This is a genomic window from Streptomyces sp. CC0208 (genome assembly GCF_003443735.1).
Lineage (GTDB): Bacteria > Actinomycetota > Actinomycetes > Streptomycetales > Streptomycetaceae > Streptomyces > Streptomyces sviceus.
On the sequence record NZ_CP031969.1, the window covers coordinates 4,670,887 to 5,127,626 of the forward strand.

409 protein-coding genes, 11 tRNA genes, 3 rRNA genes, 13 pseudogenes and 2 riboswitches (2 of these 438 only partly in view) are annotated in these 456,740 nt (G+C 70.8%); of the genes and pseudogenes, 234 read left to right on the forward strand and 202 right to left on the reverse strand.

Going from position 1 to position 456,740, the window contains the following annotated elements; genetic code table 11:
* The 4 genes from purD to D1369_RS21420 form a co-directional block, all read left to right on the forward strand.
* A protein-coding gene (gene purD, locus D1369_RS21405) for a phosphoribosylamine--glycine ligase (protein ID WP_007383097.1) crosses the window boundary here: on the forward strand, positions 1-1,042 show its 3' portion. The gene continues 212 nt to the left of window position 1, outside the view; the window shows 1,042 of its 1,254 coding nt (coding positions 213-1,254); its start codon lies beyond the left edge, outside the window; the stop codon is at positions 1,040-1,042.
* Between the two features lie 303 nt (positions 1,043-1,345).
* Positions 1,346-3,253, forward strand: coding sequence for a hypothetical protein (locus tag D1369_RS21410; protein WP_118082574.1), 1,908 nt, complete (start codon positions 1,346-1,348; stop codon positions 3,251-3,253).
* Positions 3,254-3,467: 214 nt separating this feature from the next.
* Complete coding sequence (locus D1369_RS21415) at positions 3,468-4,979, forward strand: N,N-dimethylformamidase beta subunit family domain-containing protein (protein ID WP_007383095.1); 1,512 nt, start codon at positions 3,468-3,470, stop codon at positions 4,977-4,979.
* 104 nt (positions 4,980-5,083) lie between these two features.
* Positions 5,084-5,983, forward strand: a complete 900-nt coding sequence (locus D1369_RS21420) for a phosphoribosylaminoimidazolesuccinocarboxamide synthase (RefSeq protein WP_007383094.1) — start codon at positions 5,084-5,086, stop codon at positions 5,981-5,983.
* 44 nt (positions 5,984-6,027) lie between these two features.
* Here the strand turns inward: D1369_RS21420 and D1369_RS21425 are convergent.
* The 8 genes from D1369_RS21425 to D1369_RS21460 all read right to left on the reverse strand — a co-directional run bounded on the left by D1369_RS21425 (position 6,028) and on the right by D1369_RS21460 (position 10,535).
* Positions 6,028-6,100, reverse strand: a tRNA-Gly gene (locus D1369_RS21425).
* Positions 6,101-6,122: 22 nt separating this feature from the next.
* A complete protein-coding gene (locus tag D1369_RS21430) occupies positions 6,123-6,731 on the reverse strand; it encodes a response regulator transcription factor (RefSeq protein WP_007383093.1) in 609 nt (202 codons plus the stop codon).
* 49 nt (positions 6,732-6,780) lie between these two features.
* A complete protein-coding gene (locus D1369_RS21435; RefSeq protein ID WP_037903431.1) occupies positions 6,781-7,998 on the reverse strand; it encodes a histidine kinase in 1,218 nt (405 codons plus the stop codon).
* Positions 7,999-8,012: 14 nt separating this feature from the next.
* Positions 8,013-8,786 carry an ABC transporter permease gene (locus D1369_RS21440; protein WP_007383091.1) on the reverse strand — a complete coding sequence of 258 codons (774 nt, stop codon included), beginning with the start codon at positions 8,784-8,786 and terminating at the stop codon, positions 8,013-8,015.
* Positions 8,783-9,721, reverse strand: coding sequence for an ABC transporter ATP-binding protein (locus D1369_RS21445; protein WP_037900687.1), 939 nt, complete (start codon positions 9,719-9,721; stop codon positions 8,783-8,785). The genes D1369_RS21440 and D1369_RS21445 overlap by 4 nt, the downstream gene beginning before the upstream one ends.
* 146 nt (positions 9,722-9,867) lie before the next feature.
* Positions 9,868-9,940, reverse strand: a tRNA-Gly gene (locus D1369_RS21450).
* An 80-nt stretch (positions 9,941-10,020) separates the two neighbouring features.
* Positions 10,021-10,092 (reverse strand) — tRNA-Gly (locus D1369_RS21455).
* Positions 10,093-10,217: 125 nt separating this feature from the next.
* The gene (locus tag D1369_RS21460; protein ID WP_007383089.1) at positions 10,218-10,535 is read right to left on the reverse strand and encodes an Lsr2 family protein; all 318 of its coding nucleotides are present in this window, start codon (positions 10,533-10,535) and stop codon (positions 10,218-10,220) included.
* Positions 10,536-10,804: 269 nt separating this feature from the next.
* On the opposite strand from D1369_RS21460, the gene purS reads away from it, so the two are divergent.
* The 7 genes from purS to purM all read left to right on the forward strand — a co-directional run bounded on the left by purS (position 10,805) and on the right by purM (position 18,417).
* Positions 10,805-11,068, forward strand: coding sequence for a phosphoribosylformylglycinamidine synthase subunit PurS (gene purS / locus D1369_RS21465; RefSeq protein WP_007383088.1), 264 nt, complete (start codon positions 10,805-10,807; stop codon positions 11,066-11,068).
* A complete protein-coding gene (gene purQ, locus D1369_RS21470; protein ID WP_007383087.1) occupies positions 11,065-11,745 on the forward strand; it encodes a phosphoribosylformylglycinamidine synthase subunit PurQ in 681 nt (226 codons plus the stop codon). Before purS ends, purQ begins: the two co-directional genes overlap by 4 nt.
* On the forward strand, positions 11,742-14,000 hold the full coding sequence (gene purL, locus D1369_RS21475; RefSeq protein WP_007383086.1) for a phosphoribosylformylglycinamidine synthase subunit PurL: 2,259 nt from the start codon (positions 11,742-11,744) through the stop codon (positions 13,998-14,000). The genes purQ and purL overlap by 4 nt, the downstream gene beginning before the upstream one ends.
* Positions 14,001-14,087: 87 nt before the next feature.
* Positions 14,088-14,885: a maleylpyruvate isomerase family mycothiol-dependent enzyme gene (locus D1369_RS21480; RefSeq protein ID WP_007383085.1), complete on the forward strand. Its 798-nt coding sequence runs from the start codon at positions 14,088-14,090 to the stop codon at positions 14,883-14,885.
* 31 nt (positions 14,886-14,916) lie between these two features.
* Complete coding sequence (locus D1369_RS21485) at positions 14,917-15,723, forward strand: META domain-containing protein (RefSeq protein ID WP_007383084.1); 807 nt, start codon at positions 14,917-14,919, stop codon at positions 15,721-15,723.
* A gap of 57 nt (positions 15,724-15,780) precedes the next feature.
* Positions 15,781-17,307: an amidophosphoribosyltransferase gene (gene purF / locus D1369_RS21490; RefSeq protein ID WP_007383083.1), complete on the forward strand. Its 1,527-nt coding sequence runs from the start codon at positions 15,781-15,783 to the stop codon at positions 17,305-17,307.
* A gap of 45 nt (positions 17,308-17,352) precedes the next feature.
* The gene (purM, locus tag D1369_RS21495; protein ID WP_007383082.1) at positions 17,353-18,417 is read left to right on the forward strand and encodes a phosphoribosylformylglycinamidine cyclo-ligase; all 1,065 of its coding nucleotides are present in this window, start codon (positions 17,353-17,355) and stop codon (positions 18,415-18,417) included.
* Between the two features lie 86 nt (positions 18,418-18,503).
* Here purM and D1369_RS21500 read toward each other — a convergent pair whose 3' ends face one another.
* Entirely contained in the window at positions 18,504-18,755 is a 252-nt protein-coding gene (locus D1369_RS21500) for a DUF3073 domain-containing protein (protein WP_007383081.1), read from the reverse strand.
* A 281-nt stretch (positions 18,756-19,036) separates the two neighbouring features.
* On the reverse strand, positions 19,037-20,137 hold the full coding sequence (locus D1369_RS21505) for a Glu/Leu/Phe/Val dehydrogenase dimerization domain-containing protein (RefSeq protein WP_007383080.1): 1,101 nt from the start codon (positions 20,135-20,137) through the stop codon (positions 19,037-19,039).
* A gap of 222 nt (positions 20,138-20,359) precedes the next feature.
* Between D1369_RS21505 and D1369_RS21510 the strand changes: the two genes are divergently transcribed.
* Together D1369_RS21510 and bldC are read left to right on the forward strand one after the other, a co-directional pair.
* Entirely contained in the window at positions 20,360-21,202 is an 843-nt protein-coding gene (locus tag D1369_RS21510; RefSeq protein ID WP_007383079.1) for a hypothetical protein, read from the forward strand.
* 516 nt (positions 21,203-21,718) lie between these two features.
* A complete protein-coding gene (bldC, locus tag D1369_RS21515) occupies positions 21,719-21,925 on the forward strand; it encodes a developmental transcriptional regulator BldC (RefSeq protein WP_003949541.1) in 207 nt (68 codons plus the stop codon).
* Positions 21,926-22,314: 389 nt separating this feature from the next.
* Here the strand turns inward: bldC and D1369_RS43935 are convergent, their stop codons facing one another.
* The 7 genes from D1369_RS43935 to D1369_RS21550 all read right to left on the reverse strand — a co-directional run bounded on the left by D1369_RS43935 (position 22,315) and on the right by D1369_RS21550 (position 29,042).
* Positions 22,315-22,506 carry a DUF6274 family protein gene (locus tag D1369_RS43935; protein ID WP_037900685.1) on the reverse strand — a complete coding sequence of 64 codons (192 nt, stop codon included), beginning with the start codon at positions 22,504-22,506 and terminating at the stop codon, positions 22,315-22,317.
* A 332-nt stretch (positions 22,507-22,838) separates the two neighbouring features.
* Positions 22,839-22,913, reverse strand: a tRNA-Asp gene (locus D1369_RS21525).
* 94 nt (positions 22,914-23,007) lie between these two features.
* Entirely contained in the window at positions 23,008-26,967 is a 3,960-nt protein-coding gene (gene hrpA / locus D1369_RS21530) for an ATP-dependent RNA helicase HrpA (RefSeq protein WP_007383078.1), read from the reverse strand.
* 115 nt (positions 26,968-27,082) lie between these two features.
* A tRNA-Phe gene (locus D1369_RS21535) sits at positions 27,083-27,156 on the reverse strand.
* A gap of 24 nt (positions 27,157-27,180) precedes the next feature.
* A tRNA-Asp gene (locus tag D1369_RS21540) sits at positions 27,181-27,255 on the reverse strand.
* 38 nt (positions 27,256-27,293) lie between these two features.
* A tRNA-Glu gene (locus tag D1369_RS21545) sits at positions 27,294-27,366 on the reverse strand.
* A gap of 80 nt (positions 27,367-27,446) precedes the next feature.
* Positions 27,447-29,042 (reverse strand): metallophosphoesterase, encoded by a 1,596-nt coding sequence (locus tag D1369_RS21550; RefSeq protein ID WP_007383077.1) that lies wholly within the window; start codon positions 29,040-29,042, stop codon positions 27,447-27,449.
* A gap of 85 nt (positions 29,043-29,127) precedes the next feature.
* Here D1369_RS21550 and D1369_RS21555 point away from each other — a divergent pair, with 85 nt between their 5' ends.
* The 6 genes from D1369_RS21555 to D1369_RS21580 all read left to right on the forward strand — a co-directional run bounded on the left by D1369_RS21555 (position 29,128) and on the right by D1369_RS21580 (position 36,566).
* A complete protein-coding gene (locus tag D1369_RS21555; protein WP_020124176.1) occupies positions 29,128-29,478 on the forward strand; it encodes a metallopeptidase family protein in 351 nt (116 codons plus the stop codon).
* Between the two features lie 89 nt (positions 29,479-29,567).
* Positions 29,568-30,089: a hypothetical protein gene (locus D1369_RS21560; protein ID WP_007383075.1), complete on the forward strand. Its 522-nt coding sequence runs from the start codon at positions 29,568-29,570 to the stop codon at positions 30,087-30,089.
* Between the two features lie 238 nt (positions 30,090-30,327).
* The gene (locus D1369_RS21565) at positions 30,328-32,493 is read left to right on the forward strand and encodes a DEAD/DEAH box helicase (RefSeq protein ID WP_007383074.1); all 2,166 of its coding nucleotides are present in this window, start codon (positions 30,328-30,330) and stop codon (positions 32,491-32,493) included.
* 182 nt (positions 32,494-32,675) lie between these two features.
* The gene (locus D1369_RS21570) at positions 32,676-34,796 is read left to right on the forward strand and encodes a VCBS repeat-containing protein (RefSeq protein WP_037900681.1); all 2,121 of its coding nucleotides are present in this window, start codon (positions 32,676-32,678) and stop codon (positions 34,794-34,796) included.
* 63 nt (positions 34,797-34,859) lie between these two features.
* Entirely contained in the window at positions 34,860-36,395 is a 1,536-nt protein-coding gene (locus tag D1369_RS21575) for an amino acid permease (protein WP_007383072.1), read from the forward strand.
* A 98-nt stretch (positions 36,396-36,493) separates the two neighbouring features.
* Positions 36,494-36,566 (forward strand) — tRNA-Lys (locus tag D1369_RS21580).
* Positions 36,567-36,648: 82 nt separating this feature from the next.
* Here the strand turns inward: D1369_RS21580 and D1369_RS21585 are convergent.
* Complete coding sequence (locus D1369_RS21585; RefSeq protein WP_037900679.1) at positions 36,649-37,122, reverse strand: Asp23/Gls24 family envelope stress response protein; 474 nt, start codon at positions 37,120-37,122, stop codon at positions 36,649-36,651.
* A gap of 329 nt (positions 37,123-37,451) precedes the next feature.
* Here D1369_RS21585 and D1369_RS21590 point away from each other — a divergent pair, with 329 nt between their 5' ends.
* The 8 genes from D1369_RS21590 to D1369_RS21620 all read left to right on the forward strand — a co-directional run bounded on the left by D1369_RS21590 (position 37,452) and on the right by D1369_RS21620 (position 41,017).
* Complete coding sequence (locus D1369_RS21590; protein ID WP_037900677.1) at positions 37,452-37,808, forward strand: PRC-barrel domain-containing protein; 357 nt, start codon at positions 37,452-37,454, stop codon at positions 37,806-37,808.
* Positions 37,809-37,856: 48 nt separating this feature from the next.
* The gene (locus D1369_RS43030) at positions 37,857-38,027 is read left to right on the forward strand and encodes a hypothetical protein (protein ID WP_162951029.1); all 171 of its coding nucleotides are present in this window, start codon (positions 37,857-37,859) and stop codon (positions 38,025-38,027) included.
* A gap of 367 nt (positions 38,028-38,394) precedes the next feature.
* Entirely contained in the window at positions 38,395-38,646 is a 252-nt protein-coding gene (locus D1369_RS21595; protein ID WP_007383068.1) for a hypothetical protein, read from the forward strand.
* A gap of 155 nt (positions 38,647-38,801) precedes the next feature.
* On the forward strand, positions 38,802-39,326 hold the full coding sequence (locus D1369_RS21600; RefSeq protein ID WP_050789718.1) for a DUF5994 family protein: 525 nt from the start codon (positions 38,802-38,804) through the stop codon (positions 39,324-39,326).
* Positions 39,327-39,517: 191 nt separating this feature from the next.
* Positions 39,518-39,709 carry a CsbD family protein gene (locus D1369_RS21605; RefSeq protein ID WP_007383066.1) on the forward strand — a complete coding sequence of 64 codons (192 nt, stop codon included), beginning with the start codon at positions 39,518-39,520 and terminating at the stop codon, positions 39,707-39,709.
* A complete protein-coding gene (locus D1369_RS21610) occupies positions 39,706-40,053 on the forward strand; it encodes a hypothetical protein (RefSeq protein WP_007383065.1) in 348 nt (115 codons plus the stop codon). The genes D1369_RS21605 and D1369_RS21610 overlap by 4 nt, the downstream gene beginning before the upstream one ends.
* 54 nt (positions 40,054-40,107) lie before the next feature.
* On the forward strand, positions 40,108-40,758 hold the full coding sequence (locus D1369_RS21615; protein ID WP_007383064.1) for a DUF5994 family protein: 651 nt from the start codon (positions 40,108-40,110) through the stop codon (positions 40,756-40,758).
* Between the two features lie 10 nt (positions 40,759-40,768).
* Positions 40,769-41,017 carry a hypothetical protein gene (locus D1369_RS21620; protein WP_037903429.1) on the forward strand — a complete coding sequence of 83 codons (249 nt, stop codon included), beginning with the start codon at positions 40,769-40,771 and terminating at the stop codon, positions 41,015-41,017.
* 135 nt (positions 41,018-41,152) lie between these two features.
* Here D1369_RS21620 and D1369_RS21625 read toward each other — a convergent pair whose 3' ends face one another.
* Complete coding sequence (locus tag D1369_RS21625; RefSeq protein WP_007383062.1) at positions 41,153-42,280, reverse strand: dihydrofolate reductase family protein; 1,128 nt, start codon at positions 42,278-42,280, stop codon at positions 41,153-41,155.
* A 116-nt stretch (positions 42,281-42,396) separates the two neighbouring features.
* Here D1369_RS21625 and D1369_RS21630 point away from each other — a divergent pair, with 116 nt between their 5' ends.
* The 5 genes from D1369_RS21630 (at position 42,397) to D1369_RS21650 (ending at position 46,434) form a co-directional block, all read left to right on the forward strand.
* Positions 42,397-42,906 (forward strand): MarR family transcriptional regulator, encoded by a 510-nt coding sequence (locus D1369_RS21630; RefSeq protein ID WP_037900674.1) that lies wholly within the window; start codon positions 42,397-42,399, stop codon positions 42,904-42,906.
* A 121-nt stretch (positions 42,907-43,027) separates the two neighbouring features.
* Positions 43,028-43,669: a GTP cyclohydrolase II gene (ribA, locus tag D1369_RS21635; RefSeq protein ID WP_037900671.1), complete on the forward strand. Its 642-nt coding sequence runs from the start codon at positions 43,028-43,030 to the stop codon at positions 43,667-43,669.
* Positions 43,670-43,791: 122 nt separating this feature from the next.
* Positions 43,792-43,865: transfer RNA gene (locus D1369_RS21640), tRNA-Met, on the forward strand.
* A gap of 317 nt (positions 43,866-44,182) precedes the next feature.
* Positions 44,183-44,340, forward strand: a riboswitch (cyclic di-AMP (ydaO/yuaA leader).
* Between the two features lie 11 nt (positions 44,341-44,351).
* A complete protein-coding gene (locus D1369_RS21645; RefSeq protein ID WP_007383059.1) occupies positions 44,352-45,377 on the forward strand; it encodes a M23 family metallopeptidase in 1,026 nt (341 codons plus the stop codon).
* A gap of 112 nt (positions 45,378-45,489) precedes the next feature.
* Positions 45,490-46,434, forward strand: coding sequence for an aldo/keto reductase (locus D1369_RS21650; RefSeq protein ID WP_007383058.1), 945 nt, complete (start codon positions 45,490-45,492; stop codon positions 46,432-46,434).
* A gap of 16 nt (positions 46,435-46,450) precedes the next feature.
* Here the strand turns inward: D1369_RS21650 and D1369_RS21655 are convergent, their stop codons facing one another.
* From D1369_RS21655 to D1369_RS21670, 4 genes are all read right to left on the reverse strand, one after another.
* Complete coding sequence (locus D1369_RS21655) at positions 46,451-47,839, reverse strand: PrsW family intramembrane metalloprotease (protein ID WP_007383057.1); 1,389 nt, start codon at positions 47,837-47,839, stop codon at positions 46,451-46,453.
* A 50-nt stretch (positions 47,840-47,889) separates the two neighbouring features.
* The gene (trmB, locus tag D1369_RS21660; RefSeq protein WP_007383056.1) at positions 47,890-48,771 is read right to left on the reverse strand and encodes a tRNA (guanosine(46)-N7)-methyltransferase TrmB; all 882 of its coding nucleotides are present in this window, start codon (positions 48,769-48,771) and stop codon (positions 47,890-47,892) included.
* A gap of 608 nt (positions 48,772-49,379) precedes the next feature.
* Entirely contained in the window at positions 49,380-50,600 is a 1,221-nt protein-coding gene (gene lhgO, locus D1369_RS21665) for an L-2-hydroxyglutarate oxidase (RefSeq protein WP_037900665.1), read from the reverse strand.
* Between the two features lie 73 nt (positions 50,601-50,673).
* On the reverse strand, positions 50,674-52,098 hold the full coding sequence (locus tag D1369_RS21670; RefSeq protein WP_007383054.1) for a hypothetical protein: 1,425 nt from the start codon (positions 52,096-52,098) through the stop codon (positions 50,674-50,676).
* Between the two features lie 683 nt (positions 52,099-52,781).
* Here D1369_RS21670 and D1369_RS21675 point away from each other — a divergent pair.
* Both D1369_RS21675 and D1369_RS21680 read left to right on the forward strand, forming a co-directional pair.
* Positions 52,782-54,869 carry an asparagine synthase-related protein gene (locus D1369_RS21675; protein ID WP_118082575.1) on the forward strand — a complete coding sequence of 696 codons (2,088 nt, stop codon included), beginning with the start codon at positions 52,782-52,784 and terminating at the stop codon, positions 54,867-54,869.
* A gap of 586 nt (positions 54,870-55,455) precedes the next feature.
* Positions 55,456-58,731, forward strand: a complete 3,276-nt coding sequence (locus tag D1369_RS21680; protein ID WP_118082576.1) for a BTAD domain-containing putative transcriptional regulator — start codon at positions 55,456-55,458, stop codon at positions 58,729-58,731.
* Here the strand turns inward: D1369_RS21680 and D1369_RS21685 are convergent.
* Together D1369_RS21685 and D1369_RS21690 are read right to left on the reverse strand one after the other, a co-directional pair.
* A complete protein-coding gene (locus tag D1369_RS21685; RefSeq protein WP_118082577.1) occupies positions 58,718-60,649 on the reverse strand; it encodes a sigma-70 family RNA polymerase sigma factor in 1,932 nt (643 codons plus the stop codon). The genes D1369_RS21680 and D1369_RS21685 overlap by 14 nt on opposite strands.
* 259 nt (positions 60,650-60,908) lie before the next feature.
* Positions 60,909-61,688 (reverse strand): helix-turn-helix domain-containing protein, encoded by a 780-nt coding sequence (locus D1369_RS21690; protein WP_007383048.1) that lies wholly within the window; start codon positions 61,686-61,688, stop codon positions 60,909-60,911.
* A 374-nt stretch (positions 61,689-62,062) separates the two neighbouring features.
* On the opposite strand from D1369_RS21690, the gene D1369_RS21695 reads away from it, so the two are divergent.
* Complete coding sequence (locus D1369_RS21695) at positions 62,063-63,442, forward strand: NAD(P)/FAD-dependent oxidoreductase (protein WP_037900657.1); 1,380 nt, start codon at positions 62,063-62,065, stop codon at positions 63,440-63,442.
* A 221-nt stretch (positions 63,443-63,663) separates the two neighbouring features.
* Entirely contained in the window at positions 63,664-65,307 is a 1,644-nt protein-coding gene (locus tag D1369_RS21700) for a SpoIIE family protein phosphatase (RefSeq protein WP_007383046.1), read from the forward strand.
* 77 nt (positions 65,308-65,384) lie between these two features.
* On the opposite strand, the gene D1369_RS21705 is transcribed toward D1369_RS21700, so the two are convergent.
* The gene (locus D1369_RS21705; RefSeq protein ID WP_037900654.1) at positions 65,385-66,641 is read right to left on the reverse strand and encodes an MFS transporter; all 1,257 of its coding nucleotides are present in this window, start codon (positions 66,639-66,641) and stop codon (positions 65,385-65,387) included.
* 134 nt (positions 66,642-66,775) lie between these two features.
* On the opposite strand from D1369_RS21705, the gene D1369_RS21710 reads away from it, so the two are divergent.
* The 5 genes from D1369_RS21710 (at position 66,776) to D1369_RS21735 (ending at position 73,727) form a co-directional block, all read left to right on the forward strand.
* The gene (locus D1369_RS21710; protein WP_007383044.1) at positions 66,776-67,324 is read left to right on the forward strand and encodes a MarR family transcriptional regulator; all 549 of its coding nucleotides are present in this window, start codon (positions 66,776-66,778) and stop codon (positions 67,322-67,324) included.
* A gap of 634 nt (positions 67,325-67,958) precedes the next feature.
* Positions 67,959-69,486: ribosomal RNA gene (locus D1369_RS21720) — 16S ribosomal RNA — on the forward strand.
* Between the two features lie 306 nt (positions 69,487-69,792).
* Positions 69,793-72,912 (forward strand): 23S ribosomal RNA (locus D1369_RS21725).
* Between the two features lie 70 nt (positions 72,913-72,982).
* Positions 72,983-73,099, forward strand: a 5S ribosomal RNA gene (gene rrf / locus D1369_RS21730).
* Together the 16S, 23S and 5S rRNA genes form the textbook arrangement of a ribosomal RNA operon.
* An 82-nt stretch (positions 73,100-73,181) precedes the next feature.
* Positions 73,182-73,727: a GNAT family N-acetyltransferase gene (locus tag D1369_RS21735; protein WP_037900651.1), complete on the forward strand. Its 546-nt coding sequence runs from the start codon at positions 73,182-73,184 to the stop codon at positions 73,725-73,727.
* A 67-nt stretch (positions 73,728-73,794) separates the two neighbouring features.
* On the opposite strand, the gene D1369_RS21740 is transcribed toward D1369_RS21735, so the two are convergent.
* From D1369_RS21740 to D1369_RS21775, 8 genes are all read right to left on the reverse strand, one after another.
* Entirely contained in the window at positions 73,795-75,321 is a 1,527-nt protein-coding gene (locus D1369_RS21740) for a type IV secretory system conjugative DNA transfer family protein (protein WP_037900648.1), read from the reverse strand.
* 15 nt (positions 75,322-75,336) lie between these two features.
* Complete coding sequence (locus tag D1369_RS21745) at positions 75,337-76,746, reverse strand: ATP-binding protein (RefSeq protein WP_007383040.1); 1,410 nt, start codon at positions 76,744-76,746, stop codon at positions 75,337-75,339.
* 10 nt (positions 76,747-76,756) lie between these two features.
* Positions 76,757-78,316, reverse strand: a complete 1,560-nt coding sequence (locus D1369_RS21750) for an SCO6880 family protein (protein ID WP_037900645.1) — start codon at positions 78,314-78,316, stop codon at positions 76,757-76,759.
* Positions 78,313-79,641 (reverse strand): hypothetical protein, encoded by a 1,329-nt coding sequence (locus D1369_RS21755; protein WP_007383038.1) that lies wholly within the window; start codon positions 79,639-79,641, stop codon positions 78,313-78,315. Before D1369_RS21755 ends, D1369_RS21750 begins: the two co-directional genes overlap by 4 nt.
* Positions 79,631-80,461, reverse strand: coding sequence for a hypothetical protein (locus tag D1369_RS21760; protein WP_007383037.1), 831 nt, complete (start codon positions 80,459-80,461; stop codon positions 79,631-79,633). Before D1369_RS21760 ends, D1369_RS21755 begins: the two co-directional genes overlap by 11 nt.
* 246 nt (positions 80,462-80,707) lie before the next feature.
* Positions 80,708-81,016, reverse strand: a complete 309-nt coding sequence (locus D1369_RS21765; protein ID WP_007383036.1) for a hypothetical protein — start codon at positions 81,014-81,016, stop codon at positions 80,708-80,710.
* Positions 81,017-81,617: 601 nt separating this feature from the next.
* Entirely contained in the window at positions 81,618-82,976 is a 1,359-nt protein-coding gene (locus tag D1369_RS21770; RefSeq protein WP_037900643.1) for a S53 family peptidase, read from the reverse strand.
* Between the two features lie 268 nt (positions 82,977-83,244).
* Positions 83,245-83,862 carry a TetR/AcrR family transcriptional regulator gene (locus D1369_RS21775; protein WP_007383034.1) on the reverse strand — a complete coding sequence of 206 codons (618 nt, stop codon included), beginning with the start codon at positions 83,860-83,862 and terminating at the stop codon, positions 83,245-83,247.
* A 71-nt stretch (positions 83,863-83,933) separates the two neighbouring features.
* On the opposite strand from D1369_RS21775, the gene D1369_RS21780 reads away from it, so the two are divergent.
* Positions 83,934-84,848: an oxidoreductase gene (locus D1369_RS21780; RefSeq protein ID WP_037900640.1), complete on the forward strand. Its 915-nt coding sequence runs from the start codon at positions 83,934-83,936 to the stop codon at positions 84,846-84,848.
* 319 nt (positions 84,849-85,167) lie between these two features.
* Here D1369_RS21780 and D1369_RS21785 read toward each other — a convergent pair whose 3' ends face one another.
* Entirely contained in the window at positions 85,168-86,061 is an 894-nt protein-coding gene (locus D1369_RS21785) for an alpha/beta hydrolase (protein WP_118082578.1), read from the reverse strand.
* A gap of 114 nt (positions 86,062-86,175) precedes the next feature.
* Between D1369_RS21785 and D1369_RS21790 the strand changes: the two genes are divergently transcribed.
* The 3 genes from D1369_RS21790 to D1369_RS21800 all read left to right on the forward strand — a co-directional run bounded on the left by D1369_RS21790 (position 86,176) and on the right by D1369_RS21800 (position 88,862).
* A complete protein-coding gene (locus D1369_RS21790) occupies positions 86,176-86,898 on the forward strand; it encodes a trypsin-like peptidase domain-containing protein (protein ID WP_086023208.1) in 723 nt (240 codons plus the stop codon).
* Between the two features lie 88 nt (positions 86,899-86,986).
* A complete protein-coding gene (locus tag D1369_RS21795) occupies positions 86,987-87,994 on the forward strand; it encodes a bifunctional lytic transglycosylase/C40 family peptidase (RefSeq protein ID WP_007383031.1) in 1,008 nt (335 codons plus the stop codon).
* A 169-nt stretch (positions 87,995-88,163) separates the two neighbouring features.
* Positions 88,164-88,862, forward strand: a complete 699-nt coding sequence (locus tag D1369_RS21800; protein WP_007383030.1) for a phosphatase PAP2 family protein — start codon at positions 88,164-88,166, stop codon at positions 88,860-88,862.
* 10 nt (positions 88,863-88,872) lie between these two features.
* On the opposite strand, the gene D1369_RS21805 is transcribed toward D1369_RS21800, so the two are convergent.
* Positions 88,873-90,417: an FAD-binding oxidoreductase gene (locus D1369_RS21805; RefSeq protein ID WP_007383029.1), complete on the reverse strand. Its 1,545-nt coding sequence runs from the start codon at positions 90,415-90,417 to the stop codon at positions 88,873-88,875.
* A gap of 298 nt (positions 90,418-90,715) precedes the next feature.
* Here D1369_RS21805 and pstS point away from each other — a divergent pair, with 298 nt between their 5' ends.
* From pstS to pstB, 4 genes are all read left to right on the forward strand, one after another.
* Positions 90,716-91,840, forward strand: a complete 1,125-nt coding sequence (pstS, locus tag D1369_RS21810) for a phosphate ABC transporter substrate-binding protein PstS (RefSeq protein WP_037900636.1) — start codon at positions 90,716-90,718, stop codon at positions 91,838-91,840.
* Between the two features lie 118 nt (positions 91,841-91,958).
* On the forward strand, positions 91,959-92,963 hold the full coding sequence (pstC, locus tag D1369_RS21815) for a phosphate ABC transporter permease subunit PstC (RefSeq protein ID WP_007383027.1): 1,005 nt from the start codon (positions 91,959-91,961) through the stop codon (positions 92,961-92,963).
* Positions 92,960-94,018 (forward strand): phosphate ABC transporter permease PstA, encoded by a 1,059-nt coding sequence (gene pstA, locus D1369_RS21820; protein WP_007383026.1) that lies wholly within the window; start codon positions 92,960-92,962, stop codon positions 94,016-94,018. Before pstC ends, pstA begins: the two co-directional genes overlap by 4 nt.
* A 38-nt stretch (positions 94,019-94,056) precedes the next feature.
* On the forward strand, positions 94,057-94,833 hold the full coding sequence (gene pstB, locus D1369_RS21825) for a phosphate ABC transporter ATP-binding protein PstB (RefSeq protein WP_007383025.1): 777 nt from the start codon (positions 94,057-94,059) through the stop codon (positions 94,831-94,833).
* 115 nt (positions 94,834-94,948) lie between these two features.
* On the opposite strand, the gene D1369_RS21830 is transcribed toward pstB, so the two are convergent.
* Positions 94,949-95,947: an inorganic phosphate transporter gene (locus tag D1369_RS21830; protein ID WP_007383024.1), complete on the reverse strand. Its 999-nt coding sequence runs from the start codon at positions 95,945-95,947 to the stop codon at positions 94,949-94,951.
* 8 nt (positions 95,948-95,955) lie between these two features.
* Entirely contained in the window at positions 95,956-96,576 is a 621-nt protein-coding gene (locus tag D1369_RS21835; protein ID WP_007383023.1) for a DUF47 family protein, read from the reverse strand.
* A gap of 212 nt (positions 96,577-96,788) precedes the next feature.
* Between D1369_RS21835 and D1369_RS21840 the strand changes: the two genes are divergently transcribed.
* Positions 96,789-97,151, forward strand: coding sequence for a metal-sensitive transcriptional regulator (locus tag D1369_RS21840; protein ID WP_028808530.1), 363 nt, complete (start codon positions 96,789-96,791; stop codon positions 97,149-97,151).
* A 36-nt stretch (positions 97,152-97,187) separates the two neighbouring features.
* On the opposite strand, the gene D1369_RS43035 is transcribed toward D1369_RS21840, so the two are convergent.
* The 5 genes from D1369_RS43035 to D1369_RS21865 form a co-directional block, all read right to left on the reverse strand.
* A complete protein-coding gene (locus D1369_RS43035) occupies positions 97,188-97,364 on the reverse strand; it encodes a hypothetical protein (protein ID WP_020122926.1) in 177 nt (58 codons plus the stop codon).
* Positions 97,365-97,462: 98 nt separating this feature from the next.
* A complete protein-coding gene (locus tag D1369_RS21845; protein ID WP_007383020.1) occupies positions 97,463-98,296 on the reverse strand; it encodes a hypothetical protein in 834 nt (277 codons plus the stop codon).
* Positions 98,297-98,589: 293 nt separating this feature from the next.
* Positions 98,590-99,006 carry an NUDIX hydrolase gene (locus tag D1369_RS21855; RefSeq protein ID WP_007383019.1) on the reverse strand — a complete coding sequence of 139 codons (417 nt, stop codon included), beginning with the start codon at positions 99,004-99,006 and terminating at the stop codon, positions 98,590-98,592.
* A complete protein-coding gene (locus D1369_RS21860; protein ID WP_007383018.1) occupies positions 99,003-100,052 on the reverse strand; it encodes a CHAD domain-containing protein in 1,050 nt (349 codons plus the stop codon). Before D1369_RS21860 ends, D1369_RS21855 begins: the two co-directional genes overlap by 4 nt.
* Positions 100,033-102,267: an RNA degradosome polyphosphate kinase gene (locus tag D1369_RS21865; RefSeq protein WP_118082579.1), complete on the reverse strand. Its 2,235-nt coding sequence runs from the start codon at positions 102,265-102,267 to the stop codon at positions 100,033-100,035. The genes D1369_RS21860 and D1369_RS21865 overlap by 20 nt, the downstream gene beginning before the upstream one ends.
* A 635-nt stretch (positions 102,268-102,902) precedes the next feature.
* Between D1369_RS21865 and D1369_RS21875 the strand changes: the two genes are divergently transcribed.
* The 5 genes from D1369_RS21875 to D1369_RS43040 all read left to right on the forward strand — a co-directional run bounded on the left by D1369_RS21875 (position 102,903) and on the right by D1369_RS43040 (position 107,690).
* Positions 102,903-103,445: an RNA polymerase sigma factor gene (locus D1369_RS21875; RefSeq protein WP_007383017.1), complete on the forward strand. Its 543-nt coding sequence runs from the start codon at positions 102,903-102,905 to the stop codon at positions 103,443-103,445.
* Positions 103,446-103,818: 373 nt separating this feature from the next.
* A complete protein-coding gene (locus D1369_RS21880) occupies positions 103,819-104,646 on the forward strand; it encodes a hypothetical protein (protein WP_007383016.1) in 828 nt (275 codons plus the stop codon).
* Positions 104,643-105,506: an ABC transporter ATP-binding protein gene (locus D1369_RS21885; RefSeq protein WP_007383015.1), complete on the forward strand. Its 864-nt coding sequence runs from the start codon at positions 104,643-104,645 to the stop codon at positions 105,504-105,506. The genes D1369_RS21880 and D1369_RS21885 overlap by 4 nt, the downstream gene beginning before the upstream one ends.
* Positions 105,503-107,047, forward strand: coding sequence for a hypothetical protein (locus D1369_RS21890; protein ID WP_007383014.1), 1,545 nt, complete (start codon positions 105,503-105,505; stop codon positions 107,045-107,047). Before D1369_RS21885 ends, D1369_RS21890 begins: the two co-directional genes overlap by 4 nt.
* On the forward strand, positions 107,034-107,690 hold the full coding sequence (locus D1369_RS43040) for a hypothetical protein (RefSeq protein WP_007383013.1): 657 nt from the start codon (positions 107,034-107,036) through the stop codon (positions 107,688-107,690). Before D1369_RS21890 ends, D1369_RS43040 begins: the two co-directional genes overlap by 14 nt.
* A 51-nt stretch (positions 107,691-107,741) precedes the next feature.
* On the opposite strand, the gene D1369_RS21900 is transcribed toward D1369_RS43040, so the two are convergent.
* Both D1369_RS21900 and mshD read right to left on the reverse strand, forming a co-directional pair.
* A complete protein-coding gene (locus D1369_RS21900) occupies positions 107,742-108,104 on the reverse strand; it encodes a hypothetical protein (protein WP_118082580.1) in 363 nt (120 codons plus the stop codon).
* Positions 108,105-108,110: 6 nt separating this feature from the next.
* On the reverse strand, positions 108,111-109,037 hold the full coding sequence (gene mshD / locus D1369_RS21905) for a mycothiol synthase (protein WP_007383012.1): 927 nt from the start codon (positions 109,035-109,037) through the stop codon (positions 108,111-108,113).
* Between the two features lie 153 nt (positions 109,038-109,190).
* Here mshD and D1369_RS21910 point away from each other — a divergent pair, with 153 nt between their 5' ends.
* From D1369_RS21910 to D1369_RS21920, 5 genes and pseudogenes are all read left to right on the forward strand, one after another.
* Entirely contained in the window at positions 109,191-111,005 is a 1,815-nt protein-coding gene (locus tag D1369_RS21910) for a bifunctional metallophosphatase/5'-nucleotidase (RefSeq protein ID WP_007383011.1), read from the forward strand.
* Positions 111,006-111,241: 236 nt separating this feature from the next.
* Positions 111,242-111,787 (forward strand): annotated as a pseudogene (locus D1369_RS44780) (DUF2993 domain-containing protein); the annotation flags it as partial.
* Positions 111,788-111,899: 112 nt separating this feature from the next.
* Positions 111,900-112,223, forward strand: a complete 324-nt coding sequence (locus tag D1369_RS44785; protein ID WP_342364950.1) for a hypothetical protein — start codon at positions 111,900-111,902, stop codon at positions 112,221-112,223.
* Between the two features lie 523 nt (positions 112,224-112,746).
* Positions 112,747-112,887 (forward strand): hypothetical protein, encoded by a 141-nt coding sequence (locus tag D1369_RS43045; protein WP_162951030.1) that lies wholly within the window; start codon positions 112,747-112,749, stop codon positions 112,885-112,887.
* Between the two features lie 96 nt (positions 112,888-112,983).
* Positions 112,984-114,768, forward strand: a complete 1,785-nt coding sequence (locus tag D1369_RS21920; protein WP_050789716.1) for an ABC transporter ATP-binding protein — start codon at positions 112,984-112,986, stop codon at positions 114,766-114,768.
* Positions 114,769-114,782: 14 nt separating this feature from the next.
* Here the strand turns inward: D1369_RS21920 and D1369_RS21925 are convergent, their stop codons facing one another.
* The 10 genes from D1369_RS21925 to D1369_RS21970 form a co-directional block, all read right to left on the reverse strand.
* On the reverse strand, positions 114,783-115,373 hold the full coding sequence (locus D1369_RS21925) for a Uma2 family endonuclease (RefSeq protein ID WP_342364920.1): 591 nt from the start codon (positions 115,371-115,373) through the stop codon (positions 114,783-114,785).
* A 194-nt stretch (positions 115,374-115,567) separates the two neighbouring features.
* A complete protein-coding gene (locus tag D1369_RS21930; protein WP_037900634.1) occupies positions 115,568-117,328 on the reverse strand; it encodes an immunity 49 family protein in 1,761 nt (586 codons plus the stop codon).
* 80 nt (positions 117,329-117,408) lie between these two features.
* Positions 117,409-119,448, reverse strand: coding sequence for a pectinesterase family protein (locus D1369_RS21935; protein WP_007383006.1), 2,040 nt, complete (start codon positions 119,446-119,448; stop codon positions 117,409-117,411).
* A gap of 80 nt (positions 119,449-119,528) precedes the next feature.
* Positions 119,529-120,386, reverse strand: a complete 858-nt coding sequence (locus tag D1369_RS21940; protein ID WP_007383005.1) for a hypothetical protein — start codon at positions 120,384-120,386, stop codon at positions 119,529-119,531.
* Positions 120,387-120,519: 133 nt separating this feature from the next.
* The gene (locus tag D1369_RS21945) at positions 120,520-121,971 is read right to left on the reverse strand and encodes a HAMP domain-containing sensor histidine kinase (protein ID WP_007383004.1); all 1,452 of its coding nucleotides are present in this window, start codon (positions 121,969-121,971) and stop codon (positions 120,520-120,522) included.
* Positions 121,968-122,705, reverse strand: coding sequence for a response regulator transcription factor (locus D1369_RS21950; protein WP_007383003.1), 738 nt, complete (start codon positions 122,703-122,705; stop codon positions 121,968-121,970). Before D1369_RS21950 ends, D1369_RS21945 begins: the two co-directional genes overlap by 4 nt.
* A 108-nt stretch (positions 122,706-122,813) precedes the next feature.
* Positions 122,814-122,996, reverse strand: coding sequence for a hypothetical protein (locus D1369_RS21955; protein ID WP_007383002.1), 183 nt, complete (start codon positions 122,994-122,996; stop codon positions 122,814-122,816).
* Between the two features lie 27 nt (positions 122,997-123,023).
* Complete coding sequence (locus D1369_RS21960; protein ID WP_007383001.1) at positions 123,024-124,148, reverse strand: trypsin-like peptidase domain-containing protein; 1,125 nt, start codon at positions 124,146-124,148, stop codon at positions 123,024-123,026.
* 130 nt (positions 124,149-124,278) lie between these two features.
* The gene (locus D1369_RS21965) at positions 124,279-125,301 is read right to left on the reverse strand and encodes a LacI family DNA-binding transcriptional regulator (protein ID WP_007383000.1); all 1,023 of its coding nucleotides are present in this window, start codon (positions 125,299-125,301) and stop codon (positions 124,279-124,281) included.
* 119 nt (positions 125,302-125,420) lie between these two features.
* On the reverse strand, positions 125,421-126,188 hold the full coding sequence (locus D1369_RS21970) for a response regulator transcription factor (protein ID WP_007382999.1): 768 nt from the start codon (positions 126,186-126,188) through the stop codon (positions 125,421-125,423).
* Between the two features lie 118 nt (positions 126,189-126,306).
* Between D1369_RS21970 and D1369_RS21975 the strand changes: the two genes are divergently transcribed.
* From D1369_RS21975 to D1369_RS21985, 3 genes are read left to right on the forward strand one after another with little or no spacing between them, the layout of a single operon-like run.
* Positions 126,307-127,167 (forward strand): alpha/beta fold hydrolase, encoded by an 861-nt coding sequence (locus tag D1369_RS21975; protein ID WP_007382998.1) that lies wholly within the window; start codon positions 126,307-126,309, stop codon positions 127,165-127,167.
* Positions 127,168-127,204: 37 nt separating this feature from the next.
* Positions 127,205-127,459, forward strand: coding sequence for a MoaD/ThiS family protein (locus tag D1369_RS21980; RefSeq protein WP_007382997.1), 255 nt, complete (start codon positions 127,205-127,207; stop codon positions 127,457-127,459).
* A 2-nt stretch (positions 127,460-127,461) separates the two neighbouring features.
* Positions 127,462-128,691, forward strand: coding sequence for a hypothetical protein (locus D1369_RS21985; RefSeq protein ID WP_118082581.1), 1,230 nt, complete (start codon positions 127,462-127,464; stop codon positions 128,689-128,691).
* A gap of 115 nt (positions 128,692-128,806) precedes the next feature.
* On the opposite strand, the gene D1369_RS21990 is transcribed toward D1369_RS21985, so the two are convergent.
* The 5 genes from D1369_RS21990 to D1369_RS22010 form a co-directional block, all read right to left on the reverse strand.
* Positions 128,807-129,067, reverse strand: coding sequence for a DUF3099 domain-containing protein (locus tag D1369_RS21990; protein ID WP_031051809.1), 261 nt, complete (start codon positions 129,065-129,067; stop codon positions 128,807-128,809).
* Between the two features lie 75 nt (positions 129,068-129,142).
* Positions 129,143-129,430: a DUF1416 domain-containing protein gene (locus D1369_RS21995; protein WP_007382995.1), complete on the reverse strand. Its 288-nt coding sequence runs from the start codon at positions 129,428-129,430 to the stop codon at positions 129,143-129,145.
* Between the two features lie 59 nt (positions 129,431-129,489).
* Positions 129,490-130,329: a sulfurtransferase gene (locus tag D1369_RS22000; RefSeq protein WP_007382994.1), complete on the reverse strand. Its 840-nt coding sequence runs from the start codon at positions 130,327-130,329 to the stop codon at positions 129,490-129,492.
* 435 nt (positions 130,330-130,764) lie between these two features.
* Positions 130,765-131,493, reverse strand: a complete 729-nt coding sequence (locus D1369_RS22005; protein ID WP_007382993.1) for a DUF2993 domain-containing protein — start codon at positions 131,491-131,493, stop codon at positions 130,765-130,767.
* A gap of 605 nt (positions 131,494-132,098) precedes the next feature.
* Positions 132,099-132,461, reverse strand: coding sequence for a DsrE family protein (locus D1369_RS22010; RefSeq protein ID WP_118082582.1), 363 nt, complete (start codon positions 132,459-132,461; stop codon positions 132,099-132,101).
* Positions 132,462-132,570: 109 nt separating this feature from the next.
* Between D1369_RS22010 and D1369_RS22015 the strand changes: the two genes are divergently transcribed.
* The 6 genes from D1369_RS22015 (at position 132,571) to D1369_RS22045 (ending at position 137,844) form a co-directional block, all read left to right on the forward strand.
* Positions 132,571-133,344 (forward strand): hypothetical protein, encoded by a 774-nt coding sequence (locus D1369_RS22015; protein ID WP_240436087.1) that lies wholly within the window; start codon positions 132,571-132,573, stop codon positions 133,342-133,344.
* Positions 133,341-134,135 (forward strand): hypothetical protein, encoded by a 795-nt coding sequence (locus D1369_RS22020; RefSeq protein ID WP_007382991.1) that lies wholly within the window; start codon positions 133,341-133,343, stop codon positions 134,133-134,135. Before D1369_RS22015 ends, D1369_RS22020 begins: the two co-directional genes overlap by 4 nt.
* 491 nt (positions 134,136-134,626) lie before the next feature.
* Entirely contained in the window at positions 134,627-135,571 is a 945-nt protein-coding gene (locus D1369_RS22025) for a hypothetical protein (protein ID WP_086023263.1), read from the forward strand.
* A gap of 215 nt (positions 135,572-135,786) precedes the next feature.
* A complete protein-coding gene (locus D1369_RS22035; protein WP_007382989.1) occupies positions 135,787-136,362 on the forward strand; it encodes an FABP family protein in 576 nt (191 codons plus the stop codon).
* 68 nt (positions 136,363-136,430) lie between these two features.
* Positions 136,431-136,868 (forward strand): transcriptional repressor, encoded by a 438-nt coding sequence (locus D1369_RS22040; RefSeq protein WP_007382988.1) that lies wholly within the window; start codon positions 136,431-136,433, stop codon positions 136,866-136,868.
* A gap of 10 nt (positions 136,869-136,878) precedes the next feature.
* The gene (locus D1369_RS22045) at positions 136,879-137,844 is read left to right on the forward strand and encodes a folate-binding protein YgfZ (protein WP_007382987.1); all 966 of its coding nucleotides are present in this window, start codon (positions 136,879-136,881) and stop codon (positions 137,842-137,844) included.
* 2 nt (positions 137,845-137,846) lie between these two features.
* Here the strand turns inward: D1369_RS22045 and dtd are convergent, their stop codons facing one another.
* Positions 137,847-138,272, reverse strand: coding sequence for a D-aminoacyl-tRNA deacylase (gene dtd, locus D1369_RS22050; RefSeq protein WP_007382986.1), 426 nt, complete (start codon positions 138,270-138,272; stop codon positions 137,847-137,849).
* Positions 138,273-138,440: 168 nt separating this feature from the next.
* On the opposite strand from dtd, the gene D1369_RS22055 reads away from it, so the two are divergent.
* Positions 138,441-139,064, forward strand: a complete 624-nt coding sequence (locus tag D1369_RS22055) for a hypothetical protein (RefSeq protein WP_007382985.1) — start codon at positions 138,441-138,443, stop codon at positions 139,062-139,064.
* A 90-nt stretch (positions 139,065-139,154) separates the two neighbouring features.
* Positions 139,155-139,699, forward strand: a pseudogene (locus D1369_RS22060) (GNAT family N-acetyltransferase).
* Positions 139,700-139,909: 210 nt separating this feature from the next.
* Here the strand turns inward: D1369_RS22060 and D1369_RS22065 are convergent.
* Positions 139,910-140,095, reverse strand: coding sequence for a hypothetical protein (locus tag D1369_RS22065; RefSeq protein ID WP_007382983.1), 186 nt, complete (start codon positions 140,093-140,095; stop codon positions 139,910-139,912).
* A 184-nt stretch (positions 140,096-140,279) separates the two neighbouring features.
* On the opposite strand from D1369_RS22065, the gene D1369_RS22070 reads away from it, so the two are divergent.
* Positions 140,280-141,197, forward strand: coding sequence for a GntR family transcriptional regulator (locus D1369_RS22070; RefSeq protein ID WP_082319418.1), 918 nt, complete (start codon positions 140,280-140,282; stop codon positions 141,195-141,197).
* 35 nt (positions 141,198-141,232) lie between these two features.
* On the opposite strand, the gene D1369_RS22075 is transcribed toward D1369_RS22070, so the two are convergent.
* Entirely contained in the window at positions 141,233-141,421 is a 189-nt protein-coding gene (locus D1369_RS22075; protein ID WP_031056585.1) for a hypothetical protein, read from the reverse strand.
* Positions 141,422-141,613: 192 nt separating this feature from the next.
* Between D1369_RS22075 and D1369_RS22080 the strand changes: the two genes are divergently transcribed.
* The 7 genes from D1369_RS22080 (at position 141,614) to D1369_RS22110 (ending at position 150,114) form a co-directional block, all read left to right on the forward strand.
* Positions 141,614-142,492: a winged helix-turn-helix domain-containing protein gene (locus tag D1369_RS22080; protein ID WP_007382980.1), complete on the forward strand. Its 879-nt coding sequence runs from the start codon at positions 141,614-141,616 to the stop codon at positions 142,490-142,492.
* A gap of 29 nt (positions 142,493-142,521) precedes the next feature.
* A complete protein-coding gene (locus tag D1369_RS22085) occupies positions 142,522-143,226 on the forward strand; it encodes an HAD-IA family hydrolase (protein WP_240436088.1) in 705 nt (234 codons plus the stop codon).
* A gap of 111 nt (positions 143,227-143,337) precedes the next feature.
* Positions 143,338-144,222 carry a GntR family transcriptional regulator gene (locus D1369_RS22090; RefSeq protein ID WP_007382978.1) on the forward strand — a complete coding sequence of 295 codons (885 nt, stop codon included), beginning with the start codon at positions 143,338-143,340 and terminating at the stop codon, positions 144,220-144,222.
* A gap of 150 nt (positions 144,223-144,372) precedes the next feature.
* Positions 144,373-145,242: a GntR family transcriptional regulator gene (locus D1369_RS22095; RefSeq protein ID WP_007382977.1), complete on the forward strand. Its 870-nt coding sequence runs from the start codon at positions 144,373-144,375 to the stop codon at positions 145,240-145,242.
* Between the two features lie 174 nt (positions 145,243-145,416).
* On the forward strand, positions 145,417-147,378 hold the full coding sequence (locus tag D1369_RS22100) for an aminoglycoside phosphotransferase family protein (RefSeq protein WP_240436089.1): 1,962 nt from the start codon (positions 145,417-145,419) through the stop codon (positions 147,376-147,378).
* A gap of 29 nt (positions 147,379-147,407) precedes the next feature.
* On the forward strand, positions 147,408-148,016 hold the full coding sequence (locus tag D1369_RS22105; protein ID WP_007382975.1) for a TetR family transcriptional regulator: 609 nt from the start codon (positions 147,408-147,410) through the stop codon (positions 148,014-148,016).
* A gap of 55 nt (positions 148,017-148,071) precedes the next feature.
* The gene (locus tag D1369_RS22110) at positions 148,072-150,114 is read left to right on the forward strand and encodes an AAA family ATPase (protein WP_118082583.1); all 2,043 of its coding nucleotides are present in this window, start codon (positions 148,072-148,074) and stop codon (positions 150,112-150,114) included.
* 115 nt (positions 150,115-150,229) lie between these two features.
* On the opposite strand, the gene D1369_RS22115 is transcribed toward D1369_RS22110, so the two are convergent.
* Complete coding sequence (locus D1369_RS22115; protein WP_007382973.1) at positions 150,230-151,078, reverse strand: nitroreductase/quinone reductase family protein; 849 nt, start codon at positions 151,076-151,078, stop codon at positions 150,230-150,232.
* A gap of 157 nt (positions 151,079-151,235) precedes the next feature.
* Here D1369_RS22115 and D1369_RS22120 point away from each other — a divergent pair, with 157 nt between their 5' ends.
* From D1369_RS22120 to D1369_RS22130, 3 genes are read left to right on the forward strand one after another with little or no spacing between them, the layout of a single operon-like run.
* On the forward strand, positions 151,236-151,871 hold the full coding sequence (locus tag D1369_RS22120) for an RraA family protein (RefSeq protein ID WP_007382972.1): 636 nt from the start codon (positions 151,236-151,238) through the stop codon (positions 151,869-151,871).
* A gap of 50 nt (positions 151,872-151,921) precedes the next feature.
* Complete coding sequence (locus D1369_RS22125) at positions 151,922-152,416, forward strand: HAD domain-containing protein (protein WP_037900617.1); 495 nt, start codon at positions 151,922-151,924, stop codon at positions 152,414-152,416.
* 51 nt (positions 152,417-152,467) lie between these two features.
* Positions 152,468-153,193, forward strand: coding sequence for a class I SAM-dependent methyltransferase (locus D1369_RS22130; RefSeq protein ID WP_007382970.1), 726 nt, complete (start codon positions 152,468-152,470; stop codon positions 153,191-153,193).
* Between the two features lie 89 nt (positions 153,194-153,282).
* Here the strand turns inward: D1369_RS22130 and D1369_RS22135 are convergent, their stop codons facing one another.
* Positions 153,283-154,023, reverse strand: coding sequence for a VOC family protein (locus D1369_RS22135; protein WP_007382969.1), 741 nt, complete (start codon positions 154,021-154,023; stop codon positions 153,283-153,285).
* Between the two features lie 596 nt (positions 154,024-154,619).
* Between D1369_RS22135 and D1369_RS43425 the strand changes: the two genes are divergently transcribed.
* The gene (locus D1369_RS43425; RefSeq protein ID WP_007382967.1) at positions 154,620-154,838 is read left to right on the forward strand and encodes a hypothetical protein; all 219 of its coding nucleotides are present in this window, start codon (positions 154,620-154,622) and stop codon (positions 154,836-154,838) included.
* 18 nt (positions 154,839-154,856) lie between these two features.
* On the opposite strand, the gene D1369_RS22145 is transcribed toward D1369_RS43425, so the two are convergent.
* From D1369_RS22145 to D1369_RS22155, 3 genes are read right to left on the reverse strand one after another with little or no spacing between them, the layout of a single operon-like run.
* Entirely contained in the window at positions 154,857-155,522 is a 666-nt protein-coding gene (locus D1369_RS22145; RefSeq protein ID WP_007382966.1) for a dihydrofolate reductase family protein, read from the reverse strand.
* Positions 155,522-156,115 (reverse strand): SRPBCC family protein, encoded by a 594-nt coding sequence (locus D1369_RS22150; RefSeq protein WP_007382965.1) that lies wholly within the window; start codon positions 156,113-156,115, stop codon positions 155,522-155,524. The genes D1369_RS22145 and D1369_RS22150 overlap by 1 nt, the downstream gene beginning before the upstream one ends.
* On the reverse strand, positions 156,099-156,461 hold the full coding sequence (locus D1369_RS22155) for a metalloregulator ArsR/SmtB family transcription factor (protein WP_007382964.1): 363 nt from the start codon (positions 156,459-156,461) through the stop codon (positions 156,099-156,101). The genes D1369_RS22150 and D1369_RS22155 overlap by 17 nt, the downstream gene beginning before the upstream one ends.
* Positions 156,462-156,783: 322 nt before the next feature.
* On the opposite strand from D1369_RS22155, the gene D1369_RS22165 reads away from it, so the two are divergent.
* The 3 genes from D1369_RS22165 (at position 156,784) to D1369_RS22175 (ending at position 158,639) form a co-directional block, all read left to right on the forward strand.
* Positions 156,784-157,371, forward strand: coding sequence for a helix-turn-helix transcriptional regulator (locus tag D1369_RS22165; protein WP_007382962.1), 588 nt, complete (start codon positions 156,784-156,786; stop codon positions 157,369-157,371).
* 110 nt (positions 157,372-157,481) lie between these two features.
* Positions 157,482-158,156 carry a hypothetical protein gene (locus tag D1369_RS22170; protein WP_007382961.1) on the forward strand — a complete coding sequence of 225 codons (675 nt, stop codon included), beginning with the start codon at positions 157,482-157,484 and terminating at the stop codon, positions 158,154-158,156.
* Between the two features lie 144 nt (positions 158,157-158,300).
* Complete coding sequence (locus tag D1369_RS22175) at positions 158,301-158,639, forward strand: DUF2516 family protein (protein WP_082319565.1); 339 nt, start codon at positions 158,301-158,303, stop codon at positions 158,637-158,639.
* Between the two features lie 128 nt (positions 158,640-158,767).
* On the opposite strand, the gene D1369_RS22180 is transcribed toward D1369_RS22175, so the two are convergent.
* The 3 genes from D1369_RS22180 to D1369_RS22190 form a co-directional block, all read right to left on the reverse strand.
* Positions 158,768-160,069 carry a response regulator gene (locus tag D1369_RS22180; protein WP_037900608.1) on the reverse strand — a complete coding sequence of 434 codons (1,302 nt, stop codon included), beginning with the start codon at positions 160,067-160,069 and terminating at the stop codon, positions 158,768-158,770.
* A gap of 274 nt (positions 160,070-160,343) precedes the next feature.
* Positions 160,344-161,417, reverse strand: coding sequence for a C40 family peptidase (locus D1369_RS22185; RefSeq protein ID WP_007382958.1), 1,074 nt, complete (start codon positions 161,415-161,417; stop codon positions 160,344-160,346).
* A 725-nt stretch (positions 161,418-162,142) separates the two neighbouring features.
* The gene (locus D1369_RS22190; RefSeq protein ID WP_202477024.1) at positions 162,143-162,973 is read right to left on the reverse strand and encodes a class I SAM-dependent methyltransferase; all 831 of its coding nucleotides are present in this window, start codon (positions 162,971-162,973) and stop codon (positions 162,143-162,145) included.
* A gap of 261 nt (positions 162,974-163,234) precedes the next feature.
* Between D1369_RS22190 and mshA the strand changes: the two genes are divergently transcribed.
* Both mshA and D1369_RS22200 read left to right on the forward strand, forming a co-directional pair.
* Positions 163,235-164,572, forward strand: coding sequence for a D-inositol-3-phosphate glycosyltransferase (gene mshA, locus D1369_RS22195; RefSeq protein ID WP_007382956.1), 1,338 nt, complete (start codon positions 163,235-163,237; stop codon positions 164,570-164,572).
* Positions 164,565-165,065 carry a YbjN domain-containing protein gene (locus tag D1369_RS22200; RefSeq protein WP_007382955.1) on the forward strand — a complete coding sequence of 167 codons (501 nt, stop codon included), beginning with the start codon at positions 164,565-164,567 and terminating at the stop codon, positions 165,063-165,065. The genes mshA and D1369_RS22200 overlap by 8 nt, the downstream gene beginning before the upstream one ends.
* Before the next feature lie 203 nt (positions 165,066-165,268).
* Here D1369_RS22200 and D1369_RS22205 read toward each other — a convergent pair whose 3' ends face one another.
* Positions 165,269-166,135, reverse strand: coding sequence for an AraC family transcriptional regulator (locus tag D1369_RS22205; protein ID WP_037900606.1), 867 nt, complete (start codon positions 166,133-166,135; stop codon positions 165,269-165,271).
* 49 nt (positions 166,136-166,184) lie between these two features.
* Here D1369_RS22205 and D1369_RS22210 point away from each other — a divergent pair, with 49 nt between their 5' ends.
* Positions 166,185-166,610, forward strand: coding sequence for a DUF2000 domain-containing protein (locus D1369_RS22210; RefSeq protein WP_037900604.1), 426 nt, complete (start codon positions 166,185-166,187; stop codon positions 166,608-166,610).
* Positions 166,611-166,650: 40 nt separating this feature from the next.
* On the opposite strand, the gene D1369_RS22215 is transcribed toward D1369_RS22210, so the two are convergent.
* The gene (locus tag D1369_RS22215; RefSeq protein ID WP_007382952.1) at positions 166,651-167,910 is read right to left on the reverse strand and encodes an MFS transporter; all 1,260 of its coding nucleotides are present in this window, start codon (positions 167,908-167,910) and stop codon (positions 166,651-166,653) included.
* 152 nt (positions 167,911-168,062) lie between these two features.
* On the opposite strand from D1369_RS22215, the gene D1369_RS22220 reads away from it, so the two are divergent.
* On the forward strand, positions 168,063-168,824 hold the full coding sequence (locus tag D1369_RS22220; RefSeq protein WP_007382951.1) for a phosphoglyceromutase: 762 nt from the start codon (positions 168,063-168,065) through the stop codon (positions 168,822-168,824).
* A 90-nt stretch (positions 168,825-168,914) separates the two neighbouring features.
* Here the strand turns inward: D1369_RS22220 and D1369_RS22225 are convergent, their stop codons facing one another.
* From D1369_RS22225 to phoU, 3 genes are all read right to left on the reverse strand, one after another.
* Positions 168,915-169,766, reverse strand: a complete 852-nt coding sequence (locus D1369_RS22225) for an MBL fold metallo-hydrolase (protein WP_106433499.1) — start codon at positions 169,764-169,766, stop codon at positions 168,915-168,917.
* Positions 169,767-169,898: 132 nt separating this feature from the next.
* Positions 169,899-170,147 (reverse strand): SCO4226 family nickel-binding protein, encoded by a 249-nt coding sequence (locus D1369_RS22230; RefSeq protein ID WP_037903422.1) that lies wholly within the window; start codon positions 170,145-170,147, stop codon positions 169,899-169,901.
* Between the two features lie 466 nt (positions 170,148-170,613).
* Positions 170,614-171,303: a phosphate signaling complex protein PhoU gene (gene phoU, locus D1369_RS22235; RefSeq protein ID WP_007382948.1), complete on the reverse strand. Its 690-nt coding sequence runs from the start codon at positions 171,301-171,303 to the stop codon at positions 170,614-170,616.
* Between the two features lie 224 nt (positions 171,304-171,527).
* On the opposite strand from phoU, the gene D1369_RS22240 reads away from it, so the two are divergent.
* Positions 171,528-172,781 carry an ATP-binding protein gene (locus D1369_RS22240; protein ID WP_007382947.1) on the forward strand — a complete coding sequence of 418 codons (1,254 nt, stop codon included), beginning with the start codon at positions 171,528-171,530 and terminating at the stop codon, positions 172,779-172,781.
* Positions 172,778-173,458, forward strand: a complete 681-nt coding sequence (locus D1369_RS22245; RefSeq protein WP_007382946.1) for a response regulator transcription factor — start codon at positions 172,778-172,780, stop codon at positions 173,456-173,458. The genes D1369_RS22240 and D1369_RS22245 overlap by 4 nt, the downstream gene beginning before the upstream one ends.
* 74 nt (positions 173,459-173,532) lie before the next feature.
* Here the strand turns inward: D1369_RS22245 and D1369_RS22250 are convergent, their stop codons facing one another.
* On the reverse strand, positions 173,533-174,189 hold the full coding sequence (locus D1369_RS22250) for a copper chaperone PCu(A)C (protein ID WP_007382945.1): 657 nt from the start codon (positions 174,187-174,189) through the stop codon (positions 173,533-173,535).
* Positions 174,190-174,778: 589 nt separating this feature from the next.
* Between D1369_RS22250 and D1369_RS22260 the strand changes: the two genes are divergently transcribed.
* The 6 genes from D1369_RS22260 (at position 174,779) to D1369_RS22285 (ending at position 181,090) form a co-directional block, all read left to right on the forward strand.
* On the forward strand, positions 174,779-175,261 hold the full coding sequence (locus D1369_RS22260; RefSeq protein ID WP_003953493.1) for a CarD family transcriptional regulator: 483 nt from the start codon (positions 174,779-174,781) through the stop codon (positions 175,259-175,261).
* Between the two features lie 347 nt (positions 175,262-175,608).
* The gene (gene ispD / locus D1369_RS22265; protein WP_007382944.1) at positions 175,609-176,373 is read left to right on the forward strand and encodes a 2-C-methyl-D-erythritol 4-phosphate cytidylyltransferase; all 765 of its coding nucleotides are present in this window, start codon (positions 175,609-175,611) and stop codon (positions 176,371-176,373) included.
* Positions 176,363-176,857 carry a 2-C-methyl-D-erythritol 2,4-cyclodiphosphate synthase gene (gene ispF, locus D1369_RS22270; RefSeq protein ID WP_007382943.1) on the forward strand — a complete coding sequence of 165 codons (495 nt, stop codon included), beginning with the start codon at positions 176,363-176,365 and terminating at the stop codon, positions 176,855-176,857. The genes ispD and ispF overlap by 11 nt, the downstream gene beginning before the upstream one ends.
* Positions 176,858-176,910: 53 nt before the next feature.
* On the forward strand, positions 176,911-178,308 hold the full coding sequence (gene cysS / locus D1369_RS22275; RefSeq protein WP_007382942.1) for a cysteine--tRNA ligase: 1,398 nt from the start codon (positions 176,911-176,913) through the stop codon (positions 178,306-178,308).
* A gap of 102 nt (positions 178,309-178,410) precedes the next feature.
* Positions 178,411-179,352, forward strand: coding sequence for a 23S rRNA (guanosine(2251)-2'-O)-methyltransferase RlmB (rlmB, locus tag D1369_RS22280; protein ID WP_007382941.1), 942 nt, complete (start codon positions 178,411-178,413; stop codon positions 179,350-179,352).
* A gap of 118 nt (positions 179,353-179,470) precedes the next feature.
* Positions 179,471-181,090 (forward strand): DoxX family protein, encoded by a 1,620-nt coding sequence (locus tag D1369_RS22285; RefSeq protein ID WP_007382940.1) that lies wholly within the window; start codon positions 179,471-179,473, stop codon positions 181,088-181,090.
* Positions 181,091-181,366: 276 nt separating this feature from the next.
* Here D1369_RS22285 and D1369_RS43050 read toward each other — a convergent pair whose 3' ends face one another.
* The 4 genes from D1369_RS43050 to ugpC all read right to left on the reverse strand — a co-directional run bounded on the left by D1369_RS43050 (position 181,367) and on the right by ugpC (position 184,470).
* Entirely contained in the window at positions 181,367-181,612 is a 246-nt protein-coding gene (locus tag D1369_RS43050) for a hypothetical protein (protein WP_007382939.1), read from the reverse strand.
* A 255-nt stretch (positions 181,613-181,867) separates the two neighbouring features.
* Complete coding sequence (locus D1369_RS22290) at positions 181,868-182,599, reverse strand: nucleotidyltransferase family protein (RefSeq protein ID WP_007382938.1); 732 nt, start codon at positions 182,597-182,599, stop codon at positions 181,868-181,870.
* Positions 182,600-182,656: 57 nt separating this feature from the next.
* Positions 182,657-183,118, reverse strand: coding sequence for a hypothetical protein (locus D1369_RS22295; RefSeq protein ID WP_007382937.1), 462 nt, complete (start codon positions 183,116-183,118; stop codon positions 182,657-182,659).
* 215 nt (positions 183,119-183,333) lie between these two features.
* Entirely contained in the window at positions 183,334-184,470 is a 1,137-nt protein-coding gene (gene ugpC / locus D1369_RS22300; protein ID WP_007382936.1) for a sn-glycerol-3-phosphate ABC transporter ATP-binding protein UgpC, read from the reverse strand.
* 215 nt (positions 184,471-184,685) lie between these two features.
* Here ugpC and D1369_RS22305 point away from each other — a divergent pair.
* Positions 184,686-184,759, forward strand: a tRNA-Thr gene (locus D1369_RS22305).
* A gap of 15 nt (positions 184,760-184,774) precedes the next feature.
* On the opposite strand, the gene D1369_RS22310 is transcribed toward D1369_RS22305, so the two are convergent.
* Genes D1369_RS22310 through D1369_RS22330 form a run of 5 tightly spaced genes read right to left on the reverse strand, consistent with a single transcriptional unit; the run spans position 184,775 to position 189,013 of the window.
* Positions 184,775-185,872, reverse strand: coding sequence for a HAMP domain-containing sensor histidine kinase (locus D1369_RS22310; RefSeq protein ID WP_007382935.1), 1,098 nt, complete (start codon positions 185,870-185,872; stop codon positions 184,775-184,777).
* Positions 185,865-186,560, reverse strand: coding sequence for a response regulator transcription factor (locus D1369_RS22315; protein ID WP_007382934.1), 696 nt, complete (start codon positions 186,558-186,560; stop codon positions 185,865-185,867). Before D1369_RS22315 ends, D1369_RS22310 begins: the two co-directional genes overlap by 8 nt.
* A gap of 52 nt (positions 186,561-186,612) precedes the next feature.
* Positions 186,613-187,647, reverse strand: coding sequence for a DUF4037 domain-containing protein (locus D1369_RS22320; protein ID WP_007382933.1), 1,035 nt, complete (start codon positions 187,645-187,647; stop codon positions 186,613-186,615).
* Positions 187,644-188,117, reverse strand: coding sequence for a GNAT family N-acetyltransferase (locus D1369_RS22325; protein ID WP_007382932.1), 474 nt, complete (start codon positions 188,115-188,117; stop codon positions 187,644-187,646). Before D1369_RS22325 ends, D1369_RS22320 begins: the two co-directional genes overlap by 4 nt.
* Positions 188,114-189,013: a hydroxyurea phosphotransferase gene (locus D1369_RS22330; RefSeq protein WP_007382931.1), complete on the reverse strand. Its 900-nt coding sequence runs from the start codon at positions 189,011-189,013 to the stop codon at positions 188,114-188,116. Before D1369_RS22330 ends, D1369_RS22325 begins: the two co-directional genes overlap by 4 nt.
* 34 nt (positions 189,014-189,047) lie before the next feature.
* Here D1369_RS22330 and D1369_RS22335 point away from each other — a divergent pair, with 34 nt between their 5' ends.
* The 3 genes from D1369_RS22335 to D1369_RS22345 all read left to right on the forward strand — a co-directional run bounded on the left by D1369_RS22335 (position 189,048) and on the right by D1369_RS22345 (position 194,442).
* Positions 189,048-189,701, forward strand: a complete 654-nt coding sequence (locus D1369_RS22335) for a rhomboid-like protein (RefSeq protein WP_037900598.1) — start codon at positions 189,048-189,050, stop codon at positions 189,699-189,701.
* A gap of 11 nt (positions 189,702-189,712) precedes the next feature.
* Entirely contained in the window at positions 189,713-191,110 is a 1,398-nt protein-coding gene (locus D1369_RS22340; protein ID WP_007382929.1) for an FAD-dependent oxidoreductase, read from the forward strand.
* A 98-nt stretch (positions 191,111-191,208) separates the two neighbouring features.
* Complete coding sequence (locus D1369_RS22345; RefSeq protein WP_007382928.1) at positions 191,209-194,442, forward strand: hypothetical protein; 3,234 nt, start codon at positions 191,209-191,211, stop codon at positions 194,440-194,442.
* Between the two features lie 81 nt (positions 194,443-194,523).
* Here the strand turns inward: D1369_RS22345 and D1369_RS22350 are convergent, their stop codons facing one another.
* Both D1369_RS22350 and D1369_RS22355 read right to left on the reverse strand, forming a co-directional pair.
* Positions 194,524-195,501, reverse strand: a complete 978-nt coding sequence (locus tag D1369_RS22350) for a zinc-binding dehydrogenase (protein ID WP_007382927.1) — start codon at positions 195,499-195,501, stop codon at positions 194,524-194,526.
* A gap of 63 nt (positions 195,502-195,564) precedes the next feature.
* Entirely contained in the window at positions 195,565-196,725 is a 1,161-nt protein-coding gene (locus tag D1369_RS22355; RefSeq protein ID WP_007382926.1) for an NAD(P)-binding protein, read from the reverse strand.
* Between the two features lie 146 nt (positions 196,726-196,871).
* Between D1369_RS22355 and D1369_RS22360 the strand changes: the two genes are divergently transcribed.
* On the forward strand, positions 196,872-197,558 hold the full coding sequence (locus tag D1369_RS22360) for a pentapeptide repeat-containing protein (RefSeq protein ID WP_237557635.1): 687 nt from the start codon (positions 196,872-196,874) through the stop codon (positions 197,556-197,558).
* A 28-nt stretch (positions 197,559-197,586) separates the two neighbouring features.
* On the opposite strand, the gene D1369_RS22365 is transcribed toward D1369_RS22360, so the two are convergent.
* Positions 197,587-198,087, reverse strand: a complete 501-nt coding sequence (locus tag D1369_RS22365; protein ID WP_007382924.1) for a hypothetical protein — start codon at positions 198,085-198,087, stop codon at positions 197,587-197,589.
* A gap of 40 nt (positions 198,088-198,127) precedes the next feature.
* On the opposite strand from D1369_RS22365, the gene D1369_RS22370 reads away from it, so the two are divergent.
* Complete coding sequence (locus D1369_RS22370; protein ID WP_007382923.1) at positions 198,128-199,543, forward strand: M1 family metallopeptidase; 1,416 nt, start codon at positions 198,128-198,130, stop codon at positions 199,541-199,543.
* 10 nt (positions 199,544-199,553) lie between these two features.
* Here the strand turns inward: D1369_RS22370 and D1369_RS22375 are convergent, their stop codons facing one another.
* From D1369_RS22375 to D1369_RS22390, 4 genes and pseudogenes are all read right to left on the reverse strand, one after another.
* Positions 199,554-200,078 carry a GNAT family N-acetyltransferase gene (locus D1369_RS22375; RefSeq protein WP_037900591.1) on the reverse strand — a complete coding sequence of 175 codons (525 nt, stop codon included), beginning with the start codon at positions 200,076-200,078 and terminating at the stop codon, positions 199,554-199,556.
* A gap of 50 nt (positions 200,079-200,128) precedes the next feature.
* A pseudogene (locus tag D1369_RS22380) lies at positions 200,129-200,598 on the reverse strand (Uma2 family endonuclease); the annotation flags it as partial.
* On the reverse strand, positions 200,568-201,422 hold the full coding sequence (locus tag D1369_RS22385) for a DNA-binding protein (protein ID WP_037900588.1): 855 nt from the start codon (positions 201,420-201,422) through the stop codon (positions 200,568-200,570). The gene D1369_RS22385 and the pseudogene D1369_RS22380, both read right to left, overlap by 31 nt.
* A gap of 309 nt (positions 201,423-201,731) precedes the next feature.
* On the reverse strand, positions 201,732-202,628 hold the full coding sequence (locus D1369_RS22390) for an AraC family transcriptional regulator (protein ID WP_007382919.1): 897 nt from the start codon (positions 202,626-202,628) through the stop codon (positions 201,732-201,734).
* A gap of 130 nt (positions 202,629-202,758) precedes the next feature.
* On the opposite strand from D1369_RS22390, the gene D1369_RS22395 reads away from it, so the two are divergent.
* From D1369_RS22395 to D1369_RS22415, 5 genes are all read left to right on the forward strand, one after another.
* The gene (locus tag D1369_RS22395) at positions 202,759-203,448 is read left to right on the forward strand and encodes a DsbA family protein (protein ID WP_050789715.1); all 690 of its coding nucleotides are present in this window, start codon (positions 202,759-202,761) and stop codon (positions 203,446-203,448) included.
* Positions 203,445-204,206: a nuclear transport factor 2 family protein gene (locus tag D1369_RS22400; protein WP_007382917.1), complete on the forward strand. Its 762-nt coding sequence runs from the start codon at positions 203,445-203,447 to the stop codon at positions 204,204-204,206. The genes D1369_RS22395 and D1369_RS22400 overlap by 4 nt, the downstream gene beginning before the upstream one ends.
* 215 nt (positions 204,207-204,421) lie before the next feature.
* Positions 204,422-205,411: a protein-ADP-ribose hydrolase gene (locus tag D1369_RS22405; protein WP_037900585.1), complete on the forward strand. Its 990-nt coding sequence runs from the start codon at positions 204,422-204,424 to the stop codon at positions 205,409-205,411.
* Positions 205,408-206,289, forward strand: a complete 882-nt coding sequence (locus tag D1369_RS22410) for an NAD-dependent protein deacetylase (RefSeq protein ID WP_037900582.1) — start codon at positions 205,408-205,410, stop codon at positions 206,287-206,289. The genes D1369_RS22405 and D1369_RS22410 overlap by 4 nt, the downstream gene beginning before the upstream one ends.
* Positions 206,286-206,666 carry a nuclear transport factor 2 family protein gene (locus D1369_RS22415; RefSeq protein ID WP_007382915.1) on the forward strand — a complete coding sequence of 127 codons (381 nt, stop codon included), beginning with the start codon at positions 206,286-206,288 and terminating at the stop codon, positions 206,664-206,666. Before D1369_RS22410 ends, D1369_RS22415 begins: the two co-directional genes overlap by 4 nt.
* A 24-nt stretch (positions 206,667-206,690) precedes the next feature.
* Here the strand turns inward: D1369_RS22415 and D1369_RS43940 are convergent.
* Both D1369_RS43940 and D1369_RS22425 read right to left on the reverse strand, forming a co-directional pair.
* Positions 206,691-206,843: pseudogene (locus D1369_RS43940) on the reverse strand (ATP-binding protein); the annotation flags it as partial.
* 127 nt (positions 206,844-206,970) lie between these two features.
* Positions 206,971-207,546: a TerD family protein gene (locus D1369_RS22425; RefSeq protein WP_007382914.1), complete on the reverse strand. Its 576-nt coding sequence runs from the start codon at positions 207,544-207,546 to the stop codon at positions 206,971-206,973.
* A 162-nt stretch (positions 207,547-207,708) separates the two neighbouring features.
* Between D1369_RS22425 and arfB the strand changes: the two genes are divergently transcribed.
* A complete protein-coding gene (arfB, locus tag D1369_RS22430) occupies positions 207,709-208,137 on the forward strand; it encodes an alternative ribosome rescue aminoacyl-tRNA hydrolase ArfB (protein ID WP_037903421.1) in 429 nt (142 codons plus the stop codon).
* Positions 208,138-208,276: 139 nt separating this feature from the next.
* On the forward strand, positions 208,277-209,128 hold the full coding sequence (locus D1369_RS22435; protein ID WP_007382912.1) for a sigma-70 family RNA polymerase sigma factor: 852 nt from the start codon (positions 208,277-208,279) through the stop codon (positions 209,126-209,128).
* Positions 209,129-209,141: 13 nt separating this feature from the next.
* Here the strand turns inward: D1369_RS22435 and D1369_RS22440 are convergent, their stop codons facing one another.
* Together D1369_RS22440 and D1369_RS22445 are read right to left on the reverse strand one after the other, a co-directional pair.
* Positions 209,142-209,612, reverse strand: coding sequence for a GNAT family N-acetyltransferase (locus tag D1369_RS22440; protein ID WP_007382911.1), 471 nt, complete (start codon positions 209,610-209,612; stop codon positions 209,142-209,144).
* 42 nt (positions 209,613-209,654) lie between these two features.
* Positions 209,655-210,230: a flavin reductase family protein gene (locus D1369_RS22445; protein WP_007382910.1), complete on the reverse strand. Its 576-nt coding sequence runs from the start codon at positions 210,228-210,230 to the stop codon at positions 209,655-209,657.
* Between the two features lie 349 nt (positions 210,231-210,579).
* Between D1369_RS22445 and cdgB the strand changes: the two genes are divergently transcribed.
* Together cdgB and D1369_RS22455 are read left to right on the forward strand one after the other, a co-directional pair.
* A complete protein-coding gene (gene cdgB, locus D1369_RS22450; RefSeq protein ID WP_037900577.1) occupies positions 210,580-212,226 on the forward strand; it encodes a diguanylate cyclase CdgB in 1,647 nt (548 codons plus the stop codon).
* A gap of 123 nt (positions 212,227-212,349) precedes the next feature.
* Complete coding sequence (locus tag D1369_RS22455; protein WP_007382908.1) at positions 212,350-213,321, forward strand: hypothetical protein; 972 nt, start codon at positions 212,350-212,352, stop codon at positions 213,319-213,321.
* Positions 213,322-213,333: 12 nt separating this feature from the next.
* Here D1369_RS22455 and D1369_RS22460 read toward each other — a convergent pair whose 3' ends face one another.
* The 5 genes from D1369_RS22460 to D1369_RS22480 form a co-directional block, all read right to left on the reverse strand.
* Positions 213,334-214,275, reverse strand: coding sequence for a hypothetical protein (locus D1369_RS22460; protein WP_007382907.1), 942 nt, complete (start codon positions 214,273-214,275; stop codon positions 213,334-213,336).
* Positions 214,276-214,353: 78 nt separating this feature from the next.
* Complete coding sequence (locus D1369_RS22465; protein ID WP_007382906.1) at positions 214,354-214,830, reverse strand: hypothetical protein; 477 nt, start codon at positions 214,828-214,830, stop codon at positions 214,354-214,356.
* A 103-nt stretch (positions 214,831-214,933) separates the two neighbouring features.
* Positions 214,934-215,863 carry a 1-phosphofructokinase family hexose kinase gene (locus D1369_RS22470; protein WP_007382905.1) on the reverse strand — a complete coding sequence of 310 codons (930 nt, stop codon included), beginning with the start codon at positions 215,861-215,863 and terminating at the stop codon, positions 214,934-214,936.
* An 85-nt stretch (positions 215,864-215,948) separates the two neighbouring features.
* On the reverse strand, positions 215,949-217,079 hold the full coding sequence (nagA, locus tag D1369_RS22475) for an N-acetylglucosamine-6-phosphate deacetylase (protein ID WP_037900573.1): 1,131 nt from the start codon (positions 217,077-217,079) through the stop codon (positions 215,949-215,951).
* Between the two features lie 80 nt (positions 217,080-217,159).
* Positions 217,160-218,104 (reverse strand): ROK family protein, encoded by a 945-nt coding sequence (locus D1369_RS22480; RefSeq protein WP_007382903.1) that lies wholly within the window; start codon positions 218,102-218,104, stop codon positions 217,160-217,162.
* A gap of 169 nt (positions 218,105-218,273) precedes the next feature.
* On the opposite strand from D1369_RS22480, the gene D1369_RS22485 reads away from it, so the two are divergent.
* Positions 218,274-219,482, forward strand: coding sequence for an extracellular solute-binding protein (locus D1369_RS22485; RefSeq protein ID WP_037900570.1), 1,209 nt, complete (start codon positions 218,274-218,276; stop codon positions 219,480-219,482).
* A 33-nt stretch (positions 219,483-219,515) separates the two neighbouring features.
* Complete coding sequence (locus D1369_RS22490) at positions 219,516-219,749, forward strand: DUF3263 domain-containing protein (RefSeq protein ID WP_037900567.1); 234 nt, start codon at positions 219,516-219,518, stop codon at positions 219,747-219,749.
* Between the two features lie 3 nt (positions 219,750-219,752).
* Here the strand turns inward: D1369_RS22490 and otsB are convergent, their stop codons facing one another.
* The 3 genes from otsB to D1369_RS22505 are packed head-to-tail and all read right to left on the reverse strand — an operon-like array spanning position 219,753 to position 222,970.
* A complete protein-coding gene (otsB, locus tag D1369_RS22495) occupies positions 219,753-220,580 on the reverse strand; it encodes a trehalose-phosphatase (RefSeq protein ID WP_037900565.1) in 828 nt (275 codons plus the stop codon).
* Positions 220,577-221,965, reverse strand: coding sequence for a trehalose-6-phosphate synthase (locus D1369_RS22500; protein ID WP_007382899.1), 1,389 nt, complete (start codon positions 221,963-221,965; stop codon positions 220,577-220,579). Before D1369_RS22500 ends, otsB begins: the two co-directional genes overlap by 4 nt.
* Before the next feature lie 60 nt (positions 221,966-222,025).
* Positions 222,026-222,970, reverse strand: coding sequence for a glucosyl-3-phosphoglycerate synthase (locus D1369_RS22505; RefSeq protein WP_007382898.1), 945 nt, complete (start codon positions 222,968-222,970; stop codon positions 222,026-222,028).
* A gap of 148 nt (positions 222,971-223,118) precedes the next feature.
* A riboswitch (SAM riboswitch) is annotated at positions 223,119-223,277 on the forward strand.
* Between the two features lie 17 nt (positions 223,278-223,294).
* Between D1369_RS22505 and thrC the strand changes: the two genes are divergently transcribed.
* The 6 genes from thrC to D1369_RS22535 all read left to right on the forward strand — a co-directional run bounded on the left by thrC (position 223,295) and on the right by D1369_RS22535 (position 230,747).
* The gene (gene thrC, locus D1369_RS22510; RefSeq protein ID WP_007382897.1) at positions 223,295-224,575 is read left to right on the forward strand and encodes a threonine synthase; all 1,281 of its coding nucleotides are present in this window, start codon (positions 223,295-223,297) and stop codon (positions 224,573-224,575) included.
* Positions 224,572-224,847 (forward strand): MoaD/ThiS family protein, encoded by a 276-nt coding sequence (locus tag D1369_RS22515; RefSeq protein WP_007382896.1) that lies wholly within the window; start codon positions 224,572-224,574, stop codon positions 224,845-224,847. The genes thrC and D1369_RS22515 overlap by 4 nt, the downstream gene beginning before the upstream one ends.
* Before the next feature lie 443 nt (positions 224,848-225,290).
* Positions 225,291-225,497: a cold-shock protein gene (locus tag D1369_RS22520; protein ID WP_007382895.1), complete on the forward strand. Its 207-nt coding sequence runs from the start codon at positions 225,291-225,293 to the stop codon at positions 225,495-225,497.
* Positions 225,498-226,044: 547 nt separating this feature from the next.
* Entirely contained in the window at positions 226,045-227,667 is a 1,623-nt protein-coding gene (groL, locus tag D1369_RS22525) for a chaperonin GroEL (protein WP_007382894.1), read from the forward strand.
* A 344-nt stretch (positions 227,668-228,011) separates the two neighbouring features.
* The gene (locus D1369_RS22530) at positions 228,012-229,133 is read left to right on the forward strand and encodes an NADH:flavin oxidoreductase (protein WP_007382893.1); all 1,122 of its coding nucleotides are present in this window, start codon (positions 228,012-228,014) and stop codon (positions 229,131-229,133) included.
* A 90-nt stretch (positions 229,134-229,223) separates the two neighbouring features.
* Positions 229,224-230,747 (forward strand): carboxylesterase family protein, encoded by a 1,524-nt coding sequence (locus D1369_RS22535; RefSeq protein WP_037900560.1) that lies wholly within the window; start codon positions 229,224-229,226, stop codon positions 230,745-230,747.
* Between the two features lie 9 nt (positions 230,748-230,756).
* On the opposite strand, the gene D1369_RS22540 is transcribed toward D1369_RS22535, so the two are convergent.
* The 4 genes from D1369_RS22540 to D1369_RS22555 form a co-directional block, all read right to left on the reverse strand.
* A complete protein-coding gene (locus D1369_RS22540) occupies positions 230,757-231,326 on the reverse strand; it encodes a hypothetical protein (RefSeq protein WP_007382891.1) in 570 nt (189 codons plus the stop codon).
* A 413-nt stretch (positions 231,327-231,739) separates the two neighbouring features.
* On the reverse strand, positions 231,740-232,276 hold the full coding sequence (locus D1369_RS22545; RefSeq protein WP_007382890.1) for a DinB family protein: 537 nt from the start codon (positions 232,274-232,276) through the stop codon (positions 231,740-231,742).
* Between the two features lie 44 nt (positions 232,277-232,320).
* Entirely contained in the window at positions 232,321-232,539 is a 219-nt protein-coding gene (locus D1369_RS22550; RefSeq protein ID WP_007382889.1) for a DUF397 domain-containing protein, read from the reverse strand.
* Positions 232,523-233,362 (reverse strand): helix-turn-helix transcriptional regulator, encoded by an 840-nt coding sequence (locus D1369_RS22555; RefSeq protein WP_007382888.1) that lies wholly within the window; start codon positions 233,360-233,362, stop codon positions 232,523-232,525. The genes D1369_RS22550 and D1369_RS22555 overlap by 17 nt, the downstream gene beginning before the upstream one ends.
* 116 nt (positions 233,363-233,478) lie before the next feature.
* Here D1369_RS22555 and D1369_RS22560 point away from each other — a divergent pair, with 116 nt between their 5' ends.
* The 3 genes from D1369_RS22560 to D1369_RS22570 are packed head-to-tail and all read left to right on the forward strand — an operon-like array spanning position 233,479 to position 235,234.
* Positions 233,479-233,871, forward strand: a complete 393-nt coding sequence (locus tag D1369_RS22560; RefSeq protein WP_205574487.1) for a hypothetical protein — start codon at positions 233,479-233,481, stop codon at positions 233,869-233,871.
* A gap of 8 nt (positions 233,872-233,879) precedes the next feature.
* Positions 233,880-234,590 carry a class I SAM-dependent methyltransferase gene (locus D1369_RS22565; RefSeq protein ID WP_007382886.1) on the forward strand — a complete coding sequence of 237 codons (711 nt, stop codon included), beginning with the start codon at positions 233,880-233,882 and terminating at the stop codon, positions 234,588-234,590.
* Between the two features lie 5 nt (positions 234,591-234,595).
* Positions 234,596-235,234, forward strand: coding sequence for a dihydrofolate reductase family protein (locus tag D1369_RS22570; RefSeq protein ID WP_037903415.1), 639 nt, complete (start codon positions 234,596-234,598; stop codon positions 235,232-235,234).
* A gap of 20 nt (positions 235,235-235,254) precedes the next feature.
* Here D1369_RS22570 and murQ read toward each other — a convergent pair whose 3' ends face one another.
* Both murQ and D1369_RS22580 read right to left on the reverse strand, forming a co-directional pair.
* Positions 235,255-236,190 (reverse strand): N-acetylmuramic acid 6-phosphate etherase, encoded by a 936-nt coding sequence (murQ, locus tag D1369_RS22575; protein ID WP_007382884.1) that lies wholly within the window; start codon positions 236,188-236,190, stop codon positions 235,255-235,257.
* A 49-nt stretch (positions 236,191-236,239) separates the two neighbouring features.
* Entirely contained in the window at positions 236,240-237,058 is an 819-nt protein-coding gene (locus D1369_RS22580) for a MurR/RpiR family transcriptional regulator (protein WP_237557897.1), read from the reverse strand.
* Positions 237,059-237,182: 124 nt separating this feature from the next.
* On the opposite strand from D1369_RS22580, the gene D1369_RS22585 reads away from it, so the two are divergent.
* A complete protein-coding gene (locus tag D1369_RS22585; protein WP_007382882.1) occupies positions 237,183-237,566 on the forward strand; it encodes a hypothetical protein in 384 nt (127 codons plus the stop codon).
* Positions 237,563-237,823, forward strand: a complete 261-nt coding sequence (locus D1369_RS22590; protein ID WP_007382881.1) for a DUF4031 domain-containing protein — start codon at positions 237,563-237,565, stop codon at positions 237,821-237,823. The genes D1369_RS22585 and D1369_RS22590 overlap by 4 nt, the downstream gene beginning before the upstream one ends.
* On the opposite strand, the gene D1369_RS22595 is transcribed toward D1369_RS22590, so the two are convergent.
* The gene (locus D1369_RS22595) at positions 237,820-238,905 is read right to left on the reverse strand and encodes a GNAT family N-acetyltransferase (protein WP_007382880.1); all 1,086 of its coding nucleotides are present in this window, start codon (positions 238,903-238,905) and stop codon (positions 237,820-237,822) included. The genes D1369_RS22590 and D1369_RS22595 overlap by 4 nt on opposite strands.
* A gap of 35 nt (positions 238,906-238,940) precedes the next feature.
* Complete coding sequence (locus D1369_RS22600; RefSeq protein WP_037900556.1) at positions 238,941-239,582, reverse strand: hypothetical protein; 642 nt, start codon at positions 239,580-239,582, stop codon at positions 238,941-238,943.
* 43 nt (positions 239,583-239,625) lie between these two features.
* Here D1369_RS22600 and D1369_RS22605 point away from each other — a divergent pair, with 43 nt between their 5' ends.
* Together D1369_RS22605 and D1369_RS22610 are read left to right on the forward strand one after the other, a co-directional pair.
* Entirely contained in the window at positions 239,626-240,291 is a 666-nt protein-coding gene (locus tag D1369_RS22605) for a maleylpyruvate isomerase family mycothiol-dependent enzyme (RefSeq protein ID WP_037903414.1), read from the forward strand.
* Between the two features lie 89 nt (positions 240,292-240,380).
* Complete coding sequence (locus tag D1369_RS22610) at positions 240,381-241,073, forward strand: copper homeostasis protein CutC (RefSeq protein ID WP_007382877.1); 693 nt, start codon at positions 240,381-240,383, stop codon at positions 241,071-241,073.
* 63 nt (positions 241,074-241,136) lie between these two features.
* Here the strand turns inward: D1369_RS22610 and D1369_RS22615 are convergent, their stop codons facing one another.
* On the reverse strand, positions 241,137-243,116 hold the full coding sequence (locus D1369_RS22615) for a UvrD-helicase domain-containing protein (protein ID WP_237557896.1): 1,980 nt from the start codon (positions 243,114-243,116) through the stop codon (positions 241,137-241,139).
* 417 nt (positions 243,117-243,533) lie between these two features.
* Here D1369_RS22615 and D1369_RS22620 point away from each other — a divergent pair, with 417 nt between their 5' ends.
* A complete protein-coding gene (locus D1369_RS22620; RefSeq protein ID WP_037900554.1) occupies positions 243,534-243,716 on the forward strand; it encodes a hypothetical protein in 183 nt (60 codons plus the stop codon).
* Between the two features lie 8 nt (positions 243,717-243,724).
* On the opposite strand, the gene D1369_RS22625 is transcribed toward D1369_RS22620, so the two are convergent.
* Complete coding sequence (locus tag D1369_RS22625; RefSeq protein WP_007382874.1) at positions 243,725-245,368, reverse strand: DNA repair helicase XPB; 1,644 nt, start codon at positions 245,366-245,368, stop codon at positions 243,725-243,727.
* A 170-nt stretch (positions 245,369-245,538) separates the two neighbouring features.
* On the opposite strand from D1369_RS22625, the gene fxsA reads away from it, so the two are divergent.
* The 6 genes from fxsA to D1369_RS22655 all read left to right on the forward strand — a co-directional run bounded on the left by fxsA (position 245,539) and on the right by D1369_RS22655 (position 254,348).
* The gene (gene fxsA / locus D1369_RS22630) at positions 245,539-245,721 is read left to right on the forward strand and encodes an FxSxx-COOH cyclophane-containing RiPP peptide (protein ID WP_158680136.1); all 183 of its coding nucleotides are present in this window, start codon (positions 245,539-245,541) and stop codon (positions 245,719-245,721) included.
* Positions 245,722-245,867: 146 nt separating this feature from the next.
* Complete coding sequence (gene fsxC / locus D1369_RS22635; RefSeq protein ID WP_007382872.1) at positions 245,868-247,280, forward strand: FxsC protein; 1,413 nt, start codon at positions 245,868-245,870, stop codon at positions 247,278-247,280.
* Positions 247,270-251,292 (forward strand): FxSxx-COOH system tetratricopeptide repeat protein, encoded by a 4,023-nt coding sequence (fxsT, locus tag D1369_RS22640; RefSeq protein WP_007382871.1) that lies wholly within the window; start codon positions 247,270-247,272, stop codon positions 251,290-251,292. The genes fsxC and fxsT overlap by 11 nt, the downstream gene beginning before the upstream one ends.
* Positions 251,293-251,438: 146 nt before the next feature.
* Entirely contained in the window at positions 251,439-252,644 is a 1,206-nt protein-coding gene (locus D1369_RS22645; protein ID WP_118082585.1) for an FxsB family cyclophane-forming radical SAM/SPASM peptide maturase, read from the forward strand.
* 46 nt (positions 252,645-252,690) lie between these two features.
* Positions 252,691-253,740, forward strand: a complete 1,050-nt coding sequence (locus D1369_RS22650) for an HEXXH motif-containing putative peptide modification protein (protein ID WP_162951031.1) — start codon at positions 252,691-252,693, stop codon at positions 253,738-253,740.
* Positions 253,741-253,805: 65 nt separating this feature from the next.
* Positions 253,806-254,348 carry a hypothetical protein gene (locus D1369_RS22655; RefSeq protein WP_037900548.1) on the forward strand — a complete coding sequence of 181 codons (543 nt, stop codon included), beginning with the start codon at positions 253,806-253,808 and terminating at the stop codon, positions 254,346-254,348.
* A gap of 7 nt (positions 254,349-254,355) precedes the next feature.
* On the opposite strand, the gene D1369_RS22660 is transcribed toward D1369_RS22655, so the two are convergent.
* Entirely contained in the window at positions 254,356-256,869 is a 2,514-nt protein-coding gene (locus tag D1369_RS22660; protein WP_037900546.1) for a helicase-associated domain-containing protein, read from the reverse strand.
* 156 nt (positions 256,870-257,025) lie between these two features.
* Here D1369_RS22660 and D1369_RS22665 point away from each other — a divergent pair, with 156 nt between their 5' ends.
* Entirely contained in the window at positions 257,026-258,069 is a 1,044-nt protein-coding gene (locus D1369_RS22665; protein ID WP_007382866.1) for a hypothetical protein, read from the forward strand.
* 79 nt (positions 258,070-258,148) lie between these two features.
* On the forward strand, positions 258,149-258,799 hold the full coding sequence (locus D1369_RS22670; RefSeq protein WP_007382865.1) for a haloacid dehalogenase-like hydrolase: 651 nt from the start codon (positions 258,149-258,151) through the stop codon (positions 258,797-258,799).
* Here the strand turns inward: D1369_RS22670 and D1369_RS43945 are convergent.
* Positions 258,766-259,026, reverse strand: coding sequence for a hypothetical protein (locus D1369_RS43945; RefSeq protein ID WP_007382864.1), 261 nt, complete (start codon positions 259,024-259,026; stop codon positions 258,766-258,768). The two genes, D1369_RS22670 and D1369_RS43945, sit on opposite strands and share 34 nt — an antisense overlap.
* A 163-nt stretch (positions 259,027-259,189) precedes the next feature.
* Between D1369_RS43945 and D1369_RS44555 the strand changes: the two genes are divergently transcribed.
* Together D1369_RS44555 and D1369_RS22685 are read left to right on the forward strand one after the other, a co-directional pair.
* Positions 259,190-259,573: a cold-shock protein gene (locus D1369_RS44555; protein ID WP_007382863.1), complete on the forward strand. Its 384-nt coding sequence runs from the start codon at positions 259,190-259,192 to the stop codon at positions 259,571-259,573.
* The gene (locus D1369_RS22685; RefSeq protein WP_007382862.1) at positions 259,573-260,031 is read left to right on the forward strand and encodes a hypothetical protein; all 459 of its coding nucleotides are present in this window, start codon (positions 259,573-259,575) and stop codon (positions 260,029-260,031) included. The genes D1369_RS44555 and D1369_RS22685 overlap by 1 nt, the downstream gene beginning before the upstream one ends.
* Here the strand turns inward: D1369_RS22685 and D1369_RS22690 are convergent.
* The 4 genes from D1369_RS22690 to D1369_RS22705 form a co-directional block, all read right to left on the reverse strand.
* On the reverse strand, positions 260,024-260,872 hold the full coding sequence (locus D1369_RS22690; protein ID WP_007382861.1) for a 1,4-dihydroxy-6-naphthoate synthase: 849 nt from the start codon (positions 260,870-260,872) through the stop codon (positions 260,024-260,026). The genes D1369_RS22685 and D1369_RS22690 overlap by 8 nt on opposite strands.
* The gene (locus tag D1369_RS22695; protein ID WP_007382860.1) at positions 260,862-261,527 is read right to left on the reverse strand and encodes a futalosine hydrolase; all 666 of its coding nucleotides are present in this window, start codon (positions 261,525-261,527) and stop codon (positions 260,862-260,864) included. The genes D1369_RS22690 and D1369_RS22695 overlap by 11 nt, the downstream gene beginning before the upstream one ends.
* Before the next feature lie 13 nt (positions 261,528-261,540).
* A complete protein-coding gene (locus tag D1369_RS22700) occupies positions 261,541-262,044 on the reverse strand; it encodes a hypothetical protein (RefSeq protein ID WP_007382859.1) in 504 nt (167 codons plus the stop codon).
* Positions 262,045-262,106: 62 nt separating this feature from the next.
* Positions 262,107-263,450 carry an MFS transporter gene (locus D1369_RS22705; protein WP_037900544.1) on the reverse strand — a complete coding sequence of 448 codons (1,344 nt, stop codon included), beginning with the start codon at positions 263,448-263,450 and terminating at the stop codon, positions 262,107-262,109.
* 403 nt (positions 263,451-263,853) lie between these two features.
* Between D1369_RS22705 and D1369_RS22710 the strand changes: the two genes are divergently transcribed.
* Positions 263,854-264,780, forward strand: a complete 927-nt coding sequence (locus D1369_RS22710; RefSeq protein ID WP_007382857.1) for a DUF3027 domain-containing protein — start codon at positions 263,854-263,856, stop codon at positions 264,778-264,780.
* Positions 264,781-264,793: 13 nt separating this feature from the next.
* Here D1369_RS22710 and D1369_RS22715 read toward each other — a convergent pair whose 3' ends face one another.
* The gene (locus tag D1369_RS22715) at positions 264,794-265,750 is read right to left on the reverse strand and encodes a CU044_5270 family protein (protein ID WP_037900541.1); all 957 of its coding nucleotides are present in this window, start codon (positions 265,748-265,750) and stop codon (positions 264,794-264,796) included.
* Complete coding sequence (locus tag D1369_RS22720) at positions 265,743-266,360, reverse strand: RNA polymerase sigma factor (RefSeq protein WP_007382855.1); 618 nt, start codon at positions 266,358-266,360, stop codon at positions 265,743-265,745. The genes D1369_RS22715 and D1369_RS22720 overlap by 8 nt, the downstream gene beginning before the upstream one ends.
* A 155-nt stretch (positions 266,361-266,515) precedes the next feature.
* Here D1369_RS22720 and D1369_RS22725 point away from each other — a divergent pair, with 155 nt between their 5' ends.
* The 3 genes from D1369_RS22725 to D1369_RS22735 all read left to right on the forward strand — a co-directional run bounded on the left by D1369_RS22725 (position 266,516) and on the right by D1369_RS22735 (position 271,715).
* Complete coding sequence (locus D1369_RS22725; RefSeq protein ID WP_118082587.1) at positions 266,516-269,671, forward strand: molecular chaperone Hsp90; 3,156 nt, start codon at positions 266,516-266,518, stop codon at positions 269,669-269,671.
* A 258-nt stretch (positions 269,672-269,929) separates the two neighbouring features.
* Positions 269,930-270,781: a hypothetical protein gene (locus D1369_RS22730; protein WP_007382853.1), complete on the forward strand. Its 852-nt coding sequence runs from the start codon at positions 269,930-269,932 to the stop codon at positions 270,779-270,781.
* 133 nt (positions 270,782-270,914) lie between these two features.
* Entirely contained in the window at positions 270,915-271,715 is an 801-nt protein-coding gene (locus tag D1369_RS22735; RefSeq protein ID WP_007382852.1) for a hypothetical protein, read from the forward strand.
* A gap of 9 nt (positions 271,716-271,724) precedes the next feature.
* On the opposite strand, the gene D1369_RS22740 is transcribed toward D1369_RS22735, so the two are convergent.
* Together D1369_RS22740 and D1369_RS22745 are read right to left on the reverse strand one after the other, a co-directional pair.
* Positions 271,725-274,121 carry a cation-translocating P-type ATPase gene (locus D1369_RS22740; RefSeq protein ID WP_007382851.1) on the reverse strand — a complete coding sequence of 799 codons (2,397 nt, stop codon included), beginning with the start codon at positions 274,119-274,121 and terminating at the stop codon, positions 271,725-271,727.
* Positions 274,122-274,233: 112 nt separating this feature from the next.
* The gene (locus D1369_RS22745) at positions 274,234-274,518 is read right to left on the reverse strand and encodes a DUF2530 domain-containing protein (RefSeq protein WP_007382850.1); all 285 of its coding nucleotides are present in this window, start codon (positions 274,516-274,518) and stop codon (positions 274,234-274,236) included.
* Positions 274,519-274,629: 111 nt separating this feature from the next.
* Here D1369_RS22745 and D1369_RS22750 point away from each other — a divergent pair, with 111 nt between their 5' ends.
* Positions 274,630-276,024 (forward strand): NCS2 family permease, encoded by a 1,395-nt coding sequence (locus D1369_RS22750; RefSeq protein ID WP_007382849.1) that lies wholly within the window; start codon positions 274,630-274,632, stop codon positions 276,022-276,024.
* 22 nt (positions 276,025-276,046) lie between these two features.
* On the opposite strand, the gene D1369_RS22755 is transcribed toward D1369_RS22750, so the two are convergent.
* The gene (locus D1369_RS22755; protein WP_007382848.1) at positions 276,047-276,235 is read right to left on the reverse strand and encodes a hypothetical protein; all 189 of its coding nucleotides are present in this window, start codon (positions 276,233-276,235) and stop codon (positions 276,047-276,049) included.
* Positions 276,236-276,380: 145 nt separating this feature from the next.
* Between D1369_RS22755 and D1369_RS22760 the strand changes: the two genes are divergently transcribed.
* Positions 276,381-276,818 carry a MarR family transcriptional regulator gene (locus D1369_RS22760; protein WP_007382847.1) on the forward strand — a complete coding sequence of 146 codons (438 nt, stop codon included), beginning with the start codon at positions 276,381-276,383 and terminating at the stop codon, positions 276,816-276,818.
* A gap of 25 nt (positions 276,819-276,843) precedes the next feature.
* Positions 276,844-278,190, forward strand: a complete 1,347-nt coding sequence (locus D1369_RS22765) for an MFS transporter (protein ID WP_007382846.1) — start codon at positions 276,844-276,846, stop codon at positions 278,188-278,190.
* A gap of 3 nt (positions 278,191-278,193) precedes the next feature.
* Here the strand turns inward: D1369_RS22765 and D1369_RS22770 are convergent, their stop codons facing one another.
* Complete coding sequence (locus tag D1369_RS22770) at positions 278,194-278,724, reverse strand: GNAT family N-acetyltransferase (RefSeq protein WP_007382845.1); 531 nt, start codon at positions 278,722-278,724, stop codon at positions 278,194-278,196.
* Between the two features lie 26 nt (positions 278,725-278,750).
* Here D1369_RS22770 and thpR point away from each other — a divergent pair, with 26 nt between their 5' ends.
* Positions 278,751-279,323, forward strand: coding sequence for an RNA 2',3'-cyclic phosphodiesterase (gene thpR, locus D1369_RS22775; RefSeq protein ID WP_007382844.1), 573 nt, complete (start codon positions 278,751-278,753; stop codon positions 279,321-279,323).
* Between the two features lie 215 nt (positions 279,324-279,538).
* Here thpR and D1369_RS22780 read toward each other — a convergent pair whose 3' ends face one another.
* Positions 279,539-280,531, reverse strand: a complete 993-nt coding sequence (locus tag D1369_RS22780; RefSeq protein ID WP_007382843.1) for an aldo/keto reductase — start codon at positions 280,529-280,531, stop codon at positions 279,539-279,541.
* A 121-nt stretch (positions 280,532-280,652) separates the two neighbouring features.
* Here D1369_RS22780 and D1369_RS22785 point away from each other — a divergent pair, with 121 nt between their 5' ends.
* Both D1369_RS22785 and D1369_RS22790 read left to right on the forward strand, forming a co-directional pair.
* The gene (locus D1369_RS22785) at positions 280,653-281,582 is read left to right on the forward strand and encodes a nuclear transport factor 2 family protein (RefSeq protein WP_037900536.1); all 930 of its coding nucleotides are present in this window, start codon (positions 280,653-280,655) and stop codon (positions 281,580-281,582) included.
* A gap of 80 nt (positions 281,583-281,662) precedes the next feature.
* On the forward strand, positions 281,663-283,261 hold the full coding sequence (locus tag D1369_RS22790) for an amidase (RefSeq protein WP_007382841.1): 1,599 nt from the start codon (positions 281,663-281,665) through the stop codon (positions 283,259-283,261).
* 7 nt (positions 283,262-283,268) lie between these two features.
* Here D1369_RS22790 and D1369_RS22795 read toward each other — a convergent pair whose 3' ends face one another.
* The 3 genes and pseudogenes from D1369_RS22795 to D1369_RS22805 all read right to left on the reverse strand — a co-directional run bounded on the left by D1369_RS22795 (position 283,269) and on the right by D1369_RS22805 (position 285,186).
* The gene (locus D1369_RS22795; RefSeq protein ID WP_007382840.1) at positions 283,269-283,910 is read right to left on the reverse strand and encodes a hypothetical protein; all 642 of its coding nucleotides are present in this window, start codon (positions 283,908-283,910) and stop codon (positions 283,269-283,271) included.
* Between the two features lie 17 nt (positions 283,911-283,927).
* Positions 283,928-284,311 (reverse strand): annotated as a pseudogene (locus D1369_RS22800) (Uma2 family endonuclease); the annotation flags it as partial.
* Positions 284,312-284,451: 140 nt separating this feature from the next.
* On the reverse strand, positions 284,452-285,186 hold the full coding sequence (locus tag D1369_RS22805) for a helix-turn-helix domain-containing protein (RefSeq protein ID WP_007382838.1): 735 nt from the start codon (positions 285,184-285,186) through the stop codon (positions 284,452-284,454).
* A 222-nt stretch (positions 285,187-285,408) separates the two neighbouring features.
* Between D1369_RS22805 and D1369_RS22810 the strand changes: the two genes are divergently transcribed.
* From D1369_RS22810 to D1369_RS22820, 3 genes are read left to right on the forward strand one after another with little or no spacing between them, the layout of a single operon-like run.
* A complete protein-coding gene (locus tag D1369_RS22810; protein ID WP_007382837.1) occupies positions 285,409-286,077 on the forward strand; it encodes a DUF4097 family beta strand repeat-containing protein in 669 nt (222 codons plus the stop codon).
* Between the two features lie 46 nt (positions 286,078-286,123).
* Positions 286,124-287,083: a daunorubicin resistance protein DrrA family ABC transporter ATP-binding protein gene (locus D1369_RS22815; RefSeq protein WP_007382836.1), complete on the forward strand. Its 960-nt coding sequence runs from the start codon at positions 286,124-286,126 to the stop codon at positions 287,081-287,083.
* The gene (locus D1369_RS22820; RefSeq protein WP_007382835.1) at positions 287,080-287,892 is read left to right on the forward strand and encodes an ABC transporter permease; all 813 of its coding nucleotides are present in this window, start codon (positions 287,080-287,082) and stop codon (positions 287,890-287,892) included. The genes D1369_RS22815 and D1369_RS22820 overlap by 4 nt, the downstream gene beginning before the upstream one ends.
* Before the next feature lie 156 nt (positions 287,893-288,048).
* On the opposite strand, the gene D1369_RS22825 is transcribed toward D1369_RS22820, so the two are convergent.
* Positions 288,049-288,726, reverse strand: coding sequence for a GDSL-type esterase/lipase family protein (locus D1369_RS22825; RefSeq protein ID WP_007382834.1), 678 nt, complete (start codon positions 288,724-288,726; stop codon positions 288,049-288,051).
* 145 nt (positions 288,727-288,871) lie between these two features.
* Between D1369_RS22825 and D1369_RS22830 the strand changes: the two genes are divergently transcribed.
* The 3 genes from D1369_RS22830 (at position 288,872) to D1369_RS22840 (ending at position 293,248) form a co-directional block, all read left to right on the forward strand.
* Complete coding sequence (locus tag D1369_RS22830) at positions 288,872-289,864, forward strand: WD40 repeat domain-containing protein (protein WP_037900534.1); 993 nt, start codon at positions 288,872-288,874, stop codon at positions 289,862-289,864.
* A 121-nt stretch (positions 289,865-289,985) separates the two neighbouring features.
* Positions 289,986-291,506 (forward strand): cellulase family glycosylhydrolase, encoded by a 1,521-nt coding sequence (locus tag D1369_RS22835; RefSeq protein ID WP_037900532.1) that lies wholly within the window; start codon positions 289,986-289,988, stop codon positions 291,504-291,506.
* Between the two features lie 128 nt (positions 291,507-291,634).
* Positions 291,635-293,248, forward strand: a complete 1,614-nt coding sequence (locus tag D1369_RS22840) for an alpha/beta hydrolase (protein WP_037900530.1) — start codon at positions 291,635-291,637, stop codon at positions 293,246-293,248.
* Positions 293,249-293,298: 50 nt separating this feature from the next.
* On the opposite strand, the gene D1369_RS22845 is transcribed toward D1369_RS22840, so the two are convergent.
* Positions 293,299-293,727, reverse strand: coding sequence for a helix-turn-helix domain-containing protein (locus D1369_RS22845; RefSeq protein WP_037900528.1), 429 nt, complete (start codon positions 293,725-293,727; stop codon positions 293,299-293,301).
* Positions 293,728-293,793: 66 nt separating this feature from the next.
* On the opposite strand from D1369_RS22845, the gene D1369_RS22850 reads away from it, so the two are divergent.
* On the forward strand, positions 293,794-294,729 hold the full coding sequence (locus D1369_RS22850) for an NADP-dependent oxidoreductase (RefSeq protein ID WP_007382829.1): 936 nt from the start codon (positions 293,794-293,796) through the stop codon (positions 294,727-294,729).
* 129 nt (positions 294,730-294,858) lie between these two features.
* Here the strand turns inward: D1369_RS22850 and serC are convergent, their stop codons facing one another.
* Positions 294,859-295,977, reverse strand: coding sequence for a phosphoserine transaminase (gene serC, locus D1369_RS22855; protein ID WP_007382828.1), 1,119 nt, complete (start codon positions 295,975-295,977; stop codon positions 294,859-294,861).
* A 116-nt stretch (positions 295,978-296,093) separates the two neighbouring features.
* On the opposite strand from serC, the gene D1369_RS22860 reads away from it, so the two are divergent.
* From D1369_RS22860 to D1369_RS22870, 3 genes are read left to right on the forward strand one after another with little or no spacing between them, the layout of a single operon-like run.
* Positions 296,094-298,955: an FAD-binding and (Fe-S)-binding domain-containing protein gene (locus D1369_RS22860; RefSeq protein ID WP_007382827.1), complete on the forward strand. Its 2,862-nt coding sequence runs from the start codon at positions 296,094-296,096 to the stop codon at positions 298,953-298,955.
* Between the two features lie 47 nt (positions 298,956-299,002).
* Positions 299,003-299,767, forward strand: a complete 765-nt coding sequence (locus D1369_RS22865; RefSeq protein WP_007382826.1) for a metallophosphoesterase family protein — start codon at positions 299,003-299,005, stop codon at positions 299,765-299,767.
* Between the two features lie 21 nt (positions 299,768-299,788).
* Positions 299,789-300,268, forward strand: a complete 480-nt coding sequence (locus tag D1369_RS22870; protein WP_240436090.1) for a GNAT family N-acetyltransferase — start codon at positions 299,789-299,791, stop codon at positions 300,266-300,268.
* 86 nt (positions 300,269-300,354) lie between these two features.
* Here D1369_RS22870 and D1369_RS22875 read toward each other — a convergent pair whose 3' ends face one another.
* Complete coding sequence (locus tag D1369_RS22875) at positions 300,355-300,966, reverse strand: hypothetical protein (protein ID WP_007382824.1); 612 nt, start codon at positions 300,964-300,966, stop codon at positions 300,355-300,357.
* A 325-nt stretch (positions 300,967-301,291) separates the two neighbouring features.
* On the opposite strand from D1369_RS22875, the gene D1369_RS22880 reads away from it, so the two are divergent.
* Positions 301,292-302,221: an EamA family transporter gene (locus D1369_RS22880; protein ID WP_007382823.1), complete on the forward strand. Its 930-nt coding sequence runs from the start codon at positions 301,292-301,294 to the stop codon at positions 302,219-302,221.
* A gap of 24 nt (positions 302,222-302,245) precedes the next feature.
* Here the strand turns inward: D1369_RS22880 and D1369_RS22885 are convergent, their stop codons facing one another.
* Positions 302,246-302,989: a class I SAM-dependent methyltransferase gene (locus D1369_RS22885; RefSeq protein ID WP_007382822.1), complete on the reverse strand. Its 744-nt coding sequence runs from the start codon at positions 302,987-302,989 to the stop codon at positions 302,246-302,248.
* 106 nt (positions 302,990-303,095) lie between these two features.
* Here D1369_RS22885 and D1369_RS22890 point away from each other — a divergent pair, with 106 nt between their 5' ends.
* The 8 genes from D1369_RS22890 (at position 303,096) to D1369_RS22925 (ending at position 313,196) form a co-directional block, all read left to right on the forward strand.
* Entirely contained in the window at positions 303,096-303,890 is a 795-nt protein-coding gene (locus D1369_RS22890) for a TIGR03084 family metal-binding protein (RefSeq protein ID WP_007382821.1), read from the forward strand.
* On the forward strand, positions 303,887-305,614 hold the full coding sequence (locus D1369_RS22895; protein ID WP_007382820.1) for an acyclic terpene utilization AtuA family protein: 1,728 nt from the start codon (positions 303,887-303,889) through the stop codon (positions 305,612-305,614). Before D1369_RS22890 ends, D1369_RS22895 begins: the two co-directional genes overlap by 4 nt.
* Complete coding sequence (locus tag D1369_RS22900; protein WP_007382819.1) at positions 305,611-307,209, forward strand: carboxyl transferase domain-containing protein; 1,599 nt, start codon at positions 305,611-305,613, stop codon at positions 307,207-307,209. The genes D1369_RS22895 and D1369_RS22900 overlap by 4 nt, the downstream gene beginning before the upstream one ends.
* Positions 307,210-307,220: 11 nt before the next feature.
* On the forward strand, positions 307,221-309,062 hold the full coding sequence (locus tag D1369_RS22905; RefSeq protein WP_118082589.1) for a biotin carboxylase N-terminal domain-containing protein: 1,842 nt from the start codon (positions 307,221-307,223) through the stop codon (positions 309,060-309,062).
* Positions 309,063-309,130: 68 nt separating this feature from the next.
* Complete coding sequence (locus D1369_RS22910) at positions 309,131-310,261, forward strand: acyl-CoA dehydrogenase family protein (protein WP_007382817.1); 1,131 nt, start codon at positions 309,131-309,133, stop codon at positions 310,259-310,261.
* Positions 310,262-310,294: 33 nt separating this feature from the next.
* On the forward strand, positions 310,295-311,863 hold the full coding sequence (locus tag D1369_RS22915) for a 4-coumarate--CoA ligase family protein (RefSeq protein WP_007382816.1): 1,569 nt from the start codon (positions 310,295-310,297) through the stop codon (positions 311,861-311,863).
* On the forward strand, positions 311,860-312,594 hold the full coding sequence (locus tag D1369_RS22920; RefSeq protein WP_007382815.1) for an enoyl-CoA hydratase family protein: 735 nt from the start codon (positions 311,860-311,862) through the stop codon (positions 312,592-312,594). Before D1369_RS22915 ends, D1369_RS22920 begins: the two co-directional genes overlap by 4 nt.
* Positions 312,582-313,196, forward strand: coding sequence for a TetR/AcrR family transcriptional regulator (locus tag D1369_RS22925; protein WP_037900526.1), 615 nt, complete (start codon positions 312,582-312,584; stop codon positions 313,194-313,196). The genes D1369_RS22920 and D1369_RS22925 overlap by 13 nt, the downstream gene beginning before the upstream one ends.
* A 58-nt stretch (positions 313,197-313,254) precedes the next feature.
* On the opposite strand, the gene pdxH is transcribed toward D1369_RS22925, so the two are convergent.
* Complete coding sequence (gene pdxH / locus D1369_RS22930) at positions 313,255-313,923, reverse strand: pyridoxamine 5'-phosphate oxidase (RefSeq protein ID WP_037900523.1); 669 nt, start codon at positions 313,921-313,923, stop codon at positions 313,255-313,257.
* A gap of 238 nt (positions 313,924-314,161) precedes the next feature.
* Here pdxH and D1369_RS22935 point away from each other — a divergent pair, with 238 nt between their 5' ends.
* The 4 genes and pseudogenes from D1369_RS22935 (at position 314,162) to D1369_RS22950 (ending at position 317,770) form a co-directional block, all read left to right on the forward strand.
* A complete protein-coding gene (locus D1369_RS22935; protein ID WP_007382812.1) occupies positions 314,162-315,265 on the forward strand; it encodes a citrate synthase 2 in 1,104 nt (367 codons plus the stop codon).
* A 408-nt stretch (positions 315,266-315,673) separates the two neighbouring features.
* Positions 315,674-315,763: pseudogene (locus D1369_RS43955) on the forward strand (RidA family protein); the annotation flags it as partial.
* Positions 315,756-316,214, forward strand: a complete 459-nt coding sequence (locus D1369_RS22945) for a GNAT family N-acetyltransferase (RefSeq protein ID WP_161263273.1) — start codon at positions 315,756-315,758, stop codon at positions 316,212-316,214. The pseudogene D1369_RS43955 and the gene D1369_RS22945, both read left to right, overlap by 8 nt.
* Positions 316,215-316,306: 92 nt before the next feature.
* Positions 316,307-317,770, forward strand: a complete 1,464-nt coding sequence (locus D1369_RS22950) for a PAS domain-containing protein (protein WP_240436091.1) — start codon at positions 316,307-316,309, stop codon at positions 317,768-317,770.
* 81 nt (positions 317,771-317,851) lie between these two features.
* Here D1369_RS22950 and D1369_RS22955 read toward each other — a convergent pair whose 3' ends face one another.
* Entirely contained in the window at positions 317,852-318,628 is a 777-nt protein-coding gene (locus D1369_RS22955) for an SIS domain-containing protein (protein WP_007382809.1), read from the reverse strand.
* Positions 318,629-318,834: 206 nt separating this feature from the next.
* On the opposite strand from D1369_RS22955, the gene D1369_RS22960 reads away from it, so the two are divergent.
* Positions 318,835-319,527, forward strand: a complete 693-nt coding sequence (locus D1369_RS22960; RefSeq protein ID WP_007382808.1) for a metal-dependent transcriptional regulator — start codon at positions 318,835-318,837, stop codon at positions 319,525-319,527.
* Positions 319,528-320,018: 491 nt separating this feature from the next.
* A complete protein-coding gene (locus D1369_RS22965; RefSeq protein WP_007382807.1) occupies positions 320,019-320,954 on the forward strand; it encodes an alpha/beta hydrolase in 936 nt (311 codons plus the stop codon).
* 275 nt (positions 320,955-321,229) lie between these two features.
* Here D1369_RS22965 and D1369_RS22970 read toward each other — a convergent pair whose 3' ends face one another.
* The 3 genes from D1369_RS22970 to D1369_RS22980 are packed head-to-tail and all read right to left on the reverse strand — an operon-like array spanning position 321,230 to position 324,285.
* On the reverse strand, positions 321,230-322,819 hold the full coding sequence (locus tag D1369_RS22970) for a hypothetical protein (protein WP_037900520.1): 1,590 nt from the start codon (positions 322,817-322,819) through the stop codon (positions 321,230-321,232).
* The gene (locus D1369_RS22975) at positions 322,816-323,586 is read right to left on the reverse strand and encodes an ABC transporter ATP-binding protein (RefSeq protein WP_007382805.1); all 771 of its coding nucleotides are present in this window, start codon (positions 323,584-323,586) and stop codon (positions 322,816-322,818) included. The genes D1369_RS22970 and D1369_RS22975 overlap by 4 nt, the downstream gene beginning before the upstream one ends.
* 36 nt (positions 323,587-323,622) lie before the next feature.
* Entirely contained in the window at positions 323,623-324,285 is a 663-nt protein-coding gene (locus tag D1369_RS22980; protein ID WP_007382804.1) for a bifunctional DNA primase/polymerase, read from the reverse strand.
* A 294-nt stretch (positions 324,286-324,579) separates the two neighbouring features.
* On the opposite strand from D1369_RS22980, the gene D1369_RS22985 reads away from it, so the two are divergent.
* Both D1369_RS22985 and D1369_RS22990 read left to right on the forward strand, forming a co-directional pair.
* Positions 324,580-325,965 carry a hypothetical protein gene (locus D1369_RS22985; protein WP_007382803.1) on the forward strand — a complete coding sequence of 462 codons (1,386 nt, stop codon included), beginning with the start codon at positions 324,580-324,582 and terminating at the stop codon, positions 325,963-325,965.
* A 170-nt stretch (positions 325,966-326,135) separates the two neighbouring features.
* On the forward strand, positions 326,136-327,938 hold the full coding sequence (locus tag D1369_RS22990) for a hypothetical protein (RefSeq protein WP_118082590.1): 1,803 nt from the start codon (positions 326,136-326,138) through the stop codon (positions 327,936-327,938).
* A gap of 69 nt (positions 327,939-328,007) precedes the next feature.
* Here D1369_RS22990 and D1369_RS22995 read toward each other — a convergent pair whose 3' ends face one another.
* Entirely contained in the window at positions 328,008-329,354 is a 1,347-nt protein-coding gene (locus D1369_RS22995) for an ABC transporter substrate-binding protein (RefSeq protein ID WP_037900517.1), read from the reverse strand.
* Between the two features lie 118 nt (positions 329,355-329,472).
* On the opposite strand from D1369_RS22995, the gene D1369_RS23000 reads away from it, so the two are divergent.
* Entirely contained in the window at positions 329,473-329,973 is a 501-nt protein-coding gene (locus D1369_RS23000) for a hypothetical protein (protein ID WP_007382799.1), read from the forward strand.
* Between the two features lie 46 nt (positions 329,974-330,019).
* Positions 330,020-330,889 carry a formyltetrahydrofolate deformylase gene (gene purU / locus D1369_RS23005; protein WP_037900514.1) on the forward strand — a complete coding sequence of 290 codons (870 nt, stop codon included), beginning with the start codon at positions 330,020-330,022 and terminating at the stop codon, positions 330,887-330,889.
* Positions 330,890-330,969: 80 nt separating this feature from the next.
* Here the strand turns inward: purU and D1369_RS23010 are convergent, their stop codons facing one another.
* Both D1369_RS23010 and D1369_RS23015 read right to left on the reverse strand, forming a co-directional pair.
* Positions 330,970-332,286: a zf-HC2 domain-containing protein gene (locus D1369_RS23010; RefSeq protein ID WP_007382797.1), complete on the reverse strand. Its 1,317-nt coding sequence runs from the start codon at positions 332,284-332,286 to the stop codon at positions 330,970-330,972.
* Positions 332,283-332,864, reverse strand: a complete 582-nt coding sequence (locus tag D1369_RS23015; protein ID WP_007382796.1) for a sigma-70 family RNA polymerase sigma factor — start codon at positions 332,862-332,864, stop codon at positions 332,283-332,285. Before D1369_RS23015 ends, D1369_RS23010 begins: the two co-directional genes overlap by 4 nt.
* Before the next feature lie 314 nt (positions 332,865-333,178).
* On the opposite strand from D1369_RS23015, the gene D1369_RS23020 reads away from it, so the two are divergent.
* Positions 333,179-333,559 (forward strand): STAS domain-containing protein, encoded by a 381-nt coding sequence (locus D1369_RS23020; protein WP_007382795.1) that lies wholly within the window; start codon positions 333,179-333,181, stop codon positions 333,557-333,559.
* A gap of 185 nt (positions 333,560-333,744) precedes the next feature.
* Positions 333,745-334,257, forward strand: coding sequence for an EF-hand domain-containing protein (locus D1369_RS23025; protein ID WP_007382794.1), 513 nt, complete (start codon positions 333,745-333,747; stop codon positions 334,255-334,257).
* Here D1369_RS23025 and D1369_RS23030 read toward each other — a convergent pair.
* Complete coding sequence (locus tag D1369_RS23030) at positions 334,241-335,758, reverse strand: AMP-binding protein (RefSeq protein ID WP_007382793.1); 1,518 nt, start codon at positions 335,756-335,758, stop codon at positions 334,241-334,243. The two genes, D1369_RS23025 and D1369_RS23030, sit on opposite strands and share 17 nt — an antisense overlap.
* A 148-nt stretch (positions 335,759-335,906) precedes the next feature.
* On the opposite strand from D1369_RS23030, the gene D1369_RS23035 reads away from it, so the two are divergent.
* The 3 genes from D1369_RS23035 (at position 335,907) to D1369_RS23050 (ending at position 338,975) form a co-directional block, all read left to right on the forward strand.
* A complete protein-coding gene (locus tag D1369_RS23035; RefSeq protein ID WP_007382792.1) occupies positions 335,907-337,040 on the forward strand; it encodes an acyl-CoA dehydrogenase family protein in 1,134 nt (377 codons plus the stop codon).
* 91 nt (positions 337,041-337,131) lie between these two features.
* The gene (locus D1369_RS23040; protein WP_037900512.1) at positions 337,132-338,004 is read left to right on the forward strand and encodes an acyl-CoA dehydrogenase family protein; all 873 of its coding nucleotides are present in this window, start codon (positions 337,132-337,134) and stop codon (positions 338,002-338,004) included.
* A 509-nt stretch (positions 338,005-338,513) separates the two neighbouring features.
* Positions 338,514-338,975, forward strand: a complete 462-nt coding sequence (locus D1369_RS23050) for an ATP-binding protein (RefSeq protein ID WP_037900510.1) — start codon at positions 338,514-338,516, stop codon at positions 338,973-338,975.
* A gap of 342 nt (positions 338,976-339,317) precedes the next feature.
* Here D1369_RS23050 and D1369_RS23055 read toward each other — a convergent pair whose 3' ends face one another.
* Entirely contained in the window at positions 339,318-340,244 is a 927-nt protein-coding gene (locus tag D1369_RS23055; RefSeq protein WP_007382789.1) for a cyclase family protein, read from the reverse strand.
* Between the two features lie 85 nt (positions 340,245-340,329).
* Between D1369_RS23055 and D1369_RS23060 the strand changes: the two genes are divergently transcribed.
* From D1369_RS23060 to D1369_RS23070, 3 genes are all read left to right on the forward strand, one after another.
* Positions 340,330-341,196 (forward strand): SDR family oxidoreductase, encoded by an 867-nt coding sequence (locus tag D1369_RS23060; RefSeq protein ID WP_007382788.1) that lies wholly within the window; start codon positions 340,330-340,332, stop codon positions 341,194-341,196.
* A 110-nt stretch (positions 341,197-341,306) separates the two neighbouring features.
* Complete coding sequence (locus D1369_RS23065; protein ID WP_007382787.1) at positions 341,307-342,458, forward strand: acyl-CoA dehydrogenase family protein; 1,152 nt, start codon at positions 341,307-341,309, stop codon at positions 342,456-342,458.
* The gene (locus D1369_RS23070) at positions 342,458-343,507 is read left to right on the forward strand and encodes a Zn-dependent alcohol dehydrogenase (protein WP_007382786.1); all 1,050 of its coding nucleotides are present in this window, start codon (positions 342,458-342,460) and stop codon (positions 343,505-343,507) included. Before D1369_RS23065 ends, D1369_RS23070 begins: the two co-directional genes overlap by 1 nt.
* Here the strand turns inward: D1369_RS23070 and D1369_RS23075 are convergent.
* Positions 343,504-344,484: a helix-turn-helix domain-containing protein gene (locus D1369_RS23075; RefSeq protein WP_007382785.1), complete on the reverse strand. Its 981-nt coding sequence runs from the start codon at positions 344,482-344,484 to the stop codon at positions 343,504-343,506. The two genes, D1369_RS23070 and D1369_RS23075, sit on opposite strands and share 4 nt — an antisense overlap.
* 71 nt (positions 344,485-344,555) lie before the next feature.
* Between D1369_RS23075 and D1369_RS23080 the strand changes: the two genes are divergently transcribed.
* The gene (locus tag D1369_RS23080) at positions 344,556-345,863 is read left to right on the forward strand and encodes an MFS transporter (RefSeq protein ID WP_007382784.1); all 1,308 of its coding nucleotides are present in this window, start codon (positions 344,556-344,558) and stop codon (positions 345,861-345,863) included.
* A gap of 135 nt (positions 345,864-345,998) precedes the next feature.
* Here the strand turns inward: D1369_RS23080 and D1369_RS23090 are convergent, their stop codons facing one another.
* The gene (locus D1369_RS23090; protein ID WP_037900505.1) at positions 345,999-346,586 is read right to left on the reverse strand and encodes a flavin reductase family protein; all 588 of its coding nucleotides are present in this window, start codon (positions 346,584-346,586) and stop codon (positions 345,999-346,001) included.
* A gap of 82 nt (positions 346,587-346,668) precedes the next feature.
* Between D1369_RS23090 and D1369_RS23095 the strand changes: the two genes are divergently transcribed.
* Positions 346,669-347,589, forward strand: coding sequence for a hypothetical protein (locus tag D1369_RS23095; protein ID WP_063649622.1), 921 nt, complete (start codon positions 346,669-346,671; stop codon positions 347,587-347,589).
* Between the two features lie 3 nt (positions 347,590-347,592).
* Here the strand turns inward: D1369_RS23095 and D1369_RS23100 are convergent, their stop codons facing one another.
* From D1369_RS23100 to D1369_RS23120, 5 genes are all read right to left on the reverse strand, one after another.
* On the reverse strand, positions 347,593-348,378 hold the full coding sequence (locus D1369_RS23100; RefSeq protein WP_007382781.1) for an enoyl-CoA hydratase-related protein: 786 nt from the start codon (positions 348,376-348,378) through the stop codon (positions 347,593-347,595).
* On the reverse strand, positions 348,369-350,594 hold the full coding sequence (locus D1369_RS23105; protein WP_007382780.1) for an acetate--CoA ligase family protein: 2,226 nt from the start codon (positions 350,592-350,594) through the stop codon (positions 348,369-348,371). Before D1369_RS23105 ends, D1369_RS23100 begins: the two co-directional genes overlap by 10 nt.
* A 105-nt stretch (positions 350,595-350,699) precedes the next feature.
* A complete protein-coding gene (locus D1369_RS23110; RefSeq protein WP_037900499.1) occupies positions 350,700-352,205 on the reverse strand; it encodes an FAD-dependent oxidoreductase in 1,506 nt (501 codons plus the stop codon).
* Between the two features lie 148 nt (positions 352,206-352,353).
* Positions 352,354-353,559, reverse strand: a complete 1,206-nt coding sequence (locus D1369_RS23115) for an NAD(P)/FAD-dependent oxidoreductase (protein ID WP_007382778.1) — start codon at positions 353,557-353,559, stop codon at positions 352,354-352,356.
* A gap of 213 nt (positions 353,560-353,772) precedes the next feature.
* Positions 353,773-355,368: a subtype B tannase gene (locus D1369_RS23120; protein WP_037900497.1), complete on the reverse strand. Its 1,596-nt coding sequence runs from the start codon at positions 355,366-355,368 to the stop codon at positions 353,773-353,775.
* A 192-nt stretch (positions 355,369-355,560) separates the two neighbouring features.
* On the opposite strand from D1369_RS23120, the gene D1369_RS23125 reads away from it, so the two are divergent.
* The 4 genes from D1369_RS23125 to D1369_RS23145 all read left to right on the forward strand — a co-directional run bounded on the left by D1369_RS23125 (position 355,561) and on the right by D1369_RS23145 (position 358,254).
* Positions 355,561-356,007, forward strand: coding sequence for a DoxX family membrane protein (locus tag D1369_RS23125; protein WP_007382776.1), 447 nt, complete (start codon positions 355,561-355,563; stop codon positions 356,005-356,007).
* A complete protein-coding gene (locus D1369_RS23130; RefSeq protein ID WP_037900495.1) occupies positions 356,007-356,423 on the forward strand; it encodes an OB-fold domain-containing protein in 417 nt (138 codons plus the stop codon). Before D1369_RS23125 ends, D1369_RS23130 begins: the two co-directional genes overlap by 1 nt.
* Before the next feature lie 316 nt (positions 356,424-356,739).
* Positions 356,740-357,336, forward strand: coding sequence for a GNAT family N-acetyltransferase (locus D1369_RS23140; protein ID WP_007382773.1), 597 nt, complete (start codon positions 356,740-356,742; stop codon positions 357,334-357,336).
* 39 nt (positions 357,337-357,375) lie between these two features.
* Positions 357,376-358,254, forward strand: a complete 879-nt coding sequence (locus tag D1369_RS23145) for a GNAT family N-acetyltransferase (protein WP_007382772.1) — start codon at positions 357,376-357,378, stop codon at positions 358,252-358,254.
* Here D1369_RS23145 and D1369_RS23150 read toward each other — a convergent pair.
* Both D1369_RS23150 and D1369_RS23155 read right to left on the reverse strand, forming a co-directional pair.
* Positions 358,233-358,898, reverse strand: a complete 666-nt coding sequence (locus tag D1369_RS23150; protein WP_007382771.1) for a pyridoxal 5'-phosphate synthase — start codon at positions 358,896-358,898, stop codon at positions 358,233-358,235. The genes D1369_RS23145 and D1369_RS23150 overlap by 22 nt on opposite strands.
* A 3-nt stretch (positions 358,899-358,901) precedes the next feature.
* Positions 358,902-359,323 (reverse strand): annotated as a pseudogene (locus D1369_RS23155) (pyridoxamine 5'-phosphate oxidase family protein).
* Between the two features lie 140 nt (positions 359,324-359,463).
* Between D1369_RS23155 and D1369_RS23160 the strand changes: the two are divergent.
* A complete protein-coding gene (locus D1369_RS23160; protein ID WP_158680135.1) occupies positions 359,464-359,649 on the forward strand; it encodes a hypothetical protein in 186 nt (61 codons plus the stop codon).
* Here the strand turns inward: D1369_RS23160 and D1369_RS23165 are convergent.
* Positions 359,646-360,815, reverse strand: coding sequence for a thiolase (locus D1369_RS23165; RefSeq protein WP_007382768.1), 1,170 nt, complete (start codon positions 360,813-360,815; stop codon positions 359,646-359,648). The genes D1369_RS23160 and D1369_RS23165 overlap by 4 nt on opposite strands.
* A gap of 81 nt (positions 360,816-360,896) precedes the next feature.
* Between D1369_RS23165 and D1369_RS23170 the strand changes: the two genes are divergently transcribed.
* Together D1369_RS23170 and D1369_RS23175 are read left to right on the forward strand one after the other, a co-directional pair.
* Entirely contained in the window at positions 360,897-362,135 is a 1,239-nt protein-coding gene (locus D1369_RS23170; RefSeq protein ID WP_007382767.1) for an acyl-CoA dehydrogenase family protein, read from the forward strand.
* Positions 362,132-362,602: a nitroreductase/quinone reductase family protein gene (locus D1369_RS23175; RefSeq protein ID WP_007382766.1), complete on the forward strand. Its 471-nt coding sequence runs from the start codon at positions 362,132-362,134 to the stop codon at positions 362,600-362,602. The genes D1369_RS23170 and D1369_RS23175 overlap by 4 nt, the downstream gene beginning before the upstream one ends.
* 73 nt (positions 362,603-362,675) lie before the next feature.
* Here D1369_RS23175 and D1369_RS23180 read toward each other — a convergent pair whose 3' ends face one another.
* Entirely contained in the window at positions 362,676-363,323 is a 648-nt protein-coding gene (locus tag D1369_RS23180; protein WP_162951032.1) for a TetR family transcriptional regulator, read from the reverse strand.
* Between the two features lie 123 nt (positions 363,324-363,446).
* On the opposite strand from D1369_RS23180, the gene D1369_RS23185 reads away from it, so the two are divergent.
* The 3 genes from D1369_RS23185 to D1369_RS23200 all read left to right on the forward strand — a co-directional run bounded on the left by D1369_RS23185 (position 363,447) and on the right by D1369_RS23200 (position 367,219).
* A complete protein-coding gene (locus D1369_RS23185; RefSeq protein WP_063649618.1) occupies positions 363,447-364,199 on the forward strand; it encodes a VOC family protein in 753 nt (250 codons plus the stop codon).
* A 168-nt stretch (positions 364,200-364,367) separates the two neighbouring features.
* Positions 364,368-366,719, forward strand: coding sequence for a serine/threonine-protein kinase (locus D1369_RS23195; RefSeq protein WP_118082591.1), 2,352 nt, complete (start codon positions 364,368-364,370; stop codon positions 366,717-366,719).
* Between the two features lie 23 nt (positions 366,720-366,742).
* A complete protein-coding gene (locus tag D1369_RS23200; RefSeq protein ID WP_007382761.1) occupies positions 366,743-367,219 on the forward strand; it encodes a hypothetical protein in 477 nt (158 codons plus the stop codon).
* Positions 367,220-367,222: 3 nt separating this feature from the next.
* On the opposite strand, the gene D1369_RS23205 is transcribed toward D1369_RS23200, so the two are convergent.
* From D1369_RS23205 to D1369_RS23220, 4 genes are read right to left on the reverse strand one after another with little or no spacing between them, the layout of a single operon-like run.
* Positions 367,223-368,191: an alpha/beta hydrolase gene (locus tag D1369_RS23205; RefSeq protein WP_007382760.1), complete on the reverse strand. Its 969-nt coding sequence runs from the start codon at positions 368,189-368,191 to the stop codon at positions 367,223-367,225.
* Between the two features lie 36 nt (positions 368,192-368,227).
* Positions 368,228-369,013, reverse strand: coding sequence for an enoyl-CoA hydratase/isomerase family protein (locus D1369_RS23210; RefSeq protein ID WP_007382759.1), 786 nt, complete (start codon positions 369,011-369,013; stop codon positions 368,228-368,230).
* Positions 368,998-369,405, reverse strand: coding sequence for a Zn-ribbon domain-containing OB-fold protein (locus tag D1369_RS23215; RefSeq protein ID WP_007382758.1), 408 nt, complete (start codon positions 369,403-369,405; stop codon positions 368,998-369,000). Before D1369_RS23215 ends, D1369_RS23210 begins: the two co-directional genes overlap by 16 nt.
* Position 369,406: 1 nt before the next feature.
* Entirely contained in the window at positions 369,407-370,558 is a 1,152-nt protein-coding gene (locus D1369_RS23220) for a lipid-transfer protein (RefSeq protein ID WP_007382757.1), read from the reverse strand.
* 105 nt (positions 370,559-370,663) lie between these two features.
* On the opposite strand from D1369_RS23220, the gene D1369_RS23225 reads away from it, so the two are divergent.
* The gene (locus D1369_RS23225) at positions 370,664-372,214 is read left to right on the forward strand and encodes a FadD3 family acyl-CoA ligase (RefSeq protein WP_007382756.1); all 1,551 of its coding nucleotides are present in this window, start codon (positions 370,664-370,666) and stop codon (positions 372,212-372,214) included.
* 72 nt (positions 372,215-372,286) lie between these two features.
* On the opposite strand, the gene D1369_RS23230 is transcribed toward D1369_RS23225, so the two are convergent.
* Positions 372,287-372,868 (reverse strand): Uma2 family endonuclease, encoded by a 582-nt coding sequence (locus D1369_RS23230; RefSeq protein WP_007382755.1) that lies wholly within the window; start codon positions 372,866-372,868, stop codon positions 372,287-372,289.
* A gap of 175 nt (positions 372,869-373,043) precedes the next feature.
* Between D1369_RS23230 and D1369_RS43965 the strand changes: the two are divergent.
* A pseudogene (locus tag D1369_RS43965) lies at positions 373,044-373,148 on the forward strand (ATP-binding protein); the annotation flags it as partial.
* Between the two features lie 89 nt (positions 373,149-373,237).
* Here D1369_RS43965 and D1369_RS23240 read toward each other — a convergent pair.
* Both D1369_RS23240 and D1369_RS23245 read right to left on the reverse strand, forming a co-directional pair.
* On the reverse strand, positions 373,238-373,426 hold the full coding sequence (locus D1369_RS23240; RefSeq protein ID WP_007382754.1) for a hypothetical protein: 189 nt from the start codon (positions 373,424-373,426) through the stop codon (positions 373,238-373,240).
* 200 nt (positions 373,427-373,626) lie between these two features.
* Positions 373,627-376,527, reverse strand: coding sequence for a BTAD domain-containing putative transcriptional regulator (locus D1369_RS23245; RefSeq protein WP_342364919.1), 2,901 nt, complete (start codon positions 376,525-376,527; stop codon positions 373,627-373,629).
* 850 nt (positions 376,528-377,377) lie between these two features.
* Between D1369_RS23245 and D1369_RS23250 the strand changes: the two genes are divergently transcribed.
* The 7 genes from D1369_RS23250 (at position 377,378) to D1369_RS23280 (ending at position 385,657) form a co-directional block, all read left to right on the forward strand.
* Positions 377,378-378,619: an amidohydrolase family protein gene (locus tag D1369_RS23250; RefSeq protein ID WP_007382752.1), complete on the forward strand. Its 1,242-nt coding sequence runs from the start codon at positions 377,378-377,380 to the stop codon at positions 378,617-378,619.
* Positions 378,616-379,533, forward strand: a complete 918-nt coding sequence (locus tag D1369_RS23255) for an LLM class F420-dependent oxidoreductase (RefSeq protein WP_007382751.1) — start codon at positions 378,616-378,618, stop codon at positions 379,531-379,533. The genes D1369_RS23250 and D1369_RS23255 overlap by 4 nt, the downstream gene beginning before the upstream one ends.
* Before the next feature lie 11 nt (positions 379,534-379,544).
* Entirely contained in the window at positions 379,545-380,315 is a 771-nt protein-coding gene (locus D1369_RS23260) for a glucose 1-dehydrogenase (RefSeq protein ID WP_007382750.1), read from the forward strand.
* Positions 380,316-380,432: 117 nt separating this feature from the next.
* Complete coding sequence (locus D1369_RS23265; RefSeq protein ID WP_082319413.1) at positions 380,433-381,551, forward strand: LLM class flavin-dependent oxidoreductase; 1,119 nt, start codon at positions 380,433-380,435, stop codon at positions 381,549-381,551.
* Positions 381,552-381,565: 14 nt separating this feature from the next.
* The gene (locus D1369_RS23270) at positions 381,566-383,299 is read left to right on the forward strand and encodes a D-aminoacylase (protein WP_118082592.1); all 1,734 of its coding nucleotides are present in this window, start codon (positions 381,566-381,568) and stop codon (positions 383,297-383,299) included.
* A gap of 254 nt (positions 383,300-383,553) precedes the next feature.
* Entirely contained in the window at positions 383,554-384,987 is a 1,434-nt protein-coding gene (locus D1369_RS23275) for an aldehyde dehydrogenase family protein (RefSeq protein ID WP_118083150.1), read from the forward strand.
* A gap of 133 nt (positions 384,988-385,120) precedes the next feature.
* Positions 385,121-385,657, forward strand: a complete 537-nt coding sequence (locus D1369_RS23280) for a DUF3455 domain-containing protein (RefSeq protein WP_007382746.1) — start codon at positions 385,121-385,123, stop codon at positions 385,655-385,657.
* Positions 385,658-385,744: 87 nt separating this feature from the next.
* On the opposite strand, the gene D1369_RS23285 is transcribed toward D1369_RS23280, so the two are convergent.
* From D1369_RS23285 to D1369_RS23305, 5 genes are all read right to left on the reverse strand, one after another.
* Positions 385,745-386,245, reverse strand: a complete 501-nt coding sequence (locus tag D1369_RS23285; protein ID WP_007382745.1) for a cupin domain-containing protein — start codon at positions 386,243-386,245, stop codon at positions 385,745-385,747.
* Between the two features lie 36 nt (positions 386,246-386,281).
* A complete protein-coding gene (locus tag D1369_RS23290) occupies positions 386,282-387,226 on the reverse strand; it encodes an NADP-dependent oxidoreductase (protein WP_007382744.1) in 945 nt (314 codons plus the stop codon).
* On the reverse strand, positions 387,223-388,089 hold the full coding sequence (locus D1369_RS23295; RefSeq protein WP_037900479.1) for a helix-turn-helix transcriptional regulator: 867 nt from the start codon (positions 388,087-388,089) through the stop codon (positions 387,223-387,225). The genes D1369_RS23290 and D1369_RS23295 overlap by 4 nt, the downstream gene beginning before the upstream one ends.
* Positions 388,090-388,230: 141 nt before the next feature.
* Positions 388,231-389,055 (reverse strand): helix-turn-helix transcriptional regulator, encoded by an 825-nt coding sequence (locus D1369_RS23300; protein WP_007382742.1) that lies wholly within the window; start codon positions 389,053-389,055, stop codon positions 388,231-388,233.
* A gap of 69 nt (positions 389,056-389,124) precedes the next feature.
* Positions 389,125-389,517, reverse strand: a complete 393-nt coding sequence (locus D1369_RS23305) for a nitroreductase/quinone reductase family protein (protein WP_007382741.1) — start codon at positions 389,515-389,517, stop codon at positions 389,125-389,127.
* A gap of 94 nt (positions 389,518-389,611) precedes the next feature.
* Here D1369_RS23305 and D1369_RS23310 point away from each other — a divergent pair, with 94 nt between their 5' ends.
* On the forward strand, positions 389,612-390,430 hold the full coding sequence (locus D1369_RS23310) for an endonuclease/exonuclease/phosphatase family protein (RefSeq protein ID WP_202477016.1): 819 nt from the start codon (positions 389,612-389,614) through the stop codon (positions 390,428-390,430).
* On the opposite strand, the gene D1369_RS23315 is transcribed toward D1369_RS23310, so the two are convergent.
* A complete protein-coding gene (locus D1369_RS23315; RefSeq protein WP_007382739.1) occupies positions 390,422-390,595 on the reverse strand; it encodes a DUF397 domain-containing protein in 174 nt (57 codons plus the stop codon). The two genes, D1369_RS23310 and D1369_RS23315, sit on opposite strands and share 9 nt — an antisense overlap.
* A gap of 10 nt (positions 390,596-390,605) precedes the next feature.
* Entirely contained in the window at positions 390,606-391,460 is an 855-nt protein-coding gene (locus D1369_RS23320) for a helix-turn-helix transcriptional regulator (protein ID WP_007382738.1), read from the reverse strand.
* A 201-nt stretch (positions 391,461-391,661) separates the two neighbouring features.
* On the opposite strand from D1369_RS23320, the gene D1369_RS23325 reads away from it, so the two are divergent.
* The gene (locus D1369_RS23325; RefSeq protein WP_007382737.1) at positions 391,662-392,099 is read left to right on the forward strand and encodes an ATP-binding protein; all 438 of its coding nucleotides are present in this window, start codon (positions 391,662-391,664) and stop codon (positions 392,097-392,099) included.
* 43 nt (positions 392,100-392,142) lie between these two features.
* Here D1369_RS23325 and D1369_RS23330 read toward each other — a convergent pair whose 3' ends face one another.
* From D1369_RS23330 to D1369_RS23340, 3 genes are all read right to left on the reverse strand, one after another.
* Entirely contained in the window at positions 392,143-392,892 is a 750-nt protein-coding gene (locus D1369_RS23330) for an anti-sigma factor (protein ID WP_007382736.1), read from the reverse strand.
* The gene (sigK, locus tag D1369_RS23335) at positions 392,892-393,482 is read right to left on the reverse strand and encodes an ECF RNA polymerase sigma factor SigK (protein ID WP_007382735.1); all 591 of its coding nucleotides are present in this window, start codon (positions 393,480-393,482) and stop codon (positions 392,892-392,894) included. Before sigK ends, D1369_RS23330 begins: the two co-directional genes overlap by 1 nt.
* 94 nt (positions 393,483-393,576) lie before the next feature.
* Complete coding sequence (locus D1369_RS23340) at positions 393,577-394,032, reverse strand: ATP-binding protein (protein WP_007382734.1); 456 nt, start codon at positions 394,030-394,032, stop codon at positions 393,577-393,579.
* Positions 394,033-394,234: 202 nt separating this feature from the next.
* Here D1369_RS23340 and D1369_RS23345 point away from each other — a divergent pair, with 202 nt between their 5' ends.
* On the forward strand, positions 394,235-394,609 hold the full coding sequence (locus D1369_RS23345; protein ID WP_037900474.1) for a hypothetical protein: 375 nt from the start codon (positions 394,235-394,237) through the stop codon (positions 394,607-394,609).
* Positions 394,610-394,742: 133 nt separating this feature from the next.
* Positions 394,743-394,820 (forward strand): annotated as a pseudogene (locus tag D1369_RS23350) (fasciclin domain-containing protein); the annotation flags it as partial.
* A 5-nt stretch (positions 394,821-394,825) separates the two neighbouring features.
* Here D1369_RS23350 and D1369_RS23355 read toward each other — a convergent pair.
* Together D1369_RS23355 and D1369_RS23360 are read right to left on the reverse strand one after the other, a co-directional pair.
* Positions 394,826-395,380 (reverse strand): phenolic acid decarboxylase, encoded by a 555-nt coding sequence (locus D1369_RS23355; RefSeq protein WP_007382732.1) that lies wholly within the window; start codon positions 395,378-395,380, stop codon positions 394,826-394,828.
* Between the two features lie 286 nt (positions 395,381-395,666).
* Positions 395,667-396,803 (reverse strand): NAD(P)/FAD-dependent oxidoreductase, encoded by a 1,137-nt coding sequence (locus D1369_RS23360; protein WP_007382731.1) that lies wholly within the window; start codon positions 396,801-396,803, stop codon positions 395,667-395,669.
* A 205-nt stretch (positions 396,804-397,008) separates the two neighbouring features.
* Here D1369_RS23360 and D1369_RS23365 point away from each other — a divergent pair, with 205 nt between their 5' ends.
* The 3 genes from D1369_RS23365 to D1369_RS23375 all read left to right on the forward strand — a co-directional run bounded on the left by D1369_RS23365 (position 397,009) and on the right by D1369_RS23375 (position 401,185).
* Positions 397,009-397,851, forward strand: coding sequence for an LLM class F420-dependent oxidoreductase (locus D1369_RS23365; RefSeq protein WP_007382730.1), 843 nt, complete (start codon positions 397,009-397,011; stop codon positions 397,849-397,851).
* 58 nt (positions 397,852-397,909) lie between these two features.
* Positions 397,910-400,522, forward strand: coding sequence for a bifunctional FO biosynthesis protein CofGH (locus tag D1369_RS23370; protein ID WP_007382729.1), 2,613 nt, complete (start codon positions 397,910-397,912; stop codon positions 400,520-400,522).
* Positions 400,523-400,624: 102 nt separating this feature from the next.
* Positions 400,625-401,185, forward strand: a complete 561-nt coding sequence (locus D1369_RS23375) for a L,D-transpeptidase (protein WP_007382728.1) — start codon at positions 400,625-400,627, stop codon at positions 401,183-401,185.
* Here the strand turns inward: D1369_RS23375 and D1369_RS23380 are convergent.
* Positions 401,178-401,684 carry a DUF2165 domain-containing protein gene (locus tag D1369_RS23380; RefSeq protein ID WP_007382727.1) on the reverse strand — a complete coding sequence of 169 codons (507 nt, stop codon included), beginning with the start codon at positions 401,682-401,684 and terminating at the stop codon, positions 401,178-401,180. The two genes, D1369_RS23375 and D1369_RS23380, sit on opposite strands and share 8 nt — an antisense overlap.
* An 89-nt stretch (positions 401,685-401,773) precedes the next feature.
* Between D1369_RS23380 and D1369_RS23385 the strand changes: the two genes are divergently transcribed.
* Positions 401,774-405,082, forward strand: a complete 3,309-nt coding sequence (locus tag D1369_RS23385) for an ATP-binding protein (RefSeq protein WP_037900471.1) — start codon at positions 401,774-401,776, stop codon at positions 405,080-405,082.
* Positions 405,083-405,223: 141 nt separating this feature from the next.
* The gene (locus tag D1369_RS23390; RefSeq protein WP_118082593.1) at positions 405,224-406,342 is read left to right on the forward strand and encodes an ADP-ribosylglycohydrolase family protein; all 1,119 of its coding nucleotides are present in this window, start codon (positions 405,224-405,226) and stop codon (positions 406,340-406,342) included.
* Here D1369_RS23390 and D1369_RS23395 read toward each other — a convergent pair.
* Entirely contained in the window at positions 406,339-407,931 is a 1,593-nt protein-coding gene (locus D1369_RS23395) for a sodium:solute symporter family protein (RefSeq protein WP_007382723.1), read from the reverse strand. The two genes, D1369_RS23390 and D1369_RS23395, sit on opposite strands and share 4 nt — an antisense overlap.
* 126 nt (positions 407,932-408,057) lie before the next feature.
* On the reverse strand, positions 408,058-408,846 hold the full coding sequence (locus D1369_RS23400; RefSeq protein ID WP_007382722.1) for an SDR family oxidoreductase: 789 nt from the start codon (positions 408,844-408,846) through the stop codon (positions 408,058-408,060).
* Positions 408,847-408,943: 97 nt separating this feature from the next.
* Between D1369_RS23400 and D1369_RS23405 the strand changes: the two genes are divergently transcribed.
* Positions 408,944-409,771: a hypothetical protein gene (locus D1369_RS23405; RefSeq protein ID WP_007382721.1), complete on the forward strand. Its 828-nt coding sequence runs from the start codon at positions 408,944-408,946 to the stop codon at positions 409,769-409,771.
* An 84-nt stretch (positions 409,772-409,855) separates the two neighbouring features.
* Here the strand turns inward: D1369_RS23405 and D1369_RS23410 are convergent, their stop codons facing one another.
* Entirely contained in the window at positions 409,856-411,709 is a 1,854-nt protein-coding gene (locus tag D1369_RS23410; RefSeq protein ID WP_037900463.1) for a membrane protein, read from the reverse strand.
* A gap of 154 nt (positions 411,710-411,863) precedes the next feature.
* On the reverse strand, positions 411,864-414,497 hold the full coding sequence (locus D1369_RS23415) for a D-alanyl-D-alanine carboxypeptidase (RefSeq protein ID WP_118082594.1): 2,634 nt from the start codon (positions 414,495-414,497) through the stop codon (positions 411,864-411,866).
* A 235-nt stretch (positions 414,498-414,732) separates the two neighbouring features.
* On the opposite strand from D1369_RS23415, the gene D1369_RS23420 reads away from it, so the two are divergent.
* The 3 genes from D1369_RS23420 to D1369_RS23430 all read left to right on the forward strand — a co-directional run bounded on the left by D1369_RS23420 (position 414,733) and on the right by D1369_RS23430 (position 417,114).
* Positions 414,733-415,488, forward strand: coding sequence for a GPP34 family phosphoprotein (locus D1369_RS23420; protein ID WP_007382717.1), 756 nt, complete (start codon positions 414,733-414,735; stop codon positions 415,486-415,488).
* Positions 415,489-415,851: 363 nt separating this feature from the next.
* Complete coding sequence (locus tag D1369_RS23425; RefSeq protein WP_007382716.1) at positions 415,852-416,721, forward strand: helix-turn-helix transcriptional regulator; 870 nt, start codon at positions 415,852-415,854, stop codon at positions 416,719-416,721.
* Between the two features lie 201 nt (positions 416,722-416,922).
* On the forward strand, positions 416,923-417,114 hold the full coding sequence (locus tag D1369_RS23430; RefSeq protein WP_007382715.1) for a DUF397 domain-containing protein: 192 nt from the start codon (positions 416,923-416,925) through the stop codon (positions 417,112-417,114).
* Positions 417,115-417,338: 224 nt separating this feature from the next.
* Here D1369_RS23430 and D1369_RS23435 read toward each other — a convergent pair whose 3' ends face one another.
* The 6 genes and pseudogenes from D1369_RS23435 to D1369_RS23465 all read right to left on the reverse strand — a co-directional run bounded on the left by D1369_RS23435 (position 417,339) and on the right by D1369_RS23465 (position 422,102).
* Complete coding sequence (locus D1369_RS23435) at positions 417,339-417,842, reverse strand: glutathione peroxidase (RefSeq protein WP_007382714.1); 504 nt, start codon at positions 417,840-417,842, stop codon at positions 417,339-417,341.
* Positions 417,839-418,031, reverse strand: a pseudogene (locus tag D1369_RS43970) (winged helix-turn-helix domain-containing protein); the annotation flags it as partial. The pseudogene D1369_RS43970 and the gene D1369_RS23435, both read right to left, overlap by 4 nt.
* A gap of 219 nt (positions 418,032-418,250) precedes the next feature.
* Positions 418,251-419,393, reverse strand: coding sequence for a DUF2235 domain-containing protein (locus D1369_RS23450; RefSeq protein ID WP_007382713.1), 1,143 nt, complete (start codon positions 419,391-419,393; stop codon positions 418,251-418,253).
* A 123-nt stretch (positions 419,394-419,516) separates the two neighbouring features.
* Positions 419,517-420,434 (reverse strand): N-acetylmuramoyl-L-alanine amidase, encoded by a 918-nt coding sequence (locus D1369_RS23455; RefSeq protein WP_037900458.1) that lies wholly within the window; start codon positions 420,432-420,434, stop codon positions 419,517-419,519.
* Between the two features lie 322 nt (positions 420,435-420,756).
* Positions 420,757-421,434: a polysaccharide deacetylase family protein gene (locus D1369_RS23460; protein WP_037900457.1), complete on the reverse strand. Its 678-nt coding sequence runs from the start codon at positions 421,432-421,434 to the stop codon at positions 420,757-420,759.
* Complete coding sequence (locus D1369_RS23465; protein ID WP_037900455.1) at positions 421,434-422,102, reverse strand: glycoside hydrolase family 11 protein; 669 nt, start codon at positions 422,100-422,102, stop codon at positions 421,434-421,436. The genes D1369_RS23460 and D1369_RS23465 overlap by 1 nt, the downstream gene beginning before the upstream one ends.
* A gap of 411 nt (positions 422,103-422,513) precedes the next feature.
* Between D1369_RS23465 and helR the strand changes: the two genes are divergently transcribed.
* Positions 422,514-424,673 carry an RNA polymerase recycling motor ATPase HelR gene (gene helR / locus D1369_RS23470; RefSeq protein ID WP_007382711.1) on the forward strand — a complete coding sequence of 720 codons (2,160 nt, stop codon included), beginning with the start codon at positions 422,514-422,516 and terminating at the stop codon, positions 424,671-424,673.
* A 40-nt stretch (positions 424,674-424,713) separates the two neighbouring features.
* Here the strand turns inward: helR and D1369_RS23475 are convergent.
* The 5 genes and pseudogenes from D1369_RS23475 to D1369_RS23495 all read right to left on the reverse strand — a co-directional run.
* A pseudogene (locus D1369_RS23475) lies at positions 424,714-424,940 on the reverse strand (SPFH domain-containing protein); the annotation flags it as partial.
* A gap of 56 nt (positions 424,941-424,996) precedes the next feature.
* On the reverse strand, positions 424,997-425,248 hold the full coding sequence (locus tag D1369_RS23480) for a hypothetical protein (RefSeq protein ID WP_037900453.1): 252 nt from the start codon (positions 425,246-425,248) through the stop codon (positions 424,997-424,999).
* Positions 425,249-425,589: 341 nt separating this feature from the next.
* The gene (locus D1369_RS23485) at positions 425,590-425,871 is read right to left on the reverse strand and encodes a hypothetical protein (protein ID WP_007382709.1); all 282 of its coding nucleotides are present in this window, start codon (positions 425,869-425,871) and stop codon (positions 425,590-425,592) included.
* Positions 425,872-425,919: 48 nt separating this feature from the next.
* Positions 425,920-427,680, reverse strand: coding sequence for a cation:proton antiporter (locus D1369_RS23490; protein ID WP_007382708.1), 1,761 nt, complete (start codon positions 427,678-427,680; stop codon positions 425,920-425,922).
* Between the two features lie 81 nt (positions 427,681-427,761).
* Entirely contained in the window at positions 427,762-428,715 is a 954-nt protein-coding gene (locus tag D1369_RS23495) for a DUF389 domain-containing protein (protein ID WP_007382707.1), read from the reverse strand.
* Between the two features lie 260 nt (positions 428,716-428,975).
* Here D1369_RS23495 and D1369_RS23500 point away from each other — a divergent pair, with 260 nt between their 5' ends.
* The 4 genes and pseudogenes from D1369_RS23500 to D1369_RS23515 all read left to right on the forward strand — a co-directional run bounded on the left by D1369_RS23500 (position 428,976) and on the right by D1369_RS23515 (position 434,009).
* Complete coding sequence (locus D1369_RS23500) at positions 428,976-430,796, forward strand: glycoside hydrolase family 15 protein (RefSeq protein WP_007382706.1); 1,821 nt, start codon at positions 428,976-428,978, stop codon at positions 430,794-430,796.
* A 3-nt stretch (positions 430,797-430,799) separates the two neighbouring features.
* On the forward strand, positions 430,800-431,744 hold the full coding sequence (locus D1369_RS23505; RefSeq protein WP_007382705.1) for a cyclase family protein: 945 nt from the start codon (positions 430,800-430,802) through the stop codon (positions 431,742-431,744).
* Positions 431,745-431,749: 5 nt separating this feature from the next.
* Positions 431,750-432,256: a gluconokinase gene (locus D1369_RS23510; RefSeq protein WP_342364917.1), complete on the forward strand. Its 507-nt coding sequence runs from the start codon at positions 431,750-431,752 to the stop codon at positions 432,254-432,256.
* 173 nt (positions 432,257-432,429) lie between these two features.
* A pseudogene (locus D1369_RS23515) lies at positions 432,430-434,009 on the forward strand (GMC family oxidoreductase).
* A 37-nt stretch (positions 434,010-434,046) separates the two neighbouring features.
* Here the strand turns inward: D1369_RS23515 and D1369_RS23520 are convergent.
* From D1369_RS23520 to D1369_RS23535, 4 genes are read right to left on the reverse strand one after another with little or no spacing between them, the layout of a single operon-like run.
* Positions 434,047-435,087 (reverse strand): cytochrome d ubiquinol oxidase subunit II, encoded by a 1,041-nt coding sequence (locus tag D1369_RS23520; RefSeq protein ID WP_007382702.1) that lies wholly within the window; start codon positions 435,085-435,087, stop codon positions 434,047-434,049.
* Positions 435,087-436,574 (reverse strand): cytochrome ubiquinol oxidase subunit I, encoded by a 1,488-nt coding sequence (locus D1369_RS23525; protein WP_037900450.1) that lies wholly within the window; start codon positions 436,572-436,574, stop codon positions 435,087-435,089. Before D1369_RS23525 ends, D1369_RS23520 begins: the two co-directional genes overlap by 1 nt.
* Before the next feature lie 59 nt (positions 436,575-436,633).
* Entirely contained in the window at positions 436,634-437,971 is a 1,338-nt protein-coding gene (locus D1369_RS23530; protein WP_007382700.1) for an NAD(P)/FAD-dependent oxidoreductase, read from the reverse strand.
* Positions 437,972-437,977: 6 nt separating this feature from the next.
* Entirely contained in the window at positions 437,978-438,817 is an 840-nt protein-coding gene (locus D1369_RS23535; RefSeq protein ID WP_007382699.1) for an SDR family oxidoreductase, read from the reverse strand.
* A gap of 963 nt (positions 438,818-439,780) precedes the next feature.
* On the opposite strand from D1369_RS23535, the gene D1369_RS23545 reads away from it, so the two are divergent.
* The 4 genes and pseudogenes from D1369_RS23545 to D1369_RS23560 form a co-directional block, all read left to right on the forward strand.
* Complete coding sequence (locus D1369_RS23545; RefSeq protein ID WP_007382698.1) at positions 439,781-440,425, forward strand: RNA polymerase sigma factor; 645 nt, start codon at positions 439,781-439,783, stop codon at positions 440,423-440,425.
* Positions 440,422-441,507, forward strand: a complete 1,086-nt coding sequence (locus D1369_RS23550; protein ID WP_007382697.1) for a CU044_5270 family protein — start codon at positions 440,422-440,424, stop codon at positions 441,505-441,507. Before D1369_RS23545 ends, D1369_RS23550 begins: the two co-directional genes overlap by 4 nt.
* Positions 441,508-444,942 (forward strand): S8 family peptidase, encoded by a 3,435-nt coding sequence (locus tag D1369_RS23555; RefSeq protein ID WP_037900448.1) that lies wholly within the window; start codon positions 441,508-441,510, stop codon positions 444,940-444,942.
* A 15-nt stretch (positions 444,943-444,957) separates the two neighbouring features.
* Positions 444,958-445,222, forward strand: a pseudogene (locus tag D1369_RS23560) (site-specific integrase); the annotation flags it as partial.
* An 81-nt stretch (positions 445,223-445,303) separates the two neighbouring features.
* Here the strand turns inward: D1369_RS23560 and D1369_RS23565 are convergent.
* The 3 genes from D1369_RS23565 to D1369_RS23575 form a co-directional block, all read right to left on the reverse strand.
* Positions 445,304-445,376, reverse strand: a tRNA-Arg gene (locus D1369_RS23565).
* A 73-nt stretch (positions 445,377-445,449) separates the two neighbouring features.
* Positions 445,450-447,090, reverse strand: a complete 1,641-nt coding sequence (locus D1369_RS23570) for a helix-turn-helix domain-containing protein (protein WP_007382694.1) — start codon at positions 447,088-447,090, stop codon at positions 445,450-445,452.
* A 143-nt stretch (positions 447,091-447,233) separates the two neighbouring features.
* Positions 447,234-448,511, reverse strand: a complete 1,278-nt coding sequence (locus D1369_RS23575) for a M6 family metalloprotease domain-containing protein (protein WP_050789712.1) — start codon at positions 448,509-448,511, stop codon at positions 447,234-447,236.
* 248 nt (positions 448,512-448,759) lie between these two features.
* Here D1369_RS23575 and D1369_RS23580 point away from each other — a divergent pair, with 248 nt between their 5' ends.
* Together D1369_RS23580 and D1369_RS23585 are read left to right on the forward strand one after the other, a co-directional pair.
* Entirely contained in the window at positions 448,760-449,398 is a 639-nt protein-coding gene (locus D1369_RS23580; protein WP_050789711.1) for a TetR/AcrR family transcriptional regulator, read from the forward strand.
* Between the two features lie 134 nt (positions 449,399-449,532).
* Entirely contained in the window at positions 449,533-451,074 is a 1,542-nt protein-coding gene (locus tag D1369_RS23585) for an MFS transporter (RefSeq protein WP_007382691.1), read from the forward strand.
* 106 nt (positions 451,075-451,180) lie between these two features.
* Here the strand turns inward: D1369_RS23585 and D1369_RS23590 are convergent, their stop codons facing one another.
* Entirely contained in the window at positions 451,181-451,690 is a 510-nt protein-coding gene (locus D1369_RS23590) for a MarR family transcriptional regulator (protein ID WP_037900447.1), read from the reverse strand.
* A 137-nt stretch (positions 451,691-451,827) separates the two neighbouring features.
* Here D1369_RS23590 and D1369_RS23595 point away from each other — a divergent pair, with 137 nt between their 5' ends.
* Positions 451,828-452,619, forward strand: a complete 792-nt coding sequence (locus tag D1369_RS23595) for a class III extradiol ring-cleavage dioxygenase (RefSeq protein WP_037900445.1) — start codon at positions 451,828-451,830, stop codon at positions 452,617-452,619.
* 16 nt (positions 452,620-452,635) lie between these two features.
* Here the strand turns inward: D1369_RS23595 and D1369_RS23600 are convergent, their stop codons facing one another.
* Positions 452,636-453,166: a GNAT family N-acetyltransferase gene (locus D1369_RS23600; RefSeq protein WP_037900443.1), complete on the reverse strand. Its 531-nt coding sequence runs from the start codon at positions 453,164-453,166 to the stop codon at positions 452,636-452,638.
* A 192-nt stretch (positions 453,167-453,358) separates the two neighbouring features.
* On the opposite strand from D1369_RS23600, the gene D1369_RS23605 reads away from it, so the two are divergent.
* The gene (locus tag D1369_RS23605) at positions 453,359-454,357 is read left to right on the forward strand and encodes a sigma-70 family RNA polymerase sigma factor (RefSeq protein ID WP_007382687.1); all 999 of its coding nucleotides are present in this window, start codon (positions 453,359-453,361) and stop codon (positions 454,355-454,357) included.
* A gap of 379 nt (positions 454,358-454,736) precedes the next feature.
* On the opposite strand, the gene D1369_RS23610 is transcribed toward D1369_RS23605, so the two are convergent.
* Positions 454,737-455,708 (reverse strand): YafY family protein, encoded by a 972-nt coding sequence (locus tag D1369_RS23610; protein WP_007382686.1) that lies wholly within the window; start codon positions 455,706-455,708, stop codon positions 454,737-454,739.
* Positions 455,709-455,770: 62 nt separating this feature from the next.
* Between D1369_RS23610 and D1369_RS23615 the strand changes: the two genes are divergently transcribed.
* Positions 455,771-456,740 carry the 5' portion of an MFS transporter gene (locus D1369_RS23615; protein WP_007382685.1) on the forward strand. Its footprint extends 554 nt past the window's final position, so only the first 970 of its 1,524 coding nucleotides appear in the window; the start codon lies at positions 455,771-455,773; the stop codon falls past the right edge of the window.

Genomic DNA, 456,740 nt, shown 5'->3' on the forward strand with positions numbered 1-456,740 from the left:
GGCCCCGCTCGTCGCGGGAGTCGCCGACGCCGTGCGCGAGGTGGGCATCCCGGTCTTCGGCCCGTCCGGGGAGGCCGCGCAGCTCGAGGGCTCCAAGGCCTTCGCCAAGGAGGTCATGGCCGCGGCCGAAGTGCCGACCGCCCGCTCCTACGTCTGCACGACCCCCGAGGAGGTCGCCGAGGCCCTCGACGCCTTCGGCGCCCCGTACGTCGTCAAGGACGACGGTCTCGCCGCGGGCAAGGGCGTCGTCGTGACCAGCGACATCGAGGCCGCGACGGCCCACGCGAACGCCTGCGAGCGGGTCGTCATCGAGGAGTTCCTCGACGGCCCCGAGGTCTCCCTCTTCGCCATCACCGACGGCGACACCGTCCTCCCGCTGCAGCCCGCCCAGGACTTCAAGCGCGCCCTCGACGGCGACGAGGGCCCGAACACCGGCGGCATGGGCGCGTACTCCCCGCTGCCCTGGGCCGACCCGAAGCTGGTGGACGAGGTCATGCAGACGGTTCTGCAGCCGACGGTCGACGAGATGCGCCGCCGCGGCACCCCCTTCTCCGGTCTGCTGTACGCCGGTCTCGCGATCACCTCCCGGGGTGTGCGGGTCATCGAGTTCAACGCCCGCTTCGGCGACCCCGAGACCCAGGTCGTCCTGAACCGCCTCAAGACCCCGCTGGCCGGTGTCCTGCTCGCCGCCGCGAGCGGCAACCTCGCGGACCTGCCGCCCCTGCGCTGGAGCGAGGACGCCGCGGTCACCGTGGTCGTCGCCTCGCACAACTACCCCGCCACCCCGCGCACCGGTGACCCGATCACCGGCCTCGACGAGGTGGCCGAGCAGGACGCTCCGCACGCGTACGTCCTGCACGCCGGCACCAGGCGGGACGGTGACGCCGTCGTCAGCGCCGGCGGGCGCGTCCTGTCGGTCACCGCGTCCGGCAAGGACCTCACCGAGGCCCGCGAGCGCGCGTACCGAGCCGTGGGCCGTATCCGGCTCGACGGTTCCCAGCACCGGACGGACATCGCGGCGAAGGTGGCGTCCGGGGCCTGAGAAGCCCGAGAACCGGGGCGAGATCCCCGCCCCCCGAACAACCCGGCAGGCCCCGGATCCGTCTAAGGATTCGGGGCCTGATCGTTGCTGTACGTCATCCACCTTTCCCCAAAGCCATTCCATCGAGTGACCGGGGCCGCATACGGCTGACGGGGACCCGGGCCCCAACTAGGGTGCCGCGCAAGCAGTCCGGCACTTGGCCCACCGGCATTGCGGTGTCAGTGGTGGGTGCCACAGTGGGGGAGTGAGCAACGCCAGGACAGCTGGGCATGCAGGACGGCAGCGAGGGGGTGAGGTCCGGTCATGACCGGTATCGGTGTGGAGGTGGGCGCGCAGGCCGCGCGCTCCCGGGCCCTCGCCGTGCTGCGGATCCGCAGCCGTGCGCTGGCCGTGGCGCTGCTGCCCGCGGCCGTGGCCGTGGTGCTGCTCGCCGGAGGGTCCACCGATCATCTCGTGGGCGGGTTCTGGGACACCGCCCGGTTGGTCATGAGCGTTCTCGGGGCCGTGGTGCTGCTGGCTGCCGGGGCCGTCGCCCTGGTCGTCGCCCGCGCCCGCCCGGCCGTCAGTCCGACCGTCGCGATCGCCGAGGAGTCCGCGCCCGACCTGTACCGCATGGTGCGCGACCTCGCCGACCGCCTGGACGTCCCCGCCCCCTCCGCCATAGCGCTCACCCCTGACTGCGACAGCTGGCTGGAGGACCGCACCCACCCCGCCCACGGGCCGCCCCCGCAGACAGGCCGGGAGGACGAGATCGCGGGCGTCCGCGGCTCCCACCGCGGTGTCCCGGCCGCGCCGGTGCTGGTCATCGGCTCGCCGTTCCTGTGGTGGATGCGCGTCGGCGAACTGCGCGCGGTCCTCGCCCCGGTCGTCGCCGGTACGGGCCCCTCGGCCCACCCCGACATAGCCGCGGCCCGCCGTTTCGTACGGGGTCTGGACGCGGCGGTCGCCGTCGGCTCCGTTCCCGGCCGCTGCCCGCTCACCCGTGTGCTGTGCGCGGGCGTCGCCTGGGTGGCCCGCCTCCTTCTGCGCGGCTGCCGGGAGCACGCGACCCAGATGGAGCGCGGGGTCGCCGCCGCGGCCGCCGAGCGTGCACAGGCTGTGGACTACGGCCTCAGGATCGTGGCCCAGGAGCAGGTGGGCCTGGCGTACGCGGGCTGGGACCGGCTGTTGACCCGGGTCGCGCTCCCCGCCTGGCGGATGGGGCGCTGGCCCTCCCGTCTGGACGCGGGTGTGGTGGCCGCCCTCACCGAACTGTCCCGCCGTGACCGCCTGGCCGAGGGCTTCGCCTCCCGGCTGGGCGAGCGCCCCGCCTGCGACCTGCTCGAAGAGCCCGGCGCGATCGACGAGGCCGCCTCTCTGCTCGCCGCCCGCCTCTTCCACGGCGGGCCCGCGGAGACCGGCCCGGACTGGTCCCCGGTGGACTGGCAGGAGTACCCGGAAGAGGTCGTGGACCGTAAGTGGCGCCTGGACGCGGCCCGCCTCCACCGCGTCCTCGACGCCCAGGGCGTGCGCCGCCCCCCGGAAACCACCCCACCGGAATCCGACGCCCCGACCCTCTCCCGAGTCCTGACCCACCTGTCCACACCCCCGCCGACGGGCCCCACACCAGAGTCTTCGGCCGCCGACGGTTCAGCCGACCCGATGTCACCGTCCTCGACGTCACAGTCCTCGACGGTCGACCCCGAGCCCGCACCCGAGGCCCCCAGCCCCCAGGGCTCGCCCACCCCCCAGGGCTCGCCCACCCCCCATGGCTCACCCACCCCCCAGGGCCCACCCGCCCCCACCGCCGACGAATCTCACCCCGAAGCCACACCGGGCACCACAGGCCCCGAAGCCGAAACCCTCGCCGCAGCGCTCAGCGCCGAGCTCGCTCGGGAGGAAGCCGCCGCCCCCCACTCCCGTACCGCCCCCGACATCGCCCCCTGGGACGACACCGCCCTGCCCCTCTTCCCGCTGCAGCCCCCTCGCAGCGCCCGGGAGCTTCTCACCGACCACGTCACCGCGATGGTCTGCTGTGCCGCGATCGACACCGCCGGCGCCACCCCCGGCCTGGACTGGCTGGACGGCCCTTCCCTCCTCATCAACGGCGAGCGCGCCGCGGACCTCGCCCCCCGCGTCCTGAGCCTCGTGGAGGACGGCGACCCGGTCCCTCTGCGTGCCTGGCTGGTCAAGTCGGGGATACGCCCCGAGAAGCCGGTCCGCCTCGTCTGACAAGACGGAATGCCCTCTTCCACTTTCGGCCAATCCGCGACGAATAGTGACAGTCCGCGCGCGGAATGTGATGTGCTGGGGGCCGATCGCGCACATGGCAAGGGCACGCGCCATAGGACAGGCGCACGACACGTGCACGACACGCGGCGAGACCACCCGCGCGCACAGGCACCGCGCAGGACGAACGACGGGGGCACTGGGGAGGGGAGCGACCATGGGGCCAGGACCGGAGCAGATCCGCCGCTGGGAGTCGGGAGCACTCGCGCACGCCGTGACGGACCCCTTCGGCCAGGGCCCCGTCCCCTGGCTGCGCGGCAGCGAGACGTACTTCGGCGACACCGGTCAGGTGGTCCCCTGGTACGTCGAGACGGACCCCGCCCACACCCCGAAGGAGGGCGCCCCGCGCGTCCGCGTCCCCTCCCCCCGCAGCTCCGGCGGCGGCCCCCGCTCCGCCGACGACGTCCGCCGCCAGATCAAGGGCTTCACCTCGACCGGCGCGGTGGCCCCCGGCGAGGCAGTCGACTTCCACATCACCGTCGACCCGCCGCAGGAGTTCGGCGTCGACATCTACCGCATCGGCCACTACAGCGGCGACGGCGCGGCGAAGGTCACCACCAGCCCCCGCCTCTCCGGCATCGTCCAGCCCCCGCCGCTGACCGCGGACCGCACGGTCTCCTGCCACCACTGGTGGCTGTCCTGGCGACTCCAGATCCCCTCGTACTGGAGCATCGGGGCGTATGTCGCCGTCCTCACCACCGCCGACGGCTACCGCTCCCACATTCCCTTCACGGTCCGCGACGACCACCCCGCGGACCTGCTGCTCCTGCTGCCCGACGTGACCTGGCAGGCGTACAACCTCTACCCGGAGGACGGCCGCACCGGCGCCAGCCTCTACCACGCCTGGGACGAAGCGGGCCGGCTCCTCGGCGAGTCCGACGCCGCGACCACGGTCTCCTTCGACCGGCCGTACGCTGGCGCGGGCCTGCCGATGCACGTGGGCCACGCCTACGACTTCATCCGCTTCGCCGAGCGCTACGGCTACGACCTCGCCTACGCCGACGCCCGCGACCTGCACGGCGGCCGGCTCGACCTCACCCGGTACCGGGGCCTGGTCTTCCCCGGCCACGACGAGTACTGGTCGACGGCCATGCGCCGCACGGTCGAGCGCGCCCGGGACAGCGGCACCTCCCTGGTCTTCCTGTCCGCCAACACCATGTACTGGCAGGTCGAGTTGGCCCCCTCGCCGTCCGGCGTCCCCGACCGCCTGCTCACCTGCCGAAAACGCAGGGGGCCGGGAAAACCGGCGCTCTGGCGCGAGGTCGACCGCCCCGAGCAGCAGGTGGTCGGCATCCAGTACGCGGGAAGGGTGCCCGAGCCGCATCCCCTGATCGTCCGCAACGCCGAGCACTGGCTGTGGGACGCGACCGGCGCGCACGAGGGCGACGAGATCGCCGGCCTGGTCGCGGGCGAGGCCGACCGCTACTTCCCGCGCACCCCGCTCCCCGAGCACGACGACCGCATCCTGCTCGCCCACTCGCCGTACGCCGACAGCGAGGGCGCGCTGCGCCACCAGGAGACCTCCCTGTACCGCGCCCCCTCCGGCGCCCTGGTCTTCGCCGCCGGCACCTTCGCCTGGTCCCCGGCGCTGGACCGCCCGGGCCATGTCGACCCCCGTGTCCAGCGCGCCACCGCCAATCTCCTGGACCGCATCTGCAAGCGTGACTGAGCCCACGCAAGTCACCGGCAAAGCACCCGCAGCACACCCCAAGTCCAAGGTCAGCCCGGTATACGGGACAATCGACCCGTTGGACATAGCCACGGGGAGGAACCGTGTCCGGATTCGTAGAAAAGCCCGAGCCGCTCCAGGTTCCGGGCCTGGTGCACCTGCACACCGGCAAGGTGCGCGAGCTGTACCAGAACGAGGCGGGCGACCTCGTGATGATCGCCAGTGACCGTATCTCCGCCTTCGACTGGGTGCTGCCGACCGAGATCCCCGACAAGGGCCGCGTCCTCACCCAGCTGTCACTGTGGTGGTTCGACCAGATCGCCGACCTGCTGCCGAACCACGTCCTGAGCACGGACGTGCCGGAAGGCGCCCCCGCCGACTGGGCGGGCCGCACCCTGGTCTGCAAGTCGCTCCGGATGGTCCCGGTGGAAGCCGTCGCCCGCGGTTACCTCACCGGCTCCGGGCTGCTGGAGTACAACGAGTCCCGCACGGTCTGCGGCCTCGCTCTCCCGGAGGGCCTGGTGGACGGCAGCGAGCTGCCCGCCCCGATCTTCACCCCGGCCACCAAGGCAGCCGTCGGCGAGCACGACGAGAACGTCTCCTACGAGGAGGTCGCCCGCCAGGTCGGCGCCGACACCGCGGCCCAGCTGCGCCAGGCGACCCTCGCCGTCTACTCGCGGGGCCGGGACATCGCCCGGGACCGCGGGATCATCCTCGCGGACACCAAGTTCGAGTTCGGCTTCGACGGGGAGACCCTCGTCATCGCGGACGAGGTCCTCACCCCGGACTCCTCCCGCTTCTGGCCGGCCGAGCAGTGGGAGCCGGGGCACGCGCAGCCGTCGTACGACAAGCAGTTCGTGCGCGACTGGCTGACCTCGGCGGAGTCCGGCTGGGACAGGAAGAGCGAGCAGCCTCCGCCGCCGCTGCCGCAGGAGGTCGTGGACCGCACCCGCGCCAAGTACATCGAGGCGTACGAGCGCCTGACGGGCACGAGCTGGTCGTAACGCGAAAGGCCCCCGGTGAGAACCGGGGGCCTTTGCCGAAACGGAGCGAACGACGAGGTTCGAACTCGCGACCTCAACCTTGGCAAGGTTGCGCTCTACCAACTGAGCTACGTTCGCATGCGCCGTGGCGCGAGAACCACTATACCCAACCTCGCTCCCGTGCGAGCCGCACCGCCGCGTGACGGTTCTCGGCCCCGAGCTTGGAGACGGCCGACGACAGATAGTTCCGTACGGTCCCCTGGGACAGCGCGGCCCGTTCGGCGATCTCGGCGACGGGTGCCCCGTCGGCGGCGAGTTCCAGGACCTCGGCCTCCCGCACGGTCAGCGGGGAGTCCCCGGCGGAGATCGCGTCGGCGGCCAACTCGGGGTCCACGTAACGGTTTCCCGCGTGCACCGTGCGGATGATCTCCGCGAGCCGCTGCGCGCTCACGGTCTTCGGGACGAACCCCCGCACGCCGGCCTCCAGGGCCCGTCTGAGATGCCCAGGGCGCCCATGACTGGTGACGATCAGCACCTTGCACGAGGGCAGCTCGGTCCGCAGGGATGTGGCGACCTTCACACCGTCCGCGCCGGGCATCTGGAGATCCAGTACGGCGACGTCCGGTCCGTGCGCCCGGGCCATCGCCAGCGCCTCGGGGCCGGTGGCCGCCTCCGCGACGACCGCCAGGTCGTCCTCCAGGGAGAGCAGCGCGGCGAGCGCGCCCCGGATCAGATGCTCGTCATCGGCGAGCAGCAAGCGCACGGTCACGCGACCACCTCCGGCGACCCGACACATACGGTCACGACCCCGCGCCCCTTCATGAAACCCCCTCCGCTGCCACCAGCGGCACCTCCGCCACCAGCCGGAACACACCGTCCCGCGCGGGCCCCGCCTCCAGCGTTCCGGCCACCGCCGCGAGCCGCTCCCGCAGCCCGGCGAGCCCGGACCCGCCGGCACCGCCCGACGACCTCAGCATCCCGTCGTTCTCCACGGTCAGCACCACCCGCTCCTCCTCAATCGACACGGCCACCGTGCACCGCTTGGCGTCCCCGTGCCGCAGTACGTTCGTGGTGGCCTCCCGGACCACCCAGCCGAGCGCCGACTGCACCTCGGCGGGCAGCCCGCCCGGCTCGCCGGTGACCTCGCAGTCGATGCCGGCGGCGGTCAACACCCCTCGCGCTCCCGTGAGTTCGATCCCGAGATCGGCCTCCCGGTAGCCCCGTACGACATCCCGCACCTCGCGCTGTGTCTCCTGGGCGATCCGCTGCACCTCGGTCATCTGGTCCACGGCCTCGTCGCGTCCCCGACGGGCCAGCTGCACGGCCAGTTCGCTCTTCAGCGCGATCACGGCAAGGTTCCGCCCCATGACGTCGTGCAGGTCCCGCCCGAACCGCAGCCGTTCCTCGGCTACGGCGAGCCGGGAGCGGGTCTCGCGGGCCTCGTCGAGTTCGTAGACGGTGTTCAGGAGCCAGACGGACAAGACGGAGGTGAAGGCGAGGAATCCGGCGGCGACCAGCACCACCATGCCGGTGACCAGGGACTCCGGGACGGCGTATCCGAGGGGGAAGCCGCCGAGTGCGGCGCCCGCGGCGAAGCCGCCCACGAGCGCCAACACGCGCCGTCGCCTGCGGACGCCGAGCGCGCCGATACCGGCCGCGAAGGTCAGCACGCCCACGAAGACCGCGCTCACCGCCGTGCCGAGACCGTCGTCGTGCGGAGCCCGCTCGCCGATGCCGATCACCGCGACGGCGATGGCGAGAGTGACCGCGCCGAGCGCCCACAGCGTCCGCACCGGCTGTTCGCGCCGCCCTCGCGTCCAGTCGAGCGCCCGCGACGCGGTCACCGCACACATCACGGCATGCACGCACACCAGCAGCACCAGCCAGAGCGCGAGCGGTCCCGTCACCTGCCCGAAGACCGGCAGGCCGATCGAGACGACGTAGATCAGCGCGAAGAAGTGGAACGACCAGCGTGTGTACGTCTCCACCTTCGCCGGAGTGCTCTTCCGCCGCCACCAGCCCCCTGCCTCGCGCATGCTCTCCCCGTACGTCAGCGCCTCGGCTCCCACCGGAACCACCGGCCTACAGCAAACACGGCCGGCACGGTCCAGGCCACCGCGGTCGCCAGGGCGCCCAGTGCCTCGTACAGGGAGAGCGTGCCCGTCCAGCCGCCGCGGACCAGGGTGATCACGGGGGACAGGGGCAGCAGTTCGCACACCGACGCGAGCCGGTCGGGCAGCAGTTCCAGGGGCACGGTGACGCCCGAGAGGGCCATCGAGAGCAGCACGAACGGCAGTGAGGTGACCTGCGCGCTCTCCACGGTCCGGGTCACGGCCGCCGTCAGGGCCGCGAGCGCCGCGCACATCACCAGGCCCAACAGCAGCCCGAGGACGGCGAGATAGGGCGCGTGCGGGGCCGGAAGGTCGAGCAGCGCCGTGCTCCCGGCGATCAGCACCAGGGACTGCACGAGCCCGGTCGCGCCGATCGGCAGCGCGGTCCCGCAGAGGATTTCGACGTCCCCCAGTTCCCCGGTGCGTAGCCGCTTCAGTACCAGCTCCTCGCGCCGGGCGGTGAAGACCGCGACGAGAGCGCTGTACACACCGAACAGCAGGGCGAAGCCGATCGCGGCCGGCAGCAGCACTGTGCCGATGCTCAGCCCGGCCTTCTCGACGTCCATGTCGTCCACGACGGACCGCAGGCTGAACGGCAGCGCGAGCGGTACCAGTACGGCCGTGAGGAGCGTGGCCTTGCTCCGCCCGAGCAGCGTGAACTCGGCCCGGGCGAGCGCGCCCAGCCGCCCGGCGGGAGTGGTGAGTGTGCTCATGCCGCGACCTCCTCGCGCGCCGCGATCCCGAGGAACGCCTCCTCCAGCGAGGCGGACCGCACATCGAGCCGCCGCAGTTCCACCCCGGCCCGCTCGGCCCAGGTCAGCAGCCCGGTGGCCGACCGCTGCAACGCGTGCGTCCGCAGCCGTACGACCCTCCCGTCGACCTCGTGCCCGCACACCCCGAGCTCTCCGAGCGGCGGCAGATCCCCCACGAAGTACCCCTCCGGCAGCTCGAACGAGATCCGAGAGGGCTGGGCGGCGGTCACCTCGGCCGGTGTCCCGGTGGCCGCGATCCGCCCCTCGTGGAGGATCGCCAGCCGGCCGGCGAGACCCTCGGCCTCCTCCAGGTAATGGGTGGTGAGCAGCACGGTCGTCCCGCGGTCGCGCAGAGCCCGCACCAACTCCCAGGTGTCCCGGCGCCCTTCGGCGTCGAGGCCGGTCGTCGGCTCGTCGAGGAACAGCACCTCGGGGTCGCCGAGCAGCGCGAGCGCCAGGTCCAGGCGCCGCCGCTCGCCCCCGGACAACTGCTTGACCCGTACGCCGGCCCGCCGGGCGAGCCCGACGAGTTCCAGCACCTCCAGCGGCGGCCGGGCCCCGCTGACGCAGCCGGCCCACATCCGCGCGGTTTCGTCGACGGTCAGCTCGGAGGGGAAGCCGCCCTCCTGGAGCATGACCCCGGTCCGCGGGCGGACGGCGGCCCGCTCGGTGTACGGATCGTGTCCGAGGACGCGGATCCGCCCGTCGGTCGGCCGGGCGAGCCCCTCGAGGAGTTCGACGGTGGAGGTCTTGCCGGCGCCGTTGGTGCCGAGCAGGGCGAATACCTCTCCGCGGGCCACGGAGAAGCTGATCCCCCGCACCGCCTCGAACCCGCCCCCGTACACACGCCGTAGGCCGGTGACCTCAATCACGTGTTCGTGTTCGTCGGTGTTCATGAAACCAGCGTCCCGGCGGACCGGAGGCGACAGCAGTGCGCGCTGTCACCACTCCGTATGACAAATGTCAGACGACCGCTCGGCCACCGGGCGGGAGCCATGGACATGAAAAAGCCCCCCGGCAGAAACCGGAGGGCCTGATTCAGAGCGGACGACGAGGCTCGAACTCGCGACCTCAACCTTGGCAAGGTTGCGCTCTACCAACTGAGCTACGTCCGCATTGCATCCGACCGGCTCTCACCGATCGGCGCGGGCACCAGCCTACCTGATCCACAACTGTGGCAGGACCGGCGGTGCAGAGCGGGTGACAGGAATTGCACACTGCGCCTTCCCCCTGGAAGGGGGATGTTCTACTACTGAACTACACCCGCTTGTACTCCGTGAGCTGGGCCTTTTCGGCCTCGCCCCTCGGCGTGCTCCAGACTCTAGCTGACCAGGTGGGGTGCAACGCAAGTCGGTTGCCCCGAGGGGCGGGTGACCCGGCGTCGACAGGCCCTCAGCGGGCCTCGGCGAACGCCTCGTAGACCTTCTTGGGGATCCGTCCGCGGGCGGGGACGTCCATCTTGTTGGCCTGGGCCCAGGCCCGGACCGCCGCCGGGTCGGGAGCGACCTCGGTCTGCTTGTACGCCTTGCCCGACCTGGACCGCTTGCGGCCGGCCTCCACGTACGGCTCGAGCGCCTTACGCAGTTTCTTGGCATTGGCTTGATTCAGGTCGATCTCGTACGACTTGCCGTCGAGTCCGAAGGCGATCGTTTCCGCCGCTTCCGAGCCGTCGATGTCGTCAAAGAGAGTGACCACGACCTTCTGCGCCACGAATATCGGTCCCTTCGTACGGCACGCTGTCAATTCATTTGTACAGTGCCCGACAATGCATTGTGAAGCTCGACTAAATCCTTCCGCGTGTCCGAGCGCAATAGGTATCGGGTGTCGATCTGAGATCTTTCCAGGAAATTTTCGCGAACAGCCGCGCCCGCCCTGCGTCGTGATGGCCGTCACGTAGATTCCTACAACTCAACGCGCGTAGAAATTTTGTGCGGGTAGTCTGAAGGAACCTGCTCAGCACCACACCACCGGGAGTGCCAGTGGCACGCGTCGTAGTCGACGTCATGCTCAAGCCGGAGATCCTCGACCCCCAGGGCCAGGCGGTGCAGCGTGCACTGCCGCGTCTGGGTTTCGACGGCATCTCCGACGTACGTCAGGGAAAGCGATTCGAACTGGAAGTTGACGGCCCGGTCGACGAGGCCGCGCTCGCCCGCATCCACGATCTTGCGGAATCCTTCCTCGCCAACACCGTGATCGAGGACTTCACCGTCAAGGTGGAGGAAGTCGCGGAGGCCGCGAAGTGACCGCTCGTATTGGCGTCGTCACTTTCCCCGGCAGCCTCGACGACCGGGACACCCAGCGCGCGATCCGCCTCGCGGGCGCCGAACCGGTCGCCCTCTGGCACAAGGACAAGGACCTCCACCAGGTCGACGCGGTCGTCCTCCCCGGTGGTTTCTCCTACGGCGACTATCTGCGGGCCGGCGCCATCTCCCGCTTCTCGCCGGTGATGGAGACGGTCATCGAGCAGGCCAAGGCAGGACTTCCGGTCCTCGGAATCTGCAACGGCTTCCAGATCCTCACCGAGGCCCACCTCCTCCCGGGCGGGATGCTCGGCAACGACCACCTCCACTTCATCTGCCGCGACCAGAAGCTGCGGGTGGAGAACGCGGACACCGCCTGGACCGTCGACTACACGTCCGGCCAGGAGATCCACATCCCGCTGAAGAACATGGACGGCCGGTACGTCGCCGACGAGTACACGCTGGACAAGCTGGAGGCCGAGGGGCGGGTCGCCTTCCGCTACCTGGACGTCAACCCCAACGGCTCGCTCCGCGACATCGCCGGCATCACCAACGAGGCCGGCAACGTCGTAGGCCTCATGCCGCACCCGGAGCACGCCACCGAGCCGCTGATCGGTACGGGCCGTACCGACGGGCTCCCGTTCTTCACGTCGATCCTCAAGAAGCTGGTCAACGCATGAGCCGGACGCCTCTGGACACGGTCGAGCACGCGGCCGCGACCCCCGACGTCGAGCTGCCCTGGGCCGAACTCGGCCTGAAGAAGGACGAGTACGAAAGGGTCGTCGAGATCCTCGGCCGCCGGCCCACCGGTGCCGAGCTCGCCATGTACTCGGTCATGTGGTCCGAGCACTGCTCGTACAAGTCGTCGAAGGTGCACCTGCGCCAGTTCGGCGAGAAGGCTCCCCAGTCGGACGCTCTTCTCGTCGGCATCGGTGAGAACGCGGGCGTGGTGGACGTCGGCCAGGGCTACGCCGTGACCTTCAAGGTCGAGTCGCACAACCACCCCTCCTACGTCGAGCCCTACCAGGGCGCGGCCACCGGGGTCGGCGGCATCGTCCGCGACATCATCGCGATGGGCGCGCGGCCGGTGGCCGTGGTCGACCCGCTGCGCTTCGGCGCGGCCGACCACCCGGACACCAAGCGGGTGCTGCCGGGCGTGGTGGCGGGCATCGGCGGCTACGGCAACTGCCTCGGGCTGCCCAACATCGGCGGCGAGGTCGTCTTCGACGCCTGCTACCAGGGCAACCCGCTGGTCAACGCCGGTGCCATCGGTGTGATGCGGCACGAGGACATCCACCTCGCGAAGGCGTCCGGCGCCGGCAACAAGGTCATCCTGTACGGGGCCCGTACCGGCGGCGACGGCATCGGCGGCGCGTCGATCCTCGCGTCCGAGACCTTCGACGACGCCAAGCCCTCGAAGCGTCCCGCCGTGCAGGTCGGCGACCCCTTCCAGGAGAAGCTCCTCATCGAGTGCACCCTGGAGGCCTTCAAGGAGAAGCTGGTCGTCGGCATCCAGGACCTCGGCGCGGCCGGTCTGTCCTGCGCCACCTCCGAGCTCGCCTCCAACGGCTCCGGCGGCATGCGCGTGACCCTGGACGACGTACCGCTGCGCGACTCCACGCTCTCGCCCGAGGAAATCCTCATGAGCGAGTCGCAGGAGCGCATGTGCGCGGTCGTGGAGCCGGAGAAGGTCGACCGGTTCCTGGAGATCTGCGACAAGTGGGACGTCATCGCCACCGTCATCGGTGAGGTCACCGACGGCGACCGGCTGGAGATCTACTGGCACGGCGGCAAGATCGTCGACGTCGACCCGCGCACGGTCGCGCACGACGGCCCGGTCTACGAGCGCCCGTACGCCCGCCCCTCCTGGCAGGACGAGCTCCAGGCCGACGACGCCAACAAACTGCCCCGGCCCGGGACGTCGGAAGAGCTCAGGCAGCAGGTCCTCCAGCTGGTGAGCTCTCCCAACCAGGCATCCAAGAAGTGGATCACCTCGCAGTACGACCACTTCGTGCAGGGCAACACGGTGCTGGCCCAGCCGGAGGACTCCGGCATGATCCGCATCGACGAGACGACCGGCCTGGGTGTGGCCATCGCGACGGACGGCAACGGCCGTTACGCGAAGCTGGACCCCTACGCGGGCGCGCAGCTGGCGCTCTCGGAGGCCTACCGGAACGTGGCGACGACCGGCGCCAAGCCCCTCGCGGTGTCCGACTGCCTGAACTTCGGCTCGCCCGAGGACCCGGCCGTCATGTGGCAGTTCGCGGAGGCCATCCGCGGACTGGCCGACGCCTGCCAGCAGTTGGGCACCCCGGTCACCGGCGGCAACGTCTCGCTGTACAACCAGACCGGCGAGGTCGCCATCCACCCGACCCCGGTGGTCGCGGTCCTCGGCGTCATCGACGACGTGGCCCGTCGCACGCCGGTCGCCTTCCAGGAGGAGGGCCAGCTGCTGTACCTCCTCGGCGACACGCGTGAGGAGTTCGGCGGCTCGGCCTGGTCCCAGGTCGTCCACGACCACCTCGGCGGTCTGCCGCCCAAGGTCGACCTGGAGCGCGAGCGGCTGCTCGCCGAGATCCTGATCTCCGCCTCCCGCGACGGCATGATCGACTCCGCGCACGACCTTTCCGACGGCGGTCTGATCCAGGCGGTCGTGGAGTCGGCACTGCTCGGCGGCAAGGGCGCCCGCCTGATCGTCCCGGACGGTCTGGACGCGTTCACGCTGCTGTTCTCGGAGTCGGCCGGCCGCGCGGTGGTGGCGGTCCCGCGCTCCGAGGAGCTCCGGTTCAACGACATGTGCGGCGCGCGGGGCCTGCCCGCCACCCGCATCGGTGTCGTCGACGGCGACTCGGTCGAGCTCCAGGGCGAGTTCGAGCTGTCCCTCGAGGAACTGCGGACCGCTCACGAGGAGACGATCCCGGCGCTGCTCAAGTAGCCGGCAGTCGTACGACCCGGAAGGCCCCGCCCGTCGTCGTGACGGGCGGGGCCTTCGTCATGGGGGTGCCGGACTAGGCTCACCGTCATGCCCACGGCCAGGAAGCGCGCCCGCACCTACGACCCCGTCAAGATCCGCAAGGCCGTGCAGGCCCAGCTCGGAAACGTACGAGAGGCCGTACGCACGCTGACCCCCGAGCAGTTGGCGCTGCCCACGCGGCTTGGGGAGTGGACCGTACGCGAGCTGGTCGCGCACATCGGAATGGCGGTCACGGCGGTCCATCGGGGCCTGGACCGGCCCGCACCCGCACGGCAGGACGCCACGGTCCTCGACTGGCCCTTCGCCACCGCCGCCAGTTCCGCGGCCATCGCCGAGTTCACCCGGGGCCTCGCCGAGCGCCACCCCGACCTCGACGCCTACCTCGGCGACATCGACCGGACCCTGGCCGAGCTGCTGGACGCCCACCCCGGCACGCGGCTCCTGGAGACCAACGCAGGCGCGATGCCCCTCGCCGACTACCTGGTCACCCGGACCGTCGAACTCGTCGTCCACACCGACGACCTCAACGCCGCCGTGCCCGGCCTCGACATCCCCCACGACCGCCAGGCCCTCGCCGCCTGCACCCGGCTCCTCGCCGACGCCCTCGCCGCCAAGGCGCCCGGCGGCTCGACCGAGGTGCGGATCCCGCCGTACGCCGTCGTGCAGTGCGTCGAGGGGCCCAAGCACACCCGGGGGACCCCGCCGAACGTCGTCGAGACCGACCCGCTGACCTGGATCCGGCTCGCCACCGGCCGGCTCGGCTGGAAGGACGCGCTCGACGCGGCGAAGGTGAGCGCGAGCGGGGAGCGGGCGGACCTGGACGGGCTGCTCCCGCTGATGGGCTGAACCCTTCACGGGGCTCGTGCGTCAAAGAGCCATGAAGCGGACGACATACGCCAAGTACGCGGCCGCAGCCCTGGCCGGGACCACCGTCCTGGCCGCCTGTGGCACGGAATCGGTGGGGACCGGACCCAAGGACGTCGCCACCTTCGCGGACACCCTCGCGGACACCCCCTGGGTGCCGAGGAAGGTCACGGTCGACGGCAAGGACTACGTCCTTCCCGGCAAGGCGGCGCTCAAGAAGGCCCGGATCACCTTCAAGCCGGGTACCGCGGATCCGGACACCGGCGGTGGGGAGTCGGGCGGGTCGGTGGGCTGCAACAGCATCGGTGCCGACGTGGACATCCAGGGCGACACCGTGAAGGTCTCCGACCTCGCCCGGACACTGATCGGCTGCCCGGGTGCCGTGGGGGAGTTCGAGGAGAAGTTCGTCGGGGTCTTCGACAACGACCTCAAGGCCCGCCTGGACGGGCCCCCGGGTGCCAGGACCCTCACCCTCACCAGCCCGGAGCACGACACCATCACCCTGCGCGAGGAGAAGCCGCCCGCCCTGAAAGGCACGCGCTGGTCCCTCGGCGAGAACGCCTACCTCACGCTCACCGAGAACGACACCGTCACCGGCAGCCTCGGCTGCAACACCTTCCACGGCAGGGCCACCGTCAAGGCCGGCACCATCGAGTTCGGGCGCCTCGCCACCACGCGCATGATGTGCGCGGGCCCGGTGATGAAGACCGAGCGCGAGCTCGCCGGGATCCTCGACGGAAAGGTCTCCTACCAGCAGGAACACGATTCACTGAAGATCACCAAGGCCCCCGGGAAGAGCGTTACGGCCCACGCGGAGTAAGAAAGCCCACTCTCCACGAATTCGGACCAGTGGTCGATCTCGCCTACACTCGGAGCCGTGCCACGTGGTGACGGTCGACTCAGTCATGATCTGCTCCCCGGCGAGAAAGGTCCTCAGGACGCCTGCGGCGTCTTCGGGGTCTGGGCTCCCGGTGAAGAGGTCGCCAAGCTCACTTACTTCGGGCTCTACGCCCTCCAGCATCGGGGCCAGGAATCCGCGGGAATCGCGGTCAGCAACGGCTCCCAGATCCTCGTCTTCAAGGACATGGGGCTCGTTTCCCAGGTCTTCGACGAGACCTCTCTCGGTTCGCTCCAGGGTCACATCGCGGTCGGTCACGCCCGCTACTCGACCACCGGCGCCTCCGTGTGGGAGAACGCCCAGCCGACGTTCCGTGCCACCGGGCACGGCTCCATCGCGCTCGGCCACAACGGCAACCTGGTCAACACGGCGCAGCTCGCCGAGATGGTCGCCGACCTCCCCAAGCAGGAGGGCCGCAGCCCCCGGGTGGCCGCCACCAACGACACCGACCTGCTCACCGCGCTCCTCGCGGCCCAGGTCGACGAGGACGGCAAGCCCCTGACCATCGAGGAAGCGGCCCCCGTGGTCCTCCCCCAGGTCCAGGGAGCCTTCTCGCTCGTCTTCATGAACGAGCACACCCTCTATGCCGCCCGCGACCCGCAGGGCATCCGTCCGCTGGTCCTCGGCCGCCTGGAGCGCGGCTGGGTGGTCGCCTCCGAGTCCGCCGCCCTCGACATCTGCGGCGCCGCCTACGTCCGCGAGATCGAGCCGGGCGAGTTCGTCGCCATCGACGAGAACGGCCTGCGCACCTCTCGATTCGCGGAAGCAAAGCCCAAGGGCTGTGTCTTCGAGTACGTCTATCTGGCGCGCCCCGACACCGACATCGCCGGCCGGAACGTGTACCTCTCCCGCGTGGAGATGGGCCGCAAGCTCGCCAAGGAAGCGCCCGTCGAGGCCGACCTGGTCATAGCGACCCCGGAGTCCGGCACCCCGGCGGCCATCGGCTACGCCGAGGCGTCCGGCATCCCCTTCGGCGCGGGTCTCGTGAAGAACGCCTACGTCGGCCGTACGTTCATCCAGCCCTCCCAGACCATTCGCCAGCTCGGCATCCGCCTGAAGCTGAACCCGCTCAAGGAAGTCATCAAGGGCAAGCGTCTGGTCGTCGTCGACGACTCGATCGTGCGCGGCAACACCCAGCGCGCCCTGGTCCGCATGCTCCGCGAGGCGGGCGCCGCCGAGGTCCACATCCGGATCTCCTCGCCCCCCGTGAAGTGGCCCTGCTTCTTCGGCATCGACTTCGCCACCCGCGCCGAGCTCATCGCCAACGGCATGACGATCGACGAGATCGGCACCTCGCTGGGCGCCGACTCTCTGGCGTACATCTCCATCGACGGCATGATCGAGGCGACCACCATCGCCAAGCCGAACCTCTGCCGCGCCTGCTTCGACGGCGAGTACCCGATGGACCTCCCGGACCCCGAGCTGCTCGGCAAGCAGCTCCTGGAGACGGAACTGGCCGCCGGCCCGGCCGCCACGGCCGCCGCCGACGCGATCCGTCGCCCCTAGCCGGCCCGTCCCACCTGCAGTACGACACGAAGGTTCTCACTAGCCATGTCTGAGACAACTGGTGCCAGCTACGCAGCCGCGGGCGTCGACATCGAGGCGGGCGACCGCGCCGTAGAGCTGATGAAGGAGTGGGTGAAGAAGACGCAGCGCCCCGAGGTCCTCGGCGGCCTCGGCGGTTTCGCCGGCCTCTTCGACGCCTCCGCCCTCAAGCGCTACGAGCGTCCCCTGCTGGCCTCCGCCACCGACGGCGTCGGCACCAAGGTGGACATCGCGCGCCAACTGGGCGTCTACGACACCATCGGCCACGACCTGGTCGCCATGGTCATGGACGACATCGTGGTGTGCGGTGCCGAGCCGCTGTTCATGACCGACTACATCTGTGTCGGCAAGGTCCACCCCGAGCGGGTCGCCGCGATCGTCAAGGGCATCGCCGAGGGCTGTGTGCTCGCCGGCTGTGCCCTGGTGGGCGGCGAGACGGCCGAGCACCCGGGTCTGCTGGGCCCGGACGACTTCGACGTCGCCGGCGCCGGTACGGGCGTCGTGGAGGCCGACCGGCTGCTCGGCGCGGATCGCATCCGTAAGGGTGACGCCGTCATCGCCATGGCGTCCTCGGGACTTCACTCGAACGGGTACTCGCTCGTCCGGCATGTGCTCCTGAACGAGGCGGGCCTGGACCTGGACGCCCGGATCGACGAGCTCGGCCGCACCCTCGGCGAGGAGCTCCTGGAGCCCACCAAGATCTACTCGCTGGACTGCCTGGCCCTGATCAGCACGGCCGAGGTGCACGCCTTCTCGCACGTCACCGGCGGTGGCCTCGCGGCCAACCTGGCCCGTGTCATCCCCGACGGCCTGCACGCGATCGTGGACCGCGCCACGTGGACCCCGGACCCGATCTTCGACCTCGTCGGCAGGACGGGGCAGGTCGAGCGCCTGGAGCTGGAGAAGACCCTGAACATGGGCGTAGGCATGATCGCGATCGTCCCCGAGGAGTCGGTGGACGTCGCCCTGGCCACCCTGGACGACCGCGGGGTCGAGGCCTGGGTCGCGGGCGAGATCACGGACCGCGGCGAGCACGCCACGGGTGCCGAGCTCGTCGGTGACTACGCCTAGACCGCGCCTCGCCAGACCGACAGGCAGCGCAAAACCCGGTCCGGTGGTGTGGACCACCCCGGACCGGGTTACGCACAGCTAGGTCGTCAAGCTCCGCGGCGTTGAGACGAAGGACCGGACTCGTCGTCCTCGTCCTCGTCATCGTTATAGAGATCCGCGTACTGGGCGTACGGGTCGTCTTCCTCGTCGTCGTCCTCGAACGGCTCGCCATTCGGCGGCTGGCTCGAAGTCGAAGCGCCCAGCTCATTGGCCAGACGCGACAGATCTGTCCCGCCGCTGCTGTACTTCAGCTGGCGGGCGACCTTCGTCTGCTTGGCCTTTGCCCGGCCGCGCCCCATGGCTCGACCCCCTCGGATACGGGGCTCGGTGGCCCCAGAGTCTTGACACGCGTTCATGATCTGGAACGGGCTCTCCGCAGAGAGACCGGTCCGTAGGGCTTCCACGGTACCTGAGCCCACGCCCATACGGTACGTCGCCCGCAGCACGTGCCCGACACCAGGGCCCGTGGAAAGCGCCGTCCTCGCTGGTCAACCGCGATTTTAACCACTTCTGTACGGCCGACCCGCCGACGAACGTGAGAGTTCTCTCCAAGAGTGCGCCGACGGGTACCGGTCAAACGTCAGTGCACCGGATCCAGGGCCGCCTCGTGCATCCGCTGCTCGGCGATCCGGTCGGCCGCGGCGGCCGGCGGAATCCCGTCTTCCTTCGCACGTGCGAATATGGCGAGCGTGGTGTCGTAGATCTTCGCGGCCTTCGCCCGGCACCGCTCGAAGTCGAACCCGTGCAGTTCGTCGGCGACCTGGATGACCCCGCCGGCGTTCACCACGTAGTCCGGCGCGTAGAGGATCCCGCGGTCGGCGAGGTCCTTCTCGACGCCCGGGTGGGCGAGCTGGTTGTTGGCGGCGCCGCAGACGATCCGCGCGGTCAGCACCGGCACGGAGTCGTCGTTCAGGGCTCCGCCGAGCGCGCAGGGGGCGTAGATGTCGAGGCCCTCGGTCCGGATCAGCGCGTCGGTGTCGGCGACCCGGGAGACGGCGGGGTGCCGGCCGGCGATCCGCTCCACGGCCTCCGGCCGTACGTCGGTGATCAGGACCTCGGCGCCCTCGTCGAGGAGGTGCTCGACCAGGTGGTGCCCGACCTTGCCGACGCCCGCGACGCCGACCTTGCGGCCGCGCAGTGAGGGGTCGCCCCACAGGTGCGCGGCGCTGGCCCGCATGCCCTGGTAGACGCCGAAGGCGGTGAGGACGGAGGAGTCGCCGGCGCCGCCGTTCTCGGGGGAGCGGCCGGTCGTCCAGCGGCATTCACGGGCCACGACGTCCATGTCGGCGACGTAGGTGCCGACGTCGCACGCGGTGACGTAGCGGCCGCCGAGCGAGGCCACGAAACGGCCGTACGCGAGGAGCAGTTCCTCGCTCTTGTCGCGCTCCGGGTCGCCGATGATCACGGCCTTGCCGCCGCCGTGGTCGAGCCCGGCCATGGCGTTCTTGTACGACATTCCGCGCGCGAGGTTCAGCGCGTCGGCGACGGCCTCCTGCTCGCTCGCGTAAGGGTAGAAGCGGGTCCCGCCGAGGGCGGGGCCGAGCGCGGTGGAGTGGAGGGCGATGACGGCCTTGAGGCCGCTCTTGCGGTCCTGGCAGAGCACGACCTGCTCATGACCGCCCTGGTCCGAGTGGAACAGGGTGTGCAGCACATCGGCAGCGGCGCCGGTTACGTCGGTCACTGTGGTGACTCCTGGGTACATTGCGGCGATGGGGCACGGGCTCCCGTACGGGTGGCGGGGCCTGTGAGCACGAGATTAGGGCCTGTGGCGGCCCGTGACCGTGCAGTGCTCAGGATCACCTCCTCCGGGAGTACGGGCGTGCGACGATTTGCATAGTTTTCCCGCGCGTTTGTGTGCGGGTTTCGCAGGTTTTCCCGGCAGGCGGCGGGGGAGAGAGCAGGCGTGCCCAAGGTGTCCTCGGTGATCGTCCCGTACGCGACCTATCTGCGCGTGTACGAACCGCTGGCCGCCTTCCCCGAGCCCGAGCGCGGCCACTGGGCGCGCTACGCCCGCCGCCCGGACCGTCCCTCGTACCAGGACGAGCTGCGCCGCTCCCTGGCCGACCTGCTGCCCACCCCGCCGGTGCCGGTGCCGGTGCACGAGAGCAGCGACGCCTTCGTGCTCGACGTGGACGGCGTGGTGTGCGTGTGCCCGTGGCGCACCCGGCTGCGCGGCTGGCTGGCCCTGGAGGAGCTCGGGGACGAGCTGCCGGGACCGGTCCTGGACGCGGTGCTGCCCGAGGTCGTACGCCGCCAGACGGCCCTGGACTACGAGCGCTGGCTGGCCCGCAACCCCGACGCCCGGCCCTGGATCCGCACCGCGACCTGGCAGGTGCCGCTGAACTGGTTCGTGCTCGTCTCCGACGAGGAGCGGCGCTTCGACAAGGGCTCCGGGGAGATCCCGCCCATGCTGCGCTACCGCACCCCCATGGTGCAGGCCCGGCGGCGCGTGGCGCGGGCTCTGCGGGCCCTCAAGGACGCCGTCGACGAAGGGCCGCTCATCGACGGCCTGATCGATGTGGGGCGCTGGCTGGAGGAGTTCCACCCACGCTCGCTGGTCGAGCTCGACTACGGCGGTCTGGTGCATGTGCTCCCGCCGGGCGAGCTGGAGGACGACCACTCGGCGGCCGACGTGGCCGAGGGCATCGAGGCGCTCCGGCACGGTGACGGGGCCGCGGCGGGCGAGGCCTACGGGCGGCTCGTGGAGCGCTGGCGGGCCGTCAGGGACCGGCGCTCGGCGAACTGAATGTGCCCCATGTCACGAACAGGCGTTTGACCTGACGCCCATTTTGGGGTTTCGTCCTCGCTCAAGGTGTTCAACTTCCCCTGAAGTCTCACCGACAGGGGACGTAGGTTCCCGATCCGGGCGTACGCCTCACGGAGTGTCAAGCGTGACGGACCGCACGTACCCGGCTCTTGCATCTCTTGCCCCTCCTCATGCCAAAATAGGACAAGGGGCCCGGGGGAGGTTCCGCTTTGGGGGGTCTGGTGACTCCTGATCGCCTGTGTGACTGATCGTCACAGGGGCGTGACTGTCCGCTATGGCATGGTCCATCGGCTTCCGTCGCCGATGAACACCTGGGGGGCAATTCCATCGGTTTGGCCGACGAGGCTGGACGGATGGTGTAGTTGTAGTGCCGAGGACAAGCCGTTCGTCCTATAACCGACTCGACCCGCATCCGCCATTTCGGGCAACGCGGGTCAAGGTGCAGAATTTAGAGGAAAGAACCGAGAAGGTTCGGTTCTCCCGAGGAGGCCGCTCATGACCGCTCGCACCCCTGATGCCGAGCCGCTGCTGACCCCGGCTGAGGTCGCCACGATGTTCCGCGTGGACCCGAAGACGGTCACGCGGTGGGCGAAGGCCGGCAAGCTCACGTCGATCCGCACGCTCGGCGGACACCGCCGTTACCGCGAGGCCGAGGTTCGCGCTCTGCTCGCGGGTATCCCGCAGCAGCGCAGCGAGGCCTGAACAACTGAATAACCGGACAAACCGGCTGGTCCCCCACTGGCCGCGGCGTCCGGACACTGGCTCCAAGCGACGCGGGTCCTGCCCCAACAGGGCCCATTCTCAACCTCGTCGTCGATCGCGCTGGACTCCGCCGAGTCCAGCGCGATCTTTTTTGTGCGCGGACTGTGGGCGGCCTGCGGCCCTGTGAGCGGGCTTGTCGGAGTCTGGGGAGGGGTGTCGGATCTCCTGTGTGGCAGCCCCTGGTCGACGTGTGATCAGGAGTGCAATTGCACATATTAAATTGACCTGTTGTAGGAGAGGGGTAAGTTCCACGGCTTCGAAAACTCACGCGGTGACTCCCGTCACATGCCAGAGTCCTTGTTGCCGTTGGGCCGGTGCGCTAGAGGGGATTACGCCGGGGAGGGCCTCTCGTCTTCCCGCGACTCCCCCGGGAGGGGGCCGACTGCCGGGGCGGAGTCCATCGCCAGCCGCAACAGGCGGTGGCAGATCGGGCAGTGGCGGGTCAGATGCCGATACGACGACGCGGCCGACAGATGGGCGCGGAGCAGCGCCCGCGTCTCGTGCCTGACCGATGCCGCCATACGCCACCTCCGGGCTCCGCTGGACGGGGGCCTGGTTTCTGGGTACCGGTGCTTTGAGACGCCGTCAAGATGGCGTGGTGCTCGGCGGGGTCGTTGAAGGCCTGCTGGGCCTCACCCGGAGCTGCTGTGGCCGCCCTGGGGGCTGCCGCCCCCCAGCCCCCCGCTTCGGCCCTGAAGGGGCCTCGTCCTCAAACGCCGGACGGGCTGGAACACCTGGACCGGCGTCCGCACATGAAGAAGGCCTGCGCCCGGTCTGGGGGCGCAGTTGAATCAGCGTGCGCGCACGAAGAAGACCCGCGCCCCGTTGCCGGGATGCGGGCCTTCTTTATGTGCGGTCCTGACGGGATTTGAACCCGCGGCCTCCACCTTGACAGGGTGGCGAGCACTCCAAACTGCTCCACAGGACCAGGTTTCGCGGCGCTTACTGGTGCGTTGCGCTGCGAGAAGGACTGTACAGGAGCTGGCGGGTCCTGGTCGAACTCACTCTCCGTGCAGGTGTCGTCACGGAGCCAGCGTGTCGATCGCCTTCACGATCCGCTTGTCGGAGACGGGGTACGCCGTGCCGAGCGCGTGGGCGAAATAGCTGACCCTGAGCTCCTCGATCATCCAGCGGATGTCCAGGACCTGCTGGGGCACGGGCCGCCCTTGGGGGAGTTGTTCCAGGAGCCAGGCGTACTCGTCCTGCATCTCGTGGACCTTCTCCATACGGGTCGTGTCCCGCTGGACGTTCGTCGGCATCTGCTGCAGACGCCGGTCCGCCGCGACCAGGTACCGCATCAGGTCGGGCAGGCGGCGCAAGCCCGTCTCCGTCACGAAACCCGGCTTCACGAGCGCGTCCAACTGCTTCCGCACATCCGTCAGGTTCGCCAGCAGCGCCGGGCTCCGCACGGCCTTCAGGCGCCGTTCGCATGCCTGCCAGGCGGCGAGCACCTGCTGCACCTGCCCGACCGTACGGACCGTCGTGTCGACGATCTCGGCGCGCACCTTGTCGTACAGCTTCCGGTACGACTCCTCGTCCCACGCCGGCCCCCCGAAGTCCCCGATCAGCTTGTCCGCGGCCGCCGTCGCGCAGTCGTCGAACAGCGCCTGGATCGAGCCGTGCGGGTTCGCCGACAGGGCCAGCTTCTGGGGGTTCGTCAGCTTCTCGGAGGCGAACTTCGCCGCGCTCACCGGGATGTTGCGCACGATCAGCCGGCGCGTGCCCTTCCACATCGCCTCGGCCTGCTCGGCCTCGGTGTCGAAGAGGCGCACGGAGACGGTGTCACCGTCGTCGACCAGGGCCGGGTAGGCCTTCACGGGCTGGCCGGCCCGACGGGTCTCGAAGACCCGGGTGAGCGTGCCGATCGTCCAGTCGGTCAGGCCCTTGCGCTCCAGGGACTCGCCGCCCTCGCGGGACGCGGTCGCGGCCGCCGCCTGGGAGAGGGCCTGGCGGGCCTTCGGCTTCAACTGGAGCCGCAGCGCCTCCAGGTCCTTGTCCTCGGCCAGCTTGCGGCGCCGCTCGTCGACGATCCGGAAGGTGATGCGGAGGTGGTCGGGGATCCTCGACTGGTCGAAGTCCTCCGCCTCGAAGGGCACGCCGACCATGCGCTTGAGTTCGCGCGCCATGGTGGTCGTCAAGGGCTCCTGCAACGGGACGGCCGTGTCCAGGAAGCGTTTCGCGAAGTTCGGTGCCGGTACGTAGTTGCGGCGGATCGGCTTGGGCAGGGAACGGATCAGCTCCGTCACCAACTCCTCCCTGAGGCCCGGGATCTGCCAGTCGAAGCCCTCGTCCTTCACCTGGTTCAGGACCTGGAGCGGGATGTGGACCGTCACGCCGTCCGCGTCCGCGCCCGGCTCGAACTGGTACGTCACCCGGAACTTCAGTGGTCCCTGCCGCCAGGAGTCGGGATAGTCGGCCTTGGTGACCGCCTCCGCCGACTCCCGGATGAGCATCTCCCGCTCGAAGTCCAGGAACTCCGGCTCCTCGTGCCGCTTGTGCTTCCACCACGAGTCGAAGTGCGCCCCGGACACGACGTGTTCGGGCACCCGCTGGTCGTAGAAGTCGAAGAGCGTGTCGTCGTCGACCACGATGTCCCGGCGCCGTGCCCGGTGCTCCAACTCCTCGACCTCGCTGAGGAGTCTGCGGTTGTCGGCGAAGAACTTGTGGTGGGTGCGCCAGTCGCCCTCGACCAGGGCGTTGCGGATGAAAAGCTCGCGGGAGGACTCCGGGTCGATCCGGCCGTAGTTCACCTTCCGCTGGGCGACGATCGGCACGCCGTACAGCGTGACCTTCTCGTACGCCATCACCGCGGCCTGGTCCTTCTCCCAGTGCGGTTCGGAGTACGTCCGCTTCAGCAGGTGCTCTGCCAGGGGCTCGACCCACTCCGGCTCGATCTTCGCGTTGACCCGGGCCCACAGGCGCGAGGTCTCCACCAGCTCCGCCGACATCACGAAACGCGGCTGCTTCTTGAAGAGTGCCGAGCCTGGGAAGATCGCGAACTTGGCGCTGCGGGCGCCCAGGTACTCGTTCTTGTTGCCGTCCTTCACGTCCTTCATGCCGATGTGCGAGAGCAGGCCGGCGAGGAGGGAGACATGGACGGACTGGTCGGGTGCGTCGTCCTCGTTGAGGTGGATGCCCATCTGCTTGGCGACGGTCCTCAACTGCGAGTAGATGTCCTGCCATTCGCGGATGCGCAGGAAGTTCAGGTACTCCTGCTTGCACATCCGGCGGAAGGAGCTCGAGCCCCGCTCCTTCTGCTGCTCGCGGACGTACCGCCACAGATTCAGGTACGCGAGGAAGTCGCTGGTCTCGTCCTTGAAGCGGGCGTGCTGCTGGTCGGCCTGGGTCTGCTTGTCGGCCGGGCGCTCGCGCGGGTCCTGAATGGACAGGGCGGCGGCTATGACCATGACCTCGCGGACACAGCCGTTCTTGTCGGCCTCCAGGACCATGCGCGCCAGGCGCGGGTCGACGGGCAGCTGCGCGAGCTTGCGGCCGGTGTCGGTGAGCCGCTTGCGTGCGTCCTTCTGCTCCGGGTCCAACGCGCCCAGTTCCTGCAGGAGCTGGACGCCGTCGCGGATGTTGCGGTGGTCCGGCGGATCGATGAAGGGGAACTTCTCGATGTCGCCGAGGCCGGCCGCGGTCATCTGCAGGATGACGGAGGCGAGGTTCGTCCGCAGGATCTCCGCGTCCGTGAACTCCGGGCGGGCGTCGAAGTCCTCTTCGCTGTACAGGCGGATGCAGATGCCGTCGGAGGTACGTCCGCAGCGGCCCTTGCGCTGGTTGGCGCTGGCCTGCGAGACCGGCTCGATGGGCAGCCGCTGGACCTTGGTGCGGTGGCTGTAGCGGGAGATGCGGGCGAAGCCGGGGTCGATGACGTACTTGATGCCCGGCACGGTCAGGGAGGTCTCGGCGACGTTGGTCGCCAGAACGATCCTGCGCCCGGTGTGCGGCTGGAACACGCGGTGCTGCTCGGCGTGCGAGAGCCGGGCGTAAAGGGGGAGGACCTCCGTGAAGCGATACGCCTTCTTCGTGAGCGCGTCCGCGGTGTCCCGGATCTCCCGCTCGCCGGAGAGGAAGACGAGGATGTCGCCCTTGCCCTCGCCCTGGAGCTCCTCCACGGCGTCGCAGATCGCGGTGATCTGGTCGCGGTCGGAGTCGTCCGAGTCCTCTTCGAGGAGCGGGCGGTAGCGGACCTCCACGGGATACGTACGGCCGCTGACCTCGACGATCGGGGCATCACCGAAGTGCCGGGAGAACCGCTCGGGGTCGATGGTCGCCGAGGTGATGACGACCTTGAGGTCGGGACGCTTCGGCAGCAGCTGCGCCAGGTATCCGAGCAGGAAGTCGATGTTGAGGGACCGCTCGTGGGCCTCGTCGATGATGATCGTGTCGTAGGCGCGCAGCTCGCGGTCGGTCTGGATCTCGGCGAGCAGGATGCCGTCCGTCATCAGCTTGACGAAGGTGGCCTCCGGGTTCACCTGGTCGGTGAAGCGCACCTTCCAGCCGACGGCCTCGCCGAGCGGGGTGTCCAGCTCCTCGGCGACCCGCTCGGCGACCGTGCGGGCGGCGATCCGGCGGGGCTGGGTGTGCCCGATCATGCCCTTGACGCCCCGGCCGAGCTCCAGGCAGATCTTCGGGATCTGGGTGGTCTTGCCGGACCCGGTCTCACCGGCGACGATCACGACCTGGTGATCGCGGATGGCGGCCGCGATGTCGTCCTTCTTCTGGCTGACCGGAAGCTGCTCGGGGTACGACACGGCGGGCACGCGGGTACGGCGCGCACCCACCCGCTCCTCGCCCTTGCCGACCTCGGCCTCGATCTCGGCCAGCACGGCGGCCCGCGCCTGAGGCTTGCGGATCTTGCGCGCGCCTTCGAGCCTGCGCCCGAGCCGGTGCGCGTCACGCAGGGACAGCTCGGTCAGGCGGGCGGCGAGCTCCCCGAAGGCGGGGGTGCCGGGGGCGGGGGCAGGGTGCGTAGACATACGCGATCCAGGATCTCATCCCCGGGAAATTACTGGCGAACGGTTTTGTCCCCGGTGGTTCACCTACGAGATCACATACAACAAGACCCCGATCCGAAGATCGGGGTCTGTGCTGTGGCTGGGGCCGGGGTCGAACCGGCGACCTACCGCTTTTCAGGCGGTCGCTCGTACCAACTGAGCTACCCAGCCGCGAGGCTTCCGGGGAAACCTCAGCGGTCCTGACGGGATTTGAACCCGCGGCCTCCACCTTGACAGGGTGGCGAGCACTCCAAACTGCTCCACAGGACCAAGCTTTGTGCACGAACAGTGTCGCACACGGTGTTACGTGCCCCCAACGGGATTCGAACCCGTGCTACCGCCTTGAAAGGGCGGCGTCCTAGGCCGCTAGACGATGAGGGCTATCGGCCCGCCTGGGCGCTTCTCAGCGCGTCGGGGACGTGAGAAGCATATGGGATGCCGGGAGGTATCGCCAAAACGGTTTAGGGGCTGCCCGTGGGCGAGGCCGTGGAGGAGCCCGTGCCCGAACCCGTGGGGGAGGGGGTCGCTCCCGGCTGGTTGTCCTCCGGGAGGTGGCGGCTGACCTCCGCCGTCGTGAGACCGAGGCCGCCGAGTTTGATCTCGTCCCAGGCCTGGAGGCGGCGGGTGTCGCGGTCCATGTAGAGGATCGAGGCCTCGATGGGGTCGGGGTACTTGCCCTCGACGGCCCGCAGCCCGCTGCCGCCCGTCGAGCCCTCGACGCGCAGCCGGGTGCCCTTCTTCATGACCTCCATCTCCTGGTGGTGGAGGTGGCCCGACAGGATCATCGGGACCTCGCCGTCGACCTCCCGGGCCGCCGAGGGTTCGTGGGCGATCGCGAGGTCGACCGGGGTGCCCGCGGCCCGCTGCGCGCGCAGGGCGGCGGCCAGGCGGTCGCCCGCCGCCTCCTGGGACTCGTCGGCCCCGGGGTCGGTGGAGCGGTCCGGGGTGAACTGGGGGTCGCCCATGCCCGCGAAGCGCAGCCCGGCGATCGTCTCCGCCTTGCCGTTGTCGAGGACGTGGACGCCCTTGAGGCCCTCCAGGTAGCGCTGGGTGGTGAGGGAGTCGTGGTTGCCGCGGACCCAGACGTACGGCGCCCCGAGGTCGGGGATCGGGTCGAGGAAGCCGTTCTCCGCCGCCGTGCCGTGATCCATGGTGTCGCCGGAGTCGACGATCACGTCGACCTTGTACTGCTCCACCAGCGAGGCGATGATCTTCCAGCTCGCCGGGTTGAGATGGATGTCGGAGACGTGCAGGACCCGGATGGTGGTCGGGTCCGGCTGATAGGCGGGGAGCGTGGACGTGACGTCGTAGAGCTTCGTCACGTTCGTCACCAGGCGGGCCAACTCCTTCTGGTAGACGTCGAACTCGGTGACGATGCTGCGCGCGTTGCCGACCAGGGAGGGGGCGGAGGAGAGCAGCCCCGAGAACCTGGGCTCCAGGACCGACTCGGGGTTCCAGGTGGCGTACGCCGTGCCGCCGCAGGCCGCCAGGAGGGTCAGGGCCAGTCCGCCGGCCGCGAGGGCCCGGCGGGGGCGGCGGTAGACCGCGAGGCCGAGTGTGGTGGCGCCCAGTACCACGGCCGCGCAGGAGCGCAGGGCGAGGTCGAGGGTGCCGTGCTCGACGTCCGTGGCGACCTCGTCCTGGAGGCCGGACAGCCGCTCGGGGTGGTCGACGAGGGCCTGGGAGCGTTCCGGGTCGAGCTGGTCGACGTTGACGTCGAGGCGGACCGGGGCCTGGTGGCTGTCCAGTTGGAGCGCGCCGAGCGGAGAGACGTTGATCTTCGTGCCGCCGGACAGGGACGGGCGCAGGGTCATCGTGGTGTTCATGGGGCCGACCGGGACCCGGACGTTGCCGACGATCAGCAGACCGAGCCAGGCGCCCATGAGGACGACGGCGACCAGACCGAGGGCGCGGACCCAGGGGTGCGGCGGGTGGACGAGCTCGACGGACGGGTGGGAGCGGCGCCTGCCGTACTGGCGGGCGAGGGCTCGCGAGGGCTTTCGTACGGCGTTCAGGATGCTCCGGAGGGTCAGGACTGCGGCGGGGACGCGGGCCATTGGTCCCGTATGCCCAAGTCCGCCCGCGGATATGCGGGCGCGCTCCTCCCTCTCGTCCGACCGGGTCGTGCCGGAGAATGGGCTTGTGCTGGAAATGACGCGCGAGGAGTTCGAGGAACTGGTGTCCGAGGCGCTGGACCGGATTCCGCCGGAGCTGACGCGGCTGATGGACAACGTCGCGGTGTTCGTCGAGGACGAACCGCCGAAGGACGATCCCGAGCTGCTCGGGCTGTACGAGGGCACTCCGCTGACCGACCGGGGCGAGTGGTACGCCGGGGTGCTGCCGGACCGCATCACGATCTACCGGGGGCCGACGCTGCGGATGTGCGAGACGCGCGAGGACGTCGTCGCGGAGACGGAGGTGACGGTCGTGCACGAGATCGCCCACCACTTCGGGATCGACGACGCCCGGCTGCATGCCCTCGGGTACGGCTGAGCCCGTTTCGAACGGGGCGCGTGTCCTCTTGTGGGCGGCGGGAGTTGGGCAGGTGACTCTTTGACGACCGCCCTCGGAGGTGGCTGCTCGTGCGCCCCTTGTACGTACCCGTCCGTCTGGCCGCCACGGTCATGGCCGTCGCCGCCACCGCGGGCTGCATGAGCGTGGGCGGGGACGACGGAGGCGGCAGCGCGAAGCCGTCGCACTCCGCCGGTGAGCGGGGTGGCGAGGCACCGGACGGGGGGCCGGCGGCCTCGGGCGGTTCCGTGGGGTTCGGCGGGGCGGGCTCGGACGGCAAGCACGGGAAGCACGGCAAGGGCAAGGACGGGGAGGAGTCGGCCTCGCCGTCGGCGTCCGCCTCGGCGGCGGCCGGCGCGTCGGCCTCGGCGGGGGCGAAGCCGAGGCATACGGCCCAGCCGGTGCCCTCGGCGACACGGACCGACCCGGCACCCACCCGTACGCCCGACCCGGAGCCGCCGGCGCCGAGCGAGCCGCCCGCGTCGCCCACGCCGTCACCGCCGCCCGCCGAGCCGTCCTCGTCCGCGCAGCCCGAGACGGGCACGCAGCTGAGCCAGCGGGAGCCGGCGCCCACGGCCGGATCGCCGGTGTGACGGGCTCCGTGAAGGCCCCGAGTGACCTCGGATACATACGAGGGGATCGGTTTGCCTTCGGGGGCGATGGGTGCGTATGGTTATAGATCGTTTGATCATTTGCCCGGCGCCAAAGCAGAAGAGCGCCGTGTGGCGCGTTCTCTCCCTTACCGTGGCTGACCGCATAGAGGCGGTCGTATTGCGAATCACGGAGTTGACGGGCGCGTGCCGACGAGACTCCGGAAGGTTTCGCATACGCATGTCCATTTCCAGTACTGATCACGTCGTCGTGCCCGAGAACGAGGGCACCGAGGACGTCACCGAGGCCACCACTCCCGAAGTCACCTTCGCGAGCCTCGGTCTCCCCGAGGGCGTCGTGCGCAAGCTCGCCCAGAACGGCGTGACCACCCCCTTCCCGATCCAGGCCGCGACCATCCCGGACGCCCTGGCCGGCAAGGACATCCTCGGCCGTGGCCGCACCGGCTCCGGCAAGACCCTCTCCTTCGGTCTGCCGACCCTGGCCCGCCTCTCCGGCGGCCGCACCGAGAAGCACCGGCCGCGCGCCGTCATCCTCACCCCGACCCGTGAGCTCGCGATGCAGGTCGCGGACGCGCTGCAGCCCTACGGCGACCAGCTCGGCCTGAAGATGAAGGTCGTCTGCGGCGGCACGTCCATGAGCAACCAGATCTACGCCCTGGAGCGCGGTGTCGACGTCCTCGTCGCCACTCCGGGCCGGCTGCGCGACCTCATCAACCGCGGCGCCTGCTCCCTCCAGGACATCGAGGTCGCCGTCATCGACGAGGCCGACCAGATGTCCGACCTGGGCTTCCTGCCCGAGGTCACCGAACTGCTCGACCAGGTCCCGGCCGGCGGCCAGCGGATGCTGTTCTCGGCCACGATGGAGAACGAGATCTCCACGCTGGTCAAGCGCTACCTGAGCAACCCGGTCACGCACGAGGTCGACAGCGCCCAGGGCAACGTCACGACCATGTCGCACCACATCCTGATCGTGAAGCCCAAGGACAAGGCGCCGGTCACCGCGGCCATCGCCTCCCGCAAGGGCCGCACCATCATCTTCGTCCGCACCCAGCTGGGCGCGGACCGCATCGCCGAGCAGCTGCGCGAGTCCGGCGTGAAGGCGGACGCGCTGCACGGCGGCATGACCCAGGGCGCGCGCACCCGCACCCTGGCCGACTTCAAGGACGGCTACGTCAACGCGCTCGTCGCGACCGACGTCGCCGCCCGCGGTATCCACGTCGACGGCATCGACCTCGTCCTGAACGTCGACCCCGCCGGCGACCACAAGGACTACCTGCACCGCGCGGGGCGTACCGCTCGCGCCGGCCGCACCGGCACGGTCGTCTCCCTGTCGCTGCCGCACCAGCGTCGGCAGATCTTCCGGCTGATGGAGGACGCGGGCGTCGACGCCGGGCGTCACATCATCAACTCCGGTACGGCCTTCGAGCCCGAGGTCGCCGAGATCACCGGCGCCCGTTCGATGACCGAGGTCCAGTCCGAGTCCGCGGCCAACGCGGCTCAGCAGGCCGAGCGCGAGGTCGCCCAGCTCACCAAGGAGCTGGAGCGGGCGCAGCGCCGCGCGACCGAGCTGCGCGAGGAGGCCGACCGCCTGGTCGCCCGTGCCGCCCGCGAGCGCGGTGAGGACCCGGAGGCGGCGGTCGCCGCGGCCGCCGAGGCAGTCGTGGCGAAGGAGGCGGAGGTTACGGCCGAGGCCGTGGTCGCCGAGCAGCCCGCCGAGCGTCCGGCGTACGAGCAGCCGCGTCAGCGCCGTGACGAGCGGGGCAACTACGAGCGTCGTGACGACCGTCGGGACGACCGTGGTGGCCGTTCCTTCGAGCGTCGTGACGACCGCTCCTCGGGTGGCTTCAACCGCGACCGCCGTGACGGCGAGCGTGGCGGGTTCCGCCGTGACGACCGTCGGGACGACCGCGGTGGCCGTTCCTTCGAGCGTCGTGACGACCGCTCCTCGGGCGGGTTCAACCGTGACCGCCGTGACGACCGCCCCAGTGGTGGCTTCAACCGTGACCGTCGTGACGAGCGTCCCTCGGGCGGCTTCCGCCGTGACGACCGCCCCTCGGGTGGTGGCTTCAACCGCGACCGCCGCGACGACCGCCCCTCGGGTGGCGGGTTCAACCGTGACCGTCGTGACGAGCGTCCCTCCGGCGGCTTCCGTCGCGACGACCGCCCCTCGGGTGGTGGCTTCAACCGCGACCGCCGCGACGAGCGTCCGTCCACCCACCGGGGCAGCGACCGTCCCTTCAACCGTGACCGTCAGGGCGACCGCCCCACCGGCGGCGGTTTCCGCTCCGGCGGCCACGACCGCCCGCACGGCCGTCGTGACGACCGTCCGGCCGGCTCCTCCTTCGGCCGCCGCGACGACAAGCCGCGCTGGAAGCGCAACGGCTGACACAGCGTGAGCTGAGCGAGGGCCCGTACGACTTCGGTCGTGCGGGCCCTTTTCGCATGCGTAATCGACTACCGAAGCCTGTGTGGTGGTTGTTAACATCCGTTGTATCGCGTGGCGGAATGTGGCCGAGGGGGAAGACAAGGCCTGCCGGCGCGCCTTTCTTACTTCCCTGGGGAGGGACCTTGACCCGGCGTGCCCGGATCGCACTCGCTCTTGCCTCGCTGGCCGCTCTGAGCGCCGGCACCCTGACGTCCGCGGGCCCGGCCGCCGCGGACACCACCCCGACGCCGATCGCCACGGACGGCGTGTGGGGCATCGACTACGCGGCCGGCTACCTGACCAGCGTCGAGTACCGGCCCAACGGCGACCAGTACGTGGTCGGGCGGCAGCTCTCGCCCGACGGCTCCACCGTGCTGGAGCAGGCCACCCGCGGATTCGCCGGCACCTACGCCGACGGCACCCATCTGGAGCGGGTGCCGTGCGACGCGGCGGGCGGGTGCGTGCCGCTGCGCTCCACCGGCACGCAGAGCGTCGGCTACTTCCAGGTCGACGAGTACGACAAGGAGCGCGCCCAGATCTGGGGAACTCCGACCAGCTACCACGGGACGGAACCCGCCGTCACCGGCGGCCGGTTCGTGGACGCCACCGGTCGCTACTTCGTCTACGACGCCGCCTCCACCGGCAAGCAGTACGTCGACGCCGTGAACCAGTACCGGGCCGAGGACGTCCGGCTGACCCGTTCCGTCACCGCCGCCTCCGTATGGGGCTCGGCGCTGTGGACGCCGGGCTCCGGCAACGGCGTGGTCACTCAGTACGACCTGGAGGGGAAGAAGACGGTCGCGACCGTCTCCACCGGCGCCCCCTGCACGGTCAAGGAGCTTCAGGTCATCGGCCGTTGGATCTACTGGAACTGCGGTCCCACGGGCACCGCCGGCGTGTACGACCGTACGGCGAAGAAGAACATCAAGGTGCCCTCGGGACCCGCTCTCGTCGGTGACGGCTACCTCGTCCAGCACGACCGGACGGCCGGCAAGCTGATGCTGACGGACTACCACTCCGGTACGGCCGCCGCCGCGCGCGCGATCGCCGACCTGCCGGCCGGCAACACCGCCGACCAGCGGCGACTGACCTGGTCGGTGGACAAGTTCGGCGGGGGCATCGCCTACGTCGACGCCGGCCACACGATCCGGACCGTGCCGAGCGGGGTACCCGCCCAGTCCCTCGGGAAGATCGAGGCGGACCTGGACAACGACTACTTCGACGCCTCGGGCCGCAACAGCGGCAACATGGCCTGGATGAGCACCTGGCAGCTGAACAAGCCGGCCGCCTGGACCTTCACCGTGAAGAACGCCCAGGGCCGCGTCGACCGCACCCTGAGAGGCAGCGGTACGGCGATCGACCTGGCCTGGGACGGGAAGACGGACTCGGGCGCCTACGCGTACAACGGCGTGAAGTCCTGGACGCTGACCGCGACCGCCGCCGACGGCGGGGGCACGTACACGACGAGCGGCAAGGTCGCGCTCAGCGGCGGCCGCCAGGGCCACCACGACATGGGCGGCTACGCCTACGGCGAGCTGGTCACCCTCAACTCCTCGGGCACCCTGAGCCTCCAGTACACCAACGGCGGGGGCAAGTTCGACTGGAAGCAGAACGCGTCCGGCTGGCCCGCCGGCACGGTGGCCGTGCCCTTCGGCGACATGGGCAAGGACCGTTGTGCCGAGATACTGGTCCGGATGCCGAACGGCGAGCTGCGCCGCTACGCGGGCAAGTGCGGCGAGGGCTCGTACGCCCCGGCGAGCAGCCACACCTCCCTCGGCACCGGCTGGAACGCGTACAACGTCCTCACCGCCCCCGGCGACCTGACCGGGGACGGCCGTACCGACCTGCTGGCCCGCAAGGCGTCGACCGGTGACGTCTACCTGTTCGCCAACGACGGCGCGAGCAAGCTCAAGCCGGGCGTGAAGATCCGCAGCTGGGCGACGTACAAGAAGATCGTCGGGGCCGGGGACCTCAACGGCGACGGCTTCGGGGACGTTCTGGTCCAGGACAAGGCCGGGGCGCTGTGGCGCTACGACGGCACCGGCACCGGCCAGGTCAAGGAGCGGGTGAAGGTCTTCTCCACCTGGGGAACCTCCTACAACGTGGTCGTCGGCGTCGGTGACATCACCGGGGACGGCAAGAACGACCTGGTCTCCCGGGACACGGGCGGCAACCTGTACCGCAACAACGGTGACGGCAAGGGCTCGTTCGGGGCGCGCACGAAGATCGCCACCGGCTGGCAGGGCTACAAGGGCCTTTTCTAGAGGGGCACTTCTCGGCCAAGTTGTGACGTGTGTCACGCCCCCGGTGTGGGAATCGCTGGGGGCATGACAGATGACGACATAGCGAGTGGGCTGTCCGACGAAGAACGGCTTGCCCAGCTCGGCTACACGCAGGTCCTTGCCCGCCGCATGTCGGCGTTCTCCAACTACGCGGTCTCCTTCACGATCATCTCGGTCCTGTCGGGGTGTCTGACCCTCTACCTCTTCGGCATGAACACGGGCGGTCCGGCCGTGATCACCTGGGGCTGGGTCGCCGTAGGCCTGATGACGCTGTTCGTCGGCCTGTCGATGGCCGAGATCTGCTCGGCGTACCCGACCTCCGCGGGCCTGTACTTCTGGGCCCACCGCCTGGCCCCGCCCCGGACCGCGGCCGCCTGGGCGTGGTTCACGGGCTGGTTCAACGTGCTGGGCCAGGTGGCGGTGACGGCGGGCATCGACTTCGGCGCCGCGTCCTTCCTCGGGGCCTATCTGAACCTCCAGTTCGACTTCGAGGTGACCCCGGGCCGCACGATCCTCCTCTTCGCCGCGATCCTGATCCTGCACGGCCTCCTCAACACCTTCGGCGTGCGGATCGTCGCGCTGCTGAACAGCGTGAGCGTGTGGTGGCACGTGATCGGCGTGGCGGTCATCGTCGGCGCCCTCACCTTCGCCCCCGACAAGCACCAGTCGGCGTCCTTCGTCTTCGGCGAGTTCGTGAACAACACGGGCTGGGGCAGCGGGGTCTATGTCGTCCTGATCGGCCTCCTGATGGCCCAGTACACCTTCACCGGCTACGACGCCTCGGCCCACATGACCGAGGAGACCCACGACGCCTCCACGGCGGGGCCGAAGGGCATCGTCCAGTCGATCTGGACGTCCTGGATAGCGGGCTTCGTGCTGCTCCTCGGCTTCACGTTCGCGATCCAGTCGTACGACGGAGCCCTGAAGTCCCCGACCGGCGCGCCCCCGGCCCAGATCCTCCTCGACGCGCTCGGCGCCACCGCCGGCAAGCTCCTGCTGCTGGTCGTGATCGGCGCCCAACTGTTCTGCGGGATGGCCTCGGTGACCGCCAACAGCCGCATGATCTACGCCTTCTCACGCGACGGCGCGCTGCCGTTCTCGCACGTCTGGCACACGGTGAGCCCCCGTACCCGGACCCCGGTGGCGGCGGTGTGGCTGGCGGCGGCGGGGGCACTGCTGCTCGGGCTGCCGTACCTGATCAACTACACGGCCTATGCGGCGGTGACGTCCGTCGCGGTGATCGGCCTCTACATCGCCTACGTCATCCCGACGTTGCTGCGGCTGCGCAAGGGTGACGCCTTCGACCGGGGGCCGTGGCACCTGGGCCGCTGGTCGCGTGCGATCGGCGTGGTCTCGGTGGTGTGGGTCGCCGTCATCACCGTGCTGTTCATGCTCCCGCAGGTTTCCCCGGTCACCTGGGAGACCTTCAACTACGCCCCGATCGCCGTCCTGGTCGTCCTCGGTTTCGCCTGGACCTGGTGGGCGGCCTCGGCCCGCCACTGGTTCCTCAACCCCGAGCACGAGCGCACCAAGGCCCGCGAGGCGGCCCGCGCGAACGCGCCCGAACCGGTCGATCCCTGATCTTCCCGCCCGTTCCGTCCGCCCGACGCGGCCGTGTCCCCGATACCCGATCGGAGACACGGCCACGTCCGGCTATGCTCGGGGAGGCAACATCGCCTGGGCCCTTAGCTCAATTGGCAGAGCAGTGGACTTTTAATCCATTGGTTGTGGGTTCGAGTCCCACAGGGCCTACTGGTGGCAGGTGGCGCCCGGGTCGGCTTCGGTCGGGTCGGGCGCCGCTTCGTTTTCGGGTACGGGCACACGCCCCGTTTCTCTACTGCACGCGCCCCTCGCCGGTGTCCGGTGTGTCCTCGTCGGGCAGGTGGACGTCGTTGACCGCGATGTTCACCTCGACGACTTCCAGGCCCGTCATCCGTTCCACGGCCGCGATCACGTTCTCCCGGAGGTCCGCGGTGACGTCGCCGATGCTCATCCCGTACTCCACGACGACCTGAAGGTCGATGGCGGTCTGCTTCTCACCGACCTCGACCTTCACGCCGCGCCCCGCGCTCGGCTGGCCCCCTGGTACCCGGTCCCGCATGGCTCCCACGGTGCGGCTGAAGCCACCGCCCAGCGCGTGGACGCCGGGGACCTCCCGTGCGGCCATCCCGGCTATTTTCTCCACCACCCCGTCCGCGATGGTCGTCTTGCCGCGGGGCTCCGACGCCACCGGTAGTTGAGTGCCCAGGCGAGCGCGGGGTTCGTCCGCGCCGGGCCTCTGCAGAGTTGAACCGTTCGGCTCCGTCATGCGAGCCACCTCCTCGGGCGGTGCGCGGAGTGCCGGCGCGGAGTGCCGTCGGCCGGCTTCACGTGGGTGAGTACCGCGCGTCGCCTCGGACATGCGCGCGCACACGGGTTTTCTCTTCAGTCACGACGGCCCACCGCAGTGGGTTCGGTGGGCGCCTCCGCTGCGACGAGGATCAGGAGCGGGACACAGCATCGATGCCGGGCCGCGGACAGCGTGTGACGTCGGCGCGCCCGGATTGGCCGGGAGAACGGGGGGTACCGGGGTCAGTGCGCGGCGACTGTCCGCTGGGGCGGTCGTACCGCCCCGACCGCCGGCTCAGGAGGCAGACCGTGATCCATGCAGCCGATATCCGCGAGTGGCGCAACTGCAGCGTCGTAGACCCTGAGGGGCACAAGATCGGCGTACTGGAAGCGGTCTACGTCGACACCGCCACCGACGAACCGGCCATGGCCACGGTCCGCACCGGTCTGCCCACCCGCCACCAGCTGACCTTCGTGCCACTCGACGAGGCGACTCTCGGACCCGACTACGTCCGGGTCTCCTATGCCAAGGCACTGGTGAAGAAGGCGCCCTCGCTCGGCCTGGACGACGTACTGCCCGCCGATCAGGAGGAAGCGATCTTCCAGCACTACGACATTCCCTATCGGACGGGCGCGGGCGGCGAGCGCCAACTGGCGCGCCGCTGACCGTCGTTGTCGCCCCGTCACCCGGGGCCCGAGGGAGGGGTTCGCGTCATGGCTCTCTTGCTGTTTCTCGTTCTGGTCGCTGTCGTACTGGGAATCATCGGAGTCGCAGCGGACGGGTTGGGCTATCTGCTGATCATCGGCATCGTGGTCTTCGTGGCCGCGCTGGCCGTCACCGCCGTGCGCTGGTCCCAGCGCTCCCGTCGTCGCCCCATCCGATAGCGCCTGCCGCCCACCGTCACCGTGCCTGTCGGACAGCGGCGACCAGCCACGTCGGCAGCGCGTCCCGGGCTCCGGCATCCGGACCGGCCCGCGTGACCGGCCCGGGTACTCGGTGAGGGCGGTGATCAAGGCGGGAAGCCCGGCGGAGGGAGTCCGGCAGGAGCCGGGTCACCCACGGGGAACCGGGGTCGTCCATGGCACTCGCCTGGCTCCCGCGCGGGTGCGTAAGAGCCTTGTTCCTCCCTACGCCACGGCCCGCAGCGGCCGGAAACCCGCTGGTCGCACGCGCAGAGCGCGGGGCACGCCGGAGTAGAGTGAAGAAGATCCGGTCCGCGGATCCGCGCCCCAGGGGAGCTACGAGGTCGTCATGCAGCCCAAGGAAACACCCTCGGACGGACAGGCGGATGTGCGTATCGTCGCCGACTCACCCGAGGTCGCCCGCCGGGTGGCGGAAGTTCTCCGGCGCTGCTTCGCCGCCACCGAACAGCGCAGCTATCCCTCGGACAGCGCGGGAGGAACGCGCCTCGAGCTCACCGTGGACACCACCCGTGCGGCAGGACCGGCCCGCTCCTGGCTCGAGACCAGCCGTTCCTCGGGCGAGGACGACGGCTGGACGTGAAGGGACCTCCTGAACCGTCCGCTCGGCCTCGGTGAGGAGTAGCGTGAGGTCATCGGGAGTACTTCGCGCACCGGCCCCGACGCCGATGCCGTTCCTGGTGAGCGACGACACCGGACAACTGCCTGCGCGCAGAGGTCCGGGGACGGGTTCGCACGATGTCCGCGACCACCGACCATCCCGCACCGCGCGCCGTGCCCTTCAGGGCACCGACCGCGCGTCTCGCCCTCAAACTCGTGAACGCTTCTCCAGAACGTGCCGAGCTGGACGGTGCCTGGTGGCCCCGCTCACGTGACCTGACCCACGAACTCCCCACGCTGGCCGACGTACTGGACCCGCTGTGGGGACGGATCACCCGTATCGCCGTCAACCCCCGCTACTGGCCGGTAATCCCGCCCAGGATTTTCGTCAACGGCCATACGGTGAAGGTCGGTTGGTTCACTCTGGAGCTGGATCCGCACAAGATCCTGCTGCTTTCCGGAACGTCGGGCCGCTGGGACCTCCTGGTGATTCCCCCCGAGACCGCCGCCCCCTCGGCCGCCCGGCTGATGGCGGCCGCGAGTGCCGGCACCGACCAGCGCTCGACCGCGACCGCTCTCATGACGGCGGAACAGACCGGGCCCACCCCCTCGTCGTACGACGCCGACACCGCACAGGCCGGCCGACTGGTCCTAGGGATGTGACCATCCGTGTCACCGCTCCGGATCACGTGGGCACCGCGTCGACGGTGCCTCTCGGCACGGACCGTGGCCCGACACGAGCCCGCCGCATGGCCCAGGGCCGTGCGGCTCCCGGAACACACGGCGAGGCAATCCGCCCACCCGCCTCACCCGGCCCGGCGAGGGCCCAGCCATCGGACAACAGCGAGGTCGGCATGACCGTTTCACGGACCACCAGGAACCACGCGCAGGCGATGAAGGGCAGGATCACCGAGGAGCTCGGCCGGGTCACCCGCAACAGGCGGCTGCAACGCCGGGGCAGGGCCGACCGCGTGTCCGGAAGCCTGAAGCAGGCCGTCGAGAGGGCCAGGGGCGCCTTCCGGCGGAACGGAGGCAACCCCCGATGACGGACGACCGGACGCGCGCCCGGCAGCCCGCGGGCCGAGCCAGGGTCTTCGCCGGGCGTCGCAGGCCAGGCCCGAGGCCGCTGGTCCCGTCGGGCGGACAGGGCAAGGTTCTCCAGAGCCTGCGGCACGCCCTCAACACCTTCGCCGACGCGCCGCGGGAGGCGCTGGAAGAGGCCGAGAGCGCCTACGACGGAGCCACCGCTCAGCTCGTCAGCGCCCTCGCGGAACGGCGCCGGCTCCTGCGCGCCGGCTGGCAGGGCCGGGATCCCGAGGCACGGTCCGACGAACTCCGGCTCGCGCTGAGGCAGTACCGGGAGATCACCCAGCGACTGCTCCATATCTAGCTGTTCCACATCCAGGCGGCCGGCGCTCCGCGTTGCCGCGGAGCGCGGAGTAGTGTGGACGGTACCGAGGGCACTTCGCACACCGGCTTCCACGCCGGGTCGTTCTCGGCGAGAAATGAAACCCGGGCCGTCGCAGAGACGGCCCGGAGACGGGTCCGCATCATGTCGGCGACCTTGTACCCAGCCCTGCCGCACCTCGAGCCCGTCTCCGCCCCGGCCCCGCGTCTCGCGCTCAAGCCCGACGGATCCGCCCGCGGCCTCCTGGACGGCGCATGGTGGCCCCGGTCCCGGGATCTGCTGCGCGAACTGCCCGCGCTGACCAGCATGGTGGGCCCCTTGTGGGGTCGCATCACCCGCGTCGCGGTCAATCCGGAGCACTGGCCCGTCATCCCCCGCAAGGTTCCCGTGGACGGACACGTCGTCAGGGTCGGCTGGTTCACCCCGGAGATCGACCCGCACAAGCTGCTGCTGCTCTCCTACGGCACCGGGCGCTGGGACCTGCTGGTCATCCCTCCGGAGACCGGGGCGGCGTCGGCGGCCCGGTTGATGGCTGCCGCGTGCGACCTTGACGGCCCGCCCCTGACCGCGAGCGCGCTCATCGCCGCGGACGAGGCCCGGTACGCCGTCACCGACACCTCGCCGGATCCCGGCGAGGCATGGGAGTACGAGGGCGGCGCCTGCGACCGCCTGGTCGTCGGAGTGTGAGGTGGCCATCATGGATGCTTCCCTGACGGCCGGTGCTTTCATCGTCCTCATCGCGGTGGCGGCATACGTGCTCCACCGGCTCAACCTCCAGCACGCCGACAGAATCGCCGTGCACCGGTACGGCGCCGCCCGGCCGGACCCCAGCGGACGCGGCACGCCGCAGCCCCCGACGGGACCGGACCGGCCTGAGGCGCCGACCGTCGGCGAACGACGGGACCACCGCGACGACCGTGCGAGGAGCGGCGGACCGGTCGCGTGAACCGGTACCCGCGCGCACCGATCACGCTGTCCCGCGAGGTCGCCCTGTCCTCCCCCCCCCGCTCCGGGCACGGACCGCCCTCCCGCCTTGTTTTCCGGGTTGTTTTCCGGGGCGGCCTTCGGCTGAGGACCCTCGTCACGCCAGATGGCGGTTAGGGGCCTTCGCCCGCTCCTCGTGCTCGCCCAGCACCACCACGTCCACCCCCGCCGCCGTCAGCGTCCCCGTCCCGTCGGCCCCCGCCACGAAGGTGTCGGGCTCCCGCCACGCGGTCACCACCCGGCGCACCCCCGCGTCCAGGATCAGGCGGGCGCAGGGGGCCGGGCGGGAGGCGCGGTGGGTGCAGGGTTCCAGGCTGGTGTAGACGGTGGCCGTGGCCAGGCGGGGGTCGGCCGGATCGATCTTCGCGAGCGCCGCCTCCTCCGCGTGGACGACCGGGTCGTCGCCCTCCCGGGAGTGGCCGCGCGCCAGCTCCGTGCCGTCGGCCGCCACCACCACCGCGCCCACGCTGAACGCCGTTTGTGAAGGCGGGCACCGTGTCGCCAACTCGCAGGCCAGCGCGAGCCAGTGGTGGTCCGCGCCGGCGGGGACCAGGCCGGTGCCGGGGGCGGTGGGCTCGTAGCGCATCAGGACGACGTCCTCGATACGGCGGGTCTCCACCAGGCGCAGCCGGCCGGACTGGTACGCGCCGGGGCCGAAGAGGCGCGGGGCCTCGGGGCTGCCGACGAAGAGGGGGGCCAGGACGAGCTGCACCTCGTCCGCCAGGCCCTGCTGGAGGAGCTGGGTGTGGATCCGTCCGCCGCCCTCCACCATCAGCCGCTCCACTCCGCGCTCCTCATGCAGATGCTCCAGCAGGCGGCGCCAGTCGAGTTCGGGGCCGAGGGAGACCACGTCGGCCGCCAGGCCCAGCGCGCGGGCCCGCTGCGCGCCCTGGTCCGTCGTGAAGACCAGCTTGTCGCCACCGGTGTGCCAGAAGTTCGCGTCCGGGTCCAGCTCGCCCGAGCCGCTGACCGTGACCTTCAGGGGGTACGGCGGTTTCCCGGCGGCGACCCGGGCCGCGCGGCGCGTCTCGGAGTTCACCAGCAGGCGGGGGTTGTCGGCCCGGATCGTGCCGGCGCCCACGAGGATCGCGTCCACCGAGGCGCGGACCTCGTCCACACGGTCGAAGTCGGCCGGGCCGGACAGGAGGAGGCGGTCGGGGCCGGTGTCGTCGAGGTAGCCGTCGAGGGAGACCGCGGCGGAGAGGAGGACGTAGGGGTGGGGCATCGGGGCGGTCCCTCTCGGAAACGGGTACGGAAGTTTCAGGGGCGGCGAGCTTCAGGGGCGGCGAGCTTCAGGAGTGGCGACTTGGTTCAAGTTTGAAGCAAACCTACACTGGGAGCATGACGACCCGCTGGCTCAGCCCCGACGAGCAGCGAGCCTGGCGCGCCTACATCGCCGCCTCGCTCCTCCTGGAGGACACCATCGACCGGCAGCTCCAGCAGGAGGCCGGCATGCCGCACCTGTACTACTCCATCCTCGCCAACCTCTCCGAGACCTCGGAGCGGCGGCTGCGGATGACCGAGCTCGCCGAGAGGCTGAAGATCACCCGGCCCCGGCTGACGTACGCCGTCGCCCGGCTGGAGAAGGACGGGCTGGTGCGGCGCGAGAGCTGCGAGTCGGACAAGCGCGGCAGCATCGCGGTCCTCACGGACGAGGGTACGGCGGTGCTGGAGCGGACGGCGCCGGGGCACGTCGAGACGGTCCGCACCGCGCTCTTCGACCGGCTCACCCCGGAGCAGGTGGGGCAGCTGGAGGAGATCTTCACCAGCGTCACCGCGGGACTCCAGGGGGAGGACGGGCCCTTCGAGGGGCTCCCGTGGCGCCGGCGGTCGACCCCGCCCTGTTCCTGAGCAACCACGTGTGACGAGCGCCATAAAGCCGTTGCTTCAAATTTAAAGCATGAGGTAGGGTCTCGATCAGTAGAACTGCTTCAAATCTGAAGCAGGCGTGTCCATGGAGCGGAGTACCCGCATGCCCGACCTGCCCGCAGCCACCCAGCGCTCCCGCGTCCGCGTCCCCCTGCGCTTCGGGGACGGCTACCGCGTAGACGCCGAGCTCGTCACCTTCCATGGCCTGGTCGACGGGCAGGAGCACCTCGCCCTCGTTCTCGGCGACCCCGCGCCCGGCACCGTCCCGCTGGTGCGGCTGCACTCCGAGTGCCTCACCGGTGACGTCTTCGGCTCCGCGCGCTGCGACTGCGGCCCGCAGCTTCGCGAGGCGGTCGAGCGCATAGCCGAGCGCGGCGGAGTTCTGCTCTACCTGCGCCAGGAGGGCCGCGGCATCGGCCTCTACAACAAGCTCGACGCGTACGCCCTCCAGGACCAGGGCCTCGACACCTATGCCGCGAACGCCGCGCTGGGCCTGCCCGAGGACGCCCGCGACTACACGGCGGCCGCGCAGATGCTCCAGGCTCTCGGGATCGCCGAGCTCGACCTGCTCTCCAACAACCCCGACAAGGCGGGCCAGTTGCGCGACCTCGGCATCGACGTCGGCAACCGGGTCCCCACCGGCGTCTTCACCACCGCCCACAACGTCCGCTACCTGCGCGCGAAGGTCCTGCAGACCCAGCACACGCTGCCGCTGGGCGAGTTGAGCGAAGTCGGCGTCGGCTGAGCGCGGCGCTTCCGGTGACGGCGAGGGTCGAGGCCGGTCACTGAGCTCCGCCGGGGCTCACTCCTCCGGGACAACCCTGGCGCGAACCACCTCGCGGATGACGTATGCTGGTCACACAACGACGCGGGGTGGAGCAGCTCGGTAGCTCGCTGGGCTCATAACCCAGAGGTCGCAGGTTCAAATCCTGTCCCCGCTACTCAAGGCTCAAGGCTCAGGGCCGGAGTCCAGTTCACTGGACTCCGGCCCTGAGTGTTTTCCCCAGCCGGAAGCCACCCGGCGGCCTTCGTGACGCGGCGTGAGTGGTTGACCGCCCTCCGCATTACAACTGACATACCGTCAATGCCTGTGTGTCGCCTGAGGTGGAGTCAACTCGCCCGTTTTTCGCCGTTCATGGGCCGTAAGTCCTCCGGGATTTCGTTAATGATCAAGAGGAACAGCTTGGAATCGGGTACCCGGGTCTATTAACGTTCGATAACGCAGCGCGGTCGTCCCAGCCGTCACAAGAGACGGCTCCGTGCTCACGCGCCGAATTCCGCAAGGGAACCGGGGAACCACCAACTTGGGGTGAATCGCTCGTACTCCGCCGTGGCAGCACGGCGGGTTTACGCGCGTAGGAGACCTTCCTGCTCCGAACCCGTCAGCTAACCCGGTAGGCGAGAAGGAAGGAAAGGAGCGCGCCCACGTGGCGTCCAACCCGCCTGCCCCCGAGGCGCCGTACGTACCCAGCGACACCCTCGTGTACGGCGGTTACCGCGCCGACGACGAGGCCCCGCTCGGCGAGTGGAACCCGACCGCGGACTCCCTCGCCCCCGTACGAGGCCGGCATCGCGTCGCCAAGCAGCGTGGCGGAGGATTCGCCCGTAGCTCCACCGTTCTGGGCGTCGGTGTCATAGCCGCCGTCAGCGCGGGCGGGATGGCCAGCGCCAACACCGGCAAGCCGCCGGTCTCCATCTCCATGCCCGACCTGGGCTCCGTGAGTTCGCTCATCTCGAACGACACCGACTCCGCCGCGGACGACACGAGCGCCTTCAGCAGCGTCGGCGCCACCACCGCCGACACCGCCAAGGGCACCTCGGACGCCGGTGAGGCGCTGCGCTCGCGCATCCTGGCCCAGGCCGAGGTGCAGCAGGGCCAGCTCGACACCAAGGCCGCCCAGGCCGTCGCGGCCGCCGCCGAGAAGGAGGCCGACGAGGCCGCCGCCAAGGCGGAGAAGGAGGCCCAGGAGAAGGCCACCGCCGCGAAGAAGAAGGCGGAGGAGGCAGCCGCGAAGAAGGCCGAGGCCGCGCGCCTGGCCGAGCTCGCCAAGCAGTACACGCTGCCGACCTCGTCGTACACCATTACGGGGACCTTCGGTCAGGCCGGTTCGCTGTGGTCCTCCGGCTACCACACGGGCCTCGACTTCGCCGCCCCCACGGGCACGCTCATCAAGGCGATCCACAGCGGCACCATCACCCAGGCCGGCTGGGCCGGCGCCTACGGCTACCGCACGATCCTCACCCTCGACGACGGCACCGAGCTGTGGTTCTGCCACCAGTCCTCGATCAGCGTCAGCGTCGGCCAGAAGGTCGGCACCGGTGACGTCATCGGCCGCGTGGGCGCCACCGGCAACGTGACCGGCGCGCACCTGCACCTGGAGGTCCACCCGGGCGGCTCGGCCGACGGGATCGACCCGATGTCGTGGCTGCGCGGCAAGGGGCTCACTCCCTGAGACGCTCCCTGAGGTTCCCGCCGGTGCGCCGGAGCGACTGATTCCGCTTGTTTACGAGGACTTTGCGGCGGTAGCGGAAGACCGGCGCCCGGCACGGGCGTTGACGTACGACATGACTTCTCTTCGCAAGCTCGGCTCCTCCGACCTCGAGGTCTTCCCGCTCACCCTCGGCGGCAACGTCTTCGGCTGGACCGCCGACGAGGCCACGTCCTTCGCCGTCCTCGACGCGTACACCGCGGCCGGCGGCAACTTCGTCGACACGGCCGACTCGTACTCGTCGTGGGCCGAAGGAAACTCCGGCGGCGAGTCCGAGACGGTCATCGGCAAGTGGCTGGCGGCCCGCGGCAACCGCGACGACGTCGTCATCGCCACGAAGGTCAGCCAGCACCCGCAGTTCCCGGGCCTGTCGGGGGCGAACATCAAGGCCGCCGCCGACGCCTCCCTGAAGCGCCTGGGCACCGACCGCATCGACCTGTACTACACCCACTTCGACAAGACCGAGGTGCCGGTCGAGGAGATCATCGGCGCGCTGGACGAGCTGGTGAAGGCGGGCAAGGTGCGGGCGATCGGCGCCTCCAACATCTCCGCCGCGCGGCTCTCGGAGTCCCTCGCCTTCTCCGACCGCGAGGGCCTGGCGCGCTATGTCGCCCTCCAGCCCCACTACAACCTGGTCTCCCGCGACACCTACGAGGGCGAGCTGGAGTCGGTGGCCGCCCGCGCGGGCCTGTCAGCCGTCCCGTACTACGCCCTCGCCTCCGGGTTCCTCACCGGCAAGTACCGCCCGGGCGCGACGGTCGCCAGTCCGCGGGCCGCGGGCGCCGGAAAGCACCTGGACACCGAACGCGGCCGGAAGGTCCTCGCCGCCCTGGACGACATCGCCGAGGCCCACACGGTCCCGGTCGCCACGGTCGCCCTCGCCTGGCTCGCCGCCCAGCCCACGGTCGCGGCCCCGATCGCCTCCGCCCGCACGGTGGAACAGCTGCCGGCGCTCCTCGGGGTGGCGGACCTGACCCTGACGGAGGAGGAGCTGGCCCGCCTGACGGAGGCGTCGGCCTGACCCTCCGCCGCACGGTCTACGTGCGGTACGGGTTGTAGGCGGGGTACGGCACCGTCGGGTGGACCGGGTGGACCGGGTGGATGGGGTGCGTCGGCTGGGCCGGGTGAGCCGGGTGAGCCGGGTGGGCCGGGTATCCGTACACGCCGTACACCGGCCAGGGCGGTGCGGCCACCGGTACCGGCGGTGCTGTCATCCGCGCCGCGTGGTCCAGCGCCGGGCGGGCCACCTCGCGGCGCCGCCACAGCTCGTGCAGCAGCTCCCGCTCCCGTACGACGAAGTCCGCGTTCGCCCGCCCGAGCCGGCCCCGACGTCGTAGGAACGCCAAGGACGTCGCGTACGCCTCGTACTGCGAGACCGCCCGAGCCGCGGCCCGCCCGCCGAACTGCCGCCGCGCGTAGTCCCTCGCCACCCGCCGCGCCCGCATCGAGCCCAGCGCGTACGGCTCGGTCGGCGTCAGCCACCCGGCGACGGCGTATGCAGGCAGCTCCTCGCGCACGGTCCTGAGCTCCCGCTGCCGTGTCCAGATGACCAGCCAGGTCAGCAGCGCGAACGCCGGCACCATGAACATCGCGTACACCGCGAAGAACCCGTACTGCCCGAAGGTCGACGAGCCGTTCCACGTCGCGTGCATGCCCATGGCGAGCAACAGCCCGGACAGCGGGACCAGAACCCGCCGAACGTGCTGGCGTTCCGCCGACAGCGCGGAGATGCCGAAGCCGATGCCGGTGAGGACCGTGAACAGGGGATGCGCGAACGGTGACATCACCACGCGCACGAAGAAGGTCGCGGCGGTGACGGAGGCGATGCCGCCGTCGCCGTTGAGCTGGTCGGTGCCGAAGGCGGTGCCGAGGTAGAGGATGTTCTCGGTGAAGGCGAAACCGGTGGCGGTGACCCCCGCTATCACCACGCCGTCGACGATCCCGGTGAAGTCCCGTCTGCGGAACAGGAAGACGAGCAGAACGGCGGCGGCCTTGGCCGACTCCTCGACGATCGGCGCTATCACGGTCGCGCCGAGGGTGTCCGCGCTGGAGGGGTCGGCGGTCGCCGTCGCTATCCACTTCGTCGCGAAGCTGTTGGCGATGATCGCTATCAGGGCGGCCGCGCAGGCGCCCCAGGCGAAGGCGAACAGCAGATTGCGCCAGGGCCCGGGTTCGACCCGGTCGAGCCAGCGGAACGCGGCTATGAGCAGCGGTACGGGCAGGACGGCGAGCCCGAGTCCGACCAGGAACCCCTGGGTGCCGGTCTGCTGGCGGACCAGGGCGAGGATGACGAGGCCGGACAGTGCGAGGAGCGTGATCAGCGCGCCGTAGCGCACCCATTTCCGCTGCCACCAGTGCGCATGCCGCAGCGCGGTGCCACCGGTGGGGTCACCGGGGTACGTCGGATACGGGGGACAGGTGGCCACAGCATCGACCTTAACGAGACAGAGGCGCCGCCCGCAGGCGGGGCGGGTGCTCAGGCGCCGGTGGGGGACTGGTCGGGTCGGTCGGGTCGGACGCCGTGCTGTACGCGGCGGAACAGCAGGTCGTTCACGACATGTCCCTTCTCCAGTCCCTGCCCCTCGAAACGGGTCAGCGGCCGGAAGTCGGGACGCGCCGCGAAACCGCCACCTGCCTGTGTGTTCTCGAAGTCCGGATGCGTGGTGAGTACGTCGAGCATCTGCTGCGCGTAAGGCTCCCAGTCGGTCGCGCAGTGCACCAGCGCGCCGGGCCGCAGACGGGTCGCGGCCAGGTCCAGGAACTCCGCCTGGATCAGCCGCCGCTTGTGGTGCCGCTTCTTGGGCCAGGGGTCGGGGAAGTAGACGCGCAGCCCGTCGAGCGAGTCCCTGGTGAGCATCTCGCGCAGCAGGATGATGGCGTCGCCGTTGGCGACCCGGACGTTGGACAGCTTCTGCTGCTCGGCGAGGTTGAGCAGGTTGCCCTGCCCCGGAGTGTGCACGTCGACGGCGAGGATGTTGGTGTCGGGGGCCGCGGCGGCCATCTGCGCGGTGGCCTCGCCCATCCCGAACCCGATCTCCAGCACGACGGGGTTGTCGTTTCCGAACAGCTCGCCGAGGTCGATCGTGCGCTGCCCGTCGATGTCGAGGCCCCACGTGGGCCACAGGCGCTGCAACGCGTCCGCCTGCCCCGCCGTCACCCGGCTCCGCCGGGGCTGAAAACTCCGGATCCGCCGCTCGAAGTGCGACCCCGCGGGATCGGCACTGGGCCCGTCGGGAAACCGCGGCTCCCCTTTGGCCCGGGTGTGCCGGACAGGGACACCGGGCACATGCCGAGCGGCCTCGCCGGGGGTGGTGGGCCGGGACCGGGGGGCTTCGGGGGCGTTGAGGAAGTCAGACACAGTGGGGTCGATTTTACGGTGACCTCGGGGAGGAGGCCGCCGAGGGATGTTTGGGGGGCTTGGGTGGGGGTGGAGGTGGGGGAGTCGGGGGCGTCGGGGCGGTACGTGCGGGTGGCGGCGGCTGGGCTGTGGAGTGCGGGGTGCGGGGTGCGGGGTGATGGGCGCTTGGGGCGTCGTGTCTGGGGCGGCTGGGTCCGTCGGGTGCGGGCGGCACGCGTGCGGGGCGAGCACGTCCGGGGGCCTGCCTCGTAGTGCCCGGGCCGCCGGCATGTGGGTCGTCTTGTTCGGGAGGCCGTGGGCGGTGGCTGCGTCTGGGGGCCTGTCCGGGGCCGGCGCGTTTTCGGGCTGCGCCATCCGGGGGTCCTGTCGCGGCCGTCGCGTTCGGGTGGCCGGATCTGGGGTGCCCTGTCCGGGCCGCCGCGTCTGGGCCGCCGCGTCCGGGTGGCCGTGTGCGGGGCTGCGTCCGTCGTGTCCGAGGGGGCTGGGCGCGGGGTGTCGCGTCCGTGACGCCGCGTGCACTGGCTGCCTCTGGTGCGTTGCGACCGGGAGAGCCGCGTCCGGGGTGTCGCGTCCGCGCTGTCACCGGTGAGCGACGGCACGGGTACGCCTCATGTCGAGCGCAGTGCCTCCAGGGCCCGTCGGGCCACCTCCCGTCCGATCGGCAGGGAAGCGGTCGCCGCGGGTGAGGGTGCGTTCAGTACGTGTACCGCACGCGGTCCTTCACGGATCAGGAAGTCGTCCACCAGCGTCCCGTCCCGGAGTACGGCCTGGGCCCGCACGCCGGCGGCCGACGGCACCAGGTCATCCGGGGTGACAGCGGGCAGCAGCCTGCGCACCGCCGTGGTGAACGCTCTTCGGGACACCGAACGCCGCAGCTCACCCGTGCCGTACCGCCAGTGCCGCCGGGCTATCTGCCAGGACCCCGGCCAGGCCAGCGTGGCCCCCAGCTCCCGGGGCCGCACGGTTCTCCAGTCGTACCCCTCCCGGGCCAGCGCCGGGACCGCGTTGGGCCCGATGTGCACCCCGCCGTCGATCCCGCGGGTGAGATGCACCCCGAGGAACGGAAACGCCGGATCCGGCACCGGATACACCAGGCCCCGCACCAGCTCGGGCCGCGCCAGCGTGTAGTACTCGCCCCGGAACGGCACGATCCGCATCCCCGGCTCGTCGCCGGTCAGCCGCGCCACCTCGTCGCAGTGCAGCCCGGCGCAGTTCACCAGCACCCGTGCCCGTACGACGTCTCCGGCGCTCGTCAGCACGGCGACCCCGAGCTCCGGGCGCCGGTCGATCCGGCGCACCTCGGCGCCGTACCGGATCTCCGCGCCCGACGCCTCGGCCAGCTGCCGCGCGACCCCGACGAAGTCGCACACCCCGGTCGTCCCGACGTGTATGGCGGCGAGCCCCTCCACCTCGGGCTCGTACTCCGCGATCTGGGCGGCGCCCAGTTCCCGCACCGGAATGCCGTTCTCCCGGCCGCGCTGCACCAGGCCGTGCAGCCGGGGCAGCTCGCTGCGCTCGGTCGCGACGATCAGCTTGCCGGTGACGGCGTGAGCGATGCCGTACTCCGCGCAGAACTTGACCATCTCGGCGGCGCCCCGCACCGCGTACCGCGCCTTGAGCGACCCCGGCTTGTAGTAGATCCCGCTGTGGATCACCCCGCTGTTCCGCCCGGTCTGATGCCGGGCGGGCCCCGCCTCCTTCTCCAGCACGACGACCCGAGTGCCGGGCGCGCCGCGCGTGATCGCGTACGCCGTGGACAACCCGACGATGCCCCCACCGATCACGAGCACGTCACAGTCGTAAGCGATCCCGGACAGCACCTGCACCACCTCCCACCCCCGATAGTGCACTGCACCACTGACAGTCACTTCAAACGCTGGGGGCGGTGCCGCCGTCCGGGGCTCAGGCCGGAGCCATCAGCAGCGGCCGGGCCCGCTCCCGTAGCTCCACCACCCGGGGCTCGTCCCCGTAGGGCTCCAGCCGGTGCAGCAGGTCCTTCACGTACTCGGTGGTACGGGCCGAGGAGATGCGCCCCGCGACCTCCACCGCCCGCACGCCCTGCTCGCACGCCGCGTCGAGGTTGCCCGACTCGAGCTCGGCGACCGCGGAGACGACGAGCCGCAGCCCGTGCGAGCGTACGAACTCCTCCGTCGGCTGTGACAGCGCCTGCTCCGTGAAGCGGCGGACCTGACGCGGTGCCTTCAGATCGCGGTAGCACTCGGCCGCGTCGGCGGCGAAGCGGTCGTACGAGTAGAAGCCGAGCCAGGACGGATCGTTGTCCCCCTCCCGGGACCGCTCCAGCCACCCCTCGGCCGCCTTGAGCGCCGCTCCGGCCGCGGCGGCGTCACCCGCACGCGCGTGTGCCCGCGCCTCGACGAGCCGGAAGAAGCTCATGGTGCGGGCGGTCGCCAGCCCCCGGTTGCGCTCCAGCGCGGCCTGCGCGAGATCGACGCCCTCGTCACCGAAGCCCCGGTAGGTCGCCTGCAACGACATCGACGCCAGCACATAGCCGCCGAGGGGGACGTCGGCGGCCGCGCGTGCCAGCCGCAGCGCCTGGATGTAGTACCGCTGCGCCGCTTCCTGCTGGCCGGTGTCGAAGGCCATCCAGCCCGCGAGCCGGGTGAGTTCGGCGGAGGCGCCGAACAGGGCGCGGCCCACCTCGTCGGAGTACGCGCCGAGCAGCAGCGGTGCCGCCTCCACTCGTAAGCACTCCGGCACCATGGACGAACGCCAGTCGCCGCCTCCGTACTTGGAGTCCCAGCGCCTGGCGTCCTCGGCGGCCTCCCGCAGCTTCTGCACATCGCTGTGGCCGACTTTGAGCGGTGCGCCGGAGCCCTCGGAGTGGTTCACTTCGCGCGCGACCGAGCTGTCGGCCGGGGTTATCAGCCACCGCGAGGCGGGCGTTGCGTATGCGCTCACTGCGAAGGAACCGGCGAGGGACTGCCAGATGCCGCCCGCGCCGGACCGGCGCCCTGCGAGGTCCAGGCGGTAGAGCTCGGTGGCCGACCTGACGGCCTGTCCGACGTCCCTGGGGAAGGCGAGGCCCACCTCCGGCGCGGGATCCGCGTCCGCCAGGCCGATCTCGTGGAGCGGCACCGGTCGGCCGAGCTTCTGGCCGATGGCGGCCGCGATGAGGTGCGGCGCCGCACCCTGCGGAACCATCCCCTTCGACACCCAGCGCGCCACCGACGTCTTGTCGTAGCGAAGAGTCAACCCGCGTTGAGCGCCAAGATCGTTGACGCGACGCGCGAGTCCTGCGTTGCTGATTCCCGCGAGGGCGAGAACGGCGCCGAGTTTTTCGTTCGGCCCGCGTTGCTCCCTGGACATGCGCCACCCCTCGACACAGACGGCTGCCGCGCTGGCATAACCACGCGGCATTCGTAAACCCAGCGTAGTTCGCCGCATCCCAAGCGTTAAGGGGCATTGTTCCGGATGGCGGGATTGTGGTCCGTACTGAAGTGCGGGTCCGATACGCGCAGTTGCGTCGTGCTCCTGTTGTGTGGCCGTGCGCCCGTGCGTGCGCTCTTCTCCGGCCACCGGGGGAGCGCTTCCATGGATGATGCGTGGGTCGGCCCGCTGTACTGGATCCAGTGGGCTGGGGGACACCGCCGCCTACATCCCCGCGGGCGGCGGAACGGCCCGGGGGGCGAAGTGGCGTCTCCCGGGCTGCGCGCCTGTGGTGCGGCGCGCGGACTGTGCACGGAGCGTGCGCGAGCCTGCCCCCATGTCGCCGATTTGGCCGAAAACCGACCCCCGTCTTCGTGGGTGATCAGCCCTCCTACCATGGCAGTTGAGGGCGCGTTGGGCGTTTTTGGGGAGCGTATCGGGGGCGCATTCGCGTCGCACATCCCTTGCCTCACACGGGTGTTCGCAGGCGTACGCGGGTGTCCCCAGGGGTGCGTTCCCCGCATCTCAACAGGCTCCACCGGCCCTCCGGCATGCTTCCTTCATGGCAGCATGGTGACCGGTTCGAACGGTGCACTGGTTGTCCACAGCCTGTGGAGGCGTCGATGCGGTGGTTGGTGGGATGGAGCAGCACCGCCGCGGGCGTGTCCCAGATCGGTGCGGCGGGGGCGACCGGAAACGACGGCGAGACCGTGCACCCGGTGGGGTCCCACCTCCTGTGGGGTGACCCTGATCCGCTGTGGGCGGTCGGCGACTGGCGGCCCGACGAGGTGCGCGTGGTCACGGTCGACGCGCAGACCCGGATCGCGGTCCTCGGCACCTGCGGAGCCTCCGACGAACAACTGCGGGTCGGGCTGCTCGCCGCACGCGGAGGGGCACTTCGGCATCTGACGGCCTGGTCGGGGGCGTACACGGCGGTGGTCCAGGTGGGCCGCCGGATCACCGTGGGCGGCGATCTGGCGGGCGCCCGGCCGGTGTTCTACACGCCCTGGGCCGGCGGCACGGCCTACGCGACCGCGGCCCTGCCCCTCGCCGACCTCATCGAGGCCAACCTCGACTTCGGGCACCTCGCGGCGCTGCTCGCCGCCCCCGACGTACCGGCCGCGCTCCACGACTCCACGCCCTACGAGGGCGTACGGCGCATTCCGCCGGGGCACGCGCTGATCCTGCGCAACGGCGCCCGCGAGATCGCCGGCTACGACCCCGTCGCCTCCCTCGCGGTCGCCGCGCCCACCGCCGACGCGGACAGTGCGGTGGACGGGGTGCGCGACGCGCTCGTCGACGCGGTGCGCGCCCGGCTGTCCGCGCCCCGGCACGTGCCCGACATCGACCCCGGCCCGGTGCCCGGCATGGGACCCGCCGCACGGCGTGCCGCGCGCGGGATGCCGGTGCCCGGGATCGGGGCCGACCTGTCCGGGGGGCCCGCGTCGGGGACGCTCGCCCTGCTGGCCGCCGGGCTGCCGGGGATGCCGGGGACCGTCCTCGGACACGGCACCGGGGCCGGTGAGCGGCTGCTCGCGGTCACCTTCAACGACCTCGCCGTGGGCGGCCGGGAGGCCGAACTGGAGCGGGCGGGAACGCTCGCGGCCAATCCGCGGCTGCACCACGTGGTCGTGACCGGCGGCGAGGAAACGCTTCCGTACGCCGAGCTGGACGGGCCCCTGACGGACGAACCCGGACCCTGTCTGGTGACGGCGGCGCGGCACCGGGCGCGGCTCGCCGCGGGCAGCGCCGACCACTTCACGGGCTACGGGGCCCGGCAGGTGCTGGACGCGCATCCGGCGCGCCTCGCGGATTTGCTGATGGACCGCAAGCGGCGTCATCTGGTCCGGCCGGTGGCCGCCCTGACCAAGGCGGACGGTTCCGTGCTCGTCCCCGCGCGCGTGTACGGCGCCGCGCGGCGGCTGGCCCGTACGCCGTACCGGGTCGGTCTTGAGGTGCTGGCCGAACGGCTCATGCAGCGGCGGTTCGAAGAGCCCGGGGGTGCGGTGGGGGCGTCTCTCGCCGCGCTCACCTGGGCCAGACCCGGGCCCGCGGCGCGGTGGCTGACGGGAGAGGCGCTCGCTGAAGTATCGGTTCGCCTCCAGGGGGCCACGCATCGTTCCGGGGTCGGTCCCGGGCAGCATCCCGGTGACTTCCGCGCGCGTGCGGCGCTCGCGCGTCACGCGTCGGATCTGCGCGTCCTGGAGCAGGCCGTGGAGATCCGCTCCCAGCGGCTGCACGCGCCGTTCCTGGACAACCAGGTGGTGCGTGCCTGCCGTGCCCTCCCCGAGGCGCTGCGGGTCCGGCCCGGGGCCCGTGCGGAGATCCTCCGTACGGTTCTGGAGGGCGCCGGCGTCTCCGAGCTTCCGCCGGGCTGGGGTGCCCCGTCCCACGCCTCCTCGGCCGCGGCGACCCGTACGGGGCTGCGGGTGGCGGCGGACTCCCTGATGTCCCTGTTCGGCACGCCGTTGCTGGCGCAGGCGGGGCTGGTGGAGGCCCGGGTGGTCCGCAAGGCGCTCCGTGCGGCGGCGGAGGGCGAGCCGCTGCCGTTGGACGGGCTGGCGGACCTGGTCTCGCTGGAACTGTGGCTGGGACGGCTGCTGGCCCGCCGGGGGACGTGCTGGACGGGGACGCCGGCACGCGCGCGGGCGGTGCCGGCGGGGATTCGGCCGCGGCGGGGGGCGTTGGGAGCGGGGGCCTCCGGCGGTTGAGCGGGTGTCTTGTGCGGGTGTGGTGGGGGCGGGCGTTTTTGCGCAGTTCCCCGCGCCCCTGATGCCTGCGGCGGCCTGTGCGGCCCCGGTGGGGGCGGGTGTAGCGCGTGCGGTGTGTTGTGGGTCGGGGCCGGGGTGGGGGGTATCCGTCCTCGGTCCGGCGGCTCGGTCCCTTTGAGCAGGGCCCGGTGCCGGACGCCGGCCGCTGCGGGCGGACACCCCCCACCCCGTCCCCTTCCCGCCGTACGCGGCCAACGGCCCACCGTGGCGCACGGTTCGGCGAACGGCCCGTCGTGGCGCGCGAGGGGTGAGAAACGGCCCGTCCTGGCGCAGGGCGACTGCGGCTCCCTAGGGGCGCGGGGAACTGCGCGACCAGCCCCCACCGACCCGCACCCGCCCGACAACCGTCGCTGGGCGGACGGCCCGTCCTAAGCCCGGGGCGACTGCAACCCCCTAGGGGCGCGGGGAACTGCGCGACCAGCCCCCACCTGCCTGCACCCGCCCCACAACCGAACCCGGCACCCCCATAGGCGCCCGGCCCCGCAAATCACGCAGTCGATCTCCGGAAGCCGGTGACAATGAACCCGTGCGGTACAGAATCCTGGGTGTGACCGAGGCGGCGGACGATCACGGCGCCGGCATACCCCTCGGCGGCCCCCGCGTCCGCACCCTGCTCGCCGCCCTCGCCCTGCGTCCCGGCCGTACCGTGAGTTCAGAGGTCCTGATCGACGAGGTGTGGGGGGAGGATCCGCCGCAGGATGCCCCGGCTGCTCTCCAGGCCCTCGTCGGCCGTCTCCGTCGTGCCGTCGGGAAGGAGGCGATCGTGTCCGGGCCGGGCGGCTATCGGCTGGCCGGTGCCGAGGACGACGTGGATCTGTATGTCTTCGAGCGCCTCGTACGGCAGGGGACCGCCGCATTGGCACGCGGGGACGCACGGACAGCCGCGCAGGACCTCGTCGCGGCACTGGCCCTGTGGCGCGGTGACGCCCTCGCCGACCTTCCCGACCGCACCGCCGCGACCCGTCCCGAGGCCCTGCGGATGGAGGCCACCCGGGCGCGGATCGAGGCGGAGCTGCTGCTCGGCCGGGCCCAGGACGTCGTACCGGAGCTGAAGGAGCTGACGGCGGCGCATCCGTACGACGAGCCGCTGCACGTTCTGCTCATTCGCGCCCTGCGCGACGGTGGTCGGGGGGCCGATGCCCTCGCCGCGTACGAGACCGCCCGCCGCGCTCTCGCCGACGGCCTCGGCACCGATCCGGGCCCGGAGCTGCGGGACCTGCACGGCGAGCTGCTGACGGCCCCCCTCGGTCGCCCCCGTGCCGAACGCACCGGCAACATCCGTCCGCGCCTTACCTCTTTCGTGGGCCGGGAACCCGAACTCGACGCCATCCGTTCCGAAGTGCACAGGGCCCGCCTCGTCACCCTCACCGGACCGGGCGGATCCGGAAAGACCCGTCTCGCCGAGGAAGCCGCCGCCGGGCTCCCGCAGGCGTGGCTCGTCGAGCTCGCCCCGCTCGACCGGCCGGAGGCGGTGCCCGGCGCGGTGGTCAGCGCGCTCGGTCTGCGCGAGACCGTGCTCATGACCACCGAACTGACGGCCCCGCAGGACGACCCGCTCGCCCTGCTCGTCGAGTACTGCGCACCGCGCAGCCAGCTCCTGATCCTTGACAACTGCGAACATGTCATCGAGGCGGCGGCCCACCTCGCGGAGACCCTCCTCACCCGCTGCCCGGGGCTCACCGTCCTCGCCACCAGCCGTGAACCCCTGGGCGTGCCGGGCGAGTCCGTGCGCCCGGTCGAGCCCCTTCTCCCCGAGCAGGCCCACCGCCTCTTCGCCGAGCGCGCCGCCGCCGTCCGCCCCGACGCGGACGCCGTGCTCGCCGACCAGGAGGCCGTCGGCGAGATCTGCCGACGCCTCGACGGACTGCCGCTCGCCATCGAGCTCGCGGCGGCCCGGCTGCGTCTGCTCACCCCTCGGCAGATCGCCGACCGCCTCGACGACCGCTTCCGCCTCCTGACCTCCGGAAGCCGTACCGTCCTGCCCCGCCAGCAGACCCTGCGGGCCGTCGTCGACTGGTCCTGGGAGCTGCTCGACGAGCGGGAGCGGACCCTGTTGCGCGAGGTGTCGGTGTTCGCGGGCGGCTGGGAGCTGGAGGCGGCGGAGGCGGTGTGCACCGGGCCGGCCGCGGAGCTCCTCGGCGCGCTCGTGGACAAGTCGCTGATCGTGGCCACCCCGAGCGGGCGGGACGGCTCCGACGGCATGCGCTACCGCATGCTGGAGACCATCCACGAGTACGCCGTCGAACGCGCCGCCGAGTGCCCCGAGCTGCGTGCCGCCGCCGAGCTCCGGCACCGAGCGTGGGTGCGCGCGCTCGTCGAGGAGGCCGAGCCGCAGCTGCGTTCGGCCGGTCAACTGCCGTGGATCTCCCGCCTGGAGACCGAGCTGGACAACATCCGCGCCGCCATGGACCGCACGCTCACCGCGGGCGACGAGACACAGGCCGGTGCCGTGGTCCTCGCCATGGGCTGGTTCTGGTGGCTGCGCAACTACCGTCGCGAGGGCATGACCTGGGTGGAAAGGGTGCTGCGGCTCGGGGTGGCCCTGGACAGGGCGGCCGGGACGGACCGGCACCGGGCACCGTCCGAGGCTGAGGCCGACGACCCGATGGACGTGTACCTCGCCGTCGCGCACACCGAGACGCACCACCCCGCTCACCGCCCGCGCATGAACCTCCGGATGCTCCACCTCTTCCTCATGGCCGAGACAGAGCCCATGGACGGCGACCTGGACCCCCGCCTGCGCCGCTATGTGCAACTGGTTCGGGGCCACTTCGCGCAGGGCGGCCCCGACGCCGCCCGCCTCCCCGGCATCGTCTGGCCCGTGATCGGCCTCACGTTGAAGGACCCGGTGGACATCCGCCCCCTGATGGACACGTCCGTCGCCCACTGCCGGGCCCACGGCGACGACTGGGCCGTGGCCGTCGCCCTGATGCTCCGCACTCACATGGCGGTCGACTCCCCGGGTGGCATGACCGGTGTCGACGAGGACCTGGAAGAACTCCGCGTCCTCAGCCGCCGCGCGGGCGACCGCTGGATCCGCGCCCAGGTCAGCAGCGCGGCGGGCGAGGCGGCCATGGCCCGCGGTCGTCCCGCCGAGGCCAGGCAGGAGTACGAGGAGGCGCTGCGCCTCGCCCACGAGGTGGGGGCGTACGCCGAGACGCCGTTCCTCGTCGCCCGGCTCGCCGAGGTCGCCTACCGCACCGGGGACCGCTCCACCGCGCTGACCACCCTGGACGAGGCGAGCGCCATCGGGGACCAGTACGGCGTTCCGGAGACCCGGGCGTTCGTCAAGCTGATGCGGGCGCACATCGCGTTGGAGGACAAGGACATCGCCCGAGCGAGCGAGTTGGTCGACTCGGTTCGCGGAGAGATCGGTCAGGCACCCACGCCACCCCAGTTCACGGTGATGCTGAACTCGATCGCCGCGATGGTGACGGCCGCCGAGTCGGGCCCCGAGCACGGGCTGCCCCTACTCGTGGACACCGTCCGAGAGGCGATCGAGAAGCGCTGTTCCGACGTGGTCGTGGCGACGCTCGTGGACAGCGTGGCGGTCCTGCTCTGCGACCTCGGCGACGTCCCGCGGGCGGTCCGGCTGCTCGCCGCCGCCGAGCGGTGGCGCGGTGGCGACCCGCGTCCCCATCCCGAGCGCGTCGAGGTGGAGCGCGCCCAGGCCGATGCCCGTACCGGCCTGGGACCCGTGCGCTACGCGGCGGAACACACCCGGGGCACGGCCCTCACCCCGGACGCGGCCCTCGCCGAGCTCGACGAGGTGGTGCGGGCCCGGCGCGTCATGAACACCTGAACTTCGACTCCGCCCAGTCCGCGAGCATCAGGTCGTCGAAGGGGCTGTGCGGCTCGACCACCAGCCGTACGGTCCGGTGCCCGGCGAGGTTCACATGGACGGGCACGGCCGGGTCGCCGCCCTTCACGAGCCCGGACCTCCACAGCCGGACCCCGTCGGCGTACACGGAGAAGGAGACCTTGCCGAGGCCCAGCGTCATGTCGTCGACGCCGACCATCGCGTCGTAGGCGGAGCAGGTTCGGTTGAGGTCGATCGTGACGGAGGAGCGGCCGTGCACGGTGACGCCGTGGGCGTACCGGTGGTCGGCGACCGAGACGCCGTACCGCTGCCACACCCAACTGCTCTCGCCGATCCGCATCTCGGGCCCGCTGCCGTCGCCGGAGACGTCGTAGGCCAGCTCGCTCCACTGGTACACGGCCGGCGGGGGAGCCGGCGTCGGTGTGGGGGTGGGGGTGGGCTTGGGCTTCGGGGGCGGTGTCGGTTTCGGGGTGGGGGTCGGCGTAGGCGTCGGGGTGGACTTCGGAGGTGGTGTGGACGTGGGTGTTGTCGGGGACGGGGAGGGGGACGAGGACTGGGTGGCCGCGACGGGAATCATCGGAGGCGCCGGATCGGGCCCCTTCGGGGAAGGCGTCGGGTCGGCGGGGTCGGCGGGCTCGACCACGGGCGCGGACGCGGGCGGCTTGGCGTCCGGCTTCCTCGCCGGGCTGTCGTCGCCGATCAGCGCGAGCGCCACCGCGGCGGCGGCCACGGCGACCACACCGGCCGCGATACCCGCCTTCACCGGTGCGCCCAGCCCCTCCGAGGCCGCGGCCCCGCCCGCGCCCGACCCGCCCGAGGAGCCTCCGCTCGCCGTGGCGGCCGCGCCCGCGGCACCGGCCGCTCTCGCCCCGCCCGCGACGAGTCCGACGGCCTTGGCGTACCCGGCGGCCCCGAACCAGCCGATGACCGCGAGCGGTACGACGGCGGGGATGCCACCGGCGACTTCCTTGATCTGGCCTGCGGCCAGCCGGCACTTGGCGCACTCCTCCAGGTGCTTGCGCAGACCCCTTTCGGCACGGGTGCGCAGGCTGCCGCGGGCGTAGGCGCCGAGCCGGTCGGCGTAGCGGGCGCACTCCTCGTCGGTGGCCAGGGCCGTGCTGACGTGAGCCTGGAGGTAGGCCTGCTTGAGGCCCTCGCGGGCGCGGCTGGCCAGCACGCGCGTGCCGTTGGCGTCGAGCCCGAACAGGGTGGCGACCTCGCTCGGCGACTCGTCCTCGACCTCGGTGTGCCACAGCACGGCCTGCCAGCGCTCGGGCAGCGACCGGAAGGCCTGCATGGCCATGGACTGCTCGGCCACATGCATCGCGCGCACGTCCGCGCCGAGGTCCCGCGTGTCGTCGTCGGAGATCTCGGAGGTGCGCGCGGCCTGGGCGGCGAACACGGCGAAGTCGTCGACGAGCTGCTCCCGCTTCGCCGATTTCGTCCAGCCGGCCGCGACCCGGCGAACGCTGGTGAGCAGATAGGCGCGTACGGCGTGCTCGGGGCCGTGGCCGCCGCGGACGGCCTGGAGCATGCGGGCGAAGACCTCGGCGGTGAGGTCGTCGGCGGTGTGGGCGTCGCGGCAGCAGGTGCGGGCGTAGCGGCGCACCGCGCCCGCGTGGCGGCGGTAGAGCGCCTCGTAGGCCGTGTCGTCGCCGGAGCGCATGCGCTCGATCAGGTCGGCGTCGGACGGGGGCGTGTCCCTGGGCGGCGGCGGGACGCTGCCGTCCTCGCGCCGGTCGCGCTGCGCCGGGACGCTGCCTTCGACGGGTTCGCCGGCCTGGGCCGGGATGCCGCCCTGCGGGATGCCCGCGCGGCTCCCCTGGCCCGGCACCTGTGGAGTGCCACCGGCTTTCCCGTCGCCCTCACCGAGGGGTTCGTTCCGCCCGTCAACGCTCATCGCGGAATGCCCCCGCCGCCGGCCCAACCAGTCCCCAACACCGGGTCAGAGTGCCATATTGGCTTTTGGTCAGTGCCCTGCGGTACGACGCATCCACTCATCCGTGGGGACTTCCCGCACAGCAGTACTGAGCATCACCCGCATGGGGAAGACTCAACTGTCACGGCTGGTGCAGGAGTTGGTTCACGCTCCCGAAAAACACCGGAATGTTCCGGGGCGCGGCCGGCAGCCGACCGCACCCCGTTATCACCCTTTCGAGTCACATCGGCCGGGACCGAAGCCCCTCCAGCAGGATGTCCAGCAGCCGTGCCGAGGCCGCCGCCTGCTGCGCCGCGTCCGGCAGCGAGGGCGCCGCGGTCGCGATCACCAGCAGGACGTCCGACACCGAGACGTCGGTCCGCAGCTCACCGGCCGCTCGCGCCCGGTCCACGAGCTGGCCCACGACCTCCAGCAGCGCCGCGGCCCCGGCATCGTCGGCGGAGACCAGCGGGGCCTCCTCCGGCACCAGCCGCAGCTCCCCGGCGCCCGGGGTCGTCCGCTGCTGCGGCACCCGCGTCGCGTCGTAGCCGTCGGAGACCTCGTCGGCGACCCCGACCCGCAGGACCTGCGGCGGCAGCAGCCGCCCGGCACCGGACGCGACCGACGTGCGCAGGAAGCGCGACAGCGCCGACCACGGCTCGTCCTCCTGACCGAGCGCCGCCCGCGCCTGGTCGGTCAGCCGGGAGGTCTCCTCCTCGGCTATCCGCCGGACCAGGACGTCCTTGCTCGGGAAGCGCCGGTACACCGTGCCGACCCCGACCCGGGCGCGCCGCGCCACGTCCTCCATCGGCGCGCCGTAACCCAGCTCGCCGAAGACCTCGCGCGCCGCGCGCAGTACGTGTTCCAGGTTGCGCTGTGCGTCCACGCGCAGCGGGGCCGAACGCGATCCGTCCCGTCCGTTGCCCGCCGCGCTCATCGTCGTACCCATCGCGCCGCCCATCGCCCCGCCACCGGGTGCGATGGCGGACGCGGTAGACCAATGAGAGTCCTGAATGTGCATAAATTATCCCCCGGTAATGACGTCTCCCCCCGGAGACTCTCCCCGCCATCGAAAGCCGGAGCGTGCGGAACAAGCCCGTTTCGCGAGTCCGCCCGTCGCGGACCCGGAGCGCATCCCCCTACACCCCGTCGACACACGAACATAGTTGAGTGGGGGTCAATTCAGAAGGGGCAGGTTCCGCACGGAGCGCCCCCCGATCGGAGTACGGGCGGCAAACGCCCCGATTGCACCCCCTCCGCCCGCCCGGCGCACACCCGTTGACCTGCGAGACTTCCGCGCTCTCCGACGATTCGGCCGCCCCGGCGCGCCGACGACTTCCGGTCACACAATTTGTCGAGGCTGTGGACAAACTCAAGCGGCGGGTGCGTCATGGGATGGTGAAGGAACGTGCGCGCATTCTGGTTGTCGGCGGTGGCTACGTCGGGATGTACACGGCTCTGCGTCTGCAGCGGAAGCTGAAACGGGAGCTCGACGGGGGCGGAGTCGAGATCACGGTCGTCACGCCCGACCCGTACATGACCTATCAGCCGTTCCTGCCCGAGGCAGCCGCCGGATCCATCTCTCCGCGCCATGTCGTCGTACCGCTGCGCCGCGTCCTCGACCGCTGCCGCATCATCGTCGGCGAGGTCACCGCGATCGACCACGCCAAGCGCACGGCCTCCGTCACCACGCTCGCCACCGAGGAGGAGCGCACGGGCGGCGAACAGCTGTCCTACGACGAACTCGTCCTCGCCCCGGGTTCGATCGCGCGCACGCTGCCGATCCCCGGACTCGCCGACCACGGCATCGGGTTCAAGACGGTCGAGGAGGCCATCGGCCTGCGCAACCACGTCATCGAGCAGATGGACATCGCCTCCTCCACCCGCGACCCCGCGATCCGCGACGCGGCCCTCACCTTCGTCTTCGTCGGCGGCGGCTACGCGGGCGTGGAGGCGCTCGGCGAGCTGGAGGACATGGCCCGCTACACCGCGCGCTACTACCACAACGTCCGTCCCGAGGACATGAAGTGGATCCTCGTCGAGGCCTCCGACCGCATCCTGCCCGAGGTCGGCGAGGACATGGGCCGCTACACGGTCAGCGAACTGCGCCGCCGCAACATCGACGTACGGCTGAACACCCGCCTGGAGTCCTGCGTGGACCGCGTCGCCGTCCTCAGCGACGGCAACCGCTTTCCCACGCGTACGGTCGTGTGGACCGCCGGCGTGAAACCCAGTCCGCTCCTCGCCGCCACCGATCTTCCGCTCAATGAGCGAGGTCGGCTGAAATGCACCCCCCAGCTCACGGTCGAGGGCACCACGCACGCGTGGGCGGCCGGAGACGCGGCCGCCGTCCCCGACGTCACCGCCGAGGAGCCCGGCAAGGAGACGGCCCCCAACGCCCAGCACGCCGTCCGCCAGGCCAGGGTCCTCGGCGACAACATCGCGCACGCGCTGCGCGGCGAGCCTCTGGAGACGTACTCCCACAAGTACGTCGGCTCGGTGGCCTCCCTTGGCCTCCACAAGGGGGTCGCGTACGTCTACGGACGGAAACTGAAGGGCTACCCTGCCTGGTTCATGCACCGCGTCTACCACCTCAGCAGGGTTCCCACCTTCAACCGCAAGGCCCGTGTCCTGGCCGAATGGATCCTGTCGGGGCTCTTCAAGAGGGAGATCGTCTCGCTCGGTTCACTCGAACATCCCCGAGCGGAGTTCGAACTCGCGGCCGGTGGAAAGCATCCTCACAACCCGACGAACGACCCGAAGGGGTCGTCCTGACCGGACCGAGGAACTCCACGGACCGCCCCGGCGTCTGACGAATGTCGACCCGGTCGGTCACCCTGCCAGACTGGTGCCCGACTTCGGACGGGCAGCCGCCCGCCCCTCGAACCAAGAGGTTTTGCCACCGTGCTGCACCCCCGGGCTGCCGTCCCCAGCCCCCCGGCCGGGCCCGGAGCCGGCCCGAAGACGCCGAAGACGACGACACGAGGCAAGGATTCGTGAACTTCACGCGCTGGAGCGCCCGCCTCCCCGGAACGCAGCGCCGCGCGGCAGCGCGGACCGACGACCTGGTCACCCAGGACCGACTGAGCGAAGGTGCCGTCCCCGCGGCCCGCGCCGAACAACTGACCGTGCCGGCCCCCGTCGTCGACGAGCTCCCCGTCCGCGAAGTCCTCGACCGTGTCCCCGCCCTCGTCGCCCTCGTCCACGGCCCCGACCACCGCCTCGCCTACGTCAACGACGCCTATGTGGTCGCCTTCGGCCTGCGCCCCACGGGCGAACCGGCCCGCCAGGCCCTCCCGGAGCTGGAGGAGATCGGCCTGCTCCCGCTCCTCGACCAGGTCCTGCGCAGCGGCAAGCCGCGCACGGTCAAGTCCCGCAAAGCCCCCGACGGCCGCTCCTACACCTTCACCTGCACCCCGGTGAGCCAAGGAGACGGGGGTGGCGGCGGTGGCGGTGTCCTCGTATTCGCGACCGATGTCACCGATCACGCCGAGGCCGCCGAACGCCTCAGAGCCAGCGAGCGCCGCCAGCGCGAGACCGCCGTCACCCTCCAGCGCAGCCTGCTCCCCCAGGAGCTGGAAGAACCCGACGACCTGCGCATCGCCGCCACCTACCACCCCGGCGGCACGGAGGCCGCGGTCGGCGGCGACTGGTACGACGTCATCACCCTCGGCGGCGGCCGCACGGCCCTGGTCATCGGCGACGTCATGGGCCGCGGGGTCCGCGCGGCAGCGGTCATGGGCCAACTCCGCACAGCCGTCCGGGCCTACGCCCGCCTGGACCTCCCGCCGCACGAGATCCTCCAGCTCCTGGACGGCCTCGCCATGGAGATCGACGCCAACCAGATCGCCACCTGCGTGTACGCCATCCACGACCCGAACGAGGGCAAGCTGGTCTACGCCTCGGCCGGCCACCTGCCCATCCTGGTCCGCGACGAGAGCGGCGTCGTCCTGCGCGCCGACGAACCCACCGGCCCGCCCCTGGGCACCGGCGGCTGGATGCACGCCTCGGGCTCCATCCCGCTCGGCCCCGGTTCCACGGCCGTCCTCTACACGGACGGCCTGGTCGAACGCCGCAACGAAGACCTGGACGAAGGCATCGCGGCCCTCGAACGCGCCCTGGCCGGCGCCACCGGCACCCCCCAGGTGATCTGCGACCGCCTGGTCCGCTCGGCCGGCGTCACCGCGGAACACGACGACGACGTGGCCGTCATGGTCCTCCAGCACCCGGCCCACACCGGCCCCGACAGCGAACTCTTCCGCAACGCCGCGCTGGAACTGCTGGGCGGCGTCGAGGCGGCTCCACGCGCGCGTGCGTTCGCCTCCGGCGTGCTGACGAGCTGGCGGTTCCCGGTCGAACTGCATGACCTGGGCGTTCTGGCGGTGAGTGAACTCGTCGCCAATTCGCTTCAGCACGGGATGCCACCCATGCGGCTGCGACTGCGCCGCACCGACCGGCGGCTGATCGTCGAGGTGACGGACGGGGACGACCATCTGCCCCGGCGCCGCAGGGCCGAAGCCGGTGACGAGTCCGGTCGCGGGATCGCCATCGTGGCCACCATCGCGTCGAACTGGGGGTCCCGGAGGACGCCGGGGGGCGGGAAGGCCGTCTGGTGCGAGTTCGTGCTGCCCCAGGGGTAGCGGCCTGAGGGAGCGGGGTGGCCGCGGCTGCCGTGGGGCTTGTCGCGCACTTCCCCGCGCCCCCCGAGGAGTCGCGGCTAGGCGGCCAGAGACTTCGCCGCTGCTCCACCCTGGGCCACCACTCGGCTCTTCCTCAGGGAGGGCTGGTTCTGCACCGGGGTCAGCTGCCTGCCCAGTCGTATCGCCAGATAGGTGATGCCCAGCGAGAACAGCAGGAACGTCACGACGTACGGCGCGTGCAGCGAGGCTCCCATCGGGCCGCCCACCGCCGGGCCGACCGCCAGCGCGAGTTGCTTCACCAGGGCGAAGGCGGAGTTGTACTGGCCCGCCATCCCCTCCGGCGCCAGATCGGCCACCAGCGGAGCCACCGTCGGCGACAGCATCGCCTCACCCAGTCCGAACAGGGCATACGTCGACACGAACGCGGCCGTGGCCATCTCCCGGCTGCCGTGGCCGAGCCCGGCGTAGCCCGCGGTGACCCACGCCACGGCCCAGATGAGTCCGACCAGGGCGATCACCCGGGACCGCCGCCGCCGCTCGACGAACCTCAGCACGGCGAACTGCGCGACCACGATCATCGCGGTGTTGGCGGCCAGGGCCGTGCCCAGCGCGGAGGTGGAGATGCCGGCGGCCTCGACGCCGTACGCGCTCAGACCGGACTCGAACTGTCCGTAGCAGGCGAAGAACAGCACGAAGCCCAGCACGCACAGCTGCACCATGGCCCGGTTGCCGAGCAGCTGCTTCCAGCTGCCCTTGGCGGAACGGGTCGGCGCGCCCTCGATGCGCGGGGCGTGCGGCAGCCGCAGGGTCGCCATCACGACCACCAGCAGCAGGAACATCGCCGCCTCGATCGCGAACAGCAGAGTGAAGGACGCGGTGCTCGACGTGTCGACGAGATGGCCGCCGATGAGACCGCCGACACCGAGGCCGAGGTTCTGCAGGAAGAACTGCGTCGCGAAGGCCCGGGAGCGCGTCTCCGACGTGGAGCAGTCCACGATCATCGTCGCCAGCGCGGGCTGCATCACGGCCTGACCGGCCCCGAGCGCGGCCGCCGACAGCAGCACGGTGGCTGCGTGACCCGCCAGTCCGAGGCTCAGCGATCCGAGCGCGGCCATGACCAGAGCGGTGAGCAGCACCGGCAGCGGGCCACGCCGGACGATGGCCCGCCCGGCGAACGGCAGCACGACCAGCGCCGCCACGGCGAAGACGGCGAGCACCAGCCCCGCCGTCACGGCCCCAAGGCCCCGCACCTGCGCCACGTAGACATACAGGTAGGGGACGGTGAAACCGAGCCCGAACGCGCTGAGTGCGTTGCCCACGTGGATCCGGCGCATCTCCGCGCCCCTCGCCCTGGTCACGTTCACCTCTCTCAGTAGTTAGGAGTGAAGACTTCAAAGCTAAAGTTCGAAGCTAAATAGTACATACTGAAGGACTTCAACGCAAAGGAGGTGCGTGCCATACTGCGGCCATGGCCGAGACCCCCGGCGTCCCCGAGCCGACACTCGAGGAACAGATCGCCGCCTACCAGCGCGAGTTCCAGGACCTCGACCCCCAGGTCGAGCAGATCGTCTCGGCGCTGTCCCGGCTGAACCGCCGTATGAACGTCGCCTACGGCCGCCAGACCGCCGACCTCGGCATCAGCAACGCCGAGTGGGAGGTCCTCAAGGCGCTTGTGCTCTCCGGGGCCCCTTATCGGATGGGTCCCAGTGACCTCGCCAAGCGCCTCGGCCTCACGCCGGCCGCGATGACCCACCGGATCGACCGCATGCTCGCCGAAGGACTGGTGACCCGGGAGCGGGACGAGTCCAACCGAGTCCGCGTGATCGTGGAGCTCACCGACGAAGGCCGCGAGAAGTGGCTGGCGGCGATGCGCCTCGCCACGGTCTTCGAGGAGGACCTGCTCCAGGACCTGTCCGCGGAGGAGCGCAACACCCTTGGGGACGTCCTCACCCGGCTCCTGCGTAGGGTGGAACACGCACAGCCGGACGCCGGCGGGCGACTGAGCGACCTCGACTGAAAAGATCTTGACAGAGGGTGCTTGACAGCCATCTGCCGGATCCGTAGAGTTCTTCGGGTTGCCGCGGGGCCGTAACGGTTCTGCGGTAGCACCTCCGCCGCGAGAGCGGCCACTCAAACCATCAGAACGATCTCCCAGCCGGGATGAATTCGGTGTGCCCGAATTCAATTCGATTTGGGTGCGGCTCCTCGATTTGGGACCGCAGCGAGAGTCCGCTAAGGTTTGAGACGTCGGAACGGCCCAACGGCCGGGAAGACAAGCCCCGCTGACTGGGAATCAGGCCCGAAAGGATCTGATAGAGTCGGAACCGCCGGAAAGGGAAACGCGAGAGCGGGAACCTGGAAAGCACCGAGGAAATCGGAACCGGAAACGGTCTGATAGAGTCGGAAACGCAAGACCGAAGGGAAACTGCCCGGAGGAAAGCCCGAGAGGGTGAGTACAAAGGAAGCGTCCGTTCCTTGAGAACTCAACAGCGTGCCAAAAATCAACGCCAGATATGTTGATACCCCGTCCATCGGACTTGTTCCGGTGGCGAGGTTCCTTTGAAATAAACACAGCGAGGACGCTGTGAACGACCGCCTTATTCCGGTGGTTGTTCCGCTCTCGTGTGTGTGCACCCGATTACGGGTAAACATTCACGGAGAGTTTGATCCTGGCTCAGGACGAACGCTGGCGGCGTGCTTAACACATGCAAGTCGAACGATGAACCACTTCGGTGGGGATTAGTGGCGAACGGGTGAGTAACACGTGGGCAATCTGCCCTTCACTCTGGGACAAGCCCTGGAAACGGGGTCTAATACCGGATACCACTCGCACGGGCATCTGTGCGGGTTGAAAGCTCCGGCGGTGAAGGATGAGCCCGCGGCCTATCAGCTTGTTGGTGAGGTAATGGCTCACCAAGGCGACGACGGGTAGCCGGCCTGAGAGGGCGACCGGCCACACTGGGACTGAGACACGGCCCAGACTCCTACGGGAGGCAGCAGTGGGGAATATTGCACAATGGGCGAAAGCCTGATGCAGCGACGCCGCGTGAGGGATGACGGCCTTCGGGTTGTAAACCTCTTTCAGCAGGGAAGAAGCGAAAGTGACGGTACCTGCAGAAGAAGCGCCGGCTAACTACGTGCCAGCAGCCGCGGTAATACGTAGGGCGCAAGCGTTGTCCGGAATTATTGGGCGTAAAGAGCTCGTAGGCGGCTTGTCACGTCGGGTGTGAAAGCCCGGGGCTTAACCCCGGGTCTGCATTCGATACGGGCTAGCTAGAGTGTGGTAGGGGAGATCGGAATTCCTGGTGTAGCGGTGAAATGCGCAGATATCAGGAGGAACACCGGTGGCGAAGGCGGATCTCTGGGCCATTACTGACGCTGAGGAGCGAAAGCGTGGGGAGCGAACAGGATTAGATACCCTGGTAGTCCACGCCGTAAACGGTGGGAACTAGGTGTTGGCGACATTCCACGTCGTCGGTGCCGCAGCTAACGCATTAAGTTCCCCGCCTGGGGAGTACGGCCGCAAGGCTAAAACTCAAAGGAATTGACGGGGGCCCGCACAAGCAGCGGAGCATGTGGCTTAATTCGACGCAACGCGAAGAACCTTACCAAGGCTTGACATACACCGGAAAGCATCAGAGATGGTGCCCCCCTTGTGGTCGGTGTACAGGTGGTGCATGGCTGTCGTCAGCTCGTGTCGTGAGATGTTGGGTTAAGTCCCGCAACGAGCGCAACCCTTGTCCTGTGTTGCCAGCATGCCCTTCGGGGTGATGGGGACTCACAGGAGACCGCCGGGGTCAACTCGGAGGAAGGTGGGGACGACGTCAAGTCATCATGCCCCTTATGTCTTGGGCTGCACACGTGCTACAATGGCAGGTACAATGAGCTGCGATACCGTGAGGTGGAGCGAATCTCAAAAAGCCTGTCTCAGTTCGGATTGGGGTCTGCAACTCGACCCCATGAAGTCGGAGTTGCTAGTAATCGCAGATCAGCATTGCTGCGGTGAATACGTTCCCGGGCCTTGTACACACCGCCCGTCACGTCACGAAAGTCGGTAACACCCGAAGCCGGTGGCCCAACCCCCTTGTGGGGAGGGAGCTGTCGAAGGTGGGACTGGCGATTGGGACGAAGTCGTAACAAGGTAGCCGTACCGGAAGGTGCGGCTGGATCACCTCCTTTCTAAGGAGCACTTCTTACCGATCCCTTCGGGGTGAGGTCAGAGGCCACTACGCAGGCAAACGTTCTGCGGTGGTTGCTCATGGGTGGAACGTTGATTATTCGGCACTTTCAGTCATCTCGGGCTGCCAGTACTGCTCTTCGGAGCGTGGAAAGCTGATCACGAGTGGCGAGGGTGTCGGGCACGCTGTTGGGTGTCTGAGGGAATGAACCCCCTCTGATACCGGCCCCGGTAAAGCATCGCGTAAGTGGTGTGTGACGGGTGGCTGGTCGTTGTTTGAGAACTGCACAGTGGACGCGAGCATCTGTGGCCAAGTTTTTAAGGGCGCACGGTGGATGCCTTGGCACCAGGAACCGATGAAGGACGTGGGAGGCCACGATAGTCCCCGGGGAGTCGTCAACCAGGCTTTGATCCGGGGGTTTCCGAATGGGGAAACCCGGCAGTCGTCATGGGCTGTCACCCATACCTGAACACATAGGGTATGTGGAGGGAACGCGGGGAAGTGAAACATCTCAGTACCCGCAGGAAGAGAAAACAACCGTGATTCCGGGAGTAGTGGCGAGCGAAACCGGATGAGGCCAAACCGTATGCGTGTGAGACCCGGCAGGGGTTGCGCATGCGGGGTTGTGGGATCTCTCTTTCACAGTCTGCCGGCTGTGAGACGAGTCAGAAACCGTTGATGTAGGCGAAGGACATGCGAAAGGTCCGGCGTAGAGGGTAAGACCCCCGTAGTCGAAACATCAGCGGCTCGTTTGAGAGACACCCAAGTAGCACGGGGCCCGAGAAATCCCGTGTGAATCTGGCGGGACCACCCGCTAAGCCTAAATATTCCCTGGTGACCGATAGCGGATAGTACCGTGAGGGAATGGTGAAAAGTACCGCGGGAGCGGAGTGAAATAGTACCTGAAACCGTGTGCCTACAAGCCGTGGGAGCGTCGGGCAAGCACTTGTGCTTGCCTCGTGACTGCGTGCCTTTTGAAGAATGAGCCTGCGAGTTTGCGGTGTGTTGCGAGGTTAATCCGGGTGGGGTAGCCGTAGCGAAAGCGAGTCCTAATAGGGCGTTTGAGTAGCACGCTCAAGACCCGAAGCGGAGTGATCTAGCCATGGGCAGGTTGAAGCGGAGGTAAGACTTCGTGGAGGACCGAACCCACCAGGGTTGAAAACCTGGGGGATGACCTGTGGTTAGGGGTGAAAGGCCAATCAAACTCCGTGATAGCTGGTTCTCCCCGAAATGCATTTAGGTGCAGCGTCGTGTGTTTCTTGCCGGAGGTAGAGCACTGGATAGGCGATGGGCCCTACCGGGTTACTGACCTTAGCCAAACTCCGAATGCCGGTAAGTGAGAGCGCGGCAGTGAGACTGTGGGGGATAAGCTCCATGGTCGAGAGGGAAACAGCCCAGAGCATCGACTAAGGCCCCTAAGCGTACGCTAAGTGGGAAAGGATGTGGAGTCGCAGAGACAACCAGGAGGTTGGCTTAGAAGCAGCCACCCTTGAAAGAGTGCGTAATAGCTCACTGGTCTAGTGATTCCGCGCCGACAATGTAGCGGGGCTCAAGCGTACCGCCGAAGTCGTGTCATTGCAGCATGAGGGCCAACGCCCGCTGTGATGGGTAGGGGAGCGTCGTGTGCCGGGTGAAGCTGCAGCGGAAGCTAGTGGTGGACGGTTCACGAGTGAGAATGCAGGCATGAGTAGCGATACACACGTGGGAAACGTGTGCGCCGATTGACTAAGGGTTCCTGGGTCAAGCTGATCTGCCCAGGGTAAGTCGGGACCTAAGGCGAGGCCGACAGGCGTAGTCGATGGATAACCGGTTGATATTCCGGTACCCGCTGTGAAGCGTCAAACATCGAACCAGGCGATGCTAAGTCCGTGAAGCCGTTCCGGACCCTTCGGGGAAAGGAAAGTGGTGGAGCCGGCGAACCAGACTTGTAGTAGGTGAGTGATGGGGTGACGCAGGAAGGTAGTCCAGCCCGGGCGGTGGTTGTCCCGGGGTAAGGGTGTAGGCCGTGTGATAGGTAAATCCGTCGCACATAAGGCTGAGACCTGATGCCGAGCCGATTGTGGTGAAGTGGATGATCCTATGCTGTCGAGAAAAGCCTCTAGCGAGTTTCATGGCGGCCCGTACCCTAAACCGACTCAGGTGGTCAGGTAGAGAATACCGAGGCGTTCGGGTGAACTATGGTTAAGGAACTCGGCAAAATGCCCCCGTAACTTCGGGAGAAGGGGGGCCATCACTGGTGAGAGGACTTGCTCCTCGAGCTGGGGGTGGCCGCAGAGACCAGCGAGAAGCGACTGTTTACTAAAAACACAGGTCCGTGCGAAGCCGTAAGGCGATGTATACGGACTGACGCCTGCCCGGTGCTGGAACGTTAAGGGGACCGGTTAGTCACATTTCGGTGTGGCGAAGCTGAGAACTTAAGCGCCAGTAAACGGCGGTGGTAACTATAACCATCCTAAGGTAGCGAAATTCCTTGTCGGGTAAGTTCCGACCTGCACGAATGGCGTAACGACTTCTCGACTGTCTCAACCATAGGCCCGGTGAAATTGCACTACGAGTAAAGATGCTCGTTTCGCGCAGCAGGACGGAAAGACCCCGGGACCTTTACTACAGTTTGATATTGGTGTTCGGTTCGGCTTGTGTAGGATAGCTGGGAGACTGTGAAGCTTGGACGCCAGTTCAGGTGGAGTCGTCGTTGAAATACCAGTCTGGTCGTGCTGGATGTCTAACCTGGGTCCGTGATCCGGATCAGGGACAGTGTCTGATGGGTAGTTTAACTGGGGCGGTTGCCTCCTAAAGAGTAACGGAGGCGCCCAAAGGTTCCCTCAGCCTGGTTGGTAATCAGGTGTTGAGTGTAAGTGCACAAGGGAGCTTGACTGTGAGACCGACGGGTCGAGCAGGGACGAAAGTCGGGACTAGTGATCCGGCGGTGGCTTGTGGAAGCGCCGTCGCTCAACGGATAAAAGGTACCCCGGGGATAACAGGCTGATCTTCCCCAAGAGTCCATATCGACGGGATGGTTTGGCACCTCGATGTCGGCTCGTCGCATCCTGGGGCTGGAGTCGGTCCCAAGGGTTGGGCTGTTCGCCCATTAAAGCGGTACGCGAGCTGGGTTTAGAACGTCGTGAGACAGTTCGGTCCCTATCCGCTGTGCGCGTAGGAGTCTTGAGAAGGGCTGTCCCTAGTACGAGAGGACCGGGACGGACGAACCTCTGGTGTGCCAGTTGTCCTGCCAAGGGCATGGCTGGTTGGCTACGTTCGGGAGGGATAACCGCTGAAAGCATCTAAGCGGGAAGCCTGCTTCGAGATGAGGACTCCCACCCCCTTGAGGGGTTAAGGCTCCCAGTAGACGACTGGGTTGATAGGCCGGATCTGGAAGCCCAGTAATGGGTGGAGGTGACCGGTACTAATAGGCCGAGGGCTTGTCCTCAGTTGCTCGCGTCCACTGTGTTAGTTCTGAGGCAACGACTGTGTCTTTTTCCGGTCGAACTTCATAGTGTTTCGGTGGTCATAGCGTGAGGGAAACGCCCGGTTACATTCCGAACCCGGAAGCTAAGCCTTACAGCGCCGATGGTACTGCAGGGGGGACCCTGTGGGAGAGTAGGACACCGCCGAACAATTTTTAAGAAAACCCCCGTGCCATTCGGTACGGGGGTTTTTCTGTTTCACCAACTTCCGGCGGGTACTACTCTGGCCCGTATGAGTTACGTGATCCGGTCCGTCCGTCCTGATGAGTGGCCCGCCGCGAAGGAGTTGCGGCTTGCGGCACTCCAGGATCCGGTCGCGCCTCTCGCCTTCCTGGAGACCTACGAGGAGGCCGCGGCACGGCCCGACTCCTTCTGGCGGGAGCGGACGGCCAAGAGTGCCGAGGGCGCGGACGGGGCGCAGACGGTCATCGCGGAGGCGCCGGACGGGCGTTGGGTCGGCACGGTGACCGTGCTGCTGGAGGATCCCGGGACCATGGACTGGGCCGGGTTTCCGGTCGAGCGGAAGCAGGGGCATGTCGTCGGGGTGTTCGTGCGGCCCGAGGAGCGCGGGAACGGGCTCACCGATGTGCTGTTCGACGCCGCTGTGGAGTGGGCGTGGGCACACGGGGCCGAGCGGGTGCGACTGATCGTGCACGAGGACAACGGGCGGGCGCAGCGGTTCTACCGCAAGGCGGGATTCGAGCCCACGGGTGTCGTCGTGCCGCTGACGGCGGCTCCGGGGGAGTCCGAGCTGGAGTTCGCGCTGGAGCGCGTCTGACTCCGGTGCGGTCTGTCGGGGATCATCAGGCATTCGCCCCGATGACTGGAGCTTCGACCTGTGGGCTCTACGCCGGGAGGTCCGCGTCCGGCCAGCGGGTGCGGGCCTGTTCGCGGGACCGGAGGAGGGCCAGGGTCGGCAGGCCCCGGTCTGCTCCGGTGGCCAGGAGGTCTGGGAGTTGGGGGAGCGGGGCGACGGCGGCGATGTCGTCCAGGACGAGCGTGAGTGGTGGGTCGAGGCGACCGGAGGATGACCGTTCGGCCATGCGCCGGCCACGCTCGACCACGCTTGAGGTGAGGGCCGTCAGCAGGGGCATCGCGCCCGGGTGGGTCCTGGGGTCCTCGATGGATTCACCGACCACATAAAGCGTGCCCCCTTCGTCGACGAAGGAATCCAAGGCGAGGGCATCATTTCGGTTGGGAGTGCATGCCTCGCGGATGTTGACCGTGAAGAGTGCGGACAGCGCTCGGCTGGTCAACTCCTGCGCGATGTCACGGCGTTCGGGGTGCGCGGTGAGGGCGGCTTCGAGTTCGCCCGCGGAGCCGGGGGCCGCCTTGGGGTGGGTGCGGAGCGTTCTGACGGCGTCCTGGACCTGCGTGCCCTGGCACCAGCGGTGGACGTGGCGGATGGTGCGGGCCTCTATGGCCGCCGCGTGGAGGTAACTGCGCAGGAGCGTTTCGGCGGTGTCGGCCACGGCCTGGTCGATCTTGGCGGTGGGGCGGACGGGGGCGAGGAGGGCCTGGGCTCTCGCCTTGGCCGTCTCCTTGGTCTCGCAGCCTGTGGTGGGGGACCAGTGGAGGCGGGCCGGGGTGTCGCAGAGGTGGGTGGGGTCGTAGACGTGCACCGGACCGAGCTTGGCTCTGGCGTCCTTGGTGTCGGCCCAGACAGCGGGATTCGAGGTGACTACGAGGGCGGGGCCCTCCGCGTCTCGGATGGTCTGGGCGGCGGTGGTCTGGCGGGCTTCCCGGGGAGCGTAGAGGGTTGCGCCTGCGGAGCGTTGTGCTTCCCACTCGCCCACCCGTGCGCTGCTCGCCGTCGGCTGCTGCGGCTCGGCAAGGTACGGCTGTTCCAGTAGCGGCTGCGGAGCGCCGGGGAGGGGAGCCGTGGCCGGCAACGGCTGCGGCTCCAGCGCCGGTCTCGGGGCCGGTACCTCGCGGGCCGGTACCTCATGGACCGGCCTCGGTTCCGGACGCCGTTCACGGGCCGCCAGTTTCTCCGCTCGCGTCCTTGCGCGTACCGCCCTCCAGCGGGCCAGCGTCCCCATCACGAAGATCGTCAGGACGATGAGGATCAGCAACTGGCCGATGAACAGGCCCCAGACCAGGCCGTATCCGGCGAGTTGGCCGGCGGGGGTGTCGGGCCAGGCGCCGGGGATGTCCTCGGGGTGACCGATGAGATGGCGCATGGCCAGGGGGGTGCGGGTGAAGGTGACGCCCTGGGGCCAGTCGCCGTGGGTGAACAGGCCTGCGAGGCCCGTCGCCGACCAGACCAGCAGGGTCATGCCGAGGAGGAAGGCGAGTATGCCGACCAACAGCCCGTCCGGGACGCCTCCTTGGCCTCCCTGACCGCCCTGGTGGCGGTCGTCCGGTCTCACCACTGTCCGCCCCTCCTACGCCACCGTCGACTCGGAGTCGCCCATGTGCTGTTCCACGAAGGCCGCCGCCCGCTCCTCCGCCTCCAGTTCGGCGGCGCGCAGGGCGTCGTCGGTGAGGTCGCTGGAGGACTCCGTCATCGCGCGGTCCGTGAAGACCAGGGGGCGTTCGGTCTCGGTGACCAGGTGTTTGACCACCTGGACATTGCCGTTGACGTCCCAGACGGCGATGCCGGGGCTGAGGGACGGGATGATCTCGACCGCCCAGCGGGGCAGGCCCAGGACGCGGCCCGTCGCACGTGCCTCGTCGGCCTTCTGGGCGTAGATCGTACGGGTGGAGGCCATTTTCAAGATGGCTGCCGCTTCCTTCGCCGCCGCTCCGTCCACCACGTCGGACAGGTGGTGGACCACCGCCACGAAGGACAGGCCGAGCCGGCGGCCGAACTTCAGCAGGCGCTGGAAGAGCTGGGCCACGAACGGGCTGGCGATGATGTGCCAGGCCTCCTCGACCAGGAAGATGCGCTTCTTGCGGTCGGGGCGGATCCAGGTGTGTTCCAGCCATACACCGACGATCGCCATGAGGATGGGCATGGCGATGGAGTTGCGGTCGATGTGGGACAAATCGAAGACGATCAGCGGCGCGTCCAGGTCGATGCCGACCGTGGTCGGGCCGTCGAACATGCCCCGCAGGTCACCGTCGACCAGTCGGTCCAGGACCAGGGCGACATCGAGGCCCCACGCGCGGACGTCCTCTATGTCGACGTTCATCGCCTCGGCCGACTCGGGTTCGGGGTGCCGTAGCTGCTCCACGATGTCCGTGAGGATCGGCTGGCGTTCGACGATCGTCTCGTTGACGTAGGCGTGCGCGACCTTCAGCGCGAAGCCCGAGCGCTCGTCGAGGCCGTGGCCCATCGCGACCTCGATGATGGTCCGGAGCAGGGCGAGCTGCCCGGTCGTCGTGATCGCCGGGTCGAGCGGGTTGAGGCGGATCCCCATGTCCAGGGCGGCCATCGGGTCCAGGCGGATGGGAGTTATCCCCAACTCCTGCGCGATGAGGTTCCATTCGCCGACGCCGTCCTCGCCCTGGGCGTCGAGGACGACGACCTGGCGGTCCCGGAAGCGCAGCTGGCGCAGCACGTACGTCTTCTCGAGCGCCGACTTGCCGTTGCCGGACTCGCCCAGGACCAGCCAGTGGGGGGCCGGCAGCTGCTGGCCGTAGAGCTGGAAGGGGTCGTAGATGTAGCCCTTGCCGGAGTACACCTCACGGCCGATGATCACGCCCGAGTCGCCGAGGCCGGGCGCGGCGGTCGGGAGGTAGACCGCCTGCGCCTGGCCGGTGGAGGTGCGGACCGGCAGGCGGGTCGTCTCGACCTTCCCGAAGAGAAAGGCCGTGAAGGCGTCGGTGAGGACGGACAGCGGATCCCGCATGCTTTTGCCCCTACCTTCGAATGCCGGTGGCGAACGGAAGTGTGTTCACAAAGGCGCGATGGTGCTCGCGGTCGCACCACTCCAGTTTCAGATACGACTTTCCGGCCGAGGCCCGGATGGTCCTCTTGTCGCGGGCCAGGGCCTCGGGATTGCGGGAGGAGACGGTGATGTAGCCGACCAGGTTGACCCCGGCCGCGCCGCTCGCGAGGTCCTCGCCGCGCTGGTCGAGCCGGTTGTGGGCGGCGATGTCGCGCGGGTCCACGGTCCGGTTCATCTTGGCGGCTCGGGAGGCCTCGGCGTCGTCGTTGGTCTTCTCGGTCAGCATGCGCTCGATGGCGATCTCGGTGGGTTCGAGGTCCATCGTGACGGCGACCGTGCGGATGACGTCCGGGGTGTGGACGAGGAGCGGGGCGAGGAAGTTGACGCCCACCGGAGTCATCGGCCACTCCTTCACCCAGGCCGTGGCGTGGCACCAGGGTGCGCGGGTGCTGGACTCCCTCGTCTTCGCCTGGAGGAACGTGGGTTCCATGGCGTCGAGTTCGGCCGGCCAGGCGTTGCGCTTGGTCATCGCCTGGATGTGGTCGATGGGGTGGTCGGGGTCGTACATGGAGTGGATGAGGGACGCGAGACGGCCCTGGCCGAGCGGCTGGCGGACCCGGATGTCGGCCTCCTGGAGGCGCGAGCAGATGTCGGTCAGCTCGCGGGCCATGACGACTGCGAGGCCCGCGTCCTTGTCCAGCTTGCGGCCGGACTGGGGGCGGGCGGCGCGGGCCATCGCGTGGGCCTCCGCCGCCAGTTCACGGGTGTAGTGCATGCAGGCGACGAGGTACGCGCGGTGCTGCTCGCTGCTGGTGGACACCATCGACTGGAGCTGGTCGTACGACGTCTGCAGCCACGGCAGCGCCCTGTCGTCGCCGCGCATGGCGACGTCCTTGGCGTGGGCGTCGGGGTCGGCGGGGAGGGTGCGGGCGAGCATCTGGATGCGGGTGACGAAGCCGTCGCCGTTGGCCACGTGCTTGAGCAGGGTGCCGAAGCGGTCGACGAGGGCTTCCTGGTCCTCGGAGTCGCGCAGGCCGACACCGGGGCCCTCGATCTCGATGGCGGCGGTGACGGTACGGCGGTCCGCGTGGAGGAGTACGGCGATCTCGTCGGGCCCGAACGGGGCGGCGAGCCAGTTGATCCGGCCGATGCCGGGGGGCGGGCCGACCTCGACCTCGCGGCCGTCGACGTGGGTGCCGGCCTCCATCACGGAGGAGCGGTAGGTGGTGCCCTGGCGCAGGGTCCGCTTGTAACTGCGGTTGATCTCGAACCACTTGTAGAACGTGCGCCGCTTGTACGGCACGTAGACCGCGGCCAGCGCGAGCAGCGGGAAGCCCATCAGCAGGACGATGCGCAGGGACAGGACCGGGACGAGGAGCCCGCACATCATGCCGAGGAACGCGCCCACGATGATGAGCGCGATCTCGCCCGACTCACGGTTGCGGCCGACGATCGCGTTCGGCCGGGCGCGGCCGATCAGATATGTACGGCGGGGCGTGACCGTATGCGACACGTGGGACTCGGTCGTCAACGCCCGTCACCTCCTGTGCTGTTGCTGCCTGCGTTGCGGTTGCCGGCGTGCGGGGTGTTCACCGGGTTGCCCGTGCGGGGAGCGGGAGCGGCGGAGGGGACAGATCCGCCGCCTCCGTTCGGGGTGCGCGAGCTGTGGGCGGCGACTCCGCCGGACGCCGGGTTGCTCGGGCGGGCGCCCGAACCTCCGGAGGCCTGACCGTTGTTGTCGGCCCGGGAGCTGTGGGTCTTGATGCCCTGGGCGACCAGGGTGGCCGGGGAGCTGATGACCGCGGCGGCCTTGCCCTCGGCGTTCTGCATGATGCGGTTGTTGCGGGAGCCGGCGATCTCGTCGCCGAAGCCGGGGACGAAACGGTAGATCATCGCGCTGGCGAAGATGGCGAGCAGGATGATGGCGAGGCCGGAGACGACGGCGGAGAAGGCGTCGGGGCCGTCGTCGGAGGAGAGCGCGCCGGCGAGGCCGAGGACGATGACGATCACCGGTTTGACCAGGATGACGGCGATCATGATGCCGGCCCAGCGGCGGACGTGGCCCCAGAGGTTCTTGTCGACGAGGCCGGCGTAGACGACGGTGCCGAGGAGGGCGCCGACGTAGAGGAGGGCGGCGCGGATGACGAGCTCCAGCCAGAGGACTCCGGCGGCGAGGATGCTGACCAGGGAGACGACGATCAGCATGATGGGGCCGCCGCCGATGTCGTTGCCCTTCTCCAGGGCGCCGGAGAAGGTGCCGAAGAACGTGTCGGTCTGGTCGCCGGTGGCCTTCGCGAGGACCTCTGAGACGCCGTCCGTGGCGGAGACGACGGTGTAGAGGATCAGGGGGGTGAAGGCGGACGCGAGCACGGTCAGCCAGAGGAACCCGATCGCCTCGCTGATGGCGGTGGTGAGGGGGACGCCTCGCACCGCGCGCTTGGCGACGGCGAGCAGCCACAGGAGGAGGGTGAGGATGGTCGATGCGGCGAAGACGACGGCGTACTGCTGGAGGAACTTCTGGTTGGTGAAGTCGACGTTGGCGGTCTCCTTCACGGCCTCGCTGAGCTTGCCGATGGTCCAGGCGGCGGCCTTGGCGCAGCTTTTGGCGAGGGAGGACATGGGGTCGAGGGTGGAGGTGAGGCTGGGAGCCGAACCCCCGGAACCGCCGGTGCCGCCCCCCTGTTCGCAGTAGTCCCTGGCCGGAGGGGCGATCAGCGAGCAGTCGCTGCTCTTGGTCGGGGTCGGCGAAGGGGTGGGCGTGGGCGCTGCGAAGGCGTGCGTGGCCATGAGCACTGCTGTGGCCTGGAGGCCGACGATGGCGCCGGCCAGGGTGCGTACGCGTCGGCTAGCGGGCATAGGTGAACCCTCCGTACTCCTCGACGGCCTTCGCCATCTCGTCGGCACTGGAGGCCTTGTCGTCGCCGGGAACGGGCGACGGGCCGTCCTTCTGGGAGTGCGTCACGATCTTCCAGGTGTCGCCGGTCCATTCGAGTTTCATCGTGATGGTGAACCAGCTGCTGGTGACCGGGTTGGTGGAGTTCGTCCCCGCCAACCCCAGGAGCCCGCCGCACCACACGTCGACGGTCGTATCGGTCGCGGACGACTGGGTGACCTTCGTGCCGATCGGGCTGGTACGGGACACGAAGGTGTAGCCCGCGGGCGCGGAGCCGTCGCTGTTCAGCCCCAGGGTCTCGTTGAACTCGGGGGTGTACGCCTGGTCCAGTGCGGCTTCCAGGGCGGCGACCCGAGTGGGAGTGATCACGGTCTGCAGGAGGGCGTCGCGGGTGGTCTTGGCGAACATGGCGGTGGAACCCAGCGCCACCGCGTAGTTCGCCGCCGCGCTCTGTGCCCCCTGGGCGTCGTGCGCGTACCCCGTGGGGATGGTGCCCGGGGTGGACTGGACCGGCTTGGTGCCGGTGGGGGCGGTTGCTGAGGTGTTCGGCTGGCCCCCCGCGCTTTTCGCCGAGGAGGAATCGTCGCCTCCGCGGTTCGCGAAGGCGATCGCGGCGATCAGGAGGACGACGACGCCGACGACGGTGACCAGGCTTCGGGAGGACGAGCGGCCGGTGCGGCGGGCTCCGCCGTACGGGTCCGTGGTGCCGCCCGGCAGGTGGGTGCGGGTCTGGCCGGTGCCGCCGTATCCGCCGGAGCCCTCCTGGTCGTCTCCGAGACTCATGCCGCTTACGCCCCCTCGACGTGGTGCGGGAAAGTGCGGGTGAACGCGTAGGAGTACGACGGTAGCCCCGCTGGTTCCCGCGCGGGCGCGGTGTGGTGACTCGGCATCAGAGTCATCGGAGTCATCGAGGAGATCGGAGACATCGGGGGGACGCAACCTCAGCCGGTGGGCACTGCGGACGGGTGGGGTAGAGGGGGTACCGGGCGCGCCCGGCCGGACCGGAGGTGCGTCGACCGGACGCGGCGGCTATACGGCCATGCCGTACACGATGGTGAAGAGCGTGCCCAGCGATCCGATGATGAAGACGCCGGTCAGGCCCGCGATGATGAGTCCCTTGCCCTGTTCCGCGCTGAAGGTGTCCCGCAGGGCGGTGGCGCCGATGCGCTGTTTTGCCGCGCCCCAGATGGCGATGCCGAGGCAGAGCAGGATGGCGACCGCCATGACGACCTGGATCATCGTCTTCGCCTCGGTCCCCAGTGCCCCGAAGGGGCCCCAGTCCGGAGCGATCCCGCCGATGATGGTGTTGATGTCTCCCTTGTCGGCCGCAAAGAGCATGTAAGTCACCGCCCCTGGTGGGTAGTTCCGTCTCCCCTGCGGGTGCGCAGAGGTCAGGCATCATTGTCGCCGACAATTCCGCCGTCGTATGTCGACTTGGCGTCATTGGTTGGCGGGTTTCGTACGAATGACTGTCCGGTCACTCTGTGTATCACGGCGAGTAACGCCGGGCAATGAGGCCTGAGCGGAACCTGTCGTGTGGTTCCGTCGTTGACCCCTCTTACGACCTGCGGCGCTTCTGGCACCGATGTTCTGCGGGTGAAGGCTAACCCGGAGAGCCATAGGCATGACGAACGGGCCGCGGAAGGGGAGCCGCGGCCCGCTCGTTGACGGAGAGTCAGCTGGTGAAGGCGGTTACTCCTTCCGGGGTGCCCCAGCCGGTCGGTCCGTCGTAGCCCGACGTCACGTCGTTGAGGGCGGACGGGTGCGCGTGGGGGTACTTGTGGACTGCGGGCGGTGGTCACTTGACCCCGGTGGACACGGCGAACGGGCCGCGACCGGATGTCGCGGCCCGTTGCCGTGGTGCCGCCGAGGGAACCCCACGTTCCCCTCTCGGGGCGGCGCCCCCGTGACCCGTCGGGGGACTCTCAGGAGCGGTCGGTCAGCCGGTGAAGGCGCTGAGGCCCTGCGGCGTACCCAGGCCGGTCGGGCCGTCGTAGCCCGACTTGGCGGTGCAGAAGTAGCTCGTCGAGCAGGAGCCGTTGCTGCCGGAGGTCACGTCGTTGAGAGCGGAGGTGTGCGCGTAGGGGAAGGAGGACGGGGAGGAGCCGCTGGACGGCGTACCGGCCAGCGCGTACACCGACGCGATGATCGGGGCGGAGGCGCTGGTGCCGCCGTAGGTGTTCCAGCCCGTGCCGTCGGAGCCGTAGGAGTCGTAGACGGAGACGCCGGTGGCCGGGTCGGCGACGGCGGAGACGTCGGCAATCATGCGCTTGGTGCAGCCGGTGTCGGTCTGCCAGGAGGGCTTGGCGTCGTACGAGGAGCAGCCGGAGCCGGTGCCCTCGGTGGAGCTGGTGTTCCAGACGCTCTCGGTCCAGCCGCGGGTGGTGGAGGACTTGGACAGCTTGGTGCCGCCGACCGCGGTGACGTACTTGGAGGCGGCCGGGTATTCGGCGCCGTAGCCCTCGTCGCCCGCGGAGACGGTGATGGCGACGCCGGGGTGGTTGAAGTACGAGGAGTCGTAGGAGGTGTCCGAGGAGGACTCGGAGCCGCCGTAGGAGTTGGAGACGAACTTGGCGCCCAGGGTGACGGCCTCGTTCACCGCCTTGCCCAGGTTGGCCATGCTCGACGAACTCGCCTCCACGAGGAGGATCTTGGCGTTCGGGGCGATGGCGGAGACCATGTCGAGGTCGAGCGAGATCTCGCCGGCCCAGCCGCTGTCGGCGGTGGGCAGGGAGGTCGTGGAGCCGGTCTGGCTGACCTTCTTGAAGCAGCCGTTGGCGGTGGTGCAGGCCGGCAGGCCGTAGTACGAGCGGTAAGTGGCCAGGTCAGCCGCCGCGTTGGGGTCGTCGTAGGCGTCGACGATGGCGATGGTCTGGCCGGAGCCGTTGTTCGCGGCGGCGGAGGTCAGGCCGTAGGCGGACTGGAGGTCGCTCGGGCCGTAGCCGGTCGGGGTGGCGGAGGACGCCTTCGGGGAGACGGTCGCGGGGCTCGTGCCCTTCTTCGCGGCCTGCTCCTCCTGGAAGGCGGTGGTGCCGGCGGTGACGCGCAGGGCGTTGCAGGCGGCGTAGCCCTTCTTCGGAGTGGCGCCACACGCGCTCTCGTACGTCACGTGTGCCTTGGCGACAGCGGCCGCGATGGCCTTGCTGCTCACCTTGTGGGGGGTGGGCGCGGTGGCCGCGCCGGCGTGCGCGGCGGTGCCCAGGCCGGCGAACAGCAGCGCGCCGGTGGCCGCGGCGACGGAGCCGTATCGACGCCATCTGCCGGATATGAGGGGGGTGTTGGGGGTGGACGTACGCAACGTAAAGCCTCCAGGGAGTGGTTGCAGAGGCCTGCGGTGGGGGACCACCGGTGAGGTTCCCGGTGGGGGCGGCGACCCGCGACGACCATCCCCTTGTTGAGTACGTGACAACAAGACAGGCGACGGAATCCTGACTTCCGCCTTACTGAAGGGCGTTGCGGGATTGCTGATCAATGGCCGGCGGATGGGTCGGGGATGGTCACGGCTTGACCATCTACACGCGTCGCGCACAACTCCCGGTGGGCGAGGGCGGGTCGGCGCCTCCCGGTCAGCGGGGCTTGAGGCCGTACAGCAGGTGATGGACCAGTTCCGGTACGGCGCCCATCGCGGCCTCGGTGGTGAACTTGCCGGTGATGGCGAAGGACGCCAGGCCGTGCAGGGCGGTGCCCACCACGAGGGTGAGGTGCTCGGGGTCGCCGTCGACGATCTCGCCGCGCTGCTGGGCGGCGGCGATGGCCCGCTCCAGCGCGCCCACCGTGCGGTCGATCGCGACGCCGATCTGCTCGGCGGCGTCGGGCTCGTGCTTGCGGGCGTACATCAGCTCAAGGAGCTCGGCGTTGTCGATGGCGAAGCCGAGATAGGCCCGGGCGAGGGTGGTGAGACGGTCCTGGAGGGGGAGTCCCGGATCGTCGGCGGCTTCGAGGACCTCCGCCATGCGGTCGTAGCCGACCAGGGCGAGGGCGTTGAGCAGGGCCTGCTTGTCCTTGAAGTGCCGGCCGGGTGCCGCGTGGCTGACGCCGATGTCACGGGCGAGTTCACGCAGGGAGAGGGAGGCGGCGGTGCCCTTGTCGCGGAGGGTGCGCTCGGCTGCGGCGAGAAGGGCGGAGCGCAGGTCTCCGTGGTGGTAGGGGCGGGTCTCGGGCTTCTCGGCTGGCATGGACGCCATCGTATCCGGATGTAGTCGATGCCAGCATTGTTGTCATTGACAGCATTGTTGGCGGCGTCTACATTCGGCGTATGGCTACGGACAAGCAGCAGAAGTGGGACGCGACCCGGCTCCCGGACCAGACCGGCCGCACGGCGGTGGTCACCGGGGCGAACAGCGGTATCGGACTCCGGGCCGCGCAGGCCCTGGCGGGGGCGGGCGCGCACGTCGTGTTCGCGGTACGGGACCCGGAGCGCGGCGAGGCGGCGGCCAGGACCGTGAACGGCAGCACGGAGGTCCGGCGGCTGGATCTGGCGGACCTGTCGTCGGTACGGGAGTTCGCGGCGGCCTGGGACCGTCCGCTGGACCTGCTGATCAACAACGCGGGCGTGATGATGATCCCGCAGCAGCGGACGGCGGACGGCTTCGAGATGCAGTTCGGCACCAACCATCTGGGCCACTTCGCGCTGACGAACCTGCTGTTGCCGCACGTCACCGACCGGGTCGTCACGGTGTCCTCGGGCGCGCACCGCTGGGGCGACGAGCGGATCCACTTCGACGACCTGAACAGGACGTCGGACTATGACCCGAGGGGCGTCTACGGCCAGTCGAAGCTGGCGAACCTGCTGTTCGTGCTGGAACTCCAGCGGCGGCTGACGGAGTCGGGCTCCCGGGTCCGCGCCCTGGCCGCGCACCCCGGCTACGCGGCCACGAACCTCCAGAGCCACGCGTCGAGTTCGGCGGCACGGCTGTTCATGAAGTTCGGCAACAGGTTCCTGGCGCAGGACGACATGGCGGGCGCGCTGCCCACGCTGTACGCGGCGACGCAGGATCTGCCGGGGGCGAGCTATGTGGGTCCGGACGGGCTCGGGGAGATGCGGGGCGCGCCGACGCTGGTGGGCCGCAGCGCGGCCGCGAGCGACCCCGCCGTGGCCCGGCGCCTGTGGACGGCGTCGGAGGAGCTGACGGGGACGCGTTTTCCCCAGGGTGTGGAGACGCGGGGCTGAGCTCCGGCCCGGTGCCTGAGCCTCAGGGGTTCCCGGTGTGTGGCCGGTCTTCTCCGAGGGCGTGCGCCGGTGGGCTGGTGGGAGTTGGTGGGGGTGCGGGGGTGCGTTTGGCCGCTGTGCTTTGGCCCGGTGTCTGAGCCTCAGGGGGGTTCGGGGTCTGTGGCCGGCCTTCTCCCGGAGCGTGCGTGGGGTGAGGGTGCGGGGGTGAGTCCGGACGCTGTGCTTCGGCCCCGTGTCTGAGTCGCAGGGAGTGCCGGTCGTGTGGCCCGCCTTCTCCCGGAGCGGGTGCCGGTGAGAGCCCGTGGGGAGGCGGGGTTGCTCAGGGGGTCCCGCGTGTGTGGCCGGTCTTCGCCCAGAACGTGCGCAGTGCGCCCGCGAGAGCCTCCGGCGCCTCCTCGGCCATGTGGTGTCCCGAGTCGATCGGTCCGCCCTCCAGGTGGGCGGACGCCCAGTCGCGCCAGACGGCCAGGACGTCGCCGTAGAGGTCGGCCATGTCGTCACGCGTGGCCCACAGGACCTGGAGCGGGCGGTCGATGCGCCGACCGGCCCGCCGGTCGGCGTCGTCGTGCTCGCGGTCCACACCGAGGCCGGCCCGGTAGTCCTCGCACATGGCGTGCACGGTGGCCGGGTCGTGGATCGCCTGCCGGTAGTCCTCGTACGCCTCGGCGCCCATCTGCTCGGGCGAGGCCGTGTACCAGGCGTCGGGGTCGGCGTTGATGACGCGTTCGGCGGGGTTGGCGGTCTGGCCGAGGAAGAACCAGTGCCACCAGCTCGCGGCGAAGCCGGCGTCGCAGCGCCGCAGGGCCTCCCCGATGGGGATCGCGTCCAGCACGCTGACGGCGGACACCGCCTCGGGGTGGTCCAGGGCGAGACGGGTGGCCACGTACGCGCCCCGGTCGTGCCCGACGACCGCGAACCGCTCGTGCCCGAGCCGGCGCATGACCGCGAGGCAGTCGCCGGCCATCGCCCGTTTGGAGTACGGGCGGTGCTCCGGGTCGGTCGCGGGCTTGTCGGAACGGCCGTAGCCGCGCAGGTCGGGGCAGACGACGGTGTGGCCCGCCGCGGCCAGCAGCGGGGCGACACGGTGCCAGGTGGCATGCGTGCGGGGATGCCCGTGCAGGAGCAGTACGGCGGGTCCGCCGCCCCCGTGCCGCACGCGCAGCCGGACGCCGTCCTCGCCCTCGCACCGCGTCAGTTCGAATCCGTCGAACACTCCAGCCTCCCGGGCCCCCGTCGTCGAGGGTCGGCTGCCCCGGGGCGCGGGATCCACACCGTCGCCGAGGTGTCGCGAAACCTCCGCTTGATGCGTTTCTCACCTTGGTGCGGAATGCTTTCTTCCGTGAAGCGCACGCCACGTATCGCTCTCCACGCCGCCGTTGTCCTGCTCACCGTCACCTCCGCCTCCGAGGCGGCCGCCGACGACGGGGCGGGACCCTTCGGGGTGACGACGGTCGCCGCGGCGAACTCGCCGACCGCCCGCGTGGGGCCGCTGTTCAACGGCGGACAGCACCACTGCACCGCCTCCGTCGTGCGCAGCCCGCACCGGGACCTGCTCGTCACCGCCGCGCACTGTCTCGACGGCGACGACGACCTCGTGTTCGTGCCCGGATACCGGGACGGCAAGGCGCCGTACGGCAGGTGGCGGGTGCGGACGCGGTACCTGCCCGAGGGGTGGTCCAAGGGGCAGGACGAGGACAGTGATGTCGCCTTCGCCACGGTGGAGGGGAAGGTCCAGGACGTCGTCGGCGGGAACGGTTTCGCGACCGGCACCGCCACCGGGGCCACCGCCGTCACCGTCACCGGCTACCCCTCCTCGCGTGACGTGCCGATCAGCTGCACCAACAAGCCGACCGCGCACAGCCGCACGCAGCAGCGAATAGCGTGCCCCGCGTTCCCGGGGGGTACCAGCGGCAGTCCCTGGGTGAACGGGGACGGGCAGGTCGTGGGGGTGCTGGGCGGGCACGAGGGGGGAGGGGCGACGCCCGACGTGTCGTACAGCGTGGTCCTCGGGGCTGAGGCCCGCGCGCTCCACCGTGACGCCATGCGCTGATCTTTGCGCCGACCCCGCCGAGTACCCGGGTTTCCTTCGGGGAAGCTCCTAGACTGGCGCGGGCGGACTCCCGGCGGGCGAGGGGCGGTTGACGGTGCGTAAGGCGTGGCTGGTTGCGGGCGCCGTTCTCGGGGCGGGGCTCAGCTTCGTGATGCTGCTCGTCGTGGGGGTCTACGTCGTCGCGGGCAACCTGGCCAACGGAGTCGGCGGGGCCACCAGGGCCCTGGCCAAGGGGGCCGTTCCGGCCGCGTACCAACCCCTCGTGCAGAAGTGGGGCAACCTCTGCCCCGCCATCAACCCGGCCCTGCTCGCCGCCCAGCTCTACCAGGAGAGCGGATTCAACCCCAAGGCCCAGAGCGCCGCGGCGGCGCAGGGGATAGCGCAGTTCATTCCGGGGACCTGGGCCACGCACGGGGTCGACGGGGACGGGGACGGCGACAAGGACGTCTGGGACCCCAACGACGCGATTCCCTCGGCGGCTTCCTACGACTGCTCGCTCGCGTCCTATGTGAAGGACGTCCCGGGGAACATCACCGAGAACATGCTCGCCTCCTACAACGCGGGCGCGTACGCGGTCATCAAGTACGGGGGCGTGCCGCCGTACAAGGAAACCCAGAACTACGTGAAGACCATCACCACGTTGGAGGAGAGCTTCGCGGCGCCCACGAGCCGCGTCGATCCCTCCCAGCAGGCCGCGGGCGCCATCTACTACGCGCAGAAGAAGCTCGGGACGCCCTATCTGTGGGGCGGGACCGGTACCGCCGAGCAGGGCGGACGCTTCGACTGTTCGGGGCTGACGCAGGCCTCGTACGCGAGTGTGGGCATCACGCTGCCGCGCGTCGCGAACGACCAGTACAACGCGGGCCCGCATCCGGCCAGAAGTGAACTGCTGCCGGGGGACCTGGTGTTCTTCTCCAAGGACCTCAGCAATTCGCGCGCCATCCACCATGTGGGGATTTATGTGGGCGGCGGATACATGATCGACGCACCGAGAACGGGTGCTGTGATCCGGTTCGACCCGATCGACACTTCTGAGTACTTCGGTGCCACCCGGGTCACCGAAGATGGCGCGAAAGCGTTGCCCACCACGGTGTGACCGAGCGTGAAACCCACCCCCTGAGCTGCGGCGATGTATCTCTCTTCGATAACGTCTGCGTGATCATTCAGTGGAGTGTGGAACGTATTAACGGGAGCCGTGCGTTCCTGGGGGCGTAGCCGAGCGCACATGGGTACGCCGGGAAAGACGACGAAGGGGCCGCAGCACCATGGCTGTTCTCGCCGAATCCGGGTCGAACCCCGACGTCGACCTTCTCTACGACATCAACGGCCTGGCCAAGGACGCCCCGCACTGGTTCGACCGGGTCATGGAGTACGTCGGGGAGTACGGCATCCTGCTCGGGATGGTGCTGCTGATCCTGTGGTGCTGGTGGGCAGGGCGGCGGCGCGGGGGCGAGGACGCCGCCTCCTCCGTGGCCGCGCTGGTGTGGGCGCCGCTCGCCGCCGCGCTGGCCGTGCTGGTGAACGTGCCCATAAGGGGGTTCGTCGAGCGGCCCCGGCCGTTCCGGACCCATGAGGGGCTCGAGGTCCTGGTCTCCGGGAAGACCGACTACTCCTTCGTGAGCGACCACGCGACGATCACCATGGCGATGGCCGTCGGACTGTTCGTGGCCAACCGGAAGTCCGGGCTCGTCGGAATCGCGCTGGCGCTGCTCGAAGGCTTCTGCCGGGTGTACATGGGGGTGCACTATCCGACCGACGTCATCGGCGGGTTCGCGCTCGGAACGGCCGTGACCCTGCTGTTGTCGCCGCTCGCGATGGCCCTTCTGACACCTTTGCTGAAGGCCGTCGAGGGGTCCTCGAAAGGCGCGTGGCTGATTCGTGCCCGCGGGGCCGAGCGGGGGGCCTCGGTGCTTCCCGGGGCCCGGCAGGACGCCGCGGCCTCCGAGCGGGACCTCGCCGCGTAGCGAGGAACGGCTACAGCGCCTGCGGGAACGTGAAGAACCCCTGCGGGTCGTACTCCTTCTTCACCTTGGCGAGCTTGGTCGCCGCTTCGCCGTAGTACGCCTTCCGCCAGTCCCTCAGCGTCGGGTCCGTGTAGTTCTGGTAGGCCGCTCCCGAGGCGTACGGCTTCATCGCGTCGTGGGCTCCCGTCAGCCAGGACTGGGCCGTCGTGCCCGTCGTGCCCGCCCGCCAGGACCCTATGTACTGGGCCAGCATGCGGGAGCGGCGGTGGACGAAGGCCGTGGCCGTGGGCGAGACGCGGTTGACCGCGCCGCCGAGGGCGGTCAGGGCGATGCTGCCCGAGCCGCCCCGGACCGCGGCGACCTGCCTCAGGAGGGTCTGGATGCCGGCCGCGGACAGCGAGCGGTCGAAGAAGTCCGAGTGGGCCGCGTAGGTCTCCCGGCCGAGGGCACCGTGCGGGTCGCGGTTCGGGGTGGAGCCGGGCAGGTGGCACTTGGCGTCCGTGGAGAAGGACGAGCAGCCCGCGTACGCCTCCATCGCGCTCTCGTAGGAGTGCCGCCGGAGGGTGACGTGGCGGGCCGGTGAGCCGACCCGGTCGGCCAGGCGGTCGAGCGCGTTCTGGAGTTCGCCGTAGGTGCCCATGGAGAACGCCGCGACCGCCACGGAGGGCGAGCCGCCGTTCTCCAGGTGGCAGGAGGACCAGATCTCGTCGGGCTGGCCGGGGCCCCACTCCTGCCAGGCCCGCACCACGGCGGCCGCCTTCGACCACGGCCAGGTCGCGTACGCGGTCACGCCCTGCGGGGCCGGGTGGGTCTTGAAGTGCAGTTCGGTCACCACGCCGAAGTTGCCGTTGCCCGCGCCGCGCAGGGCCCAGAAGAGATCGGTGCTCGTGGTGGCGTTCGCGGTGAGCTGCTTGCCGTCGGCCGTGATCACACTGGCCTGGGTGAGGCTGTCGCAGGTGAGCCCGTAGGCCCGGGAGGCCACGCCGTGACCGCCGCCGAGCACCAGGCCGGAGACGCCCACGGTCGGGCAGGAGCCCGCGGGGATCGTCACGCCCTTCGCGGTGAGGGCCCGGTAGACGTCGATCAGCTTGGCGCCGGCGCCGACCACGGCGGTGCCGCCCGAGGCGCGGACGCGGTTCAGCTTCGAGACATCGACGATCAGCCGGTTGTTTCCCGAGGACCAGCCGGCGTAGGAGTGGCCGCCGTTGCGGATCGCCACCCGCACGCCGTGGGCGCGGGCGTAGGCGAGCGTGGTGCGGATGTCGTCGGCGTGCGCCACGTACGCCACCGCCGCGGGCTTCAGCGAGTCGAAGCGGGTGTTGTAGAGCTGTCGCGCGGTTGCCCAGTTCGCCTCGCCGGGGCGGACCAGGGTGCCGTCCAGGTCATGGGCGAGGGCGGTCCAGTTCGCGGCGGCCGCGGTGGGCGTACGGGAGGAAAGCGCCTGGCCGAAGGTGCTCTGCGTGGCGTCGGCGCTGCTGCCGCCGCCGTGGCAGGCGGCCGTGGCCGTCGCCGCGATCGCGGCAGCGCCGCCCCCGATGAACGTACGCCGTTCCATGTGTTCCTTGCCTTTCGTCGGCCTCGTCGGCTTCCGTGGAACGAGACGGGACTGTGGGTGTGGGGGTTCCCGGGTGCGTTCCGGAATCACACTGTGCCCCCGACGTAAGCGTTCCGTGACCTCACCGCACCTTCTGCAGGGGTTCACCCGCCGTTCACTTCCGGCCATAAACGCCTTCACCTGATCTGCCTAATTTCGGCCTTACGCGATGCGTGGTGCGTCACGACAGCGCACCCGTGTCTCTCAGACTTCGCGCACGCCGCCGGATTCAGGACGGCGGCTCCTGGAAGGAACTCAAGTGAAGCTTCAGCGCATGAACCGGCGGGCCCTCGCCTTCGGTGCTCTCGCCGTCTCCGGCGCCCTGGCCCTCACGGCGTGCGGCTCCGACGACACGAGCAGCGGCGGCGGCAGCAGCGCGTCCGCCACGGCGGCCGCCGGCAACATCAAGTGTGACGGCGCCAAGGGTCAGCTGCTCGCCGACGGCTCCTCCGCGCAGAAGAACGCGATCGACGCCTGGGTCAAGCAGTTCACGCAGGCCTGTGGTGTGCAGATCAACTACAAGGGCGGCGGTTCCGGCGCGGGCGTCACCGCGTTCAACAACGGCCAGGTCGCCTTCGCGGGTTCCGACTCCGCGCTGAAGCCCGAAGAGGTCACGGCCTCCAAGAAGGTCTGCTCCGGCGGCCAGGGCATCGACCTCCCGATGGTCGGCGGCCCGATCGCCCTCGGCATCAACATCTCCGGCGTCGACAAGCTCACGCTGGACGCGCCCACCATCGCCAAGATCTTCAACGCCAAGATCAGCAACTGGAACGACCCGGCGATCGCCAAGCTGAACCCGGGCGTGAAGCTGCCCGACCTGAAGATCCAGGCGTTCCACCGCTCGGACGACTCCGGTACCACGGACAACTTCACCAAGTACCTGATCGCCACCGCCAAGAGCGACTGGCCCTACGAGCACGGCAAGACCTGGGTGGCCAAGGGCGGCCAGTCCGCCGCGCAGTCCTCCGGTGTCGCCCAGCAGGTGAAGCAGACCAACGGCGCCATCGGCTACTTCGAGCTCTCCTACGCCAAGGACGGCATCACGCCGGTCAGCATCAACACCGGCGCCTCCGCCCCGGTCGAGCCCACCGTCGAGAACGCCACGAAGGCCATCGCCGACGCCAAGGTCATCGGCACCGGCTCCGACCTGGCGCTGGAGCTCAACTACGGGACCAAGGCCGACGGTGCCTACCCGATGGTCCTCGTCACGTACGAGATCGTCTGCGACAAGGGCAACAAGTCCGACACCCTGGCCGCCACCAAGGCGTTCCTGCGCTACACCGCCTCCGAGGACGGCCAGAAGGTCCTGGCGGACAATGACTACGCGCCCATCCCCGACGACATCATCGCCAAGGTCCGCACCACCATCGAGGGCCTGAGCTGACCTGAGTGTGTGGTCCGGCCCGAGCCCCCTGTCGAGGGTGCCGGTCCGGACCGCACCGTCCGGTGCACCGCCGCCAGGAGCCGCACCTCGCGTGGGGCTCAGCAGACCGGAGAACCCGATGGACACCACACAGATAACAGACGCACCTCCCCCCGCACCCCACATCCCCACGGCCGAGCAGAAGCGCGCGGCCCGTGGCGCCACCCGCCCCGGTGACCGGATCTTCCTCGGTCTGTCCCGCGGGTCGGGCATCCTGCTCCTGGTGATCATGGCCGCCATAGCCGGCTTCCTCACCTACCGCGCCTCGATCGCGATCAGCAAGGACGAGGCGAACTTCTTCACCACGTTCGAGTGGAACACGCAGCTCATCCCGCCGAAGTTCGGCATCGCGGTCCTGGTCTTCGGCACGATCGTCTCCTCGATCATCGCCATGGCCATCGCGGTCCCGATCGCCGTCGCCATCGCGCTGTTCCTCACGCACTACGCCCCCCGCAGGCTGAGCGGCCCGATCGCCTACGTGATCGACCTGCTCGCCGCGGTGCCGTCCATCGTGTACGGCCTCTGGGGCGCCCTGATCCTGGTCCCGCACATGAACGGCCTCTACGGCTGGCTCAACGACTACCTCGGCTGGACCGGCATCTTCTCCTGGCAGGGCGGGGCACCCCGCTCGATGCTCACCGTCGGCATCCTGCTCGCCATCATGATCCTGCCGATCATCACCAACGTGAGCCGCGAGGTCTTCCGCCAGGTTCCGCAGATGCACGAGGAGGCGGCCCTGGCGCTCGGCGCCACCCGCTGGGAGGTCATCCGCATGGCGGTGATCCCCTTCGGCCGCTCCGGTGTGATCTCCGCGTCGATGCTCGGCCTCGGCCGCGCGCTCGGCGAGACGATGGCCGTGGCCACCGTGCTCTCGCCGACCTTCGACATCCAGGCCAGCCTGCTCGACCCGGGCGGCGGCACCTTCGCCCAGAACATCGCCAGCAAGTTCGGTGAGGCCAGCGAGCTGGGCCGGGACGCGCTGATCGCCTCCGGCCTCGTCCTGTTCGTCATCACCCTGCTGGTCAACGGCGCGGCCCGCATGATCATCGCGCGTCGCAAGGAGTACTCGGGGGCCAACGCATGAGCAACGCAATCGCGGAGAAGCGCCCCAGTACGCTGCGCGGTGCCAGCCTCCCCAAGTGGGCCCCGTACGCCATCGCCGCCGGCTCCGTCGCCCTCGGCCTCGGCATCAGCGCGGCGGCCGGCCTGGACAGCAGCATCCAGTGGGCCCTGATGGCCGGGGTCCTGTTCGTCCTCGGCACGTACGTCATCGCGGCCCGGGTGGAGGGCCGCCGCCAGGCCAAGGACCGGGTCGCGACGGCTCTGGTCTGGGTCGCCTTCCTCCTCGCGGTCGTCCCGCTGGTCTCCCTGGTGTGGTCGACGGTCTCGCGCGGTGTGAAGGTCCTCGACTTCTACTTCCTGACCCACTCGATGGGCCTGATCTCCGACTCCGAGCCGGGCGGCGGCATCTACCACGCCATCCTCGGCAGCCTGGAGCAGGTCGGCCTCGCCACCCTGATCGCGGCGCCGATCGGTGTGCTCACCGCGATCTACCTGGTCGAGTACGGGCGCGGGAACCTCGCCAAGGCCGTCACGTTCTTCGTCGACGTCATGACGGGCATCCCGTCGATCGTCGCGGGTCTGTTCATCCTCTCGATCATGCTGATGTTCGACATGGAGCCCTTCGGGTTCGCCGGGTCGCTCGCCCTGGCCATCCTGATGATGCCGGTCGTCGTCCGCTCCACGGAGGAGATGCTCAAGCTCGTCCCGAACGAGCTGCGCGAGGCGTCCCTGGCGCTGGGCATCCCGAAGTGGCGGACCATCCTGAAGGTGGTCCTGCCGACCTCCATCGGCGGCATCACCACGGGCATCATGCTGGCGATCGCCCGTATCGCGGGCGAGACCGCGCCGGTGCTGCTCCTGGTCTGGGGCAACTCGATCATCAACGCCAACCCCTTCGAGGGTGCGCAGCAGTCGCTTCCGCTGTACATCTATCAGCAGTACGCGAACAGCGCGGGCGCCGGTGCGGCGTACGACCGTGCCTGGGCGGCGTCCCTGACGCTGATCGCCTTCGTGATGATCCTGAACCTGGTGGCTCGCGGCATCGCCCGCTGGAAGGCCCCGAAGACCGGTCGCTGACGCGGCCTTCTCAGCGACTGACTGGAAGTGAAGTAATCATGGCCAAGCGAATCGACGTAAGCGGACTCACCGCCTACTACGGCTCCCACAAGGCGATCGAAGACATCTCGATGACGGTCGAGCCCCGCTCGGTGACGGCCTTCATCGGCCCCTCCGGCTGCGGAAAGTCGACGTTCCTGCGCACGCTCAACCGGATGCACGAGGTCACCTCGGGCGGCCGGGTCGAGGGCAAGGTGCTCCTCGACGACGAGGACCTGTACGGCCAGGGCATCGACCCCGTGTCCGTCCGCCGCGAGGTGGGCATGGTGTTCCAGCGCCCGAACCCGTTCCCGACGATGTCGATCTTCGACAACGTGGCGGCGGGCCTGCGCCTGAACGGCTCGTACAAGAAGAGCGAACTGTCGGACGTCGTCGAGAAGTCCCTCAAGGGCGCGAATCTCTGGAACGAGGTCAAGGACCGGCTGAACAAGCCGGGTTCGGGTCTCTCCGGTGGTCAGCAGCAGCGACTGTGCATCGCCCGCGCGATCGCGGTGGAGCCCAAGGTCCTGCTCATGGACGAGCCCTGCTCGGCCCTGGACCCGATCTCCACGCTCGCCATCGAGGACCTGATCGGTGAGCTGAAGGAGCGCTTCACGATCGTCATCGTGACGCACAACATGCAGCAGGCGGCCCGCGTCTCGGACCGTACGGCCTTCTTCAACCTGGCCGCGGTCGGGCAGCCCGGCAAGCTGATCGAGATCGACGAGACGGAGCGGATCTTCTCCAACCCGTCCGTCCAGGCCACCGAGGACTACATCTCGGGCCGCTTCGGCTGAGCCGAGTCCCCTGAAGACCCCTCGCGGTGCTGCATGGCGGTGCCACCGCGAGGACACAGAGGGCCCGCCCCCGGATTCCGGGGGCGGGCCCGTTGTCGTACACCCGGCTCGGCGCCTACAGGAACAGCAGGTTCACGATCCCGTAGGCGCAGGCGGCCACGATCGCCGCGGCCGGCATGGTGATGAACCAGCCGAGGACGATGTTCTTGGCGACGCCCCAGCGGACCGCGTTGACCCGCTTGGTGGCGCCGACACCCATGATCGCCGAGGTGATGACGTGGGTCGTCGACACCGGCGCCTTGAACAGGTACGCGGTGGTGAACATGATCGCCGCGCCGGTCGTCTCGGCGGCGAAGCCCTGCGGCGGATCGAGTTCGATGATCTTCCGGCCCAGCGTGCGCATGATGCGCCAGCCGCCCGCGTACGTGCCCAGCGACAGCATCAGCGCGCAGGCGATCTTCACCCAGACCGGGATCGGGTCGCCGTACGTCTCGTGACCCGAGATCACCAGGGCCATCACCACGATGCCCATGGTCTTCTGGGCGTCCTGGAGGCCGTGCCCGAGGGCCATGCCGGCCGCGGACACGGTCTGCGCTATCCGGAAACCCCGCTTCGCCTTGTGCGGATTGGCGCGCCGGAAGATCCACATGATCGCCGTCATCACCAGGTAACCGGCGACCAGACCGACGACCGGCGAGATGAACATCGGGATGACGACCTTGTCGAGCACACCGTTCCAGATGACCTCAGTGCCGCCCGCGAGCGCGGCCCCCACCATGCCCCCGAACAACGCGTGCGAGGACGAGGAGGGCAGCCCGAAGTACCAGGTGACGAGGTTCCACACGATCGCCCCGACCAGTGCCGAGAACAGGATCCCCATCCCCTTCGAGCCCGCCGGCGTCTCGATCAGGCCCTCACTGACGGTCTTGGCGACCCCGGAGCCGAGAAAGGCTCCTGCCAGGTTCATGACCGCCGCCATGGCGAGCGCGGCCCGGGGGGTCAGCGCCCGCGTCGACACGGACGTCGCGATCGCGTTCGCCGAGTCGTGGAAGCCGTTCGTGTACGTGAAGAAGAGCGCGACCAGGATGGTCACGACCAGAGCGAAGGTGTCCATGGAAGGGTTCAGGACTCCTTGACGGCGATGGTCTCCACCGTGTTCGCCACATGCTCGAACGCGTCCGCGGCCTCTTCGAGGACGTCCACGATCTGCTTGAGCTTGAGGACCTCGATGGCCTCGTACTTGCCGTTGAAGAGCATGGCGAGCAGCTTGCGGTGGATCTGGTCCGCCTGGTTCTCCAGCCGGTTGACCTCGATCCAGTACTCGGTGAGGTTGTCCATGGTCCGCAGGTGCGGCATGGCCTCGGCCGTGAGCTCGGCGGCCCGCGCGAGCACCTCGATCTGCTGCTCGACGCCCTTGGGGAGCTCCTCGACGTTGTAGAGGACGACCAGGTCGACGGCCTCCTCCATGAAGTCCATGATGTCGTCGAGGGAGGACGCCAGGTTGTAGATGTCCTCGCGGTCGAACGGCGTGATGAACGAGGAGTTCAACTGGTGGAAGATCGCGTGGGTGGCGTCGTCACCGGCGTGTTCCGCGGCCCGCATACGCTCTGCGATCTCGGCCCGGCCGGCGGTGTCCGCGCCGAGCAGTTCCATCAGGAGCTTCGAGCCCGTGACGATGTTGTCCGCGGAGGCGGCGAACATGTCGTAGAAGCTCGTCTCCCTGGGGGTCAGACGAAAGCGCACAAGGGGTCCTCGGGGTGCATCGGTTTCGGTCAGGGTGATGCTAAGTGCATCATCCGGCCACGGCTAATGGGCCGTCCCCCAGTGTCGCCCATCGGGCACAGTGGTTGGCACGGGGGCCGTCCGCAGGCCCTATACCCGGGAAACTTCGGTACGATATACCCAGGAGGGGTATGTGATTCCCTCAAGGTTGTGGCCGTGATGTGGAGGACGCGATGACGACGACCGAGGCCGGCGCCACGGCGCCCTCCGAGACAGTGGCGGAAACCAGCCCCCACGAGACCCACGAGCCCACCACGCACGGCTACCACAAGCAGAAGGACGAGCACCTCAAGCGACTGCGCCGGATCGAGGGCCAGATCCGGGGGCTGCAGCGGATGGTCGACGAGGACGTCTACTGCATCGACATACTCACGCAGGTGTCCGCCTCCACCAAGGCCCTGCAGTCCTTCGCGCTGCAGCTGCTGGAGGAACACCTGCGGCACTGCGTCGCCGATGCGGCCGTCAAGGGCGGCGCCGAGATCGACGCGAAGGTCGAGGAGGCGACGAAGGCCATCGGCCGTCTGCTGCGGACGTGATCCGGCCTTCCCCGCGACGGAACAGGCGCCCCCGGCTCACCGGCCGGGGGCGTCCGCGCGTTCCTCGGCCACTTTCAGCACCTCGTCGATGCTTTCCAGGCTGAGCCGGTCGTCCGCGGCCGACGCCGCGATGATCAGCTCTCCGCACAGTTCGATCTCGGCGAGGGCCACGTGGTCCTGAACCGCCGTACCGCCGACCGGAGCCACGCGCATCACCTCTTCTCTGCCGTTACCGACTTCCTAGAGTAGGGAGCGGCGTACACACCGCGCATGGCACGGACGGGCTAGTTCTTGACACCCGTCACGACCGCTCACCCCTCGGCGATCTTGCCGGCGTAGATGTCCCGGGCGGCCGGCAGCCGTACGTCCGCGGCGGCCCCGAAGTCGAACAGCAGCGTCGTCGAGGCGACCGCGACGGTGCCGTGGCGCTGTCCGTTGACGAAGCTGAAGCGGTGGCGGATCTTGCGGATACGGCCCTGGTCGTCGAGGTAGACGTCGAACGGGACCGCGGCCGTGGCGAACCCTTTCGCCGCCGCGGCCAGCACCTCCTGGTTGGCGCCGGCCGCGCTCTTCGCCGCGTCGGCCAGATCCGCCGTGCCCCGGTAGTGCCGCACCTCGGTCCCGGCGAGCTCGGTCGCGCCCACGTACGTCGCCGACCTGGTCCCGCGCAGCACCTCGGCCGCGGCGAACGGATCGGTGGCCCCGCCGGTGACGAGATTGCCGTCGGAGAGGGCCGTGGTGTCGACGCGCACCCATTTGTCCGCGGGCACACCCGCGCCCCGGTTCTTCATGAACAGGGCGCCGGGGGCGAGGAGTTCGGTGATCGGCCGGTGCTCGCTGGTGCCGGCCGGGTCCTGCGGCAGCATCACCTTCAGCCGGCCCAGGCGCTCCCGGTAGTCGTACACACCCTCGCCGCGAATGGTGACCCGGGTGCCGCCGGTGGCCATCTCCATCGACGTACGGGCCTTCGAACTGCCCGCGTCCACCAGGGTGTCGGCGGCCCGGCGCAGGGTCCCGACCGGGTCGGCCGCATGTGAGTCGTCCAGGGCGGCGCTTCCTGAACAACCGGTGGCGCAGGCGCAGGCCATGAGCACCGCCGCGACGAGGACCGACCCGCCGGCCTGCCTCTGCTGCCGCTCCGTCATCGCCGCCTACCCCCAGCCGGTACGTCCGCCACGGACCACCTGTCACTTCGGATAACGACCGGTAGGAAGGGTTGTCACGCGCACACCGTCCGTTTACCCGGCATGGGTAACGTTGTCAGTGTGGCGCAGCAGGACAGGACCCCCCCACCCCCATCCGACGGCCCGGCCCACCAGACGCAGATGGTCGAACAGGGCCGTTTCTGCCTGGCCCGGTGCACCTGCGGCTGGCGCGGACCGGCGCGCAGAGCCCGCAGCCAGGCGCGGGCGGACGCGGAGGGGCACGCGGACGGAGGCTAGCGCGGCAGCAGCTCGTCGATCAGGGTGCGGTCGCGGTACTGCGTCAGACGGCTGCGGGCCGCGGCGGGGGAGAGCCACAGGATGCGGTCCACCTCGTCGTTCGGGGTGAAGTGGCCTCCGGTTGCCTCGGCCGCCCAGTAACGGACCCGTTTGGGGCGGCCGTTGGCCATGTAGTGGACGCTGGGCAGCTCGGTGCCGGGCTCGGCGGTGCAGCCCGTCTCCTCCTCGACCTCACGCAGCGCGCCGGTGAGGGGGTCCTCCTCGCGCTTCAACTTGCCCTTGGGATGCGACCAGTCGTCGTATTTCGGCCTGTGGACCAGGCAGATCTCGAGATCGCCGTCGATCGGTGAGCGGCGCCACAGGACACAGCCGGCCGCCTGGACGACGGAGTCATCGTCATCGGGATGGGTCATGTACTCACCGCCTGCTTCTGCCAGCACTGCTGGAACGCGAACCGGGCGGCCTCCACCTCGTGACGCTGGTCGGCGTGCAGGACGCCCAGTGCGTAGGCGGTGGCCGGGGCTATGCGGGGGGTGCGGGCCGCTGCGGCGGCCGCGGACGCGGCCTCCGAGGCGTCCCGGTGACGGTCCAGGCACTGGCCCGCCGTGAGGAGCCGTACGTCCACCGAGGAGGTCAGGGTCTCGCGCGCGTAGCGGTACAGGCGCAGCAGCAGGCGGACCTGGTGCCAGGGGGCGTCCTGGGCGTGAGGGGAGGGGTCCGGGGAGAGGCCGTGGATGAGGGCCTCGGCGTTGTAGGGGCTGCCCGCGGTGACCAGGGGGAGGGCGGACACCGCGTCCTCGAGGCGTCCCTGGGCCGCGGTGGCCAGGGGCTGGAGGTCGGTGGAGAGGGCCGTTCTCGTCAACGGGACCTCGCTGGCCAGTACGGCGATGCTGTCGGCCACCGCGTGGAAGCGCGAGGAGCCGAGGGCCTGGAGGGCGGTCGAGTGGGCCCGGGTGCGGGCGAGGGTGAGCTGGCGGTCCAGGAGGGCGCCTGCTTTGGCGGCACCCACGGTCAGGTTGCCGCGGTCGGGGGTGGACGCGGTGGGCGCCGAGGGGCCGCCGCCGACGGGGGCCGGCTGTGCGGGGAACACCGCGCCGGACAGCCGGTGCAGCGCCAGCAACAGCCTTTCCAGGCGGGACTCGTACCCGTGCTCCATGCCCAACGTGCCGGAGAGCCAAGCCAGTTCCGGGCGCAGGGACTCCGACCACTCGGGGTCGAGGAGCGGGCGGAAGGTGTGGAGGCTGGCGCTGATGCGGCGGACCGAGCGGCGCAGGGCCCGGGCCGCGTCGACGGGGTCCTCCGCGCCCGCCGCCGTTCCGCCTGATTCGCGGTGCTGGCGCAGAGCGCGGAGGAACTCCGTTGCCTGGGACCGCAGGTAACCCGCGAGGGCGTCCCCGGTGGGGGACGGCCCGAGGTGCCCGGACACGGGTTCCGTCGGTTCAAGGTGTTGCTGTGCCACGCCGGCGCCTCCGGGCGTCTATGAGCATCTCCTGGACGTTGCGCAGGGGTTGGCCGTCCGCGTCCGTGGCGTGCCGGGTCCACTCGCCGTCCGGGCCGAGGTGCCACGACGCGGTGGTGTCGGACATCCCGGTCTCCAGCAGCCGGTTGATGGCCGCCCGGTGGGCCGGGTCGGTGATCCTCACCAGTGCCTCTATCCGGCGGTCGAGGTTGCGGTGCATCATGTCGGCGCTGCCGATCCACACCTCGGGCTCGCCGCCGTTGCCGAAGGCGAAGATCCGGGAGTGTTCGAGGAACCGGCCGAGGATCGAGCGGACCCGGATGTTCTCGGACAGGCCCGTGACGCTCGGTCGGATCGCGCAGATGCCGCGCACCCAGACGTCGACCGGCACGCCCGCCTGGGACGCGCGGTAGAGCGAGTCGATGAGGGCCTCGTCCACCAGGGAGTTGACCTTGATGCGGATGAAGGCCGGACGTCCCGCGCGGTGGTGCTGGACTTCCTTGTTCACGCGTGAAATGAGGCCGTCGCGCAGGGACTTGGGGGCCACCAGGAGGCGACGGTAGGTCTCCCGGCGCGAGTAGCCGGACAGCCGGTTGAACAGGTCGGACAGATCCGCGCCCACCTGCGGGTCGGCCGTGAGCAGACCCAGGTCCTCGTACAGCCGAGCGGTCTTCGGGTGGTAGTTGCCGGTGCCGACGTGGCTGTACCGCCGTAGCGTGTCGCCTTCCTGGCGGACCACCAGGGACAGCTTGCAGTGGGTCTTCAGGCCGACCAGGCCGTAGACGACATGGCAGCCCGCCTCCTCCAGCTTGCGCGCCCACTTGATGTTGGCGTGCTCGTCGAAGCGGGCCTTGATCTCGACCAGGACGAGGACCTGCTTGCCGGCCTCGGCGGCGTCGATGAGGGCGTCGACGATGGGGGAGTCGCCCGACGTGCGGTACAGGGTCTGCTTGATGGCGAGGACGTCCGGGTCGTCGGCCGCCTGCTGGAGGAAGGCCTGGACGGACGTCGAGAAGCTGTCGTAGGGGTGGTGGAGCAGGACGTCACGGGTGCGCAGGGCGGCGAAGATGTCCGGCGCGGACGCCGACTCGACCTCGGCCAGGTCGCGGTGGACGCCCGCGACGAACTTGCGGTACTTCAGCTCGGGGCGGTCGAGGCCGGCGATGCGGAAGAGGCCGGTGAGGTCGAGCGGACCGGGCAGCGGGTAGACCTCCGCCTCGGAGATCTTCAGCTCGCGCACCAGCAGGTCCAGCACCTCGCGGTCGATGGACTCCTCGACCTCCAGGCGCACCGGCGGACCGAAACGGCGCCGCATGAGCTCCTTCTCCAGGGCCTGGAGGAGGTTCTCGGCGTCGTCCTCCTCGACCTCCAGGTCCTCGTTGCGGGTGACCCGGAAGGTGTGGTGCTCCAGCACCTCCATGCCCGGGAACAGCTCCTCCAGGTGGGCGCCGATGACGTCCTCGATGGGGACGTACCGGCCCTGGGAGGACTCCAGGAAGCGGGACAGCAGCGGCGGGACCTTGACCCGGGCGAAGTGGCGGTTGCCGTTGACCGGGTTGCGCACGATCACGGCCAGGTTCAGGGAGAGCCCGGAGATGTACGGGAAGGGGTGCGCCGGGTCGACCGCGAGGGGGGTCAGGACCGGGAAGATCTGGTGCCGGAACAGGGTGAAGAGGCGGGCCTGCTCCTTCTCCTGGAGTTCGTTCCAGCGGACCAGGTGGATGCCCTCCTCCGCGAGTGCGGGGGCGACGTCCTCGTGGTAGCAGGCGGCGTGCCGGGCCATGAGCTCGCGGGAGCGGGCCCAGATCATCTCCAGCACCTCGCGCGGCTGGAGGCCGGAGGCGGAGCGGGTGGCGACGCCGGTGGCGATACGGCGCTTCAGTCCGGCCACCCGGACCATGAAGAACTCGTCCAGGTTGCTGGCGAAGATCGCGAGGAAGTTCGCGCGCTCCAGGAGGGGCGTGTTCGGATCCTCGGCGAGTTCCAGGACCCGCTCGTTGAACGCGAGCCAGCTGCGCTCCCGGTCGAGGAATCGACCCTGCGGGAGCTGGGCGGCACCGTCGACCGGGATCTCCTCGTACGCGTCGAGATCGGCGTCGAGGTCGGGCTCGAGATCGGAGACGGTGGCCGACACGGTGTGCGGGCGGTGCGCGGCTATGGAGCCCACGGAGGGCTGCACGTGCTGGACCTCTGCCTGGCTGTTCGACTGGCTCATGACCCCATTCTTCCGCGCCGGGAGCGAAAGGGGCGCGTCGGATGCAGCGAGCGGGAGCACGGCGGCGAGCGGGGCGCTCCCGTTCCCCGAGGCCCCCTCGGGCGGCGGCGAAGGCTCTGGCACGGCGGGCTTCATTCGCTGAGCCTCGCAAGCCTGTCTGAACCAACGGTTACGGCGACATGGCGTTCGGGATATCGGGGGACGGCTCCCGGGCGTTTGCGGGCCGGGGGTGCGGGGCGGTGTCCCGGTCGGGGGCCGTGGGTGTGGGGCGTCAGGGGGTGTGGCGGTGGCCGTCTCGGTGGGGGATCCGGTCGCGGCCGCGCCGGGCGCCCCGCCGAGGACGGTGAGCGTGCCGGAGGTGGGCCGCAGCAGGCCGGCGGCCAGGGCGAGGAGCGGGGACTTGCCGGGGCCATGGGGGCCGGCCAGCGCTGATGCGGCCCGTGGGCAGCCGGAAGGAGCAGCCGGGGCGGTGCTGGACTCGCTGGTCCCCCTTCGGGAGGTGCTCGTCGAGTACGGCGCTGAAGGGCCTGCTTGGTCTGCTGTGCGGTAGCCGGGATGCTCGTGCTCGTAGGAGGTGCACGGCAGGTACGGCACCTCATGTGAACCGGTCGGCGGGGGTCGTCCGATGAAGGGGCGTGAGGGAAACGAGAAGCGACGGGGATCTGCTGCGGGCCATCGCGGCGGACGGCGACCGGCGTGCCTTCGAGGAGCTGTACCGGCGATACGCGCCCTGGCTGCTCGCCCGGCTGCGGGGGCGGTGCGCGGACGCGGGCGTGGTCGACGACGTCGTACAGGAGACGTTCCTCGCGGTGTGGCGGGGGACCGCGCGCTACCGCGAGGAAGGCGATGTGGCCGGGTGGCTGTGGCGGATCGGCTCACGGCGGCTGATCGACGCGCTGCGCGGTGACGGGGCGCGGGGGCGGCTCAGGCAGGCCCTGTCCCACCTGCGGCACCGGGACGAGGTGTCCGCGGAGGAACGCGTGCTCGCGGGGGTGGAGCACGGGGACCTCGCGGGCGCCCTCGTCCGGCTGTCACCGGAGCTGCGGGCGGTGCTCCAGGCGACGGTCATCGACGGCCTCACCACCCGCGAGGCCGCCGTCCTCCTGGGCATCCCGCCCGGCACGGTCAAGACTCGGGCGATGCGAGCCCGCAAGCAGCTGAGGGAGGCGCTCGCGTGAGCACCGAGGGACGACCGCGGAGCCGAACGGGAGGCGGGGTGCCGACACGGGTCTCTGGCGAGGCACCGGCTGGGGGCGGAGGGTCGGTGCGAGCGGGGGGCCGGGTGCGGGGCCGAGCGGAGGACCGTGCACTGGGACGGCCGCGGGTCTGGGCGCCGGATGTGGTGCGGGACGGAACGGAGGGGCCGGCACAGGGCCGCTCGCAGGGCTGGACGCGGGGCCGGACGCCGGACGTGGTGCCGGGCTGGACGCGGGGCCGGCTGCGGGGCCGGACGCCGAATGTGGTGCGGGGCCGACCGCAGCGTCGAGCTCAGGATCGACCGCCGAGCCGCCCGCAGGGCCCGTTGCACGTACGAGTGAAGGAGGTGGCGGCATGACCTGGCATGTGGCCGAAGAGGATCTGCGGGCTTATGCCCGGGGCGAGTTGGCCGCCCCCCTGCTCTGGTCCGCCGACACCCATCTCGCCGCCTGCGCCGCGTGCCGGGGGCTGCTGACCGGTGTCACCGACCCGGTGGTGCTGGACGTCGGGTGGGAGCGGCTGGACGCCGAGCTGGACGCGCCCCGGACGGGGTGGTTCGAGTCGTTGCTGATCCGGGCCGGGATCGCCGACCACACCGCGCGGCTGCTCGCGGCCACGCCGGTGCTCAGGCGCTCGTGGCTGGCGGCCGTGGTGTTCCTGCTGCTGGCGACCGTCGGTGCGGTGCACACGACCGAGTCGCCGACCCTGTTCCTCGCCCTCGCCCCGCTGCTGCCGCTGGTCGGCGTGGCGCTGTCCTACGGTCCGGCGCTCGACCCGACCTACGAGATGTCGGTCGTCGCACCCACCCACGGCTTCCGGCTGCTGATGATCCGCACGCTCGCCGTGCTGGTCGCGGGCCTCGGCCTGAACGGGCTCGCCACCCTGGCCCTGCCCGGCTACGGCCTGCGCGCCCTGGCCTGGCTGCTGCCCGCGCTCGCTCTCACCGCGACCGGCCTCGCCCTCACCCCGAGGCTCGGCCCGGTCCTCGCACCGTCCCTGGTCGGCGGCGCCTGGATCGCCGTACTGCTGGCCGCGCAGGCCGCACAGCAGACGAACACCGACGCGCTCGCGCCGTTCACGGCGGCAGGGCAGGGCGTGGCCGGGGCGGTCGCCGCGCTCGGTGCGGGGCTGCTCTTTCTTCTTCGTGACCGGTTCGATCTGTTCAGCGGGAGTGCCGAATGACCGCCACCGTCTCCGCCTCCGGGCTTCATCTCCGCTACGGCGGCACCCGCGCCCTCGACGACGTGTCGCTGCGGCTCACGCCGGGCGTGACCGGGCTGCTCGGGCCCAACGGGGCAGGAAAGACCACCCTGTTGCGGGTGCTCGCCACCGCCGTGCCCGCCGACCGGGGCTCCTTCACCGTCCTCGGTCATGACCCGGGCAGCTCACGTGGACGGCAGGAGGTCCGGCGCACGCTCGGCTATCTGCCGCAGAGCCCGGGTTTCCACCCGGACTTCAGCGCCTTCGAGTTCGTGGACTACGTGGCGATCCTCAAGGAGCTCACCGACCGCACCGCCCGCCACCGCGAGGTGCGGCGGGTGCTGGAGGAGGTCGACCTCGGGGACGTACGCGCCAGGCGCATCAAGAAGCTGTCCGGCGGGATGCGGCAGCGGGTCGCGCTGGCCGCCGCTCTCGTCGGCGACCCCGGCTTCCTGGTCCTCGACGAGCCGACCGTCGGCCTCGACCCCGAACAGCGCATGCGGTTCCGGGAGTTGATCGCGCAGGCGGGGGAGGGGCGGACCGTGCTCCTGTCCACCCACCAGACCGAGGACGTGGCGATGCTCTGCCACCGCGTCCTCGTCATGGCCCGCGGCCGCATCCTCTTCGAGGGCACCCCCGCCGGACTGACCGCCCGCGCGGCCGACCGGGTGTGGAGCAGCACGGAACGCGCCCCGGGCGCCAAGGCGGGCTGGCGCACCGGCACCGGCTCCTTCCGCAACGTCGGCGACCCGCCCGCCGGTGCCGAACTCCTCGAACCCACCCTGGAGGACGGCTACCTGCTCACCCTGGACGACGTGGACGCGAAGGCGGCGACCGCATGAGCCTGGCGACGAAGACGGTGGCCGAGTCCGCCGCCGTACCCGCGGACGATCCGCGACACCCCTGGGCCGCCGTATTCGCCCTCGCCCGCTTCGAGGCACGCGACCTGCTGCAGTACATCCCGGTGCTGGCGACTCTCGTGCTGTACGTCGGCTACACCGCCTGGACGCTGTTCGACTCGAAGGAGGGCATGGACGCCTTCCCGGCCCTCCAGAACGCCGACCGGCACACCCAGAGCGGGCCCCTGCTGCTGGGGGTCGCCCTGTTCGTGTGCGTCAACCGCTGCACGCTGCGCTCCCGCAGGCGCGGTACCGACCGGCAGTTCGACGTGCTGGTCATGGAGCCGTGGCGGCGGACGGTCGCCCATGTGCTGTCGGTGCTGCCCTTCGCCGCCGTCACCGCGCTGGTGGTGCTCGGCGAGTTCACCCGGCAGGCCCTCAGGCCCGGCGCGGTGGGCCACGGCTCGCTCGCCGAACTGGCCGTCGGCCCCCTGTACGTGCTGCTGTGCGGCTCGCTCGGGGTGCTGCTCGCCCGGCTGGTCCCGTCCACGTTCGCGGCGCCGGTCGGCGTGGTCGGACTCTTCGTCCTCAGCGTGTTCGTCTCCGCGGGCACCGAAGACGCGGAGTGGTCGCGGTGGCTGTCGCCGATCGTGGAGGAAACCAGCAACAACACGGTGCTCCCCTCGGACCTCGTCGGCCGCCCGGCGGCCTGGCACGCGCTGTATCTGACGGGTCTGATCCTGCTCGTGGCGCTCGGCGCGGTGCTGGCGAGCGGTGGTCGCGCGCTGTACCTGAGGGCCGGGGCCGCGGGCGCGCTGGCGCTGACCCTGACCGGCGCGGTGGGCCAGTCCGGGGGTGTGTCACCGGAGTTGACGGCCGCGCGCGAGCGGGCCTCGGTGTCCCCGCAGCGGGACCAGTCGTGTGTGCGGCGCGGGGGCTCGACGTACTGCGCCTTCCCCGAGTGGGCCGGCCGGGCGGGCGACTGGGCGGGGGTCGTGGACCGCGTCCGGTCCCTGGCCGGCGGTACGGCCGCCGGGCAGCCCCTGCTCGTACGGCAGCGGATCGATGCCCGTTACGGGCTGGACGGGGACTCGGCGATCGAACCGCTCACCGCGCCGAACCAGGTGACCGTCGGTTCCCGCTGGGGCGGCAACCGGGTCCCCGAGTTCGCGGTCGCCGTCGCCTATGTGCTGGTCGCCGGTGACGAGTCGAAGGGCAGCGAGCTGTGCGACGGCCGGGTGGTCACCGCGATGTGGCTGGCCCTGGGCGGGGACTCGCACCCGATGGCCGACCTCGCGAACGTCCGCCTCGGCGACACCGTCACCGGGTCCGCGTACGTACTCGCCCCGACCAGCGGGCTGTCCATGACGGCCGGACAGACCGATGTCGTACGGGAGTTGCTGCAACGCCCGCGCGATGAGGCGACGGCCTCCGTGAAGCAGCACTGGGCCGAGCTGACGGCGCCGGGGGTCTCGACGGCCCAGGTGGCGCGGGTGCTGGGGGCCGAGGTGCCGAAGGGGGCGAAGGACTGTGCGCAGGAGTGACGGGGGTGCCCGCGGGGCGCTGGTGGCGGCCGTGGCACGTACGGTGCCGTGGCGGGCGGTCGGTGCCGGGGCGGTCGTAGGACTGCTGATCGTGGGGCTGCCACGGCTGCTGTCCGTCACGCCCGACGCGTGGCTCGGCCTCTCCCTTCTCCGGGCCGCCGCCCTCGTCTTCGCCCTGGGCCTGGCCTTCCTCCTGGACGACCCGGCGCGCCGGCTCACCACCCCGGTCCCCACCCGGCGTTGGGTCCGCAGCGGGCTGCGGGTCGCGCTGGTCGCGCCGGTCGCCGCGCTGTGGTGGACGGCGGCGCTGGCCCTCGTCCCCGCACCGGCCCGCCCCCCGGTCGGCGCGGTCACCCTGGAGGCCGCGGCGACGGCCGTCCTCGCGGTGGCCGCGGCGGCGGTGGCGGTCCGCTTCACCGACGAACCCGAACCCGGACCCTCGGTGGCGGCCGGCTTCCTGACCCTCGGCCTCCTCGCCCCTCTCCTGCTCCCCACCCGCTGGGACCTGTTCGTCCCGGTGGGAGACCCGAACTGGCAGGCGGCACATGTGCGATGGGCCGTGCTGCTGGCGGCCGCGGTGCTCCTGGGAGCGGCCTGCACGGCGGAACCGGTACGCGGCCTCAGACCACGCCCGGCGTCCTGACGGCAAGGGCGGCGGCGGTGTCGGACCGCACCCAGCCGCCTGACCGTCAGTTCACGGCCCGGTGTCGCCGTACCCGCCCACCGGGCAGGACCACGCCCCGCCCGACGGGTCCGTCCAGACCGCGGTGCCGTCCACCACCGCGGCCCGGGCGGGGCGTGGGGTGCCGGGTACGACCGGCAGGCCGACGGCGTACAACTCGACGTAGGCGTCGGGGATCCGGTCGGCGAGTGTGCACAGCACCTCGGCCTCGGAGCGGGCCGGGTCGACCCCGAAGCCGACGCCCATGCCGTCGTCGTCCCGGAGCAGCACCTCCACCTGGCCCCCGTCGAGGGGGGCGTACGACACCTCCGGAGCCGCAGGGGCCCCGGCCGACAGGTCGGCGAGGACCAGGGCGACGAGCTCGCTCAGTTCCATCGGTCCTCACGTCTCCGTGCGGTACATCAGGTCCGTCTCGTACGTGGTGAAGCCGAGCCGTTCGTAGACCGAGACGGCCGCCTTGTTGTCGGCGTCGACGTAGAGCATCGCGGTCGGCAGGCCCTGCGCGGCGAGGTGGCGCAGGCCGATCGTCGTGAGCGCCTTGCCGAGGCCGCCGCCCTGGGTGCCGGGGCGGACGCCGAGGACGTACACCTCGCCGAGCTGCTCCGCCGCGTGCACCTTGGTCCAGTGGAAGCCGACCAGTTCGCCGTCCCGGAAGGCCAGGAAGAACCCCTCGGGGTCGAACCAGGACTGGGCCTTGCGGTCGTCGAGGTCGCGCTGGGTCAGGGAGCCCTGCTCGGGGTGGTGGGCGAACGCGGCCGCGTTCACCGCGAGCCAGGCGGTGTCGTCCTCGCCGGGCACGAAGGCGCGGACCGTGACGTCCGCCGGGAGCACCGGGTCGGGCAGCTCAAGCCCGGTCAGAGGGCGCCGCATCTGCCGTAGCTCACGGAAGAGGGTCAGGCCCAGGACCTGGGCGAGATGGCGGGCGGCGCTGTGGCCGCCGTGAGCCCACACCCGCAGCCGCTTGCCGGAGGCGGCGAGCAGCGCCGAGCCCAGGGCGCGGCCGTGGCCGTGGCCGCGGTGCGAGGGGTGGACGACCAGCTCCGCGGCCGGCGCCTCCACCGGGTCGGTGTCCTCCAGCTGGGCGTAGCCGGCCAGTTCGTCGCCGACGTGCAGGAGCAGGTGGGACACGCCCTCGCGGGCCCCGCCCCGCAGCTGCAGCCGGCCCTGCTCGGACACCGCTTGCTGCCCGTCTTGGTGCGCGGCCTCGGCGAGGAGCCCGAGAACCGCCTCGGTCTGGTCCGGCGAGAGCGCCGAAAGGGTCTCGATGGAGCGGGAGATGCCGGGGCGTGCGATGTCGTCGCTGGTCATGGCTACGAGGGTAAGGGGAGGTACGGGCAAAGCGGCGGCAAAGAAGCAACCAGGATGTAACCACGAAACCCCTGTCGCGCTACGCGCGTTGACCCTAGGCTGCGCCGGAACGGGGCCACTTCCTCACCAGCCAGTACAAGCCCAGGGGGGCGCATGCCAGCCACATCCCAGCCGCACCGGTCGGACACGGTGCGCCGCCGACGTCGTACGTACCGTCTGGTCGCCGCGGCCGCCGGTCTCGCCACCGTCGGTGCCCTCGCCGCCGCGCTGCCCGCGGGCGCGCACGACAGCAAGCACGGCAAGCCGCTGCCGAGCCGCTACCAGGACGTCCAGCTGCTGTCCTTCAACGACCTGCACGGCAACCTGGAGCCGCCGTCGGGCTCCTCCGGCCGGGTCACCGAGCTCCAGGCGGACGGGACGACGAAGACGATCGACGCGGGGGGTGTCGAGTACCTCGCGACCCATCTGCGCGAGGCGCGCAAGGGGAACCCGTACTCCATCACCGCGGCGGGCGGTGACATGGTCGGTGCCTCGCCGCTGATCTCGGGACTCTTCCACGACGAGCCCACCATCGAGGCGCTGAACAAGCTCGACCTCGATGTGACGAGCGTCGGCAACCACGAGTTCGACGAGGGCGCGAAGGAACTGGCCCGGCTGCAGAACGGCGGCTGCCACCCGACGGCCGGCTGTTACACGGACAAGGAGTTCGAGGGTGCCGACTTCCCGTACCTGGCGGCCAACGTCCTGGACGAGAAGACCGGCAGGCCGATCCTCAAGCCCTACTGGGTGTGGAAGAAGAAGGGCGTCAAGGTCGGCTTCATCGGCGTCACCCTGGAGGACACCCCGGGTGTCGTCTCCGCGGAGGGCGTCAAGGGCCTGAAGTTCAAGGACGAGGTCGAGACGATCAACAAGTACGCCCGCGTGCTCCAGAAGCAGGGCGTGAAGTCGATCGTGGCCCTCATCCACGAGGGCGGCCAGCCCGCCTCGGGCTCGTACAACTACAACTGCGACTCCCCGGGCGCCGGTGACGGCATCTCCGGCCCGATCGTCGACATCGCCAAGAACATCTCGCCGTCCGTGGACGCGCTGGTCACCGGCCACACCCACGCGGCGTACGTCTGCACGATCCCCGACCCGTCGGGCAAGCCCCGCATGGTCACCTCGGCCGCGTCCTTCGGCCGTCTCTACACGGACACCACGCTGACGTACGACCGCTTCACCGGCGACATCGCCCGTACGGCCGTGAAGTCGGCGAACCACGTGGTCACCCGGACCGTCGCCAAGGCGCCCGACATGACCCAGTTGATCAGCAGGTGGAACACCCTCGCGGCGCCCATCGGCAACCGCGCGATCGGCTACATCTCCGCCGACGTCCCGAGCACCGGCACCGAGTCCCCGATGGGCGACCTGATCGCCGACGCGCAGCTCGCGTACGGCAGGAAGCTCGATCCCGGGACCGACCTCGCGCTGATGAACCCGGGCGGGGTCCGGGCCGGCCTGACCTACGCGGCCAAGGGGACCGAAGGGGACGGGGTGGTGACGTACGCCGAGGGCTTCACCGTGCAGCCGTTCTCCAACACCGTGAACCTCCAGGACTTCACCGGGGCCCAGCTGATCAAGGTGCTCCAGGAGCAGGTGAGCGGGTCGAACGCGGCCTCGCCGAAGATCCTGCAGCCGTCGGCGAACCTCACCTACACGCTGGACCTGACGAAGTCCGGCGCGGAGCGGATCGTCCTCGGCTCCGTGAAGCTGAACGGCACGGCCGTCGACCCGGCGGCCACCTACCGCGTCGCGACCAACAGCTTCCTCGCGGGCGGCGGCGACGGCTTCACCACGCTGGGCCAGGGCACGAACGACCTCGTGGGCGGCGACGACCTCGCCGCGCTCGTGGACTACCTGACGGCCAACTCGTCGGCGGGCAGCCCGATCGCGCCGCCGGCCGCGAACCGGATCACGGTCGTTCAGTAGATCGTGAGCTGAGTCGCACGGGCCCGGAGCGGATTGCGGGTGGGGGGCGTTCGCGTGATCGGACGGATCGAGGCGTTCCTCCCACCACGTACCCACGCATCCCCGCCCCGTATGGCGTTCCGTACGAACCGTACGAAACACCTCCGGCCCCGCCGACCACCCACCGCCGCACCTGGCGGAGGCGTCGGCGGGGCCGTTTCACAGGCCTGCCGTTCGCGCTGAAGACGGTCGCCTCGATGCTGGTGCCGACAGCCTTCCTCACGCTCGCCGACCGCCGGGCCGTCCTGTACGCCGAGCACAGGGCCGCGGACAGCCTCAAGGACCGGCTGCGACTGACCGCGGCGCCCGAGGTGGAGATCGACGGCTCCCGCTTCCTGCCCCAACTCGTGCGCGGGCGACTGGACTCGGTGAAGGTGACTGTCCCGGACGTGGCCGCCGACCGGGTCACGCGGGCCGCGGTGTCGGCCACCGCCCATGACATACGGCTCCTCGGCGACGGGCCGACCTCCGTGCGCGGGGCGCGAGTTACCCGGCTCGACGGCGACGTCCTGCTCTCCTTCGCCGACATGAACCGTGAACTCGGCGCGTCCCAGGTGACGTTCAGGGGAGGCGGCCGTGACCGGGTGGCGGTGTGCGGCACGCTCCCGGTCGCCGGGCACGAGCTGCGGCTGCGGGCCGAGGTGCGCGTGGCGCCCGACGGGGAGCGGGGCGTCGACACGCAGATCGGCGGGATGCGCCTGGAGATCGGGGACCTGGCGACCTACCGGCCGGGCAGCCGCGCCTCGGAGGGCCTCCACCTGACGCCCGGGGCCGCCGCGGCCCTGGCCCGACAGACACGCAGGGCCCGGGCCGTGCTGGCGGTCCCGTCCGTGGCGTGGGCGCTGGGCGTGCCCGATGTCACCGTGCGCGAGGGCGCAGCGCTCCGACACCGCGCTGTCCCGTCTGACCGGCCGCCCGGAGTTCGTACGGCAGGCCATGCGCCTGAACCTCCTCGACGTCGCCCTGGCCCACCCCGGACTCCTGGACCGCCTGGGCCTGGACCCGGCGCCGCTCGACGCCCTCTCGCACCTGACCCGCCCGGTCCTCTCCGACCGCTTCTCCCCCGGGTTCCGGCTGTCCGAGCCGCCGAGCGGCGCACTGCGCCTGCGGGACGTGCGCGCGGTGCAGGACGGCATCCGGGTGCGTGTCGAGGGCTCCCGACTGGCGGTCGGTCCGTAGATGTCCGCCCTTAAATTCTGTGTCAGCCTTTCAATTCTCAGACGATGCACATCCAGTCTTATTGAGATCTAAGGCCAAAAGGCTTTTTCGGCGGCAGGAATGCCGTAATGTTTTCCATGTCGAAAGCGAACGACGCAAACGCAAAGGAGAGCAAGATGATCTTCCACAAGGTCGCCCCGGTGAAGAAGACCCGCAAGCCCGCTCCGGCCCCCAAGAAGGCCCAGCCGAAGAAGCACACGCCGAAGCGCCGCCCGGTCGGCCACAAGTAAGTCCCCCCCCCTAAAACCCCACTGACAGAAGGATATGACCATGAGCTTCCACAAGATCGTCCCCGTCAAGAAGGCCCCCAAGCCCGCTCCGGCCCCGAAGAAGAAGCCCGCGAAGAAGCACGCGCCGAAGCGTCGCCCGATCGCCCACAAGGGCTGACACAGAATTCACTGAAGTAAATCAAATTCATTCATAAGTAATTGCAGCAGATCGGTAGAGGAACTGTTGCAGAACCAGGACATTGAAGGGTTCAGACATGAGCTTCCACAAGATCGCCCCCGTCAGGAAGAACGGCAAGCCGCTGGGTCCGAAGCCGAAGGGTGCCCCGAAGGGTGCTCCCAAGGGCAAGGCGCCGAAGAAGCCCCCGGCCAGGCGTCCGGTCGGCCACAAGGCCTGAGGCACGCCGCGAGGCGGGGCCACCGGTCAGCGAGTGCATCTCGCGCCGGGGCCCCGCCTCGGCCCTGCCCACCGAGCACATGAGGAGGTGCCGACGATGAGGGAAGTCCGCGAGGCCTTCCACCGTTTCTGGCCGCTGACCCGCGGCGACCGCAAGTGGCTTGCGGCGATCACCGCGTGCGTGGTGGTGTCCGCGCTCGCCGAGACCGCCGCGATCCTGCTGTTCGCCGAACTCACCGACACCGCCCTGAAGGCCGGTTCCCTCTCGGCGTTCTGGGGCCCGGCCGGCGCCTGGCTCGCCGTGGCCGTGCTCGGCGCGCTCGTCGGCTACTTCGGCAACTCGCTCGCGACCTGGACCGCGGAGAGATTCGTGCTGCGGCTGCGCGCGAAGGTCTTCCGGCACATCCAGGACCTGCCCCCGCACTTCTTCCAGAAGCACCGCCAGGGCGACCTGGTCGAACGCCTCACCGGTGACGTCGAGGCCATCGAGCAGATGGTCGTCTCGGGCGTCGTCGGCACGGTCGCCGCCACCTTCTCCGCCGTCTTCTACTCCGCCGCCGCCCTGTACCTGCGCTGGGACCTGGCCCTCGCCACCTTCGTCCTCGCGCCCCTGTTCCTGGTCGCCGCCCGCCGCTTCTCCGGCCGGATCAAGCAGGCCTCGCAGGACGAGCGGGTCGCGGACGGCGCGATCACCTCCGTCGTGCAGGAGTCGCTCGGCAACGTCGTGCTGACCCAGGCGTACAACCGCCGCCGCGACGAGGAGAAGCGCCTCGACCGTGAGGCCCGCGCCTGGATGAAGGCGTCGGTGCGCGGGGCCCGGCTGAGCGAAATGTACGAGCAGTTCGTCGAGGTCGTGGAGACGCTCTGCGTGCTCGCCGTGATCGGCCTGGGCGTCTGGGAGATCTCCGCCGACCGCATGACCCTCGGTCAACTGCTCGCCTTCGCCGCCTTCATCGGCTACCTGTACCCGCCGGTCCGCAACCTCGGCCAGCTGGGGCTGACCCTCACGGCCGCCACCGCCGGCGCCCAGCGCCTGAACGAGATCCTGGACGCGAAACCGTCGGTCGGCGACCCGGCCGAACCCGTCCCCGCCTGGCCGGTCCACGGCTGGGTCGGCTTCCACGGCGTGCACTTCCGCTATCCCGACGCCCCCAGGGACTCCCTCACCGACGTCTCCTTCACGGCCGCCCCGGGCGGGCTGGTGATCATCACGGGCCCGAGCGGCGCCGGCAAGTCCACCCTGTCCAAGCTCCTCACCCGCTTCTACGACCCCTCCGCGGGCGTGATCACCCTGGACGGTGTCCCGCTCACACAGCTGGGCCTGGAGTTCCTGCGCGAGCAGATCGCCCTGCTTCCGCAGGAGACGCTGATCCTCAACGGAACGATCCGCGAGAACATCGGGACGGGCCGGCCGGGCGCGAGTGACGAGGAGATCGAGCAGGCGGCCCGCGCGGCCGCGGCCCACGACTTCATCTCCTCGCTCCCCGAGGGCTACGACACCGAGATCGCCCCCGGCACGGCCACCCTGTCCGGCGGCCAGCTCAAGCGGATCACCATCGCCCGCGCGATGCTCCGGGCCGCACCCGTCCTCATCCTCGACGAACCCACCGCCGGCCTCGACTCGGTCGCAGCGCGCCAGGTCGTACAGCCCCTGCGCCGCCTGGTGTCCGGCCGTACGACCATCATGATCACCCACGATCTGAGCCTGGCCCCGGACGCGGACCGGATCCTGGTGGTGGACGGCGGACGACTGGTGGAAGCGGGCACCCACGCGGAACTGGTGGCCCGCCGGGGCGCCTACACCCGTCTGCTGGGCCCGCTCCCGGAGGACACGATGATCCTGCGGAAGCTGCCCGACGACACGATGACCCTGCGCCGCTGAACCGACTCCGCCCGTCAGCCCCGCTTGGGCCCCGTGATCGCCTCACCGATCACAAAGCCCTTGGCGGGGCCTTCGGCGATCGTGACGTCGGTGCCGTAGGGGACACGGTGAATGTCCTCCCAGTCGGCCTTCTCGGGGCGGGGGCCGGTGAAGAGGGTGACGGCGCCCTGACCGTCGTAGTCGTCGACGAGGACGTACACGGGGATGCCGGCGCGGGCGTACTCGCGGCGCTTCTTGAGGCGGTCACGGTCCTGGTTGCGCTTGCAGGGGGAGACGACTTCGACGACCACTGCTACTGCGGAGGCCTTGATGCCGAGACCCTCCTCGTCCTCGATCAGTTCGGAGTCTCGAGGAGCCACGAAGCCGTCCGGAATCCACGCCTTGCGCGAGTGGATCAGGTTGGTGTCGTTCCAGGCGCCGTGCTCGCTGTCCTTCAGGAAGATCGCAAGGGCGTCCCGGAGGCGGTTGACGATCTGGGCATGGGTGAAACGACCGGTCGGTGACACCTCGATGGCTCCCTCGATGATCTCAGCGCGGTAACCGTCGGGGAGTTCCATGGCCTTCCATGCCTGCCACAGGACGTCGTCCAGGTCGGGTCCGTTCAAGGATTCAGCCGGAGCTTCGGACATGGTCTCAGGCCTCTCACGCGCGAGAGTGGTCAAGGGGGCACCTCCTCCTCAAGTGTGGGCTGGGTGTGCTCGGGGCACAAGCAACGCGATCACCGTAGGCAGGGCTGTATGGCTGACCAGCGGAAACAACCCCAGTTCACCCGTTCGAGGCAGATTCACCCGGCACCCCCTCAGAACGGCTCCGCCGCCCCCACGATCCGCTTCGGCAGATACGGGGAGCTCACCCTGATCTCCCAGCCCCGCCGGCGCGCGTGGCAGCCGAGGGCCAGGATGTCGAGGCTGAGGGCGGCGTCGGGGTCGGAGGGGCGGTCGGCCACCGCGTAGTAGTCGCGGTGGGCCGTGAGCGCGTCCAGGAGAGCCAGGTTGAAGCTCTCCTCGTCGCCCTCGACGAACTGGGAGAAGAGCACCGCGGGCGGCGGCGGCAACCCCTGGTCGCGGGCCTTCCCGGCGTCCCGCAGGGCCTGGTCAGTGGCGGGCCCGGGGTCCTCGCCGCGCAGATAGGCGTGCAGGGCCCGCCGGTAGGAGGCGGACACGGAGCGGTCCGGGCCGACCCGCTCCGGCCCCGCCAGGACCAGCGGCGCCAGATGCTCCCGCCGGCCCGTGATCAGCGCGAGGTGCACCGCCCGGTGCCAGGCCTCCGGCCCGGCGTCCTCGTCCCGGCAGGCGGGGTACGTGAGCGTCCTGCCGTCGATGGTCACCGGCACCTCGGTGCCGGGCTCCGCCAGCGTCGTACGGAACAGCGCGGCCCCCAGCTCCGCGGCCAGCCGCAGGTTCGCCGACTGGGCGTCGCTCGCGTCGGGCGCGTGCGAGGCCCGGGTGCGGAAGAGGAGCTCCTGATAGGTGACGGCGTAGGCCAGCTCGAAGGTGGTGAGCGACTTGCCCGGCACCGGGGTGACGGCGTCGCGGGTGTACCGCTCGAACTGCTCCTCGCTGTCCGGGTCCAGGGGGCGCGGCTCCAGGGCCCGCCCGAACTCGACCACTCCCGCGGCGAGTTCGGCCACCGCGTCCGGGCGGCGGTCCTGGCCGTAGGGCCCCACCCGCGGCGGGGTGGCCTTGAACCCGGTGACCAGCGCGTCCGGCAGGTAGTCGCTGTCGACGGCCGGCGGCCAGCCCTCGTCGCGGTACGCCAGAGCCGTCAGGGCGATCGGCAGGAGGGGCAGGAGAGTGCCCGGACGGGCTCCCGGTCCAGGGGTGCCGGTCAGCGGCTTCAGCAGGCGGACGACCGCCTCGCCGAACCCCTCCCGGTCGCCCGCGGTCAGCGCGCGCAGCGCCTTCAGCCCGATGCCGTACGGCTGGTCGGCGAGCCGCTCACCGGTCTCCTTCTCCAGCGCCCGGACCCGGTCGAGCGCCGCGTCGAGCGCGGTGAGCTTCTGTTCGCGGGAGGGCGGGTAGTCGGCGTCGTCGTCGCCGGTGTCGCCGATGACGTACGCCATGAAGCCGTTGATCAGTTCGGCGTCGGGGCGTCCGGAGCGGCCCTGCTGGGGCGCCTCGCGCGCGAAGTGGAAGGCCTCGCCGTGCCATTGGGTCTTCTCGACGAGGATCGCCAGGCAGAAGGCGTCCAGCCACTTGGCGGCCGTGACCGGCTCCGGGGTGCCGCCGGGCTCGCGGTCGTACACCAGGCCCCAGTCGGGATAGGTGAGGAAGACCTCGAAGTGGTCGCGCGGGAAGTACGCCGCGTACGCCACCGCGCCGGCGGCCGCCTCGGCGGCGTCCTCCAGGACCGCCTTCGCCTCGGGGGAGTGGAGGTCGGGGGTCTCCACCGAGAGCGCGCCGAGGTACTCGACGAACTCCTGGGCGATCAGCCACCACTCCCACGCCGTCACCGGGCCGGCCTTGGACATGGAGTGGACCTGCGAACCGATCCTGTTCGCGAAGTCCTTCCGCACCGCCGAAACGGCCGCCTCGCCGACCCGATGCCTCTCGATACGCATCACTGTTCCGCTCCCCCGTCAGTCCTGCTCGATCCGGAAATCCAGCCTAGATCGAGGCACTGACAGAGGAGCCGGGCAGATCAGGCCGCGCTCGGCGTCCAGTCGCCCAGCCAGTCCGCGATCTCCTGCCCGGCGGCCTGGGCGTCGGTCAGCTGCGGCCGCTCGGAGGAGGCCGCACCCGAGCCCGCGCCGGTGTTCTTGTACTCCGCGAACCGGTCGTCCTTCCAGGAGAAGCCGCTCATGTCGGTCCACGGCGCGGACTTGATCGCGGCGCTCAACGACGTGTTGCGGACGGTGGTCTGCGGGTCGAGGGTCGCGTCGCCGCCGGCGTGCCAGGGGCGGCCCAGGTAGAAGCTCGCGGAGGAGACGTCCCCGTTGACCGTCGAGTTGGCGATGAGGATGCCCTTGCGGTTGGCGGCGGTGCTGGGCGCGGTGACGTAGCCGGCCGAGGTGCCGTTCCAGCGCTTCTTCAGCGTGATGACGGACTTGTCGATCACGGCGGTGGCCCGGCCGAAGATGAAGTCCACGTTGCCGACGACGTAGGAGTTCTTCATGTAGACGCGGCCCAGCTTCTCCTTGGCCGCGGTGTCCACGAGGAGGGTGTCCTGGTCGCCGCTGACGATGACCCCGTCGAGGAACACCTTGTCGGCGGCGGTGCGCAGAGCGACGGCCTGGCCCGCGATGTCCTGGTGGGCGGCCTCGTCGAAGTCGTTGGAGACCGTCAGGTTGCGGGCCTGGAAGTCGTCGGCCTCCACGGCGACGGTGGCGCTGCCGCCGGTGCCGTACGTGCCCGAGCCGTCGGGCTTGGGCGTGCCGGACGCGTTGTTGTAGACGATCACCGTGTCACCGCGGCTGGAACCCGTGCCCTGGATGGTCACGTGCGGCTTGTTGGACGGCACCTTGACCAGTTCGCGGTACGTCCCCGGCTTCACGGAGATCACCACCCGCGAGGAGTTGCCCGCCGGAACGGCGTTCACCGCGGCCTGCACGGTCGAGTACTGGCCGCTGCCGTCCTTGGCGACGGTGAGCGTCGTGGCGGCCGCCTTGGTGGTGGCGGTCGTCGTCGTACCGAGGGAACCGCGCGGCCCGGCACCGGACTTGAGCAGCGCGGGCACGTCGGCCGTCCTGTCGAGCGTGTAGGCGTAGTACGTCTTCGGATCGAAGGCGGTCCCCCCGCTCTCGTTCCTGCCGCTCGTGGCCACGAAGGTGTTGCCCTTCTGCACGATGCTCGCGGTGCTGTCCTTGATGACGGGGTTCTTGAAGCCCTGGAACCAGGAGTTCTCCAGGACCATCCTGGTCGCGCCGCGCGAGTAGTTGCCGTAGGAGGAGTTGATGTCCGTCCCGGCCACGTCCTCCAGGAAGTTGTTGTAGAGGTGCGCGTGGGCCGCGTTGTCGGTGGACGGGTTGCGCTGCTCGGTCTCCCGCACCCAGTTGTGGTGGATGGTGATGTCGGTGACGACGTTGTCCGTCCAGCCGATGCCGAACGCCTTGTTGTCCTGGCTGAGTTTGTTCCAGGAGACCGTTACGTAGGTGCTGTCCTTGCGGACGTCGATGAGTCCGTCGGCCATGTGCCGCAGGTCGTTGTGGTCGATCCACACATGGTGGGCGCCGTCCATCTGGATGGCGTCGAAGTCGTGTTCCTTGTCGTTCCAGACGCCTTGGTAGGCGTCCCGGATGGTCAGGTTCCGGATGATGACGTTGTGCACGCCGGCCCCCAGGAAGAAGCCGCCGCCGACGATCTGCCCGAAGGTCCCGGACCCGATGATGGTCTTGTCGCTCTGGACCTTGATCTCCTTCCCGACCGGGTCCATGGTGATCGTCGCGGCGACGACGATGACGTACGGCTCGCTCGCCGTCGCGTACTTCTCCAGGTCGGCGAGCGTCTTCACGGTGACGAGCCGGCCGTCCCGGCCGCCATAAGTCCCGTTCTGGCCGAGCGCGTTGACGGAGGCGAAGCCGTCCGCGGTGGCGGTGGCCCAGGAGGGGGCGGCGGTGGTGGCGGCGGAGGCCGCGGGCTGGGAGCCGGGCAGGAAGCCGTGGGCGAGCCCTCCGGCGGCCGCCAGAACGAGCGGAACACCGAGGGCGAGAGCGGTGGTTCGGGGTCGGCGATGCTGGGCCATGGGGGGAATCCGTTCCGTGCGGGGGTAGGGACCGCAGAGCAGTCGCCGCCCCCGCACGGAAGGTTGCCGCCTGAATTCGCCTACTTGGCGCAGGACTTCGGGTCGAGGCTCTCCTGCCACTTGTCCTCACGGCCGTCGGGCTGACCGCTCGGCAGGAGCTTGTCGGAGATGCCGTCGATGTAGTAGCCGTACGAGTAGATCGTCTTCCAGCTCGCGTCCCGGCCACGCCAGGTGTGCGCGGTGACGTCCCCGTCGCCCTTGTTCCACTGGTAGTCCTCGACGTAGAACACCGGGTTCACGCGGACCACCCGCTGGTACGGCGTCCAGGTGGTCGCCACCTGGGTGCACGGCGGTATCGACTTCTCGCTGCGCCGCTCGAAGGACGAGGTCTTCTCCCAGCCCCACTCGTAGCCGGCGCTGCCGCCCAGGGTGCCGGAGAAGATGCTCTTGGCCAGCGAGAGGCTGATGCTGGCGCCGACGCTCTTCTTGGCGAAGGTCTTGGTGCTGTACCCGCTGACGAAGGTCACCTTGTCCTCGGTCGTGCCGTGGTTGCCGGTCCACTCGGAGGTGCGGACGGGCTCGCCCTTCACGGACCAGGTCGAGGCCTGCGCGTACCCGCACCAGCCGCGGAACAGCTCCCACGGCCCGGCGGGCACCCACAGCCCGACGACGTCCCGCAGGTACTCGTCCTGCGTCTTGAACTCGCCGGTGTCGACGTTGAGCGCGCCGTAGACGCCGGTCAGGCTGGACTCCTGGCCGCACAGCCGGTCCAGCATGACGTCGGTGTTCCCCGGGTCCACGCCCCGGATGTTCTGGGCCCCGCCGGGACCGGCGGCCTGCGCGGCCCCGGCCCCGGCCAGCAGGCCGGTGACGGCGAGGGCCGCGGACGCGGCGGCGAGGGCGCTCTTCTTCAGAGTCGATGTACGAAACAAACGCATGGGGGGTTCTTCACTCCTGAGTGCTGAGGACAGATGCGTGGGGCACCTGTTCGACGACTCAGGAAGCTGGCAGAGAACCCGTGAGTAGGGTCGAGAACGCGTGAAGGTTGACAGGACATCGACAGCTTGGCGTTCACTGAACGGCGGCGGCGGGAGCCTCCGGTGGCGGAGTCGGCGCCCCCGGCAGTCGTACGGTCGCGATGGTGCCGCCGCCCTCGGCGCGGTCGAGGGTGACCTCGCCGCCGGACTGCTGGACCGTACGGGCCACGATGGACAGACCGAGGCCGGAACCGGGCAGCGCGCGGGCGCTGGGGGAGCGCCAGAAGCGGTCGAAGACGTACGGGAGTTCCTCGGCGGGGATGCCGGGGCCGTGGTCCCGGACGGTCAGGACGCCCTGGGTGAGCTGGACGTCGATGATCCCGCCCTCGGGGCTGAACTTCACCGCGTTGTCCAGGACGTTGACCACCGCGCGCTCCAGAGCGGCCGGTTCCGCGCGGGTGTACCAGGGCTCCAGTGAGGCGTTGATGGTCAGCTCGGGTCCGCGCAGCCGTGCCCGGCGCAGGGCCGCCTCGACGGTGTCCTCCAGGGACACCACCTGCACCCGTTCCCCGCGCTGGCCCTCCGAGCGGGACAGCTCCTGCAAGTCGCCTATCAGGGCGGCCAGTTCGGTCATCTGCGCCTTCACCGAGGCGAGCAGTGCCTTGCGGTCGGCCTCGGGGAGGGGGCGGCCGGTCTCCTCGCTGCGGGTGAGGAGTTCGATGTTGGTGCGCAGGGAGGTGAGGGGGGTGCGCAGCTCGTGCCCGGCGTCGGCGATGAGCTGCTGCTGGAGCTCGCGGGAGCTGGCGAGGGAGCTCGTCATCGAGTTGAAGGACCGGGACAGCCGGGCGACCTCGTCCTCGGCGTCGTCCTCGACGGGGATGCGGATGCCGAGGTCCTCGGTCCTGGCCACGTGCTCGACGGCCTCGGTGAGCTTGTCGACGGGGCGCAGGCCCGCGCGGGCGACGAAGAGACCTGCGGCGCCTGCACCGAGGACTCCGATACCGGAGACGAGGAGGAGGATGAGGGCGAGGTCGTTGAGGGTGTCCTGGGTGCTCTTGAGGGAGACGGCCACGACGAGGCCCACGTTGGGTCCGGCTTCGCCGGTGGATGTGCGGGTAGGGCCCAGCGGCCGGGTCAGGATGCGGACATCGGTTCCGTCGCCGGTGCTCCCGTTCCGATAGTAGATCTTGCGGGTGTCCCCGTGCTTGATCTCGTCCTTGTCGGCCTGGGTCACCTTCACCGCTGCCACGGAGTCCTGGAGGATGCAGACGGTCCCGTTCTCTTGGACCAGCTGGGAGTAGTTGCGGAAGACCCCGCTGCCGTACGGGGTCTCGGTGCAGTTGTTGAGGGCGTCCTGGAGCTGGCCCGGCATTCTCATCGAAGCCTTGGTGAGGTCGTCGTCGACCTGGTCGTACAACTTCCCCTGCACGATGAACCAGCACGTCACCGAAACCGCCGCCACCGCGAACGCCACCGCCGCCGCCACCAGCAGCGCCAGCCGCGACCGGATCGGCAGGGAGCGGTACCGCCGTACGAGCCTCCTCACTCCGCGCCACCCTGCCGCAGCACGTACCCCACGCCCCGCACCGTGTGCACGAGCCGCGGCTCACCGCCCGCCTCGGTCTTGCGGCGCAGGTACATGACGTAGACGTCCAGGGAGTTGGAGGAGGGCTCGAAGTCGAAGCCCCACACCGCCTTCAGGATCTGCTCACGCGTCAGCACCTGCCGCGGGTGGGCCATGAACATCTCCAGCAGGGTGAACTCCGTCCGGGTCAGCTCCACCGGCCGCCCCGCCCGGGTGACCTCACGCGTCGCGAGGTCCATCCGCAGGTCGGCGAAGGTGAGCGCCTCGTCGTCGTCGGCGGCCGCCGCCCCGGCCGCCGCCGCGTAGGAGCTGCGCCGCAGCAGCGCACGGACCCGGGCGAACAGCTCGTCCAGCTCGAACGGCTTGACCAGGTAGTCGTCGGCGCCCGCGTCGAGCCCGGTGACCCGGTCGCCGACCGTGTCGCGGGCCGTCAGCATCAGGATCGGGGTCGTGTCGCCCGCGCCGCGGATGCGCCGGGCGGCCGTGAGCCCGTCCATGCGGGGCATCTGGATGTCGAGGACGACCAGGTCGGGCCGGTACGCCGTCGCCTTGTCGAGGGCGTCGGCGCCGTCCACGGCGACCTCGGTGTCGTAGCCCTCGAAGGCGAGGCTGCGCTGGAGTGCTTCGCGCACCGCCGGCTCGTCGTCGACGATCAGGATGCGCTGGGGGTCACGGTCGCCTTCGGCGGGGCTCATGGCTGGGGATTCCTCGGGTGCGGTGGGAAGGACACGGGACTGAGGGTGGTCAACGCTTTCAGCCTCGCACGGTTCCCTGCTGGCGCTGAAGGACGTGCTCTGGCGGACTCAGCCGCGTGCGGCGCTGCGACGGCGGCTGCGGGCGGCGCTCACCCCGCGGCGGGCCACCGCCGGGGACGCCACCTCGGGCGCCCGGGGGACCGGGGCGTGCAATGCGTACGCCACATCGAGGGCCAGGGCGATCCCGGCCGGGTCGGTCCCGGCCACCGTGTGCGAAACCTGCTTGATCATGACGTACTCCTCGCGAGGGTCAGGAGGTCAGTTGTCGGCGCCGCCGGCCCGCAGCGTGGCCAGGTCGGACTTGACGGTGTTGATCGGGATGGAGAAACCGAGACCCGCGCTTCCGGCCGTGGACGAGTCCGAAGTGGCCGAGTACATCGCCGAGTTGATGCCGATGATGTTGCCGTTCATGTCGATCAGCGCGCCGCCGGAGTTGCCCGGGTTCAAGGACGCGTCCGTCTGGATCGCCTTGTACGTCGTCGTCGAGGAGCCGGTGTCGCCGTTGAACTGCCGGCCGCCGAACTCGAACGGCCACTGGTCGTTGCCGCCGCCCTGGCCCTGGCTCTGGCCCTCGTCGGTCGCGACGGTCACGTCCCGGTTGAGGGCGGAGACGATGCCGCTGGTCACGGTGCCGGTCAGGCCCTCGGGGGAGCCGATCGCCACGACCTGGTCGCCGACCTGGACGCCGTCGGAGTTGCCGAGGGTGGCCCTGGCCAGGCCGGAGGCGTTCTCCAGCTTGATGAGTGCGAGGTCCTTCTTGCTGTCGGTGCCGACGACCTTCGCCGTGTAGGACTTGCCGTCGCTGGTGCTCACCTTGATGGTGGAGGCGCCGGAGACGACGTGGTTGTTGGTGATGATCTCGCCGTCACTGGTGATGATCACGCCGGAGCCGGTGGACTCCCCGGCGTTCGAGGCGGCGTTGATCTCGACGATGCTCGGGCTGACCGCCTTGGCGACCCCGGCGACCGTGCCCTTGGCGGAGGACGGCACCACGTTGGTGCTGGTGCTGCTGGAGGCGACCGTGTCGTTGCCGGTCAGCTCCTGGATGCCGTAGGCGGTGCCGCCTCCTATCGCCGCGGCGACGATCGCGACGGCGGCGAGGAGGGCGAGGGGGCCGCGGGTGCGCCGCTTCGGAGCGGGGGCGGGTGCTCCGGGGGCTGCGGGCGAGGTGAGGAGAGCGGTTCCGCCGCCGTTGCCGTCGCCGCCGTAGGAGCCGGCGCCGCCGGAGGCGAAGGCGGCGGGCTGCGGGGGTGCCAGGGGCGGCTGGGCCGGCGGGGGCGGCCACTCGGGGTTCACGGGCGACGAAGCGTGCTGCTGCTGGGCGCCCTGGTGGGGGTTCTCGTACTGCTCGTACTCGCCGTCGCGGCGGAAGCTCTCGGTCATGACAAAAAGCTTGTCCCGCGACCATGAGAGCTTCCTGAGTGCTCGCTGAGAAGCCCGGCAGAACCTCGTATGCCCGATATAAAGCCGCCGCTGGCCTCCGGCCAGATGCTCTCAGACGGTCTTCAGGAACTCACTCGCAGCCGCAGGAGCGCCGCACGACCAGCTTCGACGGGAACACCTTCAGCCGCTCCCGCCGGGATCCCGCGACCCGCAGCCCGTCGTCGAGCACCAGATCCACCGCGGCCCGGGCCATCGCCGACCGGTCCGAGGCCATGGTCGTCATCGGCGGATCGGCGAGCGCGGCTTCCTTGATGTCGTCGAACCCGATGACCGCCAGTTCCCCCGGCACGTCGATGCGCAGCTCGCGCGCGGCCCGCAGCAGGCCGATCGCCTGGTCGTCGGTGGAGCAGAAGATGGCGGGCGGGCGCCGCGGCCCGGCGAGGATCTCGAGCGCCACCTTGTACGCGTCGTAGCGGTTGTACGGCGCTTCGAAGAGCCGTCCCTCGGTGGGGAGCCCGGCCTCCTCCATGGCTCGCCGCCAGCCCTCGACGTGATCGGAGACCGGGTCGCCGACGGAGGGGGTGTCGGCCGTACCGCCCATACAGGCGACGTAGGGGTAGCCATGGCCCAGCAGGTGCTCGACGGCGGTCTTGGCGCCGGAGAGGTCGTCGAGGACGACGGCGACGTCGTCGATCGCCTCGGGCCGCTCGTGCAGCAGCACGACCCGGGCGTCCCACGCGTCGATCTCGGCGGCGGCGTTGTCGTTCAGCGCGTGCGAGACCAGGATCAGCCCGGAGACCCGCATGCCGAGGAACGCCCGCAGGTAGTGGACCTCGCGTTCGCCGATGTAGTCGGAGTTCCCGACGAGCACCATCTTGCCGCGCTCGGACGCGGCCTGTTCGACCGCGTGCGCCATCTCCGCGAAGAACGGCTGGCGGGCGTCCGGCACGATCAGGCCTATGAGATCGGTGCGCCGGGACGCCATCGCCTGGGCGACCCGGTCGGGCCGGTACCCCAGCTCCTTGATCGCGGCGAGGACACGCTCGCGCGTGGCCGGGGCGACCGGCCGGGGTCCGTTGTTGATGACATAGCTGACTACGGCGGTGGACGTTCCCGCCAACCGCGCCACGTCATCCCTGGTTACCTTGGCCACGCGCGGAGTCTACGCGGATAAACCCGCTCTGGGCAGGGCGTGAAGGACGTGCCTGTACTCCCGCCGAGCGGCATGCGGGAGTACATCGGTACCGAAGCCATGCCCATGCGCGGGGCCCGCTACGCCTCTACGTCCTCGAGGGTGACGCTCTCGTCCACATCCTCCGTCTTTGCCCGGTCCGCCTTGGCCTTCGCCTCGTCGGTGACCCGCTCGCCCTTCTCGGGCGTAACGAATCGATAACCGACGTTCCGGACGGTCCCGATCAGCGACTCGTGCTCGGGGCCGAGCTTCGCGCGCAGCCGTCGTACGTGCACGTCGACCGTTCGGGTGCCGCCGAAGTAGTCGTAGCCCCAGACCTCCTGGAGCAGCTGCGCGCGCGTGAAGACGCGGCCCGGGTGCTGGGCGAGGTACTTCAGGAGCTCGAACTCCTTGAAGGTGAGGTCGAGGACCCGGCCCTTGAGCTTCGCGGAGTAGGTCGCCTCGTCGACCGACAGGTCGCCGTTGCGGATCTCCATGGGGGAGTCGTCGCTGACGATCTGCTGCCGGCCCATGGCGAGACGCAGTCGCGCCTCGACCTCGGCCGGACCGGCGGTGTCGAGGAGCACGTCGTCGATGCCCCAGTCGGCGGTGACGGCTGCCAGGCCGCCCTCGGTCACGACGAGGATGAGCGGACAGCCGGGCCCGGTCGAGCGCAGCAACTGGCACAGGCTGCGGACCTGTGGCAGGTCACGGCGTCCGTCGATGAGGATGACGTCGGCGCCGGGGGTGTCGACGAGTGCGGGGCCTTCCGCCGGAGCCACGCGCACGTTGTGCAGAAGCAGGCCGAGGGCCGGAAGCACCTCCGTCGACGGCTGGAGGGCATTGGTCAGGAGCAGCAGAGAACTCATATGTCTGGTTCCTCCTCGGTCCCGCGAGGTCACGGCTTTCGTATACAGGGGTATCCGAAAGCACAAAAGGACCCGGGGGCTGCATTGCCCGAGTCCTCTTGCGACGAGAATAGCCCACATGAGCATTGATCCGGCAGGTCGTGTGGTGCGTTCCACCGCGAGTCCGCACTCTGAGACGCGCAGACCTGCACCTATACGGACGTTTCTGCACATCGACGACGGCGTGACGATCGATTCCGTATACGATCCGCCCTCCTTCGTATACGACGCCTCCCGGTCACCCACGCGTGACCTGGTGTTCGTGATCGCGCACGGTTTCACCGGCGATGTGGATCGCCCGCATGTTCGCCGGGTGGTGGAGGCGCTCACGCGGTACGGCGGCGTGGTCACGTTCTCCTTCCGCGGTCACGGAGCCTCCGGCGGGCGCTCGACGGTCGGCGACCGCGAGGTGCTGGATCTGGCGGCCGCGGTGGCGTGGGCCCGCGAACTCGGCCACGCGCGCGTGGCGACCGTCGGCTTCTCCATGGGCGGTTCGGTGGTGCTGCGGCACGCGGCGCTGTACCGGCGGGGGGCGGAAGGCCGCACGGACGCGCACCCGGACGCGGTGGTCTCGGTCAGCGCGCCGGCCCGCTGGTACTACCGCGGCACGGCCCCCATGCGCAGACTCCACTGGCTGGTGACCCGCCCCTCGGGCCGCCTGGTCAGCCGCTACGGATTCCGTACGCGCATCCACCACCGCGACTGGGACCCCGTCCCCCTCTCCCCGGTCGAGGCGGTCCCGAGGATCGCCCCCACCCCCTTGCTCATCGTCCACGGCGACCGCGACGGCTACTTCCCCCTCGACCACCCGCGGATGCTCGCCGAGGCCGCCGGCGACCACGGGGAGCTGTGGATCGAGCCCATGGGCCACGCCGAGCACGCGGTCGGCGACGAGCTGCTGGACCGTATCGGGGACTGGGCTGTCACAGCGGGCGGCTAGCCTGGCCCCGTACACCACCGATCGATTGAGGAAGCGGATGCCAAAGGTCACGGTGCGCTACTGGGCCGCCGCGAAGGCCGCGGCCGGGATCGCCGAGGAGCCGTTCGACGCGGCCACCCTCGCCGAGGCGCTGGACGCGGCGCGCGAGCGACACCCCGGTGAACTCGTGCGCGTCCTGCGGCGATGCTCGTTCCTCGTCGACGGTGACCCCGTGGGCACCCGCGGACATGAGACGGTACGGCTGGCCGACGGCGGCACGGTCGAGGTGCTCCCGCCGTTCGCAGGAGGGTGACGATGACGAACCAGCCGTACGAGGGCTACGACCCGTACCCGCAGCAGGGCTGGCCGGCCCAGCAGGAGTACGACGACCCGCAGGCCGCCCAGCAGCAGTACACCCAGCAGTGGCAGGGCCAGACCTGGGACACCCAGGTCCAGGCACCGGCCGCCGGGGCCGCGGAGACGGCGTATCTGCCCCAGCAGACGTACGACGCGGAGTCCCAGGGATACGGCGCGGGGCAGCAGGGAGCCGCCGCTCCCGGGCAGGGCCCCGGCGCGTACGGCTCCCCGGCCCCGTCGCCCGGCCCCTACGGCTCCGCTCCCTACGGTTCCGCGGCAGGGACTCCCGGTCCGGGCGCCTACGGGCCCGCGTCGGCCACCCCTCCCGGAGCCGGCCACCACGGCTCGGCGCCGGCGGCTCCCGCACCCCCCGCCCCCGGGTCCGCCTCCTCCTCCGACTACGGCCCCGCCACCCTCGCCGGCAACGCCCGCGTCACCGACGCCCAGCGTGCCCGGCTCGAAGGCCGGTCCCCGATCATCGAACCCGGCATCCAGCCCGCCGCGCTCACCGCGCTGCTCGGCCTGCTGCTCTCCGGTGCGGCGGCCGTCGGGTCGTACGCCCTCCTGGTGCCCCTCGTCCTCCTCCAGGCCGTCACCGCGGCCGGCTGGTTCCGGCTGAACGGCATGTGGCCCGCCCGGCAGGGCATCGCGCTGGCGTTCCTCGGCGCGCTGGTCGCGGACGCGGCCCTGCTGACGGCCGGCCGGGAGAACGCGCCCGCGGCGATCCTCGGCACCCTCGGCGTCTGGGTCCTGCTCAGCCTGGTCATGCAGCTCCGCTCGCACGCCGACCCCGACGAGCGGATGTACGGCCTGATGGCGACCGTCGCCTCGGCGGCCCTGGCGATCGTCGCCACCGGCCACCTCGCGGCGGACCCGGACGCGGTGACGGTCGGCGCGGCCGCGGTGGCCGTGGCGGTCCTGGCCCGCGCGCTGCCCCTGCCGACCCCGGCCTCCGTGGTCGTCTCCCTGCTCGCCGCGGCGGGCGCGGGCATCGCCGTCGGCGGGATGACGGGCCTCGGCGCGAAGGGCGCCCTGCTCGGCGCGGGCGCCGCGGTGTGCGCGCTGATCGGCCACCGGGTCGCGAGCTACGACTATCCGTCCCGCTTCGTGCACTTCACGGCCGGCGTGGCCCTGCCACTGGCCGCGGCGGCCCCGGCGGTGTACGTGCTGGGCCGGGCGATCGGCTAGACAGCCGGGTTTTTCAGCCCGCCCGGCGTTTGAGGGGGAGGCCGTTCAGGCCGATGGGGGTCCGGGGCGCAGCCCCGGTTGCGGGCAGCCAGTGCCGGGTCAGCTCCCGGGACGGTCACTGCCGTCGCTTCTTCCCGTCCAGCTCGTCCCACCACTCGTCGGACTTGGGGTCGCCGGAGGGGTCGTCCCACCACCGGTCGTCGGGTCCGCGCCGGTTGGCGACCATCGCGGCCACCGGCGGGATCACCATGGCGACCACGCACATCCCCACGGCCACCGGGATCGACCAGAGCCGCACGACGCCCCAGGCCAGGACGAAGAGGCCGATGCACGTGCCCATCATGGCGAAGTAGACATGCCGCCGTCGCGCCAACATACGTCCAGCGTAGGCCCGGAAAGGCCGGAGGGCCGTACCCCCAGGGGTACGGCCCTCCGGTGTCGGTCAGGTGCCTCAGACGGCGATCGCGACCTCGGCGAGGCCGCCCTGCTGGGCGACGACCGTGCGGTCGGCGGTGCCGCCCGGAACCAGGGCGCGGACGGTCCAGGTGCCCTCGGCCGCGTAGAAGCGGAACTGGCCCGTCGCGGAGGTCGGGACCTCCGCCGTGAACTCCCCGGTCGAGTCCAGGAGGCGGACGTAACCCACCACAGGCTCGCCGTCACGCGTCACCTGGCCCTGGATCGTGGTCTCACCGGGCTTGATCGTCGAGGCGTCCGGGCCGCCGGCCTTCGCTCCACACATGTCTTTCTCCAAAGAGGGGTCTGACCGGAAGGAAGGCCGGTCGGGTTGGACGGGGTGTCTTACTTGTTGGCGCCGAGCTCGATCGGAACGCCGACCAGGGAGCCGTACTCGGTCCAGGAGCCGTCGTAGTTCTTGACGTTCTCGACACCGAGCAGCTCGTGCAGCACGAACCAGGTCAGGGCCGAGCGCTCACCGATACGGCAGTACGCGATGGTGTCCTTGGCGAGGTCGACCTGCTCCTCGGCGTAGAGCTCCTTGAGCTCCTCGTCCGACTTGAAGGTGCCGTCGTCGTTGGCGTTCTTCGACCACGGGATGTTGCGCGCGGACGGGACGTGACCCGGACGCTGCGACTGCTCCTGCGGCAGGTGGGCCGGGGCGAGCAGCTTGCCGGAGAACTCGTCGGGGGACCGCACGTCCACCAGGTTCTGCGAGCCGATCGCGGCGACGACGTCGTCACGGAAGGCGCGGATGGACTTGTTCTGCGGCTTGGCCTTGTAGTCGGTCGTCGGGCGCTCGGGCACCTCTTCGACCAGCTCGCGGGCGTCCAGCTCCCACTTCTTGCGGCCGCCGTCGAGAAGCTTGACGTTCTCGTGGCCGTACAGCTTGAAGTACCAGTAGGCGTAGGACGCGAACCAGTTGTTGTTGCCGCCGTAGAGGATCACCAGGGTGTCGTTGGCGATGCCCTTGGCCGACAGGAGCTTCTCGAAGCCCTCCTGGTCGACGAAGTCGCGGCGGACCGGGTCCTGCAGGTCCTTGGTCCAGTCGATGCGGATCGCGTTGCGGATGTGGTTCTTCTCGTAGGCGGACGTGTCTTCGTCCACCTCCACGATCGCGATGTCGGGGTTGTCGAGGTTGGCCTCGACCCAGTCGGCATCGACAAGGACGTCGCTGCGGCTCATGCTCTTTCTCCTCCGGGGCAGTTGCGGCGGGGCGTGCGGAAGGGTGCGCGGGGCGCACGGATGCCTGGGAGTGCCAGGGCAGGGGGATGCGGAGGTCGGCGCCGTCCGCTCAGAAGGGGCGACAGAGCATGGCGGCGACGCGGCACAGGTCTACTGCCCGCCGCTTCGTGAGATCCGCCTGTCGCTTCATGGCCTCGATCGTAGGGACGGACATACCGGCATGTCACCGGTGTGTCGCATGCTGAGATGCGATCGTCCGGGATGTGGGACCGGAAAGCCGCCCGACCCGTGGTCCCACGGTTCCGGACGGCTGTAGCCCTCATCACATCTACGGTACGGACGTCACCGTCTCGCCTGTCGGACGCGCGGCGTCCGGCCTGTCGCTGGTCCGGCCTGCCGTTCGTCCGGGCTGTCGTTCGTCCTGCCCGGCTCGTCCTACCCGGCGAGCTTGACGTCCGAACCCTTCACCGCGATCTCCACACCGTTCGCACCCGCTTCCACCCTGTCGAGCTTGATACCGCCCGGCAGGCCCTCGATCTTCTGGTCGAAGTCGGCGACCGAACGGACGTCGGAGTCGGCGAGGGTGATGTTCCCGAAGCTCGGGATCGAGTCGGCGTGCACCCGCACGGTGTCGCCGTCGACGACGCTGACGGTGCTGAGCACGGAGATGGGCTTCTCCAGGGCGCTGAACTTGATGTCGACCTTGATCTTGCCGTTCCCGCCGTCGGAGAGGCCGACGACCTTGGCGGTGACACCCAGCGGAAGCTGGGCCTCCTGGGACCCCGCGGCCTTCAGCAGCTGGTCGTAGGCGATGGTCGCGGTCCCGGCGGCCGTGGTGGCGGTGGCGGAGCTGTAGTCGCCGGAGAACGCGACGCCCTTCATGGCGGCGTTCAGGTCGTCGATACGGATCGTGCCCCCGCTGGTCCCGGTGTCCGCGGCGTAGTCCTTCATCCCGACCTCGACGTCGTCGAGTTCACCGCCGGCCACCTGGGTCAGGAACGGGAACCCCTTGATGTCCACGCTCGGCGTCGTGGTCAGCCCCTCCTGCGTCTTCAGCCGGTCCGCGACCTCACCCTCCGCGAAGTGGACCGCCAGACGGTCGGCGGCGACGAACAGCCCGCCGAGAATCACGGCGATGATCAGAAGTGTTCGCAGGGCGCGCATACGGTCGGTTCCCCCAGAGCGGCGGTGGTGGTGTCGACGGACGGGTGGCCGTCGAGCGTGAGAGTAGTCCCGTCGGGTAAGGGGACCGCGCGATTGTCGATCACCTGTGACAGGACGAGGACGAGGACGCTGTCGGTGAGCTCGTGCCCGGCCCAACGGGCCCTATTCCAGAGCCAGCACGAACGGGCCCTCGACCGGACGGCCGTACCGACAGCTCCGCCCCGGGAGACGCGGCCACCGGCGCCTGCCGCCCTGCCGCCCGGCCCCCGCCTGCCGCCCGCCGCCTGCCGATCCTGGGCCCCGCCGTCCGGCGTTGGCCGTCCGGCGTCTGCTGCCCGGCGTCGGCCGCCTGCTCCCGCGCCTGCTGCCCGGCGTCCGGCGTCCGGCGTCTGCCGCCTGCTGCCCCGCGTCTGCCGCCCGGCGCCCGCCGCCCGCCGATCCTGGGCCTGCCGCCCGGCGTTGGCCGTCCGGCGTCTGTTGCCTGCTGCCTGCCGCGCGGCGATTTTGGGCCCTGCTGGTCCGCTGCCCCGCTGCCCGGCGTCTGCCGCCCGCCGCCCGCCGTCCCGCATCTGCTGGCCGCCGCCCGCCGCCTGCCGCCCCCGGACTCAGTAGACGAGCGCCTGCGTCCCGTCGGTCAGTGCCTCCTGTACGAAGACCTGGGCCCCCGCGATCCGTACGCCCTCGATGACGTCCTTCTCCGTGATGTCCCGGCGGGCCGCACACTGGGTGCACAGGGTGAGCCGGCCGCCCACGAGGATCGAGTCGAGCAGGTCGGGCAGCGGGGCCGCGTGCGGGAGCTCGAACTCGGCGGCCCGCCCCGGCAGCGCGAACCACGCCGACTCCCCGGTCAGCCACAGCGAGACATCCACCCCGCTGGCCACGGCCACCGCCGCCACGGTGAACGCCTGCGAACAGCGCTCGGGGGCGTCGGCCCCGGCGGTCACCTTGATCACGAGCTTCTTCGCCATGGCCGAATCGTAACCAGCGCGGCTACAACTCCGGCCGTCGATCACGAGTCACCTGTGCGCGTGTATATGGCATGCGCGCTTCAGGTTGGGTGTGAGGGATGTCTTGCAAGTGCCCGAAGTAGCAGAAGAAACAGGGGAACCCGCCCTGGCGGCGGACTCGCCGGTGGGGGACCGGCCGCCGCGCCGCCGTGGACGGACCACGGCACTGATCGCCGGTGCCGCCGTGCTCGGTGTCGTCGCCGGCAGCTGTACCGGTTACCTGATCCAGGCCGACCGCGAGCCGACGAAGCTGTCCTCGCTCTCCCAGCCGACGCTCGTCCAGGCCAAGGGCCCGGCACCCGAGCCGCTCTCCGCCGCCCAGGACCGCCGGGTGAAGACCGACGGCGACCTGCGCAAGCTGCTGCTGAAGAAGCCGGCCGGGGCCAAGGGCGCGGACTGGGCGAGCAGTGACAGTTGGATGACGCTGGCCGACCTGGCGGAGCTGGGCGACAAGCCGGACGAGACGTTCAGCGACCTCGTCTCCGACGAGTTCCGCCGCGCGGCCGACACGGGCTGGGAGATCGGCGGCACGTACAGCGTGGAGGTCCGCCTGGTCCAGTTCCGGCAGGAGGAGGCGCTGAACGCCTCCGACTCGGCCCACGGCGAGGACTACTACCAGGACTCCCAGGACGGAACGAAGAGCTGGGCGGTTCCGGGCAGCGACAACGGCATGGTGTACGTCCACACGAAGCCGGAGACCAAGCCGGGCTATCTGCCGCAGTACGACGCCAAGGCGGTCGCCTGGCGGGGGGACATTCTCATGCTGATCTTCGTCACGGACACCAAGCCCGTGCCGAAGGCGAAGATCATGGATCTGGCGCAAAGGCAGGTGAGGAAGCTGTGAGCGGGACCGAGCTCATCGCCTCCGGTGAATCGGGGGAGAAGCCGGTGCGCCGTGGCCGTATCGCCGCGGTGATCGGGTCCGTGGTGCTGGCCGTGGCGGTCCTCGCGGGGGTCGGCTACACCGTGATCACCGTCAACGGCGCCGACCGTGACGCGGGCGCGCCCGTGTGGACGTTCCCGAAGGGCGGGGCCGACAAGGAGAAGGCGGCCGCAGCGAAGGGGCTGGCGTCGATGCTCGTGCCGTACGGCGCCGACGGGTGGAGCCGGGGGCCGGACATCGGGGAGTACGGGTACGACGCCCAGCTCAGCGGTGCCGAGGCCACGGCCCTGCGCAAGGAGTCGCTGACCGGGCTGCCCCGTAGTCAGCGCAAGGCGTTGGAGAAGCAGATCGACAAGCAGCGGCTCAGGGGCATCGCGATGCGCAGCTACCTGAGCACCGACGAGCTCTCCTCCGTCTACACGGACAAGGCATCCACGGTGACCATCGAGCTCGCGCAGCTGGACAACAAGGTGGCGGCGCGGGGGATCACCGAGTACCAGAACGAGTTCCTCGACGCGCTCGGCGATGTCCTTCGTGACGGACCGCGGATCGAGGGCCACAAGGACGCCCGCTGCTTCCTGCTGCCGACGGACAAGGACGAGAAGCTGGACTCGATGTTCTGCGCGGCCCAGCAGGGCAACGTCCTGGTCGGTCTCACCGCGGACAGTCCCAAGCCGATGCAGCAGACAGGGATCGCGATGCTCCTGCGCGAACAGCTCGACCGCATCGCGGAACCGGGGGAGTCGGTATGACCGAGCAGACGGAAGAGAAGCCCACCGGCGCTGGTCCCGAGAAGGCCGGGGTGGCGGAGTCGGTCGGTGAGGCCGAAAGCTCGGCGCCGGAGACGACCGTTCCCGACGAGACGGACCAGTCCGCCCCGGCAAAGCCGGTCGGCGGCGCTGAGCAGGATCACCAACCGCCCGTGTCCGAGACAGCGCTCCGGTCCGAGCCCACGCCGGCCCCGGCGGCCGCCGCGCCCGCGTCGGAATCGGTGCCCGCCCCCGAGCCGAAGCCCGCGCACGTGCCCGAGGCCGCGGCGGTGCTCGGGTCCGAGCCTGCGCCGGTCCCGGCAGCCGCACAGGCCGCGGGGTCGTTGCTGGCGGCCGCCTCGGCGTCGGCGCCCGCGTCCGCGCCGCAAGCCGTGCCCGCCCCCGAGCCGAAGCCCGTGCCTGTGCCCGAGTCCGCGGCGGTGCTTCGGTCCGAGCCTGCGCCGGTCCCGGCAGCCGCACAGGCCGCGGGGTCGTTGCTCCCGCCCGCGCCGGAGCCCGCACACGCGCCCGAGGCCCCCCACGTGCCCGGGACCGCGGCCACCCCGGATCCCACCCACACCCCAGCCCCCACCCCGGATCCCACCCACACCCCAGCCCCCACCCCGGATCCCACCCTCACCCCGGACCTCACCCTCACCCCAGCCCCCGCCCCCAAGACCCGCCGAGGCCTCCGAGCAACCCTCCGCTGGACCGCCGCCCTCCTCACCTTCGCCGCGTTCGGGGCCGGGAGTGCGTACGGGATCGCAGGGATGGAGCGGACGGACGTGCCGGGGTTGGGGACCGTGTCGGACGGGCGGTGGGTCTATCCGGTGTTGACGAAGGCGCCGTTGCCGTCCGGGAGCCCGGGGCCGCTCGCCAAGGAGAACAAGGCCGGCAGCCACTACGCCGATCTGCGGGCGCTCGTGCTGCCCGCACCCGAGGGAGCGACCGTCGACAAGGCGCTCGGCGGTACCGACGGCTGGCTGCCGACCAAGGACCTGCTCTCGGAGTACTCAGAGAAGGAGGACCGCGACGAGCTCGGGACGAAGCTCTCCGAGGACGGCCTGCGGCACATCGCGGCCCGCGGCTGGACCACCCCCGACGGCACGCACACCCGGATCTACCTGCTCCAGTTCGACACCGCGGCCGTCGTGGACGACCTGTTCGGCGAGGACATCGCCCCGTACGGCAGCCCTGGCTACGAACTGCGCGACGCCCCGGACTCCCGCTCCGACGAGGCCTTCCCGGACGCGGCCCGAATCCCCGACATCACCGCGTCCGTCTACGTCGAGTCGAAGCCGTACGGCAAGGAACAGGCCCGCCACGCCTACCTCGGCGTCGGCGACGTGATCGCCCTGGTCGTCCAGTCCCGCAAGGGCACCGCGAACCCCGTCCCCTTCCAGCAGACCGTGACTCTCCAGAGCCAGCTCCTGGGCTGAGGAGACCCGCACGGCCCCCCGGGCCCCGGCCGCGTAAGCTGGGGCCCGGCCCTGTGTACATGCACCGCACTCCGCTCATCCGAGGAGCACCCCGTGGAGATCTTCTTCGAAGCCCTGCTGGTCCTGGTCTGCGTCGGCGTTCTCGCCTTCGCCGGACTGACCGTGAAGAAGCTGTACCAGGGCCAGCGCTGATCCCCCTCTAGGAACCGCCACTCATGATCGAGATCCCGTCCGACCTCCACAAGGACCTCGTCCCGCTCGCCTTCCTGCTCGGCAACTGGGCGGGCGCGGGCGTGCACGACTTCCCCGGCTCGGAGAAGTGCAACTTCGGCCAGGAGGTGACCTTCGGCCACGACGGCCGGGACTTCCTGGAGTACGAGTCCCACACCTGGGTGCTGGACAACGACGGCAACAAGGTCCGCCCGCTGGAGAGCGAGCACGGCTTCTGGCGCATCGACGCCGACCGCAAGGTCGAGGTGACGATGGTCCGCGACGACGGCGTCGTAGAGATCTGGTACGGCGAGATGGCCGACCAGAAGCCGCAGATCGACCTGGTGACCGATGCCGTCGCGCGTACGGCCGCCTCGGGGCCGTACAGCGGTGGCAAGCGGCTCTACGGCTACGTCAAGAGCGACCTCATGTGGGTCGGCGAGAAGCAGACCCCCGAGGTCGAGCTGCGCCCCTACATGTCGGCCCACCTGAAGAAGGTCGTCACCCCGGAGGAGGTCGAGCGCTGGGCCAAGGCCCTGCCCGACGACATGCCGGACGACGGGATCGCCTTCTTCAAGTAGGTCCCGCCCCACAAGTAGGTCCCGCACTTCCGGCAGGTCCCGCACCGAGAGGTCCTAGACTTCCCGGTGTGGTGAGCACCGACTGGAAGAGCGACCTCAGGCAGCGCGGCTACCGGCTGACGCCGCAGCGCCAGCTTGTCCTCGAAGCCGTGGACACCCTGGAGCACGCGACCCCCGACGCCATCCTCACGGAAGTGAAGAAGACGGCCTCGGGGGTCAACATTTCCACGGTCTACCGGACCCTGGAGCTCCTGGAGGAGCTCGGCCTGGTCAGCCACGCCCATCTCGGGCACGGGGCGCCGACGTACCACCTCGCCGACCGCCATCACCACATCCACCTGGTCTGCCGCGACTGCGAGAACGTCATCGAGGCGGACATCAAGGTGGCCGCCGACTTCACCGCGAAGCTCCGGCAGGAGTTCGGCTTCGAGACCGACATGAAGCACTTCGCGATCTTCGGCCGCTGCAAGGACTGCTCTCTCAAGGCTTCAACTACCGAGTCGTAGGCTTATGCGTATGAAGAGCCCCCTGCTGTTCCTGCCCGGCGCCGTCCCCGCCGAGGGCGTGGACGAAGGCGTCGCCGCGCACTACGGCGACCTGTTCCGCGAACAGCGCGCCCTCGCCGGCGGCACCGGATTCGTCGACCTCTCGCACCGCGGGGTCGTGTCCGTCACCGGCGACGACCGCCTGAGCTGGCTGCACCTGCTGCTCACCCAGCACGTCAGCGACCTCCCCACAGGCCAGGCCACCGAGGCGCTGATCCTCTCCGCGCACGGCCACATCGAACACGCGCTGTATCTCGTCGACGACGGCACGACGGTGTGGGCGCACGTCGAACCCGGCACCCAGGACGCGCTGATCGCCTACCTGGAGTCGATGAAGTTCTTCTACCGCGTCGACGTCGCCGACCGCACCGGCGAGTTCGCGGTCGTCCACCTTCCCGCCGGTTCCATCGCCGAGGTGCCGGAGGGGGTCGTCGTACGCGAGACGCCGTACGGCCGTGATCTGTTCCTGCCCCGCGCGGACCTGGAGTCGTACGCGGAGAAGTCCGGCCCCGCGGTCGGCCTGCTCGCCTACGAGGCGCTGCGCGTCGAGCACCACCGCCCCCGCCTCGGCTTCGAGACCGACCACCGCACCATCCCGCACGAGCTGGGCTGGATCGGTACCGCGGTGCACCTCCAGAAGGGCTGCTACCGCGGCCAGGAGACCGTGGCCCGCGTCCAGAACCTCGGCAAGCCGCCGCGGCGGCTGGTCTTCCTGCATCTGGACGGCAGCGAGGTGCACCTGCCGCCCGCGGGCGCCGACATCCGGCTCGCGGACGAGGGGCCCGACGGCCGCAAGATCGGTTTCGTGACGACGTCCGTACGGCACCACGAGCTCGGCCCGGTCGCGCTCGCGCTGGTCAAGCGGAACATCCCCCTGGACGCCCGGCTGATGGCCGACAGCACGGCGGCCGCCCAGGAGGCAGTCGTCGAGCCGTAGGCTCACATCTCCAGCAGGACCGTGAACGGGCCGTCGTTCGTCAGGGACACCCGCATCCGCGCGCCGAAGCGGCCGGTGGCGACCGTCGCACCCAGGGCGCGGAGCTGGGCGACGACCTCCTCGACGAGGGGCTCGGCGACGTCGCCGGGAGCGGCGGCGTTCCAGGTGGGGCGGCGGCCCTTGCGGGCGTCGCCGTACAGGGTGAACTGGCTGATCACCAGGAGCGGGGCGTCGATGTCGCTGCACGACTTCTCGTCGTGCAGCATCCGCACCGACCAGAGTTTGCGGGCCAGTTGGGCCGCCTTCTCCTTGGTGTCCTCGTGGGTGACCCCGACCAGGACGCAGAGTCCCTCGCCGCTGATCTCCCCGACCGTCTCCCCGTCGACGACGACGCTCGCGCCGTCCACTCTCTGCACCACTGCACGCATGGGCCCATCATGCCGGTCGCGCGGGAAGGACCTGTGTTCGGGTTTGTTTTTGATCCTTAACCCCCCATCTGGGGCCGTTCAGGGCCGTTCGGGGGCACTCGGTCACATAGTGGCCACCTGGGGTGGCACGATGCTTCCACACGCCGGTCGAGGGGACGGTAGAGGCGCATGAGCACACCGAGTACCGGGCAGCACTCCGGGCCCGTCCGCGCTGCTTGCGGAGCGGAGCCGGAGCCACCCCGGCCGCCCGCGCAGCGTACGGACAGCCCCCTGCTGCCCCCCGATCCACCCGAGCAGGACCTCGCCACGCTGAGCCTGCCCGAACTGCGCACCCTGCGCAGGGACGCCCAGCGGGACGAGGCCGATCTCAGCTATGTCCGACGGCTGTTGCAGGGCCGTATCGACATCCTCCGCGCGGAACTGCTCCGCCGGTCCCCGACCGGCTCGGTGCCCGAACGGCTCCCGGAGGCCTCGGTGTTCGAGCGGCTCCCGGAGATCCTCACCGACGCGCCCGCCCGCCACCGCTCCTCGGCCCGCCACGTCAGGCTGGGCACCCCGCACAGCGAGGAGTACCGACTGCTGGCCGCCGAGATGCTCGCCGAGGTCGAGCTCTCGGACCTCTCCGCGCGGACCGACCTGGAACTGAGCACCGCGATGGGCCGGCTCGTGCGGTACGAGCAGCGGGTGTCGGGGCGCCGGCAGCGGTTGCAGCGGACGGCGGACGAGTGCAGCGGGGAGATCGCGCGGCGGTACCGGGAGGGAGAGGCGCAGGTGGAGGATCTGCTGACCTAGGAAACCGGGCGGCTGACCTGGGGATCCGGGCGGCCGTTCAGGGGGCGGAAATCCGCGCGACACTCCCACCCTGCCCCCTGCCGTGGCCCCGTGGGCGCCCCCGCCGACATCGACGTCCGCCCGATCACCGCGGCCGAGCATCCCGAGTGGCTGGGTCCCGTGCGGGCCGGGTTCCTGCGGGAGCCCGTCGTGTCGGCGGCGGAACGGGAGGCTCGTAGGCGGCAGTTCGAGCCCGGTGGGTTCATCGGCGCCTTCGAGGGGGACCGCTGCGTGGCGACTTTCCGGTCGTTCGCGCAGGAGGTCACCGCGGGCGGCGGGGAGTTCGTGCCCGCCGACGCGATCTCCGCCGTCACCGTGACCGCCACCCACCGCTGGAGGTCGTGGACGGCGAAGGGATGACGGGCGGCCGCTACCGGCTGGACGCCTCGCCGGACGGTGCTTCCTGTACGGCGACGACCCGCAGCGCCGATCTCAGGCTGGATGTGAGGGAGTTGGCGACGCTGTGACTCGGGGACGAGTCGGCGGTGCGGCTCGCGGCGCTGGGGCGGGTGCGGGAAGAAAGAGCGGGCGCCGGCCGGGGGGCCGACGCCCTGCTGCGTACGTCCAGGCGGCCTTGGTGCCCGGACATGTTCTGAGGCTCCCTTCTGGCGGGTCGAGCGGGCTGTGCTCTGGCTGTGCTTTCGCATCCGTAGCGAGCTGTTCAGTTGTGACTGTGCGGGTGTGTGCGGCTGACGCCGCTGTTCGGTTGTCGGTGTTCAGTTGTGGCTGTGCAGACCGACCGGGCTCCCGGCTCCCCTCCAGGGGGGAGCCCGGTCAGCCGGATCCTGGGCCCGGTGGGGCGGGCGTCATCCGGACTGGGCGAGCAGCATCACGAGGATGACCGCTCCGATGCCACCGATCGCGACGTTCTTGGACTTCACGCCGATGGTCAGGGCGAGGAACGCGATGATGCCCATCGCACCCCACTTCCACTGGACGAGCGCCTCGAAGCCGACGGCGAGGGCGGCGATGGCCACAGCTAGGAACGGCATGACGGTCCCCCCTTCGGGACGATGGCCCCTGTCGGCACCGACTTGGCCAACCCTGTGAAGCTTTGACCATGTTTCTCAAGATTGCTCAAGTTGGCGACCAACTTCACTGTACTTATCTCCGCTTGGATGCGGCTCATAACCACCTTCCAGTGAACTGCCAAAAGATGGCGGGAAGTTGTAGTGTTTGGCCGTGGACCCGAAACACGCTCCCGTCAATGGACGGAAGAGGTCGCAGCGGCCACAGAAGTCCCATCGTGAGGTGGCCGACGAGCTCCGCGCCCGGATCCGGTCCGGCACGCTGCGGGCAGGTCAGCGCATGCCCACACAGGCGCGGCTGGCCGACGAGTTCGGCGTCGAGCGAGGGGTCGTACGGCAGGCGCTGTACCTGCTGCAGACGGAGAACCTGCTCACCAACGTCTCCAAGGGAAGCCCGGCCACCGTCGCCCCTGACCTGGGCCTGAGCGGGCCGCCCAGCGGTCCCGGAGCGGCGCCGCAGCCCACGATGGTCTCCCTCGGCCCTCGGGTCGCCGCCGCCCTCGCGGCCCCGCACGTCGAGATAGACGCCCTGTGCCTGACGTCGGTGTCCCTCAACCTCGCCCTCGGCGAGGGCTTGCGTCAGATCCACGCCGGACGGCTGAATCCGGCCAAGATCGACGTCCGCGTCCTGCTGCCGGGCCGGGACATCGACCTCGCCTTCCCGGTGCCGGTCGAGGGCCGCGGTGACGACGACCCGGTGCACGAACGCTGGCTGGCCCAGCGCAACGCACAGGGCCAGGTCCTCCAGCACAACCTCCTGGCCCTGCGTTCCACGCACGGCATCGACGTCCGTGTCACCTTCCGGGCCCTGCCCTTCACACCGCCGGTGAAGCTGTACCTGCTGAACGGCTCGGAGGCGCTCTTCGCGTACTACACGCTGACCCGCCGTGAGGAGGAGATCGACGACGAGCACCTGGAGCTGTACGACTCCGAGGGCACCCAGTCGATGCTGTTCGCCTTCGAGCAGGGCGCCGACCTGCGGGACACCACGTTCGTGGAGCAGTCCCACCTGTGGTTCAACGCACTGTGGGAGACGATCAGTTCGGAGCTGACGCTCATGAGCTGAGGTCTCCCACAGGGGCGGATCGGGGTGCGCTCGGGTCATAGGGCAGGTCCCGCGACGAGCAGGGCGAGCACCACGGCCCCGACCGAGCTGATGGCGGGGTTCTTGGCCTTGAGACCGATGGTGAGCAGGAGCATCCCGATGATGCCGCTGGCACCGTACTTCCACTGCAGGGTCTGCTCGACGCCGACGACGAAGACGGCGGAGAGGAGGGCGAGGGCCGGCATGGTGGTTCCCCCTTCGGGCATCGGGCTGGGCGAGGCGGGCGGTGGTGCGGGGTGGTGCGGGGTGGCGCGGAGGCAAAACTTCCACCAACTCAATCAAGTTGGCAACCAACTCTACCTATGTTGTCCCCACTTGGTTGGGGTTGATAAACAACTTCGGAACAACTCCCCATAGATGGATTGGAGTTGTACCGTTTGGTCGTGACCCAGGAGAACGTGGCAGTGAACGGCAGCAGAAGGCTCTCGCCCCAGGAAATAGCCGACACCCTGCGGGAACGCATTCGCACGGGCGACCTCAAGGCCGGCGACCGCCTCCCCACCCAGGCCGAACTCGCCGAGGAGTTCGGAGTGGAACGGGGCGCGGTCCGCCAGGCGCTGCGCGCGCTGCAGGAGGACGGGTTGCTCAGCAATGTGAGCAAGGGGAGCCCGCCGCGGATCGCGGAGCGGATCCCGGTGACGGACAAGCCCCAGCCGACCATGGTGGCTCTGGCGCCACGCCTCGCGGAGGCCTTCACCGCCCCGCACGTTCGGATAGACGCCGCCTGCCTCACCGCGGAGACCCTGATGGTGGCGTTGGGGGAGCCGCTGCGTCTCATCCACGAGGGCTCCATCAGCCCGGAGTCCATCGAAGTCCGCATCCTGCTGCCGTCCCGCGAGATCACCCTGGCCTTTCCGGTGCCGGTAGAGGAACCCGAGGACGGCAACCCGGTCCACGAGCGCTGGCTGACCCAGCGCAATGCGCAGGGACACGTCCTGCGGCACAATCTTCAGTCCCTGCGCTCCTCCCACGGAATCGACGTCAACGTCACTTTCAGGGCACTGCCGTTCACCCCACCCGTAAAGCTGTACCTGCTCAACGGCACCGAGGCGCTCATCGCGTACTACATGGTCACGCGACGTGAGGAACTCTCCGACAGCGGACCCCTCGACATGTACGACGTCCTCGGCTCCGCTTCCCTCCTCTTCTCCTTCGACAAGGACGCCGGTCAACGCGACGCCGCGTTCGTCGAGCAATCGCAGAAGTGGTTCAACGCCCTCTGGGAAACCATCACGACGGACCTGACACTCTCCTAGTGACTCCTGAGACGACGCACACTGAACCGGTGACAGCAGAGACAGCACGACTCGCATCACTGATCGCCTCCGCTCGGTATGTGCTCTGGGACATGGACGGCCCGATCTGCCGGTTGTTCGCGGGGTATCCGGCGCATCAAATAGCCGGGGAACTGGTTGCCAAGATCGACCAGTTGGGCATGGGTGGACTGTTGACCGAGGAGGAACGATCCGGCAACGACCCCCAGGACGCCCTGCGGGGTGTTCATGAACGACACCGGGGAAGCGACCTGGTTCTCGAGTTGGAGACATGGCTGACTCGGCGCGAACTGACGGCTGTCGCCACGGCGATGCCCACTCCGTATGTGGATCCGTTGATCAGGACGTGGTCGTCGTACGACGTCAGGTTCGCGATCACCACCAACAACGCTGCGGTCGCGGCATCGGCGTACGTCGAGAGCCGTCAGCTGACGGACTGCTTCCCCTACGTCTACGGACGCACGCCGAACCTCGACCTGATGAAGCCGAACCCGCACTGCCTGGAACAAGCCATCAAGGCCATGGGGGCTGTGCCTGCGGCCACTTTGATGATCGGTGACACTCCCACAGACTTCCAGGCGGCGCGGCAGGCCGGGGTGACGTTCCTGGGCTACGCGCGTAATGAGTACAAAGAACAGATCCTGAAGGAAGCAGGCGCCGAGGTCATGGTGGATTCGATGAAGGTGGTGCTGGACGCCCTGCGCAGCCTTCCCTGAACTGTCCCCCGGCTTGTCCACTTGGTTGTGGCTGATCAACTCCCAGCCCAATTGGACTGGTTGTGGTGTGGCCGCAGTTTGCGTGGCCGATGAGGGAGGTACGGTCGCCGTGTGAGCGAAGAACGCGGCAAGGGACCCACGATCCTGGCAACGCTGCGGTCCCGGATCTCCGACGGGGAGTACCGGCCGGGTTACAACCTGCCCCCGCAGCGTGCTCTCGCCGAAGAGTTCGAGGTCTCGCGCGACACGATCCAGCGAGTCCTGATGGAGCTGAAGACCGAGGGCTGGATCGAGTCCCGACGGGGCAGCGGCTCGAAAGTCCGGGTGACGCTGCCCATCCACGTGCCGACCCAGACGAAGGTGCCACCTGGCCGTATAGCGCTCGGTCCCTTTGTCGATCGTGCCTTTGCCCAACCGGTCGTGGAACTGGACGTCTTCACGTTCACGTCGGAGAGCCTCGACACTCACCTGCGGCTCCAGGCCGAGAAGATCCGCAACGGTCAGATCCCCGCACCGGTACGCATCACGCTCCGGATACTGCTGCCTTCCGACGCGACCGAGCTGCCGTATCCGCGCGCCAGGGCGGCGACGAAGTCCGCCCTCGATGTGACGGAACTGGACCGGATCCTGCAGGCCCGGACGCGGGAGATCATTCGGAGGCACACCTCTTCCCTGCGCAATGCACTGCGCAACCTCAAGACGGACGGACTGGTGCCCGATGTGGAGGTGCTGGTCCGTGAGGTTCCCCTCGTGCCGACGCACAAGCTGTATCTGCGGCGTGGCGTCGAGGGGCTGATCGGCCCGTACAAGATCGTGGAGCGCACGATCCTGATGGACGACGACACGGAGATCGACGCCTGGGATGTCCTGGGACTGGGCTCGACTCTCATACGTCTCGCCAATGACGAGGGCGATCCCAACGCCACCGGTTCCGTGTTCATGCAGACCTGGCAGGAGTGGTTCGACTCCTGCTGGCGCCGCTACGACCTGTCCTGATGTCACGGCGCCCCCCTTCAGTCCAGTGGACTGTTTGTTGCCGTAAATTGGTTGTCCCCTGCCGAACAGATCGCTAATCGCCGAGGACTGTGGCAGGCTCAGTTGCCTGGAACTTGTTGGGTGCTGGACGGATATCGGTAGGGGCGGCGTGTGAGCACCTGGAGTGGGTCCGATGAGGGCGGTCGGAAGTCCCAGGAGCTGAAGAGCGCCCTGCTCGCGGACATCACGGAGGGCGAGTACGACGAAGGGACTCTCCTGCCGTCGCAGCGCGAGCTCGCCGCGAAGTACCAGGTGTCCCGCGACACGGTCCAGCGTGTGCTGGGCGTCCTGGCCGACGAAGGATGGATCGAGTCGCGCCAGGGCAGGGGATCGGTGGTGCTGCGCACGCAGACCGTCCGATCGAGCGTGCGCGGCAACGCCGCTGCGAGGCGTGTGACTCTCGGGCCCCTGATCGCGTCCGCGTTCGCGGCCCCCGATGTCACGCTGGACGTGTTCACGCTCACGTCGGAGGTGCTCTATACCCATGTGCGGGTGCAGGAGGAGCGCATCCGGGCCCGGCAGATCAGGCCGGCGACGATCAGGATTCGCATCATGACGCCGTCCGACGACCAGCTGCTGCCGTTCCCCTACGCACTGGGCGACCCAGACGACGACAGGCCGCAGAAGCATCTTCAGGGCATCAGGAAGTACCACACGGACAACCTCGTCCGCCGCCTCAAGGAACTCGACCGGGACACTGATGGCCTGAGTGCCACGGTGGAGATCCGCAGGGCCCCTCTCGTGCCCTACTCGAAGCTCTACATTTTCAATGGAGCCGAGGTGGTCACAGGGCCGTACGTGCCGACCGAGCGGCCCATAACCCTCGACGACGGAACCACCCTGGACGTCGTCGACGTCATGGGCTTCGACTCCACGCTGACCCACTGCGCCAAGGACGACGACCCCGAGTCCCAGGACTCGCTGATCGTGAGCAGCTGGCAGAGGTGGTTCGACAGCACGTGGCGGCTGTTGGCGACGTAACGAAGTGGGCACGGGGGCGTTAAGAACTCCGGCACGTCCCAGACATGTCCGACAGGTCTCGCTCCAAAGGGCGCATCGCGGCCATGTGAAGGGGCGCGGGCCGCTATCGTGTGCATCAATTTTCTTGTATGCGCATCACTTTCGATGTTTAGAACTAGCGTTTCAGGAGCACGGGTGCCGATCGGGGCTTGGCCTGACCGCGGGGGCGAAGTCCGGGATGCCGTTCTTTCGGTGTTTCGCCGGAATGAATATATGCGGGAGATCGACACGGGAGCGCGGGTGGCGTCCCCCGGAACCGGGTGCGACGGGTTGGTCGGCACCTGTCCGGTGGACAAGCCCGTCGACTCCGTGGCCGTCGGCGTATTGGCCCGGTTTCTCGCGCAGTTGACTCTCGTCCGCAAAGAGGCCCTGCCCGCGCTGCCCGCCGAGTGGTCGCGCAACGAGAGGGACAGCAGGGCTTATCTGGACACCCTCGTCCGGCATGCGAAGCGGCGGATGCTCGACCCCAACTGGACTGCGATTGGCGGGCTGTTCGCCGTACTCGGAGTGCCGGGTGACCGGCTGGTGAGGTTCGCCGAGCAGGTTCCTGCCATGTCCCGCCGGCCCTACGGTCTCCTGCTCACCAACCTCGCCCGCGACAACGTCACCATCCTGGAGGGGCCCAAGCTCGCGGAGGCGGGTCTCGACTGGACCTCGGCGTCGTATGGTGACCCGCTGCACGGTCTCGCCGGCCACGTGGTGCGGATGCGTTATCCCCAGGACCAAGTGAACGAGGTCGTCCAGGCGTGGGCATGCGAGATGCGGCGTATCCGGCCGCCGGCCGTCAGCGGGCTCGACCGTGACCTGCCGTACTACCTCGACTTCGAGCGCATCCACGCCGCGTACGACGACGTGATCCGTGCGGCGAGGTCTCTTGGTGACTCGATCGAAAACCTCGCGCTGCTGGCGGCGGCCTCCGATATCGGTACGGCCCTGAAGCGGGCCGCCGGCCTGCTCGGCATGTCCGAGGTCCCGCCCGAGAAGGAGATCGCGGACGCCCTGTTTCGGTGGCAGGCCGCGCGTCTCGTGCGTGCGGCCGAGCGGGTGCCGGACTCGCTGTTCCGGTGGCGGTGTGACGACCGTGTCCCCGAACGGGACGACTTCCCGTCGGATCTGGTGCGCCGTGCCTTGGCGGTAGAGGGTGTCGCCCCAGCCGATCGGGTCTTCCGCGGGACGGCGCATCTCAACACCGTCGTGCAGCTCGAGAACTACCCCGACCCCGTGGTGGTCCGTCGCGAGACCGCGGCGGCCCCGCGCCGTGAGCAAGGGCTCCTGCCCGAACATGCCGTACTGCAGGTGATCGAGCGGTCCGGCGTGCAGGTGCGGGCCCCACGGATCCTGGCGCTGGGTTACGACGATCGCCGACGCCACGTCGCGATCCATACGTACGAGGGTCCCGGGGGCCGGTCTCCCCAGCATCCCGTGGACGGGCTGCTGCCCGCTGAGGCGGACGAACTCGTCGACGAACTCGCCGCGCTCGCCGAGGTGGATCATTCGTCCCTGCCGTCCAACGAGCCGGAGGGGGGCTTCTACCGCTGGCTGGCCGAGCGGCTTGCCGACTTCGTCGCCGCTCTTCCCGACGCGACCCTGCGGGCCGCTGACCAGCGAGGTCTGCCGGACGGTGATCTGCTCCGGCAGATCCTCGGCCGTTACAAAGTGAGTGACCGGGCCCCCGTTCTGCTCCACGGCGACCTCAACCCCTGGAATCTGGTGCGTGCCGGACGCCAGGGCGGGCTGACGATCATCGACTGGGAGATGGGGATGATCGGCGATCCCCTGTACGACCTCGTACGCCATCTGCATCTGACACCGACGCGGACGGAGATGCGGGTGCGCATGTTCGACCGCTGGAGCAAGAAGCTTCCTGCCGAGTGTGTCGTGGGGTGGGAGGAGGACTGGCGGGTCTACCGCTACATCGAGCAGATTCGTTCTGCCTACGTGGACCTGGACCGGATGACGACGGGAGCAGCACTGAGCACCCCGAACGTCCGACGGGCCGTCGACGCGTACGAGATGACCCTGTCCGCCGCCACAGGCTCTCTGGGGCTGCGCAGGCGTGTTGTGCCGAAGGTGCCTGCCTCGCTCAAGGTGTCCTGACTCCTGATCCCGGTGCGTAGGCTCACCCCATGACCGCCCCCGGCCTGCGTGAGCGCAAGAAGCAGCGGATGTACGAGACCGTGTCCGAGATCGCCGTCCGGCTGTTTCTGGAGAAGGGCTTCGACGCCGTCTCCGTGGCCGAGATCGCCGCCGCCGCAGAGATCTCCAAGCCGACCCTGTTCCGGTACTTCCCGGCCAAGGAGGATCTCGTCCTCCACCGGATCGCCGATCATGAGGACGAGGCGGCGCGGGTCGTGAGCCAGTCGGACGAGGCGCCGCTCGTGGCCCTGCGGCGGCACTTCCTGGACGGGCTGGAGCGGAAGGATCCCGTCACCGGGCTCAATGATCACCCCGACGTCCTGGCCTTTCACTCGCTGCTCTACGGCACCCCCGCCCTTGTCGCCCGTGCCCACGGTCATCTGGAACGGCAGGAGGCCGCGCTCGCCGAGGTGCTCGGGGGAGATCTCGACGCGCGGCTGGCCGCCGGGCAGATCATCGCCGTGCGGCGGATTCTCGCTATGGAGAACTGGGGGCGGATTGCGAAAGGGGAGTCCGTCGAGGACGTTCGTGGGGATGCCGTGGCCGCGGCCGAGCGAGGGTTCGGGGTGCTGGCGGACGGGTTGCCGTGGCTCGCCTGAGTGAGGGCGGGTAAAAAATTTAACCGAGTTGCATTTTCTCGCGTAGGCTCGTCCCATGACGTCAGCCGATCCCGCTCCCCGTCTCGCCCTGAAAGAGTCCCTGCACCTCGAGCGCGTCCACCACGACCGTTGCCGTACCGCCCTGGCCGCCATGGTCGACGGGGCGCAGGAACAGGTCGTCGTCGGGGAGGACGTCTCCGCCTCGGGGGCCGATGCCGAAGTCCTCGGGTATCAGTTGCGGAGTCAGGCCAAGGAGATGCGGGAGCTTCCCGATGGGCCCTTGTTCTTCGGGAAGCTGGAGTTCGACCGCGGCGACCATGCCGGGCAGGCGTATCACCTGGGCCGGCTCCGGATCACCGAGCACCCCGCCGCCCCGCCCCTGGTCGTCGACTGGCGTGCGCCCGTCTCCCGGGCCTTCTACCAGGCGAGCGCCCGCGATCCGCAGGGGGTCGCGGTACGGCGACGGTTCGGGTGGGCGGCGGGCAGCAAGGGGGAGTCCGCCGACCTCACCGGGCTGGAGGACGAGCACCTGAGCAAGGGGGATTCGGGGCCCAGTGCCATCGTCGCCCGGGAGATCGAACGGCCCCGTGTCGGGCCCATGCGGGACATCGCCGCGACCATCCAGCCCGAGCAGGACGATCTCGTACGAGGGGACCTCGCCCTCTCCGTGTGTGTCCAGGGGGCTCCCGGGACCGGCAAGACCGCCGTCGGGCTGCATCGTGCCGCCTATCTGCTGTACACCCACCCGCAGCGGATGCGGCGCGGCGGGCTTCTCGTGCTCGGACCCAACCGGACCTTCCTCTCCTACATCTCCCAGGTGCTGCCCGCGCTCGGGGAGACCGGCGTACGGCAGTCCACGCTTCAGGACGAGATCGCCCGCCACCCGGTCACCGGGACCGATGCCCGCGCCACCGCCGTCCTGAAGCACGACCCCCGGATGGCGGAGGTGCTGCGCCGGGCGCTGTACGCGCGTGCCACGACTGCACACGTCAACTCCCTGGAGATCAAGGACGGTTCGTACAGCTGGCGGGTCGGGGCCGGTGAACTCGCGCGGATCGTGGCGGACGTACGGGAGGAGGAGCCGCCCTACGGGACCGGGCGGGAGCGGGTGCGCAGCCGGGTGGTGCGGTGTGTGCAGTTGCAGGCCGAGCGGCGGGCCGGGCCGCAGAACGGCGCCTGGGTGCAGCGGGTTTCGCGGTCCCGGGTGATCGGGGCGTTCCTCGACGCCGTGTGGCCCAAGGTGCGGCCCGAGGAGGTCGTAGCCGAACTGCTGGGTGATCAAGAGAAGTTGGCGGCCGCCGCCGACGGGGTTCTCGATGCCGAGGAGCAGAAGCACCTGCTGTGGGCCAGGCCGCCGAGGTCGTGGAAGTCGGCGCGGTGGTCGGCGGCCGATCTGGTGCTGCTCGACGAGGCCGCCGGGCTGGTGGAACATCCTGAGGGGTACGGCCATCTCGTCGTCGACGAGGCGCAGGATCTGTCGCCGATGGAGTGCCGGGCGATCGCCCGCCGGGCCCGTTTCGGGTCGGTCACCGTGCTCGGGGACCTGGCGCAGGGGACCACGCCCTGGGCGGCCCGCTCGTGGGACACCGTCCTGCGGCACCTCGGCAAGCCGGACGCTGCCGTCGTACCGCTGACCATCGGGTTCCGGGTGCCGCAGGCCGTCGTCGGGCTTGCCAACCGGCTGCTCGGGCGACTGGATGTGGAGGTGCCGGAGGGGCGTTCCCTGCGCGGGGACGGGGAGTTGGTCCTCCGGCCCACTCCACCGGACGCCTTGCCGGACGCGGTCGTGGACGCCGTACGGGGCTCGCTCGCGCACGAGGGGTCCGTCGGGGTCGTCGCGGCCGACGCCGACGTGGACCGCGTACGGCAGGCCCTCGACGCGGCCGGGATCGCCGCCGCGGGGCCGGACGAGCTGGGTGCGCGGGTGAGCGTCGTACCGGCCGGTGTGGTCAAGGGGCTCGAGTACGACCATGTGGTGGCCGTCGAGCCTGCCGCGATCGCGGAGGCGGAGGAACGGGGGCTGCACCGGCTGTATGTCGTGCTGACCCGGGCGGTGTCGCGGCTGGTGGTGGTGCACGGGCGGCCGCTGCCGTTCTAGCGCGGTGGCGGCCGCCCGGGGGAGTGTGGCCGTCGGGGGAGACCGGTGGTGGCCGGCCGTGGGTGTGTGCGGTGGCGGCCGCCCCGGGAGAGCGCGGCGGCCGCCCGCGATCAGGTCAGGCGTGTTCGAGCAGCGGCAGCAACTGTTCCTCCTCGTAGGTCAGATGGGTTTCCAGCTCGGTCGTCAGACGGTCGACCTCCGCGCGGACGATGTCGAGGTCCGTGCCGGAGAGGGTCTCCCGCAACTCCTCGACCAGCGCGGCGATGTGTTCGTGCTCGGCCCGCAGCCGGTCGAAAGCCGGGGCGGCCTCGGGGTGGCGCTCGGCCAGGAAGGGGAACATCGCCACGTCCTCACCGGTGTGGTGGTTGTGCAGGCCCTGGCAGAACGTCAGGCAGTTGACGCGGAGTTGGGCGCCGAGGGTGGAGGTGCCGGTGCCTGCCGCCAACTCCTTGCGGATGAGAGCCAGTTCGCGGCGGAAGACGTCATGGACGAGCTTGACCGCCTCGCCCGGGGAGGAGGCGTTGATGTTCGGCGGGCCCGGGCGGGCGATCTCGTGCAGGGCGACCACGGGGAGGACCCGGTCGGTCTTCTCCTGGTACACGGCCCAGCCGCGGTCCGACTCCACGGCTCGCGCGAAGGCTCGGTCCCGTTCCTCGCCGGTCAGGACGACCGCCTTCGCCTCGTAGGTGAACACCCCGCTTTCCACGGTGACTTGAGGGTTCGCGACAAGATTGCGGTACCAGTCGGGGTGGCGGGGCGAGCCGCCCGCCGAGGCGATCACGAGGATGCGGTCGCCGCCGTCGGGGAGATAGCCGACGGGAGTGGTGTGCGGGGTGCCGGTGCGGGCGCCGGTGGTGGTCAGGAGGATCAGGCGGCCGCCCTCGAAGGGGCCGCCGACCCGGCCGTGGTTCGCGCGGAACTCGTCGATGATCCGCTGGTTGAAGTCCTGGACGGGGTGGGGCACTCTCTCTTCTTTCTCTCGCTGGTCTTCATGGAGGCGAAGGCGGAGAGAAAGGGGCGGGCTCCTGGCCCGCCCTGGCCTCATTCAGAGGCCGGGCACCCAACTCGCTCACGGCACAAGGCCGACCCGGCAGTCATGCACGCACGGTAACGTCCGGGGCATGATCGAGACCACCGAGTTTGCGGACATTCCCACGACCACTCTGGCCGATCTGCTCGGTCGCGACCGGGTCATGGACATCGGGATACGGCCGTTGTGGGGGCCGGGGCCGGTGCCGGTGCCGAGGGTCGCGGGACCCGCGTTCACCGTACGGTGCCCTCCCGGCGACAACCTCATGCTGCACGCGGCGATCCACCGCGCGCCGGCCGGCTCGGTGATCGTGGTCGAGTCGGGGGACCTCGACCACGCCCTGGCCGGCGGGAACGTGTGTGCGGTCGCGCAGCGGCGCGGAGTCGCCGGGTTCGTCCTCGACGGGCTGATCCGCGACCTGGCCGAGGTGCGGGAGGCCCGTTTCCCCGTCTTCGCGCGGGGTGTCATTCCGATCCCGGGCGCGAAGAGCGCCGTGGCGCCGCTGGGCGGGAGCGTGCGGTGCGGCGGGGTGCGGGTCGAGGCCGGGGATGTGGTGGTCGCCGACGAGGAGGGGGTCGTGGCGGTCCCCGCCGCACGGCGGGCCGACGTCCTCGCCGCTGCCCGCGCCAAGCTGGCGAAGGAGGCGGCCGAGACGCTCGACGACTGGGAGGCGGCGCACCGGGCTCGTATCGACGAGATCCTCGCGCAGGGCGGGTTCGAGGGCTGAAGGCTGAGGCCTAAAGGGTGAGAGCTGTGGCTGAAGGGTGCGGGCTGAGCATGCTTCTCTTTCTGGACGTCGACGGGACGCTGCTGCCGTTCGGGGCGGCGGGGCCGTATCCGCTGTACGAACCGGCCTATCCGCTGCCTGGGGCCGTCAGCGATCACCCGCTGCTGACGCGCGTGGACCCCGCGCTCGGTGCGCGGCTGACGTCGCTCGGCTGTGAGCTGGTGTGGGCCACGACCTGGGGTGACGATGCCAACGCCGTCCTGGCGCCCTGGCTCGGGTTGCCCCGGCTGCCGCTCGTGGACTGGTCGGACTCGGACGACGAGGAGGAGCAGCCCGGCCTGCACTGGAAGACCCGCTCCCTCGTCTCCTGGGCGGCCGGACGACCGTTCGTCTGGGTCGACGACGAGATCACCGATGCTGACAGGGCCTGGGTGGCGGCCGGTCATCCACAACGGGCTCTCCTGCACCGAGTGGATCACCAAGTGGGGCTCACGGAAGGGGACTTCGCGGTGCTGGAGGAGTGGCTGACGGGAGGGGAGTGGTGACCGGGGATAGCGGGTGGCCGACCGAGTCCCGCGCCCCCTACGGTCGCCCGCATGGCTGACGAAGGCTTCACCCATCCACGGCTCGCCGCGATCTACGACGCGCTCGATCCGGATCGCAGCGACCTCGACGCGTACGTCCGCATGGTCGAGGAGTTCGGGGCGCGGCAGGTGCTGGATGTCGGCTGCGGGACAGGGGTGTTCGCGCTGCTGCTGGCCGGGCGGGGTGTCGAGGTCGTCGGAGTCGATCCCGCCCTGGCCTCGCTCGACGTGGCCCGGGGGAAACCGGGGAGCGAGCGGGTGCGCTGGATCCATGGCGATGCCCGCGAACTGCCCCCGCTGTGCGTCGACTTGGTGACCATGACGGCCAACGTCGCCCAGCAGATCGTAGGGGCGGATGCCTGGCGGGAGACGCTGCGGGGGGCGTACGCGGCGCTACGGCCCGGTGGGCGGCTGGTGTTCGAGGCGCGGGACCCCGTGCGGCGGGCCTGGGAGGAGTGGAACCGGGAGGCGTCGTACGCCGTGACGGACGTGCCCGGTGCCGGGGAGGTGGAGCGCTGGGTCGAAGTGACCGCTGTGGACGGGCAGTTGGTGACGTTCCGGTGGACCTATGTGTTCGCCTCGGACGGGCGGACGCTGACCTCGGACTCGACGTTGCGCTTCCGGGAGCGGGCGGAGGTCGAGGCGGAACTGGGCGTGCGGGGGTTCGTGCTGGAGGACGTACGGGATGCGCCGGACCGGCCGGGCAAGGAGCTGGTGTTCGTGGCGCGGCGACCCTAGGGCTGGCACCTGTGCGCCGGACTCGATGAAGCGAAGGAGTGATCAAGGGGTTCGCTGAAGTCGCGTCGGCGGTGTCGTCGGGCTGCTCGTCAGGACCGGGCGAGGACGCAGAACTCGTGGCCCTCCGGGTCGGACAGACATGTCCACGGGACGTCACCCTGGCCGAGGTCGAGGTCGGTGGCGCCGAGGGCACGCAGCCGGTGCACCTCCGCGGCCTTGTCGTCACCCGGGTACGGCAGCAGGTCGAGATGGACGCGGTCCGGCACGGTCTTCCCGTCGGGGGAGCGGAGGAACTCCAGATACGGGCCGGTCCCCGCGGCGGAACGCAGCGTCGCCTGATCGTCGGTCACCTCGTGCGGGGTCCAGTCCGTCGCCGCGCCCCAGAACCGGGCCATGGCCCGCGGATCCACACAGTCCACGACCACGGCCGCGATCGGCCCGGTGTCCCGGTAGACCTCCCTGGGCTCCAGCACGCAGAACTCGTTGCCCTCGGGGTCGGCGAGGACCGTCCACGGCACGTCGCCCTGGCCGACGTCGACGGGCGTCGCACCGGCGGCCCTCAGACGCGCGACCAACTCCGCCTGATGGTCCGCGGAGGTGGTGGCGAGATCGAGATGCACCCGGTTCTTCGTCGCCGACTTGGGTTCCGGGACGGGCACGACGTCGATACCCAAGGCGACCGGGTCCGGCCAGACGAGACCGCCCGCGGGGCCGACGTAGGTGGTCACACCGGGACGGTAGGCAGTCCACCCGAGGGCCTCCGCCCAGAACCGGCCGACCGCCAACGCGTCGACAGCCTTGATGTTCACCTGAACAGGTCGCAGCGCCATGGTGGTGATCCTATGCAGTCGTCCCTCGGGGGGTGCCCGGCCCGCCTGCTCGTGCCGGCGGGGGCAGGGCGCCATGGACTCCCGCGCCGCCATAGATTCCCGCGCCATGGAAGAGATCACCGAGCTCGGTGAGATCAGCTGCCCGTCGGGGAACCTGGTCGTCCCTGACAGTGGTCATCTGGGCTTGTGGAGCGGAGAGCGGTCGCCGGCGGAGATCGACCCCGTCCTTCTCGGCATCGACGACGTGGCCATGGCCGACGACATCCTCGGTGCGGTCGACTTCGCCGTGGTCGGCCCCGACGCGTCGGAAGCGGCCCGGAGCTTCGACCGGCAGCCGGGCGCGTTGCTCCATGACATCCCCGCCTCCCAGGCGGCGGTACTCGGGGCTCGGTTCGAGGAACACTGTCTGGGCGCCGGCCTGGACGCTCGCGTGGAAGCGTTGCCGCGTCGCGAGCGGCCGTCGTCGCGGTGGGCGGCGTGCCTCGCGACCGGCGGCTGCCGGTGCTGGCCTCGCGGGTCGACTTCGGCGGCGGGGTGGGGCCGCGGTGGTCAGAGATATCGGTTCGGGTGGGCGACGCACCGGTGGAGTCGTCCGCATGCTCGGTGTCATCGGAGTCGACCGCGCACCGGTGCTCTTCGGTGATGCCGATGCCCTGAATTCCTGGCAGCACGAGGAGCCTGTCGACGGCTTGGCCGACGTCTCCGCCTCCGCAGCAGAAGCCGGCACTGTGGACATCGGTGACGCTCGGCTTCTCTGCGCGATGACGAGTTGGGGTGACGGGTACTTCCCGGTGTTCGCCGACCTGCCCGAGTAGCGAACAGTGTTGCGCGGACTAGCGTTTCGCGACGGTGTACGTCAGGTGCGTCACCCGGGACGACGCGTCCGAGTGGGTCTGGTCGAGGGTGAGGCGGTCGGGGGCCACGTGGTCGAACAGGCGGATGCCGGTGCCGAACAGGACGGGTGCGAGCGTGATCGAGAACTCGTCGATCAGGCCGCTGTCCAGGTACTGCTGGATCGTCTCGGCGCCGCCAGCGATGCGGACGTCACGGTCGCCGGCGGCCTCGCGGGCCTGGAGCAGCGCGCTCTCGATGCCGTCGTTGACGAAGTGGAAGGTGGTGCCGCCCGGCCGCTCCCACGGGTCGCGCTCGGTGTGGGTGACGACGAACACCGGGGTGTGGAACGGCGCCTCCTCCGGCCAGGCCAGCTCGCCGGCGTCGAACATCCGCTTGCCCATGACGCTCGCGCCGGTGCGCTCGTACGTGGCCCGTGCGATGTCGTTGTCGAGGCCTTCCTCGCCGCCCTCGCCGAGCTTGAGGTTCTCCCGGAACCAGCGCTGCGGGAACAGCCACGCCTGCAGCTCCGACCACTTCGCCAACCAGCGCTGGGCCCTCGGGTCGTGGTGTCCTTCGGGCGAGAACACGTACTCGACGGGTACGGCCTCGGGCGCCATGAAGCCGTCCAGCGACATCGTCACACTGAAGAACACCTTCCCGGCCATCAGCTCTCCGCTCCCTTCGGGGTGGGGTCGTCGCGCCCGGTGTCGCGCCCGGTGTCGCTCCCGGCGAGGTCGGCGACGTAGGCCGCCAGGTTGCGCAGGGTCTGCTCGCCGCCCTCGATCGCGTGGTACTTCTCCACGGCCTCGTCGCGGAGTTCCCTGCTCGGAAACAGCGTGCGCATCACGATCCGGGTCCGCTCGCCGGCCGGCTCGAAGGTCAGGACCGACTCGAAGGCGTTCGGGTCGTCGCGGGACTCGCCGTGCAGCAGGGCGATCCGCTCCGGCGGGACGATCTCCCGCCAGGTGATCCACTCCTGGTAGTCGGTTCCGTCCGGCCCGTGCATCACGAAGTCCCAGGCCCCGCCGACGCGGAACTCGAAGGCCCGCGTGGTGGTCGTGAACCCTTCCGGACCCCACCACCGCGACAGGTGCCGGACCCGGGTGAACGCCTCGAACACCAGCGCCCGCGGGGCGCCGATCATCCGGGAGATCACGATCTCGCGGTCCGTGATCTCGCGGTCCGTGATCTCCCGGTCCGTGATCTCCCGGTCCGCGGTCGGGTGCGCGGCCTCGCCGCCACTACTGGTCGTCGCCATTGTGTGGTCCCTCCTGCCTCGCCTGCCGCAACTCCTGCACGTACTCGTCCAGCCGGTCGAAGCTCTCGCTCCAGAACCGCTCGAAGCCGCCCAGCCACTCGTGCAGCGGCCGCAGTCCGCGGGCGTCCAGGCCGTACAGTCGCTGCTTGCCCGCCCCGCGAACCCGTACCAGCCCGACCTCCCGGAGGACCCGCAGGTGCTTGGACGCCTGCGGCTGGGTCATCCCGAGGTCCCGCGCCAGGTCGGTCACCGGCCGCTCGCCGAACCGGAGCAGCACCAGGATCTCCCGGCGCTGCGGTTCGGCGATCGCGTTGAACGCGTCCGAGGTCGTCGCCGCTCGTGCCATGGGACCATCATATGCCTATAACGGAATGTGTGCGTCGCTTGCGCGATCGGCGCTGGTCAGGGCCGCGCGTTCCGGACGCGAGACACCGGCTGAAGGCTTCGTGACTGTCGGGGGTGCAGTGCCGCTCCCGCCGAGCCCACCGCAGCTCCGGCTCGCTCAGCCGGCCGTGTCAGGCGACTCATCGGGATCGGGGGCCACCACCGCGTCCGGCATCGCTGCCTCGTGCACGCCGAGCCAGGGCTCAAGTCGCCAAAGAGTGGCGTGACACACTATTGCAAGCGGCTGCTTGCAATAGTTAGCGCGGGTGGTGCACAGTGGACGCATGGCATCGCTCAACGTCGGCAATCTCGGTGACTATCTGCGTGAACAGCGGCGCACCGCGCAGCTGTCGCTCAGGCAGCTCGCCGATGCCGCCGGGGTGTCCAATCCGTATCTGAGTCAGATCGAGCGCGGGCTGCGCAAGCCGAGCGCGGAGGTGTTGCAGCAGGTCGCCAAGGCCCTGCGGATCTCCGCCGAGACGCTGTACGTGCGGGCCGGCATCCTCGACGCCGAGCGCGACCGGGACGACGTGGAGACACGTGCGGTCATCCTCGCCGATCCCACGCTCAACGAGCGGCAGAAGCAGGTGCTGCTGCAGATCTACGAGTCCTTCCGCAAGGAGAACGGCTTCGAGATCGCCCCGCCGGACGCGGCTCCCGCGCCGGGCGACGGGCAGGGCGACCTGCCGGACGACGGTACGGCGGACACCCGGGCGGACCTTCGGGACGACGACGTCCCGGCCGACGGGGACCTCGACGGGACCACCGCGATACGGCAGGCCCGTCGGCCCCGCAGCACCCGCAAGCCCCGCACCGCCACGCCCCCCAAGACCGACGGCGGCGACGCCGACCCGCAGCAGACGGCCAGTTGAGACCGACACGACCGACACGACAGACACGGTTCGACATGGTCCGACACACGCCGACAGGCACCGCGGGACCCAAAACCCTCATCAGCAAGCGATCCGGGAGGACCGTCACCATGGCCATCACCGACGACATCCGCAAGGCCGTCAAGGACCCGACCCCGCTCTACTTCCTCGCCGGCGCCGGTGACCTGGCCTTCCAGGAGGCCAAGAAGGTGCCCGGTCTGGTGGAGCAGCTGCGCACCGAGGCGCCGGCCCGTATCGAGGCCGTGCGCGGCACCGACCCGAAGGCGGTCCAGGAGAAGGCCCAGGCCCGTGCCAAGGAGGCCGGCGCCAAGGTCAAGGAGACGCAGGAGACCCTGCAGACCAAGGTCGGCGAGTTCATCAGCAGCCTCGACGGCGACCTGAAGAAGCTCGGCAGCACGCTCGACGCGGACCTGAAGAAGCTCGGCGAGTCCGCCCAGGACCTCGCCCTGCGCGGTGTCGGCGTCGCCGCCGAGTACGCCGTCAAGGCCCGCGAGACCTACGAGAAGGTCGCCGAGCACGGCGAGCAGGCCGTCAAGACCTGGCGCGGCGAGGCCGCCGAGGAGATCGAGGAACTGGCGATCGCCGTCGAGCCGAACGCCGAGCCGGCCGAGGCCAAGAAGCCGGCGACCGTGACCCCGGTCGCGAAGCCGGCCACCCCCGCCACGGCCGCCGCCCCGGCCCCGGCGAAGAACACGGCTCCCACCGCGAAGAAGACGGCGCCGCGCAAGACCACCCCGGCGAAGAAGACCCCGCCCGCCAAGTAAGGCACCGCGGGACACGTCAGGACGCCGGGCCGGGCACTTACCGAGTGCCCGGCCCGTTCTGCGGGTAGCGACCTTGCGGGAACGGGTACGGTGACCGCGTAATCGCGAAATGACGAGCCGAGTCGGGTGGTGGACGTTGTGCTGATGCAGGGGTTCGCAGGCTTCATGTGGCTGCTGAGCATGGCCCTGATCGTTTTCAGCGGCTTCGCGCTGTTCGACGCCGCCATCCGCCGTGAGGACGCCTACCGAGCGGCCGACAAGAAGACCAAGCCCTTCTGGCTGATCATCCTCGGGCTCGCCTTCGTGGTGAACCTGATCTTCAACATCCTGTCGTTCCTGCCGATCATCGGCCTCGTCGCGACGATCGTCTACATGGTCGACGTACGCCCGGCGATCCGCGCCCTCCCGGGCGGCGGCCGCAGCGGCCGGGGCAGGGGTTCGAGCAGTGACGGCCCTTACGGCCCGTACAACGGAGGCCGCTAGCCCTTCAGGCTGCCGGGGCCGTACTGATGTACGGCCGCCGAGTGGGCGCGACCACCGCAGCGCCACGATGATCCCGCAGACGCCTTACCGCGATGAGCCGCGACGGTGAGTGAGCCCCCGCTCGACCGTCACGCCTCCCGGTCAAGCAGCAGTACGGCCACGTCGTCCGCCAACTCGCCGCCGTTGAGGGACCGCACCTCGTTCACCGCGGCCCGCAGCAACGCCTCCCCGCGCAGCCCCTCGGAGAGCTGGCGGCGGATCATGGACACCATCCCGTCCTGGCCCAGCCGCTCCCCGCCCTCGCCGACGCGCCCCTCGATCAGGCCGTCGGTGTAGAGCATCAGACTCCACTCGGCCCCCAGCTCCACCTGCATCCGAGGCCAACGAGCCCCCGGCAGCAGGCCCAGCGCGGGGCCGTTGTTGTCGTACGGCAGCAGCCGCGCGGGTCGCCCCGGCCGGGCCACCAGCGGGGACGGATGCCCGGCGAGACACAGTCCCGCCCGCCGTCCGTCCGGTGCGATGTCCACCGTGCACAGCGTCGCGAAGATCTCGTCGTCCGAGCGCTCGTGCTCCAGCACCTCCTGCAGCGTGCCGAGCAGCTCGTCCCCGCACAGCCCCGCCAGGGTCAGCGCGCGCCAGGCGATCCGCAGCTCCACGCCGAGCGCCGCCTCGTCGGGGCCGTGCCCGCAGACGTCACCGATCATCGCGTGCACGGTCCCGTCGGGAGTCCGTACGACGTCGTAGAAGTCCCCGCCGAGCAGGGCCCGTGAGCGTCCGGGCCGGTATCGCGCGGCGAATCGCAGCGAGGAACCTTCCAGCAGCGGTGTGGGCAGCAGCCCGCGTTCCAGGCGCCGGTTCTCCTGCGCCCGCACCCGCCCCTCGGCGAGCCGGCGCTCCGCCGTGTCGGAACGTTTCCGCTCGACCGCGTACCGGATCGCCCGGCTCAGCAGCCGGCTGTCCAGCTCGTCCCGGAAGAGATAGTCCTGCGCACCCACCCGGACGGCCTCCGCGCCGCGCTCGGCGTCGCCGGACGCGGTGAGCGCGAGGACGGCGTGCCGGGGTGCGAGCTCCAGGACATGGCGGAGTACGGCGAGCTCGTCGTCGCCGGGGGAGCGGCCGGGCATGGGCAGCGCGAGGTCGAGCAGGATGCAGTGCACGTCATCCGTGAGCAGCCGCTCCGCCTCGGTGAGGTTGCGGGCGGTGCGGACGCGGATCGGCTTGCCGGCCGAGTCCAGGAGCTCGGGGACGACCGTGGACCCGCCGGGATCGTCCTCGATCACCAGCAGGCTCAGTTGGGTGGCGGCGTTGTTGTCGACCGTGGCTTCCTTGCGCGGGGCTTCGTCCTTGGAGGGCTCGTGCTGGGGTGCGGCCGGCGCCTGACCACTCTCCACGGCCGGGATCGCTCGCTGCCGCGGTATGGGTACGGGCATCGTCTTGGCTTCCTTCCCTCCCCCCGAGGGCATGGTGGAGCGAGGGTCCTCGATCCACCGACGGGGACCATAGCGGGTGCCGGGCCGGGAAAGGAATGGCGTGAGACACGCCGTTTGGCCGGTGGCCACCGTCATATGCCGCGTTATGTACCGCAGTTGGACACGTGGCGGGTGTTGTGGAGATGACGAACGTCACGTTCGCGAAATGTTTGTGGAGCCGTCAGGGGTGCTCCGCATCACATGGCCCAGGTCTCACTTGGTCGTTCGGGGACGCTCACGCGTCCGGCCGCACCACGCCGAGTATCGGCATCGATCCCGCCCCGGCGATCGTCACTGTCCGCCCGGGCCGCGGGGCGTGCACGATCGCGCCGTCGCCGAGGTACATCGCCACATGGCTGGCGTCGTGGAAGTAGATGATCAGGTCGCCGGGCCGCATGTCCTTCACGTCGACGTGCTTGAGCTGTTTCCACTGCTCCTGCGAGGTGCGCGGAATGGGCTTGCCGGCGCTCGCCCAGGCCTGTGAGGTCAGTCCGGAGCAGTCGTACGAGTCCGGGCCCTCGGCGCCCCATTCGTACGGTTTGTCGATCTGGTTCGTCGCGTAGGCGACGGCGGCCTTGCCGGCCGCGCTCGCCTTGCCGCTGATCTCCTTGAGGACGCCGGAGTCCAGCCAGGCGGTCTGCGCCTGGTGGGCGGCCTGTTCCTCCAGTTCGGCGAGGCGCTTCTTCTCCTTCGCTTCGAGCTGGGACTCGAGCTGTTCGGCCGCCGCGATCTGCTGCTCGACCTTCTTCTTGGCCTTCGCCTTGGCCTTGCGGTTCGCCTCCAGCTTGGTCCACTGGGCGGAGGCGTCGGCGGCGTACTGCTTCAAGTCCTGCTGGGTCCGGGTCAGTTCCGCGATGAGCGCCTTGGTGGCGCGCTGGCCCTGGAGGACGCGGCGGGTGCCGTCCAGGAACTCCTGCGGATCGTCGCTCAGCATGAGCTGGGCCTCGTCCGACAGGCCGTAGGAGCGGTACTGGGCGGCGGCCGCGGCGCCCGCGCGGGCCTTCAGCTTCGCCAGCTTCTCCTGGCCCTTGACGATCTTCTGGGCCAGGGCGACGATCTGCGCGGACTGCTGCTCGGCCTTCTCCTCGGCGGCGTTGTAGGCGTCGGTGGCGACGGCCGCGTCGTGGTAGAGCGCGTCGAGCTGTTTGCGTACGGCTTCGATGTCCTTGTTGGTGACGGCAGTCGGTGAGGCGGTGGGAGTGGGCGTCGGAGTCGGGGCGGCGAAGGCGGTGCCGGGTGCCGACAGCACGGCCACCGCGCCGATCACGGTCACGGCCGTAGCGATCAGACCGCGCTTGCCCGTCCCCATACCCTTGCCCCCAAAGCTGATTTACCGTCAGTAACTTACGGCGCTCGGGGGATCGTGCCACGTCACGGCCGAAAGCGACAGGGGCAGGCCTTCCCGGCGTATCCCTTCACGTCCCGACGCTGCTCGGTGCATCCCCCTCTCCCCGTCCCCCGAAGACGATCTCCCTGACTTTGTGACGAACGACTCACCGAGATCGTTCCCCGGCAGGTCAGGGCTTCTGGAGGGAGTTCTCGGGCGGCATCTCGGAGTTCGGGTGGGGGAGCGCCGGAGTTCACTTGAGCGGCACGGCAGGCGGGAGTCCGCCCGAACGGCACACGGTGCCTGATCGGCCTTCGCCAGGCTGGGGTTCACGGCGAGGGATTACGGGACGGCGGAGTTCAGGCGAGCGAGCGGCACCCGGCACCCGGCACGCGCGAGTTCCAGCAAGCGGCGCAGCGCGTCCGAGTGGTCCCCGCCGTCCTGGAGTTCATCCGAGTAGTCCAGGTGCGCAGAAGCTCGCGCGAACAGGACCGGGTACGCGTTGGCGAGCGGGTTCCGGTTTGGGGCAGCGCACCTGGTCGGCCCCCGCCGCCGCCGAGTTCGCCGGAGTTGCCCTCGCCGCCCCGGGACTTCCCCCGTGGGACGACGAGACGCCGGAGTTCGTGCGAGCGTGCGAGTTCCAGCAAGCGGCACAGTGCACCTGATCCGCCCCCGCCACCCCCGAGTTGCCCCCGTCACCCCCAGGTTCACCCCGCCGCCACCCCACCCGGCGCCAACGCCCCCCACGCCACCGTCACTTCGCCCTGCCGCCACCGTGAAGGCACGTCTGTCACCGGCCAGTCGGTCGTCAGGTCCCGCACTGTTCGGATCCACCGTTGCCGGGCGCCGTAGGACGCGTAGGGCGCGGCGGCCGCCCACGCGCGGTCGAAGTCGCGCAGGAAGGAGTGCACCGGCTCGCCCGGGACGTTGCGGTGGATCAGTGCCTTCGGCAGTCGCTCGGCCAGGTCGGAGGGGCGGTCCAGCGAGCCCAGCCGGGTCGCGAAGGTGACCGTCCGCGGTCCCTCGGGGCCGAGCGCGACCCACACGTGCCGGCGCCCGATCTCGTCGCAGGTCCCCTCGACGAGCAGCCCGCCGCGCGACCCGCGCGCCGGATCGGCCGGAGCCAGCCGGGCGCAGAGCCGCTCCCAGACGGCGGCCACCTCGGCCTCCTCGTACTGGCGCAGCACATTGGCCGCCCGGATGAGCAGCGGCCGCTGGGGGAGCGGGATCTCGAACCCGCCGTGTCGGAAGACGAGCCCCTCGCGTTCGTACGGCTTCGCGGCCGCCACCCGGGCCGGTTCGATCTCGACGCCGACCACGCGCGTGCGGGGGGCGTTCTCGCGGAGCCGGGCGAGCAGTTCCACGGCGGTCCAGGGTGCGGCACCGTAACCGAGGTCGACGGCGACCGGGTCGGCGGCGCGGCGCAGTTCGGTGCCGTGCGTGGCCGCGATCCAGCGGTCCATGCGGCGCAGGCGGTTGGGGTTGGTCGTCCCGCGCGTGACCGTGCCCACAGGGCGGGACGCGGCGCGGGATGTCATGCCTAAGAGGGTATGCGGCGGGGACCCGGGTCACCGCGGGCGAGGCGTCCCCCCATCGCACCGCCCGCCCACCGCAGCGCCCACCGCCACACGCCCACCGCACGGCCAACGCACCCACCCATCGAACGGTTGAGCGACCCTCGGTAATACCTCGGCAAAAACCACCCCACCCGGAATGGGAATGCCACCCTCCGGTGTTCCCTCACTCGGAGGGTCCCCACGCCCTCCGTCCGGCATGCCCGCTGCAAGGAGGAACGCCACGTGAGCCAGTACGTCAGCAGGCTCCAGCGTCGCTCCCAGACCGCACCCCACCGGTTGCGCCTGCACCGCCGCCCCCGCCGCGTCGCCATGCTCTCCGTGCACACCTCCCCGCTCCACCAGCCCGGCACCGGCGACGCGGGCGGCATGAACGTCTACATCGTCGAGCTCGCCCAGCGCCTCGCCGCGATCAACATCGAGGTCGAGATCTTCACGCGGGCGACGACCGGCGGCCTCCCGCCGACCGTCGAGATGGCCCCCGGCGTCCTGGTCCGCCACATCGACGCGGGCCCCTACGAGGGCCTCAACAAGGAGGACCTCCCCGCCCAGCTGTGCGCCTTCACGCACGGTGTGATGCAGGCGTGGGCCGGCCACCGTCCCGGCTACTACGACCTCGTCCACTCGCACTACTGGCTCTCCGGCCACGTCGGCTGGCTCGCCGCCCAGCGCTGGGGCACCCCGCTCGTGCACGCCATGCACACCATGGCCAAGGTCAAGAACGCCAACCTCGCCGACGGCGACACCCCCGAGCCCGCCGCCCGCGTCATCGGCGAGACCCAGATCGTCGCCGCCGCGGACCGCCTCATCGCGAACACCGCCGAGGAGCGCGAGGAACTCGTCCAGCACTACGCCGCCGACCCCGCCAAGGTCGCCGTCGTCCACCCCGGCGTGAACCTCGACCGCTTCCGCCCGGCGGACGGCCGAGCGGCGGCCCGGGCCCGCCTCGGTCTGCCCCAGGACGCCCTGATCCCCCTCTTCGCGGGCCGCATCCAGCCCCTGAAGGCCCCGGACATCCTCCTGCGAGCCGTGGCGGTCCTGCTCGACCGGCGCCCCGACCTGCGCTCCCGCATCCTCGTCCCGGTCGTCGGCGGCCTCAGCGGCAGCGGCCTCGCCAAGCCCGAGGGCCTGCAGAAACTGGCCTCCCGGCTCGGCATCGCCGATGTCGTACGGTTCCACCCGCCCGTCGGCCAGGAGCAGCTCGCCGACTGGTTCCGGGCCGCGTCCGTCCTGGTCATGCCCTCGTACAGCGAGTCCTTCGGCCTGGTCGCCATAGAGGCCCAGGCGGCCGGCACCCCGGTGCTCGCGGCGGCGGTCGGCGGGCTGCCGGTGGCCGTGGCCGACGGACAGACCGGTTTCCTGGTACGCGGGCACGATCCGGCCGCCTACGCGCGCGTGCTGCGCGACTTCGCCGACAACCCGGCGCTCACGCCCCGCATGGGCGAGGCGGCCGCCCGGCACGCCCAGTTCTTCGGCTGGGACACCGCGGCCGCGGCGACGGCGGACGTGTACGTGGCCGCGGCGCAGTCGCACCGGCGTCACGTACGCTCCCACCATGGCTGAGGCAGAGAAGGCGGCGCAGGTCATCGAGGGCGTCCTCAAGGACACCGAGGTCGAGTGGGAGAGCCCCGCGCCCGGCAACTACGTCGTGCAGCTCCCCGGCACCCGCAAGCTGAAGACGACTGTCTCGCTCCTCGTCGGCCGCCACTCCCTGTCCCTGAACGCCTTCGTCATCCGCCACCCCGACGAGAACGAACCCGGCGTCCACCGCTGGCTCCTTGAGCGCAACCTCAAGCTGTACGGCGTGAGTTACGCCGTCGACCGGCTCGGCGACATCTACGTCACCGGCAAGCTCCCCCTCGCCGCGGTCACCGCCGACGAGGTCGACCGTCTCCTGGGCCAGGTCCTGGAGGCGGCCGACGGCAGCTTCAACACCCTGCTGGAGCTGGGTTTCGCCGCCGCGATCCGCAAGGAGTACGAATGGCGGGTGGCGCGGGGCGAGTCGACACGCAACCTGGACGCGTTCGCCCATCTGACCCAGCGCTCCGAGGACTGACCCCCGGGCTCCCTCCCGGAAGGTTCCTCGGCGGGTTCCTCGGTGTGCTCGTCGGGTGACGTGGAGGTGGGGCTGGGCTCGGTGCCGCCGGAGGTGCCGGCGTCCGAGGAACCGCCTCCGGGCACCCCCACGCTGCCGCCCGAACCCTCCTCCGGCGGGACGGAGCTCGACACAGACGTCTGAACGGTAGGGAGTTCTGTCGGTCATCCATGCCGGCGACGCTGACTCGCGCCGATCACCGGACGGACGCCTTCCGTGGATCTCCTGACGCCGGTGCGATAACGCCCCGGCGTCACCCCCACCAGCCGCTTGAAGTGCCGGGTGAGATGCGCCTGGTCGTGGAAACCGGTGAGCGCGGCGACCTCGGCGGGCCCCTGCCCCGCGAGCAGCAGCCGCCGGGCCCGGTCGACTCGGCGGGAGGTGAGGTACTGGTGCGGAGCGATGCCGTAGGCGGCACTGAACGCCCGTACGAGATGCGCCGGATGGGCCTGTACGACCCCTGCCGCCTCCTCCAGCGACAGCCCCTCCACAACTCGCTCGTCGAGGAGTTCGCGCAGTCGGCGGGCGAGGGCGGGGTCGCGGCGCACGGGCCCGTCGTACAGCGACGGCCGTAGAAGAGCCCTGAGCCGGTCGCCGATGAGCGTCAGCCTGCTCTCCGCCTCGAACTCCTCACCGGGCCTGGCCAGCGCCGTGTGCAACTGCCCCACCCGCTGCCGCAGTACGGGGTCCCGCAGGTCGGGGCCGTCGACGGCGGGCCCGATGAGCTCGTCGCCGAGGTGGGTGTGGTCGAGGTAGAGAACCCGCTTGCGGAAGCCGTCGGGAGTGGCCGGGGAGCCGTTGTGCGGGACGTGCGGCGGCAGCAGCGACACGGTGTCGTCCGGCGTGCCGTGCTCGTGCCGGTCGAGGTCGTACCGTACGGCCCCGTCGTCCACGATGAGCAGCGTCCACGCCTCGTGCACGTGCATCGGATACGCGTACTCGGTGAAGTGGGCGTGGAAGACCTCGGTGACGCCCGGGACGGCCGGGCGCCACGCGGTGACGTCCTGCGTGGGCAGAGTGGTGGCCGCCATGCAAAGAACGTACAAGACGAGGTCGTACGACGCCCGCCAGTCTCGTCCCATGAGTACTGAACCCATCCGCTTCGACACCAAGATCGCCGTCCTGCTGCGCGAGGACCTGGAGACCTGGCAGCGCCTGAACGTCACCGCGTTCCTCGTCAGCGGCCTGGGCAGCCAGGCCCCCGAGGTGGTCGGCGAACCGTACGAGGACGCCGACGGTGTGCCCTATCTGCCGATGTTCCGGCAGCCCGTGCTGGTCTTCGAGGGCACGAAGGAGACGCTGACGGCGGCCCACGCGCGCGTGCTGTCCCGCTCGCTCCCGCGCGCGCTCTTCACGAGCGACCTGTTCTCGACGGGCAACGACCGGGACAACCGCGCGGCGGTACGGGCGGTGGCGACGGGCGAGCTGGACCTGGTGGGGCTCGCGGTGTACGGGCCGCGCAACGCCGTGGACAAGGTGCTCAAGGGCGCGCGGATGCATCCGTGACGGATCAGGCCGTACTGGCGGATCAGGTCGTACTGGCCGATCAGGCCGCACTGGCCTCGGTGGCGACGGACTGCGCGGGTACGGCGACCTCGGCGGCCGTCTCCCCGGACAGGCGCCGCATCAGTGCCGCGTACCCCACCGCCGCCACCGTCCCGACGACCGCGCACAGTCCCCACAGCCACGGCGCCCCGAACCGATCGATGACGAATCCGGACATCAGGGGTGCCACGAGGGCGGCGACGGACCAGGACAGGGTGTACATGCCCTGGTAGCGGCCGCGGCCGTGGGCGGGGGAGAGGCGGACGACGAGCCCGGTCTGGGTGGGCGCGTTGATCATCTCGCCCAGGGTCCACACGCACACGGTGAGGGCGAACAGGCCCACCGACCCGGCGAAGGCGGTGAGCCCGAAGCCGTAGCCGGCGAGCAGCGACGACACGACGAGCAGCCGCTGCGGATCCCGGTCCTGGATGAACCGGGTCACCGGGATCTGGAGCGCGACGATCAGGACGCCGTTGAGGGCGATGGCCAGGCCGTAGTCGGCGGGCGTGAACCCGGCCTCCCCCATCGCGACGGGCAGCCCGATCGAACCCTGCTGGAAGATCACGGCGACGAGGAAGGACAGTCCGACGACACTCATGAACCGCCCGTCGCGCAGGACCGTGCCGAGGCGGACGTCGTCGGTCGTGGCCGTGGCCTTCTCCGCCTCGGGCCGGGACTCGGGCAGCTTGAGGAAGACGACGACCGCGCAGACGGCGGTCATCCCGGCCTCGATCAGGAAGCCCGTGAGATAGCTGTACTCGGCGACGAACCCGGCACCCATGGAGGAGACCGCGAAACCGAGGTTGATGGCCCAGTAGTTGAGCGAGAAGGCCCGGACCCGGTCCTCGGGCCGCACGATGTCGGCCATCATCGCCTGCACGGCCGGCCGGGAGGCGTTGGAGGCCATGCCGACCAGGAACGCTACGGCGGCGATGGCGACGGGGTGGTGCATGAAGCCGAGCAGCGCGACGGAGGCGGCGGTGGCGGACTGCGCGACGAGGAGGGTGGGCCGCCGCCCGAGCCGGTCGGTCATCACCCCGGCCCCGATCGACGAGACGACCCCGCCCAGCCCGTGCAGCGAGGCGACGAGACCGGCGTAGGAGGCGGAGTAACCGCGGTCGAGGGTGAGATAGAGGGCCATGAAGGTGGCGACGAAGGCACCCAGGCGGTTGACGAGGGTGCTGACCCACAGCCACCAGAACGCGCGGGGGAGCCCGGAGACGGTCTCACGGGTGGCGCGTCTCAGGGTGGCGAGTGGCATGGACGGACCCCCGTGTGTGTAAGTGGCTCAGCTGCTGATCACAACTTACGAAGGTGAGGTGACGGCGGGCCACTCAATTAACAGATCCCGTCAACCGTCCGTCTGTCGAGCGGGCACCACCCCGACCGAAGGTGTGGATTACGCTCATACGCATGGCCGACGCACCGTACAAGCTGATCCTCCTCCGCCACGGCGAGAGCGAATGGAACGCGAAGAACCTGTTCACCGGCTGGGTGGACGTCAACCTCAACGAGAAGGGCGAGAAGGAGGCAGTCCGCGGCGGCGAACTCCTGAAGGACGCCGACCTCCTGCCCGACGTGGTCCACACGTCCCTCCAGAAGCGCGCGATCCGCACCGCCCAGCTGGCGCTGGAGTCCGCGGACCGCCACTGGATCCCGGTCCACCGCTCGTGGCGCCTGAACGAACGCCACTACGGCGCCCTCCAGGGCAAGGACAAGGCCCAGACCCTCGCGGAGTTCGGCGAGGAGCAGTTCATGCTGTGGCGCCGCTCCTACGACACCCCGCCCCCGCCCCTCGAGGACGGCACGGAGTTCTCCCAGTCGGACGACGCCCGCTACGCCACGATCCCCCCGGAGCTCCGCCCCCGCACGGAGTGCCTGAAGGACGTGGTCGTCCGCATGCTTCCGTACTGGTACGACGGCATCGTCCCGGACCTCCTGGCCGGTCGCACGGTCCTGGTCGCGGCCCACGGCAACAGCCTCCGCGCCCTGGTCAAGCACCTGGACGGCATCTCCGACGCCGACATCGCGGGCCTGAACATCCCGACGGGCATCCCGCTCTACTACGAACTCGACGCGTCCTTCAAGCCGGTGACACCGGGCGGCAAGTACCTGGACCCGGAGGCGGCTGCGGCGGCCATCGAGGCGGTCAAGAATCAGGGCAAGAAGAAGTAACCCCTGCGACCATGCCTCCCACCCGCGCATACCGCGTGAGTGGGAGGCATTTTCGCCCCAGCTGTCCGTGTCGCCCAGCGGCGGCCGCAGTCACGTCCCCGACGGCCGTGGTTGTTCCGGCGGTACCGAGCTCTCGGCAACCGCCATCCACTCGTCCAGGTCGGCCTGGGTGAACTCTGCCCACGGGGGGACTCCGGGGAGCTGGCGGAGCAGGTCGTAGGCCTCGGAGATCTGGGCTCCGCGGAGGACCGGGCAGTGGCAGCCGGCGATGACCTCGGCGTTCAGGTGTTGGAAGTCGTCGACGACCGCCCCGAACTTCTGGGCGTCCAGCAGGGCGACCCAGGGGGAGACCAGCCGCCCGCCGAAGAACTGGCCGTCGCGGAATTCGTCCGGCGACAGCGCCGCCGTTTCGGGCACAGGGGTCGGCACGTTCGTGGCGAAAGTGTCAACGGCCCACAGGACGTTGGCCTTCGGGTCGAAAAGGGCGCGGGTTGTGGGGTTGTCGTACAGGGGTGGTCGTTTGGCGACCAGGGTGCGATCGCCCGCGTCGATCGTGTCGCCGTCGGTCATGAAGCGGCACCGGTTGACGGGGGTCTCCCACTCCTCGGCCATGCGGCCGATGGAGAACCATGTCGTCAGCAGGGTCGCGTTCGGGCATGCCGCGAGGACCGCCAGGAGGTTGCCGGCGTGGTCGCGGTCGTCGTGGGTGAGGAAGATCCACCGTACGTCCAGGGGATCCACGACGGACCAGGCTGCCTCCAGCCACTGGGAGCGCACTGCGGGCGCCCCGGTGTCCACGAGGACCGGTTCGGCTCCCCGGATCACCATCGAGTTCATCGGGAAGTGACCGACCGGCGGGGCCTCGAGGGCCCACGGGATGACGAACGTCTCCTCAGCGATCTTGTACGGCTGCAGAAGGTCGAAGCTCTCCATGGTGGTCATCGCTGCTCTCCTGGAACGGAGTAGTCGCGTGGGGTCATCGTCGAACGCCGTTCACGAGTCCTCGTCGGTGTGCTGACGGGGACTCTGCGTGTTGAGCCGGTCGACTGCCCGGGTGATCTCGTCGGTCCAGGGTCAGACCGACAGCGGCATCGGGTGGATCTCGTCCGCCTTGTGGCCCGTCCGTTCGTGGACGCGCTGGACCGCCTCCGGTGACGGCGCCTCCGAGAGGCAGTAGACGAGACCGGACTCCGGGTCCGCCCAGGCGTGTTCGAAGTGCACGCCCTCTTCCTTCTCTATCGCCAGGTCTGCCTGGTGGGCCTCCATCAACTGGTCGGCCGTGATGCCCTGCATCCCATGGTGTACGTCCATGAACCGTGTCATGGCCTGCACCTTCCTGCCGTCCCCGAGCCGATCGGTCACCCCTGCGTCCCCGTCCCGTCCCGCCTTCCCTCCCATGCTCCCCCTCCCCACCCGTCCGGTCGACTCGAAACGACGAGGGGCCCCGGGATCACCCGGGGCCCCTCACCGTCGTACGAGATCAGCCGCACTGGCACGGACTGCCCGACTGGCACCCGCACCCGCACCCCGAGCCGCAGCCGCACGCGCCGATGACCGTCAGGGTCCTGATCGCGGCGGGCTGCTCGGTCGGGCGTTCCTGCGTGGGGTCGGGCTGGGGAGTGCTGGGGGATTCGGCCATGGGTCCCTCCTCGAGGCGAGAGCCAGAACGTGCCGACTGCCGGACCGACTGTCGGATCAGGCCCTGTGCCCATTGCATGCCCACCCCGCTGGGCGCATCAACGGCGCACAGAGGCTCGCGCACGCCCCGAACACCCCGAGGGCGCCCGGTTCAGGCGCCCTCCACCCCCGTCACCGGCTGGATCTCCTGCTGGAACTCGTCCGCGTGCTCACCCGTCACCAGGTACACCACCCGCTTGGCCACCGACACCGCGTGGTCGGCGAACCGCTCGTAGTAGCGGCCGAGCAGCGTCACGTCGACCGCCGTCTCGATGCCGTGCTTCCACTTGTCGTCCAGCAGGTGCTGGAACAGCGTGCGGTGCAGCAGGTCCATCTCGTCGTCGTCCTGCTCCAGCTGGAGCGCCAGGTCGACGTCCTTGGTGATGATGACCTCCGCCGCCTTGGCCATCAGACGCTGGGCGAGCTGGCCCATCTCCAGGATCGTCGCGTGCAGGTCGTGCGGGATGGCCTTCTCGGGGAAGCGCAGCCGGGCCAGCTTCGCCACGTGCTGGGCCAGGTCGCCGGAGCGCTCCAGGTCGGCCGACATGCGCAGCGAGGTGACGACGATACGGAGATCCGTCGCCACCGGCTGCTGGCGGGCGAGCAGTGCTATCGCCCTGGCCTCCAGGTCGTGCTGGAGGTCGTCCACCTTCTGGTCGGCCTCGATCACGCTCTCGGCCAGCTTCAGGTCGGAGTCGAGGATGGCCGTCGTGGCGCGTCCGATCGCCGAGCCGACCAGCCGGGCCATCTCCACCAGACCGTCGCCGATCGAATCAAGTTCCTCGTGGTACGCGTCCCGCATTGTCGGTTCCCTCTCGTACGTCATTCCTGTGGGTTCCAGGGGCCAAAACCGGCCGCGAAACCGGTGCTGCGTACCCCACGCTCCCACGTTCGGCCCTCTACGCGTCCGTTTCCGCCCTCCCAAATGAACCAGTACTGGCTCCAAGGTGAACTCTGGGCGACGAGTGTTCGAGCTCGCACTCGGACGGCTGTGGCCAGGACCGATCCCATGCCTAACCTGGAGGCATGGACGTGAACGCGGCGGTCGCCGCAGCGGCAGCGATCGCCGGTGTGCTCACCGGTGTCATCGCGATGCTGGCGTTCCGCTGGAGCGAGCGGGAGCAGAAACGCCCCACCCGCACCTCCCTGCACACCGACCCGGTGCTTCCGCCGGGCGTGGACACCGTCCTCTCCGTGCTCCGCTCCTCGGCCGTCGTCCTCGACGAGGCCGACGCCGTCGTCAAGGCCAGCTCCGCCGCGTACGCCCTCGGGCTGGTCCGCGGCGGCAAGCTCTCCGTGGAGCCCATGCTCCAGATGGCCCGGGACACCAGGAGGGACGGGGAGATACGCCAGGTCGAGCTGGACCTGCCCAGGCGGGGGACCGGACGGGGGGAGGCGCTCGCGGTCTCCGCGCGGGTCGCGCCCCTCGGGTCCCGGCTGGTGCTGCTGCTCGTGGAGGACCTCACCGAGGCCCGGCGGATCGAAGCGGTACGACGCGACTTCGTCGCGAACGTCAGCCATGAACTCAAAACCCCCGTCGGCGCGCTCTCCCTCCTGTCCGAGGCCGTCATGGACGCCTCGGAGGATCCGGAGGCCGTGGAGCGCTTCGCCGGCCGTATGCAGATCGAGGCCACCCGCCTGACCAGCCTGGTCCAGGAAATCATCGACCTCTCCCGGGTGCAGAACGACGACCCGCTGGAGGACGCCGAACCCGTCCGCATCGACGAACTCGTCGCCGAGGCCATCGACCGCTGCCGGCACCAGGCCGGCAGCAAGCAGATCACCATGGCCGCCGCCGGCGCGGCCGAGCTGAAGGTCTGGGGCAACCGCGGCCAGCTCGCCGCCGCCCTCGGCAACCTCGTCGAGAACGCCGTCAACTACTCGCCCGCCCGCACCCGCGTCGGCATATCCGCCCGCCGGGTGGCCCAGCCGAGCGGCGACCTCATCGAGGTCGCCGTCACCGACCAGGGCATCGGCATCTCCGACAAGGACAAGGAGCGCATCTTCGAGCGCTTCTACCGCGTCGACCCGGCCCGCTCCCGCCAGACCGGCGGTACGGGCCTCGGTCTCGCGATCGTCAAGCACGTGGCCGCCTCGCACGGCGGGGAGGTCACGGTGTGGAGCTCGGAGGGACAGGGCTCCACGTTCACCCTCAGGCTGCCGGAGGCGGGCGCGGCCCGCGACCGCGCGCTCCAGCACCCCGACCTCGACGACGAGGACGGGCCCACTCCCGAGTCGGCTTCTTACGACCCGCTTCCCGCCCCGGAGGTCCTTCCGTGACCCGAGTGCTCGTCGTCGAGGACGAGGAGTCCTTCTCCGACGCCCTTTCGTACATGCTCCGCAAGGAGGGCTTCGAGGTCGCCATCGCGGCCACCGGCCCCGACGGACTCGACGAGTTCGAGCGCAACGGCGCCGATCTCGTCCTTCTCGACCTGATGCTGCCGGGCCTGCCCGGCACCGAGGTCTGCCGCCAGCTGCGCGGCCGCTCCAACGTCCCCGTCATCATGGTGACCGCCAAGGACAGCGAGATCGACAAGGTCGTCGGCCTGGAAATAGGAGCCGATGACTATGTCACCAAGCCGTTCTCCTCGCGCGAGCTGGTCGCCCGTATCCGAGCCGTCCTGCGCCGCCGCGGCGAGCCCGAGGAGGTCACCCCGGCAGCCCTGGAGGCCGGTCCGGTCCGCATGGACGTGGACCGTCACGTGGTCACGGTCTCCGGCTCCAAGGTCGACCTGCCCCTCAAGGAGTTCGACCTGCTGGAGATGCTGCTGCGCAACGCGGGCCGCGTCCTGACCCGCATGCAGCTCATCGACCGCGTCTGGGGCGCCGACTACGTCGGCGACACCAAGACCCTCGACGTCCACGTCAAGCGCCTGCGCGCCAAGATCGAGCCCGACCCGGGCGCGCCGCGGTACCTGGTGACGGTCCGCGGCCTCGGCTACAAGTTCGAGCCGTAAAGACAGACAGTCCTACGACGCGAAGGGCGGGGCCTCCTCGGAGGCCCCGCCCTTCGCGTCGTAGGTACGACCACTTAGCGGGTCGCGGCCGACTCCGTCGCCGTCGCGCTCGCGGAGGCCGCGCCGGTCGGGGTGGCCGGGCCAGTCGGAGTGGCCGCGCCGGTCGGGGTGGCGGACGGCTTGGCCGGCTTCGCGGGCGCCGACGGAACCGCGCTCGGGCCCCACTTGCTGTAGTAGCTGTCGGCCGGGACCACGAAGGCGCGCAGGCTCACGTCACCGGTCGTGCTGAAGGTGAAGGTGACCTTCTGGGCGTTGCCGTTCTTGACGCTCGCGCCGAGTTCGCTGACCGCGGCGGAGGCGTTGCCCTTGCCGCCGAGGACGACGGAGCCGTGGGCCGGGACGGTCACCTTGCCCTTGCCCTTGGCGGGCGTGATCTCGGCGCTGCCGCCGCCGTCGACGCTCACGGAGTCCAGCGTCTGGGCCTTGTCGCCGGAGTTGAAGACGGTGGCGGAGATGACGGCCGGGCCCTTGGTCTCACCGGAGGCCTCGGGAGTCGCCTGGGTGATCACCACGACGTTCTGGAGCTTGATGGCGCCCACGCGGGTCTCCGCGTTGTCCGGCTTGACCTCCAGGGTCTGGGCGTTGCTGCCGGCCGCACACGCGGAGAGCGCGGCGATCGAGAACGCGATGGCGGAGGCGGCGAGGGCGCCGCGTCGAAGGCTGCTGCTCACGGCGGCGGCAACTCCTTGACTTGAGCGGGGCGGCCCGTAAAGCCGCGCTAAGTGTCTGTCAGCGGCCTTAGGTTACCGAGCCGTTCCCGCAGGGCCGCACCCGACCCTCCCCAAGAGGCGTGTCACTCGGTTCACAAGTGACCCCTGAGCCACTTGTGCCCCGCACTCCGGCGCTCGTCCGGCATTCACATAAGAGTCTTCGGCATCCAGTAGCAAAACTTCCGTGAAGGAATGCGCGATCACCCCCGGAATTGATCACCACCTGATCCGCCGGCCGTGCGTGATCAATTCCGGATTCGGCGGGGAAGCGACTCCGGACACCGAACGGAGTAGCGGAAGTCGCACACGTGGAACCGGACATTTAGGGACGTTAGCCCGCTCGGAAGCGCCTCCGGGTGTGTGTAACGTACGCGTTTCACCTCGACCGGAGAGCCGCTCCGACCTGCGAATTCCTTGTTCCGCCCGGCCTCCGCAGCACGTTCCTGTTGCTGTTGTCAAGCCCCGAGATATGCCCTGACCTGCGAAAACGCCATTCAGAACCCGCAGTTTCCGTGTTACCCTGGATAGCCACGGAAGGGGTACCTGTCACATGACGTTCAAGGTTGGCGACACCGTGGTCTATCCCCATCACGGGGCCGCGCTGATCGAGGCTATCGAAACTCGCCAGATCAAAGGCGTGGACAAGACCTACTTGGTGCTGAAGGTCGCCCAGGGTGACCTGACGGTACGTGTGCCAGCGGACAATGCGGAGTTCGTCGGCGTGCGGGATGTGGTCGGTCAGGACGGGCTGGACCGGGTCTTCGAGGTGCTGCGCGCACCGTACGCCGAGGAGCCCACTAACTGGTCCCGTCGTTACAAGGCAAACCTGGAGAAGCTCGCCTCCGGCGATGTCATCAAGGTCGCGGAAGTCGTGCGTGACCTGTGGCGTCGTGAGCGCGAGCGCGGACTCTCCGCAGGTGAGAAGCGCATGCTCGCCAAGGCTCGGCAGATCCTGGTGAGTGAACTCGCGCTCGCGGAGAACACGAACGAGGACAAGGCCGAGGCGCTGCTCGACGAGGTTCTCGCGTCCTGAGCGTCTCTGTGCAGGCACCTTGCCCGCTCAGCTCAGCACATTGAATCTGAATTGCCGCACTGAAATGCCGTGGTGCCCGATGACGCAACAGCTGTCGCCGGGCGCTGCGGCATGTCCGTCTCCGGATGACGGTTCCATGGAGCCCTGACCATGACACGGCGCCTTGACCATGAAGTCCCGGAGTGCCGTGCGCGTGTTCCTCTCGGAGAAAGATCCCCCGATACTTGGCGTGCCGGGCCCGGGCAGCAGGCTCGACCGGTGTCACGGAAGGGTCCGGTCAAGGCGTCGCGCCCGGCACGCTGTCTCCGTACCCACGTTGGCCGAGCACACAAACCTGACGGGAACCGATGTCTGACGTTTCGCGCCCTTCGCCCGCCGAAGCACGTGCGGAGGCCCGCACCGCAGTGGTGATTCCGGCCGCCGGAAGGGGCGTACGCCTCGGTCCGGGCGCCCCCAAAGCGCTCCGAGCGCTGAACGGCACCCCCATGCTGATCCACGCGGTCCGCGCGATGGCCGCGTCCCGTGCCGTCTCCCTGGTCGTGGTCGTGGCCCCGCCCGACGGCGCCGGCGAGGTCAAGTCCCTCCTCGACGCGCACGCGCTGCCCGAGCGGACGGACTTCCTCGTCGTCCCGGGCGGCGACTCCCGCCAGGACTCGGTCCGGCTGGGCCTGGACGCCCTGCCCACCGACTTCGACATCGTCCTGGTCCACGACGCGGCCCGCCCGCTCGTCCCGGTCGACACGGTCGACGCGGTCATCGAGGCCGTACGGGACGGCGCGCCCGCCGTCGTCCCGGCGCTGCCCCTCGCGGACACCGTGAAGGAGGTCGAGCCGGCGACCGCTCCCGGCGAGCCGGAACCCGTGGTGGCGACCCCGGTCCGCGCGCGGCTGCGTGCCGTGCAGACCCCGCAGGGCTTCGACCGGGCGACCCTGATCCGCGCCCACGAGACGGTCACCGGGGATGTCACCGACGACGCGAGCATGGTCGAACAGCTGGGGCTCACCGTGGTGGTCGTGCCCGGTCACGAGGAGGCGTTCAAGGTGACCCGCCCGCTGGACCTGGTCCTCGCGGAGGCGGTCCTGGCCCGTCGGAGGCTCAACGATGGCTTCTGAGCTGCCGTACGCACTGCCCCAGGTCGGCATCGGCACCGACATCCACGCCTTCGAGGAGGGCCGCGAGCTGTGGTGCGCCGGCCTGAAGTGGGAGGGCACCGGTCTTGCCGGGCACTCCGACGCGGACGTGGTCGCGCACGCCGCGTGCAACGCGCTGTTCTCGGCTGCCGGCCTCGGCGACCTCGGCCAGCACTTCGGCACCGGCCGCCCCGAATGGTCGGGTGCATCCGGCGTCACCCTGTTGACGGAGGCGGCCCGCATCGTCCGCCAGGCGGGGTTCCGCATCGGGAACATCGCCGTACAGGTCGTAGGACCGCGCCCGAAGATCGGCAAGCGGCGGGACGAGGCGCAGAAGATCCTGTCCGAGGCGGCCGGTGCACCGGTGTCGGTGTCGGGCGCGACGACGGACGGACTCGGGTTTCCCGGCCGGGACGAGGGTCTGATGGCGGTGGCAACCGCGCTGGTGGTCAGGAACGCGAACTGACTGTTATCCACAACCCGTCGAAGGCACCACACATCGCCCACTACCCTGGACCCGTGACCATTCGCCTGTACGACACCAGCGCCCGGCAGATCCGTGACTTCGCCCCGCTCACAGCGGGCTGTGTCTCGATCTACCTCTGTGGCGCCACCGTGCAGGCGGCCCCGCACATCGGGCACATCCGCTCCGGCCTGAACTTCGACATCATGCGCCGCTGGTTCGAGTACCGCGGCTACGAAGTCACGTTCGTCCGCAACGTCACCGACATCGACGACAAGATCATCGCCAAGGCGGCCGAGCAGAAGCGCCCCTGGTGGGCGATCGGGTACGAGAACGAGCGCGCGTTCAACGACGGCTACACCGCCCTCGGCTGCCTCCCGCCCAGCTACGAGCCGCGTGCCACCGGCCACGTGACCGAGATGGTCGAGATGATGCAGGGCCTCATCGAGCGCGGCCACGCCTACGAGTCCGACGGCAACGTCTACTTCGACGTGCGCTCCTTCCCGGGCTACCTGGAGCTGTCGCGGCAGGAGCTGGACAACCTGCTCCAGCCGTCCGGCGAGGGCGAGACCGGCAAGCGGGACCCGCGGGACTTCGCCATGTGGAAGTCCGCCAAGCCGGGCGAGCCGACCTGGTCGACGCCGTGGGGCCCGGGCCGTCCCGGCTGGCACCTGGAGTGCTCGGCGATGGCCCACAAGTACCTGGGCACCGCCTTCGACATCCACGGCGGCGGCCTCGACCTGATCTTCCCGCACCACGAGAACGAGATCGCCCAGGCCAAGGCCTTCGGCGACGACTTCGCGCAGTACTGGGTGCACAACGCCTGGGTCACCATGGCGGGCGACAAGATGTCCAAGTCGCTCGGCAACTCGGTGCTCGTCTCCGAGATGGTCAAGCAGTGGCGGCCCATCGTGCTGCGCTACTACCTCGGCACCCCGCACTACCGCTCGATGATCGAGTACAGCGAGGACGCCCTGCGCGAGGCCGAGTCGGCGTTCGCCCGGATCGAGGGCTTCGTGCAGCGGGTCGTCGAGAAGGCCGGCCCGGTCGAACCCTCCGCCGAGGTGCCGCCCGCCTTCGCCGAGGCCATGGACGACGACCTGGGTGTCCCGCAGGCGCTCGCCGTCGTGCACACCACCGTCCGGCAGGGCAACAGCGCACTCGCGGCCGACGACAAGGAGGCCGCGGTGGCCCGCCTCGCCGAGGTGCGCGCCATGCTCGGCGTCCTCGGCCTCGACCCGCTCGACGAGCACTGGGCCGGCGAGACCGACCGCGGCGACGATCTGCACGGCGTCGTCGACAGCCTCGTACGCCTGGTCCTCGACCAGCGCGAGGCGGCCCGCGCCCGCAAGGACTGGGCCACCGCGGACGCCATCCGCGACCAGCTCGGCCAGTCGGGCCTGACCATCGAGGACGGCCCGCAGGGCCCGCGCTGGACGCTGGGCCCCCGCTAGCCCATTTCATGATCGATTGTGCCGCCCGGCCCTCCGGGCGGCACACTGCATAGACGTACGAACATTTCACCGACGCAGACACTCACGCAGAACAGGTAGGTCATGGCAGCCAACAACCGCCGCATGTCCGGCAAGAAGGGCGCGCAGGTCGGCAGCGGCGGCCAGCGGCGCAGGGGCCTGGAGGGCAAGGGGCCGACCCCGCCCGCCGAGATGCGCAAGGGCCACAAGAAGAACCGAATCGCCAACGCCAAGTCGAAGCAGGCCGTACGGCGTCCCGCGCCGCGCGGGCGGGGCGGCAAGGGCACCTCGGAGATGGTCGTCGGCCGCAACCCCGTCGTCGAGGCGCTGCGCGAGGGCGTGCCCGCGGTGACGCTCTACGTCCAGCAGTTCATCGACAACGACGAGCGGGTGCGCGAGGCGCTCCAGCTCGTCGCCGAGCGGGGCGGCGTCCACCTCATGGAGGCCCCCCGCCCCGAGCTCGACCGGATGACCAACGGGCTCAACCACCAGGGCCTGGTCCTCCAGGTCCCGCCGTACGAGTACGCCCACGCCGAGGATCTCGCGGCCGCCGCCTACGACGACGGCGCGGACCCGCTCATCGTCGCCCTCGACGGCGTGACCGACCCGCGCAACCTCGGTGCCGTGGTCCGCTCGGTCTCCGCGTTCGGCGGCCACGGCGTCCTCGTACCGGAGCGGCGCGCGGCCGGCATGACCGCCGGTGCCTGGAAGACGTCCGCCGGTACGGCCGCCCGCACCCCCGTCGCCCGCTGCACCAACCTGACGCGCGCCCTGGAGGCGTACAGGAAGCAGGGCATCGTGGTCGTCGGCCTCGCCGCCGACGGCGAGCACGAGATCGGTGATCTGGAGGCCCTCGGCGGTCCGGTCGCCATCGTCGTCGGCAGCGAGGGCAAGGGCCTGTCCCGCCTGGTCGGCGAGACCTGCGACTACCGCGTGCGGATCCCGATGCCGGGTGGCGCCGAGTCGCTCAACGCCGGTGTGGCGGCGGGGATCGTGCTGTACGAGGCGGCTCGCCGCCGGGCCTGAACGGCTGTTCGGTACGGTCCCCCACACGGGGTGTTCCCGGCGTACGGGGCAAGCTTGACGGGGTCCGGACACATCCGGCGAGTCAAAGCAGTGTCCTAACCACACGTCACTCGGTTAGATGAGTGTGGACACCAGAACACCCCGCACACCCACGGGGGACGGCCCGTCGGGATTCGACGACGCTCCCGCGCTGAGCATGGTGAAGGTGCCGAGCGATCCGGCGCAGATCATCGTCAATCATGCGAGCTTCCGCGTGCAGTTGGGCGCGTCGACGAGACGCACCCAATCCCCGCGGATCGCACGGAACTTGACCGCCGCCGAGGACCCCACCCGGATGCCGGCCGCCGGCGCCGCGGGACGCCGCCGACCCGTCGTGTGGAGCGGCAGGTCCGCCCCCGACGACACCGGCGCCCACCGCCTGCTGCAGGCCGTGCGGGGCGGCAGCATCGGCCATACCGAGCCGCCCGCCGGCGACGCCGGAGCCACCCAGGTCATCCCCCGCATCGATGTCGACCGCGGCTACCAGGCCGACTACGACGACGAGTTGGCCCAGACCATGGAGACCCCGGTCGTCGGCGCCCAGCGCACGCACGACGGCGACGGCACCCGACTCCTGCCCCACATGCGCACGGTCGGCAGCGCGTACGACGAACCCGCCCACGAGGGCGAGGAGTTCGACGACGGCTTCGACGAGTCCCGCGCCGACCGCGCCACCAGGCGGCAGGGCGACGAAGCCGCGCGGCACGGGTACTACCCAGGCCGCCGGATGAACCTCGGCGTCGTCCTCCTCCCGCTCCGGATCTTCCTCGGCTTCATCTCCATCTACGCCGGCATGGGCAAGCTGTGCGACCCCGTCTACTTCGACGGCGGCAAGCGCGGCTCCATGGTCAAGTGGCTCAACACCCTGCACCCGTGGGAAGTGGCCGAGCCCCTGCGCCAGTTCGCTCTCCAGCACCCCGTCGGTTCCGGCCTCGTCATCGCCTTCTTCCAGGTCATCGTGGGCGTCCTCACGATCCTGGGCTGCTGGCAGCGGGTCGCCGCGGTCATCGGCGCCGGCCTTTCCGCCGCGCTCCTCGTCACCGTCAGCTGGAAGAGCGTCCCCGCCTACGACACCCCCGACATCATCTACCTCGCCGCCTGGTCCCCGCTGATCATCGCCGGCGCCCCCGTCTACTCCATCGACGGCCGCCTCGCGGGCAGCGCCTGGCGCCGCCTCGGACCCCACTCGGACATCTGGGAGCTGCGCCGCTACGTCCTGCGCCGCGGCGCCCTCATCACCGCCATCGCCACCGGCGTCACCCTCCTGATCGGCTCCGTCCTCGGCGGTGCCGTCCGGGACGCCGACCGGGTCATCGTTCCCGGCCCCGGCGAGGCCCCGCGCAACGAACTGCCCGGCTCCCCGCTGCCGCAGGACTCCGCCAAGGCCCACAAGAAGAAGCCGTCGGCGTCCACCCGGCCCAGCCAGGGCGCCACCACGGTCCCCTCCGCCGGCACCTCGGTGACCCCCGGCGCCACCCGCGACACCGACACGACCACCACCGGCGGCTCGCCCAGCCAGACGCAGGGCACCACGGGCCGGACCGCCCCCCAGCAGTCCTCCCCGGCCCAGCAGGCACCCAGCACCACCTCAGGCCCGACCGGCGGCGGTACCAGCACCTCCGGCGGCTCGACCGGCGGCTCCGGCACCGGGGGTTCCTCCTCCGGCCAACCGGGCCTGGTGGGCGGCCTGTTGGGGTAGGCGGGCCGGTGGGCGACGTACTGGGCAACCCCACCGGCTGAGAGACATGAGCCCAAGACAAGGTCCCGCACCCACGGAGGTGCGGGACCTTTCCCACCTGGATCGGATTTCTTCGTTCACCCGTTTCGCGCAAGCTCGGGCCGCAGCGCTCGGCCCAGGCCTTGGGTTGGATCGGCAGGGCGATCGGCAGAGAGGAACCGCGCCCTCACTCCCGATCGCCCTGCGGCGTGGACTCCTTCTTCTGCGACTACGGCAGGAACCGCCGTGGTCCGTGTGTCAGTTGCAGAAGTTGAGGATGGGCAGGAGGCCGTTGCCGCACTGGAAGTGCTCGCCGTCCCCGTCCCCACCGCCGTGACCCTTGGCCGGGGCAGCCTTGGTCGCGACGTGCGTGGCGGGTGTCGCGGCCACAGCGGAGGTGGCGGTCGCCATCCCCGCCGCACACATGATGCCCACGACGGCAGTGACCGCGAATGCTCGCGGAATCCGGCAAACGGTCTTCTCGGAGAGAGGTGTTGTGTTCATGCACTCACCCTGCACACCCTCGCGATCAGCTGCTCGCCGAGCGCATCCGCACGGGTGAAGCACCCTCTAAGACCCGGCACACCCCTCACTCAGCCCTGGAAGTACCTGACGACTCGTCAGGTAAAGGGTCGGCTGTCGCGGCCTGTTGGGCCAGGCCAGGGCCCGGCTCCCGCGTCGGGTCCCACACCCCTGAGGGCTTGGTCCCGACCACCCCTGAGGGCTTGGTCCGACAGACCCGCAACCTGACGCCCTGCGTCACCGACCGAGAGCCGCCAGCTCCTTGGCCGCCTCGGTCAGATCCTTCGCGGTGTCGATGGCCCGCCAGTACGCCCCCTGCGGAATCGGGAACCCGGCCAGCCGCAACTCACGGGCCAGCGTGGGGAACGTCGTCCGCTCATGATCCCCCCGCTCCGGCAGCAGCCCGGCGAACGCGGGCGAGAAGACGTACACCCCCGCGTTGATCTCGAACGTCGACGGCGGGGCCTCGATGAAGTCCGTGATGTGCCCGAACCCGTCGGTCTGCACGGCCCCCCACGGAATCCGCGGCCGCGCCAGCGCCACCGTCGCGACCGCGTCGCGCCCGGTGTGGAAGTCCGCCATGTCCCGCAGCGAGAAACGGGTCCAGATGTCACCGTTCGTCGCGTACCACGCCCGGTCCGGGTGCGGCAGACGCGCCGCCGCGTACTTCAGACCGCCACCGCGCCCGAGCGGCTCCGTCTCGATGACCGTCTGGACGCGCACCGGAAGGTCGGCCGTCTTCAGCCAGTCCTGCAGCACCTCGGCCAGATGCCCACAGCTGATCACCACGTCCGTCACGCCTTCCTCGGCGAGCCAGACAAGCTGATGGCCGATGATCGGAGTCCCCGTACCGGGGATCTCGACCATCGGCTTGGGTCGGTCGTCGGTGTACGGCCGCAGCCGGGACCCCTGGCCGCCGGCCAGGATCACGGCCTGGGTGGGACGGGACGCGGCGTTCGGATCGGTCATGACCGGAACTGTACGACGCGCCCCTCTCCCGACCTCGGTCGGCATCCCCCCACGGGGTCAGCCGCTGTGCGCCGCGGCCACACCCGTCGCGAAGGACGTGTCGCAGACGGGGCGGGCGTACGACTGCGCGCGCGTGGGGCCGTACACACGGACCGCGGCGCGGCCCAGGGCCTTCGCGATGGAGGCGCAGTGTCTGGCGAGCGAGGGGCGCTCGTTCACGGCCTCCTGGAGGTGCGTGAGGGCGATGCCGGGGTTCTTCTCCTGGAGCTCGGTCAGGAGCTGCCCGCGCAGGGCGTCCTGGGGGGCGAGGGGGGCGCTGCCCGGCTTGCTGTCGGAGACCGTCGCGTCCGACGCGGTGAGCACCGAGGAGCTCGCGGGATCCCCCGACCAGTTGACTCGGGTGACCGCGAGGGTCCCGGAGAGCACCAGGACGACGGGCAGGACAAGGGCGAGGGAGCGGCCGATACGGCGGGCGGGGCCCCGGCCGCGTCGCGTCTGTTGGTAAGTGGAGTGCTTCACGCGTGTGAGGGTAGCGTGCGGTAATGATTTGGCGACATTTAGTCACCGATTCGGGGGACGGGATGGTGCCGATTTTTCGGTACGGCTTGACGCACACTGCTCGAAATGACCGGTGTGCCGGGGTATTTGTCGCCGCTCCCGAAGCGCGGAAAGGGCCCCGCAGACCGTCTGCGGGGCCCTTCTCGTCAACCTGGGTGAATTGGTGCGGTTCGTCCTCAGTCGGAGAGGCGCTCGCCCGTGGAGGTCGAGAACACGTGGGTCTCGCCCGGACGCGGCACGACGTGCAGCGTGGCGCCCTTCTCCGGGACCGCACGGCCGCTGACGCGGACGACCAGGTCCTTCAGCTCGCCGTCGACCTTGGCGGAGCCGTAGACGTAGCCGTCGGCGCCGAGCTCCTCGACCACGTTCACGGAGACCGCGAGACCGGCCGGGGCGTCCTCGGTGTCCTTGGAGAGGGCCGAGGCGGCGGCGCCGTTGTGCTCGACGATGTCGAAGTGCTCGGGGCGGACGCCCACGGTCACCGTGGTGTCACCCTTGTCGGAGGCGGCCTTGAGGGCCTCGCGGTTGACGGGCACCACGCTGTTGCCGAACTTCACACCGCCGTCGGTGATCGGGACCTCGACGAGGTTCATCGCCGGGGAGCCGATGAAACCGGCGACGAAGAGGTTCGCCGGGCGGTCGTACATGTTCCGGGGCGAGTCCACCTGCTGGAGCAGACCGTCCTTGAGCACGGCCACGCGGTCGCCCATCGTCATGGCCTCGACCTGGTCGTGGGTGACGTAGACGGTGGTGATGCCGAGGCGGCGCTGCAGCGAGGCGATCTGCGTACGGGTGCTGACGCGGAGCTTGGCGTCCAGGTTGGACAGCGGCTCGTCCATGAGGAAGACCTGGGGCTCACGCACGATGGCGCGGCCCATCGCGACACGCTGGCGCTGACCACCGGAGAGGGCCTTCGGCTTGCGGTCCAGGTACTCGGTGAGGTCGAGGATCTTCGCGGCCTCCTCGACCTTCTGCCGGATCTCCGCCTTGTTGATGCCGGCGATCTTGAGCGCGAAGCCCATGTTGTCGGCGACCGTCATGTGCGGGTAGAGCGCGTAGTTCTGGAACACCATGGCGATGTCCCGGTCCTTCGGCGGCAGGTGCGTGACGTCACGGTCACCGATGCGGATGGCACCGCCGTTGACGTCCTCGAGCCCCGCGAGCATGCGGAGCGAGGTGGACTTGCCACAGCCGGACGGGCCGACCAGGACGAGGAACTCGCCGTCCTCGATGTGGATGTCGAGACCGTCGACGGCGGGCTTCGTGGAACCCGGGTAAATGCGGGTCGCCTTGTCGAACGAAACAGTGGCCATGGCTCAGAGGCCCCCTTCTACCGGCAGGAACGTGCCGGACGATCCGTTGTAGGAAGGTGGTGTAGTCCACACAGGTGTGGACTGGCTCTGGACGGTACCTGGCGTTCACGCGTATGTCAGTACCTGGCGGACTGTGAACTTCGCGGAAATTTTCGACGGGCCGCCACGGCGACCTGGGTACACTGCTCGGGCGCACTCCCTTGGTGGCGGTGCATGCCTCCTTAGCTCAGATGGCCAGAGCAACGCACTTGTAATGCGTAGGTCGTCGGTTCGAATCCGACAGGGGGCTCTGTCGAACCCCAGGTCAGACCCACTCTGACCTGGGGTTTTGTGTTGGCAGCTCCACGCTGATGCGCAGCCCGCCGGCCTGGCGTGGGGTGAGGGTCAGGGTGCCGTCGTGGGCGTGGGTGATGGTCTTGACGATGGCCAGGCCGAGGCCGACTCCCGCGTGGTCGGTGTGGATGCGTTCGGTGCCGCGCTGGAACGGCTCGGTGAGGGTCGGGACCAGGTCCGGGGCGAGCTGTTCGCCGGTGTTCTCGACGGTGAGGACCACCGCCCCGGGGCGGACGCCGGTGGTGACCCACACGGTGCCCTGGTCGGGCAGGTTGTGGATGATCGCGTTGTGCACGAGGTTCGTGGTGAGCTGGAGCAGGAGGGCCGGGGAGCCGGTCGTCGGGGCGATGTCGCCGCGGGTCTCGATGGTGATGCCGTGCTTCTCCGCGAGGGGGAGGAGGGTTTCGGTGGCTTCTTCCGCCATGAGGGACAGGTCGACGTGCTCTCGGGTGAAGGACCGCCGTTCGGCCCGGCTGACCAGGAGCAGCGCCTCGGTGAGGTCGATCGCGCGGGTGTTGACGGCATGGAGGCGGTTGATGAGTACGCCGGTGTCGCGGTTCGGGTCGGCGCGGGCCACGTCGAGGAGCGACTTGGAGACCGCCAGGGGGGTGCGCAGTTCGTGGGAGGCGTTGGCCGCGAATCTGCGCTGTTCGGCGACGTGTGCCTCGAGTCGCGCGAGCATCGTGTCGAAGGTGTCGGCGAGTTCGCGGAACTCGTCCTTGCGGCCCGGTAGCCGGATCCGGTGGGAGAGGGATCCGGTGGTGGCCATGCGGGTGGCGTCGGTGATGCGGTTCAGGGGGGCGAGCATGCGGCCGGCGAGGATCCATCCGCCCAGGAGGCCGAACACCAGCAGGAACGTCATCGCCGCGGCTGCCGTCGGGGCGAAGGCCTTCAGGAACATGGTGCCCGGGGTTGCCTGTACCGCCCCTGCTTCGTTGTATGCGAGCTCTCCCTTTCGCAGCAGGTACAGCCACACGGTGGCGATGAGCAGGACGCCCGCGAGCATGAGGAACCCGGCGTAGCTGAGGGTGAGCTTGAGGCGAAGGCTCAGACCGGGTGCTCTATCCACGGTCGTCTCCTTCGGGTCCGGCGCCTGGCTGTGTGTCGATGCGGTAGCCGACGCCCGGCACTGTGGCGATGATCCAGGGTTCGCCCAGGCGCTTGCGCAGGGCGGAGACGGTGATGCGTACGGCGTTGGTGAAGGGGTCGGCGTTTTCGTCCCACGCGCGTTCCAGGAGGGCTTCGGCGCTGACGACACCGCCTTCGGCGCCGACGAGGATTTCGAGCACGGCGAACTGTTTCCGGGTGAGTGCGACGTAGCGGCCGTCCCGGTAGACCTCTCTGCGGAACGGGTCCAGGCGCAGGCCTGCGATCTCCCGCACGGGAGGGCGGTGGTGGGCGCGGCGGCGGTCGAGTGCGCGGAGTCGGAGCGCGAGTTCCTGGAGTTCGAAGGGTTTCGTGAGGTAGTCGTCGGCGCCGAGTTCGAAGCCGGAGGCCTTGTCGTCGAGGCGGTCGGCTGCGGTGAGCATGAGAATCGGCATGCCGTTGCCGGAGTCGATGATGCGTTTGGCGATCTCGTCGCCGGAGGGTCCGGGGATGTCCCGGTCGAGGACGGCGATGTCGTAGCTGTTGATGCTCAGCAGTTCCAGAGCGGTGTCGCCGTCGCCTGCGATGTCGGCCGCGATCGCTTCCAGGCGGAGACCATCGCGGATGGCTTCTGCCATGTAGAGCTCGTCCTCGACGATCAAGACACGCATGTCTTCGATGCTACGAGCGGGTGCATATCGTCGGCGTATCGAAATCCGTGTTCTACGGTTCCGTGTCCGGCGGTTCCGGCAGTGGCAGTTGCCTGATTGTCGGGTCCGGGACGTGGGCCAGCAGGGCCTGCGTGAACCGGTCCGCACGCAGGACGCGGAAGGGGCGGGAGTGGTACGGCCGTGTGGTGGGGTCGATGTGGTCCGTGAGGCCGAGCCGGTTGTGCAGGCGGGCGACCGTTTCGTAGGCGGTGGCGAGACGGCGCTCGCGTTCGTGCCGGTCGGTGGCCGCGAGGGCCGCGGTCAGGACCGGGGTGAGGCGGGCGCCTGCCGGGGTGCGGGCGAAGGCGCTGCCGAGCCATTTGCCGTACGGCGGGTAGCGGCGGTCCATGAGGAGGCACAGGCGCATCAGGTGGCGGGTCAGGCGGGCGGCGACGACGGCCGAGCCGAGTTCGTCGCCGACTTCTCCGCAGCGGCCGACGAAGGCCTCCTCGTGGGCGATGCGCTGCCACTGGCAGGCCAGGACGTAGCGCCACAGGTCGTGTGGGTACCAGCGCAGGGCGGCGCGGGCGGGGGCGAGGGTGTGCAGGCCGTCGTGGAAGAGGGCGCCGGCGGTGACCTCGGCGAGGCGTTGGGTGGGGGTGCGGAGCCAGTCGGCGGGGGTGATGGTGGAGGTCGGGTCGAAGCCGAGTGTGTCGGTGAACCACGAGGAGACGTCGGTGATCTCGACGCGGTGGTGGACCGGGCCGTCGGTGGGACGCATGACGCGGATGTCGCGGTCCTCGCCGGTGGGCGCGAAGTGGGTGGGGTAGCCGTGGAAGGTCTTCGGCAGGCGCTCGGTGAGGACGTGTCCGATACGGCCCGCATGGCGGGAGACGTCCCGGGGGCGCAGGAAGAGCTGGAGGCGCGGGCCCCATTCGTGGTCGGCGGAGCGCGGGGTGTCGTAGCCGAGGACTTCGGAGCCGGGGCCGATGCGCGCGGCGGAGTGCGGGATGCCGGACGCGGCCTCCTCCAGCAAGGGGGCCACCGCCTCGGTGTAGAAGCGGCGGGCGAGTTCGAGGCCGGGGACGAAGGCGGGCGTACTCGTCACGTGCCGGATGCCCTGACGAGGGCTTCGTCGGTGAGGCGGTACACCGTCCACTCGTCCTGGGGGCGGGCGCCGAGGGAGTTGTAGAAGTCGATGGCGGGGGTGTTCCAGTTCAGGACGGACCATTCGAGGCGCTGGTAGCCGCGCTCGACGCAGATGCGGGCGAGTTCGGTGAGCAGGGCCTTGCCGTGGCCGGTGCCGCGGGCCGTGGGGCGGACGTAGAGGTCCTCCAGGTAGATGCCGTGGACGCCGCGCCAGGTGGAGAAGTTGAGGAACCAGATCGCGTAGCCGACCACCGTGTCCGCGGCGTCGGTCGCCACGTGGGCGTAGGCGGCGGGGTGGGGGCCGAAGAGGGCTTCGTGGAGTTGTTCCTCGGTGGCCTTCGCCTCCGTCAACGCCTTTTCGTAGTCGGCGAGTTCGCGGATCAGGGCGTGGATCGCGGGGATGTCGGCGGGGGTGGCGGGGCGGATCACGGCTGTCGGCTCCGGGGGGTGCGTAGGCGGTGGGCGATGTCGAGTTGGCGGGGTTCGACGGGGCGGCCGTCCTTGATGTCCCAGAGGGCGTTCTGGAGGAGGCGTCCCATGGTCCAGGCACGCGCGCGTGCGCGGTCCAGGCCGAGGACGTCGGTCATGGCGTCGAAGCGCCAGGTGATCTCGTCGGCGTCGAAGCGGTTGTCGAGGGCGGGCCAGAGTTCGAACCCGGGGTCGCCGGCGAGGGGTTTGGGGTCGATGGCGAGCCAGGGGGCGCGGTCGGAGGCGAGGACGTTCTCGTCGTGCAGGTCCCAGTGCAGGAGGCGGTCGCCGGGTTCGTCGACGACCTCGCGTACGGCGGCCGCGCAGTCGGCGACGGTACGGCGGACGGCCGTGTCAGGGATGCGTTTCAGGGCCTCGGGTGTCTCGTCGAGCATGGTGTGCGCGATGTCGCCGAGCCGGCGCATCCCGGCGGGGGCGGGTCCCGCGGTCAGGTGGGCGAGCAGTCCGGCGATGATCAGGACCGCGTCGCGGGTGCCGGGCAGGGTGGACAGCATGCGGGTGGAGTCGAGGCGCTCCAGGAGCATGGTGTGGGTGACCGGGTCGTGGTCGAGAAGGCGCACGGCCCCGTCGCCGTCCCACCGGCGCAGGGCGACGGGTTCGCCGGCGCTCTCCTCGTCGAGGAGTTGGAGTTTGAGGACGGCCGGGGTGTCGTCGGCGCGGCGGACGACGGGCAGGACCAGCGCGGTGACGCCGTGCAGGGGGGAGCCGTCCGGTGTCAGGTCCCAGCGCTCCAGGAAGTCCTCGATCAGGGCGGGCAGTCCGGTGATGAACTCCCGGCCCCGGTCGCCGTTGTACAGCTCCTGTGTCGCCGCCAGTTCCTGCGGGATGTCGATCACGTGCCGGACCCTACCGGCGTGCGTGAATCGACTCATGCGAATTAACCGGGGTGTCCACAGGGTGTGGACGTACGTCCGCAGCGCCCCCGGCACCTATGTGTGGCTGGCGGTCCTCTTCGTGACGACGGTGGCGTTGCACCACATGTCGCCGGAGTTCGAGGAGGAGTTCCTGCGGCAGCGCTCGACGAACATCCATGAGCTGTCGAGCAATCCGCTGCGGGTGCTGGTCTCCAGTGCGATGTGGATCGACAGCGGGCACTGGCTGCCGTACGTCGTCCTCTACTCCCTCTTCCACGCGCCGGCCGAGCGCTGGCTGGGCACGGCGCGCTGGCTGGCGGTGTGCGCTGCGGCGCACGTGCTGGCCACGCTGATCAGCGAGGGGGCGCTGCTGTGGGGCATCCGGCACGGGATGGCGCCGGCGTCGGCGGTCAACACGCTGGACATCGGGGTGAGTTACGCGCTGGCGGGGGTGGTCGGTGTGCTCGTGTACCGGATTCCGGCGCCCTGGCGGTACGTCTACGGCTTCGTGGTTCTCGTCGTGTACGCGGTGCCTCTGGTGACCGGGCGGACCTTCACGGATCTCGGGCACTTCACGTCGGCGCTGATCGGGTTCGGGTGCCGGCTGTTGGTCGGCGGGCGGGAAAAAGCACGGAATCCGAAGGAGACAGCGGGTGCGCCGGCGGGTTAACGTCCCTGGCCATGAGCAGCAGGGTCGTGAACGGCGGTATCTCCTTCTGGTACGCGGACGACGGCTATCCCGAGGCGCGGGAGCCGCTCGGCGGTGACGCGTCGGCGGACGTCGTGGTCGTCGGCGGCGGGTACACCGGACTGTGGACGGCGTACTACCTGAAGAAGGCCGTGCCCTTTCTGCGGATCACCGTCCTGGAGCAGAAGTTCTGCGGTTACGGCGCCTCCGGGCGCAACGGCGGCTGGCTCTACAACGGCATCGCGGGCCGCGACCGGTACGCGAAGCTGCACGGCCACGAGGCCGCCGTACGCCTGCAGAAGGCCATGAACGGCACCGTCGACGAGGTCGTCCGGGTGGTCGGGGAAGAGGGCTTCGACGCCGGGCTCCACAAGGGCGGTGTCCTCGAAGTCGCGCGTACGCCCGCGCAGTTGGCGCGATTGCGGGCCTTCCACGAGCACGAGCTGTCGTACGGCGAGAAGGACCGTGAGCTGTACGGCGCGCGGGAGACGGCCGAGCGGATCCGGGTCGCGGACGCGGTCGGGTCGTCGTGGACCCCGCACGGGGCGCGGGTGCATCCGGTGAAGCTGGTCAAGGGGCTCGCGGCGGCCGTCGAGGCGCTCGGTGTCACGATCCACGAGCAGACGCCGGTGACGGAGATCCGGCCCAAGCACGCGGTCACGCCGTACGGCACCGTCCGCGCGCCCTATGTGCTGCGCTGTACCGAGGGCTTCACCGCCGCCCTGAAGGGCCAGAAGCGGACCTGGCTGCCGATGAACTCCTCGATGATCGCCACCGAGCCGCTGACCGACGAGCAGTGGGCGGCGATCGGCTGGGAGGGGCGCCAGACGCTGGGGGACATGGCGCACACCTACATGTACGCGCAGCGCACCGCCGACGGGCGGATCGCGCTCGGCGGCCGAGGGGTGCCGTACCGCTTCGGCTCGCGCACCGACAACGACGGGCGGACGCAGGCGCAGACGGTCGAGGCGTTGCGGGAGATCCTCGTCGGGTTCTTCCCGATGCTGGCCGGGACGCGGATCGCGCATGCCTGGTCGGGGGTGCTGGGGGTGCCGCGCGACTGGTGCGCGACGGTGACCCTGGACCGGTCGACGGGCATCGGCTGGGCGGGCGGTTACGTCGGCTCGGGTGTCGCCACCGCCAACCTGGCCGCCCGGACCCTGCGGGACCTGGTCCAGCAGGACTCCGGGCAGGGCGGCCGGACCGAGCTCACGGAACTGCCCTGGGTCGGCCACAAGGTGCGCAGGTGGGAGCCGGAACCCCTGCGGTGGCTCGGCGTGCAGGGCATGTACGCCACCTACCGCACGGCGGACCGGCGGGAGCTCACCGGCCACAGCGCGGAGTCGTCCCGGCTGGCGCGGTGGGCGGACCGGATCGCGGGGCGGCACTGATCGGATAACGCTTTCTGCGCTCTGTGGATACTCGTGAGGGCGTTGTCGTACCCCTGTGTCACTATCGCCTCAACGTTTGCTGATCCAGGGGGGATCCTTTGTCCGACGTTGACTCCTGTCCGCCTGTCGGAAGACAGAGACGGGCGGCCGTCTTCGCCGCTCTCGTCGCGCTGTTCGTCTCGCTGCTGAGCCTGACCGGGGCGGGCCCGGCCGCCGCCGAGGACACGGACTGTGCACCGCTCGTGCTCGCGCCCTTCGGCGATCCCGGGGACGCCGTCAACAAGGCGACCGTCCCGGTCGGGGAGAGCACCTGTTTCTCCCTGGCGGCGTCGGCGGCCGGCCGGTACTTGGTGTCCATCGACCGCGGCAGCGCCGCCTACGCGCAGATGTTCGCCGCGGACGGCACCGAAGTCGACTGCTACGACGAGACGTTCTCCGAGAGCGGCCGGTGCGACCTGCCCGCGCCCGGCGACTACACCCTCAAGATCGTCAACAGCGGCCAGTGGGACCTGACGGACACCGCGTTCACCGTCGTCCCGCTGAGTTCGGCAACCGAGGGCTGTTACGACGACGTCGGCACCGCCTGGTACCCGCCCCTGCCCGTCCGGACCACCGTGAGCGGTCTGGAGATCGACTGCCAGGCCTTCGAGGGCACACCGGGCGAGCGCGTCCTGCTCAGCCGGGCCACCAAGGTCTACGGCGAGATGGTCTCCTGGATCACCGACGCGACCGGCACCCGTATCTGCCCGCGCGTCACCGCCGACGACGAGAGCAGCCTCAGCTGTGTGCTGCCCGGTGAGGGCCCCTACCGGGTGATCTCCGAGGTGACGTACTCGGAGAAGGGGTTCCCCGCCGAGTACACGGCCGGGGTGCACTCGCTGACCGACCCCGAGGGCTGCCGGACCGCGTCCGTGCGCCCCTTCGGAGCGCCGGAGGGCCTGGACTACCAGGACAACCCCTGCTTCACCTTCACCGTCGGCAAGGCCGGACCGTACGTGGTCCACGAGGTCGACGACTACTCGGCGAGTGCCGCCCTCGTGTACGACGCGGCCGGGAAGATCGCCTGCGAGGAGACCGACCCCTGCAGGCTGCGGGCCGCGGGCACCTACACCGCGATCATCTCTCTCGGCGTCGACCCCGGTGACGACCTGCTCCTCCTCGACCGTGCCTCCGACGCCGGGTGCGTGGCGGCCGGGACCGGCGTGTTCCAGGGCGAGTTGAGCGTCGTGGGCGAGTACGACTGCCTGGCGCTCGACGTCCCCCAGGGCGCCACGATCGCCGCGCTCACCCCGATCGGCTCCGACGGTGTCGACGCCGAGGTGGAGGTCGTCGACGCGAACGGCACCGTCCAGTGCGGCACCACGAAACTGGCCGACGGCACCTGCGTGCTGGCCGGCACGGCTCCCTTCCGGGCGCTGGTGCACACCGACGCCCTCGGTACGGGCAACTCCACCGGCCCCTACTCGATCGCCTTCCACCGCGTCGACGGGGCGAACGACTGCCCGGTCCTGCCCGCCGGAAGCTTCGGTGCCGACGGCGCGAAGGCCACCTTCGGCACGGGTGACGGGGTGTTCTCGCAGTGCCTGGGTATTCCGGCCGACGCGCACACGGGCGCGGAGGTACTCCAGCTGGTCAACACCTCCGGGGGCGTGCCGGCGAGGTTCTCCGTGCTGGACGCCACCGGCAAGCAGGTCTGCGACCGCACCGCCACCAGCAACGGCTGGGTGGTGTGCGCGCTGACCCCGGGCGTGGCCCACACCGTGCTGGTCACCGGCCGCGACCTGGCCGCCACCTACACGCTGGCCCGGCGGGACGTCACCGCGAGCGCCTCCTCGGCGGGCTGCGTGAAGACCGCGGCGGCGAAGGTCGGCGGCCCGTCCGTGACCGGCGTGGCCGGCGAGCCGGGCACCCTGACCTGCCACCAGGTCACCACCGACGCGGCCGCCGACGCCCTGCACCTCGACGTGCGGGACGCCCTGGGCACCGCCAACCTCGCGGTGTTCGGCGGTGACGGCGGCTCCGAGTGCTCCTTCCGCAACCGCTCCTGCGCGGTCACCGGGTCCACCACCCACCAGGTCCTCGTGCAGACCCCGGTCACCCTGAAGGCGGCGCCCGAGTACCACCTGGACGCCCTGCGCGTCGCGACGGCGGACGGACCGGCGCCGGAGTGCACCCGGGTGCCCTCGGTGTCGTACGGCTACGGGCCCGTCACCGGCACGCTGGACGAGCAGCACAGCGCGGTGTGCGCGGTGCTGCCCACGGCAGGGTTCGACCGCTTCGACATGGCGATCACGGACACCACCGGGGCGACCACCACGGCGGTGCCGGCGCTCTACAACAAGTCCTGGAACAACGGCTGTTCGCTGTACATCCCGTCCGGCTGGCAGTGCGCGGCGGGCGGCTCCTCCTCGGGCGCCAGCCCTAGCGTCCTCGTGCTCGGCCTGCCGGAGAAGGCGTCCAGCACCTCCTACAGCGCCAAGCTGACCTGCACGTCCACACTGTGCGGGCCGGACAGGGTGAGCGTCGCGGCGGTCGGTCCCGCCACCGGCGTCACCGGCACCAAGGTGAAGCTCACGGTGACCGGTACCGCACTGCCCCTGAACGCGACCGTACGGCTCAGTCAGAGCGGCAAGACCTTGACCGCGACGACGGACTCGGTATCCGCCGACAACCGGACCCTGACCGCGACCCTCGATCTGACGGGGGCGGCGGCCGGCACCTGGAACGTCAGCGTGTACGCGGGCTGCTGCGAGTTCCAGAAGGGCACCTTCACCGTCACCGAGCCCCAGCTCACCAGCACGGTCGCTCCGAAGATCACCGGGACCGCCAAGACCGGCGCCAAGGTGACGGCCGAGCCGGGCAGTTGGTCGGCGGCGCCGACGTCGTACACGTACCAGTGGAAGGCGGACGGCACGGCGATCAGCGGGGCCACCGCGAAGACGTACACCGTTACCGCCGCGGTCGTCGGCAAGAAGCTCACCGTGACGGTCACCGCCGTCAGGAGTGGCTGGAAGAGCGGTACGTCGACCTCGGGTGCGGTGACCGTGGCCAAGGGCGACGCGCCCAAGGCGACCACGCTGCCGGTGATCAGCGGCACCGCGAAGGTGGGGAAGACGCTGAAGACGACCAACGGCACGTGGAGTCCGGCGGCGACCTCGTACGCCTACCAGTGGTACGCGAACGGCACGGCTGTCAGCGGTGCCACCAAGTCGTCGCTGGTGCTCAAGTCCGCCCAGAAGGGCAAGAAGATCACCGTGAAGGTGGTCGCGCGCCGCACCGGGCACAAGGACGGGTCGGCGGTGAGCAAGCCGACGAAGGCCGTCGTCAGGTGAGCTGAGGTGTCGAAGGGGCGGCCTCCGCGGCCGCCCCTTTGCCGTGCAGGCCACCGATCGTTCAACCCCCGATTGCGCGCGTCAGGGCTCCAGTACCACCTTCCCGGTCGTGCCGCGGGTCTCCAGCGCCCGGTGCGCGGCGGCCGCCTCGGCGAGCGGGAAGCGCTGTACGGCGGGGGTGAGACGGCCCGCGGCGGCTTCGGCGAGGGCACGCAGTTCGAGGGTGCGGACGGGGTCGGGGCCCGCCTTCTGGAGCATCACGGGGCCGAGGACCTGCTCGGAGACGCCCTCGACGAGGTACGGCTGCCCGTCGTGGATGCCCTCGCCGGACCAGCCGAAGACGATGTGCCGGCCTCCGTCACCGAGCAGGGCCACGGACTCGCGCGCGATGTCCCCGCCCACGCCGTCGAAGACGACGGTGGCGGTGCGGCCGCCGAGGAAGGCACGGACCTTGTCCGGCCACGAGGGGTCTTGGTAATCGACGGCGAGGTCGGCGCCGTTGCCCTCAACCCGTGCCGTTTTCGACGGTCCGCCCGCGAGGCCGATCACCGTCGCCCCGGCGTTCTTCGCGTACTGCACGAGCAGCGTGCCGATGCCTCCGGCGGCCGCCGGGATCACGGCCACCGAGTCGCGGCCGAGCTCGGCGAACTGGACGATCCCCATGACCGTACGGCCCGTGCCGATCATGGCGACGGCCTGGGCGAAGTCCAGGTTCGCGGGGATCTCGTGGACGCGGTCGACGTCGGTGACGGCGAGTTCGGCGTAGCCGCCGGGCGCGAACCCGAGGTGGGCGGTCACGCGCTTGCCGAGCCACAGTCCGGCGACGCCCTCGCCGAGGGACTCGACCGTGCCGGCGACCTCACGGCCGGGGATGGTGGGAAGCGCGGCCGGCCGGGGTGCCGGCCCCTGGTGACCCTCGCGCAGGGCGGTGTCCAGGAGGTGGACCCCGGCCGCCCGTACGGCGATACGGACCTGGCCGGGGCCCGGTACCGGAACCTCGGTCTGTTCGTAGGTGAGGTTCTCGGCGGGGCCGAAGGTGTGCAGGCGGACGGCGTGCATGGGCGGAACCCTCCTTGGCAGGTGTGCACCGGTGTGCACCCGGTGCGCACTCACTCTCCGACCTCAAGCATGCTTGAGGTCAAGGGCGTTCCGGCCCAGCGCCAGCGACACGGCGGTGAGCGCACTGTTGAAGGAGACCTCGGAGAGCACGCCGGGCGCCGCGACCTGGTCGCCCGCGAGATAGACGCCGTCGCCCCGGTCGATGCCGGGCCGGTCGCGCCAGCTGGTGCCGGGCAGATCGACGGCTCCCGTACGGCCGTTCGCGACGGACTCGCGCCGCCAGGTGACGCGCTCGCGCCAGCCGTCGAAGGCGAGGTCGAGGAGCTGTTCCGCGCGCGCGACGCCGTCGGCCCTGGTCTCGTGCGGGGCGATCGGGATCTGCCCCTGGAGGAGCTGTTCACCCGCGGGGGCCAGGGTGCGGTCCTGCGCGGTGAACCGTTCGATCCAGCCGGGGGAGTCGAGGTCGGAGACGGCGAAGGCGTCGCCGCGCCGGGTGCGCAGGGCGAGGTCGAGAAGGGTCGTACGGCCGCTCGGCCAGGTCAGCGAGTCGTCGCGGAGGAGTCGGCGGGCCGCGTCCAGGGAGGTGGCGACGACGACGGGGGTGTCGGTGGGCAGGGCGTCGACGCGGGACAGGGTCTCCATCCGGACGCCCAGGTTCCAGGCGCGGGCGGCCATCCGGTCGACGACGCCGGCCCAGCCGCCGCGCGGGTAGTGCGCCTCGGGCGGCAGCTTGGTGGCACGCCGGAGCCGTTCCTGCACGAACGCGGCGGACAGCGCGCCCGGGTCGTGGTGGAAGAGGGCGACGGCCGAGTAGTGGGCGGCGGCGCGGGCACCCTCCTCGCCGGCCTGCCCGGCGGCCCAGGACATGAAGTCGACGTCGACGGGGGCCTGTTGGGCGCTGCGGCGCAGCAGCTTGAGCATCGCGAAGGGCGGGGTGCGGCGCAGGGCACCCTTGTGCCGCAGCCGCAGCCGGGCCGCCTCCAGGGGCGGGAGCGGGGCGAGCGGTCCGATGAGGTCGCGCTGCTGGAGCCAGGACCAGTGCGGGCCGCCGCTGTAGAGGGCGTGCGGGCCGTCGTTCGTGCGGTACGGCCCTTCGGCGGTCCTGGCCCGGCCGCCGAGCGTGTGATGGGCCTCGTGCACGGTGACCTTGGCGCCCGCCTCGGCGGCCGTGATCGCCGCGGTCAGCCCGGCGAGGCCGCCGCCGATGACGGTGATGCGGTGCATGGCTGGGGATCTCCCTCTGCTCGGGTTCGCGTCTTCTTTTCGTGGTCGTCCTCGCCGGTATGACTGATTGAGGGCACCGGAATGTGACATGGAGGCTGTTCGAGCAGGTCAGGGGGATTGTCAGTGGTGGGGTGCAGGATGGGGTCATGGTGAGGCGAGCGACGGGTGCGAGCAGTGCGAGCAGGGTGAAGGGGGCGCGGCGGCCCGAGGTGCGGTTGCCGCCGCTGGAGCCGCATGGGGGAGGGGAGCTGGAGCCGGACGGGGACTATGACGGGCTGGAGTTCCTGGAGGCGGACTTCGCGGGGCAGGACGGGGCGGGGGCCCGCTTCATGGACTGCGCGCTGAGAGGCTGCGCGCTGGACGAGACCCGGCTCCACCACGCCCGTTTCCTCGACTCGGTCCTCACCGGCATACGGGGCGTGGGCACCGACCTCGCGGAGTCGACCCTGCGGGACGTCGAACTGATCGACGCCCGCCTCGGCGGAGTGCAGTTGCACGGGGCGGCGCTGGAGCGGGTCGTGATCCGGGGCGGCAAGATCGACTATCTGAATCTGCGCACGGCGGTCCTGAAGGACGTCGTCTTCGAGAGCTGCGTCCTGGTGGAACCGGACTTCGGCGGCGCCCGCCTGGAGCGCGTGGAGTTCGTGGACTGCGCTCTGAAGGGCGTGGACCTCACGGCGGCCACCCTCAAGGACGTCGACCTGCGCGGCGCCGCGTCACTGGAGATCGCCCGGGGTGTCGACCGCCTCGCGGGAGCGGTGATCAGCCCGTCCCAGCTGCTGGATCTGGCGCCGGTGCTGGCGGCGGAGGTGGGGATCCGGGTGGAGGGCTGACAGCGGCGCGAGACCGGCCAGCCATGGCTCATCCCACCCTCGGGAACCGTGCCTGGAGCGTCCAGATCGCCGGGTTCTCGCCCAGGTCCTCGTGCAGGTCGACCAGATCGGCGATCAGGTCGTGCAGGAAGTCACGGGCCTCGCGGCGCAGGTCCGCGTGGGAGAAGGTGAGTGGGGGTTCCTCCACCGGCATCCAGTCGGCCTCGATGTCCACCCAGCCGAAGCGGCGCTCGAAAAGCATGCGGTCGGTGGACTCGGTGAAGTCGAGTTCGGCGTACTGGGGGCGGGAGGCCCGGGAGCCCGCCGGGTCGCGGTCCAGGCGTTCCACGATGTCGCACAGCGCCCACGCGAAGTCGAGCACCGGCACCCATCCCCAGGCTGTGGACAGTTCCCGGTCCTCTTTGGTGTCCGCGAGATACACGTCTCCGCAGAACAGGTCGTACCGCAGCGCGTGGACGTCCGCGCGGCGGTAGTCGGTCTGCGGGGGGTCCGGGAAACGGTTGGAGAGGGCGTAGCCGATGTCGAGCACGTAGGCGATGGTGTCACGCGGCCCTCATAGGATCACTGGCGTGTCCCGATCCGCGCCGCTCGTCCCCGTCGCCCTGCGTGTCCCCGCCGCCCTGCTCCTCGCGGGAACCCTCGCCCTCACCGCATGCGACGGCGGAGTGCACGGCACCCCCGGCGGCTCCGGCCTGCGCGACCCGTACTTCCCGAAGCTGGGCAACGGCGGCTACGACGTCACCCACTACGCCCTGGACCTCGCCTACGACCCGGACACCGCGAAGCTCTCCGGCACCGCGACCCTCACCGCCCGCGCCACCCAGGACCTGACCGCCTTCGACCTGGACCTCGACGGCCTGGACGTCGAGAAGGTCACCGTCGGCGGCGACCCGGCCCGCTGGAACCGCACCGGCCAGGAGCTGACCGTCCGCCCGCACGACGACCTCGACGAGGGCCGCGCCTTCCGTGTGACCGTCACCTACTCCGGCACCCCGAAGACGATCACCGACCCGGACGGCTCCGAGGAGGGCTGGCTGCCCACCGAGGACGGCGCGGTGGCCCTAGGCGAACCGACCGGCTCGATGGCCTGGTTCCCCGGCAACCACCACCCCTCGGACAAGGCGTCCTACGACCTCACGATCACCGTGCCCCAGGGCCTCCAGGCCGTCTCCAACGGCGAGTTGACGGCGAGCAGGACCGCCGGCGGCCGTACGACGTCCCGCTGGCACACCGCCGAACCGATGGCGAGCTACCTCGCCACCCTCGCGATCGGCGACTACGACATCCACAGCTCCGCCCTCCCCGACGGCCTGCCCGTGTACGTCGCGGTCGATCCGGGGGAGGCGGCCGCGAGCCGGAAGGTCCTGGCGCAGATCCCCACCGTGATGACGTGGGCGCAGCACATCTTCGGCCCGTACCCCTTCTCCTCCACCGGCGCCATCGTCGACCGCGAGGGGGACGCCGAGTACGCCCTGGAGACGCAGAACCGCCCCTTCTTCCCCGGCGCCCCCGACACCGAGACCCTCGTCCACGAACTCGCCCACCAGTGGTACGGCGACTCGGTCACGCCGAAGACCTGGCGGGACATGTGGCTCAACGAGGGCTTCGCGACCTACGCCGAGTGGCTGTGGGCGGAGGACCACGGCGGCGACAGCGCCCAGAAGACCTTCGACGAGCTGTACGCGCACGGCGAGGACGTGTACGACGACCTCTGGTCCTTCCCGCCCGGAAAGCCGTCCACCGCCGCGCACCTCTCCGACAGCCCCGTCTACCAGCGCGGCGCTATGGTCCTCCACAAGATCCGGCAGCGGCTCGGCGACACCGCCTTCAAGGCCCTCCTCCGCGACTGGCCCACCACCCACCGCCACGGCAACGCGGACACCGAGGACTTCACGACGTACGTCGAAGACCTCGCCCCCGACAAGGACTTCGGCCCGATCTGGGAGGAGTGGCTGTACGGGGAGGGGAAGCCGGAGCGGGCCTGAGGAACGTCGGTCAGTCCCGCTCGTCCAGCGGCTTGCGCAACACCGCGCAGGGGCGGCCGTGTTGGCGGTCCGTCCGGTGGTCGACGACCTCGTAGCCGAGGGCGGTCCAGAAGGCGAGGGCGCGGGCGTTGCCGTCGAGCACGGCGAGGCGTACGGCGGTGCGGTCCTCGGCGCGGAAGCGGTCCTCGACGAGCCGCGCGAGGCGCTGCCCTTGGCCCTGCCGGTGCACGCCCGCGTCGATCATCAGCAGCCCGATCCACGGGTCCGGGTCGGCCGGGTCGGGGTGGTGGGCGAGGGTGATCGCGATTCCGACCAGCCGGCCCTCGCTGCGCGCCAGCAGCACCTCCGCGTCCGGATGCGCGAGCTCCTCGGCCAGCGCGGCCGCCACCTGCTCCGGCCGGATGTCGTCCGGGTCCGGGAAGTCACCGCTGAGCGCGAAGAACTCGTGGTTGGCGGCGTACAGGGCGGTGAGCTCGGTCAGGAGGGGGGCCGGGATGTCGTGGTCGGGGGTGAGGAGGAGGGGGGTGAGGAGCATGCCGGGCAGAGTAGTTGAGGCTCTGCGGCACCGACGGTGATGTCCGGCTAGTCCTTGTAGCGGGTGGCATAGCGGGGGCCGTCGGGGGTGGCGTGGATGTCGGTGAGGACGGCGCCGGTGGCGGTGCGCGGGTCGAAGATCGCGTAGATGGGAACGCCGATCAGGGGATAGTCGCGCATCTTGCCGACCCAGTCGTTGTCGGGGTTGGAGCGGGAGACGACCTCGATGGCGGCAGCGAGGGCGAGGGGATCAAAGGAGCCTTGGGTGTCCATGTCCGCCATGGCGATCATCATCACGTCGGGACGGCGCAGGATGCCTTCCGGCTCGTCCTCCACGTCGGGCTCGCCCGAGTGGGCCACGATCTCCTTCGGGAGCTGCTGGGCGATCCCAGATCGTGTACGAGGCCGTCCTTCGTGATCTCGAACTTGCCCGGCAACGTGTCCTCAACGGATTGCAGGAGGCTTCGTACGGCCAGGTACTGGTGGGAGTTCATGCCGGGAGAGCTCCCGGGGGGTCGCATCGGCAGTCGCGGCAGCGCCCGGGGGCCGGTGCGCGGAAGGCGCGGTCGCAGCCGTCGCAGGTCTGGAGCGGGTGCCGTACGTCCGGGGGCGGGGCCGGGGGCCGGTGCGGGGGCAGGGGTGGCAGCTGGGCGGTGAGGCGGTGGGCCAGGAGAGCTGCCGGCCGGTGCAGGGGTTCTGTGGGCAGGTGCGCGGTCAGGGCGTCTCGTACGTCGCTGGGGGTGAGGTCCCGTTCCAGCCACGCGGCGACTCCGTGGGCCAGGTGTTGCGTGTCCATGGCCGAGAGGAGCAGCCGGGGGTCGTGGCGGCGCAGGGTGGTGAGCAGGTCGGTGTCCTGCTGGAGGAGAGCGGTGGCGGGGTAGCCCGGTTGGGGAACGGCCGGGAGGAGCCTCTTGCGGGGCGGTTGCCGTTTCTTCGGCGGCCCGGGGGCCTGGTCCTCGCCGGTACGGCCGCGATGACCTGGCCGGTTGCAGGAGACCGTGCGGGTGACGATACGGCCGCCGGGGACGCGTTCGCGGGTGCGGCGCAGGTAGCCGTGGGCCTCCAGATCCCGCAGGGCGGCGGCGATCCGGTCCCTGCCCTCGGGGAAGCGGGTCGCGAGGGTCTTGATGTCCACGGGGGCGCCCGCAGGGAGGGACTGGAGGTACAGGGCCAGGCCTCTTGCGACGAGTGAGAGCTCGGGGTGCTGGGCGAGGTGGTTGCCGATCACCGTGAAGCGTTCGGTGTGGCGGGCGTTGTCGTGGAGGAGACCACCCACGCGGGGGTGGTTTTTGCCCGCCGTACGGGACTCGGCGCACGGGGGCGCGCTAGGGTTTTGCGTGTCCATCGGGAAGGGGCTTTCTTCCTTGGTGGTCAGGCCCTCGCATTGGGATGCCAGTCCCGGCGAGGGCCGTTGCATGTCTGCGGTTGTGTTGCGCCGACTGTAGGGCAGGCAACCGGGGCGAAATCCAGCTGAGTTGGTGATGTTCACCCGCCCGGGTGAGCTGCGCCGCGAGGCGGGAGGAAAGGTGGGGCTTGGTCTGGGTTCTTTCTCCCCAGGGTTCTTTGGGAAAGACCGCCCCCACCACCGACGTACGCGTTTCCGGGTGCCGGTGAGAGGTCGATTTTCGCCCACACCGTCTCGAGTGGACGCGTCTCAGCTCGGGCTGCGGCCGCGAACCGTGTCGCGGAAGGCGATCGGGGTCTGGCCGGTGCGCTGGTGGAAGTACTTGTTGAAGTGGGTGGCGCTGGAGAAGCCGAGGCGGTCGGCGATGCGGGCGGCGCTCTGGTCGCTGTGGGCCAGGAGGCGCTTCGCCTCAAGGACCACGCGGCGGTCGATGAACTCCTTGGCGCCCAGGCCGGCCGCGGCGAGGGTGGCGCGCGCCAGGGTGCGGGCCGAGTAGCCGAGCGCCAGCGCGTAGTCCTCGACCCGGCGGGTGCGGGCGAAGTCCCTTTCCACCGCGTCACGGAAGCGCAGATAGGTGGCGTCGGGCTCGGGGACGGGGCTGCCGACGGGTGCGGTCAGGTGGGCCAGGCGCAGGACGAGAACGGCCAGCAGGTGCCGCAGGGCCGCGGTGTGGATCTCCAGAGGCAGGCGGCCTAGGGCCCGGAACTCGGCGGCGAGATGGTCGGCGGCCAGGCGCAGGGCCTGGGCGTCCTCGGGCAGCGGCCGGCGCAAATTCGGCGCGTGCGGGTCCGCCACGAGGGCGCCGGCGGCGGTGGCCTGGTCGAGGAAGTCCTCCCGGAACAGCACCAGGGTGCCCTCGGCGTGGGTGAGATCGCCCCACTGCTGCACCTGGCCGGGGCGGACCCACAGCCATGATCCCGGTTCGAGTGCGTAGGCGGTGAAGTCGACCGTGTGCCAGAGGGTTCCGCCCGTGACGACGATCAGGTGGTGGAAGTCCGGGCGCTGCGGGGCCGTGAGCCGCTCGGCGGGCACGCGCCGGCGCAGCTCGGCGAGGGGCAGTACTTCGACGCCGGCGGGGGTGCCGACGGGCGCCGCGAAGGAGATCTCCGGGACGCCTCGGACAGCATCGTGTCGTTTTTTGACCATCAGCAGTCGTCAGCGTATCGGATTGACCCTGTTCAGCAACTCTACTTTGGAGAGGTCAGCCCCTCCGGCGTCGATGGATGTCGGAAAGCGGCAAGAAATGAGCGGCAAGAGGCCGGAGAGGAGGACGGGGATGTCTGCGGTGGGTCGAGCCGGTCTGACGTACGCCTTCGACGCGTACTGCGCCTGGTGCTACGGCTTCGGCCCCGCCCTGCGGGCCTTCGCCGAGGAGAACGCTCACCGCATTCGGCTCGGCGTCGTCTCGGCCGGCCTCTACACCGGGCCCCGGGCACTGCCGGTCTCGGCCTACCCGGCCCTGTCGGCGGAACGCGGCACCGTCACGCGGCTCACCGGAGTCACCTTCGGCACGGGCTACGACCGTGCCCTGGCGCAGGGCACGACCGTGCTCGACTCCACCGCCGCGGCCGCGGGGCTGGCCGCACTGCGCGCACAGCCCGGTGTCGGCGCCCTGGACGCGGTCGAGGCCCTGCAGCGGGCCTGGTTCGTCGACGGACGCGGCCTGTCCGACCCCGAGGTCTACCGGGACATCGCCGACGACCTCGGCCTGGACGCGGACGCCGTGACCACGGCGTTCGGGGCCCCAGCCGGCCGGGTCAAGGCCCGCGCCGACTTCCGCGCGCTGCGCCGGCTGCGCGTCCTCTCCTACCCGACGCTGCTCCTGGACACCACGCACGGCGCCGACCAGATGGGCGGCGCGGCCTCCACCGCCGCCTCCCTGACCGCCGCACTCGACCAGCGCCTGACCGCGACCGTCCCCCAAGCCCCCTTCCACGATCTGCCCTTGCGAGGAGAACCGTCATGAGCAACGCCAAGAACACCGTCCTGACCGCCGCCGGCGAACTGTTCGGCCAGAAGGACCCGAGCGCGGTGGACCGCTGGGTCGCCGCCGACTACACCCAGCACAGCACCCTGGCCGCCGACGGCCCCGAGGCCCTGCGCCAGTTGGTCGCCGGTCTGCCGGAGGGCTTCCGCTACGAGGGCGCCCGGGTGATCGCCGATGGCGACGTCGTCGCCCTGCACGGCACGTACCACGGCTTCGGGCCCGACCCCCTGGTCGCCTTCGACATCTTCCGCGTCGACGCCGACGGCAAGCTCGCCGAGCACTGGGACGCCCTGACCCCGCAGGTCGAGGACACCGTCTCCGGGCGCTCGCAGACCGACGGCCCCACCGAGGTCACCGTGCCCGGGGAGACCGAGGCCAACCGGGCGCTGGTCGCCGAGTTCGCGCAGAAGGTCCTGGTCGGCGCCGACTACTCGGTGCTCACCGACTACATCTCCACCGAGACCTACGACCAGCACAACCCGGAGGCCGCCGACGGCCTCGACGGCTTCGGCGCCGCCGCCGCGCAGTGGGCCGAGCAGGGCAAGAACCTCGTCTACAAGACCGTCCACAAGGTCATCGCCGAGGGCGAGTTCGTCCTGCTGCAGTCCGAGGGCGAGTTCGGTGTCCCGGTCGCCTACTACGACCTCTTCCGCGTCCGGAACGGCAAGATCGTCGAGCACTGGGACGTCATCTCCCCGATCCCGGCCGAGCTGCCCCACACCAACGGCCTGTTCTGAGATCCCGCACCGCACCGCACCGCTCGCGAGGAGACAGCAGCGGCCAGTGAGCCACCTATGCCGGCCGAACTGCACACCGGCATCCTCGAACCCGCCTGAGGGACCCTCACCCGCCGCCGTGCCGTCACCGATCCATGGGTGAGGCACGGCGGTGCCCCGTCCGGCGGAGCCGTCCCCCTTCGCCCCGCACACCAGCTCACCGCCCGGAGGACCCCGTGCGCCCGACTTCCCTGCCACTCGCCGCCTACCGGGCCGCCGTCGCCCTGGACGAACCGCACGGACCGGCCGCCGACCACGAGGTGAGTCCTGGTCACGCCAGGGACGCCGGCCGCCGGCCGCGCACCGACCACACCCCGGACGCCCGACCCGCCGCCCTCGTGCGCCAAGCGCTCGTCCTGCTGGCCGACGACCCTGCCGCGGTCAGGGCCGGGTTGCGGCCCGGCGCCGCGGACGGGATCGACGACACCGCCGCCCGGCGGCTGCTGCGGGCCGTGCTGACGGTCCGCGAACCGGGTCCGCTGTCCACCGGGGCCGCCCGCGTGCTGGACGCGCTCCTGACCGCCGAACGCCTGGCACGCGGCATCACCGGCGCCGCCGAGCTCCCCACCGTCCGCGACACGCTTCCCCACACCGCCTACCGGGCCGCCGACCGTACGGTGCTGTGGCAGGGCGACCTCACCACCCTCGGCGCGGACGCCGTCGTGAACGCCGCCAACAGCACCCTTCTCGGCTGCTTCAGGCCGATGCACCCGTGCATCGACAACGCCCTCCACTCCGCGGCCGGCCCGCGCCTCCGCCACGACTGCCACACGGTCATGTCCCTCCAGGGCCACCCGGAGCCGACCGGCACCGCCAAGATCACTCGCGGCCACCACCTGCCCGCCCGCTATGTCCTGCATACCGTCGGCCCGATCGTCGACGGCCCAGTGCTCCCCGAGCACCGGCAGGCGCTGGCGGCTTCGTACCGTGCCTGCCTCGACCTTGCCGCCGACGTGGGCGGCATCCGCACCCTCGCGTTCTGCGGCATCAGCACCGGCGTCTTCGGCTATCCCAAGGCGCCCGCCGCCCGCATCGCCCTGGACACCGTGGCCGATTGGCTCGACCACCACCCCGGACGGCTCGACCGGGTGATCTTCAACGTGTACGCGGACGACGACCGTGCCGCCTACGTCATGGCACTGACCGAAGGGACCCAGCCCCGATGACCCAGCCCGCCCTCGACCTGGAAACCGCCGCCGGAACGCTAGGCACCTGGCTCGGCGAGGCCGACCGCGTCCTGATCACCGCCGGGGCCGGACTCAGCGCCGCCGCCGGATACGACTACGGCGACGAGGACCGCTTCCGGGAACTCTTCCCCGCCCTGCACCGCCTCGGCCTGCGTTCCCGCTACATGGTCGGCGTCCCCCTGCCGCCCGAGCTGTGGTGGGGTTACTGGGCCGTCCACATCGACGACATCCGCTTCTCTGCGGAACCCAACCCCCTTTACCAGCAGCTGCGTTCCCTGGTCGGCGACAAGGACCACTGGGTGATGACGTCCAACGTGGACGCCCTGTTCGCCCGGAGCGGCTTCGACCCCGACCGCATCTTCACCCCGCAGGGCGACTACGGCCGCTACCAGTGCACCACCCCCTGCACCCCGACCACCTTCGACAGCCGCCCCGTCGTCGCCCGGCTCCTCGCCACGTACGACCGAGCCACCGGCGCCGTCACCGGCCCCCTGCCCAGGTGCCCGAACTGCGGCGGCGAGGTCGAGATCAACGTCCGCATCGGCCCCGAGTTCGTCGACGACCCCTACCTCCCCGCGGGCCGCCGCCTCCAGGACTGGCTGGGCAGCGCTGCCGACGCCCGCCTGCTCATCCTCGAGTTCGGCGCCGGATTCAACACCCCCGGCGTCATCCGATGGCCCGGTGAAAACCTCACCCGCGGGCTTCCCCACGCACGCCTCGTGCGCGTCAACCCCACCCACCCCGAAACCCCCGACGACCTCGCCGGCCGGACCCTGTCCGTCCCCGCCGGGGCCGGCCACCTGCTCAACGCCCTCACCGTGCCGCACCCGGCACCCGACCCTACGGTGGCACCATGAGCGACCCGCAGAAGAACAAGGCCACGGCTCAGGCGTTCTACGACCTGATGTTCAACCAGTGCCGCCCCGCAGAGGCCATCCACCAGTACGCCGGAGACACCTACATCCAGCACAATCCACATGTCGGCGACGGCAAGCGGGCGTTCATCGACTACTTCGAGCGCATGGCGGCCGAGTACCCGGGCAAACGCGTGGAGGTCAAGCGCGCCTTCTCCGACGGTGACCACGTGATCCTGCACTGCCACCAGACCTGGCCCGACGAGGAGTACGCCGGCATCGACATCTTCCGTTTCGACGCGGACGGCAGAATCGTCGAACACTGGGACGTCCTCCAGGTGGTTCCCCCCACCTCCAAGAACGACAACACCATGTTCTGATCCCTTCACCCACTGCCGGCGGCAGCCGGGTGCGACTCCCCAACGGTCGGCGAGCGCGTCCACGAGTACGAGCCCTCGGCCCGACTCGGCGTCCGGTGCGGGGAGTTCGGTCCGCGGCAGACGGTCGCCCCGGGTGTCCGTGACCTCGATGCGCAGGGTGTCCCCGACGACGTAGACAGCAGCGGCAACGACGGCAGCCCCCGTCTGGCCTTCACCCCCGCCACCTGGACCGCCTTCGTGTCACAGACGTGAGCCCCCGGCCGGTACGACCAGGGGCTCACGTTCAGCTCAGCGCAGCGGGACGTCAGACGTTCACGCCGAAGTCCGTGGCGATGCCGACCAGGCCGGACGCGTAGCCCTGGCCCACCGCGCGGAACTTCCACTCCGCGCCGTTGCGGTACAGCTCGCCGAAGACCATCGCCGTCTCCGTGGCCGCGTCCTCGGAGAGGTCGTAGCGGGCGATCTCGGCGCCGCCGGCCTGGTTGACGATGCGGATGTAGGCGTTGCGGACCTGGCCGAAGTTCTGCGAGCGGTTCTCCGCGTCGTAGATCGAGACCGGGAAGACGATCTTGTCGATGTCGGCCGGGAGTCCGGCCAGGTTGACGTTGATCGCCTCGTCGTCGCCCGCGCCCTCACCGGTGCGGTTGTCACCGGTGTGGACGATGGTCTGGTCCGGGGTCTGCTTGTTGTTGAAGAAGACGAAGTGGGCGTCGGAGTAGACCTTGCCCTGCGTGTTGACCGCGATCGCGGAGGCGTCGAGGTCGAAGTCCGTGCCGGTGGTCGTGCGGACGTCCCAGCCGAGGCCCACGGTGACGGCGGTCAGGCCCGGAGCCTCCTTGGTGAGCGAGACGTTGCCACCCTTGGACAGGCTTACAGCCATGGTTGGGAGTCCTTCCCTCGTTATGTACGGCAGTACGGGCATGAAGCTACAGCTACCCGTATGAACGCCGCGAGGGGTGTCCAAGGTTCCCCCGCGTTTTACTTTCTTTACCAAGCGATATTCGGGTGACGTGGACCGGACAGAGCCGGGAACATGGACCCCATGTCCGGTCCCCACGTCATCCGCGGCTCCGTCTCCCTTCCCGAGGCCGAGCTCATGTGGCGTTTCTCGCGCTCCTCCGGCCCCGGTGGCCAGCACGTCAACACCAGTGACTCCCAGGTGGAGCTGCGGTTCGACCTGGCCCGTACCGAGTCCCTGCCCGACGTGTGGAAGCAGCGGGCGCTCGCGAAGCTGGCCGGACGGCTCGTGGACGGGGTCGTCACCGTCCGCTCCTCCGAGCACCGCTCGCAGTGGCGCAACCGCGAGACCGCGGCCGTACGCCTCGCGGCGCTGCTCGCCGAGGCCACGGCGCCGCCGCCGAAGCCGCGGCGGGCGACCCGGATTCCTCGTGGGATCAACGAGCGGCGGCTGCGGGAGAAGAAGCAGCGGTCGGACACGAAGCGGGGGCGGTCGGGGCGGGACTGGGGGTAACGCCTCCAGGCCGTCGGTCGGGTGCGGCGCCGTCGTGGCTTGTCGCGCAGTTCCCCGCGCCCCTATGGGGGCGCGTCACATTCTCCCCGTCTCATCCGTCAACAGACCGAGAGCTGACGACTGACGAGAGCGGTGACCCATGCGCGACGAGGACTTCCTGGCCGAACGCTTCGAGGCGCACCGGGGGCAGCTGCGGGCGGTGGCGCAGCGGATGCTCGGGTCGGTCGCCGAGGCCGAGGACGCCGTGCAGGAGGCCTGGGTGCGGACGAGCCGGTCGGACACCACACGCGTCGACAACCTCGGGGGCTGGCTGACGACGGTCGTGGGCCGGGTCTGCCTCGACATGCTCCGCTCCCGCAGGTCCCGCGCCGAACAGCCCCTGGAGCCCGAGGTACCGGTTCCGGCCACCGTCCCCGATCCCGAGCAGGACGCCCTCCTCGCCGACTCGGTCGGCAGCGCCCTGCTCGTCGTCCTGGACACCCTCACCCCCGCCGAACGGCTCGCCTTCGTCCTTCACGACCTCTTCGCCGTCCCTTACGACGAGATCGCGGGCGTCATCGGCAAGTCCTCTGCGGCCACCCGTCAGCTGGCCAGCAGGGCGCGGCGCCGGGTGCGGGGCACGCAGGACGTGGACCCCGATCCCGTCACCCCCGCCCGCCGGCGCGAACTGGTCGACGCCTTCCTCGCCGCCGCGAGGGAAGGGGACTTCGAGGGGCTGCTGGAGGTCCTCGACCCGGATGTCGTGGTGCGTACGGAGGCCGGGGTGACGACGGGAGCCCTCGCCGTGGCCAAGGGGGCGAGCGGCTACGGGCGGCACATCGTCGGTGTCGCCGCACCGGCTCTCGTCGAGGGCCGCACCGGTATCGCGCTGCTGCGGGACGGCCGGGTGGAGCGGACGCTCGCGTTCACGTTCGTACACGACCGGATCGCCGTGATCGACATCACCACGGACCCGGCGCGGGTGGCGCGGACGGACGTCACCCTCCTCTAGACGTCACCCTCCTCTAGAGGAGGTCCAGGACTCCCACCGTCTCCTCCTCGCTCAGCTCCCCGGTGCGGCGGAATCCGAGCTTCAGGTAGAACTCCGCCGGGCCGTCGGGGCCCTCGTGCCAGGTGACGTACAACTCCTTCGTGCCCCGGCGGCGCAGCTCCGCGGCGACGGACTCGACGGCGAAACGGCCGTAGCCCCTGCCCTGGGCGTCCGCCGCGATGTTCAGCCGCCACAGGCCGGAGCGTCGCAGGCTGCCGCCGTCGGCGCGCCAGTCGATGTCGAGGAAGGCCATCAGGAAGCCGACCGTGCGGTCACCGTCGACGATCAGGCGGGGCCAGGCGACGCCCGCGGGATGGACGTACGCCTCGGCGAGGGACTGCATCACGGGGGAGACCGCGAATTCCTGCTCGGGCCGGACGCGTATGCCGGTCGCCGTTTCGAAATTCCCGGGTGTGATCTCTTCGAGGCGCGGTGCGAATGTCATCAGGCGACCTTAGGGCGCGCCGGCGGCGCGCCGCCCCTGAATTCATCCCAACTGCCGGTACCGGCCGCGGAAATACGTCAGTGGGCCGCCGTCCGCGCTCGGTACGTCGGCGGTCAGGACGCGGCCGATCACCAGGGTGTGGTCGCCGGCCTCCACGCGCTGTTCGGTGCGGCACTCCAGGGTGGCGAGGGCGCCGCCCACCAGAAGGGCGCCGGTGGCCTTGCCGCGGACGTAGGGGATGTCCTCGAACAGGAGGCGGTCGCTGATGCGGCCCTTCATGGCGAAACGGCCGGCGATGTGGCGCTGGCTCTCGGACAGGACGGACACCGCCCACAGCGGCTGCTCGTCGAGCAGGTCGTCCATCCGGGAGCCCGTACGCAGGCTGACCAGCACCAGAGGCGGGTCCAGGGAGACGGACAGGAACGCCGTCGCCGTCATGCCGACGTCCTCGCCCTTCGGTCCCTCGGCGTCGAGCGGCGGCTCGAACGCGGTCACCAGGACCACGCCCGCGGCCAGCCGGGACATGGCGGCGCGGAACTCGTCGTTGCTCACCCCCACAGCATGCCCGGAAGCGGGCGGAGGGATCATCGGCGCGGTGGCGGCAGGAGTGTTCGGCACGCCGGAAACGCTAATGTCACCTCCGGGCGGACCGCATCGGGCCTTCGGCCGAGGCCGGACCGGGGCCGGACCTAGGTCTACCGGCGGAGATGCGCACGGCGTTCACAAACACCCAAAGTTTGCGTTCAGTAAACGCACAGGGAAAACGCAGAAACCCCACTCAATTGTTCATCTTTCGCTGTGACTTGAGTCACAAGGGGCGCCAATTGTTGACCCTGTGTACCGAGTGGGAAGCGCGCTGTGATTCAGTGGCGGGAAGTACCGACGAAGCCGCACCAACGAAACCGCACTGAAGATACGCCGAAGAGAACCCTTGATTCGCTGCGAGGTCTCGGGGGGAGGGCGAGCAATGGAGAGCGAGTCGGAGCCGTACGTCCGTCTTGCGTCCCTGCGACAGCTGCACGAGGTCATGGCCGACATGAACACGGCCCGCAGCCTGGCCGACACGCTGCAGACCGTCGCGAACGGCGTGGTCACCGCACTCGGCTACGAGCTGGCGTGCGTCAATCTCGTGCGCCCCGACGGGGACCTCGTGGTCGCCGCCTTCGCCGGGAACCAGGCCGCCGAGGCGCTGATCACCGGCCGGGTGGGTTCCCGCGAGTCCTGGGAGCGCCGGCTGAGCATGGGGGAGACCTGGGGCGACCTGGTCTTCATCCCGCACACCGAGGGCTGGATCCTCGACGACGACGACGTCCCGCAGTGGTACACCGACGGCCCCGCACCCCGCTTCGAGGACGAGTGGCACCCCTCCGACCGGCTGTTCGCGCCGATGTACACGCCGGGCGGGCAGGGCGGTGAGCTGATCGGCGTGCTCTCCGTGGACCGGCCGCGCAACGGCCGCAGGCCGGGCGCGTGGGGCCGTGAAGCGCTCCAGATGTACACGTTCCAGGCCGCCATCGCGATCAGCAACGCGCGTCTGCGTGCGAACATGCAGCGCGCGCTGGTCAGGCTCGAAAGGGAACAGCAGGCCCTTCGGGCCAGCGAAGAGAGCTTTCGGCAGGCCTTCGAGTACGCCCCCTCCGGCATGGCCATCGCCGAGATGGGCGGCGACCAGCACGGCCGCATCCTGCGCACCAACGACGCCCTGTGCCGTCTCCTCGGCCGCCCCGCGTCCGCGATGCGCCGCTACGCCTTCTCCGACCTGGTCCACCCCGAGGACATAGGCACCCTGCTGCGCACCTCCGCGGAGGGCGGCCGGGCCGAGCTCCGCCTCGGGCGCCGGGACGGCACCTACGTCTGGGTGTCCCTGCGCAACTCGGTGGTCGCCGACGCCGCCGACGGCCCGCGTTTCCTGCTCACCCACGTCGAGGACATCGAGGAGCGCAAGCGCCGGGAGCTCCAGCTCGCCCACCGCGCCTCCCACGACTCCCTGACCGGCCTGCCGAACTCCGCCGAGCTGCGCGCGCGGCTGTCCTCCCGGCTCTGTCAGCGCCCCACCCACACCGGCGCCCTGGAGCCGGTCGACTCCGCCTTCGGCCACCCGGCCTTCGACGCGGGCGGCCACGGCTTCGACTTCCGGCAGGGCGGCACCGAGGCGTTCGCCGCCTTCGACCACCATGTGCACACCGTCGCCCCCGAGGGGGAGCGCGACGACGGCACCAAGGGGCTCGCGGTGCTCTTCTGCGACCTCGACGGCTTCAAGTCGATCAACGACCGGTTCGGCCACAACGCGGGCGACGCGGTACTCATCGAGGTCGCCCGGCGGCTGTCCCAGTGCGTCCGCGACGGCGACACCGTGGCCCGGCTCGGCGGCGACGAGTTCGTGATCCTCGCCGACGGCCTCGGCAAGGCCGACGCGGCGGACCTCGCGGTACGCCTGCGCAACGAGATCATCCAGCCCATCCGGGCCGAGGGACGGGCCGTCCGGGTCGGTGCCAGCTTCGGCATCGGCTGGGCGCACTGCGGCATGACCGCGGACGAGGTGTTGAAGTCCGCCGACGAGCGGATGTACGTCGAGAAACGATCTCGTCCCAAACAACACAGACGCGCGGGCTGATGCCCAGGTCAGCGAGCTGATGCGATCCGAGTCACCCGTTTGGGCCATCAGGAGCGGGTAGGCTCGCCATTCTGACTCCACGTATCGCATCTGATCCGCAGACCTGTTGAGGAGTACCAAGGGATGACGTCCGGCAACAACGGCGCGAGCACGCCCGAGGACGAAGACCCGTTCGGCTACCTCTACGCCGACGGCCAGGCCAATGGGGCCCAGCCGCCCTCCGGCGGCGGCTACGGCTACGGCTACCCGAACTCCGTCAACCGATCACGCTCGGTCGGCCAGCGCCAGTACGGCCAGCAGCAGGCGCAGGCCGCGCCGACCGCCGCGTACGGCCAGGTCCCGCAGCAGCAGGGCCCGAGTGGCTACAACCAGCCCGCCGCCCACTACGCCGCCCCCGAGACCTTGCCGGGCGGCGCCCCCACCAGCCAGCAGCCCATGCCGGGCTACAACGCCGGCGGCGGCCGCCGGAGCGGGGGCCCCAACACCAAGGGGCTGCTGATCGGCGCGATCGCGGTGGTCGCCGCGGTGGTCATCGGCATCGGCATCGCGATGGCGGGCGGCGACGACAAGAAGGACGACAGCGGCAACGACGCGGCGGCGAGCCCGAGCACGTCCCAGAGCTCGCAGCCGAGTCCGTCGGGCAGCGACGAGGCGAGCGAGGCCGACCTCCCGGCGATCGACGCCAAGGTGCTGAACCTCGGCACCGGGGTGACGACAGCCTCCGACATCCAGGGCGCCGCCTCCGACGGCGGTGTCTATGTCACCGGCCTCGACCAGGTCGGCCGCTCGGTCACCTGGACGGTCAACGGCATTCCCAAGGACGGCCTCTACACCCTCTTCGCGCGCTACAGCGCGGTCAACGAGGACCAGTCGATGACGCTCACCGTCAACGGCAAGAAGTTCGGCAGCCCGCTGAACCTCGGCAACTTCGCAAAGATCAGCGACGGCGACTTCTCCAAGGGCTGGACGAAGACCTACGCGTGGCCCTCCCTGAACAAGGGCACCAACACGCTCTCCATCTCCTGCGAGAACGGCGACAAGTGCAACGTCCTGCTGGACCAGCTGTGGCTGAAAGCAGGTCAGGTGAAGAAATGACCCCGGTTCGGGTCACTTCTCCGCCAGCACCCTCCGCGCTCTCTGGACCATGAGCTTCTGGCTCTCCGAAAGGTGAGTCAGAGCGGACTGCCTCCGCTCGATCATCTTCTTCTGGATCGCGGACTCGACCGCGATCCAGGTCTGTGGAAGACGCACCTCGAATTTGCAGGTGACATCAGCTACGGCGACCGAGCGCTCTCTCTTCGAGTAATTGGCGTCAGCGAACTCCGGGTCATCGGCGACTTTCATCGGCGACTCGTAGGTGTACCCCGCGCGCTTCATGCACCGGGACCAGTCGGAGAAGGCCGCGCTGACACGCGAATCCTGCAGCGACCTCTTGTAGCTGTCGATGTCTATCTGCTGAGCCACCGCTATGCCGGGCTCTTTGTCGTGGTCTTTGTAGATCGCGTCCCGGGACTCAGCATTGCACCCGCCTTCCGGTACGGCGTGCCCTTTGTACGTTTTCAGCGCTTTGCCGGCGGAAGTGCGGCCGGAAAGCAGCATTGCCTGGGTCTCGTTCGGCCTGGGCAGGGACGCCGTGCTGGACGGGGTGTCGGGTGACTGGTAGCCGTACCGCTTCGCCGACTCCATATCCACGATTCCGTACCGTCTGCTGGGTTCCACCGCGGCGGACGCGTCCGGTACCTCGCGGGGAGGAAGATCCGACGAGCTCAGGCGCCGCACACAGGTTTCCTGGAGCCTGATCTGCGCCCGGTCGAGGAGGACCTGCTGCTCTCGGGTCAGGGAGTACGCGGCCAGCGGGAGGGAGAGGACAAAGTCCTTGGCCGGTGTCCCGGAGGGCGCGGGGGCCAGCGTGCGTTCCGCTGGGGCGCCGGTCTCCCGCGCCGGGGAATCCGTGTCGTTCAGGGAGCGGACGAGGGGGACGGAGACCGAGACGGCCAGTGCGGTGGCACCGGCCGTCACGAGGAGTGCTGTTGATCGCTTCATGGGCACGCGTCTCTTCTCTGGCCGGGGTTCTTCCTTCCGGAGAAAGGAAGAACCACGGCGGTCTGGTGTGTCAGCGGGTGACGGTCACCAGTTGAAGCAGTTGCTCGGGTGGTTGGCCTGGTAGGTACCGAGGACCTGCTTCACCGAGGCGTTCTCGTTGTACGTGCGGACGAGCTTCGGCCCTTCCTTGATGCCGAGCTCGGAGGACATGAAGCGGTCGCAGGGGCCGCCGTAGCCGCTGTAGTAGAACACCGTCATGGACGAGGGATAGAAACTGTCGTCGGCGCGCATCTTGGCGGAGGCGGCATTGTTCTTGACCGGCAGACCCTTACCCGCCCCTGCGTAGGGATAGGTGTAGCCGTCCAGGTTGGATATGCTGCCGCCGCCGATCAGGATGTGCGACCCTTCATACGCGCTGTTGTAGTAGAGCCAGATGCAGGGTCGGTCGGTATAACAGGTTCCGGTTACCGCGGCGGATGCCGGAGCCGCGTTGAGAACCCCTGCACCCGCGATCAGTGCGGCCGTCCCCAGGATTGTGCCGAAAACGCGAGATTTACCCACTGTTCCCCTTGATGCCCAGTGTCAAAGTTGGTTTGCCGCGTTGACCATACCGGTCGGACTTCCATTTGCGTCAACATTTTCAGGGGGGTGACAATGTCGACGTTTAAGCAGCGCTGACGTCTGTCGTGACTTCTACTCGCCCGACCAGTTCGTCGAACACATCCCGGTCGAACTCCCCCGCCACCGGGGCCCGCACGGTCGCCGCGGACAACGCGACCGCTCGGGTCAGGCGGTCCGGCCAGGGGAGGTGCTCCACCAGGGCCGACAGCAGACCCGCGACCACCGCGTCGCCCGCGCCCGTCGGATTGCCCCTGATGCGGGTCGGCGGGGTGGCACGCCAGCGGCCCTCCGGGGTGGCCGCGAGCAGGCCCTCCTTGCCCAGGGAAGCCACGACGGCAAGGGCGCCCCGCCGCCGCGCGTCCCGCGTCGCGCGCAACGGCTCGTGGGAGCCGGTCAGTTCCGCCAGTTCGTCGGCGTTCGGCTTGAGGATGTCGGGGCGGGCGGCGACCCCGCGGCGCAGTGCCTCTCCGCTGGTGTCGAGGAGGACCGGGACCCCGGCGGCCTTCGCCGTGCGGATCAGGCCCGCGTACGCCCCCACCGGCACCCCCGGTGGCAGGCTGCCGCACAGGGCCACCGCCGAGACGGACGGGACGAGATCCGCGTACGTCTCCTGGAAGGCCGACCACTCCGCGGGCGTCACCGTCGGACCAGGTTCGTTGAACTGGGTGGTGTCGCCGGAGCGTTCGTCCACGACGGCGACCGTGCGCCGGGTCGGTCCGGTCACCGGGACGAGCGCGTCCACCAGGCCCGGTACGGCCGTGAGTCGGTCCTGGACGATGCGGCCCGTGGCGCCGCCCGTGAAGCCGGTGACCGTCACCTCGTGGCCGAGCGCGGCCAGCACCCGGGCCACGTTCAGGCCCTTGCCGCCGGGGCGTTCGACGACCTCGGTGACCCGGTGACTGGTGTGCGGCCGCAGCGACGGTACGCGATAGGTGATGTCGAGAGCGGTGTTCAGTGTGACCGTGAGGATCACCTGGCCGACCTCCCACGTGTCCCCCGACGACAGAATGTGCCCGTCCAGTCTCCCAGGACCGTCCCGGCCCCAACAGCGGGACACATCACCCCAGTTGGGGAGCGACCACCCATTCCCCCCGGCGCATGACGCCCTTGAGGTCGAATTGATGGTCGAGGAGGACCAGGTCGGCGTCCTTGCCGGGCTCCAGCGAGCCGATGCGGTCGGACATGCCGAGGAGCCGGGCCGGGTTGGCGGAGATCGCCGCGACGACGTCCTCGACCGGGAGCCGGTCGATGGTCACCGCCCGCTTGAAGGCGCGGTCCAGGGTGAGTGTCGAGCCGGCGATCGAGCCGCCCTCCACGAGCCGGGCGACTCCCTCGCTGACCTCCACCTCCAGGGGGCCGAGCAGATAACGCCCGTCACCGAAGCCGGCCGCGTCCATGGCGTCCGTGATGAGGGCGACCCGGGCTGCTCCCGCGTGGTGGAACGCCAGTTGCAGCGCGGCCGGGTGCAGGTGCGTGCCGTCGTCGATGAGCTCGACCGTGATCCGCTCGTCCTCCAGGAGTGCGGTGATCGGGCCGGGGGTGCGGTGGCCGAGGGGCGGCATCGCGTTGAAGAGGTGGGTCGCGACGGTGGCGCCCGCCTCGATCGCCTCGACGGTCTGCTCGTAGGTCGCGTCCGTGTGACCGACCGCCGCGATGACTCCGTGTTCGGCGAGGAGCCGTACGGAGTCGATGCCGCCGGGGAGTTCGGTGGCGAGGGTGAGCATCCTCGCCTGCCCGCGCGCCGCGTCGATCAGCTTGCGGACCTCCGCCGGGTCGGGGTGGCGCAGGAGTTCCTCCGAGTGCGCGCCCTTGCGGCACGGGGAGATGAACGGCCCTTCGAAGTGGACGCCGGCGATGTCGCCCTGCTCGGCGAGCTCGCTCAGCAGACCGGCTCGCTGGGCGAGGAAGTCCATGTCGCCGGTGACGGTGGAGGCGACGAGGGTGGTGGTGCCGTGGTCGCGGTGGGTGCGGACGCCCTTGAGTACGTCGTCGACGGTGCCCGAGGTGAAGGAGGCTCCGCCGCCGCCGTGGTTGTGGAGGTCGACGAAGCCTGGGACCAGCCAGTTTCCGGTGACGTCGAGGACCTGGGCGTTCTCGGGGGCGGTACCGGTGATGCGCGTGCCCTCGATGACGACTTGGCCGTTCCTGACCGTTCCCGTGGGCAGGACCACGTGGGCGCCGGAGAGCACCAGGGGGGTTCCGGCCGGTGCGGGGTGCGGGTGCGTTGTGGCTGGTCGCGCAGTTCCCCGCGCCCCTGGGGCGGTTGCCATCAGCGAGTTGCCTCCGAACTGTTCGTCTTGTCGAGGAGATCCCAGGCCAGGAGGCCGGCACCGAGGCAGCCCGCCGTGTCGCCCAGGGCCGCCGGGACGATGGTCGGGAGTTTCTGGAAGGTGATCCGGCTTCGGACCGCTTCCCTGAGCGGTGTGAACAAGGTTTCCCCCGCCTCTGCCAGGCCGCCACCGATGATCAGGGTGCGGGGGTCCAGGAGGGTGAGGGCGGTGACCAGGCCGTCGGCCAGGGCGTCCACGGCGTGCTGCCAGATCTCGCGGGCCCTCGGGTCCTCGGCTTCCACCGCCTTCGCGCAGTCCGCCGCGTCCGCCTCCGGGTTCCCGGTGATCGAGGCCCAGGCCTCGCTGACGGCCGCCGCGGAGGCGTACCGCTCCAGGCAGCCCCGCTGGCCGCACGGGCAGGGCGCGCCGTCCGGGCGTACGGCGATGTGGCCGATCTCGCCCGCGAATCCGTGGGCGCCCGCCTCCACCCGGCCCGCGATGCCGATCGCGCCCGCGATGCCGGTCCCCAGGGCGACGAAGAGGAAGCGGTCGGTGCCCTGGCCGGCTCCGATGCGGCCCTCGGCGAGGCCGCCGGTGCGGACGTCGTGGCCGAGGGCGACCGGGACACCACCGAGGCGGGCGGTGAGCAGGTCACGCAGGGGGACGTCCCGCCAGCCCAGGTTGGCGGCGTAGGCCGCGATGCCCCGGTCCTCGTCGACGATGCCGGGGACGGCGACACCGGCCGCGGCGGCGGGGACGCCGAGGTGCTCGGTGCCGTACGCGCGCAGCTCGGCGGCGAAGTCGAGGATGCCGTCGACGACCGCGTCCGGTCCGCGCTCGCGGCCGGTGGCCCGGCGGGCCCGGTGCAGGAGCTCGCCGCCCGCGCCGACCAAGGCCGCCTTCATCCCGGTGCCGCCCACGTCGAGGGCGATGACATGTCTCACGGGGAACAGTGTGACCCGTTGACCCGCAAGAGGTCTAGTCCACTTACGTGGTGTAGACCTTAGTTCCGAGATATGTATGACTTTTCGAAAGCTTTCGAGTGTGAGTGTGGGGCGGTTGTCGGTGCGGCGGCGTAGGACGGGAACGATCGCGGCGGTGTCCGCACTGGGTATGACGGCGGTCCTCGGCGGCTGCGGGCTGGGCGGAGGATCGGACGAGGTGACGCTGAAGCTGGTCGCCGCCGACTACGGCGACAGCTCGGCCAACAGCTCCCAGAAGTACTGGGACAAGCTCGTCAAGGAGTACGAGGCCCAGCACCCCGGCGTGAAGATCGACGTCAGCGTGTACTCCTGGACCGACGTCGACCGCAAGGTCAAGGAGCTGGTCGACGCGGGGAAGGCGCCCGACATGGCGCAGATCGGCGCCTACGCCGACTACGCGGACAAGGGGCTGCTGTACAAGGCCGACGAGCTGCTCGGCATCCGGGAGCAGGCCGACTTCGTGTCGCAGCTCGCCTCCGCCGGGCGGATCAACGGCATGCAGTACGGGATGCCGTTCGCCGCGTCGACCCGGCTGCTCTTCTACAACAAGGCCCTCTTCGCCGGCGCCGGGCTCACCCCGCCGACGACGTGGAAGCAGCTGGCCGCGGACGCCGAGGCGCTCAAGGCGGACGGGGTGAAGTACCCGTACGCGCTGCCGCTCGGCCCCGAGGAGGCGCAGGCCGAGACCATGCAGTGGCTGCTGAGCGGGGGCGGCGGCTACGTCGACTCCATGGGCACGTACGGCATCGATTCCGAGGAGAACGTCGCGACGCTGAACTGGCTCAAGGACGACCTCGTCGGCAAGGGGCTGACCGGTCCCGTCGCGCCCGAGAACCTGAACCGGGCCGCCGCGTTCTCGGCGTTCGCCGCGGGGGACGTCGGGATGCTCAACGGGCACCCCTCGCTGATGAAGATCGCCGCCGCGAAGGGGGTGAAGTTCGGGATGGTGCCCATGCCCGGCGCCGAGGGGAGGACCAAGAACTCCATGGGCGTCGCCGACTGGATGATGAGCTTCCGGCAGAACGGGCACGCCGAACAGGTGGGGGACTTCCTCGACTTCGTCTACAGCGAGAAGAACGTGCTCGCGTTCTCGCGGGAGTACGACCTGCTGCCGGTGACCAACTCCGCGTCCGGGGCCATGAGCGGGGACTCTCAGGACGCCGACCTCAAGCCCTTCCTGAACGCGCTGCCCAGCTCGGAGCTGCCGCCGGTGGACAAGACGTCCTGGGCCGCGGTCAGCGCGGCCGTGAAGAAGCGGATCGGCTCCGCGGTGAGCTCCGACGGGAGCCCCGCCGAGGTGCTGCGCGCCCTGCAGCTGACCGCGCAGAAGGCGGAGTAGGCGCTGTCAGTGGCGGGCGTTACGGTTCCGGGCATGGAGCATGCGGAACTCGACCGCCGGGAGCGGGACATCCTCGCGCTGGAGCGCCGCTCCTTCGCGGGGCCCGGCGCGAAGGAGCGGGCGATCCGCGAGGAACTGGGCCTCGCGCCGGTCCGCTACTACCAGCTGCTCAACGCCCTGCTGGACGACGAGCGCGCGCTGGCCTTCGACCCGGTGACGGTGAACCGGCTGCGCAGAGTGCGGGAGACGCGGCGGGCGGAGCGCTGAGGATCAGGTGAGTCGCTCCGCCAGGTCCCGCAGCAGGCCCACCACACCGGCCGGGCCGTCCACCACCAGGTCGGCCCGCTTCCGCAGTTCCGTCACCTCGTCGCTGCCGCTGCACACCAGGAGGCCGGGGGTACCGGCGGCGCGCAGGTCGTCGACCGCGGAGAAGGCGGGCAGGTCGCCCAGGTCGTCGCCGGCGTAGAGGACGGAGGCGGCGGACAGCTCGCGGACATGGGTCAGCAGGGCCACGCCCTTGTCCATGCCCGGCGGGCGCAGTTCCAGGACCAGCCGGCCCGGTTCGACGATCAGGCCGTGGTGGGTGGCCAGCTCGGTGAGCGGGACGCGGAGGGCGTCGAAGACGGCCTGGGGGTCCGGGGCCCGGCGGGTGTGGACCGCCACCGCCCGGCCGCCCTTCTCCTCGATCCAGGCGCCGGTCCCGTCGAGAAGCGCCGGCAGCTCGGCACGGACCGCGGCCACGCCCGGGTGCGGCTCGGGCGCCGTGACCTCGCCGGTCGTCGCGTCCCAGCGTTCGGCGCCGTAGTGGCCCAGGACCGTCAGGTGTTCCAGGCCGGGGACGCCCGCGAAGCCGCCGTAGCGGACCGCGATCTCGGCCGGGCGGCCGGTGATCACCGCCACGGAGGCCACCTTCGGCGCCAGGGCGGCGAGGACCGCCACCGCCTCGGGGTGCGCCCGCGCCTGCTCCGGATCGGCCACGATCGGCGCCAGCGTCCCGTCGAAGTCGAGGCCGATCACCGCGCGGCTCGGCTCCGCGAGGAGTGCGCGCAGGCCCTCCTGACCGGCGGGGGTGGTGGGCGTTGGAAGGTTCATGCTCATCCGTTCAGCGCGTTCAGCTGCTCCAGGAACCACTGCGCAGGCGGGAGCGCCGTCGCCGCCGCGGCGAGCCGCTTCGCGCGTTCGGCGCGTTCGTGGGCCGGCATCGTCAGGGCCTCGTGCAGGGCCGCCGCCGTCTGCTCCACGTCGAACGGGTTCACCACGATCGCGTCGTCACCCAGCTCCTCGTACGCCCCGGCCTCCCGCGACAGCACCAGCGCGCACCCCACGTCGGAGACCACCGGCACCTCCTTCGCGACCAGGTTCATGCCGTCCCGGATGGGGTTGACCAGCGCCACGTCCGCCAGCCGGTACGCGGCGAGGGAGCGCGCGAAGTCGTCCTTCAGATTCAGCAGGACCGGGGTCCAGCCAGGTGTGCCGAACGTGTCGTTGATCTCCTCGGCCACCCGCCGCACCTCGGCCGTGTAGTCCCGGTACACCGCCAGGTCCTGCCGCGACGGATACGCGAACGCCACGTGCACGACCCGCTCCCGCCACTCCGGCCGCGACTCCAGCAGCCGCCGGTAGGCGAGCAGCCCGCGCACGATGTTCTTGGACAGCTCGGTCCGGTCCACCCGCACGATCGTCTTCCGGCCCGCGCCGATCTCCTCGCGCAGGGCGACGATCCGCTCCTCGACGTCGGCCTCGTGGGAGCGGGCGCGCAGGAAGTCCGCGTCCGCGCCAAGACCGTGCACCCCGATCCGGGTCTCGCCGAGCCCGTCCGCGAGCTCCGTGGAGCAGGCCGTGAAGGCGTCCGCCCAGCGCCGGGTGAGGAAGCCGAGCCGGTCGGCGCCCAGCATGCCCCGCAGGACCTGGCCCGCGATGTCGTCCGGCAGCATCCGGAAGTAGTCCACCGGCGCCCACGGCGTGTGCGAGAAGTGGGCGATGCGCAGGTCGGGGCGGAGCTCGCGGAGCATCCCCGGCACCAGGCACAGGTGGTAGTCCTGCACCAGGACCGCCGCCCCCTCGGCCGCCTCCTCCGCGAGCGCCTCGGCGAAGGCGCGGTTGTACGTCTCGTACGACGCCCACTGCCGCCGGAACTCCGCGTCGAAGGCCGGCTCCAGCGGGGTCTGGTACAGCAGGTGGTGGACGAACCACAACACCGAGTTCGCGATGCCGTTGTAGGCGTCGGCGTGCACGTCGGCCGGGATGTCGAGCATGCGGACCCCCGGCTCGCCGACCCCGCGCCGGACCGCCTCGCGGTCGCCGTCGCCGAGCGCCGAGCACACCCACAGGGAGTCCGCGCCGGAGCCGATCGCCGACAGGCCCGAGACCAGCCCGCCGCCACCGCGTTTGGCATGCAGCGAGCCGTCCTCGCGCACTTCGTACGAGACCGGGCCGCGGTTGGACGCGACCAGCACCTGAGCAGCACTGTTGGTTGACGCCATACGCCTCAACCTAGCCCGGCCCCCAAACGCTCAAACGTACGGTTGCGCACTTCCGTGCGGTTACGCGACCTTCCGCTGCGCGTACTCCGCGATCTCCACCATCGGCGGCCGCTCCTCCGTGTCCACGGAGTACGTACGCGGCTCGAAGCCGTCCCGGCCCCGCTCGAACTGGGTGAGAGCGGGCCGGATCATGTGACCGCGGGCCAGCCGGAGCTGCGCGGTGCGGTAGATCGCGGCGGACATCCGGCCCAGGGCCTGCCCGTCCTGGTGACGGTGCTTGCGCACCCCGACATCGACCTGGGCGAGCGCGTTCAGCCCGACCAGGTGCAGGGCGTCGACCAGCATGCCCAGCTCGACGCCGTAGCCGACGGGGAACGGCAGCTGCTCCAGCAGCGAACGCCGGGCCGCGTACTCACCGCCCAGCGGCTGTACGAAACCGGCCAGCTGCGGCCAGTGCATGTTCAGCAGCGGGCGCGCCATGAGCTCGGTGACCCGGCCGCCCTGCCCGGCGGCGCCGCCCAGGGGACGGTCGTACATGCCCTTGACCAGGTCGACCTCGGGGTCGGTGAGCAGCGGGCCCACGATGCCGGCGACGAAGTCCGAGGAGAACTCCTTCAGGTCGGCGTCGATGAAACAGACGATGTCCCCGCTGGTGACGAGCAGGGAACGCCACAGGACCTCGCCCTTGCCGGGCACGGCCGGTATACGCGGGAGGATGTCGTCACGGTGGACGACCCGCGCGCCGGCCGCCTCGGCGACCTCGGACGTACGGTCGGTCGATCCCGAGTCGACGACGACGATCTCGTCGACGAGCGGGACCTGCTGCATGAGGTCATGACGGATCACGGCGACGATGTCACCGACCGTCTCCTCCTCGTTGAGCGCGGGCAGGACGACACTGACGGTCCGCCCCGTGCTCCGCTTCGCGGCCATGATCCGGTGGAGTGGGCGATCGCTCGCGGACCAGGAACGGGTGGCCAGCCAGCGCTCGACTTCGTTCAGCACAGTGCGCGGCTCCTCTGCGTGTGATCTGCGTGTGATCCATCTCGCCGTTCGGACGACTCTCTCAACTGTCCTGGCCTTCGGTTACAGTCTTGAACAACGCGGGTGACCATCGCATGTCCTGGGTGGCCCGCCGTTCACAACTTCATACCGCTCATCCAGAGGGGCAGAGGGATACGGCCCGATGAAGCCCCGGCAACCCTCCAGTCGGTTCTCGTAGCGATCGCTGACGATCGTCTCCGCGAGGCTCCCGACTCGGGAAGGTGCCAAATCCGTCTCACGGCGAGATGCGTCGTGAGGAAGATGAGGAGAAAGGGCCTCGCCTCCATGGCTGCGCAGACAGTTGCAAGCACCACGAACTCCGTCGATCTGGGTCCCGCCGCGGCACTGAGCTGCCGCGAATGCGGCCACCGCGTCCCGCTCGGCCCGGTCTTCGCCTGTGAGGAGTGTTTCGGCCCGCTCGAGATCGCCTACGACTTCTCGGCCTACGACACCGAGGACCTCCGCAAGCGCATCGAGGCGGGACCCGCGAACATCTGGCGCTACGCCCCGCTGCTGCCCGTCCCCGCGGACGTGGCGGACAAGCCCAACATCAACCCCGGCTGGACCCAGCTCGTCAAGGCCGACAACCTCGCCCGCGAGCTCGGCGTGACCGGCGGCCTGTACATCAAGGACGACTCCGGCAACCCGACGCACTCCTTCAAGGACCGCGTCGTCGCGCAGGCCATCGAGGCCGCGCGCGCCTTCAACTTCACCACCCTCTCCTGCTCCTCCACCGGCAACCTCGCCGGTGCGGTGGGTGCCGCGGCCGCCCGGGCCGGCTTCCGTTCCTGCGTGTTCATCCCGCACGACCTGGAGCAGGCCAAGGTCGTCATGGCCGCGGTCTACGGCGGCGAGCTGGTCGGCATCGAGGGCAACTACGACGACGTGAACCGCTTCTGCTCCGAGCTGATCGGCGACCCGGCCGGCGAGGGCTGGGGCTTCGTCAACGTCAACCTGCGGCCGTACTACGCGGAGGGGTCCAAGACCCTGGCGTACGAGATCTGCGAGCAGCTCGGCTGGCAGCTCCCCGACCAGCTGGTCGTGCCGATCGCCTCCGGTTCGCAGCTCACGAAGATCGACAAGGGTCTGCAGGAGCTGATCAAGCTCGGGCTCGTCGAGGACAGGCCGTACAAGATCTTCGGCGCGCAGGCCGAGGGGTGCTCGCCGGTGTCGGTGGCGTACAAGGCCGGGCACGACGTGGTCCGCCCCCAGAAGCCGAACACCATCGCCAAGTCGCTCGCCATCGGCAACCCGGCGGACGGCCCGTACGTGCTGGACATCGCGCGCCGTACCGGCGGTGCGGTGGAGGACGTGAACGACGAGCAGGTCGTGGACGCGATCAAGCTGCTGGCGCGGACCGAGGGCATCTTCGCGGAGACCGCGGGTGGCGTGACGGTGGGGGTGACCCGCAAGCTGATCGAGAACGGTGTCCTCGACCCGACGAAGACCACGGTGGTGCTGAACACCGGCGACGGTCTCAAGACCCTGGACGCGGTGGCCGGTACCGGGCTCACCGCCACGATTCGTCCGAACCTGGACTCTTTCCGAGAGGCTGGCCTCGCATGAGCGTCAACGTCCGCATCCCCACCATCCTGCGCACCTACACCGGCGGCAAGGCCGAGGTGCAGGCCGAGGGTGGGACCCTCGCCGAGGTCATCGCCGATCTGGAGAAGAACCACACCGGTATCGCGGCGCGTGTTCTCGACGACCAGGGCAAGCTGCGGCGGTTCGTGAACGTGTACGTGAACGACGACGATGTGCGGTTCGAGCAGGGGCTGGAGACGGCGACGCCCGACGGGGCCGGAGTCTCCATCATCCCGGCGGTTGCCGGCGGGTGACCATATGACTGGTCATTACCTTCGGTAACAGTAATTACCGAGTGTTCATCCGATTGCCCCCTCCGCGAGAGAAGCGGAGGGGGCAATTCTCTATGGTTGAGCGCGGTACAGTTGGGGAAGCTGCTGCTTCCTGCATGCCGGACGCATATGAGTTCCGACTTCGGATGCGACGAGAAGTAGCCAAAGTGTGTGGGTTCTTTGCGCCTTATGCTCCTTTTGTGGGGCCCGACTTGCCCCGGATTCGGGCGAATTCTCACTACATTCCGGACCCCTTCCGTCCAGAATTCTCGTCCGATTGACCTGTTGCAGACGGCAGTTGGACAGATACATTCAGCCGCGGTCGACGCGTTCCGGCGCACGCCCCCAACCATGTGGGGGGTGAGGTCTGACCCGGATCCATGAAGTGTGGATCCGTGCAAGGGCCAGTAATAGGGGAGTTAGGCATGGCTCAGGGCACCGTCAAGTGGTTCAACGCGGAGAAGGGGTACGGCTTCATCGCGGTCGACGGTGGTGCGGATGTATTCGTCCACTACAGCGCGATTCAGATGGACGGCTACCGCACCCTTGAAGAGGGCCAGCGGGTCGAGTTCGAGATCTCGCAAGGTCAGAAGGGGCCGCAGGCGGACATGGTTCGTCTCGCGACTGGCTGAAGCACGCGCCGGGTAACAACAGCGTCGTTCTTCGTTCTTCTTCGAAGGGCTCGTACCCCATGGGGAGTCATGGGTACGGGCCCTTCGGCATGTGCATGTGCCTCCGGCGGTTGGGCGGGTTCGGGTTCGTGTGCGGGTTCGCTGGGGGCGGGCGTTTTGCGCAGTTCCCCGCGCCCCTGGATGCCTGCGGCGGCCTGTGTGGCTCCGGTGGGGGCTTGGGTAACGCGTGCTCTGTAACGGACGCCGGCCGCTGCGGGCGGACACCCCCGCCCCGTCCCCTGCCCGCCGTACGCGGCTTGCGGGCCGTGGTCTGCCTGCCTCTCTGGCCGGCGAACCGGGGCCCGATACCCGAGAGGCGCTTGCACTCGACCATGCCGAGTGCTAATCATTGGCGTTAGCACTCTGAAGGTGAGAGTGACAAAGATGGACCGGGTCGGTGAGGCCCGCAGGCCTAGTGGGGCAAGGATCCACGGGCCGGCGAGCCGTCCGTCGCGGGCGCGGGCGCGGTCCGAAGGAATCACCCCCAGTCCTGGAGGGACCACTTCACATGGCCAAGATCATCGCGTTCGACGAGGAGGCGCGGCGCGGCCTCGAGCGCGGCATGAACCAGCTCGCGGACGCCGTCAAGGTGACGCTCGGCCCCAAGGGCCGCAACGTCGTCCTCGAGAAGAAGTGGGGCGCCCCCACGATCACCAACGATGGTGTTTCCATCGCCAAGGAGATCGAGCTCGAGGACCCGTACGAGAAGATCGGCGCCGAGCTGGTCAAGGAAGTCGCCAAGAAGACGGACGACGTCGCCGGTGACGGTACGACCACCGCGACCGTGCTAGCCCAGGCCCTGGTCAAGGAAGGCCTGCGCAACGTAGCCGCCGGCGCCAACCCCATGGCCCTCAAGCGCGGTATCGAGAAGGCCGTCGAGGCCGTCTCCGCCGCCCTGCTCGAGCAGGCCAAGGATGTCGAGACCAAGGAGCAGATCGCCTCCACGGCCTCCATCTCCGCCGCCGACACCCAGATCGGCGAGCTCATCGCCGAGGCGATGGACAAGGTCGGCAAGGAAGGCGTCATCACCGTCGAGGAGTCCCAGACCTTCGGTCTGGAGCTGGAGCTCACCGAGGGTATGCGCTTCGACAAGGGCTACATCTCGGCGTACTTCGCCACCGACATGGAGCGGATGGAGGCGTCGCTCGACGACCCGTACATCCTCATCGCCAACTCCAAGATCGGCTCCGTCAAGGACCTGCTCCCGCTCCTGGAGAAGGTCATGCAGTCGGGCAAGCCGCTGCTGATCATCGCCGAGGACGTCGAGGGCGAGGCCCTGTCGACCCTGGTCGTCAACAAGATCCGCGGCACCTTCAAGTCCGTCGCCGTCAAGGCCCCGGGCTTCGGTGACCGCCGCAAGGCCATGCTCGGCGACATCGCCATCCTCACGGGCGGCGAGGTCATCTCCGAGGAGGTCGGCCTCAAGCTGGAGAACGCGACCCTGGACCTCCTGGGCCGCGCCCGCAAGGTCGTCATCACCAAGGACGAGACCACCATCGTCGACGGTGCCGGTTCGTCCGACCAGGTCAACGGCCGCGTCAACCAGATCCGCGCCGAGATCGAGAACAGCGACTCGGACTACGACCGCGAGAAGCTCCAGGAGCGCCTGGCGAAGCTCGCCGGTGGCGTCGCCGTCATCAAGGCCGGTGCCGCGACCGAGGTCGAGCTCAAGGAGCGCAAGCACCGCATCGAGGACGCCGTTCGCAACGCGAAGGCGGCCGTCGAGGAGGGCATCGTCGCCGGCGGTGGCGTGGCCCTCATCCAGGCCTCCTCGGTCTTCGAGAAGCTGGACCTGGAGGGTGACGAGCTGACCGGCGCCAACGCCGTGAAGCTCGCGCTGGAGGCCCCGCTGAAGCAGATCGCCGTCAACGGTGGTCTCGAGGGTGGCGTCATCGTCGAGAAGGTGCGCAACCTGCCCGTCGGCCACGGCCTGAACGCCGCGACCGGTGAGTACGTCGACATGATCGCCGAAGGCATCATCGACCCGGCGAAGGTGACCCGCTCTGCCCTGCAGAACGCCGCCTCCATCGCCGCGCTGTTCCTCACCACCGAGGCCGTCATCGCCGACAAGCCGGAGAAGGCCGCCGCGCCCGCCGGTGGCGGTATGCCGGGCGGTGACATGGACTTCTGATCGACCTCTGGTTGATCAACGTCCTTGCCGAGGGCGGCACTCCCGGGAACGGGGTGTGCCGCCCCCGGTTTTTTCTGCGCTATGCTTGATCACGAGCCGCCCGACGTGAACTCCCGTCGGCCGACTACGCGTTGGTGGTCCAAGGAAAGACGTCCCGCTTCCTGCGGGGAGATGCAGGTGCAAGGCCTGCCCAGCGCTCGACAGAAAGCCCGTCCCACGCTCGTGGGGCGGGCTTCTTTCATGCGTGGCCGGAGTCACAGAGCAGGGGGAAATCCTGAGGCGGACGGGACGGTTGGCACCTGAGTAGTGTCCATGCGCATGCACATACCGAGGAGTACCCACACGTGACCGCCCCCGCCAGCTCCCGTGCCGCCGAGATCCTCTCCCGTCCGGTCCACATCAACGGCCTGACCGTCCCGAACCGCATCGCGATGGCGCCCATGACCCGGATGTTCTCCCCGGGCGGCGTCCCCGGCGAGGACGTGGCGTCGTACTACTCCCGCCGCGCGGCCGCCGGAGTCGGCCTCATCGTCACTGAGGGCACCTACGTCGGCCACGAGTCGGCCGGGAACAGCGGCAGCGTCCCGCGGTTCCACGGCGAGGAGCAGCTGGCGGGCTGGGCGAAGGTCGCCGAGCAGGTGCACGCGGCGGGCGGCACCATCGTCCCGCAGCTGTGGCACATCGGCATGGTGCGCGAGCAGGGCCAGCCGCCCTACGCCGACGCCCCCGCCGTCGGCCCCTCCGGTCTGCGGATCGGCGCCGACGAGCCCACCGGCAAGGCGATGACCCAGCGCGACCTGGACGACGTCATCGGCGCGTTCGCCGAGGCCGCGGCCGCCGCGGAGCGCATCGGCTTCGACGGCGTGGAGCTGCACGGCGCCCACGGCTACCTCCTCGACCAGTTCCTGTGGGCGGGCACCAACCGCCGCACCGACGCCTACGGCGGTGACCAGGTCGCCCGTACGAAGTTCGCGGCGGAGATCGTGGCGGCCGTACGCGAGACGGTCTCGCCCGAGTTCCCGGTCATCTTCCGGTACTCGCAGTGGAAGCAGGAGGCCTACAAGGCGCGGCTCGCCGAGACGCCGGAGGAGCTGGAGGCGATCCTCGCCCCGCTCGCCGCGGCCGGGGTCGACGCCTTCCACGCCTCCACCCGCCGCTACTGGCTCCCCGAGTTCGAGGGTTCCGACCTCAACCTCGCCGGCTGGACCAAGAAGCTCACCGGCCGGACCACCATCACCGTCGGCTCGGTCGGTCTCGACGGCGACTTCCTGCGCGGCTTCGCCGGCGAGGGCGCCCCCCTCAAGGGCATCGACGACCTGCTCGACGCCCTGGAGCGCGAGGAGTACGACATGGTCGCCGTCGGGCGTGCGCTGCTCCAGGACCCCGAGTGGGCCGCGAAGGTGCTGGCGGGCCGCTTCGACGAACTGCAGCCGTACGACGCGTCCGCGCTGAAGTCGTTGAGCTGACGGCACAAGGCTCCCCGACTTGGTTGACTCAGGCAAGGGACGTGGGCTGGAGTGAGGCGAAGCTGCCCCGACCTGTGAGGAGTTCGACCGATGACGTCAGCCGAGGGTCTCGAAGTACGCACCGCGGCCGGTGCCGTGCGCGGGCGCGCCGAGGACGGACTGGTGGTCTTCCGGGGAATCCCGTTCGCCGAACCGCCGGTGGGCGGGGCGCGGTTCCAGGCGCCGCGGCCCGTCAGGAGCTGGGAGGGGACCCGGGAGGCGTACGCCTTCGGGCCCCCGCCCCCGCAGGAGTCCGGCTTCCAGGGGCGCGCGGGTGTGCTGGAGACGCCCACCGGCGACGACTGGCTGACGGTCAACGTCTGGACCCCCGCGACGGACCCTTCGGCCCGTCGCCCGGTGATGGTGTGGATCTACGGCGGTGCCTACAAGCTGGGTCACGCGGGCAGCCCCGGCTACGACGCCCAGCACCTCGCGCGCGCCGGTGACCTGGTCGTCGTCACCCTCAACTACCGCGTCGGCATAGAGGGGTTCGCCCTGCTGGAGGGGGCGCCCGCGAACCGGGGACTGCTGGACCAGGTCGCGGCGCTGGAGTGGGTGCGGGACAACATCACGGCGTTCGGCGGGGACCCCGGGCAGGTCACCGTGTTCGGGGAGTCGGCGGGCGCGGGATCGGTGGCCTCGCTGCTGGCGATGCCGAGCGCGCGGGGCCTGTTCGGGCGGGCCATCGCGCAGAGCGTGCCCGGCACCTACTTCTCCGCCGAACTCGCCCGGGACATAGCGGTGGAGATCGGCAAGGAGGCGGGGCTCGCTCCCACGGCCGCAGCGCTGGCGACCGTGGATCCGCGCGAACTCCCTTCGGTCGGCGAGCGGTTGAGCTCGCGGATGCGTGAGTACGACGACCGGTGGGGCCAGGTGGTGCCGACCGCGACACCCTTCGCACCGGTCGTCGACGGCGAGGTGCTGCCCCGCACCCCCTGGGAGGCGCTCGCGGCGGGCGCCGTGCGGGACGTGGAACTGCTCGTCGGACACAACCGGGACGAGTACCGGCTCTTCCTCGCCCTCGGCGAACAGCTCGGCAAGATCACGGAGGAGCGGGCGGCCGCGGCCCTGCGGATGTTCGCGCCGGGCCCGGACGGGGAGCGCGCCTACCGCGAGGCCTACCCGGACGCCACACCGACCGAACTGTGTGAACGCGTGCAGACGGACTGGCTGTTCAACATGCCGTCCCTGCGGCTTGCGGAGGCACAGAGCGCGGGCGGCGGCCGGGTCCATGTCTACGAACTCACCTGGTCCGCACCGGCGTTCGGCGGCGCGCTCGGCGCGTGCCACGGCCTGGACATCCCGCTGCTGTTCGGCACGTACGACGCCGACCTCGGCAATCTGCTCTTCGCGGGGACCGGGGTGCCGGACGAGGCGAGGGCGCTGACCGCGCTCTTCCAGTCCGCGTGGACGGGATTCGCGCGGACCGGGGACCCGGGGTGGCCGGCGTACGACGGCGAGGGCCGCGCCACTCAGGTCCTCGACGTGACGCCCGAGGTGCGGCCGTACCCGGAGGAGGTGGCGCGGCGGCTGTGGGAGGGGTACGACTTCCCGGCGCTGCCGCTGCTGAAGTAGGCGGCGCTTCTAGAGGTTGCCGAGCGGCTCGATGTCCACCCGCACCGGGGTGCCCCACACCCGCAGCACCTCGTAGTCGGTGAACTCGTGGACGAGCCGGTACGCCATCGCGGCGCGCGGCCCGCGGCGCTGGGCGTTGAGGTAGAGCTCGGCCTCGTGCCGGTCCCGCCTCGGCGTCCCGCACAGCTGCCACTCCTGGCCGGTCCACTGCTCCGGCAGCCACCGCTGCTGGGGCTGCGGCCGGTCCTCCCGCACCCCGTACCGGGAGGGGGCGGGTTCGGTGGAGCGGGGGCGCGCGTAGGGTCCGTTGATCTCGGCGCGGCGGGCCGCCCTGCGCCGGGTCTCGCACAGCAGGCACAGGTCGGGGGCGTTCTCGTCGACCGGGCCGTTCGGATGCTCGGCGCAGCGGGTGGTGGGGGCGGCGGCGCTGACGCTGTCCTCCAGGAGGTCCAGGGCCCGCTTGATGTCCGCCTTCACTTCGTGCAGCTTGGCGTCGGCCGTGTCGCCGGTGAGTGACTCGCCGTGCTCGCCGAGGAGACGGAGGGCGCGGCCCAGGGCGGTGAGCTGGGCGTGGTTCATGGGGTGGCTCCGATGTGCAGCCGGTGGTTTCCAGAGGTTTCCGGGGTCCGGGCCGTGGACGTCACGAAGCGGCCTCACGAGCGCGCGCCTCGGCGATGTCCGCCTCGTCACGCAGTCGCTGCAGCTCTTCCAGTTCCATGGGCAAACCGTACACACCTGCGGGTGTCGTCTTGCGTACGTGTGCTCTTCTCGCTTCAGGGACATCGCGGCCCGGATCTCGTGTGCGCGGGCGTGCGGTGGGGCGTGTGGGGGCGTGTGCGTTCCGGCAACCTCGGCAGACGCCCCCCGGTAGGGTCTCCGGACGCTCGGGAACTCCGCACGGGGTGGGAGGGCGGGTTGGGGCCCTCCCACCTTTCCCTGAAAAGAGGGCTCGGAGCTGGACGTTTGAGCTTCGGACCGGTCCGATCGGTGGGTCAGCCCATGCTCTTGGCGCCGTCCAGGGACTCGCGGATGATGTCGGCGTGGCCGGCGTGCTGGGCGGTCTCGGCGACGATGTGCAGCAGCACCCTGCGGGCCGACCACTGCGCCCCGGCCTCGAACCACGGGGCCTTGGGCAGCGGATGGGCGGCGTCCAGGTCGGGCAGGGCGGCGACCAGTTCATCCGTCCGGTCGGCCGTCTCCGCGTAGTCGGCCAGCACGCCGGCCAGGGTCTCGCCGGGCAGCATCCGGAACTCGTCGGCCCGCCGGGCCCAGTCCTCTTCGGTCATGGCGGTGAAGTCGCCCATCGACGACGGGCCGTCCTGGATGAAGCGCACCCAGTTTCGTTCCACCGACGTGACGTGCTTGATCAGGCCGCCGAGACACAGTTCGCTGACGGTGGTCCGCTGCCCGGCCTGCTCGTCGGTGAGGTCACGGGTGGTGAAGCGCAGGAAGTGCCGCTGCTTGGCCAGCGCCTCCAGCAGGTCGGCACGCTCGCCGGTGGGCAGGGTGGTCTTCGTGGCGGTGGTCATGGTGTGGCCCTCCGTGGATTGCTGTTCCGTCGACAGGCCACACGCTAGGAGGCATGTAGGTCAGATCCTGACCTCTTGGGGGAGGAGACGGCCTCCACGAACGCCGACCACGCCTCCGGCCGGAACACGAGCTTCGGGCCTTGGGGGTTCTTGGAGTCGCGGACGGGGACGGTGGTGGGGTGGCCGTCGGCCACTTCCAGGCAGTCGCCGCCGCTGCCGCCGCTGTAGCTCGACTTGCGCCAGGACTCAGGGGTGTTCCTCATGGGCGTAATCCTGCGCCATTGCCTCGATCAGGGCCAGGGACTTCTGAGGAGAGAGGGCGGACGCCATCAGGAGCCTGTAGGTGAAGCGCTGGTGCCTGACGATGGCTGGATCATCCTCCAGCCGCCCGGTGCCGACACCCTCGAAGTAGACCAGCGGAGGGGCATCTTCGAACTCCATGATCTTGGTGGAGCCCTCCATGGCCGCGTGCGCTCCCGCATCGAACGGCAGTACCTGCACGATCACCCGGCTCCGGCGCGCCAGTTCGGCGATGTGGCACAGCGCCTCCGCCATCACCGTGCGGCCGCCCGTCACTCGACGCAGAGCAGCCTCGTCAATCACCGTCCACAACATGGGCTCTGTTGGATCGTCGAGGAGCCGAGCCCGCTCCCTCCGGGCGGCCACCAGCTTCTCGATCTCCTCGTCCGGAACCGTCGGCTGATACGCCCGGCACACTGCCCTTGCGTACGCGGGCGTCTGGAGCAACCCCGGGATCAGCAACGGCGCGTACTGGCTGATCGCCGCGGCCCGTGCTTCCGCCTCCGCCGCCTCCGCGAAGTGCTCCGGATACTTCGACTTCGCGGCCGCCCCACAGTTCCGCTGGAAGAAGTCCTCCGTCCCGAGAACCTCGTCCAGCTGTCGCGCGACATCCGCCTGCATCCTCCGCGTACCCGCCTCCAACTGCCCCACGAACGACCCGCTCACGAACAGCCGTTGCCCCAACTCCTCCTGGCTCAGCCCCGCCTTCTCCCGCGCGTGCCGCAGCTCTGCTCCCAGAAGTGCTCGCGGTGATGACGACGGGTCCAGATCCTTCGGTCCTGCCATGCGTAGCCCCCGGTCCACCAGTTGACGTTGTTGGGACGTCCTGTCTGGCCAGGTTAGAGCCGTACCGGACACGCTGTGTTGCGAAAAGCAAACTCACCGTGCCCATGGAGGAAAGCGTGCGGTCCACTCAGGAAGTCCTGGAGTCCCTGCGGGAGGCACTCACCGGCGTAGGCGTCGTCCTGCCGTCCCTCGCCGTCGACCCCCTCACCGGTGCCGGTGACGAGCCGTTCCCGCTGGTCGACCTGGGGCGGTGCAACGTACGCACGGCCGAGCGGCTGGCGTCGGTGCTGCGTGGGGAGCGGCCGCCGGTCGGGGCGTACGTCGTGGACGTAAGGGACGGGCGCGTGGGGGAGGTGATGGGGCACCTGGGTGGAAGGGTGCAGCTGCGGCCCCTCGGTGGCGGGCGGGAGTGGGACTGCCCGCCGGAGTCCACCGGGCCCGCGCCCCAAGCAGAGGTGCTGCGGGCGAGAGTGCGGAAGGTCAACAAGGAGGGACGCATGCCCTGTTGAAATGAACCATGCCTCTCCTGGACGCCCTCGCCCGCTTCAACGACGCCCACCCGTGGAGCCACAACGCCCACTTTCACCCGTGGATCATGCGCCAGTTGCCCCGTCACTTCGACCGCGCCCTCGACGTCGGCTGCGGTTCCGGTGACCTGGCCCGGCTGCTGGCCACGCGCGCGACACGCGTCCACGGCATCGACAGCGACGAGCGGATCATCGGCAAGGCGAGGGAGTCCACCCACCCCGGGCTCCCCGTCACCTTCGCCGTCGCGGACGGACGGTCGTACGACCAAGGCGCTCCCTACGACGTCATCACCTGCGTCGCCGTACTCCACCACCTCCCCCTGACCGAGACCCTCGTCCGCTTCCGGCGACAGTTGGCCCCCGGTGGAACGCTGGTGATTGTCGGGCTGACGCGGGAGGACACCCGCGTCCAGACCCTCCTCGGCCTCGCGTCCGTCCCGCTCAACCTGGTCACCGGTTGGGTCAGGAACAGGGGGCGTACGGCACCCCGGCGGCCCGTCGCGATGACCGCCCCGACCCGCCCGGCCGACGTCCCCTACACCGAGTTCGCCCGCGAGGTCCGTCGGGTGCTGCCCGGCGCCCGGCTGAGGCGGCGGCTGTTCTGGCGCTACACCCTCGTCTGGAAAAAGTGCGCGGGGATGTCGATCCAGGCAGGCTCTGAACGACGCAGGGGTGAGAGCACGACACCACACGAGAGGTGAAGGCCATGCCCAAGGTCCGCGTACACAACGTGACGATCTCCCTCGACGGCTTCATGGCCGGTCCGAACCAGCGACTGGACGCCCCCTTCGGCGACGGCGTCGGCTGGGGCGACGACCTGCACCGCTGGTTCATGTCCGCGTCCGAGGAGGCCGCCGCGGGGAAGTCCGGGACCGATGTCGACTACTTCGTCCGCGGTGACCAGAACATCGGCGCGACGATCATGGGGCGGAACATGTTCGGTCCGCAGCGCGGCCCCTGGGAGGACGAGTCCTGGCAGGGCTGGTGGGGGGAGAACCCGCCGTACCACCATGACGTCTTCGTGCACACCCACCACCTGCGCCCGGACCTGGAGATGGCCGGCGGGACCACCTTCCACTTCACCGACGAGCCCCCGGAGACGGTCCTCCAGCGCGCCTTCGACGCCGCGGACGGCAAGGACGTCCGGATCGGCGGCGGGGCGGCGGTCATCCGGCAGTATCTGCGCGCCGGGCTGATCGACGAGCTCCACCTGGCGATCGCGCCGCTCCTCATCGGACGCGGTGAGCGGCTGCTCGACGACCTGGGCGACGGGATCGCCGGGTACCGGGTGTCCGAGCTGGTCAGCTCGCCGAACGTCACCCACGCGCTGCTCGTCCGCCGCTGAATACGTAGGGATACGGCCTGCTAGCGGGTCGTCGCCGCCAGTGCCGCCCGCAGATGGCCCCCCGACTCCTCCAGCAGCCGGGCCGCCGTGGGGGCGTCGACGTCGGCCAGGATCGTCAGGATCGCGTTCTTCACCTCGCCGTCCGTGGTGGCCAGGGCGCGCTCGACCTCCTCGTCGTCGGCGCCCGTGGCGAGGGCGACGATCCGGCGGGAGCGGGCCCGCAGCTTCTCGTTGGAGGCGCGGACGTCGACCATCAGGTTTCCGTAGGTCTTGCCGAGGCGGATCATCGTGATCGTCGACAGCATGTTGAGGACGAGCTTCTGGGCGGTGCCGGCCTTGAGGCGGGTGGAGCCGGTGAGCAGTTCGGGGCCGACGACCACCTCGATGCCGTGGTCGGCCGCGGCCGCCAGCGCGCTGTCGGCGTTGCAGGACAGGCCGACCGTCAAGGCCCCTTTCGCTCGGGCGTGTTCCACCGCGCCCACGGCATAGGGGGTACGACCGGACGCGGACACCCCTACCACCGTGTCCACGGCCGTCACCGCGAGCCCGTCCAGGTCGGCCCGTGCCAGCTCCGCGGAGTCCTCGGCCCCCTCGACGGACGTGACCAGCGCTTCCGGGCCACCGGCGATCAGGCCCACGACCCGCGCCGGGTCCGTGTTGAAGGTCGGCGGGCACTCGGAGGCATCCAGGACACCGAGGCGTCCGGCGGTTCCGGCACCGGCGTAGATCAGCCGGCCGCCCCGGGCCATGCGCTCGGCGATCGCGTCGATGGCGGCGGCGATCACCGGCAACTGCCGGGAGACCGCGGCGGGCACGGAGGCGTCCTCGCCGTTCATCTGCCGGGCGATGTCCAGGGTCGGCAACTGGTCGATGTCGGCGAGCTCGGGCCGGAAGGCCTCAGTGGTGAGCGTCTCCAACTGGGCTCGCAGATCACGGGGGTCGGAGGGGGAGGTCATGGAGGAGCGGCTCTTTCTTCGTTACCGACGTCTACCGGGCAACTCGTGTCTACCGACGATGCCGATGCGCCAGCGCCTCGTAGGACGCGGCCAGCGCGGGCGCCGCCGTCTCGTACGTCCGCTGCGCCACCCCCACGAACAGACAGTCCACCACCAGCAGCTGACTCGTCCGCGACGACATCGCCGCGGGCCGCAGCTCGCTCTCCCGGGCCGTGGACGTCGTCAGCACGTGGTCGGCGTACTGCGTCACCGCACCGTCCGGCCGCCCGGTGATGGCCACCGTAGTGGCCCCGTGCTCGAAGGCGACCCGCAACGGCTCGATGACATCTCCGGTCGCCCCCGAGTGGGTGATCGCGATCGCCACATCCCCCGACCGCAGCTGCACCGCGTTCGTCACGGCCAGGTGCGGATCGCTGTGGGCCTGCGCTATCAGCCCTATGCGCAGCAGCTTCTGCGTGAGGTCCTGCGCGACGAGGCCGGAGGCCCCCACTCCGTACACGTCGATCCGCCGCGCCGAGGCCGTCGCGGCGACCGCCGCGCCCAACTGCGCGGTGTCCAGCCCGGCCGCCGTGTCCGCGAGGGTCTGCTGCTCGTCGTAGGCGAGCTTGGCGACCACGTCCGCGATCGGATCGTCCACCGCGATGTCCGTGGTGATCGCCGGCGCCCGCCCGGACTGCTGCTGCGCGGCCAGCCCGGCGAGGGCGAGCCGCAGGTCGCGGTACCCGGGATACCCCAGCAGCCGGGCGGTCCGCACGACCGTCGCCTCGCTCGTCCCGGTCCGTTCGGCGAGGCCCGTCACGGTGAGCGCCGCGCACCCCGCGGGGTCGGCGGCGACTGCCTCGGCGACCCGGTGCATGGAGCGGGTCATGGAGGGACCCAGCGTGCGCACCTTCGCGGCGAGAGCGCTGCCGAAAATTTCCTTCACTTCCTGGGTCACGTATGAAAGATATTTTCGGCTCGGAGTCGTGGTCAAGAGCCCGCACAATGGCTTCATGGAGTCCATCGGTCCACTGGAGCAGTCCCTGCACGCGGCACGCGCCCGCGTGCTCGCCGACCTGGCCGCGGGCGAGGTCGCCGCCGCCGACGTGGTGTCGATGGTCGAGGACTCCGTCGTGCAGCGCCGCTGGTGGGTGGAGCAGTGGCCGGAGGGCGCGGAGTTCGTCGCGGGCCTGGTCGCGCAGGACGTCCAGGACGCGCTGCTGGAGACCTACGGCCGCTGGCCGCTGTGCCCGGTGTGCGGCTCCGGCGACCCGCACGCCCTGGAGGTCGAGCCGGAGCTGGGCCCTGACCCGTACTGGGTGTGCCACAAGGCGGGCGTGAAGGTCGCGGCGGTCGGCTCGCTCGGAACCGCGGCGGGCGGGACCTTCCCGTCGTGACCGTCTACATCGACCCACCCGCCTGGCCGGGCCACGGCCGCATGTGGTCCCACCTGATCAGCGACGTCTCGTACGACGAACTGCACCTGTTCGCCGACGAGTTGGGCGTCCCGAGACGCGCCTTCGAACGCGACCACTACGACATCCCCGCGCACCGGTACGCGGACGTGGTCGCGGCGGGCGCGAAGGAGGTGAGCAGCCGGGAGGTGGTGCGGCTGCTCACGGGGGCGGGACTGCGCCGGCGCAAAGGCCGTTAACCGGCCCCTCCGGGAAGGACGTACAGCCACAGCCCCGGCTCCTCCTCCACGGTCGCCCGTGCGAACCCGGCCCGGGCGATCACGCGTTGGGAGGCCGCGTTGTCGGGCTCGATGGTGGCGCAGAGGCTGCGCACGTCGTCGCGGGCCAGGGCCCAGTCGCTCAGCGCGCGCAGGGCCTCCGTGGCGTAGCCCTGGCCGCGGGCGCTCTCGGCGAGGTCGTAGCCGACCTCGGCGCGGCCGTCCTCGTCGGGGGCGCCGTGGAAGCCCATGCCGCCGATCGCGCGGCCGTCCTCCCGCCGTACGAGGACGAAGAGGCCGAACTCCGGGCGGTGGACCCCGGCCTCGTATGCCTTGAGGGTCATGCCGGCGGCCTCGCGGGTGCCCTCGAAGGGGCCGTCCTCGACCCACTCGAAGTCGCCGTCGCCGCCCGCGGCCAGCTCGGCGGCGGACGCGGGCGTGACGCCCTGGAGGGTCAGGCGCTCGGTGGGCAGGACGAGGTTGTTGCTCCAGCGCCACCCGGTGCGCGGTGCGCGGCCGGGCAGGTCGCCGCGGCCGGTGGCCCACAGGAGGGTGTGCCAGGGGTCGGGGCCCGGCTGGACGTCGGGGAAGATCCGGGTGAGGACGTACTCGGGGAGGTGGGCGGGGGGCTCGTACGCCAGGCCCAGGCCCTCGGCGATGTCGTACGTGTGCAGCAGCACCTCGGCGACACCCATCGCGGCGAAGCCCACGCGGTTCGCACTGCGGAAGGGCTGGGGGTGGAAGGCGCGGGCCTCACGGGGCGCGGTGCGGACCGCCGCGGCGAGCAGGGCGCCGCTTGTCTCCAGGACATGCAGCAGGCCCATGTTGTCGGTGCCCTCGTCGAGCGTGATGTCGAAGGGGACGTAGTCGTCCTGGGCGCCTCCGGCCAGGTTCGCGGCGTACGAGATCAGGCAGCCGGAGATGTGGAAGGCCGTCTCGTGGACGGTCCACTCCATCCCGGCCGGCTGCACGGCCGTCCAGTCCCGGTCCACCGCCGTCCGCAGCACCGCCACCGCGTCCGCGACGGCCTCCGTCAGCCGCTGCGCGCCCCAGTCCCCGCCCATGTCTGCCATGCGGGCAGGCTAAGGCGCCGGGCGACTCAGAGCGACAGCATTTCCAGCTCCGAGGTGAGGTTGTAACGGGCTGTGGCCTCCCATTCCCGTTCCCCGTACGGCGTCCTGAAAAGGCGGGGCAGATCGAGCAGTTGCCGCAGGATCGCGGACCTGCCCTCGCGGAAGGCGTCGCTCGGGACGAAGCCGTACTCCTCGCGGACGGCGGCCGTGTAGGCGGCGTACGCGGAGGGCGGGGCGGCGAGGATCGCGAGGTCGGCGTCGCACAGGACCTGGCCGTTGCGGTCGTCGTCGGCGGGGGCGTGGGTGGTGGTGAGGCGGACCAGTCGGGCCACTTCGGCCGTTCCGTCGTCCGGGACCCCGGCCTCGGGGAGGGCGCGTTCGGCCAGGCGGGCGGAGCGGTCCTCGTTCTCCGAGCGGTCCGGCAGGTAGACGGCGTCATGGAACCAGGCGGCGAGGCGGACCAGGTGCGGGTCGTCCGCGTAGGTCTCCAGTACGTCGATGTGGTCCAGCACCGCGGTGAGGTGCGCGAGTGTGTGGTACCGGCGCTGCGGTTCCTGCCAGCGGGCGAGGAGGTTGTCGGCGTACGGCAGCGGGTCGGGGCCGCCGGTGCCCCTCGCTCCGTCCAGGGCGGCGGCGAAGCGGGCGCGGAGGTCGTCGAGATCGGCCATGTTCCTCATTGTCCCCCCGGTCGCCCCCTGGCAGCTTGGCCCCATGACTGCTGACGACGTACGAGACCCTTCCCTGCCCGGTCGTCTCCTGGCCACCGAACGTGACGCCCTGATCCCCCTCCTGCGCTCCCGCCCGGACGCCGACTTCGCGCTGCCGACGCGCGGGTGTCCGGGGTGGAGCGTGCGCGGTGTGCTGGCGCATTGTTCGTCGGCGCTGATGCGGGTGGTGGAGGGCCGGTTCGAGAAGGGGGTCTTCTCGCCCGAGGCCAACGACCGGGACATCGCCGAGCGCGCCGACTGGACGAACCAGCAGGTCGTCGACGAGCTGGAGCGCGGGATGACGGAGGCGGGGCCGGTGATCGCCGCGGCGGGCGGGGTGCTGGACGTCATCGGGCTGGGGGAGTGGGTGCACGCGGGTGACGTGCGGGAGGTCCTTGGGGAGCCGGGCGCGTACACGGGCGCCGGCCTTCCGGACGCCCTCGCCCTGCTCGCCCGCACGACCCGGGAGCGCGGCCACCTGCCCCTCCACGCCGACCTCGACGACCTGGACGAACCGCTCCGGCTCGGCGATGCGGCGGGCGACCGCACTCCGGCGCGGTACATCGGGGACGCGGCGACCCTCGTACGGCTGTACTCGGGGCGTCCGGTGGAGGGGCGGGCGTACGAGCTCGCGGGCGCGGAGGCGAAGGAGCTGAACATCTTCGGCTGAGACACGCCGGTGAGAGGGGCCCTAGGTCGGCGTATTCTGGAATTGGACTAGACCTGTAGCCGCCCAAGACCGTCGACGAATGGGGTCCCATGAGCAAGCGTGCAGTCCTGGAGGTGATCGCCCTCGACGCCGAGGACGCGATCGCCGCCCAGGCCGGAGGCGCGGACCGGCTGGAACTGGTGACCGACATGGCGGCGGACGGTCTGACGCCGACGGTCGCGACGGTCGCCGCGATCCGGAGTGCCGTGGACATCTCGCTGCGGGTGATGCTGCGGTTGTCGGACGGTTTCCGGGCGGGCGATGTCGCGCAGGTGGGCCGGGCGGCTCGGGAGCTGCGGGACGCCGGGGCCGAGGAGTTCGTGCTGGGGTTCCTGGACACGGCCGGTGAGGTGGACCTCGCGGCCGTCGAGACGGTGGCCGCGGAGCTGGACGGCTGCCGCTGGACCTTCCACCGCGCCATCGACCACGCGGCCGACCGCGACGCCCTGCGCAAGCAACTGGCGGACCTGCCGGGCCTGGACACCTACCTCACGGCGGGCTCGGCGCTGGGCGTTGACGAGGGGCTTCCGGTGCTGCTCACGGAGGCGGCGAGGGCGGGGGAACCCGGGTACCGGCAGCAGCTTCTGGTGGGTGGGGGGCTGCGGCTGGACCATGTGCCGATCCTGCGAGCCGCGGGGATCGACGCGTTCCACATCGGGGGTGCGGCGAGACCGGGCGGGTGGGTGGCGCCGGTGGCGGCGGAGGCGGTCGCGCAGTGGCGGCGGGCTCTGGACCTGGGCTGAGCGGAACTCCCCGGGGGAGTGGGGACCGCGCGAGCAGTCCCCACGCGCCGCACCCGGCGGAACCTACCCGGCCAGCTGCGCAGGCAGCGGCGCCGTGTGCGTCACGATCAGGCCCGACACCGCTCGGGTCAGCGCCACGTACAGCCGCCGCAGGCCCGTGCGTTCGTCCGGTTCGCCGTCCACCACCGCCTGGGGCTCGTCCAGGACGACGTAGTCGTACTCCAGGCCCTTGGCGAGGGAGGCCGGGACCAGGGTCAGTCGGGTCTCGGCCGTGGTCTCCTCACCGGGGGCGAGGTACGGGATGCCGACCACCGTCAGCGCGTCCGCCAGCTCAGGGACGCGGGCGTCGGCGGCGATCAGACCCGTCGAGCCCTCGTGGCGCAGCAACTCCTCGCACGCGGCCACCACTTCGGCCGTGCCGGAGCTCTCGCGCAGGTCGAAGAATCCCGGGTTCTCACGCACCGACGCGACCGGGGTCAGGCCCGGCGCGATGTGCGGCAGGAGCCGGGAGGCGTAGGTGATGACGTCCGTCGGCACACGGAAACCGGCCGTCAGCTCCTCGATCACGCCCTCCGGCTTGCCGAGGTGGGCCAGCGCCTCGTCCCAACTCCGCGTCGCCCACGGCGTGGTGCCCTGCGCGAGGTCGCCGAGGACGGTCGCCGAACCGGTCGAGCAGCGGCGGCCGACCGCCCGGTACTGCATGGGGGAGAGGTCCTGCGCCTCGTCGAGCACCACATGCCCGAGCGAGTGCGTGCGCTCCACGAGGTCCGTCGCCTCGTCGATCAACACCGCGTCCGCGGACGACCACCTGGCCGACTTCACCGACCGCACCGGCTTCGCCCACAGGATCGTCTTCTGCTCGTCCTCGTCGAGGACGCCGTCCGCGTGCACGGCGAGGAAGTCCGCGTCCGTGAGCAGCCGCAGCACCAGCTTCGCCGGATCCACCGGCGGCCAGATCGCCTTCACCGCCGCCTTCACCGCCGGGTTGCGGGCCACCGCGTCCTGCACGCGGTCGTCCGGCGCCTCCCCGGACCGCTCCATCTGCACCAGCACGGCGTGCGCGATGCGCTGCGGAAGGGCCTCGCGGGCGGCGCCGTAGCGGATGCCCCGGTCGAGCAGCTCCCGGACGATCTCCTCGATCTCGTACGCCGGTACCCGCCACCTGCGTGACCCGCGCACGACCATCACCGGCTCGGCGGGCAGGGTCACGTGGGAGTACACGGCCCGCCTGAGCACCTGAGCCATCCTCGCGTCGCCCTTGAGGACCGCGGCGGGCGCGTCGTCGGTGCCGCGCACCTCGACGCTCCTGGCGACGAGGTCGTCGACGGTCGCCTGCTGGACGCTCAACTCGCCCAGCGCGGGCAGCACCTGCTCGATGTAGTGCAGGAAGGACCTGTTCGGTCCGATGACGAGGGTGCCGGTGCGGGCGAGGCGCTCGCGGTGGGCGTAGAGGAGGTAGGCGACCCGGTGCAGGCCCACGGCGGTCTTCCCGGTACCCGGACCTCCCTGGACGCAGACCGTGCCGCCGAGCCCGGACCGTACGATCTCGTCCTGCTCGGGCTGGATGGTCGCCACGATGTCCCGCATCGGGCCGACGCGTGGGCGCTCGATCTCCTGCTGGAGCAGCTTGCTGGTGGCGGCAGCCCCCGACGGCTCTGTCGGGTCGGACAGGTGCTCGTCCTCGTACGCCGTGATGTCCCCGCGGGTGTACCCGAAGCGGCGGCGCAGCCCGACGTCCATCGGGTCCTTCTTGGACGCCCGGTAGAACGGCTGCGAGACCGGCGCCCGCCAGTCGATCACCATCGGGTCGCCGTCGTGGTCGTGGACGTGCCGGCGCCCGATGTAGAAGCGCTCGCCCTCGGCGCCCTCGGCCCGGTCCGCGCCGGGGGAGTGCAGGTAGTCGAGGCGGCCGAAGAACAACGGGGTGTCGCTGAGGTCCGCCAGCGCCTTGATCCGGTCGTTGATCTGGCGGGCCAGGACCTCGGCGTTGACCCAGTTCGCGGTGACGTCCGTGATGTCCAGCGACTCGACGTCCTCGCGCATGGCGCGCAGTGCGGCGCGGGAACCGGCGAGGTGGGAGCGTTCGCGGGCGAGGGGGTCGTCTGCTGCGGGCGCGGGAGTGGACGGCCTGGACAAGGGGGTGCCTCCGAAGGTGCTGCGGGGTGGTGGCTGCCGGGTGGACGGCAGCGAGGTGCCGACCGGTTTCCGTCCGGGCGGCGGCACTCCGGGAGGGAGGCGGGCAAGAGCGGAGATTCTAGAGGGACGGGGGCAGAAGGGGCCAACGAATTTCTCCGGCTGCTCAGCGAATGTCTCCGGCCTCTCCGCGAATTTCTCCGGCCCCTAAGGGATCGCCCCTCCTCCTCTAGGGGTGGCTCCACCCGCGGGCGGTACCCAGGTAGCACAGAAAGGGGCTACCTGGGACCGATGCCCTCTTTATGCCTGCTCGGCCACCATGGAGACATGAGTACAGCGACCTTCACCCCAGCCCCCGGTCGCCCGTCCGGCGCGACCCCCGTCTCAGGCGACCACAGGGCCCACCGCCTCGGCGACGCCCTGCGCGCCATCCGTGTCTTCGCGGTCGCCGCCTTCGACGTCGTCATACTCGGCGAGTACGGCGAGGAAGTCGGCGTCCGCCGCAGGTAGCCCCCCGCTCAGCTCTCGGCCAGCAGCTCGTCCGCGTCCACGATCCGGTAGGCGTACCCCTGTTCCGCCAGGAAGCGCTGGCGGTGCGCGGCGAAGTCCTGGTCGATGGTGTCCCGGGCGACCACGGAGTAGAAGTGGGCCTGGTGGCCGTCCGCCTTCGGACGCAGCACCCGGCCGAGCCGTTGCGCCTCCTCCTGGCGGGAGCCGAAGGTGCCCGAGACCTGGATGGCGACCGTCGCCTCCGGCAGGTCGATGGAGAAGTTCGCCACCTTCGACACCACCAGCACGCTGATCTCGCCCTGCCGGAAGGCGTCGAAGAGCTTCTCGCGCTGGGCGTTGGAGGTCTCGCCCTTGATGACGGGGGCGTCCAGATGCTCGCCGAGTTCGTCGAGCTGGTCGATGTACTGGCCGATCACCAGGATCTGCTGGCCCGCGAACCGCCGTACCAGCGCCTCCGTGACCTTCCGCTTCGTCGCGGTCGTGGCACAGAAGCGGTACTTCTCCTCCTGCTCGGCCGTGGCGTAGGCGAGCCGCTCGGAGTCGGTCAGGTTCACCCGCACCTCGACACAGTCGGCCGGCGCGATGTACCCCTGAGCCTCGATCTCCTTCCACGGCGCGTCGAACCGCTTGGGCCCGATCAGCGAGAAGACGTCCGACTCCCGCCCGTCCTCCCGCACGAGGGTCGCGGTCAGTCCGAGTCTGCGGCGGGCCTGGAGGTCGGCGGTGAACTTGAAGACGGGCGCCGGCAGCAGGTGCACCTCGTCGTAGAGGATGAGCCCCCAGTCGCGGGAGTCGAAGAGCTCCAGGTGCGGGTAGACGCCCTTCCGCCGGGTCGTCAACACCTGGTAGGTGGCGATGGTGACGGGCCGGATCTCCTTCCGCGTCCCGCTGTACTCGCCGATCTCCTCCTCCGTCAGCGAGGTCCGCTTCACCAGCTCGTGCTTCCACTGCCGGGCCGAGACGGTGTTGGTGACGAGGATGAGGGTGGTCGACTTGGCCTGTGCCATGGCCCCGGCGCCGACCAGGGTCTTCCCGGCACCGCAGGGCAGCACCACGACCCCGCTGCCGCCGTGCCAGAAGTTCTCCACGGCCTGCTTCTGGTAGGGCCTGAGCGCCCACCCGTCCTCGTCCAGCTCGATCGCGTGCGCCTCGCCGTCGACGTACCCCGCGAGGTCCTCGGCGGGCCAGCCCAGCTTCAGCAGCGTCTGCTTGATCTGCCCGCGCTCGGAGGGGTGCACGGCCACCGTGTCCGGGTCGAGCCGCGCCCCGACCAGCGGGATGATCCGCTTCGAGCGCAGGATCTCCTCGAGCACCGGCCGGTCGGTGGTGGTGAGCACGAGCCCGTGGGCGGGATGCTTGCTCAGCGTGAGCCGCCCGTACCGGTCCATCGTCTCGGCGACGTCGACGAGCAGGGCGTGCGGCACCGGATACCGGCTGTACTGCACCAGCGCGTCGACCACCTGCTCGGCGTCGTGTCCGGCGGCGCGCGCGTTCCACAGCCCCAGCGGGGTCACCCGGTAGGTGTGGATGTGCTCCGGCGCCCGCTCCAGCTCGGCGAACGGCGCGATGGCCCGACGGCACTCGTCGGCCTGCTCGTGGTCGACCTCGAGCAGTAGGGTCTTGTCGGACTGGACGATGAGAGGACCGTTCACCTACGTACACATCCCTTCCGCACGGCCAAACCTCCAGTGTGCCCCATCAGGTGGGAGGCGGGCGCGGGGCGGCCTGTGGCGCCTGGAATCAGGCGGCTCGCTCCCTATAGGGTGTGGCAGGTTTCGCGTGCACGCTCCCGACAAAGCACGCGTGTGTGCGAAGGATGCCGATGGACGCTAGCGCCGGGATCGACTCATGCCTGCTTGATGTCACAGGCCTGAGCATGGAAGCGCTGGACGAGCTGCTCGAAGAGCTGCCCGGCACGGCGCTGAACGCGGTGCTGCGACGCATGGTCGACGAGGCGGTCAACCCGGTCGGCGTGCCGTACGCCGCCTTCGATTCCTCGATCTGACCTCGCCCCACCCTCCCTTCCGGCACACTCGGACGGATGTCCGAAGCCGACAGCTTGAGCCGTCATCGCGCTGGGTATGACCCGGACGTGCTCCGACGTACAGGTGGCATGCCGGCAGGCCGGCCAGGGAGGTATCGGGGGACGCCTTGGTTCAGGAGCCGTACTTCTTCCTCAGCTATGCGCGGAAGGACAGCCCCGACGAGTTCGTCAAGCGCTTCTACGACGATCTCGTGCGGGAGCTCCGGCGGATCGGCGCCGACCCGGCGGCGCAACCGCCGTTCCGGGACGTCGAAGGGCTCGGACTGGGCGCGGACTGGGCGCGGGTGCTGGGCGCCGCGGTCGGGCACTGCCGTGCCTTCGTCGCGCTGTACTCCCCGGCGTATCTGATCAGCGTGTACTGCGGCAAGGAGTGGACGGCCTTCCGGGAGCGGTTGCAGGAGTACCGCCGGGAGACCGAGATCGACGTGCCCGCGCTGGTCCCGGTGCTGTGGGCGCCCATGGAGGGGGAGCTGCCGGAGGAGATCGCCCGCTTCCAGTACCACGAGGGCGGCATGGGCGAGGAGTACTCCACGCAGGGCCTGATGCAGATCCTGCGCACCGACCCGACGGGCCCGACCTACCGCAGGGTCGTCGAGAAGGTCGCAGCCCGGGTGCGGGTCGCGGCCGACCGGTTCCGGCTGCCGTTCACGCCCGACCTCGACCTCGGCGAGGTGCAGGGGCTGTTCCCGGTGGCCGAGCACCAGCGGCCCGCCGAACCGGGTACCGGGCACGTCCAGGTCTTCGTGGCCGCAGGGGTGGCCGACGCGCTGCCGGACGGGCGGCACCGCCCGGAGTACTACGGGCGCTCGCCGCGGGAGTGGACGCCGTACCACCCGCCCAAGCACCCCACGGTCGCTGTCCGGGCGCAGAAGGTGATCGGTGACGAGGGCTACACCAGCAACATAGAGGTCGTCGACGCCGAGCTGAGCAGCCGCCTCGACGAGACGATGGTGAACAACCAGACCAGCATCCTGCTCGTCGACCCCTGGGCCGTGCGCACCCGGACCTACCGGGACGCGCTCGCCGACTACGACAGCCAGAACCGCCCGGCCACCGGCGTTCTCGTGCCCTGTCATGACTCCGACGAGGAGTCCGTCGGCGATGCGATCTGGCAGGACCTCAGCAGGGTGCTGTGGCGCAACTGGCGTCGGCAGAACGACCCGCACGATCCGCTCTTCCGGGTCCGGGTGACCGCGGACGAGTTCGAGGACCGGCTCGCCGTGATGCTGACCGTGGCGCAGAACCGACTGATGGAGATGGAGAGCACCACCCCGTACCGGCTTCCCACGGGCCCGACCCCGCCCCCGCTGAGCGAACTGACCATCCCGGGCCCGGCCGACCCTCCGGACACCACCGCCGACCCGCCCCTGTCGTTCCCGTTCCTCGGTACCACCCTCACCCCCCGCTGGGACGCCCCTTCGCCCCCGCACGACCCGTCCGGGCACGTCGACGGAGAGAGGGCCGGCTTCAGGGAGCCCGGCGGCCCACCCTTCGCGAAGGACACAGACGATGACCAGTAGCCCCACCGGACCGGGCAAGATCGTCACGTTCTACTCGTACAAGGGCGGCACCGGGCGCACCATGGCGCTCGCCAACGTCGGCTGGATCCTCGCCAGCGGCGGCCACCGGGTCCTGCTGGTCGACTGGGACCTGGAGGCCCCCGGCCTGCACCGCTATCTGCACCCGCTGCTGGTCGATCCCGAACTGCGCTCGTCCCCCGGCCTGATCAACATGGTGCAGGCCTATGTGCGCACGGTGCTGAGCCCCGAGGCACCCCCGGTCCGGGAGACCGCCGGCGCCCCGCAGACCCGTCCGGCGGCGACCGCGGGGGCCGAGGCCGACGGCTGGTTACAGGCTGCCGCGGACCTGGCGCCGTACACCGTCGGACTGCTGCTGGAACTGCCCTCCGGAGGCCGGCTGGACTTCCTGCCCGCCGGTCGCCAGTCGGCCGCCTACTCCGCGGCCGTCACCAGCTTCAACTGGCACAGCTTCTACGACCGGCACGGCGGCGGCCACTTCCTCCAGGCGCTGCGCGAGGAGATGATCTCCGCCTATGACTACGTCCTGATCGACAGCCGGACGGGCGTGAGCGACACCTCCGGCATCTGCACCATCGTCCTGCCGGACATCCTCGTCGACTGCTTCACCATGAGCGTGCAGAGCATCAGCGGCGGTGTGGACGCGGCGGCCGCCGTACTGCGCTCCGCGCCCCGCCCCATCAAGGTGCTGCCGGTCCCCATGCGCGTCGAGGAGGCCGAGACCGAACGGCTGGAAGCCGGACGGGACTTCTCACGCGCCGAGTTCGCGCCCTACCTGGCCTGGCTGCCGGAAGCGGACCACAGCCGCTACTGGGGCGAGATCGAGATCCCGTACAAGGCCTTCTACGCCTACGAGGAGATCCCCGCCACGGTCGCCGACCGGCCGCACCAGGAGCGTTCGCTGCTCACCGCGTTCGAGCGGCTCACCGAGTGGATCTCGGACGGCCGGGTGCGCCGGCTCGCCCCGCTGCCCGCGGACCGGCGGGCCGAACTGCGCGCCGCCTACCTGCGAGCTCCCCGCGCCCTGCCCGCCCAGATCTACCTCAGCTACGCGCCCATGGGCCGCATATGGGCGGAGTGGGCGGCGGAGGCCCTGGAGGCGGTCGGCTACCAGGTCTCCCTGCACAGCACGATCGCCCCGGAGAGCGGTGTCCTGCCCGAGGTGTCCGGCACCCTGAACGGCCAGGGCAGGGTCCTGGCGCTGCTGTCCTCCGACTACGCCTCGCAGGCACGGGCCGCGACCGTCCGCCTCCAGCTCACCGGGCACGAGACGGTCGGCGGCCCCGGCCTGGTCGCCGTCCGCGTCCAGGAACTCGACCCGGCGGCCGTCGAGCCCTATCTCGACAGCGCGGTGGCGGACCTCAGCCGCTGCGGCCCGACCGAGGCCGTCGACCAGCTTCTCGCCGTCCTCGGGCCGCCCCCGGGCCGCCGTCTCCCGGACGGCACCACCTCGGGCACCTTCTCCGGCCTGCCCGGCTTCCCCGGCTCGATCCCGGCGGCCCAGCGCCTGCCGTCCCGCAACCTGTCCTTCACCGGCCGGGGTCCGCTGCTGGAACGGCTGCGTGATCATTTCACCGCAGGCCCCACCGCCAGCGTGCCCAGCCAGGTGCTGTACGGGCTCGGCGGAATGGGCAAGACCCAGACCGCGCTGGAATACGCGCACCGCTACAAGTCGGCCTACGACGTGGTCTGGTGGATGAACGCCGCCCAGCCCGGCCTGATCCGCTCCGCCCTCGCCGACCTCGCCCCCTACCTCGAACTGGAGGAGGGCGAGGACGTCGGCAGCACCGCCGAGGCCGTGCGGCGCGCCCTCGGGCAGGGACGACCGTTCGACCGCTGGCTCCTGGTGTACGACAACGCCGGCAGCCCCACGGAGCTGGCGGGCCTGCTCCCCGAGGGACCGCCCGGCGGGCACGTCCTGATCACCTCCCGGGACCGGGCCTGGGTCAACAGCGCCGGCCGGGCCGAGGTGGAGGTGTTCACGCGCGCGGAGAGCGTGGAACTGCTGCACAGGTTCAGCCCGTCCCTCTCCGCCGAGGACGCCGAGCAGATCGCCCACGAACTCGGCGACCTGCCCCTCGCGGTGGGGCAGACGGCGACCTGGCTGAGCGAGAGCAACATGCCGGTCGACCGCTACCTCGCCCAGCTGCGCGACCGGCCCGCCGACATCCTCGACCACACCCAGCTGCCGCCCCGGGAGTACCCCAACTCCGCGGCCCGCACCTGGCAGATCTCGGTGGACGACCTGCGCCGGCGCGACCGGGCCGCGGCCGAGATGCTGGAGATCTGCTCCTTCTTCGGCCCCGACCCGATCCCCATGCGGCTGCTCTACGGCCGGGCCGTCACCCGGGCCCTGACCATGGACGCCGACGAACCCCGCGACGAGATGGCCATCGCCCAGCTGCTGCGCCTGCTCAACCGCTACGGGCTGGCCCGCAGCGACCAGGGCAGTGAGACCCTCAGCGTGCACCGGCTGGTCCAGGCCGTCATCCGGGACGGGGTCGGCGGAGCGCGCTGGGCGGAACTGCGCGGCGTGGTGCACGCGGCCCTGGCGGACGCCAACCCGGGCAACCCGGAGTCCACCGCCGACTGGGACGAGTACGACGAACTCCTGCCCCACCTGGAGCCGTCCCGTGCGGCCGCCGACCCCAACCCCGAGGTGCGCAAGCTGATCATCGACTCGGTGCGCTACCTGTGGAAACGCAGCCTCTACAGCACGGCTCACGGTCTCGCCGAACGCACCCTGGAACGCTGGGGCCGGCCCGACTTCCCGGGCGGCGGCCTCGACGACACGCACACCCTGCTGCTGCGCACCCAGCTCGGCAACGTGCTGCGCTCCCTGGGGCGGCTGAAGGAGGCCCACGAGGTCGACCTCGAAGTACTGGAAAAGTTCACCGCCGCCCGGGGAGCGGAGTATCCGGCCACCCTGGCCGCGGCCGGCAACGTCGCCGCCGACCTGCGGGCCCTCGGCCGCTACCAGGAGGCCCGCGAACTCGACCGCGGCACCTACGACGTCGCGCTCCGCGAGTTCGGCGAGGACCATCAACGGACCCTGATGTACGCCAACAACCTCGGCATGTCCGAGTACCTGGCGGGCGACCGCCGGGCCGCCCTGAACCTGCACCGCACGGCCTACGAACGGCAGCGCCAGAACCAGGGCAGCATGAAGCCGCGCACCCTGAACCTGGCCAACAACTACGCCCGCGACCTGCGCGAGACCGGGGAGCTCCAGCAGGCGCTGACCCTGCTGGAGACGACCACCCGCCTCTACCAACAGCTGCTCGGCGACGGACACAGCGACACCCTGCGGGCCCGTAAGAACCTCGCCGTGGCGCTGCGCCGGGACGGCCGTTACGCCGAGGCCCGCGACATCGACCAGGACATCTACAACCGCTACCTCCAGGCCCACGGCGCCGACCACTACGACACGCTCGCCGTCGCGTGCAGCCTCGCCAGCGACCTCGCCGCGCTCGGCGACACCGCGCACGCGCTGGAGGACTACGCCCAGCGGGCCCTCGGCCGCTACAAGGACTACCTCGGCGCGGAACACCCGGTCACCCTGGTCTGCGCCAACAACATGTCCGTGTACCTGAGGCTGCTGGGCCGCACCGGCGAGTCCCTGGCGCTCTCGGAGCGCACGATGGAACACCTGCGTACGGCCCTCGGCGAGACCCATCCCTACACCTACAGCTGCATGCTCAACCACGCCAACGACCTGGTCGCGGTCGGCCGGGTCCAGGAGGCCGCCGACATCGAGGCCAGGGCGCGCCGGGGGCTGCTGGCCGCCCTCGGACCCGACCACTACGACGTCATCGGCAGCGGCTCCAACCTGTCGCTGAGCCTGCGCGCCCTGGGGCGCGAGGGGGAGGCCGACGCCCTGCGCGAGGACGCCCTGGCACGCGCCAAACGCACCCTGGGAGACGACCACCCGACGACCCTGTCGATCGCCCGCGGTGTCCGGCTGGACTCCGACATCGAGCCGCCGACCACGTGAGACACCGGGGCGGCGCAGGAGCCTCCCGTTACCCACGAGCACCGAAGCTGACGGGTTGTAGGATGCCGCCACCCGCCATACCCCGTTCCCGTGTCGACCCGGCCGTCGGCGGGAGCGGCCCCGGTGCGCTCCAGCGAGGCTGGTCCATGGTTCCCTTCCGGCAGTTCCTGCTGAAGATCCACAGCCGCTGCAATCTCGCATGCGACTACTGCTACGTCTACGAGTCGGTGGACCAGAGCTGGCGCGACCGCCCCCGGACCATGGCCCCCGGCGTCGTGCGCCGCGCGGCCGCGCTCATCGCCGAGCACGCCCGGGAGCATGCCCTGAGCGAGGTCCAGGTCGTGCTGCACGGCGGCGAACCGCTGCTGGTGGGGGCCGAGCGGCTGGACGCCGTGCTGCGCGAGCTCGCCGGCGCCCTCGACGGAGTGGCGGAGCTGCGGCTCAACCTCCAGACCAACGGCCTGCGGCTCGTCGAGGACCCGGCACTGCTGCCGGTCCTGGCCCGGCACGGGGTGCGCGTCGGGGTGAGCCTCGACGGCACCCCCGCCACGCACGACCGGCACCGCCGGCGCCCGGGCGGCAGCGGCAGCCACGCCGATGTCGCCCGGGCACTGCGCCTCCTGGACGGCCCCCACCGCGACCTGTACGCCGGCGTGCTGTGCACCATCGACCTGGACGCAGACCCGGTGGAGACCTACGAGGCGCTGCTGGAGTTCTCGCCGCCGCGACTGGACCTGCTGCTGCCGCACGCCACCTGGCAGACCCCGCCGCCCGGTCTCCGTGGCCGCGCCTCCGTGCCCCGGACGGCGCCCGGGGCACACCCCGCCGAACCGGTGCCGTACGCGCGATGGCTGTGCGCGGTCTTCGACCGCTGGTACGACGCACCGCGCCGGGAGACCGGCATCCGGCTCTTCGAGGAGATCCTGGTGCTGCTGCTCGGCGGCACCGCCCGCAGCGAGGCCGTCGGACTGACCCCGGTCGACCTCGTGGTCGTCGAGACCGACGGCACCATCGAGCAGGCCGACTCACTCAAGGTGACCTATCCCGGAGCCCCCACGACCGGGCTGGACGTCCACCGCCACACCTTCGCCGACGCCGCCCGCCACGAGGCGTTCCGGGCCCGCCAGCGCGGCCGGGCCGGGCTCGGCCCCGTCTGCGCGGCCTGCCCCCGCGCGGCGGTCTGTGGCGGTGGCCTGTACGCCCACCGCTACCACCCCGGGGCCACGCCGACCCCCTTCGCGGCCCCGTCCGTGTACTGCCCGGATCTCGCCGTCCTCGTCGACCACATCGCCGCCCGCCTGCGCCGGGACGTCACGGCCCTGCGCACGGCCGCGCAGCCGGTACCGCGATGACGCCTGCGCCCCGCGGCCGCCCCGATCCGTGAGGAGCAAAGCCCCCGTGTCCACCCTGTCTCCCGACACCCTCCCCGTCCACACCGTCGCCCGAGCCACCTTCGACGCCGTCGCCCGCGCCCGGGGCGGCGCCGCCGCCGTGGCGGAGCTGCGGCGGGGCCAGCTCAGCAAACGCATGCTGCTGGCCGTGGCCGTACGCCGGTCGCTGCCCGACGACACCGATTTCGACGCGTCCTGCCGGCGGCTGGACCGGATGCGCCGAGAGGACCCGGACCGCTGGCACGAGACGATCCTCCACCCCTATCTGGACGCGGGACTGGCCGGCGCCCTGGCCGAGCAGGATCGTGGCGGCCGCCCCGACCTCGCCTGGTTCGACGAACTGGTCCGCGGCGGACCGGCCGCGCTGTCCGGGCCGCGACTGCTGACCACCGAGTGCGACGGCGTCGTCCTGCGGCTGCGGCTGGCCGACCGCGGCCCCTTCCGCACCGTGCACGGCCAACAGCCGGCCGGCGTGCAGACCGCCGACGAGGTGGGCCACTGGCAGTGGCTGCTGGACGGCGCCTGGCAGGTCCTGGTCCGCCGCCACCCCTGGCACGCCGAGGCCGTCGCCGCCTGTCTGTCCACCCTGGTGCCGCTCCGTCCCGCGCCCGGGGGCACCTCGGTCAGCTCCGCGGCCCGCCGGGCCTACGGCGCCGTCGCCCTCTCCCCGCCCGGCGACCCGGTGCTGCTCGCGCTCACCCTGGTCCACGAGTTCCTGCACGTCCAGCTCGGCGCCCTGCTCGACCTGGTCCCGCTGCACGGCCCGGCGTCGCAGGCCCGCTACCGAGCGCCTTGGCGCCCCGACCTGCGTCCCCTGGACGCATTCCTCCAGGGCACCTACGCCCACCTGGGCGTGTGCGACTTCTGGGGCACCGAGAGCGCCACCGCACGGCCCGATCCCCGGGCCGAGCAGGAGCACGCCACCTGGCACGGATACACCTGCGAGGCCGTCGACACGCTCCTCGGCAGCGGCGAACTCCTTCCGGCCGGACGCCGCTTCACCGAGGAGATGCGCCGGGCTCTCGCTCCGTCGGGAGGCGACCAGGGGCAACCATGAGCGCCCCGGGCCTGTCTGAACGGGGGGAGCCGGCGTGGTGCGCGCGGGCGGTGAGGAGCTCCGGGGTGACTTCGGCACGAGTCTGGGGACCTGGTGTCGGGGCGGTGGCAGTGCTGGTGGCGACGGGGGCGTGGGCCCGCTGGTCCTCGGACACCGACCCCCGGCTGTGGAACCAGGTGCGGCCGGCCATCGAGGCGCGGCTCGTGGAGCAGTCGCGCGGCGCCGGGTACGGGGAGAGCGAGGCCGGGCTCCGGGCGCGGTGGTTCTGCCGGGCGGAGGCGGTGGACCTCGACGAGCGGGACGGACTCGTGCGGGCCGGTGTCAGCACGCTGTGTCTGGAGTACGGGGTGCGGGCGGGGCGCCTGGTGGAGTGCAGCGGGGCCGAGGTGCCGCAGGTGCTGCGGCTGCGACGGGAGGCCGACGGCGACTACGTGGTCGTGTCGCAGGAGGCGCCGCCGGACGGCGCGGGCAACGCGGAGTGGCTGACCGCCCACTTCGGCTCCATCACCTCCGTCGGCCTCGACACCGGCGTGTCCTCCACCCCGCTGGAATCCGCGGCCCGGTCCCACTTCGGCCTGCCTGCGAACTCCCCGGTCAGCGAGTGCTGAGGGGGTCCTATTCCCCGGCGAGCTCCGCCACCCCGGTCACCCGGTGCAGCGGATACGTGCGGACCTCGTCCGCCGTGTGGTCGTAGGCCGTCACGAAGCCGCCCTCGACGCGGACGGGGGCGATGACGCGCTGGCTGGCGGCGCCCTCGGCGTTCACGTAGCCGATCCAGAGGGACTCGCCGGTGAGGACGGCGGCCTGCATGGTGGCGAGGGTCTCGGCGGAGCTGGTGCGGGGGAGTTCGCCGGTGGCGGGCTGTGGCTGGTCGGTTTGTCTGCGGGGGGTCGTCGCGGCCAGGTCGCCGGCCCGGATGGCCCGGATCGCGGCCGACAGGAGCGTCGCGTCGGGGACCGGGGGGCCGTCCGGGACCGGTTCGGGGGCGGTGCGCGGCGGGGTGCGGTGAGCGTGGGCGCGGGTGATCAGGACGTCGCCCTCCGCGGACTCGGCGGCCGGGGCGAAGCCCATCGCGCGCAGGCCGTCGAGGAGCGAGGCCGGGTCCGCCTGGGCGGCCAGGACCGTGGGGGCGAGGCGGCGCAGGCGCAGGCCGGCGGCGCGCTTGTCGGCGAGGATCTCGTTGAGCAGGGCGTCGTCGTCGCAGCGGACGTACGCGGAGGCGGCGCCGACCCTGAGGTGGCCGTGCCGTCGGGCCACGTCGTCGATCAGATACGTCAGCGGCTGCGGCACCGGTGTCCGGGAGTGCGCGGCGAGGAAGGCGTGCAGGTCCGAAGCGGCCTGGCCGGCGTCCAGGGCACGGCGTACCGAGCCGGGGGTGAAGCGGTAGACCGTCGCCCCGCCCTTCGACTCCACGTCGGCCAGGACGTCCAGCACCTCGGCCAGCGAGCGCTGCAGGGGCCCCGGGGCAACCGCCGTCAGGTCGGCCTGGAGCAGGACGTGGTCGAGGGGCTCGGGCAGCAGCGGGGCGAGGATCCGGGCCGCCGCGGCGGAGGCGGTGGCCTGCTCGGTGGGGGACAGCGGCTCGGGGACGGCGGTGGGGCGATGGTGCACGGGAAGCTTGTCCCCAGGGCCCTGCGCCACCGCGTCCGGCCTCTTCGGCGCGGTGGCGCCCAGCAGCGCCCGGCCGTGTCCCGACAGCGCCCCGCGCCCCGTCACCCCCAGCAGTTCCGCCTCCTTCAGCGTCCACTCGGCGAGCCGCGAGCGCAGGTCCTCCTCACGGCGCTGTGGCCGTTCCCAGCGCAGCCGGGCGAGCACCGACTCGGCCGACGGCGCCGCGCCCTCCGGCAGCCCCGCCAGCAGTGTCAGCACCCGGTGTCGTACGTCCGGGGCCGCGCCGCGGTCCAGGCCCGGGCCCAGCGCCGACAGGGTGCGGTCCTTCGCGTCCCGCCCGCCCACCAGCCCCGAGGTCCGGGTGGCCGTCAGCCAGGCCTCCGCCAGCCTGGCCCAGCGCTGGGCGGCCGGCTGCTCCAGCCACTCGTCGTGGGCCGGGGTCGCCGCGTACCGCTCGTCGGCCTCGCCGTCGGAGGCCAGCAGGCCCGCCGCGTAGGCCAGTTCGACCCAGAAGGCGGCGACCGGCTCCGAGACGTCCAGCGCGACCGCCGTGCGCTTGAGGTCGCGCACGCTCAGGCCGCCCGCCCGCAGCACCGCGGGCCCGCCCTCGTCCCAGTCCTTCAGCAGCTCCTCGACGGTCGCGAGCGCGGTGTACGCCTGCCCGGCCGCCGTCGCGTCCACCACCTGTGGACGGTGGGTCGCCGCGGGCTCCACGGCCGGCGGCAGCGGGGCCACCTCCCGGTGCGCCCGGCCGCCACGCAGATGCAGGGCCGCCTCCCGGGGGAGTACGACCGTCCCGGGCGCCGTCGGCACCAGCAGCCCCAGATCAAGCAGGCGGCGCAGATGGACCGCCGGCTCGGCGGTGACCTGGCCGTACGGCGGACCCCACACCAGCCGCGACAGCACCTGGCGCGACTCCTCCGGGAGCCCGGCGAGCAGTGCCGACATCCGCCCCCGGTCGGCGAACAGGGCCGTCAGCGACGCCACCGCGGAAACCGCGTCGTGGGTCGAGCCGAGCCCCGCCGCCGCGACGATGTCCTGGATGCGGCCCGGCGACATCCCCGCCGTGGCCTCCCGCACGGTCGGCCCGAGCCCGGTCGGGGAGGGATGCTGCGGCGAGGGCGCGAGCAGCTCAAGGGCCGTGCGGACCAGGCGGAGCCGGTCGTCGTCGCCCCACACCAGGGCCTGCTCCCGCAGGGTGCCGAGGGCGCGCGGGAGCGCCGCCGAGACGGCCGGGTCGCCGTCGTCGCCGGTCAGCAGGGCGAGCAGTTCGCCGTAGGGCGCCGGGTCCGCCGCCACCGCCAGCGCCTCCGCCGTCTGGAGCGCGAACCGGTCAAGGCGCTCCAGGGCCCGTACCACCGACGCCCGCGTCCCGGCCCGGGTGGCGAGCTGGGTCAGGTCGGTCGGCACGGGGGTGATGAGGTCGGGGCGGGCACGCAGAAGCGCGGCCAGGGAGACGTCGTCCCTGGCCCGGAGCGCTTCCGCGAGGGAGCGCGGCGGTACGGCCGGGTTGCTCATCCGACCAACGGTAGCGGGTGGCGGGTCGGGGCAGGGGCGCCGTACCCCGCGTCCGCGCAACCGTTCCACTCGACGCCGGGGCCCGTCCGATCGGCGGCTGCCTGCGCTAACGTCGTCCCACGGGGTATCCAACGCACCCGCCCCGGAGGGGACTTCGTGGGTATCGAGAGCGACCAGGTCGTCTACGAGTATCTGAGCCGCGTCGGTGATGTCGCGCAGCAGCGGCAGCTGCCGTCGTCCACCCGGATGCGGCTCGTCTCGGAACTGCGCAACGAGATCGACCGGCGGCGCGCCAAGGTCACCGTGGACTCGCCCGCTGCCGTCCGCCGGATCATCGCCAAGCTGGGCAGCCCCGACGAGGTGGTCACCGCCGCCGGCGGCACGGCGGGCAGCGCCCCGCAGGCGCCGGTCGTCGCCATGCCCGTACAGCGGGACCGGGAGACGGAGGAGACCGAGCGGCCCAGGGGCCTGCGCAAGGTCGTGCCCCGGCCGCGCCCCGACACCCCGCCGCAGCCCGCTCCCGCCGACCGCGACACCTCCCACGGGCCCCACCAGGCGGGTCTTGACGAACTCGGCGACAGCGCGGCGCAGCCCGACTGGTGGCGGGTGGACAGCAGTCCCTTCGGCATCGGGGACAGCGTGCCGGGGTTCGTGGGCGGGGTGGAGATCCCGGAGCTGCTGAAGCCTCCGCCGCCCAAGGAGGAGACGAAACCCGAACCCGCGCCCGCCGTGGAGCAGGCGGCGCCCGCGCCGCTGGTGAAGGCCCGGAAGGCCTGGTGGAAGCCGAGGACGGCCGCCAGGGCCAAGGCCGTGGAGCCGGTCGTCGAGGTCGCCTCGGCCCGCCGCCGGTTCTCCGGTCCCGGCGGCTGGAGCAACCCCCTCCTGCTGCTCGCCGCCGCCCTGCTCGTCGCCGGTGCCGTGCTCGGCAACCTGCTCGTCCTGGTCGTCGGCTGGCTCATCGCGTGGGCCTCGCCCCGGCTGACCGACGCCGAGACCAAATGGGCCGTCGTGTTCCTGCCGAGCCTCTCGCTCACCGCGGGGATCGTCTGGCTGTGGGGGCGGAACGAGGGCCGCTGGGGCGAGCCGATCGCCCAGGGCCACATGAGCGACGCGATCGCCGAGACCTGGCCGTGGGTCGTGCGGGGGGCGGCCGTGGCGTCGGCGCTGTTCCTGGTGTGGCGCTCGCAGCGGCGGCGGTAGGGGCGGGAGCCGGGCCAGGGGAATCAGGCCACGGGAAATCGTTGTCCGACGGCCGTACTGCTTGGGCACAATGGCTCATATGGCCTCTGCAAGCATCTCCGCCCCCGGTCCCACCGTCGGCTTCGATCTCGACATGACGCTCATAGACTCCCGCCCCGGCATCCACGCCTGCTGGGTGGAACTGTCCGAGCGGACCGGGACGTACGTCGACGCCGACCTGGTGGTGACGCGGCTCGGGCCGCCGCTGCAGGAGGAGATGGCGTACTGGTTCCCGGCGGACCGGATCCCGGCCATGGCGGACCTCTACCGCGAGATCTACCCGACGTACGCCATCACCGGCACGCTGGCGATGCCCGGCGCCCGCGAGGCCATCGGCGCCGTACAGGCGGCCGGCGGGCGGGCGATCGTCGTGACGGCCAAGTGGGAGCCCAACGCCAAACTGCACATGAGGCACCTGGGCCTGGAGCCCGACGCGGTGATCGGCAACCTGTGGGCCGAGCAGAAGGGCGAGGCCCTGCGCGAGCACGGCGCGAGCGTGTACGTCGGCGACCACACCGGCGATGTGCGCGGGGCGCGGATCGCCGAGGCGTTGTCGGTCGCGGTGCCCACCGGCCCGTGCACCGCCGAGGAACTGACCGAGGCCGGAGCCGATGTGGTCCTCGGCGATCTCACCGAGTTTCCGGGGTGGTTTTCGGACTACCGTCCGGACGGCGTTCCGGCCCGCGCCTGACGCCTTCCGGCCGCGACCGATTGCAGCACTCCCGCACCGGCCACCACGAAGCCGACGGCCATGAGCATGCTCAATCCGAACATGTATGTCGGAAAAGGCGTCGTTCCGAGCAGGAACGGGGCCACGGTGACCAGAGTGGCCACCGCTCCGATGAAGAACACGATGGCTCCGGCACGGATCAGTCGGTCACCGGGAGCGGCGGAATTCGTTTGGGTTTTGTCACGCACCGGACCAGGGTAGTTCCCTGCGCGAAGGAACAACCGGGTGACGTCTTGTCACCGGCCTGAAGACCATTAGCCTTGGTACCGGCGGGTCCCGACGACCCGCCCCAGTGCTATCAAGAGCCGTTTCAGAAGCAGTTTTCCGACGAGTACGAGGACGAGGACAGACGTGCCTACCGGCAAGGTCAAGTGGTTCAACAGTGAGAAGGGCTTCGGCTTTCTCTCCCGCGACGACGGCGGCGACGTCTTCGTCCATTCCTCGGTCCTCCCCGCCGGAGTCGAGACGCTGAAGCCCGGGCAGCGGGTGGAGTTCGGAGTGGTCGCGGGGCAGCGCGGTGATCAGGCTCTTTCGGTGGCCATCCTGGACCCGACCCCCTCGGTCGCGGCGGCGACCCGCAAGAAGCCCGACGAACTGGCCTCCATCGTCCAGGATCTGACGACCCTCCTGGAGAACATCACACCGATGCTGGAGCGCGGCCGCTACCCCGACAAGGCCGCCGGCGGGAAGATCGCAGGTCTCCTCCGAGCGGTCGCCGACCAACTCGACGTGTAGTGAGCGAGATACAGACCGAGGAACCGTCCCCCCAGCTGCTGGAGCACATCCAGCGGCAGCGGCGCCACACGCTGGAACTGCTGACCGTGTGCGCCATCGGACTCGTCCCCTGGACGATCCTGCTGGCCGTCACGCTGCCCAGCGGGTACACGGTCCGCCAGTGGCGCACCACCTGGGTCGGCTTCGACGTCCTGCTTCTTGTCGCGATGGCCGCCACGGCCCTGCTCGGCTGGCGCCGCCACCGGGGGGTCGTGGTGGCGGCCGTGTCGACGGGTGCCCTGCTGCTCTGCGACGCGTGGTTCGACGTGTCGCTGGCCCTGGGCACCCCCGACGTGTGGTGGTCGGTGGCATTGGCGGTGGGTGTGGAACTCCCGCTGGCGGGCTTCCTCATCCACCGGGTCCTGGAAATGTTGAAACTGGCCCAATGGCCGAACATCCCAAAGGGGCGCCTCAGATAAACGACAACGCGTCGGGTCGCAAAGCAGGCACAAGGCATTCCGCGGCCGCGCGGGTCAACAGCCCTCGAATCGCCGCATATCCGTCCTCGCCGAGCTCCGCGGTGAACTCGTTGACGTACAGACCGATGTGCTGATCGGCGACCGCGGGATCCATCTCCTGCGCATGTTCCATGACATAGGGCCGGGACACCTCGGGCTCGTCCCAGGCGGCCCGCACCGACATCCGGATGGACTCGGCGAGCAGCGACAGCCGCTCCGCCCCCAGCGACCGCTTCGCGATGATCGCGCCCAGCGGGATGGGCAGCCCCGTGGTGTTCTCCCAGTGCTCGCCCATGTCGGCGAGCTTGTGCAGCCCGTAGTTCTGGTACGTGAACCGCGCCTCGTGGATGACGAGCCCCGCGTCCACCTTGCCGTCCCGCACGGCCGGCATGATCTCGTGGAACGGCATGACGACGATCTCGCCCACCCCGCCCGGCACCACGTCCGCGGCCCACAGCCGGAACAGCAGATACGCCGTGGACTTCTCGCTGGGCACGGCGACGGTGCGGCCGGCGAGGTCCAGGCCGGCCTCCCGGCTGAGCACCAGCGGTCCGCAGCCCCGCCCCAGCGCGCCCCCGCACGGCAGCAGCGCGTACTCGTCGAGGACGTACGGCAGCACGGCGTACGACACCTTCAGCACATCGAACTCACCGCGCTCCGCCATCCCGTTGGTGACGTCGATGTCGGCGAAGGTCACGTCCAGCGCGGGCGCCCCGGGCACCCGGCCATGGGCGAGGGCGTCGAAGACGAACGTGTCGTTCGGGCAGGGGGAGTACGCGATCTGCAGCGGCTCAGTCGTCATGGTGTTCCCAACTCTCCAGTACGGGCGTCAGCTTCCCGAACCCCTCCGTCAGGGCCGCGAGCGCGTCGCCGATGCGCCAGGCGGCCCGGTCGCGCGGACCGACCGGGTTGGACACGGCACGGATCTCCAGCACGGGCACCCCGTGCGCCCCGGCCGCCTCGGCGACCCCGAAGCCCTCCATGGCCTCGACGAGGGCGGTGGGGTGGCGCTCTCGCAGGGCGCTCGCGCGGGCGGCCGTACCGGTCACCGTGGAGACGGTGAGCACGGCGCCGGCCCGCGCCCCGGTCGCGGCCGCCGCGGCCCGTACGAGTACCTCGGGCGGGCGGTGGGTGACGGCCCCGAACCCCAGCTCGGTCACCGGCACGAACCCGTCGGCGGTCTCCGCCCCGAGGTCGGCCGCGGTGATCTCGTCGGCGACGACGAGGGAGCCGACCGGCGCGTGCGGCAGGAAGCCGCCACCGATCCCGGCGGAGACCACCAGGCCGTAGGGAGCACCCGCCAGCGCGGCCCGGGTGAGCGCGGTGGCGGTGGAGGCGGCGGCGAGGGCGGGCCCGACCCCCACGGCGAGGACGTCGACGCCCGGCACCGGGCCCGGGAACGCACGGGCCACCGCGTCCCGTTCGACGGGGACGGCGGTGGCCACGAGGATGCGCATCGGCTTCGGCGGATCAGTAGTCGGAGTTCTCCAGCTTGAAGTTCCACACGCCCTTGTACGCCTTGCTCTGGCCGGTGGACTGCTTGTCCTGCTCGACGATGCTGATGTACAGCGTCTTCTGCGGGGCCTGGCCCTGCTGCTGGGCGAAGAGGTCGACGCCGTCGAAGGCGTAGTACGACTTCTTGTACACGTAGGTCATCTGCTGGCCGTTGATCCACAGCGCCCAGCCGGTGTCCGCGACCTTCTGGTCGACGCCGACGCGCAGGGTCTCGCTCTGCTTGACCTTGATCGTCTTGACGTCCGACTTCTCCAGGGCGCACTTGGTCGCCTTGGCCTGGCCGAGGTCGTTTCCGTCGTCGTAGCAGACGGCCTCGGAGCTCACCGAGGTCGAACCGACCGTGACGGTGACGCGCGGCGTCGGCTTGTCGCAGGCCGACAGGACGAGCAGTCCGGCGGAAACGAGGCCGGCGGCGGCGACGGCGCGGCGGCGTCGCACATCGGATTGCAGCGTGGTCATGGCGGAAGGCTATCGGGCGGGTACAGCACTCTCTTTATGCGGGGTGCGGCGAGCCCTGTTCGTTACGCCACTCGCGCCGTGGAGGAGCTGCCGCGCCGGGCCGAGCTGAGCAGCCCCCGCGCGGTGGCCAGCCAGCCCGCGGCGACGACCGCGGCGGCCACCGAGAGGCCCAGGTAGCCGTTGAGCGGCATCACGATGCCCACCGCGCCCCCGAACACCCAGGACACCTGGAGCAGCGTCTCGGAGCGGGCGAACGCCGAGGTGCGGACCAGTTCGGGCACGTCCCGCTGGATCAGTGCGTCCAGGGACAGCTTGGACAGGGCCTGCGAGAACCCGGCGACCGCGGCCAGACACGCCACCAGGAACGCCCCGAAGAAGATCGCCGCCGTGATCGCCGCGCCCAGCACGATGGCCACCACCGTGAAGATGATGATCTCCGGCGCCCGCGACCTGAGCCAGGCGCCGACCGCCGTGCCGAGCGCGTTGCCCGCACCCGCCGACACGGCCACCAGGCCCAGCGAGACCGCCGCGCTCTCGCCGGTCAGCGGATGCTCGCGCAGCAGGAAGGCGAGGAAGAAGGTGAGGAAACCGGACAGCCAGCGCAGGGCGGCGTTCGCGCCGAGGGCGTGGGTGACGGCGGTGCCGACCGTGCGCAGTCCGGGCCGCTTGACCGGCTTGAGGTGCGGGCCGTGCAGATGCTCCTCGTCGGCGGCGAGCAGGGCCACGTCCTCGCCCTTGGCCGAGTCGACCTTCGGCGGCAGCGAGAAGGACAGGAACGTCCCGGCGATGAAGATCACGAAGGCGCCGTAGAGCGGCCAGCGCGGTCCGATGGCCTGGAGCCCCGCGCCGACCGGGGCCGCGATCCCGGTGGCCAGCAGTCCGCCGAGGGTGACGCGGGAGTTCGCCTTGACGAGGGAGAAGCGGGGCGGGAGCAGACGGGGCACGACCGCGCTTCTGACGACGCCGTACGCCTTGGAGGCCACCAGTACGCCGAGGGCCGCCGGATACAGCTCCAGGCTGCCCGTGGCGACCGCCCCGGCGATGATCAGCGCCAGCATCGCCCGGGCGAGCATGGCGCCCGCCATGGCGGCGCGACGGCCGTGCGGAAGGCGGTCGAGGAGCGGGCCGATCACCGGCGCGAGGACCGTGAAGGGCGCCATGGTGATCGCGAGGTACAGGGCGACGCGCCCGCGGGCCTCGTCGGTCGGCACCGAGAAGAACACCGTCGAGGCCAGCGCGACGGTGATCATCACATCCCCCGCGCCGTTGACGGCGTGCAGTTCGATCAGCTTTCCGAGGCCGGACTCGCCCGCCCCGTGCGCGTGGGTCGCCCTGCGGATGCCGCGGGCCGTACCGGTGAACGGGAAGTGCAGGGCACGGCCGACAGCGCGCACGGGCCCTGTCATCCGGCCCGTGCCGCCACCGATCCCGGTGGCTCCCTGGTGTGTCCTCGAGGCTGCCACCCCGTCATAGTGCCCCGAGAAAGCAGTGAGTAGCGCGGTTACCGCGCGTATGAACGCGTATGAAGTGCCATCGCGGGACCACGGGAGGGCCACTGGAGGCCCCCTGGAGGCAACGAACCCTCACGTCGGTGTAGGCCGAGCGGCGGCGAACAGGTAGCGTGCGTAGCGCGCCGTGGCGAACGCTCTCGGCCGCGCGCCTCTCCGGCATCCCGCAGAATGGATGGAGCAGGTGCGCCCGAGCGCGACCGGGCGCGGACGTCGACGCGGTCCTCCGGTCCGCTCCGTCCGCACCCACCGCCTTCAGGCCGGCGCACCCGAGTGACGGCGTAGGAGAGAAGCGATACCTGTGAGCGCAGCGACAACGCGAAGCCGCACCCCCGACCGCCTGTGCGCCGAGGCCGTCGACCTCGCCCGCACCGCCGCCGAGGAGGCCGCCGCGCCCGGTGTGGTGGGTGAGCACGCGGGCCTGGTCTCCGAGGGAGACCGTGTCGTCACGCACTTCTTCGAGTGCAAGGAGCTCGGGTACCGGGGCTGGCGCTGGGCCGTGACGGTCGCCCGCGCCTCCCGCGCGAAGCTCGTGACGCTGGACGAGGTCGTCCTGCTCCCCGGCCCGGACGCGCTGCTGGCACCGGAGTGGGTGCCGTGGAGCGAACGCCTGCGCCCCGGCGACATGGGCCCCGGCGATCTGCTCCCCACTGACGCCGAGGACCTGCGCCTGGAGCCCGGCTACACCGGCGAGGACGAGCCGCTGCCGAGCGCGCCGGTGTCCGAGGAGATGGCCGAGCTGGTCGAGGCGGAGGACGCGGAGCTCACGGAGGGCGCCGTCTCGAACCTACCGGTGGCCCCGACCCGCGGCTCGATCGCCGCGGTCGCCGAGGAACTGGGCATGCGCCGGGCCCGGGTGCTGTCCCGCTACGGCCTGCATGTCGCCGCCGACCGCTGGGAGGAGTCCTTCGGCGCGAAGACGCCGATGGCCCAGGCGGCCCCGGCGCCCTGCGTCAGCTGCGGCTTCCTGGTCCCGCTGGGCGGCTCGCTCGGCCAGGCCTTCGGCCTGTGCGCGAACGAGTTCGCCCCCGCGGACGGCCGCGTGGTCTCGCTGTCCTACGGCTGCGGGGGCCACTCGGAAGCGGCCGTCATGCCGAAGCCCCCGCAGCCCGCCCCTCCGGTGATCGACGAGACCCGGGTGGACCCGTTCCCGCTGCGACCGGCATCCGACTCGGGGTCGGTGCCGGTGCTGGCGGACGAGGACACGGCGGAACTGGGTCACTCGTAGGAGGAGCGAGGGGTCAGGGGCGCTGGAGCACCCGGTCCACCACGCCGTCGGCGACGATGTACTGCGACTGGTCATAGACCTTGGTCGTCAGTTTCATGGTGGTCCGCTCACGCAACCCCAGGTATTGGTACGTCTTCGCGTCGAAGAGCAGCACCCGCCCGCCCTTCTCCCAGGGGGTGCCGCGCGGGCCGACGTACCGGACACCGATGGCCGTGTGCCCGTTGAACTCGGTCCGGTCCGGCAGCACCTCGACCCCGGGGACGGCGGCCAGCGCCTCGAACGCCGCCGAGCGCAGTCCCTTGGGCAGGACGGAGTCGCGGAGCAGTCCGGCGAGGAAGAACTGGATCTGCGGCCACTCGTCGGCCCTGGTCTTCCGGCCGAAGTCGGGCTTGGTGCCCGCCTCGCGCAGGGTGATCGTCAGCCTGGCCGGATCGAGGGGCAGTTGCTCCAGCTTCGACCACTCGCGCGGCGGCCAGGTGGACTCACCCTTCCGGAACGGCGGCACCCACTGCTTGTAGCCCAGCTCGCTGACGTAGGACTTCTTGGACCCGTCGACCGAGCTCCAGCTCTCGTCGACGTACCTCTTCACGTGACCGCCCGAGACGGGCTTGAGCTCGATGACCTCCTTCGTGTAGATGAACTGGTCGTCGCGCGGGGCGAGCGGCTTCTCGGTCCGCCGTGCCTCGGCCGCCGCCCCCCACAGCACGGTGGTCGCGCTCACCGTCTGGGTGCGGGGCGCGTTCTCCCCGGTGTTCTGGGCGACCACCACGGTCGCGGTGACCGCGGCCGCGGCGGCGCAGGCCACGGCGATCCGCAGCAGCGGACGGCGGCCGAGGGCGCGGCCGGTGGTGGGTGTCGTGGCCGGGGCCCGCATCGCCTGGTACAGGCGGAAGCGGGCGCGGGCGCGGGCGGTGTCCGTGAGAGGGGGCGCGTCCGCGTCCCACTCCCTCAGAAGCTCGATCTCATTCATCGTCGGATTCCTCTCGGAGAGCGGTCGGATCGGATCCGCCCAATGCCTCACGAAGTTTTCTGCGAGCCCGGTGCAGTCGTGACCGGACCGTCCCCACCGGCACGCCGAGGGCGGCCGCGACCTCCTCGTAACCGAGGTCGGCCCAGGCGACCAGCAGCAGCACGTCCCGGTGCCGGGCGGGCAACCGGGCCAGGGCACCGGCGAGTTCGCCGCTGACCGCCTGGGCGCTGACCCGTGCCGCCACCCGGTCCGCGACCGTCTCCTCGGCCGCACCACCGGGGGCCGCCGGAGGCAGCCGGCCGAGCGTCTTCAGCCGCCGGGCCTCGGCCCTGCGGTGACGGCCGATGAGGTTGGTCGCGATACCGAACAGCCAGGGACGGGCGTCGGACGCCTCCGTGCGGTACCGGAAGCGCTGCTGGAACGCGGTGGTGAAGGTCTCCGCCATCACGTCCTCGGCCGCCTCCGCACCCAGCCGGCGCGCCGCGTAGCGGTGCACCGAGTCGGCGTGACGGTCGAAGAGCAAGGCGAACGTCTCGGGCTCGTCCCACGACCGTTCGATCACCGAGGCGTCGCTGTCCTGCCCCACCCTGACGCCTGGTTCGACGGTCATCGGGGCTCCTTTCGTCGCTGTAGCGCTGTGAAGCTCGGGCCTACACCCCGTACTTCGCCGCTCGCGGGAATCCGGTTCCCTTGGGGACGTGGTGTGAGGGCCGCTGGGGCGGCGTTTCCGTCCTCCCTCGTCGCGGTACCTTCATCGTCACGCCGATGAGGAGAGTCAACGTGAGCAAGTTCGTGCGGCCCGCTGCCGAGGGTGCCGACCCGTTCGGGACCGCCCGGCTCCGGCGAGGGGTGCTGGACGCCTGGGCCACCAGCCCCGCCCGGTTCCGGGAGGACGCCAACGCCGAGGAGGACCTCGTCCTCGGCGGGTACCGGGACCGACTCGTCGTCGAGCTCGCGCAGAACGCCGCCGACGCGGCGGCCAGGGCGGGCGTGCCGGGACGGCTCCGGCTCACCCTGCGCGAGGGCGTCCTGTTCGCCGCCAACACCGGTGCCCCGCTGGACGCGGCCGGTGTCGAGTCCCTCTCCACGCTCCGTGCCTCCGCCAAGCGCGACAACGCGGACGGCTCCGTCGGCCGCTTCGGCGTCGGCTTCGCCGCCGTGCTCGCCGTCACCGACGAGCCCGCCGTCGTCGGCCGCCACGGCGGGGTCCGCTGGTCCCTCGCCGAGGCCCGCGACCACGCCGCCGAGACCGCCCGCCACAGCCCCGGCCTCGGCGACGAGATGCGCCGCCGCGACGGCCATGTCCCGCTGCTGCGGCTCCCGTTCGCCGCCGAGGGCACCGCGCCCGACCCCTACGACACCGTCGTCATCCTCCCGCTGCGCGACACCGCCGCCGCCGACCTCGCCGAGCGGCTGCTGAACGCCGTCGACGACGCCCTGCTCCTCGCCCTCCCCGGGCTTGAGGAGGTCGTGATCGAGACCGACACGACCCGCACGATCAGCCGCCGCACCGAGGGCGAGCTCACCGTCGTGGAGGACTCGCGAGACGGTACGACCCGGTGGCGCACCGCGGCCGCGCACGGACAGCTCACCCCCGACCTGCTCGCCGGCCGGCCCGTCGAGGAGCGGCTGCGGCCGCACTGGTCGCTGACCTGGGCCGTGCCCGCCGACCCCGACGGCACCCCGGCCCACCCCCGCACCAGCCCCGTCGTGCACGCCCCGACGCCCAGCGACGAACCGCTCGGCGTGCCCGCGCTGCTCATCGCGTCCTTCCCGCTGGACACCACCCGCCGGCACGCGGCCCCAGGTCCCCTCACCGACTTCCTCGTGCAGCGCGCGGCGGACGTGTACGCCGAACTCCTCGCCGGCTGGCGGCCGGTGAGCGAGGGGATCATCGCGCTGGTGCCCGGCCCGCTGGGCAAGGGCGAGCTGGACGGGACGCTGCGGCAGGCGATTCTGGACCGCCTGCCGCGCGCTGCGTTCCTCCCACCGGCCCTCCCAGCGTTTCTCCCGCCCGCACTCGACCCCGGCGACGACTCGGAACTGCCCGAGGCCCTGCGCCCGCGCGAGGCCGAGGTCGTCGAGGGCGCGGGCGCCGACACCGTACGGGTGCTCGCCGAGGTGCTGCCCACGCTGCTGCCCGCCGGTCTCGAACGCCGGGTGGAACTGCGCACGTTGGGCGTCGCCCGGGTTCCGCTGACCGACGCGATCGACCGGCTGGCGGGTCTGGAGAAGGAACCGGAGTGGTGGCAGCGGCTCTACGACAGCCTCGCGGGCGTCGACCCCGACCGGCTCTCCGGCCTTCCCGTGCCGCTCGCCGACGGACGGACGACCATCGGGCCCCGGCAGGTGCTGCTGCCCACGTCGGACGGCCCCCTGATCGACGCCGAGGTGCTCGCCCGGCTCGGCCTCAAGGTCGCCCACCCGGCCGCCGCCCACCCGCTCCTGGAGAAGCTGGGCGCACTGCCCGCGACTGCGCGCGCGGTGCTCACCACGCCCCAGGTGCGGGCCGCCGTGGCCGCCTCCCTGGACGACGACGGGGGCATGAGCTGGGAGGAGGACACCCCGGACGCCGAGGAGCTGGCGGACACCGTCCTCGCGCTCGTCCGGGACGCGGGCCTGGAGCCCGGCGAGGAGCCGTGGCTGGGCGCGCTCGCCCTGCCCGACGAGGAGGGGGAGCTGGTCCCCGCCGGTGAACTCGTCCTGCCCGGCAGCCCCTTCGCCCAGGTCATGCGCGAGGACGAACTGGCCTTCGTGGACGCCGACCTGGCCGGCAAGTGGGGTGAACAGCCCCTCGCCGCCTGCGGGGTGCTCGCCAACTTCGCCCTGGTCCGCGCCACGGACGTGGTGCTGGACCCGGACGAACTGGAACCCCGCGAGGGCGACTTCGCCGAACCGGACGACGCCGGACTCCTGGATGCCGTGGACGTGTGGTGCGAGGACATCCTCGACCGGTTCCCGGACACCCCGGTACCGCCGGTCGCCACCGAACTGGTCGCCGTACGCGATCTCGACCTGGTCGACGAGGACAAGTGGCCCGAGGCCCTGGCCCTGCTGGCCCAGCCGCCCCTGAGGGACGCGCTCACCCAGCAGGTCCGCATCCTCCTCCCGGACGGCACCCATGAACTCGTACGGCCGTACACCGCCTGGTGGCTGCGCGGGAACCCGGTACTCGACGGCCGACGCCCGGCCGGCCTGCTGGCGGCCGGGGGAGACCCCCTCCTGCGCGGCCTTTACGACGAGGCGGACGCGACCGGCTTCGACGACGAGCAGGTGCTGCGGGCGCTGGGCGTACGGACCTCGGTGGCCGCGCTGCTGGCGGAACCCGGCGGGGCGGCGGAACTGCTGGAGCGCCTCGCCGACCCCGACCGCCCGGTGACGTCGGCCCAACTGCACGCCCTCTACAGCGCGTTGGCCGACCTCGACCCGGAGCAGGTCACCCTGCCCGACGAGCTGCGGGCCGTGACCGACGGCCGGGTGGGGGTCGTGGACGCCGCCGACGCGGTGGTCGTCGACTCCCCGGACCTGCTCCCCTTCACACAGGGCGTCCCCCTGCTGCCGGTCCGCCCGTCCCGGGCCGCCGAACTGGCCGAACTCTTCCAGGTCCGCCGCCTGAGCGAGTCCGTCACCGGTTCCGTCGACTCCGATGGCACCGAGCACGACGTACCGGGGCCGGTCGGGGTGCTGCTGGGCGCCCGTACCCCGTCGACCTACGTCGAGCACGACGAACTCGTCGTCGACGGCGTGGAGATCGACTGGCGCCTGACGCACGACGGCGTCCTGCACGCCTCCACCCTGGAGGGCGTGGCCGCGGGTCTGGCCTGGGCGGCGGGGCAGTGGCCACGGCGCTTCGAGGTGGCGGCCCTGCTGGAGGACCCGACCCGCACGGAGGAACTGGCGCGGGACCGCTGGTTCGACTGAGCGTGGACGAGGAGCTCACTCCGGCCGACTACCTCGACTTCGAGGGCGGCCCGCGCTTCGTGCCGGCCAACCACATCGAGCTGTGGGCCCTGTTCGCCAACTCCCCCTGAGCGACGACGACGACCGGCTGGGGGAGGAACTGCCCCAGCTCGCGCCGGCGCGGTCGTCAAGATTTTCTTACCGGAAGCGCAACCAATCCCCGTACGGGGCCATCTGACCACGCGAGTCACTCGACCACTCGTCTCACGTGGGGAACACATGCGAATTCGTGCCACCGTGGCCGCCGCCTCCGGCGCCCTGGCCCTTACCGCTCTCGCCGTTCCGGCCGCGCAGGCCACTGACGTAGGCATCCACAAGACCACCGCCGCCGAGCGCTTCGGGCACTCCCGGTCGACGATGAGTGCCGCCGCCGACGACGAACTGCCGGTCGTCTCCGACGTGAAGGTCAACGGAGGCAAGGCCATCGTGGCCGGCTACACGGGCAGCAAGACCTACACCGTGTCGCTGACCGCCAGCCACTCCGCCAATATCGAGGACGCGTACGTCGACCTGTGGCACGGCAGGGACCGCGCCCACGTCGACGGTGTGTTCGGGCCGAACGAGGAGGCCGCCACCTGCACCGCGGTCAGCGCCACCACCTCGACCTGCAAGCTGACCATCACGGTCGACGCCGGCCGGTACCTGTACATGAACTCGCTGGCCGGCACCTGGCACGTGACGGCCGGCGCGATCGCCGCCGACGAGGCCGGCAGCATCTACTGGAACGACCTCTACGGCACCCACCGGGTCCAGCGCCTGTCGAAGCTCACCGCCAACGCCGCCCCCGAGCCGGTGAAGAAGGGCAAGACCATCACCGTCACGGGCAAGCTGACCCGGGCCAACTGGGAGACGCGGAAGTACGCGGGCTACTCGACCCAGCCGGTGCAGCTGCAGTTCCGGAAGAAGGACTCCGACACCTACACGACCGTGAAGACCGTCAAGACCAACAACAAGGGGGATCTGAAGACCACGGTCAAGGCCACGGTCGACGGGTTCTTCCGCTGGAGCTTCGCGGGCACCTCCACCACCCCGGCGGTCAACGCCGCGGGTGACTTCATCGACGTCCAGTAGGTCGGGCCGAAGTAAAGCGTTGCGCAAGTGCGGCCCAAATCACGTCCCACGCGTACAACCAGCCCCATGAGTCAGGGATCTAGGAAGTGAGTCATCAGACTCCGACATCCTTCTCTCCTCATGGGGAACGCACATGCGCATACGCGCCCTCGTCCTCGCCGCCTCCGGCGCCGTGGCACTCTCCACCCTCGCCGTGCCGGCCGCCCAGGCCGCCACGGCCGGGCCCGCCGTCACCTTCTCCAACCTGAAGGTCAACAGCGGCAAGGACATCGTGGTCGGCACGACGTCGACGGTCACCGTCTCCGCGACCTACACCGTGACCAAGCCCGCGAACCTGAGCGCGAGCTCCTTCCAGTCCGGGCCCGCCCTGTACCGCGGTACGACGTTCGGCGAGAGCTCCGACGACATGCTCCTCGGTGACGACGCCGGCACCTGCACGGCGTCCTCCTCGACGGTGCTGAAGTGCTCCGCGAAGATCCAGTTCCGCCCGAAGGGCACCGACGGGACCGGCGACCTGATCAGCAGCGAGGCGGGCACCTGGAAGCTGGGCGCCCTCGCGGTCGACGGCGACGGCAATATCACCTGGCAGGGCAACCTCGGCACCACCCACCTCCAGCGCACGGCCACCCTCACCACCGACGCCTCCCCGGAGCCGGTGAAGAAGGGCAAGACCATCACCGTCACGGGCAAGCTGGCCCGCGCCAACTGGGACACCAACAAGTACGCGGGTTACTCGACCCAGCCGGTGAAGCTGCAGTTCCGCAAGAAGGGCAGCAGCACCTACACGACCCTCAAGACGATCAAGACGTCGTCCACGGGCACGCTGAAGACGACGACCACGGCGACGGCCGACGGTTACTACCGCTACAGCTTCGCGGGCACGACGACCACGTCGTCCGTGAGCGCGGCGGGCGACTTCGTCGACGTCCAGTAGAACCCGGCACTAAGCGGAACCGCGGCGGTCGACCCACCTCCACAGGAGTTCGAGGGCGGCCGCCGCCACCACCGAGATGCCGACCGCGATCCACGGCATCGTCAGCCCCACCAGCTTCAGCGCGAAGAAGTCCTGGAGCCAGGGCACGGCCAGGACCAGGACGAACCCGAGGCCCATCGCCGCGACCAGCGCGAGCCGCCACCAGGTGTACGGGCGGGCGATGATCGCCAGCACCCACATCGAGATCAGGAACAGGGTCAGTGTCGCCGCGCTCGTCTCGGCGTCCAACGCGCCCTCGCCCGTGTAGTGGTGACGGGCGATCAGGTAGGTCACGAAGGTCGCGACCGCCGCCACCACTCCGCCCGGGATCGAGTACCGCATCACCCGCCGCACGAAGTGCGGTTGCGCGCGTTCGGTGTTGGGCGCGAGGGCCAGAAAGAAGGCCGGGATACCGATCGTCAGCGTCGACAGCATGGTCAAGTGCCGTGGCAGGAACGGGTATTCGACCTGCCAGCACACCACGAGGACGGCCAGCAGTACCGAGTAGACGGTCTTCACCAGGAACAGGGTCGCGACCCGGGTGATGTTGCCGATGACCCGCCGGCCCTCCGCGACCACGGACGGCAGCGCCGCGAAGCTGTTGTCGAGCAGCACGATCTGCGCGACCGCCCGGGTGGCCTCCGACCCGGAGCCCATCGCCACCCCGATGTCGGCGTCCTTGAGGGCGAGCACGTCGTTGACCCCGTCACCGGTCATCGCGACGGTGTGCCCGCGCGACTGGAGCGCCCCCACCATGTCCCGCTTCTGCTGCGGGGTGACCCGCCCGAACACCGTGCCCTCGTCGAGCTCCTTCGCCATCCCGTCCGGGTCGGCGGGCAGCCTGCGTGCGTCGACCGTGCTGCCGTTCAGTCCCAGCTTGGCCGCCACCGCGCCGACCGACACCGCGTTGTCCCCGGAGATGACCTTGGCGCGGACGTCCTGCTCGGCGAAGTACCGCAGGGTGTCGGCCGCGTCGGGCCGCAGCCGCTGCTCCAGGACGACCAGGGCGGTCGGCCGCGCTCCTTGGGTGACCTCGGGATGGCCGAGGTCCCGGGAAGCCCGGGCCAGCAGCAGCACGCGCAGCCCCTGCTCGTTGAGCCGCCCGGTCTCGGCGAGAGCGGGGTCGTCCGGCGCCAGGAGCACGTCCGGCGCCCCCAGCAGCCACGTACTGGTCTCGCCGCCGCCCTCGCTGAAGGTGGCCCCGCTGTACTTGCGGGCCGAGGAGAAGGGCAGTGACTCGGTGCAGCGCCACTCCTCGGTGTCCGGGTAGGCGTCGATGACCGCCTGGAGGGAGGCGTTCGGCCGCGGGTCCGACTCGCCGAGCGCGCCCAGGACCTTCCGTACGTACGACTCGTCGGCACCCTGCAGCGGCCTGAGCTCGGTGACGTCCATGCCGCCCTCGGTGAGGGTGCCGGTCTTGTCGAGGCAGACCGTGTCGACGCGGGCGAGGCCCTCGATGGCCGGGAGTTCCTGGACGAGGGCCTGTTTCCGGCCAAGCCGGATGACGCCGATGGCGAAGGCGACGGAGGTCAGCAGGACCAGCCCCTCCGGGACCATCGGCACGATCCCGCCGACCGTGCGGGCGATGGAGTCCTTGAGGTCGTTGTCCTTCACGAACAGCTGGCTGACGACCAGGCCGATCGCGGTCGGCACCATCATCCACGTCACGTACTTGAGGATCGTGGAGATGCCGGAGCGCAGTTCGGAGTGAACCAGGGTGAACCGGGAGGCATCCTCGGCGAGCTGGGCCGCGTAGGCCTCGCGGCCCACCTTGGTCGCCCGGAAGGCGCCACCGCCGGCGACCACGAAGCTGCCGGACATCACCTGGTCGCCGGGCCGCTTCACCACCGGGTCGGCCTCGCCGGTCAGCAGCGACTCGTCGATCTCCAGGCCGTCGGCCTCCGCGACCACCCCGTCGACGACGGCCTTGTCGCCGGGCCCGATCTCGATGACGTCGTCCAGGACGATCTCCGAGGTGCTGACCGCGGTCGCGGCCCCGTCCCGCCGTACGGTCGGCCTCGCCTCGCCGATCACCGCGAGCGAGTCGAGGGTCTTCTTCGCCCGCCACTCCTGGATGGTGCCGATCCCGGTGTTGGCGAGGATGACGTATCCGAACAGGCTGTCCTGGAACGGCGCGACGAACAGCATGACCAGCCAGAGCACACCGATGATCGCGTTGAACCGGGTGAAGACGTTCGCCCGGACGATCTCCCCCAGGCTCCGGCTGCTGCGCACCGGCACGTCGTTGACCTGCCCGCGCGTCACCCGCTCGGCGACCTCGGCCGCGGTGAGCCCGCCCGCCGCCGGCGCCCCGAGCCTCGTGGGGTGCACAGGGTCGAGTTCGGCGCCCGCGTCGGTGTGCGTCATGCACTCGACGGTACGTGCGGTTTTGCGGCTTCACCCGCCGAGTGGCCGGAAGTTCCGACCTGGGGAGGAGAGGGGAGCGGGCGAATGATGCCGTGGTACTACGGGGTGCTCGTCACTCGGCAGCAGGGCCGGTGGCGGAATCCGTGCCGTCCGCATTCTTGATCGCCGCGTCCCGCTTGCGCACGTACCAGGTGCCGTACAGCCCGAGCACGCCGCCGGCCAGGCAGGTCCACAGCCACCAGGTGTGGTCGTGGTCCGCGAACCAGCCGTAGAAGGGGAGCTGTGCGAGGAAGAGGACGAACCACAGGATCGTGCCGCCGGTGACCGTGGCGACCACGGGGCCCTCCAGGGGCTCCGGTGCCTCGTGCTTGAAGGATCCCGAAGAGAACACGTCCATGGGGACAGCTTACGAGGCGATCACATCTACGCGCGGAGATGGTCCCATGGACGTTATACGTTCATACTGAAACGGTTTGTGTCTGTCCACTTCTGCTCGTAGGAACATCCAATGCCGACCGCCCTCGACCGCTACTTCAAGATCTCCGAGCGGGGCAGCACCCTGCCGCGCGAGATCCGGGGCGGCTTCGCCACCTTCTTCGCGATGGCCTACATCATCGTGCTGAACCCGATCATCCTCGGCAGCGCCAAGGACATGTACGGCCATCAGCTGGACAACGGCCAGCTGGTCACCGCGACCGCCGTGACCGCGGCCTTCACCACACTCCTCATGGGCGTGGTCGGCAACGTCCCCATCGCGCTGGCCGCGGGACTCGGTGTGAACTCCGTCGTCGCGCTCCAGCTCGCGCCCCGGATGTCCTGGCCGGACGCGATGGGCATGGTCGTCCTGGCGGGCTTCATCGTGATGCTGCTGGTCGCCACCGGTCTGCGCGAGCGCGTGATGAACGCGGTGCCCTTCGGGCTGCGCAAGGCGATCTCCATCGGTATCGGCCTGTTCATCATGCTGATCGGGCTCGTGGACTCCGGCTTCGTCTCCCGCATCCCGGACGTCGCCCAGACCACCGTCCCGCTCCAGCTCGGCGGCGACGGACACCTCAACGGCTGGCCGGTCCTGGTCTTCATCCTGGGCGCCCTGCTGACCCTCGCGCTCATCGTCCGCAAGGTCTCCGGCGCGATCCTGATCTCGATCGTCACGATGACGGTCGTGGCGATGGTCATCGAGGCGGTCGCCAAGGTCCCGTCCTGGGGGCTCACGGCCCCGAAGTGGCCCGGCAACCCGGTCGCCACCCCCGACTTCGGCCTGCTCGGCAAGGTCAGCCTCTTCGGCGGCTTCGACAAGGTCGGCGTACTGACCGGCATCCTCTTCGTCTTCACGGTCCTGCTGTCGTGCTTCTTCGACGCGATGGGCACGATCATGGGCGTCTCCGACGAGGCCAAGCTCACCGACGCCCAGGGTCAGATGCCCGGCATCAACAAGGTGCTCTTCGTCGACGGCCTCGCGGTCGCCGCGGGCGGCGCGAGCTCGTCGTCGGCGACGACGGCCTTCGTGGAGTCCACGGCCGGCGTCGGCGAGGGCGCCCGCACCGGCTTCGCGAACCTGGTCACCGGCGGTCTCTTCACCGTGGCCCTCTTCCTGACGCCCGTCGCCACCATGGTCCCGTCCCAGGCCGCGACCCCCGCGCTGCTCGCGGTGGGCTTCATGATCCTGGCGAACTCGGTCCAGGACATCGACTGGGCCGACTGGACGATCGCGATCCCGGCCTTCATCACCATGGTGATGATGCCGTTCACCTACTCGATCACCAACGGCATCGGCATGGGCTTCATCACCTTCGTGGTGCTGCGCCTGGCGGCCGGCCGTGGCCGGGAGGTCCCGGTTCCGATGTACGTCGTCGCGGCGGTGTTCGGCTTCTACTACCTGATGCCGGCGCTGGGCCTGACGTGACCCGCTCTCACGTGACCCGCTCTCACGTGACCCCGTAGAACTTCTCGGTCTCGTCGACGGCGCTCTGGAACCGCTCGTCGAAGTCGTCTCGGATGAGCGTTCGGATCACATAGTCCTGGACGCTCATCCCCCTTTTGGCCGCATGGTCCCGGAGCCGCTCGAGCAGCTCCCCGTCTATCCGCAGGCTGAGCACGCTGGTCCCCATGAACACGAGGGTCGCTGCCGACGGGGAGCGGCGTTCACGTTCCGCCACCGACTCACTCGTACGGGTGAAGATCGGGTTTCAGTGGCCGGAGTCACGGGAATCCCCGCGCGCGCCAGCTTGTTTAGCTAGAGTAATGAGTTATGCTAAAGAGATGCCGGACCTTACCCATGGCGACGACGTTGCCGCCGTGAACTCCCTGCGATCAGCCGTGATGCGACTGTCCCGTCGGCTCAAGCACCAGCGGGTCGACGAGTCACTGAGCCCCACCGAGATGTCGGTGCTGGGCACCCTCTCCATCTGCGGCAAGGCCACCCCGGGCGAGCTCGCCCGCAAGGAGCACGTCCAGCCGCCGTCGATGACCCGCATCGTGGCGCTGCTGGAAGCCAAGGGACTCGTCCGGCTGGAGCCGCACCCCGAGGACCGGCGCCAGAAGGTCGTCACCAAGACCGAGCAGGCTGAGGCCATGCTCGCGGAGAGCCGCGCCAAGCGGAACGCCTTCCTGGCCACCCTCGTCGACGGCCTCGACGAGGACGAGTGGGCGAAACTGCGCGAAGCCGCCCCCGTGCTGGAGAAACTCGCACACCTGTAAGCCACAAAGAGGAGGCGAACGCACTTTGAGTACGGGACCCGGAGCACCTTCCGCCCCCGCACCGATCCCTTCTACCTCTGCGTCCCGCAAGTCGTCCATGTTCAGCTCGCTGAGGGTCAGGAACTACCGCCTGTTCTTCGCCGGGCAGGTCGTCTCCAACATCGGCACCTGGATGCAGCGCATCGCCCAGGACTGGCTGGTGCTCAGCCTCACCGGCTCCGCCACCGCCGTCGGCGTCACGACGGCCCTGCAGTTCCTGCCGATGCTGCTCTTCGGCCTCTACGGCGGTGTCCTCGTCGACCGGCTGTCCAAGCGCCGCGCGCTGCTGTTCACGCAGTCCGCGATGGGCGCCACCGGTATCGCGCTCGCCGTCCTCACCCTGTCCGGCCACGTCCAGGTCTGGCACGTCTACCTCGCCGCCTTCGCCGTGGGCCTCGCGACGGTCGTCGACAACCCGGCCCGCCAGTCGTTCGTCTCCGAGATGGTCGGCCCCGACCAGCTCCAGAACGCGGTCAGCCTGAACTCCGCGAACTTCCAGTCGGCCCGTCTCATCGGGCCTGCCGTCGCCGGCGTCATGATCACCGGCGTGGGCACCGGCTGGGCGTTCCTCGCCAACGGCCTGTCCTTCGTCGCCCCGCTGGTCGGTCTGCTGATGATGCGGGCGCGTGAGCTGCACGTCGTCGAGCGCGCCCCGCGCGGCAAGGGACAGCTGCGGGAGGGCCTGCAGTACGTGGCCGGGCGACCGGAGCTGATCTGGACCATCGTCCTGGTCGGGTTCGTGTCCACCTTCGGCTTCAACTTCCCCGTCTACCTCTCGGCCTTCGCCGACGACGTCTTCCACGCGGGCGCGGGTTCCTACAGCCTCTTCAACACGGTGATGGCGGTCGGCTCCCTGGCCGGCGCCCTGCTCGCGGCCCGGCGCGGCACCGCCAGGATGCGGGTGCTGGTCGTGGGCGCGGTGGCCTTCGGCACGCTGGAGATCGTGTCCGCCCTCGCCCCCTCGCTGTGGCTGTTCGCCCTGCTCATGGCGCCGATCGGCATGTTCGGGATGACGGTCAACGTCACCGCGAACACCAGCGTGCAGATGGGCACCGACCCGGCCATGAGGGGCCGGGTGATGGCCCTTTACATGATGGTGTTCATGGGCGGCTCACCGATCGGCGCGCCGATCGCCGGCTGGATCACCGACGCGTACGGCGTCCGGGCCGGTCTCGCGGTGGGCGGCGCGATCGCAGCGCTGGCTGCTGTGACGATCGGCCTGGTCCTGGCCCGCGTCGGCAACCTGCGGCTGTCGGTCGGCTGGCACCGCGGTCACCCGCACGTCCGCTTCGTGCCCCGCGAGGCACGGGAGCAACTGGCCGCGGCGGCCTGAGCCCTACGGCCGTACGCGCATGGCCAGCACCTGGCCCGGCCAGTCGTTGTTCACCCCGGCGGTGTACGTGTCCGTCGGGGTGAAGCCGTTGGCCTCGTAGTAGGCGACCAGCTTGCGGTCGTCGCCGGCGTAGCAGTCCACCCGCAGCAGGGCGACGCCCGCGCGCCGGGTCGCCTCGGCGGCGTGCGCGAGCAGGGCGCTGCCGACGCCGTGGCCCTTGAAGCGGCGGTCGGAGGCTAGCCAGTGGATGTACCGCTCGGGCTCGCCCGGCGGCGGGAGATGGGCCAGATAGGCGCCGGGCGCGTCGGTGATCGTGAGGGTCGCGGCCGGTACGCCGTCGGCCTCGGCGATGAACACGCTGCCCTCGTCGATGTACCGGGCGACGGACTCCACCGTCCTGGGGCTCCGGGACAGCGGCTCGGTCCCCCACTGGCCCGTACGCCCCTGCGCGACCAGCCACTCCACGCAGCTGTCGAGCATGCCGAGGATCACGGGTATGTCGTCGGGCCCGCCGTCCCTGATGCTGATCTCCATACCCTCATGGTGACAGGCTGACCCTCATGAGACTCTTCGCCGCGGTGCTGCCTCCGCAGGATGTCACCGAGGAACTCGCCGCAGTGGTCGCCGAGTTGAGGAGGCTGCCCGGCGCGGAGGGGCTGCGCTGGACCGGCGTCCCGGGGTGGCACTTCACGCTCGCGTTCTACGGCGAGGTCGACGACGACGTCGTACCGGAACTGTCGGAGCGGCTGGAGCGGGCGGCTCGGCGGACGCCCTGCTTCCCACTCGCCGTGCGCGGGGGTGGGGAGTTCGGGCACGGGCGGGCGTTGTGGGCGGGGGCCTCCGGTGAGCTGCCGGCCTTGCGGTTGCTCGCCGAGCGGGCGGAGGCGGCGGGGCGGAAGGCCGGGGTGGAGATGGGGGAGCACCGGCGGTACAAGGCGCATCTGACGGTGGCGCGGAGTCGCGGGGCGGTGGAGGTACGGCCGTATCTCTCGGTTCTGGACGGGTTCACCAGTCGTACGTGGACGGTGGACGAGCTGGCGCTGGTCCGGAGCAACCTGCCGAGGTCGGGCGTGCCGGGGGAGCAGCCCCGGTATGAGGTGGTCGGGCGTTGGGCGCTGGGCGGGGCCGGTTAGGCTCGATGCGTGGACCCGAAGACACGGAACCGGATCATGGCCGGTGTGCTGGTGATGATGTTCGTCGTCGTGGCGTTGGCCGCGGTGCTCGGCAGGTAGGGGAACTGCGGCCGGCTGTCGGACTTGCGGGCCCGTGGTGGCTGGTCGCGCCCGCGGGGCGGAGCCCCAGATCGACTCCGCCCCGCGCCCCCGAAGGAGCGCCTGCCCCTACGAAGTCACCAGGCGAAGGCCTCCGGGGACGGGCCCGGGCCCGGGAAGATCTCGTCCAGGCCGGTCAGGACCTCCTCGCTCAGCTCCAGCTCCACCGCCCTGATCGCCGAGGCGAGCTGCTCCGCCGTGCGAGGGCCGACGATCGGGCCCGTCACGCCGGGGCGGGTGAGGAGCCAGGCAAGGGCCACCTCGCCGGGCTCCAGACCGTGCTTCTCCAGCAGGTCCTCGTACGACTGGAGGCGGGCGCGGGCGGCCGGGTCGGCGAGGGTGTCGGCGGCGCGGCCTGAGGCACGGCGGCCGCCCTCGGCCTCCTTCTTGACGACCCCGCCGAGCAGACCGCCGTGCAGCGGCGACCAGGGGATGACACCGAGGCCGTATTCCTGCGCGGCCGGGATGACCTCCATCTCGGCGCGGCGCTCGTAGAGGTTGTACAGGCACTGCTCGCTGACCAGCCCGATGGTGCCGCCCCGCCGGGCGGCGATCTCGTTGGCCTGGGCGATCTTGTAGCCGGGGAAGTTGGAGGACCCGACGTAGAGGATCTTGCCCTGCTGGACGAGGGTGTCGATGGCCTGCCAGATCTCCTCGAAGGGAGTGGCGCGGTCGACGTGGTGGAACTGGTAGACGTCGATGTAGTCGGTCTGGAGCCGCTTGAGCGAGGCGTCCACGGCACGGCGGATGTTCAGCGCCGACAGCTTGTCGTGGTTCGGCCAGGCCTCGCCGTCCGTGCCCATGTTGCCGTAGACCTTGGTGGCGAGGACGACCTTGTCGCGGTTCGCGCCGCTCTTCGCGAACCAGTTGCCGATGATCTCTTCGGTACGGCCCTTGTTCTCGCCCCAGCCGTAGACGTTGGCGGTGTCGAAGAAGTTGATGCCGGCGTCCAGCGCCGCGTCCATGATCGCGTGGCTGTCCGGCTCGTTCGTCTGCGGTCCGAAGTTCATCGTGCCGAGGACCAGGCGGCTGACCTTGAGTCCGGTGCGTCCGAGCTGCGTGTACTTCATGACTACCCAGCCAACGGCGTGGAGTGCGCTCTAGGCAAGCGACCTTGACGCTAACTACAAGTTAGTGCTTTCCTGTGGAACGTGTGAGCTTGAAGTTTCAATATAAGCCTCAGGAGATCCCGTGCCCCCCACCACGCCCGTCCGCAGGACCCTCGCCGCCCTCGTCGCCTCCGCCGCGCTTCTCGGTGCCGCCGCCGTACCGGCCGTGGCGGCTCCGCACGCCACTCCTTCCGCGCAGGCCGCCTACGGTGACTCCGCCCGCCTCGCCTACCAGAAGGCCGTCACCGTCCGGGTGCTCAAGGGGGTGTTCGAGCGGGGCGACACCGAGGTTGTGGACCGTTTCGTACGGCCCGACTACATCCAGCACAACCCCTTGGCGCCCGACGGCGCCGAGACGCTGAAGAACCTCGGCACGGCCGTCCACCAGCAGTTCCCGGACGCCGAGTACCGCGTCCAGCGGGTGATCTCCGAGGGCGATCTCGTGCTGGTGCACTCCAACGTGGTGATGACGCCGGGCACCCTGGGGACCGCCGTCTTCGACATCTTCCGCTTCCAGGGCGGGAGGATCGCCGAGCACTGGGACGTCGGGCAGAACGTGCCGGACGCCACCGCCAACGGCAACGACATGTTCTCCACCGTGACGTGGCCGCGGACCTCGCGGCCCGGCCCCGGTCTCCTCACCGCGTGCAACAAGAAGCTGGTGGTCGCCGCCTTCGACCAGCTGATCGTGAAGAAGGACCTGTCCGCGCTCGACCGGTACTGGGGGCCCGGGTACGAGCAGCACAACCCGACCATCGCGAACGGGGTGTCCGGGGCGAAGGCCGGGCTCGGGGCGTACTTCAGGGCGGCGCCGCGGCTGAGGGTGGAGCCGAAGCGGGTCATCGCCGAGGGCGACCTCGTGGCCGTCCACAGTCACTACATCCCGGCGCCGGGGGAGCGGGGGCAGGCGGTCGTGGACCTGTTCCGGGTGCAGGGCGGCAAGATCGTGGAGCACTGGGACGTGATCCAGGACGTGCCGGCCACGTCGGCCAACGGCAACACGATGTTCTGACGGTTCCTACGGCTGCCCCCCGGCGTAATCGGGGGGCAGCCGTAGGGATTTGGGCCGGTTCGGACCCTAGCGTCTTTCGCATGGAACAGATTCGGAGTACGCGGCGGGGTGTGCTGGCGCTCGGTGCGGGGGTCGCCGCCTCGTCGTGGGCGGGGGCGGCGGCCCCGGCGCGGGCCGTGGGTTTTCCGGCCGGGGAGTTCGACGAGCTGGGGATCACCGAGCTGCGTCGGCTGATGGACCGCGGTCGGCTCGACGCGCAGGAGCTGACGCGGTACTACCTGGAGCGGATCGAGCGCATCGATCCGCTGCTGCACGCGGTGATCGAGGTCAACCCGGACGCGGTGCGGGAGGCTCGGCGGCTGGACCGGGGGCAGGGGCGGCGGGGGCCCCTGCACGGCATCCCGGTGCTGTTGAAGGACCTGGTGGAGACCGGGGACCGCATGCACACCACGGCCGGCTCGCTCGCGCTGGAGGGGCTTCGGCCCGCCCGGGACGCCACGGTCGCCGCCCGGCTCCGGGCAGCCGGTGCCGTCATCCTCGGCAAGACCAACCTCAGCGAGTGGGCGGGCGGCCTGTCGGTCACGCATCATGCGGGGTGGAGCGCGCGAGGGGGCCAGACCAGGAACCCGTACAAGCTGGACCGCTCGCCGAACGAGTCCAGCTCGGGTACGGGAGTCGCCGTCGCCGCCAACCTGTGCGTCGCCGGCATCGGCACCGAGACCAACGGCTCGATCATCGACCCGTCGTCGGCGAACTGTGTCGTCGGCGTCAAACCGACCGTCGGACTGGTCGGCCGGGGCGGGGTGATCCCCGGGGTGCCCAGTCAGGACAGCGTCGGTCCGATGGCCCGCACGGTCCGGGACGCGGCGATCATGCTCGGCACGCTGGTCGGGGTCGACGGGAGGGACCCCGCGACGACGGCGAGCCGCGGACACTTCCACCGCGACTACACCCGCTTCCTGGACGCGGACGGGCTGCGCGGGGCGCGTATCGGGGTCCCGCGGGCCGTGTACTTCGGGTACAGCGACCACGCCGACGAGATCGCCGAGCGGGCGATCGGGGTGATGCGTGCGGCCGGGGCGGTGATCGTCGACCCGGCGGACATCCCCACGGCCGAGCAGCTGGAGGACCTGCCCGGCTCGACGGTCGTCCAGGCCTACGAGTTCAAGCGCGCCCTGAACACCTACCTGGCCGCGGCCGGGGGTGAACACCCGCGCGACCTGGCGGAGTTGATCGCCTTCAACCGCGCGCACGCCGACCGTGAGCTGCGCTATGCACGGCAGGACGGCCTGGAGGCGGTGGAGCGGCTGGACTTCTCGAAGCGGGAGTACGAGGAGGCGCTGGCCGTGAACCGCCGGCTGTCACGGGCGGAAGGCATCGACGCGGTGCTGCGCCGGCACCGTCTCGACGCCCTCGTGATGCCGACGACAGGCCCCCCGGCCAAGATCGACCTGATCCGGGGGGACACGTACGGCGGCGGCGCGTCCACGCCCGCCGCGCTCGCCGGGTACCCCGCGGTGAGCGTGCCCGCGGGGTTCGCGTTCGGCCTGCCGGTAGGGGTGACGTTCATGGGAACGGCATGGAGCGAGCCGGTGCTGCTGCGGCTCGCGTACGCGTACGAGCGGGCGAGCCGGGTTCGGCGGGTGCCGATGTATCGGGAGGCTGATGTGGGGTTCTGACCTGCGGTCAGCCGGCGGAGCGGGCAGTGTGCAGGGTCGCGAACACGGCTCGCGCGCGGATGCCGTCCGGTGCGTCCCAGGCGCCGCAGACCTGGCCGGCCGCGGTCTCGGGAGCGGTGGGCCGCGGGCGCCGGTGCAGGCGCAGGACCGTGCCGTCCGGGAGGGTGAGCCCGGTGCCGTCCTGGTCCTCGGTGACCTCGCCGGGGCCGGTGGGGAGACCGGGGCCCGTGTAGGAGTGGGTCACCTCGTGGTCGGGGGTGTCGGTGAGGCTCTGGGCCTGGGCCTGGGTGCGGCCCTCGAACAGGGCGAGCAGCTCGGTGCGCAGGACCGGGTCGTGGATGCCGTCGTAGGCCCAGCGGGGGCCCAGGACGCCGTGTTCCATGGTGCCGACTAGGGCGTGGTCGGCGCCGGGCAGCGGGGCGGCGCGGTAGGTGAGCGGGGCCAGATACGCGACGGGTCCGGGACCGGAGGAGTCCACGGCCACCATGAACTCGATCCCGACCTCGCCCTCCGGGTCGTCCAGCCGGAAGCCGCCGGCCTTGGTCAACTCGGGGGTGCCGGTGCCGGCGTACCACGGGCGGGTGGGCAGCCAGGTGGTGAGCAGTTCCAGCTTGGTGGGCTTGAGGGTGGTGTGGTGGATGATCGCCATGGGGCGGATTCTGTCAGTCAGTCGCGGGGGAACTCCTGGGTTTTCAGGGTGAGGCCGACGACGGTGTGGGTGAGGTCCACGTGCTTGCCGAAGGGCACCCGGGTCTCGACCTCGTAGTCGCTTCCCTTGGGGTCGGTGTAGATGTGACACCGCCCTTGATACGGATCCGCGATGACGTAGACGGGGACTTCCGCCGTGGCGTAGGCGGCCTTCTTCGGGCCGTAGTCGTTGGCCGCGGTTCCCTTGGAGATCACCTCCGCGACGAACTCGACGTCCTCGTAGGACCAGTGGCCGCCCTCTGCCTTGGCGGCGCCTTCCGTGCGCGGGTACTTGGTCCGCAACTGCTCAAAGATGGCCGCGATGACCTCCCAGTGGGTGTCCCGCTGCGGTGACATGTAGACCGTCGCCGGTCGTGTACGGCGGTCGCTGACCGAAGGCGAACGCGGTTACCGGGTGGGGGAGTTGATGTGAGTGTCCGGCGTTCCGGGCGCTCGGCCCGTCGAGCTCGTCGGCGGCGTCGACGTCCTCGGGCGTCGGCCGCTCAGGTAGCGCTGTCCGGCGGCGTCTCCGGTTTCGTGTGCAGGATCTCGCGGGCCTGGTCCGCGGCGCGGGTGATGCTTTCGGAGACGAAGTCGAGGAAGCGGGCGATGTTTTCGAGGCGGACGGCGGCCGGCGTGCCGGGGCCGAGGACTCCGACGCCGTCCCGTGCGGTCTCGGCGACCTGGGCGGTGCCACGGGCGCTGGCCATCATCGATTCGTACATGATGTCGTCGTCGACGGTGTAGCGCTCGCGGCGGCCCGCGTCGCGTTCCCGGCGGACCATTCCCTGGCTCTCGAGGAACGCGACCGCTTTGGAGACGGACGCCGGGCTGACCTGGAGGCGCTGGACGAGTTCGGATGCGGTGAGGCTGCCCGCGTCGCTGACGGTGAGGCCGGCCATCACCCGGGCCGCCATCGTGGGCGTGCCCGACTGTATGAAGACGGTGGTGAGCGTGTCCTCATATGCGCGCACGGCCTCCGCGTCGCGCCCGTGGGCCTGCGGTTGCGCCTCCGGCCCCCGGGGTGCGGCCTGCTTGCGACGATGAGCGCGACGTTCGGTGGCACGGTGGGCGAGGTCGGCGCGGTAGCCGGCGGGACCGCCGTTGCGCATGACCTCGCGCGTGATCGTCGAGGTCGGTCGGTCCAGACGCCGGGCGATCTCCGCGTAGGCGAGGTCGTCGGCCAGGCCCACCGCGATCTGCTGGCGGTCCTGCTGGGTGAGTCTGCCTCCCGGCATCGCGGTCTCCTTCGTGTTCCTGGTGCCCGCAGCATAGCGTTCACTCCCATCCTATTGCAACGAATGGCTGACGGGCGTTGCGTTGCTTTCTGGGTCGTTGCAATGAAATTACCTCAACTACCTGCGTAAATAAGGATACGGCGCAACGATTTTGTTGCCAGATCTATAAATGCAACGTAGCTTTTCGTTCATCGGAAACAGCGACGAACGCAGGAGCACCTGATGCAGAAGTTCGACACCCCCGCCCCCGTCACCACCGTCATCGACCTCCCCGCCGGCCGGGTCCAGGTCATCGCCGCCGACCGCGCCGACACCACCGTCGACATCCGGCCCGCCGACCCCGCAAGGAACCGCGACACCAAGGCCGCCGAGCAGATCGACGTCACCCACGGCACCGACGGCGTCCTGCGGATCGCCGCCCCGGCCGCGAAGAACCAGTACTTCGGGCCCTCCGGGGCCGTCGAGATCACCGTCCAGCTCCCCACCGGCTCACACGTCCAGGCCACAGCGGCCGCAGCCGAGTTCCGGGCCGTCGGACGCCTCGGGGACATCGTCTTCGAAGGCGCCCACGGCCCCGTCAAGATCGACGAGGCCGCGAGCCTGCGCCTGACCGTCACCGACGGCGACATCACCGTCGGACGCCTCACCGGCCCCGGCCAGATCAGCACCCAGCGCGGCGACATCACCCTCGCCGAAGCCGTCACCGGCACCGTCGTGCTCACCACACAGAAGGGCGACATCACCCTCGCCGCCGCCGCCTCCGCCGCCCTGGACGCCGGCACCACCCACGGCCGCGTCCACAACTCCCTGAAGAACACCGAGGGTTCCGACGCCGCCCTGACCATCCGCGCCACCACCGCCCACGGCGACATCACCGCCCGCGGTCTCTGACCCGTCGCGGCCTGTGACCCACAGCCCTTCACAAGGAGCACCCACCATGACCGACCTGGCCATCGCGGCGAACGGACTGCGCAAGTCCTACGGGGACAAGACCGTCCTCGACGGCATCGACATCCAGGTGCCCGCCGGCACGATCTTCGCCCTCCTCGGGCCGAACGGCGCCGGCAAGACCACGGCCGTCAAGATCCTCTCCACGCTCATCACCGCCGACGGCGGACAGGCACGGGTCGGCGGCCACGACCTCACCGCCGAGGCCCAGGCCGTACGGGCCTCGATCGGCGTCACCGGCCAGTTCTCCGCCGTGGACGGCCTGATCACCGGTGAGGAGAACATGCTCCTCATGGCCGACCTGCACCACCTCTCCAGGAGCGAGGGACGGCGGGTCAGCGCCGAACTGCTGGAGCGCTTCGACCTCACCGAGGCCGCGAAGAAGCCCGCCTCCACCTACTCCGGCGGCATGAAGCGCCGACTCGACATCGCCATGACGCTGGTCGGCGACCCCCGGATCATCTTCCTCGACGAACCGACCACCGGCCTCGACCCCCGCTCCCGGCACACCATGTGGCAGATCATCAGGGAACTGGTCTCCGACGGCGTCACCGTCTTCCTCACCACGCAGTACCTGGAGGAGGCCGACGAACTCGCCGACCGCATAGCCGTCCTGCACAACGGCACGATCGCCGCCGAGGGCAGCGCCGAACAGCTCAAGCGCCTGGTCCCCGGCGGACACGTCCGGCTCCGCTTCACCGACCCGGACGCCTACCGCGGCGCCGCCCGCGCCCTGCGCGAGGGCACCCGGGACGACGAGTCGCTCACCCTGCGACTCCCCAACGGCGGCAGCCAGTCCGAGCTGCGCGCCCTCCTGGACCAGCTCGACGCGGCCGGCATCGAGGCCGACGAACTGACCGTGCACACCCCCGACCTCGACGACGTGTTCTTCGCCCTGACCGGCGGCAGCGCCGACGTCACCGACCAGACCAAGGAGACCGTCCGATGAGCACTCCTCAGGCCGCCGTCCGTCCGTCCGGCTTCTCCCTCGCCGTACGCGACTCCTCCACGATGCTGCGCCGCAACCTCCTGCACGCCCGGCGCTACCCCTCGCTCACCCTGAACCTGCTGCTCACGCCGATCATGCTGTTGCTGCTCTTCGTCTACGTCTTCGGCGACACCATGAGCGCGGGGATCGGCGGCGGCGACCGTTCCGACTACATCGCGTATCTCGTCCCGGGCCTGCTGCTGATGACCATCGGCTCCACCACGATCGGCACCGCGGTCTCCGTCTCCAACGACATGACCGAGGGCATCATCGCCCGCTTCCGGACCATGGCGATCCACCGCGGCTCGGTGCTCGTCGGGCACGTCGTCGGCAGCGTGCTGCAGTCGGTCGTCAGCGTGGTCCTGGTCGGCGCGGTCGGCGTGGCCATCGGCTTCCGCTCCACCGACGCCACGGCCCTGGAGTGGCTCGCGGCCTTCGGACTGCTCGTGCTCTTCGCCACGGCGCTCACCTGGATCGCCGTCGGCATGGGCCTGATCAGCCCCAACGCCGAGGCCGCGAGCAACAACGCCATGCCGCTGATCTTCCTGCCGCTCATCTCCAGCACCTTCGTGCCGGTCGACGCGATGCCGGGCTGGTTCCAGCCGATCGCCGAGTACCAGCCCTTCACCCCGGCCATCGAGACCCTGCGCGGACTGCTCCTCGGCACCGAGATCGGCAACAACGGCTGGCTCGCGGTCGCCTGGTGCGTCGGCCTCGCGGCGCTGGGTTACCGCTGGTCGACCGCGAAGTTCAACGCCGACCCGAAGTGACCGCCTTGGTGGCGGGGCGGGGAGGGGTGAGGCGGGGCGCGGACCAACTCCCGCGCCCCGCCAGCAGGTTGAGGTGCGCGCTACGAGCTGACCACACAATGGGTCCACCGCCCCGGCCGAACCGGTCGGAAGGCCGGCCCCTCTCGCCCGCCCCTTTCAGCCGGCCTCGTAAAGCCCGCCGAGGTCCCATGCCTGGTGCATCGCCGCCGCGAAGGCCGCCGCGATCTTGTGTTCGCCGCTCGCGTTCGGATGGGTGCCGTCGTAGGTGTCGTGGTTGATGTCGTACGACGACGGGGGTGAGGCGGGCAGCAGGGGGGAGCGGGGCTCGTCCAGGTCCGCGATCGCCTTGGCCAGAAGCTCGTTGAAGCGGGTGATCTCCGTCGCGAAGGGCGCGTCCGACTCCGCCCGGACGTTGGGGATCACCGGGAGGACGGCCATCCGGATGCGGGGGTTCGCCCGGCGGGCCTCGGCGACGAAGGCGCGGACGTTCTCCGCGGTTTGTTCCGCGTTCGTGTAGAAACCCAGGTCGATCAGGCCAAGCGACACCAGGAGCACGTCCGCCCGGCTTCCGCGCACCGCCTCACCGATCAGCGGGGCCATGTGCAGCCAGCCCTCGCCCCAGCCGGCCAGGTGGGCCCTGGGGAAGTCGGGATCGGCGTACGCGTACGACGTCGGGGCGTCCGCCGCCTTGTCGTACAGCGTCTCGCGCGGGCCCACGAGGGCGAAGGGGTCGCCGTAGGTGTCGCGCAGGTGCTGCCACATCCGGTACCGCCAGGTGTGCTCGCCCGCGCTTCCGATCGTCATCGAGTCGCCGACCGGCATGAATCGCAGCATGCGCTCATCATCGGTGATTCTTACCGGCGGGTAATAGATCTCGGGCAACCCGGCGCTGTGAAGATGGCCACGCGTCGCGACCGTGTCCGCCCGATCGCCCGCCCGCTCGGCCCGCCCCACGGAGCCGGATGGCAGGCTTGGGGGCATGCGTCGACCCTTCGCCCTGCTCGCCGGGATCCTGCTCGTGGGGGCCTTCACCCTGCCCGCCGCCGTACCCGCCTCCGCCGCCGACGGGGACGGGAAGGGGGACCAGGGTTTCACCATCAGCGACCCCCGGATCACCGAGTCCAGCGGGCTCGCCGCCTCGCGGCAGCACCCGGGCATCTACTGGACCCACAACGACCAGGACACCGGCGCGTATCTGTACGCCGTCGACAGCGCCACCGGCAAGACCGTCGCCAGGATCACCATGACCGGCGTGGGCACCCCGCGGGACGTCGAGGCCATCTCCATCGGGCCCGACAACCAGATCTGGGTCGGAGACATCGGCGACAACGACGGCGTCACCTGGCCCTACGTCTGGATCTACAAGCTGCCCGAGCCGAAGGTCCTGAAGGACCAGTCCGTCAAGGCCACCCAGTACGTCGTGAAGTACACCGACGGCTCGCGCGACGCCGAGTCGATGGTCGTCCATCCCAGGACCGGGCGCGTCTACATCATCGACAAGCAGGAGGACGGCGGGCATCTCTACGCGGGCCCCGCCACCCTCTCCCCCTCCGGGACGAACGTCTTCAAGCCCGTCAAGGCCGTCGACCTGTGGGCCACCGACGCCGCCTTCTCACCGGACGGCCGACAGCTCGCCGTACGCGGGTACTTCGGCGGTCTCTGGTACGACTGGAACGGCGGCGACATCAAGAAGAAGGGGCGGCTCAGCGTGCCCCTCGGGCAGGGGGAGTCCGTCTCCTACTCCCCGGACGGGACCAAGCTCCTGCTCGGCATGGAGGGCGCCGACAGCGAGGTGGAGGCGCAGGACGCGCCCGGTGACGGCGGGTCCAAGGCGCCCTCAGGGAGCGGAAGTTCCTCGGCCTCCGGTGGCGACGGCGGCGGGACGTCCAGCGGTACGGTCAAGATCGGCGCCCTGGCGCTGGTGGCGGTGGCCGCCCTCTTCGGGCTCCGGCGGCTGTTCCGCCGTAACTGAGCACAAGTGACGTCGAATATCTTGACGTGTTCATGTGACCTGACTTCCATGGGAGGTGCAGGGTGGTGGGAGCGCTCCCACCGGGTTCCGGGCCCTCGCCCCCCGAGAGGAAGCAGCGAACATGTTCCGCAGCTTGCGAAGAGCACTGTGTGCGGTGGCGGCAGCGCTCCTGATACCGCTGGGGGCCGCCGGTCTTCAGCCGGCCCACGCCGCCGCCGAGGCGGCCGGCGCCGGCTACTGGCACACCAGCGGCCGCCAGATCCTGGACGCCTCCGGGCAACCGGTCCGGATCGCCGGGATCAACTGGTTCGGCTTCGAGACCTCCAACAACGTCGTCCACGGCCTCTGGTCCCGCGACTACAAGTCCATGATCGACCAGATGAAGTCGCTGGGCTACAACACGATCCGCATCCCGTACAGCGACGACATCTTCAAGTCGGGATCCGTCCCCAACAGCATCGACTTCTCCAGCGGCAAGAACGCGGACCTGCAGGGCCTGAACTCCCTCGGCGTCCTGGACAGGATCGTCTCGTACGCCGGTAAGGACGGCCTCAAGGTCATCCTCGACCGGCACCGCCCGGACTCCGGCGGTCAGTCGGCGCTCTGGTACACGGCCGCGGTCCCGGAGTCGACGTGGATCGCCAACCTCAAGGCGCTGGCGACGCGTTACAAGGGCCAGGACACGGTCGTCGGAATCGATCTGCACAACGAGCCCCACGACCCGGCCTGTTGGGGCTGCGGGGACACCTCTGTGGACTGGCGTCTGGCGGCTCAGCGGGCCGGCAACGCGGTGCTGGGGGTCAATCCCGACCTGCTGATCTTCGTCGAGGGCGTGCAGACCTTCAACGGCGTCTCCGGCTGGTGGGGCGGCAACCTGATGGGTGTCGCCCAGTATCCGGTGCAGCTGAGTGTCGCGAACCGGGTCGTCTACTCGGCACACGACTACGCGACGAGCGTGGCCCAGCAGAGCTGGTTCAGCGACCCGTCGTTCCCCGCCAACATGCCGGGGATCTGGGACAAGTACTGGGGCTACATCTTCAAGCAGAACATCGCGCCGGTGTGGGTGGGAGAGTTCGGCACCACGCTCCAGTCGACCGTGGACCAGAAGTGGCTGGCCGCGCTGGTCTCGTATCTGCGCCCGACCTCGACGTACGGCGCCGACTCCTTCCACTGGACCTTCTGGTCATGGAACCCCAACTCCGGTGACACGGGCGGAATCCTGAAGGACGACTGGCAGACCGTGGACACCGTGAAGGACGGGTATCTGGCGAGCATCAAGGCGCCGGGATTCCCGGGCGGCGGGAGCGGCCCCGGTGACCCGGGCGACCCGGGCGGGAACACGGCGGCCTGCACCGCCACCTACTCCGTCAGCAGCGACTGGGGGAGCGGCTTCAACGCCGAGGTGAAGGTGACCAATTCGGGCTCGACGGCTCTCTCGTCCTGGAAGGTGACCTGGACCTGGCCGGGCTCCCAGAAGGTGACCTCCATGTGGAACGCGTCGTACACCCAGACCGGTCCGACGGTGACCGCGTCGAACGCCTCGCACAACGGGGCCGTCCCGGTGGGAGGTTCGGCGAGCTTCGGCTTCGGCGGCGCACCCGGGGGCGGGGGTGTGCCGAGTGTGAGCTGCACGGCTGCGTGAGGCGGCGGCCCCGCACGTCGTGTGACGGAGGCACCTGGTGTGGTCCAAGTGCCTCCGGATCACAGGTGATTCAAATCTTACGCTCAGAGGTTTCTCATGCGGATGTTTATTCGACAGGATGCGGCTTCATGAGAAGAAGCACAGTCGTGTTGTGCGGTGCGGCCGTCGTCCTCGCGGGCACCGTCACGGCCGTTCCTGCAGAGGCCACCCCCTCCCTCACCACGGCCACCGCCCAGGCGGCGAAGGTCAGCTGGAAGAAGTGCGGCACCGACGACTACCCGACGCTGCAGTGCGGGTCGGTGAAGGTGCCGCTCGACTACGCCAAGCCGAAGGGGCGCCAGATAACCCTGGCCCTGTCCCGGGTCCCGCACACCGCGAAGAAGTACCAGGGCCCGCTGCTGGTCAACCCCGGCGGCCCCGGCGGCAGCGGTCTCACCCTCGCCGGCTTCGTCGCGGGCTCGCTGCCCAAGGCGGTCGCGGCGCAGTACGACGTCATCGGCTTCGACCCGCGCGGCGTGGGCGAGAGCAAGCCCGCCCTCGACTGCAAGCCGGGTTACTTCAACCCGGTGCGCCCGGACTCCGTGCCGAGCACCCCCGCGATCGAGAAGGCCAACCTGGAGCGCGCCAAGTCCTTCGCCGCCGCCTGCGGCCGCAAGTACGCGGACGTGCTGCCGTACATCAACACGATCAACGCCGTGAAGGACATGGACTCGATCCGCAAGTCCCTCGGCGCCAAGAAGATCAACTACTTCGGCTACTCGTACGGCACCTACCTGGGCCAGGTCTACGCCAAGCTCTTCCCGGGCCAGGTGCGCCGCCTGGTGCTGGACTCGATCGTCGACCCCGACGGGGTCTGGTACGACGCCAACATCTCGCAGGACTACGCCTTCGACGCCCGGCAGAAGGCGTTCATGGCGTGGATCGCCAAGTACGACTCGACGTACAAGCTCGGTACCGACCCGGCCAAGGTCGGGGCCAAGTGGTACGCGATGCGGGCGGCCCTCGCCAAGAACCCGGCCGGCGGCAAGGTGGGCGCCTCCGAGCTGGAGGACACCTTCATCCCGGGCGGCTACTACAACGGCTACTGGCCCTCCCTCGCCCAGGCGTTCGCCGCCTACGTGAACCACAAGGACACCGCCCCGCTCGTCAAGGCGTACGAGGGCATGGCGGCCATCGACGCCTCCGGCGACAACGGCTACAGCGTCTACACCGCCGTGCAGTGCCGTGACGCCGCCTGGCCGCGCGACTGGAACCAGTGGCGCAAGGACAACTGGGCCGTGTACGAGAAGGCTCCGTTCATGGCATGGAACAACGCCTGGTACAACGCGCCGTGCGCGTTCTGGCCGACCAAGCAGCTCAAGCCGGTGAACGTCGCCAACAGCAAGCTCCCGCCGGTGCTGCTGTTCCAGGCGACCAACGACGCGGCCACCCCGTACCAGGGCGGTGTCACCGTGCACCGGCTGCTCAAGCACTCCAGCCTGGTCGTCGAGCAGGGCGGCGGCAACCACGGCATCTCGCTGAGCGGCAACGCCTGCCTCGACAAGTACCTGGCCAAGTACCTGACCGATGGCACGGTCCCGCGCGGCCACGGCACCGCCGACGCGGTCTGCCAGAAGCTCCCCGACCCGAAGCCGCAGGCGGCCCAGCCGGCCACGGCGGCGGCCCTCACCGGTGCGTCCACCCCGGCGGCCACTGTGCAGGGCGGCGACACCCTGCACGGGCTGATCGGCTTCCGCAACTGAGCAGGACCTGAACGACCAAGAGGGCGCCCGGTGTTCACCGCCGTGCGCCCTCACGGCCGTACGGGCTCCACCGCGTCCTCGGCCAGACGCGCGGCACGCTCGTCGTACTCCTCGCGTGCGCTCCGGATGGCGGCGATGTTCGCCTGCGACCAGTCGGTGATGGCCTGAAGGAGCCCGCCGACCTCCCGGCCCAGCTCGGTCAGCCGGTACTCCACCCGTGGTGGCACGGTCGGGTACACGCTGCGGGTCAGCAGACCCTCGCGTTCGATGGCGCGCAGGGTCGAGGTCAGCACCTTCGGGGTCACCCCGTCCAGCCGGCGCCGGAGTTCGGCGAATCGCATGGGACGGCCGTCCTCCAGCGCCACCAGCACCAGCATGGTCCACTTGCTCGCGATCAGCTCCAGCACCGCGCGGGTGGGGCAGTCGCGTAGGAAGACGTCCACGCCGCCGTGTTTCCTGAGGTCGAAGCCGGTATCCATGAGGAACCTCGATATCAGAGAAGTGCCTTCTTCCGCCGCCCGATTGACGGACCGAGGATGAGACGCATGACGCGCATGCAGGCCATCGTCCAGTCCGCCTTCGGCGGCCCCGAGGAACTCGTCCACGCCGAGACCGACATACCCGAGCCCGGCCCCGGGGAGGTACTGGTCCGGGTCGGGGGCGCCGGGGTCAATCCGGGGGACGCGGTACTCAGGTCCGGGCGGGTTCCCGGCCTGGTCACCCTGCCCTGGACACCGGGCAACGACGTGGCCGGGACCGTCGAGCGGGTCGGGGTGGGGGTGACCCGGTTCGTACCGGGCGACGACGTGTACGGCATGCTGCCGGTCTCCCCGCGGGGCGCGTACGCGGAGTACACCGCCGCGCCGGCCACCGCGCTGGCGCCGAAGCCGAAGAACCTCGACGCCGCGCACGCGGCGGCCGTCCCCCTGGTCGCGATCACCGCCTGGCAGGCGCTGGCGGTGCTGGCCCGGGTCCAGCCCGGTGACCGGGTGCTGGTCCACGCGGCGGCGGGCGGTGTCGGCCATGTCGCGGTCCAACTCGCCAAGGAGTTCGGCGCGTACGTCATCGGGACCGCGCGTACGGCCAAGCATGACTGGCTGCGAGGACTCGGTGCCGACGAGCTGATCGACTACACGGCGGGCGACTTCCGTACGGCCGTCTCCCCGGTGGACGTGGTCCTGGACCTGGTGGGCGGTGCGTACGGAGGGCGCTCCTTGGACGTACTCAAGTCCGGCGGTCTGCTCATCGGCGCCTCCATCGACCCGGGCACCGACGAACAGGAGGCCGCCGAACGGGACCTGCGCTACGTCTGGGTCACGGCCGAACCCGACGGCCGGAGCCTGGAGCCGATCACCGAACGCATCGAGACGGGCCGCCTACGGGTCGCCGTGGAGCGCACCTACCCGCTGTCCGAGGCCGCCGCGGCCCACCGGGCGATCGAGGAGAAGCGCACCACCGGAAAGCTGGTGCTGGTGCCGTGACGGTCCACCGCCTGTCGATCACTGGCGGCGTGTTCACGCATACCCTGTTCGGCAAGCAGTAGCCCGAACATGCGAGAAGGGCGCCCGGTGTTCGCCGGGCGCCCTTCGGCGTCGTCTCCCAGAAGACGGCTACAGCTTCTCGATCACGTAGTCGACGCACTTCGTCAGGGCCTCGACGTCCGCCGGGTCGATCGCCGGGAACATCGCCACGCGCAGCTGGTTGCGGCCGAGCTTGCGGTAGGGCTCGGTGTCCACGATGCCGTTGGCGCGCAGGACCTTGGCGATCGCGGCGGCGTCGATCTCGTCCGAGAAGTCGATCGTGCCGATGACCTGGGAGCGCTTGGCCGCGTCCGTGACGAACGGGGTCGCGTGCTTGGACTCCTCCGCCCAGGTGTAGAGGCGCGTCGAGGAGTCCTTCGTGCGGGCCGTCGACCACGCGAGACCACCCTGGCCGTTGATCCACTCCAGCTGCTGGTTCAGCAGGAAGAGGGTGGCGAGGGCCGGGGTGTTGTACGTCTGGTTCTTGCGGGAGTTGTCGATCGCCGTCGGCAGCGAGAAGAACTCCGGGACGTGCCGGCCGGACGCGTGGATCCGCTCGGCGCGCTCGATCGCGGCCGGGGAGAACACGCCGATCCACAGGCCGCCGTCGGAGGCGAAGGACTTCTGCGGGGCGAAGTAGTAGACGTCCGTCTCGGCGATGTCGACCGGGAGACCGCCGGCGCCACTCGTGGCGTCCACGAGGACCAGGGCGCCCTCGTCGGCACCGGTCACCCGCTTGATGGGGGCGGCCACACCGGTGGACGTCTCGTTGTGCGTGAACGCGTACACGTCCACACCGGCCTCGGCCTGCGGGTCCGGGTGGGTGCCCGGCTCGCTGGAGATCACCGTGGGCTCGGCCAGCCAGGGGGCCAGCTTGGACGCCTTCGCGAACTTCGACGAGAACTCGCCGAAGGTCAGGTGCTGCGACTTGTTCTCGATCAGACCGTGCGTCGCGACGTCCCAGAACGCGGTGGAGCCGCCGTTGCCGAGGACGACCTCGTAGCCCTCGGGGAGGGAGAACAGCTCACTGATGCCCTCGCGCACCTTGCCGACCAGGTTCTTGACCGGGGCTTGGCGGTGGGAGGTGCCGAGGAGGGAGGTACCGGTTGCGGCCAGCGCGTCCAGCGCTTCCGTCCGCACCTTGGAGGGGCCCGCGCCGAATCGACCGTCGGCGGGCTTGATGTCAGCGGGAATCTGGATCTCAGCCACGGGGGGAGCGTAGCCGCTGGGGGAAACCTGGTCGAAACGTAGTCCGTCGGGTGAGACGCGGTGGTGTTGACCTGACTGGTCGACGGACTGGTTGCCCGGACTGGTTTGCTGGAGTCATGACAGATCTTGAGGCCGATCTGCGGAAGGCCGTCCGGGGCGAGGTCGGTTTCGACGTCACCTCCCGGGCCCTGGTCACCATGGACGCGTCCAACTACCGGCGCGTTCCCCTCGGGGTCGTGGCACCCCGGGACGCCGACGACGTGGCCGCCGTGCTAGAGGTCTGTCGCTCGCACGGGGTACCCGTCGTGGCGCGGGGCGGCGGCACCTCCATCGCCGGGCAGGCCACTGGGACCGGTGTCGTACTGGACTTCACCCGGCACATGAACCGGCTGGTCTCCCTGGACCCCGAGGCCCGCACCGCCGTCGTCCAGCCCGGCCTCGTGCTCGACCGGCTCCAGGACGCCGCCGCGCCGCACGGGCTGCGGTTCGGGCCCGACCCCTCCACCCACAGCCGGTGCACGCTCGGCGGGATGATCGGCAACAACTCCTGCGGCTCGCACTCCGTGGCGTGGGGGACCACCGCGGACAGTGTGGCGGAGCTGGCCGTCGTCACCGCGCGTGGGCAGCGGCTGCGGCTGGGAGAGGGCTGGGCCGGGGCGCCGGCCGGGCTGCGGGAGCTGGTCGACGGGGAACTCGCACGCCTTCGGACCGGCTTCCCCGACCTGCCCCGGCGGATCTCCGGCTACGCCCTGGACGCCCTCCTGCCGGAGCACCGGGCCGACGTCGCCCGGTCCTTCTGCGGCAGCGAGGGCACCCTCGGCGTGCTCACCGAGGCCGTTGTCCGGCTGGTGGAGGCGCCACGCGCGCGTGCGCTCGCGGTCCTCGGGTACGCGGACGAAGGCGCGGCTGCCGAAGCGGCGGCAGGGCTGCTGGTGCACCGCCCCCTGACGGTGGAGGGCATGGCGGCCGACCTGGTGCCTTCGGCGGCCGCGCTGCCGCGGGGCGGCGCCTGGCTGTTCGTGGAGACGGGCGGTTCCTCCGGGAGCGAGGCACGCGCGCGTGCGGAGGAGATCGTGCGCGCGGCCGACGTCCTCGACGCGCACGTGGTGACCGACCCGGCCGGGCAGCGGGCCCTGTGGCGCATCCGCGAGGACGCCAGCGGCACGGCGACCCGGATGCTGGACGGCTCCGAGGCCTGGCCCGGCTGGGAGGACTGCGCGGTGCCGCCGCGGCGGCTGGGCGCGTACCTGCGGGACTTCCGCGGCCTGCTGGGCGCGCACGGGCTGCGCGGGACGCCCTACGGCCACTTCGGTGACGGCTGCATCCACGTCCGCATCGACTTCGACCTGCTGACGCGGGCGGGGATCGGGAGGTTCCGCCGCTTCTCCGAGGAGCTGGCCGAACTGGTCGTGGCGCACGGTGGTTCGCTGTCCGGGGAGCACGGGGACGGGCAGGCGCGGGCCGAACTGCTCCCGAAGATGTACGGCGACGAAATGGTCGCCCTCTTCGAGCGGGCGAAGGCGGTATGGGACCCGGACGACCTGCTCAACCCGGGGATGCTGGTCCGCCCGGCCCCCCTCGACACCAACCTCCGCTTCTCCGTCCTGCCCCGGAAGCCGGTCGACGTCGCCTTCGGCTACCCGGCCGACGGCGGTGACTTCTCCGCCGCCGTACGACGCTGTGTCGGGGTCGCGAAATGCCGTACGACTCCGTCGTCCGGGCCCGCCGTCATGTGCCCGTCCTTCCGGGCCACCGGCGAGGAGGCGCACTCCACGCGCGGGCGGGCCAGGCTGCTGCACGAGATGCTGGCCGGTGAGCTGGTCACCGACGGCTGGGGCTCGACGGAGGTCCGCGACGCGCTGGACCTGTGCCTGTCCTGCAAGGGCTGCCGGTCCGACTGCCCGGTCGGGGTCGACATGGCCACGTACAAGGCGGAGTTCCTGCATCACCACTACGCGGGGCGACGGCGCCCGGCGTCCCACCACAGCATGGGCCGGCTGCCGGAGTGGCTGCGCCGGGTGGACCGGCTGCGGATGGCTCCTGTGGTCAACGCCCTCGCCGCCGTACGGCCGTTGGCCGCCGTCGCCAAGCGGCTCGGCGGGATCACGCCCGAGCGGCGGATTCCGCGGGTGGCCTCGGTGACGTTCAGCCGGTGGTGGGACCGGCGGAACACTCGCGGCACCGGGGACCTGGTCGTCCTGTGGCCGGACACCTTCACCGAGCACCTCTCGCCCTCTGTTGGGCAGGCGGCCGTACGGGTGCTGGAGGCGGCGGGGCTGCGGGTGGCGCTGCCGCCCACCGTGCACCTGGAGAAGCCGCCGGTGGGCGACGGCAGGACGGTCGCCCTCGACCCGGTGTCCCTGCTGCGCGGCCGGGGCCGGGTCTGCTGCGGCCTGACGTACGTGTCGACAGGCCAACTCGACCGCGCCCGTACGGTGTTGCGCCGCACCCTCGACCTGATGACCCCGGTGCTGGAGACCCCGGCCCCGGTCGTCGTCCTGGAACCGAGCTGCGCCGCCGCCCTCCGCACCGACCTGCCGGAACTGCTGCACGACGACCCGCGGGCCGCCCGTCTCGCCTCCCGGGTCCTGACCTTCGCGGAGGCACTGGAACGCCTCGCCCCCGACTGGCGGCCACCGGCCCTGAACCGCCCGGTCGTCGGCCAGACCCACTGCCACCAGCACGCGGTCCTGGGCGACACGGCCGACCGCCGGCTGCGCGAGGCCGCGGGACTCACCGGCGACCTCAGCGGCGGCTGCTGCGGACTCGCGGGCAACTTCGGCTTCGAGAAAGGGCACTTCGAGGTGTCCCGGGCCTGCGCGGAGGAACAGCTGCTGCCGTCGGTACGGCAGGCTCCCGAGGACGCGGTGGTGCTGGCCGACGGGTTCTCCTGCCGTACGCAGCTGGAGCAGCTGGCGGGTGTGCGGGGGAGACATCTGGCGGAGGTGCTGGCGGAGGCACTCGCACAACAGCCCTGACCAGGCGGCCCTGGGGGTCCCCTCCCGCTCGGGGCAGACTCGCCCCCATGCCCCTCTTCGAACGCGTCGCCGTCCTCTCCGACATCCACGGTGTCCTGCCCGCCCTGGAAGCCGTCCTCGCCGAGCCCGAAGTGGCCGCCGCCGACCGGATAGTGCTGACCGGGGACATCACCGCGGGGCCCCAACCGGCCGAAGTCCTCGCCCTGTTGAGGGCGCAGGGGGAACGAGTGCTGTGGGTCTCGGGCAACGCCGACCGGGAACTGGTCGAGTACCGCAGGGGAGAACGGTCACAGATCCCCGACCCGATCGCCCCCTACGCCGCCGGCCGGCTCACCGACGAGGACGTGGAGTTCCTCGCCGCGCTCCCCGCCACCCGCACCCTCACCGTCCGCGGCCTGGGCGAGGTCCTCTTCTGCCACGCCACTCCCCGTGACGACGAGGAGGTCGTCCTGGTCGACTCGCGCCCAGCCCGCTGGACGGAGGTCCTCGGGGGCGTCCCCGACACCGTCCGCACGGTCGTCTGCGGCCACACCCACATGCCGTACGTCCGACTCGCCCACGGCCGCCTGGTCGTCAACCCCGGCAGCGTCGGCATGCCGTACGGCCGCCCCGGCGCCCACTGGTGCCTGCTCGGCCCCGGCACCGACCTGCGGGTGACGCCGTACGACATCCCGGGGGCCGTCGAACGCCTTGCGGCGGAGTGCGACTGGCCGGGGATCGCGGAGTGGGCGGACTACTACCTCAACGCGCGGGCGACGGACACCGAGGCGTTGGAGACGTTCGGGGTGCGGGACGGAAGGGCGGGTTCGTAGACCCGTTGCGATACTCCCGCCGTGGAAACGAACACGCGTCTCATGGAATGGACCCTGCGTCCCGCGCACCCCGACGACGTCGAGCCGATAGCCGAACTGCGGGCCGTCGTGATGCGTCCCGACCTGGAGCGGCTGGGCCGGTTCGACGAGCACCGGGTCCGGCAGCGGTTCCGGGACGCCTTCGTCGAGCGGCACATGTCGATCATCCTGGCCGAGGGGCGTTTCGCGGGCTGCCTCGCCCTGCGGCCGGGCGAGGACGGCCACTGGCTGGAGCACTTCTTCATCGCCCCGGACCTCCAGGGCCACGGCCTCGGCTCGGCCGTCCTGAGCGGCCTGCTCGCCCGGACCGACGCGGACGGCGACCTCGTCCGCCTGAACGTCCTCCAGGGCAGCGCGGCGCGGCGGCTGTACGAGCGGCACGGGTTCAGGGCGGAGAGCGAGGACGCGGTGGACGTGTTCATGGTGAGGTGGCCGGGTAGGGCGCCGTCGCACACGACCTGATCAACGGGGCGAACTGCTCAGTTCAGCCGTCGTAGCGACATCAGCAGCCCGGACGTGCCCTGGTCCTGCAACGGCTTCCCGGGCACTCACGTCCGGCTGGAGAGAGGGGCTCGAAGCTCCGCGCGGAGTCTGATCGAGGTGTCGATGGGCAGTCCCATGCTGGAGTGGCGAAGATCTGCCGAGTACTTCGCGATGAGGTCGAGATCCCTCAACTGCCGCTGCAGCTCAGAGGCCAACGCTTCGTCCGGATCAGGGACGAGCTCGTCTCCGTCCTGCTCGGCCAGGTACTCAAGGTATTGATCAACCGCCTCCACCGCCCGGCGGCTGGTCCAGCAGGCGAAGTCGTGGCAGCCGAACAGGTAGGCGTGCGCGGCATACAGTGCCGCCGCTGCGGCGGATTCGTCCGCGTCATCGGGCCCATCCTGGCCGTCGTTGTGGCAGTAATCACTGAGCATGTACTCGGCGACACCGCGCTTCACTGCCGAGAAGGCCGTCGTGTCACCGAGAACGCCCTCCCACACAGAGTTCAGCAGGGGGCGAAGGGTCAAGGTGAACGGCGCCTGCTCGTCTTCGGGGAGCGCCTCGTGTCGGCTCATGAGCCGTTCCGCGACACCGGCAGCGAAAACGCCGCGTTCCCCGGACGACCTCGCCCTCAGTCGCTTCTCCACCAGCGTCGAAAGCTCCTGCCACGTGTCCATACGAGCCACCCCAGAGTCGTGAAGTCAGCGTGCCCACACTGACGAAGGCGATCATGGCATCCAGCAGGGACAGCGGTCCGCAGGGTGTTGAGCTGCGTGGACCAAGGCTGCCTAGGGCGCCAAATGGTGCTCGGGTTTCCGCGCCAGGAAGGTCGCGCTCCTCCTCTTCGCCAGCAGCGACAGTAGGGAGAGAACGGGCTCCCACCGTGCTGGGACAGAAGCAGGGACAGGCGTATAACGGGTTTACGCGCATGACTGAGTCTATTACCGTGTACTGAGTAGTGCAGCATGGTGCACGAAGCCCGAGTCGACCCCTGGAAGCCCCGTGACCACCTCCAGCAGCGCCCCGACGTCGTCGCCGACCTCAACGGTCACCCCGCCCACGCACGGGCCCCGCCGCCACGGCTCCCTCGGTCCTGTCGGCCTGGTGCTCGCCGGAGGCGTCTCCGTGCAGTTCGGTGCGGCGCTCGCCGTGACCCTGATGCCCAGGGCCGGCGCCCTAGGGGTGGTGGCCCTGCGACTGCTGGTGGCCGCGCTCGTCCTCCTCGTCATCTGCCGCCCGAGGCTGCGCGGGCACTCCCGTACCGACTGGGGCACGGTCGTCGTCTTCGGCCTCACCCTGGCGGCGATGAACGGACTCTTCTACCAGGCCCTCGACCGCATCTCGCTCGGCGCCGCCGTGACCCTGGAGTTCCTGGGTCCCCTCGCCCTCTCGGTGCTCGCCTCCCGCCGCGCGGTCAACACCGTCTGGGCCGGACTCGCGCTCGCCGGGGTCTTCCTCCTCGGCGGCAGGGACTTCGGCGACCTGGACCCGGCGGGTGTCCTGTTCGCGCTGGGCGCGGGCGCCATGTGGGCGTCGTACATCGTCTTCAGCGCGCGCACCGGCCGCCGCTTCCCGCAGGCCGACGGCCTCGCCCTCGCGATGGCGATCGGCGCGCTGGCGTTCCTGCCGCTCGGCATCGCGGAGTCGGGCACCCGGCTCCTCGACCCGGTGACCGTGGGCCTGGGTGCCGGGGTGGCCCTGATGTCCTCCGTCCTGCCCTACACCCTCGAACTCCTGGCCCTGCGCACCCTGCCCGCCTCCGCCTTCGCGATCCTCATGAGCCTGGAGCCGGCCCTGGCCGCCCTCGCGGGCTTCCTGATCCTCGACCAGTCCCTGTCCCCGCTCCAGGCCCTCGCCGTCGCCCTCGTGATCACGGCGAGCATGGGGGCGGTGCGGACGCAGGTGGGACGGGGCAAGGCGATCACTCCGTAAGCCTCGACCGGGCCGTGCACGGCGTCAGTCCGCGAGCTTCTCCCATACCGAGACGTGTGACTCGCTCTCGCTCGTGAAGGGCGCCCGGCTCCAGTCCGCCCACCGTTCCCGCAGTCGCATCCCGGCCAGCCGGGCCATGAGATCCAGCTCCGCGGGCCACACATACCGGAAGGGGATGGACCGGAAGGAGCCCTGGCCGTCCTCCGTGACCCTGACGTGGTGGGAGGACATCGCCTGGGTCGCGACCTCGTAGGTGTCGAACCCGAGGCGGTCCCTGCCGACGTGGAACGGCACCGTGTTCTGCCCGGGAGGCAGTTTGCGCAGCTGGGGGACCATGACCTCGACGACGAACGTCCCGCCCGGCTCCAGATGGGCCGCGGCATTGCGGAAGCAGTCCACCTGGGCGTCCTGGGTCGTCAGGTTCATGATCGTGTTGAAGACCAGGTAACCGACCGAGAAGGTGCCGGGCGCGCGGGCCGTCGCGAAGTCCCCGATCGTCACCCCGACCGCCTCACCCCCGGGCTTGGCCCGCAGCCGGTTCGCCATCGCCCGGGACAGCTCGATGCCGTGCACCTCGACCCCGCGCCGCGCCAGCGGCAACGCGATCCGCCCGGTTCCGACGCCCAGCTCCAGGGCCCGCCCCTCGCCGGCGAGCTCCGCCAGCACGGCCACGGCCGGTTCGACCGCCTCGGGTGTGAACATCGTCGCCGACGACTCGTCGTACGTCGCCGCGACGGACTCTCCGAAGTACCCGTCGTCATCGATCACCGGGGGACCGTACTGCGGATGAGGCGGGGGACGCGCGTGAATACCCGTCCCGCAAATTAATGCAAGCACGCTTGCTTGTTTCTGGGGTCGCTGACATCCTCTCCCCATGGCAGACCCCACGCCCGTCATCGACGACCTGTGTGCGGAGAGCGAGGAACTCGACCTGCTGGTAGCCGAGTTGAGCCAGGAGCAGTGGTCGTTGCCCACTCCCGCCCCCGGCTGGACCGTCGCCCACCAGATCGCCCACCTCGCCTGGACCGACCACTCCTCCCTGCTCGCCGTCACCGACCAGAAGGCCTTCTCCCGTGAGGTCGAGAAGGCGATGGCCGCGCCCGGGGACTTCGTGGACGAGGGTGCGGAGGAGGGCGCCCGCAAGCCTCCGGCGCGGCTGCTCGCCTACTGGCGGGCGGGCCGCGAGGACCTCGCGGAGGCCCTGCGCGCGGCACCCGAGGGGGCCCGCTTCCCCTGGTACGGCCCGCCCATGTCCACCGCCTCCATGGCCACCGCCCGCCTCATGGAGACCTGGGCCCACGGCCTGGACGTGGCGGACACGCTGGGGGTGACCCGGGCGCCGACCGACCGGATCCGGCACATCGTCCGCCTCGGCGTCCGCACCCGCGACTTCGCCTTCGGCGTGCACGGACTGACGCCGCCCTTCGAGCCCTTCCGCATCGAACTCACCGCCCCCTCCGGCGAGTTGTGGACCCACGGCCCCGAGGACGCCACCGACCGCGTCACCGGCCCCGCCCTCGACTTCTGCCTGCTGGTCACCCAACGGGCCCACCGCGCCGACCTCGCCCTGCGCGCGGAGGGCGAGGACGCCGGCCAGTGGCTCGACATCGCCCAGGCATTCGCCGGCCCGCCCGGCGCCGGACGCCCGGCGAAGGGAACGGCCGGATGACCCTCCGTACCCGCAGGCAAGGGCCGCCGCCCGACCGAGGGGGCCGTCGGACGACCCTCCGCATCGGCAACGCCTCCGGCTTCTACGGCGACCGCTTCGACGCCCTGCGCGAGATGCTCACCGGCGGTGAACTCGACGTCCTCACCGGCGACTACCTCGCCGAGCTGACCATGCTCATCCTGGGCCGGGACCGGCTGAAGGACCCGGGGGCGGGCTATGCCCGCACGTTCCTGCGGCAGTTGGAGGAGTGCCTGGGGCTGGCGCGGGAGCGGGGCGTCAGGATCGTCACCAACGCGGGTGGCCTCAATCCCGCCGGACTCGCCGCCCGTGTCCGGGAGTTGGCCGATCGGCTCGGCCTGGACGTGAACGTCGCCCACGTCGAGGGCGACGACCTGACCGCCGAGCACCCCGGCAGCCTCGCCGCCCACGCCTACCTCGGCGGCTTCGGCATCGCGGCCTGTCTGCGCGAGGGCGCGGACGTGGTCGTCACCGGCCGGGTGACGGACGCGGCCCTGGTCACCGGGCCCGCCGCCGCCCACTTCGGCTGGGGGCCGGGGGAGTACGACCGGCTCGCCGGAGCCGTCGTCGCCGGGCACGTCCTGGAGTGCGGGACGCAGGCGACCGGCGGGAACTACGCGTTCTTCGCTGAGGGCGGGCGCGATCTGAGAAGGCCCGGCTTCCCCCTCGCCGAACTCCACGAGGACGGCACCGCCGTCATCACCAAGCACCCCGGCACCGGCGGCTTCGTGGACGTCGGCACGGTGACCGCCCAGCTGCTGTACGAGACACAGGGCGCCCGGTACGCCGGCCCCGACGTCACCGCCCGTCTCGACACGGTCCGGCTCACCCAGGACGGCCCCGACCGCGTCCGGATCTCCGGCGTACGCGGCGAGGCCCCGCCCCCCACCCTCAAGGTCGGTCTCAACCGCCTCGGCGGCTTCCGCAACGAGGTCGCCTTCGTCCTGACCGGCCTCGACATCGAGGCCAAGGCCGCGCTGGTGCGGGAGCAGCTGGAGCCACACCTGGCCAAGGTCGCCGAGGTGCGCTGGGACCTGGTCCGCACGGACCGCCCGGACGCGGCGACGGAGGAGACCGCCAGTGCGCTGCTGAGGCTGGTGGTCCGGGACACGGACCAGGGGGTCGTCGGACGGGCGCTCAGCGGGGCCGCCGTGGAGCTGGCGCTCGCGAGTTACCCCGGGTTCCATGTGCTGGCACCACCGGGGAAGGGCTCGCCCTATGGGGTCTTCGAGGATGTGTACGTCCCCCATGGGGCGGTGGACCATGTGGCCGTCCTCCCCGACGGGCGGCGGATCCCGGTGGCACCGGCTCAGGAGGCCGCCGTACTCGACAACCCACCGGAACCACCCCTGCCCGAGCCTCTGCCGCCCGGCCCGACCCGGCGGGCGCCCCTCGGGCTCGTCGCCGGTGCCCGCAGCGGGGACAAGGGCGGGAACGCCAACGTGGGGGTGTGGGCACGGACGGACGACGGCTGGCGATGGCTCGCGCATACGCTCACCGTCGAGCGCCTGCGTGAACTGCTCCCGGAGGCAGCGGAGTTGAAGGTCACCCGGCACGCACTCCCCCACCTCCGCGCCCTGAACTTCGTCGTCGAGGGCATCCTCGGCGAGGGCGTCGCCGCCCAGCACCGTTTCGACCCGCAGGCCAAGGCCCTCGGCGAATGGCTGCGCTCCCGCCACCTGGAGATCCCGGAGGCCCTGCTGTGACGATCCTCAACTCCGGCCTCGACCCGGCGGGTTCCGACTACCGGGCCCACCGCGAAGCCATGCTCGCCAAGCTCGCCGAGCTGGACACCGAGCACGCGAAGGCGCTCGCGGGCGGGGGTGAGAAGTACGTCCAACGGCACCGGGCGCGCGGCAAGTTGCTCGCCCGGGAGCGAATCGAGCTGCTCCTCGACCCCGACACGCCCTTCCTCGAACTGTCCCCGCTGGCCGGCTGGGGCAGCGACTACACGGTCGGCGCCTCCCTCGTCACCGGGATCGGGGTGGTGGCGGGCGTGGAGTGCCTGATCAGCGCCAACGACCCGACCGTACGCGGCGGGGCGAGCAATCCGTGGTCGCTGAAGAAGGCCCTGCGGGCCAACGACATCGCCCTCGCCAACCGGCTGCCCTGCATCAGCCTGGTGGAGTCCGGTGGCGCCGACCTGCCCTCGCAGAAGGAGATCTTCATCCCGGGCGGAGCGATCTTCCGGGACCTGACGCGGCTGTCGGCGGCCGGGATACCGACCGTCGCCGTCGTCTTCGGCAACTCGACGGCCGGCGGCGCCTACGTCCCCGGCATGTCCGACCACGTGATCATGGTCAAGGAGCGGGCCAAGGTGTTCCTCGGCGGCCCGCCCCTCGTCAAGATGGCGACCGGCGAGGAGAGCGACGACGAGTCCCTCGGCGGTGCCGAGATGCACGCGCGCGTGTCGGGTCTCGCGGACTACTTCGCCGTGGACGAGCAGGACGCGCTCAGGCAGGCCCGCAGAGTCGTGGCCCGCCTCAACCACCGCAAGGCGTACGGCGATCCAGGCCCCGCCGAACCTCCCAAGTACGACGTCGACGAACTGCTGGGGATCGTCCCCGGCGACCTGCGCACCCCCTTCGACCCGCGCGAGGTGATCGCCCGGATCGTCGACGCCTCCGACTTCGACGAGTTCAAGCCCCTGTACGGGACGAGCCTGGTGACGGGGTGGGCGGCGCTCCACGGCTATCCGGTCGGGGTGCTGGCGAACGCCCAGGGTGTCCTGTTCTCCGAGGAGTCCCAGAAGGCGGCCCAGTTCATCCAGCTGGCCAACCAGAGGGACATCCCGCTGCTCTTCCTGCACAACACCACCGGCTACATGGTCGGCCAGGAGTACGAGCAGGGCGGGATCATCAAACACGGCGCGATGATGATCAACGCGGTCAGCAACTCGAAGGTCCCGCACCTCTCCGTCCTGATGGGGGCCTCGTACGGCGCGGGCCACTACGGCATGTGCGGCCGCGCCTACGACCCCCGTTTCCTCTTCGCCTGGCCCAGCGCCAAGTCGGCCGTCATGGGCCCCCAGCAGCTCGCCGGCGTGCTCTCCATCGTCGCCCGCCAGTCGGCCGCCGCGAAGGGACTGCCGTACGACGAAGAGGGCGACGCCGCGCTGCGCGCCATGGTGGAGCAGCAGATCGAGTCCGAGTCGCTGCCCATGTTCCTGTCCGGGCGGCTCTACGACGACGGCGTCATCGACCCCCGCGACACCCGGACCGTACTGGGACTGTGCCTGTCCGCGATCCACACCGCGCCCTACGAGGGCGCACGCGGCGGCTTCGGCGTCTTCCGGATGTGAGGAACCCTTCAGTGATCGCTTCTGTGCTCGTCGCCAACCGGGGCGAGATCGCCTGCCGGATCTTCCGCACCTGTCACGAGCTGGGGATCCGGACGGTCGCCGTGCACTCGGACCCGGACGCGAACGCCCTCCACACGCGCGTGGCGGACACGGCCGTACGACTCCCGGGCGCGGCCCCCGCCGAGACCTACCTGCGCGCCGACCTGATCGTGAAGGCGGCACTCGCCTCCGGCGCCGACGCCGTGCACCCCGGCTACGGCTTCCTCTCCGAGAACGCCGACTTCGCGCGGGCCGTCCTGGACGCGGGCCTGGTCTGGATCGGGCCGCCACCGTCCGCGATCGAGGCGATGGCGTCCAAGACGCGCGCCAAGGAACTGATGGGGCTCGCGCCCCTGGGGGACGTGACGCCGGCCGATCTGCCGGTGCTGGTGAAGGCGGCCGCGGGCGGCGGAGGCCGCGGCATGCGGGTCGTCCGCCGCGTGGAGGACCTGACGGCCGCCCTGGAGAGCGCACGCGCCGAGGCCGCGAGCGCCTTCGGCGACGGCGAGGTCTTCGTCGAGCCGTACGTCGAGGACGGCCGCCATGTCGAGGTCCAGATCCTCGCCGACACCCACGGCACGGTCTGGGCTCTGGGCACCCGCGACTGCTCCCTCCAGCGCCGCCACCAGAAGGTGATCGAGGAGGCCCCGGCCCCCGGACTCCCCGACGACCTCAGGGCGGAACTGCACGAGCTGGCGGTACGGGCGGCGCGCGCGGTGGACTACGTGGGCGCCGGCACGGTCGAGTTCCTGGTCTCCGGCACCCGGGCGCACTTCCTGGAGATGAACACCCGCCTCCAGGTCGAACACCCCGTGACGGAGGCGCTGTTCGGCATCGACCTGGTGGCGGAACAGATCCGCGTCGCCGAAGGCGCCCCCCTGCCCGACGAGCCACCGCGCGCGCGGGGCCACGCCGTCGAAGCCCGCCTCTACGCCGAGGACCCCGCCCGGGACTGGACCCCCCAGACCGGCACCCTGCACCACTTCTCGGTCCCCCCGTCCGTCCGCCTGGACACGGGCTACGCGAACGGCGACGACATCGGCGTCCACTACGACCCGATGCTCGCCAAGGTCGTCGCCCACGCCCCCACGCGCGCGGAGGCGGTACGCAGACTCGCTGGCGCCCTGGAGAAGGCGACGATCCACGGCCCGACCACCAACAGGGACCTGCTGGTGAACTCCCTGCGCCACAAGGAGTTCACGACGGCCCGCATGGACACGGGCTTCTACGACCGCCACCTCACGGAACTCGTCGGCGGGCCCGGGGAGCCGTACGCCCCCCTGGCGGCGGCCCTCGCGGACGCGGTCGGCCGCTCCCGCTTCGGCGGCTGGCGCAACCTGCACTCGGGCCCGCAGACGAAGCGGTACGCGATGGCGGGGGAGGAGCACGAGGTCCGTTACCGGCACACGAGGCAGGGCCTGGAGGCGGACGGGGTCCGGGTGATCCACGCGGACCCGAGCGCGGTCGTACTCGAAGTGGACGGCGTGCGGCGGACGTTCGAGGTGGCCCGGTACGGCGACCAGGTCTACGTGGGGGGCACGGCCCTGACGGCGCTGCCCCGCTTCCCGGACCCGACCGCCCAGCTCGCCCCGGGCTCCCTGCTGGCCCCCATGCCGGGAACGGTCGTACGGGTCGCGGACGGCCTGGCGGAGGGATCCGCCGTGGAAGCGGGCCAGCCGCTGCTGTGGCTGGAGGCGATGAAGATGGAACACAGGATCACGGCGCCGGTGAACGGCACGCTCACGGCACTTCAGGCAGCACCCGGCCAACAGGTAACGGTCGGCTCTCTGCTGGCAGTAGTGGAACCCACCTAGGGGCGCGGGGCCGTATCGATATGCGGCTACCGCCGCGCGAGCGCGCTCAGCCACAACGAAGGAGCCACATGCCCACGATCGAAACCGAAGAACACAGGTCTCTGAGGCAAGCCGTATCCGCCCTGGGCAAACGCCACGGCCGCGCCTACGACCGAGAGCAACTCTGGTCCGAAGCAGCCAAGCTCGGCTATCTCGGCGTCAACCTGCCGGAGGCATACGGCGGCGGAGGGGGCGGAATAGCCGAACTCTCCATCGTCCTGGAGGAACTCGGCGCGGCCGGCGCCCCCCTCCTGATGATGATCGTGTCCCCGGCCATCTGCGGCACGGTGATCGCCCGGTTCGGCACGGAGTCCCAGAAACGCGACTGGCTCCCCGCGCTCGCCGACGGCACCCGCACGATGGCGTTCGGCATCACGGAACCCGACGCCGGCTCCAACAGCCACCGCATCAGCACCACGGCCCGCCGTGACGGCGCCGACTGGCTGCTGACCGGCCGCAAGGTCTTCGTCTCCGGCGTCGACATAGCCGACGCCACCCTCGTAGTCGGCCGTACGGAGGACTCCCGCACCGGCCGCCTCAAGCCCTGCCTGTTCATCGTTCCCCGCGATGCCCCGGGATTCGGCCGGCGCCACATCGAGATGGAACTGAACGCCCAGGAGAAGCAGTTCGAGCTCACCCTCGACGACGTGCGCCTTCCCGCCGAAGCCCTCGTGGGGGACGAGGACGCGGGCCTCCTCCAGCTCTTCGCCGGCCTCAATCCCGAGCGCATCATGACGGCCGCCTTCGCGATCGGCATGGGCCGCTACGCGCTCTCCCAGGCGATCACCTACGCCAAGGACCGCACGGTGTGGAACACCCCCATCGGCGCCCACCAGGCCATCGCCCACCCCCTCGCCCAGGCCCACATCGACCTCGAACTGGCCCGCCTGATGATGCAGAAGGCCGCGTACCTCTACGACGAGGGCGACGACGTGGCCGCGGGGGAGGCCGCCAACATGGCGAAGTACGCCGCGGGGGAGGCCTGTGTGAAGGCCGTGGACCAGGCGGTCCACACCCTCGGCGGCAACGGCCTCACCCGGGAGTTCGGGATCGCCTCGCTGATAACGGCCGCGCGCGTGGCTCGTATCGCACCGGTCAGCAGGGAGATGATTCTCAACTACGTCTCCCACCAGACCCTGGGCCTGCCCAAGTCGTACTAGGCCGCCTTGGCATCAGGCCGTCTTGGAGGAACCGTGTTCCGCAGCGAGTACGCAGACGTCCAGCCCGTAGAACTCCCCATCCACGACGCGGTGTTGGCTCGCGCCGCCGAGTTCGGTGACGCGCCCGCGCTGATCGACGGCACCGACGGCACCACCCTCACCTACGCACAGCTCGACCGGTTCCACCGCCGGGTCGCCGCGGGCCTCGCGGAGGCGGGCGTCGTCCAGGGGGACGTGCTCGCGCTGCACAGCCCCAACACGATCGCCTTCCCGACCGCGTTCTACGCCGCCACGCGCGCGGGTGCCTCCGTCACGACCGTGCACCCGCTCTGCACGCCGGAGGAGTTCGCCAAGCAGCTCGGTGACTGCGCGGCCCGCTGGATCGTCACCGTCTCACCGCTGCTGGAGACCGCTCGCCGGGCGGCCGAAATCGCGGGCGGCGTACGGGAGATCTTCGTCTGCGACAGCGCCCCCGGCCACCGCTCCCTGATCGACATGCTGGCCTCGACGGCCCCCGAGCCGGACCTCGCCATCGACCCGGTGACGGACGTGGCGGCCCTGCCGTACTCCTCGGGCACCACCGGCACCCCCAAGGGCGTGATGCTCACGCACCGCCAGATCGCCACGAACCTCGCCCAGCTCCAGCCACTGATGTCGGCGGGCCCAGAGGACCGTATTCTGGCGGTTCTTCCCTTTTTTCACATCTATGGCCTCACGGCTCTCATGAACGCGCCTCTGCGCGTGGGCGCGAGCGTCGTCGTCCTGCCCCGCTTCGACCTGGAGACCTTCCTCGCGGCCATCCAGAACCACCGCATCACCGGCCTGTACGTGGCCCCGCCGATCGTCCTCGCCCTCGCCAAGCACCCGCTCGTCGAGCACTACGACCTGTCGTCCCTGCGCTACATCGTCAGCGCCGCCGCCCCGCTGGACGCCGAACTCGCCGCCGCATGTTCGGCCCGGCTGGGCCTGCCGCCCGTCGGCCAGGCGTACGGCATGACGGAACTCTCGCCCGGCACCCACGTCGTCCCCCTGTCCGCCATGCGCGAGGCGCCCCCCGGGACCGTCGGCAAGCTCATCGCCGGCACCGAGATGCGGATCGTCTCCCTCGACGACCCCGACAAGGACCTCGACACCGGCGAGCCCGGCGAGATCCTCATCCGCGGCCCGCAGATCATGAAGGGCTACCTCGGCCGCCCCGACGACACCGCCGCGATGATCGACCCCGACGGCTGGCTGCACACCGGCGACGTCGGCCATGTCGACGCCGACGGCTGGCTGTTCGTCGTCGACCGGGTCAAGGAGCTCATCAAGTACAAGGGCTTCCAGGTGGCCCCCGCCGAACTGGAGGCCCTCCTGCTCACCCACCCCGGCATCGCCGACGCGGCCGTCATCGGCAGCTACAACGAGCAGGGCAACGAGGTCCCGCACGCCTTCGTCGTCCGCCAGCCGGCCGCGTCCGGCCTCTCCGAGAGCGAGGTCATGATGTACGTCGCCGAGCGCGTCGCCCCCTACAAGCGCGTCCGCCACGTCACCTTCGTCGACGCGGTGCCCCGGGCGGCCTCCGGCAAGATCCTCCGACGGCAGCTCAGGGAGCGCACATGACACTGATCGCCCGTGCACACGTGCGGGGCGTCGAGACCCTCGCCCTCGACTCCCCGCACAACCGCAACGCCCTGTCGGCGGCGCTGGTGGGGGAGCTGGCCGCCGCTCTGGCCGACTGCGCCAAGGACGGCGAGGTCCGCGCGATCGTCCTCACCCACACCGGGAACACCTTCTCCGCGGGCGCCGACCTGAAGGACCCCCCGGACCCGGACACGTTGGTCGGGCTCCTGCGTCAGATCGTGGAGCTGGACAAACCGGTCGTCGCACGCGTCACCGGACACGTCCGCGCGGGCGGCCTCGGCCTCCTCGCCGCCTGCGACATCGCCGCCGCGGCCACCGAGTCGACCTTCGCCTTCACCGAGGTACGCATCGGACTCGCCCCCGCGGTCATCTCGCTGACCCTGCTGCCCCGCACCGACCCCCGCGCCCTCGCCCGCCACTACCTCACCGGTGAGCGCTTCGACGCCGCCGAGGCGGCCCGCATCGGCCTGGTGACGGCGGCGGGCGACGACGTGGACGCCGTACTCGAACCGATCCTGGACGGTCTGCGGCGGGCCGCCCCCGAGGCCCTGGCCGAGACCAAACGGCTGCTCACGGCTAGGGTGCTGGAGACCTTCGACCGGGACGCGGCCGACCTGACCGCGCTCTCGGCCCGGCTGTTCGCCTCACCGCACGCGCGCGAGGGCATGACAGCCTTCCTGGAACGACGGGATCCCTCATGGGCGGTGTGACCACGATCGGCGACCGGGCCGACCGCGTACCCAAGCAGGACCGCAGCCGGGCCACCCGGCAGCGCCTCCTCGAAGCGGCCGTGGCCTGCCTCGCCGAACACGGCTGGACCGGCTCCACGGTCACCGTCGTCGCCGAACGCGCCGGGGTCTCCCGAGGCGCCGCCCAACACCACTTCCCGACGAGGGAGGACCTCTTCACGGCGGCGGTCGAATACGTGGCGGAGGAGCGTTCCACGGCCCTGCGCGCCCTGTTCCCGCAGGGCGCGGCGGACGACCGGCGCGCGGTGATCTCCGCCCTCGTGGACCTCTACACGGGCCCCCTCTTCCGCGCCGCCCTCCACCTGTGGGTCGCCGCCTCCAACGAGGAGCAACTGCGCCCGCAGGTCACCGAGCTGGAGGCGCGGGTGGGCCGCGAGACCCATCGCATCGCCGTGGAACTGCTGGGCGCGGACGAGTCCCGCCCCGGCGTCCGCGAAACGGTCCAGGGCCTCCTGGACATGGCGAGGGGCTTGGGCCTGGCGAACCTGCTGACGGACGACACCGGCCGCCGGGCCCGGGTGGTGGCGCAGTGGGCGCGGATCCTGGAAGGGACGCTGGGCTGACGCGAGCTGACGGGAACGCGCACGCGGCCTCCGCGGCACACTGTGACACCGCCCGGCCTCACGGACTGAGCCGCTCCACCCGCCAGTTCCCGTCCGCCTCCGCCACGTACCGCAGCCGGTCGTGCAGCCGGTTCTCGCGGCCCTGCCAGAACTCCACCGCCTGCGGGGCCACCCGGAAACCGCCCCAGTGCGGCGGCACCGGAACCTGCTCGCCCTCCGGGTGCCGGGCGGCCAGCTCCGCGTATGCCGCGTCGAGGCCGTCCCGGCCCGCGATCACCGACGACTGCCCGCTCGCCCAGGCGCCCAGCTGGGAGCCGTGCGGGCGGGTGCGGAAGTACGCTGCGGTCTCGTCCCGCCCGGTGCGCCGGGCGAGCCCCGTGACGATGACCTGGCGGGCCATCGGATGCCAGGGGAACAGCAGCGAGACGTACGGGTTCTCGGCCAGGTCGCGGGCCTTGCGGGAGCCGTAGTTGGTGTAGAAGACGAAGCCCTGCTCGTCGAAGTGCTTCAGCAGGACCGTGCGGGAGCTGGGCCGGCCCTCGGCGTCCGCGGTGGACACGACCATGGCGTTCGGCTCGAAGAGCCGGCCCTCCGTCGCGGCCTGCCTGAACCAGCGCGCGAACTGCTCCACGGGAGTGGCGGCCAGGTCGCTCTCGGCGAGCCCTTCCGCCCGGTACTGCTTGCGCATCGAGGCGGGATCGGGGGAGACGGCGTCTGCGTCGGTCACATGGTCATCCTGCCGTATCGAGCACCGCTCCATGGAAGGTGGCACTGAGTGCCGCGAGGACTCCCCAAAGGTGGCACTCGGGGATATGGTGCAGATGCCACTCCCGGCTGTCCTCCCCGGTGGCTGACCGCCCATCGCACGGGGGCAGCACCGGGGTGACCGCCCAGGACCGCGAGTCCCGCAACCGACCGTGGATCCACCGGCGCCACCTGTCGCACACATCACGAGGAGCCGCCTGATGTCCGACTTCGTACCCGGACTCGAAGGAGTCGTCGCGTTCGAGACGGAGATCGCCGAACCGGACAAGGAGGGCGGCGCCCTGCGGTACCGGGGCGTCGACATCGAGGACCTGGTCGGCCACGTCTCGTTCGGCAACGTCTGGGGCCTGCTCGTCGACGGCGCCTTCAATCCCGGCCTGCCGCCCGCCGAACCGTTCCCGATCCCCGTCCACTCCGGCGACATCCGGGTCGACGTCCAGTCCGCGCTCGCCATGCTCGCCCCCGTCTGGGGCCTCAAACCGCTGCTGGACATCGACGCCGAGGAGGCCCGCGCCGACCTCGCCCGCGCCGCCGTGATGGCTCTGTCCTACGTCGCCCAGTCTGCCCGCGGCCAGGGCCTGCCGATGGTCCCGCAGCGGGAGATCGACAAGGCGCAGTCCGTGGTGGAGCGCTTCATGATCCGCTGGCGCGGCGAGCCGGACCCGAAGCACGTGGCGGCGGTCGACGCGTACTGGACCTCGGCGGCCGAACACGGCATGAACGCATCCACCTTCACGGCACGGGTGATCGCGTCCACGGGCGCGGACGTGGCGGCCGCGCTGTCCGGCGCCGTGGGCGCGATGTCCGGCCCACTGCACGGTGGCGCCCCCTCCCGTGTCCTCGGCATGATCGAGGAGATCGAGCGGACGGGCGACGCCGAGGCCTACGTCAAGCGGGCCCTCGACAAGGGCGAGCGGCTGATGGGCTTCGGGCACCGCGTCTACCGCGCGGAGGACCCGAGGGCCCGCGTGCTGCGCCGCACCGCCCGCGAACTGGGCGCCCCGCGCTTCGAGATCGCCGAGGCCCTGGAGAAGGCGGCCCTGGCGGAACTCCACGCCCGCCGCCCCGACCGCGTCCTCGCCACCAATGTGGAGTTCTGGGCGGCCATCGTCCTCGACTTCGCCGAGGTCCCGGCCCACATGTTCACCTCGATGTTCACCTGCGCCCGCACGGCCGGCTGGTCGGCCCACATCCTCGAACAGAAGCGCACCGGCCGCCTGGTCCGCCCCACGGCCCGCTACATCGGCCCCGGCGCACGTGCCCCGCGCGACATCGAGGGCTACGGGGACATCTCGTCCCGCTAGGTCCTGAGGACGCAGACGACCCGCGAGCTCGGGTCCCTCCGCCTGACGGCGGAGAAGCCGGCCGGACGTACCGGCGAGCTCGCGGGTCGGGTGACTGCTTGGGATTGGGCCGGCTGCACGCGTCAGTGACGCGCTGGTCCGGCACCGCACTCGGTGTGGTGACGGGCGCTAGCCCGCAGTCACCTCACGCGTCCGGGTTTCATACATCTGCCGAACCACCTCCCTTCTCGTGTAGCCCACACCCTAGGAAGCGGTCGGCGCCGGATCAAGCGCTTTTTCCCCGCGGCTCGGTGACGCGGTGTCCGAGCCCGCCGCGGCCGCACTGGTCGGCAGGAGGGCCACGCGTCTCCTGCCCGGAATCACGTTCGACGTCTTCGCGGCGCTCACCTACCGTTTCGCCCATGACTGGCGACGATGCTCGTGTGCGGCCTGGCCGATCCCAGGATGAAGATCGAGACAGAGGTGTACGCGCGCAGGGGGAGCGGTGGCCGTGACTGATCTGCGGATCGAACCCGTCGTAGGGGAAAAGATGGCCGAGGAGTGGCGGCACGTGCACAACGTGATCGTGCCGCCGGCCGCCATGAGCACCGAGGAGGTAGGCGAGCGCGTCCGGCGCTACCGGCTGGAGAACGCGTATCTCGGGGACACGCTCGTGGGCTGCTCGACCGTACGCCCGCCGGACGGGGAGGACGCCGTGGCGACCGTCATCGCGCGCGTGCTGCCCGATTACCGGGGACGGGGTTTCGGGACGGCCCTCTACGAGAAGGGTCTTGATCATGCGCGTGTGCTCGGCGCCCGGGTGATCGAGACATGCGTGCTGGCCGTCAATGGGGACGGGGTGCGGTTCGCGCGGGCGCGCGGGTTCGTCGAGGTCGACCGGTATGTGCTGGACGGCGAGAGCGACGAGTGGATCGACCTGCGGCTGGAGCCGGACCGGAGAACTGTTTGAGGTGATTCGGAGCGTTTCCGGCGTACAACGATTCCTTCAATCTTGCGGGAACCCGGTGTGTGCTGCGTCACGTTCGAGTTGAATGATTGTTGGTGAGCGAACCGACGTGCGGTACGTACGGACGCGGCAGCTGGCAGGGGGTCCAGGTGAGTGCTTCCCGGCGTAGTGGGACCACCGACGAGCTGGGGCCGGACGAGCCCGGGCCGGACGGGCCGGAGGGCTCGGGCGGCTCGGATCTGCTCGCCGCCCTGCTGGACGGGATGGACGCGGCACTGTGTGCCTTCGACGCGGACGGTGTCGTCACCCACTGGAATCGTGAGGCCGAGCGCATCCTCGGCTGGACCGCGTCCGAGGCCGTGGGACGGCACGGGTTCGCCGGGTGGGCGGTACGGCGGGCCGACGCCGAGGAGGTCGAGGGGCGGCTGATGTCCGCCATGCAGGCGCCCGGCCGGCAGGTGCACGAGTTCGCGCTGCTGACCAAGGACGGCGGCCGGGTCCTCGTACGCACCCAGTCCGCGGCCGTGCGCGGGCCCGACGGGAAGCCGGCCGGGGTGTACTGCGCCTTCAGCGAGGTGCACACGCAGATCGATCTGGAGCGGTCGATCGCGCTGAGCGAGGCGCTGTTCGAGGACGCCTCGTGGGGTGTCGTGCTGGTCGACGCCGATCTGCGGCCCGCCGTGGTCAACGCGCACGCGGCCCGGTCGCTGGGCGTCGGGCGTACGTCCGTGCTGGGGCGGCCGCTCGGGGAGTTGCTCGCGCAGGGCGTGGAGGACTTGGAGAGCGCGCTGACCCATGTGCTGGCCGAGGGCGCGCCGCCGGCGCCGGCCGAGATCTGGGTCGGGGTGCGGACACCGGACGGCGACAAGCGGCGCTGCTGGCGCTGCGGCTTCGTGCGGCTGGCCTCACCGCTGGCGGAGGAGCCGGTGCCGTTGGGCGTCGCCTGGCTGTTCCAGGACGTCACCGAGGCCAAGCAGAGCGAGCAGGAGGCCTCGCTGCTGCGGTTCCGGACGAACCAGCTGCACCGGGCCGCCCGGGCGGCGGCGGAGTGCGAGGACCCGGCCGAGGCCGCCGTCGTCCATCTGGACTTCGCCCTCGCCGGATTCGCCGACCACGCGCTGATCGACCGGGTGGCCGGGGGCGCGGTGGCCGACGGGGAGGAGACCGGTCGGGTCCGTCTCGTACGGGTCGCCGCGACGCCCTCCGGGGCACCGGGGCCGAGTCTGCAGGCGTCGGGCGCGGCCGGGCTGCCCGTGCGGTACGGGGAGGGGCATCCGGCCTTGCAGTGTGTGGACCGGGCGGGGTCGGTGCGGGCGAGCGTGGGGTCGGTGTCGGGCGACCGGGCCCGCGAGTGGGCCGAGGCCCGCCAGTGGCCGCCGGACGTGGTGCACGCGTTGTGCGCGGTGCTGCGCAGCCGGGGGCGCACCCTCGGGGTCGTGACGTTCCTGCGGGGCTCCGGGAGGGGTCAGTTCGAGCGGGGTGACGCGGTGTACGCGGAGGATGTGGCGGTACGGATCGCCTCGGCGTTGGACCTGGGCGGCGTGGTGGGACGGACGTAGGGCTATGGGGACTTCGTTCAGCGCCCCGGACCGCGGCTGCCCGGCTCATCCCTGGCCGCCGTCACTTCTGGGGACTGTGGGTCACTGCCGGTAGAAGATCCGGTCCCCGTACTCCGCGAACACCCGCTCGTTCCACTCCAGCCCGCCGTCCACGTTCCCCGACCGCAGCAGCGGCGGCTCGATCCCCCGTTCCGCCAGCGCGCCCGCCGCCGTGGCCATCACGGACTGGAGCAGCGCCGAGGTCACGACCGTGGAGGCCGGGGCGAAGGGGGCCGGGACGGTGTCCAGGGAGAGCTCCGCGTCGCCCGGGGCGATCTTCGAGTCGAGCACGACGTCGCAGTGGTCCTTCAGAAAGGTGCCCGAGCTGTGGCGGGGCTTCGTCGACGTCGTGTAGGCGACCGACGTCACGCCGATGACCCGGACACCGAGGGCGCGTGCACCGAGGGCCATCTCCACGGGGAGCGCGTTGCGGCCGGAGAGCGAGATGATCACCAGGGCGTCGCCCGCGCGGAGGGGCGAGCAGTTCAGCACCGCGCTCGCGAGACCGTCCACCCGCTCCAGCGCGGAGCCCAGCGTCGCCGGCATGACGTCGACGCCCACGACCCCCGGCACGGTCAGCAGGTTCATCAGGGCGAGTCCGCCGGCCCGGTAGACGAGGTCCTGTGCGGCGAGCGAGGAGTGTCCGGCGCCGAAGGCGAAGAGGCGGCCGCCGGAGGCGACGGTGTCGGCCAGGAGCTCACCGGCCGCCGCGATCGACTCGGCCTCCTCGTCGCGGACCCGCCGCAGCAGCCCGATCGCGGCGTCGAAGAACTGTCCCGACAGCTTGCCGTCACCGCTCGCGGAGCCCGTCTCGCCCATGCGTCGTCCAACCCTTCGTCGCCGTGTCGCGGATCACCGTGCGGTCTGGACCAGTGGGATGTCAATACAGCCGCGCGCCTGCTCGTCACCGTCTGGTTTCAACGGCGCGGCACGCTTGTCAGTGGCATCCGGCAGAATTGATGCCAGGGCCAGCGCATGAACCGGAAAGCTGTCGTGCTTCCGGCAGATCTCATCAAGGGGCACGTATGTCCGGACTGATCGACACCACGGAGATGTATCTCCGCACCATCCTCGAGCTGGAGGAGGAAGGTGTGGTCCCCATGCGCGCCCGGATCGCCGAGCGGCTGGACCAGAGCGGGCCCACCGTCAGCCAGACCGTGGCGCGGATGGAGCGCGACGGACTGGTGTCCGTCGCCAGTGACCGGCACCTGGAGTTGACGGACGAGGGCCGGCGCCTGGCCACCCGTGTGATGCGCAAGCACCGGCTCGCGGAGTGCCTGCTCGTCGACGTGATCGGCCTGGAGTGGGAGCAGGTCCACGCGGAGGCGTGTCGCTGGGAGCACGTGATGAGCGAGGCGGTGGAGCGCCGGGTGCTGGAGCTGCTGCGCCACCCCACCGAATCGCCGTACGGCAACCCGATCCCGGGTCTTGAGGAGCTGGGCGAGAAGGACGGCCCGCACCCCTTCCTGGACGAGGGCATGGTCTCGCTGGCCGAGCTGGACCCGGGTCTCGACGGCAAGACGGTCGTCGTACGCCGTATCGGCGAGCCGATCCAGACGGACGCGCAGCTGATGTACACGCTGCGTCGGGCGGGTGTGCAGCCCGGTTCGGTGGTGAGCGTGACGGAGTCGCCCGGCGGGGTGCTGGTGGGCAGCGGCGGTGAGGCCGCCGAGCTGGAGTCGGACGTCGCCTCGCACGTGTTCGTCGCCAAGCGCTGAGCGGCCGCTGAGGGGGCGCACCGATCCGAGATTCACGTGCGGAATCGCAGCGCTTCGACGCTCGTCGTGCGAGGCTGTCGCGTGAGGCATATGACCTGAGGGGGCGGGCGGATGTGCCGTGGACGTGGGGATGGCCCCGGCGCCTTTCGGCGCCGGGGCCGGTCCTCCCCTGTGCTGACCCGGAGCCCCGAGCTCCCAGGGTCATTCCCCTCGGACCGATGTCCCCGAGCGGTCCGCCTCCCGCTGAAGATCTCCCCTCGGCTGCGGCGATCATTCCTTGAGGGGGGTCACTCGAACGAGGGGTGTTGCCGTCCAAAGGCCCATCTTCGAATGCGTATTCGATAGTCTGCGGGTGACGGAGCGCAGGGGGCGTGCGCTACAGAGATGTACGGCAGTGCAACGACGGACAGGACAGACACGGCAGTCAGGAACGGTTCACAGGGCGGCCCGAGCGGGAGCGGGCGGCCCGGGCGGAGCTCAGGGGGGTGCCAATGGCGCGGCGCATCGACGTGACCGGGGCGGGCGGCGTACGTCTTGCGGCCTGGGAGTTCGGTGACCCTCCCAAGACCGACCCGTCCAAGACCGACCCGCCCGACCGGGCGGACCCGGCGGGGGAGACCTCGCCCGCTCCGGAGAAACGATCACCCGGGGTGCTGTTACTCCACGGCCTGATGGGCCGTGCCTCGCACTGGGCGTCCACCGCCCGCTGGCTCTCCGAGCGCTACCGGGCCGTCGCGCTCGACCAGCGCGGACACGGCCAGAGCGACAAGCCCCCCAGGGCCGCCTTCACCCGTGACGCGTACGTCGAGGACGCCGAGGCCGCCCTCGAACAGCTGGGCCTCGCCCCGACCGTCCTCATCGGCCATGCCATGGGTGCCCTGACCGCCTGGCAGCTCGCCGCCCGCCGACCCGACCTGGTCCGCGGAGTGATCATCTGCGACATGCGGGCCTCCGCCCTCGGTGCCGCCTCGCAGCGGGAGTGGGGCGAGTGGTTCGAGGCCTGGCCCGTCCCCTTCGCCACGCTGGCCGACGTGCGCAAGTGGTTCGGCGAGGACGACCCCTGGGTGGAGCGGCCCAACCCGGCGCGCGGCGAGTTCTACGCCGAGGTGATGGCCGAGTCCCCCGACGGCTGGCGCCCCGTCTTCGAGCCCGAGCAGATGCTGTCGTCCCGCGAGACCTGGGTCTACGACGCCCACTGGGAAGAACTCACCCAGGTCAGGTGCCCCGCCCTGGTCGTCCGCGGCCTCGACGGCGAACTGGGCCGCGCCGAGGCCCAGGAGATGGTCCGCGTCCTGCCCCGCGGCGAGTACGCCGAGGTCGCCGACGCCGGCCACCTCGTCCACTACGACCAGCCGGAGGCCTGGCGGGCCGCCATAGAGCCCTTCCTGGACGGCCTGGACAGCCAGGACGACGGCAACAACGACTGAGGACCGGAGCCCGACGCCGAGGCTTTCCGCGCCCGGGTGTCCACCGCTGCGGCTTCCCGCGGTCGTCGGCGCGGGCCGCTGCGGGACCGGAGCTCGGCCCGTCCCGGGTGGCCCGGCAAGGAACGTGCCGGACGGCCCGCGTCCCCGTCGTGGCCCGCTGTGGCCTGCGTGGCGCGGGTATCCGTTGCCATGGATTCCCGCGCCGACACGTCCACCGCCACAGCCGCTCGCACCCGTCACCGCCTGGCCTGCGGCCCACCCGCCCCGTCCGGGCGTCAGCCCTTGCTCACCGCCATCAGGATCTCCGGCAGTCGGCGGGCCGTGCGCGGGGCTGCCAGGCGTAGGCCCGCCCAGGTGATCGCGGTCCCGTACACCGCGCCGACCGGCAGCAGCACCCAGCTCCACGCGTCGCCGTCCGCGCTGAGGTTGGCCCAGATCGTCAGGGCGATCACGGGGGCGCACAGCAGGGCCGCAGAGACCATTCCGCCGACGACGGCGGCAGCGGCGAGGCCGGCCTGCCCCGGGGCCACGTTCTTGTAGCCCTCCTGCGGAATCGAGTACGGGAAGCGCGCCGACGACCACGCCCCGGTCGCCAGCATCGCCCCGAGCAGCGCGAAGGACACACCGAGCACCTCGGGCAACTTCGGCCAGTCGTCGATCAGCGCGGTCGTGACGACGGTGACGACAGTGGCGTACGGCAAGGTGATCACCAGCAACGCCAGCGCACGCGCGCGGAGTTCGACGTAGGCGTCCCGCGTGGAGGAGATCGTCATCGCGACCATCCAGAACGCCGAGGTGTCCTGCCCGAACTGGTTGTACATCTGCACGCCGAGCATGCCCGCGGCGAAGCACGCGAAGTAGATGGATCCCGTGCCCTGGACCGCGTTGAACACCGGCACGATCAGCCCGATGGCCAGCGACGTCACCCACGCGGCCTTGGTCTTGGGATCGCGCCAGACGTAGCGCAGGCTGCGTTCCATGACGGTGCCGGTGCGTCCGGCCGGCAGCAGCCGGGTGAGTCCCGTCGAGTTCCGCTCACGGGCGGCCCCCGCGGCGGAGGGGAGCGTGGAGCCGTCCGGGGAGGTCATCAGCCGGGTCAAGTGGTGGGACCAGAGGGCGAGCAGGCCTGCCAACGCGGCTGCGGAGAGGGCGAGTTGCAGTACGGCGACCCCGTACGACCCCTTACTCGCCGAGTCGACCGCCCCGATCGCCGACGCGGGTGGCAGCCACTTCAACACCTCCGCCGGACCGTCCAGTTGGCCGAGGCCGCCGGAACCGAGCCGCTGCGCCCCGAAGTTCACCACCTGCGCGCCGACGGCGATGACGAGTCCGCTCAGTACCGCCAGATCGCGGCCCTTGCGGCTGGTCAGCAGCCGGATGTTGGCGACCGCGACGGCCCGCGCGAGCGCCACGCAGACCAGCAGAGCGAGCACGACACCGAGCACGGAGAAGACGTACGCCATCGCGCCGTGCGCGACCGAGACGACGGACCCCACGAGCATGCACAGCGTGAACACCGGACCGATGCCGAGCAGTGAGGCCACCAGGAGTGCCCGCACCAGGGGCCGGGGCCGCAGTGGCAGCATCACCAGGCGGGTGGGGTCGAGGGTCTCGTCGCCGCCGGGGAAGAACAGCGGCATCACGGCCCAGCCGACCGCCAGCACGGCCACCAGCGGGACGACGACGGAGCCGGCGTGCTCGTCGCCCCGCAGGACGATGAGACCGAGCAGTTGCAGGACGGAGAAGAGCAGTACGGCGACGGCCGAGGCGATGTAGGCGGCCCGCCGCCCGCCGGACTGCCGCAGTCCGTTCCTCAGCAGCGACAGCTTCAGCCGTACGACGACCGGGGTGACGTCCGCCCTCATCGGGCCCCGCCGCCCAGCCAGTCCAGGTTCGCCCCGGCGTCCTGCCCCTGTGCGCCCACGAGTTCCAGGAAGGCGCGCTGCAGCGAGGGCGCGGCACCGCGTACCTCGTCGAGCGGCCCGTGGGCGCGGATGCGCCCTGCGGCCATGACGGCCACCCAGTCGCACAGGGACTCCACGAGCTCCATCACGTGCGAGGAGAAGACGACGGTGGCACCGGAGGCGGTGTACCGCTCAAGCACGCCCCGGATGGTCTGCGCGGAGACGGGGTCGACGCCCTCGAACGGCTCGTCGAGAAACAGCACTTCGGGGTTGTGGAGCAGGGCGGCCGCGAGCCCGATCTTCTTCCGCATCCCGGTCGAGTAGTCGACGACCAGCTTGTGCTGGGCCCCCGCCAGATCGAGCACGTCGAGCAGCTGAGCGGCCCGCCGGTCGACCTCGCCCCCGGGAAGTCCCCGCAACCGCCCGGTGTAGCCGAGCAGTTCACGCCCGGAGAGCCGCTCGAACAGCCGCAGCCCCTCGGGCAGGACGCCGATCCGGGCCTTGACGGCCACCGGGTCCTGCCACACGTCGTGCCCGACGACGGAGACTGTCCCCTCGTCGGGCCGCAGCAGCCCGGTCACCATGGAGAGAGTGGTGGTCTTCCCGGCGCCGTTCGGGCCCACGAGACCGATGAACTTCCCCGCGGGGAGCTCCAGATCAATCCCGGCAACGGCTACCTGCTGCCCAAACCGCTTCCAGAGACCACGCACACTCACAGCCGACGTCATGAACGCCAACTGTAGGGGCGCGGCGCATCACGCAGGTCACCTGTCCCGGCCGCACGCATAGGCAAGCGGCGAGATCAGCTCCTCGGCGTCCGGCAGCCAACGGTTCGCAGGGGTCGGACGACAGGCCCACTGAACGGCGCCGGACGAACCGTACCGAGTAGGGGGAGCCGCCACATAGGCCCCCTCGCCCAGCGCGACCAGATCGAGTGACGACGGCGTCCAGCCCAGCTTCCGCACCAACTCCGGCAGCTTCACCGACGCCCCCGGCAGGACGAAGAAGTGCATCCGGCGATCAGGCGTCAGCGTCACGGGGCCCAGCGTCAACTCCATGCGCTCCATGCGCGCGAGCGCGAGAAACCCGGCCGTCTCGGCGACGGAGAGCGCGTCGAAGGTCCGCCCGGTGGGCAGCAGGATCGAGGCGGTCGGATGCTTCTGCCACATCCGGCGCGCGACCGTCGCACTGCCCGTGGCCTGCGTCGCCCAGTCCTCCCGAGCGGGATGCGCCCCCGGCGCGGCGCACGCGGTGTCACCGCAGGAGCACCGCTGCACCCCGTCGACGGCTTCCAGCCAGGTGCCGGGGAAGACGTCCCAGTGGCGCTCCTCGGCGTAGCGTACGGCTGTCTCCGGCAGCGATTCGCCGCGCTGCTTCGGAATCTGGGCGGCTTGGGTACCCGCGATCGTCTCTTCCACGCTGAACACAACTCCCGCACCCACCTCGGGTTACGGCCAGGCCAGGACCTGCGCGCGCGGGGGCAGCGCATCGATTCCGCATCCGGGGCGCATGGATGCATGTGCGGGGGCGCAGAGGAGGAACCTCGGCGTGAGCTGGGTAACCACGGGTGGGGGTCGGTACGAGTCCTTACCCCGGCAATCTTCGCATGCCTCGCATTTTCGGCACCTTGGTGGGGCATTGATCTTCACGGCCGGAACTTTTCGGTGGAAGACACGTCAACTCGGTGCGTGGGCAGGCACCGCAGCCACAGGGGGTACGCCATGGCCGCAAGGCCTCTCGTCGCGCGGCAGCCGAACGAACGGCTGCAGGCGCTCATCCAGGAGGCGGGGTGCTCGAACGCCGGGCTCGCCCGCCGGGTCAACATGTGCGGCGCCGAGCACGGCCTCGACCTGCGCTACGACAAGACGTCCGTGGCCCGTTGGCTGCGCGGACAGCAGCCGCGGGGCCGCGCGCCCGCGATCATCGCGGAGGCCCTCGGGCGCAAACTCGGCCGTACGGTCACGATCGACGAGATCGGCATGGCCAACGGCAAGAACCTCGCCTCCGGCGTCGGGCTCCAGTTCTCGCCGACGGTACTGGGCGCCATCGAGCAGGTGTGTGAGCTGTGGCGCAGTGACGTGGGCCGCCGGGACTTCCTGTCCGGCTCCTCGGTCGCCGCGTCCGCGCTGGTCGAGCCGAGCCGCGACTGGCTGATCTCCTCGCCCGACTCGCAGGTGGCGCGCCAGGCGGGCCCGCGCGTGGGGCAGTCCGACGTGGCGGCCGTGCGCGCGATGACCCAGGCGCTCGTCGACCTCGACCACCAGTACGGCAGCGGGCATGTGCGCCCGGTCGTCGTGCACTACCTCAACAGCGTGGTCTCCGGGCTGCTCGCGGGGTCGTACCGGGAGGCGACCGGGCGGGAACTGTTCGCGGCCGTCGCGCGGTTGACCGAACTCGCCGGGTACATGGCGATCGACACCGGTCAACCGGGCCTGGCCCAGCGGTACTACATCCAGGCGCTGCGGCTCGCACAGGCGGCCGGCGACCGCGGCTACGGCGGCTATGTGCTCGCCGCGTCCATGAGCCACCTCGCCGCGCAGCTCGGGAACCCGCGGGAGATCGCCCAGTTGGCGCGGGCGGCGCAGGAAGGGGCGCGGGGGCGGGTGACACCGCGCGCGGAGGCGATGTTCCACGCGGCCGAGGCCCGCGGGCACGCGCTCCTGGGCGATGTGCGGGCCACCCAGGCGGCGTCCGGACGGGCCGTGCACGCCCTGGAGGCGGCGGACCCCTCCTCCGGCGACGACCCGGCGTGGATCGCGCACTTCGACGAGGCCTACCTGGCCGACGAGCTGGCCCACTGCCACCGTGACCTCGGCCAGGCCGACGCGGCGGCGCGGTGCGCGCAGGAGGCCCTGGACGGGCTCCCCGAGAACAAGGCGCGCCGCCGGGCCATCGGTCTGGTCCTGCTCGCCTCCGCGCAGGTGCAGCAGCGCGAGGTCGAGCAGGCCTGCAACACCGGTCTGAAAGCGGTCGAGTTGCTGGAGACCCTGCGCTCCAACCGGGGCGCGGATTACCTCGACGACTTCCAGCAGCGCCTGGAGCCGTTCCGGGACGAGCCCGTCGTAAGGGAGTTCGGGGCCCGCCTCGACCTTCAGGCAGCCGCGTAAAGGAGGACATACACAGCGGATACGAGCCCGGAATCGTCACGCGATCTCCCGCGATCTGTTACTGCGGTCACAGGGGCGCAGGTCACGTCCTGTGCTACGTGGCACCGGGCTCGGAGGACCCGGTAGCGTGAACCGACGATTCCGAAGTTCCCCCATAAGTAGGAGTCCCGGTGACGCAGAGTGGACAGGGCGAGCAGCCCTCGGCGCGCGAAGCGCGCGAAGGCATCGTGCTGCCCTCCGACGGCGGGGAACCCCTGCTGCCGGGACAGACGGGTGGACACGGCGGTCCGCAGCCCGGCTACGGCCCCCCGCAGCAGGGCGGCTACGGCAACCCTCCGCAGGCGGGCCGGCCCGGACCGGCCGCCGACGAGGCTTACGGTCAGCCGCCCGGCGGCCAGGCCTGGGGCACCCCGTGGGGTCCCGGCCGGCAGCAGGACCAGTCTCAGCAGCACCAGCAGTACCAGCAGCAGGACTGGTCGCAGCCGCCCGCCCAGAGCTGGGGCGCGCCCGAGCAGCCCGGCGAGACACCTCCCCAGGCACAGGCACAGGCACAGCCCCAGCCCGCGCCGGGGTACGACACCAACGAGCCGACGTCCTACTACCTGCCGCCCGTGGGTCAGCCCATCCCCCAGTCCCAGCCGTTGCCCCCGCAGCAGGGCCAGGTCGCGCCCTACGAGGCTTCCGGGAGCGGTGCGCCGCAGCAGCAGGCCACGCCCGGGTACGACTCCAACGAGCCGACGTCCTATTACCTGCCACCCGTGGGCCAGCCCCTCCCGTCGGCCCCCGGCACCCCCGCCCCCGGCGCCCCCGCCTCCGGACCCCTGCCGTCGGCCGACGAGGGCGCCACCCAGTTCATTCCGCCGGTCGCGGCCGGCCCCGCCGCCCATGAGGGCGCCACCCAGTTCCTCCCGCCCGTCCGCCCCGGCGAGCTGCCGCCCGAGGTGTCCGCGCAGGCGGCGCACTACCCGCAGACCCCGTACGGCGCGCAGAGCGCGCCCACCGGGCCCGACGCCGAGGCCACGCAATTCATCGCACCCGTGCCCGGACAGGCCCCCGGCGCGCCCTACGGCGGGGACCGGCAGCCGCCCTCCGACTTCGACAACCTCTTCCGCAGCGGTCCGGGCGGTGACGGCGGTGCCGCGTCCACGCAGCAGATGCCGCGCTTCTCCCAGCCCGCGGCGCCCGCGTACGGAACCCAGCAACCGCCGTACGGGGCCCAGCAACCGCCGTACGGGGCCCAGCAACCGCCGTACGGGGCGCAGCAGCCCGCGTACGGAGCCCAGCCGCCGTACGGCCCGCCCGGCGCTGAGCTCTACGACGACGGCGACCAGGGCGGCCGCAAGCGGTCGCGGGTGCCGGTCATCGCCGCCGTGGGCATCGGCATCGTCGTGCTCGGCGTCGGCGCGGGCGCGCTGCTCGCCGGGGGCGGGGGCGGAGGCGGCGGCGGGAGCGACAAGAACCAGACCGTGGCGGCGACGGCCCCCGCGACCGACGGCTCCTCCTCGCCGGCCGCCGACCCGGCGAAGGCGCAGGCCGTCGAGCTGGACAAGCTGCTCGCCGACAGCGGCAACAGCCGATCCTCGGTGATCAGCGCGGTGGCGAACGTGAAGTCCTGCAAGAACCTCGGCCAGGCGGCCACGGACCTGCGGAACGCCGCGTCCCAGCGCACCGGCCTGGTGACCCGGCTCAAGACGCTCAAGGTCGACCAGCTGCCGGACCACGCCGAGCTGACCGCCGCCCTCACCAAGGCCTGGCAGGCGTCCGCGTCCGCCGACAACCACTACGCGGCCTGGGCCGACCAGGCCGCCGGCAAGAAGGGCTGCAAGAAGGGCCAGGCCCGCATCACGGGGCAGACCCAGGCCGGTAACCGGGACAGCGGTACCGCCAGCATCGAGAAGGCCAAGGCGGCCCAGCTGTGGAACGCGATCGCCAGGAAGTACAGCCTGACCGAGCGCACGGCCACCCAGCTGTGAGCGGTCCGCGGGGGGCGTCCCGGCGCCCCCCGCGGGTCGGTTGAGGCCGCGGGTCGGTTGACCCGAGGGTCAGTTGACGTCCGCGTTCTGGAGTGTCCTCGTCACGTCGGTGAAGCCCGTGCGTGCCGCCACGAGCTGGCCCTGGCGCACCAGTTGGAGCGTCACATGGGCGTTGACCATGCGCGGGAAGCCGACCGAGGCGAGGTCGTCGGCGGAGCTCCAGGTGTCCCGGGTGGCCCACTGGAGGGTCGGCGTCAGACCGCCGGTGGAGATCTTGAGGCCGTCGTTGAGGGCGCCGCGCACGCTGTCGGCGGACACCTCGCCGCCGCCCAGCGACTCGACGGCCTTCTCGAACACCGTGTAGGCGATCCAGGTGGTCTGCACCCCCGCGTCCGCCGAGTCGATGCGGTTGTCGCCGAAGGCCTCCGCGTTGATGACCTTCTTCATCGCGTCCCAGCGGGCGTCGCTCTCCACCGGGTACCAGCCGGTGATGTACGAGCCCTCGTAGGGCCCCGAGGCCCCGCCGGACGCGTCGATCACCGTCTGGTCGACGCTGCCCATCGCCATGGCGGTGCGCACGGTCGGGTAGTCCTCGCGGGCGCGCCGGAAGGAGTCCATGAAGGTGCTGGTGCGGTCGCCGAGCGCGGGCACCACACACCCCTCCTTCGAGTCCTTCGAGCCGGCGGCCCGGGAGCCGGACGTCGAGCTGTCGAGTGCCTTCGTGGACTGCGCCGAGTACTCGGTGGCGTCGTCCGCCGCCCGCACGTCGCTCGCGGCCCGGTGCCGGCCGGTGGTCAGCCCGGAGTCCAGCAGGACGGGCAGCTCGTCGCCCGCGATGGTGTCGGGCCGTACGAGGGTCACGTTGCCGCAGGCCGCGGCGAGTTCCTTGCCGAGGCCGGCCAGGAGGGTGGGCTGGCCGCCGTTGACGGGGTAGGACAGCGGGCTGGTGAACTCGTCGTTGGTGACGCCGTAGCCGCCGATGTAGGGGATGCCCGCGCCCTCCAGCGGCGGGAAGAAGGAGTCGCCGTACTGGCTGTAGGAGCCGACGACCGCGACCACGTGCTCCTTGACCGCGCGCCGGGCGCACTTCGCCGCGGCCACGCCGTCGTTGTGGTCGTTGCAGGTCAGGACGGTGAGCTTACGGCCGTTGATACCGCCCCTGGAGTTGATCCAGCGGGCGTAGGCCCGGGCGAAGGCGGGCATGCCGGGCTTGTTGGTCGCCTTGGTGTCCGAGGGGGCCCACGTCATCACCTTGATCGGGCCGCTCCCGGAGCCCTCCGCGGTACCGGGGACGACCCCGCAACCGGCGACGAGGGAGGCACACGCCACCAGGGCTCCCGCCGCGAGGGCGGTGGCTCTGACGGGCCGGTGGTGCCGGGGGAGTAAGGGGCTGCGGTTGCGTCGCCTGCCGGTCATGGGCACACACGCTTCCGTCACATCCCCAACTCGGAAGTGACTCTCGGTCGACGATGGGTGACGTAAAGGTGAACAGCGAGGGCCTGTGGGGCGCGTATGGGGGAAGAACGTACGATCGGTGACCGTGCAAGGTTCGGAGAACTCTTCCCGTCGCGGCCGTCGCTCCCCCACCATGGGCGGCATGCCACAGAACGACATGCCGTGGTGGCGCTGGCGCAGCAATGTGCGTTCCGCGCTGCACATGCTCTCCGATCCAGGGTTCCAGCAGAACGTCTGGCTGGCCGGTGTCGAGGGGTACGGGGACGTCACCGACGCCGTGTACCGCCTCGTCGAGGACACCTGGCTGGACAACTGGTCCGCCGAGAAATACGTCGGCACGATCTTCCGGGACTCCCAGGAGGCGGCCCTCGTCGACACCGCCGTGCTGCGGGTGCTGCGGATCATGCACCAGGTCGGGCCGGACGCCCCCGTCTCCGTGTACATGGAGAACCCCGGGTGGCCGGACGCGGTGCGGGCGGCGCGGGACGCGCACGTGCGGATGGCGACGGCCGACGGGGAGGACCCCGACGCGCCGCCGCGCACGCTCCAGGTGCTCCAGATCATGACCCGGTCCGCGTGACGGACGCGGTGTCCCGCGCTCCGGTCGATATGCGACCCTGTCCTGCATGAACGAGCAGTCCGCCCCCGCCGACCAGTACGTCCTGACCCTGTCCTGCCCCGACAAGCAGGGCATCGTGCACGCCGTGTCGAGCTACCTCTTCATGACCGGCTGCAACATCGAGGACAGCCAGCAGTTCGGCGACCACGACACGGGTCTGTTCTTCATGCGCGTCCACTTCTCGGCCGAGGCGCCGGTGACGGTGGACAAACTGCGGGCCTCGTTCGCGGCGATCGGCGACTCCTTCCACATGGACTGGCAGATCCACCGGGCCGAGGACAAGATGCGGGTCGTGCTGATGGTCAGCAAGTTCGGGCACTGCCTGAACGACCTGCTCTTCCGGGCGCGCATCGGTGCGCTGCCGGTCGAGATCGCCGCCGTGGTGTCCAACCACACTGACTTCGCTGAGCTGGTGGGGTCGTACGACATTCCCTTCCACCACATTCCGGTGACGCGGGAGAACAAGGCCGAGGCGGAGGCGCGGCTGCTGGAGCTGGTGCGGGAGCAGGACGTCGAACTCGTCGTGCTCGCCCGGTACATGCAGGTGCTCTCCGACGACCTGTGCAAGCAGCTCAGCGGCAAGATCATCAACATTCACCACTCGTTCCTGCCGAGCTTCAAGGGCGCGAAGCCGTATCACCAGGCTCATGCGCGGGGGGTCAAGCTGATCGGGGCGACGGCGCACTACGTCACCGCGGACCTCGACGAGGGGCCGATCATCGAGCAGGAGGTCGAGCGGGTGGGGCACGACGTCACTCCGGACCAGCTCGTCGCGATCGGGCGGGACGTGGAGTGCCAGGCGCTGGCGCGGGCCGTGAAGTGGCATGCGGAGCGGCGGATTCTGCTGAACGGGCGGCGGACGGTCGTCTTCGCCTAGGAGCTCGGGGCGGTCTGTTGTCGGGCGGCTGCGAGCAACCACCCACTACCCGCAGCCGCCCGACGAACCGCACCCCGTCCCTACATGCGACTCAGGCTCGCCGCGGCGAACAGCACATCCCTGATCGCGTCACGGTCACCGACCTGCCCCGCCGCGGCTTCCGCCGGAGGCACATGGCCGGCCGCCAACTGGCAGAACTCCACGCCGTCCAGCGCCACGTGCGCCACCTCGTGCTCCGCCGAACCCACCGCCGCCGGGGAGTCGAGCGGGATCAGCCACTCGCCGCCGCCCAGCCCCTCGATCTCCAGTCGCAGGGTGCGGCCAGGGCCCCCGGCGCTCACGAGATGCCGTCCGTGGGCCGGTGACGTCAGCCCCTTCTGCCGCCGTTGCGCCAGGACCGCGGGCAGCATCCGCGCCGCCAGGTCGATCATGCGGTTGAGGTGGCGGGGGGACGGGGGGTCGTAGGGGTAGTCGACCGCCTCCGCGATGTCCTCCGCGTGGACCCAGCACTCGAAGGCGCGGTCCAGCATCGCGTCGTGGAGGGGGAGCGCGAAGTCGCCGTAGGCCACCTCGAGCTTGCCGGCGGTGCCTCCGGTGAAGGACACCGTGCGGACGAGGTCGTGGCTCTGCTCGCGCCAGGGGGCCCGCACGGAGCGGGTCGGCGGGAAGTGCGAGCCCCGCCAGTACGCCTCGGTACGGCCCGACGGTGTGGGTGAGTCCGCGCGGGCCTCACCGAGCGGGTCGTCCAGGCCCAGGGCGATCGCGACGAGGCCGTCGACCGACATCAGATGGGCTATGACCCCGGCGACCGTCGTGCGGCGGCTCGTGGGCTCGTCGGCGTCGAACCAGCGCAGCCTGACCGGGGCGTGCCACTCGGAGTCGCCGAAGTCCTGCAGCAGGGCGTCGAGGCGGGCGGTCTCGGCGTCGTACGGCCTCGCCCAGACGGGAATCGGGATGCGCGGCGGACGCCGGTCGAGGCAGCCGTCGAGGACGCGGGTGCGCAGGCCGGGGTCCAGGTCGAGGCTCTCCGGCCGCTGGAGCAGGCCCACCGCGCCGCGCAGCCGCAGCGCCTCGTCGGCGCAGGAGCCGCAGTCGCCGAGGTGGTCCTCCACGGCGGCCGTCTCCTCCGCGGAACACGCGGCCAGCGCCCATGCCCCGAGCAGCGACTTCAGCACGCGGTGCTCCAGTACCGGGACGGCGGGCGGGGCAAGTTCGTCCAGCGCGGGCAGCGGCCGGCCGGTGTCCTCGACGGAGGCGCGGGGGAGGGGGATGCGGGGCGGCTGGGCCGCGTCGCCAGGGTCGACCTGGTCGCTCGGTCCGCTTGTGCCGTCGCCGTCCCTGTCGCCGTCGGGGCCGTCCTGGTCGTCGTACGCCTCGAAACCGCCTGTTCCGCTCATGCCGCGCCCCCGTATCCCGGCGGAGCGCCGGGCGCTCCGGTGTCGTGCGCCGTGGACAGGAGCTGGAGGCCCAGTCGGAGGCGGCGGCGGGCCTCGTCCTCGGTGATGCTGAGGTCGGCGGCCGCCTGGCGGTAGTCGCGGCGCTGGAAGTAGGCCAGCTCCAGGGCGGCCCGCAGCGGAGTGGGCATGGACTGGACGATGTAGTCGGCGCGGGCGGCGACCGAGGCGCGGCGCACCTTGCGCTCCAGTTCCTCGGCGGAGCCCTCGCCTGCCCGGGTGAGCGCGGCGGTCTCGGTGGCCCGCAGCCGCTGTACGGCCAGGCGGTGGGTCAGGCCCGCGACCCAGGAGCGCAGCGGGCCCTGTTTGGGGTCGTAGGACTCGGGGTGCTCCCAGACATGGGCGAAGACGTCCCGGGTGATGCCGTCGGCGGCGCGCTCGTCTCCGAGCACGCGGTGGGCAAGGCCGTGCACGAGTGAAGCGAATCGGTCATAGAGCTCGCCGAGGGCGGCCGCCTCACCGCGTGCGAGCCGCTGCTGCATCTTGCGGTCCCAGCGGGGCGGTGCGTCCTTCTTCGTCATGTGGCCCCCTCACCCCCGGAAGTGTCCGGTCAAGCCTGCGTCGACCGTCTCCTCGAATGTAGTCGGCACCTCCGGCAGCGCACGCCCCTTTGTTTCAATGTGCGCTCCCCGAGGGGCCTCAGGTGGTAGTGGACCTTCCCCTACCCGCTCGCTCATTGACCAGACCCGATCGAACAGGATCGAAGCCGACTAAAACAAGCCTCTTCCGAACGGTTTCCGTTTCTCGCTCTGTGTTTCAGGGAACGGCGGCTGGGCAGCCACGCTGCAGGGAAGCGTAGGAAAGGCTTCCGTTTGCTTTCCGGCGAATGAAGGGCATGGTGGTGGCGTTCAATGTGACCGGTGACGAGCAGGGCGAGTGGACCGTGCTCAGTGTGTCGGGCGAGCTGGACCTGGTGACCTCGCCGGTGCTCCGCGGGCGGGTGCACGACGCGGTGGCCGAGGGCCGCCACAGTCTCGTCCTCGACCTCTCCGAGGTCTACTTCTGTGATTCCAGTGGTGTCGGCGTCCTCATCGCCTCCCGCCGCCTGATCCACTCCTGCCGGGGCAAGCTGCGGCTGATCCTCCCGGCCCAGGGCGCCGCCGACGGCTCCCACGTCAACCGCGTCCTCGGCGCGCTGGGCGTCCGCCGCCTGTTCGAGGTCCACCCGGACCTGGACTCGGCGACCGACGAGGAGGCGGGACCCCTGTCCGCCTGAGCCGTACACCCGTAGGTCCTTCCGTACGCACGGCTGTGACCTGGGGCACTCCGTCTGCCACGCCGTTGTCCCGAAATTCCCCCGGTCCTGGCACAAGCGCCGCCTTCCGGCCCCCGAGGGCGCCGCTCGCGTCGTACGCTCCGTGCCAGATGCACCCGATGTGATGTGAGGCGGCCCGAAGAGACATGGTCAGCAGCGAGTACGAGCGCAGGATCGCCGGCCGGTTCGCCACCTTCGACCAGGACGGCAACGGCTACATCGACCGCGAGGACTTCAACGTGGCGGCCAAGGCGCTGCTCGCGGAGTTCGGTACGGCGGCGCGCTCCGACAAGGGACAGGCGCTGTACGTCGGCGCGGAGGCGTTCTGGCAGGGCATGGCCGGGATCGCCGACCGGGACGGCGACCAGCGGATCACCCGCGACGAGTTCGTGAACGGCGCCCTCAAGCGGCTGCGCGACAACCCGGACCGGTTCGCCGAGATCGCGCGCCCCTTCCTGCACGCGGCGCTCGCCGTCGCCGACCAGGACGGCGACGGACGCGCCACCGTCGAGGACACCGCGCGCGTGCTGCGCATCCTGGGCGTCGGCGAGGACATCGCGCAGACGGCGGCGGCCACCCTGGACACCGACGGCGACGGCAAGGTCGGCGAGGCCGAGATCGTGCCCGCCTTCGCGCGCTACTTCACCGTCCCCGAATGACGGTCCCCGCATAACGCTCCCTGAGCTTGTACTTCAGGACCTTGCGCAGGGTCTCGTTGCGCGGAAGGGCGTCCACCACCTCCAACTGCTCAGGCAGCTTGTGCGGCGACAGCCCTTCCGCGCGCAGATAGCCGGTTACGGCTTCCAAGGTCAACTCCCCGGCCCCCTCGGGCTGCTCCACCACGGCACACACACGCTCCCCGCGCTCGGCGTCCGGCAGCCCGATCACCGCCACGTCCCCGACGGCCGGATGCGCGGCCAACAGATCCTCGATCTCCCTCGCCGAGATGTTCTCGCCCTTGCGGATGATCACGTCCTTGAGCCGGCCGGTGAGCACGAGATGGCCGGTGTCCTTCACGAACCCCAGGTCACCGGTGCGCAGATAGCCCTCCTCGTCGAAGGCCTCCGCCGTCTGGGACGGGTCGAGATACCCCTGGCACACCGCCTCCCCCTTCAGCCGCACCTCCCCGTCCACGATCCGCACGGACATCCCCTCCGGCGGCCGTCCCTCGGTCGTCGCCAGGTTCTCCACCGTGTCGTCCGGCGCCCCCATGGTGATCATCGGCACCTCGGTCATGCCGTACCCGTGGGTGAGCTGCACCCCCAGCTCCCGGACGACGGCGTGGTAGACCTCCGGCGGCTTGGGCGCCCCGCCGCCCGCGAGCAGCCGCAGGGTCGGGATGATCCTCTCGCCGGGCCGTTTGCGCTGCTCGGTGAGGAACATCGAGTAGAACGCCGTCGAACCGCCCGCCACCGTCACCCCGTGCCTGCGGTAGCCCTCCAGCGCGTCCGGCAGCGCGAACTGCTCGAACATCACCGCCGGGAAGCCGTACAGCAGCAGCATCACGGTGTAGTCCGGGCCCGCGATGTGCGCGTACGGGAAGGCCATCGAGCCCACGTCGTCCGCCGTGAGGCGCAGCGCGTGCGCCAGGCAGGAGCCGCCCGCGATCAGCGAACGGTCGGTGTGCAGCACGCCCTTGGGGTCGGAGGTGGTTCCCGAGGTCCAGTAGATCCACCGCACGGACGTGCCGTCGGCGGGCGGGGCGGGCAGCACGGCCGGGTCGCCGTCCGGGAGGTCGTCGTACGCCTCGAAGATTGCCTTGGCGCCGAGCCGCCGGGCCATCTCCGTGTGGTCGAAGCCGCGCCACGGGCCCGGCACCGCGAAGAACTCCGCCTTCGACTCCCGGAGGGCGAAGCCGACCTCGCGGTCCCGGTAGAAGGGGATGACGGGTGACTGCACGGCACCGAGGCGGGCCAGGGCGAAGGAGAGCAGGGCCGTCTCGATACGGGTGGGCAGCTGCCAGGCGACGACCGTGCCGGGACGTACGCCCATGTCGTACAGGCCGGCCGCCACCCGCTCGGCACGCGCGCGCAGTTCGCCGAAGGTGAGCGTGCGGTCGTCCTGGAGCAGGACCGGGCGGTCGGGGCTCAGGTCGGCGCGGCGGGCGGCCAGCTCCCAGAGGGTGCGGGACGCGCTGAGCGCGTGGGCGGTGTCGGTCACGGCGGCCCCCTCGGTGGCGCAACTGAGCTGACGGATCGTCAGATCGTGGGCAGAGCGTAGGGCTCGACGCCTTGTCGGTCCAGGGGTGTGCGACCTAGCCTTCGTGCACGAGCTGTATCTGACGGGTTATCAGATATGGAGTGCCGCCATGGATCTCGCGTACACGCCGGAAGAGGAGGAGTTCCGGGCGCGGCTGCGCGAGTGGCTCGCCAAGGCGCTCCCCACGCTGCCGCCGAAGCCGTCCCCGCAGGACTGGCCCGGACGCAGGGCGTACGACCTCGGCTGGCAGCGCATGCTGTACGACGCCGGGTACGCGCACGTGCACTGGGACGCGTCGCCCACCACGCGGCTGATCTTCCTGGAGGAGACGGAGACCGCGGGCGCGCCCTATGTCGGCGCCGGGTTCGTCGGACTGCTCCACGCGGGGCCCACGATCGCCGCCGAGGGCACGCCCGAACAGCGCGAACGCTGGCTGCCCCCGATCCTGCGGGGCGAGGAGGTCTGGTGCCAGGGTTTCAGCGAACCCGACGCCGGGAGCGACCTCGCGGCGCTGCGCACCCGTGCGCGCAGGGACGGCGACGACTATGTGGTGACCGGCTCCAAGATCTGGACCTCGCACGCCGAGGTCGCCGACTGGTGCGAGCTGTTGGTGCGGACCGATCCGGCGGCTCCGAAGCATCGCGGGATCAGCTGGCTGGCGATGCCGATGTCCGCGCCCGGTGTCGTGGTGCGGCCCTTGCGGACCCTTGCCGGGTCCGCCGAGTTCGCCGAGGTGTTCCTCGACGAGGTGCGGGTGCCGGTGGCGAACCGGGTCGGCGAGGAGAACGACGGCTGGCGCGTGACGATGGTGACGCTGTCGTTCGAGCGCGGGACCGCTTTTGTGGGCGAGGTGGTCGCGTGCCGGCGGGTCCTGGGTGAACTCGCCCGCACGGCACGGGAGAACGGGCGCTGGGACGATGCCGTGCTGAGGCGAAGGCTGGGGCGGCTGAACGCCGAGTTCCGGGCGCTGTGGCGGCTGACGCAGTGGAACGTGAGCGCGGCGGAGGCCAGTGGCGGGGTGCCGGGGGTGGGAGGGTCCGTCTTCAAACTCCGGTACTCGCATGCGCGGCAGGAGTTGTTCGACGCGGCGGCGGAGGTTCTGGGTGCGGAGTCGCTGGATCTCGAACAGTCCTGGGTGCTGGAGCGGTTGTCCTCGTTGTCGTACACGATCGCGGCGGGGACCTCGCAGATTCAGCGGAACATCGTGGCTGAGCGGGTTCTTGGGTTGCCGAAGGGGCGGTAGCGGTCGGCTGCGGGTGGTCTGTGGCTGGTCGCGCTGTTCCCCGCGCCCCTGGGGGTGTTCACCCCGGCCCGCGTTGAGAAGGGGCTGTGACATGCGCTTTCAACTGACTGGCGATCAGCTTGCGTTGCGGGATGGAGTGCGTGCGGTGCTCGCGCGACGCTTCGGCGGGGAGGCCCTGCGGGCCGCGGTGGACGATCCTCGTCTGGACCGTGCCCTGTGGCGCGAGTTGGGAGCCGCCGGGTTCTTCTCGCTGCGGGTGCCGGAGGCGCGGGGCGGGGTCGGACTCGGGCTCCCGGAGGCGGTGTTGGTCTTCGAGGAGGCGGGGCGGGTCTTGCTGCCCGGTCCCTTGCTGGCGACGCACCTTGCGGCCGACGTCGTGCCCGGGGCCGCCGAGGGCGAGGTCGTGGTGGCCGATGTCGACCCGGGCGGGCTCGTGGAGTGGCTGGAGGAGGCGGACGTCGTACGCGGCGACGCCACCGGGGCCGTGGCCCTGAAGTCGGTGGATCCGCTGACGCCGCTGCACCGGGCTCCCGGAGCACACGCGCGTGCCGCCGATCCCGTCGCCGTGCTCCTCACCGCCGCCGAGCAGCTGGGCACGGCCACGCGCGTGTGTGAGCTGGCGGTGCAACACGCTCGGGCGCGGGAGCAGTTCGGGCAGCCGATCGGGGCCTTCCAGGCGGTCAAGCATCTGTGCGCGCAGATGCTGGTGCGGGCGGAGACGGCCCGGGCCGCGGTGTACGCGGCCGCGGTGACCGCGGACCCGGTGGACATCGCCGCGGCCCGGCTGCTGGCCGACGAGGCGGCCGAGCGGGGCGCACGGGACTGTGTCCAGGTGCACGGCGGGATGGGCTTCACCTGGGAGTGCGAGGTGCAACTGCATCTGAAGCGGGCCTGGGTGCGGGCCCGGCGGGGTGGCGGCGGTGCGGAGAGTGAGGAGTTGCTCGCCGTCGATCTGTTGGCCTGAGGTGCCCCCGACCGGCCCGCTCTCCGGGGCGTCCGGAGCGGGTGTCGCGGATTGTGGCATACCGGAATCACGGAGCGTTGATATCGGGTTGTGTCCTATGTGTGACTCGTCACGTCCTGGAGTCGGCGGCCTGCTCCGGTACCTTGTGTGAGATGCGAGTGGTTCCGAGCACGAGCCATGCCGGTGTTGCCGATGGGGCGGCCCCGGACCCGGCGGTGCGCGCCGCTGCTCGCAGGGCGGGAAGGCCTGTGTCCACCGCCTGTTCGACTCCCCGCGGCGAGCGTCGCACAGTATCCCGCAGGGGTACTCCTTCGCGCTGGAATATGCCCGAAGCGCTTGTTGGCGTGACTGTACGTCAACCATGCTGTCTCGTAAGGGATTCACGTTCTGTGACCCCGGCTTTGGTCATTGTTCTGGTCATGCAAAAAATGGCTACGATCGTGGCCCTCGTGAGGCGCGAGGCCATGTGCCCGCCGGTTCGGATGGTGTGAGCGGTGCAGGTGCTTCAAGTGCAGCTGGAGATCCGGCCCGACCCCGCAGAGGTGGGGCGAGCCCGGAGGTGGGCCCGCTCGCGGCTCGCCGGGTCCGGGACAGGGATCGACGAATCGCTCGCCGAGACCCTGATCCTGCTGGTGTCCGAGCTGGTCACCAACGCCGTGGTGCACACCGGCCGTCCGGCTGTCCTGCGGCTGTCCCTGCCGGGCGACGAGGTGGAGTCGGCCACCGTCCGCCTGGAGGTCGCCGACCGCAGCGACCAGGCCCCGGTGCCGCGCTGTGTGGACGGTGACGCGACCGGCGGCCGTGGCCTGGCCCTCGTCGACGGCCTCGCGGACCGTTGGGGCTGGAGCCCCGAGGGCACGGGCAAGAGCATCTGGTGCGAACTCGACCGCTGCGAGCGGCCGCGGCAGGTCATGGAGACCTACGGCATCGAGGCCTCGACCTACGAGGGGCTGGCGTTCGAGGCGGTGTGACCGGTGCACGGCGGCAGGTGTGACCGGCGCACGGTGGCAGGGATCGCCGCCACCCCTTCCTCGCCGCGGAGGCGGTGCGCCGGACGTGCATCCGTGCGCGGTCGTGACAAATGGGTCGTAAGCAACAAATCCCCGTACGGGTGTTGACGCACCGTGTTCGATTGATGACGCTGGTGGTCAGCGATTCGCCGCGAGGGGACGCCGAGGGTTCCGGTGACGGGAACCCCCGACGAGTGCGGATCGTGACGCGGTGTCGATTTCCTCAGGGCGGAGGGAAATCGATGACGGCGGCGCGCGATGCCGTGCTCGGGGCGGACCTGCGCGCGCCGCCGGCCGACCTCCTCACAGAACGGCCACCGGGGCCACGGGTGTTCCGGTGCCGCCGACGAACGGCTCGGGCATCGCGGACAGCAGAAACGCGTACCGGCCGAGTTCTCCACAGGCTGTGGACAACTTTTCGAGATTCCAGTTCTGGCCCTGGAGCATCCCCATCTCCACCAGGTCCAGCGCGTGCACCGGCAGCCACAGATCCTCGATCTCGGGCGGGAAGATCTCGAAGGTGAGCGTGTCATTGGCGACCGCGGCCACATCGCGCGCGTGGAACCACTCCGGGGTGCGGACCGACAGGCCCGGCGACGGATAGGCGTACGCCTCCTTGTCCCCGGCGAGATACACCTGGATCTGCCCGGTCCGTACGAGCACGATGTCCCCGGACCGCACCCGGGTGCCCGCGAGTTCCTCGGCGGCCTCCAGGTCCTCGGGTGTCACGGCGTGGGCCCCGTCGAGCCGGTCCACGCCCCGCGCGCGGGCCACGTCCAGCAGCACCCCGCGCGAGAGGACGTACCGGGCCTTGTCGATACCGCTGAACTCGGCGCCGCCGTGCGGGGTGATGGTGCCGGCCGGGCGGCCGTTGTAGAGCAGGCCGGAGTGCGAGACATGGGTGAGCGCGTCCCAGTGGGTGGCCGCCTGCAGGCCCATGGTCACCGCGTCGTCGCTGCACGCGACCGTGCCCGGACCGAAGATCTCCTGGTTGATCTGCACCATCGTGTGCAGCGGGTTGACCCGGCCCGGCATCATCCCGGTCTGCACGCCGTCCTGCCTGAGCGGGAGGGCGAGGGGGACGCGGCGGCCGGTGCGGACGGTCGCGACGGCCTCACGGACGACCTCGTCGGTGATCAGGTTCAAGGTGCCGATCTCGTCGTCGGCTCCCCAACGCCCCCAGTTGTTCACGCGCTTGGCGATGTCGTGGAACGCGGCCGGAAGTGACATCGGGCCCTCCCCGGGGCTTGTGTCCGCACATCTGACGGGTCATAGAATCTAACGGTCCGTCAGAAACCGCGGGAAGGGGCCGGGCGTGGGGAACTTCTTGGCAGGCAGGGTCGTCGCCGTGACGGGCGCGGGACGGGGGATCGGGCGGGCGGTCGCGCTGGCCGCGGCGGCGGAGGGTGCGCGGGTCGTCGTCAACGACTACGGCGTGTCCGTGGACGGCGCGTCTCCCACGAGCGAGATCGCCTCGGGGGTGGTGAAGGAGATCGAGGCGGCCGGCGGTGAGGCGGTTGCCGTGGCCGACGACATCTCGACCATGGCGGGTGGGCAGCGGGTCGTCGATGCCGCGTTGTCTTCCTATGGGCGCCTTGACGGTGTCGTCTGCGTCGCCGGGATTCTGCGGGAGCGGATGCTGTTCAACATGACCGAGGACGAGTGGGACCCGGTCCTCGCCACCCATCTGAAGGGGACGTTCACCGTCTTTCGGGCGGCCGCCGCGGTGATGCGCCGGCAGCGCGCGGGGACGTTGATCGGGTTCACCAGCGGGAATCATCAGGGGTCCTTTTCGCAGGCCAACTACAGCGCGGCGAAGGGCGGGATCATCTCGCTGGTGCGCAGTGCGGCGCTCGGGATGCACAAGTACGGGGTGACCGCGAACGCGGTGGCGCCGGTCGCTCGTACGCGGATGTCGGCGAACGTTCCCTTCGATCTGACCGAGATCGGGGAGCCGGAGGACGTGGCCGCCATGGTGGTCTACCTGCTGTCCGAGCGGGCTCGGGAGATCACCGGGCAGGTGTACACCGTGGCGGGGCCGAAGATCGCGGTGTGGGCTCAGCCTCGGGAGTTGCGCGCCGCGTATGCCTCCGGCGGGTGGACGCCGGAATCGATCGCGGAGTTCTTGCCGGGGAGCGTCGGGGTGGATCCGATGCCGTTGCTTTCGGGGCCGGGCGCCTAGTGGGGCGGGGGTGCGTGTGGGGTGGCGGCTGCGGGTTCGTTGTGGCTGGTCGCGCAGTTCCCCGCGCCCCTGAGGGAGTTCAACCCGGTCGGTGTTGAGAGGAGACGTTCGTGGACTTTGGATTCGGCGACGAGGATGAGGCGTTCCGTACCGAAGTGCGGGAATGGCTCACCACTCATGCCGATGGCTCCCAGGACCGCCGTGCCTGGGAGCGGACTCTCGGGAAGTCCGGGTGGATCGGGCTGGGTTGGGGCGAGGGGGGTTATGGCAACCGCACCGCGACCCTCACCCAGCAGGTCGTCTGGGCCGAGGAGTACGCGCGGTCCGGGGCGCCCGCGCGGTCCGGGCACATCGGGGAGAAGCTGCTGGCGCCGACCCTCCTCGCGCACGGCAGCGAGGAGCAGAAGGCGCGCTTTCTGCCTCCCGTCGCCGCCGGGGAGGAGCTGTGGTGCCAGGGGTACAGCGAACCCGGGGCGGGGTCCGACCTCGCCGGTGTGCGGACCAGGGCCACGCGGGCCGAGGACGGGTCGTACCGGATCAGCGGGCAGAAGATCTGGACGTCCCTCGCTCATGAGGCGGACTGGTGTTTCGTCCTCGCCCGGACCGATCCGGAGTCGCGTCGGCATCACGGGCTGACGTTTCTGCTCGTTCCCATGGATCAGCCGGGGCGCATCGAGGTGCGGCCCATCCGGCAGCTGACCGGGACCAGTGAGTTCAACGAGGTCTTCTTCGACGGGGCACACGCGCGTGCCGAGCATGTCGTCGGCGGTGAGGGGCAGGGCTGGCGGGTGGCGATGAGCCTGCTGGGCTTCGAGCGCGGGGTGTCCACGCTGGCCCAACAGGTTGGATTCGCACAGGAGTTGAGCGAGGTGGTGCGAACCGCCGTACGTACGGGCGCGGTCGCCGATCCGGTCGTACGCGCTCTGCTCGTGCGGCAGTGGGCCGAGTTGCGGACCATGCGATGGAACGCCCTGCGGACACTGGGGAGTTCGGGGGACGGCGGGGCACCCAGCGTGGCCAAACTGCTGTGGGCGGGCTGGCATCAGCGGCTCGGGGAGCTGGCGATGCTCGTGCGCGGGGCGGAGGCCACGGTCGGGCCCCGGGAGTGGGACCCTTCCGCACCGTACGCACTCGACGCGCCGCAGCACCTGTTCCTGTTCTCGCGGGCCGACACCATCTACGGCGGCTCGGACCAGATCCAGCGCACCATCATCGCCGAGCGGGTGCTCGGTTTGCCCAGGGAACCCAAGGGGGTCGTCTGATGCGCGGCGTGCTGTTCGACGGGAGGCAGGTCCAGGTCGTCGACGACCTGGAGGTGCGGGACCCGGGGCCGGGCGAGGTGCAGGTCGCGATCGCGGCGGCCGGGCTGTGCCACAGCGACCTGTCCGTCGTGGACGGGACCATTCCGTTCCCGGTCCCGGTGGTGCTGGGGCACGAGGGCGCCGGCGTGGTGGAGGCGGTGGGGGCGGGGGTCACGCATGTCGGGCCCGGTGACCACGTGGCGCTGTCCACGCTCGCCAACTGCGGGGCCTGCGCCGACTGCGACCGGGGGCGCCCGACCATGTGCCGCAAGGCCATCGGGCGGCCCCAGAAGCCCTTCTCGCGGGGCGGGGAGCGGGTGTTCCAGTTCGCGTGCAACTCCGCCTTCGCGGAACGGACCGTGGTGAAGGCCGTGCAGGCGGTCCGGATCCCGAAGGACATTCCGCTGCCGTCCGCCGCGCTCATCGGGTGCGGGGTGCTGACCGGGGTGGGTGCCGTGCTCAACCGGGCCCGGGTGGACCGGGGAGAGAGCGTGCTGGTGATCGGGACCGGGGGGATCGGGCTCAACGTGATCCAAGGTGCCCGGATCGCGGGGGCGTCGCGGATCGTGGCGGTGGACGCCAACCCGGCGAAGGAGGCGGCGGCCCGGCAGTTCGGGGCCACGGACTTCCTGACCTCGACGGAGGGGGCCCGGGAGGTGCTGCCCACGGGGGCCGATCACGCCTTCGAGTGCGTGGGTCGCGTGGGGCTGATCCGTCAGGCGATCGACCTGCTCGACCGGCACGGCCAGGCGGTGCTGCTCGGGGTGCCGCCGGCGGGTGCGGAGGCCTCCTTCCTGGTCTCCTCCCTCTACCTGGACAAGTCGATCCTGGGCTGCCGCTACGGATCCTCCCGGCCGCAGCGGGACATCCCGCTCTACGCGGAGCTCTACCGCCAGGGCCGGCTCCTCCTCGACGAACTGGTCACCGAGACCTATCCGGTCGAGGACTTCGAGAAGGCGGTGGCGGACGCGGAGGCGGGACGGGTGGCCCGGGGAGTGCTGACCTTTTAGGAGCGGAGGACCCCCGCCCGGAACGTGCGCCGGTACGCGGTCGGGGTGACCCCGAGGGCCGTCTGCAGGTGCTGGCGCATCGACTGGGCGGTGCCGAAGCCCGCGTCGCGGGCGACCTGGTCGACGGAGAGGTCGGTGGACTCCAGCAGGTGGCGGGCGCGCTCCACGCGCTGCTGGGTGAGCCACTGGCCGGGGCTGACGCCGACCTCCTCGCGGAAGCGGCGGGTGAAGGTGCGCACCGACATGGCCTCCTGCTCGGCCATGTCCCGCAGCTGGATCGGCTCGTGCAGGCGGCCGAGCGCCCAGGCGCGGGCCGAGGTGGTGGTCGACTGCTGCGGGTCGGGCACCGGCCGGTGGATGTACTGTGCCTGACCGCCGTCGCGGTGCGGCGGTACGACCGTGCGGCGGGCCACCTCGTTGGCGATCGCCGTGCCGTGGTCGCGGCGCACCATGTGCAGGCACAGGTCGATGCCGGCGGCGACGCCCGCGGAGGTCAGGACGTCCCCGTCGTCGATGAACAGGACGTCCGGGTCGACCCTGATCTGCGGGAAGAGCCGCTGGAGACGGTCGGAGTCGGCCCAGTGCGTGGTGGCGGGGCGGCTGTCGAGGTAACCGGCGGCGGCCAGGACGTAGACGCCGGTGCAGATGGAGGCGAGCCGGGTGCCGGGGCGGATGTGGGCGAGGGCGGCGGCCAGTTCGCCGGTCAGCACGCCCTGCTCGAAGACCGGGCCCAGTTCGTACGAGGCCGGGACGATCACGGTGTCGGCGGTGGCCAGGACCTCCGGGCCGTGCTCGACCTGGACGGCGAAGTCGGCGTCGGTCCGCACCGGGCCCGGCGGGCGGATCGAGCCGGTGACGACCTCGTACAGGTGGCGCCCCCGGGCGTCCCTGGGGCGGCCGAAGATCCGGTGCGGGATGCCCAGCTCGAACGGCAGGACGCCGTCCATGGCGAGGACGACCACACGGTGAGGCTTCATGGCCCGATCCTAACGAATGCTGTCCTTCGGGCCAATGGAACGGCGAAGCCGCAGACCGCAAGCTCTATGTCGTGACCCAGACAACCGAAGCCGCCCTCCAGGCGGCCCACCCGGAGAAGCAGCCCTCTTCTCGCATCCACCGCGCCTGGTTCGTCGCCGCCGTCACCTTCGTGACGATCATCGGCGCGGCCGCCTTCCGCTCCCTGCCGGGTCTGCTCATCGACCCCCTGCACCAGGAGTTCGGCTGGTCGCGCGGCACGATCGGCGCGGCCGTCTCCGTCAACCTCGCGCTGTACGGCCTGACCGCGCCCTTCGCGGCGGCGCTGATGGACCGCTTCGGCATCCGGCGGGTGGTCGCGGTCGCGCTGACCGTGATCGCGGTCGGTTCCGGCCTGACCGTGTGGATGACGGCGGCCTGGCAGCTGATGCTGTGCTGGGGCCTGCTCGTCGGCCTGGGCTCCGGCTCGATGGCGCTGGCCTTCGCCGCGACCGTCACCAACCGCTGGTTCACCGAGCGGCGCGGCCTGGTCACCGGCATCCTGACCGCCGCCTCCGCCTCAGGACAGCTGATCTTCCTGCCGGTGCTGTCCTTGATGGTGGAGAAGCACGACTGGCGCCCGGCGGCCATCACCGTCGCGCTCGCCGCCCTCGCGGTGGTCCCCTTCGTCTGGCTGCTGCTGCGCGACCATCCGGCCGACGTGGGCCTGAAGCCGTACGGCGCCACGGAGTTCGTGCCGAAGCCGGAGCCGGTCCCGGGCGCCGCGCGCCGGGCGGTGACGGTCCTGTTCAAGGCCGCCCGCACCGGCCCCTTCTGGCTGCTCGCCGGCACCTTCGCCATCTGCGGAGCCTCCACCAACGGCCTGGTCCAGACCCACTTCGTGCCCGCCGCCCACGACCACGGCATGCCCGTCACGGCCGCCGCCTCGCTGCTCGCGGTCATCGGCGTGTTCGACGTCGTCGGCACGGTGGCCTCCGGCTGGTTCACCGACCGCTTCGAACCCCGCCGCCTGCTCGCCGTCTACTACGCCCTGCGCGGCATCTCGCTCCTGTTCCTGCCCATGCTCCTGGCCCCGTCGGTCCACCCGCCGATGCTCTTCTTCATCGTCTTCTACGGCCTCGACTGGGTCGCCACCGTCCCGCCCACCGTCGCCCTGTGCCGAGAGCACTACGGCGAGGACAGCGCGATCGTCTTCGGCTGGGTCCTCGCCTCCCACCAGGTCGGCGCCGCGCTGATCGCCTTCCTCGGCGGTGTGGCGCGGGACGTGTTCGGCACGTACGACATGATCTGGTACGCGTCGGGCGCGCTGTGCGCGGCGGCGGCGCTGATGGCACTGGTGATCCGGCGCCGGCCGGCGACCGCCGTGCTCGGGGCGGCCTGACGGTTACAGTGCGAGGAGTTCGTCGGCGAGGTCCGCGACCGGGATCTGGTGGCGCTCGCCGAGGATCTCGATGCCGGCGGCGAGCAGCCCGCGGGGCACCGCGCCGGAGTCGAGCAGCACGCGCCCACTCCTCGGCTAGAGGAACCGCCCCCTGTGGAACAGCAGCGGGGCCTCGCCCTCGCCCGCCCCCAGCGCGTCCACCCGTCCCACCACGATCAGATGGTCGCCGCCGGTGTGCACCGCGTGGATCGTGCAGTCGATCCACGCGAGGGTGCCCGCGAGGCGCGGGGAGCCGGAGGCCGGGGCCGGGTCGTGGCGGACGCCCGCGAACTTGTCCGCGCCGCTCACCGCGAACGCCCTGCACAGCTCGCCCTGGCCCGCGCTCAGGACGTTCACGCAGAAGACGCCCGCCCGGGCGATACGCGGCCAGGTCGCCGACGTACGGCCCACCATGAAGGCGACGAGCGGTGGGTCGAGGGACAGGGAGGAGAAGGACTGGCAGGCGAAGCCGGCCGGTTCCTCGCCGGGTGCCCCGGGGGCCGTCACCACGGTGACGCCGGTCGCGAAGTTCCCGAGCACGCGCCGGAACTCGGCCGGGTCGACCGGTGCCCGCTCGTCCTCGCGCACACACCGCAGCTCCGGGCGGGGCAACGCCTCCACGGCGAGCGCCTTCCCGGACCTGAGGTAGCGGACGGCCGCTTCCGCCGTCCCCGCTTGTCCCATCACATCCCCCATTGAAGCTGACGGTGTGTCAGATGGGAAGGGGGCGGGCAGGCGCGCGAAGGGCCGCCCTTACGCTGCGTCCATGGGGTGGGGCAACAGACGGATCCACGAGGCCGCAGCGGTGTGCGCGGCGCAGTTCCCGGCGATCGGACTGATCTGGTGGATCAGGGATCAGCTGGGCGACGACTACGCGAACGCGGGCGCCACCGGGGCCCTCGCCGTGTTCGGCCTGCTGTGCCCCCTGGTCGTGGCGCCGCTGGTCCTGCCGGTCCTCGGCCTCCTGCACGCCCTCGTCCAGGTGCTGCCGGCGCAGGTGCTAGCCCACCGGGCCGCCCGTCGCGCGCGGGGACCGGTGTGGGCCTGGCACCTGGCTCTCACAACGGTCCTCGGCGTGGCCTGGGCGGCGCTCGCCCTGCTGCTGTGGGACTGGCCGTTCACCACCACCGCCCCCCTCCTCGCCGCCCTCGGGGTGCTCCCGGTCCTCGGCCTCGGGTGGCTGCGCAGACGGACCGGGGGCCTGCGGGCCGTCTGGCTTCCCGCCCTGTTCGCCTCCGTCGGCCTGTTCCTCCTGGTGCTCCTCGGCGGGGTGCTGGCCACGGTCACGGGAATCGTCGACGCGTACGAGCCGCCCGCACTGTCCGCCGGGCAGCTCACCGGGGTCTGGCGGGGCGAGAAGGGCGCGGTCCTGCGCCTGGGCACGGACGGCCGGGCCGAACTCACCGGCCTGCCCACCGAGGCCGAGCCCGGCTCCGTCGACCCCTACGCCGAGTCGCCCTTCGACGTGTGCGACGGCACCGGCACCTGGCTGCTCGACGACAAGGGCGGCCACGACCCCTACGCCGCCGGCCCCGAGGGGCGCCCCGGTGTCGTCGTACGGCCCGCCGGTGGCTGCGGGCAGGAGACGTACTGGCGGATCGGCGGCACGGAGTCCGAGCCGGAGCTGTTCGTGCCGTTCGGGGACCCGGACGCGCCGGACCTGAGGATCCTGACGCAGGCCCCCTGAACCTCAGCGACCGCGGTACTCGGGGCTCCTGCGCTCCACGAAGCTCGCCACGCCCTCCCGTGCGTCCGCCGTCGTCATGTTGATCTCCTGCGCGGCGGCCTCCGCGGCGAAGGCGGTGCCGCGGTCGCTGTCCAGGGAGGAGTTCACGAGCTGTTTCGTCAGGGCGAGGGCGCGGGTCGGGCCGGTGGCGAGGCGCTCGGCCCAGGCGCGGGCCGTCTTGGCCAACTCCTCGTCCGCCACGACCCGGTTGACCAGCCCCAGACGCTCGGCGTCGGCGGCGCCGAGCGCGTCGCCGAAGAACATCAGCTCCTTCGCCCGCCGCGGGCCGATCAGACGGGGCAGGAGATACGCGCCGCCACCGTCCGGGACCAGGCCCCGGCGTACGAACACCTCGATGAACCGCGCCGATTCGGCGGCCAGGACCAGGTCGCAGGCGAAGGCGAGATGCGCACCGATTCCGGCCGCGGTGCCGTTCACCGCCGCGATCACCGGCTTCTCGCAGTCGAGGACGGCGGCGATCAGCCGCTGGGCGCCGAGGCGGATGGTGCGAGCGACGTCACCGGGGGCCACGGCCCCGGGTGCGCCGCGCAGGTCCGCGCCCGCGCAGAAGCCGCGGCCGGTGCCGGTGAGGACCACCGCCCGCACCCCGGGATCGGCGGACGCCCGGTCCAACAGCTCGATGAGCAGGTCCCGTTGGCCCGGCGTGAGGGCGTTGAGGACCTCGGGCCTGTTGAGGGTGAGGTACGAGACCTGACCGTCGACGGTGTGCGTCACCTCGCTCACCGGCACACCACCAACGCGTCCAGCGCCACCGCCCCCTGCCCCCGGGGCAGCACCATCAGCGGGTTGATGTCCAGCTCCGCGAGGTCGTCCCCGAGCTCCATCGCCATGCGCTGCACCCGCAGGACCACTTCCACGAGCGCGTCGAGATCCGCCGGTGGCCGCCCCCTGACCCCGTCCAGCAGGGCCCGCCCGCGCAGGTCCCCGAGCATGTCCCGGGCCTGCTCCTCCCCGAAGGGCGGCACGCGTACGGCGGTGTCGCGCAGCACCTCGACCAGGACCCCGCCGAGCCCGACCGTCACCGTCGGCCCGAACAGCTCGTCGTGCGCGGTCCCCACGACCATCTCCACGCCCCGCTCGACCATCTGGCAGACCAGGACGCCGTCCAGGGACACGTCCTCGTAGCGGGCGATGTCGGTCAGCTCGCGGTAGGCGTCCCGTACTTGGCTGGCGGAGGTCAGGCCGATCTTCACCAGGCCCAGCTCGGTCTTGTGGGCGATCCTCGCACCGGACGCCTTCATCACGACCGGGTAGCCGACCAGGCCCGCCGCGCGGACGGCCGCCGCCGCGCTGGTCACCAGCTGCTCGCGCGGCACCCGGATCCCGTACGCCCGCAGCAGCTGCTTCGCCGCGTGCTCGCTCAGCTGCTGGCCGGGGCGCATCAGTGCCTGGGCCTTGCGGAAGGAGGGCGAGGGGGTGCGCGGGGCCTCGTCGAAGGGGGAGCGGTAGCCGCTGACGAAGCGGTGGTGGTCGAGGTAGGCGCGCACGGCGGTGATGCAGTTGCCGACCGAGCGGAACGTGGCCACCCGGGAGGAGCCGAGCAGGACTTCGCGGTAGGCCGGTTCGGTGCCGACCGGTGAGCCCCACACCACGCACACCAGCTTGTCGGTCTGCTCGGCCGCGTTGACCAGGTCCCGCACCAGCCGGTCGCTCAGCGGCGGAAAGGGCCCGGTGACCGGGCAGATCAGGACCCCGACCGACGGGTCCGCGAGGATCGCGTCGATGATCTTCCGGCCGCGCCAGTCGCCGACCGGGTGCCCGCCGTTGTCGACGGGGTTGGCCACACTCAGGAACTCCGGTATCCACTGGTGCAGTTCGGCCTGCTTTGCCTCCGAGAGGGCGGGCAGACTCAGTCCCGCCTCCGTCGCCAGGTCGGCGAAGTGCGCGCCGGTGCCGCCCGAGATCGAGTAGACGACGACCCCTTCGGCGCGCGGCGGCCTCGCCCGGGCCAACAGGGCGGCGGTGTCCTGGAGTTCGTCGAGGCCGTCGACGCGGATCACGCCGTACTGGCGCATCGCCGCGTCCACCACCGTGTCCGCGCCGGTGAGCTTGCCGGTGTGGGAGGCGGCCGTGCGGGCGCCGGTCTCGGTGCGGCCGACCTTGACCGCGACGACCGGCACCTTGCGGCGGGCGGCCCGGTCGGCGGCCAGCAGAAAGGAGCGGCCGTCCTTCAGGCCCTCCAGATAGCAGGCGATGGCGCCGACCTCTGGGCGCTCGGCGAACCAGGAGAGGAAGTCGGCGGTCTCCAGATCGGCCTCGTTGCCGGTGGGGGCCCAGTGAGTCAGGCGGATGCCGAGCTCCTGCAGGGCGAAGACCGGGCGGCCCTGGTGGCCGGACTGGGTGATGAGGGCGATGCCCGGCCCGTCCAGATCCTCACGGAACGACGAGAAGGCGTTCAGGTTGGTGTTGGGCCCCAGCAGCCGCATCCCGGACTCCGCCACCGCGGCCGCGAGACGTTCCTGGGCCGCGGCCCCCTCCTCGCCGGTCTCCGCGAATCCGGAGGCGAAGACGACCGCGAACTTCACCTTGACCTCGGCCAGTTGCCCGATCAGCGGGAGCGGGTCGGCGACCAGCAGGACGGCGAGATCGACCTGCTCGGGCAACTCGGCCACGGACGCCACGCAGGGGATGCCGAAGACGGCCGGGCGGCTCGGGTGCACCGGGTGCAGCCGGGCTCCCACCCGGTCCGCCCAGTCGATCAACTGCCGGGTGACCCCGGTGTTGGGGCGGCCCTCGGTGTCCGAGGCGCCGATCACGGCGACCGTCTCAGGGCGGAAGAAGCGGTCCAGATCCGGGACGTCGGTATACAGCGGCCGGCCGCCGACGTCGAGATCGTCGACCTCGGCGGGCCGGCCGTGGACGGCGGGCCCGGGTTGCTCGCCGCACGCGATGACCCGGGCCCGGCGGGAGTCGGTGGTGAGGGTGCCGTGGGTTGATCCAAGCATCGGTCCGCCCGCTCCTGTGTGACAGCGTGAATAACTGACGCTCTGTCAGATTACAGAACTGACGCTGTGTCAGGAACGGGCGTGCACGCAAAGTTGACGCGCGGACTACAGCACCGCGAGCACTTCCTTGGCCACCCGCTCACCGGAGCGGACGGCTCCGTCCATGAAGCCCATCCAGTGGATCGACGTCTCCGTCCCGGCCCAGTGGATGCCGCCCACGGGGGCCCGCAGGGCGGGGCCGTATTGGGTGAGCACCCCGGGCGCGCCGATGGAGACGGGACCGCCGCGGGTGTAGGCCTCGTTGTTCCAGCGTTGCAGGACGAAGGAGGTGGGGGAGGCCGCTTTCGAGCCGAAGTACGTCACGTAGTCCTTGAGGACGGCCGCCTTGACCTCCGCCTCGCTCGCCGCGTCGTACTTGCGGGCCTCGTCGGCCTCGATGAAGCCCATCAGGGCGCCGTAGGAGGCGTCGGGCGGGGAGTTGTCAAAGGTCGAGCTGATGACACCGGTGTCGCTGACGACCTGGCCGTTGAGGCCGTCGGCCCGCCAGAAGGGGGTGTCGTAGATCGCGATCGCCTTGCCGACCGAGGCCATCGGCAGGCGCTGGGTGAGCTGGTCGCGGGCGGCGGGCAGCAGCGGGTCGTAGGTGATGCGGGCCGCGAGCGGCGGGGGTACGGCGACCACGACCCGCTTGGCGGTGACGGTGACGCCGTCGGCCGTGACGACGTACTTCGAGCCGGACCTGGCGATCGTGCGCACCGGGGCGTTCAGGACCACCCGGTCGCCCAGGGTGGCGGCGAGCTTGATCGGGACCAACTGGGAGCCGCCGACGAAGCGCAGTTCCTGGGCGCCGCCCGCGGTCTCGGTGAGGCGTTCAAGGGTGCCGGGGGTGGACTCGTTGCCGGCGGCGGCGATGTAGAAGAGGACGAACAGCAGCGACAGCTCGCGGGGTTCGGCCGAGAAGATCGACGTGCAGGCCACGTCCAGGAGGAACTTGGCCGACGGGATCACCGCGTTGGCGCGCAGCCAGGTCTCGAAGGTCTGCCGGTCCCACTCCTCGGCCTTGGCGGCGGTCCAGGGCGCGTCGAGCGGGATCGTCTTGGCCATGTCGTCGAGGGAGGCCTGGACGATCGCCGCGTTGGCGAGCCCCGCCGCGTCGATCGGCGGGACCGAACCGAGGATGCCGTCGGTGGCGTAGGGGGTCCTCTTGCCGTCCTTGTAGAGCAGGTTGTTGCCGGTGTTGTAGGTGGCGAAGGTCTGCACCCCGAGCGAGTCGGCGAGGGCCTTGATGCGGTCCTGGGTGGGGCCGATGAACTCGCCGCCGCCCTCGGTGACCCCGCCGTTGGCCAGTTTCAGGTTGAGGACCCGGCCGCCGACGCGGTCGCGGGCCTCCAGTACGGCGACCGTCTTCCCGCCCGCGACCAGGTCACGGGCCGCGGTGAGTCCGGCGAGACCGCCGCCGACGATCGCGACGTCCACGTCACGGGTGGCGGCGGAGGCGGGTGAGGCGGCGGTGCCGGTGAGGGTGACGGCCCCGGCCGCGGCGGCGGCACCGCCGAGCAGGGAGCGCCGGGTGAGCCGGGGGAGCGGGGGGAGCTGTCTTTCGCGTGCCACGTGCGTCCTCCGTAGTGGAGAGAGTGTGGAGCTAGAACATGAGAAGTGTTCACATTCTGGCCCCGTGGGGCGGCACACGACAACGCTCCCGCCACATCTGACACATGAGTAACGGGAGTCGTACTGAAGAGAGTTGAGGTTTCCTACGTCAGACGGGGAGCCGCGAGAGCCTGCCCGCAGCACCCTTCACCACGGCCTTCGCGATCTTCTCCGCGTCGATCGCGACCTCGCGGAAGGTCCCGCTGAGGGGAGTGACGTAGCCCGTGAAATAGAGCCCGGGGGCGTCCTGCGGCGTCCGGGCGCCGTTGACGAGCGGACCCCCGCGTCCGTCGAGGACGTCGAGGTGGCCGACCAGGCGGTCGAGGGCGCGGGTGTACCCCGTGGCCGCGATCACCGCGTCCGGGGTGATGCGGGTGTCGTCGGCGAGCAGCACCTCGCCGTCCTCGAAGCCCTCGACGGCGGCCACCACCTCGACCTTGCCCGTGCGGATCGCGTCGATGAGGCCGACGTCCTGCACCGGGATGGCGCCCTGCTTGGCCCGGCTGTAGAGGCCGGTGTCGGGGCGGGGCAGGCCGTGCTGGGACAGGTCGGGGATGCTGAGCTTGGCCATGGGCCGGGCCAGCCGGTCCACGAGGCCGACCGGGAGGCGTCGTACGAGAACGCCCGTGTACTGGGCGGCCCAGCCGGCCGTGGAGCGTCGGACGATGTGCGGGGCGGTGCGCACCGACAGCCGTACCCGGGAGGCGCCGCCCTCGACGAGGTCCACGGCGATCTCGGCGCCGGTGTTGCCGACGCCGACGACGAGGACGTCACGGCCGGCGTAGGGCGCCGGGTTGCGGTACTCGCCGGCGTGCAGGAGCTCGCCCTTGTACTCCTCGCGGCCCGGCCAGTCCGGCAGCAGCGGGGTGTGGTTGTAGCCGGTGGCCACGACCACCGCGGCGCCGGTCAGCTCGCGGCCGCCGGTGGCGTGCAGCAGCCAGCCGGTGCCGTCGTCGGTGCGTTCGACGCGCGAGACCTCGACGCCGGTGACGGTCTCCAGCTCGTGGAACTCGGCGTACTTCTCCAGGTAGCGCACCACGTCGTCGCGGGAGACCCAGCGGCCGAAGCGGCGGGGCATCGGCAGGCCCGGCAGGGTCGACAGGCGGCGGGTGGTGTGCAGGTGCAGCCGGTCGTAGTGGCGCCGCCAGGACGCGCCGACGTGCTCGGACTTCTCCAGGACGACCGCGCGGACGCCCCGGGCCCGCAGCGCGTACGCGACGGAGAGCCCGGCCGGGCCGCCGCCGATGACGTACACGGGGCGATCGGGCTGGTCGGGGCGGTCTGCGGGGGTGGAGTCGGGTGCGGAGTCGGCCATGAGCGCGAGCGTAATCAGACAGCGCGTTGATGGGTCTCGGTCAAGAGGGGAATTGGTTGCGGATCGATCACGCCTGTAGGAGAAGTGCGTGGGTCGGGTGACGTAGCCCACACGGAAACAGCCAGGGCGCCGGGTCCGCGTGACGCGGAGCCTCGTCGCCCTGGCGGCGGCGGCCGGAAACCGACGGGAAACCGGGGGCCGCGTTCGTGGGGGTTACTTGGTCCTGCCGGCCTTCCGGTACCCCGTGACCTCGGCGATCCAGGTGATGAAGTCGCCCGGGTCGGTGTTGGCGCCGTGCCCCTGGTCCCAGTAGTAGAGGTGGTTGACCTCGTCGCCCAGGCCCTTCGCGGCCGCCGCGAGGTTGGCGGAGATGACGTGCGAGGTGTCGGTGTCGTTGGTGCCGAGGCGGATCCACCAGTGCTTCGAGCGGCGCCCGTTGACCTTCTCCACGAGGTGGTGCATCGGGTTCATCAGGTGCAGCTTCTCGGGGATGTCGCTCGCGACCCGCTTGGAGGTGAGCCCGGTGGTGTCGTTCTTGGCGCCGTAGGCCGTGAAGTGGCGGTTCTGGGTGGTGCCCGCGCCGAACAGGTTGTTCTCGCCGGTGGAGAGGTCGAAGGCGTCGAAGGCCGGGGTGGTCTTCTTGCGGGCGCCGACGTGGGTGAGGAAGTCGGCCCAGGTGAAGGTGGCCTTGCCGTTCTTCCAGGTGATGAAGGTGTTCGCGGCGAGGTAGGTCTCCCGGTCGGAGTCCGACAGGGCGGCCAGGTAGGTGGTCGCCGAGGGCTCCAGGTACTGCTTGACCAGGTACTCGTCGTAGTTGCGGGCGGTCAGGGCGCCGAAGCCGTTCAGGCCGCGCAGTTTCAGGGACGCCTGGTACTCGGCGAACTGCGACTGAAGCTCCTTGGACACGGCCTGGTCGACCTGCTTGCCGGTGGCGAGGGTGTTGGTTCCCCAGTTCCACTCGTAGGCGCCGTCGGCGTGCTCCAGGTCGGTGATCGGGCACCAGGCGCCGACCGCGAAGATCGCGTCGGAGGCGTCGGCCGCGCCGATCTCCTTGAGGAGCCTGTCGTAGACCGGGCTGTCGCCGGACGCGCCGAGCAGCGAGGACAGGGCACCGCCCGCGCTGGTGCCGGCGGAGACGATCCGCTCGACATCGCCGGGGATACGGCCCTTGTTGGACTTGATGTACCGCACGGCCGCCTTGAGGTCGACGATCGCGGCGGGAGCGGTGCCGTAGTACTCGCCCGAGGAGTTCTTGAGCGTACGGCCACGGGCGCCGGGCTCGATCACGACGTACCCGGCGGCCAGCGCGAGGAGCTGGTTGCTGGAGGTCGCGCCACCGGTCGCGTTGGTGTTGGCGTTGGCGTTGGAGGCGGCCGAGGCGCTCGGCGCGGCAGTGCCGGTGGGGCTGCCGCCGGGGGCACCGCCGCCCCCGCCCATGCCTCCGGCGCCGACGCCGGTGGCGTCCGTCACGGAGGACGGCATGTACCCGCCGACGGAGTTGGCGAGCAGGATGGGGGCGTTGCTCGCGTCGACCGCGGTGCCGTCGATCTCGACGGGGGCGCTGACGATCAGGGACTGGTAGGTCGCGTCGACCGGCTTGGAGACGTAGGTGACCGCCTTCCAGAAGTGGTAGGTGACCTCGTGTTCGGTGCCCTGCGTGTCGGTGACGGTCGTCGTCAGTTTCCTCCAGGCGTCCGGGTCGAAGACGAGGCCGTCGTCCCTGGACGTCGAGGTGCTGCCGGTCGACGCGTTGGCGTTGAGGGCGAGGCCTCCTGCCGCCATGGCACCCGCCGTCGCGCCGATCCCCAACACGACGCTCCTGCGCCTGACTGCCCTGTGCTTCACGGTTCGCTCCCTCGGCGGTATCTGCTGACGTCTGCGAACGTAGCCAGAGTGCGGACAAAATTGCCAACAATCCAGCGTCATTCATGGAGGATGCGCAGCTTCACGGCTGACGCACAGGCTTCCCGGAACCAGCGATCTGACGTACCGTCAGATTTCATGGACACGATCTGGCTGACCGGCGCGCAGTGGCTGGCCGTCCTGCGCATCGGACTCGGGCTGTGGTGGCTGGAGAGCTGGCGGCACAAGGACAAGAGGACGTGGTTCGAGGGCGGCGGCATCACCTGGGCCGCGGACATCGCCGCCAAGCACCGCTGGACCCCGGTCCGCAGCGGCTTCGACGTGCTGGTCGCGCCCCGCCCCAAGACCATGGCGTACGTCGTCGCGTACGCCGAACTCGCCCTCGGCGCGGGCCTGATCCTCGGCTTCCTGACCCCGCTCGCCCTGGTCGGCGGCCTGCTCCTGAACGTCCTCTACTTCACCCTCATGATCCACGACTGGGCGGAACAGGGGCAGAACTCGATGATGGCCCTCATCTCGCTCGTGGCCCTGTTCGCGATGTCCTGGCAGACGTGGTCGCTGGACGCCGCGTTGGGCTGGTTCTGATGGGCGCGCGGTACGACCTGCCGGAGGCGGACGCCTTCACGCGGACCTACTGGGACGCGGCGGCGCGGGGCGTCCTGCTGCTCAGGCACTGCGGGACCTGCGACCGGGTCCACCACTACCCCCGTGAGTTCTGCCCGCGCTGCTGGAGCGAGGACGTCACCTGGTCCGCGGCCACCGGCCGTGCCACGCTCCACACCTGGTCCGTCGTCCACCGCAACGACCTGCCGCCCTTCAAGGACCGCACCCCTTACGTCGCCGCCGTCGTCGACCTCGCCGAGGGCCCCCGGATGATGACGGAGATCGTCGACTGCGCGCACGAGGCCCTGCGGGCCGGGCTGTACCTGGAGGCGGTCTTCCCGGACGGGGTGCCGAAATTCCGGCCGTGCGGGGGGTCTGTGGCGGTGGGGGGTGTGTGAGGGGTGTCGGCCTTGCTGGGGTTCTGTGGGTGGTGACGGGGGCGGTCGGTTGTGTCTGTGAGGGCCTGTGGTGCGGGCTGATCCTGGGGGCGGTCTTCCCGGAGGGGGTGCCGAAATTCGGGGCGCGCGGGGCGGGCAGGGGTGGTTGGGGGTGTGTGAGGGGCGTCGGACTTGCTGGGGATCCGTTGGTGGTGACGGAGGTCGTCGGTTGTGCCGGTGAGGACCTGCGGGCCGGGCTGGACCTGGAGGTGGTCTTCTCGGACCGGGGAGCGAAATTCAGGCCGCGCGGGACGTCCGGGGCGGTTTGAATGGGCGGATGACCGACGTCGACGATCAGCACCTCATCCGCCCCTTCACCCCGCTGCACGGCCACGGCCTGCGCCTGTGCGCGTGGGACGCGGACTGCGACACCCAGGCCCAGGACTGGCTGCGCGGCGCGCTGGACCCCGAGTTCGGGCGCTGGAACACGCCTCTCACCCTGATCCACGACCTCGACGGCGCCCGGGCCGACATACGACGCAGGGCGGAACAGGCGGCGCAGGGCACGAGCGTGTCGTACCGGATCACGGACGAGTCGAGCGGTACGACGCTCGGACACCTCGGCATCAACGTCATCGACCACGTGTTCCGCAACGCCCGCGTCGGCTACTGGGTGCTCCCCGAGGCGCGCGGCCACGGGGTGGCCACCGGCGCCCTCCGCCTCGGCGCCCAGTGGGCCCTCACCGACCTCGGCCTGCACCGGCTGGAACTGGGTCACGCCCTCGGCCACGGGGCCTCCTGCACCGTCGCCGAACGCTGCGGCTTCCGCTACGAGGGCACGCTGCGGGGCGCGATGTTCGAGGCGGGGCGGCACGACGCGTTCCGGGACATCCACCTGCACGCCCGACTGGCGACGGACCCGGAGCCGTCGTAATTCGGAGGCGTCCGGCGCCCGCGCGCAGGATCATGAGACATGCCTCCCACAGCCTGGCACTCCACCGAATACCTCGACGAGTTCCTCACCCGCGCCGGTGACTTCCTGCGCTCCCGCCCGGACCTGCACACCGTCGTCCTCACCGTGACCGAGGGCCTGCGCACCCGCGGGCTCCATGCGTACGGCGACGAGGCGCCCCTCTTCGGGCTGCTGGAGGAGGGCGGGAGCGTCCGGGGTGCCTACTTCCGGACACCGCCGTACCGGCTGTATCTGACGCCCCTGACCCCCGCCCGGACCGAATCCCTCGCCGCCCATCTGACGTCCCTGGGCCATGCCGTCCCCGGTGTCAGCGCCGAGGCCGCGACCGCGGCGGGATTCGCCGAGGCGTGGCGGCGCCGGACCGGGGCCGAGGCCGTGCCGTATCAGCGCCAGCGGCTGTACCGGCTGGACACGCTGACCGAGCCGGAGCCGGTGCCGCAGGGGCGGCCGAGGATCGCGGGGGAGGGCGACCGGGACCTGCTGGTGCGCTGGTTCGGGGAGTTCGCCCGGGACATCGGAGAGAGCGAGATCGACTCCGTGCGCGCCGAGTCCTGGGCCGACGCCCGCCTCGCCTACGGCGGCGTCACCCTCTGGGAGACCCCCGACGGCACCCCAGTCTCCATGGCAGGCCTCACCCCGCCGATCGCCGGCCAGATCCGGGTGGCGCCCGTCTACACCCCGGCCGGTCTCCGGGGCCGCGGGTACGCCGGTGCCGCCACGGTCGAGGTGAGCAGGCTGGCCCGGGAGCGGGGCGCGGGCGAGGTGCTGCTCTTCACCGACCTGGCCAACCCGACCAGCAACGGCCTCTACCAGCGCATCGGTTACCGCCCGGTGGCGGACTTCGCGGTGTACGACTTTCAGGGCCAGAGCAGTTCCTGAGCCCAACCCTGACCCGCGCGACGGTAGGTGAGCCGGATGTGCCGCCTGCGCTCGTCTCCCTGGAAGAACTCCACCTCGTCCGCAAGCAGTCGGTACAGGGTCCAGGAGGGGACCGGCACCTCCGGCTCCCGCTGCGCCCGCTCCCAGGCCTCCTCGGACACCCGCGCCAACTCCCCGAGCGAGCCCAGCACTTCGCTCTGCCGTCCGGTGAGCGCGGCGGCCAGCGCGCCGGTCGAGCGGGCGTGCAGGTCGGCCTGTCCCTCCGCGGAGGGCGCGGCGGTCACCGGACCCTTCACCCGCACCTGCCGGCCGAGGACCGGCCAGTAGAAGCCGAGGGCGGCGTACGGCCGTACCGACAGGTGTCCTCCCTTGCGGCTGTGGGAGTGGCTCGCGAAGGCCCAGCCGTCCTCGTCCGCGCCGTGCAGCATCACGGTGCGGACGTCGGGCCGGCCTTCCGCGTCCGCCGTCGCGAGGGACATGGTGTGCGGCTCGGTCTGCCCGGCGGCCACCGCCTCAGCGAACCAGGTGGTGAAGAGTTCCAGTGGGGTCGCGGGCGCGGTCGCGGGGTCGAAGGAGGGCAGCGAGGTGACCTCCGGGTCCCACACCCGCAGCGACCTGAGCAGTTCGTGAAGATCCGTTGCCATGCCTCAGACGGTACCGAGGTCGGACGTCAGCCACCTTTCGGGCCGCATCCGGAGGATCACCTGCTCGCCGTCTTCGAGGCGAACTCCACATACCCGTCCACCTTCTCGGTCGGCAGGTAGCGGGCGGAGACTTCCCGGAGGTCTTCCACGGTGCCCGGCCGGGTGTCGACGACCGGCCCCTCCACGGAGACGTACCGGATGGTGGGCTCGACGCGCTCGACCAGCAGGGAGAAGCGGCCGGCCTTCCGGATCAGCTCGTGCTTGCGGGAGTCGCGCCCGGTCATGATCCAGACATCACCACCGGGCGTGTACTGGTACCAGATCGGCAGCACGAGCGGTGCGCGCCCCTCTCCCGCGTCGACCGCCAGCGCGGCGACATGGGGCTCGGCCAGGAACTGTTCACGTTGCTCACGAGTCAGGGCCATACAGTGCAGGGTACTTCGCACACCCGAGGGAGAGACGGTCGGTGAATCGCTTGTCCGGTACGGCAGTTGGCGCAAGATGCCCTTCTCCGTGACGGCCGAGGACGGGAACGGGCCCGGGGGTCCGCCGGCTCACCGTGGAGGTGACCCCCGACGGGCGGGACGTGGTCCGGCTGAAGAAGTACGGCCCCTGCGAGGGCGACTCCGCGCATCTGACCTGCGAGGTCGACGGCGACTACAGCAACTGGGCGGACAGTGGGACGTGGGACGTGGGCCGCCGGGACTCCGGCGCGTCCGACGACCGGGCGAGCATCAGGGTCGTGCCCTAACGCCCCAGCACCACCGTCCCCGACGAGCAGAACCAGCCGCCCGTCCCGGACGCCACCGCCAGCCCCGGCGCCGACCCGTCCGGGCGCCGCACCTGCCGTGCGCCGGCCTCCCCGCGCAGCTGCCGTACGCCTTCCACCAGCAGGAACAGGCCCCGCATGCCCGGGTGTTGGGCGGACAGGCCGCCGCCGTCCGTGTTCACCGGCAGGTCGCCGCCCTCGACCCGCAGCCGGCCCTTCTCCACGAAGGAACCTCCCTCGCCCTTCCCGCAGAACCCGAGGTCCTCCAGCGTCACCAGCGTCATGTAGGTGAACGCGTCGTAGATCTCGGCGAGTTCGATCTCCTCGGGCCGGACGCCCGCCCGCTCGAAGGCCAGCCGCCCGCTCACCGCCGCCGGGGACACCGTAAAGTCGGGCCACTCGGACATGCTGACGTGCGAGACGAACTCCCCGGTGCCGAGCACCCAGACGGGCGCGGTACGGCAGTCGCGTACGTACTCCTCGGCCACGAGCAGCACCGCCGCGCCGCCGTCGGAGCGGATGCAGCAGTGCAGCTTGGTGAAGGGGTCCGCGATCATCGGGCCGGAGAGGACGTCGTCGACGGTGATCGGGTCGCGGAACATCGCCTCGGGGTTGAGGGCGGCGTTCGCGCGGGCCTGGACCGCGATCTGCGCCAACTGCTCGATGGTCGTGCCGTGTTCGATCATGTGGCGGCGGGCCGCCATGGCGTACTTGGCGATCAGGGTGTGCCCGTACGGCACCTCGAACTGGAGCGGGCCGCGGGCGCCGAAGGACAGGGTGCCGGTGCGGCGGCCCTCCTTGATGTCGGCGCGGGCCGTGGAGCCGTAGACGAGCAGGACGGCGTTCGCGTGTCCGGCGGCGATCGCGTCGGCCGCGTGGGCCGCCATGACCTCCCAGGTGGAGCCGCCGACCGAGGTCGAGTCGACCCAGGTGGGGCGCAGGCCCAGGTACTCGGCGATCTCGGCGGGGGCGAGGGTGCCGGTGCCGGCCGAGGCCAGGCCGTCGACCAGTTCGCGGTCCAGGCCCGCGTCGGCGAGGGCGCGGCGGGCTGCCTGGGCGTGCAGGGCGTAGGGGGTGGTGCCGTCCACGCGGCCGCAGTCGGCCAGGGCCACGCCGGTGATCGCGACTTTCCGGCTCCCGGTGGGCATGACGGGCTCCTGCCTCTGGGCATCTGGTGCGGGCGCTCCTAATATGACGGACCGTCAGATCGGGAGGGAAGAGGAAGAGCCATGGACGCTCGCTTCACCGCCGAACAGGACGGGATCCGGCTCGCGTTGCGGGAACTGCTGCGGAGGCGGTGCGGGCCCGGGGAGTCGAGAAGCGCGGCCGACACACCGGCCGGCTACGACCCTGAGCTGTGGACGGCCCTCGCGCGGCAGCTGGGACTGCCCGGGCTGGCGCTTCCCGAGCGGTACGGCGGGGTGGGATGCTCGGCCACCGAGCTGGCGCTGGCCTGCGAGGAGACGGGCCGGGTACTGGCGGCCACCCCCCTGCTGGGCACGTCGGTCCTCGTGGCCCCCCTGGTACTGGCCCTGGGCACGGACGCCCAACGCGCGGACCTGCTGCCCCGCATCGCGTCAGGCTCCCTGACGGCAACCCTGGCCGTGCCACCCGGCACAGCCCTCGCCCTGACCGACGACAACCGGGGCGACTGGGCCGGCGGCGGACGAGCGGGCGGGGTCCAGGCCCGGCCGGTCAGCGGTCCGCCCAGGGAGGACACCACCTCCGGTGGGACGGGAGCCGCCCCGGCCCCCCGCGGTGGCTGGCGGCTCTATGGGCAGGTCGATCAGGTTCTCGACGGGCACAGTGCCGATCTTCTTCTGGTGGCCGCCCATGCCGGGGGGTTCGCCCGGTCCCGGATCCTTCTCTTCCTCGTGGCCGGGGACGCTCCGGGGCTCGTCCGCACCCGGCTGACCGCTCTCGACGCCACCCGACCCCAGGGCCGTGTCCAACTCCGTGACGTCGAGGCCGAACTGCTCGGTGCCGAGGACGGGGCCGATGTGCTCGGGGCGCTGGCCCGCACCGGGGACACCGCGGCCGCCGTCCTCGCCTGCGAGGCCGTCGGGGCGGCCGACCGGGCGCTGGAGACGACCGTCGAGTACGTCGGGCAGCGGGAGCAGTTCGGACGGGCGATCGGGTCGTTCCAGGCGGTCAAGCACCGGCTCGCCGATGTGTACGTCCAGCTCCAAGCGGCCCGTTCCGCGGCCTACTTCGCCGCCTGGGCCGCCGTGCACGAGGAGCAGCGGGTCGGAGGGCTGGCTCTCGCCCAGGCCCTCGAAGCCCTGCGGACCGCCGCCGCCGAGGGGATTCAGCTGCACGGGGGCATCGGGTTCACCTGGGAGCACGAGGCACAGCGGTACTTCAAGCGCGCCGCCGCCGACGAACTGCTCTTCGGGCCGGCGCACCGGCTGCGGGCGCACGCCGCCGACGCGGCACAACTCTTCGAGCGGGCGGAGGTGACGGTGTGATCGGGGAACGGATCGTCCAGAGGGTGTCGTCCACACGCGGTTTCGCCAAGGTCGCGCCCCATGTCATCCCGGCCCTGGACCGGGCCGTGCACCGGATCACCCGGGGGAGGGTCCTGCTCAGCGCGCAGATGCTGCCCGGGGTCGTCCTCACCTCGACGGGGGCGCGCAGCGGGCTGCCCCGGCGGACCCCGCTCGCCTGCATGCCCGAGGAGCCCGGCCGTACCTGGATCCTCATCGGCTCCAACTTCGGCCGCGAGGGCCACCCCGCCTGGACCGCCAACCTCCTCGCCCACCCCGACGCCGAGGTCAGCTGGAAGGGCGCGGACATCCCGGTCACGGCGACTTTGCTGACGGGGGAGGAGCGGGCGGCCGTATGGAAGACCGCGCTGGCGTTCTGGCCGCCGTACGCCACCTACCAGGCGCGCGTCGAGCGGGAGATACGGCTCTTCAGGATCGTCCGCAGGTGATCCCGGACGCACGACGGGCGGCCGTCCACCCTTGTGAACGGCCGCCCGCCAGACAGGACTCGAAACAGGGACGCTACTTCGTCGGCTTCTTGCCCGTCACGCCCAGGTGCACCAACAGCGCCAGATTCGGCTTGAGTTCGGCCTGCTTGACGCCCCAGGACTGAAAGCCCTTCTGGTGCGAGGCCACCGCCGCGAGCATCGCGACGAGCGAACCGGCGACCGCCGCCGGGTTGACGTCCTTGTCGACCCTGCCCTTGGACTGGAGCTCGGCGACCGCGTCCGCGAGGGAGTTGTTCACCGAATTGAGGATCTTCATGCGGATCTTGTAGAAGCGCTTGTCGCCCTCGGCGGCCCCGAGGTCGACCACGCGCAGAATCGCGTCGTTCTTGCGCCAGAACTCCAGGAAACCGTCCACGAGTTCCTGCGCGGTCTGCCAGCCCGCCTTGCCGACCCACGACCGGCCGTCGAGCAACTTCGTCAACTGGCCGCCTTCCGTGGCCATTTGCTCGGCGACCTCCAGGACGGCGCCTTCGACGTCCGGGAAGTACTGGTAGAAGGTCGCGGGTGAAGTGCCCGCCTTCCGGGCGACATCGATGACTTTGACGTCCCGGTAAGGGGAGGAGCTGAGCATCTCGCTGAGGCAGTCGAGCAGCTTCTGCCGGGTCGCCTGCCCACGCCGGCCGGCCACGCGGCCGTCGACGGTACGCACTTGTCCTGTCATGCCGTCAGCTTACCGAGGGGTGATCGGAGCGCGATTCGGCCGACTGCAAATGGGGTGCGCGAGGCTCGGGAGACGGGTGTGCCTGGTCCTGCGGGGTGCGTGCGTCGCCGTTACTTTGACGGTATGGCCGAAAACAGGGCATCCGCAGACGGAACGGGATATGGCGAGGGCGTCCCCTGCTGGGTGGACGCGCAGCTGCCCGACGTGGCCGCCGGGAAGCGGTTCTACGGTGAGCTCTTCGGGTGGACCTTCCAGGACCGGCCGGACGCGAACGGGGGTGTGGTGTGGGCCCACCACAAGGGCCGCCCCGTCGCCGCCCTCGCCCACAAGACGGACGGCCGCATGCCCACCGTGTGGACGGTCCACTTCGCCACCCCGGACATCGAGAACCTCGCCGACCGGATCTGGGCGGCCGGCGGACAGGTCGTCACCGCGCCCGTGCCGGTCGGAGAGCTGGGCACGTCCGCGCTGGTCACCGACCCGGAGGGGGCCGTCTTCGGGCTCTGGGAGCCGGGCAGCCACCCCGGCTTCGGCGCCCGGCACGAGCCCGGCACCTTCGCCTGGGCCGAGCTGTACGCGCGCGACACCGAGGCCGCCAACACCTTCTACGGCGGGCTCTTCCACGACGCCCTCTTCGGAGCCGGGGCCCACCCCGACTTCGGCCGCGCCGCCGTCTTCGACGTCTTCCCCGCCGAGATGCCGCCCCACTTCCTCGTGCACTTCGCTGTCGAGGACTGCGAGAGCGTGCTCGGGACGGTCGCCCGGCTCGGCGGACGGGTCCAGGCGCCGCCATTCGAGACGTCGTACGGAAAAGTGGCCGTCGTCACCGACAATCAGGGGGCGTCGTTCGCCATCCTGGAACCATTGGAGCGGTAGAAGTTCCGCTTTCATATGAGACACCCCATTTGACCCCGGGTTCGCCACCAGGCCTCCGGCCAGGAAGAATCAGGGTCGCGTGCCGCCATGGCGGTGCGGTGGTGAGACGCTGCACGGGGTCGCGTACATATGTGGTGGCGCGGCTTGTACGGGGAGGTGGCAGGCAGAGTGGTGGATCAGCTGACGCAGCACGATCCGCGCAGGATCGGGCCGTTCGAGGTGCTGGGACGGCTCGGTGCCGGCGGCATGGGGCTGGTCTATCTCGCGCGCTCGGCGTCGGGCCGGCGCGTGGCGATCAAGACGGTCCGGACGGAGCTCGCCGAGGACCAGCTCTTCCGCGTCCGCTTCACCCGCGAGGTGGAGGCGGCCCGGGCGGTCTCCGGGTTCTACACGGCGGCCGTGGTCGACGCCGACCCGCGCGCCGCCGTTCCGTGGCTGGCCACCGCGTACGTCCCCGCGCCCTCCCTCGAGGAGATAGTGAACGAGTGCGGGCCGCTCCCGGCCCAGGCGGTGCGCTGGCTCGCGGCGGGCGTCGCCGAGGCCCTCCAGTCCATCCACGGCGCCGGGCTGGTCCACCGTGACCTCAAGCCCTCCAACGTCCTCGTGGTCGAGGACGGCCCCCGGGTGATCGACTTCGGTATCGCGTCCGGCGTCTCGAACACCCGTTTGACGATGACGAACGTCGCCGTCGGCACCCCCGCCTACATGTCCCCCGAGCAGGCGAAGGACTCCCGCAGTGTCACCGGCGCGAGCGACGTCTTCTCGCTCGGTTCCATGCTGGTCTTCGCCGCCACCGGCCACCCGCCCTTCCACGGCGCCAACCCGGTCGAGACGGTCTTCATGCTGCTGCGCGAGGGCCCCGACCTCGAAGGCCTCCCGGACGAGCTGCGTCCGCTGATCGAGTCCTGTATGCAGATGGAGGCCACCGGGCGTCCCAACCCGGCCGACCTCCAGGCCCAGCTGGCCCCGCATCTCTTCGGCTCCGGCTCCGACGACAGCGGTACGGCGTCGGCGTGGCTGCCCGAGAAGGCCGTCACCATGATCGAGACGCGGCGCGGCGGGCGCCCCGCGCCCACGCAGCCCGGCGGTGCCCGCAGCGCAGGCGGCCGCCCCGCCGCCGTACCGCCGCCGCCCTCCTACGACCCGGCGCCGCCCGCCCCCGTCCCGGTGGGCGCCCCCGACACCGGCCCCGTCCGCCTCGCCGGCGCCCAGGTGCCCATCGGGCCAGGACCGCGCGTCGCCGACGCCCGGGCCGCCGCTGTGAAGGCGCCCCCGCCGGAGGCCGGCCTGGTCGCCTCCTGGTCCCGGCCGCGCCCCGGCGTCAACGGCACCGACGCCGCCGTGGGCCCGGCCGTACCGGCACCCCCGCCCGTGCCGCCGGAGAACGCGGCCGGCTGGCGGCCCTGGCGGTTCCGCATGTCCAACGACGTGTGGGGCACCCCGGCCGTCGCCGGGGACCTCGTCTACGTCACCTCCTTCGAGGTGCACGCCCTGGACGTCGGCACCGGCCGCCGCCGCTTCAAGACGCGGGACGTGGCCTGGTCGATGGCGGTCGCGGACGGCCGTATCCACGCCTCCGACGGCCCCACCCTCTTCGCCCTCGACGCCCGCGAGGGCGCCGACCAGTGGCGGATCAGCACGGACGCCTGGGTGTACTCCCTCAAGGCCGAGCGCGGCACGGTCATCACCGGCACGCGCGGCGGTGGCGTCCAGGCGTGGGACGCCTCGGGCGGGCAGAAGCTGTGGGAGGTCGCCGGCTGCCAGACGGACTTCGAGTCCCCCGAGGCCGGACCCGCGCTCCACGAGGGCACGGTCTACGTCTGGCAGGAGGGCCGCCTGCGGGCCCTGGACGCCCGCACCGGCAAGGAGCGCTGGGCGTTCCCCATCGGTGACGCGGCCTCCTGCGGCGGTGTGCCGGTCCGGGTGGCCCAGGCCCACGACGGGTTCGTGTACATCTCGGCCGGGACGCGGGTCATGGCCCTCGACGTGGCGAGCGGACGGGTGCGCTGGCACTTCGAGGCCCCAGCGGTCTTCCTGTGCCCGCCGACCTTCGTGCCGGGGGCCGCGGTGACGGGCGGCGGGGTGTACCTCGCCGACTACCTCGGCACGGTGTACGCCCTCGACGCGACCGACGGCCGCGACCGCTGGCGCATCGCCACGGAGGCCCGGTCCTCGATCGAGCCGGTGCTGGTGGCCGGCGGACATGTCCATGTGGGCAGCGGCAAGGGCCTGTACACGCTGGACGCCGTCACGGGCACGCCGAAGTGGCGGTTCCAGGCGGGCGGGGACATCGTGGGGGCGCCCGCGGTCGCCGAGGGCCGTATCCACTTCGGGTCCACGGACCATCTGCTCTACACCCTGAAGGCCGACGACGGACGCCTGCGCTGGAAGCTCGCGACCGGCGGGGAGATCACCGGCTCGCCGGTGGTCAAGGACGGAGTCGTGTACGCGTGCAGCAAGGACCGGTGCGTGTACGCGCTGGACGCGGAGAAGGGGACGGGGACGGCCCGGACCACCTAGCGTTCCGCCGTTAGAGTGGTCCCATGCATACACGGGGGCGCGTTCTCAAGTTCACGGCTGTGTCGGTGCTGGTGGTCCTGTCGCTGACGGGGTTCTCCACCGGGCACAAGAGCGGCGGGCGGCACAAGAGCAAGAGCCACAGCAGCGACAGCGGCGGAGGGTGCAGCAGCTCCCGCCAGAACCACGACAGTTACACGCCCCGCACCACCAGCACCCGCCGCAGCTCCGCGCTCCAGGACGGCACCGCGCTGGTGGTGAGCTGCGCGACCGAGGCGACTCCCTACGCGACGGTCGAGGTGACCAACCCGAACAGCCGCCGGGCCACCTTCGAGGTCGAGTTCGCCTTCCAGGACGCGACCGGCCGGACGCTGGACTCCGAGGTCAAGCAGATCTCGGTGCCCGCGAGGGGCACCTCGAACGTCCAGGTGAAGGCGGGTGGGGCCGTCATCGCGAAGCTCGACCACTGCCGGGTCGAGCCGGAAGCCGACCTGGTGCGCTGACCGTCAGTCCCGCAGCCCGGTCAGGAAGTCGACGAGGGCCGCGTTCACCTCGTCCGGCCGCTCCTGCTGGGTCCAGTGGCCGCAGCCCGGCAGCAGGACCGGGTCCCGGACGAGGTTGGGCATCAACTCGGGCAGGCGCTCGATCAGTTCCGGGGTGCCAGGGAACGCCGGGACCAGGTCCCGGTCGCCGTACATGTACAGGGCGGGCGGGGTGACCCTCGCGCCGTGCCAGGGCGCGGTCAGCTCCCAGTTGCGGTCCAGGTTGCGGTACCAGTTGAGGGCGCCGGTGAAGCCCTTGGCGTAGCTCTCGGTGAGTTCGTCGAGGTCCTGTTCGGTGAGCCAGCCGGGGAGCACCTCCGGCTCGGGCATGTCCGCGAGCCAGCCGCGCTCCAGGTCGGTCACCAGCGCCTGCTCGTAGCGTCCGCCGCCCTCGCCGTCGCCCGAAGCGCCGACCAGCAGCCTGCGCAGCGCGGAACGGGGGTCGGCGCCGAACTCGGCGTCGGCGGCCCCGGGCAGGTTGAAGTAGTTCCAGTAGAAGTGGCCGCCGAACCGCTCCTGCATGGTCTGGAGAGGCGGCCGCTCACCCCGGAACGGCGGCGGCACGCTCAGCCCCGCCACCCCGCGCACCACGTCGGGCCGCAGCAGCGCGGTGTGCCACGCGACCGGCGCTCCCCAGTCGTGCCCGACGACGAACGCCCGCTCCTCGCCCAGCGCGTGGACGAGCCCGACGACATCGCCGACCAGGTGGAGGATGCTGTACGCCGACACGTCCTCGGGATGGTCACTGGCGCCGTATCCGCGCTGGTCGGGCGCGACCACCCGGAACCCGGCGGCGGCCAGCGGGCCGAACTGGTGGCGCCAGGAGTGCCAGGACTCCGGGAAGCCGTGCAGCAGCACGACGAGCGGCCCCTCGCCCTCCTCCGCGATGTGCAGCCGTATGCCGTTCACGTCGACCATGCGGTGTTCAACCATGGGGTGAGCATACGCCTGTACAGGACATCGAAATTGCTAACGCAACCTGAATCCGGTCTGCCGGGAACGGAACAGTTCGGCCTGCCGGTCCGGCGGCAGGTTCCCGAGCGCGATGAGATGCGGCGCCTGTGCGAAGCCCCGCTGCACGGCGGCCTCCTTGGCGGCCCAGAGTGCCCGGACCGTGCCCTGCACCCCTTCCGGCGGATACCCGGCGATGATCCCGGCGGCGGCGGTCGCGGCCGCCAACGCCCCGCCGGGACCGGTGAGTTCGGTGACGAGCCCGATGGCGTGGGCGCGCTCGGCGGAGAGCCGTTCCGCCGTCCCCATCAGCGCCGTGCGAGCGGCTTCCCCGTGCGGCATGAGCTGCGCCATGAGCACCGACTCGTAGGCGCTGACCATGCCGTAGGTGGTGTGCGGGTCGAAGAAGGTGGCGGCGGGGTCGGCGACGAGGAAGTCGCACTCGCCGAGGAGGTAGAAGGCGCCCCCGCAGGCCATCCCGTTCACCGCCGCGACGACCGGCTTCCAGAGATCGTTGGACTTGGGTCCGACCTGGAGCAGCGGGTCGTCCGCCATGTAGGGGGAGCCGGGCTGCACGACCTCGGCGTCCCGGTCGAGGCCGGTGCAGAAGGCCCGTTCTCCGGCACCGGTCAGGACCACGGCCCGGACGGAGTCGTCGAAGCGCAACTCCCGCCAGGCGGCGACGAGTTCGTCCCGCATCTCCAGATCGACGGCGTTCAGCCGGTGCGGCCGGTCGAGGGTGACGACGGCGACGCCGGTGTCCTTGTCGGCGGTGACGCGCAGGCCGCTCACGCCGGCACCCACTGCGGAAGCCCGTCGGAGAACACCACGTGCACCCGGGCGCCGATGCGGATCCGTCCCGGATCAAGGGAGTTGAGGGCGGCCCCGGCCGCGGCGACCAGATTGCCGACCAGGCGGATCCGGGGAGCCTCCTCCAGTTCGACCACGATCACGTTGTACGGCGCCTGGGCCGCGTAGTCGGGCAGCAGGGGCGGGTGGGGGACGACGTAGGACCAGATGCGGCCGCGCCCGGAGACCGGTCGCCACTCGTCCTCGAAGGACTGGCAGTGCGGGCAGCAGGGGCGGGGCGGGAAGCGGAGTTCGCCGCAGTCGGCGCAGGCCTGGACGCGCAGTTCGCCCCGGGCGGCGTACTGCCAGAAGGGGGTGCCCGTGGCGTCCTTCACCGGTTCGAGCATGTCAGCTCCTGTTGGTCAGCAGCAGGGCGGAGGTGGGAACGCCCTCGCCGGCGGTCACGAGGCAGGTCGCGGCGTCCGGCACCTGAGCGGTGCTGGTCCCGCGCAGCTGCCGTACGCCCTCGTCGATGAGGTTGAAGCCGTGCACGTAGGCCTCCGACAGCCCCCCGCCGCCGGTGTTGATCGGAAGCCGTCCGCCGATCTCCAGGGCGCCGCCCTCCGTGAAGGCGCCGCCCTCTCCGCGGCCGCAGAAGCCGTAGCCCTCCAGGGAGAGCGGGACGAGGGAGGTGAACGCGTCGTAGATCTGGGCCACGTCGACGTCCTGCGGGGTGAAGTCGGCGTGCTTCCACAGATGCCGGGCGGCGGTCCAGGCGGGTCCGGTGAGCGGGTCGTCGTTCCAGTAGTTGACCATGCCGTGGTGCTGGGCGGGCAGGCCCTGGGCGGCGGAGTGGACGTAGACGGGGGTGCTCGGGCAGTCCCGGGCGCGTTCCCGGCTGACCAGCACACAGGCCAACGCCCCGTCGGTCTCCAGGCAGTTGTCGAAGAGGCACAGGGGCTCGCTGATCCAGCGGGAGGTCATGTACATCTCGCGGGTCAGGGGGCGGTCGTACATGATCGCGGCGGGATTCTGGTTGGCGCGGTTGCGGCAGGCGAGGGCGACGTTGAAGAGGTGGTCGCGGGTGGCGCCGTACTCGTGCATGTAGCGGCGGGTGAGCATGGCTATCTCGTCGGCGGGGCGGAGCAGGCCGAAGGGTCTCGTCCACTGGGCGGGGGTGGGCAGTTGGACGGTGGTGTTCGTCCAGGGGCGGGGGCCCGAGCCGCGTTTGCGGGAGCGCCAGGCGACGCCGACCGTGGCCTGGCCGCTCGCGATCGCCGCCGCGAGATGGGCGACCGTCGCACACGAACCGCCGCCGCCGTAGCCGACCTTGCTGAAGAAGGTGAGGTCGCCGAGGCCGACGGCCTTCGCCAGCTCGACCTCGTCCGTCTCCTCCATGGTGTACGAGGCCAGGGCGTCGACCTCGCCCGGGGCGATCCCTGCGTCGTCGAGGGCGGCGAGCACGGCCCGGCAGGCCAGGGTCCGCTCGTCCTCGGCGAGGTGTTTGGCGAAGGGGGTCCGTCCGATGCCGACGATCGCCGTGGCGTCCTTGAGAGTCACGTTGCACGCACCTCCGCACACTGTGAGGCCTGCTGACAGCCCGTCAGGCTACAGCTAATCTGACGGGCAGTCAGCTAATGTGTTTCCGCTTTCGGGGAGGCCGATGTGGAGTGGCGCAGCATCCCGGAGCTGGTCGGCTGGGCGGCGGAGCGGTACGCCGGCACGGAGGCGGTCGTGGAGGGCCGGAACCGGGTCACGTACGCCGAGTTGGGCGCCCGTGTGGAGCGGGCGGCCGCGGCCTGCCTCGCGAACGGCGTGCAGGCGGGCGACCGGGTGGCCGTCTGGGCCCCCAACTCCCTGGACTGGATGGTCTCGGCGCTGGGCGCGGTGTCGGTGGGCGCGGTCCTGGTGCCCCTCAACACCCGCTTCAAGGGCACCGAGGCCGCCGACGTGCTGCGCAGGAGCGGGACCCGGCTGCTGTTCGTCACCGGGACCTTCCTCGGCACCTCGTACGTGGCGTCCCTGCGCAGGGCGGTCGCGCAGGGGCCCGGGCTGCCGGACCTGGAGCAGGTGGTGGTGCTGTCGGACGACGCCCCCGCCGACTACCGCACCTGGAAGGACTTCCTGGCGAGCGGGGACGGGGTCGGGGCGGCCGAGGTGCGGGCACGCGCGGACTCCGTGACCCCGGACCGGCCCTCGGACATCGTCTTCACCTCGGGGACGACCGGGCGCCCCAAGGGTGCGGTGATCACCCACGAGCAGACGCTGCGGGCGTACGAGGTCTGGTGCGACCTGGCCGGGTTGCGGCACGGCGACCGCTATCTGATCGTCAACCCCTTCTTCCACACCTTCGGTTACAAGGCCGGGGTGATCGCCTGTCTGATGCGGGGCGCGACGATGATCCCGCAGCCGGTGTTCGACGTGGACACCGTGCTGGCGAACATCGCGGCGGAACGGGTCTCTGTGCTGCCCGGCCCGCCGACCCTCCACCAGTCGCTCCTCGACCATCCGGCACGCGATGCCCACGACCTGTCCGCGCTGCGCCTGGTGGTGACGGGCGCAGCGGTGGTGCCGTTGCGTCTGGTCGAGCAACTCCACGGCGAGCTGGGCGTGGAGACCGTCCTGACCGCGTACGGCCTCTCGGAGGCGAGCGGCATCGTGACGATGTGCAGGCAGGGCGACCCGCTGCCGGTGATCGCGTCGACCTCCGGCCGGGCCATCCCCGGGACGGAGGTGCGGGTGCAGGCGCCGCCCGGGGAGCCCGGCGAGGTCCTGGTCCGCGGCTTCAACGTGATGCGCGGCTACTACGAGGACGCGGCGGCCACCGCGGAGGCGGTGACCGAGGACGGCTGGCTGCGCACGGGGGACGTGGGAGTCCTGGATGCCTCCGGAAACCTGCGCATCACCGACCGGCTGAAGGACATGTTCATCGTCGGCGGCTTCAACGCGTACCCGGCGGAGATCGAGCAACTGATCGGCCTGCACCCGGCGGTGGCCGACGTGGCGGTCGTCGGCGTGCCCGACGCACGGCTCGGCGAGGTCGGCAGGGCCTATGTGGTCCGCCGCCCGAACACGGTCCTGACCGCCGACGACCTGATCGCCTGGGCCCGCCGGGAGATGGCGAACTACAAGGTGCCGAGGACGGTGGAGTTCGTGGCGACGCTGCCGCGGAACGCGAGCGGGAAGGTGGTGAAGGGGGAGTTGCGCCGGCCCTGAGCTCGATCCAGTACGACCGCTCCGGCTCGACCCCGCGGGCCCCGCCCCACCTCTGGCAGCCGGTGCCGGCTTTCAGCTGCTGCGGGGCGGTGTGAGCTTGTCGAGGTCCAGGTTGATCCCGAAAGGCACCGGGCGCTGGAGAGTGCCCCGGAAGATTCCGGCCGGCGCGTATGCCCCCGTGGGCCCGTCGAGCTCGTAGACGTGGACCACGGGAGCGCCGCCCTCGTCCTCGATGCACCAGTAATGCGGGATGCCGGCCTCCGCGTACTTGCGGAGCTTTACCGTTCGATCGCGATGCGCCGACTCGGGGGAGACGACCTCGACGACGAGTCGGACTTCATCCGGTGCGAACCAGGTGCGGTCGTCGTCGTAGTCGGCCGTGGTCACCAGGAGGTCGGGCTCGGGGCGGTTGCGCGGGTCGAGCTTGATGGTCATCTCGCGGCCGACCCTGGCATCAGCCGGCACCTGCTCCATGAGGGCGACGGTCAGCATGGTGACGAGGTGGCCGTGCCACCACCTCTGGGGCGACATCATGAAGACGAGGGCTCCGTCGATGAGCTCGGTGTGGCGGGGTGCCTCGGGGAGGCGGTCCAGGTCCTCCGCGAACCAGCCTTCCGCGCGTGGCGGGCGCATCCAGTCGGGTAGTGCGGTCATGAGCCAACCCTAGCGATTGTGACCGTAAAGAGGGGCCATGTGCTGGTGCTCCATATCGGCGAGCCGATGCTGGGCGACCTGCGCCAAGGGTGACGCGGAGCGCGGCGGTGCCGCTCGGGCCGGGGGCAAAGGACTCACCTGACTCAATGTCCCCCGCGTGGTGCGGACGGCCGGTGACAACGAGACCGGTCGAGGGCTCGCCCTCCTGGACGCGGTGGCGCTGCGGTGGGGTGCCGAGCAGCGGGCGGAGGCCAAGACAGTCTGGTGCGAGGTGCGCTGATCGAGGCGCGCGGCCCCGGACACGCCTCGGCCGCGACGGCTCCCCCTCCGCGCCGCCGCGGCCGATCCCCGTGCGAGGAAAAGTCCTGGTCAGGCCTTCTCGTCCGTGGCGTGGTTGTCGAGCGGCTTGACCGTGCCGTCCGTCGTACCGGCGGCCAGGGTGACGACCTTCTCGGCGCCGGTGGCGTGGTTGTCGAGCGGCTTGACCGTGTCCTCGGTCCCCGTGGCGTGGTTGTCGAGCGGCTTGACGGTGCCGTCCTGCTTCTCGGTTTCACTCATGGGTGGTGACTCTCCCGTTTCGATGATGGGCCAGGCCGCCCGGCGACTCCCCCGTGGGTCGCCGGGCGGGCGTGTCAGGGTCGGTAACCCTAGCGATGGAGACCACCGCTGACCCGTCTGCCCCCCGACGCGACGGATCGACAGGGACGAGTCTGCCGGGCGGCGATAAACGAACGATGAACGTCGGTCCGCCGGACGTTCTACACGGTCGCCGACGGCGTGAGCAGGAGCCGTACGTCGGCGGCTTCCGGCGAGCCCAGCTGCTCGAAGATGCCGAGTGCCTCCTGCCAGCAGGCCTGGGCCCGGCCGGGCTGCCCGAGGCCGCTGAGGGCGCGGCCGAGGACGGTAAGGACGTTGCCGCGCCGCCACTCGCCGCCGATGCCCCGCAGCACGGCGAGGGCCTGCTCGGTGAGGGCCGCGGTCTGCGCGGGCCGGTGGCCGGCGAGGTGTGCCTCGGCGAGCCGGAAGAGCGTCATGCCCTCCCACAGCCGCTGCCTGCTGTCCCGGAAGACCTCCAGCGCCTCCGTCAGCCGCTCCACGGCGGCGTCGAGCCGCCCCTGTCCGGTGAGCGCCAGGCCCAGCGCATAGCGGCCGTTCGCGCCGCGCAGCGAGTGCCCCAGCCGGTCGTAGATGACGATGCCCTGATGGGCGAGTTCCACCGCGCTGGTGCTCCGCCCCATGGCCAGGTGGATGCGGGAGAGGTTGCACAGCGCGCTGGCCTCGCCCGCGAGGTTCCGGTCGCGCCGGAAGCTCTCGATGGCCTCCTTCAGGTACGCCTCGCCCTCGGGGTGGCGCCCCTGGTAGAGGGCGATGATGCCGCGGTCGTTGGCGGCCCAGCAGCTGGGCGCCAGGTCGTCCGCCGCGCGGGCGAGCTCCATGGCCAGCCGGGCCTCCGCGTCCGCCTGCTCGAAGCGGCCGGCGACGAGATGGACGTTGGTCAGAGTGGTGAGCGCACGCGCGCGGCTGCGCGGGTCGTCCGCCGCGTCGGCGGCGTCCCGCAGCGCGACGGCGGCGACCTCGTACTGCTTGGCGTTGGCCCCCGACTCGGCCAGGTCCTTCGCCACCCACAGCAGGTCCACCGCGCGCCGCAGCAGGGCCCCCTTGGCGCACTGCTGGACGAAGGCGAGCAGGGCGTTGGCCTCCGCGTACAGCCAGTCCTGGGCGGTGTGGCGGTCCTCGAAGGCCAGCCCGGGGTAGCGGACCTCCTCCAGGTGCTCCACCAGCCGGTCACCGGGCCGCTCGATGGCGTACACGGCCGTCGCGGTCGCGAGATAGAAGTCCAGCAGCCGCGACAGCGCGGCCTCCCGCTCGCTGGGCGGCCACTCGTCCCGCTCGGCGCACGCACGCGCGTAGAGCCGTACGAGATCGTGGAACCGGTAGCGGCCGGGCGCCGCCGATTCCAGCAGGGAGGTGTCGACCAGGGCCTCCAGAAGGTCCTCGGTGTCCTCGACGGGCAGGTCCAGTACGGCGGCGGCCGCGGCCAGCGAGATGTCCGGGCCGTCGGCGAGGCCCAGCAGGCGGAAGGCGCGGGCCTGGGCGGGCTCCAGCTGGCCGTAGCCGAGTTCGAAGGTGGCCTTGACCGCGAGGTCGCCGGCCTGGAGTTCGTCGAGGCGGCGGCGTTCGTCGGCGAGCTTCGCTGCGAGGACGGACACCGTCCAGGTGCGGCGGGCCGCGAGGCGGGAGGCGGCGATGCGGATGGCGAGCGGGAGGAAGCCGCAGGCGGCGACCACGTCGAGGGCGGCCTTGCGCTCGGAGGCGACCCGCTCCTCGCCGACGATCTTCGTGAACAACTGAAGAGCCTCGTCGGGGGACATGACGTCCAGGTCGACCAGGTGGGCTCCGGCGAGGTCGACCATCCGCACCCGGGAGGTCACGAGCGCCGCACAGCCCTCCGTGCCCGGCAGCAGGGGCCGTATCTGGGCCGCGTCGCGCGCGTTGTCGAGCAGGACGAGGATCCGGCGGCCGTCGAGGACCGAGCGGTACAGGGCCGCCCGTTCCTCCAGGGAGTCGGGGATGGCCGAGTCGGCGGTGCCGAGGGCTCTGAGGAAGGCGCCCAGGACCGTCTCGGGGTCGGCGGCCCGGGCGCCGGCGCCCTGGAGGTCGACGTAGAGCTGACCGTCGGGGAAGGCGGGGCGGGCCTGGTGGGCCACGTGCACGGCCAGCGTGGTCTTGCCGACGCCGCCGATGCCGGCGAGTGCGGAGACCGCCATCACCCGGCCCTCGGAGCCGGAGGCGAGCACCTCGCCCAGTTCGGTGACGAAGGCCGCGCGGCCGGTGAAGTCCGGGACCGTGGCCGGGAGCTGGGCGGGACGGACGGGGGCGGCGACCGGTTCGGGCTGGGAGGAGGGTTCCGCGAGGCCGGGGTCGGCCTGGAGGATGCGCTGCTGGAGCTCGCGCAGGCCGGGGCGGGGGTCGACGCCGAGTTCGTCGGCGAGCAGGCGGCGGGTGTCGGCGTAGACCGCGAGGGCCTCCGCCTGCCGGCCGCTGCGGTACAGGGCGAGCATGAGGAGTTCCCTGAGCCGCTCGCGCAGAGGGTGCTCGGCGGTGAGGGCGGTGAGCTCGGAGACCGCCTCCGCGTGGCAGCCCTGCTCCAGGTCCATGTCGAGGCGGGATTCCAGGAGTTGCAGCCGCCACTCCTCCAGCCGCACGCGCTGTGCCTCGGCGTACGGCCCCGGCACGCCCGCCAGCACCTCCCCGTCCCACAGGCCCAGCGCCCGGGTCAGGGCGTCCCGCGCGTGGCACAGGTCCCCGGCGCTTTTGGCCTTCTCCGCCTCGGTGGCGAGCTCCTGGGCCGCGGCGAGGTCCAGCGCGTCCTCGCCGAGCCCGCGGATCGCGTAGCCGCCGGACTCGCTGACCAGGACGCCGGGGTCGAGAACCTTGCGGAGCCGTGAGGCGTACGTGCGCACCGCGGCCAGGGCCTGCTCCGGGGACTCCTCGCCCCACAGCGCGGAGATCAACTCGGCGGCGGTCGCGGTACGGCCCTCGCGCAGCAACAGGGCGGCGAGCAGGGCGCGTTGCTGAGGGGAACCGGTGTTCAGCACATCCTCCCCCCGCCAGGCACGCACCGGCCCGAGCACACAGAAGCGCAGGGGCGGGGTCACGGGCGCGGGGCTCGCGTTCTGGCCGGCTTTGGCTGTGGGGTCCGGGTGTTGCCCGGCTCCGGCGGCGGGGTTGGTGTGCTGCGTGGATCCTGTCGTCGGGTTCGTGTCTTGCCCGGCACCGGGCGCGGGGTTCGTGCGCTGCCTGGTCCCGGTCGTGGGGTTGGTGTGCTGCGCGGCTCCCGTCGTGGGGCTCGCGTCCTGCCCTGCTCCGGCCGCAGCGCCCACGTCTTGCCCGGCACCTGTCGTGGGGTTGGTGTGCTGCGTGGATCCTGCCGCCGGGTTCGTGTCTTGCCCGGCACCGGGCGCGGGGTTCGTGCGCTGCCTGGCCCCGGTCGTGGGGTTGGTGTGCTGCGCGGCTCCGGCCGTCGGGCTCGTGTGCTGCCCTGTCCCGGCCGTGGAGTTCATGTGCCGTCCCGCTCCGGCCGCAGCGCCCACGTCCTGCCCCGCTCCCGTCGTGGGGTTGGTGTGCTGTCCCGTTCCCGCCGCGGGGCTCGCGTGCTGCCCGGTTCCGGTCGCGGGGCTCGCATCCTGCCGCGCTCCCGCCGCAGAGCCCAAGTCCTGCCCCGCCCCCGCCGCAGAGCCCACGTCCTGCCCGGCCCCCGCCGAGGAGCCGGGACGCCTCTGCTCCGGCACCCGCGGTGCACCGTCCATCGCCGTCCCCCTAGGGCCTGTCTACAACCCCGTCAGTTTGCCTTGTCCATGGCGGATGCGTCAGCTGTGGAGAGTCTGATCACAGGTGGACGCGCGGGATATCACAAGGCCCTCACCTGTTCTTCGCACACGTCCGCACACGAACCGTCGCCATCGGTCACCGTTCACGGAGCTGACGGACCGTCAGATCGGCGCTACCGTGAGCGCCATGGAGACCACGACGGCACTTCCGAAGATCATCTCCGTCGACGACCACACGGTGGAGCCTCCCGACGTCTGGCAGAGCCGGCTCCCGAAGAAGTACCTCGACACCGGCCCCCGCACGGTCCGCGCCCCGCTCAAGGAGATCAGCTTCCTGGGCGGACGTTTCAAGCCCGTGATGGGCGCCCCCGGGGACGACGGACCCCTGGGCGACTGGTGGCTGTACGAGGGACTCCAGCGTCCCCTCACCCGCCTGGACACCGCGGTCGGTTACAGCAGGGACGAGATCAAGCTGGAGGTCATCACCTACGAGCAGATGCGCCCGGGGTCGTACGACGTCCCCGCCCGTCTCGCCGACATGGACGTCAACCACGTCCAGTCCGCCGTCTGCTTCCCGACCTTCCCGCGCTTCTGCGGCCAGACCTTCACCGAGGCCAAGGACCACGAACTGGGCCTGCTGTGCGTCCAGGCCTACAACGACTGGATGGTGGAGGAGTGGTGCGGCCCCCAGGCGCAGGGCCGCCTCATACCGCTCACCCTCATCCCGCTCTGGGACGCCGAGTTGGCGGCCGCCGAGGTCCGGCGCAACGCCGCCCGCGGCGTCCGGGCCGTCGCCTTCTCCGAGATACCCCCGCACCTGGGCCTGCCCTCCGTCCACTCCGACGACTGGGACCCCTTCCTCGCCGCCTGCGACGAGACCGGCACGGTCGTCGCCATGCACATCGGCTCCAGCAGCCGTATGCCCTCCACCTCCGCCGACGCCCCGCCCGCGGTCGGCTCCACCATCACCTTCGCCAACTGCTGCTTCTCGATGGTCGACTGGCTGATGAGCGGCAAGTTCGAGCGCTTCCCGAACCTCAAGGTCATGTACGCCGAGGGCCAGATCGGCTGGATCCCCTACATCCTGGAACGCGCCGACGTGGTCTGGGAGGAGAACCGCGGCTGGGGCGGCGTCGCCGACAAGGTCCACCGCCCGCCGTCCGAACTCTTCACCGAGCACGTCTACGGCTGCTTCTTCGACGACGCCTTCGGCCTGAAGAACCTCGACGCGATCGGCGTGGGGAACGTGCTGTACGAGACCGACTACCCCCACTCCGACTCCACCTGGCCCAAGTCGAAGGAGGTCGGCGAGGCCCAGATGGGACACCTGGACGCCGACGTGGTGGAGCGGATCGTCCGGGGCAACGCCATCGACCTGCTCGGACTCACCCCGGACGGTCTCTGGGGCGGACCGCGGTGACGGACTACGGCATCCAGCTCCCCGTCCAGTCCCAGAGCACGATCTACGCCGAGCCCTGGGAGGCCGGCGCCGGTCCCGAGGACCTCGTCGAGGTGGCCCGGGCCGCCGACCGCGCCGGGTTCGCGTACATCGCCGCCTGCGACCACGTGGCGATCCCGCGCCGCCTCGCCCCCGCGATGAGCACGGTCTGGTACGACCCGGTCGCCACCCTCGCCCATCTGGCGGCCGTGACCGAACGGGTGCGGCTGCTCAGCCACGTGGCGGTGGTCGGGCTGCGGCACCCCCTGCTCACCGCCAAGCAGTACGCCACCCTCGACCATCTCAGCGGCGGGCGGCTGATCCTCGGGGTCGGCGCGGGGCACGTCCAGGAGGAGTTCGAGGCGCTCGGGGTCGACTTCGCCGGGCGCGGGGCCGTCCTCGACGAGTCGATCGACGCCCTGCGCAAGGCCCTCGGCCCCGACGAGTTCCCCGAACACCACGGCAAGCACTACGACTTCGCGGACCTCGGCCAGCGTCCACGGCCCGCCCAGTCCCACGTCCCGGTGTGGGTCGGGGGCTCCTCCCCGGCCGCCGTACGCCGGGCCGCCCTCAAGGGCGACGGCTGGCTGCCCCAGGGCGATCCCCGGGACCGGCTGCCCGCGCAGATCGAGCGGATACGGCGGCTGCGGGCGGAGGCGGGCCTCGAAGGGCCGTTCACCGTCGGGGCGATCGCCGAGCCGCTCCACCTCGGCACGCCCACGTGGGACGTCGGCCGCCGCACGCTGAGCGGCACGCCCGACGAACTCGCCGAGTCCCTGCGCGCCTACCGCGCGATGGGCGTGGACCAGATCCAGGTGCGCTTCCGCAGCCGCGACCGCGCCGAACTCGTCGACCAGATCTCGGCGTTCGGCGCCGACGTCGCCCCCCACCTCTGAGGAGTCACCGCATGGGCAAGCTGGACGGACGTGTCGTCCTCGTCACCGGCGCGGCGCGCGGGCAGGGCGAGCAGGAGGCCCGGCTGTTCCGGGCGGAGGGCGCCGAGGTCGTCGTAGGGGATGTGCTCGACGAGCAGGGCAAGGCGCTCGCCGAGGAGATCGGGGCGCTGTACGTGCGTCTGGACGTGAGCCAGGAGGCGGACTGGCAGCGGGCGGTGGAGGCCGTCGTCGAGGAGTACGGGCGGGTCGACGGGCTCGTCAACAATGCCGGCATCCTGCGCTTCAACAGCCTCCTGGACACGCCTCTCACGGAGTTCATGCAGGTGTTGCAGGTCAACCAGGTCGGCTGCTTCCTCGGCATCAGGACCGTGGGGCCGGTGATGACCGACGGGGGCACGATCGTGAACACCGCCTCCTACACCGGGGTGACCGGGATGGCGGGCGTCGGTGCCTACGCGGCCTCCAAGCACGCGATCCTCGGGCTCACCCGGGTCGCCGCGCTGGAGCTCGCGCCGCGCGGAATCCGGGTCAACGCCATGTGTCCAGGGGCCGTCGACACCGCGATGTCCAACCCGGCGGTCCTGGACCCCTCGGCGGACGCGTCGGAGGCCTCCCAGGGGCTCGACCGGTTCTACCGCAAGCTCGTACCGCTCGGCCGGATCGGGCGTCCGGAGGAGGTGGCGGCGCTCGCGCTGTTCCTGACCTCCGCCGACTCCTCGTACATCACCGGCCAGCCGTTCGTGATCGACGGCGGCTGGCTGGCCGGCGTCTCCGTCATCTGACTGGCCATCAGGTATTGACCCTGTCTGCGCCCGGTGCCACAGTCGGCGGCAGATCAGGAATCTGACGGAGTGTCAGAAACAGGAGTGTCAGAGACAGACTGGGGACGGTGAACCTCCTTGGAATTCGGGCTCTTTGTACAGGGATACGTGGGCAAGCGCGCCGAGACCGACCCGCTGGCCGAGCACAAGGCGCTGATGGAGGAGACCGAGTACGTCATCCAGGCGGACCGGTCCGGCTTCAAGTACGCCTGGGCGTCCGAGCACCACTTCCTGGAGGAGTACTCGCACCTCTCCGCCAACGACGTCTTCCTCGGCTACCTGGCGCACGCCACCGACCGCATCCACCTCGGCTCCGGGATCTTCAACCCGCTCGCCCAGGTCAACCACCCCGTGAAGGTCGCCGAGAAGGTCGCCATGCTCGACCATCTCACCGAGAACCGCTTCGAGTTCGGCAGCGGTCGCGGGGCCGGGTCGCACGAGATCCTCGGGTTCATACCCGGGGTGACCGACATGAACTACACCAAGGAGATCTGGGAAGAGACCATCGCCGAGTTCCCCAAGATGTGGCTCCAGGACGAGTACGTGGGCTTCCAGGGCAAGCACTGGCAGCTGCCGCCCCGCAAGATCCTGCCGAAGCCGTACGGCAAGTCGCACCCCGCGATGTGGTACGCCGCCGGGTCGCCGCCGTCGTACGCCATGGCGGCGAAGAAGGGGCTCGGGGTGCTCGGCTTCAGCGTGCAGAAGGTCTCCGACATGGAGTGGGTGCTGGAGCAGTACAAGACGGCCGTCGTGAACGCCGAGCCGATCGGCGACTTCGTCAACGACAACGTGATGGTGACGACCACGGCGATCTGCGCGCCGACGCACGCCGAGGCGATCGAGATCGCCGTGAACGGGGACCTGCACTACCTGCCGTCCCTGGTGTTCCGCTACCACGACACCTTCCCGCGGCCCGAGGGATTCCCCGTGTGGCCGGAGACGCTGCCCGAGTACACCGCGGAGTTCGTCGAACTCCTCATCGAGGAGGAGCTGTTGATCTGCGGAGACCCGGACGAGGTGGTCCGGCAGTGCAAGCGCTGGGAGCAGGCCGGGGCGGACCAGCTGAGCTTCGGACTGCCGGTGGGGGTGCCGAAGGAGGAGACCCTCCAGACGATCCGGCTCATCGGGGAGCACGTGATTCCGAAGATCGACACGGATCCGGTGCATCGGACGACCCGGTTCCGCGAATCCGTATGAGGGGGTTCGGCGCCATGCTCGACCACGTCATCAAAGGCGCGACCGTCGTCGACGGGACCGGTGCGCCGGCCTTCACCGCCGACGTCGGTATCCGGGACGGTCGTATCGCCGTGATCGGCCGCGGTGTCACCGAAGAGGCCCGGACCAGCGAGGACGCCACCGGGCTCGTCCTCGCCCCCGGGTTCGTCGACCCCCACACCCACTACGACGCCCAGCTGTTCTGGGACCCCTACGCGACCCCCTCCCTCAACCACGGGGTCACCACGGTCGCCGCCGGGAACTGCGGCTTCACGCTGGCGCCCCTGAACCCTTCGCGGCCCGGGGACGCCGACTACACCCGCCGCATGATGTCCAAGGTCGAGGGGATGTCACTGGTCGCGCTGGAGGAGGGGGCGCCCTGGAGCTGGAGTTCCTTCGGGGAGTACCTGGACGCACTCGAAGGCCGTATCGCGGTCAACGCCGGTTTCATGGTGGGGCACTGCGCACTGCGGCGGTACGTGATGGGGCCGGACGCCGTCGGCGGACAGCCGTCCGAGGAGCAACTCGCTTCCATGCTGCGGTTGTTCCACGAGGCCATGGACGCCGGCGCCTGGGGTTTCTCCACCACCCAGTCGTCCACGCACTCCGACGGCGACGGAAAGCCCGTCGCCTCCCGGCACGCCCTGCCCGCCGAACTCCTCGCGCTCTCACGGGCCGTCGGAGAACACGAGGGGACGCAGATCGAGGCGATCGTCGCCGGGTGTCTCGACCAGTTCAGCGACGCCGAGATCGACCTGTTCGTGGAGATGAGCGCGGCGGCCGGGCGGCCGCTGAACTGGAATGTGCTGACCATCGACTCGGCCGTCCCGGAGCGGGTGCCGAGGCAGCTGTTCGCGAGCGAGCAGGCGAGGAAGGCGGGCGGCCGGGTCGTCGCCCTCACCATGCCGATCCTCACCCCGATGAACATGTCCCTGGGCACCTTCTGCGCGCTGAACCTGATCCCCGGCTGGGGCCCGGTGCTCGCGCTGCCCGTCCCCGAGCGGATCGAGAAACTGCGCGACCCGGACGTACAGAAGGAACTGCTGCGGCAGTCCCAGTCCAAGGAGGCCGGGGTCTTCCGGCGGCTGACCAACTTCGGGCGGTACGTCATCGGGGACACCTACAGCGACGCCAACCGCGGGCTCGGCGGGCGGGTCGTGGAGGACATCGCGGCCGAGCGCGGGCAGGAGCCGTTCGCCGCGCTCGTCGAGATCTGCGCGGCCGACTCCTTGCGTACGGTCCTGTGGCCCATGCCCACCGACAACGACCCGGCGTCCTGGGCGATGCGTGCCGAGGCCTGGCAGCACGAGGACGTACTGCTCGGCGGGTCCGACGCGGGGGCCCACCTGGACCGGATGTGCGGGGCGCCGTACACGACCCGCTTCCTCGGGGACTGTCTGCGCGGGCGCAAACTCACGTCGCTGGAACAGGCCGTGAAGATGCTCACCGACGACCCGGCCCAGCTGTTCGGGCTGCGGGAGCGCGGACGGATCGCGGAGGGCTTCCATGCGGACCTCGTGCTCTTCGACCCGGAACGGATCGCCGCGGGCACGGCCACCCTGGTGCACGACCTGCCGGGCGACAGTCCGCGGCTCGACTCCAAGGCGATCGGGGTACGGGCCGTGTGGGTCAACGGAGTCGAGGCGATCCGGGACGACGCGGTGAGCGGGGCCGTGCCCGGCAGGGTGCTGCGGTCGGGCCGGGACACGCGGACGGTGAGCACCAGGTGAGCGGGGCGGACGCCGAGAAGGGCGGGGTGGGTTCCCGGGAGGGGGAGTTGGGCGGGGTGCGGGCCGGTTCGGAGGGCGGGGCCACGGATGGCCTGCCGGCCGGGTCCTCGGCCGTCTCCACGGATGGCCCGTCGGCCGGGTCCTCAAGGGGGCCCTCGACAGCGCCCTCGGGCAGGTCCTCGGTCGGGTCCGTGGGCGGGCCCTCCGCCGGTCCCTCGGCCGGGCCCTCCGCCGGGTCCCTCGACGTGCAGCGGCTGTTCGTCGGGGGTGAGTGGGTGGTGCCGGACGGTGGGCACTACGCGGTGGTCGATCCGGCCACCGAGGAGACCGTCGGGTGGGCTCCGGAGGCCTCGCGGGATCAGGTGCACGCCGCCTGCGCCGCGGCCCGCGAGGCCTTCGGGGCGTGGTCGCGTACACCGGCCGGGGAGCGGGCGGCGATCCTCGCCCGCGCCGGCGACCTCATCCGCGCCCGCCTCCTGCCGTACGCCGAACTCGCCCAGGCCGAGACCGGTGCCACCACCGCCACCGCACGCGCGATGCAGGTCGGCGTCGCCGCCGCCCGCTTCCGGCGGTACGCGCAGGTCGAGCCCGCCGAGTGGGCGATCCCGCCGCAGGTCAACGAGGCCGGCCCGATGGGGAGGGCCGCGGTGATGGGCGCGCTGGCCGTGCGGCAGCCCGTCGGGGTCGTCACCTGCATCACCTCGTACAACAACCCGTGGGCCAACCCCGCAGGGAAGATCGCCCCGGCGCTCGCCATGGGCAACACGGTCGTGGTGAAGCCCGCCCCCCAGGACCCCCTCTCCGTGTACCGGATGGCGGAGGCGCTGGAGGCCGCAGGTGTGCCGTGCGGGGTCGTGAACGTGGTCAGCGGGCGCGCGGTGGAGGTCGGCGAGGCCGCCGTCGACTCGCCCGACGTCGACATGGTCAGCTTCACCGGCTCCACGGCGGTCGGACAGCGCATCGGCGAGGTGTGCGGGCGGTCCATGAAACGGCAGTTGATGGAGCTGGGCGGAAAGGGAGCGGCGGTCGTCTTCGAGGACGCGGATCTCGGCTCGGCCGTGGCCGGCATCGGGACCACCTTCTCCTTCTACAGCGGACAGATCTGCACGGCGCCGACGCGGGTGCTGGCGCAGCGCGGGATCTACGACCGGCTCGTCGAACAACTGGCCGCATACGCAGCCCGGTTGAGGGTCGGCGACCCGCGGGCGTCCGGAACGGCCGTCGGCCCGGTGATCTCGGCCGCGCACCGGGAGCGAGTGGAGTCGTACGTCGAACTCGGCCGCAAGGAAGGTGCCGCGGTGGTCGCGGGCGGTGAACGACCCTCTCCTGAACGCGGGTTCTTCGTCGCCCCGACCCTCCTCGCCGACTGCCACCGCGACATGGGGGTCGTGCGCGAGGAGATCTTCGGCCCGGTCGTGACCGTGACCCCCTTCGACGACGAGGAGGAGGGCATCGCCCTCGCCAACGACAGCGACTACGGCCTGATCGACTACGTCTGGTCGGCGGACGTCGCCCGCGCCTTCCGCGTGGCACGGCGGCTGCGGGCCGGGGGAGTGGGGGTCAACACGGTCGGCCGGAACATGGAGGCGCCGTTCGGGGGCTTCCGCAGGAGCGGTGTCGGCCGGGACTGCGGGTCGTACGCGCTGCACGCCTACAGCGAGGTGCAGTCGATCGTCTGGCCGGGGTGAGCCGGCTCCGGGAGCGCGTGTTCGGCCAACTGGCCGGTAACCCTCGGGCGGGCCCGTAGAGTCCCGGACCGGGGGCGGCGACAGAGATGTCGCTGTACTGAAGACCAGTCAAGAACCCTTCCGGAGAACCGACTTGAAGCTCACCAAGCGCCTCGTCCTGACCACCGTGGCCCTCGCCGCCGCGACCGCCTTCCTGGGGACGGCCGCCGGTAACGCGGCCCCCGCAGACGCCGCACTGAGGCCCGTGAAGGCCCCCGCCGCGCTCAAGGTGCCCGACGGCAACAAGCTGACCGGCGTGTACCCCGCCCGGGGCGTGCAGACCTACACCTGCACCGACGGGGCCTGGAAGCTCCTGGAGCCCGCCGCCACCCTCTCCGACAAGCGAGGCCGCACCGTCGCCCTGCACTCCCGTGGCCCCGTCTGGGTCTCCACGGTGGACGGCAGCGCGGTGAACGCCACGGCGATCGCCAACTCCCCCAAGACCGGCACCATCCCCGAGCTCCTGCTCCAGGCCACCGCGACCCGGGGTACGGGCGTCTTCGGAGGCGTCTCCTACATACAGCGCCTGAACACCACCGGCGGCGTGGCCCCGGCCACCGCCTGCACCGGAACGGACCAGGTGAGCGTGGCGTACACCGCGACGTACGCCTTCTACAAGCCCGCCAAGTGACGAGGGTGACTTTCTGAGCGGCGCGGCAGCGGCCCCTGCCCCAGCGGGAAGCCGCCGCCGCGCCGCATGCTCAGGTGATCCCGCCCCTCACAGGAACTCGCTCCGGTAGGTCGAGGCCAACTCGGCCGCGCGGCGGCGGCGCTCCGCGAGCTCGTCCTGCGACAGGTGCGGCGGCGGCGCGTCCTTGCCCGCGACGACATCGCCGATGCGCGTGAAGTACTCGTCCTGGCCGGCGGGGGTGCACATGCACAGCATGCGGGCCGGCGCACCCGAGGCGTTGCGGAAGTTGTGCGGGGCGTTGGCCGGGATGTTGACCGTGGACCCGGCCCGTACGGTGTGCTTCTCGCCGCGGAAGGTGAACTCGATCTCGCCTTCGAGGATCGTGAACATCTCCTCGAAGTCGTGCCGGTGCGGCGGCGGGCCGCCGCCGTCGGGGACGCACATGTCGATCAGGCAGTACCGGCCGTCGGTCTGCTCGCCGGTGATCAGCATGGCGTACGTGTTGCCCACCAGTGAGATGTACGTGGTCCCGGGGTCGTCGGGGTCCGCCACGGTCAGCGAGCGGGTGGGGTCGTCGTCGGGGATCATCGGGGTCGTCTCCTTCAGTGGGCGGTCAGGTGCGGATCAGATGCCGGGAGCGACGATGACGACCTTGCCGTGCAGCTCGCCCGCGGCGGCCTGGAGGTGCACTGCCGGCAGCTCCGCCAGCGGCACCCGCTGCGCCACGTCGACGCGCAGCTCGCCGGAGTCGACCAGTGCCACCAGCCGCGACAGCTGGTCGGCGTCGCTGTTGACGAACAGGTCGATGCCGCGCACGCCGCGTTGCTCGTCGCTGGGCGCGGGCATCCACACCGTGGTGTTCACCAGCACTCCACCGGAACGGATCAGGGTGAGCAGCGCGGCCAGCCGCGCCGGGTCGACCGGTGCGAGGTTGAGCACGACGTCGACCGGCTCGGTCACCGCCGCGGTCACCTCGGTGGCGGTGTGGTCGACGACCTCGTCGGCACCCGCCGTCGCGACCTGCTCCCTGCTGCGCGGACCGGCCGTGGCGATGACGTACGCGCCGGCGTTCTTGGCGAGCTGCACGGCGTAGCCGCCGACCGCGCCACCCGCACCGTTGATGAGCACGCGCTGCCCCGAGGCCAGCTTCGCGTGATCGAACAGGGCCTGCCAGGCGGTGAGACCCACCAGCGGCAGGGCTGCGGCGTCGGGCAGCGGGATGCTCCGGGGCGCCGGTGTCAGTATCCCGGCCGGAGCCACCACGTACTCCGCGGCCGCGCCGACGCCCGCCATCGGCAGGAAGCCGACGACCTGATCGCCGATCCCGAGGCCGGCCACTCCCTCACCCAGCGCGTCGACCGTGCCGGAGACGTCGATGCCGGGAGTGTGCGGCAACGTCACCGGGATGGGGCCCTGCATGAAGCCCCCGCGGATGTTGCCGTCGACACCGTTGAACGATGTCGCGGCGACCCGGATCAGCACCTGTCCGGCGCCGGGTGCGGGCTGCTCGACGTCCTCGTACCGCAGGACGCTCGGGTCGCCGTACTCGTGGAAACGTACTGCCTTCATGGGAAATCCTTTCGAAGCACTCTTGGGTCATGCGATGCCTGAGCGCCCACGGCGGGCAGGAGTTGGAGCTTTTCGTGGCTGGGGGAGCCGGGTGTGGCGGAGAAGACCAGGAGTTCCAGGGCCTGGTCGGGGTCGATCAGGCGCTGGCAGTACAGCTCCAGTTCGCCCAGCTCGGGGTGGCGGTAGCGCTTGAGGTCGTGGTGGTGGGTGACGTCCACCTCGTGCAGCCGCCAGACCTCGGCGAACTCGGGGCTGACCTCCAGCAGCGCGGCGACGATCTCACCGGCCCTGCCCAGGGGCTCCGCCGTGTGCACCGCCCGGAGGTCCACGGTGAAGACCCTGCCCCGCAGGTCGTGGTCCTCGGCGGGGTAGAGCGCGCGTTGCGCCGGGTCGGTGAACCAGCGGTAGACCAGGTAGCGGGACATTCCGCTGAAGCGGGTGTAGTCGCCCAACAGCGCGACCGCCGGACGGGTCTGCAGCAGCGCCTCACCGAACCGGGACATCACCAACGCCGGTGTGTCCGCGAGCCGTTCGACGATGCGCATCATGGTGGGGCTGACGTGGTCCTCGCGCAACTGCCGCCGTGGCGCCGAGTGTCCGGCGAGGTCGAAGAGGTGGTCGCGTTCGCCCAGGCTGAGGTGCAGTGCGCGGGCGATTCCGGCGAGCACCTGCTCGGACGGCACCGGGCCGCGCTGCTGCTCGATCCGGCTGTAGTAGTCGACCGACATCCCGGCCAGCGCGGCGACCTCCTCGCGCCGCAGCCCACCGGTACGACGCCGGGAACCACGGGGAAGCCCCACGTCCTCCGGCTGCAACACCTCCCGGCGTGCGCGGAGAAAGTCGGCCAGCAGCGCCCGGTCCATCTCAGCCTCCCGTGTTCGACTGAGCAAGCGTCGCGTGAGCCGGAACCCGGATGAAGGCCTTACTTATCCACGGACAGGTTGTCCGTGGCTGACCGCGCGGTGCAGGTGGAGATGACGCCGGTGACACCGGCCCTCGGACAACTAGTTCCGTACGGCGGACAGGAGTTGGAGTTTCTCGTGGCTGGGTGAGCCGGGTGTGGCGGAGAAGACGAGCAGTTCCTGGGCCTGGTCGGGGTCGACCAGGCGCTGGCAGTACAGCTCCAGTTCGCCCAGCTCGGGGTGGCGGTAGCGCTTGAGGTCGTTGTGGTGGGTGACGTCCACCTCGTGCAGCCGCCAGACCTCGGCGAATTCCGGGCTGACCTCCAGCAACGCGGCGACGATCTCACCGGCCGTTCCCTCGGGGTCCGCCGTGTACGCGGCCCGGATCTCCGACGTGAAGACCCTGCCGCGCAGTTCGTGGTCCTCGGCGGGGTAGAGCGCGCGTTGCGCCGGGTCGGTGAACCAGCGGTAGACCAGGTAGCGGGACATTCCGCTGAAGCGGGTGTAGTCGCCGAGCAGGGCGACCGCCGGCTGATTCTGCAGCAGCGTCTCGTTGAACCGGGACATCACCAATGCCGGTGTGTCCGCGAGGCGTTCGACGATGCGCATCATGGTGGGGCTGACGTGGTCCTCGCGCAACTGCCGTCGCGGCGCCGAGTGTCCGGCGAGGTCGAAGAGGTGGTCGCACTCGCTCAGGCTGAGGTGCAGTGCGCGGGCGATTCCGGCGAGCACCTGCTCGGACGGCATCGGGCCGCGCTGCTGCTCGATCCGGCTGTAGTAGTCGACCGACATCCCGGCCAGTGCGGCGACCTCCTCGCGCCGCAGCCCACCGGTACGACGCCGCGGACCACGGGGAAGCCCGACGTCCTCCGGTTGCAGCACTTCCCGGCGTGCTCGGAGGAAGTCGGCCAGCAACGCCCGGTCCATCCTTCTCTCATCCTCCGCGAACGAGACACACGCCGAGGGATGTCCGGTCGGCGAATCCACCGTATCTCTTCACTGGTCCAGATCCACCCGCACGGTCAACTGCCCTGCCCCTATGGCCCGTACCGCCGCGCTGTTCATCAGGGGCAGCGAGCGCAGCCGTACGGCGGTGTCGTCGTCCGGCATGAGATGGGCGGTCCCGGTGTGCCACCGCCCCCGGATGCGCACCCGCACCCGCGGATCGGCCTTGATGTTGCGGACGTACTGCGACCGCTCGCCGAACTCGGAGACCAGCCAGAAGGACCCGCCGACCCGTTTGCCGCCCACCGGGGTACTGCGGGGCAGGCCCGAGGTGCGGCCGGTGGTCTCCAGGAGGGTCTGCAGCGGCAGCCGCCGCATGACGGGGTTGAGCAGGCGCTGAACGGCCCTGGCGGTGCGGTACTTGCGCTCGGCGTCGCGGGACATGGGTGGTGAGACTCCTGTCTCTCGTCTTCCGTAACCTGACCGGCGGCCTCGATGATCTCAGGGTGCGGGCCGGGCGGACGAAGGGGTGTCGGCGATGCGCGTGGTGACCTGGAACCTGTGGTGGCGCTTCGGCCCGTGGGAGGCACGCCAGAAGGCGATCCTCGCGGCGCTGCGGGAGCTGCGGCCGGATGTGGTGGGCCTGCAGGAGGTGTGGTCGGCCGGCTCCGAGAACCTCGCGGAGTGGCTGGCCGGTGAACTCGGCCTGCACTGGGCGTGGGCCGCCTCGCCCGCCTCGGAACGCTGGCAGCGGCGGATCGGCGACCCGGGCGTGGAGGTCGGCAACGCGGTACTGAGCCGCTGGCCGGTGATCGACCGGGCCGTCCTGCGGCTGCCGGCCCCCGAGGACCTGGACGACGGCCGCCTCGCCTTCCACACCAGGCTCGCGGGACCGTCGTACGACATCCCCTTCTTCACGACCCACCTCACCTCGGCCCCCACCGCGTCGGCGATCCGCTGCCAACAGGTCACGGCGCTGGCGGAGTTCGTAGCGACGCACAGGTCGGGCACCGACTTCCCGCCCGTCATCACCGGCGACTTCAACGCCTGGCCCGACTCCGACGAGATCCGCCTCTTCGGCGGCTACAAAACGGCTCCGGCGGCTCCCGGCCAACTCTTCCTGGACGCCTGGGAGTACGCGAACCCGACGGCCCCCTCCGCGACCTGGGACCCGGCGAACCCGTACGTCCGCATGTCCCCACCGGCCCGCATCGACTACATCCACGTGGGCCTGGCGGGACCTGCGGGGTTGGGCCACGTCCTGAAGGTCCGGCGCGCGGGGGACGGTCCGGTGGACGGGGTGTGGCCGTCGGATCACCTGGCGGTGGTGGCGGACCTGGCGGACGGGTCAGAGTGACTTGAGGTGGTCGAGCAGGGCGGTGAAGGCGGCGGGGGTGACGGTGACGATGGTCTGAGCGGCGTCGGAGTCGGTGAGGTGGACTCCGTCGGGGTCGGTGGATATGTGGACACAGGCTTCGCCCTCTTGGCAGTAGGACGACTTCCGCCAGGCGTGGGTGGTCATCTCGGCTCCTTCACAGGCTTTGGATGATGGAGTGGATCAGATCGCGGGACTTCGCGGGACTGAGGGCGATGGCCTCCACGACGTCCAGGAGGCGCCGGTACTTCTCCAGATGCGCCTCGGCATCGAGGAGCACCGGACCGTGGAACTGGTCCAACTGCACGGTGTCCAGTAGGGGTACGGGCCCACAGAGGTAGTTGATCGACTGGCCCGACCCTGGGAACGCCCCGACGTCGTAGGGGAGTACACGAAGGGTGATGTGCTCTCGCAGGCTCATGTCGATCAGATGCCGAAGCTGATCGCGTGCCACCCGCTGTCCGCCGACCCGCATGTGCAGAGCGGCCTCATGGATCACCGTGCTGTACGGGTTCGGGTTCTCCCGGAACACGAAGTCCTGCCGCTTGATCCGGTGCGAGACGCGGTGCTCGACCTCAGGCGGGGTGGGAGCCGGAATCGCCTGGCTGAAGATCTCCCGGGCGTGCTCGGCGGTCTGGAGCATGCCGGGGATGTGGGCGGTGAATGCGGTACGGACGGCTGTGGCGTGGTGCTCCAACTCGGCGAGGGTCAGCAGACCGGATGGCAGCACCTCGCGATACGCATCCCACCACCAGCCGCGTGTCTTCTCGGCCGCCATGTCCGCCAGGGCCTCGACGTAGGGCTGGTTCGTGCAGGAGTAGAGGCCGGCCATCGCGCGCACACGATCGGGGCTCACCCCGAACCGGGCTGACTCGACGTTGCTGAGTTGACCCGAACTCGTGCCGAGCAGGTGCGCGGCCTCGGTCGCGGTCAGACCGGCCCGTTCCCGGAGTTTGCGCAGCTCAGTCCCGAGCCGGACACGTCGAGCCGTCGGCGCGGGCCTTGGCGCCATGAGACCTCCTCCTACCGGGCGTACGGCGAGCTTGTCACCCACACGAGGGAGATGACGCCGAGATTCTTCGAAGTGGCGCAAAGAACCTTTGCGTGACCCCTATCGTCGTATCCAGGCGCCCTACCTGGAAGCGCACCGTGGGACGCCACGGCAGAGACACCAGGCACCCGTCCAACTCCCCTCAGCGACCGGAGACTTCCGATGGCCACCGTATCCCCGTCCTGGAACTACACCCTGCATCTCCCGCACGATCCACGCGCACCGGGGATCGCGAGAGGTGCCCTGCGGCTGATCCTGGCCGCACACGAGATGCCCGACCTCGCCCCCACAGCGGAGCTGCTCGCGGCGGAACTGCTGGCGAACGCGCACTGTCACACGAAGAAGCCGTACGCCTTCCGCCTCCTCTCTCCGGCCCCCGGACGGGTCCGCGTGGCCGTCTGGGACACGGACCCCCGCGTCCCTCCCGGCTTCACCTCCGACCAACCTCCCCCCGCACCGGACGCCGAACACGGCCGCGGCCTGCACCTGGTCAGGGCCTGCGCGGACGCGACGGGCGTGGCGGTACTGCGCGAACTGGGAGCGTCGAAGGGCGGGAAGCTGCTGTGGGCGGAGTGCGGGGGCGGGGGGATGTCACGGTGAACGGGGCGATGCCGCTGCCGTGCGACCTCGATCTCCTTGCCTGCTAGGAGCCGACGGGGATGATGGCGAGGGGTTCGGTGGTGGGGCGGCGGGATCCGCCGGCTGGTTCGACCGTGATGCCGACGGCCACCGTCCGGCCGAGCGGTCGGTCCAGAACGAGGGCGGAGCGGTCTCCGGTTCGCGGCAGGAGGCATGCTGGGCGGAGGTCGCCCGAGGGGGCCGCGTACCAGAGTTCGTAGACCTTGTCGCCGGTGAGAGCGGGCAGGTCCGCGGCTACGAAGGCGGCCCGGTCGGCGGCGCGCGAGACGATGACCGTGGCGGAGCCGCCGTCGGCCAGCCTCGTGGTGTGCAGGGTGGCGTCCGGCGCGGTCAGCACGCTGGTCAGTGCGTTGTTCCCGTTCCGCAGTGCGGTGGCCTGGTCGCGGGCGTCGTCGGTCTGGACGGCCTGCCAGGCGGCGATCCCGCCGAACGTGGCAGCGGCTGCGAGGCTCGCGGCCAGGGCCCAGGACGTGAGGCGCCTCTTACGTCGGCCGGGCGGCGGGCCGGTGGGTGCGTGTTCCTGCGGGGTCCGGCTGATGTCGTCCAGGACGCGGACGAGGAGGTCGGCCGGTACGGCAGTGTCCTCGGCGGGGGTGGGCGCGAGGCGGGCTGCTGCTTCGGCGAGTTGGGCCACTTCGCGCCGGCAGGCAGGGCAGCCGTCGAGGTGCCGTTCGAAGGCGGCTTCCTCGTTCGGGGGGAGAGCGTGCAGGACGTAGGCGCCGACCGGCTGGTGCGGGTCTTCCTCGGCTGTCATCACCGGGCCTCCAGACAGTCGCGCAGCAGGCGCAGCCCGGTGCGCATCCGGGACTTGACGGTGCCGGCCGGTGTGGACAGGGCGGCCGCCACTTCGACGTAGGTCAGCCCCTGGTAGTAGGCCAGCACGAGGGGGACCCGGTACATACGGGCGAGCCGGGCCATGCACTCCTGGGCGCGCCGGCGTTCGTCGTCGTCTTCCACGGCCTCGGCCACCTCGTCGTGCTCGCGGCCCGCGAGCACGGCATCCGCACGGCGCTCACGCTGTGTTGCCGCCTGTGCGTAACGCACCCGGTCCACCGCCCGGCGATGGGCGAGGGTGAGCACCCAGCCCTTGGCGCTCCCGCGTTCGGGCCGGTAGCGCCGGGCCGTGCGCCAGACCTCGACCATCACCTCCTGCGTGACCTCCTCCGCCTGTGCCGGGTCGTGCAAGATGCGGCAGGCCAGCCCCATGACCGGGCGCGCCAACGCCTCGTACACGCCGGTGAACGCGCCTTTGTCACCGTCCGCGACCCGGGCCAGCAGTGCCTCGGCGCTCTGGGCGTCGTCGGCAGGCGGCTCGGGTGACTCCTCATGGGCTGTGCTCGGCATGGTTCTCACGTTCCGTCGACATGCTCGTCCCTGATCGATCGTGCGCCCCACGGCAGGAGCCCGCAGCCCAGGAGCCTCATCCGGCTCGGCAGGCTCACTCCACGAGGCCATGGGGTGCTTCACCGCCGAGGTCGTAAGTGGCCTCCACCGCCTTGCCCCGGAGTGTCGGGGTGACGGTGAGCCGGGCTCCCATGCCGTACAGCAGCGCCAGGCCACGCCCGCCGTCTTCGTTCGCCGCCGGGTCCGACCGCATCCTCGGGAGCTGGGTGCTGGTGTCGGTGACGGTGATGCCGACCGTGGTGGCGTGCGCGGTGAGCGTGAGAGTGCAGGTGCCGCTGGTGTGACGCAGGGTGTTGGTGACCAGCTCCGAGACGATGAGCAGTACGTCGGGCGCCGAGCCGGGAGACACGCCGCGTGCGGCCAGCCACCGCGCGGTGATCCTTCGGGCGACCTCAGGAGCGTGACGGCTGCGGGCCAGCGCGACACGGTGTCCGGTGTCGGTGCTGTGGACGGGTGGCGTAGCGATGAGTGGCGTAGTGATGGTGGTCATGACCGGCCCCTTGAGCGATGGGCAGTGACGCGGCTTCGCCAGGGATTCGATGCCGCTCCGGCCGTGGATGACTCCTGGTGACGTCGCACGCCCCGCTGCCCGGACGAAGTTTTTTTCTCCGGCCGGTAAGTCATACGCGGGCCTGCGTGCCTCGAACCCCTTGTGCCCAAGCAATCGACTTCGAAGGATGAGGTGAGCCTTCATGGCTGTATCCATGCGAGTCCGCCGACTGGTGGCCGGTGCAACCGCCACCGGGCTGCTGGCCGGCGGCGCCGCCCTGGGCCTCTCCGGCACGGCCGTGGCCGCGCCGGCGCCCACGACCGCGCCCACGGCGCTGGTCGGGGATCACCACGACCGGTGCGAGTGGGTCAAGGGCCACTGGGAGAAGAAGTGGGTCAAGGGTCACTGGGAGAAGAAGGTCCAGTACACCAAGACCTGGCACAAGGGCCACTATGACAAGCACGGCTCGTGGCACAAGGGCTACTGGGACTACGACCGCCACTACACCTGGGTCTACGTCCACGGACACTGGCACTACTACTGGGTGAAGGGCCACTGGGACTGCCACCACAAGTGACCGCACAGCCCGCGTGCAGCCCGCCGGCCACAGCCGGCGGGCTGCACGACCAATCCGTGGGGCCCGCGGGAACGGATTACGTCTGGACATGTCCCGACGGTGGAGGTCCTCGGTGAAACAAGCTGTACATATCGTCACCGTGTTCGCGCCGACCAACGACGCCTTCGCGAAGATCCCCAAGGCCACCCTTGACAAGGTCCAGGCGCCCCGCCGGTTTCAGTTGGTGCGGTCGGACCAGCCGGCCGGGAGGTCGCCGGGGGCGACGGAGATGACGGAGTCGTCGTCGGTGCCGACGTACTCGAAGAAGGTGATCTTCGCGAACTCGGGGACGACGTAGATCGGGTAGGTGGGCCCTTGGTCGCGGTAGCGGCGCATGTCGTCCAGGTGGTCGTTCTGGAAGCAGACGGTGCGCTCCCCGTGCTCCTCGACCCAGTGCGGGAAGAAGATCACACCGTGCAGTCGCCGCTTGCCGGGCATGACGTCGACCGCGACGGAAGTGCCGGTGGGCTCGTTCCAGGAGACCTTGAAGTTGTCGTCGTCCAACTGGACGAGGTCGACCCGCTGGTCCTTGACCCAGCGGCCGCCGACCATCCCGGAGTGGATCCGGTAGTCGATCGTGTGGTCGTTCTTCACGTACATCTCGTACTGCCAGCCGTTGGCGTAGGTGTAGATGAAGCGGTGGCCGACGATCTTGGACAGGTCCTGCGGGGGGACGGGCTGCTCGACGGTGGTCCGGAAGGCACCGTTGCCGGTGGTGCCGTGGTCTGTCATGGGTGACCTCCTTGGACGGTGCTTGCCGGTGCCGTGCGGCCGGCTACTTCATTGTTCGGCCGCCTCGTCGGCCCGCTGCGCCGGGCCCTCCTGCGTACCCGGCGCACTGCCGACCTTGCGTCCTCCCTGATCTCCCCGAAGCCCCGATCGGACACCTCCGGACGCTCGCCGAAGCCGCACCGTCCGCCTCGCCGCCTCACCTGCATCGCGCCCTGGCCGATCGGAGCCCGGACAACCGCGAAGCGATCGAACACGCCGTACCCGCCCTCGCCGAGCTGCTCAACGCTCAGCCGTCCTGCCTCTCCGCCGTGAACTCGCTGATCAGGGCGTGTGGTGTGTCGTCGCCGAACATGATGGCGTAGAGCTCCGTGCCCTCGTCGGCCGTTTCGGCGCTGCGGGGGAACATGGCGCGTTCGTACTCGGTGAGCGCGGTCTCGATGTCGTCGGGGTGGGCCGCGAGGGCCTGGGCGAGCTCCGCGCCGTCGAACATGGCGAGGTTGGCGCCCTCGCCGTTCGGGGCGGCGACGTGGGCGGCGTCGCCGATCAGCGTCACTCCCGGTACCCGCTCCCACCGGTGCTCCACGGGCAGGGCGGAGAGGTGACGCAGCACCGGGGCGGTGTCGGCGTCGGTGATCAGCGCGGTGAGTTCCGGTGCCCAGCCGTCGAACTCCCGCGCGATCCGGGCGATGGCCGCGGCCGAGTCGGTGAAGTCGATGTCCGCGAACCAGTCCTGCGGCTGCCTGAGCATCACGTACGTGTGCAGGTTGCCGCCCCGCTCCCGGTGCGTCACGAAGCCCTTGCCCGGTGCGAGCACGAACAGCGCCCCGCCGCCGACCACCTTCGCGCTGGCCGGGTGCCGGGTGTCGGAGTCGTGCAGGTACACCTCGACGCAGGACATGCCGGTGTACTCGGGGGTCGCGGCGGAGAGCAGCGGCCGTACCCGTGACCACGCGCCGTCCGCGCCGACCAGCAGATCGGTGACGACCGAGGTGCCGTCGGCGAAGGTCACCTCGTGGCGGCCCTCGCCGAGCGCACGGGTGCCGCTGACCTTGTGGTCCCAGCGGACCGTGCCGGGCGGCAGCGAGTCCAGCAGGACCCGCCGCAGCTCGCCGCGCTGCACCTCGGGGCGGCCGCCGGTGCCGTCGTCGGGGTGGTCGAACAGGACCGTCCCGTCCCGGTCGACCAGCCGCGTCGCCTCGCGGCCCGCCAGGATCAGGCCGCGGAACTCGTCCATCAGGCCGGCCGCCTGGAGGGCCAACTGCCCGTTGTACTCGTGTATGTCGAGCATCCCGCCCTGGGAACGCGCCGTCGGAGAGGACTCCGCCTCGTAGACGGTGGAAGGGATGCCGTGGACGTGCAGGACGCGGGCGAGCGTGAGGCCGCCGAGTCCGGCGCCGATGATCGTGACGTGGGTGGTGGTCATGGTGACTCCTTGAGGGGCGGGCGTGTGGGGCGGTCGGTGGGTCACCGGCCGTCTCCAGAAAGGTTCCGGGGCCCCGTCGACAAGCCGCCGACACCTGACCGACAGTCCCGACAGATCACCGACACACGGCAGCGGCCCCCCTCCCCGCACTGATGCCGACCAGTCGGTATGGACATCCCCGCCCCCGCCCGGTACAGATGCAGTCATGCGTATTTCCGTGACGATCTTCCTCACCGACGAGACCATCACCCCGACCCGGCTCGCCCGTGAGCTGGAGGCGCGGGGCTTCGCCGGGCTGTATCTGCCCGAGCACACCCACATCCCCGTCGAGCGGGTCACCCCCTACCCGGCGGGCGGCGAACTGCCGCGCGAGTACGGCCGTACCCTCGACCCCTTCGTCGCGCTCGGCCAGGCCGCCGCCGTCACCGATCGGCTCGGTCTCGGCACCGGCATCACGCTCGTCGCCCAGCACGACCCGATCGACCTGGCCAAGCAGATCGCCACCCTCGACCACCTCTCCGGCGGCCGCTTCACGCTCGGGCTCGGCTTCGGGTGGAACGTCGAGGAAGCCGCCGACCACGGCGTCGAGTGGCGGACCCGGCGTGAGCTCGTCCGGGACCGGATGGCGCTCATGCACGCCCTCTGGGCGGACGAACCGACCGCCTACGACGGGGAGTTCGGGAGTGTCAGGGCCAGTCACGCCTTCCCCAAGCCCGTCCAGAAGCGGACCCTGGTGGGCGGCGCCGCCGGGCCCAAGCTGTTCTCCCACATCTGCGAGTACGCCGACGGCTGGCTGCCCATCGGCGGACGCGGCCTGAGCGAGTCCCTGCCCGTGCTGCGCACCGCCTGGGCCGACGCGGGCCGCGACCCGGCGGCGCTGCAGGTGGTGCCGTACGCCGTCTTCCCGAACCCCGGCAAACTCGCGCACTACGCCGAGCTCGGCATCGAGGAGGTCGTGGTGCAGTTGCCGCCGGCCGGGGAGGGCGAGGTGCTGAAGGCGCTCGACGAGTATGACCGTTATGTCCAGGACGGCATGGGTGATGTGTGACGTCACCCACCTCGGGGCAGAGCCCTCGCCCTGATCACCCCGCTCGTATGCTCGAAGGATGACGACCTCCGCGACCTCCGGAACCGGCCCCACCGACCGCCCCGGCGGTACCGGCCCCACCGAGAACTCCCTGCGTCGCGCTCTCAAACGTGCCCGGGACGGCGTCGCCCTCGACGTCTCCGAGGCCGCGGTGCTGCTCCAGGCCCGCGGCCCGGCCCTGGACGACCTCACCGCGTCCGCCGCCCGGGTCAGGGACGCGGGCCTCGCACAGGCGGGCCGCCCCGGTGTCATCACGTACTCGAAGAGCGTCTTCATCCCGCTGACCCGGCTGTGCCGGGACAAGTGCCACTACTGCACCTTCGTCACCGTCCCCGGCAAGCTCCGCCGCGCCGGGCACGGCATGTTCATGTCCCCCGACGAGGTCCTGGACGTGGCCCGCAAGGGCGCCGCGCTGGGCTGCAAGGAAGCCCTGATCACCCTCGGCGACAAGCCCGAGGACCGCTGGCCGGAGGCCAGGGAGTGGCTGGACGCGCACGGCTACGACGACACCATCGCCTACGTCCGGGCCATCTCCATCCGGATCCTGGAGGAGACGGGACTCCTCCCGCACCTCAACCCGGGCGTGCTGTCCTGGACCGACTTCCAGCGGCTGAAGCCGGTCGCGCCGAGCATGGGCATGATGCTGGAGACGACCGCGACCCGCCTGTGGTCCGAGCCCGGTGGCCCGCACCACGGCTCCCCGGACAAGGAGCCCGCCGTACGGCTGCGGGTCCTGGAGGACGCCGGGCGTTCGTCGGTGCCGTTCACGAGCGGCATCCTCATCGGGATCGGCGAGACGTACGAGGAGCGCGCCGAGTCGCTCTTCGCGCTCCGGCGCACGGCGCGGTCGTACCACAGCGTCCAGGAGCTGATCATCCAGAACTTCCGCGCCAAGCCGGACACCGCGATGCGCGGCATGCCGGACGCGGAACTCGACGAGCTGGTCGCCGCGGTCGCCGTCGCCCGCCTCATCATGGGCCCGGCCGCCAACATCCAGGCCCCGCCGAACCTCGTCGACAGCGAGTACGAGCGCCTGATCGGGGCGGGCATCGACGACTGGGGCGGGGTCAGCCCGCTCACCATCGACCACGTCAACCCCGAGCGTCCGTGGCCCCAGATCGAGGAGCTGACCGAGCGGTCCGCCGCGGCCGGCTTCGAGCTGCGGGAACGTCTGTGCGTGTACCCCGAGTTCGTCCAGCGCGGCGAGCCCTGGCTGGACCCGAGGCTGCGCCCGCACGTGGCGGCGCTGGCCGACCCGGAGACGGGCCTCGCGCGCCCCGACGCCCTCCCGAAGGGGCTGCCGTGGCAGGAGCCGGAGGAGGTGTTCGTGGCCTCCGGGCGTACGGATCTGCACGCCTCCATCGACACCGAGGGCCGTACGTCCGACCGCCGCGACGACTTCGACGAGGTCTACGGCGACTGGGGCGCCCTGCGTGAGGCGGCCGCCCCCGGCATGGTGCCCGAGCGCATCGACACGGACGTACGCGAGGCGCTGCGGACAGCCGCCGACGACCCCACGAAGCTGACCGACGACGAGGCCCTCGCGCTGCTGCACGCCGACGGGCCTGCCCTGGACGCGCTCACCCGGATCGCCGACGACGTCCGCAAGTCGGTGGCCGGCGACGACGTCACGTACATCGTCACCCGGAACATCAACTTCACCAACGTCTGCTACACCGGCTGCCGTTTCTGCGCCTTCGCCCAGCGGCGCACCGACGCCGACGCCTACACGCTCTCCCTGGACCAGGTGGCCGACCGCGCCCAACAGGCCTGGGAGGTCGGCGCGGTGGAGGTCTGCATGCAGGGCGGGATCCACCCGGACCTGCCCGGCACGGCGTACTTCGACATCGCCAAGGCGGTGAAGGAGCGGGTCCCCGGCATGCATGTGCACGCCTTCTCGCCGATGGAGGTCGTCAACGGCGCGACCAGGACCGGTCTTTCGATCCGGGAGTGGCTGACCGCGGCCAAGGAGGCCGGCCTCGACTCCATACCCGGCACGGCCGCCGAGATCCTCGACGACGAGGTCCGCTGGGTGCTGACCAAGGGCAAGCTGCCGACGGCGACCTGGATCGAGGTGATCGAGACGGCGCACGAGGTCGGCCTCCGGTCCTCCTCGACGATGATGTACGGCCATGTCGACCAGCCCCGCCACTGGCTGGGCCACCTGCGTACCCTGGCGGGCATCCAGCAACGCACCGGCGGCTTCACGGAGTTCGTGACGCTCCCCTTCATCCACACCAACGCCCCGGTGTACCTGGCCGGCATCGCCCGCCCCGGCCCGTCCATGCGGGACAACCGGGCGGTCACGGCGATGGCCAGGCTGCTCCTGCACCCGTACATCCCGAACATCCAGACCAGCTGGGTCAAGCTCGGCACCGAGGGCGCGGCCGAGATGCTCCGCTCCGGCGCGAACGACCTCGGCGGCACCCTCATGGAGGAGACGATCTCGCGGATGGCGGGATCGTCGTACGGCTCCTACAAGTCGGTGAAGGACCTGATCGCGGTGGCGGAGGCGGCGGGCCGTCCAGCCCGCCCGCGCACCACGCTGTACGGCGAGGTGCCGCAGGAGCGGCAGAAGGCGGCGCGGGTCTCCGACGGGCATCTGCCGGAGCTGCTGCCGGTGCTGGACTGAGAGCCGGGCCCTCGGCTGGGGGGCGGCTGGGGGGACAGGCGTCGAGACGGGGGCCGGTACGATGATCCGACCCCCGTTCGACGGGGATCCTTAGCCGAGGAGATGCGTGCCGTGCCAGCCCCGAAGGTCTGGGTGACGGGTCTGACCGTGGGGGCGATCGCCGCCGTCGTCGCCCTGGCCGTACAGGCCGACAAGGGAACCAAGCCGACCGCGGCCGCCACCGCCAGGCCCAGCGTGTCGGCCTCTCCGCGCGCGTCCGCGCAACCCGAGCCGTCGGCGACCGCGGTCCCGGACGGCTCCGGCACCGGCCGCCGGATCGTCTACTCGCTCGGAGAGAAGCGGGTGTGGCTCATCGACGCGAGCGAGGCGGCCCGGCGGACCTTCGCCGTCTGGCCGGGGGCGGTCGACCCCGCCCCCGGTACCTACGCCGTCTCGCTGCGCCGGGGAGACCCGACGACCGGATCCGACGGCGTGCGGATCGAGCACATCGTGTACTTCACCGCCGTGGACGGCGTGAACGTCGCCTTCTCCAACGCGGTGGACGGCTCCTCGCCCCCGCCCGCGAACGGCACCCGGACCGGCGGCATCCGCATGAAGGCGGCGGACGGGTCGGCCCTGTGGACGTTCGGCGAGACGGGGACGAAGGTCGTCGTCGTCAACTAGCGCTACGGTCGGGCAGGTTGACCACCAGCAGGACGACCCCGCTCAGCACGAACACCCGCAGCGCCGCGTCCAGGCCGTTCCAGGTGTCCGACTGCCACATGGAGAACCACTCCCCGCCGATCGCGATGAACCCGGCGCCGAACAGCAGCATGAGCATGAGCAGACCGTAGGTGGAGAACCGCCGGGCCGCCTGGTCGTCCCGGCGCACCCACAGCCAGGTGCCGTAGATCAGTACGAGCGCCGCGAGTGTCTCCCAGACGATGATCGCGACGTACGCCGTGTTCTGAAGTCCCTTGCTGGTGATGGCTCTCCACATCAGATCGTCGTCCTTGAACGTCGTATCCATGGCGAGAACATGCTGCACGAACGCCTGGTTCGTCCCGAAGTCCGTGATGTTCCCGAACGCGACGAGCGCTATGTACAGCGCGACGCTCGCGGTGAGGAGAGTGGCGGAGAGGTGGAGTGCGCTGCGTGTGGTGCGTGGGGGTGTCGATGCCATGGGGGCCATCTTCCCTGTGCGGGGCGGCGTGATCCAGATCGGTTGCGCCAGAATGAGAGGCGGACGGGCCGCTACGAGGGGACGAACGCATGACGCAGGCGGAGCCCTCGGCGCAGGAGCTGATCCAGCGCCGCACCCGGGCCGGTTTCGTGGGCCGCGAGGCCGAACGGACCGCCTTCCTCCGCAACTTCGACATCCCGCCCGGAGACCCCCGGCACCGCTTCCGCTTCCACGTCCACGGCAGCGCGGGCATCGGAAAGACCTCCCTGGTCCAGGAGTTGGCGCAGCTCGCCCGCGAACGCGGAGCGCTCACGGCCTACGTCGACGACGGCATCGGCAGCGTCCCGGAGGCCATGGAGACGCTGTGCCGCGAATTCGCCGACCAGGGACGGAGGTTGAAGGATCTGGAACGGCGCCTCGCCACCTGGCGGGACCGGCGGCGCGAGGCGGAGGCCGCCCTCGCCGCCCTCGCCCCGGAGTCCGCGCCCCAGACGGCGTCGGCCGGAAGCAGGATCGCCGTGGACCTCGGCCTGGGTGCCCTGGAAACAGCCCTGCCCGGCGTCGGACTCGTCACCCGCGCCCTTCCCGCCGACCGGCTCGCCCAGGGGGCCGACCGGCTGCGGGCCGGCCTCGGCGCCCGCTTCCGCAACCTCGACGACGTCGACCTGGTGCTCAGCCCGGAGCGGGCCCTCACCCCGGTGCTGCTCGCCGAACTGCGGGCCGCCGCCTCCGCCGTACCGTGGATCGTCCTGTTCTTCGACACCTACGAGCGCACCGGCCCCTTCCTCGACCCGTGGCTGTACGACGTCCTGACCAAGCCGCGTGAGCACGGCCGGCTGCCCGCCGCCGTCGTCGTGGTCACCGCGGGCCAGCGCCCCCTGGACACCGCCCACTGGGGCGGCCTGGACACGGTGGCGGAGCTGCCGCTCGCCCCCTTCACCGAGGCCGAGGCGCGCCGCCTGCTCGCCGCGCGGGGCGTCGTGGCCGAACCGGTCGTCGAGGAGGTGCTGCGCCTGACGGGCGGCCTTCCCGTCCTCGTGTCGACCCTCGCGGCCCGACGCCCCGACGGCCCGGACGACGTGCTCGACCCGAGCACGACCGCGGTGCAACGCTTCCTGAAGCCGGAACCGGAGCCCCTGCGGAAGGTCGCCCGGGCCTGCGCGCTGCCCAGACGGCTGGACGCGGACGTCTTCCGGGTGCTCATCGCCGCCACGGAGGACGAACTGGACTCCCAGTACGCGTGGTTGACCGGACTGCCGTTCGTCACCCAGCGCGGCGAACGTCTCCAGTACCACGACGTCGTACGCGCCCAGATGCTCCGGATGGAACGGCGCCGGTCCCGCACCGAGTGGACGAGTCGGCACCGGCGGCTCGCGGAGGCGTTCGCCGAGTGGCGCGAGGACGCCGAATGCGGCCGGAGCGTCACGGAGCTGTGGTCCGACGAGGAGTGGTGCGAACTGCGCCTGGAGGAGGTCTACCACCTGCTCTGCGCCCGCCCGCCCGCGGCGCTCGCCGAGGCCCTGCGCGGCTTCGTCATGGCCTGCCGCCAGGACGAGGTCGTCGCCCGCCGCTGGGCGCGGATGCTGGAGGAGGCGGGCGACGCGGCGGACCACGCCGTACTGCGCGAGTGGGGACGGTCGTTGGGTGCCGCGCTCGCGGACGAGGAGAGCGGGACGACCGCGGCGGCGGACCTGCTCCTGGCCCGCCCCGGTCTCGACCCGGCCGGCCGGGCGGAGGCGCACGTGCTGCGCGGCCGGGAACTGCGCAGGCGCCAGGAGTACGGGCAGGCCCTGGAGGAGTACGACCGCGCGGTCGAGCTGGACCCGCTGCAGCCGCTGGCCCACTACGGCCGGGGCCTCACCCACCAGCTCCTGGAGGACTACCCGGCGGCACTGACCGCCCTCGACCGGGCCGTCGAACTGGCCCCCGACAACGGGTGGATCATCGCGGAGCGGGCCGAGACCCACCGCCTCGCGTCCCACCTCGAGCAAGCCGTCGTCGACTACACCCGTGCCGTCGCCCTCGACCCGACCGACGACGTCGCCCTGGCCGGGCGGGCGGTGTGCCGGCACGGCCTGGGCATGCTCGACGAGTCGCTCGCCGACTTCAACCGTGCGCTGAGCATCGATCCGGAGTACCTGTGGGCGCTGGTGCGCAGGGCCCGGCTGCATCGCGCGCGGGGTGACGTGGACAAGGCGTTCGCCGACCTGGACCGGGCGTACGAGCTGGCACCCGACCTGGCCTGGATCGCGTCGGAGCGCGGGGACGCGTACCGGATCGCGGGGCGGTACGAGGAGGCGGTGACGGAGCTGGGGCGCGCCGTGTCCCTGGAGCCGGGCTACGCGTCGGCACTGGCGAGCCGCGGCCAGGCCCTGTACGAACTCGGCCGGTACGACGAGGCGTCGGCCGCCTTCGACGGAGCCGTCCGGCTGATCCCCGACTACGCCTGGGCACTGGTGATGCGGTCCCGGGCGCGGCGCCGACTGGACGACGAGGAAGGAGCGCTGGCCGACCTGCGGCGGGCCGTGGAGGCGGAGCCGGGCGTCGACTGGATCGAGTGCGAACTGGGCCTGGCGCAACAGGGCGCGCACCGGTTCGCCGAGGCGGAGGCGAGCTTCCACCGCGTCCTGTCACGGGACCCGGACTACAAGATCGCCCTGGCCGGCCTGGCGGCGATCGTCCAGACCCGGAACTCCTACGAGGAAGCCCTCCACTACCTGGACCGCGCCGTGACCGCCGATCCGGAGTTCGCCTGGGCCTACGGCGAACGCGCCCGGGTGTGTCTGGCGATCGGCCGCACCGCACAGGCCCTGGCCGACCTGGACCGCTGCGTCGAGCTGGACCCCGGGACGACGCGGGAGCGCGCCGAGGCCGTGCGGCTGCTGCTGTGGTGCGGGCGGTGGGAGGAGGCGGAAGAGCGGTTGGCGGCGGCTCCTGCGGCTGAGCTGGACGACCTGCGCGCGGAACTCCACCGGCAGCACGGCGAGTGGGCCGGGGCGCGCGCTCTCGCCGAGCGCCTGCGCGAGAGGGACCCGGTCGACGGCGCCTTCCAGCTGGCCATGACGGTCCACCGCTCCGAAGGCCCCGAGGCAGCCGAACCCCTCTGGCGCGACCTCGCCCGACTGATCGATCAGGACCCCGGCATGGAGCCCGTGACACGGGCCCGGGCCCACTGCTTCCTGGGCTGCGCACTGGCCGACGGCCCGGCGGCGGACCGAGGCCTGTCCGAACTCCTCGCCCTCGACCCGGACTGGGACGACCTGGCCCGGCTGGCCGGCATCCTCACCGAGCTCCGCACCGCCCCTGGGACGGACCGGTCCTCCCGCACCGCGACCTGCCTCACGGCGGTGAGCGAGGCGAGGGACGCGATCCAGGCCCTGTGGCCGGGGAGCAGCTGAGGACAGGGGTCGCGGGCGGTCGGCAGCGTCTCCGCCTTTCGGTAAAAGAGGCGCATACCCACACGCCCCCTGAACCCCGCACCCCCCGTCGATTACAGTGCTGAGCGTCGTACATACGGACGGTCGCCACGGGAGGTCTTGGTGGGTGCGACAGCCGGGGCCGTCGTCTGGGGGCGTGCCGAGCAGCAGGACTTCCGGAGCCGGGTACGCGGCACGCTCCTCGGGGTGGCCGTGGGTGACGCGCTGGGTGCGCCGGTCGACGGACTCGGACTGGACGAGATCCGGGAGGCGTACGGCGCCGAGGGGCTCGTGGACCTCGCGTTCGGGTACGGCCGGCGCGGCGCCGTCACCCATCTCACCCAGCTCAGCCTGTTCACCGTGGACGGGCTCATACGCGCCCAGGTGCGCCGCGACACCGGCGCCTGGCATCCGCCCACCGATCTGCACCGGGCGTACCTGCGCTGGTTCGCCACCCAGCGGGACTGGGGACCCGACGAGCGGCGCAAGGAGGACGGCTGGCTGGCCCGGGAGGAGTGGCTGTACGCCCGCCGCGACCCGGCCCGGTCCCTGCTCATCGGGTTCGGCGACGACACCATGGGGACGCTGGAGTCGCCCAAGAACCCGAACGAGCTCGGGCCCGAGGCCACGGCCCGTTCCGCGCCCTTCGGGCTGCTCGTCGGATGGGAGCCGCAGCTCGTCGTACAGCTGGCCGTGGAGTGTGCCGCGCAGACCCACGGGCATCCCGTCGCCTATCTGTCGGCGGGCGCGTACGCCGTGATCGTGCACGCCCTGGCCCTCGGCGACAGTCTGGACGGGGCGGTGCAGCGGGCGCTCGCGCTGCTGGCGGCGCGGCCCGGGCACGAGCCGGTGTCGGACGCGCTCCAGCACGCGCTGGGTGCCGTACGGCAGGGGATGCCCACGCCGGCGCGGGTGGAGGAGCTCGCCGCCGACGGTTCGGCGGACGGGCTGCTGTCGGCCGCCGTGTACTGCGCGCTGGTCGGGGAGGACGTACGGCACGGTCTGTGTCTCGCCGTGAACCACGACGGCCCCTCCGCCGCGGCCGGTGCCCTCACCGGTGGTCTGCTGGGCGCCCTGCACGGCGAGACGGCCCTCCCGCCGGCCTGGCTGGCCGAGCTGGAGGGCCGTCCCACCCTGCTGGAACTCGCCGACGACTTCGCGATGGAGATGACCCAGGGACCCGCGCTGCACGGGCCCGGGGGTGCGTCGCCGGGGTGGCTGGTCCGCTATCCGAGGGCCTAGCTCCGCGGCTGGTCCTTCACCCCCGTACCGATCACGTCCTCCACACCACCCGCCGGGGTGGGGATCGCGACGGCCGCCGCCCCCTCTCCGTCCCCGTCGGTGTTGATCTTCTCGATGATCGCGAGGCGTTCCGGGGTGTCCTCGGGCTTGATGAAGCCGATGAGGATGTAGAGGACCAGGGAGACGGCCAGCGGGATCGAGACCTGGTACTGGAGCGGGACCCCGCCGTCGACGTTCCAGTTGATCGGGTAGTTGACCAGCCAGAAGGCGAGCAGACCCATCGACCAGCTGGTGAGCGCGGCGGTCGGTCCTGAGCGGCGGAACGGGCGGAGCAGGCCGAGCATCATCGGGATGGCCATCGGGCCCATGAGTCCGGCCACCCACTTGATCACGACGGTGATGATGTCCTTGAACGCGGGGGAGTTGACCTGGGTCGCCGCCGCCATCGACAGGCCGAGGAAGACGACGGTCGTGATGCGGGCGACCCTGAGACCCTGCCCCTGGTTCCAGCTGCGCGCCCTGCGCCACACCACCGGTGCGCAGTCCCGGGTGAAGACGGCCGCGATCGCGTTGGCGTCGGAGGAGCACATGGCCATGGTGTGCGAGAAGAAGCCGACGATGACCAGGCCCAACAGGCCGTGCGGCAGGAGCTGTTCGGTCATCAGGCCGTAGGAGTCGGAGCCGTCGGGCTTCTGCGAGTGGACAAGCAGCGGCGACATCCACATGGGGAAGAAGAGGACGACCGGCCACACCAGCCACAGGATCGCCGACAGCCGTGCCGAGCGCTCGGCCTGGTGCGCGTTGGCCGTGGCCATGTAGCGCTGGGCCTGGTTGAGCATGCCGCCGTTGTACTCGAAGAGCTTGATGAAGAGGAAGGCGAGCAGGAAGACCGTTCCGTACGGCCCCACCAGGGGCTCTCCGTGGCCCTGGAGCTCCGGCTCGTCCCAGGCGCCGAAGAAGCCGATGCCCTTGTCGTTGAGTTTGAGGACGACGGCGACGAACATCGCGACACCGGCGAGGAGTTGGATGACGAACTGCCCCAACTCGGTGAGCGCGTCGGCCCACAGACCGCCGATCGTGCAGTAGACGGCCGTGATGGCGCCGGTGATCAGGATGCCCTGGTTGAGCGAGATCCCGGTGAAGACCGACAACAGGGTCGCGATGGCGGCCCACTTGGCGCCGACGTCCACGATCTTCAGCAGCATCCCCGACCAGGCCAGCGCCTGCTGGGTCTTGAGGTCGTAGCGGTTCTTCAAGTACTCCAGCGGGGAAGCCACATGGAGCCGTGAGCGCAGCCGGTTGATGCGCGGCGCGAACAGTTTCGAGCCGATCGCGATGCCGAGGGCGATGGGGAAGGACCAGGTGACGAAGGAGGTGACGCCGTAGGTGTAGGCGATGCCCGCGTACCCGGTGAACATCACCGCGCTGTAGCCCGACATGTGGTGCGAGATGCCGGAGAGCCACCAGGGCATCTTGCCGCCGGCGGTGAAGAAGTCGCTGACGTCGTCCACGCGTTTGTGCGACCAGACGCCGATCGCGACCATCACGCCGAAATAGCCGATGAGCACGGCCCAGTCGAGACCGTTCATATGCGCCCTCCCAGGGATCAGCCCGGCGCTCATCGTGGGCGCCACCGCGTGGACACGACAAGCTGGTGTAGGGTCAAGGGGAGGTAAAAGTATTCGAGATGATGTCCTGCGTTCATCTACATGAACTCACCGCATCAGCTCCCCGGCGTTGACCAGCAACGACTGTCCGGTGATCGCGCGCGCCCGGTCCGAGGCCAGGAACACCGTCGCGTCCGCCACGTCCCCGTCCGTCGCGAGCTCGGGCAGCGCCATCCGGTCGGTGAGCCGCTTCAGCACCTCCGCCTCCGGCACCTTCTCCGTATGAGCCGTGAACTGCACGTACGCCTGCACCGGAGGCCCCCACATCCAGCCCGGCAGCACGGTGTTGACCCGGATCCGGTCCGGCCCGAGCTCCCGCGCCAGCGAGTACATCGCGCTGGTCAGCGCCCCCTTCGAGGCGGCGTACGCGGCCTGGCGCACCTGCGAGGGGGCGGCCACGGCCGACTGCGTCCCGACGAACACGACCGACCCTCCACCGGCCGCCCTCATTCCCGCCAGGCACGCCCGGGTCATCCGCAGCGATCCCAGCAGGTTCACGTCGATGACCGACTGCCAGGTCGCGAAGTCCGCGTCCTCCAGCCCGCCGAAGTAGCTGTCCCACGCGGCCACCTGCACCACCGCGTCCAGCCGCCCGAACCGCTCCAGCGCCAACTCCGCGAGCGCCGCGCACTGTCGCTCGTCGGTGATGTCCGTCGAGCGGTACGCGGTGTGCGCCCCGTCCGGATCGATCTCGGCGGCGCTCTTGGCGAGGTTCGCCTCGGTCCGCGCCCCCAGCACGGCGTTCCCGCCGTCCCGTACGACGGCCGCCGCGACCTGGTGACCCAGCCCGGCCCCGACTCCCGACACGACGACGGTCTTCCCGGAGAGAAGTGACATACCGGCGGCCTCCCTGATTCCTGCCTGGTTCCTGGCTCTGGCGCATTATCTGACGGGGCGTCAGAGTATGGGCGAGCGCTGGAGGAGGGAAGGTCCCATGTCAGAAGAGACCCGCAGCGAGACGTACGCCGAACTGGCCGCCACCGGACCCTACGGAGTCCGCCCCGGCCACGCGCTGATCACCATGGTCGAACCGCATCCCGGCCACGAGTACGCCTACAACCGCTGGTACGAGGACGACCACTACTACGCCGGCGCGATGGCCATGCCCTGGATGTTCGCCGGCCGCCGCTGGGTGGCCACCCGGGACCTGCAACTCCTGCGCGTCCCGGAGAAGTCGGCGGTGGCCCAGCCGGTGACGGCCGGCTGCTATCTCTCCACCTACTGGGTCACCGACGGCCGCTACGACGACCACATGCGGTGGACGGTGGCCATCAACAAGCGCCTGAACCGAGACGCCCGCGTCTACCGCGACCGCACCCACGTCTTCACCGCGTTCCAGGACCACGAGTCCACGGTCTACCGCGACGGAGCGGCGGGCCCGAGGGACTTCCACGCCCTGGACCACCCGTACGCCGGGCTGGTGCTGGAGGTCATCGACGCGGAATCCCCGGAGCAGCGGGCCGAGTTGCTGGAGTGGCTGGTCTCCCGCCACCTGCCGAAGCGGCTGGCGGGCTCACCGGCGGCGATGGTGACCGTGTTCCGCCCGACCCCCTTGCCGGGCGACCGCATGACGTACGTGAAGCAGGTGGAGGGCGTGGACACCCGCCTGACCCTGCTCTGGTTCCTGGAGAGGGACCCGAGGGAGTGCTGGGACCCGTTCTTCACGAACCTGGAGGAGCCGGGCCAGGGCCGCCGCGAGCTACTGGCGCCCTTCATCCCGACAGTCCCGGGCACGGACACATACGTGGACCAGCTGCGGTAAGCCCCTTCAGGGGCGCGGGGCGGTGTCGATATGCGGCTCCGCCGCGTGGGCGCGACCAGCCCCCACCGGCCCGCAGCCGACGAACTACTTCAGCTCATCAGGACAGGGAGTTCCCCGCGGCACCGTATAGGGCGCCGCCAACCGATACGTCCCCGCCTTCGGCGCCAGCAACATCGTCCACTTGTCCCCGTCCGCATCCTCCGGCGTCTCCATCAGACACCCGTTGACGTTGTCGAAGACCTTCGGTTCCCCGTCCCCGCGGTTCTTCGACGCCTCCGTCTCCTGCGGAGCCTTCAGCTTCTTGCCCTCCGCGTCGACGATCGACAGCCACGGCGAGTACGGGATCCGGATCAGGATCCGCCCGGCCTTCTTCACCCGCATGGTCATCTCGCCCTGCGCGGCACGGTCCACGACCGTGTTCGGAGAGGCCAGCGGCGCCGGGTCGGTCACCTGGAACAGCTGCCAGTTCGCGTCGCCCCAGATCTGCCTCAGATACGGCATCCCGCGCTGGACCAGCTCCCGCTCCCGCTGGCCCCCGTCCCCGTCGGGCTCGTCCTTGGGCACGACCACGAAGTGCACGGCCCAGCGCTGGAGCCACTCGTGGTAGTTCGCGGAGTTCAGGGTGTCGTCGTAGAAGAGCGGGTTGCGCTCCATGTCGGCCTGCCGGTTCCAGCCCCGGGCGAGGTTGACGTACGGCGCGAGCGCGGACGCCTCGCGGTGGGAGGCGGCCGGTACGACCTCGACGCGGCCCTTCTCGGCGCCGACCTCCTGGAGCTCGTTGACGAGGGGGGCGAGTTCCCGCGCCCAGGACGCCGTGGGGGTGGTGTGGACGACATCGTCGACGGACTTGAAGCCGATCCACACGGTGAAGCCGGCGAAGGCGATGACGGTGGCGTACCACTTGCGGGAGCGCGGCACCGTGAACGGCAGCGCGGCCGCCAGGGCCACCCCCGCGAACAGCATCGACAGACGCGAGATGTTGGAGCCGATCTGGGAGCTCACCAGCCAGACCAGGACGACCGACAGGCTGTACACCCCGGCGGTGATCCGGACCGTCGTCCACTCGCGTGGGACGAGGAGGAAGACCAGGAGGCCGTACGCCAGCGGCAGCAGCACCGAGGCGATCTTCATCGGCTGGGTGCCGGCGAACGGGAAGAGCCAGGCGGACAGCGCCACGACGGCGGTGGGTGCGAGGCCCAGCGCCCAGGCGCCCGGGCGCCGTTTCTGCAGGAAGAGGGCGACCGCCACCAGGCCCACGAACAGCCCGGCGACGGGTGAGGCCATGGTCGCGAGGGCGGCGAGCGGGGCCGCGCACAGAGCCTTGGCCCAGCGTTTGTAGCGCCAGCGGTGCGGCCAGCAGAAGACGACGGCCACCGCGCCCAGCGCGAACATCGTGCCCAGGCCGAAGGTCACCCGGCCCGAGGCCGCGTTGCACAGGAAGGCGTACACGCCCGCCAGCGAGGCCCACAGCGGGTTCTTCACCGACCGGCTGCGGATCAGGACCAGGGTCAGCAACCCGGCCGAGACGGTCCCGGCCAGCATCATCGTCGTACGGACGCCGAGGACCGACATCAGGTACGGCGAGACGATGCTGTACGACACCGGGTGCATGCCGCCGTACCAGGCCAGGTTGTACGCGGAATCCGGGTGCCGGCCGACGAACTCGGCCCACGCGTCCTGCGCCGCGAGGTCCCCGCCACTGTTCGCGAACGTGAAGAACCAGACGATGTGGAGGACGCCGGAGAGCGCGGTCATGGAGAGGACGGGGTGGCGCAGCAGCCGCTCGCGCAGTGCGAGGAGAGCGGTCCGGATCCTGCCCCTCATGTCCTCGGGAGGGCTGCCGTGTCCGGTCTCAGGGTCTGCGGGCACGCGTATTCGCGGGCCGGTACCCGGGCCCGGGTCGGTGTCGTCGGCGCGTGTCGGCTCCGCAGTGGCCACCTGAAGGCACTCCCCGTGGTGTCCCGTCTTCATTTCCCGGCCGCGCCCCAGCGTCGACCTGCCCCGGTTCGTGACGCTAGCACGCGGCCCGCAGTCCGGAACCCCGGCGGGGTCCGGCCTGCGGGCCGCGTGCCGCGTCTGTCCCGTTTACGGATCAGCCGACGCGGGTCAGCTTGTCGGTGAATCCCGGTTCGGTCAGATCCTTCTGCAGGGTGACGGGGACCTTGACCGCGCCGCCCTCGCCGTCACCGACGGTGAGGCTGCCGACCTTGGTGCCGGCCTTCGCGGTGTGCGGTACGTCGTCGGCGGCGAAGGACAGCTTCACCTTGAAGCCGGCCCAGCCGACGGCGGTGACGTCCTTGGTCAGCACGACGGGGGTGTGACCGCCGAGCCCGTCGTCCACGTATCCGACGACGTCGCCCTTCTTGAGGATCTTCGCCGACTTCAGGGCGTCCTCTGCGGCGAGCAGCGCGACCTTGCTGACGTCGTTGACGGTCTTGATGATCGGCGCCTTGTGCTGGCCGAGGATCGCGCCGACGACGGTGACGGTCTCCCCGCCGACCTTTTTACGGGCGGCGAAGAGGAGGTTGCCGCCGGCGGCGCTGGTGGTGCCGGTCTTGATGCCGATGCCGGTGTAGGGGACCAGATAGTTGTAGTTGTACCACTTCTGTCCGGACGGATCGATCCACTGCCCCATGGACGTGATCTCCATCAGTGCCGGGATCTTCACCAGCTCGTTGCCGAGCTTCACCTGGTCCTCGGCGGTGGAGACGGTGCTCTCCTTCAGGCCCGAGGCATCGGTGTACGTCGTGTTCTTCATGCCGAGTTCCTTGGCGGTGTCGTTCATCTTCTTGATGAACGCCGCCTCGGAACCGGAGTCCCAGCGGGCGAGCAGCCGGGCGATGTTGTTGGCGGACGGGATCATGATCGCCGCGATCGCCTGCCGCTGGGTGAGGACGTCGCCGTTCTTGACGGTGTTGAGGGTGGACTCGCCCTGCTTGTTGTAGCCGCCCTCCTTCTCGGCGAGCGCGTCGACGGTGATCTTCGCGCCCTCCTCGCCGGACTTGAGGGGGTGGTCCTTCAGGACGATGTAGGCGGTCATGGCCTTGGCCACGGAGCCGATCGCGACGGGGGTCTGCTTACCGAAGTCGCCCATCGTGCCGATGCCGTTGACGTCCATCCAGCCCTGGCCCTGGGTGGGCCAGGGGAGGGTCGCCTTGCTGCCGTCGAAGGTGTAGGAGTCCTCGGCGGTGAGGCTGAGTGTGGGGTTCGGCAGCGGGCGTACGGACTGCACGATCGCAAACGCCACGACCAGGAGGATCAGGATCGGCGTCCAGATCTTGACCCGGCGGCCGAGGGTGCGCAGGGGGCTGGGCGGGGGCGGCGGAGTGTTGGTGAGCTCCGCGAGCAGGTCGAGGGGCGGCTTCGGCGGCAGGGGCTGCTGGGTGGTGCGCTCCGGGCCGACCTGGGGAACGGCGGCGGTCACGTCCGCCTTCGGCCGGGGCTCGTCGAGGGCCTTCAGCGCGACGAACCTGCTCGTCCGCTCGGCGTCGGCCTCCGGCTTGGGCGCGGGCTTGGGCTCCGGCTCCGCCTCGGGCTCCGGCTCGGCCTCGGGCGCCTTGCCGAGCTTCAGCATGGTGGTGGGCTGGTCCACGGCGGGCCGGGGGGCCTTGAAGACGGCGGTGGGCTGGTCGACGGGGGGCGCGTCGGCCGGCTCGTCGGGGGCGGGTCGCGCAGTGGCCGACTCGCCGGCGTCGGCAGGGGCTTCTGCGTCGCCCTCGCCCTCGCCCTCGCCAGCCGTGTCCGTGTCGGTGGCCGGGCTGGTTTCGTCCTCGGCGCCCTTGCCGGGACCGTCCCCGTCCGCCGTGGCCACCCACGCCGCCACCGCGTCCCGCAGCCGCGCGTCACCGCCCCCGGCCGGCTCGTCCCGCTCACCGGCCGCGCTGTCGGAGCTCTCGGCGGCACCGGAGTCACGGGACTCGTCGGCGGGGTCGGTCGTGTCGGGGGCGTCCGGGCTCTCGGCCGTACCGGAGTCCTCCGGGGTCTTCGCCGTGCCCGTGTCGTCCGAGCCTTCGGCTGCCTCGGAGTCCTCGGACCCCTCGGCCGTGGCCGTGTTGGCGTCCTCCGGGGTCTCAGCCGCACTGGAGCCCGGGCCCTCCGCCGTACCGGAGCCCTCAGCCGCGCCGGAGTCGTCCGAGCCCTCAGCCGCACCGGGGTCGTCCGGTGTCTCGGCCGTACCGGAGTCCTCGGACCCCTCGGCCGTGGCTGTGTCGTGCGAGTCGTCGGCCGTCCCGGAGTCGTCCGGTGCCTCTGCCGTGCCCGTGTCCTCCGGGGTCTCAGCCGCACCTGAGCCCGAGCCCTCAGCCGCACCTGAGCCCGAGCCCTCAGCCGTGCCGGAGTCGTCCGAGCCCTCGGCCGTGCCGGAGTCCTCCGGAGCCACCGCTGAGCCCCCGTCCTTCGATCCCTCCGCCGGCGAGGCCCCCTCGGCGGCCTCTGGGTGCTCCTCCGTGGCCGAAGGGGCGTCCTCGGGCTCCCCGGTGCCGGAACCGTCCGTTCCAGCCTCTGCGGGGCTCTCGGGGGCCTTCGGGAGGTCACGTACCGAGAAGACCCTCGTGGCCGTGTCGACGCCTCCGAGGGAGATCGACTCCCGTGCCACCGCGAGCCGGGGATCGGGGGCGGAACTCCTCGCCTCGGGAACCGGACTCGCGCTCCCCGACGTCGGTTCCGCCGACGACTCGCGCTGCTTCGACCTGTCGGGGGTCTCGCCCGCCACCGATGCCTCCTCCATGTGCCGCAGGTGATCGGTATCCGTCACCCTGCGCCTGCCGATCCATTGAATCGCCGCCCGGGCAGCCGCCACACCACGCTGTCCGAACCATGTACCAGTGTCCTGTGTGTGGCCCTGCTCCGAGCGGTAGACGAGAACGACATACCTACCGGTTCCACTACAAACAGGTCACGCACCCTCGACAGACCAATGTGAGAGGGGTCACCCTGTCTTTCATCCACGCGGGGAGGCATGGATGGGCAGGAGCCGCAGAACACTTCCGGAGGAGCTTCTGCTGCTGGCGTTGGACCCGACCACGGGTACCACCGCACAGCCGCAGTCGCTCGACCTCGGTCTGGCCGGAGCGCAGCTAGTGGAGCTGGCGTTGGCCGGACGGATAGCCCCAGACGGGGATCGTATCGCCGTGGTAGCCCCACGGCCGACAGGAGATCCGACTTTGGACTGCGCGTTGGAGTTGCTGCGAAGGCGTGGCGCTCCCGTGCGGGCAGTGAACTGGATCGGCGGGCCGCGCCTTGGGCTCCGCCAGACCTACCTCTCGCATCTGGAGCGGTGCGGCATGGTGCATGCCGTGGCGGGTCAGATGTGCGGGGTGTTGCCGACGACTCGGTACCAGGCGACGGACAACGAGATCAGCCGGGAGATCAAGGCCCGACTGGACTCGGCGATCCGCACCGGCGTACCGCCGGACCCGCGGACCGCGGCGCTCGCCGCCCTGGCACACGCGGTCGGCCTCGGCAAGCACCTGTATCCGGGCAACGAGGGACGTTCCTCGCGCTCCCGGCTGCGGGACCTGATCAGGCACGACCCGATGGGCGGACTCGTCGCGCACGCCGTGATGGACGTCCAGAACGGCGTGGCCGCACAGCCACGTCGCAGCCCGGCACCGGCCGGCCGTCAGGCCGCCCCCGGAGCCAGGCCCGCGCCGGAACCCGCTCGCGGCGTTCCGATGCAACCGCGCCGAGGACCCATGGCGCGCGCCGTGGCTCACTGAGCCGCAGTCCCACGGCACGCACCGCCGGCAGCACGACCGCACCACGCACGACCCGCACCACTCGCACCACGCACCACTCAGCCGCCGCACCGTCAGTCCCCAAAAGACCGGTCCGGGAGCCGCTGGTCCGCGCGGGGCAGTGGAACCGTACGTCCGTACCTCGGGCGTCGCAGGGTTCCGCCGCCCCGCGCGGCCGCATGTTCGGGCCCCGCCCGCACTCCACGGCACCGAATGGTCCCCGACTGACGTGTACGCAGCGCATATCCACCGTTTCCCAGCGGTAATAAGCACCTTGGTGGCAGTCTGCTCAACAGCAGATACGCAAAGTCAAGAACGAGGCACGCAGCCGGAGGTGCACGTCCCGTGGCGTCCAATGTCAATCCCACCGTCAGGCGGCGCCGGCTGGGCCAGGAGCTGCGCAGGCTCCGCGAGCTCAAGGGCATGACGGCCGAAGAGGTGGCGGAGCGGCTGCTCGTGTCGCAGTCGAAGATCAGCCGGCTGGAGAACGGCCGGCGCAGCATCAGCCAGCGCGACGTCCGCGACCTGTGCGGGGTGTACGAGGTCGAGGACCAGCGAGTCGTCGAGTCCTTGATGCAGATGGCCAAGGACTCGCGGCAGCAGGGCTGGTGGCACGCGTTCGGGGACATCCCGTACAGCGTCTACATCGGTCTGGAGACCGACGCCGAGTCGCTGCGCGTCTACGAACCCCAGATCATCACCGGCCTGCTCCAGACCCGGCCGTACGCCGAGGCCATCGTGCGCGGTGGCGCGCCGGAGGCGACGGAGACGGAGAACGACAAGCGCGTCGAGGTACGGCTGCGCAGGCAGAGCCGGGTCGCGGCCGAGCGGGATCCCCTGCGGCTGTGGGTGGTTCTGGACGAGGCGTCCCTGCGCCGGGTCGTCGGCAGCCGGCAGGTGATGCGCGAGCAGCTGGAGTACCTCGTGGAGATGTCCCAGCAGCCCCATATCACCGTGCAGGTACTGCCGTTCGACGTCGGCGCCCATCCGGGACTCAGCGGGCAGTACTCCATCCTGGAGTTCTCCGACGCGGCGGACTCCAGCGTCGTCTACATCGAGGGCGTCACCAGCGACCTGTACCTGGAGAAGGCACACGACGTGCAGAAGTACACCGTGATGTACGAGCACTTGAGGGCCCAGGCGCTCAACGTCGACCAGTCGCGTCAGCTCATCGAGGACATCGCCAAGGAGTACGCCCGGGAGTACGCCCGGTGAAGCGCTGCTGAGCCGCTTCCGGACAGGGCGGGCCGGATAGTACACCCCGGTCTCGTCCCTCTGGAAGAGTCCCTTGGAATATGCCGCCGTAAGAGTGAATGACTGCTCCGAAAGAGGAGGCCGGCGAGTAGCGTCGATCACGCCAACGATCAGTAAAGGTTGGCGTAATCCGAACACTGCGCATCTGGCTACGGAGCGAATATGGCAATTCGTCTGGGAACCCTGGACACATGGACGACCTCCACCTACACCAACGCCAACGGGGCGTGCCTGATGGTGAGGTCGACCGAAGAGGAAGCACTCGAACTCGGCGACACGAAGATTCCCGAGGGGCCGAAGCTGGCCTTCCCCGCCGAGGCCTGGAGTGCCTTCGTGGCCTCGGTCAAGGTGTGACACCACGCCACACCACTACAACTGCACACGCACCACCACAGAGCCCTCTCGACCAGATCGCCGTCCTTGCCGAGGGGGCTCGGCGCGTATCTGCGGTACTGGTCGCGCGGTTCCCCGCACCTCTTGAGCAGGTCCAGCCGTACCCACCCAGGGGCGCGGGGCTGTGACATCAGCGGCTCCGCCGCGGGGCGCGACCAGCCCCCACCGGAGCAGCAGCCGCGCTACTACGCCAGCGCACCCTCCACCGCAGCCACGACCTCGTCGGACTCCGGCTCCGTCTGCGGAGAGAAGCGAGCCACGACCGACCCGTCCCGCCCGATCAGGAACTTCTCGAAGTTCCAGCGGATGTCCCCGCTGTGCCCCTCCGCGTCGGCGAAGCCCACCAGCCGCTCGTACAGCGCGTGCCGCTCCTCGCCGTTCACCTCGACCTTCTCGGTCAGCGGGAAGGTCACGCCGTACGTCGCCGAGCAGAACTCCGCGATCTCCTCGGCGCTGCCGGGCTCCTGTCCGAGGAACTGGTTGCAGGGCACGCCGAGCACGGTGAAGCCGCGCTCCGCGTACCGCTCCTGCAGCTTCTCCAGCCCGTTGTACTGCGGGGTGAGCCCGCACTTGGAGGCCACGTTCACGATGAGGACGGCATTGCCGGCGTACTGCGCGAGGTCGGCGGAGCCGCCGGTGAGGGCCCCGATCTCGACGCCGAGGGGGGAGGAACCATCTGTAGTCGTCATGAGCGGATGCTAACCCCGCTCGGTGAATCCCCGTTTCCGACCCCCGAGCCGCCACCAGCACCTCTCCGGCCGCCGTCCGCACGTACAGCACCGACCTCCCGCCCCCCGCCGCTCCACCAGCCCCGCGTCCAGCAGCACCCGCAGATGTCGCCCCACCGACCCCAGCCCCTGCCCGGTCACGGCGACCACCGTCGGTGGCGCTGTCGGTGGTGGCCGTCCCCGTCACCGCGGCCTCGGTGGGCTTCGCCGTCGCCCTCCAGGGCCTCGGCGCGGTCCTCGCGGGCGCCCTGGCCCAACTGACCTCCCGGGCCCCGGCGATGACCCTGATGGGGGCCGCGTCGATCGCGGTGACCCTGACGCTCTTCGCGCTGGGCAGGCGTCACGGTCCGGACCACGTGGTCCCGGACCTCACCGAGCCCCGGCAGGCACGGAGTTGGAGGCGAGGCGGACCTTCTCCACGTCCTGCTCGCCGAACTCCTTCAGGTACGTCTCGAGCGCCGGCGGGTGATAGTCGGGGTCGCCCTCGCGGCGGCGCAGGACCGTGTCCGCCAGGAACTCGTTGCCGTCGAACAGGCCCTGCTTGTCCCGCACCTGTCCGATGGGGCGGTGCAGGGGCCGGAAGAGCCGGTAGAAGCCCTTCCGGGAGGGGACCCACGGGCCCATCGGGTCGGGCTGGACGGCGAAGTCGGCACACTCCTGCGGGCGCATGCTGTCCGGCCCGTCCGCGCTGAGGACCGCGGGGTCGAACTCCAGGCCGTACCGGGCGGCTTGTCGGACCATCCACAGGAGGGTGATGTCGGACAGGCCCGAGTCCTTCTCGCCGCCCCCGACGGAGAGATGCACCCCGGCGAACCACACCTGTCTCAGCTCCTGCTCCTCGGGGGCGCCCTTCTCCTTCTGCCACAGGGTCGGCGGGAACGCCGAGCGCTCCTCGTCGACGGCCAGGGCCTGGAAGGCGCCGTTCACCGACTTGCTGAGGGTGGTGTCGTGGAAGGCCCAGCGGTGGTTGAAGCGGTCGACGAGCGGCTGGAGGAACCTGGGCGCCGGAACCGGGATGCCCAGGGAGCCGACGGTGTCCCACACGCCCACGAAACGGATCTCCGTCTCGTACGCGTACGCCCCGCGGAACAGCGTCGCGGCCACGCTGGTCGGTTTGTCGGCGCGGCTGCGGTACAGCGCCCACGCCTCGTCGATCCGGTCGGCCTGTTCCGGGCGCAGGATGCCGCAGTTGCGCACCAGACCGGCCAGGCTGCGCGCGGTGAACGCGCCCCGGCTGAACCCGAACAGGTACAGGGAGTCCCCGGGTTCGTAGGTGTGGATCAGAAAGCGGTAGGCGTCGAGCACGTTGCGCGAGAGGCCCACCCCGAACGCCCCGCCCCGCAGCTTTTCCCTCCGGTTCGTGCCGACGCCGCTGTGGTAATACACCCGCTGTTCGGTTCCGACAGCGGAGCGTCGCCGTACGGCCAGGGCCACCTTGGCGACATTCGTCTTGCTCGGCTGGTCGGCGAGATTCCACGTCCCGTCGCAGCAGACCACCAGACGCTTGGCCATCTTGTGCCTCCTCTCCCTGTAGAGAGGACCCCGCGACTGCTCGGTAGATACAGCCAGTACCGCAGGGACCGCGCCGACCCGCAACTCGGCGCCCGGAAGCGGGTCGGCGGCGGGGCGCGTGGGTCAGGCCACGACCGTGAAGAGTCCCGTCCGCTCGCCCAGCCGGGACAGCGAGCTCTTGCCGGGGATGCCGTTGGCGTCGGCGCCGGTGTAGCCCAGGTGGCGCTGCCACTTGGCGTAGGCGGCGACGGTCGTGGAGCCGAAGGAGCCGTCCCCGGCGTGCGACTTGGCGAGATAGCCGAGTTCGACGAGGGCGGCCTCGGTGAGGTTGGTGCCGGTCAGATAGCTGATGTGGCCCTGCTTGGCCCCGGGATCGGTCTTCGCGGCCTTGACCAGCCGGGACAGGTCGACGCGGGGCTTGCCCGCAGGCTTCGTCGGCTCCGTCCTGCCGGGCCCCGCGGCCAGCTGCTTCTTCACGGCGGCCCGGAAGTCGTCCATGTCGAAGCTCGGGTCGATCTTCCCCGGCTGGCACTCCTTGTGCCCGGCGACGGACTTCTCGCTCCAGCCGTGTGCCCGGCAGATCGCCGCCGCCCACAGCACGGCCTGCCGGTACTGCGCCGCCGGGTAGGGGTCCCCGCCCTTGCCGCGGTTCTCGATCTCCAGGCCGTACAGACAGTCGTTGCCGTCCGCCTTCGCCACGTCGTCGTGCGGGAGCGGCTTCTCCGCACGGATCGCGTTCAGGACATCGATGTCGGCGTAACCGGCGTGGTTGGTACGGCCGTTGCCGATCATCCACAGTCCGGCGGTCTTGCCGAGCCAGGCGTGGCACAGCGGTCCCGGCAGGTCGGATCTGCCCTTGAAGCAGAGCTCCTTGTCGTCGTGACTGCCGGTGTGGTGGATCAGCACCCCGATGACGGGCCCGAAGGCCCTGCCCGAGGCGGCGTCGCGGTTGTGGGTCTTCCAGCCGGCGTGCTCGTGCACGGTGAGGCCCTCGGCCTTCAGTGCGGCGAGCATCTTCGCGGCGGACAGGGGAGTGGCCATCGCTGCGGTGTCCCTCCGGATGACGTACGGCGAAGGCGCGTCAAGTACGCGGCGGATCTTGTGAGTTGACGCGCGCAGGGCATTCGGTGGGACGTGCTCGCCCCACTCGCCGCACATGATTGCGCCAATGCCGGGCCCTCACGGGGAAATCGCGGCATTGACAGCCGAACGGAGTCGCGGGCGCGCGGTGTTTCGGTGATCCGCGTTCGGCGCGGCGGCCCAAGGGGAACGACCGCCGCGCCGAGGCCGGTTCACCGCGGCTGGAATGCCGGGCCGGACTGCTGTGGCCGGACTGCCGTGGCCGGACTGCTGTGATGGTGGCTCAGCCCGGTGCCACCGCGCGGCCGGTCTGGGGCGAGATCATGCCCGAGCACAGCCCCTTGGCGGCCAGTGTCTGTGCGATGCGCGGGATCGCCGCGCGGGTGTTTGCGGGCCAGTCGTGCATGAGGATGACCTGCCCGTTGGTGAGCCGGCCGACGGCCGCGACGATCGCGTCGGTACTGGCGTTGTTCCAGTCCTGTGAGTCGACGTTCCAGATGATCTCGGTCAGCCCGTACTTGGCCTCCACGGCCTTCACCGTCGAGTTGGTCTCGCCGTACGGCGGCCGGAACAGCCTCGGTGTGCCACCACCGGCGTTCGCGATCGCCTGCTGGGTGCGGGAGATCTCCGAGTCGACGGTCGCCTGGCTCTGCTGGGTCAGATGCGGATGGGTGTAACTGTGGTTGCCGACCCACATCCCGGCGCTGACCTGGGCCCTGACGAGCGCCGGGTTGGCGGCGGCGTTCTGGCCGGTGTTGAACATGGTGGCCCTGAGGCCGTACTGCTTCAGGGAGTTGAGCAGGGTGGTGGTGCCGCTGCCCGGGCCGTCGTCGAAGGTCAGGCCGACGTATCCGGAGCAGGCGGCGGCCTGCGCGGGGGCAGCGGAGGCGGGGACGGTGAGGGTGCCGGCGGCGGCGAGTGCGGCGGCGGCCAGTAACGGCAGGTGCGCCCGGGCCCTCATCACGCCACCGTGATGTTGGAGCTGCCGCTGCTCTGGTAACCCTCCGTGGCGAGGATCATGTAGTACTTGAAGTTGCCCATCGGCATGCCGGCCCGGCCCCACGCGTCGAAGTGGTTGCCGGTGGTGATGCTGCCGCCGGTCCGCCTCGACTGCCGCACGCTCCAGTACTGGTTGAAGGTCTTGGTGCCCTCCACGGACGGGGCGTTGTACCGCGTGGTCTGGTAGATGTCGTACGTGCCGCCGTCGCTGGTGACGGTGCCCTTGTACGTTCCGGTGGGCCGGTAGGTGCCCCAGTTGTCGACGATGTAGTACTCGACGAGCGGGTTCGAGGTCCAGCCGTAGAGGGCCAGGTAGGCGTTGCCGGACGGGTTGAAGCTGCCGGAGTAGTTCACGGTCCTGCGGGAGCCGTTGCTCCAGCCCTTGCCGGCCACGAAGTTGCCGGTGTTGCGCCAGGAGGTGCTGTAGTTCCCGCCGGAGTTCAGGGTCATGGAGACCGTGCCCTGGGCGTCCGTCCAGAACGAGTAGTAGTAGCCGTTGTTGGTCCCGGTCTGGTTCGTGGTGATGACCGTGGCCGCCTCGGCGGTGCCGGGCAGGGCCAGGGTGGCCCCGGTGGCGAGCAGGAGGCCGCAGACACTGCGGCGCGTCGGGTGTGCGGGTGTGTCAGTCATGCCCCACAGTTTTGGTCTGACCCTGTCAAGCGTCAACAGTTTCGGCAGATGTTTCGAATGCTTCGAGATCCCTCTCACCTGAGGAAATCACCGAAATCTTTCGGAAGATCACGGAGGCGGAAGATCGTAAATCCCCTTCATTCTTCGAATGTTTCGAATGCTTTCCGGAGAGTGTGCGATGCCAGTGGTCCATACTGTGGAAGGAGGGCGTGTCCGGCGCGGTCCGAGTCGGAGGGGGCAACCGATTTCGGAGGGGGACACAGCAAAGGCAAGGAGGTCATCCCACTCCTTGCCACTCTCAACGTATAGCGCACCGGGGGGCTTGCGGCAAGGCCCCGGTGCGGGCGCACACTTACCGGCCTGTTCGTCCCTCGTGGTCGTAGAAAATGACCTCACATCGGAGCTGCTGACTTGAATTCCCTGCCCACCCGCGTGTTCGACCTTCCCGAGCGCCTTGCCGCCAAGGCCGACCCGACGCTGATCGCCGCCGACGAGGAACACTTCGCGGCCATCGCGCAGTGCCTGGAAGAGACCATCGCCGAACTGTCCGCCACCCTCGCCGCCACCCTCCGGGCGCCCGGCGGCATCGGTCAGGAAGCCATGGACCGGGACACGGAGGTCCACCGCCTCGGCGCCCGGCTGCGCACCCTGCGCCGCTTCGGCCTGGACCTGTGTCTCGGGCACATGGTGGGCGCGGACGACTCCGACTCCGAGCCCGTGTACGTCGGACGGCTCGGCCTCACCGACAGCGAGGGCCGCAGGCTGCTCGTCGACTGGCGTTCCCCCGCGGCCGAGCCGTTCTTCGGGGCCACCCACGCCAACCCGATGGGGCTGGCGAGCCGCCGCAGGTACCGCTGGAAGAACGGCCGGATCGGCGACTACTGGGACGAGGTGTTCGCCCCCGACGGGTTCGCCGGACACCACGCCTCGCTCGACGACCAGTCCGCCTTCATCGCCAGCCTCGGCAGCGACCGCTCGGAACGGATGCGGGACGTCCTCGGCACCATCCAGGCCGACCAGGACGCCATCATCCGCGCGGGATCACGCGGCGCGCTGGTCGTCGACGGCGGCCCCGGCACCGGCAAGACCGTCGTCGCCCTGCACCGCTCGGCCTACCTCCTGCACTCCGACCCGCGACTCGGGCACCGCCGCGGCGGAGTGCTGTTCGTCGGCCCGCACCGGCCCTACCTGGCCTACGTCTCCGACGTCCTGCCCAGCCTCGGCGAGGAGGGCGTGCAGACCTGCGTCCTGAGGGACCTCGTGGCCGAGGGAGCCACGGCCGGGGTCGAGACGGACCCGGAGGTGGCCCGCCTGAAGTCGTCGGCGGACCTGGTGAAGGCGATCGAGAAGGCCGTCCGGTTCTACGAGGAGCCGCCCACCGAGGGCATGACCGTCACCACCCACTGGTCCGACATCCCGCTGACCGCCGCCGACTGGGCCGAGGCGTTCGACGCGGCGGAGGGCGCCCCGCACAACGACGCACGCGACCAGGTCTGGAACGAGCTGCTCACGATCCTGGTCGACCGGCACGACGGCGACGCCCCGGAGGCGCTGCTGCGCAAGTCCCTGCGCCAGAACCGCGACCTGCTCACCGCCTTCAACCGCGCGTGGCCGCTGCTGGAGGCGGCCGACCTTGTCTCGGACCTGTGGACGGTCCCGGCCTATCTGCGGATGTGCGCCCCCTGGCTGGACCGCGACGAGGTACGGGCGCTGCAGCGCGCGGACGGCCAGGCCTGGACGGTGTCCGACCTGCCGCTCCTGGACGCGGCACGGCAGCGGCTCGGCGACCCGGAGATCTCGCGCCGCAGACGCCGTAACGAGGCCACCGTAGCCGCCGAGCGCGAGCGCATGACCACGGTCGTGGAGAACCTGAGCGCGGTCGCCGACGACGAGTACGGCATGGGCCTGGTGACGATGCTCAAGGGCGAGGACTTCCACCACGCCCTGGTCGACGAGAGCGCCCTTCAGGTGAGTGACCCCGACCTGCTCGCCGGCCCCTTCGCCCATGTCGTCGTCGACGAGGCACAGGAACTGACCGACGCCGAGTGGCAGATGCTGCTGCTGCGCTGCCCGTCCCGCAGCTTCACCATCGTCGGCGACCGCGCCCAGGCGAGGCACGGCTTCACGGAGTCCTGGCAGGAGAGGCTGCGGCGGGTGGGTCTCGACCGCGTCGAAATGGCCTCCCTGAGCATCAACTACCGCACCCCGGAAGAGATCATGAAGGAGGCCGAGCCGGTCATCCGCGCCGCCCTCCCGGACGCCAACGTGCCCACGTCGATCCGCAGCACCGGCACCCCGGTCACCTACGGCTCGGTGACGGAACTGACCGCACTCCTGGACACCTGGCTCGGCACCCACCCCGAGGGCATCGCCTGCGTCATCGGAGCCCCCGACTTCGAGCCGTCTCCCCGGGTCCGCTCCCTGACCCCGGCCCTCTCCAAGGGCCTCGAGTTCGACCTGGTGATCCTCGTGGACCCGCAGAACTTCGGCGAGGGCGTCGAGGGGGCGGTGGACCGGTACGTGGCGATGACCAGGGCGACGCAACGGCTCGTGATGCTCACCAGCTCCTGAGTCGCAGCTCCTCGCCCTGCTTCGCCCCCTACCCCCTCACCGCCTTGTGCGGGGCGGACATGGCGTCGATGTAGCCGGCGTCGCCGTCGTCGATCGACTGGATCTGCAGGGAGTCCACGATCAGACCGATCTTCGCCATCTCGGTCTTGGAGGTGTCCAGGACCTCCGCGGCGAGCGTCTGCCGCTCGGTGACGATCTCCTCGACGGCCGGTCAGGACCGATATCGCACATCGACAGCGTCAGGAAGCGGGTCTTGCGAAAGAACGGGATCAACATCGCCTCGTCGGGAGCGGGGACGCGGTATCCGAACATGCTTGTACTTCTCAGTCGGCGTCGGCGGAGTCGCCGCCGAGCGCGTCCAATGGATCCACCCACTCGATGACGCCGACCTGTCGGCATCCACTTGATTCGATCACGAGCACGGTCGCGCCCATGGGCAGGGGATCCTCCGACCAGGCGAGGAACGTCTCGGAGCCGCCTCTGACCCGCACCAGGACCTCACGGGGGCCGGCGGATCCGCGCGTTCCGATGAGGACCTTCCCCGTGCAGCCGATCACGGCCCCGTCCTGCGGCATCACCGGCCGTCCTCCTGCTCCTGGCCCCAGGATTCCGACGATAGACCCACTCCGCCCGGGATTTACGAGGTGTGGGGCGCCGCTGTGCCGGCGCGCGTTCGGACTGCGCCGTACGAGCCGCCCCGAGGATGCGGAGCGCGCCGCCTCGAGAAGCTGCAGGCGCGGCCGGGTGGGCGTGCGCAGTCACCGGCCGGACGGCGCGGCACCGTCGGCCGGAGTGGGAGGCCGAAGGGGACGCGCCTGTGCCCGTGGGGCGACGCGTGCCCTCCCGGACGAGCCGGGAGCGGCGGCGCTCGCCTCCCTGAGCGTCACCGCACCCACCGGGCTTCGCCGGACAAGTCCTAGCGGGCGAGCGAGCCGTTCTGGGCGTCGGACGCGGACTGCCACGCCTGTACACCCGCTCGGGACGCCTCTTTGGCCTGCCGCCACTTCGCGGCCGCCTGCTGGGTCGGGGGCACGTCCATGTCACGGATCATGCGCCGGCCCGCCGTGAACACGGCCAAAGCCGCGACAGCCATGCCTGCGCTCGCCACCACGGCACCGGCCGCGGTGAGCACGACGCCGATCCTCACGAGCCGGGTGTCGATGTCGATCGTCCGAGGGGACTGCTGGTGGTGGTTCATGACTCCACCATCCAACGGAGGCAATCGCCTCGCATCCCGACCGACGGCTCACACCTGGACCGGGCCCGGGGTCAGCAGGACGACCGTGTCCCCCGGCCGGGGCAGTGGTGTGCTGCCTTCCGTCACCGGATCGAGGCGGCCGTCCCGGCGTACGAGGAACAGCAGATCGCTGCCGGGCGGTAGGGCTTTTGCGGCGGGCTGAGCGAGAACGGCCGCTCCCCGCGCGTACCGGTGAGCGAACGTCGGCCAGGTCAGGTCCGGACCGAACAAGACCTCGCCGCCGATGAACGGCGCCACCGCGCCGTGGCTGTCGGCCGGTGCGTTGAGGCGGTGGACCGTGCCCTCCACGCTGCCTCGCAGAAGCACCGCCGCCAGTGCGTTGAAGTCGTCCTCCGCGGTGAGGAAGTACACCGCCGTGATGCCCTCCAGCTCGGCGGCCTCACCCGTGGCGGCGCCCAGCAGCTCACCGGGAGCAAGTTCGACGCCCGCCTTCCGGATACGTTCGCGCTGTTCCTCTTCCCCCGCCCACATCAGCACTTCCAGCCCCGCTCTCTTCAAGGCCACACCCAGGTCGACCACCCAGGGGTCGCCGCCGACCAGCAAGGGCCGCGAGCGGGAGGGGCGCACGACGCCCAGGCGCCGGGCGACAGGCGAGGCGGTCAGGCCGTAGAGCGTCACCGTCGCGACGATGACCACGAACGTGGCCGGAAGGATCTTCGACGCACCGCCGATCCCTTTCGCCACCAGCCCGGCCGAGAACGTGGAAGCCGTGGCGGCCGCCACGATGCCGCGCGGCGCCATCCAGCCGATGAAGCCCCGCTCGCCGTGGGTCAGGTCGGTGCCGACGCTGGACGCGAGCGCCACCAGTGGCCTGACGACCAGGACCAGAAAGGCGGCGAGTCCGAGCGCGGGCAGCCACACATGGCGCAGCGAGTGCGGGGTGACGGTGGCCGAGATCGAGATGAAGAGCAGGCCGAGGATCAGACTGACCAGGGTCTCGAAGAAGGGCCGGCGCGCGGGTACGGACATGCTGGGGAGGTTGGCCACGGCCAGGCCCATCACCACGGCGGCGATGAGTCCCGTGTCGTCGCGCAGGACGTCGCAGAACGCCGCCACACCGATCACCGCGGCGAGCTGCGCCGTGGTGCCGAGAACCTCGCCGAGCCGCAGTACCCGGAACAGCACCCACAGCAGAGCCGCGCCGACCGCCCCCGCGGCCACTCCGATGCCCATGCTGCCGAGGAAGTGCTGCATCCCACCGCCGAGGTGGTGCGAGCTCGCCAGGATCGCGTGGAAGACCAGTGCCCCCAGCACGCCGCCGACCGGGTCGATGAGGGAGCCTTCCCAGACCAGGATGCGCTGGAGCCGGTCCTTCGGTCGTACGAAGCTGAGCAGCGGTCCGACGACCGTCGGCCCCGAGACCACGAGGATCGCCCCGAGCATGAGGGCCGCCCGTTCGGAGATGTCCAGCAGCGGCGCGGCGAGGAGCGTGCCGAGGAGCCCGGTGATCAGGACGCCGAACCAGAGCAGCCGTACGACGACGCTGCGGGTGTGGCCCTTCAGCCTCGCCAGGTCCAGCCCGAGGCCCGCGTCGTAGAGGATCACGGCGACGCTCAGCGACACCAGCGGTGAGAACGCCGCTCCCAGCAGTTGCTCGGGGTCGACTTCGTCGGTCAGCGCGCCGGCGGTGAAGCCGACCGGCAGCAGGACGATGAGGCCGGGGACGCGCAGGCGGTCGGCCAGGATCTGCGATCCGACGGCCAGCACCAGGATCATGCCCACACCGATGAGCACCTGGTTCGTCGTCACAAGTGGTCCTCTCGAGGCGTGGTGGCGGAACGAGTCGGTGCATGCCGTGTCGCAGGGGCAGCTGCCGTCACGTCTGCGGCGTCACCTGCTGCCCGCACGTCTGCTGCGACGGCCGATGCGGCGCCAGGCAGCCCGTTGGAATCTGATCATCAGTACGCCCACCAGGATCAGCAGCACGATGTTGAGCAGCAGCTGCACCAGGGATCCGCGCGCCTCGCTCCAGCTGGAGAACGCGCAGGAGACGCCGATGTCGGCGGCGGCCGGGATGGTGGTGACCGAGATGAAGACGCCGAGCAGCGCACTGGTCCTGGCCTGGGTCAGCGACATGATCCCGATGATGCCGGCCAGCACCGCGACGACGACGGAGAAGACGTTGGGGGCGTCGATCAGCGCGGAGACCGGCCTGAAGCCCTGCCCGAACGCCCGGGGTTGAAGGTCGAGGCCCCGGATCGCCCACGAGAACAGGAAGGTCACCAGGACGGCCAGCAGGAATCCCACGGTCAGGGCGATCAGGCCCTGCCGGACCCTGGTGCCGTTCCGGCGGTCGATGCCCAGCGCGACGCTGGTGATGGCGCCGTACTCCGGCCCCACGACCATCGCCGCGACGATCAGGATCTGGGAATTGGTGAGGATGCCCACGGCCCCGATGACGCCTGCGATGGTCAGGTAGACGTAGAAGCTCGGCAGGTAGGTGCCCTCGGCGCGCATGCGCGCTTCGACCTCCTCCCAGACCGGCGCGTGCGCGAGTGCCCCGAGTTGCCGCTGTTCCGCCGCGCCCGCGGCCTCGGAGAAGGCCATCTCGACCGGCTCGATGACGATGGATCCGCGACGGTCGAGTTCCAGCTCGCGCAAGCCGCGCAGCACGCTGTTGGCCGCGCCGGCCAGGACGTCGCACACGATCGCGTCGCCGTCGGGGTTGCGTGCCGGTTCGGGAAGGACGACCAGGTTGAAGACGAAGCGGTCGTCGGTCAGCAACCCCACGGCCCGGGAGGTGAGATCAGGAGGGCTCACCAGCCGGACGTGGATCATCTCCATGCTTCACGACCTCCATCGCTCGGCCGACGGGCCCGCCGAGGCGCCAGGGCACACGAGCACCGGGCTCCGCCTACGATCGGCCGACTCCAGCCAGTAACGCCCGGCGGGCGGGGGTCGGCAAGCCGGGTGCGGCGCTCGCCTCCCGCGCCACGGCCGATTCCGCGGTCGGCCACGTCTGCCGCGGACCGTTCCGACGCGCAAGGATCACCCGAGTGGCCGATAGTGGACGTAGGGGGGCTCCCCGAGATCTCGGAGCTGTCATGGACCGCTACCCTCCCATCGCCGAACACGGCCTGGTGGGCGACCTGCAGACGGCCGCGCTCGTCTCGTCGCAAGGCGTCGTGGACTGGTTCGCGGCTCCCCGGTTCGACTCGCCCAGCATCTTCGCCGCCCTGCTCGACCACGACGGCGGCGGGTACATGCGGCTGGCCCCCGAGCACCCCGACGCGGCCTGCAAGCAGCTCTACTACCCCGACACGGCCATTTTGGTGACCCGCTTCATGTCACCGGACGGGGTGGGCGAGGTGGTCGACTTCATGCCTCCCGACCTGACTCGTACCGCCACCGATCGTCACACCCTGATACGCCTCGTACGTGCCGTGCGAGGCACCGTCGACTTCACGCTCGAATGCCGGCCGCGCTTCGACTACGGCCGGGCCGGGCACCAGCTGGAACTCGACGGGAACAGCGGCCTCTTCCGGTCCCCAGGGATGGACGCGCACCTGCAGACCACCTTCCCGCTGGAGCGGGACGGCCAGGACGTACGCGGCAGGGTGAGGCTGAAGGCCGGCGAGTCGGGGGGCGCCGTGTTCACCGTCTGCGCGTCCGGTGGCCAGGCACCCTCGCCCCTCACCGTCGACGGGCTGACCGCGCAGCTCGACGACACCGGCCTCTTCTGGCAGAACTGGCTGCGCCAGTCCCGCTATCGCGGCCGCTGGCCCGAACTGGTCCACCGTTCCGTCATCACCCTCAAGCTCCTCACCTACGCACCCACCGGCGCCCTCATCGCGGCGGCCACCATGGGGCTGCCCGAGCAGGTGGGCGGAGAGCGCAACTGGGACTACCGGTTCACCTGGGTGCGCGACAGCGCGCTGTCCGTGCGCGCCATGCTGGACCTCGGTTTCGTCGAGGAGGCCACCGCCTTCCTCCACTGGCTGGTCGACAGGCTGCAGGAGCGCGAGGGGAAGGAAGAAGAGCCGCTGCAGACGATGTACCGGGTGGACGGCAACCCCGACCTGCCCGAGGAGACGCTCGAACACTTCGAGGGCTACCGCGGCTCCGCCCCTGTCCGCATCGGCAACGGAGCCGCCGACCAGCTCCAACTGGACATCTACGGTGAGGCCCTCTACGCCCTGTCCCAGGGCCGCGAGATCGCGCAGCAGGCCACCTACCGGGGATGGAAGACGATGGCCAGGACGCTGGACTGGCTCGCCGACCACTGGGACCGGCCGGACGAGGGTATCTGGGAGACCCGCGGCGGGCGCCAGGACTTCACCTACAGCCGCGTGATGTCCTGGGCCGCCTTCGACCACGGGCTGAGCCTGGCCGACCACTTCCGCAGGCCCGCCGACCTGGAGAAGTGGCGCGGCGCCAGGGACGCCGTCCTGGAGCAGGTCATGGAACGCGGCTGGAGCGATCAAGAGGGCGCCTTCGTCCAGCACTACGGCAGCGACGTCCTGGACGCTTCCCTGCTGCTCATGCCGAGGGTCCAGTTCATCGCCCCCAGGGACCCGGCCTGGCTCGCCACCCTCGACGCGATGGACCGCAAGCTCGTCTCCGACAGCCTCGTCTACCGCTACGACCCGGCGGCCTCGCCGGACGGGCTGCGCGGCTCGGAGGGCACTTTCAGTCTGTGCACGTTCCTCTACGTCGACGCGCTGGCCAGGGCAGGACGGCTGCCCCAAGCCCGGTACACCTTCGAGAAGATGCAGACGTACGCCAATCATGTCGGGCTGTTCGCCGAGGAGATCGGTCCGAGCGGGGAGCAACTGGGCAACTTCCCGCAGGCGTTCACCCACCTGTCGCTCATCATGGCGGCCACCACGCTCGACGAGGCGCTCGACGCCGAGCAAGGGCGCTGACCCGTGGCCACCCGGGCCCGTCCGGCACAAGCGCCACGGCTCACCGAGGACGAGTTCGACGTGCTGTACCGGCGCCTGCTCTCACGCTCCGCCTGGGCGTCGGGGGACCGGGGCGCTCTGGACGCGCTCACTCCTGCCCGGGTGGTGGCCGCCACCCAGGAGGTGCGGACCGGCCGCACGGTGACGCTCGCCGCGCCGGTGGAGACACGGCCCGGCCCGGACAATCCGGAGCCCGCGAGACACCGGATGAGCGGGTGGCCCGGCGAAGACGCCGCCGGCGGCCTGCACTTCGCGAGGGACAGCTTCGCGATGAACGTGCACGGTGACGCCGACAGCCATATCGACGCCCTGTGCCATGTGGTCTACGACGGCACCCTGCACGGCGGCGTGTCCGCGAGCAGCGTCACGGCGGACGGGGCCACCACGCTCTCCATCGAGGCGGCGCGCGACGGGATCGTCGGACGGGGCGTGCTGCTGGACATCCCGCGGCTGCGCGGCGTGCCGTGGCTCGAGCCGGGTGATCACGTGACCGCCGACGACCTCGCCGCGGCCGAGACGGCCCAACACCTCCGCGTGGGGGAGGGGGACATCCTCCTCGTCCGGGTGGGCCACCGCCGCCGCCGCGCCGAACTCGGTCCCTGGCACGCGGCACGTGAGCGTGCCGGGCTCCACCCGTCCGCGCTGGAGTTCCTCGCGGACCGGCGGATCGCCCTGCTCGGAGGCGACGGCAACAACGACACCGCCCCGAGTTCCACCGAGGGCGTCGAGTTCCCCGTGCATGTCCTGGCGGTGCATGCCATGGGCCTTCACCTGCTGGACTACCTGCAGTTCGAGGACCTGGCACCGGTCTGCGAGGCGGAGGGACGCTGGTCCTTCCTCTGCGTGATCGCCCCGCTGAGGCTGCCGGACGCCACCGGGTCACCGGTCAACCCGATCGCGGTCCTGTGATTCCGGTGCCCACGGTCGTGGTCGTCATGGGTGTCTCGGGTTCGGGCAAGTCCACCGTGGGACGACTGCTCGCCCAGCGGCTCGCGGTCCCCTTTCTGGAGGCGGACGACGTCCACCCGGCCGCGAACCGCGCCAAGATGGCCGGCGGCCACCCACTGGACGACGAGGATCGGCGCCCCTGGCTGTCGTCCATCGCCGACTGGATCCGGGACGAACTCGACGCGGGCCGGGGCGGGGTGGTGGCGTGTTCGGCCCTCAAGCACGAGTACCGGCGTCTGTTCCTCGGTGCGGGCGCGGGCGTGTGGTTCCTGTATCTGGAGCTCGACCAGGGGATGGCCGACCGACGGGTCGCGGGCCGTGCGGACCATTTCATGCCCGCCCGGCTGGTGGCCTCCCAGTACGCCACCCTCGAACCGCTGCGGCCGGACGAGCCCGGCCTGACCGTCGACGCGATGACCGACCCGCAGACCATCGTCGACCAGGCGGTGCGCGCCGTCCGGGAAACGGGGTGACCGGTCATGTTCGACTCCGTCCGGTCGCCGCCGCCCGACCCACCCGATAGTTTGGCAGTTGGCGATGAATGTCCTGATTGCGTGAGTGTCCGTCCGCAACAGCACAGCCCGCAGGCCCATCGGCGGGGGCTACGGCCAGGACATGCCGACGACTCCTAGAACGGGACCCCCTCATGGCTGACGACCAGCACTACGACGTCATCATCATCGGTACGGGAGCGGGCGGCGGTACGCTCGCCCACCGGCTGGCCCCACCGGCAAACGGGTCCTGATCCTGGAACGCGGCGGCTATCTGCCGCGGGAGCGGGACAACTGGGACTCCACCGCCGTCTTCGTCAAGGGCAAGTACCGCGCCCCCGAGTTCTGGTACGACAAGCACGGCAAGGAGTTCCCCCCGGAGGTCAACTACTACGTCGGCGGCAACACCAAGTTCTACGGCGCCGCGCTCTTCCGGCTCCGGCCCGAGGACTTCGGCGAACTGCGCCACCACGACGGCATCTCTCCGGCGTGGCCGATCCGCTACGAGGACCTGGAGCCGTACTACACCCAGGCCGAGCACCTCTACCTGGTGCACGGCCGCCACGGCGAGGACCCCACCGCGGGGCCGACCAGCGCGCAGTACGCCTACCCGCCGGTCGAGCACGAGGCGCGCATCCAGCAGCTCAGCGACGATCTGGGAAAGGCCGGCCTGCACCCCTTCCACCTGCCGATCGGCGTGAACCTCGCCCAGGACGAGCACGGCCTGGCCACCCACGACAGCGTCTGCATCCGCTGCGACCGGGTCGACGGCTTCCCCTGCCTGGTGGGCGCCAAGTCCGACGCGCAGGTGATCTGCGTCGACCCGGCCCTGACGTACGACAACGTCACGATGGTGACCGAGGCGAACGTGCGGCGCCTGGAGACCGACCCGACCGGACGCACCGTCACCGGGGTCGTCGCCGAACTCCGCAACGGAGTGACCGAACAGTTCAGCGCCGACATCGTGGTGGTCGCCGCCGGAGCGGTCAACTCCGCCGTTCTGCTGCTGCGTTCGGCCAACGACAAGCACCCCGGCGGCCTGGCCAACAGCTCGGACGTGGTGGGACGCCACTACATGCGTCACAACAACCTGGCGCTGATGGCGGTGTCGAAGGAACCGAACCCCACCAGATTCCAGAAGACCCTGGCGCTGAACGACTGGTACCTGGGCGCGGACGACTGGGAGTATCCGCTCGGCGGCATCCAGATGCTCGGCAAGTCGGACGCCGACCAGATCCACGGCGAGGCGCCGCGCTGGGCGGGGGCGGTCATGCCCGACATGCCCTTCGAGGTACTGGCTCACCACGCCGTCGACTTCTGGCTGTGCGGGGAGGACCTCCCCCTGCCCGAGAGCCGGGTCACCCTCGGCAAGGACGACGCCATCCACCTGTCTCTCGACGAGAAGAACAACATCGCCGGTCTCAAGCGCCTCCAGCACAAGCTCCGGGGGATGCTCGGGCACCTGGGCATGCACGAGCACCACCTGCTGGATCACAGCATCTATCTGCACAAGGGCATGCCGATCGGTGCCACCGCGCACCAGGCCGGCACCGTGCGGTTCGGCGACGACCCTCGCAGCTCGGCCCTCGACGTCAACTGCAAGGCCCACGACCTCGACAACCTCTACGTCGTGGACACCAGCTTCTTCCCCAGCATCGGCGCGGTGAACCCGTCACTGACGGCCATCGCCAACGCCCTGCGGGTGGGCGACCACATCGCCGCCCGGCTGAGCTGACGAGGGCTCCGTCGCCCGGTGAACCGGCTGAGCACCGCTACAGGTTGTCGCCGGGGGCCCGGGCGGCCCGGGTGTCGGCGTCGCTGAGCTCCTCCAGCTCACCCATCGTGTCGAGCCGGTAGAGGAGTACCAGCGCCGGACCGACCAACACGATCGCGACGGCCGTGACGATCACCAGCCAGCGCAGAGTATGGGCGGCCCCGGCCGCCTCGGCCACCGTCAGGGACTCGGGCAGCAGGTACGGCCGCTGCGCGCAGCCCCAGGCGCCGACGACCAGCGCGACGCTCGCCACCGAGGTATGGCGGGACCAGCCGTACGACCGGCGCCACACGAGCAGCACCGTGGCCAGACCGCAGACCGCGGCCAGAATGACCAACAGCAGTCCCAGGCCGCCGGTGAGGCCGTCCCAGACATACCGGGCGTCGTTGTGGGTGACAGGCAAGGCGATGAGTGCGAGGACGACCACCACGGCGAAGGCGATCAACACCCGCACCCGGAAGTAGTCGACAAGGTCGTCGGCGCCGAACCGCAGGGCGTCGGAACACAGGAAGACCGCTCCGAGGAACGCGGTGGCGGCGATGGCCAGCAGCCCCACGAGGACGGAGGTGCCGTTGGCCCAGGCGTCCGTGGAGGCGGTGGTGCCGGGCTTGACCCGGCCGGAGGCGATGCCACCGAGCACCGCCCCGAAGAAGAACGGCGTGAGCAGCGACGAGATGGCGAACACCGCGCCGTAGATCCGTTGTTGGGCCAGGCGGCGGGTCGGCTTGCGCAGGGCGAACCCGGCGCCGCGGAGGACCAGTCCGACGGCGGCCAGGGCGAGCGGCAGCCACATCGCGGAGAAGACGGTCTGGAATAGCGTCGGGAAACCGGTCCACATGATCACCAGAATGAAGATCAACCAGACGTTGTTGACCTCCCAGACCGGTGCCATGGCGTGGTCGATCAGCCAACGGGACCGCTTGCCCCGCTCCGCGCCGCCGGCCAGGAGATCCCAGAAGCCCGCGCCGTAGTCGGTGCCTCCGGCGCAGGCGTAGGCGGCGATCGCGAGCACCAGTACCCATGCGATGAAGTCGGCCATCACGACTCACCGCCAAAGGTGCGGCCGGACGTGCCACCAGGCGCCGCCCCGGAGGCTGTGGGCTCGGGCTCGCTTCTGGGTCCGTAGGGGGTGTCGGTCTCCGGCGACAGTTCGGCGCGGGCGGCGGCCGAGCCCTCGTCGGCGATGCGCCAGCGGGTGCGCATCTTCAGAACGACCGCGAGGAACGCGCCGATGACGGCCACGTACACGACCACGACGATGCCGAGCATCGCCCACAACGATCCGGCGCGCGTGCTGGTCACCGCCTCCGAGACCCTCATGTGCTGGTAGACGATCCAGGGCTGGCGGCCGACCTCCGTGGTGATCCACCCACACTCGACGGTGACCAGGCAGGCGAGGCCCGCGAGCGCGGCGCAGCGGTAGAACCAGCGGCTGCCGGGGTTGTCCCGATGCCGCCACCAGGACCAGGCGTACCAGAGCGCGAGCAGGATCAGCAGGCTGCCGATGGTGACCATGATGTCGAAGGCCCAGTGGGCGATGGTGGCCTGGACGGCGGTGGGGCGGTCGGAGGCCGGCACCGACGTCAGCCCGGTCACCTGGGTGCTGGGCTTGAAGCCGGCGAGGATCGAGTCCAGCTGGGGGATCTTGAGTCCGCCGGAGATCGTCCCGTCGCTGTTCAGCCGTCCGAACATGTACTCGGGTACGTGGGTGTCGGTCTTCCAGACGATCTCCGTGGCGGCGAACTTGATCGGCTGCTTGTGGAAGACGGCGCGGGCGGCGGAGTCGCCGAGCATGAACTGGACCGGTGTGAGGATCGCGGCCACCGTGAACGGCAGCGTGAATCCGAGCCGGTGGTAGCGGTCTCGGCGCCCGCGCAGCCAGCCGACCGCGTACACACCGGCGACCACGTAACCGGCGGTCAGGAGCATCGCGACGACGAAGTGCCAGTACTCCGGGCCGAACATCGGTGTGAAGATCGCCTGCCGCACGTCGACGTGGATCGGCTTGCCCTGGGAGTCGAGGCTGAAGCCCTGGGGGGTGTTCATCCAGGAGTTGGCCGCGATGATGCCGAAGGCCCCCATCAGTGCGGCCAGCGGCAGCGGCACCGCGAGCCAGAAGTGCGTCCAGGGCTTGAGCCGGCGCCAGCCGTAGAGGTAGATGGCGATCAGGACGGCCTCCAGGAAGAACGCCCACGCCTCGACGCCGAACCCGAGGCCGAAGACGTCTCCCCAGCGGCCCATCATGCCCGGCCACAGCAGGCCGAACTCGAAGGACAGCACGGTGCCGGTGATGATGCCGATCGCGAACTGGACAGCCATCACCGCCGACCAGCGCCGGGCGAGTTTGAGGGCGACGGCGTCATCGCGGCGGAGTGCCCGGTGGTGCATGAGCAGCGTGATGAACGGCAGTGCCACGCCGAAGGGGACCAGCAGGATGTGCGTGGCCAGGGTGAAGGCCATCAGCTCCCGGGCCGGGAGGAGTTGGGCCGGAGTGCTGTTCGTCAGAAGGGCAGCGGTGCTGAGCATGTTCGCCTCGATGGTCTGCCGTACGGGGGGACTGACAGGGGACGTCGGCGGGGGTGTTCTCAGGAGGGAGGAGACGTCTTCGGCCCGACGGCCCGTGCCGCCGGTACTTCGGTGTCCGTCATGGTGCAGGCGCGTTCGCGGCGCGAGCTGGTGGCGAAGGCGACGGACCAGCCGAGTACCGCTCCCAGCCTGCTGCGGAAGCCGGTGAGGAAGGCCAGGTGGATGAAGAGCCAGGCCAGCCAGCCGGTGAAGCCCGTCAGATGCACCGGCCCGGCCTTGACCACGGCCCGGCCACGGGCGATGTAGGCGGCACTGCCGAGATCCACGTACTTGAAGGGCTTCGGCTTCTTCGTCCTGCCTTCGACGGCGTGGCGCACACTCCGGCCCGCGTACGCCCCCGACTGCATGGCGACCTCGGCCAGGCCCGGCAGTCCGTCCAGGCTCATCACATCGCCCGTGACGCGGATCTCCGGACGGCCGGGGACGGTGAGGTCGGGTTCGACGAGGATGCGTCCGGCCCGGTCCTGTTCGGCGCCGGTCGCCCGGGCCAGCGCAGCCGCGATCGGCGGCGCCTCGACGCCCGCCGTCCACAGCACGGTGCGTGCGCCGAACCGGGTCGTCCTGCCGTCGCGGTCTCGTACCGTCAGGCCGTGGGCGTCGATGTCGGTCACCCTCGTGCCCAGGTGAAGCTCCACACCGAGGTGCTGCAGGCTTCGCGCCGCACGGTGGGCCAGCGCGGGTCCGAACCCCCCGAGCACCGCGTCGGACCCCTCGAACAGCAGCACCCGGGCATGGGCGGGGTCGAGCCTGCGGAACTCCCGGTCGAGCGTGTGGCCGGCGATTTCCCGGATCTGTCCGGCGAGTTCGACACCGGTCGGCCCGCCGCCGACGAGCGCGAAGGTGAGCCACCGCTTTCGCTCCCGGTCGTTCGCCGCCGTTTCGGCCATCTCGAACGCCCGGTAGATCCGGCGGCGGATGTCCAGCGCGTCGTCCAGGGTCTTCATGCCAGGGGCGTGGGCGGCGAACTCGTCGTGCCCGAAGTAGGACTGCCGCATGCCCACCGCGACGATCAGATCGTCGTAAGGCAGCTGGACGACGCCACCCCCGGGCCGCCGTGCGTGCACCAGCCGGGCGTCGGCGTCCACGTCGGTGGCCTCGGCCAGCACGCAGCGCACGTTGTGATGGCGGCGCAGGACCGCGCGGAGCGGCTGCGCGATCTGCCCTTCGGACAGGATTCCGGAGGCGCACTGATAGAGCAGCGGTTGGAAGAGGTGGTGGGCGTGGCGGTCGACCACGGTCACCGCGACCGGTGACTTCCGCAGGGCACGGGCGGCGAACAGCCCCGCGAACCCCCCGCCGAGGATCACCACCCTGCGGGGCGTGATGTGATCCTGCATCCGAGATCAGCCCCCGGTGGCGAAGCCGGGAAAGAGCGTCATCCCGCCGTCGACGTAAAGGGTGGTGCCGACGACGTAGTCGAGCAGATCGGAGGCCACGGCGACGACGGCGTTGGCGATGTCCTCCGGGTCGCCCACGCGGCGGTACGGGATCAGTCGCAGCAGGTCGGCCTCGGCCTCGGGGGTGGACCAGGCGTCGCGGTTGATCGGTGTGCGGATGGCACCGGGCGCCACGGCGTTGACCCTGATCCGCTTCGGGGCCAGCTCCTGGGCCAGGGTCTGCATCAGCATGCCCACGCCGCCCTTGGAGGAGGCGTAGTTCACGTGCCCCGACCACGGGACGACCTGGTGGACCGAGCTCATGCAGATGATCTTTCCCGCCGAACGGGAGACCTCCTCGACCACACCGCGCCGGACGAACTCCTTGGCGGCCTCCCGCGCGCACAGGAACTGGCCCGTCAGGTTGACGTCGATGACCTTCTGCCACTGGGCGAGGGTCATCTCCGTCACGGCCGAGTCCCGTTGGAGGCCCGCGTTGGCCACCATGATGTCGATCGTGCCGAACTCCTCGACCATGCGCGCGACCATGGCGGTCACCTGGCCCTCGTCGGACACGTCGGCCTCGTGGGCGTACGCGCGGACGCCGAAGCTCTCGATCTCCTTGACGACGTTCTCGGCATCCTCGGCGCCGACGACGTAGTTCACCACGACGTCCGCTCCGGCCCGGCCCAGGGCGATGGCGGTCGCCAGGCCGATGCCCGAGTTGGCGCCGGTCACCAGCGCCTTCTGTCCCCTGAGAAGCTGCGCGGACACCGTCCCGCGGCTCTCGTTGACGTTTGCTGCCACCACGTCTCTCCTTCTGCGTTCGGACGGACACCCTCAAGGACGGGCAAACGCAGGAGTAAGGCTGGGCGTCACCCGGCCCCGACAGGGCAGACACGAAAGCCGTCGCACACCCGGCCCCCAGACGAAAGCACCCCGCCCCTCGGATGACGGAGACCGCCGCGCAGCACACCCCACTTCAGCCGGGCACGTCACGCGGTCGGCCTACGAGCCGCGACGGCAGGATTGCGGCCATGAACGTCACTCCTGTCACTCCGCCGCGGCCGATCGATGTTGTGGCGGTCTTTCCCCAACTGGCCCCGCTGGCCCGCACGGCGACCCGCCTGCACCCCCGCCCCGGGGCGCCGACGTGGCAGGACAGTCGCTGCCGTCCGGGGGCGTTGATGCCAACGTTGGACGTCAGCGGAAGAGCTCCGGCACGGGGCAGGGCTCCAAGGGCTCCTCCGGCCGGTCGGCCCAGTTCCACCAGACATGCCGACCGCTACACCTCCACAGCGTCCGGCAACTCCGTCGGCCGTCGTCGTCCTGCCCGGCGAGCACCAGGCCGCGCGACAACAGGGCTGTTGCACTCGGGACAGGGCGGAGCATCGTCGGGCAAGGGAGATCTGTTCCGGGCGCGCCTGGATGGCTTGTGCCTGGACCGGCGCGATCGTCAGCGCGAGGCCCTGGCCCCGTCGGTTCTCGGCCGCTCCGGTCCGCAAGTGTTGCGGCCCGTGGGCGAGCGGCTCTGCCGAAGCCCGGGCTCTGGTTTGCGTACGACGACAACGGCGCCGTTCACCGTCGGTGAGACCGGCGCCCGCCCGTGCCGGTGGGCGCCTTGCTTCCGGGCCTCGCAGCCTGAGCGGTGCGCGGGTGAGCGGCTGCCATGTCCACCGAGTCCTCGTGCGGTCACCGCCCCGGGGGACCTGTGCGACGGCTGTGACGTGTCTCACCGGAACTCGCCCGCGCCGTACGTCAGTTCAAGACGTGACCACAGATATGCGAACCCGGGTGCGAAACGGAGATCCGGACGCCTTCGCGGAACTCTTCGACGCGTGCGCCCGCGCGGTGTACAACCACGCCTTCCGGCTGACCGCCGACTGGTCGCTGGCCGAGGACGTGATGTCGACAACCTTCATGGAGGCGTGGCGGCGCCGGGCCTCGGTCGAGGCCGAAGGCGGCTCGCTGCGGCCGTGGCTGCTGGGCATCGCCACCAACGTCGCCCGCTCCCACCACCGCGGCAACCGCCGCTACCGCAACGCGGCGAGCGCCGCGGCAGCCGCGCACGCCGCCGAGGAACGGGTCGAGGACCACGCCGAGGAGACCGCCGGACGCCTGGACGACCGGCGCCGTATCAACGCCACGCTCGCCGCCCTCAGTCTGCTCAAGCGTCCCGAGCGCGAGGTCCTGACGCTGTGCCTGTGGGAGGGGATGGAGTACGCCGAGGCGGCCCGCGCCCTCGGTGTCCCGGTCGGCACCGTCCGCTCCCGCCTCTCCCGCGCCCGCTCCAAGCTGCGCAAGCTCGCCGACGCGCAACTGCTCGGAGAAAAACGGGAACCCACCCGCACGAACCGGCAGATAACAGGTGATCGCGGATACGCGGTCCGGTCCGCACAGGAAGGAAACCGATGAACGCCAGCCCCTCCCACCGGCCCCACCCGGCCGAGTGGACGGAGACGCAGAGTCTGCTGCCCTCCGCCGAGCGGGATCTGCCGGCGGGCCGCCACCAGTTCCACAAGGAGCAGATGATGGCCCGGATCCACGAAGACCTCCGCACCTCCTCCCGTACGTCCGCCACCTCTCGGGTCGCACCCGTGAAGCGCTCCAACCCGTTCCTGCGCCGTACGATCCTCCTGCCCGCCGCGGCCTTCGCCCTGGCCGGCGCGGTCGTGGGCGGCCTCGCCCTCACCGGCGGCGGAACCGACGGCGGCAGGACCGCCCTGGCCACCGGCCCCGCACTGACCACCAGGATCGGCGCCGCCGACGCCAAGGGCGCCCCCCAGCTCCTCGAACGCATCTCCCTGGCCGCCGCCGACACCTCCGCGCCCACCCCGCGCAAGGGCCAGTACATCTACATCGCCTCCAAGGTGGCCGACAGCTACGTCAAGACCGACGGCGACAAGAGCGAGGCGGTCAGCAAGGAACTGCACTCCCGCCAGGTCTGGAACTCCCTCGACGGCAGGGACGGTTGGCTGATCGAGGCCGGCGAGACGAGCGACGAGGGCATCACCCTGAAGAGCGACGTCCCGTTCAGCGGCGCCTACAACGCCCTGGCCGGGCTGCCGACCGATCCCGACGCGCTGCTGCAGCGGATCTACCGTGCCTCGGACGCCAACCGGGACCCCGAAGTCCCGCGCGACCAGGCCGCCTTCGTCGCGATCGGCGATCTGCTGTTCGAGAGCTATCCGCCTGCCGAGGTCGGCGCCGCCCTGTACAAGGCCGCGGCCAAGATCCCCGGAGTCGTCTCGGTGGATGACGCGGTCGACGCCACGGGCCGGCACGGGGTCGCGATCGCGCGGGAGAACCCAGTCGCCGGCGAGCGCACCGAGTGGATCTTCGACAAGAAGACCCTGCGGTTCCTCGGCGAGCGCATCGTGGTGGTCAAGGCCACGGCGGGCAATCCCCTCAAGGTCGGTACCGTCACGCACACCAGCGCGATCACCGAGCGCGCGGTCGTCGACGCCGCCCAGCAGGTCCCCGGGCAGGTGAGCTGAATGCGCGACAGAACCACGAGCGCCTCGCTGGCCGCCCTGCTGGTGGCGGGGCTGATGACGGGCGTCTCGGTGGCGGCCACGGGCTCCGGCCTCGGCGTACGGACGCAGGACACCGCCACGGTCGCGGCGCCCGGCAGCCCCGCCCTCGGCGCGCGGACCCCCGGCTCCGCCTCCGCGGCTGGCCGGTACGTCACCCTCCTCACCGGCGACCGGGTCCGGTTGGACGCCCGGGGCCGGGTCACGGGCGTACGGCGGGCACCGGGCCGTGAGCACGTCCCGGTGTCCGTGCGCGGCGTCGGGGGCGATCAGTACGTCGTTCCCGCCGACGCCGCCGCCCTGATCGGCCAAGGCGTCCTGGACATGCGGCTGTTCGATGTCAGCGGCCTGATACGCGCCGGATACGACGACACCCGGCGCGGCACGCTCCCGCTGATCGTGTCGTACGAGGGCAAGTCCGCCCAGCGCAGGAGCACCCAGAAGTCACTGGTCGCGGACGCGGACGCCACCGTGAGCCGGGAGCTGCCCAGCGTGGCGGGCGCCGCGATCACCGTGCCCAAGGCCGGGGCCGACGACATGTGGCAGGCCCTCACCGAGGAGCAGGGAGTCGCGCGGGTCTGGCTGGACGGCCGGTTCAAGGCGCCGGCGGACGAAGACGGCGCGAAGTCCCGGGAGGCGGACGGGAAGGCCGACGGGGAGGCGGGCGGGGAGGCGGCCGGCGGCGTCGCGCAGATCGGCGCCCCGACCGCCTGGGCGGCCGGATACGACGGCAAGGGCGTCAAGGTCGCCGTCCTGGACACCGGCGTCGACACCACCCACCCGGACCTCGCCTCGGCGGTGAAGGCCTCGAAGAACTTCACCGGCACCGGCAGCACCGACGACATGGCCGGCCACGGCACCCATGTGGCCGCGACGCTGGCGGGCTCCGGCGCACGGTCCGGCGGCCGGTACAAGGGCGTCGCGCCCGGTGCCGGGATCCTCAACGCCAAGGTGCTGGACGACAGCGGCGAGGGCAGCGACTCCAGCGTCATCGCCGGCCTGGAGTGGGCCGCCGGGCAGGGCGCCAAGGTGGCCAACCTCAGCCTGGGCCAGGAGGACACCCCGGGGGAGGACCCGGTCGAGGCGGCGGTGAACGCCCTCTCGAAGAGCACCGGCATGCTCACCGTCGCCGCGGCCGGCAACGAGGGCCCCGACGCGGGAACCGTCGACTCCCCGGGGGCCGCGGAGTCGGCGCTCACCGTGGGCGCCGTCGACGGCGAGGACCGGCTCGCCGACTTCTCCAGCACCGGCCCGACCGCCGACAGCGCGCTGAAACCGGACCTCACGGCGCCGGGCGTGGACATCGTCTCGGCGAGGGCGGCGCACGGCCACATGGGCGACCCGGCCGCCGACGGCTATGTCGCCATGTCCGGTACGTCGATGGCGACGCCGCATGTCGCGGGGGCGGCCGCGATCCTCGCCCAGCGGCACCCCGACTGGACAGGCGCACGGATCAAACAGGCGCTCACCGCGTCCACCACCCCTACCTCCGGCGCGACCGTTTACCAGCAGGGGACGGGCCGGGTCGACGTGTCCCGGGCACTGGAGGGGGCGGTGGCGAGCGAACAGACCTCCGTGTCCTTCGGCAAGCAGCGGTGGCCCCACACCGACGACCGGCCGGTCACCCAGCACATCACCTACCGCAACGACGGCGACCACCCCGTCACCCTGGACCTGACGGCCACCGCGACCGGCCCCGGAGGCAGCACGGCCCCCGAAGGCATGTTCACGCTGAGCACCACACAGCTCACCGTCCCGGCGGGCGGCACCGCCGGCGTCGATCTCACCGCGGACACCCGCGTCGAGGCGGCGGACGGCGCCTACTCGGGCACGCTGGTCGCCACCGCGCGGAACGGCGCCGAACCCGCGGCCGCCGACCCCGCTGCCGTACGGACCGCCTTCGGCGTCGTACGCGAGGCCGAGGCATACGACCTCACCCTGAAGTTCCTCGACCGCGGCGGCCGGCCCGTGAGCGCTCCGCTGACCGAGGTCCTCGGGTACTCGGGCACGTACTGGACCACGAACCTCGCGGACTACGAGCAGATCTCCAAGGGCGTGTACCGGGTGCGGGTCCCGCGCGGCGACTACGTCGTGGACACCGTGTTGGACGATGCCGGGGGCACCTCCGCGCTGGTCCGCCCGCGGCTCTCGCTGACCGGGGACACCACGGTCGTCTTCGACGCGCGCAAGGCGAAGCCGGTCGGGATCACCGCGCCGCAGGGCGCGAAGATGTCCGACGGCCAGCTCAACCTCGCCGTGGGCACCGGGGATACCGGGGACACCGGGAGCGATTCGCACAACAGCACCCTGTTCTGGGGAACGTTCAAGAACCTGCGCACCGCGACCCTGGGACCGACCGCCCCGGCCGGGAGGCTCAGCACGCAGCTCGGCGGCCTGTGGCAGAAGGGCAGCACCACCTACCACCTGCTCCACAACCTGCCCGACCGCTTCCCCACCGGCTATCGGCACACCACGCGCATGAACGAACTGGCCCTGCTGAAGCGGGACTTCGGCTCGTCCGTCGCGCACCGCAAGGGCATCGTCAACGTCCTGTGGAGCGGCCCCACCCTGTCACTGGGCACGGTGAGCGACCCCTTCCCCCTGCCGACGACCGCGAAGATCTACGTCACCACGCCCAAGGGCTTCAAGTGGACGGCCAACCTGGGCCAGCGAAACGCCTCCGGAGACGACGAGGACGTCTTCTACGGCACGGAGCGCGCGAGGTCGTACCAGGCGGGCCGGACCTACGCGGCCACGTACAACGTCGGTGTCTTCAGCCCGATCACCGGCGGCCCGTACGGCGCACAGCGCGACGGCGACACCCTGGACCTGTGCGTCCCCGACCTCGCCGACGGGAGCGGACACCCCGCCTACTCCACAGCGAAACGCCGCACCACGGTCACCGCGGACGGCAGCACCCTGCTCGACAACGACGGCGACCTCTGCCAGACCGTGGAGAAGCTCCCGTCCGTCCCGGCCCGCTACACGATCCGAACGAACCTGACCCGCCCGCCAGGCGTGGCCACGACCACGAGCCGCCTGACATCGGCCTGGACCTTCACGTCCAGCCCGTCCGACTCCGGCTCGCTGCCCCTCTCCACGGTCCGCTTCCACCCGAAGCTCACCCCGACCGGCACGGCCCCCGCGGGCCGCCGCACCACGATCCCCCTCTCCCTCCAGGGCCCGGCGGCCACTGACCTGAAATCCCTGACGGTGAAGGTTTCCTACGACGCCGGCAAGACCTGGTCCCCCGCCCCGGTGACCACCACCCACGGCAAAAGGACCCTCACCCTGACCCACCCGGAAAACGCCCGCTCGGTCTCCCTCAAATCAACCCTGACCGACATCACCGGCAACACCTACGCGGTGACGATCCTGAAGGCATACCTCCTGGCCTGACGTGGCCCAGACACTCCTCGACGTGGTCAATTGCGGCGGAGGGACGACTGGGGGAAGGCTCGGAAGGCTGCACCCGGGCAACACGCTCGCCTCGACGGCGGGAGCCGGCACCCGGGAGCTGATGACGCGCATGGGCCACCGCAGCTCCCGAGCCGCGCTGATCCACCAGCACATGACCAGCGACCGGGACCGGACCATCGCCGACCGGCTTGGGGCCATGATCCGGGGCGGGGGAGTGGTCACCCCCGAGCCCCCTGAAAAGGATCGGGCGGGCTCATAGCGGCACGGATGTGGCACGGCGCCTGAAATGGCCAAGGGCCAGCCTGGGAGGAAACCCCTCCTGAGCTGGCCCTTAGTCGTGTGCCCCCGGCAGGATTCGAACCTGCGACACCCGCTTTAGGAGAGCGGTGCTCTATCCCCTGAGCTACGAAGGCGGACGGTGGCCGTGAAGGTCACTGGCGTCAGCGTACCGGATGTGCTGGGCTGCGGCGTGGGGGTTCCCCGGGGTCAGAGGAGGGGGATCCGGGTGAAGTGCCCCGCCGCGCGCAGCTCCCCCTCGATGCGGGCCGCCGTCAGGCGCAGTTCGGGCAGGAGCTGCTCGACGCACTCCTCCGCCGTGCGGCCCGCCGCGTGCAGGGCCACGTTCACGGCGGCGACGACCCGGCCCGTACGGTCGTGCAGGGGGACGGCGATCGTGCGCAGTCCGTCCTCCCAGTCCTCGTCGAGCAGGGCGTAGGACTGGTTCTCCGCCAGCAGCACCCGGCCCAGCGACGTCGCCGCGGCCGGCAGCCGGGTACCCACCCTGATGTCCACGCCCATGATTCGCGGCGACACGGCCCTCGCCGTGTACTGGATCTCCGGGCTCGAGTCCGGCCCCGGCCCCGACGGCACCAGGATCGCCAGTGCCGTCGACTCGCCCACCCGTGCCGAGAGGTCCGCCAGGTGGGGCGCGGCGATGCGGGGGAGGGTCGTACGGGAGAGGGGCGGGAAGCCCAGGGACAGGACCCGGGGGGTCAGGACGAAGGTGCGGGACTCCGGCTGTCCGCGGACCAGGCCCAGGTGTTCGTAGGTGATCAGGGCCCGGCGGGCGGTCGCCCGGGCCAGGCCGGTCGCCCGTGCCACGTCCGTCAGGGTCAGCGCGGCCCTGCCCTCGCCGAACGCCGTCAGGACCGTCAGGCCGCGCGCGAGGGACTCGATGAACTCCCGGCCCAGTTCGTGCTTGGACGCGCCGATCCAGGCGGCCGATCCCGAGGGCGGCGGGCCCGGGTCCGGCTCCGGGGCCTCGGCCAGTTCGCGTTCCATCTCGGCCACCGTCGCCCGCAGCCGCGGCAGCAGGGTGTCGCGCAGGTCCGCCGCCGTGTGGCGGCTGGTGTGGCTCACGACGTTCGCCACGCAGGCGATCCGGCCCGTGCGCGGATCCCGTACGGGCACGGAGACCGCCACCAGACCCGGTTCGATCAACTGGTCGTCCAGCGCCCAGCCGTTCCGGCCGGCGTGCGCCGCCCTCGCCTCGAACTCGCCCTTCGGGGGCGGGAGTTCCCGTGGCGGTACGGCCGGGAAGCCGCGGTTCTCCGGGTCCGCCGCCCGGCGCTCGCGCCACGTCCGCCAGTCGTCGTCCGTCCACTCGGAGGCGAACAGGGGCCCCGGCGCGGTGCGTTCGGCGGGGAGCAGGTCGCCGATGCGGAAGCTGAGGGACATCGCGCGGCGGCGGGTGGCCTGGTGGATGAAGCGGATGCCGTCACGGTCGGCGACCGCCAGCGACACCGACTCGTCCAGCTCGTCGGCGAGGGCGTCGGCCCGCGAGGAGAGCAGGGCGGGCAGACGCAGGGCGGCGAGATAGGCGTTGCCGAGTTCCATGAGCCGGGGGGTCGCCACCGCGTCCCGGCCGTCGAGACGGACGTATCCCATGCGGGCCAGCGTCGACGTGATGCGGTCGACCGTGGATCGCGCCAGGCCCGTCGCCCGCTCCAGGCCGCTCAGGCTCAGCGTTCCGCCCGCCTCGGTCAGCTCCCGCAGCACCCTGACCCCCCGGATCAGCGGCGCGACCGCCTCGGCCGGCACGGCGGACTCCGGTACCGGCACGGCGGACTCCGGTACCGGCACGGCGGACTCCGGTACCGGCGGGGGAGTGGTCGTCTTGGCGGGCATCGGCTCTCCGGTACGGCGGTCGCGGCAGGCCTACGGTAATCCGCCACGGCACCGACGGCGTGCCACGGCCCCGGGAGGAGCCGACGGCCCACCGCCATCCCTCCGTCACCGCCACTCGCTATTCCCGCGTCACCGCCACCCCCCTATCCCCGCGTCACCGCCACCCGGTAGTCGCCGTCCCCGTCCGCCCCCAGCACCCGCACCCGGATGCCCCTGGCCGGGTCACGGAACTCCTCGCCGGCCGCGAACGGGGCGTCGGAGAGTTCCGCGTGGACGTTGGGGCTGCGCGTGCAGCCCCCGCTGTCGCGCCGGGCGTCGTACACGCGCACCGGGCCCCGGCCGGTGTCCACGTCCGCGTCGACCTTGTAGACGAGGACGCCTGGCCGGCACACCGTCTCGTCGTTGCCCTCGCGGGTGCGCAGCTCGACCGCGTAACCGGTGCGGCGGCCCAGGGGGACGAAGAGGAGCTTGGTGCCGAGGCCGGAGCGGGCCAGGGGGGTCAGCGTGTACTCCGAAGTCCCGGGCGCGGTCACGCAGTTGACCTGTGTCGCGTCCAGCCAGCCGAGCTTCCACTTGTGCCAGCCGAGCAGGTCGTTGTTGGCGCCCCAGTCCTCGCTCATGATGTCCCAGTGGCCGACCGAGCCCCCGCCGTTCTGGGTGTAGAGGTCGGGCAGGCCGAAGACATGGCCGTTCTCGTGGGGCAGGACCCGGTAGCCGGTCTGCGGGTAGGAACCCGAGCCGTCGTCCTGGCGGGAGTACACGAAGGAGGCGTTGGCGACGGGGACGCCGTCGGCGACCGGGGCGTCGGGGTTGCCGGCGAAGGTCACCGACAGGACCGTGTCGAGGGCGGAGGGGCCGGCGTTCGGGGTCACCAGGACGTTCAGGAAGTCGTACGCCCGGAAGTCCACCTTGGGATCGGCGGCGGCCACGATGTCCTGGACGAGTCGGCGGTAGCCGGGGTCGAAGGGGGCGCCGCGCTCTATGCCGTAGGCCCGGAACGACCTCGGCATGCGCAGCCAGTCGGTGATCGGGGCCTCGGGGCGGTAGTCGAGGCGGCCGTAGGAACTGGTGCGGAACCAGTTCTGGGTTTGCGGGAAGAACTCGTCGAAGCGGCTCTTGGCGGTGCCGGAGCCGGGGGCGTCGGAGAAGTCGATCATCAGGGTGAGGGCGTGGACGGTGCCGGTGGAGCGGGAGTAGCCGCTGGGCGTGGGCAGGCCCTCTGACATCTGGACCGCCGGGCCGCCGCTGATCTGACAGGCGCCGTGGGTGTCGGAGCGGGCCAGGGCGGTCGGGCCGGCGGTCGTGGTCCCGGGGACGAGGCGCTCGGTCCCGGCCGAGGTGCTGACCGCGAGGGTCAGCGCGGTCACGGACGCGAGGGCGGCGGCGCGGCGCGGGCGTATACGACGTCTGGTCCACGGCATGCGAGCACCCTTCGGAGCGCGGCAGCCGCTGGTCAGAAGGCTGCTCCTCTTCGATCACCCTGTGCCGGGGCAGGGGCGCACGCGCGCTGGAGGAGACCGAACGTGGGTATCGCCGATCTGTGACTCAGGTCACAACATAATTTCCCCTCAACCCGAAATAACCGGGGAGCGTCTCCCCGTTTAGACCAGTGTCCGAGCGAAACGGGGAACGAATCCCCGGATCGCCCCGCCCAACCGAGGAGTCCACCGTGCAGACCGCTCTCTCCGCGCAGCGCAAGGCGCCCCGCGCCGACGCCCTGCGCAACCGCGAGCGGATCGTCACCGCCGCCAGCGAGATGTTCACCGAGTTCGGCCCCGACGTGCCGCTCGACGAGATCGCCCGCCGGGCCGGCGTCGGCAACGCCACGGTGTACCGCAACTTCCCCGACCGCGACGCGCTCGTCCGTGAGGTCGTCTGCTCCGTCATGGACCGGACGTCCGAGGCGGCCGAGCTCGCGCTCGCGCAGACCGGGGATGCCTTCGGCGCCCTGGAGCGCTTCGTGCACGCCGCCGCCGACGAGCGGATCACGGCACTGTGCCCGATGATCCAGGGCTCCTTCGACCAGTACCACCCCGACCTGGTGGCCGCACGCGAACGCATCGTGCAGCTCGTCGAGCAGCTCATGGACCGGGCCAGGTCGGCCGGTCAGCTCCGCGGGGACGTGAGCGTCGGTGACCTGATGGTCGCCGTGGCCCAGTTGTCCCGGCCCCCGGCCGGCACCGCCTGCCTCACCCTCGACGGGTTCGTGCACCGCACCCTTCAGCTGTTCCTGGACGGACTGCGGGCCCCGGCCCGCTCCGTACTGCCGGGTGTGGCCCTGACCACGGAGGACCTCCGCCAGACCTGATCCGACCGACGCGAACCGATTAGTTCGGCGCGCGAGCACAGTCTCTACAACGACTTTCGACCGGCCGTCGCTGATGACGGACCGTCCCCTTTCACATTCTTTTTCCGTTCCGAAGTCCCGAAGTGGGTACCCCCATGTCTGCAACAGCCGTAAAGGCCTCTGGTGCACCAGCCGTGTCCGGTGACGCCAACCGCTGGAAAGCGCTCGTCTTCATCGCGCTCGCTCAGCTGATGGTCGTGCTGGACGCGACCATCGTGAACATCGCCCTGCCCTCCGCCCAGGCCGACCTGGGCATAACCGACGGCAACCGCCAGTGGGTCGTCACGGCCTACGCCCTCGCCTTCGGTGGCCTCCTGCTCTTCGGCGGCCGGATCGCCGACCTGTGGGGCCGCAAGCGCGCCTTCGTCGTCGGCCTGATCGGCTTCGCCGCGGCCTCCGCGCTGGGTGGCGCCGCCACCAGCGGCGGCATGATGTTCGGTGCCCGCGCCCTGCAGGGCGCCTTCGGCGCACTGCTCGCGCCCGCCGCGCTCTCCCTGCTCGCCGTGATGTTCACGGACGCCAAGGAGCGCGCCAAGGCCTTCGGCATCTACGGCGCGATCGCCGGTGGCGGCGGCGCCGTGGGCTTCATCCTCGGCGGTGTGCTGACCGAGTACATGGACTGGCGCTGGACCTTCTTCGTGAACATCCCGTTCGCGATCGTCGCCGCGCTCGGCGCGTACTTCGTCATCCGTGAGCCCGAGGGCGGCCGCAACCGCAACCCGCTCGACATCCCCGGCGTGCTGCTGTCCACCCTGGGCCTGGTCGCGCTGGTCTACGGCTTCACCCGCGCCGAGACCGACGGCTGGGGCGACTCCGTGACCGTCGGCATGTTCGTCGCGTCGGCCGTCCTGCTGATCGCCTTCGTCGTCACCGAGGCCAGGACCAAGGCCCCGCTGCTGCCGCTGCGCGTCATCACCGACCGCAACCGCGGCGGGATCTACCTCTCGCTCGGCATCGCGATCATCGCGATGTTCGGCACCTTCCTGTTCCTGACCTACTACCTGCAGATCGTGAAGGGCTTCACGCCGATCAAGACCGGCTTCGCCTTCATGCCGATGATCGTCGGCATGATGGTCGGCTCGACCCAGATCGGCGCCCGCCTGATGACCCGCGTCCCGGCGCGGCTGCTGATGGGCCCCGGCTTCCTGGTCGCCGCGGTCGGCATGCTCCTCATGACCCAGCTGGAGATCGGTTCGTCGTACGCCTCGACGATCCTGCCGGCCATGCTGCTGCTCGGCCTCGGCATGGGTACGGCGTTCATGCCGGCCATGTCCCTGGCCACCCTGGGCGTCGAGCCCCGGGACGCCGGTGTCGCCTCCGCGATGGTCAACACCTCGCAGCAGGTCGGCGGTGCGATCGGTACGGCCCTGCTGAACACGATCGCCGCCTCGGCCACGACCTCCTACATCGCCGACCACATCGGCTCCGCGACCTCCAAGTCGCAGGCGCAGCTGGTGGCGCTGGAGGGCCAGGTGCACGGCTACACCAACGCGATCTGGTTCGCCGTCGGCATGCTGGTGCTCGCCGCGGTCATCGTCGTGACCCTCGTCAACGCCGGCCGCACGGACGCCGCTGTGGTGGCCGGGTCCGGAGAGGGCGCCGAGGAGGAGCTGGCGGTGCCGGTCGTCGCCCACTGACGGCGACCGCCCCGCGGTACCCCTTCGAAAACCTCGTACGTACGGGGATGGGGACGCTCCGTACGTACGACCCCAGGAACTGCCCTGGTCTCGCTGAGTGAGCGGCTCAGCGGAGCCAGGGCAGATCCGCGCCCGCCTCGTTCGGCTGGAGTCCCTCGGCGACGATCTGCATGATCTCGCCGAGGGACTTCTGCTGTTCCGGGGTGAGCCGGTCGAAGATGGCGTTGCGCACGGCCCGCACATGGCCCGGCGCGGCGCCCCGCAGCATCTCCAGGCCCGGGTCCGTGAGCACCGCGAACTGGCCGCGCTTGTCGTCCGGGCAGTCCTCCCGGCGCACCCAGCCGTTGCGCTCCAGACGGGCGATCGCGTGCGAGAGCCGGGACCGGGTGATCTTCGCCTTCATGGCCAGCTCGGTCATCCGCAGCCGCCGGTGCGGCGCCTCGGCGAGGCCCACGAGCAGTCCGTAGTAGATGTGCGGCATGCCGGCGTCCCGCTGGAGCTGGCGGTCGAGGTGATCCTCGAGCAGGGTCGTGGCGTGCACGTAAGAGCGCCAGATGCGCTGTTCTTCGTCGTCGAGCCACTGGGGCTCCTCGTCGGGGACGGATGCCGTGTTCATGGATCCCACTCTACGAGCTCTCTCCTTGAAGCTTAAACAAATGAGGCGTACAGTCATGTCATAAGAAGCTTTAAATTTGAAGCACCCGAAGCAGCCTAAGCACCCGAAGCATCGGAAGTACCGGAGGAGTCCCCGCCATGTCCGCCGACACGCTGGAGCGCATGCCCGCCCTCTATCTGAGTCACGGCGCGCCGCCGCTCGCCGACGACCCGATCTGGCCCGGTGAGCTCGCCGCCTGGTCCGCGGACCTGCCCCGCCCCAAGGCGATCCTCATGGTCTCCGCGCACTGGGAGGAGGCCCCCCTCGCCCTCGGCGCGGTGCGGCCCGTCCCGCTCGTCTACGACTTCTGGGGCTTCCCCGAGCACTACTACAAGGTGAGGTACGACGCCCCCGGCGCCCCCGAGCTCGCCGATTCCGTCCGCAAGCTGCTGCGCGCCCCCGGCGTCCCCGTGCAGGACGTCCCGGACCGCGGACTGGACCACGGCGCATACGTCCCCCTCGTCGAGATGTTCCCCGAGGCCGACATCCCCGTCCTCCAGGTCTCCATGCCGACCCTCGACCCGGTCAAGCTCATGGACATCGGCCGCAAGCTCGCCCCGCTGCGCGACGAGGGCGTCCTGATCGTCGGCTCCGGCTTCTTCACCCACAACCTCGCCGCCCTGCGCCACACCGGTCCCGGAGTGCCCACCTGGTCCTCGGAGTTCGACGACTGGGGCCGGCGGGCCCTTGAGGCACGGGACGTGGACTCCCTGCTGGACTTCCTCGACAAGGCCCCGGCCGGGCGCTACGCCCATCCGCGCACCGAGCACTTCGCGCCCCTCTTCGTCACCATGGGCGCGGCGGACGTGAGCGGCGAGCTGGACACGCAGAAGTCCGTGATCGACGGGTTCTGGATGGGGATGGCCAAGCGGTCGGTGCAGTTCGGCTGAGACCCTCGCGCGGGGACTAGAGGTCCTTCTCGTACCAGGCCACGTCCCAGTAGCGGCCGAACTTCCGGCCCACCTCCCGGTAGGTGCCGACGTAGCGGAACCCGAAGCGTTCATGCAGCCGCGTGGACGCTTCGTTGGGCTGGGTGATGCCCGCGTAGGCGCGGTGCACGTCCTCGCCCGCCAGGGCCTCGAAGAGGGCCTTGTAGAGGAGGGTGCCGACGCCCCGGCCACCCGCGTCCGGGGCGACGTAGACGGTGACCTCCACGGAGGTCGCGTACGCGGCCTTCGCGCGAAAGGGGCTGGAGGTGGCGTACCCGAGGATCCGCTGTGAGGTTCCTGTCGACTCCGTGTCGGTGGCAACCATCAGGCGGTACGGGCCGTCTTCAGGGTGGGAGAGCAGCCAGGGGCGGCGCTCTTCCGGGGTGAAGACAGCGGTGTCGAAGGTGATGGGTGTCTCACGGACATAGTGGTTGTAGAGGTCGGCGAGGGCCTTGAGGTCACCTTCGACTCCCGGCCTGACCTGCACCTCTGTACGTTCTGACGGCATCACGCCTCCCCATGTGGCCGGACAGGGTACTGCAAGATCAGAAAAATAGCGGCACCGCTTGGGAATTCTGTCCGGTTTCCAGTCGTTGTTTCCATCGGATGCAGGGCACCCGAGGAGAGTCCGGAAGCAACCGGAGCCGGGACCCAGCGTCCGAAGGACCACCCGCTGAGCCAACATCGCAAGGGAGCACGCATGGCAACCCGTGCCGTCGCCCGTCGTAAGTCCGCCACCGGCGGGTCTACCGACGCGGCACGCAGTGTTCGCGTCCATGGCGGCGAGATAGCCGACCGCGACCTGGTCGGCATGTACCTCGACGAGATCGCGCGTACGCCGCTGCTCGACGCCGCCAAGGAAGTCGAGCTGTCCCAGATCATCGAGGCGGGTGTGTTCGCCCGACAGGTCCTCGACGGGTTCGAGGAGGCCAAGGCGGACGCCACCCGCGAGGAGCTGGAGGCGTTGGTGGAGGAGAGCGAGCGCGCCAAGGACGTGTTCATCCGCTCCAACCTGCGCCTGGTCGTCGCCGTGGCCCGCCGCTACCCCCGCAGCGGGCTGCCCCTGCTCGACCTGATCCAGGAGGGCAACGCCGGTCTGGTGCGCGCGGTCGAGAAGTTCGACTACCGCAAGGGCTTCAAGTTCTCGACGTACGCGACCTGGTGGATCCGTCAGGCCATCACCCGTTCCATCGCCGACCAGTCCCGCACCATCCGGCTGCCCGTCCACCTGGTGGAGGAGCTGGGCCGCATCCGCCGTGTGCAGCGCGAGTTCAACCGCGAGCACGGCCGTGACCCGGAGCCCGCGGAAATCGCCGCCGAGCTCGGCTCCAACGCCGAGCGCGTGGTCGACGTCCTGGACTGGGCCCGTGACCCGGTCTCGCTGAACATGTCGGTGGACGACGACGGCGACACCCAGTTCGGCGACCTCCTGGAGGACACCTCCGCGGTCTCGCCGGAGCAGTCGGTGCTGACCCTGCTGCGCAGCGAGGAATTGGACGACCTCATCGGCCGCCTCGACCAGCGCACCGCGTCCATCATCAAGATGCGGTACGGCATCGAGGACGGGCGCGAGCGCACGCTGACCGAGGTCGGCAAGGAGCACGGGCTGACCCGCGAGCGGATCCGGCAGATCGAGAAGCACGCCCTGCTGGAGCTGAAGAAGCTGGCGCGGTCCACCGGGTTCGACGCCGCGGCATAGCCGGGGTGTGCCCGCGTACGCCGGGTGGCGAAAGACCGCGCGAACAATGGCTGTACTAGGTCGCTTAACCTGCCGGACCCTGGGCACAAGACTTCAGGGTCCACATGTTCGAGTCCCGGAGGTCATGCTTTCGGACCCGCCGGACCCTCCTGAACCAAGTCCCGACGCAATCCCCCCCCGGCGCCGGGACTCTCCCCGAGCCGGACCTCGGCGCCCCTCCCCCCGGGCGCCGGGGTCCGGCTCTTTTCGCGCCCAGGAAAAGCGGAACGGTGGGTCACCCCGTACCTGAACCACGGGGTGACCCACCGAAGGGGAGATTCTGTCACATCGGGTGGCTTGCCGGGTTCGGCCCGGGCCCGGCGCCCGCTGCCCCACCACCTCAGGCGACTTCCCCCGACGCCCGGACCAGCCGGCCCCCCAACTCCCGCACCGCATCGACGAGTTCCGGCGGCTGCTCCACCCGGAACTCCACCCCGGTCATCGCCAGCCGCACCGCCATCCAGTCCACGGAATCGGCCACCGTCGACCGCAACCGGCACCGTCCCTCGCCCAGGGACTCCGGTACCCCCATCCACGCCGGCACCCGGGCCCCCACCACCGACGCCTCGCCTTCGAACGTCACGACGAGTTCGTACGTCTCCTGGCGGCGGTACATCGACTGCCGCAGGTACTCCGCCGCACTCCCCGTCGGCAACTCCCGCGGAGCGAACCGGGCCCCCGTGGCGAAGGGGGCGTTCACCCGGTCGACCCGGAAGGTCCGCCAGTCGCCCCGGTCGAGGTCGTAGGCGACGAGGTACCAGCGGCGCCCGGTGGAGACCAGCCGGTACGGCTCCACCACCCGGCGGGACTCGGCGCCGTCCTTGGCGCGGTAGCCGAAGCGGAGGCGTTCGTGTCCGGCCACCGTGGACGCCATCACCGTCAGGGTCTCGGTCGGGATGCTCGCCCCGTCCCCGCTGGTCAGCGGAGTCGTGGCGGCCTGGAGGGTGGACACCCGGTGCCGCAGCCGGGAGGGCAGGACCTGTTCCAGTTTCGCCAGCGCCCGTACGGACGCCTCGTCCACCCCCTCGAGCGCGTGCCCCGCCCCCGCCCGCAGCCCGACCGCGATGGCCACCGCCTCCTCGTCGTCGAGGACGAGCGGGGGCATGGCCTTGCCCGCGACGAGCCGGTAGCCGCCGTCGGATCCCTTGGACGCCTCGACGGGATAGCCCAGTTCACGGAGGCGGTCGATGTCCCGCCGGACCGTGCGGCGGGAGACCTGGAGGCGGTCGGCGAGCTCTCCGCCGGGCCATTCGCGGGGCGTCTGGAGGAGGGAGAGGAGCGTCAGGAGCCGTGCCGGAGTGTCCGTCGTCATGAGTCCGAGAATGCCGTAGAACTAGGACACGATCTGACCTAGTGGGATCATAGGTTCAGGACATGACCTCCACCGAGACCTCCCTTTCGGGCATCCCCGACGTACCGTCCGCGGGCGACCGGCGTCGCTGGTTCGCTCTCGCCATCGTGATGACCGCGGCCTTCATGGACCTCGTCGACGTCACGATCGTCAACATCGCCATTCCGTCCATCCGGCAGGACTCCGGTGCCTCCGTCAGCCACATCCAGTGGATCACCGCCGGTTACGCCCTCGCCTTCGCGGCGGGGCTGATCACCGGAGGGCGGCTCGGTGACATCCACGGGCGCAAGCGGCTGTTCCTCGTCGGCATCGGCGGATTCACGCTCGCGTCGGCGCTGTGCGGCTTCGCCGCGAACCCGGACATGCTGGTCGCGGCCCGGATCCTGCAGGGCGGCATGGCGGCGATGATGGTGCCGCAGGTCCTGTCGATCGTGCACGCGACCTTCCCCGCACACGAGCGGGGCAAGGTGTTCGGGCTGTTCGGCGCGGTCGTCGGGCTGGGGGCCGTGTCCGGTCCGCTGCTCGGGGCGCTGCTGACCGAGTGGAACCTCTTCGGGCTCGAGTGGCGGCCGATCTTCCTCATCAACCTGCCGGTCGGGATCATGGGGCTCGTCCTCGGGAGCCGTTTCATCACCGAGTCCAAGGCCCCGCGGGCGCTGAAGCTGGACCTGGTGGGCGTGGCCATGGTCGTGCTTGGACTGCTGATGCTGCTCTACCCGCTGACCCGCGGCGAGGAGCTGGACTGGCCGGTGTGGGGATACGTGTCGATGGCCGGCGCGCCCCTCGTGTTCGCGGCGCTGGTGGCGTACGAGAAGCGCAAGGGCGAGCGGGACGGGTCGCCGCTGGTGGAGCTGTCGCTGTTCAGGGTGAAGAGTTTCGCGGCCGGGATCGCGGTGCAGACCGTGTTCGGCGTCGGGCTCGGCATCTTCTTCCTGGTGTGGACGCTGTACATGCAGACCGGTCTCGGCTGGAGCCCACTGCGGGCGGGGCTGA

Bases quoted from the DNA above. Each gene is read 5' to 3' on its own strand.
- D1369_RS21410 (WP_118082574.1), top strand. From the start codon at position 1,346: ATGACCGGTATCGGTGTGGAGGTGGGCGCGCAGGCCGCGCGCTCCCGG.
- D1369_RS21415 (WP_007383095.1), top strand. From the start codon at position 3,468: ATGGGGCCAGGACCGGAGCAGATCCGCCGCTGGGAGTCGGGAGCACTC.
- D1369_RS21435 (WP_037903431.1), bottom strand. From the start codon at position 7,998: ATGCGCGAGGCAGGGGGCTGGTGGCGGCGGAAGAGCACTCCGGCGAAG.
- D1369_RS21440 (WP_007383091.1), bottom strand. From the start codon at position 8,786: ATGAGCACACTCACCACTCCCGCCGGGCGGCTGGGCGCGCTCGCCCGG.
- D1369_RS21445 (WP_037900687.1), bottom strand. From the start codon at position 9,721: ATGAACACCGACGAACACGAACACGTGATTGAGGTCACCGGCCTACGG.
- purL (WP_007383086.1), top strand. From the start codon at position 11,742: ATGAGCCGGACGCCTCTGGACACGGTCGAGCACGCGGCCGCGACCCCC.
- D1369_RS21480 (WP_007383085.1), top strand. From the start codon at position 14,088: ATGCCCACGGCCAGGAAGCGCGCCCGCACCTACGACCCCGTCAAGATC.
- D1369_RS21485 (WP_007383084.1), top strand. From the start codon at position 14,917: ATGAAGCGGACGACATACGCCAAGTACGCGGCCGCAGCCCTGGCCGGG.
- purM (WP_007383082.1), top strand. From the start codon at position 17,353: ATGTCTGAGACAACTGGTGCCAGCTACGCAGCCGCGGGCGTCGACATC.
- D1369_RS21500 (WP_007383081.1), bottom strand. From the start codon at position 18,755: ATGGGGCGCGGCCGGGCAAAGGCCAAGCAGACGAAGGTCGCCCGCCAG.
- bldC (WP_003949541.1), top strand. From the start codon at position 21,719: ATGACCGCTCGCACCCCTGATGCCGAGCCGCTGCTGACCCCGGCTGAG.
- D1369_RS43935 (WP_037900685.1), bottom strand. From the start codon at position 22,506: ATGGCGGCATCGGTCAGGCACGAGACGCGGGCGCTGCTCCGCGCCCAT.
- hrpA (WP_007383078.1), bottom strand. From the start codon at position 26,967: ATGTCTACGCACCCTGCCCCCGCCCCCGGCACCCCCGCCTTCGGGGAG.
- D1369_RS21550 (WP_007383077.1), bottom strand. From the start codon at position 29,042: ATGGCCCGCGTCCCCGCCGCAGTCCTGACCCTCCGGAGCATCCTGAAC.
- D1369_RS21565 (WP_007383074.1), top strand. From the start codon at position 30,328: ATGTCCATTTCCAGTACTGATCACGTCGTCGTGCCCGAGAACGAGGGC.
- D1369_RS21575 (WP_007383072.1), top strand. From the start codon at position 34,860: ATGACAGATGACGACATAGCGAGTGGGCTGTCCGACGAAGAACGGCTT.
- D1369_RS21585 (WP_037900679.1), bottom strand. From the start codon at position 37,122: ATGACGGAGCCGAACGGTTCAACTCTGCAGAGGCCCGGCGCGGACGAA.
- D1369_RS43030 (WP_162951029.1), top strand. From the start codon at position 37,857: ATGGCTCTCTTGCTGTTTCTCGTTCTGGTCGCTGTCGTACTGGGAATC.
- D1369_RS21595 (WP_007383068.1), top strand. From the start codon at position 38,395: ATGCAGCCCAAGGAAACACCCTCGGACGGACAGGCGGATGTGCGTATC.
- D1369_RS21600 (WP_050789718.1), top strand. From the start codon at position 38,802: ATGTCCGCGACCACCGACCATCCCGCACCGCGCGCCGTGCCCTTCAGG.
- D1369_RS21605 (WP_007383066.1), top strand. From the start codon at position 39,518: ATGACCGTTTCACGGACCACCAGGAACCACGCGCAGGCGATGAAGGGC.
- D1369_RS21610 (WP_007383065.1), top strand. From the start codon at position 39,706: ATGACGGACGACCGGACGCGCGCCCGGCAGCCCGCGGGCCGAGCCAGG.
- D1369_RS21620 (WP_037903429.1), top strand. From the start codon at position 40,769: ATGGATGCTTCCCTGACGGCCGGTGCTTTCATCGTCCTCATCGCGGTG.
- D1369_RS21625 (WP_007383062.1), bottom strand. From the start codon at position 42,280: ATGCCCCACCCCTACGTCCTCCTCTCCGCCGCGGTCTCCCTCGACGGC.
- D1369_RS21630 (WP_037900674.1), top strand. From the start codon at position 42,397: ATGACGACCCGCTGGCTCAGCCCCGACGAGCAGCGAGCCTGGCGCGCC.
- ribA (WP_037900671.1), top strand. From the start codon at position 43,028: ATGCCCGACCTGCCCGCAGCCACCCAGCGCTCCCGCGTCCGCGTCCCC.
- D1369_RS21650 (WP_007383058.1), top strand. From the start codon at position 45,490: ATGACTTCTCTTCGCAAGCTCGGCTCCTCCGACCTCGAGGTCTTCCCG.
- D1369_RS21670 (WP_007383054.1), bottom strand. From the start codon at position 52,098: ATGTCCAGGGAGCAACGCGGGCCGAACGAAAAACTCGGCGCCGTTCTC.
- D1369_RS21675 (WP_118082575.1), top strand. From the start codon at position 52,782: ATGCGGTGGTTGGTGGGATGGAGCAGCACCGCCGCGGGCGTGTCCCAG.
- D1369_RS21685 (WP_118082577.1), bottom strand. From the start codon at position 60,649: ATGAGCGTTGACGGGCGGAACGAACCCCTCGGTGAGGGCGACGGGAAA.
- D1369_RS21690 (WP_007383048.1), bottom strand. From the start codon at position 61,688: ATGCACATTCAGGACTCTCATTGGTCTACCGCGTCCGCCATCGCACCC.
- D1369_RS21695 (WP_037900657.1), top strand. From the start codon at position 62,063: ATGGTGAAGGAACGTGCGCGCATTCTGGTTGTCGGCGGTGGCTACGTC.
- D1369_RS21705 (WP_037900654.1), bottom strand. From the start codon at position 66,641: ATGCGCCGGATCCACGTGGGCAACGCACTCAGCGCGTTCGGGCTCGGT.
- D1369_RS21710 (WP_007383044.1), top strand. From the start codon at position 66,776: ATGGCCGAGACCCCCGGCGTCCCCGAGCCGACACTCGAGGAACAGATC.
- D1369_RS21735 (WP_037900651.1), top strand. From the start codon at position 73,182: ATGAGTTACGTGATCCGGTCCGTCCGTCCTGATGAGTGGCCCGCCGCG.
- D1369_RS21745 (WP_007383040.1), bottom strand. From the start codon at position 76,746: ATGCGGGATCCGCTGTCCGTCCTCACCGACGCCTTCACGGCCTTTCTC.
- D1369_RS21755 (WP_007383038.1), bottom strand. From the start codon at position 79,641: ATGCCCGCTAGCCGACGCGTACGCACCCTGGCCGGCGCCATCGTCGGC.
- D1369_RS21760 (WP_007383037.1), bottom strand. From the start codon at position 80,461: ATGAGTCTCGGAGACGACCAGGAGGGCTCCGGCGGATACGGCGGCACC.
- D1369_RS21765 (WP_007383036.1), bottom strand. From the start codon at position 81,016: ATGCTCTTTGCGGCCGACAAGGGAGACATCAACACCATCATCGGCGGG.
- D1369_RS21775 (WP_007383034.1), bottom strand. From the start codon at position 83,862: ATGGCGTCCATGCCAGCCGAGAAGCCCGAGACCCGCCCCTACCACCAC.
- D1369_RS21780 (WP_037900640.1), top strand. From the start codon at position 83,934: ATGGCTACGGACAAGCAGCAGAAGTGGGACGCGACCCGGCTCCCGGAC.
- D1369_RS21790 (WP_086023208.1), top strand. From the start codon at position 86,176: ATGCTTTCTTCCGTGAAGCGCACGCCACGTATCGCTCTCCACGCCGCC.
- D1369_RS21800 (WP_007383030.1), top strand. From the start codon at position 88,164: ATGGCTGTTCTCGCCGAATCCGGGTCGAACCCCGACGTCGACCTTCTC.
- D1369_RS21805 (WP_007383029.1), bottom strand. From the start codon at position 90,417: ATGGAACGGCGTACGTTCATCGGGGGCGGCGCTGCCGCGATCGCGGCG.
- pstC (WP_007383027.1), top strand. From the start codon at position 91,959: ATGGACACCACACAGATAACAGACGCACCTCCCCCCGCACCCCACATC.
- pstA (WP_007383026.1), top strand. From the start codon at position 92,960: ATGAGCAACGCAATCGCGGAGAAGCGCCCCAGTACGCTGCGCGGTGCC.
- pstB (WP_007383025.1), top strand. From the start codon at position 94,057: ATGGCCAAGCGAATCGACGTAAGCGGACTCACCGCCTACTACGGCTCC.
- D1369_RS21830 (WP_007383024.1), bottom strand. From the start codon at position 95,947: ATGGACACCTTCGCTCTGGTCGTGACCATCCTGGTCGCGCTCTTCTTC.
- D1369_RS21840 (WP_028808530.1), top strand. From the start codon at position 96,789: ATGACGACGACCGAGGCCGGCGCCACGGCGCCCTCCGAGACAGTGGCG.
- D1369_RS43035 (WP_020122926.1), bottom strand. From the start codon at position 97,364: ATGCGCGTGGCTCCGGTCGGCGGTACGGCGGTTCAGGACCACGTGGCC.
- D1369_RS21845 (WP_007383020.1), bottom strand. From the start codon at position 98,296: ATGACGGAGCGGCAGCAGAGGCAGGCCGGCGGGTCGGTCCTCGTCGCG.
- D1369_RS21855 (WP_007383019.1), bottom strand. From the start codon at position 99,006: ATGACCCATCCCGATGACGATGACTCCGTCGTCCAGGCGGCCGGCTGT.
- D1369_RS21865 (WP_118082579.1), bottom strand. From the start codon at position 102,267: ATGAGCCAGTCGAACAGCCAGGCAGAGGTCCAGCACGTGCAGCCCTCC.
- D1369_RS21880 (WP_007383016.1), top strand. From the start codon at position 103,819: ATGACCTGGCATGTGGCCGAAGAGGATCTGCGGGCTTATGCCCGGGGC.
- D1369_RS21885 (WP_007383015.1), top strand. From the start codon at position 104,643: ATGACCGCCACCGTCTCCGCCTCCGGGCTTCATCTCCGCTACGGCGGC.
- D1369_RS21890 (WP_007383014.1), top strand. From the start codon at position 105,503: ATGAGCCTGGCGACGAAGACGGTGGCCGAGTCCGCCGCCGTACCCGCG.
- D1369_RS21900 (WP_118082580.1), bottom strand. From the start codon at position 108,104: ATGGAACTGAGCGAGCTCGTCGCCCTGGTCCTCGCCGACCTGTCGGCC.
- mshD (WP_007383012.1), bottom strand. From the start codon at position 109,037: ATGACCAGCGACGACATCGCACGCCCCGGCATCTCCCGCTCCATCGAG.
- D1369_RS21910 (WP_007383011.1), top strand. From the start codon at position 109,191: ATGCCAGCCACATCCCAGCCGCACCGGTCGGACACGGTGCGCCGCCGA.
- D1369_RS44785 (WP_342364950.1), top strand. From the start codon at position 111,900: ATGTCACCGTGCGCGAGGGCGCAGCGCTCCGACACCGCGCTGTCCCGT.
- D1369_RS43045 (WP_162951030.1), top strand. From the start codon at position 112,747: ATGAGCTTCCACAAGATCGCCCCCGTCAGGAAGAACGGCAAGCCGCTG.
- D1369_RS21920 (WP_050789716.1), top strand. From the start codon at position 112,984: ATGAGGGAAGTCCGCGAGGCCTTCCACCGTTTCTGGCCGCTGACCCGC.
- D1369_RS21930 (WP_037900634.1), bottom strand. From the start codon at position 117,328: ATGCGTATCGAGAGGCATCGGGTCGGCGAGGCGGCCGTTTCGGCGGTG.
- D1369_RS21935 (WP_007383006.1), bottom strand. From the start codon at position 119,448: ATGGCCCAGCATCGCCGACCCCGAACCACCGCTCTCGCCCTCGGTGTT.
- D1369_RS21940 (WP_007383005.1), bottom strand. From the start codon at position 120,386: ATGCGTTTGTTTCGTACATCGACTCTGAAGAAGAGCGCCCTCGCCGCC.
- D1369_RS21950 (WP_007383003.1), bottom strand. From the start codon at position 122,705: ATGAGCCCCGCCGAAGGCGACCGTGACCCCCAGCGCATCCTGATCGTC.
- D1369_RS21955 (WP_007383002.1), bottom strand. From the start codon at position 122,996: ATGATCAAGCAGGTTTCGCACACGGTGGCCGGGACCGACCCGGCCGGG.
- D1369_RS21960 (WP_007383001.1), bottom strand. From the start codon at position 124,148: ATGACCGAGAGCTTCCGCCGCGACGGCGAGTACGAGCAGTACGAGAAC.
- D1369_RS21970 (WP_007382999.1), bottom strand. From the start codon at position 126,188: ATGAGTTCTCTGCTGCTCCTGACCAATGCCCTCCAGCCGTCGACGGAG.
- D1369_RS21975 (WP_007382998.1), top strand. From the start codon at position 126,307: ATGAGCATTGATCCGGCAGGTCGTGTGGTGCGTTCCACCGCGAGTCCG.
- D1369_RS21980 (WP_007382997.1), top strand. From the start codon at position 127,205: ATGCCAAAGGTCACGGTGCGCTACTGGGCCGCCGCGAAGGCCGCGGCC.
- D1369_RS21985 (WP_118082581.1), top strand. From the start codon at position 127,462: ATGACGAACCAGCCGTACGAGGGCTACGACCCGTACCCGCAGCAGGGC.
- D1369_RS21990 (WP_031051809.1), bottom strand. From the start codon at position 129,067: ATGTTGGCGCGACGGCGGCATGTCTACTTCGCCATGATGGGCACGTGC.
- D1369_RS21995 (WP_007382995.1), bottom strand. From the start codon at position 129,430: ATGTGTGGAGCGAAGGCCGGCGGCCCGGACGCCTCGACGATCAAGCCC.
- D1369_RS22000 (WP_007382994.1), bottom strand. From the start codon at position 130,329: ATGAGCCGCAGCGACGTCCTTGTCGATGCCGACTGGGTCGAGGCCAAC.
- D1369_RS22005 (WP_007382993.1), bottom strand. From the start codon at position 131,493: ATGCGCGCCCTGCGAACACTTCTGATCATCGCCGTGATTCTCGGCGGG.
- D1369_RS22010 (WP_118082582.1), bottom strand. From the start codon at position 132,461: ATGGCGAAGAAGCTCGTGATCAAGGTGACCGCCGGGGCCGACGCCCCC.
- D1369_RS22035 (WP_007382989.1), top strand. From the start codon at position 135,787: ATGATCGAGATCCCGTCCGACCTCCACAAGGACCTCGTCCCGCTCGCC.
- D1369_RS22045 (WP_007382987.1), top strand. From the start codon at position 136,879: ATGAAGAGCCCCCTGCTGTTCCTGCCCGGCGCCGTCCCCGCCGAGGGC.
- dtd (WP_007382986.1), bottom strand. From the start codon at position 138,272: ATGCGTGCAGTGGTGCAGAGAGTGGACGGCGCGAGCGTCGTCGTCGAC.
- D1369_RS22055 (WP_007382985.1), top strand. From the start codon at position 138,441: ATGAGCACACCGAGTACCGGGCAGCACTCCGGGCCCGTCCGCGCTGCT.
- D1369_RS22065 (WP_007382983.1), bottom strand. From the start codon at position 140,095: ATGCCGTTCCTAGCTGTGGCCATCGCCGCCCTCGCCGTCGGCTTCGAG.
- D1369_RS22075 (WP_031056585.1), bottom strand. From the start codon at position 141,421: ATGCCGGCCCTCGCCCTCCTCTCCGCCGTCTTCGTCGTCGGCGTCGAG.
- D1369_RS22105 (WP_007382975.1), top strand. From the start codon at position 147,408: ATGACCGCCCCCGGCCTGCGTGAGCGCAAGAAGCAGCGGATGTACGAG.
- D1369_RS22110 (WP_118082583.1), top strand. From the start codon at position 148,072: ATGACGTCAGCCGATCCCGCTCCCCGTCTCGCCCTGAAAGAGTCCCTG.
- D1369_RS22120 (WP_007382972.1), top strand. From the start codon at position 151,236: ATGATCGAGACCACCGAGTTTGCGGACATTCCCACGACCACTCTGGCC.
- D1369_RS22125 (WP_037900617.1), top strand. From the start codon at position 151,922: ATGCTTCTCTTTCTGGACGTCGACGGGACGCTGCTGCCGTTCGGGGCG.
- D1369_RS22130 (WP_007382970.1), top strand. From the start codon at position 152,468: ATGGCTGACGAAGGCTTCACCCATCCACGGCTCGCCGCGATCTACGAC.
- D1369_RS22135 (WP_007382969.1), bottom strand. From the start codon at position 154,023: ATGGCGCTGCGACCTGTTCAGGTGAACATCAAGGCTGTCGACGCGTTG.
- D1369_RS43425 (WP_007382967.1), top strand. From the start codon at position 154,620: ATGCTCGGTGTCATCGGAGTCGACCGCGCACCGGTGCTCTTCGGTGAT.
- D1369_RS22145 (WP_007382966.1), bottom strand. From the start codon at position 155,522: ATGGCCGGGAAGGTGTTCTTCAGTGTGACGATGTCGCTGGACGGCTTC.
- D1369_RS22150 (WP_007382965.1), bottom strand. From the start codon at position 156,115: ATGGCGACGACCAGTAGTGGCGGCGAGGCCGCGCACCCGACCGCGGAC.
- D1369_RS22155 (WP_007382964.1), bottom strand. From the start codon at position 156,461: ATGGCACGAGCGGCGACGACCTCGGACGCGTTCAACGCGATCGCCGAA.
- D1369_RS22165 (WP_007382962.1), top strand. From the start codon at position 156,784: ATGGCATCGCTCAACGTCGGCAATCTCGGTGACTATCTGCGTGAACAG.
- D1369_RS22170 (WP_007382961.1), top strand. From the start codon at position 157,482: ATGGCCATCACCGACGACATCCGCAAGGCCGTCAAGGACCCGACCCCG.
- D1369_RS22175 (WP_082319565.1), top strand. From the start codon at position 158,301: ATGCAGGGGTTCGCAGGCTTCATGTGGCTGCTGAGCATGGCCCTGATC.
- D1369_RS22180 (WP_037900608.1), bottom strand. From the start codon at position 160,069: ATGCCCGTACCCATACCGCGGCAGCGAGCGATCCCGGCCGTGGAGAGT.
- D1369_RS22185 (WP_007382958.1), bottom strand. From the start codon at position 161,417: ATGGGGACGGGCAAGCGCGGTCTGATCGCTACGGCCGTGACCGTGATC.
- D1369_RS22190 (WP_202477024.1), bottom strand. From the start codon at position 162,973: ATGACATCCCGCGCCGCGTCCCGCCCTGTGGGCACGGTCACGCGCGGG.
- D1369_RS22200 (WP_007382955.1), top strand. From the start codon at position 164,565: ATGGCTGAGGCAGAGAAGGCGGCGCAGGTCATCGAGGGCGTCCTCAAG.
- D1369_RS22205 (WP_037900606.1), bottom strand. From the start codon at position 166,135: ATGGCGGCCACCACTCTGCCCACGCAGGACGTCACCGCGTGGCGCCCG.
- D1369_RS22210 (WP_037900604.1), top strand. From the start codon at position 166,185: ATGAGTACTGAACCCATCCGCTTCGACACCAAGATCGCCGTCCTGCTG.
- D1369_RS22215 (WP_007382952.1), bottom strand. From the start codon at position 167,910: ATGCCACTCGCCACCCTGAGACGCGCCACCCGTGAGACCGTCTCCGGG.
- D1369_RS22220 (WP_007382951.1), top strand. From the start codon at position 168,063: ATGGCCGACGCACCGTACAAGCTGATCCTCCTCCGCCACGGCGAGAGC.
- D1369_RS22225 (WP_106433499.1), bottom strand. From the start codon at position 169,766: ATGACCACCATGGAGAGCTTCGACCTTCTGCAGCCGTACAAGATCGCT.
- D1369_RS22230 (WP_037903422.1), bottom strand. From the start codon at position 170,147: ATGACACGGTTCATGGACGTACACCATGGGATGCAGGGCATCACGGCC.
- phoU (WP_007382948.1), bottom strand. From the start codon at position 171,303: ATGCGGGACGCGTACCACGAGGAACTTGATTCGATCGGCGACGGTCTG.
- D1369_RS22240 (WP_007382947.1), top strand. From the start codon at position 171,528: ATGGACGTGAACGCGGCGGTCGCCGCAGCGGCAGCGATCGCCGGTGTG.
- D1369_RS22260 (WP_003953493.1), top strand. From the start codon at position 174,779: ATGACGTTCAAGGTTGGCGACACCGTGGTCTATCCCCATCACGGGGCC.
- ispD (WP_007382944.1), top strand. From the start codon at position 175,609: ATGTCTGACGTTTCGCGCCCTTCGCCCGCCGAAGCACGTGCGGAGGCC.
- ispF (WP_007382943.1), top strand. From the start codon at position 176,363: ATGGCTTCTGAGCTGCCGTACGCACTGCCCCAGGTCGGCATCGGCACC.
- rlmB (WP_007382941.1), top strand. From the start codon at position 178,411: ATGGCAGCCAACAACCGCCGCATGTCCGGCAAGAAGGGCGCGCAGGTC.
- D1369_RS22285 (WP_007382940.1), top strand. From the start codon at position 179,471: ATGAGTGTGGACACCAGAACACCCCGCACACCCACGGGGGACGGCCCG.
- D1369_RS43050 (WP_007382939.1), bottom strand. From the start codon at position 181,612: ATGAACACAACACCTCTCTCCGAGAAGACCGTTTGCCGGATTCCGCGA.
- D1369_RS22290 (WP_007382938.1), bottom strand. From the start codon at position 182,599: ATGACCGATCCGAACGCCGCGTCCCGTCCCACCCAGGCCGTGATCCTG.
- ugpC (WP_007382936.1), bottom strand. From the start codon at position 184,470: ATGGCCACTGTTTCGTTCGACAAGGCGACCCGCATTTACCCGGGTTCC.
- D1369_RS22315 (WP_007382934.1), bottom strand. From the start codon at position 186,560: ATGCGTGTCTTGATCGTCGAGGACGAGCTCTACATGGCAGAAGCCATC.
- D1369_RS22335 (WP_037900598.1), top strand. From the start codon at position 189,048: ATGCGAATTAACCGGGGTGTCCACAGGGTGTGGACGTACGTCCGCAGC.
- D1369_RS22340 (WP_007382929.1), top strand. From the start codon at position 189,713: ATGAGCAGCAGGGTCGTGAACGGCGGTATCTCCTTCTGGTACGCGGAC.
- D1369_RS22350 (WP_007382927.1), bottom strand. From the start codon at position 195,501: ATGCACGCCGTCCGCCTGCACACCTTCGGCCCCGCCGAGAACCTCACC.
- D1369_RS22355 (WP_007382926.1), bottom strand. From the start codon at position 196,725: ATGCACCGCATCACCGTCATCGGCGGCGGCCTCGCCGGGCTGACCGCG.
- D1369_RS22360 (WP_237557635.1), top strand. From the start codon at position 196,872: ATGGTGAGGCGAGCGACGGGTGCGAGCAGTGCGAGCAGGGTGAAGGGG.
- D1369_RS22375 (WP_037900591.1), bottom strand. From the start codon at position 200,078: ATGCTCCTCACCCCCCTCCTCCTCACCCCCGACCACGACATCCCGGCC.
- D1369_RS22385 (WP_037900588.1), bottom strand. From the start codon at position 201,422: ATGGACACGCAAAACCCTAGCGCGCCCCCGTGCGCCGAGTCCCGTACG.
- D1369_RS22390 (WP_007382919.1), bottom strand. From the start codon at position 202,628: ATGGTCAAAAAACGACACGATGCTGTCCGAGGCGTCCCGGAGATCTCC.
- D1369_RS22395 (WP_050789715.1), top strand. From the start codon at position 202,759: ATGTCTGCGGTGGGTCGAGCCGGTCTGACGTACGCCTTCGACGCGTAC.
- D1369_RS22400 (WP_007382917.1), top strand. From the start codon at position 203,445: ATGAGCAACGCCAAGAACACCGTCCTGACCGCCGCCGGCGAACTGTTC.
- D1369_RS22410 (WP_037900582.1), top strand. From the start codon at position 205,408: ATGACCCAGCCCGCCCTCGACCTGGAAACCGCCGCCGGAACGCTAGGC.
- D1369_RS22415 (WP_007382915.1), top strand. From the start codon at position 206,286: ATGAGCGACCCGCAGAAGAACAAGGCCACGGCTCAGGCGTTCTACGAC.
- D1369_RS22425 (WP_007382914.1), bottom strand. From the start codon at position 207,546: ATGGCTGTAAGCCTGTCCAAGGGTGGCAACGTCTCGCTCACCAAGGAG.
- arfB (WP_037903421.1), top strand. From the start codon at position 207,709: ATGTCCGGTCCCCACGTCATCCGCGGCTCCGTCTCCCTTCCCGAGGCC.
- D1369_RS22435 (WP_007382912.1), top strand. From the start codon at position 208,277: ATGCGCGACGAGGACTTCCTGGCCGAACGCTTCGAGGCGCACCGGGGG.
- D1369_RS22440 (WP_007382911.1), bottom strand. From the start codon at position 209,612: ATGACATTCGCACCGCGCCTCGAAGAGATCACACCCGGGAATTTCGAA.
- cdgB (WP_037900577.1), top strand. From the start codon at position 210,580: ATGGAGAGCGAGTCGGAGCCGTACGTCCGTCTTGCGTCCCTGCGACAG.
- D1369_RS22455 (WP_007382908.1), top strand. From the start codon at position 212,350: ATGACGTCCGGCAACAACGGCGCGAGCACGCCCGAGGACGAAGACCCG.
- D1369_RS22485 (WP_037900570.1), top strand. From the start codon at position 218,274: ATGACGGCGGTCCTCGGCGGCTGCGGGCTGGGCGGAGGATCGGACGAG.
- D1369_RS22490 (WP_037900567.1), top strand. From the start codon at position 219,516: ATGGAGCATGCGGAACTCGACCGCCGGGAGCGGGACATCCTCGCGCTG.
- otsB (WP_037900565.1), bottom strand. From the start codon at position 220,580: ATGAGCATGAACCTTCCAACGCCCACCACCCCCGCCGGTCAGGAGGGC.
- D1369_RS22500 (WP_007382899.1), bottom strand. From the start codon at position 221,965: ATGGCGTCAACCAACAGTGCTGCTCAGGTGCTGGTCGCGTCCAACCGC.
- thrC (WP_007382897.1), top strand. From the start codon at position 223,295: ATGGCTGCGCAGACAGTTGCAAGCACCACGAACTCCGTCGATCTGGGT.
- D1369_RS22515 (WP_007382896.1), top strand. From the start codon at position 224,572: ATGAGCGTCAACGTCCGCATCCCCACCATCCTGCGCACCTACACCGGC.
- D1369_RS22520 (WP_007382895.1), top strand. From the start codon at position 225,291: ATGGCTCAGGGCACCGTCAAGTGGTTCAACGCGGAGAAGGGGTACGGC.
- groL (WP_007382894.1), top strand. From the start codon at position 226,045: ATGGCCAAGATCATCGCGTTCGACGAGGAGGCGCGGCGCGGCCTCGAG.
- D1369_RS22535 (WP_037900560.1), top strand. From the start codon at position 229,224: ATGACGTCAGCCGAGGGTCTCGAAGTACGCACCGCGGCCGGTGCCGTG.
- D1369_RS22540 (WP_007382891.1), bottom strand. From the start codon at position 231,326: ATGAACCACGCCCAGCTCACCGCCCTGGGCCGCGCCCTCCGTCTCCTC.
- D1369_RS22545 (WP_007382890.1), bottom strand. From the start codon at position 232,276: ATGACCACCGCCACGAAGACCACCCTGCCCACCGGCGAGCGTGCCGAC.
- D1369_RS22550 (WP_007382889.1), bottom strand. From the start codon at position 232,539: ATGAGGAACACCCCTGAGTCCTGGCGCAAGTCGAGCTACAGCGGCGGC.
- D1369_RS22555 (WP_007382888.1), bottom strand. From the start codon at position 233,362: ATGGCAGGACCGAAGGATCTGGACCCGTCGTCATCACCGCGAGCACTT.
- D1369_RS22565 (WP_007382886.1), top strand. From the start codon at position 233,880: ATGCCTCTCCTGGACGCCCTCGCCCGCTTCAACGACGCCCACCCGTGG.
- D1369_RS22570 (WP_037903415.1), top strand. From the start codon at position 234,596: ATGCCCAAGGTCCGCGTACACAACGTGACGATCTCCCTCGACGGCTTC.
- murQ (WP_007382884.1), bottom strand. From the start codon at position 236,190: ATGACCTCCCCCTCCGACCCCCGTGATCTGCGAGCCCAGTTGGAGACG.
- D1369_RS22580 (WP_237557897.1), bottom strand. From the start codon at position 237,058: ATGACCCGCTCCATGCACCGGGTCGCCGAGGCAGTCGCCGCCGACCCC.
- D1369_RS22585 (WP_007382882.1), top strand. From the start codon at position 237,183: ATGGAGTCCATCGGTCCACTGGAGCAGTCCCTGCACGCGGCACGCGCC.
- D1369_RS22595 (WP_007382880.1), bottom strand. From the start codon at position 238,905: ATGGGCGGGGACTGGGGCGCGCAGCGGCTGACGGAGGCCGTCGCGGAC.
- D1369_RS22600 (WP_037900556.1), bottom strand. From the start codon at position 239,582: ATGGCCGATCTCGACGACCTCCGCGCCCGCTTCGCCGCCGCCCTGGAC.
- D1369_RS22605 (WP_037903414.1), top strand. From the start codon at position 239,626: ATGACTGCTGACGACGTACGAGACCCTTCCCTGCCCGGTCGTCTCCTG.
- D1369_RS22610 (WP_007382877.1), top strand. From the start codon at position 240,381: ATGAGCAAGCGTGCAGTCCTGGAGGTGATCGCCCTCGACGCCGAGGAC.
- D1369_RS22615 (WP_237557896.1), bottom strand. From the start codon at position 243,116: ATGCGCGAGGACGTCGAGTCGCTGGACATCACGGACGTCACCGCGAAC.
- D1369_RS22620 (WP_037900554.1), top strand. From the start codon at position 243,534: ATGAGTACAGCGACCTTCACCCCAGCCCCCGGTCGCCCGTCCGGCGCG.
- fxsA (WP_158680136.1), top strand. From the start codon at position 245,539: ATGGACGCTAGCGCCGGGATCGACTCATGCCTGCTTGATGTCACAGGC.
- fxsT (WP_007382871.1), top strand. From the start codon at position 247,270: ATGACCAGTAGCCCCACCGGACCGGGCAAGATCGTCACGTTCTACTCG.
- D1369_RS22645 (WP_118082585.1), top strand. From the start codon at position 251,439: ATGGTTCCCTTCCGGCAGTTCCTGCTGAAGATCCACAGCCGCTGCAAT.
- D1369_RS22660 (WP_037900546.1), bottom strand. From the start codon at position 256,869: ATGAGCAACCCGGCCGTACCGCCGCGCTCCCTCGCGGAAGCGCTCCGG.
- D1369_RS22670 (WP_007382865.1), top strand. From the start codon at position 258,149: ATGGCCTCTGCAAGCATCTCCGCCCCCGGTCCCACCGTCGGCTTCGAT.
- D1369_RS22690 (WP_007382861.1), bottom strand. From the start codon at position 260,872: ATGACGACTGAGCCGCTGCAGATCGCGTACTCCCCCTGCCCGAACGAC.
- D1369_RS22695 (WP_007382860.1), bottom strand. From the start codon at position 261,527: ATGCGCATCCTCGTGGCCACCGCCGTCCCCGTCGAACGGGACGCGGTG.
- D1369_RS22700 (WP_007382859.1), bottom strand. From the start codon at position 262,044: ATGACCACGCTGCAATCCGATGTGCGACGCCGCCGCGCCGTCGCCGCC.
- D1369_RS22705 (WP_037900544.1), bottom strand. From the start codon at position 263,450: ATGACAGGGCCCGTGCGCGCTGTCGGCCGTGCCCTGCACTTCCCGTTC.
- D1369_RS22715 (WP_037900541.1), bottom strand. From the start codon at position 265,750: ATGAATGAGATCGAGCTTCTGAGGGAGTGGGACGCGGACGCGCCCCCT.
- D1369_RS22720 (WP_007382855.1), bottom strand. From the start codon at position 266,360: ATGACCGTCGAACCAGGCGTCAGGGTGGGGCAGGACAGCGACGCCTCG.
- D1369_RS22725 (WP_118082587.1), top strand. From the start codon at position 266,516: ATGAGGAGAGTCAACGTGAGCAAGTTCGTGCGGCCCGCTGCCGAGGGT.
- D1369_RS22730 (WP_007382853.1), top strand. From the start codon at position 269,930: ATGCGAATTCGTGCCACCGTGGCCGCCGCCTCCGGCGCCCTGGCCCTT.
- D1369_RS22735 (WP_007382852.1), top strand. From the start codon at position 270,915: ATGCGCATACGCGCCCTCGTCCTCGCCGCCTCCGGCGCCGTGGCACTC.
- D1369_RS22740 (WP_007382851.1), bottom strand. From the start codon at position 274,121: ATGACGCACACCGACGCGGGCGCCGAACTCGACCCTGTGCACCCCACG.
- D1369_RS22745 (WP_007382850.1), bottom strand. From the start codon at position 274,518: ATGGACGTGTTCTCTTCGGGATCCTTCAAGCACGAGGCACCGGAGCCC.
- D1369_RS22750 (WP_007382849.1), top strand. From the start codon at position 274,630: ATGCCGACCGCCCTCGACCGCTACTTCAAGATCTCCGAGCGGGGCAGC.
- D1369_RS22760 (WP_007382847.1), top strand. From the start codon at position 276,381: ATGCCGGACCTTACCCATGGCGACGACGTTGCCGCCGTGAACTCCCTG.
- D1369_RS22770 (WP_007382845.1), bottom strand. From the start codon at position 278,724: ATGGAGATCAGCATCAGGGACGGCGGGCCCGACGACATACCCGTGATC.
- thpR (WP_007382844.1), top strand. From the start codon at position 278,751: ATGAGACTCTTCGCCGCGGTGCTGCCTCCGCAGGATGTCACCGAGGAA.
- D1369_RS22780 (WP_007382843.1), bottom strand. From the start codon at position 280,531: ATGAAGTACACGCAGCTCGGACGCACCGGACTCAAGGTCAGCCGCCTG.
- D1369_RS22790 (WP_007382841.1), top strand. From the start codon at position 281,663: ATGGAACAGATTCGGAGTACGCGGCGGGGTGTGCTGGCGCTCGGTGCG.
- D1369_RS22795 (WP_007382840.1), bottom strand. From the start codon at position 283,910: ATGGCGATCATCCACCACACCACCCTCAAGCCCACCAAGCTGGAACTG.
- D1369_RS22805 (WP_007382838.1), bottom strand. From the start codon at position 285,186: ATGCCGGGAGGCAGACTCACCCAGCAGGACCGCCAGCAGATCGCGGTG.
- D1369_RS22810 (WP_007382837.1), top strand. From the start codon at position 285,409: ATGCAGAAGTTCGACACCCCCGCCCCCGTCACCACCGTCATCGACCTC.
- D1369_RS22815 (WP_007382836.1), top strand. From the start codon at position 286,124: ATGACCGACCTGGCCATCGCGGCGAACGGACTGCGCAAGTCCTACGGG.
- D1369_RS22820 (WP_007382835.1), top strand. From the start codon at position 287,080: ATGAGCACTCCTCAGGCCGCCGTCCGTCCGTCCGGCTTCTCCCTCGCC.
- D1369_RS22825 (WP_007382834.1), bottom strand. From the start codon at position 288,726: ATGCTGCGATTCATGCCGGTCGGCGACTCGATGACGATCGGAAGCGCG.
- D1369_RS22830 (WP_037900534.1), top strand. From the start codon at position 288,872: ATGCGTCGACCCTTCGCCCTGCTCGCCGGGATCCTGCTCGTGGGGGCC.
- D1369_RS22835 (WP_037900532.1), top strand. From the start codon at position 289,986: ATGTTCCGCAGCTTGCGAAGAGCACTGTGTGCGGTGGCGGCAGCGCTC.
- D1369_RS22840 (WP_037900530.1), top strand. From the start codon at position 291,635: ATGAGAAGAAGCACAGTCGTGTTGTGCGGTGCGGCCGTCGTCCTCGCG.
- D1369_RS22845 (WP_037900528.1), bottom strand. From the start codon at position 293,727: ATGGATACCGGCTTCGACCTCAGGAAACACGGCGGCGTGGACGTCTTC.
- D1369_RS22850 (WP_007382829.1), top strand. From the start codon at position 293,794: ATGACGCGCATGCAGGCCATCGTCCAGTCCGCCTTCGGCGGCCCCGAG.
- D1369_RS22860 (WP_007382827.1), top strand. From the start codon at position 296,094: ATGACAGATCTTGAGGCCGATCTGCGGAAGGCCGTCCGGGGCGAGGTC.
- D1369_RS22865 (WP_007382826.1), top strand. From the start codon at position 299,003: ATGCCCCTCTTCGAACGCGTCGCCGTCCTCTCCGACATCCACGGTGTC.
- D1369_RS22875 (WP_007382824.1), bottom strand. From the start codon at position 300,966: ATGGACACGTGGCAGGAGCTTTCGACGCTGGTGGAGAAGCGACTGAGG.
- D1369_RS22890 (WP_007382821.1), top strand. From the start codon at position 303,096: ATGGCAGACCCCACGCCCGTCATCGACGACCTGTGTGCGGAGAGCGAG.
- D1369_RS22895 (WP_007382820.1), top strand. From the start codon at position 303,887: ATGACCCTCCGTACCCGCAGGCAAGGGCCGCCGCCCGACCGAGGGGGC.
- D1369_RS22910 (WP_007382817.1), top strand. From the start codon at position 309,131: ATGCCCACGATCGAAACCGAAGAACACAGGTCTCTGAGGCAAGCCGTA.
- D1369_RS22920 (WP_007382815.1), top strand. From the start codon at position 311,860: ATGACACTGATCGCCCGTGCACACGTGCGGGGCGTCGAGACCCTCGCC.
- D1369_RS22925 (WP_037900526.1), top strand. From the start codon at position 312,582: ATGGGCGGTGTGACCACGATCGGCGACCGGGCCGACCGCGTACCCAAG.
- D1369_RS22935 (WP_007382812.1), top strand. From the start codon at position 314,162: ATGTCCGACTTCGTACCCGGACTCGAAGGAGTCGTCGCGTTCGAGACG.
- D1369_RS22955 (WP_007382809.1), bottom strand. From the start codon at position 318,628: ATGGGCGAGACGGGCTCCGCGAGCGGTGACGGCAAGCTGTCGGGACAG.
- D1369_RS22960 (WP_007382808.1), top strand. From the start codon at position 318,835: ATGTCCGGACTGATCGACACCACGGAGATGTATCTCCGCACCATCCTC.
- D1369_RS22965 (WP_007382807.1), top strand. From the start codon at position 320,019: ATGGCGCGGCGCATCGACGTGACCGGGGCGGGCGGCGTACGTCTTGCG.
- D1369_RS22970 (WP_037900520.1), bottom strand. From the start codon at position 322,819: ATGAGGGCGGACGTCACCCCGGTCGTCGTACGGCTGAAGCTGTCGCTG.
- D1369_RS22975 (WP_007382805.1), bottom strand. From the start codon at position 323,586: ATGACGTCGGCTGTGAGTGTGCGTGGTCTCTGGAAGCGGTTTGGGCAG.
- D1369_RS22985 (WP_007382803.1), top strand. From the start codon at position 324,580: ATGGCCGCAAGGCCTCTCGTCGCGCGGCAGCCGAACGAACGGCTGCAG.
- D1369_RS22995 (WP_037900517.1), bottom strand. From the start codon at position 329,354: ATGACCGGCAGGCGACGCAACCGCAGCCCCTTACTCCCCCGGCACCAC.
- purU (WP_037900514.1), top strand. From the start codon at position 330,020: ATGAACGAGCAGTCCGCCCCCGCCGACCAGTACGTCCTGACCCTGTCC.
- D1369_RS23010 (WP_007382797.1), bottom strand. From the start codon at position 332,286: ATGAGCGGAACAGGCGGTTTCGAGGCGTACGACGACCAGGACGGCCCC.
- D1369_RS23015 (WP_007382796.1), bottom strand. From the start codon at position 332,864: ATGACGAAGAAGGACGCACCGCCCCGCTGGGACCGCAAGATGCAGCAG.
- D1369_RS23020 (WP_007382795.1), top strand. From the start codon at position 333,179: ATGGTGGTGGCGTTCAATGTGACCGGTGACGAGCAGGGCGAGTGGACC.
- D1369_RS23025 (WP_007382794.1), top strand. From the start codon at position 333,745: ATGGTCAGCAGCGAGTACGAGCGCAGGATCGCCGGCCGGTTCGCCACC.
- D1369_RS23035 (WP_007382792.1), top strand. From the start codon at position 335,907: ATGGATCTCGCGTACACGCCGGAAGAGGAGGAGTTCCGGGCGCGGCTG.
- D1369_RS23040 (WP_037900512.1), top strand. From the start codon at position 337,132: ATGCGCTTTCAACTGACTGGCGATCAGCTTGCGTTGCGGGATGGAGTG.
- D1369_RS23055 (WP_007382789.1), bottom strand. From the start codon at position 340,244: ATGTCACTTCCGGCCGCGTTCCACGACATCGCCAAGCGCGTGAACAAC.
- D1369_RS23070 (WP_007382786.1), top strand. From the start codon at position 342,458: ATGCGCGGCGTGCTGTTCGACGGGAGGCAGGTCCAGGTCGTCGACGAC.
- D1369_RS23075 (WP_007382785.1), bottom strand. From the start codon at position 344,484: ATGAAGCCTCACCGTGTGGTCGTCCTCGCCATGGACGGCGTCCTGCCG.
- D1369_RS23090 (WP_037900505.1), bottom strand. From the start codon at position 346,586: ATGGGACAAGCGGGGACGGCGGAAGCGGCCGTCCGCTACCTCAGGTCC.
- D1369_RS23095 (WP_063649622.1), top strand. From the start codon at position 346,669: ATGGGGTGGGGCAACAGACGGATCCACGAGGCCGCAGCGGTGTGCGCG.
- D1369_RS23105 (WP_007382780.1), bottom strand. From the start codon at position 350,594: ATGCTTGGATCAACCCACGGCACCCTCACCACCGACTCCCGCCGGGCC.
- D1369_RS23115 (WP_007382778.1), bottom strand. From the start codon at position 353,559: ATGGCCGACTCCGCACCCGACTCCACCCCCGCAGACCGCCCCGACCAG.
- D1369_RS23125 (WP_007382776.1), top strand. From the start codon at position 355,561: ATGGACACGATCTGGCTGACCGGCGCGCAGTGGCTGGCCGTCCTGCGC.
- D1369_RS23130 (WP_037900495.1), top strand. From the start codon at position 356,007: ATGGGCGCGCGGTACGACCTGCCGGAGGCGGACGCCTTCACGCGGACC.
- D1369_RS23140 (WP_007382773.1), top strand. From the start codon at position 356,740: ATGACCGACGTCGACGATCAGCACCTCATCCGCCCCTTCACCCCGCTG.
- D1369_RS23145 (WP_007382772.1), top strand. From the start codon at position 357,376: ATGCCTCCCACAGCCTGGCACTCCACCGAATACCTCGACGAGTTCCTC.
- D1369_RS23150 (WP_007382771.1), bottom strand. From the start codon at position 358,898: ATGGCAACGGATCTTCACGAACTGCTCAGGTCGCTGCGGGTGTGGGAC.
- D1369_RS23165 (WP_007382768.1), bottom strand. From the start codon at position 360,815: ATGCCCACCGGGAGCCGGAAAGTCGCGATCACCGGCGTGGCCCTGGCC.
- D1369_RS23170 (WP_007382767.1), top strand. From the start codon at position 360,897: ATGGACGCTCGCTTCACCGCCGAACAGGACGGGATCCGGCTCGCGTTG.
- D1369_RS23180 (WP_162951032.1), bottom strand. From the start codon at position 363,323: ATGACAGGACAAGTGCGTACCGTCGACGGCCGCGTGGCCGGCCGGCGT.
- D1369_RS23185 (WP_063649618.1), top strand. From the start codon at position 363,447: ATGGCCGAAAACAGGGCATCCGCAGACGGAACGGGATATGGCGAGGGC.
- D1369_RS23200 (WP_007382761.1), top strand. From the start codon at position 366,743: ATGCATACACGGGGGCGCGTTCTCAAGTTCACGGCTGTGTCGGTGCTG.
- D1369_RS23205 (WP_007382760.1), bottom strand. From the start codon at position 368,191: ATGGTTGAACACCGCATGGTCGACGTGAACGGCATACGGCTGCACATC.
- D1369_RS23215 (WP_007382758.1), bottom strand. From the start codon at position 369,405: ATGCTCGAACCGGTGAAGGACGCCACGGGCACCCCCTTCTGGCAGTAC.
- D1369_RS23230 (WP_007382755.1), bottom strand. From the start codon at position 372,868: ATGACCGCACTACCCGACTGGATGCGCCCGCCACGCGCGGAAGGCTGG.
- D1369_RS23240 (WP_007382754.1), bottom strand. From the start codon at position 373,426: ATGAGTGAAACCGAGAAGCAGGACGGCACCGTCAAGCCGCTCGACAAC.
- D1369_RS23260 (WP_007382750.1), top strand. From the start codon at position 379,545: ATGGGCAAGCTGGACGGACGTGTCGTCCTCGTCACCGGCGCGGCGCGC.
- D1369_RS23270 (WP_118082592.1), top strand. From the start codon at position 381,566: ATGCTCGACCACGTCATCAAAGGCGCGACCGTCGTCGACGGGACCGGT.
- D1369_RS23285 (WP_007382745.1), bottom strand. From the start codon at position 386,245: ATGATCCCCGACGACGACCCCACCCGCTCGCTGACCGTGGCGGACCCC.
- D1369_RS23290 (WP_007382744.1), bottom strand. From the start codon at position 387,226: ATGAAGGCAGTACGTTTCCACGAGTACGGCGACCCGAGCGTCCTGCGG.
- D1369_RS23295 (WP_037900479.1), bottom strand. From the start codon at position 388,089: ATGGACCGGGCGCTGCTGGCCGACTTTCTCCGCGCACGCCGGGAGGTG.
- D1369_RS23300 (WP_007382742.1), bottom strand. From the start codon at position 389,055: ATGGACCGGGCGTTGCTGGCCGACTTCCTCCGAGCACGCCGGGAAGTG.
- D1369_RS23305 (WP_007382741.1), bottom strand. From the start codon at position 389,517: ATGTCCCGCGACGCCGAGCGCAAGTACCGCACCGCCAGGGCCGTTCAG.
- D1369_RS23310 (WP_202477016.1), top strand. From the start codon at position 389,612: ATGCGCGTGGTGACCTGGAACCTGTGGTGGCGCTTCGGCCCGTGGGAG.
- D1369_RS23315 (WP_007382739.1), bottom strand. From the start codon at position 390,595: ATGACCACCCACGCCTGGCGGAAGTCGTCCTACTGCCAAGAGGGCGAA.
- D1369_RS23320 (WP_007382738.1), bottom strand. From the start codon at position 391,460: ATGGCGCCAAGGCCCGCGCCGACGGCTCGACGTGTCCGGCTCGGGACT.
- D1369_RS23325 (WP_007382737.1), top strand. From the start codon at position 391,662: ATGGCCACCGTATCCCCGTCCTGGAACTACACCCTGCATCTCCCGCAC.
- D1369_RS23330 (WP_007382736.1), bottom strand. From the start codon at position 392,892: ATGACAGCCGAGGAAGACCCGCACCAGCCGGTCGGCGCCTACGTCCTG.
- sigK (WP_007382735.1), bottom strand. From the start codon at position 393,482: ATGCCGAGCACAGCCCATGAGGAGTCACCCGAGCCGCCTGCCGACGAC.
- D1369_RS23340 (WP_007382734.1), bottom strand. From the start codon at position 394,032: ATGACCACCATCACTACGCCACTCATCGCTACGCCACCCGTCCACAGC.
- D1369_RS23345 (WP_037900474.1), top strand. From the start codon at position 394,235: ATGGCTGTATCCATGCGAGTCCGCCGACTGGTGGCCGGTGCAACCGCC.
- D1369_RS23355 (WP_007382732.1), bottom strand. From the start codon at position 395,380: ATGACAGACCACGGCACCACCGGCAACGGTGCCTTCCGGACCACCGTC.
- D1369_RS23360 (WP_007382731.1), bottom strand. From the start codon at position 396,803: ATGACCACCACCCACGTCACGATCATCGGCGCCGGACTCGGCGGCCTC.
- D1369_RS23365 (WP_007382730.1), top strand. From the start codon at position 397,009: ATGCGTATTTCCGTGACGATCTTCCTCACCGACGAGACCATCACCCCG.
- D1369_RS23370 (WP_007382729.1), top strand. From the start codon at position 397,910: ATGACGACCTCCGCGACCTCCGGAACCGGCCCCACCGACCGCCCCGGC.
- D1369_RS23375 (WP_007382728.1), top strand. From the start codon at position 400,625: ATGCGTGCCGTGCCAGCCCCGAAGGTCTGGGTGACGGGTCTGACCGTG.
- D1369_RS23380 (WP_007382727.1), bottom strand. From the start codon at position 401,684: ATGGCATCGACACCCCCACGCACCACACGCAGCGCACTCCACCTCTCC.
- D1369_RS23385 (WP_037900471.1), top strand. From the start codon at position 401,774: ATGACGCAGGCGGAGCCCTCGGCGCAGGAGCTGATCCAGCGCCGCACC.
- D1369_RS23395 (WP_007382723.1), bottom strand. From the start codon at position 407,931: ATGAACGGTCTCGACTGGGCCGTGCTCATCGGCTATTTCGGCGTGATG.
- D1369_RS23400 (WP_007382722.1), bottom strand. From the start codon at position 408,846: ATGTCACTTCTCTCCGGGAAGACCGTCGTCGTGTCGGGAGTCGGGGCC.
- D1369_RS23405 (WP_007382721.1), top strand. From the start codon at position 408,944: ATGTCAGAAGAGACCCGCAGCGAGACGTACGCCGAACTGGCCGCCACC.
- D1369_RS23415 (WP_118082594.1), bottom strand. From the start codon at position 414,497: ATGGAGGAGGCATCGGTGGCGGGCGAGACCCCCGACAGGTCGAAGCAG.
- D1369_RS23420 (WP_007382717.1), top strand. From the start codon at position 414,733: ATGGGCAGGAGCCGCAGAACACTTCCGGAGGAGCTTCTGCTGCTGGCG.
- D1369_RS23430 (WP_007382715.1), top strand. From the start codon at position 416,923: ATGGCAATTCGTCTGGGAACCCTGGACACATGGACGACCTCCACCTAC.
- D1369_RS23435 (WP_007382714.1), bottom strand. From the start codon at position 417,842: ATGACGACTACAGATGGTTCCTCCCCCCTCGGCGTCGAGATCGGGGCC.
- D1369_RS23450 (WP_007382713.1), bottom strand. From the start codon at position 419,393: ATGGCCAAGCGTCTGGTGGTCTGCTGCGACGGGACGTGGAATCTCGCC.
- D1369_RS23455 (WP_037900458.1), bottom strand. From the start codon at position 420,434: ATGGCCACTCCCCTGTCCGCCGCGAAGATGCTCGCCGCACTGAAGGCC.
- D1369_RS23460 (WP_037900457.1), bottom strand. From the start codon at position 421,434: ATGAGGGCCCGGGCGCACCTGCCGTTACTGGCCGCCGCCGCACTCGCC.
- D1369_RS23465 (WP_037900455.1), bottom strand. From the start codon at position 422,102: ATGACTGACACACCCGCACACCCGACGCGCCGCAGTGTCTGCGGCCTC.
- D1369_RS23480 (WP_037900453.1), bottom strand. From the start codon at position 425,248: ATGCCGCAGGACGGGGCCGTGATCGGCTGCACGGGGAAGGTCCTCATC.
- D1369_RS23485 (WP_007382709.1), bottom strand. From the start codon at position 425,871: ATGAACCACCACCAGCAGTCCCCTCGGACGATCGACATCGACACCCGG.
- D1369_RS23495 (WP_007382707.1), bottom strand. From the start codon at position 428,715: ATGGAGATGATCCACGTCCGGCTGGTGAGCCCTCCTGATCTCACCTCC.
- D1369_RS23500 (WP_007382706.1), top strand. From the start codon at position 428,976: ATGGACCGCTACCCTCCCATCGCCGAACACGGCCTGGTGGGCGACCTG.
- D1369_RS23520 (WP_007382702.1), bottom strand. From the start codon at position 435,087: ATGGCCGACTTCATCGCATGGGTACTGGTGCTCGCGATCGCCGCCTAC.
- D1369_RS23525 (WP_037900450.1), bottom strand. From the start codon at position 436,574: ATGCTCAGCACCGCTGCCCTTCTGACGAACAGCACTCCGGCCCAACTC.
- D1369_RS23530 (WP_007382700.1), bottom strand. From the start codon at position 437,971: ATGCAGGATCACATCACGCCCCGCAGGGTGGTGATCCTCGGCGGGGGG.
- D1369_RS23550 (WP_007382697.1), top strand. From the start codon at position 440,422: ATGAACGCCAGCCCCTCCCACCGGCCCCACCCGGCCGAGTGGACGGAG.
- D1369_RS23555 (WP_037900448.1), top strand. From the start codon at position 441,508: ATGCGCGACAGAACCACGAGCGCCTCGCTGGCCGCCCTGCTGGTGGCG.
- D1369_RS23570 (WP_007382694.1), bottom strand. From the start codon at position 447,090: ATGCCCGCCAAGACGACCACTCCCCCGCCGGTACCGGAGTCCGCCGTG.
- D1369_RS23575 (WP_050789712.1), bottom strand. From the start codon at position 448,511: ATGCCGTGGACCAGACGTCGTATACGCCCGCGCCGCGCCGCCGCCCTC.
- D1369_RS23585 (WP_007382691.1), top strand. From the start codon at position 449,533: ATGTCTGCAACAGCCGTAAAGGCCTCTGGTGCACCAGCCGTGTCCGGT.
- D1369_RS23590 (WP_037900447.1), bottom strand. From the start codon at position 451,690: ATGAACACGGCATCCGTCCCCGACGAGGAGCCCCAGTGGCTCGACGAC.
- D1369_RS23595 (WP_037900445.1), top strand. From the start codon at position 451,828: ATGTCCGCCGACACGCTGGAGCGCATGCCCGCCCTCTATCTGAGTCAC.
- D1369_RS23600 (WP_037900443.1), bottom strand. From the start codon at position 453,166: ATGCCGTCAGAACGTACAGAGGTGCAGGTCAGGCCGGGAGTCGAAGGT.
- D1369_RS23605 (WP_007382687.1), top strand. From the start codon at position 453,359: ATGGCAACCCGTGCCGTCGCCCGTCGTAAGTCCGCCACCGGCGGGTCT.
- D1369_RS23610 (WP_007382686.1), bottom strand. From the start codon at position 455,708: ATGACGACGGACACTCCGGCACGGCTCCTGACGCTCCTCTCCCTCCTC.